Origin of the sequence: Peribacillus simplex (assembly GCF_030123325.1) — a bacterium.
Lineage (GTDB): Bacteria > Bacillota > Bacilli > Bacillales > DSM-1321 > Peribacillus > Peribacillus simplex_D.
In genome coordinates, this window is the sequence record NZ_CP126106.1 from 2,793,519 (window position 1) to 3,254,891 (window position 461,373).

The following is a 461,373-nucleotide window of genomic DNA, read 5'->3' on the forward strand; positions in this document are numbered from 1 at the left end:
TCCCCATTTGCTGGACACCCATGAAATAACCCCTAGCAATCGATGAAAAGGAAACTATGGGGATCAATGAGATGAGCAGCCATTTAATATAGGGATGGTATCTGTCCATTATGGATGAGAAGGAAAGTATGAAAGGCATGACTATACACATAACCAATACCACGACTGCAGCCATTTTAAGTGCATGAATGATAAGATTATAATGCATTGCCTGTTTATTTTCCGCAACGAATTTCGAAATGGAAATATGTAATTCAAGGCTGGCGATCACATATATCAAAAAGAAAATTGGCAATATGGACATATAAAGCCCCATGCCCTCTTCGTGTAATTCCCTGGCCAGGAGCATGTTCACTAAAAATTCGATACATTCACCAAAAAACGCTGCGACAATCAAAATGAGCGTTCCTTTATAAAAAGACTTCATGTTGGCCCACTCCTAACAAGGTGTTTGTATAAAGATATGAGACATGCCATGGAATATTCATGAGGAACTGCAGTTCCCGGCGATACCAAATGCGGTTATGCCTATGGCAATCCTTATTAATCGCTGTTGAAAGATAAAAAATTAAATCAGGGTAAGGGTGGGAAATAGAATGGTTACATTCATTTCTAATGGGAAAATCATTAGCCATGCCATCTTCATCAAAAGGATTCATACGGTGATATTCGTTGGTCGATCGAGTCAGATGAATCATGAACATAAGAATGGGACTTGAATTTCGCTTTGAAATTCATGCTTTATTTTGCTATCCTTTAGCAGAGGGGATGATCAATATGAAATTCACATCTATTAGTCAATCAAATATAGATGAATTGTGCATTGCGTTTGAAAGTTGTCTTACGAAACATGACATTACATTTAAATATGTAGATATGACGGAAGATAACGGGATCATAACGTTTATTTTTTGTAATGACCCGGAAAATGCGAGATCGGTCGACATGGAAAGTGAACGCTTCATTGGATTGGATACCGATTACATAGCCAAGGAAATTTTAGAGCCAATCCTGCCAAGATTAAAAGAATTTGTACAATATAAAATCATCGATTAAGATGATTTTTTTGTTTTCATACTTGTTTTTATTGCCGAGATGGGCTGGAAATTTAACTTCCTATTATATGCGTATTATTATGGACAGGGTATGGTTAGGGAACTAAAAAAGCTGGAAAGCGGTTTACCATTGGGTAGCCATATTAAATAAAAGAAATACCCTGGGTGTGTAAACATCCAGGGTATTTCTTCTTTGAACAGCTATCTTGATGGATTGTAAAGATCGCTGTTCACCATTTACTATACTACGAAGCTTTCTAGATTAAATGACCATTTTTTTACCGGCATTTAATTCAACTTCCTGCTTGGGCGTTTCTATGGTCTTGTTTTTCTTCACTCTTAAGTGATAAACCGCATAACATCCAAGGAAGAATGCTCCCCCGCAATAAAGGGCCATTCGCTGCTCAGGAACAAACGCTAAACTGATCATGACGATGCAGTTTGTTAGTAAGGCAAGAATGGGGATGAATGGGTATAGCGGAACTTTGAATTTCAAATTTTCTATCTTTCCACCTTGGCGGGTATAGGATTTTCTAAAGGCAAGAAGACTAGCAGATATGGCAATCCAGCCAATTTGTGCACCTAATCCTGCAAGGGAGAGAAGAAAGACGAATATTGTGTCTGCAGCTACTACACTTGAAAGTAAAGACAAACCGGCAATTGCAAGGGTGATAAGCAAGGCATTAAGCGGAATCCCTCTCTTATTCACCAAACCGAGCTTCGGACTTGCCATACCTTCTCTTGAGAGCGAGTAGAGCATACGTGTCGCAGCATAAAGACCGGAGTTCGCCACTGACAATAGTGCTGTGAGAATGATGAAGTTCATGATGTCAGCTGCATACGGAACTCCGATACTATCTAGTACAACAACGAATGGACTTTCTGAGATGCTGGCTTTTTCCCTTGGGATCATCGCTGAAAGTACAGTGACCGAAAGAACAAAGAAGAAAAGGGTTCTCCAAACCGTTTGTTTGATGGATTTTGGTATGACCTTTTCCGGGTTTTCACTTTCTCCAGCGGCAATTCCGATTAATTCTGTGCCCTGGAAGGAAAAGTTCACTGTAATCATTGTGATTAGCAGGGCCGATATCCCATTGGGGAAAAGACCCTCAGCGAAAAAGTTGGAGAAAAATGGAGCTTCTTGTCCACCTTTCATATCAATCATTCCAAACATAGCAGCACCGCCAACGATGATGAAAAGAATGATGGCCAATACTTTTATGCTGGAAAAAACAAACTCCGATTCTCCAAATGCCTTTGCTGATAAGGCGTTTAGTGAAAAGATGAGAAAAGCGAAGATTGCACACCACATCCAAACGGGTGATTCAGGAAACCATCTTTGCATAAGCTGTCCTGCCGCCAAAAACTCTAAAGCAACTGTTACGGCCCAACCTAACCAGTAAAGCCATCCGATGGCAAAACCGGTTCCAGGACCGATGAACTTAGTCGCATATGTCTGAAACGAACCGGAAACAGGCATGGCAACGGATAGTTCACCTAGACAAAGCATCGTTAAATACATGATGAAGCCGCCGACTATGTAAGAGAGGATAGCACCGAAGGCTCCTGCTTCATGAATGGTATAGCCTGAACCAATGAAAAAGCCCGTACCAATACATCCCCCTATTGAAATCATAAATAAATGTCTTGCTTTCATGCTCCGTTTTAATTCATTTGGTTGATTTTCTGCTGTTTTCATTGAAAAACTCCTTTACCTGATGGGTGCAAACGGTTTCATTTATGTTGGGACGTTATTAGGGAATTTGTGTTCTTACAAGTCTAATAGCTTTTGATTTTGATTCTTAGATGATGTCGAATTCCCTCCGAAAAGAGATTACTTCTGCATTAAAAAAGCATGATTCAATGAACATAGGTACCTATGCAGAATTTATTTCGAAAGCGCCGCTTAATAAAGAAAGAGAAGCCAAGCGTCAGGAAACTAGGGATGTAAATTGATTCATGTCGATTATCCGCCAATGGGAAGAAGCTCATAAAAGAAGTATGGGCTTTTCCCTATGGAGCATCACTTTAACGAACTCTCTATATTTCTATCAAAATCATAGAGTCCGATTATTTAACATGAGCCAATAAATCAGGAGTGATATGATCTTCCGCTCCATATAATAATTTTTCCCCAAGCAATGAGCCCATTAATGCGACAGCTACTTCAGCCGTTTTATTATGCTCGTCCAATATTGGGTTTATCTCAACAAACTCTGCCGATGTAATGATATTAGCTTCAGCCAGCATTTCCATGGCAAGATGGCTTTCACGGTAGCTAATTCCTCCCATTACAGGCGTACCGACCCCAGGTGCATCATCTGGATCAAGACCATCAAGGTCAAGTGATAAATGTACAAGATCCGTACGTTCTTTAAGATAGGCGATCGATTCTTCCATCACTTTTGTCATACCCATTCTATCAATCTCATGCATCGTATAGACTTTAATTCCTTTTTCCCTGATTAACTCTTTCTCACCTTGGTCTAAAGAACGGGCACCAATGATGACAATGTTCTCTGGTTTGACCTTTGGAGAATATCCGCCGATGTTAGTCAGTGCAGGGTGGCCAAGACCCAAACTTACGGCTAGGGACATACCGTGTATGTTTCCTGATGGGGAAGTTTCGGCAGTGTTTAAATCTCCATGTGCATCATACCATATTACACCTAAGTTTTCAGTATGCTTCGCTAAACCTGCTAATGTCCCGATTGCTATACTGTGATCTCCTCCTAATACTAAAGGAAACCGATTGGATTGGATGATTTCATCCACTTTTTGACTCAATTTTTCATTACCTTCTGCTACGTCCTGCAGATTCTTTAAATTTGTGTCGATATCACTTTGTGCTCTTTCCTGTATTTCTACTTTAATATCACCTTCATCACGGACAGTATAGCCAATATTTTCTAGTCTTTCACTCAATCCTGCATATCTTATGGCACTCGGCCCCATATCCACTCCTCTTCTAGTTTGACCAAGATCCATTGGAACACCAATAATTGAAATTTCCTTCTTCATGTGTAATTCCTCCTTCGATTTTTCTACCCTAGTATAAGGGTAAAAGGATAGATGACTCAACTCGACATTTTTTTGAATATTTATACGATTGAGAAAAGGGTAAAAGTCTTGGGTTAAATTTCCTACTATTGATTATTTATGAAAAGGATTTATTACCATTAGGGGTATAAGGAAAGTTGGCTGAACCCCTTTAAAACTGCGTTTTTTCAGATTTTTATCCCAAGAATGGAAGTGATAGCGCTACCAAACGGAATCTATGGCCGGGGAAGATTCAGAAGATATTGAATATATTTTACTAGTTACATTTATTCATGAAAAAGAGCGGTTTTACCTGAAATGCATGGAAGGATTTTTCATTTTTATATGGAATATATAAAAAAAGACTAAAAATATTTAGTAGCTTAAAAGAATTTCACGAATTTTTTTCATCTAACTCAATGAGTACTTTGTATTTAGACGCAGTTTGAACTGGGAGGTATTCATATCAAAGGGTTTGTTTCCCGTAAAAAAAGGTAAAGAGCGGCAGGCTGGATTGCTGCTCTTTACCTACCGTTAAACTATATGATGGTTTTAAAACTTTTTCCTCCATTCTTCATCTTCAAGTGGCACACCATTGGTATTAATATATTCTACAATCATAGTTCCATGTTTAAGGACGCCATCTTTAATTAGGGCATTGATAATTTCGGTAAAGCGGTCTTCATCTGCGTCCTGTTTACTACGTGAAAGGGTAATCCGAATGGTTGGGGACACATCGTAATCTTTATAGCTGGCTGGTTTATTCGGATCAATCTTCAATTCTTTCCCGATTGCCTCATCAAAGACCAAGAGTAATTGATTACGATCGCCTATTTCTTCCTGAATCTCCTTCCACTCATCACTCTCTGCAATATCTCCCATTTCCTTGGAAATCAATACGTCACCAAGTTCTTTTTCAACATAAGGCCTGATTTCTTTTTCTGCATCATCTTGCCATTTATCAGATATGAATGTATCCTCCATTTCCCCTGTTTCATCATTAAAGAAAACTAGAAATTGAGTATCATATTTTTCATGTTTCACTTTAGCTGCGTATTCAAAATAGCCCCGGTTTCCCATATTATCGTATAGGACATCATATATTTCGGTCCCGCCATCAAAAGTTTTCCCTAAATATCGTTCTGCTTGATCCCGGACCTTCTTTTCTTCAGCGGGATCTGCTTTCATACTCTGTGTGAATGAAAACACAAGTATCACCACTCCGGCGACGATGATTGAAAAAATACCAAGTAAAGTAAGTAAAATCTTTTTTGTTTTGCTCAAGGAACACCCTCCTGTAATCTAAGCTACTTATCAATAATTACCATATTATTCTAACATTATTATCGCTCATTTTACTATGGAATTTAAGCCGATCTTTTCACGGTGCGAAATCTAAATTGCCCGCCCTCCAAAATATCGGGATACTTTGTTACAATAAATAAATGGTTAGTACCCTAAAGGGAGAGATTGACTTGGAAATCTATCAAAGAAAAATGAATCATAATCGGGATGAATACAGGAAGTTGCGGTGGCAACAGCATCGTATCCAGGTTACAGGGCTATTCGATGCCGTTTTTTCGAAAAAAGAGTTCGCAGAAAAAGTGGCTATCGTTGGTGCAGGCAATTGCGATGATTTGGATTTGGAGTATCTGGCGACTAAATGCAACTCCATATACTTATTTGATATTGATATGGAAAGTATGGAAAAGGGTACGGCTAATTTGCCTGAACGGACCCGGAAGAAAATTCAACTTGTAGAAATCGATGTAACAGGCCTCGATAAAGTGGATTTTGATCACCATCTATCTTCCATGCTGGATCGTGGTGAAACGGCAAAAGGAATCATTCAATATTTAAAGGAAACCGAGAATCGGTTAGGCCAGCTTTCTGAAAGTGTTTTTGCTAATTATTATAATGATTTTGATATCGTGGCAACCTCCGCCATCTATACCCAACTATTTTATAATTGGGCCAAGGAACTGCTTTCTGATTATGAACACCAATATCAGAAAAAAGACGCAGAAGAGATTAAGAATGGAATTTTGGATTTAAGGGATGAAATCGTACGTAAAATGAATCACTCTATTTCTAAATGCACCAAGCAAAATGGATTCTGCATTACATGGACTGATATCTTGAAAATCGAACCTGAGTATATGGATACAATCAATGAAGGGTTGAATGCCATCTTTGCATTGGCCTCGAACGTGGGTTATGGGGCAGCATTGATTGGAGTGAAAACATTTATTGAAAAAGTGGATAAAAGCGAATTAAGCCTTCGCTACTGGACTTGGGATTTTAATGCCAACAAACAGTATTTGACCATTGGCATTATCGGAAGATTGAATGGATTGTAAAAATATGAAAGACGGGATGGGGAAGCATAGCAGCAGCTATACCTATCCCTTTTTTTATTGGTTATAGACGCCTTAGGAATATTATAAATACTATTGCGTGATAAAAGGGAACTGGATCAACAAATCATTGAAAATAAGACTTAATTATATAAAAGGTATAAAAAAACGATGAAATTTTTGACTATTTGTCTAATGATTTCTAAATCTGGTGTGGATATAATGAATCTGTTGAAAACAGAATATTCCGATAAGTGAAGACTGGAGAAAGCAAAGGAAGAGGACGTAGTAATGAGGGTGAAACAATAAGGAAGGGGTGTGTTGTTTGATGAAAGCTGATATCGTGTTCATAAACGGCGAGGTCATAACCGTAAATCAAAAAAATGAAGTCGCAGAAGCCCTGGCAATTAAAGATAATCGTATCTCGGCAGTCGGTACGAATCATGAAATCAAGGTATTTATCGGAGAAGGAACAAATGTGATTGATTTGCAGGGGAAGTCATTACTTCCCGGGTTTATCGATTCTCATATTCATCTTATATTGTACGGTGTCAATCAATTGGCAGTAAGTTGTAAAGCTGAACATATCAAATCTGTAGAAGATTTATTGATCGATCTGAAGAAGAAAGCTTCGACGATCCCTAAAGGTGAGTGGATCCGCGCTTGGGGCTTCAATGAAACCGCCGTGAAAGAAAAACGTTATCCTACAATAGCGGAGTTGGATGCTATTTCAAAAGACCATCCCATCATGGTAACCCGTACATGCAGCCATATAAGTGTGGTGAATAGCAGGGCGTTAGCGATTGCCCGAATTGATGAGAGCTCAGGGAATCCGACTGGAGGGATCATTGAAAAGGATAGCGCGGGTAGGTTTACAGGCAAACTCATTGAAACTGCAAATATGATGATGGCCGATAGAGCAAGTTATTCAGAAAGTGAACTGTTGAAAGCAGTGAAATTAGCGTCGGAGCATTTCATCGCAGCAGGCATAACAAGCATTCATGAAGCTGGTGCCCATGGTCCTGAAAGTTTCCGTTTAATGCAGCAGGCCATAAAAAATAAGGATATTCGTGTCCGTATTTATGCGATGGTCGGTTCATTGAATAATTCTCATGAATTTGTAAATAAAATGGTGGATTCAGGAGTCATAACCGGAACAGGGGACGAAAGATTCAAAATCGGACCAGCTAAATTGTTTACGGATGGCAGCAGTACCGGTCCGACAATCGCTACCCGTGAGCCTTATTCGAGTGATCCTGGCAATTTTGGCATTCTTTATTATAAGGAAGAGGAGATCTTTCAAGTATTAGGGCTGGCACATAAAAAAGGCTATCAGATCACAGTCCATGCCCAAGGCGACAAAGCGATAGAGATGTATTTGAATTGCGTGGAAAAGGCTTTGAATGAATCGCCCAGAAAAGATCATAGACACAGAATCGAGCATGCTGGAATATCTTCTCCAGATTTACAAATGAGGATGAAAGAACTTGGAGTCATCCCAATCCCCAACCCCCCATTTCCTTATGAATTCGGCGATATATATATTGAACACTACGGCAATAGGGTCAACCACATGTACGCCGCCCGTGATTATATTGATAATGGCATCTTGGCCGCAGGAGGTTCCGATGCTCCCGTAACTGATCACGACCCTTTATTAGGTATACACGTTGCTGTTAATAGAACAAGCAGGTCTGGTACGAAAATAGGTCCGGTTCAATCTATTAGCGTATTGGAAGCCATAAAACTATACACATGGAATGGCGCGTTCGCGAGTTTCGATGAAGATGTCAAAGGCAGCCTGGAGGCAGGCAAGCTGGCCGATCTAGTAGTATTGAATGATAGTATATTGAAAGTGGATTCCCAAAATATCAAGGATTTGAAAGTTGAGTCAACGATTTTGAATGGGGAGATCCTTTATCATAGGGGAACATTAGTAGAAATATAAATCTAGCGTAACCATCTTAAAACAACAAATACCTTCACTTTCATTTTTGGCTTAAGCGAACGCATGTAGAATTTAGCAGGTTATCTAAAAGGGGGATATTCGCTATGAAAAAGCAAAAATTATTAATTAATGGTGAGAGGCTGAGTCGTACGCTCGAGAAATTTGCTGATTTTGGAAGGACAGAAAACAATGGAGTCACACGGCTTTCCCTTTCCGAAGAAGACCGATTGGTCCGTGATTACTTTTGCGCTTGCTGTAAAGAATTGGGTATGACCATTAAGGTTGATGATATGGGGAATATTTACGCTACATTAGCGGGACTTGAAAACAACCCCCCAATTGTGATGGGATCACATATGGATACCGTAAAAAAGGGAGGGCGGTTTGATGGTATCTTGGGAGTAGCTGCAGGCTTGGAAGTCGTGCGGACTCTGGTGGAAAATAATATCCAACCTAAAATTCCGGTAATGATCGTCAATTTTACGAACGAAGAAGGAGCCAGATTCGAACCTTCCATGATGTCTTCGGGAGTTCTTTCAGGTAAATTCGAAAAATCCATCATGCTGCAAAAGACGGATAGTGTCGGAACGACTTTCGAAAGTGCTTTGAATGCCATTGGATATGCAGGGGATATAGAGAATCGTTTAAAAGAAGCGACTGCATTTCTAGAATTGCATATTGAACAAGGTCCGATTCTTGAACGTGAATCACTAACGATCGGTGTCGTTGAATGTGTCCTTGGCATGGTGTGCTATGAGATAGAAGTTACTGGAGAATCCGATCATGCCGGTACCACCCCGATGAATATGAGAAAAGATGCTTTCTTCACTGCGAATACCTTGATTATGGAGGCTCGTCAGAAGCTAGGCATGCTTGAAGACGATTTGGTTTTTACGATGGGAAGGGTAAATGTGTTTCCCAATATCCATACGGTTATTCCTAATAAAGTGATATTTTCGCTAGAAGCGAGACATAAGGATTCAAATGTCATCGAAAAGGTGGAGGAAATCATTGAAAGCCTTACAACTACAGGTTCAGAAGGCGGATGCGACATCCAAGTGAAAAAATTATGGGACAGGGATACCGTTTGGTTCGACAAGTCCATTTGCAATTTGCTAGAGCAATCGAGCAATACATTAGGTCTACCCTATAAGAGAATGGTAAGCGGTGCAGGACATGATGCGCAGTTTATAGCCAGTTATATACCGACTGCCATGGTTTTCGTACCAAGCATCAACGGTAAAAGTCATTGTGAAGAGGAACTTACTACTTGGGAAGATTGTGAAAAAGGAGTCAATGTTATATTGGAAACGGTCCTTGCCATCCAGTCTCCTTAAGACGTATATACAATTGGTTGTAAGCAGTTAATGACAGTTAGCCACGGATGCTATTAAACCCATCAGTTCAGTTTGAACCCAGGCTTGACTGATGGTGATCCTTTTTCGGAAACCTAATTAGGGGAGGGTATAATTTGAATGCTATTAAGCTATTGCTTTTTATTCCATTTATAGGGTTCTTAGGTTTATTGTCCTATGCAAATAAAATAGAACCGTACATATTGGGGATGCCTTTTTTGTTATTTTGGGTCGCATTTTGGATGGTCATGGCATCGATCATCTTAATGATTGTGTATAAGTTCGATCCTGATAATAAAGGAAGTGATTCTGAATGAATATATCATTACTCATCATTTCCATCTTCTTGGTTCTGGCACTTTATTTAGGGATAAAAGCAAGAAATGGGAAGGATATGGACATGGAGCAATTTGCCGTAGGGGGCAGGGGCTTCGGAACATTCTTCATTTTTCTCTTGATAGCAGGTGAAATTTATACAACTTTTACATTCCTGGGCGGAAGTGGATGGGCTTACTCAAAAGGTGCCGCTGCTTATTATGTTCCAGCCTATATTTTCTTAGCCTATGTCCTATCATATTGGCTCGTCCCTAAAATATGGAGATATTCAAAACGCCATTCCATCATCTCTCAGCCAGAGTATTTTGCATCTAAATATAAAAGCAGGTCAATGGGGATGATCGTGGCAGTATTGGGAAGCTTAGCCCTAGTGCCGTACATAGTCATACAGCTCAAAGGATTAGGTATCATTGTTTCCGAAGCATCCTATGGAGCAATTTCTCCAGTTGCTGCAAGTGTGATCGGTGCTGTTGTCGTAACTACCTATGTAATGATTTCAGGCATTCATGGATCAGCATGGACAGCCATACTGAAAGATTTCATGATCTTGGTAGTCGTTATCTTTTTAGGCATTTACATTCCAGTTCATTACTTCGGAGGCATACAGCCTATGTTCGAGACCGTGCAAGCTGCTAAACCGGAAATGTTGGTTTTGGCAGATCAGGGATTGAGTCAGTCATGGTTTGTGTCCACCGTTTTGCTGAATGCACTAGGTTTTTATTTGCTGCCACAAACATTCATGGTCGTTTTATCGTCCAATGGGGAAAGGACCCTTCGCAAAAATGCGATTGCGTTACCCTTGTACACATTGTTACTGCTATTCGTTTTTTTCATCGGATTTACAGCCATCATGGAAATCCCGGGTTTGCAAGGAGCTGATGGGGATCTCTCACTTTTAAGGCTGGCGATCCAAACATTCGATCCATGGGTGATAGGGGTTATCGGAGCTGCAGGTTTATTGACGGCCCTAGTACCGGCTTCAGTCATGCTAATGGCTGCATCGGTAGGTCTGACAAATAGCTTTTACAAAGTTCTGGTCCCTGCTGCGACTGAATCACATCAATTGATTGTCTCCAGGATCATCATCATCGGTATCTCAATCATTGCTTTAATTGTAACGGTAACAGGCGGCGAGGCTTTGGCCATCTTGAATATCATGTCATACAGTTTGATTACACAACTGGCACCTTCCTTGTTTTGCAGTTTACCAAAAACCAATATAATCAATAAGTATGGTGCAATGGCAGGGATATTGGCAGGTGTCCTGATTGTTCTATATGCGACAATTGCAGATGTGAAGGTTGCTACATTCCTGCCGGATACCCCACATGTAATTAATGATATCAGTACAGGCCTCATAGCTTTGTTGTTTAATATACTAGTAACATTCATTGTAAGTGCACTGACTAAACATATCTCTATGCAACAGACCGAAAGGAATGATCTGGACAAGATATCCTAATTTTCTTTTAACCAGGCAAATGGAATAAGAAGCATGATTTGGGAGGGGTTTTGTGAAAATTAAAATAACGGCTTGTCAATTTCGAGTGGAAAAAGTGTCAAACTTCAATGAATTTCAGGAACAAGTAGAAGACTTGATCACCCAAGTTCCCGAAAACTCGGATTATATCGTTTTTCCTGAACTGTTAACCATCGGGTTATCAGCGGCCTTTGGACAACAAGATGCTTCGTCCGTTATCAGGATTGATGAATATACCAATCAATACAAAGATCTTTTCAGTTCACTTTCCAGAAAAAGAAAGCAGGTCATCATTGCGGGCACGCATCTGGAACGCCGCGAAAATGAATACTTCAATATCGCATACATTTTTGATAAAGACGGATCGGTCGTTGAGCATAAAAAAACTCATATCTTTCCTGCTGAAGCGAATTGGCATACCTCTGAAGGTGATGATTTGGAAGTTTACTCCGTAGGTCCTGTTAAGATAGGAATAGCGGTATGTTATGAAGCCGAGATACCTGAAATTTCAAGGATATTATCAGTGAATGGGGCCGACATCATTTTTTGCCCATCATACACATTTACAGAGGCTGGTTTTTGGCGAGTTCGCCATTGCGCACATGCGCGTGCAATCGAGAATCAGGTATATTTTGTTCATTGCCCAACTGTTGGTGAACCTGGGTCACCCCTTCCGAACGGATACGGCCGTGCCAGTATACTTAGTCCCTGTGACAGCGCTTGGCCAGCAAATGGAATAGTAGCAGAGGCGATAATGAATGAACATACAATCATTACCGGTACGGTCGATATGGACGAATTATATGAGAATCGAACCAATGGTGCGGCGACCACTTTCAAAGATCGTAATCGCCGAAAAGATATGTATGCGAAATATGATCCTTATGAAGGCTGAAATAATCTGTTGGAAAAGGCACTATTAATACAATAGTGTCTTTTACTCAATAAAAACTAATTCGAAAGGGTGATTATTTTGAAAAGGTTAACCGTTGTAGTACTATCTTTATTTGCTTTTGGCATTTTTACATTCAGTCCGAATGAAGCTAGTTCAAGAGAGAAGGAGAGAATTGCCTATGTAGATGTAGCCGTGGCAACTCTTTGGACGGAGCCGGGATTATTAAGGGAAATCGATGCTCCTTCTGCATCGAATCCCGTTGATTTGAATGCCTGGATCGGCTCGATGAATTATGAAGACAAGCTGTGGCTTGTGGGTAACTTGGAAACACAAGCATTATATGGTTCAAAAGTGACGATTTTAGAAGAACGGGGTGAATGGGTGAAAGTAGCCGTGGCCAACCAACCGACGCCCAGAAATGATATAGGTTATCCAGGATGGATGCCAAAAGCACAATTAAAAGATGGAAATTCTTTTGAGAAGCAATTTAAACGAGGATTTGCCCTTGTAAATGCCCCGAAGGCTTGGCTTTATTCGGATTCTAAGATTCGGTCCAAATTCATGGAGGTCAGCTTCGATACCCGCCTACCGCTATTGCAGGTTAAAAAGGATAAAGTGAAGGTGATGACACCGAGTAATGGAGCAAAGTGGATAGAAACGCAGGATGTTTCCGTCTATCAAAATGAAAAGCAAATACCAGCTCCAACCGGTAAGGACATCGTTGAATCAGGAAAAGGGTTTTTAGGACTTCCTTACCTCTGGGCCGGAATGTCCGGTTTTGGATTTGACTGTTCTGGATTTACCTATACAATGTACCATGCTAATGGAATAACGATCCCAAGGGACTCTTCCATTCAGGCACAACATGGAGAAAAGGTGGAGCAAGAAAACCTTCAACCAGGTGATTTACTATTTTTTGCCTATGATAAAGGGAAGGGAAGGGTGCATCATGTCGGAATGTATATAGGTGATGGCAAAATGATCCATTCTCCTAACAGCTCTACACATGTAAGGATAGATGAAATAAAAACATCGGGATACGGAGAGGAATATGCGGGAGCAAGAAGATATATCGATTGATGCTTAAAAGGCTTAAGAGCCCAATGCCCTTAAGCCTTTTTCTTGTTTGAACATGCCTTTTCCATCATTCTGTCGGATGACAGGATGATGCCCCGATGACTTAAGATTAGCATACATCGGAAGAAACGTTTATTCCTGATTAGAGGCTTAGAAAAATAGTTATATAAGTTTTATAACGAAAAATGAATTAGAATTCCCTACTTCCATAAACGGAAGGTTTACGTATACCAATAAGGAAAAATATGGTATAGTTAATTACAGATTTTTCTTTATATTATAAATGTGAGGGGCTGCCAATGATGATCACTTTTCCCAAACCTGATGTTGAGCAATTTTTACGAACCTTTTCCATTGCTGATTTTGCTGTAAGTCCAGATGAAAAACATCTGGTTTTCAGTACCAATTTGAGCGGCAAGTATAATTTATGGGGAATGGATTTGCCAAACTCTTTTCCTTATCCGCTTACATCCATTGATCAGAGCTGCCAAGAGCTGATATATGATAAGAAGAGCCGGTTTATAATTGCTGGTTTCGATCAAGACGGTAATGAAAATACCCAGTTTTACGGGGTTCCTTTGAATGGCGGGACAATGAAGGAAATCGTCCATCATGAAAATACACGTAATTTCATGCCAAAATTATCGAATGACAGTAAAAAGCTCTATTACACGACATCCAGAGGAAATCCTACCTTTCTAAATTCCTATTGTTTAGATTTAGAATCAGGACAGGAAAAGCTAGTACTGAAGGGGAAAGACGCAGCTACCTATTTATTTGGCTTCAGCCCAGATGAAGAAACCTTACTTTACTATAAACACTTTGCTAATACATATACCCTTCTCTATGCAAAAAAAGGGAACGAAGATATCCTGCTCACTCCGCCATCCGAGAAACAACACACAGTGAATGATGGTGTTTTTGTTTCGGATTCGATGATATATTTATTGACTGATTATGATTCGGACTTTACTTATTTGGCTTCATACAACCTTGAAACAAATAAATTCAGTAAAGTTAAAGAATTGGAGAATGAGAGTTTTACTGCCATTAAATATAGTAAAGAGAATCAACTATTATATATAACCAGTCAAAAGGGTGTAGAGGATCAATTATATGAATTCAATCTGCAAAATGAAGATTGGAGAAATATCCCCGTGCCGTGCAGCGTCATTAATAAACTTGAGGTTGCTGCATCTGGCACGCTATACTTATTTGGCATGAGCGCAACAAGGCCTCATAATATCTATAAAAAAACAGGTGATGAGTGGGTATCATTAACCAAATATACAGTTCCTGGCGTCGATTCCGATGATTTGGTTGAACCGGACATCATTACATACCCTTCCTTTGATGGCCTGGAGATCGAATCGTTATTTTTTAGGGCAAAAAGGGAAAATGACAATGGTGAAGTCATTTTTTGGCCACATGGAGGTCCTCAAGCGGCAGAACGGAAGTCCTTTAGGGCATCATTTCAATTTTTCCTGAATCACGGTTACAGTATTTTTGCGCCAAACTTCCGCGGTTCTACTGGTTATGGTTTGGAATTCACGAAAATGGTGGAAGGAGATTGGGGAAATGGACCAAGACTTGATAATGTAGCCGGCCTTGATTGGCTCATTAACCAAGGGCATGCACAAAAAGGTAACATTCTATTGATGGGCGGAAGCTTCGGAGGGTATATGGCACTTCTGCTACACGGACGACATGCGGATTATTTTAAAGCGGTTGTCGATATTTTCGGACCATCCAACCTCTTCTCATTTATCAATTCCGTTCCAGAAGAATGGAAGCCAGTCATGGATCAGTGGGTAGGAAATCCGGAAAATGATAAAGAAAAACTAATCGAGTATTCGCCAATCACCTATCTAGAATCCATGATAAAGCCAATGCTTGTCATTCAAGGAGCAAACGATCCCCGTGTCGTCCAATCAGAATCAGATCAAATCGTTCGGGCGTTGAAGGATAAAGGAAGAGATGTCGATTATATGCTTCTGGAAGATGAAGGACATGGATTTTCCAAAAAAGAAAATGAAATTGCCGTCTATCAAAAAATACTCACATTCTTAAAGCGATTCACAGCAGTAACAGAAAAGGTATAATCCGCATCAAAATATTTCATTTATTTACCCTTTAATCGGAAACCCTGCCACTCACGTTCAAAGTGATGAAGCAGGGTTTTTATTTGAAAACCGGATGTCATTTTAACTTTCCAATAGGGCATGTATATAAAATCCTGACATTTAAAATTCAGAATTCCGTGAATAAACTCTGGTAATCTAGTCATAAAGTGCAATATAATAAACGGAAAAAGTTTTTTGATAAACGGAGTTGATCGCATTGCCACGGGAATTATTGTTATACATACTCGTAGTTATAATGGCAGGTGTTTTAAGCTTGTTCCTATGTTTATTTGCACAGTTAAGGATCAAGGAGGCACCTGGAGCAAAACCCTATATTCTCGTGACATTATTGTCTTCCATTTCGCTTTTTCCTATGCTTTCGAACTTTCCAGTACATCTTTGGAACAAATCATATTTTGGTTAAGGGTCCAGTACTTGGCCTTACCATTCATACCAGTATTCCTTTTGTTGATGTGCCTTGAATATGTCGGGCAGAGAATTAAGAAGGTCTGGCAATATGCACTCTTCATCATTCCGTTCATCACCATTTTCATGCATTATACAAATGACCTTCATCACTTGTATTACAAATCAATGGAATTGAGAAGCGATAGTCCTTTTCCAATTATTAAACTGGTGGGGGGCCCTTGGTTTTACATCCACTCCCTTTTCCTTTTTTTATGTGTCATGTTAAGTATAATCATATTGCTAAAGCAGGTGAAAAAATCCTCATTCAGATTCAGGATGCAAATATCAATGATGGTGGCAGGTCTTATTATTCCTGTAATGGCAAATTACTATTATATAAATGGATTAAGCTCATATGGTATCGATCTTGGTCCTGTATCCATGAGTATCACGTTTATCTTTCATGGTGCGGCACTTTTGACTTTTCAAATGTTCAATGTAGCCCCCATCGCTCGGGAAACAGTCTTTGAAAGTATGAAAGAGGGCGTCATCGTTTTAAATCAACAGGGTTTGATTGTTGACTATAATCATGGAATGCGCAAAGTCATCCCCATGTTGAATGAACATTCCATAGGTAAATCGATTACAAGTCTGCTAAATGGGAATCATCGTCTTAGGGAAATAATCGACCTTAAGCAAGACAGTGATTTTAATTGCAGCCTAAATGGTAATATGGTACATTACCATATTGGTTTTTCACCTGTGCTCAACAAAAGTAACCTTCCTATCGGACAGATCATCACTTTCGCCAACGTAACTGAAAGAGTTCTAATGCTGGAAAAGTTGAAACAACTGGCCAGCTTGGACGGATTAACCCAAATATTGAATAGAACATTTTTCATTAATAAATCGGAAATGTTATTCGATGCTCTAAACATGGAAGGCGGCAATATTTCTGTCATCATGTTCGATATCGATCATTTTAAAGATGTAAATGATACATTTGGACATGAAGCAGGGGATGTGGTCATAACGCTTGTTGCAAATACTGCAAAGGAGCACATTCGGGAGGGAGATCTATTGGGACGTTATGGTGGTGAAGAAGTTATCATATGTTTGCCGGATACCGCTTTAGCCACTGCATATGAGTTGGCCGATGCGTGCTGAAGTTAAAAAGACCGGGCAAGACGGAATCCTAGGTCGTCTATGCAAAATGCCGGATGGCTGCGCCGACGACATGAAGCTCCACAACCCCTGGCATCCTCAGCCCAGCTACCTCCTCGAAAAATACGGTAGGTGCCGTACACTTGTTCATCATATAAATCCCAGCACCATTCCCAAGCATTCCCTAACATATCATGCAGCCCCCATGGATTCGGTTCCTTTGTTCCTATTTCATGGATTTTGCCTCCTGAATTTTCGTTATACCAGGCAATGTTATTCAGCTCTCCATATCTATAACCAGCAGTCCCAGCTTTACATGCATATTGCCACTCTGCTTCTGTAGGAAGTCGAAAACCGTTTGATTCCCAATCACAAACAATGTTTTCACCATTAATAGAATAAGACTCTCCCAGTCCAGCTTTCTGTGAAAGTAGATTACAAAAAGAAATGGCATCATACCAAGAAATATTTACAACAGGTTTTAGATCTCGATCAAAAGAATTAGGTGATTTATTTGTAATAGTATAGTAGAAATCCGTAGTAACAGGATAACGGGCAAGAAGAAATGGTCTTATTTCAGCTTTCCATTTGCTATTAATTCTATCGTCCCTTAATTCTATTTCTCCCCCAGGAATTTTCACCATTTGACAGTCAATGTAACTCTGTATTTCCTTTGACAATCTACTCCCTCCAAATAATCGTAATATTACAAATTTTACCATAATCAGAACTGTTAAATCAAAACAAATATAGATTCAAATAAGTACAAAAACCACCGTTTTTGAAGAAGGTATGCTTGTAATGCAATTAAGATAGGAACACATTTATTTTTTTCTTGGTGCATGAACTATCATGCGGGAAGGGAGCAGGCTTAAGCTTCATGACCCCCATTTAATTAATATTAATAAGTGTGCAGGTTTTGGAATACAAATTATAAGTGAGTCTCGATACTTTTAATTATGGGGGAGAGCGAATGAACGAGTTTTTGGAGAAAACAGCAAGATACGAGCATCGGTTTTGGCTGCAAATCTTAGGAGACCATGGCAGGTTCATCCATGAGTCTTTAGCTCCGGTTGAAGTGGAAAATATTGAAATTGCATCAGAATTCATTCAAATTTTTGATACTCTCCTTGGTAAAGCCAATTCGGAAGAGATTTCGCAACTTACTGCCATGGCAGAAAAAGAGGCATTAAGATTTCGTGAGTTTAAGCTAAGCCTACTTAAAGAACATCTGGTGGGTAAAATAAAAATACATCTTTCACCTTCATTCATTAATCATATGGTGAACGAATTAGAAGAATATTTAAGATTATTGAAATACTTCAATTCAAATCAAATGCCGCCTGTTTTCCATGAACTTCATCATCATTTGCTTTGGCTTTTAGATGCAGCTGGGCATGCAAGTGCAATATCATCCAATATGGATGAAGTTGAAAAAAGATTAAAGGAGAAAAGTGACCATTATAAAAAACATTTTAATGATTTTTATTTAAAAGCTGTTGAAATGGCTGGATATTTACGTACCAATCTGTCAACATTCCCAGCATTGGAAAAAATGAATCAGGACGTTACATTGGAAATTAAATTCTTTCAGCACTTTCTGCTTGAATTGGAGGAGCTTGACCTTAGTGCGCAGGCTCTTGGAACGTTTTCACCATTAATGGCCGATCATATGTGGCGTGAAGAATGTTATTATTTAACGAAACTCGCTGAATCGACAGACACGGAAAAGCCTAACTGCGATCCAGCGAAACCAAGGCTAGTGGAATAAAAAAGTGGACCATAGAGCCCTTTCTATAAAAGGGGCTCAAATCTGCTGAATGTAACTTCAAACTCAGAATAACTCTTCGAAGAAGCGTTCAGTCATCTTGTCTTTCTGAGCTTTGCCTGGTTTAATACGTTTTTCTTGGTTGGTTAACATTACGAGGTGTAATTTTTTAAGGAAGTTAATTCCTATCCTTATGTTATACTAAAAGAACTAAAATCAATTATAGAAGTATAGGAGTGCTAAAAGATGTTTGGAAATCCTTCCAATTTGACAGATGGCATTTATTTTGGAGAATCGTTACCACAACAAATCGCTAAACACATTTTAAAAAAAATCATTGAAGGGGAAATAGAAGCTGGAGAGAAAATCGTCGAAGAAGACATTTCCAAGGAATTGAATACGAGCCGTGCACCAGTACGCGAAGCCCTTTATCTATTGCAGGTTGACGGTATTGTTGAGAGGATGCCGAGGCGGGGAACGATCGTCAAGCCATTTTCACAAAAGGAAATCATTGAATATAATGATGTTACGATCGGGCTGATCCAGATGGGCATTGAATTTTCCCAAGGAAGGTGGCACGAAGAGAATAAGCAATCTTTACGAAAGCATTTGGAAAGTGCAACGGATGAGTGTGTGAAAAGTAATGTAATCGAGTATCAAAAAAAAGCTGAACAGATATTTCGATATATTTTTTCAATCGCTAATAACAAAGCATTATCAAGATTTTTTGAGGAAGCCAGTCATATCCTCATGGTTTTTGCCCAAAGTCAATGGAATACAGAAACGATGGAAAATTTCCATTTCAGATTAAAAATGTCTATTGAGGCCATTATCGAAGACGATTTCGTTAAGGCAAAAAATGAAATTAATGAAGCTCTGAATCGTGGAGTGATGTAGAGTCTTTGACTCTAAAGCCAAATTGTCGACAATCGACAAAAACAATGTTATGATGTAATCGTATTCAAACAAGAATATCATCACCAAGATCAAAGGGAGAAAGGGAGAATATTATGCAAGCATTTGATTTTACAGAAAAAGTAGCAATTGTTACCGGCGGCGGCGGGGGTATCGGCCGGGCAGCTTCTATTACACTTTCAGATAATGGAGCCAAAGTGGTTGTTGTAGACCTTTCTGAAGAGGCTGGCATGTTAACGGTAAATGAAATCAAAGAAAAAGGCGGCGAAGCGAAGTTCGTTAAAGCCGATGTTACAAATGAGGACGATATAAAAAATTATGTAAAAAAAACGATAGATTCTTATGGGAAAATCGATATTTTCCTGAATAATGCAGGGTGGGAAGGCAAAATCATGCCTCTTGTCGATTATCCTACTGAAGTTTTCGATCAATTAATGTCAATAAATGTACGCGGCGTTTTCTTGGGTTTGAAACATGTATTGCCCTATATGATTGAACAAAAAAGCGGGGCGGTCGTAAATACAGCATCTGGAGCCGGTTTACTCGCAACGCCAAACATGGTGGCATATGGTGCAAGTAAACATGCGGTTCTTGGAATGACGAAAACTGCTGGTGTCGAAGTTGCTCCCCATGGTGTACGGGTGAATGCCGTCTGCCCAGGTGTCGTCAACACGGCTATGATGCGGTCGATTGAAAGCGGATTTGGTCAAGGTGATTCCGCGGCAGCTGAAACGGCTAGAAAACAATTGGAAGCAACGACTCCGGATGGTCGGTATGCTGAGCCTCAGGAAATTGCAAATCTAATGATGTACTTAGTATCAGATCTTTCCAGCCACATTACAGGTCAAGAACTTGTAATCGACGGCGGGGCCATTTTAATCTGATAAGCAATAAACTTTATTATAGGGGGACGAATATATGAGTTTAAAAGGAAAAGTCATAGTAATTACAGGAGCAGCCAGCGGAATTGGAAAGGAAACGGCACTTAAATTAGCTGAACAGGGAGCTATTGTCGTAGCGGCTGATTACAATGATGTTGCTGCTAAAGAAACGGCTGAAGCCATTCAACAAAAGGGAGGCACGGCTTCTTTTGTGAAAGTGGATGTAGCTAAAGCGGAAGAAGTGGAAGCGATGGTAGAAGCTGCAGTTGCCAATCATGGCACCATCGACGGCATTTTCAACAACGCTGGAATTGGACTAGTAAAACCATTTTTAGAGATGGATCCAGAGTCTTACCACAGAGTCGTTGATGTTGACCAACACGGCGTTTATTATGGCATGTATTATGCAGCAAGGAAGATGGTGGAGCTTGGGGTAACAGGCGCAACAATCGTCAATACAGCCTCAATATATGGGACGATGGTTTCTATCGGCAGCTTTAATTACCATGCTGCAAAAGCTGCAGTCATTGCCATGACTAAATCTGGAGCAATTGAACTTGCGCAATTTGGGATTCGTGTTGTCGGTGTTGCACCAGGTTTTATCGAAACGCCGATCATTGGTGATGATCAAGAGTTCCTGGACAGTTTGGCACAACTTCATATGAGGAAAAAATTGATTCAGCCAGAAAAAGTTGCTGAAGTTGTAATGTTCTTGTTCTCCGAAAAAGCGGATGCCATTAATGGACAAGTCATTCCTGTTGATGATGGATTCTTAAGCTTTAAGGGGTAATCATTATTATTAATTAAATTTTCCAGATATCTTAAAAAGGGAGTTTTGACATATGAACAAACGATTCGATGGCAAAGTAGTAATCATTACAGGTGCAGGATCAGGTTTAGGACAAGCAGCCGCATTGGAAATGGCTAAAGAAGGAGCTAAACTTTCATTAGTTGATTTAAACGATGCATCTTTGGAAGCAACAAAAAAATTAATCTTTGAAATTGCACCAAATTCAGACGTGCTTCTGATCACTGCAGATGTATCGGATGAAGAAGCAGTAAAGAACTATGTGGACCAAACAGTCAGCAAATATGGAAGAGTCGATGGTTTTTATAATAATGCGGGTATCGAAGGTAAACAGGCACCTACAGCTGAATACGATAGCAACGTTTTCAACAAAGTAACGGACATCAATATTAATGGTGTATTTTATGGCATGAAATACATCCTGCCAATCATGAAAGAACAAGGATCAGGGGCAGTGGTGAACGTTGCTTCTGTAGGCGGAATCCGTGCGGTTCTTAACCAAGCTGCGTACGTTGCAAGTAAACATGCTGTAGCAGGATTAACAAAAACAGCTGCCATAGAATATGGTCAATACGGAATCAGCATAAATGCCATTGCACCAGGAGTAATCTTAACAGCGATGGTAGAAGGTTCATTCAGACAAATAGGCGGGGAGAATTGGGAAGAAGCAATGGCGGATTTCGTCAGTATGAATCCTAAAAAACGCTTTGGTAAACCTGAAGAAGTCGGCCGTTTAGTCGCTTTCTTATTATCAGGGGAATCAGAGTTCATCAACGGGGTAGTCATTCCGATTGATGGCGGACAATCTTCACAATACTAATTAACAAAGGGAGTGGCAGCATTAGGTCACTCCCTTTTAATGGTATTATTTATAGTTAATGACCAAATGTAAAAATCCGTTTATAGTCTAAATGCGAACCTTTAGAATAGATTAAAGAAGTTCAAAATTGATGAACTCATTAAAAAAACGCCATACAAGGCGCTTAACAAAATTTCAAGAAACCAATCGTCATTTTTCTTTATCATGAAGTTTATCTTCATATTCAGTTTCCAACATACCATACAGACCATTCATTTCTTGTTCATCAGGATCTGCCCCAAACTCATTTCTATTTTTTATCTTTTTATCATCAAGGATTTCTCCTTTATCATTTTTCCTATCCATACATATCACCTCCACACAATAGTGTGTCTCATTATCTGAAAAAACATACGCTGAGTGACCAGGTCTTTTTAAGCTTTCTTGCGTTTATGTTAAGAGTTAAAAATAAAATACTAATTCAATGCTAGTAATCTATTTTCTAGAACATTTAATTGGTATTCTAAATAGTTATTACTCTTACTATTTGTTAAAATATAAATATATAACTTAGAGATAACGGAGAGAGATTGTGAAGAAGAAACGTAAGAAATCAAAGAATGTTTTTGTCATTTTTATCCTCATCTTTGCATTTTTGCTAATAAAAGAGATCATGCGAACCCCCAATTACGAAAATGTTTCCACATCAGTAAATACGCTTGATTCTTTTGCGAATGTGAAAAAGTATAGTTCACTTCTCAGGGACGAGTTGGCTAAATACGGTCTTGAGGAGCATACTTCGACATTGATTGCTTTGATGCAGCAGGAAAGCCGAGGACGGGGAGGTGACCCAATGCAGGCATCTGAGTCAGCGGGTCTTGATCCAAATACGATCACAGATCCAACGGAAAGCATTAAGTATGGAGTGAAACACTTTAAGAGAATCAATGAATATGGCAAGGAAAAGGACGTGGATTTTGCCACGATCATCCAAGCATATAACATGGGAATTGGTTATATTGATTTCGTTGCGAATAAAGGTGGCAAGCATACTGAGGAGCTTGCGAAGAAGTTTTCCATGCTTCAGGTCGAAAAAAACCCTAGCCTTTATGATTGCGGCGGAGACAAAGGAAATTTTCGATACCCATATTGCTACGGTGATTACTCATACAGTGCGAAGGTATCTAAGAACATTGAGGAGCTTGCCGACAGTATATCAGCTCAAGCAGATGGTGAGTGAGGGAGAACAAAAAGCCTACTGAATGAAGTAGGCTTTTTGCTCATTGTAAAGGTTTCAATGTTGTGGAGATAAAAGAATCAAAACCAATCTCATTTGTTGTTCAACCATGGAAGGATGTCTTTATGTTTATAGAGTTTCTCGGATTCTGAAATGGTTCGTGAAAGAAGAATATCAATGGAATCAAGTAAAGAGTTTAGGGCTAGTTTAACAGAACCACTCTTATATTGCTCTAATGGCACAGGTAACTCTTCCTCGTCTAAAATAAAATGTTCCCCATCCGGAAGCACCAAGATATCAATGATCAAATCCTCAAAGGATACCAACTTATCCTCCATATATGTATTCCTTACAATATTAAAATAGGATCCTAAATAATGCCCTTCGTTATCTCTCCAGATGTATAAATTATAAGGACGGTCTTTCCAATAATGAGCAATCGTATAACTGCCTATAGGAATGGTTAGTTTTATAGGACCCGCTTTCATCGTGAACGAATCCATGATTTCATGAAAAAGCACGACATGTTGATTTTGTGCTTTTAACAGCAAACAGCTATATTCCACAACTAAGGAGTCATAGCGGATTTTTCTTTCTATTATTTCATCGCCACGCTGTAATTCTGGTGTAGATTTATTGTCCATCGTTTCTATATCTCCCTTAAAAACTATCTAGATCATTCATTTCATTATACTTAATAAGGTTTTCTTTTCTAAAAAGGAGATCGCCAGGAAAGTGAGGAGTAACAACTTTTAGGAATAATTTAAACACCTGCAGTACCGAGAAACTAGGCTTTATTTACTTCAAAACGTATACTTCTGGAATAAACACAACTTACAGGATAGTTGTTTCATGGAACTTATCCTATATACGCCTGCTTTAAAGTTTTTATGTCAATTTTCTTCATTTGGAGCAACGCTTTCATAACCCTTTCTGATTTTTCAGGATTGGAGTCGTTTACCATCTCGGTTAGTTCCGCAGGAACAATTTGCCATGAAACGCCAAATCGATCTTTCAGCCAACCGCACACTTGCGCTTTTTCGTCTCCGCCTTCGGAAAGTTTTTCCCAATAAAAATCCACATCTTCTTGATCCTCGCAATTGATGATAAATGATATGGCCTCTGTGAATTTGAATTGAGGACCGCCATTCAATGCTACGAATGCTTGTCCTTCCAATTCAAATTCCAGTGTCATCACTGATCCCTCTGGCTTCCCGTGGATTTGATTTCCTTCATTTCCATAACGAGTGATTCTACCGATTTTAGAATTTTCGAAGATGGAAGTGTAGAACATTGCCGCCTCTTCAGCATTAGTATCGAACCACAAGTTGGTAGTGATTTTTTGAATTTTGTTTTTCAAAATTTTTTCTCCTTTCATGTTTAGCGGTGAGGTATTAGGGAGCTGGGAATTTATCCGATAAGATTAAATATCTTGAAGGTACCCTATTACTATACACCATTTATTAGGGACCAAGAAAATGATGTAAGGGTTAGGGTGAAGTTATAAACCGTTCTGAGAAATCAAGTTTTACTAGCCAATCATTATAGCTAGTCCCTTAATTTTAATGACCCTTATATAGCATCCCCATCTCTAAGGGGTAACGAATATTTATTTCCTTATGCTAGTTACATTATCTTTGTTCCTGGTGAAGGAAAAACAAAAAAGGATATAGAAACTTTTCACCAGTGAAAAGACCTATATCCAATTTGAAGAATAATCAATAAAGGGTCATGTTCATTTCTCAGCTCTCGAAGTTAAATTGCCATTTGATTCCGAATTTATCGGTTAACTGACCGTAAATTTTACTCCAGAATGTTTCTTGGAGCTCAAGACCAACCGTGCCGCCCACACTTAGTTTGTTAAAAATCGATTTGATTTCTTCCACGTCATTACCAACATATGCCAGGCTGATATTGTTGCCTTCAACAAAGGGCATACCAGGAAAAGTATCGGAAAACATGACATTGCTTCCATTAATCTTCAGCCTTGTATGCATGACTAAATCTTTCGCTTCTTCTGGAAGGGGAAATTCCGGATTAGCAGGTGTTTCCCCAAAGGTCATGATATTTGGTTGTTCGGTTCCAAAAACATCTGCGTAGAACTCTACTGCTTCTCGACAATTCCCATTAAAATTAAGATATGCATCAATTGACATTCATCTCACTCCATTTTTTTTATTTTTTATTCGTTGCTACAAGCATTATGACATCTTGTTTCATCATTACCTGACGAAAAACTCCGGTGGTTCAATTCCGAGTGTTCTAAGATAGATATAGCCTTGTCCCCTATGATGGATCTCATTTTCCAAGGCGTATTGAAGCCTATCAAAGTGGCTTTGTGAGGGACCGAAAAAGGGATCCTTTTCCACAACTGCGAGCGTTCCCTCGGTCATTTCCTCCCACAGTTTCCTAGTATCATCCCTTACTGCTTCGCAAGCTGAAACTAGTTCCTCTTTGGTGGAAATTCCAGCAAACGAATCTGGATACTCCCAAACACTAAGTGCAATGCCACGCATATATCCAGTCTCAATGTTCAGGATTTCTTTAACCATCTCTGCGAAAGGGCGAAGCTTCCCGGCCGGGGTATAGTGAAATAATTCCTCTTCAGGAAAGGCTTCAACCACCCGCATCGTTAATCTCCTGTTGCCTTCCAATATATTTAACAAACCCTCTTTCGATAGAACCACCATTTCACTCTCCTTTGAGAAATACTCTGTATAGATGTTCTGGGGAAAATCAAAAATCCCTGCAACTCCTGCAAATTTCTGTATGTAAAGTTTGTACAGCTTTTTTTAACTACCGGCGGCAGCTTCCTAAAAATATCATTTTCCTTATACACTTGATGAAATGAATAGGAGCATTAAAACAGCGACGTTTTTTTACTATTAGAGATATAAAGTTATAGTAGCGTTAACTGTGGTAGCGTAATATCTGGAAGGGAATTCTCATTTGGTAAATATTGATTAAATCTTGTATTTATTATACGATTCAATTAGTTATATATTTCCAACCAACAATATCCTTATACGTAATGGATATCATTAATAACGGAGCCACCAGAAAGGGAGAGAAGCAAATGATTAATAAAATCGGTCAAATCATGTTATATGTAAATAACCAAGATGAATCATTGAAATTTTGGACGGAAAAATTCGGTTTTAGTGTAATTTCTGAAGAAGATAATGGCCAAGGGCTAAGATGGATTGAAATAGCCCCAACTAAGGAAGCACAAACGAGTATCATCCTGCATAATAAGGAATTCATTGCTAAAATGCAGCCGGAATTAAATCTTAATACACCTTCGTTAATGTTTTACTCGGATAATCTTGATGAATTATATAAAGATTTTTCGGAAAAGAATATCAAAGTTGGGGAACTTGTGAATATGCCATCTGGAAGAGTCTTCAATTTTGCTGATAATGAAGATAATTACTTTGCGGTCATGGAAAAGAAGTAAATCATTTAGCTAAAGATAAAAGAACATCAAAACGACTAGAAAAACTATTTTTTAGTCATTTTGATGTTTTTTGATACTACTATTTAGTCCGCAGGCCTTGGCCCAGCAGGAACTCCAGAGTTCTCAACCGTCTTGATCGGCCGAACGGTTATGTCTCCATTCACGTAAATTTGACAAGATAGACGCAAATGATCTTCCATTCCTTTTTCCTCAAAGACCTTTTTTTCTTTATGTGTGACCTCCAAAAAATCACCTGCCAATATTTCCACTCTGCAAGTTGTACATTTAGCCTTCCCGCCGCAGCGGTGGAGAATATTAATACCGTTATCTTCCAATGCTAATACTAGCTTTTTTCCATTTTCCACTTCAAACGTTCCTTGGTCAAATACTGTTACGTAAGGCATCAGATACCACCTCTTATTCTAAGATATTTTTCAATAGGTCATTAACATATCTATTCTTTTACCTTGTCCATATGACATAAAAAAATGTGAAGTCATTACTGATTGATAGTTAAGATGAATAATTAATTAGCTTGAAGACAAACTTTAAGTACATTCATAATTATAAATTTAACAAGGCATAAATAGAGCTAGGTAAAATAAGAATGGTCTTTTAGAGGCCAATTAAGATTTATTGAAAAAGAGAGTGAAATAATAAAAAGGGAGGTGCATGCCTGTGACTAATGGCAATTGTGATTTTTCACCAATGAAACAAATGTTAAAAGAGGAAATTAGCCAAGTCATATCGGCATTACAGGATAACTTAGAAGCAATGGGTAATGAAAATTATTGTCTCCTTGGAAATTTCGAGAAAATAAAGGATAAATTTGTATACATCGATATGAAAGCAGCAACCTTTTATTTGAACTGTTATTTGTCACCGTTTACGGACAAATATCCCGAATTATCAATTTGCGTACAAAATTTGTCGAACTTGAGACATGGCGGGTTGATTGTGATTCAACGGGGAGATCCTCTTGATTCTTTGATCCAACCAGGTATTTCAATAGGAGCGGAGTTAACCCATTCTTTATTGGAATCAATTTTTTTCCCTGGAAATCCACTACATGATGGTGCTGTATTGGTTAGTCAAAATCAAATTGTTTCTGCAGCAAATGTCCTTCCGCTTTCCGAAAGATCAACAGGGGGAAAAAAACTTGGAACTCGCCATCGCTCTGCTTTAGGTTTATCTGAACGAAGTGACGCCCTTGTATTGGTCGTATCAGAGGAAACAGGAAGAGTTTCATTTGCATTTAATGGGAATCTGTACCCAATTAATGCTCATGGGCCTATATAGAATTTTTAAGATCATTAAGTCCATGGTGATGATAATGTTCTAGGTAATTAACACCTGGAATATTCAATTGTGTAAGAAACGGAAACGTTGGCTTCGATTTTTAACACTTTTGTAATTCAAAAGCTTATTTTTCTCCGAATTACAGGTACAGAAAAGGTCATGAATTATTTAACCCGGTGATTTTTACCGGGTTTTTGGTTGCTTTTTATATAAAAAAAGGCATATGATAATTAAGGAGTCTCAATCAGAAAAGTTATAAAACGAAAGAGGATTTTAAATGATAACCATTAAAAGTGAACGAGAAATAAATTTGATGCATGAAGCGGGCAAACTTCTTGCTGCGACGCATAGAGAAATCGCCAAAATGATAAAACCGGGCATCACGACTTGGGAAATCGAAGAGTTTGTCGATAAGTACTTGGCAGAGCATGGTGCTACACCTGAACAAAAGGGCTATAACGGCTACAAATATGCAACGTGTGCATCAGTGAATGATGTAATCTGCCACGGCTTTCCGCAAAAGAAAGCCTTAAAAGAGGGTGACATCGTTACGATTGATATGGTGGTGAACCTTAACGGAGGTTTGGCGGATTCAGCTTGGACATATGCAGTCGGTGAAGTTTCCGATGAAGCTCAGCGTTTAATGGATGTAACCAAGAATGCTTTATATAGAGGCATCGAAGTTGCACGGGCAGGAAATCGTCTTGGGGACATCGGGCATGCAATCCAGTCATATGCAGAAGGTGAGAAGTTTTCTGTTGTCCGCGATTTTACAGGACACGGAATCGGTAAAACCATGCATGAGGACCCAACCGTCCTACATTATGGTAAGCCAGGTAAAGGTGCCCGTCTAAAAGAGGGTATGGTCATCACGATCGAGCCAATGTTGAATGCGGGAACATGGCACATGAAAATGGACCAAGACGGTTGGACGGCGAGAACGGCAGATGGAAAACTTTCCGCCCAATATGAACATACCCTCGTCATTACAAAAGAAGATCCAATCATTTTAACGGAACAGTAAACAAAAAGAAGAAACGGCCTTAACATGGGCCGTTTCTTCTTTTTGTTATATTAAAATATTTCATAATAAACCTCGACAGAATACTCTGAATTCCCTCATCCCACAACAGATCGAATTCGAAAAATTAGTACTAGGCAGTTAGGCATTAAAAACTTTACTATTATGTGGGAGCACAGGATAATAAGGGGAAGGAAGAAATAATTAATAATATGTTATATAAACACGATATAAAGGGGGTTTTGACAGTGAAGAAAGGGGAGAAACTGTCTGCAACGGTTGAAACGGTTGGGTTGAGCCAGCGGGAATTTTTAACGATTTTTTTACTACACTCTTTGAGAATAAAAGCGAATTATCCAAGGGCGATTCATCAGGACCTAAAAAATACGTTCACTGGAAAAGTGCATAGCTATGACTATCTATGTAAAATATCCAATACGCTAGTCGAATCCAACCATTTATCATTATATACGAATAAGGGAAGAAATTATTATCAAATTACTGAAAAAGGCAAAGAGCTTTACATATGGTACCAAGAAAATTTCCTGGAACGGTTTTCCGAAGTGAAAAAGGTCATTGATCGCTTCATGTTCGATTTAAGGGGTTCTGGTGAAAACCCACCGGTTCTTAATGAGCTTCCTGAAGAATACAGGTCGTATTTCTCGAAAATAATATCGGTGAAAGACCTTGTCCGTTATGTAACTTTAAAAGCCGCTTTCACTAAGAAGCCCATTTACATGGGGGAAATTGGAGATCTGCTTAAAAATCAGTTCGGTTGGATCGCTTCAAACGGCTATTTATACGATTTATCTCATGAAATGGAAGAGAACGGCCTTCTTGTCGGCAGGTGGGAAAGTGAAAAACGAACTAAACGATATTTACGAATCACCGATGAAGGACAGCATCATTACAAACAGATTGCGGATTCTGCCGCCTTTCAAGTCCAGGAAATCCAAAAATACATGGCCAGTGTCGTTATGTTCTTAAAAGAAAAGAGCTAAATGAAAATAAGAAATGGGCCCCTTAAGAATGAAGTTACATGCTTAAATTGAATCGTTCAAGGGTAAATGTTACTTAAAACACTTCTTAACAAGGGGGAATGACTGATGGTGGAAAAACACGATGAAATGGGAAGCATATTCAGTTTCATTAAAGGCCAGGTAGATAAGCTGCCCATTTCACAATCGAAAAAGAACAAAATGCTGGACCAGCTCTTAAAGCTTAAAACGATGACAGTTGATGCAAGGGAACCGAGGATTGCTCTTGTCGGAAGGCGAGGGTCCGGAAAATCATCACTGATCAATGCGATGTTTGGTCAGGAACGGCAATATGTCAGTTCCGTTAAATCTGGAACGGGTAAGGGAAAATGGCTTTGGTACCCGAGTGATGCCGAGCCCAAAATCCGTTTGCTGGACTCCCGGGGGCTGGGAGAGAGCGAAGCACCCACGGAAGAGTTTGAAGCAGAAACACCAATGGATGAATTGATAAAAGCGGTAACCGAGGAACAGCCAGATGTGTTTCTTTTCTTGATTAAAGCAAAAGAAACTGATTCACGGATTGAAGAAGATTTAAAAGAATTGAATAAGCTGCGCAAAATCGTTAAAGAGAATCACCATTATGATGTACCCGTCATCTGTGTGGTCACACAAGTGGATGAATTGGATCCCCCACATTATAAACAAGCACCTTTTGATGCCAATCCTAAGAAAAAACAAAATATTGATGAAGCCATCGCTTTGATGTCAAAACGATTTAAAGAGAATGATATACCACTATTGAACATCATTCCTACTTGTTCGTATATTGATTTTGATGAAAGCGGAAATATTGAATACGATATGCGATGGAACATAGATTTGCTTTCTGATTACTTGATCGAGGCCTTACCCAGTGAAGCGAAGCTGAAGACCGCCAAAGCGATGCAGAGCCAATTCGTTAAGAAGAAATTCGCGCGGACGATAGTGGGAACGTTTACGGCAATAGCCGGTATAATCGGTGCGGAGCCAATACCTTTCGCCGATTTTCCCATTTTGACCGGCATTCAAGGTTTGATGATTGTGGTGATTGGATTTATCGCGGATAAAGAAATCAATACAAAAACGGCAAGTGAATTCATTGCGGCATTAGGGATCAATGTTGGAATCGGTCTCCTTGTCAGGGAAGGTGTCAGGGCTGCAGTCCGTTTCATCCCAGGAGCTGGTCTAGCCGTTTCCGGTGCGGTAGCGGGCGCGGTCACATATGGAATCGGGCAAGCGGCGATAGCTTACTTTCTCGAAAACAAAGATATTGATCAGGCGAAGGAAGCTTACAAGAACGCGAACAAAGAATATAAAAATGAAGACATTGACTCTTAATGCGCAGATTCAAACCATAAACTACACTAAGGTGATATGATAAAGTGGAGTTCGCAGTTCTGTTTCTGCTGCTGGATGGTTCTGGATTTTGTTTACTACAGGAGGGATGATCTTCATGTCGTTTTTTCAATCACAGAAGCAAAAAGAATATATTCAAAAATTAGAGGAAGCGATTCAGTCCTTTACCGGCCGATCTGAAGCGCTTGATGATTCAAAGGGATTTCCTTTTGAAAACATTCAGGAATTAAAGGAATTCGGATACCCCCAATTAACTTTAGCAAAAGAGGATGGAGGATATGGCGGTTCCTTATATGATTTTCTCCTATGCCAAGAAAAAATAGCTCAATATTGCGGCCCAACAGCCTTAGGAATAGGCTGGCATGTCGGAACGGTCCTATCCTTAACGGAGAAGAGACCATGGGAAAAAGGAGTCATGAATGAATTGTTCGATGAAGTGTCGAAAGGCGCACTCATCAACACGGCAGCATCTGAGGCTGGCACGGGAAGCCCGACGCGCGGAGGCCGACCGGAAACGATCGCTATCAAAAAAGGTCAACAATGGAATTTGAATGGCAGAAAGACCTTCACTACACTATCTCCCGTCCTTGATATTTTTCTAGTAACGGCATGGGTTCCCGAGGATGAGCGGCTAGGCACATTTTTAATTCACCGTGATGTAATGGGGGTAAGTATAGAAGAAACTTGGGATATGATTTCCATGCAGGGGACAGGAAGTCATGATCTGGTGTTAAATGACGTCAGCCTGCCTGAAAAGTATTATGTCATGAAAAGCACTTCTGGAGAAAAAAGAAAACCTGAAGCGTGGCTATTACATATACCGGCTTGCTACTTGGGAATCGCAGTGGCTGCCAGAAATTACGCAGTCGAATTTGCGAAAACCTATTCTCCCAATAGCTTACCAGGACCAATCAGGGACCTTCCGAATGTTCAACGGACAATTGGGGAGATGGAACTGGAATTGGGCGAAGCACACCATTTCCTCTACTCTGTCGCAGAAAAATGGGTCCGGCACCCTGAAAATCATGATGAATTATCGAAGCAATTGGGTGCTGTTAAGTTATCGGTCGTCAACAAATCGATTTCCATCGTCGATAAAGCGATGAGGGTCGTCGGAGCCAAAAGCTTACAACGAAATAATCCCCTGCAACGTTACTATAGGGATGTACGCGCAGGGCTTCATAATCCTCCGATGGATGATGCGACAATCACCATGCTCGCAAAGTCAGCTCTTTATTAAATTCGTACTCGGATATTTTTGATGGCACTGGAATGACTTCGTCGTTTCAGTGTTTTTTCCTGTTCTTTTTCTAGCCAATCATCCTTGGTACCACCATGCTTTAGCTCTTAGAAGAAATCAAAAGCAAATTTTAATACAAAATCAGATTAGTCAGGGAATCATCCATGAGTTATAAAAAATACTATGTTCAATAACTTTTTTTAGTATATATAAAATGGGCTTTACATACCATAGAGGGGTATAGTATTATTCGTTAAAGGAGTTGAGAAAAATTGACATGAATTTAGATAGTCTTGATAATATTGTTGTAATCGATTCATGTTGCTCATCAGAATATAAATGGAAAAGTCACCATTCAGTTAATGTGAAAAATAATTTAGTAACAAGGTTAAATCGAGTGGAAGGACAAATTCGGGAAATAAAAGGGTTAATTGAAAAGATACGTACATGACGAATTACACAAATAGCTGCGACCCAATTATCTTTAAATAGTGTTTCTCGAATTTAATTGGAGGGTCATTTAAAAAGATGTGTTCTTGAAAGAATTCAAGAGGGAGTTAGAGAGGTTTTGGATGAGGTAATTGGTTACATTTCAAAAATTAATGAAAAAATAGAAGGGGATTGAGCCATCATGGAAAAAACATTTTAAATGTAAAGGGTATGTCCTATGGGAATTGAATTAAAGCGATTGAATGTAGTGTAGGGAAATTAACTGGAGTATACTCCGTGAAAGTAAAATTGGATTCAAGAACGTGCTGATTAAGGAACAATTTTTTTTGAAATTAATATACTATACCAGGGTATGGTTTTTTATTAAATAAAATCAAATAAATTAAGGAGGACAAAAGAATGAAGAAAGTAATATTAACAGTGAAAGGAATGTCATGTGGGCATTGTATTAATTCAATTGAAGGGAACGTAAGAAAAATGTATGGAGTTCATTTTGTAAAGGTTCACTTAGATGAAGAAAAAGTAGATGTATCATTTGATTCGAAAGCAGTTTCTTTAAAGGAGATTACTGACATGATAGAGGACCAAGGTTATGGAGTGGAGCTAAAGAAATTACCTAAAGATCAAAGTTGTCACTAAGGAATTGAAAAACGTGCTGTCTCATCCCGGCACGTTTTCTTCCCTAAAAAATATACCCCACTGTAGTATGTGGTGATAGGAGTGTAAGGTTATGAGCGATAAAAAAGAAATAACACTTCAAATAGCTGGCATGACGTGTGCAGCCTGTGCAATGAGAATAGAAAAAGGTCTCAAAAAAATAGATGGAGTAGAAGATGCAAGCGTAAATTTTGCGTTAGAAAAATCAAAATTAACGTTTGATCCATCCAAATCAAGTGTTAACCAACTTAAAGATAAAGTTGAATCCTTAGGGTATAAAGTGGTTAGTGAAAAAGCGGAATTTGATATATCTGGTATGACATGCGCTGCATGTGCTAACAGGATTGAAAAACGTTTAAACAAGGTAGATGGAGTACAAAACGCAACTGTAAACTTCGCCTTAGAATCAGCCCTTGTAGAATATAATCCTGACGAAGTTTCGGTCCCTGATATGAAGGATGCCATTAAGAAATTGGGTTATCATTTAGAACAAAAGCAAGAAACTACAGGCGAAAAGGTTGATCATAGACAGAAGGAAATTGAGAAACAAACAGGAAAATTCATATTCTCTTCTATTTTGTCCATCCCTTTACTTTGGGCGATGGTCAGTCATTTTGAATTTACATCTTTTATTTGGCTACCAGAGATGTTCATGAATCCATGGGTCCAACTCGCGCTTGCGACTCCTGTTCAATTTTTTGTTGGAGGCCAGTTTTACGTAGGCGCCTTTAAAGCATTAAGGAATAAAAGTGCAAACATGGATGTTTTAGTTGCACTTGGAACCTCTGCAGCCTATTTCTATAGTGTTTACTTAAGCATTATGTCAATAGGGTCCGAAGCACACATGGTTGAATTATATTTTGAAACAAGTGCTGTGTTAATTACACTTATAATACTAGGTAAGTTATTTGAAGCAAAAGCAAAAGGGCGTTCATCGGAGGCCATAAAAAAACTTATGGGTCTGCAAGCCAAAACAGCCACAGTTTTAAGAGACGGTCAAGAAATGAATTTATCTATCGAAGAGGTAATAGCTGGAGATATCGTTTATGTTAAACCAGGTGAAAAGGTACCTGTAGACGGAGAAATATTTGAAGGGAGATCTGCCCTAGATGAGTCAATGATTACAGGTGAAAGTATTCCTGTTGATAAAACAGTAGGAGATTTAGTAATTGGCTCAACAATTAACAAAAACGGGTTTCTGAAGGTTAAGGCAACAAAGGTAGGAAAGGATACCGCCTTAGCTCAAATTATCAAAGTAGTCGAAGAAGCACAAGGATCCAAAGCTCCTATTCAACGCTTAGCCGATGTCATCTCAGGAATATTTGTCCCTATTGTAGTGGGGATAGCAATTATTACGTTTCTTGTGTGGTACTTTGCTGTAAGTCCGGGAGAGTTTGCAGTAGCTCTTGAAAAGTTAATTGCCGTATTAGTTATCGCATGTCCATGTGCTCTAGGTCTAGCTACTCCGACTTCCATTATGGCTGGATCAGGTCGCGCAGCTGAATATGGGATTTTGTTTAAAGGCGGGGAGCATCTTGAAACGACTCATCGAGTGAATACAGTGATTCTTGATAAAACGGGAACTGTAACAAATGGAAAACCAACACTTACTGATGTTATTCTCTCAAATGGGATTGAAGAAAAGGAATTTTTTAAGCTAGTCGGAGCTGCAGAAAGAAATTCTGAACATCCGTTAGCTGAGGCAATTGTTGAGGGCATAAAAGAAAAAGGGATTGAACTAGGCAACTCTGAACATTTTGAAGCGATTCCTGGCTTTGGAATTGAATCTACAATTGAAAACAAATCCTTATTAATTGGAACACGCCGTTTAATGGCTAAAAACAGGATTAATATTCAAGACATATTACCGCAAATGGAAAACTTAGAGAAACAAGGCAAGACTGCAATGCTAGTAGCCATTGATAATCAATTCGCTGGAGTGATTGCTGTCGCAGATACAATTAAAGAAACCTCTCAGAAAGCAATTGAAAGGTTAAAAGAGATGGATCTGGAAGTCGTCATGATTACAGGTGATAACAAGCAGACAGCTCAAGCAATTGCAAATGAGGTCGGAATTGACCATGTTATAGCAGAAGTCCTGCCTGAAGGTAAGGCAGAGGAAGTTAAAAAGCTTCAAAAAGCTGGAAAGATAGTGGCAATGGTCGGTGATGGAATTAACGATGCTCCAGCGTTAGCTACTGCTGATATTGGCATGGCCATCGGTACGGGTACGGATGTAGCAATGGAAGCTGCTGATATCACCTTAATCAGAGGAGACCTAAATAGTATTGCCGATGCCATCTTTATGAGTAAAATGACGATTCGAAATATCAAGCAAAATTTATTTTGGGCCTTTGCTTATAATGCTATAGGAGTTCCAATTGCAGCACTAGGATTTCTGGCACCGTGGCTTGCAGGAGTAGCCATGGCATTTAGTTCAGTTTCAGTTGTTTTAAACGCACTCAGATTACAAAGGATTAAGTTAAAAGGATAATCTATCTATTTAAAAGAGAGGGTTTTTTCATGAAACAAAAAAACATGTTGACCTGGGCGATTTCAGCCATTGTGTATCTTGGATTAGTAATTGGCGGTTATTCCATATATGCAAGCTTGAACAGTAATAACGATCACTCGGATACCCATGCGGCAAAAACAAAGGGTGATGAGGAAAAAGAATCTATTATTGAGCAATCACATAACGATAATCATACGAGCAAAAAAAGTGATGGTAAGGATGGGCATTCAGATCATGTAGCTCATTCAGAAAGTGAAGTGGTCACTAACGTAAAATATGAAAAAGGTATAATTACCATTGATGTGAAGGATAAAAATCAAAATTCACCTAATTTAGAGATATCACATGAAAAGATTATGCATTTAATTATTGTAAGTGCCGACTTAGAAGACTTTTATCATTTACATCCTGAGGAAAAAGGAAATGGCGTTTATACTCTTAAATTCGACCTACCTGAAAACTCTTATAAAGCATTTGTTGACATTAAACCCAAAAACCTTGCCTATCAGGTTAGTCCGGTAGGGCTGCAGGTAGGGAAAAGTCATAGTGAACATAAGGAAAACCCACTTAAGGTTGATACAAACTTAACAAAAACAATCAATCAAAAAACAGTTGAATTAACAACTACAGAGCTAGGAATAAACAAAGCTGTGACGTTAAGTTTTGATACGAAAGGGATTACTCCAAAGCCCTATCTGGGTGCTCTAGGCCATGTTGTTATTTTGGATGATAAGGGTGAAAATTTTGTTCATGTGCACCCTGCATCAGAAGAAAAGACACTATTTGAAACAAAATTTGATAAACCTGGGATCTACAAAGTGTGGGGAGAATTTAAATTTGATGGTAAAGTCAATAGCTATCCATTTGTTATAGAGGTCAAATAAAAAAGAAAAAGGGGAATTTTTATGAACTTAGATGGGGTTAGCAGGCATCTATTAATTTGCAACGGGAAAACATGCACGAAAAATGGAGCAGAAGAAGTAACAGAGACCATTAGGGGAGAATTGAAAAACTTAGAGCTGCAAAAGGAGATTCACACAACAAAAACATTATGTAACGGCCAATGCAAGCATGGTCCAATCGCTGTTCTATATCCACAAGGAACCTGGTATAAAGAAATGAATAAAACAAAAAGTGAAGAACTTATTCGACGATTGAAAGAAAATGACAATGTTCATATAGGTTCTGAACTTTATTACCATGATGGGAAAACATTCAGGAACCATGAGAGTAATGAACTGTAACATCTTACTTCTATATCTAAAATCGGTTTCTTAACAGGGCGTTTTTCTAGAAGGAAAAAAATTGCGATATACAATGGACTGATCATTTTTAACGATCAGTCCATATTTCCATCAATAGGGTTTACGTCTCCCCATTAATACTAATTAAAAATTGTTGTCTTAGAAAAAATGGAAGTTTTGGAAAGGGCATTAGTGTCTAGGTCAGAAGTATTGGAGTTTCATTGTTTAACAGGTGAGTATGATTAACTTTTAAAAGTGGAGAATAAAGATCGGAAGGAATTAGAAATATTTTTTAGAAAGTTAAATAAACTAGGAATTACAAGAACTCTAACTAGTCTAGCTCTTAGAGAATTCAACAGTTTTACCAATATAGGAAGAAAATACCTGTTTGTAAAAGTACACTTTACGAACGGGTATTTTTTATAACATCACCTCAAATTCTTTTCTGATGTCGGGAGAGGAACCTTTTAAGTTCCCGCATCGAAATTTCACTAGCTTATCATTCTCTATCTTGTTATTATTGAAATACCTGTCTAAATCTTCGAAAAATATCGAAAGTTCGGTGTAAAAATGAATCTTATGACAAAAGATTTACTGATTAACTTTTTAATAATCCTTTTTCCAATCTTTTTATTGCAAATGAGCTATCTAGTGAAGTACGTATACCGTTTAGATGCATTAAAAGGATCCTTCCTATCGATTTTCCCTATTCTTTCACTTGTTCTATGCATGTTATTTCCCGTTGTTATAGAAGAGGATTTTGTTTGGGACCTCAGATGGATCCCTTTTCTTTTAGGCGGTTTATATGGGGGCTATCGGTTAGGAATCATATTGATAGTCATCACTCTTCTTATTCGCTATTTATCAGGGGGGGAAAATGGATTTTATATCTCATGTATAACTTTTCCACTCATTGGTGTTTCCGTGTTTTTTATATCTAAATACTATCTAAAAATGTCTGTCAGTAAAAAAATCTGTATGGGTATATCATTAATATTCATTGTCCATATTCTCACACAGTTTATTTCAACAGTAGTATTTGAACTTCCTATCGGTATAAGTCTATGGAAACAATACTTCTCGATCCATGTCATAGGAATCATTGTTGTAATCTTATTATGGGAAGTCATCCTCACTAATTTTCAGGTTCTCGAAAAATTAGTGAAAGCGGAAAAATTACAGGTCGTCAGTCATCTGGCTGCAAGCATATCTCATGAAGTCAGAAATCCCCTTACAGTTACCAGGGGATATATTCAAATGTTAAGTGAAGATGTGTCTTCCCATACAAAGGTCAAATATGCAAATATTGCACTGAATGAATTAGATCGGGCCACGGAGGTCATTAATGATTATTTGACTTTTGCCGCCATAAGCCCTGAAAACACAGAGCGATTAAGGATATCCGAGGAAATTCAGCATGTCGTGGACAGCATAAAACCCTTTGCTTATAATAATGGAATAAAATTGAAGTTATCCCTACTCGAAGATAGGGCTTATTATGTCATGGGTGAAAGGAAGAAATTCCAGCAATGCTTATTCAATATCATAAAGAATGGAATAGAATCGATGGTCCATGATGGCGAAATATACATTCATTTATTTCATGCAGCCTCCACCATCCAAATTAAGATCCAAGATCAGGGAATTGGAATGACACAGGAACAAATATACCGTTTAGGTGAGCCTTACTTCACGACAAAAAATAAAGGGACGGGATTAGGTATGATGGTTTCATATAGCGTTATCAAAAGCATGGATGGAACGGTACATGTATCTAGTGTACAAGGGAAAGGGACATGTTTCTCTATTAACCTGCCCATACATAGAAACGAGCTTATTTAAGATTAGTGTAAATTGACGGTTTTAAACTCATAGATTACAATTTAAGTAAACTACCAATATTATGAAATGATTCAATAACGCATTTGATACCTAAGGGAGATGATGAAATGAAATCGCTTACAGATGGGCAAATCATTTGGGAACCGACAAAGGAACAAATCGAGCAAACGGTATTGACTCAATATGTGAAATGGTTAAAAGAAAAGAAAGGTTTAACATTTCATGATTATCATGAATTATGGAAATGGTCGGTAGATGAACAGGAGGAATTTTGGGCTTCAATTTGGGATTATTGTGAAGTAAAAGCAGCCAGGAAATATGACAGGGTTTTAGCGGAGCAATCAATGCCTGGTGCGAAATGGTTCGAGGGGGCAAGGCTTAATTATGCTGAAAATGCATTATTGAATGATCAAGAAGGGAAAACGGCGATTTTTTTTCGCTCCGAACATATCAGGCAGCAAGAGGTCAGCTGGAAAGAGCTGAAAGAAAAAGTAGCTTCTGTCGCCCATTCATTAAGGAAACTTGGTGTGAAATCCGGTGACCGTGTTGTTGCCTATATGCCGAATATTCCCGAAGCGGTCATAGCTTTCTTGGCAACAGCAAGCATAGGTGCCATCTGGTCCAGTTGCTCACCTGACTTTGGGGCAAGAAGCGTCATAGATCGGTTCAAACAGATTGAACCGGTTGTATTACTGGCAGTTGATGGGTATCAGTACAACGGAAATGTATATGATAAAACATCAGTCGTCTCTCAGCTTAAACAGGAATTGGCTACCGTCAAGCATACCGTGTTGGTTCCTTACATAGAAAAAAAGAATTTGGAAGTGAATCTCTCAGATATGATTGCTTGGGATGATCTTTTAAAAGAAAAGGCAGAATTATCTTTTGAAAGTGTTCCGTTCGATCATCCGCTGTGGATCCTTTATTCATCAGGTACAACCGGGATGCCAAAACCAATTGTACAAGGGCATGGCGGCATATTATTGGAGCATTTTAAATCTACAAGAATCCATCAAGGCATGACTTCCGAGGATACTATATTCTGGTTTACGACGACAGGATGGATGATGTGGAACCTCCTTATGGGCGGTTTGCTTAACGAAGGGACCATCGTCCTTTATGACGGCAGTCCTTCTTTTCCGAATATGGATGCCCTTTGGGAATTGGCGGAAGATACAGGCATGACTTTCTTTGGAACAAGTGCACCTTTCCTTACTAATTCCATGAAGTTGGGAAACAAACCCATGGAAAAATATGATTTATCCAAATTGAAAGCTCTTTTTTCCACTGGAGCTCCATTGTCTGGCGACGGTTATAAATGGGTGTATGAGAATGTCAAGAAGGATATCTGGCTCAGTTCATCCAGTGGCGGAACCGATGTTTGTGCCGGATTTGTTGGTGGTGTTCCCACACTACCCGTGAGAATCGGAGAGATACAAGGTAGGGCATTAGGTGTTTGTGCGGAAGCCTTTGATGAGCATGGTCAAACATTGATAAATGAAGTCGGTGAACTGGTCATTACCAAACCGATGCCGTCCATGCCGTTATACTTCTGGAATGATCAAGACGGTTCACGATACTACGAGAGTTATTTCGATACATATCCTGGCATATGGAAACATGGTGATTGGATAAAAATCGACGACAAAGGCAGCTGTATCATTTATGGACGTTCCGACTCGACCATAAACCGTTCTGGTGTACGGATGGGAACTAGCGATATCTACCGGGTCGTCGAAGCGATCGACGAGGTGATGGAAAGCCTTGTCATAGATAGGGAAGTGCTTGGCCGCGGATCATCACTGCTGCTGTTCGTTGTTCTTAAGCCCGGTAAAAGCCTGGATACAGCATTGACGGCAAAAATCAAGGAACAAATCAGAGGGCATGTGTCCCCTCGCTTTATACCTGACCAAATCCATGTCGTTGAACAAATTCCCAAAACGTTGAACGGAAAGAAAATGGAAGTCCCGATACGTAAAGTGTTATTAGGTTTCGAGTTTGATGAAGTAGTCAATGCAGACTCCATGGGAAATCCAGAATCGCTACAGTTCTTTAAAGAATTAGCTCTCGAGTTGAATGAGAAAAAAATATTCTAGCAATCAGACGGAGCAAAAAGCTCCGTCTATTTTTATAATGCTTTAGAACGATCTTGGTGATAAACGCGGGACTTCCTAAGGAATACGCAAATGAACCCCCGTTATAATTGGCCATCTATGACACGAAAGGCGATATGTTTGTGTAGATAACTCGTATAATGCACCTTTTCCCGATCAATCATTTGGACTTGCCTCCATCTGAATAAGAATGTGTACTGCTGGAAATTTTCTTGACAATTTTAAAACAGATGAATAGAATAAAACCAATAGTCAGTAAGTACTGACAGTCTACTTAGAGGGAGTGAGAGCATGAGTAGCAGTAATAAGCTAAGTACTGATGAAGGCAGTCAATCTATTAACAGAGAAAAGGTACAACGGTGTCTCCACTCAGGTAATTGCTGTTGCCACAGGCTTGGGTGAAAAAGCACTGTTCCGTCCCGTCGCTTTGGAAGCAAGAAAAATCTTCTAGAAACGGCATTTGACCGATATCACTATGCCGAAGAGATGACAAATTTTTTTTTATGAAGGGCAAATCGTGGAATTTACATTCAGACTTACAGATGATCAGTCGAACATATCATGAAATCATGAATCGTAACCCGAAAATGATTATGATAAGTATCAAGGAGGCAGGCAATTTACCTGGGCTTCGAGAAAGAGCACATAAGCACTCTCGACAGTTACTGGGAATCTTGACCAAATATTTTAACACGATGCATGAAGGAGGAAAGCTCATTCACACAGATCCAGAGCTGAAGGCGTTTTCATTCATGAAGATGAATTTCGGGGCCTTTATGAACAACCTGGATGACCATAGAACTAACCAACCGTGTCCCTGGAGGCATTTATTGTGGAGAGTGTGTGCAAACATTTACTAGGGCATTTTTTCATGATTGATAATGACAGTTAGTACAGACACCCTCTAAAATTCCGAATTTAATGATTTGAGAAAAAATAATATAAATGACAGGAGATTATGAATATGGAATCAAGTAATACAATAGTATGGATAAATGTATTTACAGCTAAACCAGGCAAACTAGATGAATTGGTTGCTATCCAAGCTGAAGAACTACTCAATTTCAAGAAGGGATCTCAAGGTGTTCCTGATTGGATTAGTAGCCGTTGGCATCGTTCTGTTGATAAAAATAAGGCAATTATGGTAACTACCTTTGAGAGTATTGATCATCATAAAAATTGGTTAGAAAAAAGTGAATTTAGAGAACACCTTAACAAAATAAATCATCTTATTGAAGATTCAGAAGGTGGATACTACACCTTAGTGGAAGACATCGGAAATTTGTAAATCCATAAAATTATAAATCTATTTAGTTTAATCAAATTATTTGCCAGTCATTAACGAGGAGGAGAAATCATTGGAAAAATTAAATATCGGAATTATCTTAGGAAGCACACGTAAAGGACGCGTTAGTCCACAAGTAGGAAATTGGGTAAAAGAAATAGCTGATAAACGAGTAGATGCAAATTATGAAATCGTCGATATCGCAGATTTTAAATTGCCCTTTGTCGGAGAAGGTACTGGTAAAGAACCAGGATTATTAGCTTGGTCAGAAAAACTTTCTAGCTTAGATGGATTTGTGTTTATCGTACAAGAATACAATCACAGTATTACAGGGGCATTAAAAAACGCACTTGATTCCGCACGTGATGAATGGAACAACAAAGCTGCGGGTATCGTGAGCTATGGTTCAACTGGCGGAGCTCGTGCAGCCGAACATTTGCGTGGCATCTTAGGGGAATTACTAGTTGCGGACGTTCGGGTAAATCCAACATTATCACTATTTACAGACTTTGAAAACTTTAAGACATTTAAACCAGCTGATTTGCACCTTGGTAATATCCATGCAATGTTAGATCAAACGATTGCATGGAGTGGTGCATTAAAAAAATTACGATAGGTTGGAGAGATTACTACCTATCGTTCCCCCCTAATTATTTAACAAAATTCATGATAGTAATACTGACACTTAAATAAATGGTGCATAAAGTGCTTTTCCTTAAACAGGCTGCCTCCACATTCAAACCAGCTTTTCTCTTTGAATTGGGATAGTATATCTAAAAAAACGAGACAAAACGAGACAACAATCTCATTTTGTCTCGTTTTGTTTCGATTAAAAATAGATAAAATCCTAATTTTACCGACCTCCCAACTTGGCACGGCATTTGCAATATCAATATAAAGATTGACTCATTATTAATGATTGGGGGCTAAAAAATGGAAACGGTTCAATCGAATGAAATCAAGTTATCACAGGACAGGGCTTATTGGATGTACAAAAAAATGCTGGAGATCAGGAAATTCGAAGACCAAGTTCATGAATCTTTTGCTAAAGGGATTTTACCAGGTTTTGTCCATTTATATGCTGGGGAAGAAGCGGTAGCTGTTGGAGTATGTGCCCACCTTTCCGAAAAGGACAGCATTACAAGCACTCACAGGGGGCATGGCCACTGTATTGCAAAAGAATGTGACCTTAATGGGATGATGGCTGAAATCTACGGGAAAGTGACAGGGCTTTGCAAGGGAAAAGGAGGTTCCATGCATATTGCCGATTTGGATAAGGGGATGTTAGGTGCAAACGGGATAGTTGGTGGAGGCTTTCCGCTCGCATGCGGTGCAGCATTAACTGCGAAATATAAGAAGACCGATCATGTTAGTGTTTGTTTTTTTGGTGATGGTGCCAATAATCATGGGACATTCCATGAAGGTATAAATCTGGCGGCAATTTGGAAGCTACCCGTAATATTCATCGCAGAAAATAATGGGTATGGGGAGGCAACGCCATTCAATTATGCTTCTAGCTGTAAAACGATAGCCGATCGGGCGATTAGCTACAATATCCCGGGTGTCCGAGTGGATGGGAAAGATGTTTTGGCTGTGTATAAGGCTGCCGAAGAAGCCGTTCAGAGGGCTCGCAGGGGAGACGGTCCATCATTGATCGAATGCGTTACTTATCGTAATTATGGACACTTCGAGGGAGATGCACAGAAATATAAAAAAGAACAAGATAAAAAGGAACATATACAAGAGAAAGATGCGATTGCCCTGTTTAGGAATTACTTACTCAAACAGAATCTACTGGCTGAAAAAGAACTGATTTCTCTTGAGATTGCCGTTGAGGAATCTATCAAACAAGCAGTCAAGTTCAGTGAAGATAGTCCATATCCAGAGGCTTCCGATTTATTAAAAGATGTTTATGTATCCTATTAAATAATAAAAGGAGGAATTGAGATGAGTAGAAAAATCAGTATGTCACAGGCAATAAATGAAGCAATGGCCATGGCAATGAGAAAAGATGAAAATGTCATCCTTATGGGAGAGGATGTAGCCGGAGGCGCAGAGGTTGATCATTTGCAGGATGACGAAGCATGGGGTGGTGTTTTAGGTGTCACAAAAGGATTGGTTCAAGAGTTTGGCCGCGATAGAATCCTTGATACGCCCATTGCGGAAGCCGGTTATATGGGGGCGGCCATGGCAGCCGCTTCGACAGGCTTACGACCGATTGCCGAGCTAATGTTCAATGATTTCATTGGCAGCTGTTTGGATGAAGTATTGAATCAAGGTGCCAAGTTCCGCTATATGTTTGGAGGAAAAGCACAGGTTCCCGTGACAATCCGTACGATGCATGGTGCAGGGTTCAGAGCTGCGGCACAGCATTCCCAAAGCCTTTATGCCTTGTTCACTAGCATTCCTGGATTGAAGGTCGTTGTTCCCTCATCCCCCTATGACGCAAAAGGGCTCTTACTTTCAGCCATAGAAGATAATGATCCGGTCATCTTTTTTGAAGATAAAACGCTTTACAACATGGTTGGGGAGGTTCCGGAGGGCTACTATACAATCCCAATCGGCAAAGCTGAAATTAAAAGGAAAGGCTCGGATTTGACGGTCGTTGCCATCGGTAAACAAGTTCACACCGCGATGGAGGCTGCTGAAAAACTTACTGCTAAAGGCATTGAAGTCGAGATTGTCGACCCGCGGAGCTTGTCACCACTGGATGAAGAATCAATTCTCAACTCAGTGGCAAAAACAAATCGTTTGATCGTGATCGATGAAGCGAACCCAAGATGCAGCGTCGCAACGGATATTGCCGCACTGGTCGCGGATAAGGGATTTGACACGCTCGATGCGCCAATCAAGAGGATCACGGCACCACATACTCCTGTACCTTTTTCTCCACCGCTTGAAGATATCTACCTTCCAACATCAGAAAAAGTGATACAAGTCGTTTCAGAATTATTGGGGGAGCCTTCCATTCTTGGGGTGTAATTAAATCTATATGATGCATGCTCCAGCTTTTTCGCATAGATCTGCAAAAGTTGGAGCAACAAAACCAATGATGGACACAGAAACCAATCTGAAGGGAGAAAAAAGATATGGCGGTCGAGGTAGTAATGCCGAAATTGGGCATGGCAATGAAAGAAGGCACTGTTTCGTTGTGGAGCAAGGCTGTTGGGGATCCAGTCGAAAAAGGTGAAGCAATTGCCAGTATCAATTCAGAGAAAATAGAAATGGATATTGAATCTCCAGCGGAAGGTACGATTCTGAATATAGCAGTTCAAGAAGGACAAGGAGTACCTCCAGGAACCGTTATCTGTCATATCGGAAATCCGAATGAAAAAATAATGATCGATGATCAAGTTGCGGAACCAACCCAGTCGAAAATTGTTGAACAAGAAAAGCCAAAAACAAAAGAGTCATCCATTTTGCCAAAGGGAGATCGCTTGATGATCACCCCGGTTGCACGAAAAATGGCACTGGCAGCGAATCTTGATATTGAGAAGATTCAAGGCACCGGGCCAGGAGGAAGAATCACTAAAGAAGATATACAGAAAGTAATTGAAAAAAGGGATTTCATGTCAGTAAATACAGAAGAAAGAATAGTTCCCCCCCAACCTACTTTAGAGAATCCGCAGCATATTCCTGTAACCGGAATGAGGAACATCATTGCAAAACGTATGAAAGAGAGCTTGCAAAGCAGTGCCCAATTAACTCTAACGATGAAAGTTGATGTCACTGATTTAGTCATTTTGCAAAAACAGGCTACTGAAACGCTACAAAAACAGGAATCAACTAAATTGACTATAACAGACTTTGTTGCCAAGGCTGTCGTGCTTTCACTTAAAGAGCATCCTAAAATGAATAGTGCTTATATTGAAGATAACATCATTTTGTATGAGCAAATCCATCTTGGATTAGCAGTGGCCTTGGAAAAGGGGCTCGTTGTTCCCGTTATAAGAAATGCCGAAAATTGTACCCTAAGACAGTTATCGAAAAAGGGTAAGGAATTGGCCCGATGTGCACGTGACGGTCAATTGCCCATTGAAGACATGCAAGGGTCCACTTTTACAATCAGTAACCTTGGAGCATATGGCGTTGAGCATTTTACACCGATTCTCAATACACCGGAAACGGGGATACTTGGAATTGGCTCTGCATACGATACCCCGCGTTACATTGGCGAAGAATTGAAGAAGAGAACGATCTTGCCACTCAGTTTAACGTTTGATCACCGTGTACTTGACGGGGCACCCGCGGCTGCCTTTTTACAAACACTAAAACGGTATTTAGAAGAGCCGATCACCGTGATTTTATAGAAAAGGAGGGAAAGCTCTTGAATCGTATAGCTATTATAGGCGGCGGTCCTGCAGGGTATGTAGCGGCAATCACTGCTGCCCAGCAGGATAAGGAAGTCATATTGGTAGTCGATGGGCCATTGGGGGGCACCTGTTTAAACGAAGGCTGCATGCCAACGAAGTCATTATTGAAAAGTGCAGATACGTATGACTTGGTGAAAAATGCCGGGCACATGGGAATTCGCCTGCCCTCCACTTCGATTGAAGTCGATTGGGATACCGTACAGGAACGAAAGAAAGAAGTCATATCCAAACTAGTGAACGGCATTCGATATTTAATGAATAAGAATAAAATAAAAGTCATTCAGGGAAGAGCGTCTATCCTGTCGGGCCATCGACTGCGGATCGAGAACGGAAATAAAAATGAAGAGATTGAAGCTAGTAAGATCATCATTTCAACTGGGTCCGAACCGATTCCTTTACCTTTTGCCCCGTTTGATGGTGAATGGATCATCCACAGTGGCCATGCCATGTCACTTCCTGCCATTCCTGATTCGCTGCTCATTGTTGGAGGCGGCGTCATCGGATGTGAATTTGCCAGTATTTATAGCAGGATGGGCACCAAGGTAACCGTTATCGAAATGGGGGCAAAGCTGCTTCCGGGGGAAGACGATGATATTACGAGCATCTTGCATGGAGAATTGAAAAACCAAGGCGTAACGGTCCATACCTCCACATCTGTCAAAAACATCAATGCAAACAGCAAGACGGTATTTTTGGAGAAAAGCAATGGCGAACTGGAAGAACTTCATGCAGATTACGTACTCGTATCAATAGGGAGAAAACCAAGAGTGAACGAAATGGGCTTAGAGGGAAATGATATTGACTTTTCCCGACTTGGCATCTCAGTGGATGATCGAATGCAAACAAGCAATCCATCGATTTATGCCTGTGGAGATGTGATAGGGGGCATACAACTTGCCCATGTTGCTTTTCATGAAGGGCGAGTTGCGGCTCTGAATGCCTGTGGTCAATTTGCACAAGTGAATTACCGGGCAATCCCTCGCTGCATTTATACCTCCCCGGAGATTGCCAGTGTAGGCTTGACTGAAAAAGAAGCGCGTAAAAAATATGGGGACATTAAAGTTGGTGAATTCGCTTTTTCGGCAAATGGGAAAGCTATCCTTTCCAATGAACCGGTAGGTTTTACCATTGTTGGTCAACATGCGACAGAATTGATTGGTCAAGGTACGGTCATGCTGCATGCAGAAATAACGGCAGATATGATGGGAGATTTTGTAGCGGCACATCCAACCTTGTCGGAATCCATACATGAAGCTTTTTTGAACGTTGTTGGTCAAGCTGTGCATTCATAAAAAAACTGAAGGGGGTTATTTGTATGGCTAGCGGTCAACGGACGGCGGTAGTCACTGGTGCAGGACGTGGTATCGGACGTGCCATTGCATTAAGATTAGCTCAGGATGGATTGAATGTAGTCATTAATGACGTCAATCTGGATACGGCTGAATCGGTCGTGAATGAGATCAGAGAAATTGGGCGTGAAAGCTTTGCCGTTAAAGCGGATGTAAGCACTAGACGGGAAGTATTCGATATGGTGAATCAAGTTGTAGAACGTTTTGGACAACTGGACGTTATGGTTTCAAATGCAGGAATTGCTCAGATAAAGCCTCTATTGGAGGTAACTCAAGAGGATCTGGAACAGATTTTCAATATAAATGTAAATGGTGTCCTCTTTTGCCTGCAAGCCGCTGCTGAACAAATGAAAAAGCAGGAAGGCGGGAAAATTATTAGTGCTGCCAGCATCGCCAGTTACAAAGGCTTTAGTTTACTAGGTACATACTCGGCCACAAAATTTGCCGTAAGAGGCATTACACAAGCGGCAGCACAGGAATTGGCCCAGTTTGGCATTACGGTGAATGCCTATTGTCCAGGAATTGTCGGTACGCAAATGTGGGATTTGATCGATGAAAAAATGGGTCAATATATGAATCTTGCTAAAGGTGAAACATTTAAAAAGTTTACCGATTCCATAACCTTAGGACGCCCCGAAACGCCAGAAGATGTTGCGAAATTCGTATCTTACCTTGCTTCAACGGATTCGGATTATATGACAGGGCAATCCATCATGATTGATGGCGGGGTTATATTTTCATAAAACTAACGCATTATATTGTTAGATGGAGAAGCATCGTGTGAATGATCACATGATGCTTTTTGTGTAAACTAAATCTATATATTGTAAGCGAATACATAATCTACTATAATTAAATGGACCTCGATTAATATCCTATTTTATACTCCCTGGTATTTTTCCTCTAGATTGGCCCTGGTCAAATGAAGGTTTAAACCAAATGATTAGAGGAGGATTTTATGCTATCCACTAGTTGTTATCTACGCACATGGGAACGCTTTGTCAGTGAAGGGGTTCTCGACTCAAATCGTCTGAACAAGCGAATAATGGAATCCTGGCATCGCTGCAAAAAAGAACAAGTCAACCCATACCTTAATAAAGGCAAACACATTTTGACGAATGAATTATTGAACATTCAAAGAGAAAAAAACTCCTTCCTATTAGAAGTGGCATCACCCCAATTGACTAGGATGAATCAATCGATAAAAGAATCTGGAATGATGGCTTTATTGGTCGATCCGGATGGATATGTCCTGTCACTTTCGGGAAGCGAGAAGATCCTCGAGGAGGCAGGCAAAATAAATTTTGTGGAGGGCGTATGCTGGACGGAGGGTGAGGTCGGAACGAACGCAATAGGAACAGCCTTGAAAACGGGTGAAGCCGTAATGATCCAAGGTACCGAGCACTATTCAATTGCCTCACATAAATGGAGTTGCTCTGCCATGCCCATTTTAAATGAAGAAGGTAAGATAATGGGAGTTTTGGATATATCATGTCCAGTAGATTATTTCCATCCTTCCATGCTGGGTATGGTAGCCAATTTGGCGTATACGATCGAACAGGAAATGGGAGTGCGTTCCTATAAAAAGGAGCTGGCACTGACCCAGCACTCGATAGAACTTGCAGAGACCTATCCAGATTTGCCTTTTATCGTCTGTAATCATAAAGGAATGATAATCTCCGCCAGTAAACAGATTCGCAAAAAAATTCCTCAATCCATTGGTATGACATTGGCTGATCTATTAAATCATGGATATCGAATCGTAAAGGAAAATCCGCTTCTATCCAAAGAGGATAATAGGATTTCAGGTAAGTGTTTATTCTTATCAGAGAATCATGGTCATGAAACCAATCGGCTTTTCCCTGCTTCAATGCCAGCAGAAAGGTTTGCCTTCAAAGGGGAAAGCGGGGTTAGCGAAGCCTTTCATAACACATTACACAATGTGAAGCTTGTTGCACCGACTGAAGCCAATGTGTATATATCTGGTGAAACAGGGGTCGGGAAAGAGCTTATTGCCATGGCCATTCATGAAAATGGCTTCCGTAAAAAAGGACCGTTCGTCACGATAAATTGCGGGGCCATACCTAAAGATTTAATGGAGAGTGAATTATTCGGGTATGTTGATGGTGCTTTTACAGGGGCTAAACGGCAAGGGCACAAAGGGAAGTTCGAACAGGCAAATGGAGGGACCATTTTTCTCGATGAAATCGGTGAAATCCCTTCAGCGATGCAAGTGGCCTTACTTCGTGTACTCCAGGAAAGAAAAATCGTTCCAATCGGTGGCACAAAAAGCATTTCATTGGATATTCGCATTATCACTGCAACACACCGTAATCTTGAAGAGCTTGTCAATGAAGGGTCCTTTCGGAAGGATTTATACTATCGGTTGAACGTTTACCCCATTCATGTACCGCCCTTGAGGGAAAGGATTGAAGACATTCCTTATCTAGTCAACTACTTGTGTTCACAGAATAATTGGAATATTCCATTAACGGAAGAATTATTGAATCGTTTAAAGGATTACAATTGGCCTGGCAATATTAGAGAACTGCAGAATGTACTTCAACGATTGACCATCTTACTTGCCGAAGGACCTATGGATTATGTTGAAGTGTTGAATTCCATGCATTCACAGCCCGTTACCCGGCATGGTAATTTCCCTTCACGGGAGGAACCAAGTAAAAAAGACCTCAACGGAAATGTACTGACGATCCGTGAAAAAATTCAACGGGATTTAATGATTGAGGCTTTACAAAAATCAAGAGGGAATGTGACGGCTGCAGCAAAGTTAATGGATATACCAAGAAGTACATTTTATAAGCGGCTCCATAAGTATGGTATATAGACATGGTGTGTACATTATGTAAGAAGAGTAGATTGATAGAGATCCATGGAAAATGAAAGGGGTAGGTAAATGAAAACAAGAATTACTGAATTATTGGGAATTGAATATCCGATTATTTGCGGCGGGATGTTTCAAGTTGGCCGGGCCCCGCTCGCAGCCGCCGTTTCAGAAGCGGGGGGACTAGGTATCATAACTTCGAAAACACAGGTGACACCAGAAGGTCTCCGTGATGAAATACACAAAGTGAAAACTTTGACCAATAAGCCCTTTGCTGTCAACCTGAACCTGTTTCCAAGTCAAACCGCAACCCCGAATGAAGAGTTCATCGAAATTTTAATTGATGAAGATGTAAAAATTGTTGAAACGAGTGGCCGAAGCCCAGAAAGTTTAATGCCCAAACTTAAAGAGCACGGCTTTACCGTGATACATAAGGTAGCGAACGTCAAAAACGCAATATCGGCAGAGAAATTAGGAGTCGATGCCATTATCATTGTAGGGAATGAAACAGGCGGGCATCCAGGCATGGGGGATGTGGGAACGCTTGTCATGCTCCCTAGAGCCGTTGACTCCGTTACTATTCCAATAATAGCAGGCGGAGGATTTTCGGATGGCAGAGGCCTGATTAGCGCCTTGTCACTCGGTGCTGAAGGGATCATCATGGGGACTCGCTTTATGGCAACGCAAGAAGCACCGATCCATGATAACGTGAAGCAATGGATGGTATCGGCCAATGAAATGGATACGGTTGTCATCCAGCGGAATATAGGCAGTCCGTCACGTGTAGCATTAAATGCTGTCAGTAAAGAAGTGGACAAACTTGAAAATGAAGGTGCCACCATAGAGGAATTAATTCCACTAATTACGGGACAACGAAGCAAGAAAGTATACTTTGAAGGAAATTTAGACGGAGGAATCTGGTCATGCGGTCAATCCGTAGGACTGATAAAAGAAATATTGACCGTCAATGAACTAATAACACAAATGGTCCAAGAAGCAAAAACCTCGTTCGAATTCATCCAAAGCCGTATCGAATCCATTCGAACATAAATAATGTATCAGGAACATGAGATCAAGTGCTCGTGTTCCTTTTTTGTCTATTGGACATAAGGTTGAAGGGAAAATAGGGTTCAATCGAAACTCTACGCGAAAAGCCAATTCACGAAAAAAAAAAGATACATAAATAACTCATCAATTACTTCCTAACCACTTTCAGCAAATTCTTGATAAGACTTTTGTAAAAGAACCAAAGAAATAGGTAATCAACATTTCGTGATTAGAGTTTACATAACATTATTATACCGTTTTATAAAAATATGTTTTCAACTGTCATTAACTTATAATCTGTCTTGATTTCTGAAACTTCTTTTTAATTCATTTATATGTAAAAATCGACTTTTACGATTTACATATAAATGAATGATACTCGATTTGAAGGTTTACCTTATAACCCTTGGCAGCTTCCTATTGATTCACTGCATGGCTGTTGCAATTATGAAAGCTGTTCCTTAAAATCCACAACCTTTACTTAAAAATAAGTTTAAAACAGCGCGGATTGATCACCATTTAGGTGCTATAAGAGAGATTATGTTGCTAAATAGAGGAACCTATTATCACTTTCAGGAAGAAAAAGCGGAAATTTTACGTTAAAAAACCTTGGAGTTGTTATCGGTAAAAGTATATCAATATAATTTTCTGGAAGTGTTAACCCGTGATTTTTCTCATATCGCCATATATTTTATATATTAGAATAACAAAAATGATAAATAAGGTCAGTTAAGCATAATGTATTGATAACTATAGAAATTTAAGAGAAACATGAATAATGGGTCTCAGCAGAGCGCGTTTTTGGATTGAAGGGGGGAATCGTTTATTTACTTCATGTCTATATCTACATATACAACAACAGAAGATTTATCCGAGTTCATTGTATCGAGAAATGCTGAATTGGTTCAGATAGGAGTAGTTATGAAGTCAATGACTCCAGATGACAACGGCATGCCAAATGGACATTTAATTAGTAGTAAATAATAAGTGACCTAAAATGATTAAGTGATTAATCGTTAACCAATAATAACGAAAAATATTAGCAATTAAATTAACAGATAATTTACGATTTATAATAAAAATGAGAAATTTAAATGACCTTTGAGAATTAAATATTATGGAATTAACTCATTGTAAAATTAGCTTCAATCCAAGCAAAATTTACTGGCAATCCAAATAAAATTGAAGATCAATCATTTTTTTCTAAATAAAGTATTAGTTAACAATGCGTAATTAGGTAAAACGAAAATAATAAATAATTGTAGCGGATAAATTTAAAAAATTCGCATTTCGTCTCACTAAGTTAAGTATTCTTAAGATATGAGATAAAATTAACATTAAAAATATAACTTCCTATAATATATATTATGTAAACTAGAATTGAAATAATGATAGTGCCGATCTGTTATCTTTCAATATGATTAATGTCATAAATCTGTTGTCTATCTCATCTCTAGCGTATTTCATCATTTAATACAGTTTTGTAACTGGTGTGTTTATCGTCGATACATTGCTTTTTCCGTTTCCACTTTTGAAATATTTATAACAACGTACATAATTATTGTTCTTACTTTTCCCGCAATCAACACAACGATACCCTTTTTTATACATACTGATAACATTAAAGTTTTTTATTAAAAGCTTCTTTACTTATTTCATATAGATTATAGTGATAGATTCTAAATTCTCTGTTAAGACATTCTTTCTAAAATTCTTTATCTAATTGATAAATATCCTTGTAAGTATATATTCGCTTATTATTTGCTTTCATTTCGCTATTCCCGAAATAAATCACAAGATCTTTACAAGATATGCTATTCATGAATCTAAACTTTTCAAATATACTCCAGGTAATTCATATTCAGAAATCCATCTGTTGTTCCAAACGCAATGGGACTCGACAATACTTCTTTTTACGAAAATCATATTACTCAGAGGCAGAAATTCACTTCGAAGACTTGAAAGTTTAGCTACATGGATACATTGGCAGAACCGGAGCTTTTTAATTCAGTTTTAGAACCAAACTGATTCCATAAATAAGACGCTCCCCCCCTTTTACAAATGAGCTGCGTCTTAGTAAGTATTGCCTTTTTTCCATAACTGCAGAAGTTAATTTTCATAGTAGTTCAACAAGCACATTCTCCTCAGTTGTATTTTTTATGTTCGGTATATACATAACGTTGGTAAATCGCTATTCTAGCTTCTTCTTTAAAACGCCTTGCTCAAACGTTATTCAGCTATCGTCATAATAGTACGTACTCAATTTAAACTTTAAATAGAGCCTGATTTAAAAATCAAACTTAAAAATCCAAACCTTTTTTTTATATCGGCATATATAGTGTAGAAAGGAGTGATTAACTTGTCCGATAACGATAAAAAAGTATGATCAGGAAAAGTGTCGGTATTATAAAAAGAAGGACAATTGTTGCAAAGAATGCCTCGAAGAATGCAAAGAATCACACTTCGGAAAACGAGGACCTCCAGGACCAGGGGGTGCTTTGGCTTATGGATCTTTGTACAATCCGTCTGTGAATTTTGTCATATAGATTTTGATTTCCCAGGATTTAGTTTAAATACAATCCCGAATCCCACTGTCTCTCTTAGTGGTGACTATGAAATAAGTAAGTGCCGACCTTGTTGTTATTACTAATGAACTTGAAAATGCCTTATTCACGATTAACTGAAGTGTCATAGGGCCCATTCCAGGTTCCTCTTTCGAAATCGTAACAGGATTGACATGTCAAACTGGAGAAGCTTCATGGTTTAACACTATAGGTAAGACCGTCCAAGTGGAGTTAAATGCAGGAGAAAACGTGTTTGTGTTTATTCAAAATGTGAGTGGAAGTGTTTCTTATAGATCTCCGTCACTTACTGTAAAACGTATAGGACCCCTTGTATCCTCTGCTAAAGAGGAAATAGAAACTATTAAGCAGAAAGAGAAGCGAAAAAACAGAAAAAAAAAGCTTCATTGCTCGACTTTTCGGAAAGTGAACAATGAGGAAAAAGGGTGAGTAAAATAGAAAAGCCAATTCAAGGTCGTAGATTTGTTGACACGACCTATAAGTGTAATAACGATGATATCCTTAATAAAAAGGAGCATTTCCCTAATAAAAAGGAGCATTCCCCTAATAAAAAGGAGCATAAAAAATGTAAGGAGTGTGAACAAGGTCCTCGAGGACCTCAAGGACCTTCAGGACCTCAAGGATTTCAAGGACTTCCAGGACCTCCAGGACCTCCAGGACCTCCAGGACCAGGGGGTGCTTTGGCTTATGGATCATTGTACGATCCGTCTGGAAATTTTGTCGCAGTGACTGCGGTAACCCCCCCTACCCTGGGGCAGAAGGTTGTTTTCACAACTCCTGGTCCGTTATTAGGAACAGCTCCTTTTCCTCCTGGTCTTGGACCTTTTACTGATATTGAGGTTCTGACTGCTGGGGTATATGAGATAAGCATGGATTTAACAGCTAGACTAATTAATGCTTCTAACTTAACGTTTAATACCGAAGTTCAGTTCAGGTTATTCATCAATGACACAACCCCAGTTCCTGAGAGTACTTTTGAATCCTTTAATCGAATTACAGGTGGTCCAGTCGGGCAGCCATCGACAGTTGAAACTAGAAACACGATAGGAAGAACAATCCAACTTCGATTATCCGCAAACGATAGGCTAAGTATTAGAGTTATTACTGCATCTGCCAATGTAACATATAGGTATCCCTCTTTAGTAGTCACAAAAATCGCCAACTAGCTGCCAAAGTCAGTAAATAGGAGCAAGAAGAGCCCCAACCTAAATGTTGTGGGCTTTTTCCGTTTTATAATTTTTAGATGTTTAATGACCATGGTGGTGTTGGTTACACAGGTAAATTAAGCGAAGTCTCATTCCTTCTTCAACTAAAATGCTCCGTTTGTTCAATAAGCAACTTCTTCATATGATGTATAAATATTGCCTTGAACTGTTACCTCTGCGATCTATGAAAGTAAATAATATCGTCTCATGTTTCTTCCGGCAACACTCGTAGTCATTGTCCCCTATCCTCTACTCATTTAATTTGTAAAATACAAGACAACGGTGTTGTGTCAAAAAATTAAAAAGACACAAATCTGCTGTCTTCGGACGAAAATTGTATATTTGATAAGCGAATGAAAGAATCTCCAACAGATTGCTGGAGATTCTTAGATTATTTTTAAAACTTATCCGGAAATTGCTTTATAACTGCCGCAGAGATAGTATCTGCCATTAGGATTATATGTGTGACGCCTTCGTCAATTGAAACGATTCTTTCGTTCCAATTTTTTGCTAAGCTTGCAGATAAATCATTTGTCACTAATTTCAGATGCATATACAGCAAGTTTTTTAGATCTTCATTTTTCAAATAAGGGTTGGCACCGCTAAGGAAGGCTGCTATATCATCAGCATTTCTATACCATTCTTTGTTTAGCTGATTCACCAAGACTTCATTTCCGCTTTTAGCCGCATCTACTATCTTACCCGCAATAACAATATGTTCCTTAAGTAAATCCGTAAGTTTGTTCCCAGCTTTCTCCCCGTATACTGGCTTTATTGCATTACCAATATCCTCCTGATTTTTCAGCAGCCTAGCCAGTACCTGTTTTTGATCCTCCGCTCCAGCTGTTGTTGCACTTGTAATATAATTACTTGTCCACAAAACATGATCAATCCAAAGTCTCCTGAATTCATTTGCGAACTTTACCTCAGATGGGCTAATATTCTGTACCTGCGGTTTAGCGTATGCACTGTTTGTTCCAGCCACCAAGTTTAGAGGAAATAAAAAAATAAATCCCATCAATAATAATTTTTTCATGAAACCATCTCCTTCCAAAGATTATAAACACCTTTTTATTATTGATATATGGGATTTTAATATTCATAATAATGGTTCTACTTACCCTGTTGAAATATCGTCCAATGCAAGTTGTTTTGTATAAGGTTAAATCGTCTATCATAGTAATAATACACGGACACTAAAACTTCGCGATTTGTGGTTAAAAAATATGATGAACTAATGTTTAATTTACATGTAACTTCAAGAAAGGGACGCCAAGAAATAGTGGATTTAACATGGAAGCAAGCAAAATCAAACGATTTTTAGTTAGAGGAAAAGGAAATTAGATCCTCTCCCCCCTTCATCTCCATATCTTAATGTCTTTTTGAATGATTCTGTCACTTGGAACCTCCTATAAAAAGATCGCTAAGTATATCAATTAATTCATGATTATGTTCTAGAACTTCATTAATTTTTTCTTTTTTGATATTTGTATTCTGCTATTGCTACTACATGCTTGCTGTAGGAGTGCATTAACAGAATGACTCTCTTTTTCCTAGATGAATTCTAGAATTCAAGCAGCATGGTTATTTGTCCCTTCACTTCCATTTCTGGAAAATATTGCAGCACCAAAAAAAATCCCTGCTGTGAGCATAGGATCTTTTTTCATTTCAATATTATTTAAAGCTTGTTCTCTACCGGATGGACTGTCCCTTCCTCTATACTGTCGCCAGCATGTTTTTTTGACCAGTAAGTCGCAAGAATTGGTCCTGATATGTTGTGCCATGCAGCAGCCAGGACACTTGGAAGTGCTGCCAGAGGACCGAAATGTGCAGTAGCAAGCGCAACGCCTATTAACTAACGGAACATGGAGGTATATCTCTAATTAATTTTTTATCGGAGACCAATTAAATTTGACATAAAAAAAGCGCCTTTTCTCAGAGGGCGCTAAGTTGGTTATTTATCGTTTAAAAATTGATTCCCTTTATATATAAAACAGTAAATATTGGTTTTACCCTTTTGATATAGTGCAGGAATCAACGTTACATTCTTTTAGAGCATTATCAATCAATGAAAGCTGATCATTAATCATTGATAAGTAGAAAATATGATAGTCATTTATTTGTTCCTTTAACTCTAACAGCAGCGTTTTGTCCCTTTGTACAAGGAAAATCTCTTCTGGATGTAACATATCACTTCTCCTTTTAGTTAAGATATTACCTTTTACCCTAATTATTACAATTATTAACTTTTTTAGCGGAAGTTTTGTACCATATTTCACAAGGGATATTTAGAGGGAGTTACTAAACTGTCCGAAGACAATACGCTAGTAAAAAAACCATGCAACATAGTTTCATAAGGGGGTGGCTCAGTAACAGTTCCTCCTTTTAGTAAAGACCCGTTATTTGAAGAAACACAACGATAAGTATAAAGAATATTAATATAAAAAAGGCTGTCGTATATTAGCCTTTAACGTCGAATATGTCCCCTTCTTACTTTGTTGTGTTAGACTTAATATATAAAACCATATTTTCTTGGGGTTTTTTGACTTTTATTAATCACACTTGTATAAGGGAAGGAGTATAAGAAATGGAGAAAATCAGCGTTTTTCTGGATGACTATCGGAAAGCTCCCGATGGCTATGTGTTAGTCGAGACTATTGACGAATGTATAGAGCTATTGCGAAACTTTGATATTGAACACCTCTCTTTGGACCATGATTTATTAAATAAAACTAGGAATGGTTTTATGCTTGTTCAAAAGATGGTCAAAGAAAAACTTTTTGCTAATCGCATCACAATTCACTCTGCCAATTCAGTTGGCGGTAAAGCAATGTACGACTGTTTAAAGCAAGCACAACGGAATTTAACAATGCCCCCTGCCATTATTGTTTCCTTACGCCCCCTGCCCCTCAAATTCTTCCCGTCAAAGGTTCTGCAACATTATATGGATATAAGATAAACTCTTCTCAATTACATTTCATAGAAGAATTATACGATGCTTTTGTGATTGTATCGCGGAAACGATTCTTTTTGCTTTAAATCCCTGAAGATGTTGATCAGGTTTGAAGGATAAAACGCATGCGTAATACTCCAAAATACAAAAAAGCAATTCACATATAGTGTGATTGCTTTTTTAAATTATGTTCGAGCTTCATGGCAGTTTATAATCTACAAGATAGATTCCATTATTTTGCCGCTTAACAACTGACATTACTTGTTTTTTGATAAAATCGTAATGGTGCTTATAATGCAGAGTGTACCGAGCCACTCGGCAAAACCGAATGTTACATTCAGCCAGAAAACGGATATTAAGGTTGCAGATAATGGTTCAACAGAAGCTAATAAACTTACCTCTGAAGCCGAAATGAATTTTGTGCTTTCCAAATAAAAATAAAAAGCAATGATCGTACCGAAAATGATGATGAATAAAACCGCTGAAAATGAAGGGAACGTCCAATTGCCTTCAAATGCCCATGGAGGATGAACCATGCTAAAGCATATTCCCCCAATCAACATGCCCCATCCCACAACAATCATTGAACCCCATCTTGAAAGGAGTTCATACGGCTGCAATGTATAGAATGCCAATGCAAAGGCTGATGTTACTCCCCAAAATACTGCCCACCCGGAAATGGAAAGCGAATGTATGCTTCCACCTGTCACAAGCAAAAAAGTGCCTAAAATCGCTATGATCACAGATGCACTCACAGTAATGCTTGGAAAACGTCTGGAATGAATGGCTAAATAACAAGTGATCAGGGCCGGTGCCAGGTATTGAAGCACTGTAGCAGTGGCTGCGTTGCCATGTTCAATTGCTGCAAAATATGTGTATTGAACAGCGAGCATACCCAAAATTGCAAAAAGGATAATTTGAAGCGCATCTTTTTTAGTTTTCCAAATCTCAAAAACTTTCATTCTTTCGTTCTTATATGCGACCCCCAATAAGATGATTCCAGAAAGCAACAAGCGTACAACAGTGAGCCACTCAGGACTGAAACCTTGATGCTGAAATAGATATTGAGCTGCCGTTCCTGATACTCCCCATAACGCAGCGCCAGTCAGTACTAGTGCAATCCCTTTATTTCTTGAAGGTGATATGGCAACTAAAGTATCATTACTCATTTTTTTCTTCCCCATTTTTTACACGTTCCGTATGGGCTTGAATTCTAAAGTAACTTTCTTTCCAATTCTTTTCTATCACCTTAAGCACCATAGGGAGATTTCCATTCCTTAAAGCCTGTATGATTCTATCATGCTCATCAACGGAAAGAAGAACATCACTTACCTGATTGAAATAAAACAGTTCCATTCTTATAAGTTTTTGTTTGAGTCCTGATAGAATCCGCTTCAATTCATCATTTGTAGAAAGATTGATGTAAATGGAGTGAAAGTCATCATCTTTCTGAACGGCCACTATTTGATTTCCCTCGTCTATTGCTTTTTTCACTTCATGATTGATGGCTTCCATCTCAATTAAGTGTTTTTCTTCAATGAATTCAAAAGCCTGTTCCATAGCCAACTTTTCCAGTGTCCAAACAATGGAATATATGTTTAATGCCCCTTCGAATTGAATGGGGGAAACAATAGTTGAACGGCTCGGCTTAGTCTCTACAAATCCCTCTTCCTCAAGCCTTAAAAGTGCTTCCCTAATAGGGGTTCTGCTTACTCCCAATTGTTCGGCCAATTCTTTGTCCCGTAATTGTTGGCCGGGCGTTAGGATTCCCTGTACAATCCAATCCCGCAAAATCATGTATGCTTCTTCACGTACAGAAGTACGTTTAATTTTTTGTGATGAACTTGAATGCAGCAAAGATTATACCTCCTGGAAATGTAAATATATAATATGCAATATATCACACATTGCATGCCGTTGAAATAGAAATAAGAAAATTTTACCTCTGTATTTTTATAATTGATTTCATAAATGATCCACCACATGGCGTTAGTCTCTTGGTCTCGTCAAGGGAGAAAGTAAAAGCCAAGAATAAAAGAATTCAAACATTTACATAATTAGAAAGAATGATTTCTAACGAAAGAGGGAACTTTCCTTTTCAAACCAAAAAGACAACACTCCCAACCAGAGTGCTGTCTTTTTGGTTGAGATTTTCCCATCATTAATAATTTATTCTTTTGCCCTTGGTAAGCGGAAAACTTCTAACCTTTATTTATTTTCTAGAGTATGAACAGTATAAGAAACTTAACTCATTCTTTACGCAATAATATGTTAAATAAAACTTAAATCTTTCCCTCCATTGTCCAAAACGATTCCTTTTGCAATCTTCAAGACCCCTTCGGCATCATTGAGATTGACTAATTCAACTGGGGAGTGCGAATATCTGCGCGGCGTTGAAAGAACTCCTACTGGTATTCCTTTATTCGCAGAAGTCAAACTGGCTGCATCAGTTGTATAGGAATCCCCGACTAACGTTATCGTCTGTAATGGTACATTTGCGTTAGCTGCCTGTTCCTCGATGATTTCCCTCACTTTAGGGTGGATGTGGTTGAAAACCATTGTACCTCTAACCCCATCCGCAATAGGACAAGCTGGTCCTTTTCCTAGGTAAACGGGAAGTGATATTTCCGTATCGATATCAGGTGTATCGCCAGCTGGAATTGTATCTAGTACGATTGCATAATCAGGCTCAATTGCATTTCCTACCATAATGGCTCCAAGCAGTCCCACCTCTTCTTGAACAGTTACAACACCATATAATGTTCCCGCAAATTCAACGCCTTGTAATTCTTTAAATAACTCTATTAATATTGCACAATGAATTCGATTATCAACGGATTTTGTACATACAAGATCTTTATTTACCATTTCCATAAAATCACTTTGGAATACAATGGGATCTCCCACTTTAATTCCCATGTTTTCAACCTCTATTCTCGAGGAAGCCCCTACATCTATGTAACATTCACGTGTTGTTTTAACGCGTTTACTTTCCTCGGGAGTTTGCATGTGTCCAGCTTTTATCCCGATTATTCCAGGTAATTTTTTTATTGTAACCCAGACTTTTCTCCCTAACAATAATTGATCGGAAACCCCTCCCACCTTATCAAACATGATAAAACCATTGGGTAAAATATTTTTCACACAAAATCCAACTTCATCAGAATGGCTCGATATCATCAGTTTAGGCCCGGGGATATTTCCTTTTTTTATCGCAATCACATTGCCATTGCGATCTACATCCACCTCGTCAGCATATGGTAACAATTTGTCCCTCATATATTTTACAACTTCTTGTTCTGATCCAGAAACTCCTACCAAGCCAGTTAATTCTCTTAATGACTTTTTTATACTTTCTTTCACTTTTTCTTCTCTGAGTGACTGTCCAATCTTTTGGTCTATCATATTTGTAGTTTTCATTTGATTTCCTCCTTTTGGTTTCCTTGATAACTTAATTTATATTAGTAGTTTTCGCTAAAAAAATTGAAAGAAACATTTTTCCAATGATTAACATGGACTGTTCATCTACATCAAATCTTGGATGATGATGAGGATATATAGCATCTTTTTCCGGATTCTTACCTCCAACCCAGAAAAAAGTTCCTGGTACCTTTTGCAAATAATACGCGAAATCCTCCATGCCCATATGGGGTTTCATCTTTTTTACATGTTCATCCCCGATAAGCAACTTAGCTTGTTCTTCCACTTTTCTTGTTTCATTCGGATGGTTCCAAACCGCAGGATAGCCTCTATCGTAACTATACTTCACTGCAGCTCCAGCGCCTTCACAGGTGGATTTTGCTATTTGCCCAATAGACACTTCAATCAAATCACGGACATCTTCGTCGAAAGTTCGTACCGTCCCTTTAATTTTTGCGGTGTTTGGAATTATATTATAAGCATCACCGCTGTTAAATGAACCGACTGTAACAACAGCAGGCTTGAGCGGATCGACACGTCTGCTTACAATATGTTGAAGATTCATGACAAGTTGACTACCGACCAAAAGTGGGTCTATAGTTAATTCTGGTGTAGCCCCATGACCTCCAACACCTAAGATGTCGATTTCGAACCGGTCTCCCGAAGCCATTAAGTATCCTTCATTAACTCCTATTGTTCCAAACGGAAGATGGGAAGCAACATGTGCTCCATAAATGGAATCCACTCCGTTGAGACAGCCATCCTCGATCATAGGCTTGGCTCCTCCTGGAATTACTTCTTCGGCAAATTGATGAATAAACACAACATCTCCTTCAAGCTCATCTTTCACTTCACACAACACTTTTGCCACTCCAAGTAAAGCTGCCGTATGAATATCATGCCCACAAGCATGCATGACTCCTGGAACTCTTGACTTATAAGCTACTTCTTTTTCATCTTGTATGGGCAAAGCATCAAAATCGGCACGGAAAGCGACTGTCTTCCCAGGTTTCCCTCCTTTCAACTTTCCCAGAACCCCTCTGCCTCCAACGCCAGTTTTCACTTCCAATCCCAGGTTAGTTAAAAAATCGGCAATTTTCTTAGGTGTATCCTCTTCTTGAAAAGATAGTTCTGGATACATATGAAGATCTCTGCGGAATTCTACTAGTTCAGGGTATAAATCTTGGAACCTATTAAGTAGGTTTTCTATCATAAGTAAAGTCCTTCCCATATAATATTTTTATGCAATGGGCATTAAATCAGGTGAGAATTTTTCGCTTCTGAAGATACTGGAAGTTGTTTAGTGAAAGCACTTACAATAAGCATGATGATTACGTTTACGGCTAAAGCGATAATACCCGCATTCAAATCCTTCAATACTTGTGGTAACCCAGGCAGCAAAGTGCCAATGGTGGCATTCGTGATCGTCATGTATGCCACAGTTATGACTCCAGCTATCATTCCAGCTGCAGCACCTTGTTTCGTTACTGCGTTATTTTTCGCTAAGCTAAACAGTATTGCTGGAAACAATTGCGTTATAAAGCTATATGCCATTAGGAGAAGGGTTACGATGGAGTTGCCACCGTTAAGCGTAAAGTAGACGCAAATTAGTGAAATAACTGGGACTAACATTTTAGATAGCATTGAAATTTGTTTTTCAGAAGCTGATGGGATAATGACTTTATATACGTTCTTGGATAGTGTTACGGATGCTGTCATTAACAGCATCGAGCCTGGAACTAAAGCAGTCAGTAAGCCGGCTGCACCAATCACCCCAACAAACCAAGGATCAAAAGTTTGTATGGAAATACGCAATAATGCGAGGTCAGTTTCCGCACCCTGTAAACCAGGGACTTGCTTAATCGCTGCAAACCCGACAAAAAAGATAAACAATAACATAAGTGTATAAAGCGGAGTTATTACGGCATTTTTTCGAATGGCTTTTGGTCCAGTTGCCGAATACGTTGCAACAAATAAGTGGGGCCACATTAATCCGCCAATGCTCGTCATCACCACGGTGGAAATAAACCATGGAATTCCGAGGCCAGAATCAGGCAGCTTGAGAAAGTCTGGATTGGACGCTTGAATCTCTCTGAACATGGGCTCTATCCCGCCATAATAATGAGAGGGAATATATATTCCGATAAAAACGACGACCCCAAATATTAAAATATCTTTAATAATAGCCGTCTTTGCCGATCCATGTATACCAGAAATCATCACGTAAACCGTAACGGAAATTACACCGATCCAAGTCGCGACAGTAGGGGATATGAAACCATAAGACGCTTCAGAAACAATGATGCCCAGACCTTTTAGTTGAAGTACAATGTAAGGAATCATCGAAATGACACCAATAAGGGCAGTGATCACACCTAAAAAAGGACTTTTATACTTACTAGCAAAGAAATCAGATTGAGATACCAGCCTATGAGCTTTTGCATATTTCCAAACAGTTGGATACAGCCAATAAAAAATACAATAGATGAGACTAAGATATGCGATTATATAAAAGGCCGGTCCACCCTTTCCGTAAGCCCAGGAGCTTGCACCAAGAAATGTAAATGTTGTATACGATTCTCCCGCCATTAAAAGGAAAACAAGAATCGTTCCAAACCCTCTCCCACCAACAGCCCATTGCTCAAGGTTCATATCTTTCCCTTTTCTAGCATTTATGCCGATATAAATAATGAACAGCAGAAAACCGAAAAGCACAAAGAGTGATGCATTCATTCTGTATCACCACCTTCTTGGTTGGCGGGGTCAATTTTAAAAACGATGCCCATAATTAATGTCGTTAAAATGACCCATAAAACGATCCAAAACATGAAAAACGGCAATCCGAGTACAAACGGTTCTACACGATTAACTAATGGAAGAGAAAAAAGCATCCCGAGAAAAGGAATCATACTTAAAAAATGGCCCAACTTCATTGTGCAACACTCCTTCAAATTTAATCGTTTTCAACGAACAACCATATTACATTGTTCGAATTGCGTACTCTCCGTCATGTTATAAACTAGTAAAACGAAAAAAACCTATTCCTGTTTTAATCAAAAACAAATCGATCGGTTTAACTGTGTCTTTCCATTCTTAGTTTCAAAATGACATTCAATTACATAACACCTTACACATCCTGCAAATAACTCATTTGCTGCTTTCTGAATCACCTCCTCTCCTTCCTGTTCAATCCAATAAATACTGAAAGGGCAAAATGAGATTCTAAAGTATCATGAAATTTTTTAAGACATTTTTTATATGACCCCGCTTGAATAAAGTGTTTATTCTGAAAATTACAGTGTGACTTCTTTTAAAAAGGGACCATCCATTGTCCGGAATAATACGGCCTTTCCTTTAGAATTTGCATATTCACTTAATGAAAAAGCACCTACTTTCGTTTCCAGTTGGACATCAATCCGAAATGGATTTTTCTTCAGTCCATTTTCAATTTTCTGAGCGAAATTAATGGTGAATTCTTCTGAAATTCGAATGACAATATCAATATCACTTTTCTCTGTGACTACTTCTTGGCCAGTGGCGAGTTCAAATCCAATACTTCCGGTTGGCCCCCAAGTTAGCGAAGCTTGATCCAAAAAATCACTGACTCGATCTAAACACTGAAAAATCTTTTTTGAATGATTCTGCCAACCTTTATCCTGTACCAGCCGTTCGGGAGTAATCCTGCTTAGAATCGAATCAATTGGTAAAAAGGCAGCGAATCTTTTATTTCTTTCAGGCCCTCGAACACCTACCGCCACCTGTCCTTTTGCTGCACGGGATCGGCGGATTACCACAAATGGGGAAAATGCTAGTGATTCTGCTACCCAATTCGGAATAGGGGTATGGCTGATCAATTCTTCCGCTCCTTTAATCCTCAACAAGTCATGTGGGTTTAGTTCCATTGTTCATTCAGCTTCTCCCTCACTAAAATGGATGCCGCACGTCCCCCTGATACAGCAAAAGGAGATGTTAATCGAACTTTTATATCCACTGAACCAGCCATTTTAATGTCGAAAATCGCTTCCTTTATTTCTTTATGGATAATATTGCGGTCCTTTTGTCCCGGCATGTCCGCTTTCACTCCATCTACCAACGAATGCAAAGCTCCAAGCCGTTCGAATGATCCGATATCGTACGCCATCGCTGGCACTTTTTTCGCCGCGATTTCTAATTCTTCTATACTTCTCTGTGTAATGCGTGCTGCAGATTGTTTTGACATAACATGTACATTCACACCCGGATCACGAAGTGCAATTAACCGGTGGGCTTGTATGCCATGTGATAAAAAGGCACCTGAAATGGCATTGCCAGGTATGAACGATATAACGGGATGCCCTTCCAAACGTGCGGTGACATATGCATCGACGGCAGCTGCACATGCCTGATGAACGCCTAGCAGTTCTTCGTGATAACCATAGGCCTGACTAGGAACATCGACGATGGCCACGATTGCTCGTTTTTCCCCATTTCGATCTTCTTCAATTGCTTCCCTAACATGCTTTGCAATTGACCATCCCTCCTGTAAACCTACTTCCCCATATCTTGCCCTTGGAAAGCGACTCTTTGCATCCGTTACTACAGCAATATAACGTACCTTCGTATTGCCTATGTAAGCATCTGCAACTCGAACGGAGGGGACATCGCCTATTTCAGGAAATCCATTACTCAATAAATCAAACCAGGTCTGTCCCCGTCCATTAGAATTTTCGCCCTTTGAAACAGCTTGAATTTCCCTAACATCATCAAATCGAAACTGATTCCACAGCTCCCGTACATCTTCTGGCGATATCCGCTGTGACGGCTCCACTGCATTTATAAACGCCCCATACCTCTTAATCTGTCCTGATCTTGGTTCAAAGGAAACGTGACCGTTTATTATTGAAAAGGCGGCTGCTTTTACAGCCTCCGAATCATCTTCAATTAATATATCCGCAAAACCGGCCGACCTCCGCTGTTCTCCGCCAATCGTACCCCAAATCAGAGGGCGGTCTTTTGAGTCGAACTCGCGAATACCGGCTTCCTGCTCAATCACTTCTGGCCCGTTTAATCCCAGCCGGCCTTCTCTCGTCATAATGATGGCACTGCAAAGGCCTGCTGTAATCGACATACCGCCAAATGCACCGATTTTCCCTGGGATAATGGCAATGACAGGAACATGGAAGCGAAGCGCCACAATGGCTGAGCCAATTTCGGCAATGGACAGTAAACCGTAATTGGCTTCCTGCAGCCTCACTCCCCCGGTATCAAACAGTATGATCGGAATCGTCTTTATTCCGGCTTCACAATCCTTTAAGGCCATTTCGAGTGAACCGGCGATTTTTGCACCAGATACTTCGCCGATACCTCCGCCTTGAAAATTCCCCTCTATGGAAATCACGACTGCCCGTTCCCCATTAATCGTACCCTTAGCCACAATGACCCCATCATCACTTTGCGGAACGATTCCTTGAGGCTCCAAGTGAGGCGATTCCAGCCCATCAAATGGACCGAGAAGCTCTTTATATGTTCCGTTATCCAGTAGTTTCATCGCTCTTTCCCGTCCACTGCATTCTACAAAACTACTTTTTGTTTGAATCAAGCAAACTCACCTCCAGCGCTTGTGCGAGTCGGATCGTCACAACACCAGGTGTTGCGCCAAAATCATTAATTTTAACTTTTGCAGCGACATCATGTTGTGTGAAAAATCGTTGAATTATCGCTTTCCATGTATCTTTAAAACCCGTGATTCCCGTCCGAATGGTAACCTCAGTCCGTAATTCTTCACACGGCTCTATCAACACTTCCAAATCACCCGATCCAACAACGCCAACATGTGCACGATTGACAATTTTTCTTGTAGCAAGAAATGTGTATTTGAAACTTTCCAAATGAAGGCCCCCTTAATGTATAGACTCAACTTCTTTTTGAACTTCATCACCGGTTATATGTCCTTGGATTTTATCTAAAAAAAGCGTAGCGGCGAGCATGTCCGCACTGCCTCCTGGAGATATATTAAGTCTCGTAAACTCATCATTAAGTGTTTTTAGCTTTTCTAGACTTCCACTTGATAACACCGAGGCTGCTTGCTTTTTAGCAAATATAAGTGCTTCAGGACCCCCTCGATGTAAAATGCATGTATCATCCAAAGAGGCAATTAAGGCTAACAGTGAATTTAGTTGAGCCTCATTTTCCGCCAATCCGTACGCTCTTGATCGTTTAAGCATTGGCATGGAAACCTGCACAATATGAGGAAAACCTTGCTCTGCCTCTGCTCTTGCTCCATTTACACCGTATTTTGCAGAAACAAGCATGCCATTTGTAGCGATATTAGGACAATGTCGATCTGGATAACGGGCCGTTTCACCAGCCAGTGAAACAATTTCTTTTATTGCAAAACAGCCTTTCCCCATCGCTGCACCTGAAACGAGCAGACCAATCGCCCAAATGGCGCCTTTATGCGTGTTCACGCCACCGGTAGTTTCGAACATTCTATTTTCTCCATTACGGCCGATCGCCGCAATTTCTTCTCTTAAAGAAAGTGAGGGACTGTTGCCATAGCTAATAAATGCGATTTGTTCAAATGTTTCCTTTAATGATAGTGCGGATTTTCGCATGAGTTCGATCGTCAAATCTTGGTGGGCACCGTTATTGACCCGATCGACAAGGCCCGGTTTCGGTGTCAGTTCGACTTCTTCTATTAAAGAGTGAACTGCTGAATCAGCTGCGTAGCGGCTGAATGCCTCTTTTGCATTTCTCATTTTTGCACCTCCCGGTTACCAGCTTATAAACTTTTCCGGCGGTTCGTATAGCCCATCCGACCACTGAACGATTTCCTCTATACTTTTAGCTGCCAGCAAAGACCGTTTTGCATCTGATCGGCGGATGTTCAAATCTTCTGGAAGTGCGATCAAACCTTCAAGCCGCAGGCTATCTGTTTTCTTCGGATCATGTGTTAGTCCAACAGGCGTAACCCCTGCAACCGCTGCAATCGCTTCCCTGCGTTTTTCCATGCTGTCCGCTTTGTATAAGTAAGCGATGCCTTCTTCGGTCACGACGTGCGTAACATCATCCCCATAAATCATGACGGGTGCTATAGCTAGGCCTGTATCTTTTTTAACGCTTATAGCATCCAATGATTCTACGAAAATAGGTTTATTTCCAGCTTGGAAGGTCTCTACAACTTGGACAACCAACTTCTTTCCACGAGCTAGCGGATCATCGGCCGTCATCATATTTAACCACGCTGGAGTTGAATGTCGCCGTCCCCCAGGGTCATGACCCATATTTGGGGCACCGCCGTACCCGGCCAGTCTTCCTCGGGTTACAGTTGAAGAATTTCCATCCTTGTCCATTTGCAGGGTCGACCCGATAAATAAATCGACCGCATATTGCCCTGCCATCTGTGATAATGTTCGGTTCGAGCGCAAAGTGCCATCTCGTCCGGTAAAAAAAACATCACGGCGTGACGCGACATACTTTTCCATTCCGACTTCCCCGCCAAAACAATGAACGCTGTCAATCCATCCACTTTCAATCGCAGGAATGAGTGTCGGGTGCGGATTCAATGCCCAGTGTTTGCATATCTTCCCTCTTAATCCAAGTGATTCTCCATAAGTGGGAAGCAGTAGTTCAATCGCTGCCGTGTTATACCCAATACCATGATTCAACGATATGACTTCGTGTTTTTCATAAATACCACGGATCACCATCATCGCCTGTAAAATCTGTATATCGGTAATATGCCGGGGATCACGTGTAAATAAAGGTTCAAGCTCATATGGTTCATCTGCCACAACGATATAATCGACCCAAGAAGCGGGAATATCGACACGTGGCAGTTCATCAATCAGTTCATTTACCTGAACGATGACAATCCCATCGCGAAATGCAGCTGCTTCAATAATCGTTGGTGTCTCTTCTGTATTGGGACCTGTGTAAAGATTCCCATGTCGGTCTGCCTTATCCGCGGCAACAAGTGCAATCGAAGGAATCAGGTCTATGAAAAGGCGTCCATAAAGTTCGATATATGTGTGTATTTCTCCCATGGTTAGTTTGCCATCTTCCAGCATTTGAGCCATGCGAAGGCTTTGCGGACCAGCATATGCAAAATCTATTTTCTTTGCAATGCCGCATTCAAATAGATCCAAGTGCTCCGGTCTTGAAATACTGGACATTATCATGTGCAAATCAAACAATTTTTTGGGATTCGTCTGTGCGAGCGCTTTTGAAAGAAAGGAGGCCTGCTTTTGATTATTTCCTTCAAGTACTACACGATCATAAGGCCTAATAACCTTTTCCATCACGTCCACGATTCGATCTGTAGGGATTATCATTCCGTTTACGAGACCCTTCACACTGTCCATACGCTTTATCTTTTCTTCAAGGCGTTTCGTCCATGTTCGCTTTTGATTTACTACCTGTCCCGTTAATTCCATCATGGCAGTCCTCCTTTATTTTTTTGATTTTTCTCTCTTTGCTATAAACAGGCAATCATCATAGCCATTTTCTGATATTGACAAGGCCCTGGCTTCCGGAAATCCTTTTGCTGCTAAACGCGACAATACATTTCCCGGCGGCATTTCAATGAATAATCTCGTTCCGTTTTCGTATAAAACGGTAGAAGCATCATGCCACTGGACAGGGGATGAGATACTTTCAGCTAAATCCAGCCGGATATCATCCTGTTTAAACAAGAGCCGTCCCCCACGATTGCTTACATATGGAATCAAAGGACGATGAAATCGAATATCGCCAAGCGCTTCACCTAGCTCTTGTGAAACGGATGAGAGAAGTGGACAGTGGGAGGGCGTGCTGACATTCAGCAAGGAAACGCTGCGAGCCCCGTTAACCTTGGCTTCATTTAATATTATTTTTATACCGGACAAAGCTCCTGAAAGCGTTATTTGATCTGGAGCATTTTTGTTCGAAACAAACACTGGAAATTTTTCATCAAAATATTGGCTTACAAGTGAATGGAGTGTATCTGCTGCCATACCTATAACAACCCCCATGCCATATCCTCGAGGATATGCCCATTCCATGAGCTCGGCCCGAAGCCTAACGATTTTTAAAGCATCTTTAAATTCAATGACGCCGGCAGCAACTGCAGCACTAAATCCGCCTACTGAATGTCCGGCGACAAAATCCGGCATGATTCCCTCTGCTTCAAGTACTTTAAATCCTGCGATACCAGCAGTCAAAAGGGAAATCTGGACTGACTTGGTCGAGCAAAGTGCTTCTTTTGAGTGATGGTTATATACGTTTTCATTCAGTGTTTCACTTACTGCTTTCAGGACTTCTTTGACTGCGTTGCAGTCCGGCAATTCATTTAAAAGGCCTGGCTTCTGGGAACCTTGTCCGGGAAACAAAAAAGCAACCTTCAACATTGTTCACCTCCATTCATAGCATGTACGCTAATTAAGCATTTTTTGAATGCTGGAGATTACATCAAGATTATGCTTTTGCAAGACTTCAGTTAATTCATTCATGTTTTGGTCAACTAGCAACTGGAGGATGATTTCATGCTCAGAAATGGATTTTTCAATGTTGTTCCCGTTTGAAAAAGAGAGGCTTTGAATTCTCAACAAAGGCCAGCCTAGTTGGGAGTACATGTTTTTGATGGTTTCACTTTTGCTCATCTTAATAAGACATGTATGAAAAGAATGATTCAATTGGGTATAGGAATGAATATTTTCTATTTCCTTCATTTCTTTAAGTTGCTGTTTCATTTCTATAAGAAGTATTGGGTCTATTCCATGCTTTTTAATTCGTTCCATGGCCATATTCTCCAACATATTCCGAATTTCAAGCAAATCGTATATTTCATTTTCCGTATATTCTTTTACAATGGCGCCCTTACGTGGAATTCTTTCTACTAGTCCTTCTTTAGCAAGCAAATAAATTGCCTCGCGGACGGGAGCTCTGCTCGTTCCGTATTCTTCTGCATAGATAAGTTCCACCAATTTTTCTCCTGGCTTAAGTACACCAGTTATGATTTGTTCTGTGATATGTTCCGCTATTGATTTAGATAATGCGTTATCCATGAAATTAAGTGATCCCATGAAGCTCCCTCACTTTCAGAATACTGTCGACTGTCGGCTTAATTATACAAACAAATTAAAGATAATTCAATATTTTCTGAAAATTTAAAATGAGGTTTGCGCTTTTTTATATGCTAGGATAATATTTCCTGAAATACAGTCGACTGCATTTTTGTAATCGTTTGATTATCTATTGGATGGGTGAAATTATGAAGTCTTTGTTGCAGCGTTAACAATCTTATGGTTGGCTGTCGACTTTATGCTTTTAGAAGGTGAATGTCGGTGAAGGGGCTTTTTAATTAAACATGGGTGTTTTTGTATTTCACTCTTGTTAATGAATGGCGGCAAGCGGAAAGACCCTAATGCACTAGATGGAGGTCCGCTTTTTTTGGCAGGTGTCTTCATTATTTTGCTGGATTTTCGTTCCGCTCTATGTAAGGGGAAAAGCATAAAATATCGGAGAATTCGAGGGGAGTCTTTTCATTAGGGTAGATATGTCGAAATAGTTTAGTAAAACTTCTTCCCTTGCAGTATAAATTTCGATTGTGAATGTTTTTTAAAAAAATGTCTTGAAAATGTCTTGGTGCTGGCCGCATTCATTACAGGAATATTCGATTTCTAATGCATCTTCAGTTACTGTATGCACGGTCTCTTTTTTACAAGTTTCACAAAATCTCTTTTCGGATATTTCTTTCATGTATCATTCACACTCCGTTTTCCATCATTGTTTTGTATCCTTGTAAATATTATTTTGCGAATATCCTTCAGAAAAAATACCTTTTTCCTGAAGGACCTTTTAAAAGAAGATAATGAATTCAGAGAAATGGTACTTGAATGTTTAATTTTACCTCGGATTCCAATACATCAAAGCTGCATGAAACGGATATTCGTATTCGAAAACTCCTTCTTTTTCCACCACATATTTATTAAGGATCGTTTTTACTTCATCATAGGAAAAATGTTCATCGAGAATTTTTGTTGTATTATCGCGCATCATTTCTTCATGGGTGGAATAGATTTTTTTACTTTTCAATTTAACGATCTTACAGTCCGCCAGTATTCCAAGTTGATACAAAACATTCAAGATGTGTATGTAATCCCGCTTTCTTAAATTGATCGTATATCCTCGTTGCTTCAATTCCATATAATGAGGTTTTTCTGGTCCGGTTGTCATACCTACTATCACTAACCGGGCTGCAGACTCATTCATTTTTAATAAGGTTTGACCGATTTCTGTCATACGGTAATAACAATTAAACCCAAATACTACATCATATCTGTCTCTTTTAGTATCACTTTCCCACTTATCATGAATCAATTCCATGTTTTTGAAACCTTTTTCATTCGCCTGGGATTCCAAAAAACTGATAATGCTTTTGGAACTATCTATACAAGTTAGCTTCCTGACTTCTTTTGCAATATCGAATGTATAATTGCCCCATCCAGGGCCGATTTCCAATACATGATCATCCCGTTTTAATAATGCCATTAACTCCTGCTGCACAGGTTTTGCATAAGGATCCGCTTTATGTTGTTTTTTCCCTGCCACCTTGGATGCCCAAAAAGCTTCTTCTGCATCATCATCTTTTAGCCTGTTAGGTATCTTCCCTGTATGATCTTCCATTGCCTGTTTCCAAAGTTCAATATAATCAGTCATCTTTTCTCCCCTGAATTCGTATGTATTTATCGGTTTTCCACCGTAGTTTGGTGTGGCTTATTATCGTTTGATTCCAAATTGAATATTTAGCCAATCAGCCAAATACTTCCTCTTTTAAACATATTATCTTACGCCAGCAAAAGCTATTGTTTTATACATAAGAATAAGGAGCAATAACTTTGCTCCTTAAATAGTGGATGAACTGTTATCTTTTCGGTATAGCAGACCATGTTTTTTCCAGCCACTTATCAAAGTCTGCTCCTTTTTCACCCTCATAGGTATCATATATATCCATTCTCATTTTCTGGAGTTTCTCTTTGAATTCAGTATATGTGTGATTTTCTGGCAAACTCTTCTTGATCCTGACTAAAATTTTGGTCAATCCTTTAACCAATTCGCCCTTTTTCCTTGCTGGCAATTGGACATCTTCGCCTAATCTTTTCAATTGACGGTAGGCGGCCTCTTGAACTTTATAAACAGAATCACTATTCATGATATGTGTGAGAATGTCGATCACTTGTTTATTTTTTGACTGTCCTAATTCTTCGATAGCATCTAAACGTTCTCTCCAATTAGATTTTCGATTGGCAGATTTTTTTAATTCCTCATAGTTGGCAGGTAACTCAATACCTTTTGTTTCTTTGTTATTCAAATGAATCATTTCTCCTTCTGTCTTTATGTAATCCGGATATCAAAATGTTAATCCTTATACTACAATAATCCCTTTACCAAGAATGGTTTATTCCATTCTTTATTATACTTGTTTCCATATTTCAATATAGTTATATTTCTTAATCATCTGCTTTATTTTCAATCAGTCGGTTGCCGGGGGCACGGCTTTGCTTCTACAAACTTACCTGGATTCATGCCCCTATGTTGACTATGAAGTAAGCTTTTCTTATTATGTTGTTAAAAACAGACCCTAATGGCACAAATCTAGTCCACGTAATGTTTTTTATAATCTGGATGGATAGAAAATTTTTTGCGTAAATTGGCGAGGTTTACACCAAAGCTTTCTTCTAAAAGTTCTCTATGTTTCCCCATGATTTCCATGAGATATAAATCATGAATCATGACTTCTGTAATGGGCATTACCAAACCTACATGCATGGTCCAAGCTGCACGGCTATCTTTACCAAGTGAGACAATACCTGCTACTACTTCTGAATCATCTCCACTAATAACAAGCCATCGCCCACCATACTCTTCTGTAATTTCATGACCCATATAATGGAGGTAAACATTAGCAAAATCACAGACGATTTCCCCATAGGCAATAATTGTTACATTGACGCCTTTATTTGCAGCCTGTCTTAGTTCAGACTCTAATTCTTCGAATTCGTCTTCCCAAATCTCTAAGAGTATTCTTTTTTTTGCAGATAATATACAAGCTTTTACCTTATCGAGTATTTCATTGCGTCCCATGATATTCCAGATGTTTTCGCGATCATTTGCAGAACGTTCAAACTCCGCTAATGATTTTTCTGCCAGTTCAAAATTTTCTTCTGCTTTCATGCGGCGGTTTTTTATTAGCTCCCTTGCAGGAACGGGAGTATACTGTGGTGTGTTTCCAGGACTAACCAGAATATCTCCTCGCATTGCGAGACTGTCCAGAATTTCATAAATTCTTGAACGTGGTACACCGGAGTTTTTTGCAACTGCATAGCCTGTTAATGGTGATTCTTCCAATAAGGCAAGATATGCTTTCGCTTCATATTCGGTAAAATTCAGATTTTTTAATGTTTCTAAAATGTTTTCTTTCATAAACCCTCCACACAACCATAGTCGCTACCTTTGTAACTAATATTTTAGCAAAATCTGTTGACGATTTCCATTTTCATCTAATATACTTACATAAGTAGTTACTTTAGTAGCCACTATTGAAGGGGAGGGGAAATAGTATGGATAGCTTACTTACATACATATCAATAGTTGCAATGATGGTTATTATACCTGGAGCTGATACAATGCTCTTAGTGAAAAACACGCTAAGCTTTGGTCCTAAAGCTGGACGCTATACCGTTCTCGGAATGGCTACGGGACTTTCTTTTTGGACGCTTATTGCTATTCTTGGACTATCTGTTGTCATTGCAAAGTCCGTGATTCTGTTCAGTACAATCAAATATTTGGGAGCCGCCTACTTAATTTATCTAGGGATAAAAAGTTTTTTTGCTAAAAGCGTTTTTTCCTTAAAAGAAATTCAAGCACAAGCAAATACACCTACAAAGTATTCAAGCCGGCATAATAAAGATTCCTTTATGCAAGCATTACTTAATAATATTCTTAATCCAAAGACCGTTTTAGTTTATATAACAATCATGCCTCAATTTATCAATTTGAACGGAAATGTAAACAAGCAATTGATTATATTAGCCTTCATCTTGACCTTGCTCGCTGTATTGTGGTTTCTTTTTCTTGTTTTTCTCATTGATTACGCAAAAAAATGGATGAACAACTCCAGATTCCAGAAAGCATTCCAAAAATCAACCGGCTTAATTTTAATAGGTTTTGGCATAAAAACAGGAATATAAGTTCCTTTACTAACTCATCAATTTGATTCGTCCGTTCAAAAAATTGAACGGATTTTTTCATATGTTTTTACTTGCAATTAACATACTGTGTCCTAACCTGCACAGTATGTTGCAAATACTCAATCTTTCATCCGTACATAGGGCACTGTATTATTACATTAAGTTCCCCAACATAGTCATAAATTAATTGAAAAATAAAGGCTGTTTTCGCATACTTTGTTGCTATTTACCAAGTAAAGCGGTGTGGTTGATTTCCCCTCCAGATGCTCGCTTTCCGCGGGGCGGGCGGTGAGCCTCCTCGGCGTAAACGCCTGTGGGGTCTCACCTGTCCAGCTGCTCCCGCAGGAGTCTCGCACTTGCGCTCCAATCAACCTTAAATCGTTTCGTTTTAAAAACAACAATCTTTACGAAAAGAGCCAAAATAAAAAACCCGTCAGTATCTTCACATAAATGCGAAAATGCTGACGAGTAATGCTTTAAGGAGTTTCAATATCCTTTTTATCAATCCAAGCCGCAAGCCTTGGCAAGTATTTCAACAAGGTGCATACTTTTCATTTCGTTTGCCGCTCCCTCCCTTTGGATGCCAATGCTCATTTGCATTTGGCATCCAGGGTTAACCGTAACTATGGTTGTTGCTTTCGTTTCTTTAAGGTTCTTCATTTTTCCATCAAGAATTTTCATCGATTCATCAAAGTGGAGAAGATTGTAAATGCCTCCAGATGCGCAACAACGGTCAAACCCTTCCATTTCAACATATGAAATACCTGGTATGGATTGCAATAATAAACGAGGTTCCATTTGGACCTTTTGAACATTGCGTAAATGACATGAATCTTGATAGGAAACGATGCCTTGCCATTCTTCAGTAAAGGGGAGTGGCCCCAATTGATGAAGAATTTGACTGATATCTTTTGATTTTTCCGAGAAAGCCCTTGCCGCCCCAGCCCATTCGTGATCATCTGCCAATAAATGTCCATATTCAAGAAGCGAAGCGCCGCAGCCTCCTGCGTTATTTACAATTACATCAGCATCTGATTGCATGAAGGCTTGGATATTCCTCTTTGCCAATGCTTTCGCTTGTTCTGTTTCACCTTGATGGGAATGCAGTGCACCGCAGCAATTCTGATTTTCAGGGAGAATGACCTCACAACCTGCTAAGGTGAGTAGCTCAATGGTAAGACGATTTATTCGTGACATCATGGAATCCATGATACACCCAGTAAAAAACGCCACTTTTAATTTCGTTTCCCCTTTTGCCGGCATTATCGTACCTGTCCGGATTCGTTTCGAGGACGACTCGATGGCTGGAAGTGCTTGTTCTAAATGTGCAAGGGCTGGGGAAACCTTTTGCAATACATTCGATGAACGGATAAGCTTGGAAAATCCTGTTTTTTGATAGAATTGCACGGCTCTTCCAATCCTGTTCATCCGTTTTGGATATGGAAAAAGATGAACCAATGCCAGTTTTTTGATCTTGTTCATTTTATTTTTTTGGTTGGATGACGGGGAGTTTTCAATGGCTTCTTTTGCCGCTTCCAGTATATGTCCGTATGGCACACCGACAGGACATGCGGTTTCACAAGCACGGCAGCCTAAACATAGGTCGATCGGTTCAGCTAAATCTTTTTGGAAATCTATTTTCCCTTCGGCTGCCATTTTCACTAGATTGATTCGGCCGCGTGGAGAGGCGGATTCCACGCCCATTGATTCATATGTAGGGCATGCTGGTAAACAGTAACCGCATTTTACGCATTGGTTTGTCCAATCATAGGCATCTGAATATAAATGATGGGCCGTTGCATTTGTCTCGTTCGGTTTGAGGGGTAGATTCATGTCACCAACACGACCCTTGTCTGGCCTTTATCAGGAAAAATCTTTCCTGGATTCAGGATATTATTGGGGTCCCATGCTTCTTTAATTTTTTTCATCATATTCACCCCTGTTATTCCTAATTCCATTTCCATATATGGTGACTTTAAAGTACCGATACCATGTTCCCCGGAAAGTGTTCCGCCTAGTTCGATTGCGGCTTCAAAAATTTCACTGACTGCAAGCTCCACTTTTTTCATTTCCGTAATATTTCGTTTATCGGTAATGATGTTCGGATGTAAATTGCCATCCCCTGCATGACCGAATACAACCAAGTTCAACTCGTATTTCTCCCGGATATTGTTTAATCTATCCATCATTGCCGGTATTTGACTGCGTGGAACGGTCGCATCTTCAGAAATTTTTGTAGGACCCATTTGTGTAATGGCCGGGGAAACAGATTTACGCGCACTCCAAATAGTTTGGCGTTCTTCCTCGGTCTCCGCTATCTTGACGTAGGAAGCCCCCTCCGCCTTGCATATATCGGCGCATTTATTGATTTCTTCCTCAATCGCCAATGGGTGACCATCTATTTCTATGATCAGAATGGCTTCTGCCTGTAGAGGCAATCCTGAAGGCCGATAGCTTTCGACAGCACGGATACACGCGTTATCCATCAGTTCCAGGGCAGATGGTAGAATCCCTGATGATAAAATACTGGTAATGGCATGGCCAGAATCTATCAAATGATTGAAGTGGGCGACAAAAGTTTGTTTAGATTGAGGTTTTGGTATTAAGCGGATGATTGCCTCAGTAACGATGCCCAGGGTACCTTCCGATCCTACGATCAATCGGGTCAAATCATACCCTGTTACATTTTTTACGGTCTTTCCGCCAGTACGAATGATTTCTCCCGTCGGGGTGACCACCTCCAGGCCTATCACATATTCTTTTGTCGTTCCGTATTTCAATCCCTTTGGGCCGCTGGAGTTTTCTAATAGATTCCCGCCTATAGTGGCAACATTGGAACTGCTTGGATCCGGCGGATAAAACAAGCCGGCTTCTTCAGCCTTTTTATGGATATTTGCCGTAATCACACCTGGAGAGACAATGGCAAGCATATTTTCCCGATCAATGATCAATTTATCCCGTAAAAGGGTCATATCAATAACCATCCCTCCTTTAACAGGTAATGGGCCTCCACTTAGCGAAGTTCCAGATCCCCTTGGGTAAACAGGTATTTTGTGAGTATTGGCCAATTTAATCACTTCACTGATTTCCTCTGCATTTTTTGGCTGTATAACGATTTCAGGTAAATATTCCCCAAAAGAAGCGTCATAGCTATAACAATACCTTTCTGCCAAATCAAGGAACATTCTGTCATCTGGAATTATCTGCCTAAGGTCGTCCAGGGCTTCTTTCTCCATGCTTCTCACTTCCTTTCTTCATACTAGATGGAAAAGAGCGGCAAGTTGACTCCGGAAATCATCCGCCGCTTTTCTGCATTAGTGAATATAGCCTATGATTCTGATGTTTCATGCATCCAACTTACTTGCTCTGCTTTTAATGACATCACTTCAATCCTACAACCTCTATACCCTGTAAAGTTATTTCGTTCAGATGAGGCGATGCTCGATGAAGCGCTTCGCTATGCTAGCATCGGCCTGGTTTCAACCGTAAAAGAAACGCCGATCGCCCTTCAAAATTACTTATTAAATAAGAATCCTGACTGTATGATCGAATCATTGGTGGATCCCGGGATCATCCATTTATTATCAAAAGGAAAAAGAAAGGAACATGACGATCGGGTTAAAAAGATGGTGGAACAATTGGATGGAAAGACAGAAGTGATTTTGCTTTCACAATATAGTATGGAACATATTGCAAAGCAGGTTAACCCCTCTGTCCCTGTCCTAACGGCTCCACTATTGGCTGCTAAAAGGTGTTTGGCTCATTTGAATGAAACGTTTGGATGAGTTTTCTTCGTAAAATCAGAACTTGCCTGCATGATCGTGTTTAACCGTTAGTATGATGGGAACCACCAAAAACTTTCCCGACACCTTGGATTTTTTCAAGTATGACGATAAGAAGGACTGATATGAAAATAACCACGCTTGACACGGATGCGACGATTGGATTGTAGGCATCCTGCATTTGCGAGAATATTTCGATCGGCAGCGTTCGCATTTCCGGTGATACCATAAAGAGAGAGACCGTTACATTATCAAATGATGTCAAAAATGCGAATAATCCCCCTGAGATGGCCGCGGATCCAATTAGCGGCAGTGTCACTTTCATGAATACTGTTAGTGGATTCGCTCCAAGAATGGCCGCGGCGCGTTCGAGATTATAATCAAATCCACTTAAACCGGTTAATACGAGCCGCATAACATATGGTATGCAAATGACGATATGGGCAATTAAAAATCCTGTAGACGTACCGGCAAGCATCATTGGTGTAAAGTACATTAAAAGTGCAATCCCCAAGACTAATTGCGGAACACTTAGTGGAGAAGTTAAAAGGGCCGTAATATACGATTTTCCAGGTATATCATACTTTGCGATGCCAAGGGCACCCAAAGTTCCGAATATGACGGAGAAAAGGGCAGCTAATGCTGCGAACTTCGCACTGTTCAAAAAGGCTTCCAAAAATTCAGGACGCTCCAAGATCTTGGAATACCATTGCAGTGAAAAGCCTTCAGCCGGAAAACTTGGATAATTGGCACTTGTAAAAGAAGCGGGTATAACGACAATGAGCGGTATCAAGATATAGATAATTGCCAACACGGCTACGGCAATCCGAAGGCCGCCAAACGTTTTCATCATCTGAATACCTCCTTGAATTTCCCTTTTTCAAACACCCTGGTAAAGACGGCCACTGATATGACAGTGGTTGCTAATAGAATATAAGAAAGAGCAGATCCGAATGTCCAATGCAGCAAGTTATTTATTTGATCATAAATGACAACAGGCATCACCGGCACATTGGCTCCCCCCATTAGTGCAGGCGTAACATAAGCGCTCATTGATAAACTGAATACGAGAATGCAGCCAGAGACGATACCAGGGATACTTAACGGCAATGTAATCGAAAAGAACCTTCTGAATGGGCTTGCCCCAAGTATTGCTCCTGCCTTATCCAGAGAAGGATCAATATTATATAAACTGGCAACGATGGATAAGATCATGAAAGGAAGATATGCATTGGATAGCCCAATCACAACCCCGATTTCCGAAAACAATAGTTTCAATGGTGCATCTATTATGCCAAGGGCCATCAAGGTTTGATTAATCGTTCCATTAGGCAATAGCAAAAGGTACCAGCCAAAATTACGGACAACTATACTTACCAAGAGCGGGGACACGATCAAGAGAGTGATATACCCTCTGATCCGTGCTGAACTTTTGGCCATCGTCAAAGCTACCGGATATCCAAGAAATAAAGCAACCAAGACAGAATATAAACTGATTTTCACTGTCAGCCATAAAGAAGATAAGTAATAGCTATCGGTAAATAATTGTGTATAGTTTTTTAGGCTATAAACTGCATCCGCTCCTCCAAGATTATCTGTTGATATGAAGCTTAAATATAAAATGTATAACATCGGTATGACAAAGAAACCAAATATGAAAAGCAGAATCGGCGTTAAAAGGAGTAATCCCGGAACCCAGACTTTCCTCTTCTTGATTTTAGGTTCCTTTTGCGGTTCAATAGGATTCGTCTCCTGTTCTATTTCTTGACTAGCATAACTTCTGATGGGCTCCATCCAATCAACACCTCACTTCCATTTTGCCATGATGCATCGAAGGCGGAAGTCAATACTTGAATACTTTTACCATGTAATAGAACATTGATTTCCCAAGAGGTACCAAGATAGTTAATTTGGCTGATCTTAGCATGTTGGAAATCCAATGGAGAGGTGGATTTTTCATCAAGTGAAACAATTTGCAGTTTTTCCGGTCTAATATAAAGCTTCACCTCATCACCGGTTTTCAAATCACTATCATTTCCCATGATGTTGTTTGCATCGACATGAGTGATATCAGGCCCTATCATGACTGAAACTTTCCGCTTATCCACAGCGGACACAGTCCCTTCAAAACAATTCGATTTTCCGATGAATTGAAACACGAATTCAGTCTTGGGATGATTGTAAATCTCAGTCGGAGTACTGATTTGTTCAATTTTCCCTGCATTCATGACCACGACTCGATCAGACATGGAAAGAGCTTCTTCTTGATCATGGGTCACAAAAATGGTCGTTACGCCAATTTCCTTTTGTAAGCGCTTTATCTCGGCCCTGAGTTCATGGCGCAACTTTGCATCTAGGTTTGAAAGCGGTTCGTCAAGCAAAAGGAGCTCCGGTTCAACTACAAGTGCTCTGGAAATCGCAACACGCTGACGCTGACCTCCTGATAATTCCCTTGGATAACGATTCTCCAATCCTGACATTTTCACTAATTCAAGCGCTTTACTTATCTTCTTTTTTTGCTCAGCTTTACTAACTTTGCGCAGTTTCAAGCCAAAACTGAGATTTTCATAGACTGTCATATGAGGAAAAAGCGAATAAGTTTGAAAAACCATTCCTAAATCTCGCTTATAAGGCGGAACCTTCGTAACATTATTGCCCTTAATATGGACCTCACCCCGATCAGCATCGAGGAACCCTGCAATTAGGTTCAAGGTTGTGGACTTTCCACACCCTGAAGGCCCAAGAAGAGTAAGTAACTCTCCTTGTTTCACCTCCAGATCAATGCCATTCAGGACAACATTCGTTCCAAATTGTTTAAACGCGCCTTTTATCTCTACATCATTTTTGTTTGACCCAAATCCCTGAACTGCCTCCAGGTGTTGCCTATTCATTTCCACATCTTTTTTTAATAATTCCATGTGATCAACACACTCCTTTTTATTTGAGTTTTTTCCCTAATTCAGGAGTAACCTCTTTCGCCCATCTGTCTGACACCTCTGCGCGGATTTCGGCAAACTTGGCGAAATCAGGTTTGAATGTTTTATCACTTGCTTTAAGGCCGATTGACTCTTCATATTTCTCTGGAATTTTCATTCCTTCTACAGTTGGATAAAATCCTTTTTCGGAAATTAAAGCTTGCGCTTCTTCACTGATTACATAGTTGATGAATTCAAGGGCTTCTTTGCTATTTGGCGTATTTTTCACGAGACCAGCACTAAAAGCTTGAAGCGGTACACCTTCTTTAGGTACGGCCATCTTAATGGGAATACCTGAAACGGCTAGTTCACCTATGGAGTAACTTCCCATGACCGTCACGTCAGCAGCTCCTTGTTGGACAGCTGGCATCATTTGCGTTGAGTTTTTATAAAAGGTATTGGAATAAGCTGCAAGATCTTTCGCTTTTTCAAGACCTGGTTCCATATCTTCCGTACTGCCGCCGTTTGAAATCGCCAGACCATTAAGGGTATTGAAACCCCAGTCATTCGTAATATCCGAAAATGCCGTTTTACCTTCGTAATCAGGTGATACAAGATCATTCCAAGATTCAATTGGTTTTAACCCATTCTTTTTAAAGGTTTCCGTATTATAGGCTGGTGCAATGACTAAACCGAATGCTGGCGCGGCAGCCTTTTCAACCGGAATGAAACGTGGATCCACCGATTTCATATTGGGAACATTGGACTCATCAATTGGTACGATCAGTTCCTTTTCTTTAGCGCGAATTACATCAACCGGTACAAAAAGGGCAACATCTATTTGCGGAGCGTTCTTCTGTAATTCCACTTTGGATAGAATTTCACCTGATAAACCGGAAATATAATTAACAGTGATTCCCGTTTCTTCTTTGAACTTTGGTGCGATCACATCCCTGATGGCACTTTCAATGACACCTCCATTACCGGCAATCGTTATTTTTTTCTCTCCTTTTTCACCCGCACTCGTTTGGACGGATTCCCCCGGTTTTTGCGGAGTGGGATTACCACATCCCGCAAGAGCGATCAATACAATTATTGATAAAAGACTCAGCAGTTTTTTCAAAGTCATTACCTCCCGTTTTTCATTGATCTCCAATAATTCCTTGTTCGTTAAAATAATTCATGGCCCCTGGATGAAAATCAAGTGGAACTTGTTTAGTTGCTTCATTTATTGAAATATCCGAAGCAGCTGGATGTGTATGCTGTAGTTCAGGCAGATGTTCATATAATGTTTTCACAAGGCTGTATGCATGAGGATCAGACATTTCCTTGTAGGTCACCAGGACATTTTTAATTGAAATCGTTTGGACATTTTTTTTCATTCCCCCGTATGTATCTCTGGGAATTTCATCATGAGTATAAACTCCATATTGTTTTTGAAGACCTTCAATGATGTCTCCCGGAATTGGAATAAAAGATAGTTCGGTCTGCTTGGATATGAAAGCGATTTCATTATTCGGAATTCCCGAAGAAAAGAAAGCTGCATCAATGGTACCATTTCGTAATGCTTCTGCAGATTGAGAAAAAGAAAGATAGGATAAATTCAATTGATCAGTCGGTATATCAGATTCTAACAGTATCCGCTCTGCAATAAGCCTTGTACCGCTTCCTGCCGTTCCCACACTAATGCGTTTACCAACTAAATCTTCCAAGGAATCAATATCATTTTGTTTAGTAGTAACAATTTGTACATAATTGGAATATAGGGCCGTTAAAGCTCTTAACTTGGATTTATCCGTTTCAGGCAAATCCAGTACATCCACTGTGGTAAAACCAATTTCTGCACGATGGCGGCTAACCAATTCAGTATTTTCGATGGAAGCATGTGTTACCTGGGTACCTGACACAGTCCCATTATATTTTTCATACATATTTGATAATCTTTGTCCTAATGAAAAATAAACACCTGTCATATCTCCAGTTCCAATGATTAGCATCCTATTATTTAAATCCTGTCCTTCAGAAGTTAGTTGACTCTGAATCAAGGTAGTAGCAGGTTTAGATATTTCCTGCTGCTCATTCATAAAAGAACATCCTGTCATGAAACAAAATAACAAAGCGACTTTTATAAAGAGTGCTCCATTCTTCATCGTGGCCCTCCTTTCTTAATGTATTTAGATGCAAATACCATGCCAAGTCGATTTTCTGCTTTAAAACGCAAATCCTGCCGATTTATTGAATGATATAACAGTATAAATCGGCAATTTTTGCCGGTTATCCAGAAAAAAATGCCGATTAACACGATGAGCCTTTTATTCTCCTTTTGAAATGAGCTTGATTTTATCACGAAGGCTTCTTTCAGAAATTTTTAAGATTTGAGCTGTTTTTTGCCGATGGTTTTTACAGTATTGAAGTGTGGCCGTTATGACTTTTTCTTCTATCTCTTTCATGGATATGCCAATAGGGATTTTGAAACTATTAAAATCCTCGTCATTGCCATCCGGCTGGAGAATGAACTTCTGTTCTTGAACATATTGCGGCAAGTCGGTATCCTCCATTTTTTTCGAGTTTGATAGGGCGACAGCATATTCTATGATGTTACCAAGCTCACGGACATTCCCAGGGTAATGATAATCCAGTAATATCCGGCGTGCGGCTGCCGAGAACACCTTATCTTCACGATTCATATCCTTAGCGTGCTTTTTTATAAAATAATCCATAAGGATCGGTAAATCTTCTTTTCTATCTCTTAAAGGCGGCATCGAGATGGGAATGACATTTAGCCTGAAATACAAATCCTCCCTAAAATCCCCTTCCATCACCATTTGTTCCAGGTTTTTGTTGGCTGCACTTATAATACGGACATCCAAGGAGATTTTTGCATTGGACCCTAGAGGCGTCACTTCCCGTTCCTGCAACACTCGTAATAATTTGGCCTGAAGAGGAAGTGGCATTTCACTAATCTCATCAAGAAAAAGGATGCCTCCATTAGCAGCAACGAATTTCCCTTCCTTCCTCTGTGTTGCACCGGAAAATGCCCCCTTCTCATAACCGAACAACTCAGATTCCAGTAGCATCTCAGGAATTGCAGCACAATTGACAATCTGCATTGGATTGTTTTTCCTTCTTCCTAGCGTATGGATGTTTCGGGCTACAAGCTCCTTGCCAGTACCACTTTCACCCGTGATAAGAACACTGGAATCAATATCTTTCACTCTTTCGATCATTGAGAAAATACGCTGCATCGCCTTGCTGTTGCCAAGGAAATTACCAAACCCCTTTTGAATCTCCAATTCTTCATGCAATGTCTCCAATTGATTGGACATCTGTTTGAATTCGGCTGCCCTCATCAAGAGCAAAGAAAGTTCTTCAATATTAATCGGCTTTTCAATATAGTAGTAGGCCCCCTTTTTTATGGCCTCGATGGAAGTTTCAATGGATGAATAGGCAGTCATCATGATGACTGTTACGTTAGGTGCTATTTGTTTGATTTTCTGCAGGACATCAAGTCCACTTTTATTTCCTATTCTCAAATCAAGTAATACAATATCAAAAGGCTGATTGTCGATCTTCCGGAGCCCCTCATCCGGATCAGTGGTTGTCACGACCTGATAAGAATCTTCCAACGCAAAGCTAAGAGCAGTGCAAATAGCAGGTTCATCATCAATTACCAATACACGCATTTTCATATTACTCCTCCTCTTTCCAGGCTTCTATTCGATATATAATGGTAGTGAAATGGTGAATTTCGTACCTGAATTAGGATAACTTTTCACATGGATATCTCCGTTATTTTCTTTAATTAACCTATACGATAACGTTAGTCCCAAACCGACGCCCTTTTCTTTATTTGTGAAAAAGGGCTCGAAAATATGGTTCAGTTCCTCCTGTTTCATCCCTTTTCCCGTATCGGATATGGTAATCCGCCCTGTCTTTTCGTTCTCTTTATCAATGGTGATTTTAATGGTCTTTTCATTTGTTTCTTCAACGGCATGAATCGAATTCAACACCAAGTTAAGAAGTACTTGCTGAATTTGTTGTAAATCTATATAAAAAATAAGGTCCTCCTCAATCGTCTGCTCGAAATTTATTTGTTTTTTTTCCATTGTCACCTTATGAAAAGCAAGTAATGATATAAGTTCATGAGCGTGGCAATTTGTAATATTTGGCGGACGCGGACGTGCATATTCAATTAAATCGGTAACGATCGCATTCAAACGGTTAACTTCAGTAGGCAAGTGTTCCATTAGAACTTGTCGGAATTGAGGATTATCATATTTACTCGGAAGTAAATCAATGAATGCTTTAATCGCTGTCAAAGGATTCCTTATTTCATGTGCGACACCCGCAACCAGTTGACCAAGAGCGTGCAGCTTTTCTTGTGTGACCAATTTTTTCTCCAATGTTTTCTTTTCCGTCTCATCATTCAGGGAAAGTAGGTATCCAGTTTGTATATTTTCAGAATTGAACATCTTATGCATCGAATATGAAATCACCTTCTGTTCATTTTCGTCATCAAATACCAAGATACGAAAAGAGCCCGTACGATTATTCCCATTTCGTTCTTGATTAAAAGCCCCGAAATTCCTTATTAATTGCGAATGATTCATAAAATTCAGAATCATTTCCTTGGAAATGTTAAGAATGTCTGATGCCTTTGCATTGCAGCTGGTAATCATGAAATCGAGATCGAATGTAATGATTCCATTATTGGTATTGTTTAAGATTTGATCTTTGAACGCTTCAGCATTAGCAATGTTTTGCCTTTGTTCCTCTAAATCCTTATTTAATAAATGTAATTTCAACGTCTGGTTATGAACGGATTTTTTTAGCTTTTGATTCCATATGTAAATGATTAGAAGAACAAGGGCCACGGCAGTTAGGATTATGATCAACCAGAATATGAATTGCTCCAGCCTGGCAATTTTTTGATTGGATTGTGGCATGACCCATTTATCAATTATCCCATTGATATTTCGGTTGGCTTTAAGTTCTGTGAGTGTATTATCCATCATGAAAAGAAGCGATTGATTCCCTTTTTTCACTGCAATCGTATAATCCGCTGGCTCAATGACTTCATCGAGAATGATGTAATTCTTTTCTTGGCGGAACTTTTTCAAATAGAAATCTGCAGTCCATTTGTTTCCGATGAATACATCTGCACGGTTGTTCAATAATGTTAAAATACCCGAGTATTGATTCGAAACGGTCGTTAAATTTGTATTCCTCATATTTAGAAATGTACTGATTACTTGAGTGTTTTGGTCAAGGACAACATGTGAATCACGTAGATCCGTTAACGTATGAATATCCTGTTTCCTTTTATTTGGAATGATTATGGATTGGGACATTGTAAAATAGGATTGAGTGAAATCAAGTTGGTTATCTTTTTCGGTATTATAGGTACTTCCAACAATAGCATCAATTGTTCCATTACTTAAGGCTTTTTCAGCTTCTTCCATCCTCATCGGAATATATTTGAAATCCACGCCATTATATTTTGCTATTTCCTCCATTAAATCAATATTAATGCCCGTCAGTTCACCAGCTTCATTTTCAAATGAAAATGGAGGAAGAGCACTTTCCCCAGCAATTATAAATGTTTTTTGTTCAGCAAAAACAGCGGGAGACCAAAACGTTTGAACAAAGACTATCAAGCAAAATATACTTATTAAAAACAGCTGCTTTTTAATTAAGAGCCCTCCTTCTGTTTCAAAATCCTTGCAGTCAGTGTTTTTCGGCTAAAAACACCATGATAATATACTTCTCCAGTCAGGACTTGAACCCTTTAAAATGTAAAGAATTCTTATTAAAATCTGACACAATCTAACAATAACCTACAAAAAGAGTGTGTGTTTCTGAAAGCATAACCTGTCCTAACCTAGTTAAGGTGTAAGGAACAAAATTAAAGTAGAAGAAGTGCCAATTGATTTCAGAAATCCAATAAGGATTACAGTAAAAAACATGAAGAATAATCTAGTCTTGTTTTTTAGACAAATTCGAAAAAATTGAGTTTGCCTGCAGTTTTTTTCTTAAAAAAGATCCAGTTGGTTTCAGAAATCCGCTCCCTTTCCACCGACTGTCTGCCGAGCCTCTTCGACGCAAGCATCTGTTGGGTCTCGGCTAGCCAGTTATTCGGCAGGAGTGTCGCAAATTACTTCAATCCAATAAGGATTACAGTAAAAAACATGAAGAATAATCTTTTTACCTGCAGTTTTTCTAAAAAAATTCCATTTGATTGGAATGGGTACTCGAGAACCCTGCGGGAAAAGCGTGCCCAAGGGGGACCAAAAGGTGCATAGATCGCCCACGGAAAGCAAGTGCCTGGAGAGGAAATCATTTTACAAATCCTCAATCTGTTTAATTATTTTTCTTTTCAAGGCTTTTTAACATTTGCCATAACTCTTCATTTTCCTGAATCGAAATTCAAAAAAGCCCAATTTCTCAGTATTGAAATTGAGAAATTGGGCTTTTTGCTGCTCCATAAAAGCACCCTATTATGAAATAACACATTATATTTAGGTTTTTGTTGAAAATCATTACTTAAACCTTATTCAAGATAAGCACTCGTTAGTTCAAGAAAAGCGTACACTTTGTTGTGCAGTATTTTCTTTTGTTAGCTGCAACGAGTATGCCTGTTACACGGTTGTTTGCTTACACCCTGGGGATCATTTTTTCGTTTTTATTCATTTTTGGTTGAGTAGTTACTTGCAATCCATAAAAGAGGTCGATGAACATAAAGTGAGGTAATATCTTAAATTTGATTAATTTATTTTCTCAACGATATATTAATCTTTTAATCCCTTTCCATTGAGAATTTTCTGCATGCATTTTTCAACTCTTGACTCTCGAGTTTTGGATTGTTTGGGTTGAGAAAAATGAAGAATGTATGCTCTTTGCCGTCCCGGGGTCAATGCTTCAAAAGCAGTTTTCAAGGCAGGGATTTCATCGAATTTGTTATGAAGTTCTTCAGGAATTATGAATTCATCGTTCTTTTTAAAATTGACTTCCAAACCGGCTTTTTCAACTTCAATCGCTTCATGAATATAGGCTTTCAGAATGGATTCCGTTGCAACAATCTCTTGAACATTGGTGAACCGAATCTGGCGCGCTCCCTGTACATTCTCCGTTTGTTGGATTAGAATCCCGTGGGCATCCTGTAACAAGGCACCTTTGTGAAACAGAAGCGCACAATATTCTTTAAAGCCATGTATTAAAACTATGTTTTTTTTCTCAAACGTGTAACAAGGATGCATCCATTTAAATTCTTCGGTAAGTTCACAGTCAAGGACGATATTTCTCAACGTCTCATACTCTTCCTGCCACTTTTTAGCTTTACTTAAAAATTCATCAACCTTAGGATTCATTCTACTATTTGTCATCACGGAACACTCCTCTTTCCGAGCAGTTTGCTTTTTCTTATACATTAGCTACATACTAAAAAACAGGGTCAGAGGTTTGGTCTTACAATTCCTCTAACACTTTATTAAGATCTTCGCCCATTTTCGCCCAACCATATTTCGCACCATTGAACGCTTGATCTTCTTTTTCGAATCCTGTTTGTTCGAGATTTAAGTAGGTTGTTCCATCCTCGTGCTTTAATGTCCATGTGACTGTAGTGTTTATCCCGCCACCTACCCAAGTGTAAGATAACTTATATGGCTCCTCCACTTCAAGCACTTCGGAATCAATAATTAAATTCCACTGTTCATTCCGAAACTGAAATTTATGTCCGACGACAGGTTTAATATTATTAGCCATTACCCATCTCGCAAGAGTATTTGCATCCGTTAAGGCAAGCCATACCTTCTCGATCGGGCTCTTAAAATTAAAATCTTGTGATACTGTTAAATTCATTTATTGTTCCTCCTCCAATATTTCGTTTAAAAGTAACATTCTTTCACTCCAGAATCTCCTGTAAAACGATACCCAATCCTCAATTTCTCTCAACGGGGCAGCATTTAGCCGATAACGCGTTTCCCTGCCGACCTTTCTGCTGATTACGAGACCAGCCTCTTTAAGGATTGCCAAATGCTTTGAAACCGCAGTACGGCCCATTTCAAAATGTACGGTCAACTCATTGAGTGGCAATTCTTCCACGTCCGCCAACAAACGTAGCAATTTACGTCTTGTTGGGTCAGCGATGGCTACATAAATATCACGATCTTGACTTTTCTCGTTCAAAATCACCCCCCCTTTAATTGGACACCATTTGGTGTCTTTTATTATATGACACCAAATGGTGTCCTGTCAATTTTATTATTGACACATGGTATTTGTTTTATTCTCTGATCATCAAGTATTATGGTTCCTTCAAATTTGTTCACTAGATTAAACCTCAAACTTTTTAAATCCTTTTACTACTGAACTGCCCCGTTAGGTTATACATTTCTTCATAAAAGTAGCATTCGATATTGGAAGTACATTACTCAAGCAGAAATTGTGGTACTTGAAAATGAGACACTTTTTGATAGTAGGAAATCCAGAGGTATGGATGTTATTGAAAAATTATTGGAGGACCAATTTTTAACTCTGCTTTCATATGTGGGTAAGCAAGAACGTAAAAAAATAAGCAAACGACAGGCTGAAGGAATTGAAGTGGCAAAGAATAACGGCGTGAGATTTGGAAGACGTAAGTATGAATTATGACTTCATTCAAGTATATGTAAATGGAAGTACAAACCCTCCAAAAAAAAGTTCCAGCTTGTTTTCAGAAATCAGCTTCATTTCGCGGACTGTCTCAAGCCTCTTCGTCGTAAACACCTGTAGGGGTCTCGGCTAGCCAATTATTCGAGTGCCGCGGGCGGGCTGCCCGCGGCATATCCTTATGTTAATCTATTTTTGAAATTTCTAGGTTTTTTAACATTTGCCGTAACGCTCCAAGGTGATAAGCCGAGTGGGCAATGGTCGCATTTACATTTGTCAGCCATTTTCCTAAATCGATTGTATCGATTTCTTCGAAAAGAGATTCATATTCATTATGTAATCCCTCCCTGATTTCCCCCCATTTCACCTCATCAACAGTAGCAATGGTCCAGCTTGCGTCCCAATCTTTTTCAAAATCTGCACCACTGATCATTGTTCGGATCACCCATAAATAATACCGAATGTGGTCTGAGTGAGCAGCAATGGTTGATCCATTTATGGAACGTGAAGCATCTTCTGCTGTTAAACCATCAAGTGTCCCAAAAATCCCTGTATTCGGTCTTGATTCAGTATAATAGCTCCCATCATTTCCCGGTCCTTCAAACGTTTCTTTCAAAAGCGTTTTTATCGAACCTTCCAACGTCTCGCTCATCTCAATTCCCCCCATGTGTTTTATCGACTTCATTACTTAATAATACACTAAGACAAATTAATAATCGTTTATTATTTGTTAAATTAATCCAAAAATATCTCAGATAATGAATTACTCGCTCAACTGGCATAAGATAATGGTTTCTATTACTTTCGCGTACAGTTAACAACTTTATATGGTATTGACGATGATCTTAACGTGATGAAATAAATAAAAATACCTTAAAAAGGCCATTCCTTAAATAAAAAGGAACGGCCTTAATTATTTATCTGTCTGAAAATGCGAAGTCTAAAGTTTTAGTAGCTTTTCAAACGATCTTCCAGGGACACAATTCTAAACTTTAACTCTTGATTCGAGTCTAAGCCCCCTATTACAATTTGATTATCTTCCGTAATGGTGACATATCTGAAGGTTTCTTCTCCGTGGATCTTGATTTTTGTCTCCAATGTCGTTTCCATTTTTGCAAAAACTTGATCTGTGTATGTAAGCGGAAGAAGATCATCTAAACCTTCTTCGGGGCTGCCGAGCCACTTAAACATGAAATCTTTCAATGAATATTGTTCAATCATCGATAAATGATCTTTAAAAATTAATTTGTCAACTGTTATCTCTTTCAACTTAACCACTCCTCAATAGTATCTAAAGTTTATACGGATAAACTCCTAACATCAAGGGCATTCCAATGACAAACGATTACAGTTTGATTACTTGCTGACTAAATAAACCCTTTTCTTCCCGAAAATGGAGTTCTTTTACCTAGAAAACATATTGTGGGATGATTTTTGCTTAGAATACGGCTTGAATTACATATAGAGGTATTATTTTCTGGGGTTTATAAATGATTATCCATGAAAAAAGGAATCATTTCAGTCGAAAACAGCCTTCCTTTGCTTAGAAAATGAAGGCTGTTTTTCTTATATGGATGTAATACAGCTTTCTGTTAAATGATAGTCCCTTAACTAAAATATTATAAGTCTTGTTTTCCTTTAACCCCATTTATCGAATAGCTGATTTTAATGTTGGCATTTAATGAGTGATATACTGAACAATACGTATTTTTGGATAATTGAATTGCACGGACCACTTTATCTTCAGGCAGATCACCCTCCAATAAATAGTGGATATGAAAATCGGTAAACCGCTTAGGGTGATTTTCTGATCGTGCCCCTTCTATTTCTATTTGAAAGGCCTTTGTTTCAAATCGCATTTTTTTTAAAATCATTACAATATCAATGCCTGTGCACCCGGCAAGAGAATGCAAAAGTAACTCAGTGGGTCTTGCTCCGCTATTTTTTCCTCCTACATCTTCGGCAGCATCCATCTTTATTTCATGTCCCGACGGAGTTGTGCCAGAAAAGGCCATTTCCCCTGTCCATGTAATCATTGTCTTCATTTATTTCAATTCCTCCCTATCTTGTTGTTTAGTTCAAAAATAGTCCACTTGTTTATTTAATGTAAGTACAGATCATTTAAGTCTTAAAATAATATTCCACCAAATATTGCGGTCATTACGCAAATTAACAGAAACTTGGTTTCAGGATTTGTAATATGATCCTAACTTGTGATGACTTTCCATTCCTTATATTCTTCCCACAAGTCCTACTTAGTTAGTCATGCTGTAAAATTTGAACTTTGATTATCTCTTCAGGCTTTAAAACCCTCGAAAAAACATTCCAGATGTTTTCAGAGATCCGTTCCCATTCCACCGACTGTCTGCCAAGCCTCATCAAAGCAAACGTCTGTGGGGTCTCGGCCAGGCAGTTATTAGGCAGGAGTGTCGCAAATTTCTTAAATCGATTCAGGAATTCATGCACTTAAAGTAATAAAAAAACAGAAGGATATTAAGTTTACTTTTAGAATCATGGTTGTGAGGGCATTCCGAACCTCCTATTATCTACAAAAGGGTTCCTATCTAAATTTTAATGAAAAATTGATTGGTACAAGTGTTGAGACTCATGCGGGAAAGGCGCGTCCAAGGAGGACCCCACCAGGCCGAAACGCCGAGGGCGGAAAGCAAGTATTTGAACGATAATTTCCTCATCCCCTATATCTCCATTTACCATGAAGTTTTATAGTTTCCTTCTCCATTTAAAGGAGTTTTATAACTATTATTTTCCCCATCTTGCCAAGTAATATTGCCATTTTCATCTTTCAGGACGAACTTGAATTCATAGAATCGATCTGCGGCTAAACGGAATGTTCCACTCCAGTTGCCTTCTGTGCTTTGAGAGAGTTTATATTCGTAATCTTCAGGATTCCATCTGCCGATTTCGCCTCTATCCCCAATTAAGTAAACTCCATGTGTGGGAGGTGCATTTTCAACTGTGAATGTAACTGGAATCGACAAGCCTTCCAATTTATCAGCCATCATCCTGAACTCCTTTGTTGGATTTCCTTCATCATCGAATAAATAGGACATCCTTAGCAAGGTGAATCCATCAAAATCATGGTTAAAAACCATTTCTGCTATATTGTCAAAGCCCCCTTCATTGTTGATCAGCGGGAGTGCGTTTTCCCCGTTTAATGAAATTCCTTTTTCATTAGCCAATGAGGCAATATGGGTAACCAACGTTTTAGGTGCGCTATAGGATGGTGCAGTATGTGCGTCTTGATCTCCCATTTCCAAACAGGTGAACGTGAGAGCCATATTCGATTTCTTAAACTGATTCAATAATTGGGAGTAGTTATAGTACCCTGCACTGTACTCTGCTGAATGCGGCAGTACTGGATCATTCATTTTCCAATGGACTCCTGAGATTTTAGCTCCAATTGGCACGCCAAACACTTCATCAAAATGTTTATGGGCGAATTTAGAGATTTTTGCAAGATGCTTTTCGAGTGCTCCTTGATACCACTGCATAAAGTCGTATCCAAATTGTGTATCGATTGCTCCGCCCCTTGTGAAGAATTCATCCCCGTTTGCTGGCGGCTGTATCTCATTCCAGTTTTTATACGCTTTGCCCCAAGCAGCATTTAATTTTTTTATCGTTGAATATTTTTCTCTCATGGTAAGCCTGAAATCCCGTTTTGCTCCTTCTGTATAAGCTTGAAGCTGTCCCCTTTCGGGATAAGCCCAGCCATCAGCATTCTGGTATGAGGGATATCTAAGTTCCCCGGCAGGTCCTGCACTTAAATATATTTTAGCTATTAGATCCTTTTGATCAGCAAAGTTATCTGCAAATGATTTGTACAATTCGTTGTATTGATCAGCCGTACCTTCCCACCAAGGAGCAAGTACTTCCTTATTCCAGAAACCACTTTCACTCTTGAATGCCATGTTCTCTAGATTGTCTTTATTCCAGAGCCAACTCGGGATGGAATAGTTACAATCATCCCCCACATTACCGCCGCATTGATGTGTAGACAAAATGGGCACCCATTTTAATCCGGAAGCTTTCACTGTTTCCGCATATTTTTTATAATAGGACCAATCAAATTGATTATCTTTTTTACTCTCGACTAATCCCCACCAAATATCTGTCGTTACTGCATATACTCCATTTTCCTTCAACTGGGTCAGCTCTGCTTCAAATGCCTCCCAATCTGTTATTTCGCCCAATGGGGCCATCACATAAAGCTTGTAATCTGGTTTTACTTCTGCTATACCAGGTGAAGTACTCGATAAAGGAACAAAATACAGCATAAAAGTAAAAACGCCAACAGATAATTTGTTCATAAGAACGCCAACCTTTCCCCAATAACTTTATTCATTTGTTTATCATTGAAGTCGCTTTCATTCTTTTCGTTCTATAAAGGCACACCTTTACTGGAAATTATATTTGCTTTGGAAAAATTTATCAATTATTTCGTCATGGTAATTTAGTTCATATCTCCTAAAAGAAAAAATGGATAGTCCCATAAGAGACTATCCAGAGCAGCCGTTTATCTACATTTTATAAAACAATATAAACATTGCCATCTTCTATTTCGACATTGAATGTCTTTACGCAACCGTTATCAGGTTTTTGGACTTCGCCATTCTTGACACTGATTTTCCAGTCATGCATCGGGCAAAAGACGTGATCACCACTCACAATGCCTTCCACCAGAACTCCACCTTTATGTGGGCAACGATTTTCAATAGCTCGGAATTCACCATTCGCTAAATGAAAAAGAGCAATTTCATGAGAGCCTATGGTTACTGTTTTCCCTAGGTTTTTTGGCATCTCATTTACTTTTGAAACCTTTATCTTTTGAAGAGTTTTCCCCATGTTGGCTACCCCCATATTCATTTATTTGATATAGCTGGAATTTTCACTTTTTGAAATAAACCGGTTTGAATCGCATTGCTCTCAATGATTTCTTTCCAAGGTTCTTGCAATACCGATAAGGCCTCATCCAAACGTTGATTAAGCTCATTCCGTTTTTGCTTATCGCCAATAATCGTCTTAATGGTATCGAACCCTACACGCTCAACCCAGACAGACGTTCTTTCTAAGTAATTGGCAGTCTCCCGATAATGTTGAATGTATGCACCTGTAATTTCAATTACCTCATCACTTGTTTTCACTTTGCATAATAATTCAGCAGCTCTTAAATGGGTTCCACCGTTGCCGCCAATATAAATTTCCCATGCACCGTCAACACCGACAACACCAAGATCTTTGATGCCGGATTCAGCACAATTACGAGGACATGCCGACACGGCCATCTTAACCTTATGCGGCGTGCCTACACGTTCAAACTTCTTCTCCAGGGCAATGCCCAGCCCAATTGAATCTTGGGTGCCAAAGCGGCAGAAGTTTTCCCCTACGCATGTTTTCACAGTTCGAAGGGTTTTTCCATAAGCATATCCGGAAGGCATATCCAGGTCGGCCCATACACCTGGAAGGTCTTCTTTTTCAACGCCGAACATATCTATTCTTTGCCCGCCTGTAACTTTAAGTAACTTAACATTATACTTATCGGCAACATTTGCTATTTTCCGTAATTGTTCAGGATTGGTGACGCCCCCATACATTCTTGGCACAACGGAAAATGTACCATCCTTTTGAATATTTGCATGTAGTCTTTCATTGACATAGCGGGATTCTTTTTCGTCCTCATATTCAACAGGATGGATCATGCCCAAGTAATAGTTCAGTGCCGGTTTACACTTCGAGCATCCATCACTTGTATTCCAGCCGAGAACATTCATGACTTCTCGAGTATGGGTCAGATTTTTTTCACGTATTTCAGCAACAACCTCATCTCTTGATAAAGTGGTGCACGTGCATATGGATTCCTTCTGATTTGACTTACTGAAATCAGCACCCAATGTCAGCTCGAGAATATCACCGACTAACGGCTTACACCCCCCGCATGATCTCGAAGCACTTGTGCAGCCTTTTACTTCCTCAATACTTGTTAACCCTTTAGATTCGATAGCCGTCACAATATCGCCCTTCGTTACACCATTACAACCACAGACGATTTCTTCATGTGACATCGAAGTGACAAGACTGACACTGGGTTCTCCACTGGTTCCAACTTTTAGATATTCGGAAACGTCGGCATTTTTATTGATCATGCTCAACAGGTTATTGCTTTCCTTTGTATCCCCGAATAATACCGCACCAGAAATTTTCCCATTTCGGATCATTACTTTTTTGTAAGTACCATTCCATTCATTAAATTCCTTGATTGATTTGGCTTTTTCATCCTCGAAAATTTCCCCAGCCGAAAATACATCAACACCAGATACTTTTAACTTAGTAGACAGCACTGAACCCTCGTATGCTTTGCTTTCCTGCCCGCAAATCCTTTTGGCTAGTACTTTGCCCTGTTCATAAAGGGGAGCGACCAAACCATACACCATCTCTCGGTGCTCCGCACATTCACCAACCGAATAAATATTCGGGATTCCCGTCTCCATATAATCGTCCACGATAATTCCGCGATTTACAGGGATGCCGCAATTTTTGGCCAATTGAACATTTGGCTTAATCCCAACTGCCATGACCACTAAATCGGCGCTGATTTCCTCGCCATCACTAAAGCGTAATCCTTTAACATCAATTTCACCTAAAACCTCCTGAGTCTGTTTCCCAAGATAAAAATTCATTCCCTGGCTTTCAAGTTCCCTTTGCAGCATTTTTCCTGCTGTTGGATCTAATTGCCTATCCATCAAATATTCCGAAAGGTGAATAACATCTACCTGCATACCTAAATTTAAAAGACCCCTTGCCGCTTCAAGACCAAGTAATCCTCCACCAATGACGGCAGCTTTTTTATTATTCTTTGAATATTCAATCATCTTTTCGCAATCTTCAATATTTCGAAAGGCTGTCACTCCTTTTTTATCAGCACCCTTTATCGGTAGAATGAAAGGGATTGACCCGGTAGCTAAAATTAATTGATCATATTCTACTTCACGATTTGTGTCTGAGTATATGATTTGCTTTACGGTGTCGATGTTCGTGACCGTTTCACCGGAAAAAAGTGTAATATTATTCTCTTTGTACCAGTTCCAATCATTTATTGTAATATCATCTATCGTCGTAGCCCCTTGCAATACATTCGATAGTTGGATTCGATCATAATTCGGATGTGGCTCACTTCCGAAGACAGTCACCTCAAACCTATCTGGTTGAATTTTTAAAATTTCTTCTATACATCTTACTCCAGCCATACCATTTCCGATTAGCGCCAATTTCTGCTTAGCCATGTTTTGTCCTCCAATAAGATTTTTTTGAAAGGATTATGTGTTTGATTATAGGTGAGGTCACAATTTATAACAACAAGTGTGTTATATAATCTTACATGATTTTTGAAAATTAATAATTAATGTTAGTTTTTATTACAAATATTCAGAAAATTAGGATATAATATCCTTATTGATCTTGCATAAATCAAAAATGAGGTGATTTTCATCGTCCAGCAAAAAGAATCATATATAGACAGAAAAGTAATTTCCATAGGAGTGGTCAGAGAATTAACCGGACTATCCGATAGACAAATTCGGTATTATGAAGAAAGAAAACTCGTCTTCCCCGAAAGGTCTAAGGGTGGTAACCGTAAATACTCATTTTCCGACGTCAAGGCATTGGTGGAAATCGCCGATAAAATAGAGGATGGAGTGCAAACCAATGAAATCAGACAGGAAAAATTAAAAGAGAACAGAAAAATTGAACAGGAAAAAATGCGAAAGAAAATGCTGCAAGGCCAATTAAATGCACATTTTGGCCTACGTAATTGATTTTCGCCAAGCAAACGGAATTATAACCGATTCAACAAGTACTATAATTTCCATATTTCAGATTTCGATAAAACAAGTCACAATTTCACCTTGCACCTTTAAAAATAGTTATTAACATTATTAAACTGGACATGATGACTAACATGTCCAGTTTTCCATTTTCACTACAGTAAAAGTTTTCTAACTATCATTCCTTTTCTAAGCGAACTCCTTTTCTTTTGTCTTCTCTGAAAACCATGATAATTTTACGGATAAATTCACCACTTCTCCTATTACAATCATGGCAGGATTGGCAACCTGCTCTCTTGTTACAATCGCCACTATTGAATCGATGGTTCCTGTAAAAGTTCGTTGAAAACCTGTCGTTCCTTGTTCGATGACAGCAACAGCAGTTTCAGCTTTCTTCCCGCAGGAACGTAGTTGTTTGCAGATATATGGAAGGTTTTTAATACCCATATAAATAGCAATGGTATCAACACCATGTACCAAATGATGCCAGTTGATGTTTTCAGGCTTGCCGGTCACGCCGTGTCCTGTGACAATTGCAAAGGAACTCCCCCATTCCCTATGAGTCACGGGAATTCCAGCATAAGCTGGCGCAGCGATTCCGGATGTGATTCCAGGAATTATTTCAAATTGAATTCCGTGCTTTACTAGCACCTCTGCTTCTTCACCCCCTCGTCCAAAGATGAAAGGATCTCCCCCTTTTAGACGAACAATCGTTTTTCCTTCTATTGATTTACTAATTAACAATTGATGAATGTCCTCTTGATGTATACAATGGTTACCAGGCGCTTTACCGCAATAAATGTATTCAGCTTCAGGTTTACCGTATAAAAGCAATTCACGATTTACCAATCGATCATACAAGATGACATCCGCTTCCGCGAGGCATTTGGTTGCCTTGACAGTAATTAAGTCTGGATCACCTGGTCCAGCACCAACAATATAGACCTTGCCTTTTTTCATTCTCTTTCCCCTTTTGTTTTTAGTCATGTAAATTCCATTTGATATGGGATTCTGTGTGGTTAGGCTTCCCCTTATTGAACCTAAAAAAGTTATGATGAAAGGGAAGAAAACTTCCCTTTAATTGGACGTTAACTCTACTAAAGGATGTACGTTTACAGCACTGACTTTAAAGCCAGGCATTTTGCATGCGGGATCTAAATCCTGTGAAACGAGGCGATTGACATTTTGTGAGTCTGCCCAATGGAAAGGAACGAATATAGTATCGTTGCGTATGGTTGCTGACCATTTGCTTCTTACAACAATACTTCCACGCCTTGATTCAATTTTCACCAAAGTATTGTCTGGAATATGAAATTTCTTGGCTGTTTCCGGATGGATTTCCATATATGATTCAAAATTTCTTGCGGATAATGATGAGCTTTTTCTCGTTTGTACTCCTGTTAAATAATGTGACATGATTCTTCCTGTTGTTAAATAAAGTGGGAAATCCGTACATGGCTGTTCTTTTGGAACAAAAGGCACATTATTAACCACAACCATGGCCGCCTTTCCATCCGGGTGGGCAAAAGACGTTTCGAATAACCTTTTTGTCCCTTTATGGTCAATGGATGGACATGGCCACAAAATGCCTCCTTCTTTTCTTAATCGATCATACGTTATACCATAATAGTCAGCGGTTCCCCCGCGGCTTGCCACTCTCAATTCTTCGAAAATCTCATTTGCAGATTGAAAGGGAAAAAACTCCCCTTTTCCCAGAGCTTTTGCTATATCACAAATGATTTGCCAATCATGCTTCACTTCCCCAGGTAACGAAAAACTTGCTTCCCGCAACGTTACCCGTCCTTCTAAATTCGTCATCGTTCCTTCATCCTCTAAATAAGACGAAGTAGGTAAAATCAAATCAGCCAATCTAGCAGTTTCAGAAACGAACATATCCACTGCGACAAGAAACTTTAATTTTCCTAAAGCCTTTTTGACAAAGTTAGCATTGGGATTAGAAACAATGGGATTGGAACACATTAAAAACATGCCGGTAATTTCACCTTCATTTATCTTCTCTATCATTTCGTATGCAGAGACACCTTTTCGTGGTAAATCGGCCTCATCGATTCCCCATATTCTTGCAATATGTAATCTGTGTTCCTCATTTTCAATCATGCGATAGCCTGGGAGCTGGTCTGCCTTTTGGCCATGCTCTCTTGCTCCCTGCCCATTCCCCTGTCCGGTAATAGCTCCATAGCCCGAATTCACTTTTCCGATTTTCCCTGTAATAATAAGAATATTGAGAAAATTACGAACGGCGGCAGAACCATCAGTTTGCTGCTCAACGCCCCTTGCTGTAAAAATCATTCCTGATTCTTCTTTCCCGAACATTACAGCCGCTTTTTGAATTTGGTCGCTAGGAACACCTGTCATTTCTGCAATTTCCTCCAACTGTAATGATGTAACATACTCTTTAACTTCGTTATAGCCATTTGCACGTTCCCGGATAAATGCTTCATCAATAAAATCCTCTTCAATGATCACTTTCAATAAACCGTTTGCCAACGCGGCATCCATCCCTGGTTTTACTTTTAGATGTAAGTCGGCCATTTTCGTTGTAGTTGTTTCTCGTGGATCTATAGCAATAATATATGCACCATTTTGTTTCGCTTTCTCAAAGTACGGCATGATAGTCGGCTGACATTCCGCAATATTCGTGCCTGCCAAGATAATGCACTTTGTGAACGGAACCTCTGATAAGCTGTTGGTCAGGCCTCTGTCCATACCAAACGTTTGGCTTGCTGCCGAAGCAGCTGCGGACATGCACAAACGGCCATTATAATCTATATACTTTGTTTTCAATGCTACTCTTGCAAATTTCCCAAGCAAATATGCTTCTTCATTTGTAATGGATGCACTTCCATAAACAGATAATGCATTTACACCATCTTCTGCTTGAATCTTAGTGAAATTCTCCTCAATGTGGTTTAATGCTTCCTCCCATGATATTCGAACAAATTCACCATTTTTTTTAAATAATGGGTATTTAATTCGATCTTTGTGCAAAGCATGTTGGTGTGCATTCATTCCTTTAATGCATAAGCGTCCCTCTGAGGTTGGATTATCTTTTCCAATCGTCATATACTTTTTTCTCGTAACTATTGTTTGTTCCAACAGCTGCATCTTACATTGCATGCTGCAAAATGGACATTGTGTATCATAACGTTTCTCTGATTGGGCCTCTTGTTGCTTCGTGCGGAAATACTTTAATAATAATTCGGTCAAGGCTCCTCACCCTTTACTCATGGATTTCTATAGATAACATTACCCGATAGTTTAAGACGTGCATCAAAAGGTACTTTCCATTTCGTTCATTCTCTGACCTCCGCCATTTCCAATCGTTGAGATAGTTGCTGACTAAGATCATTATCAAACAAAACTTCTCTAACATGAATTAAACCCACTCGTTCAATCCATTCCCAAGTCCGTTCTAAGTAATTGGCTGTTTCCCGATAATATTGAATAAAGCTGATGATGATTTCAATTGCTTCTTCATTTGTCCCAGCTACACATAACAGTTCTCCGGCACGTACATTACGCCCGCTGCTTCCGCCCACATATATTTCCCAGCCCCTGTCAATGCCCATAACACCTATATCTTTCGTTGTTGATCCTGCACCGTTATGCATACAAGCAGATATGCCCATCTTTAGACGGTAAGGTGTTGATACATGCTCCACTCTTTTTTCCAAGTCAACAGCAAGTAAAAGGGATTGCTTTTTATCACAAGAACAAACATGTTCACCGATACATGTTTTGACGTTTTGAACGGTGTTACCATATTTCGAACTTAACGGCATGTCTAAATCAGCCCACACACCTGGGAGATCTTCTTTTTTCACACCCATTAAATGTATCCTTTGTTCACTTGTTACCGCCACCCGGGATATATCATATTTATCTGCAACATTTGCAATTTTCCGCAAGTCTTTCGCATTCGTCATCCCGCCGTACATTTGCGGGATAACGGAGTATCGTTCATCACTTTGAACTGTTGCATTCTTTTGTTCGTTTATGAAAAGAGTTTGCTGTCTGATCTCGTACTCCGGATGAATCATCCCTAAATAATAGCTCAGGGCTGGCCGGCATGTTGAACAACCTCCTGTATTTCCCCATCCAAGAACATCCATCGCTTCTTGGACGGATGTTAAATCTTGGAGCTGCATTTTATACACGACTTCATCTTCCGTTAATGATGTACATGAACACAATGCAGTTTGTTCATTAGCCTGATCGGAAAGATTACCTTGAATATATGCCAAAAGCTCGGTCACTGCAGGCTTACATCCACCGCAAGAGCCTGAAGCCTTTGTGCATTGTTTAACTTGTTCCACGGTTGTTAATCCCTTATTTCGAACCGCTCCAATGATTGCCCCCTTTGAAACAGCATTACAATTACAAATGATTTCATGATTTGCCATAGAAGCGATTAATCCCTCAGCCGTACTTGGTGATTGGAACAGTACATGCTTTTCCTCTGACGATACAACTTGCCGCTTTAAAATCATATCAAGTAATCGTGAACTGACCTTTGTATCTCCATACAGAACAGCACCTATGATTTTTCTTCCTTGAAAAACCACCTTTTTATAAACACCATCTAATTCATCAAAAGTTGTGATTGATTTCGTTGTTTCATCACCAAGGAAATCTCCAACAGAAAATAACTCAACTCCTGATATTTTCAACTGGGTCGAAAGGATCGAACCTTGGTATCCGTTGCATTTCATCTCACAAATATGCTTTGCCAGCACTTCACCCTGTTCATATAGGGGTTTCACCAGTCCATAAACAATTCCGTGATGCTCAACACATTCACCTACCGCATAAATATTTGGGATGCTGGTTTCTAAATAGTCGTTTACAATAATGGCACGATTTGTATCAATTCCGCTTTCTTTGGCCAACTGAATATTCGGTCTGACTCCGGCAGCCATAACGACTAAATCTGCTTCCAGCTCCGTTCCATCTTTAAACCGGACACGCTCTACACGATCGTTACCGATTATCTCCTGAGTTTCCTTTTTTAAAAGAAAGTTCATACCCTGGTTTTCCAACTCTTTTTGCAGCAAAAGTGATGCCGTTGAATCAAGCTGCCTTTCCATTAAATGGTCAGCAATATGAACGACATTCACTTCCATGCCAAGGTTTAACAGCCCTCTCGCTGCTTCTAAACCTAATAAACCGCCTCCGATGACGACTGCTTTTTTATACTTGCGCGAAGTATCAATCATCTTTTGGCAATCTTCAATCGTCCGAAATGCAATGACTCCTTCTTTATCGACACCGGTAACAGGAAGAATAAATGGGATGGAACCTGTGGCAATTATCAGTTTATCGTAGTGAACTTCCCGTTCTTTGTCTGTTATTATCTTCCGAGTCTCTTTATCGATTTTCACAACCGTTTCCCCTGTGAACAATTGGATATTATTCTTTATATACCAGTCCCTGTCATTAATCGCAATATCCTCAAACGAAGTGTTGCCTTGAAGCACAGTCGACAATAAGATTCTGTTATAGTTAACGTGTGGTTCACTACCGAAAATAGTAATCTCAAATGCAGTCGGATCCATACTAATTATTGACTCAACACAGCGTAAACCCGCCATTCCGTTCCCTATTAAAACCAGTTTTTGTTTATACATTTTCTCCCCCCAAACAAGTACTGTAACAAGCAAATATTACCAGTAAACAAAGATCTAGATCTTAACTGAATTTTTTCCGAGTACCCACGTTTTTTTCCACGAAAGCTGAGCAAGGCCCAGGATAAGCAACGCCACGATCCCTACTGCGGAAAATACTAAAAATCCCGTAGCATATGTCCCAGTAATCTGTTTCAACGTACCTAGTATGTTTGGAACCAAGAATCCGCCAACACCTCCGGCAGCTCCTACAATTCCTGTGATAAAACCAATTTCTTTAGAAAATCGCTGTGGAACTAATTGAAAGACAGCTCCATTGCCCATACCGAGAAATAGCATCCCGATGAACAGCAGGATCGTAACCACAGTTAGAGAATAAAGAAAACTAATCCCAAACATACATATTGTGAGTCCGACGAATAAAAACATAAGCAGTTTAACTCCACCTATTTTATCGGCAATAAATCCTCCGACAGGACGAAAGAAACTTCCGGCGATGACACATAATGTAACAAATTCCCCTGCCCTAATCCGTGTTAACCCATACTCATCAACAAAAAAGATGTTTAAAAAGCTAGTAAATCCGACAAAGCCCCCAAATGTCACACTGTAAAGAATACAGAAATACCAAGTGTCCGTTATTTTAAATACGTTGAAATATTCCTTGAGCGGTTTTGCAGGCGGTTGAGATGGTGCGTCTTTTGCGATTAAAATATAAATGACGAACACGATGGTTAAAGGAATCAAAGCTAATCCCATAACATTATGCCAGCCCAGTGATTCTGCAATACGCGGTCCAAACAATGTAGCAAAAAGAGTTCCGCTGTTACCTGCTCCAGCAATGCCCATCGCAAGACCCTGCAAATGCGGGGGATACCAGCGACTAGCCATAGGAAGTGCTGCAGCAAAACTTGCACCAGCCACTCCGAGTAAAATCCCAATTAAATAGAGCTCGGCTAAACTTCCTCCGAATAACCATCCCCAAAAAAGCGGAATCATCGTAACAAGCATCCCGCCGATTGCTGTTTTCCGCGGACCGATGCGATCTGTCAAATAACCAAGTACGATTCGAAAAAACGAGCCTCCCAAAATCGGAATAGCTACAATCAAGCCTTTTTCGGCTGGGGAAAGTCCGAAATCCTTTGTAATATAGACACCGAGTGCACCTAATAGTACCCAAATCATAAAACTGATATCAAAATAAAGGAATGAAGCTAATAATGACGGGGCATGACCGCTTTTTTTCAATTCAGATATTTTCATTTTTCATCTCTCCAATGCTTTATTAATTGAATATTCGTTTATTTTACTCTTATAAAAGGAAGATTTCTTGGTTTATGTAAGAAAACATCACACACTTTTTTTAAAGGTTATTAAATTTGAATACTTTAAAGGAGTTATTGGTTAAAATTTAATAATTTCATTTCCTTTTTCTTATATTAATTGAATGATATTGTGGTTTACTTAGGTGATGTAAAGTTTACAGTTATGGAAGGGGATATGCCAAAGCAAATAAGCTTTTTCATAATATCCTCCATACAAAAAAAGAGAAACCTGATGATTTAGCTTCTCTTCGCTACAAACTCCACATTTTTAAATTTATGGCTTATATAACATGTATGCTAGGAATCAATAGGGCACCGAAAATAATTCTTTTATTAATGATGACTGCATCTTCTTTAGGGGGCGGGTTCTTCCCACGGCACAAAACAAGGACCCCCTTCATATGATGTGTTAAGAGCGGCAAGAGATATTTAATAATCTGATTATATCCGGGGAAAGGTTGGGTGCAATAATATGAAGCAATATCCATTTCAGAACATCCCATTTCAAAACCTTCAGAAAAAAGACATGTCATTTGAAGAGGTATTTGTTCATATTGTTGAGTTCATGGAATTAAATCCTTCCGGTAACTATCAATTGATGGTCGGGACAGATTCGCAAGTACATAAAAAACATACCGTTTTCATTACAGGCATCGTGATACGGCAGGTCGGAAATGGTGTATGGGGTTGTATAAGAAAAGTGATGATCCCTAGAAGGATGCTGCATTTACATGAGCGCATTTCCCAAGAGCTGTCGTTAACAGAAGAAATCGTATCCATGTTTACGGAAGAAAGAAAAAATCAGTTAATCGATATTGTCCTGCCTGCTGTATATCAAGGGGCAACGTTCACAATGGAAGGGCACATTGATATCGGGATTGGAAAACGGAACAAAACCAGTGAGTTTGTCAAAGAAATGGTAGCCAGGATGGAATCCATGGGCGTGGAACCAAAAATCAAACCCAATGCTTTCGTCGCTTCAAGTTATGCCAACCGGTATACAAAAAAAGAGTGAATGTCTCCAAAACATGTAATTATCAAATGGTTCCAACACTGGATCCTTTTAAGCTGACAGAACAATATGGTTAGGAAACTTCCAGACTGCAATAAGGTACATACAATTTGAAAAACAGCAAAAAACCGGCCTCAGAAAGAGACCGGCTTGAACATTTAAAGATATTAGCCGCCATTGCCGTATCCAGTAAGAAAGTTTTAAACCACCACTCCTCAAAGTGGGTGTTTGCAGAAAAAATCCTGTTGTCCAAGTCAGTGACGAGGCATAACATTCCTGTTTCAATATAAAACTCCCTATTACAGCTTAAAGGTTAAAACTTTATTATCATTACGAACAGTGCAGCTTGTATTGATATAATACCTGAATTCCTCATAAGTTACAATGTTAATAATCACCATATGAATAGCCTATGGCTGTAGAAGGAAAAGACGCCTAAAAGGCGTTCGTTAGACTAAAGCTATGGCTGTTTTCGCATACTTTGTTGCTATTTACCAAGTAAAGCGGTGTGGTTGATTTCCCCTCCAGATGCTCGCTTTCCGCGGGGCGGGCGGTGAGCCTCCTCGGCGTAAACGCCTGTGGGGTCTCACCTGTCCCGCTGCTCCCGCAGGAGTCTCGCACTTGCGCTCCAATCAACCTTAAATCGTTTTGTTTTAAAAACAATCTTTACGAAAAGAGCCAAAGCTATTGATCAAAATAACCGATAAAATCCGCTTGGTCTTTATTTTGCAGATATAGTACCGTTTCTTTGTCAGAAATGGTAGGCAGTCCGAAATTTTTCTCATACCTCTCAATTCCTTTTCCTGTAATGATAATCCAATCTCCTTCCTTTCCTGCTTGGAACGCCTCCTGTATAGCAAGTGTCCGATCTGGAATAACCTTCCCATTTCCAGCAAAGTAATCGCTTTGGAGTTCATTTAGGGACGATTCCATCTCTTCTAATCCCTCCGAATTCAGATCATCCATCGTCAAAATCGAAACATCACTATGTTCCGATGATACTTTAACCATTTCAGCCCTTTTGGTTGTATCTCGTCCACCTCGGAAACCAAAGATATGATAAATTTTTTTGGCCCCGCATTCTTGGGCAGTTTGAAGCATATGTTGAATGGCATCTGCAGTGTGTGCATAATCAATGACTATTGTCGGTCCAAATTCTTTCTTATACATTTCAAATCTTCCTGGCACACCGGAAAATCGTTTCAGTGAAGTGAGGATTTCCTCTTTTGAAATTGGAAACATCTTCGCTACGGAATACGCAGCTATTGCGTTATATAAATTATGAAGTCCAGGTAAAGGTAACTCAATTTTCACAAAATCATGATTCTCATTCAATAAAATAAAGGGGTTTATTGCAGCATTATAATTGGTGATGGTTAAATCGCAGCGATTGGATTTTCCAAATACAAAGGCACTGACACTCTTCTCACGTAAGTATTCTTGTAGTCTTTCTCCCCAGAAATCATCCCCATTGATAATTGCAAGACCATTTGGTTTCAATTTTTCAAAAAGCAGTAATTTTGCAAGGAAATAATCCTCCATCGTACCGTGGAAGTCGAGATGGTCATGATACAAATTCGTGAAGACACAGAAATCAAATTCAATTCCTTCCAATCTGTATTGGGCTAATCCATGAGAAGACACTTCCATTATGACAACCATGTCCTGACTGGCTGCCAGCAAGGAATTCAGTTTCATGGTACCTGGAGTCGTATTATGGGAATCGACTTTGATTCCGTTGATAATATGCTGTATCGTACCAATGACGGAACAGGTAACCCCATTCTCTTCTAATATTTGCTGAAGCATATAGCTCGTTGTGGTTTTTCCATTTGTGCCCGTAATTCCTATCATTATTTTTTGATTGCTGGGATCTCCATAAAACCTTTTGGCGATTAGCCCTAATGCTTTTCGACTGTTCTCCACTCGTAAATAGGGAACATCCAATCCCTTAATATCTCGATTGCCAATCACAGCCGATGCCCCTAAACGAATTGCATCTTTAATGTAATTATGGCCATCGGACGTATAACCGGTTACGGCAACAAAAAGGAATCCTTTTTTAATTTCTTTAGAATTATCGGTTACACCTGTGATGGATATATGTTCAACGTCCTTCGGCAAATTCCCGTTTATTGCTTCTTTCAATATGTCTTTAAGGATCATTAACTTTTCTCCTTTTTCATGTAAGCCATTCACCTGACTTATGAAAATAAAATTCATAGGTAACAATAAGCCCATTTTTAGTATTTACCAGTACTCTAAAAATAATTGTTAATCCAGATTTTGTTAGTTGTAATAAAGGCCAGAAGGAAAAAAGAAAGAAAAGCAGCCAAAATTGGCTGCTTTTCTTATGGATATGCTGTATTTAGGTGTTGGCAAACTGCAAGATAATTACGATTGAATTTCCAGGGATTTGGTTTCGGCCTTTTGATTGTACAATGGCAAAATGAAAAACATCCCCAGAATAAAAAAGAAAGCGGCTGTTTCAAATATGGCGACGAGTGAAAATTGCTCTTTCAGTACACCTGCTGCACTCATGGTCAACACCATCGATCCAGTGAATAGCGGGCTTAAGATTCCATTGACCCTTCCGATGAACTCGCCTTCGGTCCTCTGTAAAATCAAAGTATTGATCCCGATTTGAATACAAGGCAGCATTAGCCCATTAAAGAACTCGGCTGTAAGTGTAATCCAAAGATTTGTTGAAAGCCCCATTACCGCTAATCCAATGGCATTCACAAGCATTCCGAAAGCTAATAATCTTTGAGGTGCCACTTTTTTAGCAAAAATCATCACACCGGCACCACCTAAAATCATGCCAAACCCATTCACCATAAATAACCATTGCAGATTTTCCTTAGGCAGTTCCAGTTGTTCCGTAACAAGGAATATAGAGAGCGGCTGAATGAAACCCAGTCCGAGCCCGGCTGCCAGAAAACATAAACCAAGTAAGCTTAGTTCCTTTTTTCGCAACACATACCTCACTCCGCTTTTCATTTCCTGCCATATCGTTGTTTTTGCGGTCTCTTCATTCAGTTTACGATCTTTTGGAAGAAAGGCGAGTGCACCAGCTGAAAGTAAAAACGCCAGGCCAGTAATCGCAATCGAAATGTTTATCCCGAATGATTGGAAGGCGAATGTACCGAGAATCGGACCTAAAACCATAAATACTGCAAAGACGGTCTGATAAACAGACATCCCTGTCTGAATTTGGCTTTCTGGCAAATGCATCTTAAAAAGCTTCATGCCTGATGGCTGAGAAAACTGAGAAAGTATCGCCGAAATCAAAGTTGCGAAGAATACCATTTTCCAACTGCCGAAGATAAGCGAGATAAGCACAGCAAATACGGATAGTGCACTTAATATATCACACCAAACCATCGTTTTTTTCGGACTCCAGCGGTCAGCAAACGTCCCTCCAATAAATGAAAAAATAAAAATGGGTGCGAATTCCGCTACTGATATCATGGAAATGGCAAAGGCATCTCCATTTGTCTTTTCCATGACGAATAACAAAACGGCAAAATTCCGTACCCATATCCCTATTTGTAAAAACAAGCCTGATAAGATAATGGCCCGGAATACTCGATTTGTAAAAATGTTAGGTTCCTTATTAATTAACGTTTCAGATGTGTTATTCGCCAATATAAAAACCTCCTGTGAAATATCTGGACAGGAGGCAGTACAATACAAATTCAACAAGGAAAAATATCCCTAATCTAAGGAACACAATGATCTTTGTTTGTATTTTAATGTACAGACTAATCCTATCCAGAAAAAAAGTTCGTTTTAAGCACGCATTTTTTCTTAAAAAATAGGATTAAATGATCATTGTTTAAAGGTCACCCTTCCATTTTATGTTATTTTCATAATAATTTATTTAATCTGATAAATCAAGGGCAAATTAATAAAACTTTTTTTGATGGGTTTGTTCTATTTTCTTGTATAAAAAAAGGACTTCCTTTAAAAGAAAGTCCTTTAATATCCTTAGGCTTCAAAGGACTTTCACTAATAAAGCTTCTGCCCTTTGTTACCTTATCCATCATTTTTTCATGACCTTTTCCTGGATTATCTCAAGCGAATGTGTTTCTTCTTTTCAGTTCTCCAATAAACGTTCTTGATTAGGATTGCCCTGAACAAGCAAATGGGAAGATGGCATTAGAATTTGATTCTCATGTAAAGCAGTCATCATTTCAAACCTCACGCTTCTCGATGTTTCAAAGTAATCATCAGGTTTCACAAGTCCCACTATGCATAGTTCATATCCAACATATTTAAGATTCGGATTTAAATCCGTAATGCCAATGTACCTAAAATCCTCTTCAGGTGTATCATCTTCTAGTCTTAGAAGGCTTTCACCATACTTCTCATTACAGATAATACATATATTCTCCAACAGCCGCTTTACCCTTTCGGGATTTTCTTGATAACTTACTGTGATGCGTTCAATGATTCGCATTCTTCCTTTATTAAAATTTTGAATCGTCCTGATTTCACTGTGTGGGATGGTCAGCAATTTTCCTGACCATTCCCTGATCTGCATGAACCGGATACCGATTTCCTCAATCGTCCCGGAACTTGTCCCATTAAAGGTCACAAAATTCCCTACCCGGAATTCGTTATCTGAAAGCCTTACGAATCCCAATAAGATATCCTTAAGCATTTGCTGAGCCGCAAATCCGATCACGACCCCTACAATCCCAGCTCCAGCCATGATTCCTTTTATGTCTATAAACTGTCCAATCAGATAAATGAGGAAAAGTCCTGCAAGGCCGTACCTAAGAGCAGAACGAGTAACCCCCTGTATCGTTCTTTCGACTTCTTCCACAAAAAAATCAGATCTCTTAAAGAACCATTCAACCATTTTATTCAAAATATAATAAACGGCCAATAACAGTAAAGCTAATATAAAAAGCCTCAATACTAAAAATTCTTCCAAATAATCCATAGCCTGTTCTGTAAATTTCAAGACATTCATGTTTCCACCTCCATTCCACTTTATTCAGAATCGATTAAAATCCAGTCATCATCCTTGCCTATTATCCCTTTATCAAGGATAAGTCTCGTTTTAAGGCGATAGGAAACCCCCCGCTTATAAGGCTCCTTTAATATAGGCAGACAAAAGTTAAAAGGAATTTCATTGCTTTCCCCTGAATTAATCTCTCTTGAAGACAAAATGGTGCTCGTTTTAAGGATTTCTTCCATTCCCGTAGAATGAGTATCCATGATCAAATCACATTCAATCCTTCTTATTCTTTGCGCAAGGGTACCACCCTTAATCAAGAAATATCCATTTATGCATTCACCAGATTTATACGTATTTTTCGGAAGGATTAAATCTATTTGTGCAGAACCTATCCCTAAAAGTAACAAAGATTTTCTAAGTATCAAAGAATACACTCCATTTATATTTATTTGTTTTTCTATTAAACCCACATGTTTATACATTTCCTTATGAACTGCATGATCCGGACTACAAAAAAACCTTTACCATTTTGGTAAAGGTTTTCTAAAAATAAATAGACCTTTACCAATAGGTAAGGTCTGGCTAACAACAATATGCTGCCAACAACACCGAGAGCAAAGAGCTCCGTAATGACGACATTGTTGTAAAAGCTACTCCCCTTTGGAGAATGTATTAAAGTATATAATTTATAATACGGTAGGATTGGAAAGTTTGTCAAACCTTTATATTTTATTATTTTCAAGTCCCTCCCGGAAAATTCGGGTTTTTTGTACATATCTTGATATTAATGAAAATATAATGAATTAACTTGTCCCTTTATTGCAAAAGTATTAACTTCTGGGTTTTAAATAGACCAGTTGGTGGAATAAGTATGTAACAGCCAAGTCCTTACAAATGGATGAACGCTCCTTTCAAAAAGAATAAAGTGAACAAACTATGTATATATAAAATTTTATTTAAAAATTATCAAAATTTCTCTTTTACTTACGCCAATCATGTTGTAATATAAATGTAACAATTGTAATATTAATTAAACTTTCGTTACATAAGTATCCTATTAGGGATTGGGGAGATAAAATATGAAAAAATTTTCAGGTATGCTATTATCCATTATCATTTTATTTTTCACATTAAGCGGTCAGGTTACCGCAAAAACGACATCACAGAATTTGTCTGATGCAAATGCATTAAAGATAGCCGATAATGCCAGCAAACATTTTTGGAATGCTTTACATGGGTATAAAACCCGTTCATGTTCACAAAAAACTTTCAATTATAAAGGGACAGCGTATTCATACCTTTGCCAAGAGTTTAATACAAAAGATAAGTTGACTACCTACTTAGCAGAGACATTTACTAATAATGCTGTTGAAAAAGGGCTGAACAAATATAGTTACATTACCCATAAAGGGAAATTAGCACGTCCTATCGGAGACGGCGACAGCATGTTAGAGTGGAGAAAAGCAAAAATTAAACTGGTCTATCAAAAAACTAACGTTAGATCCTACAATTTAACTGTACCTACTGTCGACGGTGACTCAGTAAAAAGAACAGTTACCTTTTATAAGTCCGGATCCACTTGGAAAGTTAATCAGTTCGATGCAGTTCAATAAAAAAATGGTTTAAATGTAACGCCTCATATGCTGTATAGTTAGTTAAAAACTATATTTCATATGAGGTGTTTTTCTGTTTTCCGTTGAAATTCGAGAAATAATCTTACAGACTTGTAACACCTCATTTTTCACTTCAGGGAACTTTTAATCAAAAAAACACAGCTAGATGCTGTGCCTTAACGGATTTTTGCCTTACGGAAGCCTTGATAGGAATCGTAGGCGGCAAAAAAGATGGAGATGAGTATGAGCCCCCAGTAAATCGAGGTTTTCCATTCATCGATTGAAAATAGTGTTTTTTGGTAAGTAATGAATTCAGGGTTCAATAAATCAGGATTACTGATGATGATGATGAAAGTCAGAGTGGATAACAGCTGGTATATGGCATGAATTAAGGCTAGTTTCAGGGTCCATCGTCTTAAAAATAATTTATAAATCGCCAAGAGCACCCCGATGATGACGACGCATGATACCAGCAGCCAATAGGAGTTCAATACTTCTTGATTGAAAGAAGGTGTCACGAAAATGAGACTGCCATTTCTTTTTTCATAGACTCCTAAGAGGTTTACTGCATTGAAATAAAGGGCCGCGAAGACAGAAAGACCTAACAAACTCGCAAAAATTTCGATCATAGGAACCGCTTTTTTCTTTGAAATGTTCGGAATATCTTTTAGGTTTTCCGGTGTCCATGGTTTCAAGTCTTTTGTTAAAGGCGACTGGTCTTTTGAAGGATCCACGCGTTCTAAAATGGCAAATGAAATCGTTAACCAGAAAAACACTTGGATACCTGTACTGATCATACCCGAAATCCCTTTCCCGATTATTATTAAAATTGCGTCAACAACCGTATTACCCATATCCCGAAAAGGATTATCCCCTACTAATCCGATCAGCGAAATGACTGCAGCGATTGGTAAAATCATTTTCAACAGACAGATGTAAACATCAAAATAACGCGGTCCAATCAGATGCATAGGCCGATCGCGATAACGACTTGCAAGTGTAACCGGATCTCCTAATTTTAAAAGGACGGCTTTCACGTCTTGCTCCGTATGATCCACCGGAAGCATATCTTCGATTGTAGATTGAAGTTCAAGCGCAATATCCTCCCGGCTTTTTTCTGGCAGCGTGCGGGTCACTTCCTGAATATAAAGTTCAATCAGCTCCATCTTCTCCCTCTCCTTTTAATAATATATAAAGCTCTTGAGAAGTTTTTTCCCATTCTTCCTTTAACTGAGTGAATATTTCTCCCCCATAATCGCTTAAAGCATAGTACTTGCGCGGTCTACTTTCAGAAGTATTCCAGCTGCTGGTGACCAATTCTTGTTTTTCCAGGCGGCGAAGCAAAGGATATAAAGTACTTTGATCAATGGTAATTCCCGACTTCTCTAAACGCTGGACAAGCGAGTACCCATACTGAGGGGTTTTGAGCTGACTTAGAACAGCTAACGTCAAAGTGCCTCTGCGCAGCTCAGTGGTTAATGAATTCAGTAAATTGCTCATCCAATCACCTCTTCTCTATACTATGTGACGTACACCATACCTTATACTATGCATCATACACTATTTTAGTTCTTACAACACCATAAAAATGAAAATATATTTTATTTAAAGCAAAAAAAAAGAAGCGTTTCACGCCTCTCCGTTTTGCTTTATTAATATCACACAAGAATGACCCATAATATCATCGTCCAAATAATTGGACCGCTCCTTGTATTAAGGTTGCCATTTTTTTAGTTTTCTAGGCATCCGTCACTTTCAAATTCTGGAAATCTCACTGAACCTCATTACATAATTGACCGATGTTCTCGACTTCAACTATGACCTCATCCCCCGACTTGATCGGGCAGCTGCCAGATGGTGAACCCGTGGCCAAAATGTCACCGGGCTCCAGTGTCATTACTTGTGAAAGCCAGCTGATTAGAAACGGAATGCTCAGAGACATTTCATTGGTATTTCCGTCTTGGACAACGCGGCCGTTTAAAGTGGTCACAATCCGCAAATTAGTCGGATCTACCCCGGTAACGATGCACGGTCCCAAAGGTCCGAATGTATCAAATCCTTTGCCCCGCGTAAACTGTGGGTCTTTTTTTGTAAGATCTCTTGCAGTGACGTCATTGAATATCGTGCAACCGAACACATAATCAAGCGCATCTTCTTCTTTGATGTTTTTTCCGCGCTTTCCAATCACCAAGGCTACTTCCCCTTCAAGTTCCACTTGGTTGGATAGCTCGTTTGGAGGAAGGATAATTTTCTCCTTGTCTGCAATAAGCGAAGATAATGGCTTCAAGAAGAGAAATGGTTCTACAAGGTTCGCCTCTCCCCCTGTTTCCTTTGCATGACCTGCATATGTCCAGCCGAAATTAACAACTTTCGAAGGTTTTACAGGTTCCAGAATTTTCACGTCACTATATTTCAGCTCTACCCCGTCATACTTTATTTCCTTGTTGACAAGTTCAGCAAAACTGCTGGACAGTTGTAATATCATCTCATCCTCAACAATACCGTAATGTATCTTGCCCTGTTGATTCTGATAGCGAACTATTTTTTGTGTTTTTTGTAACACATGCATGATGAATAAACTCCTTTGATAAGTAAGGTATACTGAATTTAGAAAATTTAATAGCCGGGTCTCCACCGAAGATTCCAACTCTATAACAGATAGCTCAACAATGTGCAAAGAAAGTGCAGCCCTGGTGGTAGATTATTTTATTCGATGAAGTACTAAAAGGACTTTATTCGATTTCATAGAACAGTTCAATAATGAGCAATGAAATGTAGTTGAAGCACTGACACTTACTTTAAAACAATAAGTCAGACGAAATGTATGCGGTGGATCGGTCATATGTCTAAAAATTTTTTTATATGTTTATATGGTCTTTTTTTTAATATAAGTGTCAGCATCTTGAGAGTGCTCCCAACATTCAAGATTTTCAAGCCCTTTAATGCTGTCTTTATAAAAAACAGGATCTTGACCAGCTTTTTTCTGTTTCATATAATCACTTAATGCTGCAAAAGCTACTTTTGATAATAAGAAAACAGCAATTAAGTTTACGATAACCATCAAGCCCATAAATAAATCTGCTAAATCCCATACAAGCTCGACCTTTGCAATCGAACCGAATACAATCATTGCGAACGCGCCTATTCGATAAAGAATCAACCATACTTTACTTGAGTGTAAAAATCGAATATTTGTTTCCCCATAATAATAGTTACCAATTAGCGAACCGAATGCAAATAGGAAAACAAAGATCGCAAGACAACCTGATGCCCAGGAACCGATGTGTTCACTTAATGAAGTTTGTGTAAGTGCAATGCCAGTTAGCCCTGGTTGTTTATAAGCATCCGAAAGTAAAATAATAAATGCTGTGCTTGTACAGATAATCAGTGTATCCGTCAATACGCCAAATGCCTGAATCAGTCCTTGTTTCACCGGATGACTTGTTTTTGCAGTTGCGGCAACGTTTGGCGCACTCCCCATACCAGCTTCATTCGAGAATAAACCACGTTTAACCCCATTCATGAACGCAGCGCCGATTGAACCGCCTGCAAGTTGTTCAAAGCCGAACGCGTTATTAATAATAAGAGAAAGAATTTCCGGCATTTTGGTAATGTTCATTGCTACGACAAATAATGCCATTCCAAGGTATAACACACCAAGAACCATAACCTTGTATTCAGAAATTTTTGCAATACGTTTTACACCGCCAAAGATAATCGCAGCGAAAGCAAGTGTCATGAGAATCCCTACAGTTAAACGATCTGCACCAAATGAGTTCTCAAAAGCAATTGTAACGGTATTTGATTGTACAGAATTGAATACAAGACCGAAAGAAAGCGTAATTAAAATGGAGAATAATACTCCCATCCAACGTTTGTTCAATCCTTTTTCCATATAATAGGATGGACCACCTCGGAAACCAGTTTTATCTTTTACTTTATATACTTGTGCTAACGTACTTTCAATAAAGCTGGTTGCCGAGCTAATAATTGCAATAATCCACATCCAGAAAATCGCTCCAGGACCGCCTAATGCAATCGCAATCGCAATTCCTGTGATATTGCCTGTTCCAACTCGAGCGGCCATACCGATACAGAACGCTTGAAAGGGAGAAACGCTGTCTTTAGAACCCTTTCTTCCTTCCATTAATACACGGACCATTTCCTTTAACATTCTAACCTGTACAAATTTCAATTTAAATGTGAAATAAATCCCACAAGAAACAAGCATAATAATTAATAATTTTGACCAAAGGAAATCATTCGTTACGCCAATTACATCATGTAATAATTGTTGCATTTAAACACCTCTTATTAAAATTTACTAGCTTAGAAGATACATATGGTTTTTTCTCTGTAAAAAAAGATCAACTTCATCAACTGATGAAGTTTGTCCAAAATCAGGAGTTTATAGCCCCCAAATATTTGTGTTAATAGACTAATTAGCGGTATTTCAAAAATATAAGGAAATATCTGCTGCAATCGTTGTTTCCATCATTTCTTTTACCTTTTTAGGATCTGTTGTTTTTCCTAGCACCCACATCAATTTCGGCACGATTGCTTCTGTGTTCATATTTTTAGAACGTACTACACGATCATGGTCAATTTTCCGACCAACTTCATATATACCCATGTCTTCTCCTTCTTCGAGACATTGAGTCGTAATGACAACCGATACACCGTGCTCTGTCAATTCAATTAATTTCGCTAAAATGTTGCGCACTTGAAAAGGTACACCACCACTTCCATAGCTCTCTACGACCACTCCTTTATACAAACCTTTTAGGCAGTCAAAAAATTCTGGTTTTATTCCTGGATGTAATTTCACAACCGCCACATCTGTACAAAGTGATGTATCTAATTGAATGTGTTTCCTTTTTTTGATTTGAATGGATTTATTATATTCAATATGGTCATCATGTATCGATGCAACATACGGATAATTAATACTTTCAAAGGCATCATAGCTTTTCGTTCTAAGTTTAATCGCTCTTGTCCCTTGAATGACTTTGCCGTCAAATACAATATATACCCCACCTATTTCTTCACAAGCAAAACGAATGGCATCTGAAATGTTTCGTTTTGCATCTGTTTTACTAAACGAAATAGGAATTTGCGAACCTGTAATTACAATCGGTTTTGATGCATCTTGTAACATATAAGAAATTGCAGCTGATGTGTAAGCCATTGTATCGGTGCCATGCGTAATAATGAAGCCATCGTAATGATCGTAATGTTCGTAAATAGCATTCGCCAAGTCTATCCAAAACTCTGGTTGCATGTTGGTGCTATCAATGTTCATTAACTCCTTCGTATCAATACGGCAACGTACATTTAATTCAGGTATGTAACTTAATAAATCATCGGCGTGCAGTTCAGGTGCAAGTCCGTTTTCTCCTTCAAGTGAGGCTACTGTTCCACCAGTCGTAATCAACATTAATTTTTTCAATGATAATGTCTCCCCTACTACAATATGTTTTCAAAAAAGTATTCAATTCGCATGCTTTTATTCAATTCGCGTACATTCCATGTAATTATATTAACATAAACATAATAATTCAAGATAAAAATTTTCAATTTTTGTACACTACTTTTTTTTGAAGCCACAGAATGATTTTTACTTACTGAATAATCAGAGCTGAGTTCTATTTCTATACGTGAACCATTTCGTGAAATGACGTACAATAATATTCTTCTGCACGCAAAAAAAGCGATCCATCATCTAAGAATCGCATTTGTTCTATTTAACTATTTCTTATTCAACTAAACTGCCTTAAAGACAGTTCTGATTTCATGATATCAAAAAAATTTCCCATAACAGCGTTATCGTAACAGAGACATGCTCTGTGTAAAGCCATGCTCCCAAAGGATTATGGTTTTAAAACGACTTTTATACAATCATCCTCACGATTATTAAAAATTTGATACCCATGACTTGCGTCTTCAAGGGACATTTTGTGTGTGATAATTTCCCTTGGGTCAAATTCGTTATTTGTTATTTTTTTAAACAATTCTGGCATTAAATGAATGACTGGAGCTTGTCCCATTTTAAGATTAATATTTCTTATCCAAAATGCACCTAATGGAAAAAGATTATAGTTACCCCCGTAAACACCAGTCATTTGCACAGTACCATACTTCCGGACAGCTTTAGTAGAAATTTGAATGGGTCCAAGGGTTCCGCCCTGCAGTTTGAATTTTTGTTCCAGAAACTCTAGGGGTGATTTCTTTCCGTCCATACCTACACAATCGATGACGACATCTGCCCCACCATGAGTAATCTCTTTTAAATGTTCACCCATATCGGGGTATTTTGTGAACTCAAATACCTCAACTTTGTTCATCTTTTTCGCATGATCGATCCGGTAATCCAAGTAATCAATTGCTATCACACGTTTTGCACCTTTCATCCAGGCAAATTTTTGTACCATCAACCCAACAGGTCCACATCCAAGAACTATAACAGTATCGCCTGATTTTACACCTGCATTTATTACACTCCAATAAGCTGTTGGCAGAACATCCGATAAAAAGAGCAGTGACTCATCTTCCAATTCGCATGATTCCTCGATAACAAAGGGAGTGAAATTTCCAAAAGGGACTTTTAAATATTCAGCCTGACCACCTGGATGGTTACCGAACTTTTCCGTATAACCAAAGTATCCTCCAGAATCATAATGAGGGTTTGAGTTATCGCACTGGCTTTCCATTTCATGTTGGCAATAAAAGCAATGTCCGCATGAAACATTAAAGGGAACGACAACACGGTCTCCCTTTTTTACTTTTGTGACTTCAGGTCCAACTTCTTCTACAATACCCATTGGTTCGTGACCGATAATATATCCTGGGGGTAATGGCATGTTACCTTGATATAAATGCAAATCAGATCCGCAAATAGCGGTAGAAGTAATCTTAACTATGATATCGTCTTTTTTTTCTAATTTTGCATCCTCTACTTGGTTAACCTGTACATGATTTGGTCCTTGATAAGTTACAGCCTTCATAAATGCCGGTCCCTCCTAATTCTAATATTCACTGTTAACACTCTTAACTATGTTCAGCAAGGAAAGTAAATAATATACTTAGTCACTCTTAGCATAATTTTTATGTAAGTTAATAAAGTTGCACGGTTTATAATAAAGGCGTACTGTCTTGATTGCGAATTATTGGTGATGGCGATCGAATTAGTTTTTGAAATTGTATATAGCGTGAAATAATTCGGGGAATTAAATTTCTGGTAACAACCATTCCATATAAGAAAAGGAGCTGCTGATAAGCTTCTTATAATGAAGAAACGCACCCGTTAGCTCAACAAGGATATTTTTCTATTTTTGCACTTTTACCAAGGAAAGTTGTATTTCTAATTATTCTCGGAATATCCAGGAAAATTATTGTATTGGCAGCATCAAGGCTTGGATAGCGGCAGTAATTACTCCAATTTTCGAAACAGCAATAATCGCTAATTGCATATAAACGTTGCCAAGGAGTTGCTTCAGAGATAGCGATCATACCTTTCTTTCCAAATAATACAACTACCATTCACATTAAAAAGGTAAATTAGTATATTAAATTTTCTTGGTGGTTTAGGATATAAATCCAGAACAATTATAGGGGTAGAAGCAGGATGAGATTAGTCATTTGGACAAATCCTTTCTTCCTCTAAATGACCTGAACGTTTTATCTTTGTCTGGAGATAATTCTCATTAAACTCCGAAATATCCCCCCATAAAGGCTTTCTACCTGCAACCTCCAAACCGGCGTTTTTCAAAGCTTCCAACTTTTTGGGGTTATTGGTCATAAGTGTAACCGGCTTGGATCTTAGTGCTTTCAATACCAATATCGCGTCATTATAGTTTCTGGAATCATCAACAAAACCCAGTTTTTTATTAGCATCAACTGTATCATAGCCATTTTCCTGAAGGATATAAGCCAGTGCTTTACTAAAGAGGCCAATTCCTCTTCCTTCATGATTGGCTAGATAAAACAACGCGCCCACACCATGTTCCACTATCATTTTCATGGATTTTTTCAATTGATAACCGCAGTCGCATCGCTTACTGCCAAATATGTCACCTGTATGACAAATGGAATGCATTCTGATAATGGCATCATCACCATTTGAAAAGTCACCATATACTAACACACTTGATTGCTGCAATTCAGCTAAATTAACAGAAGATAATTTTTCAATAATTCTCTCATAGTTTTCTGTTACTTCGTCACAATTTAGCCAACAATACCATTTGAACACTACCGTCTCCCCATATAAGTTAACTGGTAGTCGAATGGGACCAACTAAATAAATTGCCTTTTTATCTATTTTAATTAAACGAATTTTATCTTCTATAACTGAAAGAACTTTCGAATCAAACTTTGTTTGGGTCATGAGTTTCACTCCTTTTTTGAGTTAGTTTAAGCATCGATGCAAAATTTATCCCATTAGAATTTTTCTCAGCTTCTATGAACTATTTTACTTTTCATTCTTCCTTAACTCTCCATTTATTCTTATGGATACTTCAAGAAAATGATATGGACAGAATAATTGATTATCCCAAATGACTTTAAACGCTGAGATGAATCGAGTTAATTTACTATACTCATTCACCTTCACCTCTTTTCAATTCTTTGAACGAATCTGCCCCGATAGTGGCATAAAGAAAAAGCTGCCTTAAAGACAGCTCCAAATTACAGAATTTTATAAAATGCCCACCGTTAACTAAATAGGAATTCTCATAAACCTTGAAGACTAATCTCTTAGGCTAATCATTTATTTCGAACCCCTTCAAAAAGTATTCAACCGTTTCAGGTTCTTCTTCTATTTAGTTCCCTTTCTTTAATCTTTAAGCTCTTTTAGAAAACAATTCATTACCCCTATTTTTAATCGCTCCCAAAAAAGTCCGCATTACTTGTTCGGCTGACCCTTCCAACAATTCAGCTCCTCTTTCCATAGCTTCCTTTAACGGCATAGGGGCGCTCACTAAACTATGAACACTAGTTACTCCATGTTGATATAAAACTTCAATACCGGTTCCGATCGATCCAGCTAAAACAAATACTGGAATACCGTGCTTTTTGGCTTCTTGTGCAACTCCCATTGGTGTTTTGCCCGAAGCTGTCTGGTAATCGATTTGGCCCTCACCGGTAAAGACACAATCAGCATCGGACAATCTTTCACCCATTTTCGTATGCTCCAATACAATATCGATCCCCCTTTTTGTTTCTGCTGGGAAAAAGGCTTGAAATGCACCTCCCATTCCACCTGCAGCACCCGCACCCGCTTTATCATGCAAGTGTATGCCTGTCTTGATTTCCACTAAATCCGCCCATGATGATAATGCTTTATCAAGCAATTCAACCATGGCAGGAGTGGCACCTTTTTGAGGTCCGAAAACACTTGATGCCCCATTTGGACCGACTAACGGATTCTGGACATCCGAGGCAATCATAAACTCGGAATCTGCAATTCTGGAATCAAGATCTTCGGTATTAATTTCTGATATCCGTGATAATTCGGCACCCCCGAATCCCAGCGGTTTACCATCTTCATCAAACACCCGCATCCCCAAGGCCTGGAGCATCCCAACACCCGCATCATTGGTAGCGCTTCCGCCCACCGCTAAAATGAACTTTCGACAGCCATCATTCAATGCCTTTTGAATAAGCTCCCCTGTTCCGTATGTAGTAGTGACCAATGGGTTCAACTTATCTGGATCGACTAGGCACAGTCCGGATGCACTGGCCATTTCAATCACGCATGTTTCCTGATCACCCAAGATTCCATATGCTGCCTGAACGTCTTCAAGTAAAGGTCCTTTAACAGTCACTTCAACTTTTCGGCCATTCGTAGCTGCCACAAGGCTATCCATCGTACCTTCCCCGCCATCCGCTACAGGAACCAATTCTGTCCTCGCATCCGGCAGTGCCTTCCTGATCCCTCGCTCGATTGCTTTGGAAGCTTCTAATGCTGACAGACTTCCTTTATAGGAATCTGGTGCAATAACAATTTTCATGCTCAGGCCCCCTTTGAATATATTTTTAATAACCTTTGGAAATATTTTAATCACCGTTCATTCTTTACGAAAATTAGTATGGAGTGTTGTTTGTTTTTTGGGGGCTATTATATAGAAAAAATGATCTTAAGTCAGTATTCTGTTATTTTCCCACCTCCTTAAGTAAAAGAGTGCAAAAGGCTTAAACTATAGACCATCCCCTATTTCATTATAAGTCATCGCTTGTTTGCATGGGGGTGATGGAAATCAAATTAAATACGTTAAATAAAAGTGAGCTGATTCAAATGACGGAAAATAAATTTGGTATTCAACACACCCTTGTTGGGTTCCTGATCGGGTTTCATTCTCACTACTGCACTTGCTGAAAATGATATCGGCCAAAGACTGGATACAGTCATCAAACAATTAGGCTGTTTTCGTAAAGATTGTTGTTTTTAAAACGAAACGATTTAAGGTTGATTGGAGCGCAAGTGCGAGACTCCTGCGGGAGCAGCGGGACAGGTGAGACCCCACAGGCGTTTACGCCGAGAAGGCTCACCGCCCGCTCCGCGGAAAGCGAGCACCTGGAGGGGAAATCAACCACACCGCATTACTTGTTAAATCGCAACAAAGTATGTGAAAACAGCCAACAATTAAAAGCAAAAAGCTTTGTTATTCGAATCGGTTTGGGCTCAATTGTGGAAAAGGTATCATACAAATGCCACTTTTTCCGGGAAGCTGAATCAGCACTTTTACTAGGTGAAGCCAATCAAGCTTTAATATACTGATGTGGAAACAAAGGCACTCTTGTAAAGGATAGATGAGCGGGCGAAACGGAAAATTCAGGAAAGAATACTAGGCTGCTTATCTGAAAAGTTGATCGAGACACTGTAACAATTTTTCCTTAGTAACTTAAATATCGGCGTATGTGCCCTTATATACCGATTAAAAAGTTAATCACCCGATATAATCTACATTAGATGCGTGATGACATAACTTTGCAGCTAGCCATTTGGTAAGAAATCGAAAAGGAGAAATTGAAGATATTTTAAGAACAAAACGGTCTATTTAAATTAACTCATTCTATCCCTATTAAATCCTTGCATTGGAAATCTGTATAATTGATCGAAATACCGCGTAGATTAACAATACATGATTTTTTTGTATATCAGGAGGGATTGAATGAGTGGCATCGCAAATATTTTAATTATCCTTGGATTTACAGTTATTTTCATCGTTATCATCATCTTGGTTTTCCTATTACTTTATATGATTTTCTTTGACCGCACGCAGAAGCACCATGCAATTTTAAGAAATTACCCCGTGCTCGGGAGAATACGTTACTTTCTGGAAAAAATTGGGCCTGAAATGAGGCAATATTGGTTTAACAGTGATAACGAAGGAAAACCCTTTTCCCGGGATGACTATGAACATATGGTGAAAAGTTCAAAATATTTACGGGATGTAATAGGTTTTGGTTCAAAACGGGATTTTGATGAAGAAGGCTTCTTTGTTAAGAATAGCATGTTCCCGAAATTGGCTGAAGAAGAAAAGTACGATCGGGAAACAAAAGTGACGACTAAAAGATACATTCTAGTGAAAGACCCGCTTTTCTCACAACGAGAAGAAAAATGGGGTGATGAAGTGTCCTCTGCATTCTTATTGGATGATGAAGATGCCGTGATCATCGGCCCAAACACTAAGCATCCCTTTCGAGTAAAAGGTCTTATCGGCATGTCCGCCATGAGTTATGGTTCTTTGGGGAAGAACGCAATCACTGCCCTTTCTGAGGGATTGGCTGCAGCAAAAGGCACATGGATGAATACAGGGGAAGGAGGACTTTCTCCTTATCATTTAACCGGCGGTGTCGATATAATCATGCAAATCGGGCCGGCCATGTTTGGAGTTCGTGATAGCAAGGGCGAAATGGATTGGGATGAATTAAAAAGAAAAAGTGAAATACCAGAAATCAAAGCATTTGAAGTCAAATTGGCTCAAGGTGCCAAAACTCGCGGAGGGCATATCGATGCTGAAAAAGTGAATCCGGAAATTGCTGAAATCCGTAAGGTCGTTCCGTACAAAGCGATCGATAGTCCAAATCGGTTTCATCAATTCAATGACGTAAAATCCATGTGCGAGTTTATTGAAAGAATCAGGGAACAAACAGGCATCCCGGTAGGCATCAAAATGGTGATCGGCGGCAATGACAGTGTCGAAGAGCTTGCTAGCTATATGAAAGAAACCGGGAAAGGTCCGGATTTCATTTCATTGGATGGCGGTGAAGGCGGCACGGGTGCTTCTTATCAGGAATTGATCGATAGCGTAGGATTGCCGCTAAAATCCGCGTTGCCGATCTTAGTATCGACACTGGAAAAATACGGCGTCCGAGATCGGGTTAAAATCATCGCCTCCGGTAAATTGTTCACGCCTGATAGAATCGCCATTGCCCTAGCCATGGGAGCCGACCTTGTTAACATAGCGCGTGGTTTCATGATTGCGATAGGATGTATCCAGACGATGAAATGTCAATCCAACGCTTGTCCTGTCGGGGTAGCAACCACTGATCCGGAACTGCAAAAGGCACTTGTCATCGATGAAAAGAAATACCGTGTGGTCAATTTTCTTGTTACCCTTAGAAAAGGATTATACCGAATCTCAGCCGCTGCTGGTTTGGATTCACCTATCCATTTTCAACCTAAGCACATTAGCTATAAGGATGATAAAGGAATTGTCACATCCCTAGAAGATATCATGAAAGAAGTAAAGGGACATATAGGTGCCAGACAATGAAAAACCACCGCCCTCGTTTATGGGCGGTGGTTTTCACTTTATCAATAAGTGAAGTCACTTTAGGCTGCTCCAAAATGTATCAGGCATGTAAACGAACATCCCCTGTCTGCTCTTTTCCCTTACCCATCAGCTTTCCATAGCGATAATAAACATAAACTGCAGCTATAAATCCAGTTACAGACAGGAATGCATCAAATATGAAGATGATTGATATATTCCCGCTTTTCGACATCCAACCCGTTACAAGCGGCATGACTATAGAAGCCAATCCAGCAGCTGTTGCTACAATCCCTGTCACTGTTCCTTTTTTACTCCAGAAAAATTCCGTCATTATCGTAATGGCTAATAGAAAGATACCCGCAGTGGAAAGTCCGATGAAAAATGCGGTGATGGAAACGATGATCGGTACCTTAACCAAAAGGATCGTAAGGATTGAAATAAAAGTTATGATCGGATAAACCATGATAACCGTTATTGGCCGGACGATCTTTTTTAATAATATGGATAAAACCAATACAGAAATAAGCGCCCCTAAACTATAATAACTCAGTAATTTGATGGAACTGGCCATCGTCATGCCCACAGCTTGCTGCCCATAAGTCGGAAGCCATATCTGTGAAACGGTGAATAATCCTGTTGATGTGAAACCGATTATCACGAGGGCAAGTCCCTCTTTACGTAATACCGGTTCTGAAATGAATTTCATTCTCCCGGTACGATCGTCCATATGTTTTTCCTTATACATATTCGTACCAGGAAAAGAAACGGTGAATAAAAAAATCAAATTCAATAGATAAATGACAGCAGGAATAAAAAAGGCATATCCATAAAACATCTCATGATTCGAGAAAAATAATATCATGAACGGAAGAAGAAATGCTCCAGCAGACATGAATGCTTTCACCAGTACACTTGCAGAACCGGCAGCTCGTGGGAAAAGCTCTGTTAAACCTGGATATGATCCTGCATCCATTGACGAATTAGCGACACCTGCAAGGATAGCAAAAACAAAAGCCATATGATAATTTGGCGATAATGGAATACCGATCAAGAAAATACCCATTCCCAATGATGAAGCAATAATTAATGGTTTGCGCCCGATTTTATCTGATAAATATCCCGTAAATGCATATGTAAGTAATTTCCCCACCCCTATAGCTGCGATGATATAACTTACCCCGGCATTATCTGTATCCCATTGCTCCGTTAAATACGGCATATTCGATGCGAGCATGATATTGACCATACCTAACAGGAAATAATTAATATATACTCCTGATGCTGTTTTCATATACGTGTTCTTCATCTCAAAACTCCCAACCTGTCTTCAGTAAACGTTCTCCGCCGATTCATTAACTAGTATATTTAAGACAGTGTGACTTGCGTTTTGAATATAAAAAAAGCTCATATGACATGAGCTAGAAACAACGTTCAATATATCAAATGGATTGATAATACCATTTGCCATCACGTTTAAACTTTCTGCATTGGTCGTTCAAAAGAAGGTATTCAAGGTGAGCCAATGTTTCACCAACAGCAAACCTGGTTTCGTGAATGGGCAGATTTCCAAATAAGATATGGCAAGCCCTTTTTACAGAAATCGGCTCTTTCATGTTTTCATGAATCACATGCAGCCTGTCCTGATGGTGGTCCAATAATTCAACAATTCTTTTATTGGCATTTTGAAACGGTTTCCCATGTGAAGGGATGACATATTCAACGTCCAGCTTTTGTATTTTTTTCAAAGAAGTAAAAAACTCTTCCAATGGGTTGCAGAAACCTTTAAACCAATACGAAATATTTGGAGATACCCTGGGCAATATATGATCTGTAGAGAAAAGGACACTTTTTTCCTTATTGTATAATGATATCAGGCCATCAGAGTGCCCCGGCGTGAAAATTACTTCATACTCATAATTGCCAAAATGCAGATTCATTCCTTCTTCAAGATGATGATTTACGGTAGGATAGGGTTTTACTTGGGGCATGAATCCACTTTCGTCACTGGATAAGGCGACGGCTACCTCGTCTTCCATACCACATGCCTTATAATTTTCTTTAAGCAGGTTCAGCGAATCCGTTTCCCAATACGTAGTTCCCGCATGTTCATCCACTTGCGTCATCCAAACATCCGCCCCGGTTAATTGTTGTAATGCCCCGGCATATCCGAAATGGTCTGGGTGATAATGGGTGATGATAATATCGGTAATATCGTGTTTTTCGATAATTGGGTTCCATAGATCCTTTGTCGTTTTGTTATTTAATCCCGTATCAATGATTGTCCACCCTTTTTTACCTTCTGCTAGGAAACAATGGACATGATCCAACCTAAAAGGCATTGGAATGGTAACTTGAGTAACTTTCAATTCATTCAGCAACTATAACTGCCCCTTCCGATGTAATTTTAATTACTTGAACAAAAAACAAAACATTTAAGTTTATTAAATAAAGGTTATCATTAATCAATTCGACGAATTCTTTCAAGTTCCTTTAATCGATATCAAGAGCCATTCGGTTAAAATAGAGAACCCATGGCCTAGGGCATTGTTAACTCAAGAAATAAATAACTGCCATTAAGTTTTTTTGTGGGTGTAAAAATATGACTTGTTCATTTCCACTACAGGCACTCGCTTTCCGAGTGAGTCTCCCCCTTCCATTCCAATCAACTTTGTTTTAACAATAGGCTGTTTTCGCATACTTTGTTGCTATTTACCAAGTAAAGCGGTGTGGTTGATTTCCCCTCCAGATGCTCGCTTTCCGCGGGGCTCACCTGTCCCGCTGCTCCCGCAGGAGTCTCGCACTTCCGCTCCAATCAACCTTAAATCGTTTCGTTTTAAAAACAACAATCTTTACGAAAAGAGCCTAACGATAAGAAAGAACGCCTTTTAATACAGTCTTTTTAAAAATATAGAAGGAGTAAAATTTGAGGTGATAAGGGTGCTTTCTTCAGCGAGATCAACTTGAAAGGATTACTATAGATCAACTGGTGCCATCGAACCATTTGGTTGTAAACTGGAGACGGCCTTTGTTTTATCTTACATGTATGACTTGGTGGAAGCTATGTATTCAGAGGTAGGACACCCAGGTATGATCCATTTATATTCTCTATTACTGCTTCAAATCCCCAAAAAACCAAAAGGGTTTCGGAATGAGAGCATTCCGAAACCCTTTTGTCCACAAACTGACGTCATTAAAATTAATGGCTGCACCCCGTTTTACATATCTTCCTCGATTGTTTGAACAAGGATAAAAAGAAATTGATAGATTAAATTAAAAGCTTCTTGTAATGACATGTCTTCTCTAAACCCTTTTAAGTTATCCAAGGCAAAATTCACGTCCCATAGCCCGTCGCCCTGATTAAACATTAAACTGAACGAGCCAATTCCTCCTTGAAGTTCCTTAATTAAATACGTTTTTAAAACTTCACCCATTTTTTTCTGGAATTTCAATCCGAACATCGCGTTATATGTACCGAAAACATCATCGACTTCTAACGAAAGTGCCTCAACGCCGATTAATTCGAACCAATGTGATTCAAAGTAAAGGAATTCATCTTTGTTTTTTTTCAAATACTCGATAGGTTGTGCTAAAAATGCAGAGTTCTCTTCAGAGATTAATTCTTCGCTCTCTTTATTACTGCGCTCCATATAAGCAGCTGTAAAACGGGATGCATTTTCTTTTTCCACTATAATAATATCGTCGGCAATTAATTTATGCTTTTCTACATAATCCTTTTCTTCTTTAAACAACTCAACCTTTTTTTCGATTACGGATTTTGATATGTATGATTCCATTTGTTTTTTTAACATGATATGTCCTCCTAGTATCTTTTCAAGCGCTCGCAATTTCAATCATAGCATATTCCCTATAGATAAAATAATTTTGTGAAAGAAATTACAATGTCGATTGTAGCAATCAATTCGTGTCTTCGATATAGTAGTGGTAAGTGTTTATACATATGAGAGAAATGAGAGGTTGAATATGCAGAAAATCATTGTAGTTGGTGCAGGAATTTTGGGAGCTTCAACTGCCTATCAGTTGGCTAAAAATGGGACTGAAGTGATCATTATTGACCGTCAAGATGTCGGTCAGGCAACATCTGCAGCTGCAGGAATCGTATGCCCGTGGATATCACAAAGGCGCAACCAAGCTTGGTATCTCCTTGCCAAAAATGGGGCGGCTTTTTATCCGGGTTTAATTGAAGAACTTGAACGGGACGGCGAAACAGAGACTGGTTATGCCCAAGTAGGGGCCATAAGTCTACATACAGATGAAGCTAAATTGAATGCCATGAAGAACCGGGCGGCAAAACGGAAAGAAGATGCACCGGAGATTGGGGCGATCACATTACTTTCCGCAGAAGAGACTCGTGCCTTATTCCCGCCTCTTTCCAGTGAATATGCAGCCGTTCACGTGAGTGGTGCCGCGCGGGTCGATGGACGCGCACTTCGTGATTCCTTATTGCGGGCATCACAAAAAAACGGTGCAAAACTTTTGTATGGTGAGGCTATACTTTCACATAACGGTGCACAAGTGACAGGTGTAACATTTGGAAATGAATTCATACCTGCCGATAAAGTGATTGTTTGTGCTGGAGCTTGGGCACCGGAATTACTGAAGCCACTGGGCGTGAATTTTCAAGTCACCTTCCAAAAGGCTCAAATCATTCACCTGGAAACGCCAAATGAAAATACGAATAACTGGCCTGTAGTCATGCCTCCGAGTGATCAATATCTTTTGGCTTTCGATAATAACAAAATCGTTGCTGGGGCGACTCATGAAAATACGGTAGTTTTCGATAACCGAATGACCGCAGGAGGGCTGCAGGAAGTTTTCAACAAAGCCTTGCAAACCGCTCCCGGTTTAACAGATAGTACGTTTGTTGAAGCAAGGGTCGGATTTCGTCCCTTCACGCCGGGATTCCTTCCGGTCATGGGTCCTTTACCTGACTGGGAAGGCATAATCGTAGCAAATGGTCTTGGAGCTTCCGGTTTAACAATGGGCCCATATTTAGGCTCCCTATTGGCAAACCTCGCACTTGATAGAAAAATCGAAATCGATATAGAAAATTATGATGTAAGAGGTGCACTTTTCACATAACTTCCAAATCCTTCGTTTGATTTGAAACTTCACCACCCGTTTTTTCAATGGTCCATATCATAAAAAATCAAGGACCTTTAATGTGTCCTTGATTTTTTATTCTTTAATTTTTCGAACAGGACATTTTTGTTGAAATATGACAAATTTAAATATCTATGTACCATGAACAATATTTACATAATCATCAAATAACGCTGTTATCAGTTTTTCTCTAAAGGAAATTGTTAAGCCACAAATAACCATCATCAACAATACATACCTTTTTTGTCCCATACTTGACTGTTGATGGTTAAGTTCCTTAAATCGTATTCAATAAAGTAATGAATCCATTTACTATTCTGTTCTTTTAAATGAAAGGCTGTTTTCGTAAAGATTGTTGTTTTTAAAACGAAACGATTTAAGGTTGATTGGAGCGCAAGTGCGAGACTCCTGCGGGAGCAGCGGGACAGGTGAGACCCCACAGGCGTTTTCGCCGAGGAGGCTCACCGCCCGCCCCGCGGAAAGCGAGCATCTGGAGGGGAAATCAACCACACCACTTTACTTGGTAAATCGCAACAAAGTATGCGAAAACAGCCAAATGAAAAAATTTATTGATTAATATCAGGTCCACTAACTTCTTCATAGATAACTTTTAACTCTTCAATGGTAAGTGATTTTAAAAATTCCTCTAGTTCATCCATGTTAATGCCTCCTATAATAAAGAACATTTGTTCTTATTATAATCTCCAAAATATCACTAGTAAATAGTTAATTTTACTTTTAACACTATTAGATGAATTAAAGACCTATTCAAATGTTTACCATCGTTTCAGTGAGCATACAGCCCTCCTCTTTAACCAACGGTCATTTCCTTTGAAAAATAGTGCTGTAACATTATTTTCATTTGCTCTTTATTTGCAGCAAATTGCTTATGACGATGTCCATTTCCTCCAGATGGATGAGGAAATCCTAGAAGTATGTTGTTAGCATCCAAATAATCTTGACTCGCTAAATAGTTTAAGACCTTGGAAACATTAACGCCTAAAGGAATAATAAGCGGGCGTTCAATGGTACCTATTTCGGTAGCAAAGCCTTCCATAATATTTTTTTTAAGCAACTCGGTCTTTAGCATATTCGGAGTCGTTCCACTGTAGTTTTTCCCTTTATAAAAGACAGGATAGGTTAAAACAGAGGTAGTGTGAACGAGGTGACTAGCTTTGTTAAAAAGATCCAGTGTGGACGATATATTAAAGTATGTGTTTAATCCAAGCTCATCTAACATTTGAACCAAATTTTTTCTCATCGTTCCTTCAAAACTGGAATTCTTTTTTACTTCGTGCAGGATCTCTTCATCGCTATGTAAGTGCCCTCTTGCATTAATTACGGTAGAATACGATTTTTTCATTTGATGTAAACCAGGAGTGATTCCGACAATCACCACTTTGGCCCGTTCATTTACATATTCAAAAGGAGCGTAATAGATTTCGAGCTTTTTCTTTTCTTCTCTTTCAAGCAAAAATTGTTCGCTCTGTATCATTTCATCTGTATAGGAAACAGGTAATGCATTAATTAAGTCCTTAAATTTCGTAAAACTAGAAAAATTAGCGATCCCCATAAAATACTATCCCCTCTTTCTATCTTCCATTTATTTTGGTCATATCAGTATATCAGAAATTCAGATTCCCAACCGAATATAGGCTACAGTATAATCTTTTTGAATCCGTATGTTCATTAACGGAAATTGAGAAAATACTAGTTGTCTTTATAGTGCTGTATTAACTCTCCATAATAATAAAAACGTAATGAAGTATGCTTTATAGTACCCTATACAAAAAGGGAAAAAAACGCATATTTAACATGTGTAATTGTAAAAAATTTGCATATCGGATATTCTTGAATTATCTTACAAGTCAAAATAATCAAAGGGGAAAAAATGAGTTATCTAGGAAAGTACATGAAAATGCCGCCGACATTTGAAAAGCTTCAGAAATTGGAAAAGGATATTGAAAAAGAAGGATACTCATTAGCTGATTTAAGCCTTTACTTACAAGTAAACTTCCCGCATTATGAAATCACTCCCTGCGATGTCATCCCGTTTGCAAATATAGGTTGCGACGGCATTCATTATGGCTTCCTATCTGATTTTGGAATGGTATCTGACTTGGAGAATGCGTTTATTGTTTGTATCAGTCCAATGGATGATTTTGATGAACATATAAAGATTGTAGCAAGGAATATTAGGGAGTTTGTTAGCTTGGTTTGTTCGATGAAAGATGCCACTACAATTTCTAACATAAATTTAATTAAAGAAGAGGAACAGCATATTAGTTTGCTCAAAGAACTGAAAAAAGAAGAAATTGAGGAATATGAAGAACAAGCAAACTATATAGTAGAAAAAATAATATCGACATTTGGATGCGAAATAATAGAGGATGTCTATCAATATGTGGAAAAAGATGTAATGACAGCAAGAGAGCAACAAACAATGTTACCAACTCTGGATGGTATTGGTATAGTATCTTTTGACATTATTAATAGAAACCATAACATATACAAGCTTGAAAAAGATAAGGAGATTGACTTGGACGACGTGAAATCCTTTTTCAATTCAGCAACTACAGAAAGTAAACTGGCTTTCATAAGAGATGCACAATTTACTTACTTAATTTCAGACGAGATAGAGTTAAAAGAATTGGTCATTAATGAATTGATCAAATTAGGTTTAAATGATGAAGCAGGAAGATTAAAAAGAATATAAAATAGAATAATTTTTGCACACTGGTAGGCTAGATCAAGATATCAAGTGCGGACCCAATGTTTAAGGTCCTCCTTTTTCATACCATTAACAACTTTAAACTGAACCCTTTCAAAAAAAAGATAAATTGCTTTCCAGCCCTTGGGGTGAAAAGAATTTATCTTAAAATGGTATTTGGGGATGAAAAAAAATTTGGGTTTACAAAATGAAACTATTGATTGAATCTTCCGCGCTGGCGAAGTAATTCACGGTTCAGGTTCGGATCTTTTTCAAAAGCAGCTCGTCCGTGAAGCCAGAATATATTATTTACGACAACTAAATCTCCAACAGGCAGTTCCAGTTCAAGGACACTTTCATCGCTTTCTAATGAATCGGATAAATCGCGTAAGTATTTGGCTTGTTCGATTGATTCAGGATAAACGAATTGATCGATATAACATATACCAGGTTTGTTATTATGATTGAAGAATGTCAATCTTTCAATCTCCTGATCAATGTTCTTGCTTTTTGGAGCCTTATACGTGAATTTGTGGCTGGATAATGGATGATTCACATACATATCAAGCTCTTTCCAATCATCTAAGTGCAATAAACGTGATTCGCCACCGCGTGCATTTTGTTCGATCATCTTCATCATTAGTAACCAATCCGTCGGTTCGTCTACAAAGGTGCCGTCCGTATGAAGGGTAAATAAACGATAAGCCTGACGCAAATACGAATCACTGCTATCCGTGTCTTGAACGCTAAAACGGGCATAATATTTTCCTGACATTGCATCATGGTTTGGAGTTCCCAGCAAGTATGAAATGGCCGTTGCAAAAATGACGTATTCATCCGTATTTTCCGTAACACCCTCCAAGCCTAGGGTGAAGCCGCCGGATTCCCGATCATGAACGATGTTCCGAAGCAATTCACCAAAATCTTCACCCACTTGATCCAATAGATAAGAAGCAATGATAAGTCGTGCATATGGTGTATATTCCAGATGCTGAACAGACTGATTATCCTTCGATACGGTTTCTAAAAAAGCGGCAATTGCCTCTTTAGAAATTTCTATATGATATAAACGGCTGGATTGAGGGTGAACTTTCACCTCATATTTTTCTGTTTTCCTTTCGAACTTAGCTCTCTTTTTTTCTGCAATGCTCATGAATAATTCCTCCTGTTATTTGTAATATAGGTGACAAAGTTAACGGGAAATATAAAAAGCCAGTCGCACATGATCCCCAAATAAAATAGGAATCTAACTGTACAACTGGCTTATATTCACTTCACTGCTCTATGCGAATAGAGTCACAGCGAATATGCAGTTTATGTAAGATTTATTTTTCCTGTTTCCAATCATTATGATCTTTACACGATTCTGAAAAGGTATTTTCCAAAAGGTGTTAATGTCATAATATTGGCTTAATTCCATTAAAACGTTTTTTCGTAAAATTGTCAACACTTTTAACATATTATTCTGATAAATCACTTTCCTAACTTGATAGTTTCGATTTATCTCCTGCTTTAATTTGCTGAAAATGGAGATCCAGGTCCTTCAAGGCAGCAATCAATGCATTAGCCGCCTTTCCCCGATAATAAGATTGAATGGATTCTATCGCGTCATCAACACCATCATTTAAACTGATCCCTTTTAATAAACGCCCAATAAATTCCCTGCCATGCTCTGTTGCCAGTGTACAGGAAGCTTCCAGGACAACCCCATATTTAGCATCGACTTCTGCCGTGATGGTCAGTGTTTCAAAGACACTTTTCGCTGCCATCCCTTGAGGTAAACGCGCATGACCTGCAATAAAAATTGTTTTACCATTGAACATGAGGCTTCTTCCTCTCTCTTTAACGAATTTTATTTTGTCAATACTGCTTCCAATAAGTGTGATTGTTCCGGAATGCGGTTAACAACCTCTTTACCAATTTCAATTGAGGCCGTTGCAGCAGGTGACGGTGCATTACATACATGGATGGTCCGTTTCCCCATTATAATATGAAAATCATCCACCATATTACCATCATCCTGTAATGCCTGGGCACGTACTCCAGCAGGTGCAGGGATTAAATCATCTTCTTGAATTTCCGGAATTAACTCCTGCAGGTTTTTTGTAAATTGCTTTTTACTAAAAGAACGGACATATTCATCCATTCCTTCCTTCATGAATTTACTAGCCAGCTTCCAAAAACCTTTATAGCTTAAAACTTCAGTTAAATCTTTCGCATTGAAGTCCGTTTTCTTATAACCTTCCCGTTTGAAACTTAGTACAGCGTTTGGACCGGCATCCACTTCACCGCTAATCATCCGCGTAAAATGGACTCCCAAAAATGGAAACTTCGGGTTCGGTACCGGATAAATTAAATGATTGACAAGGAAGCGCTTTTCGGGCTTCAGTTTAAAATACTCACCGCGAAACGGAACAATTTTCATATCAGTTTTATACCCAGCAGCTGCTGCGATACGGTCACTGTGCAACCCTGCGCAATTAATGACCATTTTTGCCTTAATGGTACCGTTGTTCGTATCGATGATGACATCATCAAAATTCTCGTCAATCTTCTCGACCTTTGTTTTCAGCTTAATTTCACCGCCGTTGCCCCGGATGATATCCGCCATCTTTTCACTTACCTGACGATAATTGACGATGCCGGCTTGCGGGACGCGAATCGCACCAAGCCCATTAACATGTGGTTCGATTTCCTTTAACTCATCCACGCCGATTCTTTGTATAGCCAGTTCATTTTGCAAACCGCGAGAATATAAATCATCTAATAGGGGCAACTCTTCAGGCTTTGTTGCAACAATGACCTTTCCGCAAATATCATGTTCAATTCCATGCATCTGGCAGAATTCCGTCATTGATTTGCTTCCTTGACGGGCAAACCGTGCCTTGAAACTGCCCGGTTTATAATAAATGCCTGAATGAATGACGCCGCTGTTATGTCCCGTTTGATGATCTGCAACAACAGCCTCTTTTTCAATGACTACCACTTTAGCATTGGGAAAACGCTGGTAAAGTGCCATTCCCGTCGATAATCCTACAATTCCTCCACCAACAATTGCGAAATCATACACAATTAACACTCCTTTTATTGATGATTTTTAGTATTCAGCAACTCCATATACGTAATTAGATTGTTCTTAGTCCGCAAGATGTGAAATTCTACTGCTGCCCTTAGTTCTGCAGGATCTCCTCTTAGTGCCGCTTCATATATCATCCGGTGTTCCCGTTGCGTTTCTGGGTAATAATCAATCAGCAAATTCGGCGCAATGGGTGAGATCCCCAACGTTTCTACCATTTTTTGAACCCTTGGCCATGGGCACCCTTTTCGGAGGGTTTCATGAAAAGCCGCATTCAAAAGGATATAATGCTCATTGGTTTCGTCAGATAACTGAATTCCTTCCATTTCAATCAATATTCCCTTTAGTTTTTCTTTGTCCTCCTTTGTTAAGTAAGGAAGTGATTTTTCTACTGCAAGTCCTTCAAGCAGAGACCTGGTATGATAAATTTCTTCAATATCATCCCGGGTGATCGGTGTGACGATTGCTCCTTTATGGGGAACCATTTCCACCAACCCTTCCAGTTGAAGCTGTGTAAGGGCCTCACGAATGGGCATCCTGCTAACTTCCAGGCGATCGGCCCACTCCTCTTGGATGAGTCGCTCCCCCTTTTTCAACGTCCCATTCAAAATCGCTTGCCTAAGACTTTTCGTTACATTTTTAACGATTGTAGATTTATCTCTTTTAGAATTAGCATTATCCAATTCAGCGTCCACCTTTCGATATTGGATACAATTTAAACTATATCAACTTAATAAAGCGATTACAATACTGAAAATTAAATAAATTGTATCCAATTTAAAGAACACCGGATACAATACATAAGGTAAACACCTCTACTCATATAAAAATAATTTATTGCATTCGTTTATAAATAACTAAGGTTACACTTTAGCTATAGCCGCCGAAACCCCTGTCTCGAATGAATATTTTATCATACCAAATCAAGAATACGCTGGTTTGAATGTTTACAAGATGAACATTCCATAGGTGAAGCTTGGAAAAAGATATGGCAGCTGGAAGAAGAACAGAAATTGAACAGAAAATATAGTGTGGATTTTGAAATGTACTATCCTGATGGAAAAGTGGAAATACATATTGCGGAAACATAACTAATAATAAGAACCTATTATGTTAAGTGATCCATAAAGGTAGGCTTTATTTTGCTGGCCATAAGGGCAAGAACCGGTCACCCACCGGGGACTCATTCCTTTTTACTTTGCCTGTGTTCATTAGAGATGTGAACAATCCCTCCTTTTGCAATATGACTTATCCCCTTCAGTTCATTTTGTAGTAGTTTCTTTGAGATGAACTTATTTTTATTCATTATTTTTTGGTGTCAGGATACATTAATATTTTATCTGAAAGCTACAACCGTGATAAAATCAAACAAATATAGTTATGAAAATTCATCTATAAAATATGAAATTTGGCAAAAAAGTCATTAGAATAAAGGGGAAAATTGCATGGCGGTATTAATCGATTGGAAAAATAGTGCTCACGGGCATAAATTCATAGCATCTTTTAGCGGAGGAAAGGATAGTGTCTTAGCTCTATATAAAGCAATGAAGGATGGAGAAGCTGTAGGACTGATTGTCATGCTGGAGGAGGAAGGAAAACGTTCCAGATCCCATGGAATGCCTCCGGAACTCATAAAAGCCCAAGCTGAATCAATAGGTTTGCCTGTATATACAGCTGCTGCCAGTTGGTCTGATTATGAAAAAGTATTTATGCGCCTTTTAGAAACTGCTAAAAATCAAGGAGCAGAAGTGTTGGTAACTGGAGACTTGGATATGCCCGCTCATGGCTGTTGGCATGATAAGGTTACGAAGAATGCCGGGTTGAAGCTTGGAATGCCTTTATGGGAAATGAACCATCGTGACGCTGTCGAAGAGTTCATGAATCTAGGATTCGTTACGATCATTGTAACCGTTAATTTATCTTTGGGAATGCGAGAAGATGATTTAGGGCGAACGTTAACCCATGAATACGTGAAGGAACTTGAAGCTCGCGGCATTGACCCCTGCGGAGAAGGTGGAGAGTTTCATACAACAGTAATAGATGGGCCTATTTTTAAACAGCCGATACCAGTTCGTAAATGTGAGATTATTAAGGATGGGGAGTATGCTTTTTTACCTTTGGAGTTAGATCATATAACGAATAAGAGTACCTTATAACCGAACTAATAATCCAAATTCCTTGCAGGCATTCTCTACTTCACCCCGATTATTACATGTTCTCTAACAATTGGGGTGAAGTTCATAAGGTGGAATCCTTTTTTGGACAGGAGGATAAACCGCCAATTTTAGTTACCATAATATTATTATAGTAACAACATTGATTGGCCCCCTTTCATTCTTGATAACTTTTGTAACATTATTTTTTCAAAAAAGTAGAATAACAGATTTTCAGAAGTCTAAATGTTTCTAATATATTGTTCGAAAAGAAATTGGAATTTTTAACAGAATCGCTACTGGATGATATCAACAAAAAAGACTATATTCTAGTCTTTTTTTTTGTTGATATCATTCGATTGTGTTAAGGCCCTGTCCAATTACCAGTAATACCAGTTACCTCTAGCATACAGATATTTCTTAATAATGTTTGGGTTGGAATAATTGCCCATTACAAAACTGTAATATCAATCATTAAATAATGAGTAATACAGGAGTTGTCTTCGTTCTTTCTGTTAATAATAGAAATCCATTAATGTTTCGTCCATTAAATCCTGTGTGAGCCCTATGTAAATCATCGTATCTTTGGGATTGGAATGATTAAGGATTTGTTGCAATAAAGCGATATCCTTGAATTTTTGGTAATGCAAATAGCCGAAAGTTTTTCGAAGGGTATGTGTACCGACATCCGGAATGTCTGCCATTTCAGCCGCCTTGTTCAAGACCCGATAGGCCTGTACCCTAGTGATTGGACCATTGCCTTTTCGACTCGGAAATAAATACTGTTCATTTTTCAGGTTCGATTTTCGGACATACTTCCTAACTTCCTTACGAAGTTGAGGATTGACAAGGAACCGTTTAATTTTCTCTGTTTTTTGCTCCACAATAACTATATGCGTACCCTCAAGAATGTCTTTCACTCGCAATTGTAACAGATCCCCTATACGTAACCCGATGTTTATCCCGATTGAAAACATCATATAATCCCTGTAGCTGCAATATTTTAATAATGATTTCTTCATCTTTTCTATGTGATCCAACCGGCGTATCGGCTGGACATTCTTTATTTTTTGAGAGGCTGCATGCATGAATGGCTCATTCCCCTTTCCCCTTCTTTCATTGTACGTGAACAGGTGAAAAGAAGGCAAGTTTTATAAATTTCGAACCCTTATAAACCTTGATTTAATGCGTTTTCGAATGTATCAATAGAGGTCCTTTGTTACATTCGAAATATTCTAATAAAAATAACCCGAAAACACTTAAAATCTACCAACCTCCATTTAAAACGCTATATAGTCCCATATGGTGTTTTTAATCAAAACTCGATTCATGACTCTAAGGGATTAAAACAACAGCTTTAAAAGCTAAATATGAAGCTCGTTTTTTCGGCTTTTTAATATATTATTAAAATAATGTATACAAGTTCAATCATCCAATCAATGTAGAAGAATCCACTATCCATTTATTTGGCATTTACTATATTTACTATAACATCATTATGTAAACAAATATATTAATCGTTTTTCATACTGAAATTTATTAAAAAATCTAATTAAACTCTCTTTATCAAATTTTTATTACGCCGCGAATCAATGAATATAAAAACTGGCATCATCGATGATCTCAATTTCTTTGTAAGCTTTCAGCTGATCCATCAATTTGAAAAGTGCTCCATCCTTTTGCTTCGCTTCAATCATGCAATCTAATTGCGATAAGCTTCCTTTAATATGTTGTAAAAATTCCATGAACATTCCTGTATCCACAAAGTCAGCATGTGCTCTAAATTCTTTATCGGACCTTGGACTTGAAATATGCATTTTAGGAGGTAGCTTCGAATTACTCCAGGTATTTAATATTCGATCCCAATGATTTTTCCAATCTTCACTTGGTAACTGATGTGCGAGGTAATGATGATAATCAAAAACCATTGGAATCCCTAATTTCTCACATAAATAAAGGGTTTCAGACAAGGTATAGGTAGTATCATCATTCTCAAGAATGACCATTCTTTGAATCGATTCAGGAATCAAACCCCAATTATGGATGAACTGCTCCAATGCCTGTACATTCTCTCCATAACCGCCACCAACATGCAGAACACAGCGATGCTCTGGATCCAATCCCATTTTTTTCAATAACGTATGATGCATCCTTAATGTTTTTAATGATGTCTTCAGAATATCGATATTTGTACTATTCAAGATGACGAAATGATCTGGGTGAAAATCTATCCTTATTTTTGGGTGGTTCGTTATGAATGTTTTTAATTTAGCCAGTTCTTCTGAAATAGGATCAATGTAATCCCATTCTGGAATTTCAGGATGATTGGCTAAAGGGATAAGTTTTGAAGAAAGCCTGAAGAACTGAATATTATTAGCTTCGTTATGAATCAGTAAACGCCAGCAATTATGAAGATTGGATATTGCAATGCGTTCAAGCTTCCTTATCGCTGCATCCCTGTCCTTAATTTTCGAAAACTGAGCAAAAGTCATCGTTTGGGATGGTGAACAGTTTGGAACATGATTACTCATGGCTACATAACCAAGGCGGATTAATGTCAATGGGATAGCTCCTTTACGGTTTTAAGGTTATTGGAAGTATTCCCCTTTGCAATCAATATTATATATGTAAGTAACCATCCCTTCAAAAAATTAAAAAATGGCCTTTTTCCGAATGAATATCGGGCAAAAGCCATTTTTCCAAATATCATTTTCTCGCTAGAATTTCATTCTTTTTCCCTTACACTTCAGGGGTTGGGGTCGGTTTGGCATATCCACTTTTATATTTTTCATCGACTTTATTCCGAATCTCTTTGATGCTCATACCATCATTTAAGTCCAATATGGATTGTGCAGCTATTTCTAAACAAACTCCACATCTCGTCCCGTGGTCATCCCAAACCACTTCACCATTTTTTTTATTCTCATGGATAAAGCAATCATAATTATTTTTATGGTTAGCTGATTCCCCGCAACCGCAGTAACAAGGTATTTTTTCTAGTAAATCCTTGTTTTGAGCAACAGCTAAATAGATTGTCTTCATATCCTCAGGTTTATCTGCTAAGAAATCCGGTGCTATTTCCTTGCTGCTGGTCTCCTCCTGAAGATCTCCGGATACCGTATGCTCTGAATGTCCTTCATGACTGCTTTCTTTTTGTACAACACTTTCCTCTTCACTTGAACAACCTGAAAGTATTAAAGAAGTACAGATTCCCAAAGAGATGATCATTAATTTTAGCTTCATTTATACACTCCTCGATCAATTTGATACTCCCATTTTATGGCACGCAAGGAATTTCCACAAGCATTAGGTTCCATAATTAGTAGGGTTAGAAATGCCAAGTATCCATCCCACGAATAACCAAATCCTTTCTGGTACAGATTTCGTGCATATATTTAAAGTATTATCCACACTTTAAGAAAAAAAGAATGAGGTGATATTGTCGTGAGAGCGCTACAATCATTGTTAATTTTGTTAGGTACTTATTTACTTATTATCCTCATTGATTACCTACAGGGCTTAAATATATGGCATTCCTTCTATAGCATCAATCGAATGATCGAATCTCCACACCAAAAATCGGTACAGGCAGCTGTAATCCACCTTGACGGTTTGGCTGATGCTAACATTATTAATGAAAACATCGTGGACCCATTATTATCTTCTCCGCGAGCCACTGTGAAATATTGTTTATAGATAAATCTGAACTGTGCCCGAGCTCGTTCATTAATCTCTCTACATTTTCATTCACATCGCCCGATAAGATGCTATTGGAAGTAGGTTTTACTTTAGCACTTTTAGAAGAACGTCCTATTCTCACATTTCCGCCCCTTTTGATTAACTGTGTGTATATGTTCGTTTCACTAATAATTAACTTTATTATTTGTATCCAATATAAATATATGTAATAAAAGGCTGGTGAGAAAAAATTTGATAGTAATTTTACCGCAGTCCGCAATCGGAAAAAGCCGATGATTCCCTACAAGGGAATCATCGGCTTTAATATTTTTGTGAAATTGGTCACCCCTATTCAAGAGAAAGTCATACCGTTCATCCTAGCGTTTGCAATCAAAATTACGAAAACGAACGAGCTAGGGACTTTACTTCTTACTTTTCGATAAAGTTAGCGGAATGGTTATTAGCGAAACTCCTGCAACGATCCAAAACCAGCTGGCATTTCGTTTTTTTCCTCTTCCGCCTTCACTGGGTATACTTGATCCGTATGATTTTCTGGTGGTCGGCCGTTCTATGTCTGCTGTTTCATTCGCTTTATGCAATTGCTGATTCTCTGGTAGTTGGGTTGTTCTTTCTAAATCGCTTGTATCTTCTCCCATTCCTTTCAGGAAAGTCATCAGAAAAGTCATGGCTTGTTTTACTTCTTGGTCATTCAAGGAACGCAGCAACGTTAGATAGCTTGGCTTATCAGGCATTTTATCAGCTTCGGCCACACGGGCAATCCCAGAATTGACTTTGAGGATAAGCGGTTCAAGCTGCTGAACATTAAGTGTTCCTAAAGTGCCGAGTATGAGAAGGAGATTTTTTAGTGTATTTGCCGTTTCTGGGGTGTCTGCTGTCTTGACCAAAATGTTCAGCACTTTGTCCCCTTCCTTCAATAAACTGTTAACCATTGATAATATCCCACGATCCTGCATGCCTTTCATAACTTCAAACGTTTCTTTAATCACTTCTTTATTTTCCAAAAGGGTACGCTCTATATCCTCGAGTTCAATTCTTTTTCTTTCTTCATCGCTTAAGGTGATTCGATTGATCACTTTTGTCGCTTTAGCCACGGTTCCTCTCCTCCTTTTTGATTTTCAAGAGGTCACCAGGGAATATATAATCTTCACGGGCCCATTTTTTTTGAACTTGAACACCTATCTGTGGTTGTGGATTACCATTACGATGGTTGATGCTCGGCAATGGATTATCTCCTTTGACCCTGAGCACTTCCATTTTTGCCTGAACTTCCTTATAGGCAGGGGTATCAGTATCTTTATCTGAATGACTGCTTGTCAATTGGTTGATTGCCCCGTCACCTGAATCGTTCATTGGCAGATAAACCTCTTTACCTTTTACACGATCTGTAACCAGGCATTGCACTTTTGCATTTCCATATGGTGAAGTAAGCCGAACAAGCGTGCCATCCTCAAGCCCTCTATCTTTTGCCAATTCCCGGGATACCTCAAGGAAAACTTTTGGCGTTTTGGAAATGATCCCTTTTGATTTATAAGTCATGTTTCCTTCGTGGAAATGCTCCAACAGTCGGCCATTATTCACATGGATATCAAACTCATCCCCAAAGTCAATCGGTTTGGTCCATTCGACTGGAAATAACCTTGCTTTTCCATCAGGGAAAGGAAAAGCTTCCGTGAATAAAAGCGGCGTATCTTTACCATCTGGTGCCACTGGCCATTGAAGACTTTTATAACCTTCCAAGCGTTCATAACTTACTCCAGCATATAATGGCGATAGTTTAGCTGCTTCGTCCATGATTTCACTTGGGTGCTCATAATTCCAACCTGCTCCTAACGAATTAGCTACATTCATAATGATTTGCCAATCAGGTTTAGAGTCACCCAATGGTTCAAAGACTTGATAAAGACGTTGAATACGGCGTTCGGTATTCGTGAAAGTACCTTCTTTCTCAAAACTTGGGCTTGCAGGGAGGACGACATCCGCGAATTCTGCCGTTCTGGATAAGAAGATATCTTGTACCACAAAGAATTCCAGTTTTTCAAATGCTTCATGAACATGATTAATATTGGAATCGACCAGCCCCATATCTTCACCTTTTAAGTACATTGCTTTGATTGTACCTGCATGAATCCCTTCGACCATTTCATGATTATTAAGGCCAGGGTTTTCGGGTATTTTGGCACCCCAGATGTTTTCATATTTTGTGCGTACGTTTTTGTCCGTTACTTTTTCGTAGCCTGGCAAGCGATCCGGCATACTGCCAAAGTCGCTGGCTCCTTGGACATTGTTATGTCCGCGTAAAGGATAAGTACCTGTTCCAGGTTTACCGTAGTTGCCTGTTATGAGCAATAAATTGGAAATTGCAGTACTCGTATCGCTTCCTCCGCCATGCTGGGTAATGCCCATGGCCCAAAGCGTTACGACGCTCCCCGCTTCATGAATGGCCTCTGCAAGCGTAATTAAATCTTCTTTAGCTATCCCTGTTACTTTTTCCGCATATTCCATTGTGTAAGGTTCTAAAGTCTTGATGTATTCCTCCATCCCATTTACACGATTTTTGATGAAGCCTTTATCTGTCCAACCTTTGTCGACGATATATTTAGTCAAGGCCGACAGCCATATGATATCCGTTCCCGGAGCAGGTTGGATGAAGAGGTCGGAACGTTCAGCCATTTCATGCTTTCTGATGTCCGCAACAATCAGCTTCTGTTTTCCTAGTTTATGGGAACGTTTGATCCTGGTAGCCAAAACGGGGTGGGATTCGGAGGTATTCGAGCCTATGATCAATACAAGTTCGGACTTTTCGATATCCTTTATGCCCCCTGTATCCCCGCCATATCCAACCGTTCTGAATAGTCCCAAAGTCGCCGGTGTCTGACAATACCGGGAACAGTTATCCACATTATTGGTGCCAATGATTCCCCTTGCCAGCTTTTGCATTAAATAGGACTCTTCATTGGTGCATTTGGAAGACGTTATGAAAGCCATCGAATCCGGTCCGTGATACTCTTTGATTTCGGTGAATTTACGGGAAATCAATTCAAGGGCTTCATCCCATTCAGCTTCCCTGAACGCATCTCCTTCTCTAATTAAAGGTTTTGTGAGTCTTTCTTCACTATTCACGAAATCCCATCCGAATTTCCCTTTTACACAGGTCGAAATTCCATTTGCAGGTGCCTCCACTTGCGGTTCGATTTTTAGGATTTTACGATCTTTGGTCCAAACGTCAAAGCTGCATCCTACCCCACAGTATGTACAAACCGTTTTCGTCTTCTTGATCCTTGCATCCCTCATGGCTGATTCCATATCTGAAATCGCTAAAATCGAACCATATCCCGTTTCAACATTTTTCGTGATTTCTATCATGGGTCGAAGAGTTTGTTTAGCGATGCCTGTTAAAAATCCAGCTTCCCCTTCCATTCCTTTTTCCATCATTGCATTACACGGACAAACTGTGGAACAGTGTCCACATGACACACATGATGATTCGTTGATTGGAACATTATTATCCCAAATGACACGTGGGCGTTTAGCTTCCCAATCAATGGTCAATGTTTCAGTGACCTGTACATCTTGACAAGCTTCAACACAACGGCCGCAAAGGATGCATTGATCCGGATCATATCGATAAAATGGATTCGACCGATCCACTTCATATGGTTTTTGATCAAAAGGAACACTTTGATGGTTTACCTTCATTTCCTTAACAGTATTGTGTATTTCACAAGTGCCGTTATTATAATCGCATACCGTACAATAAAGCTCATGGTTATACAATATTTTGTCCATCGCCATGACCTGTGCTTGTTTTACGTCTGGTGCAACTGTATCGATTACATCCCCATCCTTGACCTTGGTGGAACAAGACCTTACAAGTTCTCCATTAACGCTCACTAAACATGTATCACATGTTTCGATGGGACCTAGGCTAGGATGGTAACAAACATTCGGAACTTCAATCGAGCTATCCGTCAGCATTTGTAAAATTGTTTGATTACCTTCCAGGCTGGCCTCGGCACCATTGATTTTTATCTGTACTTTCTCTGGCAAAATAATCGCTCCCCTCTAAAAAACGATAAAATTCATCATTAAGTATTTTCTACCCCCGCACATTTTTTCTCAAACTTGCGAAAGAAAATAATGGAAGACTTCATTTGAGCAATAATTTCATATCAGAAAATGAAATAAAGTCAAAGAGAGACGTAGTTTTCACTCACTTCGACTTTATTATCATTGGTTAGAGTTTGTTTTCAGTACAAACGAACTTAAAGGGGCAACGGTAATCTGACTCCCTTTAACCCTTTCTATTTCTTTCAGGCCCGCCCGCTGACCATCCACTAAGACGGACCAATCACCTTCGTGGGGAAGAGAAATGGTTATCCCGTCCCAATTTGCATTATGAATCACGGCAATTTTGTAATCCTTATGTTTTAAAGTAAATGCAACCACATTTGGCGGAGCATCAATGAATTGTAAATGCTCCTCAATTTCTTCGGGTGTGCTTAACCTAAAAACAGAATGATTTTTCCTGAGCGAAATTAGTCCTTTCATATACTCCACTTCCCGATCAAACTCCGCTCTCCTTTTCCAATCCAGCCGGTTAATCCAATCGGAAGATTGATAGCTATTTTCATCCCCATCCTTCGTGCGCATGAACTCTTGTCCAGCATGTATCATTGGAATTCCCTGTGACAGTAAGACGACGGCCGAAGCTAATTTATGCATCTGTTTCCGTACTTGTTCCGTCGCATCTGGATTAGTGATGAGAAGCTTATCCCATAAAGTATAATTATCATGTGCTTCAACATAATTGATCACTTGATCTGGTCTTTGATATGTTGCTATATCTTCATCATATTTCAAACCACCAGCGATGCCCTTTTTTATAATATCTTCCATTCCCGGTTTGCCATTCACGAATCCTTTATCATGTTCATTCATTACAAACCCTTTTAAACCATCACGAATCGCATCGTTAAAGTGAGCGATTCCAGGCATTTTAAAAGCATTCTTTTGATTTGCTTTCAGCTCTTGGGCCAGGGGGGTATCCATATCCCAGCCTTCTCCCAAAACAATGAGGGTCGGATCAATTTCTGCCAGTACCTTTTTCACCTCATTCATCGTTTCCACATCATGAATTCCCATTAAATCGAAACGAAAACCGTCAAGGTTAAATTCCTTCGCCCAATAGGTTACGGATTCAACGATGAATTTTCGCATCATTTTACGCTCAGACGCGGTATCATTTCCTACACCAGTTCCATTAGATAAGGTGCCGTCAGCGTTATAGCGAAAAAAGTAAGTGGGAACGAGTTTATGGAAGTTTGAGTCCTCCACTGTATAAACATGATTATATACAACATCCATGATTACTCGTAAACCGTGATCGTGTAAACCTTGAATCATTTCCTTTAACTCCCTGATCCTGACTTTTGGTTGATACGGATCAGTCGAATAAGAGCCCTCGGGAGCGTTATAATTCTGTGGATCATATCCCCAGTTATATTGTGGTTCATTCAATTTCATTTCATTGACTGTTGCAAAATCGAATATCGGGATAAACTGAACATGGGTAACACCTAGATCTTTAATATGATCCAGACCCGTTTTCACTCCTTCTGGACCTTTGGTGCCGGCTTCAATTACTCCTAAGAATTTACCTTTAAGATGGATTCCGCTTTCAGGATGAATCGACAAATCCCGTGTATGCAATTCATAAATGACTATGTCCTCAGCTTTTTCGAGTGGTGGTTTATTCCGAGTCCACCTTTCAGGATCCGTATCATTTAAATCTATCACGACTCCTTTATTACCATTAACGGTAACTGCACGAACATAGGGATCGACGGCTTCACTCCAGGTTTCTCCCACTCTCACTTTATATGTATAAATCAAACCATCCTGATCTCCGTTCAGCTCAATGGTCCAGGTCCCCTTCTCCGAACGAACCATCGGAATCTCCATTCCATCTGTATCATCCCAATGTTTATAAGTGACTAGCTTAGCTTCAGATGCAAGTGGTGCCCATAATCGGAATGCCGTTTTATCTTTTAGATAGGAATTTCCTAAATCTTTTCCTTCATAGAAATATAGTTCATCCAATTCCGCCGGGTTTACTGGATTAATATTTGCAATCGGCAGAGATTCCAACTGATTTTCCGCTTCATTATCCATTGGTTTTCGATTGTTTTTATTTTCCTCTTCAAAATAAGAAAGTGAATCTTTAATAGGTCATTCCTCCATTGAAATTCCCATTTTAGAACAGGAATTATTAATATTTATGATCATAAGCGAATCTTCCCTCATGTTATGATTCCACAGGCGTTTCCCATCAAAACATTCGATCGGCAAATTATGTCGAAAATTCAGAAATCTATATTTAATAATCGAAAGCTATAGGTCAATTAGCTTAACCTTTCCTATCATTTTATAAAAATAAAAAAAATGCCTCCATAACAGTTTTACGGTCTTGGAGGCATTTCTAGTACTCTTTATGGTGTTTTAATAATTTTCACAGAGGTATCCTCAACAATTGCAGTGAAGTTCTTTACTTCAGGCTGCTCAAAGATAAAGTCAGTGATGCCATCTTCGAGCTGTTCTTGAATAACACGGCGGAGCGGTCTCGCACCGAAAGCTGGGTGATATCCAAGTTCAATTAGCCTTTGTTTCGCTTCATTAGTTACATCTAAAGATAAACCATTGGCAGCAAGTGTTTCGTCTAGCTCGTGAATCATGATATCAACGATTTGCAGAAGGTCTTCCTTCTTCAATGCCGAGAATTCAATGATGCTATCGAATCGGTTCAAGAACTCCGGTTTGAAGAAACTGCCTAAAGATTGTAGGATTGAAGCCTCTTCCACAGCTGAACTTGTACCGAATCCCATTACTTTTTGTTTTTCACCGACTCCAGCATTACTCGTCATGATGATTACGGTATCCTTAAAAGTAACAGTCCGCCCTTGACTATCGGTTAAGCGTCCATCTTCCATGATTTGCAGGAACATATGCAATACATCCGGATGTGCCTTTTCGATTTCATCCAATAAGATGATACTGTAAGGCTTGCGGCGAACTTTTTCCGTCAATTGTCCAGCTTCCTCATGCCCTACATACCCAGGAGGAGAACCGATTAATTTAGAAACACTGTGTTTCTCCATGAATTCACTCATGTCAAGACGAATCATCGCTTCCTTGTCACCGAACAATTCCTCAGCAAGAGTTTTCGCCAATTCGGTTTTACCTACTCCTGTCGGACCAACGAAAAGGAAAGAACCGGTAGGACGATTTTTGGATTTTAACCCGGCACGACTTCTTCGAACGGCCTTGGAAACCTTTATGACAGCCTCTTCCTGCCCGATTACTTTTTTCATCAGTTCCTCTTGGAGATGAACCATTCTTTCTTGCTCATCTTCCTGGAGCTTACCTACAGGTATACCCGTCTTTTGTTCGATGATATTTTGAATGTCTTCAACGGTAACGGTTGGCTTAATTGCATCTTCCCCATCCTGCAAGGAATTTTCCAGTTTTTCTTCTTCATCACGAAGAAGGGCAGCTTTTTCATACGCTTCTTCTTTTAAGGCCATTTCCTTTTCTTTATAAATTTGTGACAGACGCTCTTTGATGTTTTCCACCTGGACGTCTTCGATGGTCAAATTCAATTTGGAACCAGCTTCATCCATTAAGTCTATTGCCTTATCAGGCAGGAATCGGTCTTGAATGTAGCGGTTCGAGAGTTCAACAGCCGCTTTTAGGGCTTCCTCACTATATGTTACACCATGATAAGATTCATAACTATCTTTTAAACCATGTAAGATGACCAATGCCTCAGCCGTTGTCGGCTCATTAACGTGTACAGGCTGGAAACGTCTTTCAAGGGCACCGTCTTTTTCAATTTTCCTATATTCGGATAAAGTTGTTGCTCCGACAAGCTGAAGCTCGCCGCGTGCAAGTGCAGGCTTCAAGATATTTCCTGCATCCATTGATCCTTCGGCTGAACCCGCTCCCACAAGTTGATGAATTTCATCGATGAATAAAATGACATTTTTTCTTTCCTGCAATTCGCTGATCAATTGCTTCATTCGTTCTTCGAATTGCCCTCTAATTCCAGTATTCGAAACTAGTGACGCTACATCAAGCATATATACAAGCTTATTACGTAATTTAACAGGCACTGAACCTTCAACAATCGCTAAAGCAAGACCTTCAGCAATGGCTGTTTTACCGACACCAGGTTCACCGATTAAAACGGGATTATTTTTATTGCGTCTATTTAGAACTTCAATGACGCGTTTGATTTCTTCATTTCTTCCGATAACCGGATCGATAAGTCCTGCTTTAGCAGCATCGGTCAAATTGCGGCCATACTCCTCAAGCAATCCTCCGTCCTCGCCATGTTCAGCTGAATCCGATTTTGGCACATCATTATAATTAAATGGATTGAATGAATTTGGAAATCCATTATATTGGAATTTCCCTGTATCCATTCCTCCCATTGCTGCTCCAAGTTTGTTTCGCTCTTCTTTATAACAAGTGGAGCACAGTTTCACATCATGCTCCTGACCATTCATATTTAGGTGAACTTGAATATTCGCTTGGTTTACATGGCATTTTTCACAAAGCATGTAGTACTCCTCCTTTTTAAAAATGAATTCACAATAAATCTTTGACCTTCTTTGACTTTCTGACTTTATTATACATTGACCTTCTTTGACTTTCAATAATTTTGTCTGGGAATTTTTTTGCAATAAAAAAAGAGATTCCATCGATTTGGTTTGCTAAGCATATTAAACTATCCTTTTTCAGTCAAATAAAAAGATTCTATGTATGCCAAATTGGTACATTCAGATATTATTGATTACCCACTTCAGGATAACCATAACCTAATCTATTAACAAAACATCAACTCTGCCTTTTTCAGGCCTAATCATAGTCTTGTCCATATTCCTCATCCACTCTTATTTTTAAAAATAAGGCTATGTTAAATCCTGATGTTGATTTTTACGATAAGAAAACCGCCTCGTTGAAGAGGCGGCTTATTGAGCTATCGTACCCGTTAGTTGAGTCCCTTTAATTTGGTTTTGCATTGATTTCCGTTAAAGTTCATGCATCACGAAGTCCCACCGAGTTAAGGCAGCTTGCTGCCGTCCGCGAGGTGGTTAGTCGGTGCGGATGTGTCCCCGCAATTACTTCCTCGTTCCTTGTTTCCGGGACCAAGGGTCGCCCAAACCCGGAGCGTGAATGCGATGTTTATATGATGCACCCGACTTCTTCGAGATACTTTCACACTGCTTTTCTGTTTCTGTTTTTACTCTAGTAATGTATATTTCAGTTAAGTCTTCTTTTAAACGTCACTTATTTATTACCGAGTTGTTCCGCCAAACCGATTAGAAGTCCTTCATTTCCACGAATGTAGCAGAGCCGATACGAGTCCTCGTACTGAACCACTTCGCCAACGAGCTGAGCACCATACTTAGTGAGTCTGGATACCATTTCGTCAATGTCTTCAACGGTGAACATGACGCGTAGATAACCGAGGGCATTTACAGGAGCAGTTCGGTGATCTGATATAGTAGGTGGGGTGAGAAATCGCGAAAGTTCAAGTCGGCTGTGGCCATCTGGGGTAACCATCATAGCAATCTCTACACACTGTGAACCCAGCCCGGTTACGCGACCAGCCCATTCACCTTCGACAGTAGCTCGCCCTTCGAGCTTCAAGCCAATCTCCTCGAAGAAAGAGATTGCGTCATCAAGGGATTCTACAACGATGCCAACATTGTCCATTCTTAGTAATTTGTTTTTTGCCATAGTTTTATCTCCTTATGTGTACAAATTTATTACCTGATCATCTTCATATTTATTCTATCAAGAATTACTAATTCCTTCCTAACGATTACATCTTGTCACAGTTCATGATAACAAATAATACCTGCTTTAATTACATATAAAATCAAAAAGGTTTCGGAATGAAACCATTCCGAAACCTTTTTGTCTGCAAACTGAAAGAGACTACATTAAGTCTCTTGGTTTTTTATATTAAGGTTGATTTTCTTCTATTATATACGTTTCGCACCAATATACTTTGGCTTCCAATAACTATTATTGGTTTTAGCGTATGAAACTCCTTTAGATGATGATGAGTGTATGAACTCATTATTTCCTATGTATATGGCCACATGTGTAGGTTTTTTCGCTTTATTTGGTGCAAAAAACATTAAGTCACCTTTTTGCAGGCTTTTAACTTTCTTTCCTTTTTTATATATGTCAGCAGCGGTTCTTGGTAAATTCTTACCAGCCTTTTGATATGAATACTTCACTAAACCGGAGCAATCAAAACCTGAAGAAGACATGCCACCCATTTTATATTTTGTACCTAATTCACTCTTAGCCACCTTAATCGCTTTTGTATGATATGAAGCAGCTTCCGCTTGGTCCCCAGCAAAGGATGCGGTAACAAGCATGATAGCCAATGACAATCCGACGACAATTTTCTTAAACAAATTATTTTACCCCCTGATGTGATTTGCTAAACTTAATATACTAGAAAAGGCATATCACTCGCATCACAGGATCTTTACAAATATGTTACTTTTAGTAGATTTAGGAAGAATGACCATATAAAACATAAAAAAAAGTCGAATCAGGTGTCCCTTCTATTTAAAGTTTTTTACCTCATAGAAAAAACAGCGGTAAGAAAACCACTGTCAAAATTCTTTTGAGAAAAATGGAAGAAATAACTTTACCCCACGTTTATTAAAAGGTAAACATTTCAAATCTGCAATTAAATGACTTATGTATCCTAATAAACAAGTAGTGAAAATTCCGTCAATCCCCATAAAGGCTTCGAATTGATGGGCAATGATGCCAAAGAAAGCGATACCTGCAATCGAATGTGTATAACTTCTATGTGGTGTAAAGGATGCTAGGATAATATAAACGCCTAACAGCCACAGCCAGCTTTCCTGCAAAGATAAACCGCCTCCTAAAACCGCTAATCCAGTCAAGGTCAGCATATGCCTTTGTCTGATGAAAGATGAAATGATGATGATTCCGATTCCTGCCCCTACACCGATCCATTTTTCCGTTTCAAATCTTACCAAAAGACTATAAATGACCATTAGTATTCCAATCGTTTGTGCTATCGTTCGAATAAACTTATGTGAAAAAGTAATCCTATTACTTAACTTCCCATCAATATCCATATCGGGCATAAGGCCTGAAACTCCCCCAATGCCAACCAAGAATAATGTGGTGGTTGGATCTGTTTGAAGTGTGTTTGCCGTCAAGAATCCAACTGCTGCCCCTAATGCCATGTGTGCTGTACCGTTCACTGTCTCTCTCCTGTCCCACTATGAAGTAATCTCTGTTCCCAAGAAACGAATGTTTGTTCGAACCCCTGTATTCTAACTATACAATATTTTTGGGGGAATTTCTTTATTTTTTATAAAAAAGCCATAGTAATCAATAATTTGTGCTTATAAATCCCTCATTCTAAATTAAAATCAATTCTTCTAGAAAGTCTTTAATTGCTTTTTTTAGGTAATTTTCATCACATAAAACCGCAAAATATTTTTCTGTAAATTGTAGTTTTTCATGAAATTTTATCCAAAATATGAATATACTAATCTATAAGGGGAGTGATTCAGATAGCTTTTTTAAACGCCTTCAATAATTTTAAAAACGGGAAAAAGTCCAAGAAAATAAAAAACATGGATTTTCGGGAACAACACGTAAAGAAATCGTCTGAGCTCATTGGTAATAATGTAATTGTCCAAAATATAATAAACAATCACCTTTCCAAAAAAAATAACCACTTGTAGGGTGGTTTTTTTAATTATTATGGGAAATCGTTTCATTCTTTTCCAGCTTCTCACTTGCATCGTAAATATAGTGATACTGTAAATAGTAATCGTATATGACGTTTTGCAGGATCTTAAGCAGTGATTTATCGAATGTATCGAATTCAGTTTGGTAACTATTTAAGACAGTGACAAATCCCCCTTCCATGTTTTCGAAATAATGGATAAGAAAGTTCTTGTAATATTCACTATCACTATTGCTTTTATTCGTAATGCATGGATCGCCGGTTTGAATGGATTTATCAAGCATCGCTTTGATGGATTTAGGCAGCTTAGCTTTTTTGAACTGGTTCAGGGTATAGATATCATAGGTAAATGTAAGTCCTAATTGATCGGAATAAAAATCTACGGCACAGTCCAATGTATAGATCAAGGGGGTTTTAAAGTCCTTGCTATTGGCAATTTCCTCTGATATCTCCAATTGATATTCCTCGGATGTTAAATACGCAGCAAATTTCATTTTTGAACTGCTCATGCTGAATACTTCATAAACGGCTGCATCTTGTTTTTCAATTTCAATTTCGATATTAAAAAATTTAAAGTGTTTTAAACGGTAAAAAGCAATCGGTGCTAATAGGAAAAGCAATATCCAAACAAGGTAAAGAAATAAAGTGTTAAAGATGATTTGATAAAATTCAGACGTAACGATCGGTTCGATGATTAACGATATCAATGTATGTTCAAAGCCCTGAGAAATAGGGGGATTTGTGGCAGGATCAATGGCCCCCTCAGGCTTTTTCAAAGTTTGGATACCTAAATGAGCCATTGCAACGAGTGTATAAACAAAAATTAAAATTGTCCCAATCACATAAAATTTTGGCATGAATCCTATAATCCTGTCGAAAACAGAAATTCGCTTATCTTTCTGCTCCTCTATAGCCAATGTGGTTGCTCCTTTTAAGATTATTAATATCAGGAAAAGTCTACAGGGATTAGAACTTCCTGGAGACTGCCTATTTAATTTATATGTTTGCAATTATGTGAAAATACGTAAAATTCTCATGATGATTGACATATTCCAAAATACTTTCGACGTTTTCATTAAAATTAATAATATTTCGTCGTTAAAAATGCCCAACCTCTTCATTGAAAATGAAAGGATGAGCAAAAGTTTTGGTGATATATTTAGGACGGCCCCTTTATGGCAAATTCTTCGACCTTCCTTAAAAACAACTCCATGGCTTTCGAGGCTTCGAGGTCCAACTTTTTCACGATCGAAAATGGTCTTATAATGGGTTCATTTTTCAAATGAAAGGTTTTCAATTCATTGGACTTCAGTTCTTTTTGTACAGTCAATCGTGATAACAGGGCAATGCCAAGCCCAGCCATCACCGCTTCTTTCACTCCTTGGATACTTGTGAAAATAAAGGTTTTCTTTATATTTAACTCCAGGCTGCTCAGCAGTTTATCGGAATATGTACGGGTTCCCGATCCTTGCTCCCTAAGCACCCATGTTTGGTTTTGGAGCAATGTGCCCTCGATGAGATCCATCTGTGAAAGTGGATGAACCGGGGGGACGACGACAATCATCTCATCATTCATGAATGGTCTGACATCAATATCTTTATAATCCGTTTCACCTTCAATCAAGCCTATATCAAGCTTATTCGAACGTATTCCTTGTATGACTTCATTAGAATTCGAGATGATGATTTGTATGTCCACCATCGGATATTGAGCCGCAAATTCCGCTAAAACTTTTGGAAGGAAGTATTCCCCTATCGTGAAGCTTGCACCTATTTTCATCGTTCCGCTAACCACATTATTAAATTCATTTATTTCTCTTATTGCTGTCTCATAATGATCAAGCATTTGCTTCGCATGTCTATACAAAATTTTTCCCGGCTCTGTTATTTGTACTTGTTTGGGAGAACGATAAATTAATTTCGTTCCTAACTCATTTTCCAGATTTCTTATGTGAAGACTGACTCCTGGCTGCGACAAGTTCAGAATGTCCCCTGCTCTTGAAAAGTTTTTCTGTTCGATTACGGTGACGAATACTTTTAACGGATCCATGGTTACCTCCCTTATTTACCTATGTGTTTCATTTTATCATAAGTAAAAGTAATCTTTGAAATAGCAAAAATATATTTCACTTATTTTTAATTTAGCTTTAAAGTTAAGGCATCAACAAAGATGGAGTGATCACACTGGAACAAACAAACGTCGAAACTAAAAAACTTGGATTTACAAAAGGAATGGCATTGACTTTGCTAATTGCCATTGCTGCAAAATACTTAGCAGAGCTTCCATTCCTTCATATAATGGGACAGTTAGTCATTGCGATACTGATTGGTGTTGTTTGGAAAGCGATCATTGGCATCCCAGCTTACACCGTTGCAGGGACAAATTATTCAAGTAAAGTCCTTTTGAGGATGGGCATTATCTTATTGGGAATGCGCCTGAACCTAAAGGATATATTTAATGCCGGTCCGAAAACATTTGCAGTGGGTGCCATTTGTCTTGTATTTGCTATATTGGTAGTTTATGGATTGACCCGTCTTTTTAAAGTTGAGAAAAAGCTAGGCATATTGACAGCTTGCGGAACGGGAATTTGTGGAGCTGCTGCCATCCTGGCAATTTCCTCCCAAATAAAAGCAAAAGAAAAAGATACAGCAATAGCCGTAGCGACGGTTGCTGTTTTAGGTACAACCTTCACTTTCGGTTATACAATCCTATATCCATTATTGGAGTTATCCGATCATGGATATGGTATATTCTCGGGAGCGACACTCCATGAAATCGCTCACGTGATCGCTGCAGCGGCGCCAGGGGGAAATGAGGCAGTCGACTTGGCAGTCGTGGTCAAATTGACCAGGGTGGCCCTGCTCATTCCCGTTGCCATTTTAATCGGTTTCATCATGAATTGGAAAGATCGATCAAGAGATAACGGAAAGAAATTTACCTGGAAGTCCATTCAAATACCTTGGTTTATTTTTGGATTTTTGTTAATGAGTGCCCTCTATTCTACAGGTGCAGTTCCTGAACCCATAGCCGATAAAATTGTTATGCTTTCCTATATCCTCATGGCTATGTCCATGGCAGGACTAGGATTGAATATTGACCTCGTAACCTTTAGAAAATATGGCGGTAAACCTTTTATAGCTGGACTGATCGGCTCTATATTATTGACTTGTCTCGGGTATGTATTAGTTCAGGTTTTCCATTTAAATTAACTTTTCAATTAAAACAAGCATCCCTTAATCGGCATGCTTGTTTTTTTCTATCGGATGTGGAACATTGGCACCGTAAAAAATTTCATCCATCTCCGTTCGAAGCCTTTCTATAATTTCTTGCCTTTCCTCTTTATTCAGCTTTTCCTCTGTATAGCCGAATAGGTAATTATTAATATCGAATCTTTTCAGCTTACATTTTGTATGGAATATATTTTCCTGGTATACATTCACATCTATCATGTCATATAAACCCTTCACTTCATCAGGAATATAGTTTTGAATGGAATTAATATCGTGATCAATGAACAATTTCCGCCCATCTTTATCTCTCGTAAAGCCTCTTACTCGGTAATCGATCGTGATAATGTCGGTATCGAAGGAATGAATGAGATAATTAAGGGCTTTAAGAGGTGATATTTCCCCACAAGTAGAGACATCGATATCGGCCCTGAATGTGCTAATGCCTTCATTTGGATGGAATTCAGGGTATGTATGTACGGTAATATGGCTTTTATCGAGTTGCATGACCACATTATCAGGTAAAGGTCCTGGTGATTCTTCATAAGTTCCCGTAGGTACTTCTACGACAGGACCTTCCGAAACAAGAATGGTTACACTTGCGCCTTGAGGGACATAATCCTGTTTGGCCGTATTTAAAACATGTGCTCCAATTAAATCAGACACATTGTGCAAAATCTTCGAAAGCCGCTCTGCATTATATTGTTCATCGATATAATCCAGGTAGGCCTCTCTCTCTTCCCTCGTTTTTGTGTAACAAATATCATACATATTAAAGCTTAAAGATTTCGTAAGATTATTAAAGCCATGAAGTTCAATACGCTGCTCCGGTGTAAGTTTCATGATTGATTCCCCTTATATTTTTTTACGACTACCCTTATAGTTACCCTTTTTCTGAAATAAAAAACTAAGTCTGCCAGCCTGGGCTTCCGACTTCTCATCGGTAATTGTCATTTCTGGCCATGGAAAAGCCATTGCATTAACATGCAATGGCCTTTTTGGTTTAGGCAGTATGAATTTTTTTCTTTTTTATCGGTGAAAGAATTCGTTCCAGCCAGCCGAGTATAAGATCTGAGAGAATGGCCATCAATGCCGTCGGAATTGCTCCTGCAAGTATGATTGCCGTCCCATTTGAAGCATTCGTTCCCCTGACAATGATATCCCCCAGTCCGCCTGCGCCTACGAATGTACCGACCGCGGTTACACCAATGGCAACGACAAGCGCCGTACGTAAGCCAGCCATGATGACAGACAGAGATAATGGCAGTTCGACCATTCTTAGTAACTGGAGCTTCGTCATCCCCATTGCCTTGCCAGATTCTAAATAAGCATGATCTATACTTGTAATTCCGACATAAGTGTTCCTCAAGATTGGCAGTAAGGAATATAAAAACAATGATAAGATAACCGTATTTGTTCCTAACCCCATTACTAGCATCAGGAGAGCGAGCATAGCCAATGCTGGTGTGGTTTGTATGACATTCGTTATCGAAAAAACCCAATTGCTCAATTTCTTATGTTTCGCGATGAAAATGCCTATCGGAATGGCTATAATTGCTGCAAATAAAACTCCATAGGCAGACATTAAAAAGTGACGATAAAATTCAGTTAGTACATACATCCAATTTTGGGAATAATAAGTTCCCAGCTGTTGCAAGGTTTCCATTAGTGTGCACCTCCCATTTATTCAAAGTAATTATGAGCTTTAAGGAATTCAGTTGCTACGACCGATGGCTCCTTCAAGTTCCCATCAACTTCATAGTTCAGTTCCTGCATGGTTTCAGTAGTGATTTCACCAATTAACTTGTTAAGCTCATCTTCAATTTCAGGATAACGTTCCAATAATTCTTCGGTAACGACCGGTGAACAGTCATATGGAGGGAAATATTGTTTATCATCTTCCAAAAGCTTCAAATCATTAACCTTAATCCGTCCATCTGAGGAGTATGCAAGGACAATATCCATCTGACCATTTTTGACTGCATCGTAAACCAAGCCAATCTGCATCGGATAAGTTTCCCCAAATTCCAATCCATATGTATCGACGAACCCTTTATAACCATCCCCTTTTCTTTTCAGCCAAGCACTGTCTACACCTAACCTTAAATTATCTGCATCCTTTTCCAGATCCGATATTTTCTGATACCCCTTTTCCTCTGCCAATTCATTTGAGATCGTAAAAGCATAAGTGTTATCGAATCCGTATGAATCAAAAAATTTGAACCCATATTGTTCTTTGAATTCCCTTTGAACAATTTCCATCGCCTTTACTGGATCCTTTTCAATTTCCTGTCCCAGGACACTCGTTAAATCAGTCCCTGTATATCGAGTTGCGGCTATGTCTATGTCACCGGTCTCCATCGCCTTTTGCTGAACGAAATTGGAACCTAGATTTTTAATGATTTTCGTATCAACTTCCGTATTCCTTTCAAGGAGTTGAGCGATCATGTTCGCCAAGATTTCGGATTCGGTCATGCTTTGGGCACCGATCTTTACAGTAGTTTCAGAAGATGACCCTAAACCGGGCAAGGAGCAGCCGGTTATCACTAATGAACAAACTAAAAGGGTCATGAAAATTGTACGTCTCATTTTTTTATACATGGTAATCCTCCTCAAGCAACTTCCTTCATACCTTTCAATCCTTTTGGTACGACTTTTCGTTCAATGATCGAGAATACATAATCCACCAGGATAGCCATGATGATTACCGGAACTGCACCTGCGATGATATATTCTGTTTGGTATAAATTCAAACCGATAAAAATGTAATCTCCAAGTCCCCCGCCTCCAATAAAGGAGGCTAAGGTGGCCCATCCAATTAAATAGACGGAAGCCGTACGGATGCCAGCCATAATGACGGAAAGAGCAAGCGGGAATTCAACGAGACGAATTCTCTCCCAGCTTGTCATCCCGATGCCGCGTCCAGATTCCAGAAGATTTCCATTTACACCTTTAATGCCTGTGTATGTATTTCTGAGTATGGGTAAAACGGAATAGAAAAATAACGCAATGATTGCGGGTGTTTTCCCAACTCCGAGGAAAGGAATGAAAAAGGCTAGTACCGCTAAGCTTGGCAATGTCTGCATAATGTTTGCCATTCCGATTATTATCGAAGCGCTCCTTTTCATTCGCGTCAACATGATCCCTAGTGGTACGGCAACTATTATTCCAAGGAAAACAGCTATCAAGGATATATATAAGTGCTCCCATGCCTTATAAATCAATTCTTGCCAGTTCGTTTGTAAAAAATCGAGCAAAATTTCCATCTCATTCACCTCCTAAATCATTTCTGCCATTTCTTCCATTTGATTTTCTTCTTCTCCCCAGATGCTGTCATATACGATGTCCACCAATGTAGCCCTAGTGACGATTCCGACCAAATGTTTATTGTGGTCAACTACCGGCACGTATTTGAACCCTCTTTTTAAAATCTTCTGAACGGAATCGCGGATTAAAGTATCCTGTTTCACTGAATAGACTTCAGTATTGATGACTTCACTGATAAATTTAGCCTTTTTTCGATATTCACTGATCGTTTCAACGTCCACGAACCCTTTCAACACATTTTGCTCATCGACCACAAGTAGAGAATCTACCCTTTTCTCGCGCATGATCGTAATAGCATCTGTAAGGGATTTTTCCTCTGTAATGGATATTGGATTTCGACTCATGATTTGTTCAACCAGCTCAACATTCGGTCTTGTTTGAAGCAGGCGATCTTTGCCGATGAATTCTTCCACAAACTCATTGGCTGGGTTTCTGAGGATTTCATCCGGTGTTCCCACTTGGACGATTTCACCAGCTTTTAAGATGACGATCCTGTCGGCTAGCTTAATGGCTTCATCCATATCATGGGTAACAAAAACGATTGTTTTATCAAGTGTGCGCTGTAAATTTTTAAATTCCTCCTGAAGGGCATCGCGGGTGATCGGATCTAGTGCGCCAAAAGGTTCATCCATTAAAATGAGTGGAGGATTGGAAGCTAGTGCTCTGAGAACGCCTATCCTTTGTTGCTGCCCGCCGCTCAATTCGTAAGGATACCTTTCCAGGTATTCAGGTCCCATATCTACAAGCTGAAGCAATTCCAATGCGCGTTCCTTTTTCTTCTGTTCATTCCATTTAAGAAGTTTTGGAACGAGGGTGATATTTTCAAGAATCGTCATGTGAGGGAAAAGTCCGATCTGCTGGATAACGTACCCGATCTGTCTTCTTAACTCTACTGGATCTTTATCCATGATGTTGTCACCATTAATAAGTATCTTGCCTTCCGACGGCTCGATAAGACGGTTAATCATTTTCATAGTCGTTGTCTTACCGCATCCACTCGGACCAATAAAGCAAATGAATTCCCCTTTTTTAATATCCAATGATATATTTTTTACAGCTTTCTTTCCTCCCTTATAGATTTTCGATACATTTTCGATTTTTAACATAACAAGCACCTCCATCATTCGCATACAATTACAAATTTTACAAATATATTAATTTTTTCATTTGCACAGTCTTTAGTACCCATAAAGCAAACTGTATAAACCTTTTATTTTTAAAAAACTAGTTCATTGGAATTATATAGAATAAATGGGATAAAAAAACTACCTCATTTTAAAGTGAGGTAGTTGAATGATTTAAAAAACTAAAGTTGAATTAAAACCCAATATTTTTAGCAATCAGGGTTTTTACGGTTTCATCTGTCCCTGTAAAGAATTTTGTCAAAGGAATGTCCCGGTGACGCCGGGCAATTTTATCGTCACCCATATTTCCGTAGCCATCATGTAATTGCATGCACTTATCGGATATTCGCTTAGACATCTCCGTTATCCAATATTTAGCCATCGATACTTCAGCTATGATTTTCTCCCCAGTCATATGTTTAAGAATCAACCCATCAACAAACGTTCTTCCCAGATGAATATCTGTCGCTATTTCAGCAATGGTAAACTGTGCATTTTTCAATTTACTTATTTTCTTATCAAATGCTTTTCGTCCTTTTATAAAATTCTTCGTTAATTGAAGCATATCGTTCGCTGCCATTAAAGACCCGATCGCACACATTAGTCTTTCCTGCTGCAGTTTTTGCATGATATAAGAAAGACCCTTCCCTTCCTCCCCAATGAGGTTGCCAACAGGAACTGAAGCATCATCGAAAAATAGTTCGGCTGTGTCTGGGCATCCTTGTCCTGTTTTACCAAGCTTTCTTCCCCGTGAAAATCCTGGCGTATCTTTATCAATTATCAGCAAACTGATTCCGTTTTGGGAAGGAACAGCATTAGGATCCGTTTTGCATGCCACTATCATGAAGTCGGCTTTAAAGCCATTTGTGACAAATGTTTTGGCTCCATTGAGTATATAATACCCATCTTTCTTGATCGCTGTGGTTTGAATATCCCCTAATTCCGAACCCATTCCCGGCTCTGTCAATGCAAAGGCTGAAATCAATTCACCTGTAATGAACTTTGGTAAATATCTTTGTTTCTGATCTCTTGTTCCGAATGAGGCAATATAAGGGGCTATAACATCAGAATGAATGGATATTCCTCCTAACGCTGATCCAACCAATTCCAATTCCTCTGCCAGCACAACTGAATAGCCAAAATCTGCTCCTATTCCACCGAATTCCACATCAAGCCATGGACATAAAAATCCATTATCTCCAATCTTTTTCCAAAATGAGTGAGGTATCCCCCCCTCCTTGTCCCATTGATCATAAAAGGGGACAGCCTCCTTGGCGAGAAATTCACGAATTGATTGTTTAAATAATAAGTGTTCTTCCTTTAGGAAGGAACGAGAATCATCCTTATTGATTGCCATCGTGCTAACCATAGGTTAAACCTCCATTCTCTAACGATTTGGACTTATAATCCACTAACATGATCAAGTTAAATACCTCGATGTAAACGGTTACAACTGCAAATATCATTCTTTTAAAATGACCCACAATATTCTTGTTCAACAAAAGTATTGAATTCCCTTTTAATTATCTATTTTTTACCATTTAAAATCTTGGTTGTTTATTACTTAACTGCTTTTAATATGGGTTTATCATATATTCTGTCGAGGTTATTTTTGGAATATATTTTGTATTAATTTAACAAAAATTCCTTTTTAATTGCATATTAAAATGGGGCTTTAACAGAGGCTGTTAAAAGAATAAACCAACTGAAAGGATGTCAATATCTTTGTTTGTTCTTCTTTGCTTATCAACCAGTTCCCCTGTCCCTTGCGATAGTGTTATACGATATCTAAGTCCCAACCAACCTCCAACATTCTTTTACAAGCAGGGGGCGGACAGTTTCTTCACGAAATCATGTCGCACGCACCCGTACGACCTGTCCTGGCTACTGCAATATTAGAATTTATTTTTAAAAAAGGCTCTTTTCGTAAAGATTGTTGTTTTTAAAACAAAACGATTTAAGGTTGATTGAAGCGCAAGTGCGAGACTCCTGCGGGAGCAGCGGGACAGGTGAGACCCCACAGGCGTTTACGCCGAGGAGGCTCACCGCCCGCCCCGCGGAAAGCGAGCATCTGGAGGGGAAATCAACCACACCGCTTTACTTGGTAAATAGCAGCAAAGTATGCGAAAACAGCCTAAAAAAAGAATCCCATATAATTTCCATTCGTTTATATTGAAGCTTGGAATCTATGTAAAAACAGGAGCGAAAGTATATAACCTATTTTACATAAAGCAAAAAATACTCTGGAGAATATCTCATCCCAGAGTATTTTTTTACGAAATACTACTTTTTCATTTAACCGCTTCTTTTCCTTATCCGGTTCAAAAGCAGTAAACTTCGGAAGCAGCAAATAGTTTTTCTTCCCCTGTATGCGGGTTTCTAGTTCGAGCAGCTCGGACGTACACCTCAAATATACCAAATCTAATCAAATTAGAACTCATAAAAGTAATGGACTCGAGATCTTCTTCACTATCATTGGCTTCAGAAAGCTTACCAAGCACGTTTGCACCATGAACTTTGTTATGCCCTTGCACAATTTCTGTGGGCCAACCGCTATATACCTTCACCTTCTATAATGTTTATTCTCTATTCCTTCACAAATTTTAATCTTGGATTTTTCCATTAATGACAACACACTTCCCGTTTGAAGGTTTCTTTATCATCCTTCCATCCTTGATGTATACAGTGTAAGTATTATTGACTTTAGCATCTAATCTTGCTAAATCTCCCATTCTTGCTATGATATTTTTGACAGCTTCCCTCTTCAGATTATCCATGACTTTCTTTTTCCATTGTTCCCGATTGTTTTTTTGCTTATTTTCATCAACCATCAGGATCCCATCCTTTTTGTTTGATTTATGTCTTCTCCGATATTAGTGTATTATATTTTTATCATCTTGTTACCTTTATGCTTTTCCTAATTGGGTTCTTTTTTTATTTTATAACGTAACAGGTAAGTGAAAAGGATATTAATAAAATGGCTCACGCTAGTGATAGCAAGAAAAGAACGCACATAAAAACAGGATGCAACTGAATGTTGCACCCTGCCTGAAAAAGGGGTTTGCTTCATTTCGAATCAGCATAAATTCTCTGCGATAAACACCTCATCTACATTAGAGTAAATACCGGTATCTGACTAGAGTTTACCATCCAAAGCAACCATCCCCTATATCTTAAAAGTTTTATCAACTTTCAAAGTATAATCGACAATTATTGAATGAGTTTTCTGCTTTTACGTGCAAGCGAACCATCTCCTTGCTCGAAACGATTTTTTAATGAAGCTTCCAGTAGTTAAGTTAAACGTCTTTAACTGACACCTCATTTACTATATGATATGAACCATACGTAAATCACTAGCCCCTTCTTCTTTATTTATTATGACCATCTGCTGGCAAAATATAATTGGTTGTTTATGGATATCAACAATTGTTTAAATCAAGTTATTCATTGTTGTTTAAGTACAAATCAATCGCAATCTCAACACAGATAAAATCTACACTAAGTTCGGCGTTCTCCGTGGAAAGGGCGGAAATGCAAAAATAAAAAGGCCGGCAGTCGTTAGCTTTCACCGACTTTCTGCACCACCTTGCATTCTTACTGCATAATTAATAAAGAAACGACAAAGCATTATGAAGACTTCATTTGAATTATTGCGCATTCAACTCTGAACGATATTCGTCTATAATCACTTGTATCTCTGAATCGGCTTGGACATTTGTGACGTCGTAGAGGAATCCATCGGATTCGGCCAACATCATTTTCCCGTCAACAACTTCAAAGGTCAAATCCAGGCGGCCCAAATAATGTTCTTGTTCTCCGCCGGCTTGAGTAATTGGCACCATCACCTCTCCATTGAATTCGTATTCGGGCGTTTCGATGACCTTATGTGTATCTGCGCCGATTACCGCTGAAACTCCTGGAACCTGAGCCAAGTTGTGGTCTTCAGTGTTTCCGGCATGCGAAAGGACAATATTAATGTCGGACTTTTCGCTCACTTCAGGAAGCAACGCATTCAACGCTTCTACCGGTTCGATGAAATCGAGGTCAGCAACATCATTCCAACCGCGAATTTCCGGCTTCATCGAAGTAAGGCCGATCATGCCGACTTTAACACCATTGAAGGTAAAACTCTTCCAAGGTTTTACATTCTGAATGTACTTTCCTGTTTCCCTGTCAATGACATTACCAGTAAGGATGGGGAAATTCACGTTGCGGTGGTAATTCTTTAACTGTTCATAACGGCTTTCCTGTGTGCCCTCTCCGGCAGGGTAAACGCGGAAGTCGTTGTTTCCGAGAACCATTGCATCATAGTCCAAAGCTTTCAAAAGAGACGTCTCCAACTCTCCTTGCCCCGCTTGAAACTCGCCTCGCAGGAAGACATCCCCGCCATCGACGAGAAGCAGATTCTCCTCTTCATTGCGCACATTTTCAATGATGGTGGCATACTTCGCAATAGAATTTTGATGAATGGTTCCATCAACCAGCGTGACGATGTCATCCAAATGGCCATGAAAGTCATTCGTCTGGAGAATGGTGAGTTCAAACTTCTCTCCCTCCTTGAGCTTTTCCTCCGCATCTGCTGTTACGGGCATTCCGACAAAAGCAGCAGCCATCGTCAGCGAAAAGCAGCCCGTCAATAACTTCATTCCCATTTTATTCATCCTATTTCCTCCAAGCAATTACTCTATTAAATTGTAAACACAAGTTATTTAGTTTCCAGTCTTTTCGGTTTTATCAAGAGCGACAAGTTTAGTTTTTTCTTCTTTGTCATTGCTGATCAAGTCATTTGTTGCTTTTTTAAATTCATTTAAAGTTTTCCCGAAAGCACTCCCGATTTCCGGTAATTTAGAAGGACCAAAAATGATTAACGCAATGACTAGAATGAGAATTAGGCCAGGAATGCCGATGCTAGATAACAATCTTCTCACCTCCTAAACCATTTACTTATAAAATTGGCATACCATGACGCTCTAAAGCAGCTGCTTCCAATAAAGGCATACCTTGTTCATCTGCAAATGCAGTAAGTTTATCCGAAACAACAGGAGCAAGACTTGCTGGAGGCAGAGCTTGGTTCATAGCTCGTCTGCGGGTAGAATTTCTGCGTGCAAATGGTCCCCAAATCGCAAAGGTGATACCGGGTGTTTGCATATTTACAAAGAAAGTATTTCCATCCGGAGAAAATGTAGGGCCTGCAAATTCAGAACCGTTCATCATATTTTCAGCAAAAGTATAAATATTTCCTTCAGGAGTCAATCCGACAATACGATCATTACCGCCTCCATCTTCGGCGATCCATAGATCTCCCCAAGGAGTGATTGTAATGTTATCTGGAGCTTCTAAATCATTTTCATCCGTAGACTCATAGAATAGTTCTAAGGTGTTTGTCGCTGGCGTGTAGCGATAAACACGGCCAAGGCGTGCTGAACCTGCACTTGTATCATCGAACCATAAAGTACCTTCAGAAAAATAAGCCCCTTCTAAGCGGCTAAACTGAATACAGCCTTTTTCCTTAGCGTCTTGCTGTGCGATTTCAGGATTTAATTTTTTCCAGACGATCCCGAATTTTTGTCTAGTACTAAATTGACTTGCAGCTGCAGCCGGTAATTCATCAATCGCTGCTGCCTCAAGTGTACCGCCCTTTTGCAGAGAACCTAGTTTTTGACTACGGTCATGTGGTGTAAAACGGTACAAGAAGCTTGGACTTGCGTCTTCCGTTAAATACCAAATCCCTGTTGAAGGGTCAACATGCCCAGCTTCATGGGAGAAATAACCCATATCACGGATTGGTGTTCTTGACATTTCGTTTTCAGGATCAAGCGGATTTACTTCAAATACAAAGCCATGTCCCATATCACGAGTTTCCTCCATTGTTAACCAGGTACCCCAAGTCGTAGCTCCACCCGCACAGTTACGGATCGTACCTGAACTTGATACATACTGATCAATGACTTTATTATTTTGTTCCACGATCAATGTGGTTGTGCCGCCCGCAGCACCAGCGCTCCAAGGTTTTTTTCCATTTACAGGGTAATCAGAATTTGTCCCATTTTCATGGTTTCTTACAAGAATGGTTGTACCCTTTTCCCCTTTATAGGCAGCCATTCCATCGTGAGCAGAAGGAACAAGGTCACCATTAGGCATGATATCACCAGTTCTTGAAAGCATTTTGTAATGAAATCCCCTTGGCAGATCCAGAACTCCATTTGGATCCTTTACTAGCGGGCCATATCCACCAAATCCGCTTGTTGGATTGCTAGATTCCACTGCAAATCCTTTTGTAGCTCCCGCAAGAGACAATACCCCAGTTGAACCAAGTGTTAATGCTAAAGTGCTCATTCCACCAACTTTTAAGAAATTACGTCTGTTTAAACCGCTATTGCTAGATATCATTAACATTACCTCCAACATTTTTTTGAGGGATGCTATATTCCTTATAGCAAACTCTACCCTCAAAATTAACAGACCTTTTTAAATGCTCTGTTAATCCCATGTGATTTTATTCCTTCTTATGAAAAATAAGCTAAAAGTCACGGTTTATACAATGATATGGAGGTTATTGCCATATTTGTAACATATATAAGGTGGAAATTGATGGCAGGAGCCCAAAGTGGAGAAAAAACTAAGGATTTTGTCATAAAAAGATCGATGCCGATTATTAAAGCTTATTAATAGTTTGTAAATAATACACTATGCCAAACCATGTTAACCCTCTTTTTTTACCAATCTAGTAAGTTTTCGGAAAATGGAATCGGTTAATGACATGCTTAATAATAGAACTTTTTTATTTACAAGTAATTGCTTCTTTTCATTTCAATTTTTAAATCCATATTTTGTATGAATATAGTGCTACAGTAGCACGCTACCTCCAGCTCAACATGGAGTTTTTTTCAATGTAAGTTAAGTAAAGTATCGTCATTTCGGATTAATGTCGGGATTGAAAAGTGAACTGTGAAACGATGTTTTAAAACGAAGCGCCAGGCTATAGAAACTAAAAGCAAGGATTATGACTGGAGAATACAGCAAGCCTTCGATTCAATTATGGATTATATTCATAGTTGGCTGTACGAGATCCATAGGTTTGAAAAGATTACACAAGTAAATCAAAGGAGCCTACTGTAGAGTTTCCGATTCATAAGAGCACATATAGTTGATGTATTAAAAAACACCCCTGTCTTAATACGGTTGAATATTCCCACCTGAGCAATAATTTAATACGAATATAGCCTAAAAAAAGAGTTGACACGAAACTTGTACCCAACTTAAAGTATAGCCTATACAACAAAAAGTTTCCTTTACGAAACTTTTTTAGAAGGGGGTCAAGAAATGTCGGATGATAAAAAGGTTTCCCGCAGAGATATTTTAAAGATGGGGACTGCTGGTGCGTTTGGAGTAGCAGGGTCTTATTACATCAATAAAATGGCACAATTCCCAATTGTTGCTCAGGCATCCAATGATTCGTCTCACAAGAATGGCAAACATACCAGTCATGCAAATATGAGTGATCTAACCAAAACCACAGGTTATAAAATGGCAGAACGGCTTCTTACGGAGTTTGATTATGGAAAAGTTACTAAGCTGGCTAACGGACAAATCCTCCGGGAATATGAAGTCGTGGCAATTGATAAAGAAATCGAAATTGCCAAGGGAATAAAATTTCCAGGCTGGACGTATAACGGATCAATTCCAGGACCATCTTTTCGCTGTACCGAGGGGGACCTTTTGCGGTTTCACTTTATTAATAAGGGCAGCCATCCCCACTCTATTCATTTTCACGGAATCCATCCTCCAGAGATGGATGGTTTAACTTCCATTTATCCTGGACAAAATTTCACGTATGAATTTGAAGCAAAGCCATACGGATTACAAATTTACCATTGCCATGTACTACCCCTAGCCCGCCATATCCATAAAGGCTTATACGGTAATTTTATTATTGATCCAAAGAAGCCAAGAGAGCCGGCATTAGAGTTAAACATGGTTATGAATGGCTTTGATTTGGATTTAGACGGCGAAAACGAGTTTTATACGGTGAATGGCTATGCCTTCGCATTTATGAATCACCCAATTAAAATCAAAAAAGATCAACTCGTAAGGATCTATCTAAGTAATTTAACAGAATTCGACTTATTAAATTCGTTTCACTTGCATGCGAATTACTTTACGTATTATCCAACCGGGAGAAACGATAACCCCTCTCAGTTCACTGATACCATCATGCAATGCCAGGGAGAACGTGGAATCATTGAAGTTCGGTTTTCATACAAGGGAATATATATGTTTCATGCCCATGTAAGTGAATTTGCTGAGTTAGGCTGGATGGGATTCTTTGAGGTCGAGTAAAAAGGAGGGATAATATGAAGGGCAAATGGTTAATTACTGTTTTAATACCGTTAGTATTACTTATAGGGGTGCTAGGATGGGTGCTGAAGAATGGAGCAGGTGTAGAAAAAGATCCTGCAGCACCGATTGAAGTCTTGAACATTGAACGCATCAAGGTAACTAAAATCGGTTTCGAATTATTTGTCAGTAATACCGGACCCGAACCCTTAACGATTTCTCAAGTGATGGTTAATGATTCAGTGTGGAATTTCAATGTCGCTCCCCAAGCAAAACTTGAACGATTTGATGAGGGGAAGGTGACCATCTCTTACCCATGGGTGGAAGGTGATCCACATACCATAAAGTTAATCACAGAGAATGGGATTATCTCGGAAGGTGAAGTTGCAGCTGCCACACTCACTCCAGAAGTCACCTGGAGCAACTTTCTTAATTACGGCTTAATCGGCTTTTACGTTGGTATTGTCCCGATTACATTGGGGCTGTTGTGGTATCCCTTTATGAAACGCTTCTCACGAAAGTCCATAAATGGGATTCTTGCCCTTACCGTTGGGCTCCTTTTATTCTTATTTGTTGGGACTCTGGCTGATGGATTTGAAATTGGTGCAGAAGCACCTTCTGTCTTTCAGGGAAATATGGTTGTCATTATTGCGGCTTCCTTAACGTTCTTATTATTGATCGGATTTGATCAGTATCAACAAAGAAAACAAGAAAAGAAAGGATATTCTCCTTTTGGTCTGGCTTTGTTGATGGCTGCCGGAATAGGGCTTCATAACTTTGGAGAAGGTTTGGCAATTGGTTCTTCCTTTGCACTAGGTGAAGCTGCTTTAGGAACCTTTTTAATTATCGGGTTTACCCTGCACAACATTACGGAAGGGATTGGAATCGCTGCCCCTTTATTAAAGACCACACCTCGATATAGAGACTTTTTATTACTGGGAGTTATCGCAGGTGCACCCGCCATTGCAGGTACTTGGGTTGGCGGATTCATCTTCTCGCCAATTTGGGGAGCTTTGTTCCTTGGTATTGGTGCAGGGGCAATTCTTCAAGTAATTTATGTAATAACGAAAATCCTCATTGAAGATCATAGAAAACATAATGAAGCATCTGTTTCATGGTTAAACCTTTCGGGATTCGCTATTGGACTATTAATCATGTACTTTACTGCATTTTTTGTGAAATTTTAAGACATTCTTTAATCTTGTTGGGACGCATAAACAATTCGAACTTGGTAGAGCTGTGGGTTCAATATTGAAGAGGAGAAAGGTAAAGAAAAGTAATAAATTAGAGTTAAAAAGAGCATAAAATATAAGTAGAGCAATCTTAAATTTATGTAGCGAACCGAACTATCGAACAGATATTAACGGTATTGAAATAAATCTAGATTTTAAAAAACTTGATAAGAAAATGGATTCAAACGATTTTATTTATTGAGGTTATTCTAAAAATGAGCTAAAGGAATTTCAAAATTTCATTACTTGGGGGAATCATTATGGTTCAAGGTATAGGTATACCAGGTTTAATTTTAATACTTGTCATTGCCTTGATAATTTTTGGGCCTAAAAAGCTGCCGGAAATCGGTAGAGCCTTTGGACGTACTTTAACTGAATTCAAGAGTGCTACCAAGGGATTAGTAAATGATGAAAAAAAGGATGAAGGGGAAAATCCTGAGTTAATGGCTGTTGAAAAGAAGCAGGATAAATCAACAGTTTCATAAGGAATGGATAGGCGAGGCAACTCGTCTTTTTATTTTTCATTTTAAAAGGATACATCCACCCATGAAAATAATGAAATAAATCTTATTGAACATTTGGAGGAACTTGGACCACGTTACTTGATGCATAGTATGGATTTGTGGGGTTTGATGCTAGCATTCTTATTTGATTGATAAAGATATAGATAAAGTTTTATGAGTGTATCTTGAATGGTTTGAAACATCTCTGTATACATAAACACGCTCCCTAATTTATATATATGAAGATTATACCAAACATTCATTCTCATGTCCATTTGTTCGTAAAATGAGTATTTTACGCAAAGATGAGTTATTTACCACGCCCTCTTCTTTATAAAAAAAGAAAAATGTTTTTCACTTATTACAGGAATGCTCCTCCCTATGTGATATAAGAATAGGCAATACCACTAATCAAGTATTGCCCCCTTTTGTACAATAGAAGAAATTTATTTTTATATAGATGAAATTTCCACCTGAATTTTAGACATCTTTATTTATCTAATTAAAACAACTCATCGAGAAGCTATGTTTTAAAATATTCCTCAATATCTCGGTAAGTCAACTTTAGGCAAACACCCTGAAGATTTTAACCTTAACCCCATTTAAATGCCGGGTTAGGGTTATTTATATATTCTATCGAGGTTAATTAAAAAATTGTACACATATGGTAATTAATATATTATGTAGAAAAAGGAAATAGACGGAGGCGTGAATATTGAGATTGTCAGTTGTCGCTTTACTATCAAATTTAAAATTACCAGATGTTTTCGAAAATAAAACATTTAATGGAATAAAACTCGAAAAACAAGGTTTACAAATAAAAAAATTTAATGACCAGAAAATGATTCAGGATATAGGTGAAATCCAATATTATAATGAGTTTACAAAAAGTCCTTGTTTTTATTTTAATACAGAAATTGCACCTTATCGATTTCAGGATTTAGAGAAGATGCTTGAGCTTAGAGATTTTGTACATGATGCTCTTTTCTCACTATGGTTAACCAAAGACAATTCAGTAAATTCACATGTTATGATGAGTAGATCGGATGATAATAAAATTTCTACTAATCGAACACCGATGATGTTTTCAAACTCCATAGGTGAGTACGGTAAAACGTTTTTTTCAGAAGATGAATTACAAGAAGCCGAAACCTGGGCTCAACTTATCTTAGAAATGTACACAAATACCGTACTCGAACCCACAACAATAAAAAAAGAAATAGCAGTTGGCGAGATTGTATTCAATAATACAAATAAGGATATTCAGTATCACAAGACAAATAGATTACAAAGAACTATACAATTTGTGACTATGGCAAGAAAAGAGTCGTTTTTACCAGCGAAAATCACTTTTTATATTTCTGCATTAGAATCTTTGCTTTCGGATACAAATGCGGAATTGAGATTTCAGGTAGCTGACCGGAGTGCAAGAATTTTAGGTGTAAATTTAGAAGAAAAATTAAAAATATCAAAAATTATAACAAAGGCTTATGACTATAGATCTAAATATATCCATGGTACAGCAGGGAAAAATGCAAGCGAAGATCTCATGATAGAAGTTGATGATATTCTACGTCGATTAATCAAATTATTTTTAACTGACCTTAATCATGTTGTCAAAATGAAGGATGAAGAATTTAGGAATTGGCTCAAAGAATTACTTTATAAATAAAGCAAATCGAGTAGGAGGAGGCGCCTAGCCTCCGACCTCTCACACCACCGTACGTACCGTTCGGTATACGGCGGTTCAGTTTAAGTCTGACGTAGTTTTGTATATCGTTCATATAGATTTACTAACCCTTGGTGGAGCCAATAAACATTATTAAGGATTTTGTCTAGAATAGGACTATGCGCTATGCGCCAATAACCCTTTCTGCTATTTCCCCATTCATATGCTTTTCCAAGTGGGACGCCTAATCCTTTGAGTTTCCTCACCCTCGTTCTTGGTAATTTCCATTGTTTCCATAGGCACATCCTGAGTCTTCTTCGAATCCATGAATCTAAATTCTTCAATACGTTCGGAGTATCAATGAGGGCGAAATACCCCATCCAACCTCTAAGGTATTGCTTTAACTTATTTATTCGGAGTTTCATGGGTATCGGTGATTTCCTCGAGGTCATTTCCCTGATTCGTTTCTTTACTCTCTTCACCGTTTGTTTAGCCAGTAGAACCTTCGGGTTCTTTGACTTCGTGAAACTAAAACCGAGAAACGTTCTGTTCCAAGGGCGATCATACTTCGACTTCTCGTAGTTGACCTTTAGCTTCAGATTATTTTCAATGAAGTTTGAGATATTTCCCATTGCACGTTTAGCGGCTTTTCGTGTCTTCACAAAGATAGTACTGTCATCCGCATACCTTACGAATCGAAGATTACGTTTCTCTAGTTCTTTATCTAAATCGTCTAACATGATATTAGATAATATAGGACTTAACGGACCTCCTTGCGGAGTTCCCTCCTCACTTTTATGAAAAAGTCCGCCTATCATAATGCCTGCTTGAAGGAATTTACGAATCAGTTTGAGAACTCGTTTATCTTCAATTTTCCGCTCTAACATTCCCATGAGCTTGTCATGATTCACTTTATCGAAGAACTTCTCCAAGTCCATATCCACTACCCATGTATAACCTTCGGTTATATAGGACTTTGCCTTTCGAACCGCCTGGTGCCCTTGTTTGTTAGGGCGAAACCCATAGCTATTCTCCGAAAAGGTTGAGTCATATATCTTGGTCAATATTTGGGCAATGGCTTGTTGAATGAAACGGTCTAGAACGGTTGGAATACCCAATAGCCGAACTCCGCCGTTTGGTTTCGGGATTTCGATACGACGGACGGGCTGCGGTTGATAGGTACCCTGTAAAAGGGCAGTTTTCATGTTGTACCATTCGGTTGCGAGGTGCGGTCTCAGGTTTTGAACCGGCATTCCATCTACACCATGGCTTCCCTTATTTCTTTCTACACGCTTCAATGCCTGTATTAAGTTTTCCCTCTCTAGTATCTGTTCCATTAACATCGTTGATATCCTTTCTACGTGGATAAATGGTCTATTTGTGCCTTTATCTGCTCCGCCCTTTTGAAGTTCCCCGTGTATTCACCACTTCTTCCCTCAAATAAGTTCCGTTAGGAATTGTTTGCTTCTTCGCAGATAACGAACGCCCAGTATTCATCCTCCTTAATCTGTTCGGTCCTTCCTTATCTTCTCGAGTAGACAAGTACTATGACCTCTGCTGACTTCTGATGATTCAGCTGTCCATCACTGGACAGGTTACCAAGTGTACTTGGCTGTCATCAGACCTCCCCGGGTAAGAGTGCAATCTTTCCCTCCATCTATCTGCTTCATTTACTCTGTACCACCTTCGGCAGTAAGGACTTTGTTTTGTTTCGCAAACTCATCCAATGATACCTAGCCTAATATGAAGTTCGTGTTCCTCAGACCGGAGGTTTGCCGCTTGCTTCCTTCAGATTCCACGTCGCCGTGGACACCCTTGCATTAAGCTAACCACTACTACTGCCTTCATGGTTCGGGACTTTCACCCTATAGATTGCACCCATGCCGGGCGCACGAAAAAAAGCCTTCTCGCTGAAGGCTTTTTCTTATGACGTTTGATTTCACATAAAGCACCAACAAATATTCTATCAAGGTTATCACTCTATTCTAAGTTCCTTTTGCATTTTAGTTCTCACTGATAATCGAATTTCAGGAAGCATATCTCTCATCTCTTTTCCTTCTCTCATCTCTTCTGGAGATGTAAATTCATATTTCGGATGTAAAAAGATCAAATAATTAAGAAGGTTATCTATCAAGTCCTTACACGCATAACTAACACCATCCGAAAAATAAAGCAGATTATAATAATAGTAATTATTTGCTTTACGCCAATTTTCTTCTGCTCCTCGGTAATTTATCATTCTTTCAATTTTCTGAATTTCTATGATTGCAGATTGCTTTCCCTCAAAGGCTCTCCATAATTTTATAATCCTATCTCGATCAAAACCTGTCATCTTTAATTCATCAAAATATAAATTTAAATCTTCTTCGTCGTAATTTTCAAACGTTAAAGCTTCATTTACACCTTCTAAACGCAAAATTTCACCATATGCAGTTTCTAAGTGGAGATACATTTCAGGATACTTTTCGTGCTTTTTTGAAGTAAATAACTCAAAGTCCTTAAAGTTTTTTTGTTGCTGTAATTTTAGTTTTTCTAGCTCTCTGGTTATTTCCCCTTGATAGTCTGCCATATTTTTTTTAAAAACTTGTTGTGCCATTAATCGAGATAGATATACTAAACCCACGCCCAGTATAGAAACTCCACCAATAATCTTTAAAAAACCATTAATTAATTCCATGATAAACCTCCATAATATCAATTTTACTCTTAGTTACTTCCTCCTTTTGTTGTAATCCTCATAAGCTTGCTTCTGACGATTATTAAAATCTCTCACCTGTTCATAATGCCTTTCACAAAAATATCCTTCCAGCTCCCCATTGGTCCAACTATAAATCGGTTTTAAATATTCAACCTGTGGGAATCTTCTTTGACAATACAAGCAATATTTTTCTAAACTCATATACCCCCCTTAATGGCTTGAAAGCTTCACAAAATGGCTATTCTCCAGGAAAGGGCCGGGTAGTATTTTTTAGAGAAAACCACTCCAAAAAATCTCCACCCTTTACCCTTGCCTTACGAATTTTGTCGGGTCTGTGTCTATCGCCAAGCCGAACATACCCAAAACGAGGAATCAGATATCTGGCTTGCTCTGCCAATTGTACCCGACAAACCGCCTGTGCTTCCGCTCCTGACGTTTCTTTTTAATCTTTATATACAGATTACACCAATAAGACCACCTTCGCCTTCACACCCCAAAACAAGGGGGAAAACCAAAAAGTATAATTGATAGTTGTATAACAAGAGTAGTTGAGAAGTAATAATGGAATAATTAAAAATCGATCTTTGTTGGGATATGTCCCCAATAAGAAGCCTTACAAAAAAAATGTAGTAGTATCTTAAAGTCAGAATGCTATAATTCTATAACTACAAGGGGTCCTACCATGGTAGGACCCCTTTAAACACTTTCGGGCATGAAACAATAATGCTTGTATTCAAAACTTCTAATACTTAAGACTTTAAAATCTTAAGCATTTATTGCAGCATTTATTATTGCAACGTCATTTTTAGTATTTACATCACTTTCGCTTTCTAAATTCACGTTAAATTTATTATTAATAAATTTCATAATTCTGCCCTTCATCGATTCTAAAATAATGCCTATCTGTTCCTTGATCTCTGTTTCATTTTTAATTTCTATCTCAACTTCATGCCATTTAACTCGATTTGCAAGCACATATTCATCGAAATATTCCTCTTTGTAACTGTTATACGAGAAGAAAAGTAATATCTTAGATCTTGACACAATAGGAACTACCTTGACGTCGAATGGAGTTAGATTAGGCAGTTTTGTTGTTGCTTTTAATTCTGCTAAATAAAAAGGAAGGTTTATAGTTGTCCTATAATTAACAGGGACCATTTTTTCAACAGAACGGTACTTTGGTTTTTCTCCCCTTAATGTTGCACTTAATGAAGCAAAATTGCTTACTACCTCTTTCATCTCTTTTTTTCCGTATTCAACATCTATATAATACCCATTGGAAAGTTTTTCTAAAGTAGTTGCTATCTTTTCAACTTCTGGAATATCAACATCTTTCTCATAAAAATTTCGTTCTAAAGTATATATGTCATCTAGTTCGTTAGAGAAAGTGTATTCTTTAATATAAGTTTTAATTTTAATAACCTGTTCTTCTATTTCCTCTAAGCTTACGCAGTATTTTTTTGCGTCTTCCTCTAACATCTGCTTGATGCTCATAGTATCTTTAGTTGTTGGTAGTTCTTCAGGTACTATAATTTCACTAATTATGGTATCTAATTCTTTTTTAATATCTTTTGTCACAAAGCAAAACTCATCAGTGTAAGAAGCTTGTACTATAAAAAATGGCTTTTGTTCTCTGCCATTGAATTCAGTGTTTTTTGCAAATGAATCAGATATAGAATCCATAATCTCTTTATATCGAAGTGGTGTATCGTCATCAGATTCTAAGATTGCGCTAAAAATTCCATCAGTGAAAGAACTTAATTCATCACCTGCATATGATTTTTGATCACTTTGTGAAGAAAACATAAAGTAACAATTCTTAAACACTTTCTGTTCATATCTTAAGATTTTATCAAAATGATTATCATCTACATCTTTTACATAGGGCACACCTGACTGACAAGCGTCCACTATTTTTACTACCAGGTTAGCATCAAGATTTCTAAGTAAATTATCTAGCTCTGTATTTTCTAAAGATGTTCGCTTCTTATTTGCATTTTGAAAATCGGACATAACATAATAAAATTCATCATTGTCATATGTTCCATGACCTGAAAAATAGTAAAATATCTCATCAACTGGTTCTTCGGATTGTTCTATTTCACTTAAAAAATTAATAATTTTATCTTTTACGTTTTTACTAGTGGTGTCCTTATCAAGTAATAGAATTTTTTTATATTTACCTGTACTAGTTAAGAAATGTTTCATTATCCTGACATCATTCGCACATGCAGGTAAATTAGGTTGATGAGTATATTCACTTACACCAATTAAAATAGCTATATTCATAATATCCCCCTGAGTTTCAAATTATTTACTCTATACATACATAATAATGATTTTTATAAATTTAATCTATGTATTATTAACTTTCACGTTATTAGGCTATAAGGCATTTGCAAATGGAAAATTTGTGGACAAGCGCCAGAATTAGTTATGAAGTACAGGGTTTTAATAATTTTAAAAAAGGGAGTTTATATGAAGTTTTCTTACGAACACAAAGGAGATATTTTATATCAAGTTGAAAATTAATAATTTCGTTATCAAGGAGTGGCAAAAGCTGAATTAATGTATTTATAGGATGATGAAGCTTATGCATTCCATTTTAATATCAATGACGATCTAGTTCCTGAAGAATTTCGTTTTAGCGCTATTAATAATCGAGATCTTTGTGAGAAAATAGGTGTTGATTTCCCTGAGTTTGCAGGAACATTTACATCCAAACAAAAGGCTTTGCAAGCTGTTATACCATGGTAAGTAAAATTAGTATCCAATACAGCAAAGTGAAACCATTATGGTAACAAAACAGGTTGGGTATATAAAAGGTACCTAACCTATCATTTTCCTCTTTTCTTGGTATATTGCTAGGCGTGGCCTTGTCAACGGTAAATGTCTGACTGACCGTAGGGAAGGAATTTAAGGAGTTGATAAGATATCTATCCCAAAGAAGCTTTCATGCTCTTCAAAACCCCGTTTTGAAGTTGCCTAGTGGCGAGCGAAAAGGGGCGTGGGAAATCTCCCCACATATTAAAAGTTTTGGCTAGGCTTTTTCAAAAGCCGGAGGGTGTTTAATGACTTTCTTCTGGACCTCCAATTACTTCTACATGATCCACCTTCCAGCCTTCACCTTTAAGAGCCATTTCCTATTAGCTAATATTTCTTTGTAAATATAATATATTCTACCGAGGTTGGTACTTTAATAAATAGTAAGTAATATGTTTATCAAACTAGTTACTTAAAGTAAAACATTTACTATAATCAACACTTGCTACGTTGATTGTCATCCTTTCCTTGATATTAACTTTTGCAGTGCCATTAACCTTATTCTTAAACGAAACTATTAGGTACGTTCACATCATTCAGACCTTATTTAATACACTAATCAACCTACCATAATATAGACTTCCACGAATCATATTAGTTCAAAGTCATTACTTCCATTGTCATCCGATCATCCCAACGAAATGAATCATCTACGGTAAACCCCGTTAAAAGGATATATCAGAATCCCTCTAGCTCTTTTGGTTAATGCATCAAGTTTTTTTATAAAACTTCGCATCGATGATAATTTTCTTGAGTCCATTTTTATACCCAGTGAATAATTCCATGTACATTTATGCGTAAAACTGAAATTTTACGCATAAATAAAATGCTTGGTATACTTCCGCTAACAGGTGAGATTTTGCTTTATTCATATTTAAGCCTCCTTATCAAAAATTTATAACCTGAATCTAAATTAGATCAGGTTATATGTATAGTTTAAACAGTTATATGATTTTTTGATATAGAACTATTCTGAGTGACAAAACAAAAAGACCTTCCCGGGTGTTTTTCTTCTATTAAACTGATCGTTAGTAAAAAGCTATTGAACTTATGATAGTGATAGGTAAGCTTTTGACGTTATCGCCAGCTTTTCCCACACTTCACACCGTACGGACGAGTTAAATGAGAAGTTAGCTTGAACAATTCTCACGCTAACTTCTTAGCCTTTGTAAGTGATTCATTCAGTCTAACTATCTTTTATAACTCAGCAAGTCCTTCGAACAGTTCCACTCCCGTTTCAATAAGATCATCTTGGAAGTCATACTCGTAGCTGTGAGGTTCGGATAATCTTCTCCGTTTCCAATATAACAGTATGAACCTTTTGTGAGTTTCGTGTAATGACCGAAATCTTCTAAAGCACGGAACGCCTCCGTCAACTCAGCCATCGGAATGCCTTTTTCATTACAGACCTGACGAATCTTATCAGAGCTTTCTTTATGATTCAAAGTTTCCGGGAATTCATCCTGGTATTCAAAACTTACCTTCAGTCCATACTTCTCTGCTTCAGCCTTCGCAGCATCTTCAAGATTCTTCTGAAGCCTATCCATCTCTTCCTCGTAAAGTTTACTCAGCAGAACGCTAGTTGCATTATCAAAAGAGGGGAAAGCACCGAGAGCATTGGGCAAAATAAATAAACGCGGGATTCCAATGAATGCGGTTCTTCTCACTTTGTTCCTTGGCCAGGTTTCTCTGATTACGAACTCAGATCCGCCATGTGCCACCAGCCATTTTCTAAAAGAACCAAAGCCCCCTGTCAACGATTTCAAGATTTGTATTTGCTTTAAGGAATTCGATTAAATGCTGTTTGGTCCAGACTTCATGGTTTGATAATTCTGGATGGGCATGAAGCTCATGGCGCAGTTGTACCGCCAATTCAAGATTTTTCTTTTCCAATATCACTGCCTCCTATAATTCCCTTACTAATCAAATAGATTACTAGATAAATTAATAATCTATTTTAATGTGATATAACCACCAAAATTCATTATTTTATTTCTGTTTCATTTAGGTACGATTCTAAGAATGGCCTATAATTTGGTTCTTGCAGTTTTCCTTTTAACAATCCATTTATTTGAATATTTTTCCTCCTACCATACTATTACAAAAATAAACAAAATAAGATTTAATATATGGTATATTAGGCGGAAATTTTGTAAATCGGTGTCGTTGTCGAAAAGTTTTTTGGATATTATGTTAACTATTATTACTTCTGTTCTACAGTTGGTTTTAAGGTTTCTGTTTTTTAAGATACATTGTATCCCATCTGCTATCGCCAACCGACACTGCTCCAAATGTTTGCTCAAGTCAATACGACTGGAATCATGAATGGAGCCATCCTCCTCGACGATATCAACTGAGCCAATGTTCAAAATAATCACCAGTAATTTTCAACACACTGGATAAACCTTTTAATGTTTAAAAAGAGAAGTTCTGGGTGCAACCAAAACTTCTCCTACACATCAGCCTGCTAAAATGCAACTTAGATAAGTAAGCCTTCCCTAGTAGTTGCATAATCAGTCCGGTTATACACGTCAAAATATTGACGATAACGACTAGGCAAAGACTATTTTAAATAGTCCTCAAGTATACTTGCTTTAGCATGTAGATGCTGTGTATATTGCTGAAAAGACGGGATTATTTTTTCAATTTGTTTGATTAAACTATCTAATTCATCTCCAAATTTTTCGTATTGTGCATCTCTCCATTTTGATTCCACACATGAATGCGCAGACTGCAACTGCGTAAGAATCTCTTCGAGGGCCTTACTTCCATATGTTATCTTTTTAATATATTGTCTTATTGCCTCTGGTGAGCTCACAACATTTTTTGCCGAATTTCTACTGATTTTTTCATCCGAACCAGTATCGAATCTGTTCAAATTCTCTGCTACATCTTCATTTGGTGAACCAGTATTGAACCTTTCCAAATTCTCTGCTATATCTTCATTTGGTGAACCAGTATTAAATCTTTCCAAATTCTTTACTACATCTTCATTTGTTAAACCAGTATTGAATCTTTCCAAGTTCTCGACTATTGTCTCACCATCCGTTGAATCAGTATTAAATCTTTCTAAATTCGCTATTACTTCTTCTTCTAGTAAATCTGTTATGGAGGCTTTTGCATTTTTCCCCTTTGCTTCACCAGTGAATACATCGGATTCATTGGTGCCTTTCCTCTTTTCGCCGCCTACAGCATTGGCAGTGTCTGCGTCTACCTGTTTCTTATTGCCTCCTGCTTTTATTGCTCGTTTTTTAGCATTTTGGTCAGCTAGTTTTTCCCATGCAGATATATTTGCTAAATGTTTGGCTTGTTCTTCGGCTTTCTTTGCATCTGCTGCAAATATTTTTGCCTGTTCAGCTGTTTTTTTTGCTTCTTCTATACCGGATATTTTGGCTTGTTCTTCAGCTATTTTTGCTTCTCTCTCTGCTATTTCTGATTGATGTTTTGCTAGATTTGCATATTCTGCGGCTTTTATTGGATCTTTGGCAGCAACCCTCTTTGTTTCTAATAGAGCTAATTCTGCTTCAAGTTTAGCAAAGTGAGCTTCAGCTGATGCAAATTTTGCCTGTTCAGCAGATTCAGCTATTTTAACAGCCGTATCAAGCTCATGTTTTGTTAGTTGCTCATCCCCGGTTTCACTTAAAGCAAATTGTAATTTATCATGTTCACTAATCAGAGTAGCTTGTGTCTTTGGATCCATGTCATCCCAATGCTTGCCACCAGATTCTATATAAGCCTCTGCGCCATTTTCAAGTATATCTTCATTAATCAGGCCGGCTTCCCATTTCGTATGATTAATAAACAAATCCATTAGGTCAAGTAAAGATGCCTCCTTTTTGTAGGTCTTTACCGACACTTGCCCAATAGATACACCCAATTGTAATGCTTTAAAACCCCATCCATCTGGAAGATCAATCCCAGCGATAACTTTTATACCTGCATCAATAAATGCACCTGCTCCAGTTACCATTGGATGATTGACATTGATATCTTCAAATTTCACTTTAGAAATTTTTTTTATCGAACGATCAAGTGAGACCTTTAGCCCCTTAAAAGACAGCATTATTTTACTCCTCTTACGGGTTCATTTTTCGTTTTGGGATTATTTGTATATCCATTAATCCTTTTTCTATCAGTACTGGAATGGATTGAGCAACAAGTAACTCTGCTTCTTTTTGACGAATATTAAGACTCTCCTTTAAGGCTTGAACCGTGACTCCTAATGATGCAAAGCCATGGCTAAATATCCATACGAAATACATTGAGACTGGTAATAACTGGCCTTTCCCTATAGGTAAATCCTTTGCCTCATAATTTTCATTATTTATCATCCCGATTGAGGTGCCTAGAGGTACAGCAGAAACACTATAGCTTTCATCAAAAACCCAAGCATCAGGCCAGATCATTAGAAGTTTTTTTCCTATTAACCTCTTAACTATGTCTCTAATTTGACTTTCATCCATATCTAACTGTTCTTTCATTTTTAGAATTGTATTCTGATTTTTCTTGCATAATAGCCAGATCAAAAACTCTGCCTTTTCAACAAATACATTTTGATTTCCAATTATTATCTCTATTTGATCACCAGATCCTCCAAATTCTTCTCCAGCTGCAACGATTATTGAATCTGTTTTAAGATTATGAACATCAAACCACTTACCCTTAAATGTTCTTTCTTGTTCATGTTCCGTAGCATATATATCCTTGTTATCTCCACAGTATTCAATGTTCCATAAGCCTATTTTGCAAAATCTATTCATATTTTTAATAAAAATAGATAACGCTTCTGTTGCAGTACATCCTCTTATTTTCATAAAATGATGCATTGTATCCCAAATAGTACAAATGCCAGAAGAGGAGCGCCACATATCATATTCTTCATGTGACAATCGAAGGTTATTTCCTTTTGGATTCACACTACTTATTATCCACTTCTTTTCCTTTTTGGAATATCCAAATGATATACCTCTTTTGGCAATGGTGAATTTAAAAAAAATTGGATCGTCTATTTCAGAAATATTTTGATGAATAAGAATATGTTCTTTTTTAAAACTTTCCTCATATGCTTCAAGTTCTTTAGCATTTGTAACGAGCCTATTTTTCACGCAATTATTAACCCATTCTTCTTTCGTTTTCGCATTTATTGTTTGCAAATAAATATCATATTCTTTTTTATTAAAACAAACTAAATTGACTAAACTTCCGACGAGGTACACCTGATTGTCATCAGAAGATTCAGATATTGATTTCCCCATTACTCTTCCACAACCTAAAAAGAGAGTATGGTTCAAACCTTTTTTAGTTATTGAGTTTTTTAAAGTATTCACAGTACTCATCCTTATTTAAAAAACATTTATGAACAATCGCAAATTTATCTATGAGGGTGGGATTGCTTGAATATATTCCCTTAATGCCTCTTGCTTTTGATGAATCGCATTCTTAATCTTATCTTCCTTGCCAATTAATTCGTGTTGTTGGTAGCTTTTACCCCCAGATTCTACAGACATAATAAATTGATGACATGATTTTTTAAAAGCTTCCTGTCTCTCTTGGATTGCACTAAGGTGTTGTTTTGCTCTTATTAACTAATCCTCCTCGCTCCGACATTCACCTTCTCCCTTAATAGACATACAAGCATTAAAGACAGCTTGAGCTTCTTTAACTCGCTGGTTGCACTTTTCTATTTTTCGTCCTAACTGTTTTTCTGTTTCGGATATACTCCCTTCAATTTCGCTTATGGTTTTTTTACTTTATTACATTCTAAATGTAAATCTGTACTAAGTGATTCAAGTGCTCTTTTAAATTGATCTAACGTTTCAACTGAGTTGTGTACATGCCCCATCGAAATCACCTCTTAGATAAGTTCGCTTAAGATTTAATCCGATGTGTAATTTTTTCTACAAACCCATTTCTCCAGCTGACATTTGGATATTCAAACGGTTGTAATTTATGAAAATCACCTCTTAAATCTCTATAGATTAAACTGTCCCTTTTTAATAGTGAAGCATATTCTTCACCCATGTATGATCGTGATTCATCTTCACGTAATCTACAAGCAAACCTGTGACCGAATGACTTGATAGGATCCCAATCTGTTAAATCAATAAAATTACTGTTTTGATCACACCACATAATAATATAGATTCCTTGACTAGGACCATTCTTAAGTAATTCAACAAACTTTTGATTTGTTGAGACATTTGCCATATACTTTTCGTCTGAAAGAGTTTTTGGTGCATCATACATATTCGCTATATCGAATTTTACATTCCCTTCTAAAAAATTTATTTTAGGACTATCTTCGTGACTATCATTGTGGCTATCTTCGTAACTATTAACGGACTTATCGTATGCAGCATTGCTCCGCTGAACACCATGGATAAAGAAGAAACAAGGGGTTTTATCAAAACTTTTCCCATGCTTTCTATTGCTCATTTCTTCGTGCAGCGTATTTAAATGTCGTAGGAATTCTTTGTCACTCTTAACACCCTCGACATACTCAGGTAATTCCTCAACAAGATAATCCAATCCATCTTTTTCATCTTTGTCCGGGGAAGGGTAATCCGCAAATATAATTTTTCTGGCTGTTACACCTGGCTCTGTTTGATAATGAAATAACACGGAACACAGAGTACCGTATAGTACTTTTCGTGCAAGTTCTTCATCTTGACCTAAAATCATAATATTGTCTTCGTTACGGTAATTTAGATTTAACGTTAAATAAGGAGGTGACACACGGTTCGACTTCCCCATCCATAATGTAATTCCACGAGTTCTTTTTTTATAGTCCTCAAGTGGCGCATTCATTGGTATATTTGCCTTTGCAATAGTCTCCTGCATCTGACTTACAAAAACACGAGCATTATATACATAACCTTGTGATGTACTATACTCATGAATGGTTTGTAATGTTTTCTCTTGATTTTCCTTATCAAGATAAGCAATTTTAAACTTTATATTTGGTGCATTTCCCGAATCACTGTTATATATCGCTACGCCCATCTCTTGCCCTAACGTCGCAATTCCGTTATTGTCATCCCCTAATAGAATCTTCGCGTCTTTTTCATCTGCCTTTAACCCAATCCTTACAGCCATTTGTGATCTGGTTATAGGCTCAAAGGTAGAATTTACCGCACTTGAAATACTTTGAGATGCTAATATGATGTGAATGCCAAATGATCGACCTCTCCTGACAAGGTCATCAATCAAAAAACCGCAATTTCCAGCAATTTTTCTGTTAATATGACTATCAAATAAGACTTGAAATTCGTCTATTATGAGAAGAATTCTTGGCATCTTTTCGCCTGTTTTTTTTCTGTAGTTCATGATATTCTGGACGCCATGCTCTTTAAAAATACCGCCTCTTCGAGTCAACTCATCTTGAAGTTCCATTAGAATACTTTCCCCAAACTCTTGTTCACTTTCAAGCGCCAGTAGTTTCATATGTGGTATCTTGTAGTTGGCGTATTCCATAAATTCAACGCCCTCTTTAAAATCTAATAAATAGAACTGTAATTCATCTGGACTATAATTAATACAAGCGCTCGTTATAAGAGTATGTAAGAGCGTTGTTTTCCCTGACCCTGTCTTACCAGCAACAATGGCATGTTGCGAAGTGTCTACACCAAATAACAACTCATGCGTATCTCCAGCACCGGTTCTTCCAAGCGGGACGGTTAATGAATCGGAGCTTCTTCTTGAAAACCATTTGTCCGGAACGATAACCGAAAATGGGGTACCCCTTTTATTAACTGCAACAATATGTTTTTCAAGGTCGTTAACAAATTTCACTAAATGAGGAAGCTTTGGAGGAGACACAAAGTCAAAATGAACCTCGTCCGATGATGAAATATACAGATCCTCTCCTTGATTACGTATATGTATAGCTTGTGAAGCGAGCCACTCTATATCTTGATTAAACTCATTTTTTTGATGTCTGCCAGCATTCTTTTCATTGTAGGTAATAATGGTATGGACACCACATTTCGGTCCATTTTCAACAATGTACATTAATTTTTCTTTCATATCGGCGGTGAAATTTTTAGGATAATCCAATATTGTAAGAAGTTTATAGCTTTCTGCATTCTCTTTAGCGAATTTGTTATATTCATAAATATCTGTGAAACCTACACCTGCAGAAAGTTTAAATTGAATGACAGAGTCTATATGTGCATAGATGTCATCCAAGGCATGGTTAATATCCGGAGGACTTGTGTAGACTTGTTTTCCAACAACTTTTTCATCCTTATGAGCTATCCTCATAAAAGCAGAAAAGATGGTACCTGCATTTTTTGGATCAATAAAGATGCAATGTAACTTAGTTGGAGGTATTTGCGCTAACATTCGAGTAATAATCGCCTGTATTCCCTTGTTAACTTTGGCCTCTGTTTCAGTATTGGTTTTAATGAGCAAGGAACAGTTATCGCCGAATTGTAATGCATAGGGGAGCATCAACCAATTCTCATGCATCCAATCTGAGTATTTATTCTTTATCACTTCTTGTACTTGTTCTGTTATATTAAGGTTGGTAAGTTGGTTTGAGATGAATCCTATTTGAATAACAGGTTCATCCTCTTCATTAGGTGGGGTATAGAGTGATAAGTTTGGTTCTTGTGAATTTATGGTTAAGGCGGTTTTATGCAACGACTTTGATGAGGCATTTCGATCTAATTCATTCTTTAGTATATTACCTGCTTCTTCTACCTTCGATAAATATTGAGAGTTTAATTGTTGTAATTCCTGTTGTTTTCGTTCTTCCAGTTGTCGTAATTCCATTCTCGCCTTCTTTACCCATTTAGACACATAATCGTAATATTCTTCATAAAGTTCATTCATTGTCTTTTCATATAAATCACTTGAGTGGCTTACTAAGTAACTAAGTTCTGCATATTTGTCTGCACGATTAATACTTCTAAATATACCTCTCTTCTTTACTAGATCTGTCTCTATTTCTGCAACCTTATGGAAAATCATCTCAAGTTCCTTAGCTGGGTTATCTATGTTTAAAAAAGGATATTTAGAGTCCTTCTTTCTATTTAATTCGCTTTTCCTTCCAGCATATTTTGCATCAATGGAGCAAAAACATTCCTCTAGCCCCTTAATCTTTTCAATTAAGAACAATATATACGCAAGATCCTTTTCCGTTCTATCTTTCAATTCGTTGATTTTTTTCTTTGTTTCCTTGTTTACTATTTTCATTTTTTTATCAAATGATATTGTAAGTTCGCCTTTCCTCTCGGTATAATCCCTTGTAGCTTGCTCTGTTTGATTCATATAATCTTCTATATTCTTTTGAATTGTGGTTAAATAACTAATCATTTGCTCCGCAAATATGTTCATGAAATACTCCTTTCGTTCTTCGGAATAAATTCATATCCTATCTTAAGATTTCAATGCTTTGTGGAATGGTTACAATTTTGCAAGTTCTGCCCAAATAATCGTTTTACGTTCCCTCTTCTTCCCAAGCCATTTTACGTTCATGCTTCTCTATGAGCTTAATGATATGATCAACATACTCTTGGTCACTAAAATCATTCGATATGGTAAAGTGTTTATCGATCAGATTTATTATTTCACGAGTGTAAGTTTCGATATATTCTTCATTAAATTCAAATTCTGTACCTTCAACGCGCTGTTCTACTACCAACTCAGCTATATTTTCAGCACGTATCTTCATTACCTCTGGAGACCGACTTTGTTCCCAAGCTTGCCTGCGAGAATTCTTATCTAAATGTTTAATGATAGCCTCAACATACTGTTCATTTGTAAAATCATAAGTAATATCCATATTCGTTTCCATTAACTCAATGATCTCGTTCGTGTATTCATCTGTATAATCCGTATCAAATTCAAATTCTGTACCTTCAACTCGTCGTTCTACCACCATTTTTGCGATTCCTGGTATCCGTTGTTTATTTTCCTGTTCTTCTTCTTCTCTCTTTTCTTCATCCCGTTTGGCTCTCCACTTAGCTTCCCTCTTATCATCCCACTCGATAAAGAAGATGAAGCCTAAAAACAAAACCAATGCTATGAAACCGAGTAGTAATAACCAGTGTCCCAAACCTTTTGGTTGAAACAACCATAAAATAATCGTTACTAGTATATAAAAAATAACTGCGATAATATGTGGACGAACAATACATGATTGTAAATAATTATTAACACTTCTATTATCGGGTTCTCCAATACTAGAGATAAATGTCATTAACCACCCATAAAACCCAAAAACTATTCCAGCTACTAAACTGAATGTGAAATTTTTATCTGTAAAAACAATTTCTGACCAAACGGTAATCCCTAGAACGGTGTAAATTAAGAAAGAAACGATACTAACTTTCTTTCTAAAAGAAGCAGCGTATCCTTTTGTTGAGTAAAGTGTTATTTTTTCACGAAAATCTTCATATTCTCTTTCAATGGATGACATCTTTTTAGTTGAGTAAGAATTAAATCCAATATCATCATCAATACTTGAAGCATCGTTTTCAGGATCGTAATCTATATCCTCAAGAAAATCAGATACATGGTTAATTTCACCATTCTCACCCTTAAATCGATTCAAATCAATATCAATATCTATCCCGAAAAATAATCCTTCTTTTAATAGTTCATTATTTGCATTAATTAATTTCATACATTCCTCCCCTTGCTTCAGATGTGTTCCATAATTATTAACCAAAATAAATTAATTTCGTTCTTTTTCTGACTATTTTTGTTCACTTTTGTGAACTAAATCATTTTCTCATTTAGATTTCCAGGATGATAGAAAAACATAAATAAAAAAGAGGACAATTATGATGAAAATTTCCACAATGATTAGCAGTATTCTTTCTATCCAACCTAAGTCATTCCAAGCAGATGGAAAAAATAAAATAATTCCTGCAGTAATAAGCGAAAAAAGGAGTCGCCGAATAAACATCAAAACCCCAAAATTTTCTTCGTGTATTGCTCTAACTGTTACATACCATCCATAGAGAACAAAACTCCCACTTACTACCAAACGAGTTTGATGACTGTAATCATGAAATAAGATTTTACCTAGTAGGAAATATCCCAAAACACTGTATATGAGAAGGGAAAGAATCATGACTGCCCCTTCAGGAGTCTCAGCTTTTTTCGCTCTTATGGTTTTACAGCAATCATTATATTTATCCTCTAGAGAAAAAACATGATCAGGCAAGTAATAACGGCAGCCTTTCCTGTGATCAACTTTCTTAAAATATGAGCCATCATTGTTAGGATCGTTCATGTTCCTTTCTATATCTTCTAAATAGCCGGATAAGGACCAAGGATTAATCTCCCCGCCTTCTGTCAGAAATTTATTTATATCGATAGTAAAATCCATTTTGAGAATGGATGAACCTTCTTTTAATATTTCATTTTGAACCTTTGCTTGTTTCACAGACTCCTCCCCTTGACTTTAAAGTGTTTCAAGTATTTCCATTACGCCTATTTAATAAGTCGTCCTTTTCTTCCTTTTCGCTTATTTTTTTGAATTACTACTTATTTTAAGAATTTCTCTAAGTCTTTTATGACTCTTGTTATATTTCTAAGTGATGAATATAGATGAAAACTAGGGATTACAATGGGTTGTATTGCTTCGGATTCGAATCTTTTTCGTTGCTAGTCCCTTCAATCCCCTTCTAATGGATTCAAACTACATCCAAATTTTTTTGACAGAGGTATCAAGTTCTTCACAACCATATTAAACGCGCTGAATAGACATAAATAAAAAATCCTTCAGAAAATTATCAATTTTAAAGGATTTAAGCTAGAGCTATCACCATTGAATAAATAAAGATATTATATAATTAGATGTCAGTCATATTTTCCGACAATAATCCACTTGATTATATCCAGTGGATTATCTTAGGGTTTTACTTATTGTAGTCGTCAAGTATATTTGCTTTTGCACGAAGGTGTTGGGTATATTGTTGAAAAGACGGAATGGTTTTTTTAATTTGTTTGATTAAATTTTCTAACTCATCCCCAAATTTGTTATATTGACCATCTTTCCATTCTGATCCTACACTTCTGTGAGCTGCCTGTAACTGACGAATTACCTCTTCGAGGGCCTGGCTTCCATTTGTAATTTGTTTAGCATACTGCCTTACTGCTTCTGGTGAGTTGACAACGTTTCCTGCCATGCTTTTTCCTCCTAGCATTTTTAAAAGTATTTTTCAAAATGAAGTTTTATTTCCACCTTTAATACATGTCCCTAGTCATAATGACCTACCCTATTTAGATGAATTAATATAAAATAAAGAAAGCTGTTTATTTAAAAAATCACCAACTTTCTTAGATGTTTAGATTAAGGAATGTAATTCTCAAAGAATACGAAAATAAATAATAATAATCAACCTTCCGGTTAGTTATATATTATTTTATTCAAATTTTTCTGTATACTCAACTAACCTTCTTCCTATTTTTCCAAAATTTTCTACTTGATCACCCTTGAACCTCAGTGCAAAAGATCTTTAATAAAAGGATAGTTGTGAAATATCCTTTCTGTGCCTAATTTTTTGACCGCTCATCAAAAGTAATCCTCAAAGTTCAATAAATGGCCTTCATGGCTTGGCTTGAGTTTCCCTTTTCTTTAATCCTTTGCAAAAAGTCCATGAACAAAATCACCAGTAAATCCTCGACCGTCAACTCTTCCTCCATCAAGTATGGGGAAATGTCATGCAGGAATACCTCACCCCGGTAAATCTCCGACTCCTTGATTCGAAGGGTGATCTCTGCTCGTTTTTCTTCTGAGGTCACCTCGATTTCTTCTTCCCTTTGTTCGAAAGAGAAAAGGTTGGTTGACACCTGATTCAATACCCTTTTTTCAATAATCGGCCGTTCCAGGAATTTTTTCTTGGAAGAAATCAAAAAGGGACAGAGCTGTTCATATTTGGCCCCTTTTTTCACTTGTTCCAGAAAGTCAAAATACAGGAGGGCAATCAGATGATACAGTGTTAGGTTTTGCGGAGCCTCTTCAAACAAATCCTTCATGTCTTTCGACTAATACCTCTCCCCTTAAAAATTCATAGTATGGTACCTCAATTTGCAGATATCGATATTTAGGCAAGAAGTAATCAAAAAAACCCTTTTTTTCTTTGTTCGATAAAAGGTTAAATTGACTATAGGATTTCTTCAATGGAACCCCCTCTTTCTAACCAGGCAACGGTATGATGGATCATGCAAAAGGCAACCCTCCGATCGGACAGGTCCTTTAAGATGGCGACTTCATGCAATCCTCCCCTATCGCCGTATTCCGTTTCCAGCAAGTAGGTATGCATATATTCCTTCGTGTCCGTATAGTCCATTGCATAATTCACATCCTTCCATCTAGTCAAACCGAACCTTAGCAATAACGTATTGCAGGCCGTTTGGGTCAAGGATTTTCCCGTTTTTTGCTTATACATCGGATTTAACGTTTTGCACAGCGTCCGGAGCTTGACCTTCATGACATAATCGACAGGGAACTTAATGTCATGCTGCTTGTCCTTCCTGAGTTTTCTCACCGACGTTATTTGGTGCGAAGGACCTCCGGAAGATGTTTTTTGAATAGCTTTTGGTTTTGGATCCTTTTTCTTCATTTCCTCGAAAAAAGGGTTCAATGATGACATCCCTTCCCTCCTCTCCCCTCTCATTCTGTAAAAATGGAAACATACCTCAGGATCACTTTGCCAGTTTTCCACTTTACTAACAATATAGTGGGGAAGGGGTCACTTTAGAACCGGGGAATGTATAAGCCTTCCTTTACCATGGCGATACTATTTAGCAAGAATATTAATTTGCGAGGGATAGATATGATGAGAAAGAACAAAAAGGATACGGAGATAAAGAAGCAGTTTGCGAAACTAATGGAACAGGCGGGTAAAAAGGCTGGAGGTAAAATTGTAAAGGTAAAGGTAAAGGTAAAGATAAAGTAAGAAGAAAGCGAAGGAACAACATCTGACTTTTATTACGAGAATAGAATATTTGCTCAACAATTTGTTCCTTCTACCCGAAGGCGCTACTGTAAGTTTTAGAGGTTGCATCAAGCAACCGTCAAGCAGGCTCGATACCTGCTCTAAATCGAAAAAAAACGGATGTTTTTTCTCCATGCGTGAACGCCACCAGCTGATGATCCAAACGGTGTGCCTCCATTTATTGGTTTCCTTCATTGCTTTTCCCAAGGGACTCAGTCCCTTGAGAACAAAAGGGAGAACGATCCCCCTCTTGCTCGTCTTTTTTCTTATTATAAATATCCCTTTTCTTTTAAGCTAACATACTTACCCGTATGGGAAACAATCAAATGGTCTAAAACTTCAATCCCAATAATTTTCCCTGCTTCCGCCAATCTCTTTGTAACTTCAATGTCTTCCATACTCGGGGTTGGGTCACCCGATGGGTGCTGATGGCTGACAATAAGGGAAGCCGCATTGTTTAAAATGGCGCATTTCAGCACATCTCTAGGATGGACGACACTCGCATTTAGGCTTCCCACATGCGCCCGATGAAGACCTACAACATGATTTTTCGTGTTGAGCATCATGACAAGAAACACTTCCCTGTCCTCGTTTGCGATTTGCGCTGCGGCTAATTCTCGAGCATCTTCTGGATTGCGAATTTGAAAGGCCGCAAACGGTTCGACCATTTCCTTGATTTCCAGCTTGATTTTGACCACTTCAAAAATTGGGGTTAATTCCATTTTCAAATCTCCTTTTCATTTTTTTATTTGTTGCCCTTTTGGTTTTTCTCTGGTGGTTTTTCTTTCCTATTTTCATTTGCCTTGCGAAGCGAATTAGTTCCCCAAAGGGGGATTATTTTTCCCCTTTGACAGGTAGAACGAAAAACACGCATAGGCAATCGGTCAAGGGATTAAGCACAAAAACTTTTTGATGTTGCGATAGCGCCCCTAATCAAAAAGTTTTTTGCCCCTTGATCGATGGACTGGCTGTCTTAGCTTCCTGCCGGAAAGGTTCGGGTGTCCTACCGGCTGGGAGGTTAGCCGGCCTGCGCTGTTTTACGATTCGGAAGGCAAAGGGAAAAGTAATAAAAAAAAGCAGCCGGGAGGCTGCTATCCTTATGACCTTTTATTCTTTTAAACTCTTAACTTTCGGCCTTCGGCCCGTTCGGTATGGCGGCGATAGCCGTAAATGGATCAGGAACCGACGGAATATCGGCGAAGCATGAGCCGTACAGTCTAGTTATCGAATCATTTAATGCCGAAGCCACACGTACAGATTGTCAGAAAGGGGTTCTTCTTTCTGTATTCTGTACAGTCTGTAGTGCTTACCCGTATGAGGTAGGTTCAATAAAAAGCGTCCATTTCCTTGTAAAAACGCCCCATTTATAAAAATTTGAAATGGTCAACTAACAAAATAACCTCATCGTTCAAGTCGGGAATTTATGAAAAAACATTTATTCCATCATTTTTCTCATATTCTGTATCTCTAGATTAATCTTCCGTATTTGCTTGTCAATTTCATCAATTTGAAGCTCAGTGGCTCCTTGTTTTCTTTTTTCCAACAGCTCTTCTCGTAATCTTTTTAAAAAAACCACTCTACCTAACAAGCCCATCTCAAACCCACCTTTGTTTATCATTTTCTTTAACCACAGAGGACTAATTTTTAAATGGAAACTTTCTGGATCATTGGCTCAAATAAATGTTTATTTCCCCATTTATTTTTCTTTTTTAAAACTAAACACTTCAATAAAATTACTCTTTTCTGGGATTTAGACAGACTTAAGTAAAGGTATTTTTATAAATATAATTGGTAATGGAAAAAAAATCAAATGACATGTTAGGTTAAATAACATATTTTTATTGTTCATCTTAATCAACTAATATATTTTCTGTTTTAAACCAATACGATGTGTAATTGCTGACTTAGGTTTCCTCATATATAAAAATTTCATTTTCCGTGCAAACAAAGGACCAGCACCGTTCTTTTCTCCCTGTATCTTTAGGTTTCGGGGTTAGGGGGACTTAGCCTAACGAAATTACCTGTCTAACTTTATGGGGTCAGTTCATACGTAAGGAATCGACTATTCGGACGATAAAAAAAGAAGCTCTTCGAAGCTTCTTTTTTTATTGTTCCTTAGAGACTTACAAGTTGCCTTTTATTCTCATTTAGAAATAATGTTCTTATTTATTAGGTTCTTGGATTTGAAGCAATTCAATAAAAACATTTAACATGTCCTGTTTTGAATTCGATTATCAACAAAATATTGCAAATTATATCCATTAAAAAGAGCCATGCCTGCTGTCGCTAAGGTTATTGAAATCCTGCGAATAAGCGAGTATTCGTGAGCATTATCTATTAAACTGAGGGAGTTCATTAAGAACGGATGTTTAATAATTCCGAATTTTGACCATGCTTGTACAAAGTACATAAAAAGCAGTATCGATCATGGCTAAACAAAAAGTGAACTTGACTAAAAAAGAAGGCAAAGAATTATTTAAAAAAATCCAAGTTCATTCAGAGAAAAAAGGAATTCCCACTTTTCCCAAAAAGAAAAAAGCCTGAAGCGGTTTTTCTGCTCCAGGCTCTTTTTTTAGCTTTTGGTCTTCATGTAAATTTGAAACAAAGTTTGATCAAAACACGCTATAAATATATTTAGTTTAGCATTGAACTAAAGATTTAATACCAACGAGTATATAAATATTCCCACCAATAACCACCACCATATACACCTTGAAAGAGAACCTTAACAGTAGCACGTGCAGTATACCCTGCATCATTAACCTGCATAAAGTTTAGTGAAAATAGATATTTAAAATGACCTAAGATATTTGACTGCCGTCTCAGCATATATCTCGGCAGATTCTACTAAGTTCTCCACTGAAACCCGCTCATCGTACCCATGGATAGTGTGATCCAGCCCAGGACCGTAAAGGACGGTATCAATGCCATGGCGCCGGAAGTGACTGGCATCACTTGAACCAAACAAAAGTACGCTGAAGACGGGTTCCTCCATTCCAAGGACACTCTGGATTCCCAGTTCTATGGCCCTCACAATTGGACGATTCTCTAAGGTCCAGTTCGGGTTAGTAAGGGGTACCATTGGCTCTACAACCGCACCTGGCGCTACAGCACTAACAAGATTCCTAGCGACATCAAGTACAAACTCGGGCTTCATACCGAATGGAACCCGGGTATCCACTTTAATGATACACTTGTCTGCGACGACGTTCACATTTGTTCCGCCCTGAATTACACCTGGATTGTAAGAGGGACGATAAAGTAACTGTGACAGTAAGGGATTTCCTAGATGCTGAGATAGGAGCCACTCAGTATTGTACAAAAGTTGACAAGGCTCTGCCGGAGGCGTTGCCTTGAGCTCCCATAGCTTGGTTAGTGCTTCGACCGCGGCTGCCCCTCTTCGTACGGCGGAGATTCCATAAAGCGGTTGTAGGCTGCCATGATCTGCCTGACCTGGTATGATCACCTGCATCCATGCCTTGCCCTTTTCACCGGCATTCGGATGGTAGGGGTCCGTTGGTTCACCAATCAGACAAGCATCACCCTTAATCAATCCTTGATCCAGGAGCGAGGCCACCTCCATGCCGCCAGTCTCTTCATCCGGAGAGGCAATAACTCCCAGGCTACCTTTCAAATTAAGAGTGGGGGCAAACTCCTGAAGTAGTCCAGCCACAAAAATCAGTGATGCCAAGCCCCCTTTCATATCGGAGGCTCCCCTACCCAAAAGCATACCTGCTCTGACTTCTCCTGAGAAAGGATCGAAGGTCCAATGTGAACAATCGCCTGCAGGTACGACATCTGTATGTCCACAAAATAGGAGCCGTGGACCAGGTACCCTGGTTAAGGGAGCATCACAGACCACGGTAACCAGCGCATTTTCGCTACGGCGGTGCTCCGTAATCAAGAACCCTTTTGCTGCTAGGTATCGGCTAATATGGCGTCCCATTTCTGCTGACCGCTTCTTAAACTCGGGCGATGGATTTTCAGATGGAATTCGAATAAATGAAGCAGCAAGTTCGACTAATTCCTGTTGCCTTGACCTTATCAGCTGCCGGATTATTCTGGTACTCATAATACATCCCCTCCATGTCCAGCATTAGCCGCAGTATTTCTATACTATTCTATGTGCTGTTCCTAGATCATATTTCTGGGGTTAAAAGTGGGGGACGCTAACCCTATATATTGTAGAAAACGCCTTTCAATCGGCTAAACAACTACTTCTTGATAAGAATCGTCCTTCAGCGGTTTTTGCAACAGATGATTTAAAAGTAATAAGTATTTATATAGCAGTTGCTGAGATATTTGTTCAAGACTCAGTAGTAAGCGTTTAGCATTTTTCAAATAGCCAAAGCCGGATTCATTGCTGAATCCGGCTTTGGCTATTTCTACTATTATTTTTCGAAAATTGCATTTGATAGAAGACGGAACAAGTAATCCGGGTGGTCGCGGAATCCGGCTTCTAAACCAATAAGAGTTACATCTTTATTCTGTTCTTTTACGATTATGGCTTGGCCCTTGGCGGTTATGTTATTTTTCCAGTGGCCAGCTACGAAGAAATTATCTGAATCTGCAAGGGTCGCGACGACTTCATCATTATTCGTACCCGTGAACCATGTTGGACGATAGACAAAGCCGATATCATCCTCTCCATATCCTGCTGTTAAACCCGTTCCCTCATAATCAACTTTTACGATACCATTACTGTTGGAATCTCCTACATTAATGATGTCGTCTGTAAGACCAAGTGTCTTAGTTGCTCTAGAAGCACCAGCACCTACAGCTATATACTTGCCACCTTCATTTAAGAAGCTTGTCACATTGTCTTTAAACGTATTAAGTTGACCGGGGTTCTGTAATCCAAATTCTTTATTAGCTTCGGACAGGTTGGTAGAAATGAGACTTTCCGTTCCACTATAGACAAAAACATCAAAACCATTAAGGGTATTTTTAGCTACTTCCACTGGCGTAACTTCTGTCACATCAAAACCTAGTCTTTTCAAAGCCAACTTTGTTCCTGCGTGTGATTTCTGTTTACCTATACCTCCATCGTTTAATATAGCCACTTTTAAAGACGTAATAGCCACTGCATCTACTGGTGCCTCAGCAGTTCCAATCTGTAACCCAGATTCTTTCACCGCTGCTGATACCTGATTAGCTACTGCTTTTGCAAAGAAGTTGCCTTGTGCATCACGTACTATAGGTATTCCTTGCTTAAGCAATGCATTTACTAAATTTACCGATTGGACAGAGCTGTTCGGAATCAGAAACGGTCCTTTTCCTGAAACCGTTCCTTGACCTGTAATCTGGTTTACTTTCTTTGCATTGACTTTAATAGGATTTTGTGTGGCTACTGCCTCGAATCCCCAAAGCTCCGGTAAACTCCATGCGGAAATGTCGTACATTGCTGGGGTATCGTTCGTGATGTCTTCCCCATCCCAGAGCATCGTGTTTGCTAATCCTGCCTTCGCCTGATCCATCTCAACGAGATACGTTCCTTTTGGATATGACACTCCATCCGCTTCAAATGCATTCACGGCTTGAACAACTTCAATATCATTATTGATCAAATGATTTACAGCCTTATTCGTAACAGTCGGATCCTTAGGGTCTAGTGGAAGTATGTAGGTTTTTGGAAATAACCCTTCCTGATGAAAAGGATGGTCAAAGTTAATTCCTCTTTTAAAAACTTCAATTTGATCCGTAATCATGGATTGCTTGTTAGCTGTTGCAAATTTCAGTGCCCCCATAATCGAATTATACATCCATCGTACGCCATCCCAATCATTTGTTGGAGCTTCTAATGTATGACCGTAAGCACCATGATACATCGCATACATTGGTGTGAAAATTGGTGGGTAATCATCCCAGCCAGCGGAGTCATCGCGCAGCGGAATATATGTACCTTTCATGTTTTGATACAAGGATCCTGAATAGTTCTCACGATCCTTCATTATTTCCGCTTCCATCGCTTCTGCCTGTTTATAGGCCCATTTTCCGTATAAGTCATACTCGTAATTAGGATTATGCGGTGGCGTACAAGGCTCAATTAACCCCTGCAGATTTGGCTGATAATTCTTCACATACCCATGAGTATCAAGGAACACCATCGGGTTCCATTCTTTAATGAGCTCAACCATCTCTTTTGTTTCTGGCTGCGATTGGGTGATAAAGTCACGATTTATGTCAATTCCTTCGCCATTAAAGCGGGTGGCATCAATACGTCCATCGGGGTTTTGTACGACATTGAAAATAAGAATATTATTCTCTAAAACGTCTTTGGTTGTTGCATCATTTTGGGTAGCAAAACGTTCAATTAATTGAAGGATTGCATCGCTTCCGACAAATTCAGTCCCATGAATAGAACCATTAATCATAATTGGAACTTTAAAGTCAGGATTATTGGCAACCCATTCTTGAGCTTTGCCTGGATTCTTAAACATTTGCTTTCTAAGTGCCTTCACTTTTCCGAACTTCCCTTGCGTTGTTGGGTCAGCAATCGTGACAACGTAGAGTGGGTTTCCATCAGCTGATGTTCCACGGACTTCAACTTTCACACGGTTTGAAAGTTTTTCAATCTCTTTTAATTTGGAACCAATTTGTGAGAATTTCACAAAGTCATAGTTTTCGCTATTAAACTTGCTTCCGTCCTGTTCCTCATATGTATTCACATTTGTCCATTGAGGTTTCTCAGCATGTCCAGAACTCAACGGAATTACAGTTAGTAAACTCACAGCCATCAGGCCGGATAATGCTTTTTTCTTCTTCATCCTAAAACCTCCAGTATGTATATATAGTGATTTTTTTGTATATATCCCACCAAGTCGTTCAATGTTTATTTTATTGGGATTCGCTCCTATTGCTGAACTAGTTTCGGAAGGTCAACTTTATGTAGCGTTACTTGTTGGGGGAGCTTATCAAATCTTATAAAGAATATTTTTAACGATGTGGTTTGTTCAACTTTATAAAATTAAAACGCTTTCAACAGGATTTGTTCAGCCCTTTAGCAAGTCATTTCGTGTTGTATTCAATTAAAATATGTTTTAATTAATTAACGCAATACCCTAAACCCGCATTCCCAGTGGGGACTGTAGCTGATTAAATACTCTAGACTAATAAATTTCTCCTTTTCTGCACCCTACTAATACTTTAAATTTCCATACATGTTTAAGAGTATCGCCTCCTTATTAAGAAATAGTAACCCACAAACTTAGCTAACTGTTTTATAATATTATACACTTATTTTTATATGAATTAAGAATTTTCAGTTAATAATAATTGAAATTTTATCCTATTTCCATTACCTCAGAAGCATAAAAGTATTTACAAATAATTTCTATGCGCTAAATTGGTAAAAATCTCGTTTAACTGTTTTGTAGTTTGTCCTCAACGGTCAAGTTACATGGAAAATCCCTCGAATCCTATGAAATTCATGTGCTTTTTGATTTCCTCTAATCTGTATTATGTAAACTAAATTTATATGATGTGTACTTGTTTTATTACTGTTTTATGGGTGTGCGCAAGTTGGATGGATTTCTTGCACCGAATACGGTTATCCATAGTATACTCTTTAAAAGAAAATCATAAGAGAATCGTTCCTTTCTGGTTTGGGTCGTTGTGGAGACTCCTCTTACACCAGTTGGACCGATTCTTTTATTTTTTTACACTAAAATAAAAAAGCTCGAACTAAAAGGTACAATTATGTGCCTTTTGTGTCACTTTGACCGATAATTTGCGTATATTTTAAGTGTTATTCTGCACATCCAACTTTTAAAAAGCCAGCTAACTTCACATGAAGATTAGCTGCCCTTGTCAGTTTTTGAGCTAATACTGTAGCTTTGAAATTTGATCATAGATACCTCGTAAACCCATAAAAAAAGAATCCATTTTGAAAAAAGATTGATCAAAATGGATTCTTCTCCTGCAGATTTAAGTTTGATTTTTATAAAAAAGTTTGATCATTTTCTACCTATGTTGTTCAACAATCACACCCGTTGGTTGAATAGCCTGACTGGCGTTTTTATTTACTCTAACTCTCCTACAATAATAGTTTCTAGAATATTCAAGTACCGATTCATTCCTCTCCTTATGTAATTTCAGTTGGTCGAATGATGATTGTAACGTTTCTCTATTTGCTTAATAAAATTATCTTTTACTTTAAATTGTGTAGTTGATGGTAACAGCTTGTACAAATTTTGCGAGTTATGAAGGATTTTAATGGATAAATGATATTTTAATTCCTGTGCAAAGAGTTGTAGTTGTTCGTATAATGAAGCATCCATAATTTGATGATGCTCTAGCTAGAGCATTCATCGGTCCCCCTTTATTTAATCCTTGTCGAATTCGACGACGTAGTGCTTTGTCGGATATGTTTCTTTTACTTTTGTTTCCAGGCGGAACGAGTAGCAGCCTCTTTCCATATTGCCCGGTTTTCATCGGTCGCTGGAGGCTCTGATTCTCCGAAGATGGCGCGTACCCAATGTCCGTCAGTTGGATTTGGCATGAGGATAAACTTGCTTCCATAGAGATCCTTATCCTGTTCCATCAGTTTGGCACGCTCGTCAACGTCCGTCACGTAATAAACTCGGCGGAAGTCGTTCAAGTTATCACCTAGATAGGAGATAACATTATAATTTTGAACGATCTCGTTTTGGCGGGTCTCCTTGTTTGATGTGTCTCTGAGAATTGTCAGGTGATTATCATCGACATACGGAAATTTAAGTTTCTTAAGTTGTGTCTTTGCATATTTGTAGGTTTTAGGTCCCTGATCACGGCTCGAGACATAGAAAACCTCCACCCCTTTTTCCTTACAGTAATTAAAGAACTCCAGTGACCCCGGAGTGGGGACCATGTTATACGTTGGAATCCACTTGTCCCAGATCCCATCTTCGAAGAAGTCCTTATTATTGTTAATAAGGTATCCCCAATAGTTGACTGGGCTAAGTATCGTATCATCCAAATCCGTGATAACCGCTAATTGTTTATCGTCTGGCTTGTGGTTGGCAAGGGCAAGGTCAACTTGCATTCGGGCCATATTAAAGGATTGGTGATATAGCGCCTTGTACTCTGCGGCGGTCTGCTTCCACGCAACAGCCGTAGTCAGCATGTTGTTGAGTCCGTCTCCTGTAGAACCTTCGACGTTCGGTGCTTTTTCTTGCTGTGTCGGTGCGGCCTGTACTTGCATTGAACTCTGCTTGGAAGAGCCGAACACATAACCAACTGTTGTACTAAGAATAACGGTACTGGCCAGTAAGACCGAAAAGTGTCTTTTCATTCTCTTTATCCCCCTTGTTTCTTTTCTTCTTATAGCAGAAATTGCAATAAGAAGAAAATTTTAAAATAAAGTTCATAAAATTAAGAAAATTATTCAATTAACTTTTCTGTGAGCCCGCAGTCACACAATCTAGGTGGTTAAAATCCACCCTATAACTTTTTTATAAGTTTTTTAGTAATCAAATCATCATTTTTTTATTCGATTGTAAATGCACTTCTTGTTTAGTTGAATGAAGTTGCTGATTCTTCTTTACTACGAAGTGATAATAGACATAACATCCTATGAAGAAACCTCCACCGAAATATAGTGCCAGTCGTTGTTCAGGATCAAATGCCAGACTGAACATGACGATGCAATTCGTTAGTAAGGCGATGAGTGGAAGGATCGGATAGAGTGGTGTTTTAAATTTTAAATCCTCTACTTTTCCGCCTTCTCGGATGTACTTTCTTCTAAATGCTAGCTGTGATGCAGTTATGGCAATCCAGCCGATTTGTGCTCCTAATCCTGCAAGGGAGAGCAGCCAAACGAATACTGTTTCTGCAGCAAAGAAACCAGAAAGTAAAGATAAACACGTAATCGCAAGTGTGATAACTAGAGCGTTAAATGGAACTCCTCTATGATTTACTTTACCAAGCTTTGGACTTGCCATGCCTTCCCTAGATAGTGAGTAAAGCATGCGTGTCGCAGCATATAGGCCAGAGTTGGCAACTGATAAAAGAGCTGTAAGAATGATAAAGTTCATAATATCAGCAGAATATGGAACCCCGATACTATCTAGAACAACAACGAATGGACTTTCAACAACTCCTGCTTCCTCCATTGGAATCATGCCCGCAAGGAGAAATACTGACAAAACGAAGAAGAAAAAAGTTCTCCATACGGTTTGCTTAATAGACTTAGGAATCGTTTCTTCTGGGTTTTCACTTTCTCCAGCTGCGATACCAATTAATTCTGTTCCCTGGAATGAAAAATTTACAGCAATCATTGTAATTAGTAGTGCTGTTAACCCATTAGGAAGAAGACCCTCAGCGTAAAAATTAGATAAAAATGGTGCATCTTTTCCACTTTCTATATCAATAAAACCAAACATTGCAGCACCACCAACTGCGATAAACATTAAAATAGCTAATATTTTAATGGTCGAAAATAAAAACTCTGTCTCACCAAATGCTTTTGCAGATAATGCATTAAGCAGAAAGATCAATGTACCAAAGATTGCACACCACATCCAAACTGGTGATTCTGGAAACCACCTTTGCATTAGTTGACCAGCTGAGAGAAATTCAAGAGCAACTGTTACTGCCCATCCCAACCAGTAAAGCCATCCAATAGCAAAGCCTGTACCAGGACCGATAAATTTCGTCGTGTACGTCTGGAAAGAACCGGAAACAGGCATAGCAACGGATAATTCACCAAGACAAAGCATCGTTAAATACATGATAACCCCCCCAACGATGTAAGAGAGGATTGCTCCAGTTGGCCCTGCTTGTTGGATTGTATAACCGGAACCAAGGAAAAAGCCAGTCCCAATACATCCACCCAAAGAAATCATAAATAGATGTCTTGCCTTCATACTCCTTTTTAATTCATTTGCTTGATTTGCTTCTGATGTCATTTAATTCTCTCCCTTAATGTATTAAATGCAAATTCATCATTCTATAATTAAAAAATTTTATTTAAATAGTGAATTTCCTCCTTTTCTAATTTTCCTTATTTTCAGTTATTTTTTAAGGCAATGTGCTTTTAGTTTAAGCTTTACTGTTTGGCCACTTAAGCTCGATCACTTTGTTAATTGCCTTAACAACATGTTAAAATGTCATTCTGACATATTTCTGACAGAAACGATTATGAAAACAAATAAATGAACATAGAAAAAAGCAACTTGAATCGGAAACAGTCCTTTTCAAATCGCTTTTGGTCCTTTAAAGTATTTTTATTAATTTCTTATAGTGCTTTTCAACTTTTAAAGAGGGTGTGCAGCCCATTTCTTTCATAAGATATTGGCTATGCTGCTGATATTGTCTGATGAGGGCTGGCTTGTCTTTACGTTTTTCGTAGATGTCCATAGCCAGGATACAAGCCTTTTCCTCATAGGGGAAAAAGCGCAATAGCTTATTCAGGTATTCCAATTCTTGTTCAATGGATTGGTTCTTATCAAAATAATCGATCAGCCGATATGCCAGTCGAATATACATTTGGTTGATGCTTTCACTGTGGGCAGAACTCCAGATATAAGCTTTATTTTCAAAAAGCTCTCCACGGTAGTATGTTTCAGCTTTCATAAGCAACGACACTTCTTTTTCACTGTCAGGCTGTTGGTTGCTCCTTAACAAATCCGTGGATAATCTTACAAATTCCTGATAATCCAAGAGACATTCCTCTAGCTCCACCCAGTAGCCGTTACTATTGCTTTTAATCTGTAGTGGCACCTGCTCATTCGCAATTGTTTTCTTTAAGCGGTAAATGGAGGTATGGAGATTGGTTGTCGCCCTATTAGGGTCTAGGTTGGGCCAAAGCAAATCACAGAGCTTCCATTTGTCTACGGGTTTACCAAGGTGAATTACAAGATAAGCCAAGAGCTCCTCTACCTTTGCTGTCATCCAGTGTACCTTTTGATATGAATGTTTCCCGTAGACTTCAAAATCCCCAATACAAAGAATTCTTCCCTTATGCATGATTTCTTGAGCCTCATTTGCTGATTCAAGCCCCTGCTGGCTCGTGCGGTTCATGATTTTACGAACCACTCGATTCATTTCATGCGCATCAACAGGCTTCAAAATATAATCCAAGGCATTAACTTTAAAAGCTTCTATCGCATACTGGCTGTATGCTGTGACAAAAATTATATGCGTTTGCCCATGAATCGCCAAAATCTTTTCTGCCAATTCCAATCCATTCATGTCTGGCATTTCAATGTCTACAAAAGCAACATCGGGTTTAATCTCACGAATTTTTTCAAGTGCCGTTTCAGGATGGGTAAATTGCTTGACCACTTCTAATTGGCCATTTTGATCAATGACTCGTTTTAGTAGAATATGGTTTGGTTGCTCGTCATCTATGGTTATCGCAATCAGCTTGGGCAAGGTAAATTTCCTCCTCAGTTATTTAATCAGGTGTTTTCCTTGAGCGGTAAATATAAGGTGATAATCGTACCATGCTCTTCTCTGCTTTCTATGGTCAGTTTCTTGTCTACAAAATATCCCATCCTTTGATTGATGTTGGCAAGGCCTACTCCAAAAACGGTTTCCTTTCGAGACAAAATTTCTTTGATTTTTTGTTCCGACATCCCTACGCCATCGTCTGTAACAGTGACTTTCATCAATTCGCCTTTTGGCTGGACGGAAAGCTTTACCGTGCCCCCCTGCGTCTTTTTCACAACCCCATGCCGGATTGCATTCTCTACTAAAGGCTGTATTATCAATGGCATGATCTTTTGCTTTAAACAAGTTTCATCTATTTCGAAAATGGTTTGAAGTCGTTCTCCATATCTGGCTTGCTCAATATCAACATAGGATTTCACCAGCTCAATTTCACGTTGCAGCGTCACCAGCTCTTCACGGTTTTCGGTATTAAATACGATTCTTAGGTATTTGCTGAGACTGTTCAATAATTCTCCCGCTTTTTCCGAATCGGTATAGCAAAAGGCCATGATCGCGCTTAGCGCATTATATAAAAAGTGAGGTTTTATTTGCGATTGCAAATAGGCCATTTCGTTTATCGCTACTTCCTTTTCGAGCTTTTTCGAAAACTTTTTGGTTCGAATAAACCCAAATACAAATAGCGATAAAACGATCAATACAATCAGCAAGATGAAAGTGATTAGATTCCGATGTCTCTTTTGCGTGATATACCTGTTCCTAAGATCACTCTCACCAACTTTATACTTATCTACCATTTCATTGGTATCAAAATAATTCATAGCCCGATTCATTATGCTTATTAAGGTATCCATCTCACGGGTCTGTTTAAAAAAATAGCAATAATATTTAGGTGACTCTATAATGCGATAAACAGAAGTCAAATCAAAAAGCTCATTTTCATAAAAATCTTCCAAAAAGACATTTTCATTTTGAATGATATAGTCTATGTCCCCATTTTTTAGTCCGCGATACATTTTACTATCACTATCAAAATATGTGATTTGTTCTTTAGGGATGATTGTCTCAATGAAATCTGTTATGGATGTTCCCTTCACTATGCCTACTTTTTTATGAAGAAGTTCTTGCACGTATTTTATCTTTTTTGAGCTGTCTGCTTTAGCAATCACAGAATAATATGTGGCAACATAAGGTTGTGAAAAGAGACCGAATTTTTGTCTGGTTGGTGTAATGCTAATTGGAAACAGGAGGTCAATTTCCTTCTTTTTCACTTTATTAACCTTATCGGACCAACTGAGGTTTTCATCGCGTATGAAGCTATAGTTTAACCCAATGATGTCTGCAATGTTTTCAAAAAGATCGACGCTAGCTCCTGAATATTTACCTTTGGCTTCATCATAAAAGGATAGGGGAGCAAAGTTGTCATCCACCATAACACGCACTTCTCCAATTGAACGTATAAAATCCTTTTCCTTTTCCGTCATAAAGAAGTGATTATACAAATATGCTTTCCGCGTTTCTTTCTCATATTCTGTAACGATTGGGCCTATTGCACCGGAAATCGCTTTGTTCAGTATCGATAATAATAGAGGATTGGAGCTGCTAGTAAATACACGGTAGGTTTCATCGTTCCGAGAATCAGGAACCGGAAGCGCTAAGAGACCGCGATTAATAAAACTTCTGTAATTCTCAACATTTGAGTAAATAAAATCAATCTTATTACTCTTCAATGCATCATAAGCAACAGAAATATCTTTGTATGGATAATATTTTATGTCACTAAAATGATTCAGTGGTTGACTGTTTTCGTCTGTCATGTTTAGAATACCGATTTTTTTCCCTGCAAGTGTGTATCCAGTTGTATCATACGTTATTTTTTTATCATTCGAATAAAATATGAAATTCATATTGATGCTAATGGGTTCACTAAGTAGGATATCAGGATAATCTACTGTACGGCTTTGGATTATTGGTGACAAATCCAAAGAGCCATTCGATATTTTGTTGAAGACATCCTCTGAACTGCTCACTGCAACATAAGATAGCTTTACCCCTAACACATTTTCCAGGCCGGAGTAGAAGAGTTTATTTACCCCATATTTATTTCCATTATTTCGAAATTCATAAAATCCCCCCATGAAATCAAGATTAATAGGAACTTTCAACCCTTTTTTCCTGACTTCATCAAGGTACTCTATTTCTTCATCTGTGAATGGAATCGATTCGCTGGAAAAAGAGTCTGCAATGCTACTATATTTTTCATAGATTTCATCATATCTATTTTTGGAGGAGGATGCTTCTGCAACCGCGAAACCCGAAGTAAGAAGCCAAACCATAATCAAAAGTATGATCACTTTTTTTTCATTCATTCATACAGCCCCTTATGTTGCGTTACTCCATTTCACGTAATTTTCACCCACACCGCTGCACCGATTCGAAAACTTGCGTTTTAGCCAAATCCTTGATTTTTAAAATAGTCAGTATCATGTGTAAACCGTACTTGTTTTTATAACCACTCTTATATACTGTCATTATCTTTTCCTATTAGTTCTCGAAAACTAAAAAGATTTCGTATATTTTGGTGATGCAGCGTATAGGTTTTTTCTTTTCCACCGCAACTATATTCATCAAATCAATCAGGGGAAACATCAAGCTGTTTTGCTAAATATTCTATCACCACTTTTGGGATATCTTGCTTTTTGCTGGAAGTACTTTAGTAATACAGCAAACCCTAAACGATTTGCTCTGTTTTATTCAAAAATATTTAGTTTATATAATACAGGTTATTCAAGTAAACGATAAGAGAAATCTTACATTGACACTAAAAAAAGCAGAGTCTATAAATCTACCTCTGCTCTTAAAATTCTATGACACTGTAATAGATTTTGTGACACTCACACGACCTTTTGAGTCTGTTGCATTTATAAAGATTTTAGTACCTACTTTTTGCTTTGGAATATTTACTTTATAGGTTCCGTAGGCATCAGCTTTGGCTGAATAGATTTTTGTTCCAATTTTTACTGTTACTTTTGCATACTTCTCCGTTTTCCCTGTTACTGTAGTTGTGTAGTATTTAACTGGATTAACAGTCGGCATGTTAGGCGCAACTTTTGTTACGGATATTTTTCTCGCTACACTAACTTTTCCGGCTACATCTTTTGCTGTTACTGTAATGCTGGTACTGGCATTTTGAATGGGAATGGCTACCTTATAGGTTCCGTAGGCATCAGCTTTAGCTGTATAGGCTTTCGTTCCAATTGTAACCGTCACTGTCGCGCTCTTTTCCGTTTTGCCGTTTACGGTGGTCGCTTTATTGTTGACCGTATTGACAATAGGAATATTTGGTGCAACCCTCGTTACCGTAACTTTTCTGGCTGCACTAACTTTTCCAGCTGCATCTTTTGCTGTTACTGAGATGCTGGTACTGGCATTTTGAACAGGAATGGCTACCTTATAGGTTCCGTAGGCATCAGCTTTAGCTGTATAGACTTTCGTTCCAATTGTAACCGTCACTGTCGCGCCCTTTTCCGTTTTGCCGGTTACGGTGGTCGCTTTATTGTTGACCGTATTGACTATCGGACTATTTGGTGCAACCCTCGTTACCGTAACTTTTCTGGCTGCACTAACCTTTCCAGCCGCATCTTTTGCTGTTACTGAGATGCTGGTACTGGCATTTTGAATGGGAATTGCTACCTTATAGGTTCCGTAGGCATCAGCTTTAGCTGTATAGACTTTCGTTCCAATTGTAACCGTCACTGTCGCGCCCTTTTCCGTTTTGCCGGTTACGGTGGTCGCTTTATTGTTGACCGTATTGACTATCGGACTATTTGGTGCAACCCTCGTTACCGTAACTTCTCTGGCTGCACTAACCTTTCCATCCGCATCTTTTGCTGTTACCGTGAGGCTGGTATTGGCATTTTGAATGGGAATGGCTACCTTATAAGTTCCGTAGGCATCAGCTTTAGCTATATAGATTTTCTTTTCAATTGTAACCGACACAGTGGCGTTCTTTTCCGTTATACCGGTCACGGTGGTGGCTTTATTGTTGACGGTATTGACAATCGGCATATCCGTTATATTTGCTTTGCGAATATTGGAAGACGCAATATATCCATTTACTCCATTACCTATCACCTGATACATAGTATATTGGTTCCAATAGCCGGATTTTTCATACGGCCCATCAACAATTTCAAGAGGCGTAAAATGTGGCAACTCAGCTTTAATATCTCCTTCTGTGCCATTTCGAAGATTTGAGTAGTCCTCTTCTTGATTATACGTAAAAACTATGTCACCTTTCTGGTAGCTTTGCGTGGACGGTGTGTTTAAATTCGGCCAATTATATTGACGGTTGTCCATTGGAAAAACCATTAAATTCGGGTTATTAGCATTGCTGTACTCTACCGTAAAAAGCGGAAGCTGCTTCATATCCGCTTTGCTATAATCTAGAATATTGGTCCAAACTCGATCTTGATACGTATCGTTGCTGAGATTAGGATCATTTAGCTTAGATAAACCATTGTAAGCTATGATTGCAAAATACCAATGTTCTAAAATATGGCGGTTTCCGTCATTAATACTCGGAATATGCCCGTAATTCCATTTAGCATTTAAAACCTTGGCCCCAATTTCAATATTGTAAGCTGTATCATACTTTATTTTTTCCACATCTACTTTTTCCTGTAACATGTTGTCCAATTCCTTTACAGAGTCCGTAATTTGCATGATGCCCATACCGCCGTCTCCGGTTATTTTGGGGTTACCGTTTATATCAAACTGTTTCATTTCGGATTCGGTCGTCGCAATGCCTTTTAAAATCTCTGGCGGAATATCATATTCATTTGCTTTCTTAGTGAGAAGCTCTTTCTTTTGCGAATAAGTCAATTCTTGTTTAGCGGGTGCTACAACAGATGACGTTTCTTCTGCCTTTACAATACTAGAAGGTGTTGCTGCGATACTTGTAAAAAGATTTGTTGCCAACAATGTAATAATTATTTTTTTCAACGTTAATTTCCCCTCTCGATTTATCTGTTGAACTCATCAACATTCCTCATTAGCAGGTCTCGTTAAAGGTTGAATATCTTTTTCTCACAATACGAATTTATCAACCTTAAATAAATTCTTCTTAAGAATGTCATATATTTTTGTTAATCTTGGCTCAATTTTATATTCATAGTTTCATAGATATTCAGAAGAACCTTAGCTTGATCTAAACTGGTACATATCAAAGGTCAATCATAAATGGTTAATTTTTGTTAAATACCAAAAAGCAGTATTCAGAAATTAAAACTTTTGGACAGTAATAAACCAAAGTAATATTCTTGTTACTATAATCGGTAAATTGAACCTTTTTTAAGTGCCCTTTTGCACGAACGTGAAAAAAACGGAATGAGTGTAAATGACATAGTGAGATCTACAAGGATGCCACGTTCCTCGTTATATGCAAAAATTAAAGATAATGAAAGCCTACTTCCCTGTATAACAAGGATTGTAGGCTAGTCTTTTTATGTAAATCGTATATACAAGAATATGTGCCAGCTTTGGAACAGATTTCGAACTACCGAACGATTTCTTCTTTTAATAACCTACTTCTTCATCAGTAAAAGTTTCTGTCCAATTCCCTTCCGGATCAAGTCTTTTTCTTCCATTTTCGTCTCGTTCAACATATCTATATCCATTCATACCGGCATGTAAGCCATAAAGGATTCTATGAGGTAAGTAAATATCTCCACCATTTTCATACTCAAATCCCGTCCTCATTTCTCCAACAACATTTCCTAAATCTCGATCAAGAGTACTACTTTTGGTTGGGATTAAAGCTTCAATTTCATCAGCTCTTTTTTTCACTTCTGATTTAATTTCTTCAGTTAGCCAAACATCCTCTTTACCTTCGTCAAAAATTGGGTCGTTTTCGTCAGCATTTCTAGATTTGTAGAAGTAATCGCTATTGAGAATCTTGTCAAAATACTCGTAATTATCTTTAACCACTTTTTTGAGCTCTGGAGTGATAGCTGCTTCACGAGCATCTATTCTATCTTGGTTAGAACCTTTGATAAATTCTTCAAGTTCGTCGGTTTTCTTACCACCAGCTTGGTATGAGTATCCAGTCAGTTCTCCTTTACCTTCGCTTATTGCAATATCAAGATCATTTAACAAGCCTTTCATGTACTTGATAGCTTGTTTCATTCTCTTAGTCGGTGGATTCCAATACTTTTGTTCATCATATTCCGAGGGATGACTTTTTGGTAAGGTAACCCCATCTAAAACTTTGGCTTGTTCTCCTTTAATAATGTACGATAGAGACTCCATATTTTTGAAGTCTTTTTCTATGGACTCCCCTTCGACTTCGATAGGTAAATCTAGTAGAGAGTTATCTAGAGATATAGATTCTTCATAGTAGTAGTATTCGATGGTAGATAAGACATCTTCAGTTCGCTGATTAAACGCGATTTCAACATTTGCATTGAAAGATTCGTCATACATCGAAATAAACTCTTTTGCTGATTGAGGTCCTTCAATTATATCATTCGCCACCGTTAAATCTTTCCATTCTTTTGAAACTACAGTTTCCGTTTCTTCTTTTGCCACAGTCGTTGCTTTTGTACCTTCTGTTTTTTCTGTTTTTTCTGTTTGACTGCAAGCTCCAAGCAATCCGATTGAGATAACACTTGCTGCTAAAATACATTTTCTCATCATAATAAATCCCCTATTTTCTCTCGTTTAGTAAAGATAGCCTGCTTCATTTTAATCTAATTGAACCAGATAAGCACTATAATTATTCAGAGTACTTAAATAAATAACCGCCAGTTTTATATTTCCTGCCTGCCGTATCTTTTTTGTTAGGCTTAGTTAACCAATTAATGTTTTTTTTGAACAAATAAAAGAGACCACTTATTGTGGTCTCTATAGTGCATCCTATGGAAGCAAAGAAAATAAATAAAGAGATAGCAATATTCTATAGAATAATCTAGATTAATCTATAATTTTCATTAAATTCTCAGTATAGATATGATTCTCACCCCAAAAAGGTCAAAATCAGTATCATAATGGGGAATTAATCAACAAAATATAGCTCTCTACTCAAAATTCTAATCTAGAGTAGATTTCCTTAAAGGTTATCAGGAGAACGTTGGAGTTGATCTGGAGAATGTGTCTCCCAGACAAGGTGCCTTTCACCACCCAATATTTATTATTAAATTTTTCAACGTGAGCATCATTTTGCTAATGCCTACATCTTCTTAAAGAGTTATTTCCTACTAACCAATATTTCTTTGTAAATATTATATATTCTACCGAGGTGCATACTTTAATACATAGTAAGTAATATGTTTATCAAACTAGTTACTTAAAGTAAAACATTTAATATCATCAATACTTACTACGTTCATTATCATCCTTTCAGTGCCATTAACCTAATTCTTAAGATTGAGGTTAATGTATTAATTCAGTTAATTAACACACGAAGCCTTTATAAATGAATAAATAGAAAGAGCATGTTTTGAAAATGATTAATCCAAAAATTGCATCCCCTGACTCAAGATTTCCTAACAATTTACTTAATGAAGAAAAACCGAAAAGGAATTGCATTTGTCTCCGGATTTTTCCTTTATTACCTAGCTGGTTCTGAAACAGGGTATTTACCTGCACCTGTTTCAGAAAATGTAGACCGTGGTGGCCAGTTCGAATTCGATGTTTACCTTATACAGCCCTCTTTTGTTGAAGCGGCGAAACGAACCATGCCCTTGAAATGACCCAACAGGCTTTCTGCCGCTAATTTTCGTCGGGCGGCATGCCCCCCTCTGCTTGTCCAATTCCTTTTTCAAAAATACCCCTTTTCTTTTAAGCTAACATATTTACCCGTATGGGAAACAATCAAATGGTCCAAAACTTCAATCCCAATAATTTTCCCTGCTTCCGCCAATCTCTTTGTGACTTCAATGTCTTCCATGCTCGGAGTTGGATCACCCGATGGGTGGAAAAGGACATGTTTCTCCTTGGTAAGTTCGGTTATACCTAACTTATCCATTTTTTGATTGTATTTAAAATAAGTTTGATCAAATTGATATTTAAAAATCTTGGTAAACGAAAAGAAAGAGCGTGTTTTGAGATTGATCAAAACACGCTCTTAATATATTCAGTTGAATGATTCTTTTATAAAATTGTTTGATCATTTTCCATACTTCTTAATGAACTAACGCACCCGTTAGTTCATTAAGGAAGGAATAGCAGTTTAATGGTATCGAAACCAAACAAACCATCCTTTTTCCTTACTTTTAGCTAAAAATATTTGACCTTGGGCTAAGTTAGCTCCAGGTGCTTTGGGGAAATCTAAACGTACAAGCCATGATTTTTCAGCAATTTCTTTGCCACAAAAGGTCTTTGCCATTCCAAAATAGTCTTCATCATCTTTATTGCCAACTGTTTTGAGAAAAGGTTTGGCAGTTACTACATCCCACTTAGTATACATGTCAGGAAAATCATCTAATCCAGTTCCATAAGTTTTTGGTATTAAAGTATTTAACGCTTCTATTACCTCTTTTTTATCCTTAATCGATGTTTTCTCTAATTCACTTAACACAGGACATTCTTTAGGTTGTGCGTATCCATGAATTGAACCAAAAAACAACATCGGAATGGTAATAATCAATATATATAGCATTTTCATAAAACTCACCTCAGAAGTTATCTTTCCTAATTTTAAGAAAAATAGTCCAGTTTTTGAGGTGTAATAGCTCAATTTTATTCAACTAATCTGCCCCTTTAGTTCATTAAGCAAAAAGGCCACCAAATGGCAGCCCCGGTTCTCAACTAACGCACCCGATAGTTCAACAACATACTCTTTCGTAAAAGAAAAATGAATCGGGCGGCTTTTTGGGGTTCGATTTCCCAAAAGGGTGCCCTAAAGCTTCTGTCCCACTAGCTTTATTCTGCCTTAACTACGCTTTCGAAATTACTTTTGTGGGATCCGTCACAAAAAGGTTTATTATCGGAAAGTCCACATCTGCATAGGGAAAAGGCTTCTTTTGTTTCAATTTTATTCCCTTCTCCATCGACTAGCTCTACATTCCCTGATACACGTAATGAACCATTATCATTAACTTTAATAGTAGCTATAATAAATCACCTCTTTTTTAAAACATTTTTGCCATGGGGGAATAACTTTAAACGATAAATAAGTTCTACTTCCTCAATATTATTTAATTGACATCCTGCAATTACCAAAAGAAGAAGTGTTATACCAATAAAAACACACCACATTTTATCGCCCCCCCCCTTATTTTTAGAGGATATTACTTTAAAAAGTTCCAAAAACCTTATTCTACTAACCTGATCCTTTAGCTGCATAAGAAACTCCTATGGCGGCGCTCCTCGCCGCCACCATCTACTACGAAAATCTAAACTCAAAAATAGAGTCTAACCCATTAACCCCTTGACGATAATGGATGATAACAATACAACCAGGCTGAGCTTTTTTTGGTGGATCTTAAGGAAGATACCCTGTATAAGAAACTGGTTGTGACAGTATGGAAGAACCAGTTAGTGTACTGCTAGTACGTATACAAAAATTTTTGCAACAAATCTCCTGTCATATGTATTGTTAATCATTTTTTGAGGTGATTCCCCTATGGAAGCAATGATTGAACGGTGTGCTGGCCTAGATGTACACCAAGAAACAGTAGTAGCCTGTGTATTATTTGGTCCATTAGATAAAAAGCCAAAAATCTCTATTGAAACGTTTTCGACTACAACAACAGGACTCTTGGCTTTAAGTGATTGGTTAACTACCCTTCAGGTATCCGATGTGGTGATGGAAAGTACCGGAGTCTACTGGAAACCAATATGGAATATACTCGAAGGATCTTTTCACCTTGTTCTGGCCAATGCCAGGCATGTCAAAAATGTTCCAGGGCGTAAAACTGATGTGAAAGATGCCGAATGGCTTGCCAAGCTTCTAAGATGCGGACTTATTGAAAGCAATTTTGTTCCACCGGAGGACATTCGTGATTTACGAGATCTTACTCGTTATCGAAAAAAATTGATTCATCATCGCACCTCAGAGCAGAATCGCATTCACAAAATTCTTCAAGATGCTAATATCAAGCTAACTTCCGTTCTATCAGACATTTTTGGTGTATCGGGACGCCGAATCCTTGAAGCGATTCTAAACGGTGAAAAAATAGAGACCGATGGTCTTCGAAAAATGGTGGATTGGCGAACAAAAGCAAGTATTACTGACATTGCCCATGCAATTAATGGTCGTATTCGCCGTCATCATCGTGATATGTTGCGTTACCATTGGGAGCATATGAGTTATTTAGAAAAAGCCATAGAAGAATTGGAAAAACAAATTGATCAACTCCTGTCCCCATATCATAAAGAAGTAGAATTATTGGATGGTATACCTGGTGTGAACAAAGCTGCCGCAGCTACTTTTATTGCAGAGATAGGGGTTGATATGTCCGTATTTAAGTCGGCTAAACATCTTGCCTCTTGGGCTGGTGTAAGTCCCGGAAATTACGAAAGTGCTGGTAAAAAAAACGAGTAAAACCACACAAGGTAACAAAGCTTTGAAAACGATGGCCGTAGAGTGTGTATTAGCGACTTCAAGGCAAAATAATCGAATTGCTTCACATCGAAAAAGAATTACCAAACGACAGGGAAAAATGAAGGGACGAATCGCTTCTGCCCATTTACTAGTAACGATTGCTTACAACATCTTAAAAACAGGAGAACCTTATCATGAACTAGGCTCAAATTACCTTGAAGAAAAACAAAATAACAAAGAATTAAAAATGATCGAATACCTAAAAAAGAAAGGCTATACAATCGCTCCATCTGAACAACAAACTGCATAACCAGTTAAAATAACGAAATAGTACATTTACCCCCATCAAAAAAAAATGAGAATATGGAGGGTTTATTTTAGCATGGCTTTTTTACTATGGTGTTTTCATACAAAAAAATTGCCGTTAGATTATTCATCCATCCTTACTTTTCTAGACACTCCCTGCATTCTATTGTTAAGTACAAAAAAATGTACTAAGGCAATTTTTATTGCCTTCTTCAAAAAAATGAGAATTGGTTGCATTCTAGTATATGTAACAAAATACTCAATAGGTTTTTATTATTTAATGAGATGGATTGATAAAGAATATTTATTATTTATTCATATAAAAATATCATTGTTAACTTTAAGCAGATAATTCTTTGATATACACATTCTTAGGAGGAACAATAATGAGATTTGGAATTATAGGTGCAGGAACTATCGGGTCAATTATTTCTAAAAAATTAGTTAAGACTGGACATGATGTCAAAATTGCAGATGCACGAGGAATTGAACGTTTAGAAGGAAAAGAGCTTGCTGGAACACCTGTGAGTTTAGAAGATGTAATAACAAATATTGATGTTCTTATAATATCTCTCCCTTCTCATGTAATGCCAAGCATTCGTAACATTGTAGATAAAATTGGAGAGGAAGTAATCGTTGTAGACACTTCAAATTATTATCCTTTTAGAGACAATAAGATTGAAGAAATTGAGAACGGGATGGTTGAAAGTGTATGGGTTTCAAATCAATTAGGTAGACCTGTCATTAAAGCTTTCACCAACCAATTAGCTTATACGTTAGAAAATAAAGGAACCCACGAAGGTGCTAGTGGTCGCATTGCCATGGCGATTGCCGGTAATGACCAATCACATAAACAAGTAATCATGGACGTAGTAAACGAACTAGGCTTTGATGCAGTGGATAGTGGCTCTTTAAGTGATTCGTGGAGACAACAACCAGGAACTCCTGCATACTGCACAGAACTAACAAAAGAAGAACTAACAAAAGCATTGAAAAAAGCAAATAAAGAAAAAGCCCCATTCCTACGGGATAAGGTTATAGAGAAGTTATCAGCTGAATTATCTCATGAAGATATTGTAAATCTAAACAGAGAAACATATAATTCATAATTTAGGAAACCCATATTGATGATTGCTCTGGTATTAAATTTTAGATTGAATAGAAGACATAGAAAATTTGGAACCAAAAATAGTGATCAAAATACTTTGATCACTATTTTGGCATATTTTAAATCTTTTACTGTTAACACTGTTCATCTACATTAGTTTTAGGTAAACAGCTTATTAAAAATACTCAACCTTAGATGATAAAGAATTTATCCTTTTTCCCATTATCCTGCCAGGTTATTTCCAAATGAAACTAAAATAAAAGAGGGCATTAATCATTTTTAGATCAATGCCCCGATGTTTTAGTGTAGTCTTCAAAAGTACATTATTTTTGTGGGAAACATTTTAATAACAGCTATTTTTTTGCAAATCCTTGTTTGTTTAAATACTTGAGCATGAATGGCTGTTTGCTTCTTTCAAGATGATCCTCAATATGATCTTTCCAACCCTTTACTTTCTTAACGGTGAATGGCGCTCTAACAGTACGATTTCGGTAATATTCACGCATCTGTTGGTCATAATCTGCTAATTTTTGTTCATCTAGAGATTGGTACTGATTATTAAACATTACCATCGATTGAGGTAAACGTGGTTTTAGTCCAGGTTTCTCTTCAGCAGGATGGCCTATGCATAGCCCTACTAAAGGAACCACATACTCTGGTAAGCTTAATAACTCAGTTAATTCATTAATATTACTTCTTACTCCACCGATATATACACCACCGAGTCCCATTGATTCAGCTGCAGTTAAAGCATTTTGTGCCATTAGCCCAGCATCGAAAGAACCTATTAAAAGGTATTCAATATAATCAAGGTCCACCTTTGGAGCTATCTGATGATTTCGGTTAAAATCAGCACAGAAAATCCAAAACTCTGCTGCTTCTTCAATATATGGCTGATTTACAGATAGTTGCATCACCTTTTTTCGAAGAACTGGATCAGTAATTCTAATGATAGAAACTACCTGTAATAGACTAAAAGATGAAGTTTGATTAGCTGCCTTAAAAATGGCATCCCTTTGTTCCACAGTCAATGGTTGATTTGTATAAGAGCGAATGGATGTATGATTATTAAGCAAATTAATGGTATTATTCATTTATATCCTCTTCTCTTTTGATTATTTTAATTGTCAGAATGCACACGCCAAATCCACTTAATTACTATCTACAACAGAGTTTACCCAGATGGGTAAACCCGTCATAAAACCAAGTAAACTTACCTAGATGGAATTTCCTTGAGATTAAAGCTGATATTTACCCAATTGAACGAACAATTTCTTCAACCACTTCTTGGCATGTTAGAATTTCTTTAATACCTCCAGCTGATTCAGATACACTTACAGTCCCATTAACAAGGTCTCCGTCTAGCATCCCTACTTTGAACCCTTCTCCATAATATTTATATGCTTCTTGAGGTTTACCTTGGTTGATTAATTCTAGTGCCTTTTTACCTGCTTCTGTCGGTATCGTTCTCAAATGTCCCATACCTGATTTAAATTCAATAAATTCCTCGCTCTTTACATTAATAATAGCGTTTTTTGTTTCTATACTTGCCGGATTTTCTTCAGTCGCAATAAATCTAGTACCCATATATACACCTTCTGCTCCCATAGAAAATGCAGCTTTCGCTCCCCGCCCATCTATAATCCCTCCAGCAGCAATTACAGGGATTTTTACAAGTGATGTTATTTGTGGTACAAGGGAAAGAGCACTAATTTTATAATCACTCATATGACCACCAGCTTCATAACCCGTAACAATAAGTGCATCTACACCTGTTTTTTCAGCTTCTACAAGCTTTTCTACGGTAGGACTTAAATCTCTGTAAATTACATTGATGTTATGTTCTTTAAGTCGTTTCAATTCACGATCAACGACCCCATGTCCAATTGCTATAACATTCTTTACATTCTCTTTAACCAATACTTCAAAAACAGCACTAGTAAATGGATCTTCTGAAGCCCCTCCCATTGGAAAAATGTAATTTACTGCAAATGGTTTGTTAGTTAATTCTCTCACTTTGCGAATTTCTTTTGTTAATCGGTCTGCCATATCTTCTGCGCTTGTCGCTTTATCTTTTTGACCTGCATTTGGCCCCAATACACCCATTCCACCTGCATTTGATACTGCAGCAACAAACTCTGCTGATGTGACCCATGTCATTGCAGCTGAAATAACGGGATATTTTATACCTAATAGATTTGTAATTCGGTTACTTTTCATGTTTTTAACTTCTCCTTCTGTTGACTGGTTTAATTCTTGTTATTCTTTATACATATTCTCGGGGTAAGGTAGCTCTAAATTTCCTCGAAGTGTGTTAGCCTCATATTCCTTTTTGAATATGCCTTTTTCTTGTAATATTGGGACAACTAACTTAATAAAGTCCTCAAATCCCGCTGGATAATCTTGTCTAATAAGTAAGATATCCATTACCCCTTCTCTATACCAATGTTCTATTTTCTCTGCCACATTCTCCGCTGATCCCATCAATTGAGGCCTTGGCATTCTATGACCAATGGGCATTAATGACTCAATTTCTCTCAATTTTTCTAGTGCGTCTTTTTCTGTTTTACCCACAATTGGGCTATGAGAAGGCATTATCAGTAGGTCGTTTGGTGATCGTCCTTGATTTTCCACTCTTCTTTTTAGTTCAGCAGTAAATCCCTTTAGATAATCAAAATTATCTCCAGGCGCCATGATGACTTCAGCATGCTTAGCAGCTATATCCATAAAAGCCGAGGAAGTGCCAGCTTGAAAGACAACTGGTCTTCCTTGTCTTGAACGACTAATATTTAAAGGTCCATCTACTGAAAAGTAATTGCCTGTATAATTTAATGAATGCATCTTACTTGGGTCATAAAATGCTCCACTTTTTTTATCACGTATAAATGCATCATCTTCATACGAATCCCAAAGACCTTCAACAATTTCTAGAAATTCTTCTTTCAGTGGATAAAGGTCTGATTTTCTTAAATGAGTACGGCTATAATTTGCTAAACCTCCTGGATTAGAAGTGATAGCATTCCATCCGGCTCGACCATTACTAATCTTATCCAGCGAAGCTATCTGTCTGGCAACTGTAAATGGATCAGCGTATGAAGTAGCTATTGTAGCAGTTAATCCTATAGAATGAGTTACCATACTCAATGCAGACAAAATAGATATTCCTTCAAACATGCTAAGATAATGTGGTATCATGCCCGGTCCAATATGACTGACGTCAGCTAAAAAAATTGCATCAAACTTCGCACTTTCAAGTTGGATGGCTTTTTCAACATAGAAATCAATATTTTCGCTGGCGTTTACTGGTATATCAGGATGTCGCCATCCAAAATAGTTCCAACCAACTCCGTCGATGATACCTCCAAGTTTAAGTTTTCTTTCAATCACTATTGAATTCTCCTTCTTACATACCGATTTAATTATTTTTTTGTATTAACCCTAGTTCCTTTGCCAATAATTCATGTCCTCTTTTTCGACTTTCTTGATCAGGATAAAAATCAGCAATAATAATTTCATTAACTAAACATGCCTTCGCAGTCTTAGTAAGTTGGTCAGCGACGTTTGCTGCACTGCCAATAATAAAGCGTTCTTTATTTCTTTCCTTAGCTCTTTCTTCTTCTAGAGAATATTTGTGATTTTTGGCTTCTTCTAGTGTAGGAAATGTTAGGTTTTTTGAACCTGTACTCATCCGTGCCCAAAGTAACTCTACCGGTCCTGCAATATACTTAGCCTCTTCTTCAGTTTCGGCTGTGATAACAATAGTCGCCAACATACTTTTCGGTTCTCTTAAATAAGACGAAGGTTTAAAGTTAGAATTGTAAGTTCTTAACATTGGAACAGCTAATTGTGGTGCGAGATGTGCAGCAAATACAAATCCTAAGCCTTTTTCGAGTGCAAACTGTAATCCACCCTCGCTAGAACCCAACATATACATATCAGGTACCATCGATTTGTCTCCAGGAGGATTTATGTTACTAAAAGGATGAGTAATTTTGAAGTTACGGTCAAAAAAGGAAAGCAAGTGGTCTAATTGCTCGGGAAAATCATTTACTCCTAATAATTCTTTGGACCTCAGCAAAGCCCACATAGTCCAGCCATCAGTTCCAGACGCCCTACCTATACCAAGATCAACCCGACCTGGATATAATCCTTCTAAAAGAGTGAAGTTCTCCACCACTTTCAAAGGACTGTGATTAGGTAACATAACCCCACCAGAACCTACACGAATGTTTTTGGTATGAGCAGCTGCATGCATACTTAACATATCAGGTGAGGTACTCATCAAAGTAGTTGTATTGTGATGCTCAGTGAACCAATACCTGTTGTATCCTAAACGGTCTGCTAATTGAACCATTTCTGTTGTATTTTGAAGACTTTTTCTAGCATTACTTTCTTTATAAATATGAACGAAGTCTAAAATCGACAATTTTAGTCCTGAATTTCCTATATCCACTAATCAAAACCTCCTATCTATGGTATAGTTAGTTAGCCTACTAACTATTAAACCAAAAAATAATGTTAATCTTATCGTCTTTCAGATAAGAATAATTAACTAGTAATTATTTGCTTTGGTTTATATAGACAATCATAAAGTCATTATGATTAGTTGAAAAGAGGGCAATCTAAATGGATATAGTACATATTTTTGTACTTATAGACAGGAGTGAAATAAATTGAAGGTTTGTAAAGATGGATTTCAAAGAAAGTTTATAGACGAAAAAGAAGATATGTACGCAATAGCATTTACTCAAAATGTTTTATCTGGACGTTGGAAGTATTTTATTCTTTGGTACTTAAAGGGAACTAAACGTCGTTATTCCGACATCAAAAATTTTCTATGGGACCTATCACAAGGTTCCCTCACTAAGCAACTAAGAGAATTAGAGAACGATGGTGTCATTAAACGTGAAGTGTTTCCTGTAGTTCCTCCTAAAGTAGAGTATTCACTCACAGAAAAAGGAATGAAGTTAATCCCTGTTCTAGATATGATGGAGGCTTTTGGTAAAGAGTATGGTGAAAAGGCAAAAAGTACAAACGATTAGTTTGGCTTTGACCTATAAATTGACTTAAAATACACTCCAAGTTATAGTTAGGTCACTAATTATTTTAGACGGGGAGTTTTTATATGTTAAATGATGAAATAAGAGAGCTATTAGACAAAATTTCGTCACAGACACGAAGAAATTACAATCATTTACTACATGATCTTAACTTGCATGTTGGACAAGATAACCTTTTATGTAAACTTTGGAGAGAAGATGGCTTAACTCAAGTTGAACTTTGTAACAAATTAAATTGCGAGGCTCCCACAGTTACTAATATGGTTAAAGCTCTTGAGAAGAAAGGTCTAATTATTCGACGAAAAGATTACAACGACAAAAGAATTACTAGGATATTCCTTACCGACGTTGGAAAAGACCTTGAAGCCCCTGTTAATGAAAAGTGGAGAAAACAACAAGATAGGTTATTAACAGATATTACTTTGGATGAGAGGATGCTTTTAAGAAGGTTGCTAAAACAAATGGAGGCAAATCTTTTCTAGTAAAAGTTGCTACTTCTGATACCCTCCTACTTACTCACTAATCCTCCTCAGTGAAAAAAAGCAATGCCTGCCAAGGTATTGCTTTTTTAAACCTTTCCAGCATAAACATAGACATATTAGCTAATGTTTAAATCAAAGAAAAATATTAATATTATTCTTTGTTCTTCTTCAACTATCCTGCCCCGATCGTATTATAAGGTCAGCCAGTTATTTCTGGTTGAACATTTTTTATATCGATATATGATAACGGTAGCCGGGGTAGAACGTACCTGCCCGTGGGGCTTAAGATCCCGTCAACTAAACAGTTCGCCCCCTACTTGCTTAAACATGATTTGGCTGGTTGGGACCAAGATCTCGTATAACAAGCGAAGCTATGATACTGCAAGAAGGATTAGGGGTTACCGGCAATATTATGTTTTTGGAGGAGATAAAAATGAATCCAGTAGTTGGTCTGGATGTAGCTAAAGGTGAAAGTCAGGTTCAAGCATTCTTGGATAAGAAGAAGCCTTATAAAAGAAGTTTTAAAGTAGCACATACCGTTGAAGGGCTAGAGAGCTTACACCGATACCTTAGAGAGATAGAAAACTTAACAGGAATTCGACCTCCGGTCGTTTTAGAGTCTACTGGGCATTATCATACTCCAGTTGTTCAGTATTTCGAGGATAGAGGTTATTTACTAATTATCATTAACCCACTTGTCTCCTATCGAGCAAAGAGCTCATCTCTACGAAAAGTAAAGACAGATGTGATTGATGCTTACCATCTCTGCGAGCTGTATTATAAAGAAGATCTGGAACCAAATAAAAAACGAGGAATTCAACTCTTAAACCTTCGTAACCTTACAAGACAACACGAAAATGTAACGGGTATATATGTACAAACGAAACTCCAATTTCAAGCAGTACTTGATCAGGTTTTCCCTGAGTATCATGGGGTTTTTGGGGATTTATATTCAGTTGTCTCTTTACTAACCTTATTAGAATATCCTACATCTGGAGATGTTTTGGTAGTCGATGAAGAAGCTTTAGGTAATAAAATCGATGAATTTTGTACAAGTCGTTCAAGAAAGTGGGCAAATACAAAGGCAAAGAAACTTATAGCTGCAGCAGCTAAAAATCCCTTTCAGACAACACTGTATCAAAGTCATATAATGAGCTTAGAAATGTATATCAAAATGCTTATAGAATACCAAAAGCACCTATCAAAGTTGGAAGAAGAGATAGGTGCTTTGGCTAAAGAAATTGAAGAATATAAGATAATCCAATCAATCCCTGGTATCGGTGAAAAAATCGCGGCAACGATTATTTCTGAAATTGATCGGTTTAATCACCCTAAAAAACTCGTAGCATTTGCAGGAATTGATCCTAGTATCTTTGAATCTGGTAGATTCAAGGGATCCGTAAACAAAATAACCAAAAGAGGTTCGAGTTAGATTACGGCATGCCTTATATATGGCTGTTCGATGTGCCATTCGTGATTGTCGCAAAAAGAAAACGACTGATGAAGTTATCCCTCGTAACAAGAGATTACGTGAGTTCTATGATAAGAAACGGAAAGAAGGAAAGCCCTATAAAGTAGCTGTTATAGCATGTGCTAATAAGCTTCTACAATGGATATATGCACTATTACAAAACAACTCGACTTTCCAAGACCTGGCCTAGTTTAAAAGTATAACTAAATATCACAAAACTTTCCAAAGGCAGTTCGTTGGAAGGTAATTTAGCATGCATATTTTTAGTATAGCATGAAATATTTTTAGTTTTTATTGATAAATGTTGACAAACTATTAGCTGGTTTAGTTCCATAAGAAAAGGAGCTGCTGATCACATAGGACTTCTCAGTATCGTAACCTATTGGTAGAACAATTTAAAAAAAGAAAAGCCAGACTCTAATAAAAGAACTGGCAACTTTCTCTATTACATTCTTTTTGCTCCTAAGTATCTTTTCTTCCAATAACTATTATCCATAGAGGTAATGCTTACACCATTTGATGATGAGCTGTGTATGAATTGATTACCCCCGATATAAATACCAGCATGTGAGGCACCAGTTTTATAGGTTTCGTAAAAGACCAAATCTCCAGCTTGTAGTTTGGAAACCTTTGTCCCCTTTTTATAAATTTCAGATACCGTTCTTGGTAAAGTGACATCTGCACCTTTTTCGAAAACGTATTTTAGGAATCCGCTACAATCAAAACCTTTTGGTGTAGTCCCCCCCCATACATACCGTACCCTCAAATGCTTTTTTGCTTCTTTCACTATCGCAGAAGATTTATTGCTTGCTTTATTCACATTAGCTCCGTTGGATGTCTGCTTTTTTACACCCAATGCTTTATATGTATTCGGACCTACAATACCATCAGCTTTTAAGCCTTTATTCTTTTGGAACTTTACAACTGCACTTTTAGTAACCGTCCCAAAATATGTAGTTGTATTTTTACTCTTGAAATATTCTTTTTTCTTTAATACCTCTTGTAATTGTTTTACTTCGGTATGGGTCATTCCACTTTTTAACGTACGATCGCCCAATGCAGCATTACTAACCAACGGATTTGATAGTAACAATCCTGACACTACAAAAGATGCTATAATTTTTTTCATTTTCTCCCCCGATAAAATCCTTTTTATTTGATTTTATCAGCTTTAAGTGACAAACATATTTACCTAATTTTACATTATGATTACAAATTCATGCATAAAGTGTGCAAAAAATACAAAATATCTAAAATAACCCTAATATTCTTTTTTTCTTATTTTGAATTTGATTATTGATTATTCTTTTAAAAGGCCGCCAAATGGCAGCCTTATTATGTCGCAAACGCACCCGTTAGTCATAATGAACGAAAACGGCTCCCATCGCTTAACGTAGATTGCACTTGGTCATAATGTTACTACCAAAAATAAAAAAACAAGTGTAGAGCTACACACGAAAAGGAGCCGATATTATGAAGGATGTTCAAAAATTTGTTGGTTTAGACGTATCTAAAGATTCAATTGCTGTTGCGATTGCTGATTCTGGTCGTGGTGAACCTAGATTTCATGGAACTATTCAAAATAAACCAGAGGATATTCGCAAATTGATGAAAAAGTTAGGGAAGCCCGAAAGCCTATTAGTATGTTATGAAGCAGGATCTTCTGGGTATGGAATTTATCGATTTCTTCTATCTATGGACATTGATTGTATGGTTGTTGCACCCTCCCTTATTCCAAAGCGATCGGGCGATCGTGTGAAAACAGATAAAAGAGATTCTATTAGATTAGCTCAGCTACTTCGCGCTGGTGAGCTTACTTCTGTATGGGTTCCAGATGAAGATCATGAAGCATTGAGAGACTTAATTCGTGCTCGTCATGATGCTCGTGAGGATTTACAAAGTTCTCGCCAGAGACTTGTTCACTTCTTACTTCGTCATGGAATACGTCCTCCGCAAGGAGTTCGAAATTGGTCCGTAAAACATCGTGAATGGTTAAAACGATTAACATTTGAAAGAGCTTCTCAACGTATTGTTTTTCAAGAATATCTTCATGCAATCAATGAAGTTGAAGATCGTATGAAACGTATCGAAGCTCAGATCCATGAAGAAGCTATTCAATGTGAACATGCTCCGGTAATTCAAGCTCTTCAAACATTAAGAGGAGTCGCAGAAGTCACAGCTGTTACTTTGGTAGCTGAAATTGGACAGTTTTCTCGCTTTTCAAACCCAAGACAACTGATGTCCTATGCTGGACTTGTTCCAAAGGAATACTCGAGTGGGTCTAGTCGTTGGCAAGGTTCCATTACGAAAACCGGAAACTCCCAAATTCGTCGTTCCATAGTAGAAGTTTGTTGGTCTTATCGCCATCGACCATCTCTTAAAGGTGAATTGCTTAAACGTCAAGAAGGTCAAGATCCAGAGGCAAAACGTATTGCTTGGAAGGCTCAACACCGTCTTCATATGAAATATCATCGCATCTCTGCTAAAGGAAAAGGTGGAAAAGTAGCTGTTGTTGCAGTAGCCAGAGAATTACTTGGTTTTATTTGGGCTATCGGTTGTGCCATTGAGGATAAGCAAGTAAGTGTATCGAATGTTGCTTAAGTAGATCGAAAGTAAGATTATGTAATAAATGATTTTATCGAATCATAATTTTGTGATTTAGAATTGAAGATTTGGCTCGAAGGCAAACCCCCGGGAAGGAGAACCCTCATGTGCAACTATGCACTAGGTCTAGGGACTGAACGTGCGCCGTTAGTCCGAGGCAGCTCCGTGACGGATGGAGTGAAATGTGGTAACCAACCCACGCATATCAGTTTGTATACCACCGTCAACGTTTTTGCCTTCGTGCCAAGTTTTTAAGGTTATCCTTGTTCAACTTTTAGAATTGTATCCATTTCGATTTAGCTTATCAAGGGAAAGTGCGCCCTTGACAAGCTAAATCCGAAAGGATATTTGGTTTATAAGTTGAACAAGGAATAACTCTATTCATAGCTGAATGAAACACCATTTAAAAACATTTGGGTGTGGTGGGTTGACAGTTTCGTTCATATCAGTTGCTTAAGACCTATAAACTATGTAATAAAAAAGGATAATCCTTACGGTCTGTACCCGTATCCAAACCCGAATAAAAAAGTAATAAATAAAAAAATGGCAGTTGATGGAATGAAAATAATAACAACCCATCCTTTAGCTGTTTTGCTTTGTACACTTCTATACCATTTGTAATAAATAAGAAGGAGAATTACTGCCAAAGGCTAGAAATAATATCCAACCATTGTATCAACCCACATCCGGTACAGGAAGGATATTCACAAGATTGTCTCTCAATTTTGTTTTTAGTTTTTATAAAGATATAAGAAATTACAGAATAATAAGCTACTATATCCACCAAAATAAAACCTATTGGAAATTACTATTAAAAAGATAATTGCCAGCATCACGAACAAACCTGTGTATCCCAAAACAAGATTCAATGTTTAAAGGTGCCCACTACGAAGACACTATGCTTGTTGATAAAGGTTAAATTTTTAAACTAATTTTAGGTAACGACAAAGAGAGGCTACCCCAAGGAAGTGACCCCACTTTTTGTAGGGCTCTGACCCTATGGGATAGCCTCTCATTCTTAAGCAGTTTTACTTGGTTTCAGATTCATTTTTGCCCATGCCTTCAGCTAATTGATCAAATGATTTAACCTTACCATGGGGATTCTGCGATTGTTTACGATCTTTCCATTGGCGTTCTTCTTGTCGCTTAGATTGAGTCATCTAAATAAGCTCCTTTACATAAAGTTCAGTAAACCGTTAGAAGCAGACCTCCACCCTTTGTACTCTGGGGAAGTCATCACTTATCATGGGTTCGAGTCTGGCAAGCATTAATTAATGCATGCCTTTCCACTCACCTTGATTTTTAGATGCTTTTTCTTTTTTTGCTTTATTTTTATGTGCTTGATTAGCGTTTGCACTGCCAAATTCTTGAGAGAATTCTGAATCCGTTTTGCTTGAATTGAATCCTTGTTTGTTCTTTTGGTCTGCATCATTTTTCTTTGTTCGTTTTGCCATGGATACCCCTCCTTCTTATCTTTAGTATGAGATCAGAAAGAAGAAATATACCCCGAATTAATACCGATAGTAACATGAACCTTTCATGTAATTCGGGTAAAAAACAAAGTGAATAATAAGTTCCGGTTCGGTTATTTTATAAGTTACATACCTACAATGTTGCCGTTTTTAAAAGGGGTTTGAAATTTACTTAACACCAGAATTTCTTGACTTTGATTTTTCCATTATTGACAACACACTTTCCGTTTATATGTTGCTTGCCATCCTTCCCTCCTTGATGTTTAAAGTGTAAGTATGATTGACTTTAGCATCTAACCTTGCTAGGTCTCCCGTTTTTGCCATGATATTTTTGACAGCTTCCCTCTTTAGATTATCCTTAACTTTTCCCATTGTTCCCTTTTGATTTTTGCTTATTTTCATTGTTTTTCCTTATTTATCCGTTTTGGATTATTTTTGGTTCAATAACAAAAAAGGTTACGGTAAAAATAATGAATGATTCAGGCACAAGCTTTTTAGCAAGAAATAATAAACGATAACTAAGCAAGGGTTTTCCACATAAATATTTTTTATGATATGATAGTTAAATTGTTTATCTACCATGTGACACATTTACATTCATCCAAGAAAAGAGGTATTTATGCACGACACAGAATTATCCAAGCGACATTGGTTACTCATCTTAACACTTACTTTATTAACATTTGTTCTCGGGACAAGCGAATTTGTTATCATTGGGATCTTAACCGATATTTCCTCGAGTCTCCATATTACAAATGCAAAAGCAGGTACACTCGTTTCTGCGTTTGCGATTACGTTTGCCATTGCGACACCACTCGTGATGTCGGCAACAAGCCATTTTCCAAAACGTAAATGGATGTTGTTTTTGATCGGATCGTTCATCATCCTGAATGCTTTGTGCGTAATTTCGACGAGCTACATCATGCTCCTTGCTCTTCGGATGATGACTGCGATCGTAACAGGCGTTTTAATTTCGCTTGCCATGATTGTTGCAAGCGAAACCATGCCAATCGCAAAACGTGGACTTGCTATATCATTCGTTTTCGGTGGTTTTACTCTTGCAAATGTAATTGGAGTACCAATAGGCACTGTCATCGCTGATTGGTATGACTGGAATGCAACCTTCCTGTTAACGACTTTTCTCGGTGGAATTGCGTTTTTGGCATCTTTTTTCATTTTACCTACTATGCACAGTACATTTCGCAGTTCAATGCGTGAGCAATTTTCTTTGTTAACACAGCCACGAATCTTGATGGCTTTTTTCATTCCATCTCTTGGATTTGGAGCAACATATGCCGTATATACGTATCTTGTTCCGATCCTGAAAGGAATGGATGCACCAGGTAGTTCAATCAGTTTGATCTTGTTTGGCTACGGATTCATTTCCATTTTCAGCAACATTCTTGCTGGTAAAATTGCCAGCCACAATGCTATCGGGCGCCTCCGGTTTGTTTTTCTCGTTCAAGCAATTGTTCTGGTCAGTTTATATTGGACCACAGATAATTTAATCTTTGGATTGGTTAATATTAGTTTAATGTCATTAATGGCCATCCTTTTAACAACATCTACCCAGCTTTATTTGATAGATCTTGCCGGCATTTATCAACCAAAAGCTACAGGACTAGCTGCTTCACTGATGCCAGTAGCAAGCAATGTCGGTATCGCCTTTGGTTCCGCATTAGGCGGAGTTGTTTACCATCAGGGAAATTTGATGAATGTTACATTGGTAGGTGGGTTGGTTGCTATCTTTGCAAGTCTTCTAACTTTCCTAAGTCATCGCTTAGACCAAAAACAAAAGAAAGTAGCATAAGAGAGAAGCTATGAGCGACTTGATATGCATCCTCTTGTACCTGCAATCGCATAAAAAACGAGAAGTGTTATTGTAGCTTTGAAACAATGTGGTATCAAATTAATACAAGAAGCCTTGATAACGGAACAAAAATGGAAAGCGCATGTTTTGTAAAAAGATTGGTCAAAACATGTGCTTTACCATATTCAATTGAATGATACTGTTATAAAAAAGTTTAATCATTTTCCATACTTCTTACAGGACCAACCAGCTATTAGTATGTCAAAATCTTTCTCTGAAATTTCACTTCCCGTTTGGTCTACTTTTTTGGGCCATGCCCAATAACCCTCCAAAACTTTTTGGCAGGGTTTTTTCAGAACGTTTTTTCTCTTTAATAGTACGTAAATCCAATGAGGCAACGATTGAACGTTGGCAGGTTTTCCATCGTTTTTTTCTGATCATATTATTCTATTAGAATTAATTACCTAATCGCAACCCGCTTAATATTAGATCATCCTCTTATACGCAAGATGTTAAAAACTAAGTAATTATTCACTGTCAACTTTGTCCACAACCGCAATAATCCAGGGTTTTCTGAACACGATTCTTGACTATTGAATCTTTCTTGGTTTATATTCATACCTTCATAACATCTTTTTTGATAAGAGCAGCTTTTGCAAACTGTTAAGGAATCCGTTTTCAAATACTTTTTGGGTTCTTGTAAAAGTTTCTTGATTATGTTGAGGTATTCCAATCCATCCGAAACATCGTTCATGGTCGGAATATACGTTTCCGTTTTACCTTCCATAAGCGAGTATATCTCTATTCTTTCCGGTAGCTGACCAAATGCCTTTTCACAAAATACCGAAATCATATTATTAAATAATAGGTTCATTTCTTCATGTGTATCAACTAAATACTTCTTTATGATGAATGAGTTGCTTGACCATTCTGCAACTTCGAAAGTTAAGTTAAGTTCGGTTCCCAACTCCTCCATATTAATGTTAAACTTTTCATATAAAAATAAAGGTGGATATTCAATTTTTGTAGTGGTTAAAAATTGGAGTAAATGATCTGTTATATTAGCAAGAGCCATATAATAATGATTCTTTGACTCAAACTGACGTACATCAATGGCACTCCAATGATCATCTATGAACTCCATAACTTTCTTTGTCGTCTGATTTATTGGAGGAAGTTTATAATAACGACCTACAACTTGTTTAACCACAAATTGAACCATTTTCCTCCAATCCAATTGAGGTATGATTTTTCCTTCTATATGAAGAAAGTAAAATTGATAAGGACATCTTATAAAATCTTGTAGATGGTAATCAGTTAAAGTAGCAATGGAAATCCGATGTTCCTTACCCATCATTCCCATCACCTCTCTTACCCCATAAAATTTCTCTAATTCTTTACCGAAGGGACAAAACTTTTCTTTATAAAATCCCTCCCAAAATTTTGGCAGTTTTTGATATCCTCATCATCTGGAGTTAATTCTACTTTTAACCCTTTTAGGACAATAACAGCACCCTGTTCCCTTAATTTTTCGGTCAAAATATCTACGGCTGCACCATATTGTGTGTAAGAAGAATCGCAGGAACCAAACACGGCAGCTTTTTTTCCTGTAAGATCAATATGATTCAATTCCTCATAAAAGTCTAAATAATCATCCGGTAATTCTCCGTCTCCCCACGTATATGCACCTAATAAGATACCATCGTAATCTCCAAGTATAGATGCTTCAGGACCTTCCATTATATCTATCTTTTCAATATTCACATCACTGATTTCCGTGATTCCTTCTGCAATGGCATTGGCCATTTCTTCTGTATTTCCACTCATACTGGCAAAAATTACAATGATTTTAGACATGATAAATTTCCTTTCAACATTGATAATTATTATCCATTATTTATAAAAATTTTTAACTAGTGCGTTATCACCTTTAATTAAAATTTGGTACATCGAATCCCTGAACCTAATGATCTCCACCTACAACAAGCAATGGAAATGGAATATTCACCTACATCGTGCATGAGCTCACACCACAGTAGGGCATTACATTTAAATGCCAACTTCTAACACCTGATACAATTCTTTCTTGATTTAGCAACACGAATCACATTGAAAAACTATTATAGATAGATACTCACCTTCCTTTTTGTTGAAGTGTCCTTTTGAAACGAGCCGCTTCTTGATCGATTCTCTGCTTTTATTTTATATGTTCATGAAAATGCCGTGTTCTTTAAAAAGCATGTACATCTCCAGAGTCCATTTTATTCTTTATTTTTTGTACGTAGCTCAGTTCATCGGCAAATGAAAGAAATGACTCCCTATCATGTGCATCGAGTGCTTCGTTTACTTTAAAGCTCAAATGGTTAATTTTTAGGTTCAAATCCAAAATGGAGCAAATGCTACCATTGGTATACAGTTCCTCAATATCTTCTACATGCATAAAAAACTGAAACTCATTGTTGACAACTATTAAAGAGTGCCATCCTAGGCAATCAACGTACTTCCGTTCGTTTGTAATTGTCCAAACATCACCTTGAAGAAACTCAATTATATGTTGGTGCTTTTGCCCAGGACAGCAGCAGCTTACTTGATGCTGAAATAATTCCAATATTACAAAATTTTTATTCATAGGTGTTCCTCACTCACATTCAGTTTTTAAATTCTTCTTCAATCTTAGCTCTTTGTCTGTCAGAGTTACCGTCAATTCTAATAAGGTTGACTAATTTTTTAATTTTTCTTCCTGGTCCAAAACTGCATATTCAATATTGTCGCATTTTAAATATCGAAATTCTTTCTTCAGAACTAAATGAAAATGATTATCAATTTCATTTAGTATTTTATATGATAATGATTATCACTGTCAATCCGTTTTCGACAACTTTTCATATTTTTGTTTTGATGCCTCGGAAAAATAGATGCCCAATTACTGCTGCCAAGCACATTTTAAGTATTATATAAGTTTTTAACATTCGCCCGATTTGTTAGGAAAGAACTCAATCATGCTTTCTGCTAGTCTACTTTCTCCAGCTATATATACCCCCTCGGAAGTAGGATATTCCTTTAGCAACAATAAAGAAAACTTCCAATTTTCCTCGTCTACTTACTAACCATATACCTCCATGCAGTGTCATAGCTTGCTTGTTATACGAATCTAAGTCCCAACCAGCCCCCAAACATATTTCGGACGGACAGTTTACTTCACGGGATTAACTCCCACGCACCCGTAAGTTCCATAGCTACTTACATTGTTTGATATTACTTCTTAATATAGTGGGTCCCAATTTTTCAGTTTTTGAATTAGAAAGAAAGACGCGCACCTGCACTTCTACATTTTCCATTTCCGCTGTAATTTCATCAAATCTTCCAGCCCAAGTTGGACTATCTTTTTCTGGACAAGGATAAAGCCTGAAACGCCAACTAATTTCGTCTGTTATAAAAGCAAAACCTTCCAAGCTAACGTCATTCCCATAAGTAGATGGTTCTGGAAGGTGTATACCAAGAATACCTACATTAGTTCGTGCAAAACTTGGTGGGCGTAACTTCACTTTATAAACCAAGGCTATTCCCTTGAATTTGTAAACTTTTTATCAATTGGTTCCAATACCATACTACAAGGCATAGTTGTTGCATTTGTTTGTATAGGGGAAATGAAAAAAGTAAAGATAATAAATATGCCCAAAACAATATTTTTTTACCAACACCTCTTACAAAAATTTTGGTTATATTACCCTCAATATGATCTAAATATAGATAGTCCTTATTCAAGTAACCTGCCTCTCTAGTTGCATAAGAAAAGGAGCTGCTGAACAGCTCCTGGTAATAAAGTAAAGCACCTTTTTTTGTCAGATTAACATAAATATCCATTTGGAACTCACCTAAAAGAATTAAAGGTGAGGTGATATGAATTCAACCAAGCATAACATAATCCCCTACTTTAATTTGATTCTTTTCAAACCATCCAAGATTCACTTCAATTGCATAATGATATGATATTTCTGGATCATAAATAGGGCATATATCTTTTATACAAGGCTCCATATCAAGTATTTTTAGAATTACCCCAGCTGAGTCAAGAAAAGCAATAGATAAAGGAATTAATGTGTTTTTCATCCAAAAACCACCATATATTTCTTCTGAAAACACAAATAACATCCCTTCATTTTCAGGTAATTTCCTAACAAACATTAAGCCCTTATCTCTTTTTCTTTGAGTATCTGCAACTTGAACGGTTAATCTAGTTTCCTTGTTTCCATTAAGTATTTTTATCATTTTTCTTTTTATTATATTTTTCATGTTCACTCACCTTCGAATATTATTATAAACAGGAAAGAATTTTAGTTCTTTAAAAAAAGTTCATAAGATTGAAAGTTTCTTTTTTCGAAAAAACGACTATTCCCTAATAATAAAAAGGAAGAAAATTGGAGATAAAACGAATGAAAAAATAATTAACTAAGCACCTTTTTACTTCTTATACTTATTCTATGATTTTATATTTAATACGCTGTTTTCAATAATCACAGCAACAATATAAAAGCAGAGGCGTGGTTTTGGAAACCTTTCTTGAACTTAATTAAAGCTTGCGAAATGGAGTTTTTAGTTGTTAACGCACAGCATATGAAAGCTGTCCCTGATCGAAATCGACGAGAATTGCATGAGCTTGTGCCATCGCGGAAGTTTGAAGAACGAGCTAAACAACATAATTAAATTAAAAAGGTGCTTGACCAAATATTAGGCTCTGTAGAGGGTCAAAAGAGCAATCAGCATCGCCACTAGGTAAGAAACTTTAGTAATTTCGGCAAGGCTCCAAGAAGGAAATAGTTCGGGGTATGCACGCTATATAAAATATATCTTTATGACATTACTAAGCAATAGTTAAATATGGGGAGGTTCTTTTGTCTGAATGTCGATTTTATGTATTATGTTAGATGTTCTAGTTTTATGTTTTAAGACTTCATCTTTTAAGGTTCCTTTCCTATTTGACTTTTCTCATTAGGGACGGCCAAACCATGATCGCCAAAAGGACCCTTTTAAAAACCCTCCCCATTTAGCACCTTTCATAAGGCCCATCCTAGGGCCTGTACAACTGTACTACGTAACGTCATACGGTATCAGCAAGGCTACTATATAGGGGGGGTTGGAGAATTGGATTGGAATAATATATTATATGCTCAATATTCCAATTAGTGTAAAAAATAATAAATATCAGCATCAGCCCCTTAGAACCTACCACGCACACCATCATACCCATGGTGGAAAAAGGACACTATTCAACTCCGTAAGGCCTAAGGACGAAAGGCCGTGTGCTAGATTTAGAAAACAGTACTATTAATGATAGACAAAAAAGTGTCCGCATTTCTTTACATAATGAATGCGGACCCTAGTTTTTTTAGAAGATCCTCTGAATGAGAGTCCTTCTTTAAAGCATTTTATTGATACTTCTCATAAAGTCTTTCATAACGGTGGATAATTTCCCTTTCGCTTCCTTCATCGAGCTTCCTTGAACACCGAAATAAAATTTAATTTTAGGTTCTGTTCCGGAAGGTCGTAAACATACCCAGGTGCCATCTTCAAGAAAGTATTTTAATACGTTCGATTTTGGGAGCTTGATGGCCTCTTCCCTATTTGACGCAAACATATATTTTTTCCTGCTGAGATAATCCTCTTGAACCACTACTTGATGACCAGAGATTTGATCGGGTGGATTTTCACGGAATTCATTGAGAATCGCATCAATTTGTCTGGCACCTTCAATTCCTTTTAAAGTCAGCGATTGCAAATCTTCCAAGTAATATCCATATTTATCGAAAACTTTCATTAAACCTTCGTACATCGTTTTGCCTTGCTTTTTGTAATAGGCACAGACTTCCACTGCCAGAATGGTAGCCTGTATGGCATCCTTATCTCGAGCAAAATCTTTGATTAGATATCCATAGCTTTCTTCATAGCCAAACAGGAAAGAATGTTCTCCACTTCTGTGGTATTCATTGATTTTTTCAGCAATGAACTTAAATCCAGTTAAAACATCTACGGTCTTTAAACCATTTTGCTCAGAAATCGCCCTTCCTATTTCTGAGGTCACGATGGTCTTTAATACGACTCCATTTTCAGCAAGAGTCCCTTTCTTTTGTTTTTGTGAAATTAAATAATCCAAAAAGAGAGCGCCTGTTTGGTTGCCTGTTAATACGACATAATCTCCAGCATTATTTTTCACGCTAATTCCGAGCCTATCCGAATCCGGATCGGTGGCAATCAACAAATCAGCGTCGACGCGGTTACCAAGCGCAATGGCCAATTCAAAAGCAGCATGTTCCTCTGGATTAGGGACTTTAACGGTAGGAAAGTTAGCATTGGGCTTTTCCTGTTCTTTAACAAAATGGACATTTCGATATCCTAGATCATGCAAAGCACGTTTTACCGATTTATTGGCTGTACCATGAAGCGGTGTAAATACGAGCTTTACATCGACTTCATCTGCTAACTTTGGATTTTCCGGAATAGTGAGCAATTGCTCATTATAAGCAGTATCCAGCTCCTCCCCGATGATTTGAATGAGTCCTCTGTCCTTTAGGATTTCTTCTTCTTCAACTACAAGGGAAAGCTCACTTTCAATCGCGTTCACGTAATTAATGACTTGATCCGCCGCTTCAGGAGGTAGCTGTGCCCCGTCTGATCCGTAAACTTTATACCCATTATATTCAGGCGGATTATGGCTTGCTGTAATGACGATACCGGCAAATGCACCCAGCTTACGGACGGAAAAAGAGAGCTGTGGGGTAGGCCGTAATTCATCAAATAAAAAAGCTTTAATTCCCTTTGTTGCCAAAGTCTTGGCTGCTTCCAATGCAAATTCGGGAGACTTATGTCTGGAATCATAAGCAATTACGACTCCTCTGGATTTTGCCTCGTTTCCAAACGATTGAATATACTCAGCAAGTCCTACAGTCGCTTTTCGCACGGTATAAATGTTCATCCTATTCGTACCTGGACCAATTTCCCCTCGCATACCACCCGTCCCGAATTCCAAATTTTTATAAAAGGCATCTTCAAGTGCTATTTCATCATCCTTCATTTCTTCAAGCATTAAACGCATTTCATGAATTAAATTGGGGTAACTCGTCCAAGTATTATACATATATTTCCAACTCAACAGAATACAGCTCCTTCCAGTTTTGCTTTGTTTGGCATTTCTTTACTCTTTGATCTTTGAACGCATTTTAGGCGATCAATTGAGTATGAAATCTAAAGCCATCGTTCCTAAGGCATCCATTACGATATCATTTTTAGCTTCCTTTAGTACTTCTTTTGTAACGTGTTGTAGAATCGCCAATTGTCCTCCCTCCAAAGTTTTTGATTACGATTTATTCATCTCCCAACCAATACTTTGGAAAGAGCATCATTTTTTCTTCATTTCTTTTTTAAGAAGAGTGAAAATACGGCTGGTTTTGAAAAAATTTAGTTGCGAAACCTTGAATAATTACAAATTACTTTTATGATATCGGGGTCCATATCTTTAGGCAGCTGATTGATTGGAAAGAATTGGACGGCACTTCCTTCTATACCATCAGGTTTTATGGTTCCTTCGATAATTTCATTAAAAAGCGTTAACAGAATAGAATTGATCAATAAAATAGTTTAAGCCTTTTAAAACTTAATAGTAATCCACCAATCGTTAAACCTGTTAATGATTCTCCTTACTTCATAAGTCCCTTCTGATTAAATATTAATACTTTTGCCCGTATTTAAATGACTTGCATTTTCCCACAAGCTTCGTAAATTCTTCAATATCCCCCTTGACACTCCCTTTATATAATAACTACCGGGTACCCAGCTTGTTTTTTCCGTAACTGTTTTTAAGTTTTCCTTACTTGATTTATTTTTTCTTTTCCCTTTTTTTCGTTTTCTTTTCCTTTTCCTTTTTCTTTTCTTTTTCTGTCTTCGTTTCCTTTTCCTTTTTCTTTTCTTTTTCTGTTTTCGTTTCCTTTTTCTTTTCTTTTTCTGTTTTCGTTTCCTTTTTCGTTTTCTTTTCGTTTTCCTTTTCCGCTTTCTTTTCGTTTTCCTTTTCGTTTTCGTTTTCCTTTTCCTTTTTCTTTTTCGTTTTCTTTTCGTTTTCCTTTTCGTTTTCCTTTTCGTTTTCCGCTTTCTTTTCCGCTTTCTTTTCCGTTTTCTTTTCCGTTTTCTTTTCCGTTTCCGTTTTCTTTTCTGTTTCAGTTTCCTTTTCTGTTTCAGTTTCCTTTTCTGTTTCAGTTTCCTTTTCCTTTTCCTTTTCCTTTTCCGTTTTCTTTTCTGTTTCAGTTTCCTTTTCCGTTTCCGCTTTCTTTTCCGTTTCCGTTGTATTAACAAGAGAATATAATCTTTGTTGCTCCATAATTTGTTTATTGATATCAAATTTTTCTTCAATGACTTTCCGTGCTCTTTCCGTAAAGTCGTTCCAAACCTCTGGATGTTCTAAAAAGAACTGTATGCCTTTCGCTAACTCAATATCATTTTTTTCTGGAGCTAGGTATCCTGTTTTCAGGTGTTCAATTAATTCAGGGATTCCCGCATGTTGGGTGGAAACGACAGGTAAACCGCTAGCCATTGCTTCTTTTAAGGCATTAGGAATGCCTTCGATATCACCGCTTTTAGCAGTCTGACTTGCAAGGCAAAAGATATGAGCTTTTTTCAATTCATTTGAAACTTGTTTTGAATTCATAGCTCCTCTAAGAATCACAGCATCTTTAAGGTTAAATTCTGTAATGACCGATTTAATTGTATTCTCATCTTTACCTGTTCCAATAATATGCAGTCTAGCATTGGGATATTGAGTATAAATCCTTTTAAATGCTTTTATAAGAGTAACAAATCCTTTTTTGTCTACAAGTCTACCTACAGATAAAACTCTTATTTCGCCTTCTTTAGGTAGCGTGGGGGTAGAATAGGTGAAAAGATCTAATTCGATACCACCATATAACACATGAATTTTATCGTCCGGAATTCCTAACCTTCTTAATCCTTGTGCAAGATATTGGCAAACAGGAAAAAATTGTGCACCATGTTTAATTAATGATGCATATCGCTGAGCGTTTTTTTCAAAAATTTCTGGTCTGTCAGAACCATCGCGCCCTCTAATGCTAACTATCAATGGGATATTATATTTTTCACATACAGGCAAAATATCTTGTCCGTGTTTTCCATGATGAGCATGAATGGCTATGACCTCTTGTTCTTTGAAGAAATTTTCTAGATCTTTAATCTTGTTTAAATTATAGTAGTTTTCAAAGGGGAATTCTGTATGGGTGGTATTGTCGAATGGGCCGATTACAATTGAGCGATAGCTACTTATTTTTACGATTTGATTATATATAAAACGTTGGTGTGTTTTAATATTTTCACTAACAAAATAAGCAATGGTTTTCATCCTGCCTCAGTTCCTTTTACAAGAAATTCATATTTACTCTTCTCGCGTTCTGCTAAAACTAATAGTTCTTGATAATTGCCTAATTTTTTTATTTTTCCTTGTTCTCCACTTTGCTTCAATTGCTTGTGATATTCATGAGGGAACATGGAATCTGCTTTATAAATGTCTTTGTATGGTAGGTCTTCAGGACAAACTATAAAATAGTTTTCATATAGGGGATTTAATTTGTATAGAGGATTTTTTGTAGAATTACGTGTAAGGGACGTCATGAGAATATCTAAAAAATTATAATCCTTAACAACTTCCAATGGTGTTTTCATATTTTTAGGATTCAAATTACTTTCTCCTTTTATTAACTTACAAATTTTTAATTAATCTTTTTGCTTGCATGTACCCTTCTCTTTTTATTTGATCAAGAATTTTTACTCATTATATTTTTATTTATATTGTACTGTTCTGCCATGCACTCCAAATCTATTAATATTGAATCTGTCTCCATTTATCGTTTTCACATAGACATTTTCTAATTTTCAGCATTTCATTAATGGCATTCGTTAATTGCCTTTCATACCAACTCCAGGATTTTTTTAAAAAAACAAGAAAAAATATATGGTGTCAATGACAGCTATATTTGAAGGTGGATCTTTTGATGGTTTTCAACCTTCTTGAAACTTCACCTTGGCCGAATTATTTTTCCTTAAGGCCTGACGCCATTACCTCATCTTTTTTTATCCTTATCAAGTTGAGGTGTTTGAAATTTTTTAATCTTTCTGACTGAAGCAGAGATTCCATCATTATTTTTTATTCACTAAAATCCCACTTAGTAAAAACTCACTGCTTCTTTTTTTCTTATTTATTGTACTTTTTGTACCAATTTACAAAATGAGTTAAACCTTCTTCTATTGTTGTTGAAGGATAGAACCCCACATCAGCATGCAAATCGGCAATATCTGCATATGTCTCCTTAACATCTCCAGGTTGCATCGGTAAGAATTCTATTTTTGCCTTTTTTCCAATTAGTTTCTCTAATGTGGTAATGAAATCCATTAATTTTATGGGCTTATTGTTACCGATATTATAAATTTTGTATGGGGCATAGCTTGAACTTGGATCAGGGTTAGCTCGATCCCATCCAGAATCATAAACCGGTGGTTTATCAAGTAATCGGATTATTCCTTCAACAATATCATCAATATAAGTAAAGTCTCTTCTCATATCTCCATTATTAAAAACCTTTATTGTTTTCTCTTCAATAATATTTTTAGTAAAAGAATAATAAGCCATATCTGGTCTCCCCCATGGACCATAAACCGTAAAGAAACGGAGTCCTGTGGTTGGAATATTATATAAATGACTATAGGTATGAGCCATTAATTCATTAGCCTTTTTAGTGGCAGCATATAAACTTACTGGATGATCCACTGGGTCTTTGGTTGAGAAGGGGATATTTGTATTTGCTCCATATACAGAACTGGAGGATGCATAAATTAAGTGCTTTACATTATTTTGTCGGCAGACCTCTAAGATATTTACAAACCCAACCAGGTTGGAATTAACATAAGAATCCGGATTTTCTATGCTATAACGTACTCCAGCCTGGGCTGCTAAGTTGATGACTATATCAATGGATCTGTCTTTAAATAATTGATTTAATTTTTCTTTATTAGTTAAATCCAATTTATGGAATTCGAAATCTGGGTTTTCTTTTAATATCTTGAGTCGATTGTTTTTTAAAAAAACATCATAATAATCATTAATATTGTCTACTCCTATAACATTGATATCTAGGGTTAACAAACGTTTTGTTAAATGGAAACCAATGAATCCTGCAGCACCTGTTACTAATATATTCATAACATTAATTCCAATCCTTTCTATTACATTAGGATTTTGACACCTTTCATGAACACTGTGTAAGCATTATTTATATATTTATACTTTCGACCCTTTACAGCAACTGAACAAAGTTCATTATGACGGATATAAAGAGGAAGCAAACTCAATATCTTCATTGGGGAGAGACTTACGTTTTATTCATAATTCACGAATGACATGATATCCTTTTTCGCTTTAAGCCTTATGAGTATTCCACGCTTATACCCGCTGTGAACAAGCATTTACCAATGAAGATTAAGCTAAAACGATTGGTTACCATTGAAAGCAAAATCACCATTGGTTTTGATATGCTCCTTTTTTGTGATAACTTAACCTCAACAAAACAGGCGCAATACCTTTTATGACTAGACAACCGTATTATCATTTTCAGTTAATGGGATTGGTGTTTTTGTCCATTCAGCGTACGTACCAGGATCTAACGCCTTCACTTGTTCCAAAAAAGAATCTAAAAAATTCCTTTCTCGCAGGTCTTTAAATAACTCGAGAGGCCTTTTTTGTTCACGTGAAAATGAGTACACATGGTCGACTAATTTAAACCCATTCCTGGTTATGATAATATGCCGTAATGGGGCATCAATTTGTTTGAAACCTGATTTTTCCATTGTTTTTAATATATAGAGTAATCGTCTTGTTATGTCTTCAGAAAGTACAGATTGTTTTTTCAGAAACGTATTTAAATCTGGTCCTAATAGATATTCCATTAAAATATAATTGGGTCCTGTTTCAAAGACTTTCGGGATAAAAGGCAAGTCTTGACTTGATAAAAGAACCATTTTTTCCTGATTTGCATGTTCAGTTTTCCCGTAAAGTTTAACGCATGCGTCTTCAGACACTCTATAAACAGCACCTTGATGACCTTTTCCAATGAGTGTTTGTGTTATAGCGCTATCCACTTTTACTCCATTACCTGACCCTCCTGAGAGGACGGGAATGTTTCTAAAGTCCAAACTATTTTGATTGAAATAATCCTCCCACTCATTGAAGGTGTCCGGTTCAAGCTTTTTCACTTGGGCTAAGAACGATTCCTTTAAAAGGATAATATTTAAATCCCTTAATAATTTTAATGGTACAGGGTGCATCCTTTTAAAGGAATTTACATGGTCAATCACCTTAAGTTCCTCATTACCAACGACAAAAATATGACGTAGTGGGGCATCTATCATGGTGAATTTTGCTTGTTTTAATTCTTTTAATATATAGAGAAGTTTCTTTACTATGGAATCAGGGATATACGTACAATTTCTCAGATATTCTTTTAAAGTTGGCGCATTAAAATATTCCATGACTATATAGTTTGGTCCTGTTTCATACACCAATGGCATAAAGGGTAGATGTTTTCCGGCTATAAGAGCTTCTTCCTCCATTTCCGCTTGTACGGGATCTGAATAGATTTTTACACATTTATCTTCCGAAAGTTTAAATACTGCACCTTGAGCCCCCATTCCAATCAGCGAATAGGCAGTCGGATTGTGAATATCCAAAGAGTTTTCACCTTTGGTTACAATAATGTTTTTAAAATCCTTCATGATCTCCTCCTAACTGCTCATCTATGGCCTTATGTTGAAAATGTTGAATTTTATTAAGGGCTTTTTTGACTTTTTCTGCTTTTTGAGCCTTTTTGTCATTTTTACGAGATGCTATTTTTTCATCATTCCCTTTAGCCTTCTGTTGAATTTTAGCCTTTTTGTCATTTTTATTAGCTGCTACAAGTTCATCTTTGACTTTATCTTTAGTCTGCTGTTGCAGCTGTTGTAGCTGTTGGAGCTGCTGGAGCTGTGGAAGTTCTTGAAGCTGTTGAAGTTGTTGTAGCTGCTGGAGCTGTTGCAGCTGTTGTAGCTGTTGCAGCTGTTGTAACTGTTGCAGCTGTTGTAATTGTTGTAACTGTTGCAGCTGTTGCAGCTGTTGTAATTGTTGTAGCTGCTGGAGCTGTGGAAGCTGCTGCAGCTGTGGAAGCTGTTGTAGCTGCTGGAGCTGTTGCAGCTGCTGGAGCTGTGGAAGCTCTTGAAACTCTGGAAGCTCTTGAAACTGCTGGAGCTGTTGCATATAAATAAGGGCTTTTCTGGCTAATTCGACTTTTTTTCTAGGCGCAATTGTTTCGCCATCATTTCCTTGCTGTTGAGGCTGTGGAGTCTCCTTAAGGGTTTTTTTATCAATTTGGCGATGTGTTACTGAATATTGTTTACCTACTTCATAAGGGGCTACAAGTTCATCATAAAATTCAGCTTGTTGTTGAAGCTGATGGATGAGGTTAAAGTTTTGTTCGACTTTTTGACGAGCCGCTATTGTATATGTTTCCCATATCTCTCTGTTAGTTAGCATGTATTCAAGAGCATCTGCCAGTTCATCTACATTGTTTTCTTGTACTAAAACCCCCTCTTTGTTATTGGTTATTAATTCAGGGATGCCGGCATGATTGGTCGAAATCACTGGTACTCCAATCGCCATAGCTTCTTTTAATGTATTAGGTATGCCTTCTACATCTCCATCGGCAGATTCTAAGCTCGCGGCGCAAAATATATCCGCATTGGTCAATTGTTCTCGTACTTGATCTTTAGGGAGATGATTCAATAAACGAAAAGAGTCTCCTAAATTAAGTTGATTTGACAATGATATGAGATATTCTTCAAGCTCCCCCCTTCCGATAATCGTCAGGGTTGCATTTGGAAATTTACCTTTGATTTTTTGAAATGCTTGCATTAAGATATGATGTCCTTTTTTTTCCACCAACCTACCGATGGATAAAATGTTTTGAGAGTCCCCTTTATGTGGAGTCCGGTAATTGAATTCGTTAAGGTCAACGCCCCCATAGAGCACTCTAATTTTTTCTGAAGGACACCCCCAAGCAATTAACCTATCTGCTAAATACTGACAAACTGGAAAAAAACGCTCACCTTGATCAAATAGCCTTTTCATGTTATCCAGATAGCCAATGGGCTGATTAGCTAGGGTTGCATCCCTGCCTCTTATACTTGTAACCAACGGAAGGTTTGTTTCCTCTTTAAAAGGAAGCAATAACATCCCTAATTGACCATGGTGAGCATGTAAGAGGGAGATATTATTTTTTTTCACATACTCTTTTGGTGAGAAAATTTCATTGAGATAATGAACTTTCTCATTCAAAAGGGAAAGATCTATCATATACTTTGGTTGTCGTACCATATGGATATAATCATAATCAGGAACTTCCCGAATCTGTGAGATATATTGGGTCGGGTCGACTCTTAAATTCAAATGCATAACTGTGTGCAAATAAATGATCTCCTTTCATGCATAGTAAGCAAATTTCCTGGACCTTTTCAAGTATATTATGCAGGACTCTTTAGGTACGCATGGACTAATAACATACAGTAAAGCCAAATGGCAGAGAGTATGCGTTTGCCTAATACAAAGGGTGGACTTGAAGTAAATGCCATGACACAAAATTATTTGCAATCAATGGATCGATGAAGATCTTTTTTCCATTTAAAGAAATATAAAGAAGCACCCAAGAACTATCAAAGGTGCTGCATTGCCAGTTTGAACCTAATTTATGTCTTTAATGAATCATGTTCGGGTTAATGAAGTGTTAGAAAATGTTTTCGCTTTATGTCATGCCAATAACAATTGCCGGTCTTCCTATTGGATAATATTCAATTTTCTTGCACGCTTTGATTCGATCTTCTTCAAGACAATTTCTGCCATCAAAAACAATCGGTTGTCTCATTGTATTCATCAATGTCTCTAGGTCTAAATGTTTAAACTCATTCCATTCGGTAACAATAAATACAGCATCCGCATCCACTGCCGCTTCGCGAACTGAGCTGGCAAATCTGATTGTATCCCCTAATATCTTCTTCGCATTATCTATTGCCACCGGATCGTAAGCTACCACTTCTGCACCAAGTTTGGTTAATGAACGCGCAATTTTGATGGATGGAGCTTCCCTCATATCGTCTGTCTCTGGCTTGAAAGCAAGACCAAGCATTGCAACCTTTTTCCCTTTTAAATCCCCCATGCGATTTATAGCTTTCGTTACAAGGAGTTCCTGCTGAAAATCATTAATCGCTACTGTTTCTTTTAACAGGGGAAAATTTACTCCATGTAACTTGGCAGTATGAAGCAACGCTTTAACATCCTTCGGAAAACAAGATCCACCATAACCAATACCGGGCTGTAAAAAAGCTTCTCCAATCCTTTTATCTTTTCCCATTCCCTTTGCTACATCTTTAACATCTGCACCTACTACTCCGCATAAATTGGCAACTTCATTGATAAAGCTAATCTTAGTCGCCAAAAAGGCATTAGAAGCATACTTAATCATTTCAGCACTTCTAATACTTGTTAGTATAAATGGTACATTTAACGGACGATACATTTCCTGTACTTTCTTAGCCGCCTCATCATTTTCAGAACCGATGATGATTCTATCTGCCTTCATCGTATCCATAACGGCTGATCCTTGTCTTAAAAATTCAGGATTTGAAACCATATTAAAGGTGACCCTTTCGTTACAAAGTTCTTCCATGATTTTTTTAATAAAATCATTCGTACCAACTGGCACAGTACTCTTTATAACGACTACTGAACTCTGCACTAGGTTCGCGGCAATATCCTTCGCGGCTTGCACAATATACGATAAATCTGCTCCCCCATCCTCCATTTGCGGTGTACCTACGGCAATGATGATAATCTCGGCACCATTTAGTGCCTCTCGATGAGATGTTGTAAACAGCAGTCTGCCCGCTGCGGCATTTTGAGCAAGCAAATTCTCCAGACCCGGTTCATATATTGGAGAAATCCCTTGACGTAAACTTTTTATTTTCTGTTCATCTGTATCGATGCAAATAACGCTATGCCCTATTTCGGACAAACAAACACCAGTGGACAGTCCGACATAACCTGTACCCAAAACGGCTATTTTCATATTATTCATGCTCTCTCTTTATAATCTGAAGGTTTTCTTTCTTATTTACATCCCTTAAATAGGAAAGTACCTCGTCTCTTATATCATCCCTGCGCAAAGCAAAGTCTATTGTTGCCTTAATGAATCCAACTTTATCACCAATATCATATCGGTTTCCCTCAAAGTTATATGCTAATACTGCCTGCTGCTTATTTAGCTCATTTATGGCATCAGTAAGTTGTAATTCATTACCATGTCCAACCGGAAGCTTTGATAGTGTTTCAAAAATCTCGGGTCTAAAAACATAACGTCCCATTATCGCGTATCTGGAAGGAGCCTCTTCCCTTTTCGGTTTTTCCACCAAAGAATCGATATGAAAAAGGTTAGGCTCAATCATTGTCCCTTTTGGCTTAATAATTCCATATTTACTGACATCATTTTCCGGTACATTCTGAACTGCTACGACGGAACTGTTACAATACTCAAAAACACTGATGATTTGTCTCAGACAGGGTGTTTTAGACATAACGATGTCATCCCCTAACAAAACAGCAAAAGGTTCATTTCCAATGAAGCTTTTAGCACAGAGAATTGCGTGTCCTAGCCCCATCGGTTCCTTTTGGCGGACATAATAGATATTTGCCAAACTTGATATTTTCTGAACTTCCTCTAAAATATCCAGCTGATTTTTTCTTAAAAGTGCATCTTCCAACTCATAGGATTTATCAAAATGATCCTCTATTGATCTTTTGCCTCTACCGATTATGATAATAATTTCCTCTATACCAGAAGCTACTGCTTCTTCAACAATATATTGAATCGTTGGTTTATCAACAATCGGCAGCATTTCCTTAGCCTGAGCTTTTGTTGCAGGCAAAAATCGGGTCCCAAGGCCTGCGGCCGGAATAATGGCCTTTCGGATTTTCATAAGCTGCCTCCCTTTGTCATTCATTAATCCTTTATATGCATTAGGACAACTTCCGGTCTAGTTAGTAGCCCAATTAGTCCTTTTTTATTTAACGGGGGCCAGTAGGCTATACATGCAAGAATCACAAACTGGATGTGGCCGGGCGTCGCAACCTGCAGGTTTGTGCCAAATTAAAAACTCCATTACACTTTTTATGCAATGGAGTTACCATGTTTTTGGTGTAATGGTCGATAATACGGTGTGGATAAACCACTGTGTGAGCTTTTTTGCGGCTTTGTAGCCAGTCGGTATCCTTTATTCTTTCTTTGAAAAACTCCAGCCGTCAGAAATGAGGGCAACAATTTCTTTGATTAATATAATGGGGATTGCAAGCCCCGTTATTAGCGACTAATTTATAATGGTTTTTTATACCTTTATATCAAAATATTTGATGGAATGCATTCATGATTTTGAGGGGGGAATTTTCACTGATAAATTCTTAATCTAATAGAAGACAATAAAAAGGGGAGGTTTATTCCCACCTCCATTTTTTATTGAATTGTTATCAGGCGTGATAACTAAGAGTACGAAATATGATGAAATGGATATAGTTTAGGCATTTTATTGGCTATCCCCTAAAGCAACAACTTTTATCATCCTTGGTAAGGGTTAAGGCAACAATACTGATTCTCCGTACATGAAGAGAAAAACTTGGCATTCCAATGAATCAATCCGCAACATTTGCAACCCTCGGCAGGTCCAAATGGGCGCCATCGACGCAAAGGTTTCGAATTCTGCAGGAAAACACCCTACATCAACTACTTCGATATATTAAAGTTGGTTACTATACCCTTTTGAAGAGGCTCAAATAATTGGGGATGTACATTTGTCGGACAGGAGTGGGCAATACTGTGAATCCTGACATTGCTCCGACTAACCACACAATCGATCCTGCATCATACCCGACCTTTTGTCACTCTACGCTACATAGATATTACCGAAGAATAAACAAGCAATATACTAAAAACATTTTAGCGTTTTCATTTTAAAAAATAAAAATGCCGTATTCAGGAGAAACGCCTCCGTTTCCGAACATGTACATTACGAACGGGAGTAACAAGGCTACTGCGCATATCGCAAATTTTAAAGTCTAAGAGAATTTCATCCTAAAAAGTGAACTCCTTCACGTTAAAGAATCGACTTTATTCTTTTAGCTTTTCCTGCTTGTACAACATAATTGTTTTTGAGATGAATTCATCATGAATTTTTTTACATATGCCATACTTACACAGGTTAGAGCCTTTGCGGTAGGCAATTCCCCATATTGTCCTACTACGGATGGGTTTCCTATATCGCATTGAAATCGATATTTTTCTGCCAGTCTTCATATGATTCAGGATCGATTTTCTTTGCTTGTTCCAGGAATGTATCCAATAACCCCAATTTCTTTAGATCACGAAACATCTTCGGATTATATGGATCATTCATTGTGAGGCCATCTGAATGATCGATTGCTTTCAGCACATTTCCTTTTGTTACAACAAAATGTCCGATTGAGGTCTTGATTCTACTAAATCCAACTCTCTTTAGTTCCTTTCGAATCATTATGATTTGTTCTGTAAACGATTCGGGAATATCCTGCTTTCCTTTCAATTGATCTTTTAGATTGGGACCTTTTAAATACTCCATAATTACATAGTTTGGTCCGACTTCATATAACTTCGGAACAATATGAGTTTCCTTTGCTGCTTCAAGTGCTTTCCCCTCTTTAGTTGCTGCGTTGGGATTCACATAAATTTTCACGCAACGATCTTCATCAAGCTGAAAAACTGCACCTTGACTTCCTTCCCCAATTAGTTTTAATGTGGTTGGATTATGAATAATAAGTCCCTTTTTACCGTTCTTCTCTATTCTCTCAACCTTTATTGTTTTAAAATCATTCATCCAATCTTCACCTCTTTCCATCTTTTTTATAACCATAATTATGATATGTAATCATCGATTAGTTGCTTTAGGTTAATAACACTTTTTCACATAATAAGGCCCCTTTTACTGGGTTCTTAAGGACGAGAAGGAACCTATTAGCAAATGGTGCCTAATTCGATTCGCATTATGAATGATTTTCGAGCAACTCTGCAGTGTCTTATCCTCATAAACGTATAATTAAAAAGAATTTCACAAAAAAACACTAAAATATATGTGCTTGTCCGTTTCAAATCTTTCCATATTGAATTTAATAAAAAAGAGGAATAACCAGAAAGAAAATGATCAGAAAGGAGAGTTGAGATGGGATACATTGAAGATTTACGTGCTCTCGTTGGGACCAGAGTTTTGATACTTACTGGTGTTACCGTTTTGGTTATCGATCAGAACAGCCGTTTTCTGATGGTACAATCCGATAAAATATGGAAATTGCCGGGTGGCTTTATCGAATTAGGAGAATCTGCGGAAGAGGCATGCAGACGTGAAATTTTGGAGGAAACCGGAATTAACATCGGTAACCTTCAATTGATTGGCGTCTTTTCAGGGAAGGACTATTTTACGAAGCTGCCTAATGGTGATCAATACTTTCCAGTCAATATTGCTTACGTGACCGAGGATATACTCAGCGGAGATTTAAAACCTGATGATATAGAAATACAAAAGGTTCAATTTTTTAAATGGTCCTCCTTTCCAAAAGAATTAACTGAACGAGATCGACAAATATTTCAAAGTTTTATCGAAAACTTGATTTCAGAGGGAAGGAAGGGATAGAAGAAGTGAAGACAATCGCTTTTTACATTAGGGAACCTATTAAAATAAATCAAGGATTTATGTACAATCAGATCATTAACTTGGATCAATATCGGCCTATTGTAATAGGCCCTTACCCAAGTAGCGACAATGTTCAATATCAGTTTGAACATTATTTTAATTTGAACGAAATTCAAGACCTTGGAACCTTCCTTAAGGAGCAAAATGTCGTGGCGATTCACGCTCATCAAGGGAAACACTCCATTGATATTTTACCAACAGCTATAGAGTTTGATATTCCTTTGATTGTACATTTTCGGGGACGTGATTCATCCACTCAAACATATAAGAGATTTCGCGAAAATGTCCTCCGATATCAAAATTTAGTAAAACATGGAGCTGGCTGTTTTGCCGTTTGCCATTTTCTTGCAGATGAGCTAAAAAAATTAGGATTTAAAGACGATAAAATACATGTATTATATGGCGGTCTAGATTTAGATTTATACCCATATGTCCAGCGTTCCCTACCTAAAGAAGGTGAAATCCGAATTTTGTCTGTAGCCAGGCTTGTCGAGAAAAAAGGATTTTTTACGCTTTTGAAGGCTTTTCAACGGATTCATCAGGAATACTCAAGAACGACACTGCACATCATTGGGACAGGCAAAGATGAAGAGAAGCTACGAGTTTTCATTGATGAAAACCAATTAAACGAACACGTTTTTCTTAGGGGGCCAATGGATTCTAACCAAATTTCTAAGGAATTAAGAGATTCCCATCTCTTTTGCCTTGCCAGTGAAACTGGCGAAGATGGCGATGTAGAAGGAATCCCAAATGCATTAAAAGAAGCCATGGCAAGCGGTTTACCAGTCATCTCCACCTTTCATGGAGGGATCCCGGAATTGATTGAGCATAAAAAAACAGGATACCTTGTTCCTGAGAAAGATGATATAAAATTGGCTCAAGGTATAAAATATTTCCTGAGTCATCCAAGAGTATGGAAGAGATATACCAGAAGTGCAAGACAGGTTATTGATGAAAATTTTGATTTAAAAAAACAAATCATCGAACAACAAAGGCTATACAGCTTAATGGAAAAAAATAACGGAGCTAATTGACATAGTCAAAGTAAATGATAATTTGGTCAGTAAATTAGCAATGTTACTTCCCTCCTTTTGTCCCCCTCGAACTTGTATATATTCCAGATGAATTCATTAAAAGCATTCCTAAATCACATTCCAAAAAATACAGATTCAGTTCAGAATGCCAATACCCGAGATTGGACCATATGCATTTTCATTGTAGTACATGACGGCGGCTATTTTGTCCATTTGATTCATGGAACATGTTTGGGTGGATATCATTGGCCTGAAAAAACGCTTACCCAGAATCTAAAATATGATATCCCTTACCAAGAAACTAACCGAGGGGGTTCCGCTATGCGAAATGTAGAAGATTTTACATCATTTGTAGAAAAAATTGTATTCCTTCCAAGCGAATTAACCAAGTTACGCAAACCATCCCTGTTGAGGGCGGGTTCCCGAAGGAGTAAAGTGAAGCGCTGTACAAATTTCTTTTAGAACAAAAGTTCATTTACCGAATCTAATAGCCAATTTCATCGAACAATGCAAAATCAATATGGTTAATAAAAAAGACAAGGTAAAAAAGAAATTGAGCTAGACAAATATTTTTAAAGGAGACAAAGTGATATGACTAAATATCCAGTTCGATATGTACAAACATTAAGGGGCGGAACCGCACATGTCATTCTTTTCAGCGATGGTAAAGAATATGTCGTGAAGTGGTTCGATACTACGAAAGAAAGAGAAAAAGAAGTGGTCAATGAATATCTGGTCGGCAAATTGGCAGAGCTCCTTTCACTTCCCGTTATCCCGTTTGACCTTGTATATATATCGGAAGAATTCATCAAGAAAACACCTGAATTACAATCCACTAAACACAACTATAATTCTGGATACCAATATGGCTGTGTTTATATTGAAAACAGTACAGTTTTCGAAAATGTTAGAGAGAATCCTCCCACTAAGACGGATGTTAAAAACCGAGATATGCTAGCCGGTATAACGGTATTCGACCAATGGGTAAATAACTCTGATCGAGGTACGATGAATGTCATTTTGGAAAATCTCAGTGATGGTGGCTATTATGTCCATATGATTGATCATGGCAGAGTTTTTCCGGGACGTTACAAATGGTCTGCTCAAACGCTAAGTGAAACACCGGTATATAACTACCATTGGCCTTTTTATAAATGGGCCTTCTCTCTTCTCGATGATCACACAGAGCTTACATCATATATAGAAAAAATAGTGAAATTGCCGAACAATTCGATCCATCAAGTGATTGAATCAATCCCTAAAGAGTGGAATGTGAGTACGAAGGATAGAGATGCGCTCTACCAGTTTCTTTTAGAACAGAAAATTAAATTGCCAGATATCGTTGATCGCATCATCCAACATCATAGCAAACCAAAATAACGCTGGTTTTATCCACAGAAAAAAGTAACTCCTTATTAGCTTTAAAGGAGTTACTTTTTTTATCTATAAATCTTTCGATTCATACTTTTTTTTTCCTTTTTTTTAAGTTTCTTGAACAGCTCATTTCGAAAGGAAATATCCTCCTTTTTCGTAAACCCCTTCTTTAATTGAAAAAGAATGATAAAACTTGTACAAAAATGTGTGTAAGTATGCGTCATTTCATCTTTTTTACAAAAGGAAATAAATTCACATATGGCTTTTGGTGAAAATACATACATGAATATCTATACAAAGATACTTGTGCATATTGTGAGTTTGCTATATTTTATGTAAAAGATTAAAGTTTGCTATAGTAAAGCGCCAGGTCACCAGTAATTTTTACTGGTCCACCTCATAATCGGAGCACTGTTAGCAAGAAATAAGAAACAGTTATATAACGAGGTTCATGGTATAATTAACATAGTAAAACGCTTACAGTAGCAGTTTACACTGATTGTTCGGAAAATTCATTCTATTGGGAGTCGATGAAAGTTGACAGTGGAAAATAAAATAAGTAAAGAACAAACTATTTTTAATCATATTGGAAATAAAATCAAAACGGAAGACCGAGAAATTAATGTAATTGCTAGATTAGATGAACCACTAATTGTAATATTAGGGAATGTTTTAAGTGACGAAGAATGTGACGGACTTATCGAATTGTCAAAAGACAGAATGAATCGTTCCAAAATTGGAGTTAAGCACGAAGTAAATGAGATAAGAACAAGCAGTAGTATGTTTTTTCAAGAAAATGAAAATGACATCATTACCAAAATTGAAAAAAGGATTTCAACAATCATGAATATACCCATTGAGCATGGAGATGGTATTCAAATTCTTAAATATACTCCTGGGCAAGAGTATAAAGCTCATTTTGATTTTTTTACATCCTCAAGTATAGCAGCAAAAAATAATAGAATTAGCACAATCATCATGTACTTAAATGATGTGGAGCATGGGGGGGAAACTTTTTTTCCTAAATTGAATTTTTCAGTGTCTCCGCGAAAGGGAATGGCTGTGTATTTCGAATATTTCTATAACGACAAAAATCTAAACGAACTAACTTTACACGGTGGAGCGCCCGTTATCACTGGGGAAAAATGGGTCGCAACGCAATGGATGAGGAGACAAAAATAGTCTGCAGCTTGATATTGTGTAAACGTTAGACTCTAAAGGCCTCAATTTTAGGTGCCTTAGTTCAATAGGCACCTATTTGTTATCAGGATTCTGTTTATTAAAAAAGTCCAAACGAAATTTGATAAAAAAAGGATGATCTATAGTCTAAATTAACACTGGTCGGTCTCTTTGAACTCCAATATTTAAAGCACCTAATCATTTACCCTTAGTACTTTTTCTAAAATTATCGTAATCGGTCTTAATGTAATGAAATACCTTTGCGTTGCCATTATGGTCTGGATGAGTTATTTTTAATAACCCTTTATATTCTGCCAATACTTCTTTATTGCTCGCCGTTTTAGAAAGCCCTAATTTTTCACTATAATCATTTGATTGAGTGGTGGACTCAATATTGTAATTGTCTCTGATATTTTCTTTTAATTTTATCAATTCATTACGTAATTCAATATTTTCTTTTAATAAATCCTTTGTTTCATTTTGTAATTCACTTTTCTCATTCTTTAGAATGGCAACTTCCTTTTTGAACATATCCCTCTGTTGAATCAATATTCTTTTTGCAGTCTCATGAAGTTCTTCAATACCTTCTATATGCTTATCTTGAGCTTGTATTTTTAATTTTAATCGGTGTATGATTTCGTCCTTATTTCGATCTATGATATCATTTATAGCCAGCTTTGAAGCTGGGTCATCGTTTATGTATCCATCGTTCCTCTTTCCGTTTCCAGAATATTTAATCTTACCTTCGCGAAGCCAGCGACTAACAGTTTGTACACTATTACTTTCTGTTACTCCTGCATCTTTTAACATTTCAAATGCTTGATCTGTACCATCCATTATGTATCCAGTTTTTCTATTCTTGTTTCCTCCCTCATATTTAATCCTACCTTCACGAAGCCAGCGTCTAACAGTTTGTATACTGTTACTTTCTGATACTCCTGCATCCTTTAACAGGTCGAAAGCTTGATCTGTGTTCACATTGTTCCCCCTTATTCCGCAATGTAATGTTACCCGAATGATCTTAGCCTTTTAAAAGGAATATATTTTACAACGAATGCGACTAATTTGTATGTCAATGTTTTAAATAATAGCATAGCCATTTACTAAACAAAGAACAAATAGATGAAGAATATATGACGAATATCACAGAAAGATAACGATAAGGTATCAAAATTAAAAGTGTGAAACCAGAAATACATTATCGGTAACTACTAAAATCATGATATCAATCGTGGAGTTCGGTTATTAAGAGCAATATATTCATTCAGATTGAATCCAGGATCATGGGAACTGAGAATGAGCGCTACAATATACATAAACAGATGTTATCACTTGCCATGCTACCGTGCGGGATGATCTTTGGCTGCATATGAACAGAGATAAGAATCATACCAATAATCTTATAAAGAGTACCGCAAGCAAATCGTGGATTTACAGCGTTAAGGAAATTCCGATATTAAAAATCCCAATCTCTCATGGATATAAGTGAGAAATTGGGATTTATTTATTCATCAATTACGATTTAAGTTGCAACTAAAAGACTCTAAAACAGCCGCTTTTCCATGTTGATATTATTTAACCTAAGAAAATTATTGTTGACCCTCTGTATAAACTTGGAAGGTTACACCGAATTTATCCGTTACAATCCCATAAGCAGGGCTGAAAAAAGCTTCCTGCAGCGGCATTTTCACTTCTCCACCTTGCGACAAAGTTTCAAAGATTCGTTTTGATTTTTCAATATCATTAATTGAAATACAGATCGTTACTTGATCTCCAGATTGACTGGTTTGACCTGGAAACGTATCGGAAAACATGAGGTCCGTTTCCCCAACCTTTAACATTGCATGTGCCACAAGATCCTTTGCTTCTTCTGGCAGAGGAAATTCTGGGTTTTCGGGCATTTCCCCAAAAGTTTGATTAAAAACGACTTTTGCATCCAATGCTTTTTCGTAAAATTGGATCGCTTCCTTTGCATTTCCGTTCATCATTAAATATGGAGATAATCGCATTGTCATAATTAAATAGCTCCTTTAGCTTTGATTTTTTTTACAAACCTTGAGAAATTTCCAAGCTTCCTATTGAACCGGTCAGTGGCAATAACCACTATACCATTATTACCCATGATCGTATTTTATAACAAGGAACGTGTGTTCGTCAATCGAATTTTACGAAAACTATCAATTTTTTTGTGTTAACGGTTGAATTAAATTTCCAAGGTGTTTGGTCCAGACTTGCAGTATGGTCATTTCGCAAAGTATTTTCGGATAATGCAGTCATGGAAAACTACTTTTGATGACCAAAATCTGAATCGATTTATTATCGGTTTTTCACCGTGAAGGATTTCAACCAAGAACAAGGTGAAAAGAAAAAGGCATGACTCCAGTAGATTGCCGGTTTCATGCCTCAAGGCTGTTTAAAAGTGTTTAATTTTTTGGGATATCGTTTATTATAATTAACTTGCTATCATTTCTGAATCTTGTCTTTTTTTAAGGGTTGGCAATTTAGAGTCTATAGATAGGAAACGGCTTCCATTCATTACTAGGTGAAGTGCAATCATCATAAGAACGAGATCCAGTTCGTACCCAGTACCTTCTCCATTCCCCATAAAACCTGCTGGAAATTTCACATAAACAATTGCACCAGCCATGATGAAAACAAGGAGGGCAGAAATTTTTCTTGTTCCAAGACCTATAATTAAGGCAATTCCTCCAACCAATTCAATAATACCAACTACATAGGCCATAAATCCTGGAATGCCTATACTTTGAAACCATCCTGCAGTGTTATCCAATCCCCCTTTGAATTTTGACAAACCATGCATGAAAAATGAAATTCCCAACATAACTCTTAATAAAAAGGTACCGATCTCTTGTTTATTCATGACACATCTCCTTTTTTTATTTTACACTACAAAGTGTAGTGTAATGTGGTAAAAAAATCAAGTGAAAGTCATCCGACAATCACTATAGTCATTCCCAGAAGTAAAACCAAAACATAAATAGAAACGAAAATCGTGGCAGTTTCAGCCCTCAAAGGAATTGATTTATGGGGCTCAATTAATTGCTGAAGTCTATAGTTAACTGATTCATTGGAGAAGTGGACAAGGACTGGAGGGGATTTATCAGTGCAACCATGTTTAATTAACTTCAATAAAGCGGCACTTATGCCTAATTCAGTCCCCATTTTATTAATCGCATTTTCGTCGGCTGATAATTCACTAATTATTTTGTAATTTTTATGACACCATTTTGTCAGTGGTACAAACCATAACCCATCTGAGATCAGCTGTAAAATAAAGATGACCAGCGGATCATATTTTTTTTGGTGAAAGGCTTCATGCTCCACTACCGCTTCTAGTTCATCAAAGTCCAATAATCGAATTAAACCAGTACTGAACACAATGAAAGGCCGCCTGAAACCAAGCGTAAACGCAAGAGGCCGTTCAGCGTTCACAACTAAGATATCATTTTTTACCCGATTGAATGTTTCATTTATGGACCTTGTCATATCAACGTTTTTTGAAAGAAAAAGCTTTTGTTTAAATCTCCTGGATAAGTAATATTGCTCTGCAATTTTGAATAATGTGCTCATTATACTATAGGATAATATTATACTGAGCAGGGTGACGACCACAAAGTAGTAAACTGAATCTTCTTTGAATAAACTAAAACAAAATTTAAAAAAGTTGGCCTTAATATTCACACCAAAAAAAATATGTACTAAAAACGCCCCCATTTGGCACCATACTACACAGGCAATTAATAGACTCAGGCTCATCACAAAATAAGACTTTCTCTTCCACATTATAATTTATCCTTTTTTAACGATTGGATTTTTTGTTCCAATTTTTCAATTAAACCTTGGTCAGCGTCTTTCATGGCATCCAGCATATGGCTTATGACCGCCCCACCAAATTCATCCAGCAAATTCTCAGTCAGTTTCTTTGACTGCTCTTCCAAAAACTCCGCTTTGGACTGCACCGGGCGAAATAATGAAAGTCTCCCTTCAGACCTCTTTTCAAGAATTCCTTTTTCTACTAAACGATTCATGACGGTCATTACTGTGTTGAAATTGATAGGTTTGTCCAGCTCCAATGATTGCTGAACCGATTTAATGCTCTGTTCATCTTTATCCCATAAATATTCCATGATATTAGCTTCCAATGGACCAAAGAAACGATTCAGTCCAACTTCATCATATTTAAAATTTTTAATATTCATCTTTTACCACCTCCCACTACAAATTGTAGTGGAAATTCTTATTACAATCAAGTTTCATCCGGAAGATTAGTTTCACGGATTTCTATAGATTGACTTTTCAGGTCCCTACAGTTAGTCCTTTGGTTCTCCACCTCCACTCCATTCCTTTTTTCAGCAGCAAATGATCATCCGTTTATTTTTCCTTAAAGCAGGGATTAAAATTTGCTAATATATTAAGGCTGTTTTCGCATACTTTGTTGCTATTTACCAAGTAAAGCGGTTGGTTGATTTCCCCTCCAGATACTCGCTTTCCGCGGGGCGGGCGGTGAGCCTCCTCGGCGTAAACGCCTGTGGGGTCTCACCTGTCCCGCTGCTCCCGCAGGAGTCTCGCACTTGCGCTCCAATCAACCTTAAATAGTTTTGTTTTTAAAAACAACAATCTTTACGAAAAGAGCCTAAATTAAAAACCGAGCCTATTGGAGGCTCGGTTCACTGATAAATAGTTTAGCTTTGTGCAAGTTTCTCTATTTCATCCGAATTATAAAAATGATATCCTTTTGCCGTCTTTTGGGCCGCAGCGTACATTGCAGCAGCTACTTTGTTTGCTTCTATTGCACGATAAGGGCGTAAAGGGCCAACGAAGACATATTTAGCAAAAGTACTTATCAGCCCAGAAATCTTTTCACCTGCCCTGAATTCCTTGCGTTCTCCAAGAAGTAAGGACGGGCGGAAGATATGTACAGTATTCAATTCCAAGTGTTGTAGTGTTATTTCTACATCGCCCTTAACACGACTGTAGAAAAACCTTGATTTGGAATTGGCTCCCATGGCTGTTATGACGAGTAATTTTTCAACATTCGCTGTCTTTGCCATTTTAGTTGCTTCGATAACATAGTCATAATCCACTTTGCGAAAAGCTTCCTTCGATTTAGCCTTTTTGATCGTAGTACCCAAACAAATGAAAACATCGCTGACTTTGAACAAACCGGCATACTTGGATAATTTATCGAATTCCACCACGTGGCCTATGCACTTGGGATCAGTGAATTTCACTTCGCTTCTTGTAAGAAAATGGATTTCACTATAGATTTTGCTGTTGCTTAGCTTTTTAATCAACTGGGTGCCGACCAAACCTGTAGCCCCTAAAATCAATGCCGTCTTATTAGTCATGATTCCCTTCTTTCTATAATTAGCAACTAAATATCAATCATATCCATTTTAATTATAACCAAGCTTAATAGGACTAAGATAAATGATTTACTTGATTGAAATCATCAATTATCCAAGAGTCGACTTCAAATCTAATCGTACTCAAACATGCATTGAACAATCGCATTTCGTTGGATACGATTGACTCGTTTGACATCAAGCGTAAAATAAAATGAATGACGGCTCCATGTGCAACTAGTATAACTTTCTTATCGGGATACTCCTTCTGAATTTCCTGAAGTCCATTCATCAGCCTGTTTCGTAAAGATTCTTGATTTTCTTGACCAGGATATTCTTTATTCACGAATGCTGACTCCCTTTCAGCTGCTGTCATTCCTTCAGCGACGCCAAAATTCTTTTCAATGAATTCCATTTTTTCAATAACCGGGACTTCAATATAATGCGAAATGATATCTGCCGTTTCCCTTGCCCTTTTTAGAGGGCTTGAAATAATTACGTCCCAATCATTTTTTGACAAAAATTCACCACATTGCCGTGCCTGAATCTTTCCGAGTTCATTTAAAGGAATATCAGTCTGCCCCTGCAGTTTCCCTAGTGCATTCCAATCTGTTTGACCATGCCGCACTAAACAAATAGTAGTAATTGTCCTCAAACCCCTCTAAGTAAATTATTATTTTTTCACTTCTTCGATGATGGAATGCCCTTCGGTCTGTTCGAGATCTGACCATTTCCATTTTTCATGCAAACGTATCCTTCCATCTGGCAACATTTCAGGGGTGGAAAGACAGCTTCCTCCTCTAATTTCCCCTTTTTCATTGATATGATTATACCTGAATTCCAGAGTTCCATCGAGATTGACAAGCCCTATTAATGTCCCTTTAACAATCTCTCCGCCCTGATAGCTTGCTGAAAGAATTGAGCCTTCTTGTGAATAGTGGAAGGAAGTATTTCCTGACACTTCTCCATTTTCAGAATTGACTTTAGCTTTGAATATCCGACCATCATAATTAAACATCATCATTCCCCCATATGAATTAATAAGGATAATGATACCAAATTAATTAAAAAAAGAATATTGAAAAATCTTATTGGATTTTAATTCTATGTTGATGGAAATGACACAAAAAATACATAATATTCCCCATTGAATTCCACTATTATAGTGTGGTTAGATTATGGAAGATGTTACTTATGGAATGAACAATCCCCAAGTTGAAACGTCTAATTAAACTGGAAGATGTTGGTGAGGTGCTCAAGTGAAAGAAATACTTCTGATTCTACTATTACAACTTATTTATGTTCCGATTTACACGTTGCGAACCATTTTCTTAGTAAAAAATATTACCATACTTGCCTCGATACTTGGTATAGCAGAAATGTTAATATACGTTTTTGGTTTATCCCTAGTATTTGGCGGTGACCAAAGCATACTCGCCATGGTTGTATATGCAGTCGGTTTTGGAATCGGAATAATTTTTGGTACGAAAATTGAGCAAAAACTTGCCATCGGTTTTATTAATGTAACCGTTAATACTCAAACCAAAAATGAACATTTAGTAGATACACTGAGAAACAACGGATTTGGTGTAACTCTTTATACGGGCGAGGGCAGGGATAGCAACCGTTATCGTATGGAAATTTTGACAAAACGCAATCGTGAACAAGAATTGATAGCAACCGTTGAAAAGTTTGAACCTAAGGCTTTCATCATTTCATATGAACCACGTTATTTTAAAGGTGGGTTTTTATTGGACCGGTTGAAAAATAAAGCAAGCTGAATGAAATGCAAAAGCCCATCACTTCAAGATGGGCTTTTGCATTATTTCGTTTTTGATTTTCTGATTTTCACTGCCCTCGTTACCGGTTGTTTTTTAATCCACTTTAAGTATTTTTTTAATGCTTCATCATCTTTCAGCAATAGCACGGTATACAGGCGGATGGCCAGCTCTCGGTTTGAATACAGGGCGTGAATCTGTTTATGACATGTTTTACAGAGATAGGCAATTGGTAAGTGGCTGCCGCCTAATTCTCTAGGTGTTAAATGATGGATTGTCAGTTCTATCCCGTTCCTGTCACAAAGCTCACAAGTACCTTCCATCTCATTACCCGTCCATTATGGCTTTACGGATTTTCCTTCTTCTACAATATGAAACATCAAATGGGCAAGATGGTGGATAGGTCCATACTCTTCATTGTCATCATCTTCTTCATCCTCCACTTCCGCTTCATCCATTCCTTGTAAATAAAGTGCCATGAACTCATAAAAATCATTTTTCGTAAAGGAGTAACAATCACTTGGATCCTGATTATCTTCTTCATACTGTAAAACTAGATGAGATAAATCTCCTTCATCATCTTCAGCATCAAAAAAAACGAAATACCCAATATTTGTATCCAGTTCAAATAATCTGCGAAAGCCGCGTGATGTTGATTTTTCAAACTCAGCCGACGTCAATTTTTGCACTTGCATGCTGTCTACATTATCTTCCTGATGAAAGCCCACGATAAATGTGTTCATAATCTAACCTCCTGTTGAATATGGATAACCATTAGTATCCCCACTTAACAGAATTTATTCGATTTAGAGGTTTGTTTCCAAGACAACCGGACAATGATCGCTTCCCATGACATCGCAGTGAATGTTAGCCTCTATTAAAGAATCCGCCATACGTTTTGAAACAATGAAATAATCGATTCTCCACCCGATATTCCGCTCTCTCACTTTAGCCATATATGACCACCAACTATAGGCATCTTCGCGGTCCGGATAAAAATGGCGAAAAGTATCGATAAACCCTGCATCAAGTAGTTCAGTCATCTTTCCACGCTCTTCATTAGTGAAACCGGAATTCCCAATATTGGTTTTTGGGTTTTTTAAATCGATTTCAGAATGTGCGACATTAAGGTCCCCACAGTAGACAACCGGCTTCACCAAGTCTAGTTCCTTAAGATAATTTATCATCTCATCTTCCCATTCGAGACGGTAATTCAGCCTGGATAAATCCCTTTTTGCATTGGGGGTATATACATTCACCATATAAAATTTCTCGAATTCCAGTGTTATGATCCTGCCTTCCGGCTCCTCGTCCAGCTCCCCTACACCATATTTCACGGAAAGCGGTTTTTCCTTCGTGAAAATGGCTGTACCGGAATATCCTTTTTTCAATGCATAATTCCAATATTGATGGTAACCTTCCAACTCAAGTGAAATCTGCCCTTCTTGTAGCTTAGTTTCTTGAAGGCAAAAAATATCTGCATCCACATCTTTAAAGTAATCTAAAAATCCTTTTTTTACACAAGCCCTTATTCCATTCACATTCCAGGAAACCAATTTCATATTTTCTTTAATTCTCCTTATGGCCAATTAATTTCTTTACATTTCAACTATACTATTTATCTGCTTTTTTTCCCATTAGAGTACATTCGAAAATAATCTGGCAAATGATTCTTTTGAACGTTCCATCAAACCACGCTTGTTATACCCGATAGAATCTAGTTTGTCACTATCCATCATATCCTCTTTGTAATGAATGATGAGATCTTCAATGGAACGGCTGTCCATAAGAAAGACATTGACTTCAAAATTCAGATGAAAACTTCTCATATCCATATTTGCCGTTCCTATGGAAGCCATATCACCATCAACGATAATCAGTTTCTGATGTAGAAAACCCTTTTTATACAAGTATACCTCTACACCGAATTGTAGCAGCTCCCCGAAATAAGAGCGACTGCCATATTGGGTTAAAAACCCATCATTTACTGCCGGAACCATAAGCCTAACTTGTATCCCCTTAATTGCGGCATGTTTAATGGCTGCTCTAATCGCTTGATTGGGTACGAAGTATGGACTTGCAATCCAGATTGATTCAGTCGCGTTTGTGATAAGTGAATAGTAAAAATCACTCATGATTCCCTGCTGTGTATCAGGTCCGCTTGCTACCACCTGAACAGCTCCATCTCCTTGTTCCACTTTATTCTTGAATTCTGGACGTTCTTGCAATACATCTTCCCCACTGACATATTCCCAATCCAAAAGGAAAACAGTATGAAGCATAAATACCGCTTCACCTTTAAGTACCATATGTGTATCTCTCCAAAAACCAATGTTTTTATTTCGGCCTAAATATTCCTCTCCTACGTTTAAACCTCCAACAAAGCCAACTTCCCCATCTATGATGATGATTTTCCGGTGATTCCTAAAATTAAACTTTTGATTGAAAAATCCGTGTTTCAAAGGGGAAAATGGATATGCTTTTATCCCGGCATGTTTCATCCGTTTAACTTCATTATTTGAAAGGCTTAAACTTCCGGCCGCATCAAAAATGAATAAAACTTCCACACCATTTTTTGCTTTTTCAATAAGGATATCTATAATTTCAGTGCCAAGCCTGTCGGAACGAAAAATATAATATTCAATATGAATGAATTTCTCAGCTTTTTTTAACTGTTTTATGATTTCTGAGAACGTTTCGTTACCATTTTTCAATACTTCCGTATGCGATGATGTACTAATGATGGTCTCAGAAGCATTTTTGGCAAAAGCTGCGAATGATTGCTGATGATTATTCAAGAACGATAAATCTGGAGATGAGACCTGTGTGACAAGACTCTTCCATTCTTCACGATCTTTTTTCCTTTTACTTCGAAATAAATACCCCTTTAAATAGAGCTGACCTGAGAATAGATAAAATACATATCCAAATACCGGGAAAAACAAAAGCACATACATCCATAAAAGGGTCTCATGGGCAAATCTATTTTCAAGCATAAGTGAAAATATGGTAATAAACATGACCAAAATATATAATCCAATAAAAAATAGCTTCACGTCGAAGCCAACTTGAGTGAACAGGATTATATAGACTGAAGCAATTAAAATAAATAAAAATACAAATTCCATTCTTCTTCTTTTCATCTTTTCATTCTCCTACACAGCAATATTATATATATATCTATACATATACCCATATTTGATGGTAAAAGAAACAAAACACTTACGAAAATAATATTCGCAAGTGCTTTGTGTATTACCTATCCAATTATCACTTCATTACAGGAATCAAACTTTCATACAGCTTAATATACTTTAAGGAAGATGATGTCCAACTGAAGTCTAACTTCATTGCACTTTCTGCCATTTTCCGCCATCTTTTCGGCTGGAATTTGTACAGACCAACAGATTGCTCAATTGTATGAAGCATATCGTGTGCATTATAATTCATAAAACTGAAGCCATTGCCTTCACCAGTAAATTGATTATACGGTATCACCGTATCCCGAAGTCCGCCAGTTTCCCTCACCAAAGGCAGAGTCCCATAACGCAACGCCAAAAGCTGGCCGATACCACATGGTTCGAATTGTGATGGCATCAGGAATAAATCAGAACCTGCATATATCCGCCTTGCTAAACCCTCATCAAAATATGTATTGACTGAAACCTGATTTGGATATTGGTCAGCTAAATGGCGAAATGCCGATTCATATTGCTCATCACCCGTACCTAAAAGAATGAATTGAACTCCCTGGTTCATCATTTCATGAAAAACATGGAGAATAAGATCAATTCCTTTTTGATCAACAAGCCTGGTTACCATGGATAGAACCGGGACCCGATCATTTACAGGAAGATCCAGCGATTCCTGTAAATGACGTTTATTCTCCATCTTACCCTCATAGGAATCGAATGGAACAGCAAGATGTTCATCTGCAGCCGGATTATATTCCTCATAATCAATTCCGTTGATAATCCCTTTAAGGTCACCATTTCTCTTGCGTAAAAACCCATCCAAATTTTCCCCGAAATAAGGACTTTGAATTTCTTCCGCATAACTTGGGCTTACAGTTGTGACAATGTTAGAAAAAGCTAGGCCGGCTTTCAAATAACTTACATTTCCATGAAATTCAAGACCATCGATATTAAAATATAACTCACTCAAATCGAGTAATTCAGCTAAAACAGCTTTAGGATAAACTCCTTGATAGCGTAAATTATGTATAGTAAATATCGTTTTAATATCCTTATAGAATGGATGGTTACTATAATGAGCTTTCAGCAAAACGCTGACAAGGCCCGTTTGCCAATCATGACAGTGTATGACATCCGGCTTTTCTTCTAGATAGGGTAAAGCCTCTAAAATTGCACGGGAAAAGAAGGCGAACCTTTCGCCATCGTCAAAGAATCCATAACTACCGTGTCTTTTGAAATAATATTCATTATCCAGAAAATAATATGTAATTCCATTAGCAACAAGTTTTTCGATGCCACAGAATTGCTGGCGCCAACCAACAGGAACTTCAATACTCGTCATATGTTCCAATTCCTGTTTGAATTGGTTAGGAAGATCCCCATATTTAGGAAGGATGACACTTACATGGACTCCTTGTTTTTTCAGCGCTTTCGGGAGCGCGCCTATAACGTCTCCGAGCCCTCCCGTTTTTATAAAAGGGGCGCATTCTGAAGCAGCAAATACAACATTCATTGCCGCACCTCCTCTATTAAATTACTTCCGCTTTTTTTATTACAGTAGGCTGTTTTAAACCAATAACTGATTTTTCACTAGTAATTCTCACTTCTTTATCAGTTATGACATTTTCAACGATGGCCCCTTCTTCAATCACGCCTTTTTGCATGATGATGCTATTTTTTATAATCGCACCTTTTTTCACCTTTACCCCACGGAATAGTATACTGTTTTCGACAGTCCCTTCAATATCACAACCATTGGCTATCAATGAATTGGTAACCTTCGAAGAACTTGAATATTTGGTTGGTGCCTCATGTTTGATTTTTGTATAAACATCCCAAGTATCCCCGAAGAAAGAACGGATTACCGAAGGGTTCAGGAAATTCATATTACTGGAATGAAAGCTTTCAATGGAATGGATGAATGGCATATCTCCAGTAAAATTATACCCTTTGACTGTAAAACGATGGAGATTTGCCTTTACAGCGTCTTTCAAAAAGTCATATTCCCCACTGGCAACACAGCTTTTGATCAAGTTCACCAATAGCGTTTTACTTATGATGAAGGTTTCTAGACAAACATGGTCACCAGGTCTAGGGATTGTATAAAAGCTAATGTCAGTAATGTCTTCATCCGAATCTACCGAGCAAGTGTGATAGATTGGTTTTTCAATCATTTCCCCCACATAATCCTTATATACGACCGTGATATCCGCTTTTTGCTTTTTGTGATAATCAAGCACTTCATTAAAATCCAATTTGCATACATGGCTTCCAGGGGAAATGATGACAGTATCTGCCTCTGCACGTTCGAAAAATTTAAGATGATCATAAAATTGTTTCATATCTCCCGTTACCGTTTCATCCGGATGGATAGGGGGCAAGATGTATAAGCCTCCTGAACGCCGAGCCAAGTTCCATTCTTTACCTGAGCCAAGATGATCCATAACAGAAAGATACTTTTCTTTTGGAAAAACGGCTACTTTTGATACGTCTGCATTAATGAGATTCGACATCGTAAAGTCAATCAAACGGTAGCGTCCACCAAATGGCACAGATGCTACATTTCGGTGAGCAGTCAGATCTTTTAAATGTTGTCTTTCATTGATTAAGTTAATAATACCCAACACATTTTCCATAGCATCTTCCCCTTTTTCTAGTTAAGAGTGAGTGATCTTTTTTTTGTTTGGATTGATAATGGTCTGATTTTCACCAATTAAGGTAATATCGGATGTAATCGATGAATTGCCAACTATGGCACCATCTTCTATAACACAATTGCTTGCTATGATGCTTCTTTCTATATGGACGTTTTCTCCAATCGTGACATTCGGCATGATGACTGAATCTTTTATGGTTGACCCATAGCCCACCTGTACATTATAGGATAAAACCGAATGTTCAATTTTCCCATGTATCATGCAGCCTTCATTGATAAGCGACTGACTGACCTCGGCATCCGGCGATATATATTGCGGCGGATGATTTGCATTGCGGGCAAAAATTTTCCATTGCTGATCATCCAACTGGAAATTTGGCGTATCCTCCAATAAGTCCATATGTGCCTGCCAAAGGCTTTCGACCGTTCCGACATCTTTCCAATAATCATTAAAACGATAGGCATATAGCTTTTTTCGGTCTTCAAGCATCTTTGGAATGATGTTGCTGCCGAAATCATTGGAAGAATTTTCATCCTTTTCATCATTTATTAAATACCGTCTTAGGGTTTTCCACTTGAAAAGATAGACTCCCATTGAAGCAAGATTACTCTTTGGATACTTTGGTTTTTCATCAAATTGAGTGATTTTATCATCATCATTGGTATTCATGATCCCGAAACGACTTGCTTCCTGCCACGGCACTTGAATGACGGCTATGGTTGCCTCTGCATTTTTTTCGATGTGATAATCCAGCATCTTACTGTAATCCATCTTATAAATATGGTCACCAGAGAGAATCAGTACATGTTCCGGATCATAGTTATCAATGTATTGGATATTTTGATAAACAGCGTTTGCCGTCCCTTTATACCATTCACCGCCTTCTTTCCCTTGGTAAGGGGGAAGTACGGAAACTCCGCCTACATCTAGATCTAGGTCCCATGCTTTGCCATTACCAACATAATCATTTAGAATCAATGGCTGGTATTGGGTCAGTACCCCAACCGTATCAATACCAGAATGAGTGCAGTTACTTAATGGAAAATCGATGATTCTATATTTACCGCCAAAGGGTACAGCTGGTTTTGCCAAACCGATTGTCAATTCACCTAACCTTGAACCCTGGCCTCCTGCCAATAACATTGCTATCCATTTTTTCGCTCCCATTATTCGTTCACTCTCCCCCGTCTTTTTTTTGTTTGCTTCATAAAAATAGAAATGCCTAATGGAGGTACTGTTATTTCAATGCTGAATGGTTGATTATGATATGGTTCCTTTTTGACATTAATGGGTTTTTCATTGATCTGACCCGATCCTCCGAAAGCAGCTGAATCACTGCTGAAGACCTCTATATATTTACCTTGGGATGGTACGCCTATTTGATATTGAGCATGTGCCTGCGCAGAAAAATTACAGACAACAATGCAATAATCGCCTTTGCGTTTACCTTTTCTCATAAAGGTAATGATACTCTGTTTACTATTGTTCGGATCTATCCACTCAAATCCCTCCTGGACATGATCCAGTCTCCAAAGGGAGGATGATTGCCTATAAAAATCCTGAAGGGTACGGAAGTAATAGGCAAGCTTTTCATGGGATTCATATTCCAAAAGAAGCCAATCCAATTGATCCTCATCTTTCCATTCTATGAACTGGCCAAATTCACCGCCCATAAATAGAAGCTTCTTTCCTGGATGTGTCATGAAATACCCAAATAGTAACCGTAAATTAGCGAATTTCTGCCAATAATCACCTGGCATCTTATTCAATAAAGACTTCTTTCCATGAACTACTTCATCATGTGAAAAGGGCAAGACGAAATTTTCTGAAAAAGCATAGAAAAATGAAAATGTTAAGAGACTATGATGATTTGGCCTTTCCCCCGTTTCAAGTTTCATATAACGAAGGATATCGTTAGTCCATCCCATATTCCATTTGTAATTAAAGCCCAGGCCGCCTATATCGGTAGGAGATGTTACAAGTGGCCGGTCTGTTGCTTCTTCAGCCATCATTAATGCATTGGGATATTTCTTGAAAACCACTTCGTTAAGTTTTTGCAAAAATTGTATGGCTTCCAGGTTTTCCTCACCGCCAAACTGGTTTTTCAGCTTGACCGGCAATGGATTATCATGATTTAGGTAAACCATTGATGATACCGCATCGACTCGGATTCCATCAATATGGTATACATCCATCCAAAACATTACATTTGATATAAGGAAACTGATTACTTCCGGTTTGGTAAAATCAAAGTTGTATGTCCCCCATAACGGGCGATCTGCCCTAGTATAATCAATTGGTTCATAGAGAGGCGTACCATCGAAACGGGAAAGTCCATGCGCGTCTTTACAAAAATGGGCGGGAACCCAGTCAAGAATTACACCTATGCCCTTTTGGTGGCAAAGGTTAATTAAATATTTAAAATCTTCCGGCGAGCCGTAACGACTGGTTACAGAATAATAGCCCGTGACCTGGTATCCCCACGATTTATCAAATGGGTGTTCCATTATGGCCATGATTTCAATATGTGTAAAACTATTATCAATCACATAATCAACCAATCTATCAGCCAATTCACGGTACGAATAAAATTCGCCATCTTCTTTCTGTTTCCATGTACCGGGGTGCACTTCATAAATGGACATGGGTTTATGATAAATATTTTCCTTTTTCCTATCGGCTATCCACTTCGAATCTTGCCATTCAAAATTATCCAGACTTTTAATGACCGAGGCTGTATTGGGTCTGACTTCCGAATAAAAGGCATATGGATCGGCTTTTAGGATTCGTTTATTTCCAGGTGTATGTATTTCGTATTTATAGAGTTCCCCTTCATGTAGTCCTGGTACGAATAACACCCAGATACCTGATCGCTCGATCCGTTTCATCGCATGATCTTTTCCGTTCCAATTATTAAAATTACCGACTACTGAAACTTGCTTGGCATGGGGGGCCCAAACGGCGAAGCGTACTCCTTCTTTACCTAATGATGTTACAATGTGTGCCCCAAGCATTTTATAGCTTTCATAAAGGGTGCCTTCATGAAACAAATACAAATCGAAATCGCTTGGATAAATCTCTTGTAGCTGGTCTATAATTGTACTCAATAAAACCCCTCCATCAGTATTAACTCGATAGTATTTTACCTATCCTTCCCCAGTTATTATATATATTCGATGAAAATGATATTAATCCTTCAAATGGAGGTGAAGTTATTGTTATAAATAGCCGTTTTTTTGTAAATTAAAACATTTTTTTGAGGAAAATAGACATTTATTGTAAAAATATTATTATACCAATAAAAACTCTCCCCATTTTTTGGAAAGAGCTTTAAGGTATCGTGTATAAATGCTTCATGTTATTTGTTCAGTTCGAATCACGGAAGTCTTCGTCAAAAATAAATAGGATAATGAGACTGACCATGCCAAAGGAGTATTCTTGTTTGGAATATTACTGCCTCCTATATATAATTCGGGTACTTCCCAATTTTCCGGTATGATCATTTTCGTTTTTTCCAGATATTCCTTAACTTTGTTCATCATTCCAAGTTCAAGGTAGCATAATCCTAACCACGGAAGCCCGAAACACCATTCCGCTTCTTGACCGTCATTATAATAAAGGTCCTTTTCATATCTTATACAACCATTTGTTCTTTCTAGGCGCTCTGTGACATTCTTCAATATTTTAAGTGCTATTTCGCGGTCTACCAGCCGATAAGGATAAATTAAGGACAAAAGGGCTAAATCCGTCTCTTTTGAATAACTTTCCCTTGGAAGCAAGAAACGAAGAGTTTCTTCCCCCTTTTTAATCAGTTCTTCCTTGACATTGACCAGCATTTTGACTGAATTCAAACCAGCAACACATGCACCTATGCTTGAAGCGTGGATTTCTATATTTTCTTCCCACATCCCGTTATCTTCCGACTGCCAATATTGCAGGCATTCCAAGTAATTGACCAACTTTTGAACAATTTGTAAATCACGTTGATTTCTCATCACCTTTTTACCATGCCTATATCCTTCACCGACACCCCATAAAAAGGCACCTATCGCATCATTTTGGGCATGGCCCCACTCATCGGGCAGTTCTTTAAGCTCAGTGGAATACCTTGCATGGATATGTTCATATAGAAACTGGGGTTTCTGTTCCGTATGAATATCTATCTTCCACTCATAGGATTGAAATAAGTCGAATAAAGCATGATATGCTTTCTCGTAACGATTGGATGGATCATTTATAAAAGGCAATACTGTATAAACGACATCCCTTATCCATACATAATTATAATCATCGGAAACGCTTGCAGTATATGCGCCATTAGGAAGCCGCATGCGATCAAGAACCTCTAGTGCACCATTTACATTCATTAATTGAGCACCTCCATAGTAATTTGCTTATTCCCATTGTTGACAGACTCCCATTTTCTAAACGTTTGTTGTTTCATTTTCAATTAGAAGCGCTTTCAATTCAGCTAACCAAAACAATTTTTCAGAAGTACATTCACCTTAGTTTATGTACTCACTGCCCTTTTTGATAATCAAGCTTCCAATGTTCTTTAAAAAGCGTCATTTGCCTAACCGAAATGAACGATCTCAAAAAGCTGCCGGTTGGGAAATATGTTCTTTGGGAAATAAAAACCCAGTAATGGCAATCCATTACTGGTTATATCGGCCTAGCATTTAAATGTTTAGTACTTATTAAAAGAAAAATCGTAATATCATCAAGGAAAGCACGCCAATCAAAACCGTACCCAATAGACTTTTCGTAAAAATGGCAACCAGGAAAGCTGGTAAAGCTGCGGTCAAATTCAACGCATTATCTTTAATTGAAAAGACCTGTTCCGATAATAGAAGTTCTTGAGCCAACAACGCCGCCATTACAGCCACTGGCACATGCTTTAGCCAATCGATGCCCCACTTTGGAATCTCCATTTTACTAAGCAATACTAAAGGAACGACTCTAGGTATGAAAGTTACAATCGAAATTCCTACAATGACAGCAAGGATATATCCGCTTATTTCCACCTGCCAATCACCATCCCTATCGTTGAAGCTACAACAGTTGCCACTATGACCCCAGTACTGCCAGGAAAGTAGAAACTTGCTGCAACAACGATTAATATGCTGCTAAAAGCGACTGCAAGATCTATAAAAAAGTCCTTTTTACTTAATATTTGCAAAACTAAAAGGCCGATAAACATCGCTGGCAGGGCGAAGTCCATTCCATATTTTTCGGGATCTGGAATCCATTGGCCAAAGAAACCGCCAGCCATATTTGCAATGAACCAATTTAAATAGGCTGCAAGATTCAGACCAAGCATCCATTTATAATCAAGTTGTTTCCTCTTCTGTGCCATCGTGACGGCCACTCCAAACGTTTCATCAGTTAATAAGGATCCGGTTATCAGGTTTTGTTTCAAACTTTGCTGCCTGAAATATGGAGCCAATGCAGCACTAAGTAATAGATGGCGACTGTTAACAAAAAAAATCGTAAAAATTATGGCCGATACTGGATGACTTGCAGCTATCATCCCCGCAGCTATGAATTGACCAGACCCTGCATAGAGTAAAAGCGACATTAGTGCCACTTCAATCATACTTAATCCTGACGTTTTTTCGACGACCCCTGCAGCAAAACCGATACTTAGGTATCCCAATAATGTAGGAATGCAATCTTTTACTCCTTGCCAAAAGCCTTCCCCATCATTGACCTCGGAAAATCCATCACTTTTCCATTCAGCACTATCCTGACTCATATAATTCCACCCTTGTTTTAATCAATTGCTTTTCAGCTTGCCAAGCAGAATTGGCAACTCACTATATATTTTGATGATCTCTTCCATCGGCATTCTAACTAAACCGCTTGAGGAAGGGGCAACGAATTCAATGGTCTCACTCAATGAAGGTTCTTCTTGCAGCCCCCAAGAGATTTTTCGTAATTGACGATATTCCTGATAGACACCCTTGCCTACAAAACAGACGAGTTTAGGTTTATACTTTGCAATTTTCCTTTTTAATTGCTTCCTTCCTTTTATGTACTCTTCTTTAGTGATTTCGTCCGCACCTTTTGTAGGCCTTGAAACGATATTGGTAAAACCATAACCTAGTTCCAGTAAAGACGAGTCTTCGGTTGGTTCATATTTCCTTGGCGTCAACCCGGACTCGAAGAGGATTTTCCAAAAGCGATTGTTTGGATTCGCATAATGATGGCCAGTCTGGCCTGAACGAATGCTTGGATTGAAACCTACGAACAAAATATCCAAATCTTCCTTTAAATGATCAGAGATGCCTTCCATATTAAAACTCCTTTTAAAATTTGCTATTTAATCATTGTACAAAACTGAAAAATATTTAACTACCTTTTCCGCCATTTTCATAACTTATATCCAAAAACTAAAAACGTTTTGAAAAGAATGAACGATGTTAGCTAAATAGGTGAAAACATGACAAATTGAATATTAAGGCTCTTTTCGTAAAGAATGTCGTTTTTAAAACAAAACGATTTAAGGTTGATTGGAGCGCAAGTGCGAGACTCCTGCGGGAGCAGCGGGACAGGTGAGACCCCACAGGCGTTTACGCCGAGGAGGATCACCGCCCGCCCCGCGGAACGCGAGCATCTGGAGGGGAAATCAACCACACCGCTTTACTTGGTAAATAGCAACAAAGTATGCGAAAACAGCCAAAATTAAAAACCCACCGCTCCTAAAAAATCCCGTTCATGGCTCTTCACGGGAAACACTTCCAAAAATAAAGTTATATAAGGTTTTTAACAGTTTACAAATGCCGCGGTTCCAGTTAGTGAACCGGTAAAAAACATATACAGCCAATTTTCCCAAAGAATATTTCAGTAAATGCAATGGAATTGATAACCGTTCTCTCCCATTCCCCTTCAGTGAAATTATGAAGAAAAATGAATATCCTCTGAATGCCAAAATCTATACTGCATCAGGACAACCAACCCTGCATAAAGCAAACGCCTGAATGCTTTTAATCAAAGCTTGAAATTCGATAGAAAAAAATATAACAAACATTATATTAAATGAAAGTACAATTTAATCATTTGAACTAAAAGCAGGACATAAATTAATGGTTCTGCTGCTATTCTAAAATCAGGAAATCTTTCACGATGGCTGACTTTATTAAAGGGGATACTATTGATTCTTTTGTTAGGAGAATAGATTGGGGGCTTAAGTCTCTCGATAATTAAGACAGGTAGAAAAATGGGGCCAGAACATAAATGAATCTATTACATGGGATCAAGAACCTTTATTAAAACAGCAACAGCTTTAAACGGGGAATCCAATTTGGCAAATGACTTTACTCGTAGGCATTTATGTACCTACGAGTTATTATGTTACGTTTCAGAATATGCTTTTGTGTATTCGCTTCTTTCAAACTCGGGGAATCAGGAAACATTCTGCCGTTGTTCGATATGATCATGTTTTCTTGCATTGGACATCTTATTGATGGTAAGAAGTATTCCAGAAAGCCATATAATCACGATGCCTGTATAGATATATATATGGGCTTCAATCGGAATCCATGTAGCTAATAATGTTCTTACATTGATTAAGATAATGAAACCACCCACTAAAACACCCATTAATTGAGCAGGTAGCATCCTGACGAGCCAGGCTGCAATCGGTGCGGCAACCACTCCACCCATTATCAACGCTACGACCCAAAGCCAATTGACAGCTTCCCATCCAAGCGAAATGATAAAACCAAGACTTCCGAAGAAAGCAATTGCAAATTCACTCGTATCCACAGTCCCTACGGCTTTTCTCGCCGTCATGCCTTTTTTTGACAATAAAACGGGCGTTGCAATCGGCCCCCATCCGCCTCCGCCCGTTGCATCACAAAAGCCTGCAAAAAGGCCTAGCGGAATGGATTGTTTTGCGGTCAATGGCTTTACGATTTCATTTTCCTTCGATGGTTTAAAAATAAATAAAAAGCGGAATAAAACGTATACACCAAGGCCAAATAAAAATATGGCAATATACGGTTTTGCTAATTCGGCAGGCAGGTTGCTCAGGAAACATGCACCTACAAATGCACCAACAGAACCTGGAATGATCAAACGATAGACCATATTTCTATCCACGTTCCCAAACTTTATATGCGAAGCTCCTGATACTGCTGTGGTCACTACTTCCGATAAATGAACGGATGCGGATGCTACTGCAGGGGCAATCCCGAATGTCAACAATAAGGAAGTGGAACTCACTCCATACCCCATTCCAAGCGAACCATCGATTAATTGGGCTAAAAACCCGATAAAGGCTAAAACGATTAACTTTTTCATGACATTCCCCTTTTTTTACTAAAATAGAACCTAACTAACATCGACCCTACGGTACCAGTTTGCCTGTATAAATCATTTAGATTTCCGTTTAGACACAAAGAGGCACCTAACCAAAATGAAATGACATGTTGGTTAGGTGCCTTCAGTTTTTCTGATCAGCCCAATGATATATTTTCTTCAGCCTCTACTGGTAAAAGCCTAGCTAAAAACCGATATCTTTCTTTTAGGGAATATTTATAAACATCCTCTATTGAATCTTTTAATAACTTGGATTTTTCCTCTTTTGTAAATGAACCATTCTTAATTATCATCCTTGCTTCAAAAAGAAATTCAAGATATTCTTCATATGATTCATCATATACTTTACCTAAGTCATTCCGAATTTTTTTTGCGAGCGTTGGACTTGCTCCATTGGTAGAAACGCTTATGGAAAGCATACCTCTCTTCAATGTCGCCGGTATATGAAAATTACCCAGCTCATGATCACTGATTACGTTCACCAACTGACTTTGGGATGCATTCTCGTAAACTCGTTCATTAACTTCAGTAGAGTTTGTTGCAACAATGATTAAAAACGCATCTTTATAGTCTGTTTCTTCCACTTCTTTAAGTAAGACTCGAATCTTACCTTCTTTCTCCAACATTTGAAAACCTTTGCATATCTCGGGGCTTACGACTGTCACTTCAGCACCAGCTTCCAATAATGGACCCGCTTTAAAGAAACCTATTTTACCACCGCCGATGATGACACACTTTCTTTTCTCAATGTTAAGCGTAATTGGATACATAAGCTCCCTCCCCACTCACTTCATGAATTCGTTCCGATATGGCTTTTTCAATCTTTAGATGATAACCTAGGTATCGGCAAAGTATAAATTTCTGCTTCCCCTTTTTTTGGATCATTTTTATACTATTTTCGATGGACTGCATTAAGAGACCGGTAAACAATAGGTAAGGAATGATAAATACTTGGTTCGATCGAGATTCCTGTGCAAATTCCAATGCTTCTCCAAAGCTTGGTGTAGCAGCTGTCAAATAACACTCTTGCACACAGATTTTTGGAAACCTATGTCTTAGCAAATCGGCCAATCGAGACAAATCCCTTTTCACGTCGGGATCACTGCTTCCCCTTCCAACCAATAAAACCAAGGAATCCTCCGTAACCTTTACATTTGTTTCCTCTAACCGTTCCACTAAAATGTCAACCATTTTATCACTGACACCAATCGGCCTTCCGTATTTCAAGTCCACCGCAGGGTATCGCTCTTTCATTTTGTTCAATATGACTGGAATATCATGTTTTGCATGTACAGCTGTTAGCAATAGAACTGGAATGGCAATGATTCTCGTCGCACCCTTTTGTACGCATCGTTCGTAGGCTTCTTCAATCGTTGGAGTTTCCAATTCCAAGAAGCAATACTCTTGAATGGAATTGGGCTGTGCTTGCATACAAACTTTAATAAAATCAATGGCTTGGGCTGAAGCTTCTTTAACACGGCTGCCATGGCAAATATATAAAATGGCTTCCATTAAAAGGCCTCATTCGCCAACAAATTTTCGGTTTGTTTTCCTTCAAACCATTTGATTTTTTCTCGTAAATTAACGACATCACCCACGACTATCATGCAAGGATTCGAAATTTGTTCATTATTGGCGGTTTCCACTACATTAGCCAACGTACTGACAGCTGTTTTTTGCGTTTTTAATGTCCCCCAATGAATAAGGGCTACCGGAGTCTCAGGACTTTTTCCATGCTCCAATAGTTTTCCTTGAATATATGGCAGGTTTTTAACGCCCATATAGATGGCTAATGTATCGATTCCTTTTGCAAGGGATTCCCACTTGATATTATCCTCTTCATCCTTTTTCCGATGACCGGTAACAATTGCAAATGATGAAGCGTGGTCCCTATGTGTAACTGGAATTCCCGCATAAGCTGTAGCGGCGATTCCAGCTGTAATTCCTGGAACGATTTCAAAGCTCACACCACTTTTGGCAAGGGCTTCCGCTTCCTCCCCGCCTCTCCCAAAGACGAATGGATCGCCGCCTTTCAAACGGGTTACTATTTTTCCCTTTTTTGCATATTTGACCAGGAACCGATTGATGGTATCCTGCTGCAATAAATGATAATCCGGCAGTTTACCGCAATTAATCAGCTCTACACCGTCTTTTGCATGATTCAAAAGTTCTTTATTGACAAGTCGATCATATAAAATGACATCAGCTTCTTGAATGCATTTTAATCCTTTTAATGTAATTAAATCTGGATCTCCGGGACCGGCTCCTACTAGATATACTTTCCCCATTTATGCAACCTGCCTTCCCTTAGAGAATCGTTTCGAATTCCGATAAAACGAAACCTGCTCCATTTTTAATTTTCTTTTTTTCATATAATGAGATGTCATCCACTTCAGGCATTTTCAAAAAATGTTTTTCCAGCTCGATATCAACAAGTTCAAACGCCTTTTCATCTGAATCGGCAACAATGATGACATGGATTGGTTTTTCCTTGATAGTGACTTCGAAACGGTATAGATTCATGGATTGCTTACCTTCCCCTATTAAACGGCAACTTCCGTTAATATATCATCAAGCTTACTTTGTAACTTGGATATCCCTACCCTTTCCACAAAATCAAGAAAGGTTTCTGATAGAAGTTTTGTTTCTTTGAAAAATAGGATCAGTTCTTTCAGAACATGATAGAGCTGTTCAGCTTCCACTTTTCCTTTAAGTTTTTCATTGAACTTACCACCTTCATTCAGCGTTCCACCGACGTATATCTCAAAAGCTTCAACCATCTTTTTGTCCTGGTTTTTCATTTTTATGCCTTGAAGCCCTATTTCAGCGATGGCTCTTTGACCGCAATTGTTCGGACAACCGACCATATGCATCCTTACAGGTACATCGAGATCTATTTCCTTGTCCAGTGATTCAGAAATGGTCCTCATTCGGTTTTTTGTTTCAACAAGCGCCAGGTTGCAATACTCGATACCCGTACAAGAAACGGAATAACCAATGAATTTCTTTGGTTGATATGGAAATCTTTCAAAGATGGATTCCTGCTTTAATTCCTCAAGTTTTGCATCCGGCACATTGGGAATGATTAGATTTTGGGAATTACAGTTGCGGATTTCACCATTTCCATATTTTTTCGCAAGTTCGGCAAACTCGATCACTTCGTCTGGATTTAGTCGACCAACTGGTATATTGACTCCAACATAGTTCAGACCATCTTGCTTTTGTTTATGGATGCCATAGAAATAACCTGCATTCCATCCCTTCACCGCGCTTTCTCCCTTTTCAGGAAGCGGACCGGTGTATTCCAGCAATTTTTCCTTGAATTGTTCAGGACCCCAGTCAGCAACAAGGAATTTCAAACGCGAGCGATGACGCTTTTCACGGTACCCAAAGTCACGGAATATCGTCGTGATGGCGGCCGCTACTTCCACTGTTTTTTCAGGTAAAATGAATAAATCAAGTTCTTCTGCCAGCATCGGAACGGAGGAAAGCCCCCCGCCCACTTTCACGTGAAAACCAACTTCCGTTACCCCATCGATTTCTTTAGTGGCTGGATTGAATGAAACACAGTTGATTTCAGCATTTGAAGCATTATGGATATTAGCACTGATGGACATTTTATATTTCCTCGGAAGGTTCGAATAGTCTTCGTTAAGGCGGAAATACTCAAATACATCATAAAGGACCTCGCGTGTATCAAAAAGTTCATCGGGATCGATGCCTGCCAATGCATTCCCGATGATATTACGTGTGATATCACCACAAGCACCAGCCGTAGTCATTCCAACCTTTTCCAATCGATTTAAGATATCCGGGACTTGTTCGATAGTCAGCCAGTGGAATTGAATGGCTTGACGGGTTGTAATATCATATACATCCCTTCCGTAATCTTTAGCGATGTTAGCTAGAGTTATCTGTTGATCATACGTCAGGATACCTCCGGGAATAACGACACGCATCATCCAGTAACCAGCTTCTTTTGGCCGTTGCAGGTATAGACCTGCCCACTTGAACATATCCCAATTCTCTTTAGGGATGGAATCAAAACCATTTGCAGCGTAATTTGGAATATCATCGAATATCTTCAATCCGTCTTTTTCCAATTTCCAGATTTCCGTTTTATTTTTAGCGATTAGTGGATTTTCCGACCAAAATTTCTCGTAAACCATTACATTTCCTCCTTGATTAGATCGCTTTCTTTGCTGACAAATAGCCGATTACCTGTTCAACGCACTCTTCAATGCTGTATTGGTCGGATTCTAAAATGATTTCCGGTTGTTCTGGTTCTTCGTATGGAGAGTCGATTCCGGTAAAATCTTTAATGATTCCTTTACGCGCCTTGTCATATAGACCTTTTGGATCACGCACTTCACACTCTTCGATCGGACACTTTATGTATACTTCAATAAACTCCCCTTCTTCGAGTAAATCACGTACAATCTGCCGATCTGCCCTGAATGGAGATATAAAGGCAGTCAATACGAACTGCCCACTATCCACGAATAACTTGGAAACCTCACCGATCCGCCTAATATTCTCGGTTCGGTCCTCTTCAGAAAAACCTAAATCTTTATTTAAGCCGTGGCGAATATTATCACCATCCAAAACATAACTTCGAATATTCCGATTATATAATTCTTTTGCGACCGCGTTCGCAATCGTTGATTTTCCGGAACCCGAGAGTCCTGTAAACCATAGAACTGTGCTTTCATGCCCGTTTTGCTTCCGGCGGAGCTCCTTGGTCAATGACGTTTCATGCCAAGTGACATTCGTACTTTTACTCATATAATAATCCCCCTCTTCATGTGATCCTTCAATTTATGTCCAATCAGTTATAAACTTCATTCTTTTTTAGCCCTTCGATCAACACCTCGATGACCTCTTTACGGCTAAAGGTAGCTGGAGGAACTTCTCCATTGCGCAACATTTCCCTTACTTTCGTTCCAGACAGGATGACATGATCTTCCTTGCCGTGCGGACAAGTTTTAGCGGAAGCCATATTACCGCATGCTTTACAGTAAAAACTATGTTCAAAGAATAATAATGTGATCCCTAACTCATCGGCGTTAAAATTCCCAAAGATTTTTTGGGCATCATATGTGCCATAATAATCGCCGACACCCGCATGATCACGTCCGACGATAAAATGGGTGCAACCATAATTTTTACGGACCATTGCATGGAAAATGGCTTCCCTAGGTCCTGCATAACGCATGGCAGCAGGGAAAACTGCAAGGGAGACGCGATTCTTGGGATAATATTTCTCAAGCAGCACTTTATAACTTTCCATTCTTACATCTGCAGGAATGTCATCGGATTTAGTGGCACCAACAAGAGGATTTAAGAATAAGCCGTCGACAATCTCCAATGCTGTCTTTTGAATGTATTCATGTGCACGATGAACAGGGTTCCTCGTTTGGAAACCGACAACCGTTTCCCATCCTTTTTCAGCAAAAGCTTTTCTTGTCTCGACAGGGTCCAGATAATTAGCTTGAAATTGCGGACGCTCTATTCTCTTAATCAACTTTATTTCCCCGCCGACATATACATCACCGCGGTTATATACATTTTTCACTCCGGGATGCTTCTCATCATCCGTTTGATATACTAATGTCGCTTCCAATTGCTTATCAGGAGTGTAAATATCGGAAACGGAGATCACTCCGTATGTTTCACCTTCATGAGTCAATTTTACTTCTTCACCTATAGTAAGGGTTTCTGCAGTTTCTTCGGTCAAAGGCAGTGTAATCGGGATGCTCCATACATGCCCGCTGCTAAGCCTCATATCCTTGACCACTGCCTCATAGTCACTTTTCGTAAAGAATCCTTTTATCGGGCTGTAGGCACCAGTGCCTATCAATTCAAGATCACTTAAAGCAATTTCATCGATTTCGATTGACTTTGTTATTTTACTAAAATCATATTTTGGTTCCCAAAGATCGATTAATGTTCCTCCGTGCGGTAAACTGATTGTCATGCTAATTTCCCCCTATGGTTTCTATTTATTTAAGATAAATGCAATCCGCATTCCGTTTTTTGGGCTCCTTGCCAACGGCCTGAGCGTAAATCATCTGCATTGAATGCAGGCGCTGTACACGTTTTACATCCAATGCTCGGATATCCATTATCATGCAGGATATTATATGGAAGTCCGTTTTTGTGGGCGTAGCGCCAAACATCTTTCCATGTCCAATGTATGAGTGGACATATTTTAACTGACTTGAACTTATTATCCTTATTGATATACTCGGTTAAAGCCCTTGTTTCTGATTGCTCCCTCCGCAGTCCCGAAAGCCAGGCTGTTGCCGTTGAAAGCACATCGGTAAGCGGAATGATTTTACGGATGTTACAGCACTTATTGGAATCACTAAGCCATAATTCATCCCCATATTCCTCCGCTTGTTCCTCAAGCGTCAAAGCAGGTTTCTTCATTTCGATCAAAAGCTTTGGATAGCGCTTTTTCACTTGCTCGATCAATTGGTAAGTCTCCTCAAAATGAACATCTGTATCAAGGAAAACAATTTTTGCCGAAGGGTTGACCTTCGCCAATAAATCCGTAAGCACGATGCCTTCAATACCAAAACTGCAAGCATAAATCAGTTTGTTTCCATAATGTTCATTCGCCCATTGCAGAACTTCCAAAGCACCTTTTGTGTCACTGTCTTCAGGAAATACAGGGAATTCCCCTGAATTGAAATTTTCATAGTTTATTAATCCAGCCAACTTTGTAGCCCCCTCTAAAAACTTGCTGTACCAGGTTGTAACTGTTGATCAATACCCGTTTTAATCTCCCCAGCTCATTTGATTCTAGGAAAAAGAGACGAGCCTAACCAATACTCTCTTTATATCAGTTAAACCCGCCTCTAGTTTTTCTAGTCAGCAGATACCTTATTTAATTCTTAATTTTTCATTTCTTTCCATTTGAATGATTTTACCATCCTGGACAATAAGTGTAATGGATCCATATTTCATTGAATTAAGCATTTCTTGAAGTCGTTCAAATATTTCTTCAAGCTGATTCTCTTTATCCAAACCAGTTCCTCCTTTAAGAAAATCCGCGAATATTTTATTTTCAACGCTGATTAAATGAATTTCTTAGTTTTATAAATTCCATACAACCTAACATTGTTATGGTTTGCCTGCAATTTTTCCAAAAACAAAAATCTTTCCATGATGGAAAGATCCCAAGGTAAATATCATTACCTTATCTTCCAAAATGATCAACATTTTGTTGGAGGTAGCACCTTGCATCCATCATGCAGGTTGCTGGACTTCAAAGGGCCAATTCCCTCCGTCGCTCTGGATAAGTTTTATTATTTTAAATATTAACATATATTTAATCCTTGTCAATGGAGTTTTCTTATAAAATAACTTGGTTTAATATTATGGATGAACTGTTATTTTTATACACACTATTCAATTTATGATTTTATGTTCATTTAAATACGAAAATAGACTCGTCTTTTTAGATAAAGTCTCCAAAAAAATGAGTCTATTTTCATTGATAACCCTATTATTGACGCCTGTTACTACTTAAAAAAATAATTTCTCGAATTCCGTTTTCCTACTTGAAGTCATTAATTTCTTAACTGTATCGCTTCTATAAATTCTTGAACTTGACTCTGGACGCGATCAATTAAATGCGAATCATTGATCGGGTTTTCTGAATTCTGTTTATCTATTTCCTTATCAACAAAATAAATGCCCTGCAGCGGCTCGCCTTTTAATATTGAAATTAATGGTTTAAGCGCATAATCAATCGCCAACAGATGCCTGTTACTTCCACCAATCATGATTGGCAGCACTGGCTTACCCTTAAAAGCACCTTCTGGCAGCAAATCAATCAAAGCTTTCAATACACCTGTATAAGAAGCCTTATAAACCGGTGAACCAATAATGACTCCTCTAGCTGCTTGAATTCTCTCTGAAAGCTTTAAGATATCTTCACTGTTATATTTCCCTTGGAATAAATCATCTGCTGAGAAATCCGTAATTGAGAAATAAGCTGTGGTAAATCCTTCTTTTTCGACTAATGATTGAATATGTTTTAGTGAAATGTCCGTTCTTGATGGAATAGCCGGACTTCCTGATAAAATTACGATATCGCTCATTTAATACCCCTCCATTGTTACATGATTTCCAGATAAAATCTTCGTAAAGCATTTCGTGCAGCATGCATTTATCGTAATAGTCTGAAAAATATAAGTCAAATCTTACACTCTGGTTTAATGAAATCACAAGTTGACGACATCGACCCTGAATGAAAATAAAACGGTCATATTTGCGGCTTGATGCACATGCCCTTCAATATGACCGTTTCATTATGTATGATTTTGTTTACCATGAATACCATATACCAAAAGTTGAGCAATGCTCTTAATTCGTTCAGAATTGAAATATGGCTCCTTTTTTTGTTGATGGATCTCATAATGTGTAGATAATGCCAATGTAAAAGAAATGATCCCTACATTAAATAGGATAATGTCAGAGATATATTGTATCTCTCCGCTATCTATTCTCTTTTGTATTTCAATATGCTTGGCATTTGGCTTGAAAATCTGATCTATATATTGCTTTGAAATATCTTGATCGAATTGTGTTTCCCTAAATAATATCGAAAACTGTTCTTTATTTTCAAGAATTTTTTTTATCATGGTGCAAACATGATTCTCCACTAGTTCATCAGTAGATAGATGGCTAGCACCATCTTCGGATTCCTCTTTTTCATTAGGCGTGATAGTAGCCAAAAGCAAATCTTTTTTACTGTCAAAGTATTTGTAAATAGTAGCTTCGGAAACATTGCATGCAGAGGCAATTTCATTCGTTCTTGTCATGTCAAAACCTTTAGTGGCAAAAAGAGTCCGGGCTACACTTATGATTCGTTCTTTGGTTTGCTGCCCTTTTTTCAAAAATATCAACCTTCTTTTATAAAGATAAGACCGGCTTAACCAATCTATTTTCCATGATATCTCGATGGTATCAATCGGTCAACATATTACCTTTGATCTATTAGAATTCAATATTCCCATATATCATAAATAGAAAACATCGTCTGATTGGGACGATGTTTTCTTTTCAGAAAATCACTTAAAAGATGCATAGCCATCATCGACCATGACTACACTTCCATTAATAGCATCCGCTTCCTCTAACGATAATAGATAGACGGCATTCGCAACGGCTTCTGGCTTAAGTAATTTACCGCGCATTTGACTTGCATTCAATTTATCGATGATTCCCATATCTTTATATCCTTGTATGATAGGAGTGTCAACCCCGCCTGGCGCAATGCCCACTACGCGTATGCCATAAGCACCCAATTCCAAAGCTGCTGTCTGTGTCATCATTCTTACAGCGCCTTTAGTTGCCTGATAGGCAAAAGTCCCATGGGAAGCTAAGTAGCCAAACACGGAAGCGGTATTTATAATGACTCCCTTGTTACCTAGCTCCTTCATTTTCCGTCCTGCTGCCATGATTCCAAAGGCAACCCCGTGCTGGTTCACTCCAATCGTTTTGAAGTAACCCTCCATATCTTGATCTAGGATCATACCGCCTGCACCAATGCCGGCATTATTAAACATGATATCTATCCTTCCGTATGTTTGCACTGCTTTATTGATTAACGATTCAACATCTTCCTGCTTAGAAACATCCGTTTTAACAAAGATGGCCTCTCCGCCATCCGCTTTTATCTGTTCAACAGTTTCCTGTCCCATTTCTTCATTAAAATCCGCAACGACGACCTTGTCTCCTTTTGCTGCGAATTTATAGCATGTTGCTCGGCCAATTCCGCTTGCTCCTCCTGTAATAACTGCAACTCTTGCTGTCATTTCCATTCTCCTCTCAACACTAAAAAGTATGTGAGTAATCACTTACTTTTTCATTATAAAAGTAAAGAATATTGAATTCAAGCAATATGTATTTTTATAGTGTTATGAGCATTCAAAAGTGAAGCTGTCCTATTAATAGGACAGCTTCATTTGTTTAGCAGGTTTTTAATTCGGCCTTACTTATGGATGTCTTCACCATTTCAATGAAAAGTTGCAGAAAACGATCATCACCTGTTAATTCTGGATGAAACGCACTGACAAGGACATGGTCTTGTCTTGCAGCCACTACATTCTCTTCATAAACAGCCAATACTTCTACACCTTCTCCAATTCCATCAGCAAATGGCGCCCGGATGAATACTGCCTTATAAGGGTCTTCCATTCCTTTGATTGAAAGTTCAGCCTCGAAACTATCCCGTTGACGTCCAAATCCGTTTCTTTTCACGGAAATGTCCATCAGTCCAAGATAGGCCTTCTCATCGCCAGTCAATTCATTGGCCGTCAATACCATTCCTGCACATGTACCGAAAATAGGTTTTTTATCTTCGAAGAAAGTTTTGATCGGTTCCATAAATCCATAACGATCCATTAGCTTCCTCATCGTAGTGCTTTCTCCGCCTGGAATGATCAAACCATCGATTTCCAGCAACTGTTCCGGTTTTTTTACTATGATTGCTTGTTCGCCGGCAGCTTTGATTTGGTTCAAGTGTTCTTCAACTGCTCCCTGTAATCCCAAAACACCGATAGTTATCATATTACCATCCACGTTCCTGCATCCGTTCTGCCGGAGCTAGTTTGGAAATATCAATTCCTTTCATTGCACTGCCCAACTCTTTTGATAACCGGCCAATCAATTCATAATCGGTGAAATATGTAGTAGCTTGAACGATTGCCGATGCGAATTTTTCTGGATTTTCAGATTTAAAAATACCAGAACCAACGAAAACGCCATCTGCTCCCAATTCCATCATCAGTGCTGCGTCTGCTGGAGTGGCAATTCCGCCAGCTGCAAAGTTAACTACAGGCAATTTACCCGTGCGTTTGATTTCTCTTAAAATTTCATAAGGGGCCCCAATATTTTTTGCCTCTGTCATTAATTCATCATCACTCATGATGCTCACTTTACGAATTTGTGACTGTACCTTTCTCATATGACGCACAGCTTCCACAATATTACCAGTACCCGGTTCTCCTTTTGTACGAAGCATGGATGCTCCTTCACCAATACGGCGTGCAGCTTCGCCTAAATCACGGCATCCACAAACGAATGGTACGGTGAAATCACTTTTTAGAATATGGTATTCTTCATCAGCAGGAGTCAGTACTTCACTTTCATCGATATAATCCACACCCATGGATTCAAGGACCCTTGATTCAACAATATGGCCAATCCTTGCTTTAGCCATGACTGGGATGGACACTGCATTCATTACTTCCTCGACAATTCGCGGATCTGCCATTCTAGCTACCCCGCCAGCCGCACGGATGTCGGAAGGAACCCTTTCCAATGCCATGACAGCGACAGCACCGGATGCTTCTGCGATTTTTGCTTGTTCAGCGTTAATGACGTCCATAATTACGCCACCCTTTTGCATTTGTGCCATTCCTCTTTTTACTGCGTCAGTTCCTAATAATTTTTCCATTTCTCTTCCCCCTAATATTTGCATTTTTTAGATTTGTTAGATTTAGTATAAAAAATAGTTGACCGCATTGAAAGTGTCAGTTTTAATAAATTTAATGGGTTCAGCGTTAAATTTTTATAAAAGGTGGAAACAAAATGAATATGCTTTCTTGTGATTTAAATCGGTTAAGTGAAATACCTTTGTACGAACAATTATATTCACATATTAAAAAAGAAATCATTGATGGCCGTCTTCTTTACGGCACAAAGTTGCCTTCCAAACGGAAATTGGCAGAGTTCCTTCAAATAAGTCAAAATACTGTAGAGACTGCATATGAACAATTGACTGCCGAAGGATACGTTGAAGTCATACCAAGAAAAGGGTACTATATTCAAACATTCGAGGATTTAGAGTATACACAAACTAACCAAGTATCCTTGGAAAAAAACAATCATAAAGAAGGAGAATTGCTGTATCATTTTCATCCCAGCCAAATTGACACGGAACACTTTCCATTTGAAAAATGGAGGAAATACACGAAAAGCAAAATCGATGAATCACATCAAGATCTTCTTTTATTGGGGGATTCGCAAGGGGAATATGAATTAAGATGTGAAATTGCCCATTATTTGTATCATGCACGTGGTGTACAATGTGTTCCCGAACAGATCATCATTGGTGCAGGAATGGAAATTTTATTGCAGCAGCTTGTCCTTCTATTCGATAAAAATGCCATCTATGGTGTTGAAGATCCTGGGTATCATTTGATTCACCGTATTTTACGCAGTTACCCTAATGAAGTCCATCCATTGGAAATTGATGAAGAAGGCGTAAAGGTGAACCAAATTGAAGATTCAAAGATCGACGTCGTGTATGTCACTCCCTCACATCACTTCCCCAATGGGACGATCCTATCCGTTAACAGGCGGACGCGATTGTTGAACTGGTCCCAAGGGGCAACAAACCGCTATATTATCGAAGACGATTATGATAGTGAATTTCGTTATAGTGGAAAAACAATTCCATCCTTACAAAGTATGGATGCTGGTGATAAGGTAATTTATTTAGGGTCGTTTTCCAAATCATTGATGCCATCGATCCGGATCAGTTATATGGTTCTTCCCGCTCCATTGTTACAACTGCATCAACAGGAATTATCTTTTTACCATTCCACCGTTTCTCGGATTGATCAGCATGTGTTGACACAGTTCATGAAGGAAGGGGATTTCGAAAAGCATTTGAATCGAATGAGGAAAGTTTACCGTCGCAAGTTGGATAAAGTGATCGATCTGTTTAAACCACATAAACAAATAAAGATCATTGGTGAACGGTCAGGATTGCATATCGTCCTCATCGTTAAGAACGGCATGGATGAAGAGACACTTATTCAAAAGGCAAACGAAAATCATATTAAAATTTATGGACTATCGACATATTCTATTGAAAAAATTGATGAAAACCCTCCAAAAATCATATTAGGCTTTGCTGGGATCCCGGAATCCGAATTGGAAAAGGCCATTCACCTTTTATTGACCTCATGGGGTTTATAAACAAAAAAGAAGTTCACTGTCGTGAACTTCTTTTTTGTTTGTCGAACTAAATGAGGTTCTGAATTGTCTCATCCCTATTCCCTTTATGGTTTTAATACAAGACTTTTATTTGTGATGAAAGAGAAATTTGCGACCCTCCTGCCGAATGTCATTTAAATATTCATTCCTAAATTGCCGGTTGAATCGTCAGCAATCAAATATTTTTTTAAAATAGCTCATTGTATTCATCACTCGCAAGCATTCCATAAACCGCAATAAAGATTTCACTTTTTACGAATAATCAGCTTAGAAAGTTAAATTGACTTTTAATTTCCCTCGCACGCTATTAATGAACCAAATTTCCTCAGCGTTATTCAGGTCATCCTTTGAAATGGGTTTTTCTTTGATTTCCTTCTTCCTGATCAAGTCTTGACGGTATGTTCCAGCAAGGAGACCTGAGTCCACAGGAGGGGTATAGAGGTCACCATTTATCTTCACCACTACATTTCCGTTCGTGAATTCGGTGATGAATCCTTCTTCATTCCAAAGCAGTACATCCTGGAAGTCGGGATTATTAATCTGGAAGCCTTCATATACATCACGATTGGTGGTCTTATGAAATAGAAATGGATTTGCACTTGATATGGGAGCTTCAGCCAAGATGGCCTTAAATTCTGAATCAAGGGGCTTGATTGCTTGTCCGGAGACTTCAATTTCACCATTTTCATTAAGTAGTACCCTTACCTTTTGCAACGTCCCATGGTTTAATTCCGCATACTTTTGGAGCAGATCTCTTAAATACGATTCAGAGAATCGGTAATCGAAGTAATCAGCGGATTGTTTCATCCGATCGATATGATCATTCAACAAATAATATTCGCCATCCTTGAGTTTCATCGATTCCAAAAGTTTGTAAGCAGGCCTTTCCACCGTCAATAATTTGGCTTTTAAAAAGGCTTCGTCATATTCTTCCGTTAACTCGGAATCCCAAGTGATTCCCCCTCCTACCCCATACTCAGCTTTCCCTGTTGCCTTATCGATCACGACTGTACGAATCGGCACATTAAAAACGGCTTCGGATTCAGGGGTGATAAACCCGATTGCACCGCAATAAACTTCACGTGGTGAATTCTCGATATCAGCGATGATTTCCATCGTTTTTATTTTAGGTGCACCTGTTATCGATCCACATGGAAAAAGGGCCTTGAATATATCAATGATTGTTGTTTCGGGATTCGTATCGGCTGTAATCGTGGATGTCATTTGCCAAACGGTCGGATATTTTTCAATTGCCTTAAGCTGTGGAACCTTGACACTTCCAGGTTCTGCAATCATTCCCAAATCATTTCTGAGCAAATCCACAATCATGTAATTTTCAGCTTGATTCTTTTCCGAGGCTGCTAACCAGTCTGCATTGAGCTGATCCATTTTCAGTGTCGTTCCCCGTTTTACCGTTCCTTTCATGGGGCGAGTAATCAGCTGACCATCTTCCCAACGGAAAAACAACTCGGGTGAAGCCGATAGGATTCGATGTGTCCCCACATTCAAATAAGCACTATAGTTCGAGCGTTGGGCTCTCTTCAAGCGATCAAAGAAAGCGAAGTCATCTCCTTCGAACTGGGATTGCAAACGCATCGTATAATTGACTTGATACGTATTGCCTTTCTCGATTTCGGATTTTATTCTTTGAAACCCGGAATGATAGGTATTTGAATCCGTTTCTGATTGCCAGTCAGCTAAATTAAATGCCCCGGTCATTTTTTCAGGTAATTCTTCTGGTTTATCAAAAATCCCGAACCATAATAATGGCATTTTGGCACCATCTTTTACTTTAAAAGATTTTTCAAAAGCAGGTGCAGCTTCATAGGAAACATATCCCGCCGCGTAATGCCCCTGTTGAATCGCTTCCTGTACTTTTTGGAATTTGGGAAGGACATCCCCGATTGAATGGGCGGTTAACACTTTTTTCGGGTTCGTAAAATAAAGGGGCCGGCTGTCACCTTGCTTATCTGTGAAGTGAAATATTAAGGATATAGGATCTTCTCGTTTCATTCTTCTCTCCTGACTTTGTTTATGAAGACAATCGGTATGTATTTTATAAAAAAGCTTGCAGACACGTAATCTGCAAGCTCATTCCTTGACACTTATTTCATTCCAGTAACTTCTGCAATGATTTCATAAGAACGAAGGCGTGCATCCTGATCATAAATGGCAGAGTTTATAATCATTTCATCCGCCTGTGTTTCATTTAAAAATGCCTGCAACTGCTCTTTAACCTCTTTTGGATTTCCTATAATGGAAGCGTTCAGCTGTTTCATGACAATGGCCTTTTCATATTCTGTCCAAAGGCCTTCCATCGTATCAACTGGAGGAGCAAGTTGACCAGGCGTGTTCCGTATCAAATTCAAGAACTGCTGTTGATAAGATGTAGCAATCCTTTGCGCTTCTTCCGTAGTATCAGCTGCAAATACATTGATACCAACCATGACATAAGGTTTATCGAGAACGTCTGATGGTTGGAAATTATTGCGGTAACGAGCTAATGCTGGTTGAGTATTTTCAGGGGAAAAATGGCTTGCAAATGAAAATGGCAATCCCAGCTGTGCTGATAATGCTGCACTGAAGCCGCTTGAACCAAGCAGCCAAATCGGGATATCCTGTCCTTCGCCAGGGATGGCGCGAACACGATTATGTTTAGAATCCGCATCTAAGTAGCTACGGAGCTGTGCCAATTGTTCAGGAAAATCCTGGCCGTTATTACGCACATCACCCCGGAGTGCCATGGCTGTAAATTGGTCGCTTCCCGGAGCACGCCCCAGTCCTAAATCTATTCTACCAGGATACATTGCTTCCAATGTTCCAAATTGTTCTGCGATAACGAGCGGTGCATGATTCGGTAGCATTATGCCTCCAGAACCCACACGAATTCTTTCCGTCCTACCTGCAACATAGCCTATAAGCACGGACGTTGCAGAGCTTGCAATCCCAGGCATGCTATGGTGTTCTGCAACCCAGAAACGATTGTAATTCCATTGCTCCGCTTGTTTAGCTAATTCTACTGTATTTTTAAAAGCTCCCGAAACTGTACCACCCTCAACGATAGAAGCCAGATCCAGAACGGAAAAAGAAATGTCGCTAAGTTTTTTTGCATGTTGATCAGCATTCATATCTTCATCTTCTTTCTTTCAATTATGATTAATTGGACGCAAAGCCATCATATAGAAAATGCACACAAAATGCACATAAAATGCTCGAAGGGATTAGCTGTTAAGAATTTCCCTGGCAATCAAACGAAACGAATTAAGCCGATCCTCCAACTTATGAGTGATGGTCATCAGCATCATTTCATCTGCTTGATATTTCTCCTGAATCTCAAAAAGCCGATACTTCACTTGTGAAGGCGTACCAAAAATCAGTTTTTTATTCATGGTTTCCATCAGTGCTTTTTCTTTTTCAGTCCAAACATGATTCATTACCTCTTCTATACTTGGAACCTGCTTTCTTTCCCCTTGCCCACTTTGAATTTTCCATAGAATGTTGCTAAGAGCGATTTCTTTCGCACGTTCCTCCGTTTCAGCACATATGGCCGAAACCGTAACGATCGTTTTAGGTGCTTTAAGTAGCCCTTTTATTTGAAAGTCCTCACGGTACTGGTGAAAACTCTGTACGCCATCACTTTCACTCATGAATTCACCAAACGCGTATGCAGTGCCATTCTCTGCGGCAAGTTTTGCACTTTTCCCGCTTGTTCCCAATATCCATGGTTCAGGCGGTACCATTGGGATAGGAGCAGCAGAGACATTTGAAAAAGGATGTTCTTTCGGAAATTCATCTCTTAGAAAATACAAAAGTTCTTGAACAAGTTCTGGCATTTTGTAAACATTCTGAAGAAAATTATCTGATAATGCCATCGTTGCTTCGGCAGATCCACCGGGAGCACGCCCCAGTCCCATATCAATCCGTCCTGGAAAAAGTGTGGCTAGCATATTATAAGTCTCTGCTATCCTATATGGCTTATAATGCGGAAGCAGCACTGCCCCTGATCCAATCCGGATATTTTTTGTTTGTCCACCAATGTAGCTTATTAAAACCTCTGGAACGGAACAGGCCAATCCCGGCAGATCATGATGTTCAGTTAACCAGATTCTGCTATAACCAAGTCTATCCCCTTCTTGTGCTAGTTGTAGTGATGCCTGCAATGCTTCTTGTGCTGACTGTCCCGATGCAATTGGGGATTGATCCAAAATGCTCAGTTTCATTTTGTTACCGCCTTTCTTGGCTTTCGTAACTTAATGGTAAATCATAACTAGTCGAAAGTCGCATGAAACGCTTGCTTTGTTATGTTAGTTTGCAGCCTTTAACGGAAATTATAAGGAGTTATAACCAAATTGGAGAGTAGAAGTGAATAATATATTCTAACGAGGTGTTTGGTTTAATATATAAATTACGGAGGTGACTTAAGGAGTCATCTCATTACTTATTCTATCGAGGTTTTTTTTGGAATAAATGCAAATGAAGAAAAGCCCTTTTTAAGGGCCTTCCCGAAGCTATTCACTTTTTTTGAATTGTGATAGTAATTCATCTGCCATTATTTGCGAATCCAAACGAGCCGCTATAAATGGGGGCTGAACCCGATTATTGGACTCTACGGGCAAACCTAGCCAGACAACTCTTTTATCAAAGATGATAAAGGAAAAGGAAACAGGTGAATAAATAAAATGATCAGAGCTGATATCAGGGTTTCTTTTTGCTGAAATGATTGTCAATTTCACTGCAGGGTTTCGTTTCATTAAATAATGCTGCCATTCTTCAGACAAACTGTTCAAATCCGGAACAGCGATAACCATCTCTTGTTTTGTCGATTCAATATCCTTCTGAAAGTCCCCCAATTTACGTGCATGCATCCATTGCAATCTCGGGTGCTGGTGTTTAACCCATTTTCCAATGTCTTTCTTTGATACAATCTGATCATTTTGAGTTTGATGATCGACAAGCTGACGAAGTGTTTTGCTGCGGTAAACGTGTTTGTTAACAAATGAAGTGTCGCATACATGTACGAACTTACCCTTAGTCCTTGTTATGGCCACGTTAATGAGCCTTTCACTTTCTCTCCCTGTCAATAACATTCCAGCCCTGTTTTGCGGGTAACTATCAACAGTGTCAAAGATCATCATCTCACGTTCACTTCCCTGGAAACGATGTACAGTTGCAGCGATAATATCCGCCGTTTGCCGTTCTTTTTCATATAAGTCATCCAATAGTTTTTCCATCAAGTCTGCCTGAGCACGATAAGGGGCAACATATCCAATGGATCTTGATCCGCCCACATAAGCTTCATGAATCAGTTGAAAAGATAAAAGCAATTGCCATAAATTCATTCTCGAGTGGGATGTCCGTTCAGTGATGCAATATTCCCCTGCTAAGCTAGTATCGAGAAGTGCTGCTGCCTTATTGGCAAAGGGTTCGGACAGCATTATGCCCTCCCTGCTAGTCGCAACACTCTTATGATCGCCAACAAAATTGTTATAGACGACACGATTAGTGAATGCTGAAATATCCGGATGCATGCGGCGCTGTTCCTTTAATAGGAATAAATGAGGATGAAGTTCTCCTTCTTCAACAGACTGGGCGACACCGGACCTATGAAATATGTCTTCCTTCAGCCAAAGTTTCACGAGGGAATCACGAGCCGAAGCTATAGGTGGCAATTGTTTGAAATCACCACAAACGATCATATGCTTGGCTAACGCTGCAGCAAAAGCTACCTGAGGTACGTAAGCCATACTCGCTTCGTCCAAAATAACCAGATCATACTCTTTTTGATAAACCGTTTCGTCATTTGCGGCTTTAGCCAAGGTAGTCCCGATGACTTTTGCTTCTTTTACGATTTGAATCTCTTTTTGGCGGATTTTCTCCAAGACTTTGGCCAGCTTTTTTTCTATCTCAATTAATTGATCTGTATCCCTTTTACTGAAGGACCCAGCCAAGTCATACTTTAATAGACGTTTTTCTTCGCCAAGCTCTTCTTTTTCTTTAACTAATGTCGGTTCATGCTTACCTAATAATTGCCCTGTCACAATATCATCATGGATGGCTAGTGAGTCACCGATTTGAGATCCATAGCGAAGCACATCGCCTTCTTTGAAACGATCTTTCTTTTTAATGAATGACGAAATTTCTGCCATCAAAACATCGACAGCCTGGTTGCTATGGGACAAAACCAGAACTTTTTTATCTTGAAAATAATGATTGGCTACTGTACGAGCCAAAGTATAGGTTTTTCCTGTACCAGGGGGTCCCCAAACAAAAGTGACAGGATTGAACTTCGAGCGCGCATATAATTCTTTCACACTGCTTTGTTTTTCATTTAAAGGATGTTTTTGGGGCATGGACGGATCCATCAGGCGTTTGATCCGAAGTCTTTTCCTTTTGCTTCTCTTGATTTCATCCAAGCGGACAATCAATTGTTCCAGCAACTCCCAGGGATCATGGTATAAAAAGGCTTCACCGATCATATCGCCTAACGAACGATCAAATACAATGATTATACTTTTCCCCTCTGATGATAGGATTCTTCCATCCTGTTTAATCCCTCCCCATTCCAGTCGAACCAGGGAACCGACAGGGATTTTTACCGATGAACCTGTTTCAAAATAATAATTGAAAGAACCATCACTTGTAAGCAGATGGCCGTTTGAAACCAGGTATTTTGTGCTGCCATACTTTTTCAAATGCAGGATCTCAAGTTGAAGCGCCTGCTGCCATTCTTTTATATAATTTACTGTCGAATTCATTTTTCACTTTCCTCACAAAATATGCCATTTAAGTACAAAGAAACTGGCCCATTGGCTAGGCTCCGATGTTTAAAATAACGCTGTCACCATGACTTTTTTCGCGAATTACCTGTTTCTTCAGCATATAAAATAAGGCCCAATCTATTGATTGGGCCTTTCCTACGCCAATGTTTTAACTATAGCATTTTTTATAACATCATACCATGGGCTCTTTTGGAAGAAATGGTTTAGATTAGCCTTCTGTCAAATCAGTGAATTGGTCGACCAGATCGCTGAAAATCTTCATTGCATTTTCGATTGGATCAGGTTTAGTTAAATCTACGCCTGTTTTCTTAAGCAGCTCCAATGGGAAATCAGAACTCCCGCTTTTCAAGAAAGTCAAATAACTTTCAAGTGTTTTTTTGTCCCCAGAAAGGATCTTATCAGCGATTGTAATGGCTGAAACGTAACCAGTAGCATATTTATAGACATAAAACGGACGATAAAAGTGTGGGATGCGTGACCAGCCAAACTTCACTTCTTCATCGAAAATTATTTCATCTCCATTATAAGCACGAAATATCGATTCATAGGCTGTATTAAAAACCTCGGCATTAAGAGGCTCATCATTTTCAGCTTTTTCATGTACGACCTTTTCGAACTCCGCAAACATCACCTGTGTGAAGAATGTTCCTTTAAAACTATCTATGAAATGGTTAAGTAAGTGTTTTTTCTTCTGTACATCTTTTGTAGTCTTAATTAAATGGCGAATCAAAAGGATTTCATTCACAGTGGAAGCAACTTCAGCGACAAAAATGGAATACCCAGCACTTATTTGCGGTTGGTATTTTGAGCTATAGTATGAATGCACGCCATGTCCAGATTCATGTGCAAGTGTAAATACACTGTCTAAGTCATCACGGTGGTTTAATAAGATGAATGGGTGAACACCATAAAGTCCTAAATTGTAAGCACCTGAACGTTTTCCAGGTGTTTCCCTGACGTCGATATATCTTTTTTCCTTAAAGGTTTTCAGGATTGTGATATACTCTTCGCCAAGAGGTTTCAGCGCCTCCACCATCAAAGAAAAGCCATCATCGTAAGAAATCTCCTCTTTAGCGCCTTCAACTAAAGGTACACTTAAATCATAGGCACGCAATTCTTCTACCCCAAGCAGTTTTTTTCTTAAATGAATGTATTTATGCATAGGTCCGATATTTTGCTTAGTAGACATAATCAAATTATCATAAACCTCTTTTGGAACTTGATCTCCAAATAATGATTTTTCCAAGGCAGATGGATAATTTCTTAGTTTTGACAGATTTACATTATTCTTGATTGCCGTGGAAAGTGTGGAAGCGATTGTATTCTTCAATTGTACATATGGCTGATAATAGGCGAAATAGGCCTCTTTTCTTTTATCGCGATCATCGTCTTCAATCAATTTGGAATACATTCCTCGCGTCAGCTCTACCCTCTCGCCGTCTTCATTCGTAACTTCCCCAAATTTAATATCAGCATTGTTGATCATCCCGAACGTTTTTTGTGGTGCTGAAAAGGCTTCACCTATTTGGGAAAGCACCTCTTCTTGTTCTTTCGATAACACATGGGCTTTATAGCGGAAGGAATCAAGTAGATCCTCCTCAAAATATTTCAAACCCTCGATTTCTTTTATGTACCCTTTTAATGTGTTTTCTTCCAGGCTCAAAAGAAACGGCATGAAAAATGCAGAAGCATTACTTATTTTCTGGCCTAACTTACCAGCCCGATCCAGCAATGCTTGTGATGAGGTTACCCGTGTATCCAAATCCGCTTGCAGCATGGCAAAAACATATAGCTTGTTATAAATGTACCCAAGTTCCTCACTTAATCGTAAATAATCGAACAAATCTTGAGCCGACTGAATATGTCCATCGTAAGTTTTTAATTTTTCTGTCATCTTCAGGACTTCTTGATAATCTTTTTCCCAATTAGACTGATCATCGTAAATATCCTTTAAGTTCCATGTTTCTTCTATTTTTATTTCGTCACGCGATTTAAACGTTTGCATATTGTCTGCACTTCCTTTCATGCTTTTGGGCTTACCCTTTATTATAATCGACTTTCAGAAAAATCTGCATAGAAAAACCAGTATGCTAAAAATACATACTGGTTTCCCCTTTTATTATTAGAATTTTGCTGCAGTTTCAGCAACTTTCGCCAATCCTTCTGCAACGATATCCTGGGAGCGATCTGGGTATTGATTATGTCCCTCGATTACAACTGTTTCTGGGTTTGTTATGCCCCATAAGTTTAAATTCATCTTAATGTATTTCTCTGCCATTTCGCCAGCATCCATTCCAGGCAATGCATAATCGGATCCGCGCGCATTAAGTAATGCCACTTTTTTACCTCCAGCTAAGCCGACTGGGCCTTCAGCTGTATATTTGAACGTTGTTCCCGCTTGAGCAAGATAAGAAATATAAGTCACCAATGGTGCCGGAACCGTTGCGTTCCATAACGGGAAGGCAAAAACTACTTTATCGGCAGCAAGGAATTGATTCAAGTATTGTTGCACGATATCGGCAATCTCCACTTCTTCCTCAGTCAATTCCATGCCTTGGTTGCGTTTATATAGGGCAGTGATTGCTGTATTTCCGTAGTAAGGTAAGTTCAGTTTAAATAAATCCAATTCAGTTATTTCATCGTTAGTATTTGCTTCCTTATATGTGTTCAAAAACGTTTCATACATTTTGACACTAATAGCTTGATCCGCTGGGCGGTCATTTGATTTAACAAATAATACTTTAGACATTGTTCTTCCCCCAATTGTTAATTATTTTATGTCATTAAAAAATAGCATTTAATCCATATATCTCGAATTAACTGCAATTGCTACTTTCACATTATAAAACTGAAAATCCATTAAGGCAAGAAATATGTTTCTTATTTTCAAATGTCCATTTCAAGAATTTTTCACGCCTTGATTTTTTATCCCCGATGCCTTCTAAGTAAGATGCGAAAAAACCGAGTGCAATTTGCTCTCGGTTAAGTTAACTCTTTATGGTGGAATGGGCACTTTCCTTTTATCGGTTCTATATCATCCCCTATGAAAAATTGTTTCCATTCATTATGATTTACATCTCCAAAGTGACTGATATCAGGATGTTTAGGAAGGTTATCCCATTTCTCCACTCGTTCCCGAACTTTTTCACGCGACATGATTCCGCCTTTTTCCGTTCCTTCCAAGCCTTCAAAGATCATCCGGGGTTGAAATCCAAGTACAAGGCTATTTCCTAAATCCCGGGTTTTCCGCTGTTTATAAGCAGGTGCATTACCAAATACAAAAATTGGCTCCCCTGCAAAATGATAATCCCATAAATAATGCTCGGGATCTTTCGGCTTCTCAATTGGCCAAGGTTTTTTATCCGCTTTATGTAGGTATTGCAGGATATCCCAAAACCTTTTACGGTAAAATTCTAAATCACCCTCTATCGATTCAGGCTCCATAAAGACAAAAAGGCCATGCCTGATATATGGTGGTTCCTGAAATAAATCAAGAAAGCTTTCCACTGCTTTTGGGAGATTGGTCCAATCTTCCTGTGTGATATAAGCATAGCGAAGTTCCCCTTTATTTTCAGCTTTCATACCAAAATAACAAGGAAAGGTTTTATCGGTCACTGTATTATGGAATGTTTGATATTCCTTAATTAGCCATTGCGGCACTCGATCGGGATTTGTCATATCTTCTTTTGTTAACAAACTTGAATTAGCAGTCAGCATCATTTTTCTCCTTACATCATTTTATTATATGTTACCCGCTATAAATAAACTAAAACTTCTTCGGACTGCAAATAAACTCAATCGCTCCTATATCATTACTTCATTATTTAAGAGATTATGACTGCCACCCGATTAATCGGGATTCCAATTAAAAACTTTCGATCTGCTTATTAATCATTTACTTTACATTAGGATAACCTAAGAAAAAAATAGGAGTGATCATATTGGCTAGGAGAAGGAAAATTCTAGTATCTGAAGCTCGAAAAGGACTCGATGATTTAAAAGCCAAAGTTGCTGGTACAAAGGATCCCGAAGAAGCAAAGTTTGAAGTAGCAAAAGAAATGGGCGTACCGCTGAAAAAAGATTATAACGGTGAACTGACATCCAAGCAGAATGGAAAAATAGGCGGAAAGTTAGGCGGAGGCATGGTCAAGGAACTTATTAAGATGGCACAGGAGAACTTAGGAAAAAAACATTAACAAACAGTCGATCCCGGTTGGGGTTGCCCCATCAAAAGATCATATATCGAAACGAAAATTTGGGGACTTAACATGTTGAATGGAAATTATTACAACGCTAAAAAAGCCAACCTTATGGGCTGGCTTTTTTAGTATTAATTAATTCTCACGGGTGAAACTCTTGAAACTACTGACATTATTAATTCCTCCGACATCGGGTAATTAGTGGCAGCTGGATCCGTCATTACTGCTTTAAGAATTCTTACCATATCTGACTGGTTAATTCCATAGTCGCCGAAGTCGGAGGGCAGCCCAAGATCAGATAGGAAAGCACGGAGCGTTTCTACCACTTTCGCTAAGACCCCTTCTGAATCTTCATCATGTATTTTCACGCTAAAGGCTTCGGCTATCAAATGGGCCTTTGGAAGATATAAATCCGGAATTGATTCCATGACGACCGGTAATAATACGGCATTGGCCAATCCATGCGGAATACGGAATAACGCCCCATATGCGTGGGCAAAGTTATGAACCGGAATCGCATTCAGTGCACTGCAAAATGCAGTGATTCCCATCATGCTGCCATGCAGCATTTCCTTCCTTGCCTCAATACCCGTTCCGTCCTTTACCGCCCTCGGTAAGTTTCTTTCAATAACTCGAATGGCCTGATAAGCATATGCATCCGTTATTGATGTCGCTGCAGGTGAAACGATCGCTTCAATTGCATGGGTCAATGCATCTGCACCAGTAAACGCCGTAATGTCAGACGGCAGTCCGACTGTTAATTCGGGATCTAGAATGGCAACATCCGAACTTAAAAAAGCATTGTATATATTCATTTTGACTTTCTTATGTTCATTATATATGACTGCGATCGGGGATACTTCAGAACCGGTCCCTGCTGTTGTGGCTACGGAAATATGCGGGATATTCATCGATTGGGCTTTTGGAAAACCCTCATACAGATAACCGCTTGGTATCGAATCATTTATATCCGTAATTCCTTTATATAATCCGAATTTCAATGCCTTTGCTGTATCAATGACACTCCCTCCACCAATGGCAAGTATGGCATCGGCATTCACTTCGCGTGCATATTCCAATGCTTTGTTTACACATTCACTAGCTGCGTCCTGTGTAACATCCAGAAACTGTCCAACTATTTCAGCTCTGGCACCTAATTTCTGTTGCTCAAAAGTTTCGGCAACATTTTTAACGACACCTGCATTTACCAAGCCTGCATCACTCACGACTAGAATCCTTTTAGCCCCGAGACCGTTGAATAGGTCCGGAATGAGTGAACGAGTGTTAGTGCCACTGTAAACTGAAGACCTTAACCAAAAATTCGAATGAACGTTCACCTTCATATAATTTCACCTCAAATATATTAGTCTTTATTCTCAATTAAGAATTGTTCATGCCCTGCTTCCAAGTTTCTGATGGCCAGTCATTAGAAAATGTACATTGGTCACTAAGCTTGTATCTTTTATCCGCTTTACAAAACCCCATATTCCTTTTCGTTACTGTGATAGATCTCTTCAATCCCCTTTCCTTTTGCCCTGGCTAAAATCTCCATCCGCACTGTTAATTGTTTCATGGTAAAATTCAATATAGCTTGTTGGTCATTACCAAATGGATTACCCAACTGATCATATCCCTCCGTATTTAATGTGATGGCCAGTGGCGAAAGTTCCACCATTCTCTTTTCAACCTGTTTAAAGATATGTGGATGTTCACTGATGATTCTCTGCAGCAGGAAGGTCCCATAAGCAATATGGCGTGATTCATCCTTCTTCAAAAGACCCACACCTTTTAATAAACCAGGCATCATTTTATTAGCTTCAAGAGTCTGATAAAAGCCGAAATATCCTGTTTCTGCAAGTACACCCTCGGTAAACATATTATAAACAGTGGCTGCTTCTGCCAATGCTTCAGGGGATTGATCGGATAAAAGTTTCTCCATGGCTTCAGGCAATATTTCATAAAAAATCGATTTATAAGTGTCTGAGTGATAAACCGTCAAATCACCCGTTTCACCTATTTGATCTAATGTATAACGAAAGAACTCCATATGCTTCGCTTCCTCGAACAGAAATGTCGTTAAATACATTTCTTCTTCAATCCTGCCTTCCTTGGCAATCGTCATTATTAGGGGAAGCAAATCCAAAGTCACCGCTTCTTCTCCGCCCTGAAAAAGGGAAATGATCCTTAATAACACTTGCCTTTCAATATCAGTAAAAGACTTCCAATCTTCTTTATCCTGACTGAAATCAATGTCACGAGGATTCCATATACCGAATTTCTTTGCCTTTTGATAAAGTTTAAATGGTAGGGTATCTTCTCTAAAACTCCGGCTGGTGGTCGTTAAATTCATTCTTTTCATGATAAAGCCTCCTTGAAATTATGAACTTTTGAATCCCTAAGGATTTTTTAAAATTGTAAGAGTTTTCATTATATTGTAAGATATTAGTAGCATTTATCCTAGTACTGAAAATGTAGGGAGGAATAAAGTCGAATGCTAGAGGAAACTCTGTTGAATCATGTAAAAAAGATTTCCCAACAAAAAGATATGGCAAATAAATCACAAATGATCGTAAAGGGCTGTGTGGATTTTTTTTCATTTCAACGAGCATCTTTATTCAGTTACTCATGTTTAACAGGAATGGGTGAAGGAATATGTGCATGTACAAGTGAAGATACCTTTTCATTACATAATGTTAGAGAAAATATTCATGATATATACCCCATCCACCAAGCAGTCATCCATAACAAACCCATATACTTAACCATTCAGCATGCTAAATCCTCCATCCCTGCAAAATACGTTAAAAGATTTTCCATCTCATCATTGGCAATCATTCCGATAATTATGAATGACTTGGCCATCGGTTTAGTTTTGGTTGACCCCATTCACGCCAACGGGCCAGTTACCAAGAATGATTTAATGAAGCTTTCCCATTATTTAAAACTGGCTGTCGGTTCAACATTGGATTCCGCCCCTCCCACTTACCTTCTAAGCAAACGTGAAGTGGAGGTTCTTCAATATTTAGCCAATGGAATGGGATTAAAGCAAATGGCACCAAAAATGAGCGTTAGTGAATTTACCGTCAGAGATCATATTTCATCTGCAATCAGGAAATTGGGAGTGAATCATCGAACAGAAGCCGTCGCGGTTGCCATAAGACACAAAATGATTATGTGAAAACAAAAAAAACCTTCAAAGAAGGTTTTTTTTGTTTAAGTATCATTGAGTCACTTTTTCTTCAACTTTCGTAGTCCAGTTCAACTCGTCTGCGACTTTACCTGTTTGGACACCTGTCAGTGTATCATAAAGCTTTTTAGAAAGTTCGCCAGTTTCCCCGTTTTGAACAATCATTTCTTCACCATTCCACAAAAATTCACCAATTGGTGATATGACCGCGGCTGTACCTGTTCCAAAGGCCTCTTCCAATTGACCTAATTTATAGGCTTCATGGACTTCCTCCATCGAAATGCGTCTTTCCGACACGGGTAGACCCCAATGTTTCAGCAATTCGATAATGGAATCACGAGTAATACCCGGAAGGATACTTCCATTTAAAGCAGGAGTGATAATTTCACCATTAATTTTGAAGAAAACATTCATGCTTCCAACTTCTTCGATATACTTTTTCTCTACTCCGTCTAACCAAAGAACTTGGGCATAACCCATCTTTTCGGATACTTCCTGGGCTTTTAGGCTCGATGCATAATTACCGCCCGTTTTGGCTTCACCTGTACCTCCATTAACTGCACGTGTGAAAGCTGACTCCACTGCAATTTTAACTGGATGGATGCCTTCTTTATAATACGAGCCCACTGGTGACATGATGATGATGAACTGATATTTATCCGATGGAGAAACTCCCAGATATGGCTCAGTAGCTATAATGAATGGCCTGATATATAAAGATGTCCCTTCTGCCTGGGGAATCCAATCCTTATCAACGCTTATTAAAGTCTTTAAGGCCTTCAACGCAAAATCAACGTCGATATCCGGTATGCATAATCGGCTATTTGAACTATTTAAGCGTTGGAAATTCTTTTCCGGACGGAATAGGATAATTTCATCTTCTGGTGTTGCATATGCCTTCAATCCTTCAAAAACGGATTGACCATAGTGGAAAATCATAGCTGACGGCTCTAATGAGAGCGGTTGATAAGGAACAATTCTTGGATCATGCCACCCTTGCCCTTGTGTGTAATCCATAATAAACATATGATCGGTAAACTGCTTACCGAACTCAAGCTGGTCCGCCTGTGGTTTTTCTTTCTTTGTTGTACTAAGCGTGATTTGCATGTCATGTTCCTTCATTACCAAAACCCCTTGTTGATTAAATTTACAAGATTTCACTTCCATAAAATCTATCTTTAATTAGTTTACTCCTATCAGGAATCATAGTTCAAGCCTTTAAGACGAAATTTTCGGAATTTTTTTAAAATAAATGGAATTTTTTTGATTTCCAGACTATGATTTCTGATAAAAAGAATAAACTTTCCCCGAAACCCTTCAAAAAATCATTCCGATTGTTCTCTGGGGAACTTGAACTCGTAAATATTAGTTTATTTTAACAAAATAATTACTATAAAGCCAATGAGAATATTTCTAGTTCATGGCACCTAAAGGAAATTCACTCATTTCCCTTTTATAACCAATAAATTGATAAAAATGATGTGCAGGGATTCGTGATTACAGGTGCTCTTCAAACACTAAGAGCTGATACCTAACTTATAAAGATAAAAAAACCAAAAAATTATATCATTTCCTGACCCATAAAGTTGGCTTTTTTATGCCATTCCTAATTTTCACCCAATGGAATATAGAGGAAATTTTTTCATGAAATTCAATTAAGTAGTTTACTACTAAATAATAATCTTATATACTTATCCCACAAGATAGATAAAACGCATGCAAAACAATATATTATAGATAAAACGCATGCAACTTTCTTATTTTTGACGAAATGGGGTAACAACATGACAAAAAACAGGTGGTTAATCGCTTTATCCGCTATCGCCATTCACCTTTCCATTGGTGGTGCATACGCCTATAGCGTATACAAAAAACCATTAGTTGAGACTATGGGGTGGTCAGAAACTGAAGTAACCTTAGCATTCACAATAATGATGGCGCTTGCAGGAACTTCTGCAGCCTTCTTTGGTAAATTCGTGGAAAAAAATGGTCCAAGAAAGTCAGCTATGGTCGCAGCTGTATTATTCGGTTTAGGACAAGCCGGTTCCGGTTTGGCAGTAATGGTCGATTCACTTCCGCTTTACCTGATGACCTATGGGGTTTTAAGTGGACTTGGCATGGGGATCGGGTACATTTCACCAGTATCCACTTTGGTCAAATGGTTCCCAGATCGCAGGGGATTGGCAACAGGAATGGCAGTATTAGGATTCGGTGCCGGAGCTCTCATTACAGCCCCAGTAGCTGCAAGCCTTATGGAATCCGTTGGCATTTATACTACATATTATATTTTAGGCGCTGGCTATTTCATACTGATGTTCTTCGGTGCATCCTATATTGCACCTCCAAAGGCCAACTGGCTACCTGAAGGAATGAAAAAAGATATTGAGTCCGGTAAGAAAGAACTGAAGAAAGACCTAAGGCAATTAACTGCAAAAGAAGCGGTTAAAACTAAACACTTCTGGATGTTATGGTCCATGAAATTGATAAATACAAGTGCAGGGATCATGATGATCTCGGTAGCTTCACCGATGGCTCAAGACGTTGTCGGTCTGTCTGTAGCAGGTGCAGCAACATTAGTCGGCATAATGGGAATCTTTAATGGCGGAGGAAGACTTGGCTGGGCAGCAGCATCCGATTATATTGGACGTCCAAATGTTTTTGTCATTTTCTTCATCATTCAAATCGGAGCATTCCTTTTACTTCCAACGACTACAAATACACTATTGTTCCAAGGTCTCATCTTGCTGGTCGTAAGTTGTTATGGAGGAGGATTTTCAAATCTCCCTGCCTTTGCCGGGGATTTATTTGGAACCAAGGAAATTGGGGCCATCCACGGTTATCTTTTAACTACGTGGTCTCTAGGCGGGGTTTGCGGACCAATGTTGGTTACTGCAATCAGGGAAAGTACGAACAGTTACATCCCGGTATTCTACGTTTTCGCAGCATTAATTGCGATAGCATTCGCCATCTCCATCTGGTTGCGTCTCGACATTAAAAAAATGCAAAGACAACAGAAACAAGGAGTAACGAACACGTTAAGTAAAATATCCTAATTTAAAACCTTGCAAAAAGGCATTATCAAGTAACTTCCCTAAACGGAATTTACCTTTGATGATGCCTTTTTTAAATTTTTTATTGTCATAACGGTGTATCTTTTGGACCTGTAGCACATCCGAATATTTTTTGGATTATGCCATCCCCACCGGATTCTTTTCTCGTGCAGTTGTGAGCATTTCTCGCAGTTAGTCTTGGGAAATGCAGTTAGCGGTGCTATCCTTGTAGGCGGACTTTATTTTGGACTTAGCACGTAAAGACAGGAAAGCGTCATTGTGAATTAAGATGAACTTCATTTTACAGTGAAAGTCTTGTTTTCGTTTCCATATAACAACTTCGTTTGGTTGCTGCTATACCTATAGGAAATCGAAAAAGTATAAGAAATACGAATTCCAGCTTTATAAACAAAAATTGAAAAAGCACAATCGAATTAAAGTTAAATGATAAACGTTCATCAATATAACATGTTTTGCACCAAACATTTGAACAAGTTATATAGTTTAACATTAAGCTAATTCAGGGAATCAAGTAAGAGATGGAATTAGGGGGGATTGTCTTGTGGATCAATAAATCGTTTTTCAAATATGCATGCGCGACCATTTTGATCATTTTAATTATTTTTTTACTAGGTAAGATTGATTACGTTCTGCTGCCGTTACAAAAAATCATTGCTGCCATGTTTTTCCCTATTATTGTGGCTGGGCTTTTATACTATATATTACGGCCGGTCGTTAACCTGTTAACTAAATTTATCCCTAAATCAGCAAGCATCTTCACCGTTTTTTTGATTATATTTAGCATGATTGGGATGGTAAGTTACTTTGGAAGTCCTGTAATCGTGGACCAATTTCAAAAATTATCTGAAAACCTCCCCAGCAAAGTCAAGGAATTCTCTAAAGAATCTGAAGTGATGATTGAAAAAAATGATTTTGGCATGGTTAATATGGAAGATATAAAAGAAAAAGCGGTCACGCATTTGAAAGATTACTCGGAAAAACTAATAGTGAATGTCAATACTATTTTTTCCACGATCACCAGTATATTAACTGTATTGGTCATAACTCCATTCATTTTATTCTATTTCTTGAAGGATGGAGATAAATTAAGACCATTTCTATTAAAATATATACCGAACGATGTAGAATCTGAGGGGAATACGATTTTAAAAGACGTTGATAAAGCCCTTTCAACTTATATTATCGGTCAATTCATCATATCAATCGTCATTGGTACTTTGATGTATTTCGGCTACCTGATTATCGGTCTCGATTATGCACTCGTATTAGCTCTATTCGCCATGATTTTTACCGTTGTACCATTCCTTGGTCCATTAATAAGCATTATCCCTGCCCTATTCATTGCCTTACAGCAAGACATTGGGTTGGCAGTGAAAGTACTCATTGTCCTTACCGTTGTTCAACAGGTCGAAGGGCACTTGGTTACACCGAATATTATGGGAAAACGACTTAACATTCACCCACTTACCATTATCTTATTGCTGCTTGCTGCAGGATCAATATACGGTTTTATTGGCATTTTAATCGCTATCCCCGCTTATTCCGTAGTAAAAACGATTATAGGTAATTTCAGGAAATTTTATAGATTACGGAAAAGGGTTGCATAAACAAGAAGCGTTGTCTACATATTTTAAATTTTTCTTTAGATCTCAGAAATCCGCTTCCTTTTCGCCGACAGTCCGGCTAGCCACTTACTCGACAGAAATGTCACAAATCCCTTCTATTTAAGGAGGTTTATCGATATAAAACTGTAAAAAACATGAAGGATTGTCTAATTCAGTTGATTGAACGGAAGGCGCGAGACTCCTGCGGGTGCTAAGAGCGCCGAGGAGACTCCCGGACCGCCCGCCGGAAAGCCCACAAAAAAAGTTCCAGTTGATTTCATAAAACCGTAACAAGAAGGATAACCTATTTTCGTTATAAAATGATGTTCGGGGTGAGACCATTTCCTCCCTTTTGTAGACAAACTAAAAACGTTGATAATTCTATCAACGTTTGTTTAATAATTTTTTAACAATGCGTTTAAAAAAAGCTTTAAAGCTTTTCTTTTTGATAACTTGCTGTGCATGATATTGCTTCTCGATATAAATTTCTTCTTTGTTTATGGCATTAATTTCTGCTAATACCAGACCCAAACCGGAGTTATGATCTTTGTTTAGCACAATTTTGTAAGGAATATTATGACTCATTGCCAATTTTATATATTTCCCTAAATATTGATAGTCCATCTGACCATTTAAAAACAAATTTGAATGGGGATGCTGCTTCATCAATTGCTCTATCTCCGGATATACATTCGTTTCAAAGACTTGGCTTTTTTTTAGGACGATGACGACGCGCTCCCGTAATGTGCCCAGAAATTCCCTACGTTCACCAGGCTTGATTTCTTTTGGACCATGGATGCCTTGTTCTAGATAGTCCTCCACCTTTAGGCGTGACAATTCTTTCCCACCTCCGCTTTCACTTCAATAATGTATGTAATATGGCCAAAAATAGTGCCCATGATTTCTAGGTATGCCAAAAAGCAGAAAGTTGCTCTGGATTTAATATTACACATTTTTAGTCTACCCCCACTTTAAAAAATTGTCACTCTAGCTTCACTTCATGCATAGGATAGTATATGTGTAAATGTAGGTTGCTTAAATGAGGGACGGGGAAAACATGAAAAAATTAATAGTATTTATATTAATATTCGCTTTTAGTTTTGTTGGGTTCAGTAAAACTTCAGATGCGGCAGCTCGACAACTGATTATCATCAATAAAGCCAATAATCAGCTTGCCTATTACGAAAATGATAAATTGGTGAGGGTATTCAGCGTGGCGACAGGAAAAAAAGCCTCTTACACTCCTGAAGGAAAGTTCAAGGTAGTGACAAAGATTGTGAATCGTCCCTATTATAAAGGCAACATTAGAGGCGGAGACCCAAAAAACCCACTAGGTAAAAGATGGCTGGGAATCAATGCAAGGAATACACCAGGAAATACGTACGCAATACATGGCAATAATGATCCTACCACTATTGGGAAATATATAAGTGCCGGTTGTATTCGTATGTATAACAATGATGTTCAATGGCTGTACGATCGGGTGAAAATGAACACTGCAGTGTTGATCGCCAGTTCGAATAAATCATTTGCCACCATTGCTGCCGCTAATGGATATAAAGTGAGCGGATCTGTGAGCCTACCTGTAAATACCAGCGCTTCCCTGAAGAAAGGAAGCAGTGGCCCCCAAGTAATTGAACTGCAAAAAAGGTTAACTAAACTTGGATACAGTACAAAAGGAGTAGATGGGGCATTTGGAAAAAACACCGAATCTGCTGTTAAGAAATTTCAAAAATCCAAAAAACTCACTTCTGACGGGGTCGTTGGACCAAAAACGAAAAAAGCGCTTGGACTTAAATAATTTACATTACCGATATCCACTGTTTAGAGGATATCTTTTTTTATGTTTTAATTGTACAACCTATACATTATTACCCATATCGACTTTAATTTTCCACCATCAGTTATTGACTTTATGTTATAATTTATACATCAACAGCTAATCATAATCGCACTGTCATTACATACAAGGAGGTAATACAAATGTACGATGAAATTCTTTTAACATCCATTAAAGCAATTTTTGTAATTGGCACCATCGCAATGTTTGTGATTTTAGGATTCGTAAAAGGACGCCGTTTTTAACTTTATTTTTATACCGGTAATCAGGTTATTTTTCACTCAGAAAAAAAGCATATCCTCCCTGGGTATGCTTTTCCTCACCAATTCCAATAATCCGTTTTATCTAAAAGTTGATCGATGTCAATTGTATCAAGATGGAATGGAACTGACTCTTCTGCAATCGCTTCAGTGGCTAACAATAATTGGTCGATATCAATAATGGCCAAAACAGTCCTCTCCCTTTTTTTAAATGGTCTTTACCCTCATTTTCAATACTTTAAACACTTCGTTCAAAAGAAATTTTATTAGAGGGTATCCTTTAAATTTTACATTTGACATTCATTTAAGATGCAGTGAGTCTTTTTCAGATCCTTCCGGAGAAAGAGTATGTATCAATTTAACCAGCTTATAAAAGGTCCCGCTGCAGATTGTTACCTCGGGCAGATTATGAAATATTGATTTTTTATTAATATGATAATTGTCTTTCTCGGGTGAATACACAATAATTTTCTTATTTAAAGATAAGGCATATCCAAGCTCATATAGATTACCTTTTCCTGCTGTTAGGAAGATCAGCAGGAAATCGGCTGCCTCTATCCCCTTTTTTTCAAATTCTCCAATTCCGTCCGCTATTTGGTTTTTCTCATCATTCGTAATCAAATTAAAGTCATTCACACAAGTAAACCCTTTTGAAGTCAATTTCTTGATCAATGATCTTACTTGCTTCAAATTTTTTTCGTCAGATGCTATATAATATTTCACAGATACACCTCCAAAATATATAATTATTGATACTTTTTACCTATATTACCTATACTATACATATTCGTTATAAAGAACACAATATCCTTTCCTCAAAAATAAAAAATAATTAAAGGGATACAAGCAAAACAAAAAAACCATCATTCCTTTTACAGGTAATGATGGTTTTTCAAATATGCAGTGGTATCATTCCGGGTTACAAAATGTTCATTGAATATAAAAAAAAACAAAATAAAAACCTTGTCCCCTAATCGGCAAGGTTTTTTTATTTTTCATATGTGATATTTTCTATTTCAATCCTGAAGGGTGCAGCCTCACAAATATTAATTCCCCTATCCAGATTCACCTTTTCCATTTCACTTGCATCCGGGATTGTTTTTTTATCGTGAATAAAATGTTCGACCATGGCTTCCAACAGCTCTTGAGCACAAGCTAAGGCATCTACCCGATTCCTACCGCTAACAGAAGAAATAATTCCTTCTCGCCTAAAATCCGGGAAGCAAACTTGAACGGAAAAAGAATCGATAATCAACGGGTGCTTTTCATAATAGAATACGGCTGGATACTCAAAGATTTGAATGGTCAAATTATCATCCCTTTATATAATATTTAGGCTTTTATATTAATAATAACATGAATTTCCATTTTTTATAAGTTTAATTTACTTTTATTCGTTTATCAAGTTAAAAATTACATTCAATAGGTTGTTATGTCCGTACTTACTGCGAAATAAAAAAACACCAGGAAGATCAGGATCACGAGAACATTCAAGATTATTCCAATAATGCTGCACACTTTTCCAGCTGTCACTAATCCATTTCCAGATTCACCTGTAAGCTTAATTTCTTTTTTACTCTTCGAGGCAAATATTAAACCTAAAATACCTAATATGATGCCTATGAATGGAATTAACAGGGATAATACCCCCATGATCAATGCAACAATCGCTTTGCTATTGCTTTGTTTGATTTCCGACATATAATCCACCTTCTTTCTTCCATTATATATACGGTCAGTAAAAGGAAAAGATTCGTTTTTTGTTCTTATACTCCTCTAATATTCCGATGATTTCAGAAATCCACTCCCTTCTCGCCGCAAGCAATTAGCGGTGTTTCAGCAAGCCGGTTATTCGGCAGTTGGGTCGCAAATTCTTCAAACTAGTAAGGTTTTCATCACTAATAAAAAAAGTAAAATACATGAGGATATCCAAGTTTTCTTTCCGAACCTCCTTTTGTAGACAAGTAGAAAACGACTCATTTCTGAGTCGTTTTCTTAGGTTCGTTTCAATTCAAGTCTTTGGGCTACCAAAGAAAGACAATAGTTAACTATGAAATACATGAAAGCCACCAGGATCAAAATAGGTATTAAGTACTTTTGACTTTGTCCATATATGATTTGACCATGATGAGTCAGTTCCGGTAAAGAGATGACAACAGCTAAAGAGGTATCCTTTAATAATGAAATGAATTGGCTGACAATAGGAGGAACCATGCGGCGCAGCGCTTGGGGCAGAATAATATGTATCAAAGCCTGTGTATAGCTCAAGCCTGATGAACGTGCAGCTTCCATCTGGCCTTTATCAATCGATTTAAGCCCACTTCGAATGACTTCAGAAAGCATGGCAGACTCGAAAATTGTCAAGGCAACAATCGCTGCTGGAATGATTTCCAGTTTAATCCGCACCTCAGGCAAAGCAAAATACGTAAAAAATATTATTAATAACAGCGGTAAATTACGTACCGTTTCTACAATCAGAGCTAATATTTGTGATAACACCGGCACCTTTGCGTAACGGATTATACCTACAAGCCCGCCAATAATGAAACTTAGAATAATGGATATAAAAGCTACCTGGAGCGTTACCCAAAATCCTTCCAATAAAAACATAAGATTATCTGGTGAATAGGCACCTGCAAAATCCATATCATATACCTCCCTCAATTACTCTTAGCCAGACGTTTTTCCAAATAACCAACGCCAAAACTTAAAGGAATGGTAAGTATTAAGTAAAACGCTGCAACGAAAATGTACACATCAAACACGACAAATGTCCTTGAAGAAATCAAATCCCCGTGGTACATAAGATCGAGTCCTGCAACGACGGCTAAAATGGAAGAATTCTTAACTAGATTGATAAATTGGTTCCCTAAAGGAGGTATGACTATTTTAACGGCCTGCGGCAATATGACGAGCCTCATCGCCTGCCCATATGTCAGACCTGATGAACGGGCAGCTTCCATTTGACCCTTTGGCACGGAAAGTATGCCCGCTCGAATTGCCTCAGCTATGAAAGATGAAGTGTAAATGGTCAAGGCCAATGTCCCTGCGTATAGACCGCTTAGTTTTAGACCGAGAAAGAAGAAAAAGGTAATGATCAATAACGGTATATTCCGAATGAACTCGACATAGGCGGTACCCAGCCAGTTTAGTGGCTTTATCGGCGCAATCCGCATGATAGCAATAAGCACACCAAGAATCAAACTCGCCACCAACGCGATCAAACTCGACATGATCGTATTTCTAAAGCCTAATAAATACATATCCAGGTTCTCTGTTAAAATGGAGAAATCAAGCACGGCGTACACTCCTTTAACTAGTAAGGATGAGCAAAACGCTCATCCTCACAGACAAATGTTCAAATGTTATTTAAGGTCAGCTTCCTTTATACATTTGCTTAAAATGTTTAATGTTTAATCCATTTATCATGGATCTCATCGTACTTGCCTGAATCTTTAAGTGACTTAAGGGCTTTATTCAACTCGTCAACAAAGTCAGCATTTCCTTTTTTCACGGCAATTCCATAAGGCTCTTCCGTAAATGTACCGCCAACAAGTTCATAACTTGGATCTTCATCCGCCATTCCATAAAGGATGGAATCATCCGTGGTCAAGGCATCCCCTTGTCCGGATTTAAGTGCAGCGAACGCTTCGGAATAGTTTTCAAATTCAAGCACTTGTGCTTCAGGAGCCTTTTCACGAATATTTATGGAAGAGGTAGAGCCCTTGACGGCCAATACCTTTTTCCCTTTTAAGCTATCAATACCCTTAATATCGCTGCCCTTTTTGACTAACAAAGATTGTCCGGCATCGAAGTAAACATCAGTGAAGTCAACTTCTTTTTTACGATCTTCCGTGATCGTCATGGTCGCTACAATCGCATCGATATCACCATTATTCAATAATGCCATCCTTGTCTTAGAAGTCACTTCTTTGAATTCAACTTTATTCTCATCACCAAGGATTTCTGCTGCAAGAGCTTTGGCGATATCAATATCAAAGCCTTCTACTTCTCCAGTTTTAGGATTTTTCAGTCCGAATAGCCTTGTATCATTTTTCACCCCAAAAACGATCTTATCCTTTTCCTTCACTTGTGCGAGAACATCTTTTTCTTTGTCTTTTCCCCCACCCTCTTCAGCTTTGTCTGAATCATTCCCCCCGCCGCATCCGGCTAATAAGATGACAGCCAGTAATGATAGCAAAGATAATTTTAACCATTTCTTTTTCTTCAACATGCAATTCACCCCTGTTTTTTTATTTAATGATTTAATATACGGCTAAGGAATAAACGAGCCCTCTCTTCACGAGGATTGGCGTAAAACTCAGCCGGTGATGCCTCTTCCAAAACCCTGCCTTCGTCCATGAATACGATTCGATCCGCTACTTCACGGGCAAATCCCATTTCGTGCGTAACCACCACCATCGTCATTCCTTCATGGGCAAGGGCTTTCATTACATCCAGTACCTCGCCGATCATTTCTGGATCCAAGGCTGAGGTAGGTTCATCGAATAGCATGATTTCGGGCCCCATTGCCAAACCTCGGGCAATCGCTACCCGTTGTTGCTGTCCACCTGAAAGCTGGGAAGGAAATGAATTCGCTTTATCACCAATCCCCACTTTGTCCAAATACTTTAGTGCAATCTTCTTCGCTTCCTCTTCGGATTGTCCTAAAACCTTCCTGGGGGCAAGCATGATATTCTCGAGCACGGTTTTATGAGGATACAAGTGAAAATGCTGGAAAACCATACCGATGTTCCGACGGAGTTTGTTTATGTCCGTTTTTTTATCCGCTACATTTGAACCATTTATGGAAAGGGAACCTTCCGAAATGGTCTCTAGACGATTAATGCATCGAAGCAGTGTACTTTTCCCTGATCCGGACGGTCCGATGACCACTACCACTTCCCCCTTCTTGATTGTAAGATTAATCTCTTTCAATACATGGAAATCTCCATAAAACTTATTCACTCGGTCAAAAACTATCATAATTAGCCCCCCGCCCATAATCATTCTTCAAAAACTGAAAATTTATAATAATCAGAATTATAAAAGCGTAATATAGCATACTCCTAACTCGAATCAAATTTTATGTATTATCCTTTCTCCCACTAATATTTCCCAATATTTCGAGAGTGATAGTGAAACGACATTTTTATTGTTATTTTAAACTAGTAATTGAAATAATATATTCAATATTCACACTTTTTATTATATAAAATCTTTCTTAAAATTACCATATAAACTTTAATTTGTTAAAAATGATATCATATTCCATGATATTATTGCTATATTTCATAAAACTGAATAAGTAAAAACTGTTTCCCCCCAATCCATTCCCTCTTTTTGTGAAAAATCATTTATTTCCCGTAAGCACAACGAGCTTTTGTAAATCGACGAAAAAAAAGACAGCAATTGCTGTCTTTTTCATCATTCCTTTAACGCATCTTCAAATGGCGCTGAATATAAACCTCTTGGCGCCAGCATATCCGTATCCGATTCACGGATTTCCCCACCGTGAGTATATGGACCTGCTGGAAAATAATCAAACATTTCACTTTCCTTATGTATGATCAAGAAATAATCGAATATATCATCCATAAGCTCCTGATGTTCATCTATTTTCATGATTTCGCCACATTCATCAATTTCAAAGTTTTCATTAATCGCATCTTGAAGTTCCTCATTATTTGAATACGCGATATAAAAATCGACATCCCCGCACTCCATGCATAGCAAGAGCTTTTCTTCTAGTGCTTCTTCATAGGTTTTCAGAACGATTTCCTTTAAAATGGCATCAATCTTCCCAGTATTAATCAGTTTAATTTTAGTCTGGAACACAAAACCCCTCCAATCAAATACAGCATTTAAAAAAGTAAACGCCAGTTAAACAAGCTCACCCTTTAATATAAATGAAATTGTTGAAGATCATTTCCAAATCAACACATAAATCCAAGTCACTAAGTTCGTTTACTAACCGCCATGGGAATCCAGCCCAAGACTTGGTCATCAAGGGCAATACATGCAATCTGTCCGGATCCCGTTTTTGGAATTAGATAGAAACCCTCCGTTTCGTGCATATAATAAGTTTGCCCACATAATTAGAATCATAATCTTCTATAATACAAAGAAAAAGATGATCGGAAGCGTAATCAAGCTTAATGATGTACTTATGAAAGTAGCACTTGATACGAATTCAGGTTCTGTATTGAATTGGAGTGCATACATCGTAGTGTTGGCCGCCGTTGGCATGGCAGCTACGATGATCATGATATGCCTGACCATTTCACCCACTGGTAAGGCAAGTGATAACAGGAATGCAATGGCTGGTGAAACGGCAAGTTTAAGAAGCAGCGAAACTGATAGCTTTCGATAGGCAATCTTTTTCAGGGAAATGTTGGCCAGCTGCATTCCCAGTGTAATCATGATTGTTGGGATCGCTGCATTTGCAACAAGGTTAATAGCTTCCAAAACCGAATTGCTTAAAGGTATGTTCACGAACTGAAATACTGTACCCGCCATGGCTCCATAAACAATTGGCATCCGACATACTGCTTTAATCGCTGTTTGGACTCCGTTACCTTCCGGGCTGCCCTTTGCTGCGAAATAAATGCCTATCGTGCACATCACTAACTGCTGTCCCACCATAAGGATGATTGCATAATCGAGTCCTGCGGCTCCGAATAACAGGAAAATGACGGGTGTTCCGTAATTCCCGTTATTCATGAAAGCCGATGCCAATATCATGCCGCTTGTTTCAGTGACTGTATAATTGCGGAAAAAAGATATGATGTAGACTACCAGAATGAGAGATAGACAGAGTACTATCGTGAATAAGAATAGATAAAAATAATTAATCGTAAATTCTGCGGAATAAAAAGTTCGGAATACAAGAAAAGGTGACATTAAATATAATGCCATCGTGGAAATCGATTTTGTATCAAGCTTAAACTTTTTCTGACCGATGAAACCTAAAACAAATATACCGAATATCGGTAAAAGAACTCCCAAAAACCCCATGCATATCACCTTCATAATTCTAATGATTTTCTTCTAACAATATCAGTTTTATAATTATTTGTAAAAATTCTTTTAAACCACTTTTGATTGCACATCATATAATCTAACGCAATATCTGTTTTCTTTATTTTCAGAAAATAATATCCCGTTTCCCAATGCATATGGTATATTGTTTATTATATTTACGTCAATAAACGTAACATCAATACTATTTTTGGTTATTAATATATGAAGGGGTGTTTTTTAGTGGATGTAAAATTCATGGAGATGGCTGTTCGGCTTGCATATGAGAATGTTGTGGCAAAGAATGGGGGACCTTTTGGCGCTATAATCGTTAAAGATGGCAAAGTCGTAGGCAGAGGATGTAATAATGTGACAACGGCCAACGATCCAACAGCTCACGCCGAAGTGCAGGCGATTCGTGATGCATGCAGGAATCTCGACAGCTTCCAGCTTACAGATTGCGAAATTTACACTAGCTGCGAACCTTGCCCCATGTGCATCGGTGCTATTTATTGGGCACGTCCAAAAGCCATTTATTACGCATGTACTAAAGAAGATGCTGCACTTATTGGATTTGATGATCACTTTATATACCAGGAACTTGCCCTGCCAATGGAAAAACGCACGATAAAAATGGAACAACTGTCTTTTAATGACCACGAATTACCATTCCGAACTTGGGAAACCATTACTGAAAAAGTGAAATATTAACCGGTTATATTTTTGCCAAAGGGGTTACGCATATGAAAAAAAACTTGCTTAAAAGGAGAATAGATGTTGCAGCTGGAAGAACACCTGCGGATTGCGTCATTAAGAACGGGCAAATCATAGATGTTTTCAATGGTGATATCTATACAGGCGACATTGCTATCGTCGATGGTTTTTTTGCTGGAATCGGGTGTTATGAGGGTATTTCAGAAATCGATGCAGCAGGAAAATTCGTATGCCCTGCATTCATTGATGGCCATGTCCATATTGAATCTTCGATGGTAAGGCCTTCGGAACTCGCTAAAATCCTCCTTTTACATGGTGTGACCAGCATCATTGCAGACCCACATGAAATTGCCAATGTTTCTGGCAAAATGGGCATGAAATATATGATTGATCAATCCGATCAACTTCCTTTTGACTTTTACTTCATGATGCCTTCTTGTGTACCTGCTACGGAGTTTGAACATTCTGGTGCTGTCTTGAAAAGTGAAGATTTAATTCCGTTTTATCAAAACCCCAGAGTGCTCGGTTTAGCCGAAGTCATGAATTTCCCGGCCGTTTCACATACGGAGGAAGACATGCTGCAAAAAATATACGATGCTAATAGACTAGGCAAAAGCATCGATGGCCATGCGGCAGGATTATCCGAACAACAGCTCGATGTTTATATGTGCGCAGGCATTAAAACGGATCATGAATGCACTACAGCGGAAGAAGCAAAAGAAAGACTGCGTAAAGGAATGTATCTTATGATCAGGGAAGGCACTGTTGCCAAAGACTTAAAAAACCTGATTCCAGTAATAAATGAGAAGAACTCCCGCCGTTGTCTTTTCGTCACCGATGACCGCCACCTTGACGATATTGTATCTGAGGGTAGTATCGATCACAACGTTCGACTTTCCATAAAAACAGGTGTCCCGCCAATTACCGCCATTCAAATGGCGACCATTAATGCAGCAGAATGTTTTGGTTTAAAGGAAACTGGTGCCATAGCACCTGGATACAAGGCGGACTTCCTTATATTGGATGAACTTGATTCAGTCATCATCCACTCGGTCTTTAAAGAGGGAAAGCTTATCGTTCAAAATAATCGTTTACTTAACTTTCCACCTGAAAAGGAACAGGTCATTGACGACGGGTTGAAGCACTCCGTTCAATTTCATGAAATTACGGAAGGTGATCTGGCGATACCTTTTAAAAATAAGTTCGCTAATATTATTGAGATAACTCCAAACAGCTTGATTACAAAGCATTCGATTGAACCGGTTACACTTAATCAGGATGGGCTATTCCGGTTCTCCGAACATGTTGATCATATAAAACTTGCTGTAATTGAACGGCATCACATGACCAAACAAGTAGGATTAGGAATCGTCAAAGGGCTCGGCTTGAATTCAGGCGCAATTGCCACGACAGTAGCCCATGATTCACATAATTTGATCATTGCCGGGACTAATGATCTAGATATGCTTATGGCAGCAAACGAAATCAAAAAAATGCAGGGTGGATTGGCCGTAATCCAAAATGGGGAAATACTCGCTTCCCTTCCCCTTCCGATAGCTGGATTGATGAGCGAGTGGAATTATATGGATGTTGTCCGTTCATTGAAAAAAATCGATGGAGCCCTATTGAAACTGGGTGCAAACAGGCATTTCAACCCTTTCCTTACACTTGCATTCTTGGCGTTACCTGTCATCCCTGAAATTAAACTGACGGATCAGGGTTTATTTTCAGTTTCTGAGTTTAGGCATATTCCTATCGAAGCATCAAAGCCAGTCGATAAACTTTGACCCCCTAGTGGGGTTTTTTTTCTACTCAGCCCAGTAATTTCTATATGAATCAGGTTCCAACTCGACTTAAATCGGGAAAAGGATATAATGGGTATCATCTATGATAAAATAAAATTAAGCACAAATCTTTCTTGGAGGAGATAAATATGGCAAAACATGATCATCAAACCCTAATTGGATACATAGGCACTTACACGAAAGGAAACAGCAAAGGTATTTACCGATTCACTTTAGATACAGCAGAAGGAAAACTCAGTACACCGGTTCTTGCAGCAGAATTAACCGATCCGACTTATGTCGCCATCAGCCAGGACAAAAAGAATCTCTACGCCATTTTGAAAGAAGCGGGCAGCGGTGGAGTTTCAGCCTATGCGATCAATGAAGAATCAGGTGAGCTTACCTTATTGGGCAAACAACTGACACCAAATGGCTCTTCCTGCCATATAAGTGTCGACAGCAAGAAACAGGTCTTGGTCACTTCCAGTTATGGAGAAGGCGTGATTGAATCTTATCCGCTTCATGACGATGCGACCCCTTTGCCCGTATCATCCACTGTTCAGCATGAGGGTCAAGGACCGAACGAAGAACGTCAGGAAAAAGCCCACACTCACTTCGCCGGGTTCACACCGGATGAAAGGTTCATTGCTGTAGTAGACCTCGGAATGGATAAAGTAATAACCTATAAAATAGATAATGGGGTTTTGGAAGAAGTACACAGCTTATCTGTTGCCCCCGGCAGCGGACCACGGCACTTGACCTTCCACCCAAACGGAAAATTTGCGTATGTTATGGCAGAACTTGTACCAGAAGTCATTGTTTTGAGCTTCGATAGTCAAACAGGAAGCTTTTCTGAATTACAAACGGTTCGATCCGTCCCGGAAGATTTCAAGGAAAATAACCAAGGAAGCGCCATTCATATTTCTGATGACGGGCATTTCATATATGCTGCAAACCGCGGACATGATAGTATTGCCGTTTATCAAATCAATCAAGAAACAGGTAAACTGGCATTCGTGGAACTGGTTTCTACTGAAGGACATTGGCCACGTGATTTTTCATTGGATCCTAGCGGAAAATTCCTGATCGCTTCTAATGAACAATCAGGGAACCTGACCCTATATGCCCGAAATGGACATGACGGAAAGTTAACATTACTGCAAAAAGATGTTCAAGTACCCTTCCCTGTTTGCGTAAAATTCTTATAATCGATAATAAAAAAGGATTGAAGCTTGTATCACAGCTTCAATCCTTTTTTATTATCCTTCTTTAATTCCATTTCTCCGCCATGTCGGGAAAATCTATATATGGGTTACGATTACCCTGCATTTCATGTATAGCCTGGTTTCTATGTTTTTCATAAGTGCTGACCGGAAAAAGCCGATGCCATTCCAAAAGCAGCTCCAGGTCAATATTGCCGCTATCGATGATTCCCTCATATCTGAGTAAAAAGTATAAAGTAGCCCTCGCCACGATGCCTTTTCCGTATTCAGGTTCGAATTTACCCTCTTCTGATTTCCCGCAACCCTCTTTTATACCGGCAGCCGATTTTTCAGGGATATAATCCTTAAAATCATGGTATGGATAGTTACTCCGGCTACTGTTACATGTTGGTTCACAGGCGAACAGATGATGTAAATCCCCCCTCATCGGTTCTTTTTTATCGAACCATGATTGAGGTACGACATGTTCACAATTAACGAGAATGTTCTCCGTATTTGTTGATTCCATACCTCTTGACACCACTTCCAGTATACGGATATCTTCCTCAATTACTCGTACAGGGTCCATCCCTTTACCTGAATACAGGCTTTTCAACTGGCCATTTTCCTGTAAATCCACCCAAGGGTAAACATGACGATGTGGTGAGTAGTTCAGCTGGTTTTTATGGGTTGCCACAAGTAGGTCCTTCAATCCTTCACGGTCCAATGAACCATCTTTATAGTATGCCAGCTTAAGTTCCTGATCCTTGGTTTCATCATAGTATTCACGGTTTTCATTGAAGTTCACAAGTGCAGCCATTGCCATTTCCCGTTCTTTTTCAAGTACTTCGAAACTATATTTCATCCACTCATCCCCCCGCTTCTATTAAAACCTATCTTTTACCATAATTTAAGTTTAATAGAAATCATTCGAGAAAAAAAGGTGCTTTAGAAGGGTCTAACGAAAAATTTCAATAAAATGGGTAAGGATTTTCGCCGTCATTCCCCAGATTACCCGTTCATTATATATGTAAAAATATTCTTCCATCTGTTTTGGCTGCCATTTATAATTCTCCCCGCCAACTACTAAATCATGAGGGAAGTTGTCATGCGGTTCCACCTTATATTTGACATGATAAATCTCTGGCGGTTTTTCCATGAAAAAGGATAGTGGGACCGTAAAAACGGTTTCTACCTCAGCTGGATTAGGTATTATCCGTTGATGGTTACGAACAAATCCTGCATATGGATAGACAATCATCCCAAATGGTGATACCAAATAATCGATCGGAAAGACATTTTCGATATCTTCTTTTCTCAAATTAAGTTCCTCATATGTTTCCCTTAGGGCAGCCGCCTGTTCATCATTGTCCAGCTTGTCTATTTTCCCGCCCGGAAAACATATATCCCCCGGCTGCCTTCTCAGTTTGTGTGAACGCTCTTCGAAAAGAACATGAATTCCATCTTCTTTCTCTATAAGCGGTACCAATACAGCATACTTAGAAAAATTTCCACTCCCTAAAATTTCAGGGATATGTAATGTCAGTTTTTTTGTTATATCTTCATTATTCATGTCCCTCACCTCTTCTGCCTGATAGTATTGATTTTCTGCCACTCCTTATCATTCCATTTTCGAGCATCCGCTATAACTAAGCAAGGAAAACGATTCCAAAATGTCCCCTAAGTTCGCAATATAATTCTTTTCCGCTTATTCTTCCTAAATCATTGCCAAAAGCACCGTTCAAATTTCTGAACGGTGCTAAAATTAAACGCAGCAGTCTCGTTTAAAAAGCAAAGTATCGATGCGATCTTTCTTAAATAAAGGCTATTTTCGCATACTTTGCTGCTATTTACCAAGTAAAGCGGTGTGGTTGATTTCCCCTCCAGATGCTCGCTTTCCGCGGGGCGGACGGTGAGCCTCCTCGGCGTAAACGCCTGTGGGATCTCACCTGTCCCGCTGCTCCCGCAGGAGTCTCGCACTTGCGCTTCAATCAACCTTAAATCGTTTTGTTTTAAAAATAACAATCTTTACGAAAAGAGCCTAAATAAAAAACCGGTATCATCAAGTACATACAGAAACTTGAACAAATGCTGAATTTTCAGTTTTTTGCCATCACCTTATTTTCATAGCTCAGCTAGCGTTCGCTTTACAGTCGTTATGATGAATGAAAAATCCTCTTCAGTTATACTAAGTGGGGGAGCAAGGGTCAGGACATTATTGTAACCTGCTACTGTATCACCATTTTTACCTATGATCAGACCCTTTTCTTTACATGATGCAATTACTTTATTGATTTTGGAAAGTTCAATCGGCTGCTTTGTCAGTTTATCTTCCACTAGCTCAATGCCTACCAACAAACCTTTCCCACGTACATCCCCAACATTGGGATGAGATTTGATTTCTTCAAACTCTTGCAGAAAGCGTAGACCCAACTCCTTAGACCGTTCTATAAGTTTTTCATTTTCATATATTTCCATATTCTTCAAAGCAAGGGCACAGGCAGCCGGATTGCCGCCAAATGTATTGACATGTCGAAAGCGGTCATAAACGTCCGAGCCAATATACGCTTCATAAATTTCACGTTTGACTGCCGTAGCGGATAATGGCAGGTAAGCGCTCGTGATTCCTTTAGCCATTGTTACAATGTCTGGTTTTACATCATAGTTCATAAATCCGAACTTCTTACCAGTACGTCCAAACCCGCAAATGACCTCATCCGAAATGAGAAGGACACCATTTTTCTCACAAATTTCCTTGACACGTTTCATATATCCATCAGGCGGCATCAATATTCCGCCCCCAGTGATGATTGGTTCCATGATGACCGCAGCCACCGTTTCGCTCAACTCCCATGTAATGGTCCGTTCAATTTCCGCTGCACTTTTTTCACCGCTTTCATCCTCTTGATTTCGGTAGGAATCTGGCGGTGATACATGAAGAAATCCTGGGGCGAGTGGTTCATATTTATATTTTCGCTGTGCCTGCCCGGTGGCTGACAGGGCGCCCATTGAATTACCATGATAGCCACGATAACGGGAAATGAATTTATAACGTCCATGTTCACCTTTTTGCTGATGATACTGCCGAGCAATTTTAAAAGCAGTTTCATTCGCTTCTGAACCGCTGTTAGAGAAGAAAATCACATAATCCCCACCAAGCCATTCATTTAATTTCTCTGCTAGCTTAATGGCCGGGATGTGGCTATTCGTTAAAGGGGCATAAGGAAGTTCCTTCAGCTGCTCATAAGCCGCTTCAGCCAGTTCCGTGCGGCCATACCCAACGTTTACACACCATAAACCTGACATCCCATCCAGGAAACGATTCCCATCAACATCCGTTATCCATGCTCCTTGCCCGTTTTTGATCACCATTGCTCCAGGGCTGGATTCAGCCCCTTTCATATGATGCCATACATATTTAGCATCCATCGCTTTAAGATCCTGACCTTGTTTTTCAACTTGCATAAGCTACACCCCTCCTAAAATAATTTATAAATGAAGGCCGACCACAATTTGTGTCGACCCCTACTTTCCTATCAGTATCTTGCCGTTAACATTTTCTTTCTAGTGTAAAATTCAACGCCGTCTTTCCCATTGGCATGAAGGTCTCCATAAAATGAACTTTTATAGCCGGAAAATGGAAAGAATGCCATTGGCGCGGGTACCCCAAGGTTAATACCAAGCATCCCTGCATCAATTTCTTCGCGAAATTCCCGGATGGCTTTTGCACTATCCGTATAGAGGCAGGCACCATTGGCAAATTCGGATTGATTGGTCAATTCGATTGCTTCTTCAAGGGTATTAACCCGTACTATGGATAAGACAGGGGCAAAAATTTCATCCTTCCATATTTTCATATTTGTTTTCACATGATCAAATAAAGTCGGTCCAACGTAATAGCCATTTTCCTGATCGCCTTCATTCCTGCCATCACGAAGGAGGACAGCTCCTTCTTTTTCCCCGATTTCAATATATTGTTCAGTTCTCTTTTTATGAGTATCACGGATCACTGGTCCCAGGAAAACGTCCTTATCCATTCCATTTCCAATCTTGATTTTATCCGCTGCAGCCTTTAATCTCTCAACGAGCGAATCTCCAACTTCTCCCACCGCTACAACCACTGACGCAGCCATGCAGCGCTCTCCTGCAGATCCGAAAGCGGCATTCGTTATGTTCGTTACCGCATTATCCAAGTCTGCATCAGGCATGACGATTGAATGATTTTTCGCACCTGATAAAGCCTGGACACGTTTTTTATTTGCAGCTGCCGTTTTGTATACATACTCTGCGACAGGCTGGGATCCCACAAATGATACCGCTTTAATGTCTTCATGTTCCAAAATCCCATTCACGACATCGTGGGCACCATGGACGATATTGACAACACCATCCGGAACACCGGCTTCTGTCAATAACTCCACAAGACGGTTGGCTAAGAGCGGTGTCCGTTCTGAAGGTTTTAAGATAAACGTATTTCCACAAGCAATTGCCAGCGGGAACATCCAACATGGTACCATCATCGGGAAATTAAACGGCGTAATCCCGGCAACGACACCCATTGGATAACGATACATGCCAGATTCAATGCCTGGTGAAATATCCGGTAGCTGACTGCCCATCATCAAGGTAGGCGCACCTGCTGCGAACTCCACGCATTCAATCCCACGCTGAACCTCACCATATGCTTCTGTATAACTTTTTCCGTTTTCGATAGTGACCAGCTTTGCAAGCTCATCCCAATGTTCTATCAATAATTGCTGGTAACGGAATAAGAAGCGGGCTCTTTTTGGAACGGCCACCTTTTTCCACTCTTTATAAGCCTCTTTAGCAACCTGCACCGCCTGGTTTACATCTTCCTTTGTTGAAAGGGGTACGTTTGCCAATGCTTCCCCTGTTGCCGGATTAGGCACTTGTTCATGTTTCGAAGTTGTGGAATCCACCCATTTGCCACCGATATAATTTTTCAACGTTTCTACATCATTGATAACTGCCATTAAATAAACCCTCCATTTCAACACGATTTAATAGTTTCATTATATTTTTCGAATCGACTTTTTACATTAGACGTTTTGTATAGTTTTTGATTCAATATTTGCACATATTGTTTGTTTTTGCTTTTCCCATATTCATATAATCTTCAACAGAAATTCAGGCTTTCAAAACCGATGATTATTTTCTGATTACCTTAACTTTAATAAGCAAACTTCACAGCCATCATTTTATAATGGAATATAGCTTTATGTCTTGATGCTTTCCCTTAACAAACATTCCTTTTCTTATGATTCCCTCAAAAGACATACCAGCTTTTTGCATGACTCGCTCTGAACCCAAATTTTCAACGAAACACCGTGCCTGTATTCGAACTAGGTTCATATTTTCGAAGCCAAAGGCGATTATCTTTTGGGTTGCCTCCGTCATTAAGCCACTCCCCCAATATTCGGGTGCAAGCACATACCCGATTTCTGCACTATGATGATCAACCTGCCATGAAACAAAATCAATAGTACCAATCAACTTACCACTTTCCTTGTGTTCTATGCCCCATGGAGCAATTTTCTTATCCTCATAATTTTGTAGGATAAATCGGATAAAATCTTTTGTATCACTTAGGGAACGATGAGCATCCCATGTCACGAAACGGGAAACTTCACTTTTGGATGCATAAGCGTACATGTCTTCGGCATCATTCATGGTGACTTTCCTCATAACCAAGCGTTTTGATTCCATAGTAGGCAGCTGTCCATATATATCTTTCACGTTCATGAATACACCCCATTCCATTGATTAATAGTATTATAGCAAGATTGTTAAGCAATCGCTTTCCCGATGGAAATATTATCGAAACTTACGCAAAATTCAGAAAAGATGATCCAGGGGGAGATAATTCATGATAAGCAAAAATTTGAATGAGTTCTTTTCCGGAAATATGGAAGGATCATATAACCGATGCAGCAGTGATCGCAGGCTATAAAGCGGAAATGATTGTCGTGACATTACCATTGACCCCAGAAACACGGAATATGTTCGGGAAAAAAGAATTCAAGTTAATGAAGCTCACCGCTTTTTTCATTAATAGGAATGGGTAATCCTATCATTCAAAACGAATTGGTTCACGCGCAAATGGCCAAAGTTATTGCGGGTGCTGGACTTGATGTGAGCCACTTCCTGAGGTTAGTCCATTATGGAGGCTCAACAATGTAATCATCACGCTGCACACACCCGGAAATACGGAATTTTACGACCAAAGGCTTATTCAGGATATTTGATGCCTAATTTAATGAACTATCTAAATGGGGAACATTCAACAACTTTGCTTGATTACAAAAAAAGGTATCCAAAATTGTTCAATGTCTGTGTACTTAAATAATCTTCCTTTGTTAGCTTGCAGATTCCGACATAATCTGTTATATTTAAAAAGAATTATTTTTGTTCGGGAAGATTGATAAGTGAAAAACTTTTCGTCTAATGATTGAGCAAGGGTAGTAACACAATGTGTGGATTCACACTAGGAGGCAACAACAATGGAACAAGGTAAAGTAAAATGGTTTAACGCAGAAAAAGGATTTGGCTTCATCGAACGCGAAAACGGAGACGATGTATTCGTACATTTCTCAGCTATCCAAAGCGAAGGATTCAAATCATTAGACGAAGGTCAAGAAGTTACTTTTGAAGTTGAGCAAGGTCAACGTGGACCCCAAGCTACTAACGTTCAAAAAGCGTAATTTTAAATACAATATATAGCAGATCCTACTTGTAGGGTCTGTTTTTTTTGATTGAAAAAGCAATCATAAAAAAACCCTATTCACATGGAATAGGGAACATGAAACAAGTTTAGTAAATGGTAAACTCAGTATAACACACTAGGAATGGAAACCCTAATTTATCCGAAAAGTAAAAATTATCAAGCACTTTCGATGCCCTGGATTCCCTGATATTACCTCATTCATTTCTTTTCCACTTCATAAGTTCGATCTGTTCCCCATGGATAAAACGGTGGCATATCCGTGCTGCTTTTCATTTTGAATTCGGCTTTCCTTTTTTCGAGGAAAGCTTCAATCCCTTCTAGTGCATCCGCTTGTTTTCCGGTCCAATGAATCATTTTCGATTCTATTTTATGTGATTCAACAGGATGGTTTGCACCGAGCATCGTCCACATTAACTGCCGTGATAGCGTCACAGAGACGGAAGATGTATTTTCCGCAATGTCTGTTGCAATTTCCATTGCAGCCGACATCAATTCGTCTGGCTCGACGATCTTGTTTACCAACCTTCCCTCATATGCTTCACTGGCCGAAATCATCCTGCCGGTAAAAATCCATTCGGAAGCTTTACCCATTCCGACAAGCCTAGGTAAGAACCAGCCGCTGCATGCCTCCATCGTTATCCCCCGCCTCGCAAATACAAAACCCATTTTTGCATTTGATGAGGCGATTCTAATGTCCATGGGTAAAGTCATAGTTATCCCTATCCCGACTGCCGCTCCATTAATGGCCGCTATCATAGGTTTCTTCATCTCAAAAATCCGTAATGACAACATTCCCCCTGCATCGCGATATTCAACCAATGGAGTGTGATCCATAAAGGTTTCTGCACCTTTTTCCAAATCCATTCCAGCACAAAAAGCATCCCCAGCGCCAGTTAAAATAACGGCTCGTACGTCATCATTTTCATCCGCTTCATTAAAAGCGTGAATCATCTCCTCACACATCTTTTCATTGAAAGCATTCATTTTCTCAGGACGATTAAGAGTAACAATCATGACACGGTCGACGATTTCACTAGTTATCGTGGAATACAATAACAGTCCCTCCTTCTCTCACAAATTGAAAAAATTCTACATTAGTTAATTTTTACATATAATTACATATTATATGTTTTATTTTCAGATTCCTAGTAATTTATTTTAACATACTGATAAATAATTTAATTCTGCTGGATAACTGCTCCGATTCCAAGAATATTTAACGTGAATGTGTAAAAAAGACCAGTTGCAAATGCAACTGGTTTTTTGTTTACCAATATAAATGACAAGCAACGAAATGCCCTGGTTTTTGTTCTTTCCATTCAGGTACAGCACTGGAGCATATCTCCATCGCTTTAGGGCAGCGAGTTCGGAATACACAGCCGCTCGGCGGATTGATGGGACTTGGTACATCGCCTTTAAGTACGATTCTTTCCCGTTTAATAGTCGGGTCTGGTATCGGCACTGCTGAAAGCAAGGCCTGTGTGTAAGGGTGAAGCGGATCTTTCGTTAATGAATCACTATCCGAAAGTTCCATCATTCTTCCAAGGTACATGACTAAAATGCGATCTGAAATATACTTGACCATTGATAAATCATGCGCGATGAATAAATAAGTCAATCCCATTTCTTTTTGAAGCTCTTTTAATAAGTTTACCACTTGAGCCTGTATCGAAACGTCCAAGGCAGAAATTGGTTCATCACAAACGATGAATTTAGGATTTAAAGCCAAAGCCCTTGCGATTCCAATACGCTGGCGTTGTCCACCACTGAATTCATGGGGAAAACGAGTGATATGTTCCGGACTTAAACCAACCAGCTTTAACAAGTCTTCCACCCGTTTTCTTCGCTCTTTACCTTTTGATATCCCATGAATGGCAAGTGGCTCCCCAATCAATTCCTCTACCTTCATCCTTGGGTTCAAGGATGCATAGGGATCTTGGAAAATCATTTGTATTTCACGGCGGATATGTGACATTTCCCCAGGTTTGTAATCGAAAATATTTTTCCCCTGAAAAAGAACTTCTCCATCTGTCGGTTCATAAAGCCGAGTGATTGTACGACCTGCAGTCGACTTACCGCAACCACTTTCCCCTACAAGACCGACAGTTTCCCCTGGATAGATTTTGAGATCCAAACCATCCACCGCTTTCAGCGATTGAGAACCGATAGGAAAATGCTTCTTCAGATTCTTTATTTCAACAAGAGGAGAATTTTCGTTGTCTGTCTTTTCTTTTACGGCCTTATTTTTCAGTGAAACCATTGGTTCTCCTCCTTTATACATTGGTCGGTGCTTGTACCTGTGCTGCCTTGGCCATCGGGTGGTGCAGCCAGCATGCGGCTGTCTGACCTTCTTCCACTACTTCAAGCTCCGGATCATGGTCTTTGCACACTTTCATTGCTGATTCACATCTTGGGTAAAATGGGCATCCTTTTGGCGGATCCAATAAATCCGGTGGCGATCCGATAATCGGAACCAACGGAGCCGTTTTTTCCATATCCAGCCTTGGCACCGTTTTAAGCAGACCTTTTGTATATGGATGCTGCGGGTTTGAAAATATAGCCTCTACCGTACCCGTCTCAACGACCTTGCCTGCATACATGACGACTACCCGTTCACAAGTTTCCGCAACCACACCTAAATCATGAGTGATTAAAATGATGGAAGTATCCATTCTTCGTTGGATATCTTTCATCAGTTCCAAAATTTGCGCTTGTATCGTTACATCCAATGCAGTTGTAGGTTCATCGGCAATCAGTAATTTCGGTTCGCAAGCAAGGGCCATCGCTATCATTGCCCTTTGGCGCATACCACCTGAAAACTCATGCGGATATTGCTGCATCCTTTTTTCCGGCTGTGGAATACCTACCAGTTTCAGTGTTTCCAACGCCCGTTCGTATGCATCATTTCGGGACATGTTTTTATTATGCTTTAAAATGCCTTCCATGATCTGGCTGCCGATTTTTGTCGTTGGATTGAGCGAAGTCATCGGATCCTGGAAAATCATGCTGATTTCATTTCCGCGAATCCTCTGCATTTCCTTTTCACTCATTTTAAGAAGGTCTTTACCGCCAAAGTTTATCGACCCTTTTCCATACTCTGCTGGGGGTGTTTCCAATAATCTCATGATAGATTTCGCTGTAACACTTTTGCCGCATCCGGACTCCCCAACAATCGCAACGGCTTCCCCTTTTTTTACGTCAAAATTCACACCGCGAACCGCTTGCACTTTTCCTGCATAAGTATGGAAGGTGATTTGTAAATCGTTGACTTCTAATAGGTTCTCCATCATCGTCCCTCCTATTCTAGTAATATCACATCATTATGTTAGGACTCATTTATTTCCTTAGTTTTGGATCTAAGGCATCCTGCAATCCGTCACCAGCCACATTGAACGCGAACATGGTTAAGGAAATCAATATTGCCGGGATTAAAAGTTGATAGAAATTCCCTACCAGAATGCTTCCCAGTGCATCACTTGTCAATGTTCCCCAGCTTGCCTGAGGTGCCGGAACTCCCAGACCCAAAAAGCTAAGTGTCGCTTCAGCAAAAATAGCAGTAGGTACAGTCAACGTTAAATTGACAAGGATCGGTCCCATTGTATTTGGAATCATGTGTTTTCTTAAAGTCCAGCTCGTATTGGCTCCAGAGATGGTTGCAGCATGGATATATTCATTCTCTTTCAGTTGTAACACCTGTCCCCGTACCAGTCGCGCCATTGGAATCCACCCCGTAATCGACATTGCAATGATGATTGGCAGAATACCAGGTTTTAATACGACCATCATTAAGATAACCATCAATAGGTAGGGAATCGCATAGATCACCTCAGCGAAACGCATCATGATATTATCCGTGCGTCCACCGCGAATGGCTGAAATCCCGCCATAAAGGACACCAATTAAAAAGTCGATCAGCGCGGCCATCAATCCAATGAACAAGGATATCCTCGCACCATACCAAGCTCGCGTAAATAGATCCCTTCCTGATGAATCCGTTCCAAACCAATGCTCGCTATTTGGGCTAAGATTCTTTTTCTCGAAATCTTGTCCATAATAAGTATATCCGTTAATATACGGACCAAAAATCGCCATCAAGACCAAGAGGATTATAAGAATAAATCCAGTCATGGCCAGCTTATTTTCTTTAAATCGACGCCAGACGTCAGACCAATATGAAACTGTAGGTCTTGCTATTTTTTCAGCTTCCTTAAAGTTGCCTTCGGCGGGTTGGAACATATCTTCGGTTAAATGCACTTTATCTGCCATTATTTCTTCTCCCCCGTCACTTTAATTCTAGGATCAATCAACGTATAGGCTATATCAACGATGAATATCAATAGGATAAGCACCGCACTATACACAATTGTGGAACCAAGAATCACCGGGTAGTCCCTGTTGGATATTCCCTTTACGAACATATCTCCCATGCCAGGAATACCAAAAATACGTTCAATGATGAAGCTTCCTGTCACGATATTAGCCGTAAGGATGCCCAGAACCGTGATAATCGGCAATAACGCATTCCGAATCGCATGTTTGATTATGACACCGCTCCGTTTCAATCCTTTGGCTTTTGCTGTCAAAATGTAATCCTGCCCCATTACTTCAAGCATGCTTGTCCGCATCAGTCTCGCGATGAAAGCAAGCGGCATCATGGAAAGGGCAATGGATGGTAAAATGGTATGCTGCCATGTCGCCCATGTAGCAACAGGGAATATATTCCATTTAATCGCAAAATAATTGATTAAAATAGTCGCCAGGATAAAGTTAGGAACGGAAATCCCTACGATGGCAATGATCATTGATAAATAGTCGGGCCATTTATTTCTTTTCAGTGATGCCACGACACCCAAAATGAGCCCAAAGAAGATGGCAATCACCAAAGCTTGTGCCCCTAAGTGCAAGGACACCGGAAACCCCTTCAAAATGTAATCATTCACGGAAATGGATGAGGATTTCAATGAAGGACCAAAATCAAATTGAACGACTTCCAATAAATAATTCCCATATTGGGTCAACAACGGCTTGTCCAATCCATAGTGGACTTGAAGGTTTTCATAAACAGCAGGAGGCATGGCTCCTTCTTTTGCAAATGGATTTCCCGGAATCGTATGCATTATGATGAACGTTAATGTAATAACAGCCCATAAAGTAATAATCGCCCATTTAAAACGGTTTAATGTATATCTCAACATGGTAATCACCCCAATCATCGATTTTCTAAGAAGTTGAAAACGGAAATGAATGCATGAAATATTCAAATTCGCAATTGAAAAATGGGGTACGTCCTTAATCGGACATACCTCCCATTTCACTATTATCACTCTCTTACTTTTTATCCGCATAAATGAAGTTCGGATAAGCGTTAATCGGAGCATAAACTCCAGTAACATTCGATTTAACCATATATGGTTTTGTATAGAAGTAAACCGGAAGGATCGGCATTTCGTCAATCATGACTTTCTCTGCTTTATGCAAAGCATCCATGCGTTCTTTTGGATCCATTGTAGATTTTGCTTCTTTTAATAAATTATCATATTCTTTGTTGGACCAACCTGCATCATTATAAGCCCCGTCCGTTTCCCAAAGCATGAAGGTCATCGGGTCAACATAGTCACCAACCCATCCTGCACGGGAAATTTCAAAGTCGCCAGCTTTTTCACGATCAAGCTTAACTTGGAATTCTGCATTTTCAAGTGTCACTTCAACACCTAGGTTATCACGCCACATCCCTTGAACGGCTTCAGCAATTTTCTTGTGTGAATCTAAAGTGTTATACAAAATTGAAAACTCTGGTAATTCTTTCATGCCTTCTTCAGCAAGTCCTTCTTTTAACAATTTCTTAGCTTCGGTAACATCTTCCTTAAATAGGTTACCTGTATTTTCCTGGAAATCTCCAGATGCATCAGGAATTCCTGGAGGGACTACGCCGAAAGCAGGCTTTTGTCCGCCTTGAGCAACATTTTCGGTTATTTTTTGACGCTCGATAGCCATTGAAAGCGCTTTCCTGACTTTTGCATTATTGAAAGGTTTTACTTCCGTATTGAAGTTGTAATAGTAAACAGCAAGTTCTTTGCCCATTTTGAATTCTTTATCATCAGAATTGACCATTTGACCTTGAATATCCACTGGAAGTGGATAAGCGAGGTCCAATTCGCCACTCTGATACATTTGCCATGCTGTATTTTCATCTTCAATTAGAGCAAAGTTAACTGCATCCAATTTGATTTTATCTTTATCGTAGTAATTTTCATTTTTTTCGATTTTCAGGCTTTCTTTATGTTTCCATTCCGTTAATTTGAACGGCCCGTTTGAAACGTGAGTTTTTGCATCCAAAGCCCATTTTGGATTTTCTTCCTGTACCTTTTTATTGATTGGGTAGAAAGTATAGAAAGAAGTCAAGTCAAGGAAATATGGTGTAGGCTGCTCCAAAGTGACCACTAACGTATGTTCGTCTGTGGCCTTAACGCCTACGTCCTCTTCTTTCCCTTTCTTACTGTTGTAAGCTTCCCCGCCTTTAAGATAATAAAGTTGGTAAGCATAATCAGCAGCTGTTTCCGGTTTCAAAGCATATTTCCAAGCATATTCGAAGTCATTGGCTGTAAGCGGATCTCCATTTGACCATTTCAAACCATCTTTCAATTTGAATGTCCAAGTTAATCCATCTTCACTGATTTCCCATGATTCAGCAGAACCAGGTACGATTTTGCCTTCTTCCGTTTTCTTTGTCAGTCCCTCAAACGTATGTTCAAGGATCCATGATTCATGTGTACCTTGCGCATTGGCAGGGTGAAGCGAACCAGGTTCACTTGAGTTGTTTACGTTTAATACTTTTGATCCGGATGAGTCACCGGAGCCGCCTTCTTTTTCATTCGAAGTTTCCTTCGAACCGCCGTTGCATGCCGCAAGCAATAGCATGATGGCCATAAGAAGAGCAAGCACTGAAAATTTAGACTTTTTCAAAAAATATTCCCCCTCATCTTTAATCTTTCTTAGAATATTCCCATTTAAGAGATTATCCTTCTAGCACCTATTAATCTTCCGTATAGTACATATAATGTCAGCGAGGAAAGTTAGAAGCATCATTGCAGAATCCACCAAAAACAACTAGCGAACCGTTTGCATAAATCCGTATTTCTCCCTAAAAAAGCATTAATGCAGTTTACTAGTGAAAAATCACCGTCTTTTCAACCTCGCTAAGGGTACTATACCTCGAATTAAAGATGTTGAATTTTAAGTATATTACGAATAAATCAAAAAATCAATAAACCGATGAGTACTTTTTCACAAGATAGTAATTATTTGCTAATCAATTCGATCTAGATACTAGGTAAAAAGAAATGATAACCTATTTGATGTAAATGACTTCCGACTTCCAGTGGTTTTTTCAAACACCTTTATGACAGTATTCATATAAGTTCGCTCGTCTATTTATTTCTAAATATTCTAATAATTCCAACCGGTTTGGTTACTAAGACCACTTTCCTAGCAAACCATTCCCAATTCAATCATATATTTTAGTAGAATAATATTTTTTCTCAATAAAATATTGAGTTCTTTTCAAAAAAATCCCAAATAACGGATAATAACTATGTAGAAATAAAGATAGGACATCAGTTTCTCACCTATTTGCACGCGGCAAAGCAAATGAATAATGCCCCTTCCTCATTTATGATTAAATAAATATAATGACACGAAAAGTAAACAAATGCCTGCGACTTTTTTCGCATCCAATGGGATTCGTACGCCTCCAAATAAACCAAAATGGTCAATGACTGCCCCGATCAGTATCTGGCCTGCGATAACCCCGACCAATGCAGGTGCCACTCCAATCTGAGGGACGACCAATACTATCACAATGACATAAATGGCCCCTAACAGTCCGCCTATCAATTGCCATTTTGGTACAGACGCGATGGCAGAAATGTTTCCATTTCCAGCGAACAAAACAATAAATAATAAAGCGAGTGTACCGATTCCAAACGAAATGAAAGAAGCTTCAATAACCCCCACTTTTTTCCCTAATCCACCATTGATTTGTCCTTGTATGGCAATGGTGATGCCGCCCAGGACCGCAAGCAACGGAAATAATATCTTCACAATGATTTTGCTCCTTTTAATGTCCTTCCGGACTGATTAATGAATCCGCACTCTATTTTAACATGAAAAATATGTATATTGTCCTTTAGAGATTTAAAATCATCAGTAAAGGAAGGGCTATTCTACAAATAAAAAACTGGCACTATTGGCCAGCTGCAATGTTCTAATACTAAACTATAATCTATTTGATCCCTGAATACTTTGTTGTCTTAACTGGCAATACTCTGTACTTAACAAGGAAAATACAAGGGCGTCATGCGATTGATCCCGAAGAAAAAGATAACTTCGAAGGCTGCCTTCCTCTTTAAATCCAAATTTCTTCAAGAGGTTTCTGGATGCAATATTATCCTTGAAAGTTAATGCAGCGATTCGGTTTAGTCCCAATTCTTCAAAGCAATAGCGCAATACTTCGTTGACAGCTTCTGACGTAAAGTGATTCCTCCAATATTCAGGATGGATTTCATATCCTATTTCGGCCCGTTTGTTCGCAAGGCTCAATTGATTCAGGCCAACAGTACCGACGAACTTGCCTGAATCCTTTAAAGTGACTCCCCACCGCATCCCACGTTTGTTTATATAAGCACTTTTAAACGAGTCGATTAAGCGGCGGGCATCTTCAACTCGGGTTAAACTTTCTATTCCATCATATTTGGTCACTTCATCTTTAGAGAGAATTTCAAACAGGCTCTCAGCATGATGGTGACCTATTTCGATTAAACGCAGCCTTTCTGTTTCCAATTCCTTAAACCACATCGAAGTATCCCCCCGGTATATTCAGTTGTCTACTTTATTCTATTCTTGAAGAAGAGATACCTGTCTTAGTGGACAATACTTTTTGAAAAATTCCTTTCCTTAACATACAATGCCGAGTCCTCATTCCCTCCCTTTGCAATCAAATCCCTGATGATTTTGGAAAGGATGACACTGTAAACCGTCCCATTACCGCCATAGCCTAATAAGAAATAACAATTAGGATGGTTAGGATATATTCCTATTGTCGGTAAACCATCATGGGTCTCACCAAAAAAAGCTCCCCAATAATAATCAGCCCCGACCCGATTCTCTAATTCTGGAAACAAATAGATAAGCTGCTTCAATAATTTATCTCTTTTGTTCAAAATCATTGAATCCCTCTTCTCCAGCTAATCGATGGATTCATCAAGACCACCAATGATAATTCGGTTGTCAGGAGTTTTTCTTGCATATAAATAAGGCCTGCCGTTTCCCAGATCATCATATTATCATGCCATTTAGCTTGATCGGCTATTTGATTTGTTGCGATGGCATATGAACTGAGGATCACTGCATTTTTATCCTTCACTTCTTCTTGGGCTTCATACCCAGTTGCGAAGATGACCGCCTGTGCATGTATCGTATGTCCGGTTTCAGTTAATAACTGGGTTAGATTCTCTTTTAATATCTTCCCATTGATTTTCGTTTTTGATTAGACACGTACGCCTTTCGAAAAAGCCTTATCAATCAATAAATGTGCATGTTTATAAGGATTTATTTCAGCATCATTACCTGGAACCAGCGCTCCTTCTTTTGAAAACGAAAATTTTCGGTCAAGCTCTTTTTCAGTAGATTTAAGATTACTATATTCTTTCTTAAGCTTGGAAACATCCTCGGGATTGGATGCATAGTATAAGCTTTTTCTAATTTTAAAATCCGGGTTTTCGATTAAACTTGGAACAACCTCTTTCTCAAGTGTCCGAATGGCGTCCAAACAAAGCTGAACATGTCGTGTCCCAGCTTCTTCTCCAAAACTATGGATGAGGAAAGTTAATGTTTTATCATTTGAATACTGTAAAAGTCCAGTATTTCGAACCGTACTTCCTTCACTTATATCCCGTTTATCGATCAGGACGACATTCAGACCCGTCCCTGCCAAAAAATAGGAACAGTGTGCCCCCGATGAACCACTCCCTACTATACAAACATCACATGAAAGCTCCTCTTCCAACATTGGATATTTTCTAGCTTCAAATGTATCTTTCCAAAACATTTTCCCTGCCTTTAAATCCATACAAGCTCCACCCTTAGGAAAATTTATTAGTTCCATCATTTTTAGTTCCATATAACTATATCGTTTTGATGTTCTTATAATTTACCCTGACAAACATGGCCTGCAAACGTAAAATGATTCTTTTTCTATATGAAATAATTCTTCCAATTTATCAAAAAGCCCTATGATTTTGGTTACCCTTAACACTTCCGGGTTATATGTACCCTTAACATTCATCTTCCCATTCGATACCTTTTTCCCATTTCAATAAAGAATGTTAATGAGCTAATTTTACACAAAACTATTTTTATAGCATACTATACTTCCAATCCAGATATTCTACTAGGAGGAATCAAAATGAAGAAAATCATCCTTTTATCAGCACTGTCGCTATCCCTATTATCTCCAAAAGCTGCTCTGGGAGCCAATACTTACGAGGTGGCAAAAGGAGATACCTTAACGAAAATTGCCACTGAATATGATGTAAGCATTGACGAATTACTTAAAACGAACTCTTCTATAAACGATGCAAATCAAATTCGAATCGGACAAATCATAAATCTTCCCACGTCCAACACCACAGTTAATCGCGAAGAAAGTCAATCAGTTGAACAGCAGGTCCTTAGTTTAGTGAACGAAGAACGGTCAAAATCGGGCCTCCCTTCTCTTAAAATGGATACAGCCATTTCTAACGTAGCAATTTTGAAATCCGAAGATATGCGAGATAGTAATTATTTCAATCATACAAGCCCCCGTTATGGATCGCCTTTCGAAATGATGAAATCCTTTGGAATCAGTTATAAGTACGCAGGGGAAAATATCGCAGCAGGTCAACCTAGTGCGGATGCTGTCATGAAATCATGGATGAACAGCCCTGGACATAAGGCCAATATCCTGAACAAGAACTATACACATATTGGAATTGGGCATGTGACAGGTGGGAAATACTCCCACTATTGGACCCAGCAATTCACTGGAAATTAAAAACGTTAGAGGCGGCAGGTTGCCGCCTCCTTTTTTTATCCTTATATTCCAAATCTAAAGCTTGCTATTATCCGGGATTAGAGACTCCAAGCAAAATATGCGGGATCTTTCACTTTATTTAGAAAGGCTGTTTTCGCATACTTTGTTGCTATTTACCAAGTAAAGCGGTGTGGTTGATTTCCCCTCCAGATGCTCGCTTTCCGCGGGGCGGGCGGTGAGCCTCCTCGGTGTAAACGCCTGTGGGGTCTCACCTGTCCCGCTGCTCCCGCAGGAGTCTCGCACTTGCGCTCCAATCACCCTTAAATCGTTTCGTTTTTAAAAACAACAATCTTTACGAAAGAGCCTTTAGAAAAGAAGTCTTGCAGTTTCCACTTCAAAAAAATGTCATTCCAGAACACACGTAAAGTAGTTATATCATACTATCTTTCAATTATCGTTCTTATAAAAATAAAATTATGTTAAAATAGAATTCTAGACATAGGTACAAAGAATCATTTGTAATGAAAATAGAGGTTGGCTCTGTTATCAATGAATTACGAATTAAACAAAATCTTACAAGAGAAGAACTGGCTAAGGATATATGTGAAACTAATGCCCTGTCAGATTATGAAAGAAGCATCTCTTCTCCAACCGTTGATGAATTGTCACTTTTTGCGGATAAACTTAAAGTTGACCTGCATTATTTCTTCACGACTAAAAATGAACCGATTTATAATTACATAGAAACCATTAAACTTCTGATTAACAAATACAAACGCACACGGAATTATGAAGCAATTTATGAAATCGTCCAAAAAGAAATGGCAACTGCACCGGAAAAATCGATATCGTTTTATCAGTTCTTGAAATGGCATGAAGGTTTCTCTTCATTTTATTGGTACAATGACAAACAAAGGGCTATAGCGCTCCAATCAACGTTAAATTGTTTCGTTTTAAAAACAAATCTTTACGAAAAGAGCCTTTTTTTATCATTGCTGGTTCCCACTTGCTCTTAACAAGCATTTTTCAGGAATGACTAATCTTTTTCAAGTTAAAAATGCTACTTTAAAACAATCATTACCCTTTCAATAGCTATCCTATGTCAGCTATAATAGAAGAATGTAACCCAACTGGAGGAAAAAAAATTGTCTAATAGATTAGGTTTAGTGCTTGACGTAGAAACAACTGGTTTACGTCCCACTTCAGATGAAATTATCGAGCTTGCTCTTATACTCTTTACATATAGCAGTGAAACAGGGGAAATTATTAATCTTGTTGATCAGGAATCATTTTTAAGGGAGCCTCTCTCCTATGGAGCAAGGAGGAATTATGATCAAGCGTACAGAATTCATGGAATTCCATACAGCTCCGTAGAAGGAAAAAGTTTTCACGATGAAAAAATTAAATCCTTCATTGCCCGTACCGATTCGATTTTCGCCCATAATGCTTCATTCGATAGAAGTTTTCTTTACCAAATGTATCCGGAAATCAATGATCAAAAGTGGTTCTGTACGATGCGGAATGTGCCTTGGAAGCAATACGGATTTGAGAATAGTAAACTCTTAACATTACTGCAGGCACATAATATCACAAATTTCCAAACGCACAGGGCTATGGACGATATATCTTACCTAATGGAACTCATGAGAAAACCAGGACCTTCTGGCCATCCTTATTTAAAGGAAGTCATTGCAAAAAATCCAATGAAGAAATATGCACCTGCTTCTCAAAAGACAAGGGTATAGCTGATTGCATAATTACTTCATTGTACAGGCTGCACCAAAGTTTTTTCACAAACAAACCGTTGTATTGCAAATTGCTCATTCCATGAGAACAGGAATACATATCTTTATGATGGGTGTTATTTTAGGGGCACTTTTAATTTCCCTGCATTTCACTTATTACCTGATATCCATCAAAAAACAGCGACCCATGACGGGTCGCTGTTTTTTTGATCATTATACAGTTGCTTCTTCCTGTTTTTCATTTAAAGCGCCGTTCATTTTCTTATACCGATAAATAAAGTAAAGAAGTGATAATATTAATGCCACAACGAGGAATATGGCCAATATGCCAAGATTATGCCACATGAAGCTATAATCCCCTGTTGAAATGACTGCACGGAAAGCATTAATGGAATATGTCATCGGTAGGAACGGTGTGAATCCTTGCAGGAAGCCAGGAACTAATTCATTCGGGAATGTTCCGCCACTGCTGGTCAGTTGAAGAATCAAAATCAATAATGCTATGAACCGGCCAGGATTGTCAAAGGCCGAACCCAGGAACTGAATGATTGCCATGAATGTACAGCTAGCAAGAATGCTTACTGCAAAAAATAGCGGCAGGCTCTTAACATTGATTCCAAGACCTAAAATTAAAATCGAGTCCACCAAAATGGCTTGACAGATTCCTACGAGTGCCATGACGCTGAATTTACTGATAAACCAGCTAAATCCACTCGCAGGTTTAACTGCAGGATCTTTTAACGGGAAGATGATCGTCAGAACGATAGCTCCGATAAATAAACTTAATGAAATTAAATATGGTGCAAAACTAGTGCCATAATTCGGGACATTATTAATTGGTAATTTATCCACTTTAACTGGGCTTGCAAACATGTCATATACTTCTTCATTGGACTTTATCTTGCCTGCTTCGTTTGCACCATCACTTAATTCGTCATGTAATTCTGCAGATCCATCTGAAAGTTTGGCGATTCCATCTTGTAACTTAATGGCTCCATTCGCCAGTTCTCCCATTCCGCTATTAAGGCTGGATGAACCTTCCTTCAGCTTATCCGTTCCTGTAACCAGACCTTTCGAACCTTCGGAAAGCTGTGAGGTTCCACTTGATAATTGCTTGGAGCCATCTTCAAGCTGATCAAGCCCGCTTACCAAGTTATTGCTGCCTTCGGTTAACTGTCCAAGCCCACTTTGTGCAGAATCTATACTATCGCCAAATGTTGTCAAGCCAGATACCAATTGACCTTGACCATTTTTCAGTTCATTCGCCCCATTGGCGAGTTTTTCCTGAGCTTGCTTCAATTGAGTGAAACCTCCGCTTATTGCAGTCGTGCCGTCACCTAATTGATTAGCTCCAGCACTAAGACTATTTGAGCCTTTAGCAATTTCAGTTGCACTTGCCGATAGTTTCCCTACTCCTGCAGATACTCCTTTACTACCTTCACTGATGCGGGTCAGAGAATTGATCACTCCCTCCAAACGCGCTTTCTCTTCAGGATCATCCGTAGCTTCAGATTGTTGTTTCAATCCGGAGATTACTTCATCCAAACCTGCCGAAACTTCAGATGCCCCTGCTTTTGCTTCGTTCGATGCTGCACTCCATTCAGACAATGAACCTGAAAGTTGGGAAGCTCCAGCAGCTACACCATTTGCTCCCTCTGTCAAAGCAGGCAGCTTTTCATCGATTTGATTGAAGCCCTCTAATGACTGTTGCAGTCCAGAGGCCAATTCACCAGTACCCGCTTCAGATTTCTTGGCTCCTTGCAAAAGCTCGGATTGCCCATCTTTCATTTGTCCAACACCAGAACTAAACTGTTGTAACCCTTGATTGAGTTCTTTTGATCCTGCAGCTGCCGAACCGACCCCATTAGAAAAGGTCAATGATTTTTCAGCTAATTTTTCCAGGTTTTCATGGATTTTGACAGAACCTGAATGAAGGGAATCAATTCCTTCATCCACTTTTTTGGAGCCTTCTTTAGCTGAGTTAATCCCTTCACCAAGTTCACTTGATCCGTTCTTCACTGTATCTGTTCCATCTTTCAATTCTCCAGCTCCGTCACTGGCACTTTTGAGTCCGTCAGCCATTTCGTTCAAATTATCGAACATTGACTCCGCGTAGGTTTTCGTAACGGCTGACGAAACCTCCCCTTTAATTCTCTCCGAAGCTGCGTCACCTATTTTAGTGGATATATAGTTGAACCCTTCATTGGACGTATAAATTAAATCTAGTTTTTCCGGATTGTCCTCCTGTAAGGTCGTTGCATTTTTGGAGAAGTTTTTCGGGATTTCTATCTTCATGTAATATTCTTGTTTTTCCAGGCCTTCATTTGCTTCTTTTTGACTGACGAAATGCCAATCGAAGTCCTTCTTTTCCTTTAACTCCTTGACTAAATCTTTTCCTATTGTAAGTTCCGATTCATTGAACTCCGCACCCTCATCCATATTGACAATGGCAACAGGCAATTGGTCCACCTTACCATATGGATCCCAAAATGCCCAAAGGAAAGTGCCGCTGTATAATAAGGGAATCAGTATGATCCCTATTATGGAAATGAGTATCATAGGATGTTTTATTATGGCTAAAAATTCACCCTTTAAAGATTTTAACACGCCTACCAAGCCCTCCTATACGACGAATATGCCGTTTATTTAATCTATTTCGGTGAAAAACGGATTGAAGAATACATATTTATCCCATTTGCTTCTGCAATATATATTTTTAAAATTCATTATCTTAATCTTTAATATATATTACTTTTTCACGCAAACAGTAACTAATGACTATATTGTTCATTTGGTCATTATCACGAAAAATAATATAACATTTATCCATTCTTTTATCAATATTTTTTCATTGTCTTACATCCTATATTTACTATTTATCTCTTTATACCCTGTTTAGATTGCCTTTTTACTGATTAAGACCTTATCATCGAGTGATAAAATTTTCTCTTTATTTCATGGCAAAAAAGGGTATCCATTATGGATACCCTTTTTAATTAGATATATTAGCATAATTAAATGAAGCGCTTACATATCATTTTGATATAATTCCCTTTAATTTTTCCGCCTGCCCGGTCAGTTTCTTTAAGGATTGCTGATATTCTTTTTCTAATTGTTTTATGATTCCGGCAGCGGTATCTATTTTTTTAATCGCCCCTACGCCATGACCCGCTGACCAAATATCACGCCACGCTTTAGATTCAGATGATTTGGACATACTGTCAAAATCGACTTTTTCTTTTTTGGCTAATTGTTCTGGGTCCAAACCTTCCTTTCTGATGCTCGGTTTCAGCATATTACAATTAACGCCTGAAAATGCATCAGTCAAGATGATGTCATCATGATCAGAATCGACAAGCATTTCACGATATTCATCATTTGCCCTGCTCTCTTTTGCCACGATAAAACGTGTACCCATATATGCAAGATCCGCTCCTGCAGCCTGAGCTGCCAAGATACTGTGACCAGTACTGATGGATCCGGCAAGCAAAATGATTCCGTCCCAGAATGTCCTTACGCTGTCCACGAAAGCAAAGCTATTTATCTCACCAGCATGACCACCTGCTCCCGCAGCAACCAAGATCAATCCGTCCACACCTGACTCCGCAGCTTTTTTAGCAAAATCAACGGAGCTGACATCCGAAAAGACCAACCCGCCATAGCTATGTACGACATCCACCACATGTTTTGGTGAACCTAATGATGTAATGACGATGGGAGGCTGATGCTTTTTGACCAATTCCAACTCTTCTTCAAGACGGCTATATGTACGGTGGACAACCATATTCATTGCCCATGGGGCAATCTTTGAACCAGGTTCTTTACCCTTTGCTGCAATCAATGTGTCGTTTATATCACTCATCCATTGATCCAGTACCTCAATCGGCCGCGCGTTCGGTGCTGGAAAAGAGCCGATCACCCCATTCAAGCAGCATTCTTTCACTAACTCAGGACCGGATATTAAAAACATAGGTGCTGAGATAACTGGTAAAGATAATTGATTCCACCACTGTTCAGGCAAACTTCTTGTCATCTATGAAACCTCCCATTTTAATATATTACCAAAATATAACACTACAAGATTATCATACTTCTAAAATACACAATTTTCAAGAAATTAATTCAACAGCTGAATGAACTTGTCATTCAGCGCCATTTCAATAAAAAACTGTATATGGAATACATCCCATATACAGTTTCGATTCAATTTGAAAGCACCCATTTGCGTATGGCCTTAGCCACACCATCTTCTTCGTTTGTTGCTGTAACCCAATCTGCTTTTTCTTTCACAATTTCCTGGGCGTTTCCCATCGCCACACCCACTTTTGCATCAGAAATCATTGCAAGGTCGTTAAGGCTGTCACCTACTGCCATAACATTATCCATCGTAATATCAAGCAATGAACATACAAGCTTTATCGCTTTCGCTTTATTGACGCCCATGGCATTCACTTCAATATTCGTTGGGCTCGAATTGCTTATTTCGAAGTTTCCTTTCGATACCAATTCATCCATGATGATTTGGCGGACGTCATCATCAGTTGTATCAAAACCGAATTTAAGCCATTGCGAATCATGGATTTTTTCAGGCATTTCAGCCCTGTAAACATTATCGCAACTAATTGCCCAAAAATGTGTACCATGTTTTTGGCTTAATTCCCACATCCATTGTATGGACTCACTATCGACGATATTCCTTTCCACCAGTTTTCCTTGATTATCATATATTTCGCTTCCGTTTACGGTAATGAGGTATGATTGGAGTTCCATTGACTTTGCAAAATCACTGCATGTCGCATAGGATCTTCCTGTGCTCAATACAACAAAAATCCCTTGATTTTCTGCTTCTTTTATCGCTCTCCGATTTTCTGGGGATATCTCTCCAGCCTTATTGAGTAGCGTGCCATCCATATCAAGTGCAACCAGCTTAATATCTTGTTCCTTCATTCTTATTCACCCTTCCATAATCCTTCTTTATGTAACTAAGTCCATGATAGCTTATAATGCATATACAAGGAAAGTGCGTGAATAATTGAACAGGCATTCCCCTTCGTTTCATGATTTTTATAATCAACCTAATATCCTTATCCGGCCACTTTGTATTCTGCCAGTCTAAACATCTTCTACTCCCCTTCTTTTTTCATTTCATTCAATTCTTTCTTTATCTGATCTTCCCATTTTGGGATACCGTCATTTTCATCAAATTCTATAATGACATCCGTTACTCCTCTTTCCTTGAATATCTCATTAAACAGCCGATCTTTAATGTCATCCGCCTGGGCGATCGAAATATGGGGATCAAGTTCCACTTCAAGTTCAACATGAAAGTCTTCCCCTTCTTTTATTACGGCCAGTTTTTGTATATCTCTTACGTCTGGATCATCCATGACCATAGCTCCAATTTTTTGTCGCATTTCAATATCGGCTTCCCCAAGAGCACCTGCAGCATTATCAAGAAAAACCCTGCCAACCACATAGAACATACCGAGCCCGATCATGACGGAAGCAACGCCTTCCGCTTGGATGAAGGGCGTGAAGTTTGCTAATAAAATGGCAATTATCGCAAGTATCCCACCACCGGTTGCTACCATATCTTCCATGAATACTAATTTCGTCGCTGGTTTAGCTCTTTTTAAACCAGCAAAGCTCTTAAATATGACGGCTGCTCCTTTAGCTTCGATTCCAGTCTCATGCACCACTTCTTTCATCGCTTTAAATAATACATATGATTCCAACACGACCGCTAACGAAAGGACGGACAAATTAATAAGGATACCCGTTGATTCTGCAGGGTGCAAAATGTGATGGAACCCTTCTTTAACCGTTTCATATGACATGATCCCGACAACCAATACTGCCCCTAGTAATACGAGGTTAACCAAACGTCCAAAACCATCAGGGAATCGATCAGTTGGTGACTTTTTGCTTAGTGCGGAACCAATGAAGACGAAAAACTGATTCGCAGCATCGCCCAAAGTATGTAAAGTTTCAGCAAACATGGCGACATTCCCTGTCATGAAATAAGCAATCCCCTTTAGTACAGCGATGATACTATTCACACAGGCAGCAATGAACGCCGATTTATTACCTTGTTTTAATAGCCGAAATAACTCTTTCATATAAAAATCCCCCTAATCTTTTTATAAATCCATTATCATAATGTATTATCCCCAACACTGGAATATATGAAACCACATAAGCGAAACCCCTAACTATACGATTGGTGAATGGTCATAAGTTGTAACTCCACAAACGAATATATTCCAGGAATGCACTCATCTATTCTAATAAGTACACATGAACGCATTCATTCCTTTTGAAAACTGATTAATACAACTAAAAAGGGAGTAAGCGGCGGCTTACTCCCTTTCATTTCAAGAACTCCTGCGTTAAAGCTTACATCTCCTTTTTCACTAACTTAGATGGATTATTAACTTTATAACGTATTTCTTTATTGTATTTTTTGTCGACCACTTTTCCATCAAATTCGATTGCGTCCCCTTCTTCGAGCTCAGCTTTTTTTAATGTCTTGCTATATCCACACCAAGCATCACCGATAGTCAATTCAGGCTCCGTTGTCACTTTGACATTCTCCAAGAGTATAACTTCATCTTCTTCACCAGTGAAATGGTTCATTTTCGCCGTGAACTCCTTGACCGTTGCGGTGAAATGCACTTTTTCCCCAGGTAAGTCCAATTTAGGTTTTGCAGTCGTCTTTTTAGTTTTGGTTTTTGCCTTTTTAGGTTCTGCACTTTGCAGATTGGAGTTTTCCGTAATTGGAGCTTCCATCACCTGCTCAGTTTCACTTGAATCTGCGGATGTTTCGGAAACCGGTCCACTCAACAATTCTTTTCCGAAACTGGTGCTTTGCATTTCCTTTAAATAGGAAGGGTGAATGCAACTAAGCTTACCATTTTCAAATTCAACAACTACGGTGTCAAGGCCATTTCCGTATTGTTCATAACCTGCCAATTTGACTTTAGCTTGAATACTGCCGCTTTTATATAATAGTTCTTTTTTTACCGAACGGGCAGTGAATAATTTCCATTCCAATCCTTTAGCGATATAGTCCGTATCATCTAAAAAAGGGATATACTCTCCTTTTGGTGCAATATAATGAATCAAATCTTCAGCTGGAGTTTCAGCCACAGTCACCACTCCTAATCTTTTCTATAGATTATATTCTAGCAAAGGATTTCAAAGTTGCAAATGAATGAGTATCATTAGGGGGTTGATAGCAGTCACAATTCCGAACACGCTTAAATCCCCCGTGGAACCAGAAAAAAAGCTGCCCACTTAGAGCAGCCTTTTTATTTGAATAGTCAATCATTTCTTTCGATAATCGGACAAAAAGGACTACATCCCTTACCCTTCTTTAACGTGAATTTTTTTTAGTTTTCCTTCTTGTTCAGGAGTAATAACGTTTTTCTTATGATAAAACAGAAAGTATGACCCAATAACTAGAATGGTGAGAAGTGTTGTAAGAAAGAATTGCAATCTCATGGAATCAATAAATGCCTGAGCAACGAAAATAATAAATAATACGGCAATAGTCGCGTAGGTTAAATAAGGGAATAGCCACATTTTCACTTTGAGTGTCCCTGGGTTTTCTTTTTCCGTCTTTTTCCGCAAATACAGATGAGAAAAGGCGATAAAGATATACATGATCATGGTGACTCCTCCCGAGCTGTTTGCGAGAAAAGCAAACAATTTATCAGGGGAAACAAATTTAAATGTCGTACACACATAAGCAAAGAAAACACTTGCCATTAACGCCCAGATCGGGATTCCCCTCTTATTCACACGGGAAAGGATTTTCGGTGCATCACCTTTTATTGATAACGAATATAACATACGTGAGCTTGTATATAGCCCTGAGTTCAAAACAGAAAGCAATGAAGTGAAGATTACGATATTCATGACTTGACCCGCTGCCGGGAGGCCTGCCATATCAAATACGCTGGCATAGGGGGTTTTTAGTAAATCTTCAGCCCCCTGGGGGATTACGATAACCAAGACAGTAACTGAACCAACAAAGAAAAGAAGGAGACGCCATACAACACTGTTTATGGCTCTAATAATATTTTTTTCAGGGTTTTCAGACTCCCCTGCAGCAATGGCAGCTACTTCACTTCCTGATAAAGAGAAGGTAATGAATATCACACTAAGGAGGACCGGCAGAAAACCATTTGGAAAAAACCTTCCACCCCCTGTTATGTTTGAAAGGCCTGGTGAATCGAATCCTGGAACAAATCCAAAAATCATGGCGGCACCCAGGAAGAGGAATATTACAATGGCAGCCACTTTCATGAAAGCTAACCAGTATTCAAATTCCCCATAAGCTTTGACGGAATAGATATTCGTAATCGTCATTAAAATAGGGAAAGATAGACTGGCAGCCCACATAGGTATACCAGGAAACCAATCATGAATCATAGTACCCAATAACGTAGTTTCGATGGCAATGATGATAACCCAGTTGAACCAGTATAACCAGCCGATCGTGTATCCGGCCCAGGGACCAAATGCTTGATGTGCATATGTTGAAAAGGATCCGCTGTCAGGATTCACCACAGCCATTTCACCCAGCATACGCATGATAAGCACGATCATCAACCCTGCTATTATATACGATAAAATAGCACCAGGTCCTGCTGAATCAATTATTGTTCCGCTTCCGATAAATAGTCCTGCCCCAATTACCCCGCCAATAGAAATCATTGTAACATGCCTGGTCTTGAGACCATGCTTCAATTCATTTGTTTGATGTGCCACTATTGTCACCATCCTTTAAAACTGTCAATTTGCCGTTTTACAAGCAGTAAACCGCTGCTCATGGGTACCCTAGTAGAAATCTTTCATTCAAAAACAATGTTCACAGTCCTATCCCCGTTTTATCATTAATTTTAATGAGACCAAATTCATCACAATCGGTATATGTATATTGCACTGCAAAAACTCTATTAACCGTAACCGCTTTTCTATTTATTCTGCCTCTTTCCTACCTCAGCCCCTCAACGAACAAGTACCAATGATCTTTGTAGATCTTGCACTTTTTGCATTTTGTTGGATGAAGTCCTATTATGTAGTTACCCAGCTCTATTATTTTTTTCCTCGCTCTTCACCCTCTATCATTAAAATTTTATACATATATAAATAAAAGCAATATCCATGCCAAAAAAAAGGATAGTTATTTTATTAGGGTTTAATGCTTTTATGAGTTTAAAATGATTCATTATTGAATCATTAATCCGATTTGTGATTCATATATTAATTATTGACCGTTTTTGATCCACAATCGAATTAAAAATGACAATTTAATTGTTTTCTTTTAAAATTTCGACACACATATATACTTAAAAATAACAGGTAAAAAAAAAGATGCTAAAATCCAAATTATGATTTCTTGGCATCTTCCAAATAGATTTATATTCACTGAGAATGATTTTGTAAAATACCGGCAGACCCAGGATTCCCTTCCACTATTAATCAAAGATCTAGGTAAAGCTTCGAAAAATATCGATAAGTATGTAATGTCACAAAATGATATGTATTAAACCCTTATAAATTCGTTCTGAACTGTGGGGAAATGGATACTGAATGTGGTTAAATTTTCATTGGAGACACAATTCATATATCCAGCATTATTTTCAATGATCTTTTTACATACGTATAATCCAATTCCCGTTCCTAGCTCTTTCGTTGTGACAAAGGGCTCAAAAATGGATTCGATCAATTCACTGGCAATGGCCGGTCCATTATTTGAAATTCTAATTATTCTTTCATTCGCCTCAATTAAAGAGTTTACCCTCAAAATTCTTGGATGTTCCTTGTCCTTTAAGGCATCAATGGAATTAATAAACAGATTCAAGAACACTTGTTTTAACCCATCCTTGCTCGCTGTCATGACAAAGTTTGGATAAACATCTATTTCCACATTAACACTGGCATCCACAATATTGGCATAAGTCAGTTCTTGAATTTCTTCAATTAACTTCAACACAGAAATTTCCTCTCTTTGTTCCTCATTAAAATCTGATTTAGAGGTATGAAGGAATTGGGTTATCCTGAAATTCAACTGGTTTAACTCATAATCAATGATATCTAAATATTTCAAGCCCGGGTTCTCCCTTTTCAATAATTTATTGAACCCCATGATAGCTGTAAGAGGATTTCGGAACTCATGTACAAAGCTTGATGATATCTGACCCAGTACCGCTAATTTATCTTTGTGGTTTTCACTAATATAAGACTTTTTCTCCTCAAGCACTTCATTTGTAAGATTCGTATATCTCGTTACTGCATGGTAGCTGAACGTATCAAAGTGCAAGTTGATGTCATTAATGAATATCTGCATATAATTAATTGGGATATCGGCCCCAAAAAGATTTCTGATTATGATATTTCTCCCCAAATTGATATTATATAGAAAATCCCCAATGTTGATATTTGCTTCAAGTCGCTCTTTTGCAACCTGGTATGCCAATTTTATCAGCACATCTTCAGACAATACCTCCTTGAACGTTTGGATGACCAGTGAGTACATCCCATAACCATTTTCTTTAATCTTATCTTTGTAGGGGTCTATTTCATTGATCTTAATAGTCTTGTTCCATTCATTTAAAAACACAGATTCATTTTCTTCCAAATATTGAATCAATACATTTTTATACTTCTTATGTTCAGATGACAACACCATACTATTGACCACACATCCCCTTACGGAATTTTAAATACTATATCAATAACATCATTCTATATGAGATTTTGATTTCCTGCACTTCATTATTTATTGTTTTTAGAGTGAAATGTAGCTTATAAGAAGACAAGGTATGCTGGTCCGCATATGTTTACTTGCGCTACCAAAGAACCGACCAAATCAGGTCGGGAATCTAAGGTTTCCATAAAACGGAAAATCATCATTCGTGTTTTTATATATACTAAAAAACTTTTACTTTTGAAATTTGATTCCATATTTTTTCATTTTTCTATAAAGCGTATTTCGGCCGATATCGAGTTGTTTCGCGGCGTTACTGATATTTCCATTTGTTCGTTCCAACGCATTTCTGATCAGTTGGGTTTCTTGTTCTTGAAAGTTTCTTGGTTCATGATCGGCGTTTGCCCCTTCCTCATGTATAATGGAAGAAAAAGGACAAAGTGCCACAAGCAAGTCCCTTGTAATTGGGCCATTATCAGCAAGGAATGCAGCCTGTCCCATTACGTTTTGCAATTCACGGAAGTTTCCTGGCCATGAATATTCCGAAATGAATGTTTTAGCTTCGTCAGTTAGCTCGGTATGTTCATTCTTATAAGGTAATTCCGCTAAAATGTATTCTGCTAACAGCAATAAATCTTTGCGACTCCTCAGATTTGGTAGTTTTAAAGATAATCCACAAAGGCGGAAAAATAGGTCTGCACGGAATTCTCCAGCTTCAATTTCTTTTTGTAAGTCTTTGTTGGTGGCGGCAATGACCCTTACATCGATTGGAATGGAAGCATGTCCGCCTACACGCGTCACACATCGTTCCTGAAGCACACGAAGCAAAGTCGCTTGAGCTTGAAGCGGCATGTCCCCGATTTCATCCAAAAAAAGGGTTCCGCCATCCGCAGCTTCGAACTTCCCCTTATGCCCGCTACTTTTTGCGCCAGTAAAGGCACCCTTTTCATACCCAAACAACTCACTTTCCAATAAATTTTCGGGAATTGCGCTGCAATTGATGGCGATGAATGGCTTATCACTTCTTAAGCTACCCCCATGAATGGATTGAGCGAACAGTTCTTTTCCCGTTCCGCTTTCTCCTGTGATTAGCAGGCTGATATCAAGCGCTGCAGCTCTTTTGGCAATGGATATGGTTTGATTCATTTGCGAATCGTTACTTAGTATATCTGAAAATTGATAACGATTAGTTGTTACACCATCAATCAATTTTTGTTTTTTTAAACGAACGATCACGGATGACTGATGTTCCATATTTTCGCTAAGGGTTTGCACCAAAAATTCCTGGTCTTTAATTGAAACCCTCTGTTCCAAAACAAGTGGGTCTGTTCCTGATATTATATTCGATACCGGTTTTTTCATTGTGCCGATAACATGTGACGCCGCTAAATTGAGATCTGTAACTTTCCCCTCTTTATCAAGGGTAATTAACGGATCAGGGTATGAATCATATATAAAATAAAGGTTTTTCTCCCTTTTTTGTGTATGGGACAATAAGAGTGCTTGTTTGATGCTATCAGCCACCCTTTGAACTAAGCTAATGGAAAAAGGATGATAATTCTGTTGATGGCTGCTTAAGTTCAAAACACCAAGCAGATGCCCATCAGGGTGATAAATGGGCGATGCGGCACAAGTGAGGAAATGGTTATCCTGATGAAAGTGTTGACTGCCATGAATCAATACAGGATTTTTCTCTACTATGGCTGTTCCTATTGCATTTGTTCCTTTTGATTCCTCTAGCCAATTGGCCCCTTTCCTTAGGGAAACATTATCTGCATGGCGAATGAAAGCTGGATCCCCAACTGTTTCGATGATATATCCTTCAGGAGCAGCAAGTAATAAAATGGACTCCAAACCATTAATCGAGCGATAAACTTCCTCTAAAATGGGGGAAGAATGATACAGGAGTTCAGCATATCGATCGTGGTATTCGGCCAACTCAAATGCACCAAGCATATCTTCCTTATCCATCATGCTTGGCTGAAGTCCCTTTGAAATGCACCGCTGCCATGATTCTTGAATAAATGCCGGTATGGTTCCTTTATCCGCGTTTATATTAACAGACATTGAATCATCCTCCCGTATGTATAATCGAGTAATTCGGCTACTGTTTATTATTCAATTTTCATAAATGAAACACTATGTAATTCAAAGTTTCAGAGCATTCAGGGTTCGTTCATTCAGTTTAATTATAACAGAAAATTCAGATATTCACCAAAATGAAAACGCCCTTATGCGAACTGCTAAACTTTTTTGTTCCATATCGGAACACCTGCCTGTTCCAATATGGAACAGTATGGCACATTCACAAATCGCTCTACCATCTTTTAACTGTTTTCATCGGTTTTTTGTTATGGCATAACTCTTGCATAGTAACATGTCGAGAAATTGATTCCTTTTGTATAAGGGGGGAAAGAATCAAGTAATCCAGTTTTTAAAAATATTCTGCCTTGCTGCAAGTCAGCCAAAGAGAATTGTATCAAAAACATGAGCTCATGCCTGATCCTTTACTTAGAGGAACGCCTTTGTCCGAACAGATATCGAATTAAAATTCCAAATGAAAAGGGGTATTATACATGGAACAAACTATTAAACTTAATCCACGAGTGCAAGAATTCTTGAAGGGCACTAAAAAGCTTTTGATTAATGGGGAATTGGTGGAGGCTGCTTCTGGAAAAACCTTTGAAACTCTCGATCCTTCTAACGGCAAGGTTTTAGCTGTTGTGAGTGAAGCGGGTCCGGAAGATGTAGATAAAGCAGTCAAAGCAGCCCGTAAGGCATTCGACGATGGACCCTGGAAAAAAATGAGTGCATCGGAACGCAGCCGCCTCATTTATAAATTAGCGGACCTCATGGAGGAACATAAAGAAGCCTTTGCACAATTGGATACCTTGGATAATGGCAAGCCAATTGGCGAAACAACCAATGCCGATGTCCCCCTTGCAATCGATCACTTCCGTTATTATGCTGGGTGGTCAACTAAGATAGTAGGACAAACAATACCTGTTGCTGGGAATTACTTCAATTATACCCGTCATGAAGCAGTTGGTGTGGTAGGACAAATCATCCCTTGGAATTTCCCTCTTCTTATGGCTGCATGGAAATTAGGCGCAGCCCTTGCAACCGGATGTACGATCGTTTTAAAACCAGCGGAGCAAACGCCGCTTTCAGCATTATATTTAGGTCAATTGGCGCTTGAAGCAGGTTTTCCCCCTGGCGTTCTCAATGTCATCCCTGGGTTTGGGGAAACAGCAGGGTCACCACTTGTAGACCATCCAGATGTCGACAAAATTGCCTTTACCGGTTCAACCTCAGTAGGGAAAATGATCATGCGCCAAGCTTCGGGAACTGTGAAAAAAATCTCGTTGGAGTTAGGCGGGAAATCACCTAATATCATTCTTCCGGATGCAGATATGAGTAAAGCCATTCCTGGTGCTTTAATGGGCATCATGTTTAATCAAGGGCAAGTTTGCTGTGCCGGTTCCCGCCTGTATATTCAAAAGAAATCCTATGACAACGTGGTAGCTGACTTAGTGTCTCATGCAAAAAACATTAAACAAGGGGCTGGTCTTGATCCATCCACCCAGATAGGACCATTGGTTTCCAGTGAACAATTGGAACGCGTGGGCAGTTATATTGAAAAAGGAAGGTCTGAAGGAGCTGAAGTGGTTACCGGGGGCAAATACGGGCAAGGAGAGGGTTATTTTGTAACACCTACAATATTTGCAGGCGTTGAAGATGAAATGACAATCGCTAAAGAAGAAATCTTCGGTCCTGTTGTAGCTGCAATGCCTTTTGATGATTTGGATGATGTGATAAACCGTGCAAATAACTCGGAATATGGATTGGCTGCAGGTTTATGGACACAAGATGTAAAAAAAGCCCATTATGTGGCTAATGAATTAAAAGCAGGTACAGTTTGGGTAAACTGCTATAACGCCTTTGATGCAGCTTCTCCATTTGGCGGTTATAAACAAAGTGGAATTGGTCGGGAAATGGGCAGTTATGCATTGGAAAATTATACGGAAGTCAAAAGTGTATGGATTAACTTAAACTAAATAAAAGAGTGTACGCCCATATGATCGTTTGGCTCAGATATCGTAATTGAAATGCATGATATTGTTTCCTTGAATATTTACAAAAAGGCTGTACCAAAGTGTGGACTTTGGTACACCTTTTTCTTTTTTTAACTTACAGGGCATAGACAAAAAGAAAGACCTTTCATATTCGAAAGGTCTCTATGTGTCCATTATCCATTACGTTCAATTTGCATTTTTTCTCTGTTTGCTTTTTCTTTTTCGATATTTTTCTGTCTTGAAGTCCCGGCAACCAGGATTCCAATCACCACTATTGCTTCAAATCCATATTTAATGAAGGGATTTGCAAAGTAGTCGTGCATGAAAGGTTCAGCTACGATCATTTTAGAAGCAGTCCAGCCTAGTATTCCCGCACCAATTATTATGATGAATGGGAAGCGTTCTATCAGTTTCAGGATTAATGTGCTTCCATACATCACTACTGGGATGGATACAAGCAAACCGATAACCACTAAAGCGAAGTTACCATGAGATGCACCTGCCACAGCTAGGACGTTATCCAATCCCATCAAAGCATCTGCAATAATGATCGTTTTTATGGCAGCCCACATCGAGTCTGCTGGCTTCACATCATGTTCTTCTTCATCAATAAGGAGCTTATAAGCAATCCATACAAGAAGTAATCCCCCTATTAAATGCAGTCCAGGCACCTCTAAGAGCCAAACGACCAGCAGCGTTGCAATGATCCTTATCACAATTGCGCCGACCGCTCCCCATATAATCACCTTTTTTTGCTGTTCTTTTGGAAGCTTTCTTGCAGCCAATCCAATAAGGATCGCATTATCACCGGCTAGAACCAAATCTATCATAATGATCGCTAAAAGTCCTGAAATGAATTCACCTGTTAAAAAATCCAACACAATTTCCTCCTTTTTCACAAAAATAAAGAGACCTCCGCCATATGATGGCAAAGGTCTCGCTAAGCACTAAATGAATTAGGGCCAATAAAGCCGGTGGATTTCCCACGTAATGACGACTTTATTTCAGGTTATCCCTGACGCTACTCCCCTTTACGGGAATAAAGAATATGTAATTCTTTTAATATCTTTCCATTAGGAAACTACCAAGAAAAAATATCACTCATTCAGTATACCAAAAATACAAATAAAATAAAGAAAAAAATGAGAAATAGAACAATATTCATGAACTTAGCCTTGCCCAAATCCTTACAACGGATGATTTTTGTCAATCATCCTTTCTAGATATTGGCATAAGTCGTTTCCTAGGTTCGGGATATCGCTCAAATCCTTCCCCCATAGATATTGATTACTTAAGGTGGCCTCTATCAATTGTCTAAGCGGGATTTCTCCCTGATCATAACGAAGCCATTGTTCCTTGAAAAATTCAATTGTCTTTATATCATCTTTAACGACATAGACTTTTCCTGCAAAGCTTTTACCCATATAACTCCCCTTCACTTCGTGAACCTTATAAAATCGGATCAGGGCCGAAAAACCTCGTATGATACATTCAGGCAGCCTGCCTTGCGCCTTATGATACTCCTCTAAGGTCGGCAGGAGACGAACCTTGAACTTCGAAATGCTATTCAGCGAAATATCGGCCAGGAGATGATGTACAAAAGGATTCTTAAATCGCTCAAGAACACTTTCCCCATATAGCATCATCTCTTTTTGATCAAAAGGTAATGAAGGAATTATTTCCTTTTCGATGGCATTGTTCAGAAATTGGTTGAATTCCGGATGTTCGATTGCCTGTTTTACTTCTTCCATTCCAGATAAAATCCCTAAAGGAGCCATCAAGGTGTGTGAACCATTAAGAATCCGTACCTTCCTCATTTGATAAGGTGTTAAATCCTTTACCCAACGCACATTTAAGCCGGACTGTTGTAAAGGAAGACGTTGATCAATACAAGGGTCACCTTCAATAGCCCATAAATGATAGGGTTCTGCCGTATTTAGCAGAGTATCCTTATATCCCCATGCCGTAAATAGTTTTTCCGACTCATTGGCTGGGAATCCTGTAACGATACGGTCTACAAGCGAGTTTAGGAATAGGTTGTCCCGGTCCACCCACTCCATGAATGGCTTTGGTAAATCCCAATCCCTGCTATGCTTAAGAACACATTGTTTCAATGAATCACCATTTCTCTCTAAAAGCTCACATGGCAGCATGATCAGTCCTTTTTTCGCTTCTCCGTTGAAATGGAGATAACGATGATACAAAAAAGCAGTTAGTTTTCCTGGAAAAGATTCAATTGGCTTTCCTTCTTCCAAAGGAATCGGCTGGTATTTGAGCCCTGCTTCAGTCGTGTTGGAAACTACAAATTCCAATTCAGGATTTTCTGATAATGCTAAAAAATCCACCCATTCTTCATATGGATCAATTACCTTCGAAAAAACGGAAATGATTTCCGTTTTTTCCACTTCCTCCCCTTGGTGCAAACCACGTAACATTAATGTATACAGTCCATCTTGCCGTTTCATCTCCTCTATTTTCCTTTTTCCGGCGGGACGAGGCTGGGTAACTGCAATACTTCCCATGAAATGACCTTGTTTATTACATTCATGAATCATCCAATCAAAGAAGCCTCGAAGAAAATTCCCCTCCCCAATCTGCAATACTTTTATGGGAAAATCCATCATATGTGAATATTGGACAGCTTTTATATCTTTACTCAGACTCTTTAGTTGACTTTTATTTATGTTCATGATCAAAGAACCCCTTTCTTATTGAAATATCCAATTCGGAGTGCAATTTAAGAGGTTGCCCTTACGACAGCATACCTAATGCTTATATTTCGACAATAGCCTTGATCACTTTAGCTTCAGGAGTTAACCACCCTTCAAACTGATTGATCATTTCATCCAAATGTGTGCGGTGTGTAATATACTGGCCCATATCCAGCTTGTCATTCTTCAGCGTATTCACGACATAATCAAAGTCTTCCCTTGTTGCATTACGGCTTCCCATTAATGTAAGCTCTTTACTGTGGAATTCAGGATCATTAAAGGTAATATCCGCTTTAACTAAACCAACATAAATCAACCTTCCGCCGTGAGCAGGATATTTAAATGAATCCATCATTGACTTAGCATTACCTGTCGCATCAAATACCACGCTTGGCATATCTCCATTCGTCAATTGGACTAATTTCTCCATTGGATTCTCCAAAACGTTCAAAGTATAATCGACATTTACCCATTTGCCAGCAAACGCAAGGCGTTCATCATTTACATCCATTGCGATCACCTTCGCACCCTGTTCTTTAGCGAATGCCATGACTCCCAAGCCAATTGGACCAGCACCAATTACCAGTGCAAATTCCCCTTTATGAATAGCAGCGCGCCTAACTGCGTGAGCTCCTATACTTAAAGGCTCAATCATTGCGGATTGGTCAAGTGTAAGACCTTCTGTTCTCACCAAATGATTGTAAGGCACCGTCATCCACTCACTCATGCCGCCTTCAGCATGTACACCCAAAACTTTTATATCCGTACAGCAGTTCGTTTTTCCACTCCTGCAAGCCAGGCATTTTCCACATTCCATATAGGGGATGATCGATACTTGATCCCCGACATTCAGCCCAGATTCATTCTCCGGTATGGATTCAATATAACCGGATAATTCATGTCCAAGTATACGAGGATAGCTAAAAAAGGGTTGATTGCCACCATAGGCATGAATATCCGTACCGCATATTCCTATACGGCGCACACGAATCAAAGCTTCTCCTGAGTTTGGAACCGGTTTTTCCGACTCGATCATCTTAAATTCAAAAGGTTGTTCACAAACAATACTTTTCACTGAATAACACTCCTTTTTAATAACTTATAGATATGTACACCTGTTAGAGAATGACGCCTTCTTTAAAAATGCTTATCTCCCTAAAACCGAATTTTTCATTATTCGTTTGCTTTTTACCAGATGAAAGTTCAAGAATGTATTGGAATAAATCTTCCTTTAATTCCTCGATCTTTCGACCTTCAATCAACTGCCCTGCATTATAATCAATCCAGTGTTTTTTACGATTGGCTAAATCTGAATTCGTTGCTATTTTCACAGTTGGCACCGGTCCGCCAAATGGTGTACCCCTTCCCGTAGTGAATAAAACGATATGTGCACCCGCTGCTGCCAAAGCCGTCACCGAAACCAGGTCATTTCCAGGAGAATTGATTAAATTCAAACCATGCTTCACTACCCGTTCACCATATGGGCTAACATCCACTACAGTCGCATGGCCGCCTTTTTGCGTGCACCCAAGTGATTTTTCCTCCAGCGTACTTATGCCGCCTTCCTTGTTTCCAGGTGAAGGGTTTTCATAAATTTCCTGATCATGGCGAATGAAATACTGTTTGAAATCATTAATAAGGCCAACGATTTTATTAAAGGTTTCTTCATCTCTTGCCCTGTTCATCAATATCGTTTCCGCTCCAAACATCTCAGGAACCTCTGTCAATATCGAGGTACCGCCATTGTCTACAATAAGGTCGGAAACAGCACCAACCAATGGATTAGCGGTAATGCCTGAAAAACCATCGGAACCCCCGCACTTCAAGCCTATTTTCAGCTTTGAAACCGGTACGGGCTTGCGTACGAACCCTTCCGCATACTCCACTAATTCTCCCATTAAACGTAAGCCGCTCTCCAATTCATCTTGAACCTCCTGGGCTTTTAAAAATTTAATGCGATTTGGAGGAAATTCACCAATGACTTCTTTAAATGCTTCGATTTGATTGTTCTCACATCCTAATCCTACAACTAAAACCCCTGCTGCATTTGGATGTTGAGCCAAGGCAGCCAAAAGATTCTGTGTATGGGTCAAATCATCTCCCAATTGAGAACAACCGTATGGGTGCGAAAAGTGAAGGACCCCATCTATTTGTCGATCTTTAAACTGCTCATTTCCCATTTTAGCGAGAACTTCACATGTTTTATTGATGCAACCAACCGTGTTGATGATCCAGATTTCATTACGGATACCCACTTCCCCATTTTCACGGATATATCCTTGGAAGGTATGAATTTGACTTGGCTCTTTTGTATTTTGACTGCTAGGTTGATAGGAATAATCCAATATACCATGCAAACCGGATGCTAGATTATGTGTGTGGACCCATTCGCCGATGGAGATATCTTCTTTAGCTTTTCCGATCGAGTAGCCGAATTTGATTACATCCTCCCCTCGGTTTACCGGTTTCACTAACATTTTATGCCCTTTAGGAATGTCATCACTTGCCTTGATATGGATCATTCCCCTGTCTTCCGTTTGAATCTGGAGGCTCTGTCCTTTATGAATTCCCTCCAAGGAAATAACAACATCATCATTTGAATGCAATTGAACAAATTTATTCATTTTGTCCCCTCCTTATCATGAGTGAAGACGTTCAAAACCAAACGTCAATCCATTCAGAAAGCCCTTTCATTTTTCGCGTGAATTTTTTAATTTTTAAATCTATTTTAATTTTAACATCAATTTTTGAAATATAAATTGCATATTTTGCTATAAATATACTAATTCTTGTTGTATTATACTTTCAGGAGATGAACGAAATGAAAAAAATTCATAATGCATTAAATCATGATTTACTCTTCCCATTTTCTTTTGTCTATCAAGATACGAAAAGTCCCCAGAATGAATTGTCCGATCATATGCATGACTATTATGAAATTGTTTATGTTTATAACGGTAAGGGGACCTTTTTTATCGGTGATGTGTTTTATGATATGCAGCAAGGGGATGTATTTTTGATCCCTAATAATACTATTCATAGGGCTTTACCCAATAAGGACGACCCTGTTACCTCCACCATTATCTTTTTCAGTCCCACATTGATATATAAAGATATGGTTGATGATTCTTTTTCATATTTACATTTGTTTGACCTGACAAAAAAGAGTAAGAATTATAAAATATCATTGCCGCAAAAGAAACAAGAAAAGATGGAGGAACAGCTACAACTCATCCTGCAAGAAACATCTAGCCAATCAATTGGATCGAGGCATGCTTGTTTGCTGACCGTTCATCAAATCATACTTGATTTATACCGTACCCGGATAAATGGCAAAGAAGATTTACCAGAGGGCAATGGCTATAGTTCAGAATGGATCAAAGATATTTTAATCTATATCAATGAACATATCGATGAAGCATTGACTTTGACGACTCTTGCACAAAAAGCTTTGGTCAGTCCCCCTCATTTCAGCAGAGTTTTTAAGGAAACGACTGGAATTGGCTTAATAGTATATTTAAATACGAAAAGAATCATCAAGGCAAAGGAACTTTTACTGGAAACGAATCACACCGTTGCCCATATTGCTGAGATGTGCGGTTTTGAAAGCATGCCCCAATTTTTTCGCACCTTTAAAAAATACAATGAAAAGACGCCAGCAACATTTCGAAAAGAAAATCGGATGCGCTAAGCATGCCTAGTAAACATGAAAAATGGAAGTGTCTTCCCTTGATATTTCCTTTGGGAGACACTTCCATTCCAACAATCAATCTATTACGCAGGCTTTACTATCGGTCTTACAAAACGGATGACTGCAAGCGATGCAACGATGGCCAATCCACCTGCAAGCAAGAATGCAACTGTGTATGTGCCTGAGGTATCGACAATATATCCTGTTAACGTCGGTCCGATGATTCCTGCTGTATTTGCCAAGAAATGCATAAACCCTCCAACAGATCCAACATTACCAGGGTCAACAACATCGTTGACGATTGCCCAGTAAATGGCACCAGTCAAATATAGGAAGAAGACGGAAAGTGCGACAAGCGTTACCGCACTGACCGTTGTGGATACAAGTCCGGCAAAACCGATACATACCGCCGATAAGAACAAACATGTTACAAGCACAAGCTTACGTGAGAATAAAACACCTTTTTGAGCGAATTTTTTAAAGAAGAAATCCGACACGAATCCACCCAAAGCAAGTCCGATGAATCCAAAAATCCAAGGAATCACAGTAATGATGCTCATATTCTCTACACTTAGGCCGCGTGCATCGACCAAATAGCTTGGGAACCAAGTTAAGAAAAAGAAGAGAATATAGTTGTAAGAAAAAAAGGCTAGAGCTGTAAATAAAACCGTTTTTTGTTTTAAATAAAAGGTGAATTTCAACTTCCCTTCCGATGTTGCCGCTACATAAGATTTCCCCGTATGTTTCTGTTCTTTTGACTCTGCAGGTTTTTCTTTAACGAACTTCCACCAGCAAATCGCCCATATAAGACCAATCACCATTATGGCAATGAAAGAAACTCTCCATCCATATGAAATGGCAATAAATCCAACAATCGGACCTGCTATGGCACCACCAAGCGGCGTCCCGCTATTCGTCAAACCAACGACAGATGCCCGTTGATTCGCTGGGAACCAGTTATTCACCATCTTATTGATGGTTGCCGAAAGAGGGCCTTCGCCCATTCCAAACAAGATGCGGATGACGATCATACTGGCAAAACCGACTGCCAGTACTAGTGCACCACTGAATAAAGACCAAACGATCATCGCCACAAAAAGCGTAAGCTTTGCACCCCATTTATCGGACGCCATTCCACCAAGGAAATTAAATATGGCATAACCAACTGAAAAGCTACTAAAAATAATCCCCATCTGTGTTGCTGTTAAGGATAAATCATCTTGGATGAACGGAGCTGCAATGGACAGTGCAGATCGGTCCAGATAATTTATCACCCCTGCCAAGAACAAGAAAACGATAACCATTCCTCTACCATTTGAAAACATAAAGTACCCCCCTATACGTTTCTATAAATGCAGCAGCATCTTTGGAAACGTTTCCATTTAATAACCAAGAGTAAAGCCTATATGACCTTTAACTAAACCGGTTTAGAATTCCCGTAAAAAAAGCGCTTTCTTTTTCACAGGAATTCTTACAACAGGTTCTAGCAAGAATTCCTTGCAAGCAAAGTCGGTTTCAAGCGATGAACGCTTGTATCCTCTTTTCCTGTTTTATTAATTTGACTAAGCAGTAACTCTGCTGCCAAGTTGGCCATTTCAATGGCTGGCTGATTAACCGTTGTGATGGTCGGTGTATAGAAACTGGCATAGGGTACATCATCGATCCCTATTACCGCTATGTCATCAGGTATATTGATTTCGTGCTGTTTCATATAACGCAACACTTCATTAAGTACGATATCATTTCCTGCCAATATGGCTCGAGGCGGCTTTTCCAATTCGAAAAATTCTGAAAGTGCAGCCGGAATTTCATCTGCGTTCACTGTTTTAATATATTCTGAATTGAATGGTATCCCATGTGACGCGAGGGAATCCTTGTACCCTTGAATCCGTTCGATACGGGGACTGATATCGCGTATTATTGAAGTGGTTATGATTGCAATGGTTTCATAACCCTTTTCAATAAACCTGTCGATCGCTAATTTGGAAGCAAGGTGATTATCGAGCATGACAGTTGCAATATCCAATTCTTCGATCGTCCTATCCATGAATACAATCGGGAAATGATCACTCTTCATACGTTGATATAAATCAAGATTGTCTCCTGTGGGGAAAATGATAATCCCATCCACTTGTTTAGCTCTTAGCATTTCAATATAATTCTTTTCCTTTTCAGGATTGTCATCTGCATTGCATACGATAATATGGAACCCTTGTTCGTAAAAGTAGTTTTCTATAGCTCTAATAACTTGCGTTGAAAACGTATGAAGGATATTGGCAACCACTACCCCAACGGTAAAAGTGGATTTTTGCTTTAAACTGCGTGCTATTATATTAGGCTGATAGTTTAACTCTTCTATTGTTTCTTCAATCTTTTTCCTGGTTTTTTCACTCATATATTCGTAACGTTTGTTAAGGTATTGGGAAACTGTGCTTTTAGATACTTTAGCGTGATTGGCGACATCAGTAATTGTAATGGTTTTCAATTCATTCATTCCTGTCGTATGGTTTCAAATCTCTAATACCAAAATGGCTTAGATATATAAGGAATATTCTATTATAATAAGGAAAGCTTTACAATCACCTTCTGATGCAGTAAAAAGTCAATTTCCCATACCGTGGAACTAATTTAATCACGGTCACTTGTTTACCTTTTTATTGGACCTGAATTCAGACACCTGAGTATGCCATGAAACCACCATCGACTGGTACAGTAATTCCTGTTACGAAGCCCGAATAGGATTCATCAACGAGCCAAAGCAATGTACCAAGTAAATCTTCAGGCTGCCCAAAGCGCTTCATTGGTGTTGAAGTAATGATTTTATTAGATCTTGCCGTCAGGCTGCCATCTTCATTAAGCAGAAGATCCCGATTTTGCTTCGTCAAAAAGAATCCTGGAGCAATGGCATTCACCCGTAAACCTTCCTCGGCAAAATGAACAGCCATCCACATGGTAAAATTATTTATTGAAGCTTTGGCAGCACTATATGCTGGTACTTTAGTCATTGGAGCGTAGGCGCTCATGGAAGATACATTTACTATGACTGGTGCTTCCACTTGCAATAACTCTTTCCCAAAAACCTGACTGGCCAAAAATGTACCGGTGAAATTACTGGCAAAAACCTGGGAGAAACCATCTTCATCCAAATCAAAAAAGGATTTTCCTTCTGCTTCTTCCCCATATTTCTCTGGAGCTGTAATGGCATCAGGGTGATTGCCTCCTGCACCATTTATTAATAGATCCACTCTTCCGAACGATTCTATTATTTTCCCTTTTGCATTTTCCAATGAGGTTCTATCCAAAACGTCTGCCGCGATGGATATCGCAGTACCCCCAGTTTGTTCAATGAGTTCGACCACTTCTTGCCCTTTTTCCGCCGTTCTGTTCAATATGGCTATCTTGACACCATGACGGGCCAATTCCACCGCCATTTTGGAACATAAAACACCGCTGCCTCCAGTGATCACTGCCACCCTGTTCGATAAGTTTTCATGAATGGGAATCATGATTTTTCACCTAATTTAGTAGCTTCATATGCATCCCATAATCCGAGCAAATACATGATTCCCAATGCTCGGTCATATAAACCGTAACCTGGGCGGCAAACTTCACCCCATATATGGCGGCCATGATCCGGTCTGACATAACCAGTATAATTTTGCTTATTCAATTCTTCCACAACGCCCTGTATATTGATCGATCCATCCTGTGTATGATGGGATGTTTCCACAAAGTCACCGTTTTCATAGATCTTCACATTGCGTATATGGGAGAATGGCGAACGGTTTGCATACTTTTTAGCCACCTGGACCATATCATTTTCAGGGTTTGCCCCCATCGATCCTGTACACAAGGTAAACGCATTCGATGGTGAATCCGAAATCGAAATCAGTTTTTCATAGCTCGACTCTCCGGTGATGATTCTTGGCAGGCCAAAAATGGACCATGGCGGATCATCCGGATGTATTGCCATTTTTATACCGCAAGCCTCTGCAACAGGTAATATTTCTTTTAGGAATATTTCAAGATTCGCCCATAGCTGCTCTTCGTCCACAGTTTTGTAAGCTTCGAATAATTCAGAAATTCGATCCATCTTTTCTGGTTCCCAACCTGGTAAAGTTAAATCTGAAGCTTCCGTTACAGTACGAATTAAATCTTGCGGATCTAACGTATCCACTTTCGCCTTTTCATAAAACAGGGCAGTTGAGCCATCTTCCAAAGGATGGAACATTTCCGTCCGAGTCCAATCAAAGATCGGCATGAAGTTATAACAAATGACTTTCACTCCAGCTTCTGAAAGATTCCGGATCGTCTCTTTGTATTTCTCTATATATATCATGCGGTCTTCGTTACCCAATTTAATCGATTCATGGACGTTTACACTTTCTACGACATCCGTGTGAAAGCCAAATGATTGGATATACTTAATTTCTTCTTGAATTTCTTCCTTTTCCCAAACCTCACCAACAGGTTTTTGGTGAAGTGCCCAGACAATCCCTTTCACTCCAGGAATCTGTTTAATGTGCTCCAACGTAACGGTATCATTGTCTTTCCCGTACCATCTAAATGTAATGTTCATCATGCACCTCCATTATTCCGCAATTTTTTGCATGTATTTTCGGCTTAATTCCACTGCGGCTTCATAGCCGCCATTTTGATAGGCTTTGTTCAAGTCACTGCCGATCCCGATTGCTACCGCGCCTGCATTCAGCCAGTCCTTCATGTTATCCAAATTAATTCCGCCAGTTGGCATGATTCTTACATTGGGCAATGGACCATTAACCGACTTGATGAAAGAAGGCTCAAAATGGTTTGCCGGAAATAACTTCAAAACATCACAACCTGCTTCCAATGATATAGCCATTTCTCTAATTGTCATGCATCCAGGCATATAGGGGATGCCGTATCGATTACAAAGTTCGGCTACGCCATTGACAAAATAGGGACTGACGATAAATTTGGCGCCAGCTAAAATCGCATGCCGAGCCGTTTCAGAATCAAGTACAGAGCCTGCTCCCAATAGTGCATCCGTATTTTGCAGTTCTTTGAAAGCTTCTTCAATTCCCGGTGTTGTATAAGTCAATTCGATTGCCTGAATACCGCCTTCCACAGCTGCTTTAGAAAGTTGCGCCGCCTCCTTTGCATCATGTCCCCGGATAACAGCTACAACTTTCGTTTCCGTTATTCGATGTATGATTGAATGTTTATCCATAACTCCTACCCCCTTAATTAAAAACGATGATCGCTTTTCGAACTTGTTCGGGATGATTTTCAACAAAATTAAATGCTTCCTGGATATCATCGAGCGAAAATGTATGGGTAACTAAACCTTCATGTCTGAGTTTTCCTTCATTTAAAAGTTTGACCACTTTTGGGAACTGATCGGTTTGCAATCTAGACCCTTTCACCGATACTTCCTTTTTTGTGATTGGTAACTGGGAAACCGATGAAGGACGTTCATCAAAACCGAGTACGACAATCCGCCCCGCCGTTGACACGACATCGAAAGACAATTCAAATGTCATCGGCAAGCATACTGCATCAATGACGACGTTGGCCCCTTCGCCATTCGTCCATTCTTCCACTCGTTTTTGAACATCTTCTTTTCCCGCATGGACGGTGATATCGGCGCCGCTTTCTTTAGCGAATTCCAAACGCTCATCACTTAAATCCGTGATCATCACTGATGCTCCTTGAAGCTTTGCCATCTTTAATATGCAAATCCCAATAGGCCCAGCTCCCTGGATAAGCACTGTTTCCCCTTCCTCCACTTCGCCCCTCCATACGGCCTGTGCGCCGATAGTGTATGGCTCAGCCAATACTATTTCTTCCCAAGCTAAAGCAGAATCCACAACATGTAATTGTTTCTCCGGAAGGACGAACCATTCCCTCATTCCACCATCTTCATGCACGCCAAAAACGGACAGTTTTCCACAAACATTTTGGCGGCCTTTGCGGCAGGCATAACACTCCCCGCAATAACTGATGGGCTCAATAACAACGTGGTCCCCCACTTTTATGCCCGAGACACCTTTACCTATCTCCACAACCTCTCCCGCTACTTCATGCCCAACGACTCGCGGCAGTGTAGCAAGAGGATTCGTACCATGGTAAATATGCATATCCGATCCGCAAATCCCGACTCTTTTTACTTTTACAAGGACATCCGTCGAGTTCGAAATCCGTGGTTTTTCCACTTCTTGAATGATAAGTTCATGAGCTTGCCGTACTTGAACCGCTTTCATTTCTCCCACCTACTTTGTAAGAAATTCATAAACACTTGATGCTATCGTAATGCCTTGTTTCAGGTTTTTTTCTTCATTGATTTGTTCAATCTCACCCGGTACATATACGCGATCAAACCCTGGAGCAGGTTCAACCTGTTGCAGCTCTTCGATCATTTGATCCATTTGCTCTAAAAATATATCAGTATCCGTAAAGAACGAAGGATTAATTACACAAAAATAATGTCCCAGCTTCCTTTTCTTATCAAGGTCGTCATACATTTTCCCAATGTGCGGACCAAATGCCGCACCGGCCAATAATCCAGAAAACACATCCACAATTACGGATAGACCATAGCCTTTCGGGCCACCGAAAGTGGAAAGGGAAACGACTTTATTCGGGTCTGTGACATTAGCTCCATTTTCATCCACTCCCCATCCTTCAGGGATTTCCTTTCCTTCTTCGCGTGCCTGGAGGATTTTCCCCAGCGCAACATTGGATGTTGCCATATCAAGAATAAAGGGTTTCTTCGTTTTGGCAGGAACACCGTAAGCGATTGGGTTGGTACCAAGAAATGATGTTTTTCCTCCGAACGGGACCACAATTTTATCGGTATGTGACATCGCGATGCCAATTAACTTTGCATCAGCGGCTTTTTGAACGAAATAGCTTAGTGCTCCGCAATGGCTGCTATTAAAAACTGTCACCATGCCAACACCGTTATCTCTAGCCATTTCGATTGCATGGTCCATGGCCACGTCGCTAATCACATGCCCAAAACCATCATCTCCATCAACCACACCGGTAACTGGCCCAGTCTTTTGGAAGGAAATCTGGGCATCGGGATTTATGCCTCCTGCCTGTAAACGGTTCACATAATGCTCTGTTCGCAAAACACCATGGGAATTGACGTTTCTGAGATCGGCATGAACCAATACTTCCGCGATTTTCCCGGCATTTTCTTCATTTAAACCCACTTTGGTCAGCTGTTGTATGACCAAGCGTTTTGCTTCCTCCGCTTGTATCGTTACTGTTGCCATTTTTTCCCCTCATTTCTTTCAGTAATCTATCTTTCTATAACAGCCTCATTCTGTATGAAAGGCATTACATCTTCCAAATATGGTAATCCTTCATTGTCCCCTGCAACAGTGGTGACAAGAGCTCCTACACCATTTGCGAATGTCAATCTTTCATCAATAGATAGGCCATGTAGATATCCGTAAATATACCCGGCATCATAACCATCTCCCGCACCAACAGTATCAACAGGCATAACCGGGAATGCTTCTTTTTCATGCCATTCACTTTTGGTATATAGTTTTGAACCATGTTTCCCGTCCTTAATGACAAGCTGATCAATATCATTCACATTTGCGAATTCCGCCAAAGATTCTTTTGTGTCAGTTCCGGTGATCAATCTAATTTCATCCAAACCTGTAAGTAAAATGTCAACATATGGAAAAACATCATAATAAACTGATCTTGCTTCATCGATGGACCATAGCTTTAAGCGGATATTCGGATCAAAAGAAACAGGTATATTTTTTTGTTTTGCAATATCCATTACCCTCTTGGCAATATCCACATTTTTGGGATCTATGGCCAAAAATACTCCAGTAAGGTGGACTATATCAATCTCTTCAAACATATTCTCTGTTATATCTCCCGGGTTTAAAGTTAAAATGGGAGATTGATAGCGGTAATAAAATGTCTTTCCGGAACCATCTTCCCGGATTTCTTTAAAGTTAAGAGATGTTGGATATCCATTTACATAGGCAACATCACTCATGTCCACGCCTTCCCCGCGAGCGAAATTATATATTACTTTACCGAACTCATCCTTGCCCAAGCGGCTTATCCATTTTGCCCGCATGCCAAGCCTTGCACAGCCAATCGCAAAATTCAGTTCAGCGCCTCCTACTTTTCGCTCAAAACGGTTAACGAATCTTAAAGGTCCTGTCTCTTCCGGATTTAGCGTAATCATGGCGTCGCCAAGCGTTAAAACACCATATTTTGATGACAATACAGTACCTCCTTCTTTCGAACAATCACAAATAAAAAACAAAAAACATTTGATCATATCACTTTCATTTCACATCTTTGCTAAATCGATTTAGTAAAATACTAAACCGGTTTGGTAAATCATAAGGAAATTGTAAATGAAAACCCTATCAAAAACAATAGAAAAGTTTGATAATTTTTAATTTTATTTTTATTCGCTGTTTTTTCAATTTATTTTTCAGCCAAACTAATGATAAAAAACCTTATTGCGGTAAAGCGAAAAGGAATTATTCCTTCCCTCTTTTTTTTATGATTAAGAGTTTCTGATTTTTCATCCTCGGGCTTTCCATCAAATTTACTCTTTGCTATTAATTTGGAGAAAGTTGTATAATATATCAATTGTTAAATAAGTTTGAAAGGTTGTTTGGAATGAGTTTTTTGAAGATATACATCTTACTTACCGGAATAATGATTACATGGGGGTTAAATGTCTCGGTTATTAAAATTTTAGTTGCGAATACACAGCCCGTAACAATAACCTCTTTGAGAATTTTTACTGCTTCTCTTATAGTCATTCTTATCCTTTTCTTCTTTGGACTAATACGCCTTCCTAAAAAAAGTGAACTTTTTTACGTTTTTGGAGGAGCACTTTTGAGTGTCGTTTTTCATCATTATTTTTTAGCTGAGGGATTGACAAAGACTTCTGCATCGAATGCTGGACTGATTTTGGGCATGGGGCCAATCTTGACTGTCATCTTGACCATGATATTCTTTCGTAAAAAACCCAATTTAATCAGGATTTTGGGCTTTATATGCGGTGCCCTGGGTGTGAGTTTTACCGTTATGGCAGGAAGTGGAGGACTCCATTCTATTAATCTGGGGGATGTGGATATTTTACTTTCCATACTTTCACAGGCATTGAGTTTCATTCTTATCAATAAAGCCTCAAAAACAATGGATCCACGATTACTAACCGGATATATGATGCTGATCGGGTCTTTTATCCTTTTTGCCATCAGCTTATGGAAGGAACCAGAGGGCTTATCTTCACTGGCAACTGCACCGCCCTCCATCTGGGGAGCTTTCATTTTCTCCGCCATTTTTGCCACTGCCCTCGGGCACATGAGCTATAATTATGCCATTGGTAAGGTAGGTGCAGCCGAATCATCCATCTTTCTTAACTTAAACACCTTATTCTCTTTGTTAGGGGCAGCCTTTTTCCTTAATGAAGCCATTGTACCTGCACATTTCATTGGACTTATCTTCATTGTTTCGGGGGTATTGCTTGGCTCCGGTGCAGTTGAAATATGGATTCTTCAAAGGAAAAATAAACGTATTTCTGCCTAGCGGCAACGGCAACCCCTGGATTCAGGTAAGGTTCTTCGTACCAGAATAATAGACCCTATGACACTACCATCCCAATCGCTTAGGAGTGTCATAGGGTCTTATTATATATTGCCAACCTTCTCCTCCATCTACAGGATGATTATAAACCCTATAATAATACTTGCAGAATACTAATTGGAGATTCATATCCGTTACAATATACCCCTAAATGTACATGGACATGTGTCCATTAAAGTGTGCCCATTATGACAAGCCTTTTTTGTCAGCTGTGGCCCTGTTCTTTCTGAGAAACCTCGTTGAAGACTTATTGTTTGATGAATCAATAAATATAAAAAGACGTCTATGGGTCACAGACAGCCTAAGATTCCAGTCATGCTTATAAATTAAATCAATTAGCCCAGATTGCAAACAAACCTTCTGTTATACCCAAATTGTATATATAATAAAGTCCGAATGCAAAACTTAAAGCTCCCGCCATTTTGATGAAGATTCGGTTTAAAACGATGTCCTTACCATTCAAAGCAAACGGTATGCCTAGTAAAGTTGTAAAGCACAGCATTCCAATAATCGTCCCTGCGCCAAAAATAATGATATAGATGGATCCTTCGCCTATACCGGATACGGTCGACATAGTTAGAATGACCATTGCGGCACTGCCCGCGAGACCATGGACGAACCCAATTAAAGCAGACACCAAAAAAGGACGAAATTTATCTTTGTCGTTCGTGATATTAGGGCGAGCTTTAAATAAACTTTTCGCCCCTAGCATAACTAGCATAATACCAACGCCGAATTCCAGCGTCATGCTTAACGACTCTGGAATTTCCCCTTTCATCCAAATGAATAGCATACCTATAAAAAACAGCGTACATGTATGGCCTATTCCCCAATACACTCCCGTTAGAGTGGACCGCGATAATTTTTTCGTTTTTCCTGCCGTGGTTGCTACCGCAATAACATGATCAGGCTCTAACGAATGCTTTATTCCCAATATGAATCCTAATGTAAGAATCGACACCAAGCTCATTTCTCTACCACCTCCCCGAGACACTTCCATACTTCTTCATACACCCTTTTAAGAGGTATATTGTTCTGTACGGCAATTTTACGGCAATCCTCATATTCAGGTGCCTGCTGTATGGGTTGGCCCTCATGGAACCCTCTCTTTATCGTCACTTTCCCCCATTGTGTGTCTATATGTAAAAAAGATCGTTCGAGCCTGTGCACGGTAAGAGGATAGTAGCGTATACCGAGAGTTGTCGTTTCAGCAAATAATATCTTCTTGATTTTCGTAATCACCTGCTGTGAACAGAGAAGCTGCAATAACACCCCCGGTCGATTTTTTTTCATGAAGATTGGCGTATAAAATACATCATTTGCTCCTGATTCAAACAACAAATCCATTACATGACCAAGCCATTCACCGGAAATATCATCTAGATTCACTTCCATTTTTACCATTTGTCCATCAAGATGCTCATGATCAGGTGGGCGCTTCATTGGATCTCCCCTATAATAATGCGAAGGACATTCGGATGATTTTCAAATGTTTTTGTCCCCGCACCATAGCCAATCGATTCGACAGTCATGGCTGGAAGCGAGCCAAATTTTTCAGCTAAAACCGCAGCGATGGCAGCACCGGTCGGCGTTGCTAATTCAGAACGAATAACGTTTGAGGCAATCGGTACCCCCTTCAATATTTCAAGTGTGGCAGGTGCAGGAACCGGGTATATTCCGTGATCTATATGTATATGTCCAGATCCCGTTGGAATGGCTGATGACTGAACTGATTCAATATCTAGCTGATCGATTAAAATTGCAGCCCCGATTATATCTATTATTGAATCTACAGCTCCTACCTCATGAAAGTGAACTTTATCAAGCGGAAGCCCGTGTATGTGCCCTTCCGCTTCACCAATCTTCTTAAATATGGCGAGTGACATGTTTGTTACCGATTCATTAAGGTTAGCCTCATTGATAGCTTCTACAATTTGTTTGTAGGTGCGGCTACCATGATGATTGTGATGTACATGGCTATGGTTGGGTTCGGTTTCATGACTGTGGCTATGTTCATGTCCATGACTGTGGCTGTGTTCATGTCCATGACTGTGGCCATGTTCATGTGGCTGCTCTGATTTACTGGTAAGAATGACATCAAATTTAGTACTCGTAATGCCATTTTTAATAACTTTCCCCCATGACAGAGTATATTCTTCATCCATGTTAAGCTTTTTTAACTCTTCTTCCATTTGTAAAGGGTCTGCACCTGCATCAATCAACGCACCAATAACCATATCTCCGCTTATGCCGGAAAAGCAGTCAAAATATAATGTCCTCATTATCATTGATCTCCTTTTTATGTACAAGTTTGTATATAATCGCTGCATTGTAGGCTGCACCAAATCCATTATCGATGTTCACCACACTTACACCCGATGCGCATGAATTAAGCATTGATAAAAGTGCCGATAAACCGTTAAAATTGGCACCGTAACCGATACTTGTCGGAACAGCAATAATTGGATTCGTGACAAGGCCCCCTAACACACTTGGGAGTGCCCCTTCCATCCCCGCCACACAAACTGATACGGTAGCCCCTCGTATCTCGTCTATATTATCAAGGAGGCGGTGCAGCCCAGCAACACCAACATCGTATATACGCCTGACTGGAATACCTAGTGTTTCGGCCGTCACGGCAGCTTCTTCAGCAACGGACAAATCTGATGTCCCGGCGCACACAATTGCAATATATGAACCAAAGGATTTTGGCTTTTCTTTAACCCAAGCAAGTGTCCGGGCCATATCGTTATACTCAAATTCACTACATTCTTTTTGTACATATACTGCTTTTTCCCGAGAAATTCGGGTCACCAGCACAGAATCATTCCTTGTCCGAAGTGATTGTACAATCGTTAAAATTTGCTCAGCCGTTTTCCCTTCTCCAAACACAATTTCAGGAAAACCTTGTCTCCTTTTTCGATGATGATCAATTTTTACAAACCCTAAATTCTCATATGATGCAAGTTTTTCCTTTGCTTCAGCTGCTGTCAATGAACCATTTTGAACCTGCTCTAAAATATCATCAATCATAAAATTTCTTCCTTTTTAAGTGCTATATTCATACTTCCGCTTGTATAGCCCGTGAGATCCAATGATACATACTTATAACCAAATTGCTTCAGTCGTTTCGTGATCGCCACATGGTATTGGAGCACTCGAGGCATATCGACGGGTTCAACTTCAATTCGGGCAGTATCCTCATGCGTCCTGACTCTTACCTGATGAATATCCAATGATTTTAAGTAAGCTTCTGATTTATCCACTTTCGTCAACTTTTCCTTCGTAATGATATCGCCGTATGCTATGCGTGAAGATAGGCATGCGAATGATGGTTTATCCCAGGTTGGCAAACCGGCTTGCTTGGACAATACTCTTATTTCTTCTTTGAATAAACCGGCCTCCAGAAGAGGTCCCCTGATTCCTTTTTCTTTAGCTGCTTTCATGCCTGGGCGAAATTCGTTAGCATCATCAGCGATGACTCCATAAATTATATTATTAAATTCATATTCTTCAAGAATAGGAAGCAGGTGGTCAAATAAACTACTTTTACAAAAGTAACAGCGGTTCTGATTATTTTCTGTATATCCAGGAATGGCCAACTCCGAAGTTTGAATGACTCGATGTTTGGCACCAATCCATTTTGATAGCATATTGGCATCCTTCAACTCACTCGACGGATAGGTTTCCGAATCTGCTGTAATGGCTAACACATTATCATAACCTAAAGTATCAATAGCAACCTTTAGCAAAAAAGTGCTGTCCACCCCTCCTGAAAAAGCGACAACAACCGACTCCATTTTTTGGAGAATACCCTGCAGATTTCTGTACTTTTCTAGTAACATAGCACTTTTCCCCTTTCTGGATTGTCTGAATTTATCCATAGTTCACTAGCTAACACCCTTGATGGCTACAAAGGATTGAACGAGATACATCAAATTGATAGAAAAGGAGGAAATAACACTCAGTCATACTTTCATTCCCAGTTTAACCGTAATTCATATAAGCGAAGGATTGCTTTAGCTTCTTTGTACGATAGCTGAAAATTTTTTTGCCGTTTCTGCCAGCCTGGTGTAATCTCCATCTGAAATCAATTTCGAAGGATTGATCAATGAACCACCAACTCCCGCTGCGATGGCCCCTGCCTTAAAAAAAGATGCGAGGTTGTCAAGGCTGACACCGCCAGTTGGCATAAGGGGAATGTGAGGAAGCGGTCCTTTAAGATTTTTAAAATAGCTAACACCAAGTGCATCTGCTGGAAAAACTTTGATAATGTCTGCTCCATGCTCATAAGCAGTCAATATTTCGGTTGGTGTGAGTGCACCAGGGATACTAATAACGCCATAGCGCTTCGCCATTTTAATCGTTTTGACATTGACGGTTGGAGAAAAGATAAATTCCGCCCCTGCCATGATGACCGCACGGGCCGTTTCAGGATCCAATACCGTACCGGCACCCGCTATGATATCATCACCGAACTCCTCTTTCACCCTTTCAATTAAATGACACACTTTGGGAGTTTCCACTGTTATTTCAAGTGTTCGGATGCCGCCCTCTTTCAGGGCTCTGGCGATAGGTATAATTTGATCTGGGCGTGCACCGCGAATGACCGCAACCAGCTTCCTATGTTTAAGCTCTTCAAGTTTAGTCATTTTTTCCACCTTTCTACCTCCTCACATCATCAGCGCCGCCACTCATGAACAAATCGAGGTCGGCACGGACCGGCAAACCCTCAACATCGCCATTTACCATCGTTGCCATTGCTCCCATGGCATTTCCACGCCTTGCAGCTTCATATAGCGGCAGTCCATCAAGCAGGCCGGAAAGTACACCGGATGCAAAGGCATCACCAGCACCGATGGGATCTACGACCCGTTCCACATAGAATCCGGGAACGTATGTTTTTGGTACAGACGGGGCTGAAATTAAAGAGCCCTCTTTGCCCAATTTAAGTAAAACTGTTTCAACACCGAGTTCATGAAAATGATCGGCAAACATCTCCGGAGTATGGGAACCGAATAAAAATTCAGCTTCGGCCACTCCAGGCATGACGATATCACTTTTCGAGGCGTACTTTGTTATGATGTGACGCGCTTCATTTTCATCCGGCCATATTTTCAAGCGAATATTCGGATCGAAGACGATTTTTGTTCCGGTTTCTTTAGCAATGCGGATCGCTTTATCCAAGAGCGACTGACACGAATTCCCTAGTGCAGGGGTAATCCCGGTAATATGGAGATAAGCTGCGTCTTGGATGGCTAGATCAGTAAGTAATTCCGCCGTCATTTTGCTAGCTGCCGAATCTTTCCGGTAATAATAGACTCTAGTATCATTCAGCCGTCTGAATTCTTTAAAAAAGACTCCTGTAGGCGCATCAGGGTCTCTTGTTACATAAGAGACATCAACACCTTCCCCGCGAATGAAAGATTGCATGGCATCGCCAAATTCATCCTCGCCGAGACGGCTGATCCAGCGTGACCTATGACCGAGTCGGGTTAGCCCGATCGCGACATTGGATTCCGCACCGCCAAACTTCATTGAAAAAGATCGGGCGTGGCGAAGTGGACCTTCTTCATTCGGGGTAAACACTGTCATTGTTTCTCCGATGGTTACAACATCCATGTCATCACCTTCTTTCTCTTGTCATGCTATTACGTGATTAGAAAGCGTGCCGATCTTCTCAATGCTTACGTTCATCCGGTCACCGTTTTTCAACCAGATTTTCGGATTCCGTCCCATTCCAACGCCAGGTGGCGTACCAGTTGCAATCAAATCACCTGGCATTAGTGTCATGGACTGTGATAAAAATGATATGATTTTCGGAACCGTAAAAATTAGGTTGCTTGTATTTGAATCCTGCATAATTTCACCGTTTAATTCAAGCGAAATCGCTAGATTGTGGGGGTCACCCACTTCATCTTGCGTCACGATAAACGGACCAAATGGCGCAAATGTGTCCGCCGTTTTGCCTCTCGACCACTGGCCATCCTGAAATTGCAGGTCTCGGGCGCTAATATCATTCATAATTGTATAGCCAAAGATGTAGTCATTCGCCTCTTCTTCTGATACATGTTTCGCTTCTCTTCCAATGACAAACGCAAGCTCTGCTTCAAAGTCGACCGCGGTTGAATTAATGGGAATTTCAATCGCATCATGATGGCCGGCAATGGCATTCGCATATTTTGAAAAAATGACCGGTGATTCAGGGGGCTCCATCCCCGTTTCCCTTGCAATGATCAAAATAGTTAAGTCCTACGCAAATGATTTTATCCGGCTTTGCGATTGGCGGCAGGATTTTTACTTCTGACAGATCGAATATTGCATCGTCATTAACCCGTTGCTCAATTAACTGTTCAGCACGTGTTCTCAACTTGCTGCTTCGTTCTATGAATTTTTTCATGCAAGCTGGAAATTCTTCTGGACCAAGAGCCGTTAAACTAATAATTTGATCATTTTTAACAAGACCGATGTGTTGTTCGGTTTGTACGGAAAAAGTCGCTAATTTCATATTTTTTCCCCTTTCCTAAGTCAATGCGTATGGTGTTATTTCTCCGTTTAAGACCTGAACGATATTTCTCGCTGCCTTTTGACGAAGTTCAACCATTGCTTCCTCTGAATACCAGGCACTGTGCGGCGTAATGATGACATTGTCCATTGTGAGCAGCGGGCTATCGGTGCTGACCGGCTCATTCTCTGTCACATCAAGTGCTGCACCTGCAATTACCCCTTTTTCAAGTGCATCAGAAAGTGCTTTTTCATCGATTATCGGTCCACGTGCCGTGTTAATGATAACCGCATTTCTCTTCATTTGTTTAAGGCGCTCCTCATTGATCAGATGGTATGTATCATCAATCAAGGGCACATGGATCGACAAATAATCAGCTTCTGCTATAATTTCGTCGAGCTCCATTTTTTGAACCCCAACCGCAGCCATGTCTGCCGCCGATACGAAAGGATCGTATGCAGCAGTTTTAAAGCCGAGCGGTCTCACCTTTTCAATGAAACGGCGCGGAATCCGTCCAAAGCCTAGAACCCCAACAGTTTGCTCGTTAAATCGATGAATCGGGACACACACCTTAAAGTCCCAGTTGCCTTTTTTCACTTCATTGTTTAACAATGTCACTTTCCGCGCCGAAGAAAGTAAAAGTGCCAATGCATGATTGGATACTTCTTCCATGCCATAATCCGGTACATTGGCGACAGTAATCCCCTTTTCCTTAGCCGCATTGAGATCAATTGTATTGACGCCAACACCGTAACGGGAAATGATTTTGGTGTTTTCAAGCGAATCAATAACTCGGCGTGAGATGGGAGCATATTGATTTAAAATTGCATCCACTTCTTTTGCCTGCCCCATTACTTCTTCTTCAGTTTTGCATTGAGCTTTGATGAATTCGATTTCCAGACCGCTTTCTTGAAAAATCTCTTCTTCATATTTCAAATGTTCAAATTCGTAATCCTTTATTAATATTTTAAAGGACATTTGGGCTCAACTCCCTTTTAGTAATAAATACGTTAATATCATTATTTAACTGCTGCCTTTTCAATTTTCGCAATTCCAAGTCCTTTTGCACCGAGTTTCGATGTTTTTGCTTCTGGATAGTATCGTTCGATCATTTGAATACCAATTGCGGCACGGCGTACACGTTCCTTTGTGAGTGAGATGTTCGTACTTTCCCATTGTTTCCCTGATGGATATACATCAGGATGATTACGAAGACCGAATTTGATGTAGACAGGCGCCAATACACGGATTATTTCCGGTATTTCATAATAGCGAAGAAAGCCGCCGAAGGTATCCGGAACTTCAACGTATAAATCAATTGGAATGTCTATTGATTGGCGGATCGCTGCAAGTTTAGACAGCGTTAATGCAGGTGGCACGTTGTAGGTATCCGCACCGATGTCTTCCATTAATTTGACGGATACTGGATTGGCTGAACCCATTTGAACCGATACTTTAACAACAAAGTCTTCCGGAAGCTGTCCGTATTTTTTCATTTCTTTCGTTAAAAGAAGGAGACCTTCATCCGCAACTAACGCACCGCGAAGGCCTAGTGCAGCCCCTCTTTTCAGGTCTTCCATGGCATAAACAAGCTGATCGGAGCCCTCATGGCGAATTCCCTGAGATTTGCCTCCTGTCGTAAGCGGTCCGGCACTGACATCCCATGAACCCCTGGGACCGACAAACAAACTCAGCTCCATGCCTCGCTCTGCTGTCATTTTACACATTTCTTTAATTTCATCATCGGTTTGAAGCATGATGCCGCTGCCTTGAGATATTCGGTGAATAGTCAAACCGAGCCGGTCAATTTCTTTCAATGTTTCTTTCAGTGCTATCGGACCTTCTACGCTTGGGAGTTCAATGCGGTATTGAGCACCGTCTGGAAATGTTTTCGTTGATGTAGGAAGTTCTTTAAGATCAGTTGATGGGTATCCTAATTGTTCGAGCAAGTCTCGTGATTCTTTCATTTCTGGACGCCTTCTTTCAAATTTATATTTTTTAAAAGAGCAGCTACTTTGTCACTCAAATCAGCAGGGTATACATCGCAGGGTGCACGGTGTCCAGCGGAAACGTCAAACCAGCGCTGATGAACCGCTTCTTTCATGGCAGTAAAAAATGTCGGACCGTAATTGTATACATCCATCAGTTTTGAAATCACTTGATGATTTTTCTGTGCTTCAGCAAGGTCACCTTTATGATACGATTGATATAAATCAACGGAAATTTCCGGTGCAAAGACAGCGCTTCCATTAATGCTTCCCGCTGCACCAATCATTTGAGCCGGAAGCAAGTGCTCGTCAAAAGCCGAGAAGACTCGGAAATCACTGCGAACTTCCTTCACTTCCGCCAGCACTTGACGAAGGTGCCCGAAATCACTGACCGTCTCTTTAATACCAGCAATGTTTGAATGATCTTCAGCTAATTTTTTAATCAATTCGATTGATAAATTTTGACCTGTCAGAAGCGGGATATTATAAATGAAAACTTGCAGATTAGTATGATTCGCTACACTGGAAAAATGTCGGTATAATTGCTCGTCAGACAGCTTCCAGTAATACGGGTTGACTACGAGAACGCCGTTCGCTCCATGCTCTTCTGCATAAGAAGTCAGTTCTTGCACCTCTTTCAATGCGGTATGCCCGACCCCAACCATGACAGGCACTCGTCCGTTAATATGCTTTATCATTTCGCGTACATATAATTTTCTTTCTTCTGTTGTAAGCGATGAGAACTCACCTGAACTTCCCATCAATAAAATACCGTCTATATTCCGTGAGATTAATAGGTCGATATAGCTTCTGTTCAGCGCCATATCTAAATTCCCCGATTCATCAAATAAAGTGACTACCGGTGGAATGATGCCATGAAAGTCCATTGTTTTTCCTCCTTTTATTACCATTCAGCGATGCTCCCGTCTTCATTACGCCAAATTGGATTTTTCCAATCATGTCCGGTTTCTGCTGCCTGCTTCACTTTTTCCTCATCAATTTCCACCCCAAGACCCGGTTTATCCGGAATGTTCACATAACCATTTTCATAGTCGAATAATTCTGGATTTTTCATATAATCGAGAATGTCCATGCCTTCGTTGTAATGAATACCAAGGCTTTGCTCTTGAATAATGAAGTTCGGTGTCGTTGCGTCCAAATGAATTGATGAAGCGAGAGTCATCGGACCGAGCGGGCAGTGGGGAGCGATCGCTACATCATACGATTCTGCCATCGCGGCAATTTTTTTCCCTTCTAAAATACCACCTGTGTGGGATAGATCCGGCTGGATAATATCGACATAGCCATCTTGAAGAAGCTGCTTAAAGCCCCAGCGTGTATACATCCTTTCACCCGTCGCAATCGGACACGTAGTATGCCAGGCAATCTCACGAAGTGCTTCATTATTTTCCGGCAGCACCGGCTCTTCAATGAACATTGGATGGTACGGTTCAAGTTCTTTCACAATCGCCTTTGCCATCGTTTTATGAATCCTTCCATGAAAATCCACACCAATGCCAAAGTCTTTGCCAACCGCTTCCCTAATTGAAGCAACACGTTCGATGACCGCCTCCACTTTCGAAAAGCTATCGATGTAATTCATTTCTTCTGATGCGTTCATTTTGACAGCAAGGAAGCCCTCTCTCTGTTTTTCGATTGCAGCTGCAACGACATCCACTGGCCGATCTCCTCCGACCCATGAGTACACTTTTATTTTTTCGCGTGCTTTGCCGCCGAGCATTTGGAATACAGGAATATTGAAGTATTTTCCTTTTATATCCCATAGTGCCTGCTCAATGCCAGAAATGGCACTCATTAAAATTGGCCCCCCACGGTAAAATCCACCTCGATAAAGTGTTTGCCAGATGTCTTCAATGTCGTTCGGATTTCTCCCGATCAAATAATCGGTCAATTCGTTAACAGCTGCTTTAACCGTTTCCGCACGCCCTTCCACGACAGGCTCTCCCCAGCCGGAAATGCCTTCATCTGTATCGATTTTTAAAAACAGCCAGCGGGGTGGAACTTTGTATAAAGAAATTTTTTTGATTTTCATCAAGCACCTCGCATTGTTTTTTTGGAAGAAAGAGAGGTTTTCAAACATGGAAACCTCTCTTTCTCTTATTAATAACCTTTAATGAAAACCGTTTTTATGGCTGTATAAAATTCTTTCGCCGCTTCACCTTGCTCTCGCGAACCCGTGCTCGATGCTTTCATGCCTCCGAATGGGGCTTGCAACTCAACGCCCGCGCTTTCTGCGTTAATACGGACAAGCCCTGCCTCAATTTCATCTATGAAATCCAGAATCGAGCTAATATTTGATGTGAAGATTGATGCACTCAATCCGTATTTCGTATTATTTGCCATGTCAATCGCCTCGGCAAGATCGGTTGCTTTCATAAGCGCGATAACCGGTCCAAAAATTTCTGCCTGTGCTATCACCATATCCGTCGTCACGCCTTCAAAAATCGCAGGTGTAATGAAAAAGCCCCCATCATAGTCTCCGCCAGTTAATATCTCCCCGCCATGTATGAGTTTTGCTCCCTCCTGCTTGCCTTTTTCAATGTACTCTTTCACCGTATTGAACTGGCTTTCGCTTGCACATGGGCCCATCCAAATTCCCTCTTGAAGGCCGTTGCCAACCGTTATTTTCGCTGCTGCTTCTACCAGTTTTTGTTTAAATACATCGTAGACCGAGGATTCAACAACAACACGGCTTGAAGCTGTGCATTTTTGGCCGGAGGAACGAAATCCACCGTTGATGACCGCCTCGACTGCTTGATCGATGTTTGCATCTTTCGTCACGATGACTGGATTCTTGCCTCCCATTTCAAGCTGATATTTTATCCCGCGGGCGGAAGCTGATTTTGCGACGCTCTGACCGACACTTTCAGAACCGGTAAACGTGATTGCATTTAAAAGCGGATGATCGATGAGCCCTTGGCCAATGATCGATCCTTTACCGGTAATGAAATTCAAAACACCCTCAGGGAAGCCTGCTTTGGTAAAGCATTCCATGACTTTGGCTGCTGTAACGGCACCTTCCGTAGCGGGTTTCCATACGATTGTATTGCCATATACAAGAGCTGGAGCCATTTTCCAGATGGGAATTGCAACCGGGAAGTTCCATGGCGTGATTATCCCGACTACACCAAGTGGGGAGCGTTTTGTAAACATTAGGGCATCTTTATCGGATGATGGTATAACATCGCCGTCTTTCCGCATCCCTTCCCCAGCATAGTAACGGAGGATTGCAACGCCTCGTGCAGTTTCGCCTTTTGCTTCAGGTAACGTTTTACCCATTTCGCGAGTCATGGTTTCGGCAATTTCATCTAGATTTTCTTCCAATATATTGGCCGTTTTGAAAAGGATTTGTCCACGTGCAGACTGCCCGAGCCTGCGCCATTCCCTCTTTGCCTTATCCGCAGAAGCCACAGCTTCGTTCAAGTCATCTTCTGTTGAGCTTTGTACGTAGCCAACCGGTTCTTTGTCCGCAGGATTAATGCTTTCGATTGTATTTCCAGAAGATGCATTCACCCACTCATTATTAATGAAATTCTTATATGTTTTCGTTGCAAATGTAGTTGATATCATAATCTTTAGCTCCTTTTTCGTTTTAGAATGTTGGTCCAATTCTCCAAATACCAAAGTCATGCTGCTTTAAGATCTCCGCTTTTGTTAGTTTTCCGTTTGAAACATGCTGAATTTCTTCCATGATGCGCCTTCCCACTTCATCAACGGTTTCTAAACCATCAACAATTGTACCGGCATTTAAATCCATATTTTCATTCATCCTGTCAAACATCGGTGTATTAGTTGAGATTTTTATGACAGGTGTTATAGGAGAACCAGTAGGCGTGCCTCTTCCACTTGTAAAGAGAACGATTTGGGCGCCGCCTGCGACCATTCCCGTCAATTGCTCAATATCATGGCCAGGCGTATCCATCCAAACGAGCCCTTTTTTTGTGGGCACCTGGGCATAATCAATGACTTCTTCCAGTCTGGTTGTGCCTGATTTTGTCGCTGCCCCCAATGATTTTTCTTCGAGTGAGCTGAGACCTCCCTCAATGTTTCCCGGACTTGGATTTCCGGTGCGGATATCTACGCCCATTTGAATCGAGCGGTCTTCCATCATTTTAATAACCGCATAAGCTTTTTGGGCTACCTGGTCGTTTGCCGCCCGGTTAGCGATCAAATGCTCTGCACCGATGAGTTCAGTCGTTTCCGCTAATATTGCGGTTCCCCCCTGCTGAACAATTAAATCACTTGTACGTCCGACAGCCGGATTTGCCGATAAGCCGGAGCATGCATCCGACCCACCGCATTCCGTGCCGACAATCAGCTCGCTGAAATCACATAATTCCCGTTGCACCATCGAGGCATCCTGGACCATTTTGACAGCAATTTTAGCTACTTCGGCAATGGTTTGAAGAGTGCCTCCATGTTCCTGAATCGATACAGTTTCCACTGGTTTACCGCATTTAGCAATTTCATCTCCAATACGGTGCGCCTGATGTGTTTCACAGCCAAGGCCGAGTACGATGACACCATATACATTTGGATTCATCCCCATTCCCGCATAGGTTCTGGCCGTTTGATCAAAATCAGAGCCCACTTGCGCACAGCCATGCTGATGAATGAATGTGACGGTTCCGCTCACCAATTCTGTGACGCGCTGTGCAGTTTGGGTTGCGCATGTTATCGTTGGCAAAATCAGTACATGATTCCGGACTCCGACGCGGCCATCCTGACGGCGGTAGCCCCAAAACTGCATTTTTTCATTCAGCAATTTTGTCACCCCTTCCTCTTTTACCTTCTAAATTGTGTACATGAACATGTGCACCAGCGGGAATAAAAGCTGAGGCTGCACCTATGACTTCCCCATATTTAATTATGTCTGCTCCTTGTTCGATGGCTTTGACTGCGAACTTATGTCCAAAACGAATCGGTTCAAGAATGGGTACGACAAGTTCTTCAAGCTCTGCCTTCACAACCACTGATGTGTTTGCAGGGATTTCGGATAAAGCGACAGCTACACTATCTTTAGTACTTAAGTAAAGTGTTTTATACTCGCCCATTTTGTCACCCCTTAAATTGTTTGAACTGCTTTACTTTGGATAACCGGGTTGTTTAATACTCCAATCCCTGGTATTTCGATTTCGATTCGGTCATCGCCTTTCAATGTAAATTCATTTGGCGGAACCACGCATGTACCTGTAAGTAGCACTGATCCGTCAAAAACAGTGTTATCTAAGACTAAATAGTCGACAAGCTCCTCCAATTTTCGTTTCAATTGGTTTACTTTCGCTTCACCTTCAAATACTTTTTCTTCATTTCGATAAATACGGCACATGATTTTAAGCTCATATGGATCCGGAACTGCCTCTTTTAACAAGATGGCCGGTCCAATGGAGCAAGAGTTTTTCCATACTTTTGCCTGTGGAAGATAAAGCGGATTTTCACCTTCAATATCACGGCAGCTCATGTCATTACCGGCGATATATCCGAGTACCGTTCCCTCTTTATCGATGACAAGACCAAGCTCAGGCTCCGGAATTTGCCATTTTGAATCTGAACGCAAGTATACCGGATCATTCGGGCCAACGGTTCTTGCTGCAGTCGATTTAAAGAAAATCTCAGGACGCACTGCATCATAAACTTTGTCATAGAAAGTTTGGCGGTCCAGCTTTCCTTGTGTCGCTTCGTAGTTACGTGCTTCCTTGCTTTTCTTATATGTAACGCCAGATGCCCATACTTCCGGTGCGTCGATAGGCGTTGTTAATTGAAGACCTTCCAATGGCCGTTTTTCCCCTTCGGCGATAATTTGTTTTATAATGTCAAACGCCGTTCTGTTTTCATGGCGTGCCGTTGTAATCAACGACATAAAATCCGTAAATGGAAGGTCCACCACATAGTTTTCGTTTGTCACGGCAGCAAGTTGTTTCTTATTTTCTTTTACATAGCGAATAATTCTCATTTTCTAGTTCCTCCTAAATGGCAGGCCTCATTTATATTTTTTGATATTCATAACCGAGCTCCTGCGAAATTTTACTGCTGCATTCCTTTAATAGACGTACATAATACTCATGTGTTTCTTCATTTACTTTCGAAGCAGGCATCGATACACTCATTGCAGCGATTACCTTTCCTGAATAATCTTTTATCGGTACGGCAAGACAGTAAATGCCCGGTTCGTTTTCTTCATTATCCATTGAATAGCCATTAGTGCGTGCTTTTTCGATTTCCGCTAAAAACTGCTCCTTGGATCTAATCGATTTTTCGGTCGGCCCCGTATAATCATAACCATCCAAGAGCAAATCAAGTTCACTATCCGTTTTGGTTGCAACAAGGGATTTGCCAACAGCACTCGTATGAATCGGAACACGTCGTCCAATACGGGAATAGAGGACCGTTACCCCAGTGCCCTCCACTTTATCGACATAAACACCTTCCTGCCCGTCTAATATGACAAGGTGCAGCGTTAAATTCGTTGTTGCTGAAAGCCATTCAAGGTGTTTTCTTGCTACGTTGCGCAAATCGAGATGGGTCACAACAACGCTTCCCCTCTCCAATAGCTTTAATCCTAACGAGTATTTTCCATTTTCTTCGCCTTGAGAAATATAGTGATGCTCCTGTAAGGTTTTTAATAGTGAATGAACCGTACTTTTATGTAAATTCATTCGCTTGCTTATCTCTGTGATAGTTAGTTCGCGCTCACGCTCATCAAATAAATCCAATATTTTTAAGGCACGCTCCACCGATTGGATGATAGGCATCGTTCCTCACTCCTTTTATAATTCTGTCTACCTTTATCTTATCGGATTTATGACGAGCATTCCTCACTTTATTTCAACTTTTTTTCCTTGGAGTAAGATATCCTGTTCATAATCAAGGACCGCATCCTCAATGACAGCGATTGGAACAACACCATTTGCTGCATCTGTATGTCCAAACATCCTGTTGCTGGCGGCAACCATTTTTTGTCTAACTTTCATCCGCTGCTTGCGTTCAGCTGCCAATGATTGTCTTTCTTCTATAAAATGATCAGCAAAATCATGAACAACCTTTCCTGAATATAGTTGAGTAGCATCTACAAAATCAATCCGTCGGTCACGAAGCTGAAGGTGGATTACATCCCCTGATTTAAGTAAACCAATGCCGCCGCCTTCATACGATTCCGGTGTCATATGTCCTATAGCAGCACCATATGTGACTCCTGAATAGCGGCCGTCGCTAATGATCGTAGCGATTTTCTTCATAACACGATTTGCATTGATGTGTTGCATTGGTGTAAACATTTCCGGCATTCCGAATGCTACTGGCCCCTGCCCTGAGATAATGACCGCAATTTTCAATGTGCCTTCTTCAACCATCCTGTCAAATAATTCCCCATAGGAAGCATTTTTTAGAAGAGACCATTCCTGCTCATTGTTGTATTTAAGAGATTCGAGCAATAAATTATGTTCAAAAAGCTTTTGCTCTTTTATTTTTGAAAGCAGATTTGAATCGAGCAGGCTTTTATTTGCATCATCTTCATTTTCGTAATAAAGGACAAATGCCAGCTTATCATCGAATTGGTCAAGCTGCGGTGTCGGCATTCCGCTGATTTTTACAACGGCGCTTTCAAAGAAGTTTCCTTTTAATACATCAACACCGCTGAATCCACGGCGTGGAGTGGATAAAATGACCTGATTTTTCTTTACGTTAACCGCTTTTAGGCTACTTGTAATCGCAAGACGTTCTTTCCAGGTTTTTGCTGCGACAGTCGGCGCATCCTGATCCATTGGTACACCATTCTCGATAAGTTCATAAAAAAGTGTTTCCATTCCCCTGCTTGTCCCACTGCAACACTGCATCGCAAGTGAATAAATGTCCCTTCCTTCTGTCAAACTGTAATCAAATAAGTCAGGAATTGGGTGTGAATGATGAATGCGGTCAAGGTCCCATAAGCTGAATTTGAATCCTGCATAAAGCATGCCGGCGACAATATGCATCATTAAGTTAGTAGAACCACCCGAAGCGCTGTGAATGCGGATTGCATTTTTTATGTTCGCAGCGACAATGTTGGCCACGCCGTAACGCTCTTCGTTTATCATTCCGGCAAAGCTATCAAGAACCGAGTTAATCTGGCGTTGTGTTGGCGGATCGGTTAACAGCTCCACGGCTGGATGAACGAGACCCATGCCTGCCACTAAATGACGTGAACTATTCCCCGTACCATTGAAGGCACATACACCTCCCTGCCCGTCACATGTTGCGACAGCAAGTCTCATTTCAAAATATTTATGCTGTTCCTTCGTCAATATTCCTCGTTCATAGGCCCGTTCAAACACGCCCTGGAATGCAGTATTCGATGAACATTGCAATATATATGCCATTGTATCTCGTAAATCAACGGCTACATCAGCAGCTCCTTTACTTTCCGCTTTTTTCGCGAGAGTTTCCAATTCCTCGATCACGTCAGCTGGAATCGAGCCGCCTTCTAATACGTGAGCAGGTGCGAATGTTGCGAAAAAGGGTGCTTCACCACGGTTTCGGCGAACACGATCCACATGTGCGAGTGCACTTACAACACCAAGAGGCTGCTTATCACACCCTTGAATGACGAATGCACCGTGATAACTGTGAGCTTCTAGCTGGTTGACAACCATTTGTGCAACCGCGTTTCGGCTCTGGAGAGAGTAGCTCATCCCTTGATTGTTTTGCGCAGTTCCATCACACATTACTGGTGTCGAGAAATGAAACGGCACGCCGCCGTTTTGCCAGATGCGGATTGCTGCCCGTGCCGACGTTTGGTAATCCATTATATGGGCCGGATGATCGGACGAACCACCGATAATTGCGATACGCGGGGCGTTCCTCTCTAGCCGCATATAAATTTCCTCAAGCGTCCAATCAGGCTTCCCCCCTTCATATGTGGAGCCAAGCGTCAGCTTCGAACGATCCAACAGACCCGCAACCGTAATGGGTTCATTTGCTTTTCCCTGTACATTATCGCGGTAAGGGTTAATTTCGTTATCGATTAGTGGATATAGCTGTGTCATTTCAGCACTCCTTTGATTTCAAATGAATTCTTCCATTCTCTAAAAATATTAAAGAAGGTTTTTAGTCTAGTGCCAATTCTTCTGGTTCTGACAGGATCTCTATATTTTTGTTTTTTGAAGCTTCTTCCATCATGCTTTCAGAAATCCAAATTTCACCGATTTCAAGCGTGTTTTGTATTCTTACTACTCTCACTTTATTTAAATCGAAGGCATTGCACGTTTTGATAGCGGCTTTAACAGCCAATTCCTGCGTATCTAAACACATCGGGAGCTTTACTACATCTGTCACTGTGCTCGTGAGTGCATTGGCGTAGCCTTTTTCCCACTCAATTTCATTCATGACGGCCTTCGTCGTCATATCAGCCATCCCGATGCCATTTGCATTACCGTGAGTTTTTTCAGTAAGCCCAAGTACAACGGTCCGTTTAACGTCCGGCCCCCCGGTGGCATATGGAGTGGCGAAGTTACCCGTAATATTCGGATCCATTCCATCCCCCGAAATGTCCTTTCCAAGTTCATTTACAATAAGTACGTCCATCGAATCGAAATGTATTTTTGGCATCAATGATTTTGCTTCAAGCAATAGTCCCGGCTCCGCTTCCTCCAGTTCCTCTGCAGGGACTGCGACGATTTTCGCTGGTTTATCATAGGCATTTTCAATAGTCGCAAGACCAAATATGATAGGAGCTTTTGTTAAGGAAATCTTCGCCATCTCAGGGACATGTTCCGCCATATACTTAAAGCTGTATGCATGTGCAGCTTCGGCTCCCTTTTGCTTTCCTAAACCGATTGTAATCATTTTCATTAGTCCGCTTTCAACCGGTCCACGAAATGCCGTATGTGGTTTTATCCGATTAATGACTATGATTTTATCCGATTTATATGCAAGCTTATCAATATAGACAGGGAGCCCATTTGGCAATTCATCCAGTTTAATAACTTCCATCGATGAAAGTATTGGCGCTCCAACCGATTCTTCTGAAATACCCAGCTGAAGCAACACATCGATTTGCCCTTCCGCTGTAGCACCCCCATGGCTTCCCATTGCAGGGACGATAAAGGGATTGCCGCCAGCCTCCATAACGGCCGCCACCGTTTCTCTCACTAATATAGGAAGGTCCGCTACCCCTCTGCTTCCTACTGCAATTGCCACCCTGTCATCTTCATTTATTCTTGATAAGACACCTGCTTCTTTTATCGCCTTCTTCACCTCACCAGCTACATCAGCGATTTGAGGTGTACGAAATTTCTGCCTCACTTTGACCATTTTCGGTAATTGGATTTCACGCAAAAGTTCAGAGATAATATCCATTTTCCATCCTCCAAACAATCTGGATTATTTACTGCGCACTTTTTCAACTTCTTTCATCATTTCCTCAACAAGATCCGGTCCGAATTTTTGAGCATATTCTTCCGTCACTGGCTGGATGACTTTCTTCATTTTTTCCACTTCCTCCGGTTCTACTTCATTGATTTTCATTCCTTCTTCTTTTAGATACTTAAGTGCTTTTTCATTTTCTTTTTGGTTAACTTCCCGTTGATACTTTCCAGCCTCTTGTGCGGCCTCACTCATGATTTCTTGCTCTTGTTCTGATAAATCATCCCAGAACTTTTTACTGACAAGGAATACAAATGGTGTATAAACATGATTTGTAAGACTTAAATATTCTTGCACTTCATTATATTTTTGCGTTTGAATTGTTGCGAGTGGGTTCTCCTGCCCATCAACAGTACCAGTTTCCAACGCAGTAAATACTTCAGAGAAGGCCATCGGCGATGGATTCGCCCCTAACTTTGAAAATGCATCTAAATGCACTTCATTTTGCATGGTACGAAGTTTCAGACCTTTGAAATCATCAGCCGTTTTAACGGGATGTTTACTATTGGTTATGTTTCGGAAGCCGTTTTCCCAGTATCCCAAACCTACTAAATCATGTTCAGGTAATTTATCCAAAAGTTTTTTGCCTACTGCACCATCAAGTACTGTATAAGCTTCCTCTTCATTATTAAAGACAAATGGGAAGTCATAAATTCCAAATTCCTTAATCATCCCCACAAGTGGTGAGGTTGAAGGAACAGTTACTTCCTGTAAACCGCCTTGAAGTGCTTCCGTCATTTTCTGATCATCTCCGAGGGTGGCATCAAAAAAGTTTTGGACTTTCATTTTCCCCCCGCTTTTTTCTTCAACCAGTTCTTTAAATTTCTCCATTCCTTTTCCTTGTGGATGCATTTTACTATTTCCGATTCCTGCTTTGATTGTTCTTTTCTGTATACCGTCAGCTGAAGCGCTTTCATTTTGTCCGCTTCCGCAAGCACTTAATAGTAGTAATGAAGGCAGTAAAACTCCAACCGCCAAACGTTTGAACAAATTATTCATTTTCATTTTCCTCCTGATAAATAAGATGAATATCAGCATACAGACCAATTACTTGATAAATCCCTTTAGGAAGTAAACCATTCTAGAGGAACAAGCACTAAGGAAGGAAACAAAATCAACAAGATCAATACAATCACTTCAACGAGCAAGAATGGCCAAATCCCCTTCATGATATCTTCCATACTGATCTTACTTATGCCGCACATGACATTTAAAACGGTTCCGACAGGTGGTGTAAGTAAGCCGATGGCGTTATTCAGGATAAACAGGACACCAAAGTAAACTGGATCAATACCTGCAGCGACCACCAATGGCATCAAGACAGGTGTTAGAATAAGGATAGTCGGCGTCATATCCATAGCAGTTCCAACTACGATAACCAATAGGTTTATCATGATTAATAGAAGGAATGGATGATCCATAAATGGCTCCAGCAATCCAATTACCTGACCAGGTAAATCGGCTACAGTTATCAGCCAGGATGACACGAGTGCTGCAGCAACCAGAAACATGACAACACTCGTCATTTTTCCAGCATGAACAAAGACCTCATACAAATCTTTCACTTTCATTTCGCGATAGATTACTAGACCGACAAATATTGCATAGACTGCAGCCACCACTGCCGCTTCAGTCGGTGTAAATAAACCGAATTTCAATCCACCAATGATAATGACGGGCAGGAATAGAGCCCAAATGCCTTGACGAAGAGAAGTAAATATTTCTTTTGCTGAAGCTCGGGGGTTAACGGCGACTTTATCTTTTCGTGCAACAATGGCCCAGGTAACCGTAAGTCCAACCGCTAGTAAAATACCTGGAACGATTCCTGCCATGAACAGCTTTGTAATGGACACACCACTCGCGACACCGAAAATGATAAAGCCAATACTTGGCGGAATGATCGGGGCAATGATGCCACCTGATGCAATCAACCCACTTGACCGGTTCACATCATAACCGGACTTCACCATCATTGGAATTAATATAGCCCCAAGCGCTGCCGTATCGGCAACAGCAGATCCCGATAAACTCGCAAACAACACACTCGCAATGATCGCAACATAGCCAAGGCCTCCCTTGATATGGCCAACCAATTTCATTGCCATCTCAACGATACGGCGTGATAAACCGCCCCGATTCATCGCCTCTCCTGCCAGCATAAAGAACGGTATGGCCATTAGAGGAAAGTTATCCGCGCCACTGATTAGGTTTTGTGCGATAATTTGACTATCAAAAATACCAAGAAAGTACATAAGCACTACGCTACTGACAAGTAAGGCAAATGCAATAGGTATTCCAAGTCCCATGGCTCCCAGTAAAGATCCGACAAATACACCTATCATCCCTGCTTCTCCTCCTTAATTATCCTAATATCTGACTCAAATTCATCAGCATGGAGGGAAATTAGCTCTTCTGACTCACTTATCATCACTAATTCTTCGTCTTTAATTTTATTGAAGAAAATCCGATACAAGTTGAATATGATCATGCTGCCCATTGAAACACTTACAAGAATACCTGTCCCATATACAAATGCCAGTGGCATTCCAGTGGCCGGAGCAGCACTATCAATGTTTATCATGGTCATTTTCCAGCTTCCATCCAGGATTAAGAGAAGAACGAATAACATCAGCAAATCACTAATAACCAGTACCACTTTTTTCATCTTATTCGGGAGCCTTTTAATGACCATGTCGACACCTAAGTGTTCTTTGTTTTTGAAAGCTCCGATTGCGCCGAGGAACGTCAACCAAATAAAGAGATACCTTGACATTTCCTCTGACCAAGTAATCCCTGAATTAAAGAAATAACGAAGAACTACATTACCAAACACGAGTACGACCATTATTGCTAAGGCAGCTGCCATAATAATGTTTAACGAATTTTCCAAGATTCTGGATATTTTATTCACCTATACATCTCCCCCTTCCTATCTGGAGCGCCTGCTTCATTCTGCTTTTATTTTTCCGACGAGCTCCTCGGCCCAGTCATTTTCCTCAAAGACTTCATCATAAACAGGTTGAGATGCCTTTAACATCTGTTTTGAAAAGTCTTCGTCAGGCGTAGTGAATTTGATTCCATTATCCTTAAGATATGCTTTGTCATCTTCATAACTTTTTTCCATCAATTCAAATTCATATGCTGCCGACTCTTTTGCGGCTTTTTGAATGATTTTTTGTTGCTCCTTTGTTAGCCCTTTATAGAATTTGCTATTGATAATGTAAATATTGGGGCTGAACATATGCTTGGATTCCAGTACATCACTTTGAACTTCATTCCACCCCGAGGATCTCAGCGTGGCAATGGGATTATCTTGAGCATCAACTACCTTTTGTTCAAGTGCGGTAAAAACTTCTGAAATAGGTAATGGGCTAACGTTCGCCCCCAATGATTCACCTAGTTTTATGTAATTCGGGATGTTCGGCATTCTGAGTCGAAGTCCATCAAAGTCTTTCATACTCTTAATTGGACGATTACTCGAAAACATCCTAAATCCGTTTGCACTCCATGCAAGTGGTGTCACTCCATGTTTTGGATCAAGCTCTTTTGTCAATTCCTTTCCTATAGGTCCATTCAATACCTTCTTTACATGACCGTAATCCCTAAAAAGGAAGGGCCATTCAGGAACACCCATTTTAGGAATGTCCGACTGCATAATTAGTCCTGGAACACCCATTTCGATCGTTCCATTTCTGACTCCGTCGTAAAATTCTTTTTCTGCACCTAATGTACTGTTCGCATAAATCCGCACCTCTAGTTCACCATTACTCTCCTTTTCAACGATTTTTTTGAATTTTTCTTTCAAGGCAATGTTTTGAGGATGATTTTCAGCAAAATAATGCGCCACTTTAATCGTTTTCTTTTCAACTCCAGATCCACTGGTTTTTTCTCCCTCTCCTCCACCACATCCTGATAAAAGGAATCCCATTGCTAATGCCAAGCTTGTGGAGAATACAAAAAGCTTTCTTTTTTTCAATAAAAACCCTCCCAAAAGTTTTTTTGTAAGCGTTATCATTTATCGCTGATCTTATAACTTCTCCTCACCCTTGTAAAAGCCAAAATTAAATTGTTTTATAATATAAAACTCCGTTTTTGTTTTATCCGGAGTAAGGAAAACACTTCACCTCAATTACGTTTTTCAAGTTGATTCATGACTTTTTAAACGATTACATTCAATAAAATGAAGGGTTAAATTGTTCTATAATATAAAACTTGGTTTTTAAATTTGAAATCTTACGTTGATTATAAGCTTCCATTTTTACTAATGTCAAACCATTTTTTGAATTTTATAACAACTTAACAAATCCTCTATTTCACTAAATAATATTTAGAGATTCAACATGTAATAATTTCATCCTTTCCTGTAAAGATTTATAGAATCAGAATGTAAAAGATGAAATTTATTTTTTCTATACTAGGATAGAAAATCATACAAAGCCAGGTTCTCTTAAAATACATTCCTCTACTCTTTTTAATTGTATTTCCTGCTGAAAAAGCCTGTCTTTAAGAATTTATTTTTCTTATTTGGTTTAATTTTTTCCTTGTTATTAAGTTTATTACCCCTTCCATTCCTTCAAAAGATATATTCCATTTTTAAAGGTTTATATCTTTTTTTCTCTTTTGGAAAGTTACAATCCATATTTAATATTGAGATCATTTCATTATGAATCTCTCATACAACAGGTTAAAGACGAAAGGTATAAAAACTCCACCCGAAGGTTTTAAAAAGGTCTCATTAAAAATAGTTACTTTTTACCGATATATAAAACATGGTTAATATATAACACGGGGAAGGATTAAACAAAGATGAATAAACTCAGTTCGAAAATAACTTTTGTTCTTTTAACAGGCATGGTCATTACATTAATTGGAAGTTTACTATTGATGTATAAAAGTATGAATGATACGGTTGAGAAAACTATCGCTATGAGCAGCTTAGACATAGCAAGCAACATCTCTCAAGGAATAAATCCAACATCTTATGCTGATTTTTTAAGTAATCAATCCGAAACCTCGACATATTGGGAGATACGCGAACAATTAGACGATTATAGACAAAAAACTGGAGCATTGTATGTATATACAGTGGGGATTAACGAAAGTAGCGAAAAAGTCCATATTCTTATAGATGGAATGGGTAAGGGAGATAAAAAAGCATCTCCCATTTTAACACCCACAACCGCAACTTCATATCAGGATGTAGAAAGCGTCATGAAGGGAAAGGTTTCTACCACTTCCATCGTTCATGATCCAGATTATGGTGACTATTTATCCGTTTTCGTTCCCATCAAGAAAGGGGACGAGGTCATAGGAATACTTGGGGTGGATATTGATGCCAGCAAAGTCGACGCTACGGCCAGCGAGGTTCTGGGTGGCATCCTTCCCCTGACCATTTCTTTACCTCCTCGATGGTAAAGCTCGCTAATGACCTGGAAACATCCGTTGAACAGTTTAACGCGTAAACATCTTGAACCACTACTCTATTACTATATTAAGAAAGGGATTTTGCTATTTATGCAAAATCCCTTTCTTTTTATTTAGTTGATTTTAGTTTCAAATCACCCTCATAAGGTATATGTTCAACCGTTATCGTTATATCTTTTCCCTCTTTATCTTTACCGATTCGTTTATAAGTGAATTTATGTTCATTAAGCTCTGTAAGTTCAAGAACTGCACCATACTTATTTTCCCCTTGTGAAGCAAGGGCTCTTATCTTATTTCCATGAACAACATCGTAATAGCCGTAATCACCACGGCTTTCACCGGTTTTAGCATCAAAAAATTCATACTTATTTGTTTTATCATCATATTTTGCCAGTCCTAAATAATTCGAGTTATAGCTTGAAACATCATTTCCCTTTTCGTCCAACGCCACTGTTCCTTGCCATATGGTGCTGGATAAAATTTTGTCTCCATCAACGTCTGTATCTACTTCCCCAGTGTAAGTTTCCAAAGTCTTATCTGGATCAGTAAAAGAAAGTTCTGTTTCAGTATAAGGAATATGATCAACAAACACTTCTACATCATTACCATTAGCATCTTTTCCCATTCTTTTATAGGTAAACATATCCTCATTCAGTTCTGTTATTTCAACAACGGCTTGGTAACCCATTGATTCTGAAATTAACACTCGCATCTTTCCATTTGTGATAAAGAAAGTACCTTTATCACCACGACTTTTTTTAGTATTTTTATCAAAAAATTCATATCTCGATGAATCATCATCATACTTCGCTAGACCAATAAAGTTTGCATTCTCCTTAGTTAAGTCATTATTATGCTTATCATAAACTTTTGTTCCTTGCCAATTCGTGCCACTAAGAATTTTAGTCATTTCCTGTCCTGCGGTTAACTTACTTTCTTGTTTACTCTCTTTAGCAGTTTGTTCATGCTTCTGAGCACTTTGAATGTCTTGTGCGTTTGTGTTGCATCCTGTTAAGGCCAATGTTAACCCAAGTAGTATAGATGATGAAATTTTTGCTTTTTTGTTCATTTTTTCGTCTCCTCAATATATTATGGTTGTAATTAATTAGTAGTGAAATGACATTTCAAATTGCAAGTATCGGCGATCCGGTCATTTTGCTCCTGCGGATAGTAAAATTTGTTCAATCTCTTTAAACCCTTTCTCGCGGGCATGTTGTAAAGGTGTGATACTACCATTATCAGGGATGTTGACATCTGCCCCATGATCTATGAGCAATTTCACTGTTTCCTGCTGTTTTCCATCACCATTATTCAAAATGATGGCTTCTAGTAAAGCTGTCCAGCCAAGATCATTTACATGATTCACATCAATATCGGTTTTAGTAAGGAGTTCTTTGATAACCTCCACATATCCATGTTCCGAAGCAGGGATTAAAGCCGTTCCTCCATAACGGTTGGTAATAGACGGGTCGGCACCTGCTTCAATTGCTAATTTAAGTATATCTACATAACCTTCAGCACCGGCATACAAGAAGGGGCTATTTTTCATGTCATCCTGAATGTTGACGTCTGCACCCGCTTCAATAAGGATTTTTGCAGTCTCTACATCATTGTTATAAGTCGCAATCATAGTTGCGGTTCGTCCTTCCGGGTCCTGTGTATTAAGATCAGCACCTTGCTCTATCAAACTTCTTATTCTATCCGTTTCATTTCGTTCTACAGCTTGAATCAGTTGTTCATTCATTCCCTTTCCTGTCTCCTTTTCTTGTTTATTTGGCTCTGCTTCGTTATCTGGGACACAGCCTTGAAGGATGAAAAGGCATCCGATGACAATCGTTAGCCGTCTCAACATGAAACACACCATCCTTTCCCCATTTGTACATCATCTGCCCGCACCAAAAGGGCTTGTTCTAAAAAGCTTTTTCAGGTTGCATGAGGATTTTATCTCCCTTTTATTTTTAGTAGCTTACTTATTCCGTCTTCATTATATTAGTGCCTAATCTTAAACTCCCTCTAAACAATTTCTTAAAAAATGATTAACTTATTCATAAAATTTCTTAATGTTTATAAAAAAATCCCGCCACTTTCGTGACGGGTCTTAAACCATACTATTTAAACATTGAAGCGATACCCTGCTCCCCAAACGGTTTCCAAAAATTTAGGATGTGCGGGATCCCTTTCAATTTTTTCACGTAGTTTCCTGATATGGACGGTGACAGTCGAAACATCTGCAGCCGATTCCAATCCCCAAATATTTTCATAAAGCTGTTCTTTGCTTAATACTTGATTCGGATGCATGACAAAAAACACTAAAGTATCGAATTCCTTTGTTGTAAACGGGACCATCTCTCCGTTTATGTGAACTCGACGTGCAGACTTATCTATTGAAATGCCATGAACAAAGATTGAATTGGATTTGGGGTGACTTCCTGATAAACGTTCATAACGCGCTAAATGCGCTTTCACTCTTGCAACTAGTTCACTCGGACTAAAGGGCTTTGTAATATAATCATCTGCCCCTAAACCAAGCCCACGAATTTTATCAATATCTTCCTTTTTGGCGGATACAAACAATATCGGAATATTATGGACAGCACGTATTTGTTTGCATATCTCAAATCCATTCAATCCTGGAAGCATGATGTCCAAAATGATTAAATGATAATTTCCTTGAAGGGCCTGTCGGAGACCTGCATCACCAGTATGTTGAATATCGACACTAAAATCATTTATTTCCAAATAATCCCTTTGCAATTCAGCAATACTGACTTCGTCTTCAATAAGTAATATCTTTTTCACTTTTCCTCACCTTTCTTTATGGAAAAGAAGACACTTGTACCTTTTCCTATCTCGCTAGTAGCCCAAATATCTCCTCCATGTTCGCCGATAATTTTTTTTGCGATCGCAAGTCCTAAACCACTTCCACCTGTCAGAGAATTTCTAGATTGCTCAGCACGATAAAAGCGGTTAAAAATATAAGGCAAAGCAGAAGACTCTATTCCATAGCCATTATCAGTTACTTGTACTACCACATCATACAATCCTTCATGCAGAGAAATGGAAATGTGTTTTTCCTCTTTATTCATATACTTTACACAATTACTGATTAGGTTGGCCAATACACGTTTTAGTTTCTCTCTATCCGCTGTCACGTATATCGGTTTATGCAGCTGTTGAAGTTCAATCTGGATTCCTTGTTGAAGTAAATCCAGTTGAAGTTCATCTACGTAGTCTTTTAAATATTTATCTAGTCTGACCGATTCAAAAGTGAAAGGTTCTTTTTTTAAATCCAGCTTGGAAAATAAAAACAATTCATCTATCAATGAATCCATATCCCTTGCTTTTAGGTATACAGTCGATAAGTACTTGTCCATTTTCTGCGGGGTGTTTGCTACTCCGTCTTTTATCCCCTCAACATATCCCATAATCGAAGTGATCGGTGTCTTCAAATCATGAGAAATATTGGAAAGAAGTTCTTTGCGATTTTCCTCATACTGAAGCTGAAGGTTTACGGACTCTTTTAACTTTTTTCTCATTTCCTCAAACTCCCTATTCAATTGTCCGATTTCATCATTCGATGTCGCTTTGATTTCAAAGTTTAAATCTCCTGATTTTATACGCTCTGCGCCTTCTTTAAGTACTGAGATAGGTTTGATGATGCTTCTTGAAACTAAATAATTCAAAAGTCCAATAATCATTACAAGCAGTAATAACAATAGCGCGAATAAAATGGGAAATGACTCGCGAGTCAGCTCGGCATAGGAACTTGCCTTTCTCAATACAAAAATACTTCCTTCACTTTTATCCGAAAAATAAAAATCAAACTTCACATATGTGAAAAAGGAGTCTTTCATTCTGATTGTGTCCCGCGTATTGATGTTCGTTTCTTCGAACATGGGAAGTGATTGAACCAAGCCTAGCTTATCAAGTGTGGGGGACGTATACTCTATGTTATTACCTTTTCTAACGACAATCTTAATATCTCTATGTTCAATCTTCTTCAGCTGTTCTTCGTTCAGAAGCTGCTCTGGATTATTTTTTGCCAAAAGCTTTAAATCGAGAAACACACTTTCTTCTACTGCAGTCAAAGGTTTTTGGAGATAAGATTTTTTGTATAAATGCTCTATCGATTTTATATCACCTGTTATTGCAAAAATAAGTAAAAATCCAGCTGCTAAAAATAAAGTGATGGAAATAAGAATTACGCCAACGTAGGACAACAGAAATCTCATTTTAATTGACAAATTTTTTCACCCCATATCGATCTCTCGTTTACTCTTTTATAGAAAAGTTCACTGTTTATCTGCTGTTCTTGCATGAAAAATGTTTCCCACGATAATTTTTCTTAGAACTAAAAAAAACATATCACACAAATATTAAAATTTTCTAAAATACATAGAAAAAAATCCTATTCAATTGTCGGTCTACAGTTTTTTTATTTAGGCTCTTTTCGTAAAGATTGTTGTTTTAAAAACGAAACGATTTAAGGTTGATTGGAGCGGAAGTGCGAGACTCCTGCGGGAGCAGCGGGACAGGTGAGACCCCACAGGCGTTCACGCCGAGGAGGCTCACCGCCCGCCCCGTGGAAAGCGAGCATCTGGAGGGGAAATCAACCACACCGCATTATTTGGTAAATAGCAACAAAGTATACGAAAACAGCCTTTATTTAAAAAACGTTCCTGTTGTTTTCAGAAATCCGCTCCCTTTCCGCGACTGTCCGCCAAGCCTCCTCGCCGCAAGCTTCTCGGTGGTCTCGGCTAGCTAGTTTTTTGTTATAATATTGGTTTTTCACCCTACCTTTTATAATAATGGAATGGTTTATAAATTATCCAAGAGTTAAATAAAGCTCCCTTCAATGTTATTAAATTAATAACTATATCTTCATTTTGATGTATTATCTTAACAAAGATACGAAATAAATGAGTGATAAACAAAGAAAAAGCAAACTTACCTCATAAGGAAAGTCCGCTTTTAACTAATACAAATTTTTAAAAAGTTCACCTGTTCTTCTCATTCATTTGGTGAAACGATCATTTGGTCATCCAATCTAATATCGTCAATCGACCAAAACCAATTATTTTTAGCATTATGCATTCTCCATTGTACTTTCATCGAAGAAGCACCTTCAGGAACCTTAACCGATTTGACTTCATACTTATTCAAAACATGTTCATTTTTATTATCGGAAGCAGCTTTATTGTCATAAACGAGAACTTGTTGTTTTTCCCCATTATCAAAGACAGCAGTCACTTCAGCTGTTTGCGTTCCTTCTTGTTTATAATGGGATGCAAATCCTAAGTATAGATCTTTTGCACCATCAACTTTTACAGAAGGGGAAGTTAATGTACTATCAAAAAAGCCTTTTGATGATGGTGAACCGTTATCATCCCATTCATCAGGATCCGCTACAGCTATAACACCTTGCCCAAGCTCAAATTTGTTACGATCTTGGTCTTCTGCTTTTGTCCAAAAGTCCTTTGTTGTGAAACTCCAACCTTGCCACTCCTCTGTACCAGTTGGCATATTTGAGCCATTTGTAATCGACCAGCCGTTAGGAGCTGTATGGCTCCAACCGAGAATGGAACTTGGAATGTTTTCATTCACTGCTGGCTTTAATGCAGACTCTAATTGGTCAAAACTTTCTCCAAGCATCATGTTTACGAATACATTTATATTCTTGGAGCCAATTTTTTGGCCGCCTTCGTAAGCTGTAATCGTGAATTGTGATGAACCGGAACTTTCCTTACTAGGTGTAGCTTTTATTGCCAATGTTTTTTCTTCAGTTCCTGAAAGCTCATACTCAAGTTCAGTGTGCTCCACACTCCAACCTTCAGGAGCAGCAACTTTAATTTTCCCTTTCACACTGCCATTTCCATAATTTTTCATCTTCACTTGGAGTGTAGTCGATTCACCTGAGGTTACTAAAGAAGGGGAAGCTTGTGCTGAGACCATTTCCAGGGCTTTTGTCTGACCTTCAGCCAGTAACCCCTTTTTACTGCTATTGTTAAATGAATCTAGTGCTTGTACCTTAATTTCATAATCCGTACCTGGTTTAAGACCAGATACAGGGAACTCTAAATTCTTTGGAACAGGATCAATATAGAATTCAGAAAATGCGATGAAGTCTGCGTCTAACTCCCCTGTTTCCTTATTTTTGGCTGTAATGTGATAAGAATGTACGAGCATGTTATCTTTTGCCTGTGGAAATGTAACATTTAAACTTTTTAGTGTCGATTTTTCTTTTACAATCGAAGCCTTGTCTTTAACTGCAAAAACCGGTGGTAACTGATCTCGATCGTCTGTATATTTAAAGTTATTTTTTTTAGAAGGATTTTTGATTACCCATGGTTTTCCTGCCCAATCGTCTTTATGAAAGTCACGTTTTTTAATGACAACTTCATTATTATAAACTTCTACAATCATACCTTGACTAATATCCCGATATCCTTCTGGATGAAACCCTTGAAGTTTGCCCGGCTCTAATTCCAAATAACTTACAGAAGACGTGCCAACTGACGTAAAGTCTTTTTGATGAATCGTTCTAGGGTCTTCAAGTGGATAATGAGAATGGCCTGAAAATGTAATAACTTGTGGATGTTTCTTTAATGTATCATATAAAAGTTCTTTATTTTCCTGAGTTCCCCATAAGTCACTTCCATACACAGTGTCTTTAATGTGTTGATGAAGAAAAACAAAGATTGGTTGGTCCGGATTCTCTTTTTCTGCTGCAGCTAACTTTTCGCCAAGCCAGTTAATTTGATTAACAGAATACAAACCATGCGTATTCCCATTTTCCGGACTTAACGTAATAAAATCATATCCATTTACTTTTTTATGATAGTAAAGAGAATCCATTCCTGTTTTCTCGAGAAAACGATCTTGTGCTTTTTCTACTGAAAGTCCATTCCAATAATCATGGTTTCCCATTGTAAACATGGATTGGACATCGCCTTGTTTCTTTTCATTATAAATGGAGAAGAACTTATCATACTCAGTAGCGTATCCATAGTCCGTTAAATCCCCAACGACAACAAAAGCATCCTGTTTAAGCGCAGCTTTGTTTAATTGATCCATGGCTGTTCTAAACTTGTTCATATCAGCAGATGATCCATCATCGATATGTACATCACTGATTACAGGAAAAACGAGCTCCGGTTTGCGTTTATTATCAGAATTTGAAGATTCCGAGAATGCTTGTACACTTGATAAAGAAGTTATTAATCCTACCGTTACAACTGTCAACATTGCAGCAAATTTATTTTTCGCTTTCAAAATCAATTCCTCCTATTTATCGTTTAGCCGCTTTAATTATGTAAGTATTTTGAAAAAAGACAAATATCCTCCTCATTTTTAAATTTTTATGTGTTTTACCAATTAAAATAGTAACTTTACATTATTAATAAAATATAGGTTCAGTGTAATTTAATTATTAATAAATCAATAAAGGCCTATGGCCAATATTCGTTCCATACACTTTTGGCTCATTTTTGGTAATGATTTGCCTTTGCTTGATGGGAATGGGGAACTATCCCTTAACTATGTAGTCATCCGAATTATGGTTATTACATTTGGTAAATGATTCCACAGTACATAGAAATACCAATTTTCATAGGGTGAATTCTGGAAGAAGGATAGGAGAGAGGTTATTATAAAAGGCGTTTTTAAAACGAAACGATTTAAGGGTGATTGGAGCGGAAGTGCGAGACTCCTGTGGGAGCAGCGGGACAGATGAGACCCCACAGGCGTTCACGCCAAGAGGCTCACCGTCCGCCCCGCGGAAAGCGAGCATTGGAGGGGAAATCAACCACACCGCATTACTTGGTGAATAGTAACAAAGTATGCGAAAACAGCCTTATAAAAAAAATTGTCCTTGCAATAAGAAGGATTCCTTGCTATATTACAGTCAATTAAATATTTTCTTACTTCATGCTTTTTGAAGTGAGGATAGAGGAGCAAAGACCATTAGTACACATTTTGAGGAGAATGAGATCCTATGACTATTGTGGAAAGGGGAATTTGCCGAAGCGGAAAGAATCTCATGTTCTTGAAGCTGGTTCTGCTATTGAATAAATGCAGGACTGTCATATAGGAAACTATATGGAGGGCTATCTTATGCGCGGAAACATTTTTTGATAAATATTGTTTCTACTGCAGCAGCGAATCCTCGTTGTTGCTTTTTTGCGTTTACTCCTGAATGGCCCTAACCACCTCTGAATTTTTATAAAAATTATACAAAAGGGTGTGAAGTTATGAATTTTGGCCAAGTTTTAACCGCAATGGTTACCCCGTTTAATCATAATGATGAGGTTGATTTCAATGCTACGAGAACTTTAGTAAATTATTTAATTGCTAATGGTTCTGATGGATTAGTAATAGCTGGTACAACTGGAGAGTCTCCTACATTAACTGCAGAAGAAAAAGTGGATTTATTCAAAATTGTTGTAGAAGTTGTTGATGGAAGAGTTCCAGTCATAGCTGGAACTGGATCAAATAACACGAAGGCTTCCATCAGCTTAACAAAACAGGCAGAGGCGGCAGGAGTCGACGGAATCATGCTCGTTACCCCATACTATAACAAGCCGTCTCAAGAAGGATTATTTCAGCACTTTAGTGCCATTGCCCATTCAACATCTTTACCGGTAATGCTTTATAATATCCCAGGACGAAGTGTTGTGAACATGTCAGTAGAGACGATTGTTAGCCTCTCAAAAATCAACAATATCGTGGCAGTAAAAGAAGCAAGTGGTGACTTAGATGCCATGGCACAAATCATAAGCAAAACAGCTAGCGATTTTACATTGTACAGCGGCGATGATGGGTTAACATTACCGGTTTTAGCCATCGGTGGAACAGGTGTTGTTTCGGTTGCCTCACACATAATTGGTAATGAAATGCAAGAAATGATCAATAGCTTTAAAAATGGTGATGTCCATGGTGCTGCCACTGCACATCGTAACCTTCTTCCAATTATGAAGGCATTATTTACTGCACCAAGCCCAGCACCGGTAAAATCAGCATTAAATATGCGGGGGGTAAATGTTGGAGGTGTCCGCTTACCAATGGTCCCTTTAAACCATGAAGAAAAAAGTGCACTACAAATAGCTCTACAATCTAGTAAAGTATATAACTTAATTTAAGTAAAATTAGAGAAAGATATTTTCATGAATGAACTATAATCGCATTTATAGTTCAACTTAGAAATGGATTTATATCTACTTATATAACTTGATGATGAATAAATGGCCTTTGTTCTCTTTGAGCAAAGGCTATTTTTTTGATAAGTTTTTTTATCCATCCCCCCTTTTATTTCATGGCCTGAAGTTGCTGTCCTTCATTTTGATCCTTGCTGTAGACTTGTATGTTTCCAAACTTACGGACTTCATTTTTTTATTCCATCTTCTATTTTTCTCTCTCTTGTTCTATCAAAAACCGTTCGTAAAAGTGTATGCAAAATCACTATCGTTTGAAAAGTATTTTAAAACTTTAATTACAGTTAAAAATAGGTGACTTTTACGAACGGGACTTTTCTTCCCATATAGGCAAAACTGTTGAATATTTAATTTCTCTAAGAGCTAGGCTAGTTTGAATTCTTGTTATGCCTAGTTTATTTAACTTTCTAATAAATATTTCCAATTCCTTCCGATCTTTGTTAGCCACTTTTAAAAGATAATCATACTCACCTGTTAAACAATGGCACTCTAATACTTCTGACATAGATGCTAATGCCTTCTCCAAAACTTCCAGTTTTTCAGCTTGATGTATATCCGTACTCATAAAAATAAAACATAATAAATCAAAACCTAGCTTCTCCTGGTTTAAAATTGCTACTTGTCCATTAATAAATCCTTCATTTTCCAAACGTTTTATCCTTGAATGTATAGCTGGCGGGGATAACTTGACGCGCTTTGCAAGCTCAGTATTGCTTAACTGTGCATCCTTTTGTAGTAAATCTAAAATTTGAATATCAACTTGATCCAGAACCTTGCTTACGATAGATTCCACTTATAATCACTCCTTTTACAATTGTTCCAAAAACGGTATCATCCCAATAACGAAACTTAATTTAATTCTGTATATTAGCAATATTTTTTAATATTATTTTAAGTTTCCTCTATTATACAAAATAATATATAAAGTAATGAACTAAAATGTTAAAATTAGTAGTAATTAATTATGAAAATTGAAATGTCATTGTGCACAATGGCTTCGATCTTTTTTCACTTAAACTGTGAAAGATGAAAAGGAGCAAAAAGATATGCAATATTATTATTTTTCGTTATTACTTTTAACAAGTTTATTATGGGGTGGAAACTTTGTCTTAGGAAAATCGCTTGTCGGTCATGCTTCTCCGATGACGTTGACGAGTTTAAGGTGGATCATTGCCATTAGTTGTCTTTTGCCAATTGTATGGTGGAAAGAAAGAAAGATATTTCCCCATCGAAGTGCAATCCTTCCTTTATTTTTGATGGGAATTACTGGTGTGGCTCTATTTAATCTATTACAATTTGCAGCATTAGAGAAAACATCCGCCACTAATGTCGGATTAATATCCACATTAAACATGATTTCAATTGCTGTTTTTTCATTTTTCTTTTTAAAAGAAAGAATTAATATTCTACAAATGTTTTCTATGTTTTTTTCGCTTATTGGCGTAATACTTGTACTATCAAAAGGAAATATTAATCTATTCCTTTCCTTACGGTTTAATACAGGAGATTTATATATGATGGCTGCTGTATGCGTTTGGGGAATATATTCCGTTTGTAGCAAATGGGCAATGATAACAACAACACCCATGATGTCTACATTATATTCTGGTATATTTGGACTTATAGTTCTTCTTCCGTTTAATTTTTCTAATTTTACAGTGTCTAATATAAATGCTTCTTTCATACAATCTATTTTATATACAGGCGTTATCTCAACTGTAGCATGTATGGTGCTTTGGAACATTGGTGTACAAAAATTAGGTGCAACAACATCAGGTATTTTCTTGAATTTTAATCCTATTTTCACTGCAGTTTTAGCCTATCTATTATTAGGTGAAAAAATTATTTGGGTACAAGGAATTGGTAGTGGTATTGTGATTATAGGCTGTTATTTGTTCTCACATTTTAAAGCCAAGGTGATTTTCAAAAAGAATTCTGGACAAACGCAGATTCAAGCATGATTTTTATTCAAAGTCTATAAACGTAATATCTCTCGTGATTAATTTTCTAAATATACTTAAAAGCCTGATCCAAGGTGGATACAGGCTCGTCTGTTCAAAAACTTCCGGATAAGGAATTAATAAAAAAGTGCTATTTAACATCTTACATATTTGCGTTTAAAACCAAGCCTTCCTTTATCGACTTCTTTTTGAATACTTTCGTAAGCATTTAGAAAACTGCTTTTTTTCTTGTCCCGTTTGACTTCTACTATTCCTATTGCCTTTGCAGTCTCGACTGCCTTTTCATGGAGTGGCAAATATGAAATCCCCACGGTGTATAGAAAATTATTCATAGCGGATTTCGTTCGTTCCGGCGAATCGTGAATCGTATTTTTCACATTATCAAGCATATTGGAAATCTTACTTTCTGAAAATTCAACGTCTAGCCGATTCCCTAAAAGCCAGCAGTAGCAGCTCCAGCCCGCTGACATTCTCAGCTCTTCACCGCTTGCGATCCATTTATCAGAAACTTCTTGCGCAATATCTGACTCTGCTAAAGTTACGGCCACTACATAATCGGATAGCATATAAAAATACGCAGCATCCATCCAACGATCATAATCCGACTCAGTCATGGCTTTTGGGTCTGCAATAATGCCTGCAAAGTACATTGCATCGTAGTTCCCCGTGGAATAAAGCTCTTCAGCTAAACGGTGACTTATTTTTATTTTCTTTGCAATTGGTTTCATAGCGCCTGTAGCTACCCCAAAAAGCGGCTCATGCGCACCATTGGATATGTACATTTTTTTAGTTCGTTCCTTGCCAAGGGCTTCAAGTTCCTGCATAACCATCTCTAAATTCATCGCTTAGCACTTCCTTCTTTTCGGAGTTTCCCCACTAATAATTTGCCCATCAAATATATCACCATTATCCTATAACAAACTACCATTTGTCAGCAAAAACTACCGCCTTAGCTCATGAGTATTACGCAGGAATCGACTTAATATATGCCGACTTTTTTTACTTGAATTAACTTAAATTCGTACTTTCACCTACGCTAAAAACACAACTGAGGAACATATTAGAAAAGCTTTCATGTAAAATAAACATCCTTCCTTTCGCTTGCTCTTAAGTTTATAGACAAAAAGCATTCGGAACGAATTAATTCCGAATGCCTTTTTTTGAATTTGATCGAATACCATGCTTTTTTGCATCAGCGGAAATACGATGCGAGCTTAATGGGTAATTATTAGGTAACTACTTTGTTTGAACCAAGATAATTTCGTCAATAATCGGAATCTCTCTTTTTAATAAGGATAGGAGAGTGTCTTCGATTGTATTGTCGATTTCACAAATGGTTATTGCAGCACCATTGATTTTGGAACGTTCATTGGCCATTCGGGCTATATTGAACCCGTTTTGATAAAGAATATCCGATAATTCGGCAATAACCCCTTTTTGGTCGGAATGGCGAATCACAAGTGTTGGCCGTTCTCCTGAAAATTTAAATGGATATTCATCAAATTCCTGAACCTCCACTTTACCACCGCCTAAAGAGCTGGCCAAAACCTTTACAGTACGTGTGACCCCTGACAATTCCACGAGGACGGTATTCGGATGATAGCTTCCAAGCACCCTTTTCGTGAATTCATATTGTAGGCCATTTTCTTCAGCAATATTTTTGGCATTTGGAATGCCATCATCCATGGTAGATAACCCTAGAACACCGGCTAATAGAGCCAGATCTGTTCCATGGCCTTGATAGGTTTCGGCGAAAGAGCCCATCAGCGAGAACGTTACATACAATGGATTTTCGTTTAATAGCTGGCGGGCAATATTACCGATTCGGACAGCTCCGGCTGTATGAGAACTCGAAGGACCAACCATTACGGGACCGATGATTTCATACGCACTTTGGTATTTAGCCGGCCCACTGCCACTCGTTTTTCCGCTTAGAATCTGCTTCTTTAATTTTTGCCCGGTCGGAGTTCCGGCGAGACCGCCTATCCCGGTTTCTCTCAACGATTCGGGCATTTGCTGTCCGACTTCATGCATCACATGAATCACTTCATCCGGTGGGATGACGCTAGATATCCCAGCTAAAGCCATATCTGCAGCAGCTTGGGCGGTAATTGCATGTAAACCGTTGCGGATGATGCACGGGATTTCCACCAGTCCAGCAACCGGGTCACATACCAACCCCAGTGAATTTTTCAAAGCAATTCCGACGGCATTTCCAACCTGCTTTGGTGTTCCACCGGCAAGCTCTACTAGGGTGCCTGCTGCCATTGCGGTTGCAGAACCGATTTCAGCTTGGCACCCGCCGGCAGCCCCTGATATCGAAGCTTTATTTGCAACAACCAAGCCAAGTGCAGAGGCAGTGAATATTGACTGTACAATCTGCTTTCGGGTAAATTTCCCACTGTCAAGGGCGTGAACAAGGACAGCTGGCAAGATTCCCGCTGACCCAGCTGTTGGCGTCGCCACAATCCGCCCCATTGCAGCATTTACTTCCGATACCGCGAGCGCATTTGCTGCAGCATTCAATGTTCTCGGATTGACAAAGGAATTCCCGTTTCGGGCATACTGATAAAGACGGTTTCCATCCCCTCCCGTCAAACCAGTACGCGACATGACTGGACTCTTTGTACCTCTGCGGACTGCCTCCTCCATTACAGTAAATTGTTCCGACATTTTGTCGATAATCGTTTCCCTGGAACAACCTTTCTGTTGCACCTCTGTTTTGATCATCAATTCCGAAATGGGTGTTTTCTCCTGCTCTGCTAGTTCAATTAACTCTTTCAAATTGGTAAAAGACATGTTATCACTCCTTAAAGAAGAAGGTTCCCACGCCGTAAGCATAAGAACCGTCCCTTTTTCCCTTTGTTTACTTCTGCTCAAAATATTCTGCAACTACAGCTGCCATTGCTTTTGCTGCGATGATCAAGCTATCCTCATTAATGACAAACTTAGGATGATGGTGAGGATAAACTGGACCATCCTCCGGCTTTGCTCCAACATAAAACATACTGCCAGGAATCTTTTGCAAATAGTAAGCAAAATCTTCTGACCCAGACATTGGAGGTGTTTCCACTAACGCTTTGACTTCAGGAATTTCGGCCTTTTCAATCCCATTTACAACCAGTTCTGTCATGGCATCATCATTCACTAAAACAGGGTAATCATGTGAATATATTAAATCATAGGTAATATCAAACTCTTGAGCAAGCCCTGCTAAAATTCGCTTGAATTCAATTTCCACTTTAGCACGAACTTCACTGGACATGGTTCTGACATCTCCCTCAAGTTCCACGCTGTCCTTTATAACATTAAATGATCCCTTTCCATCAAACGAGCCAATCGTTACTGTCGCCATATCAAAAGGATTGATTCGGCGACTTACAATTGTCTGGGCTGCTACAACAAAATGGCTTGCTGCGACAATACTGTCATTGCTTGTATGCGGCATCGAACCATGTCCGCCTTTTCCTTGGATTTTCACTTTGAAATACGAGCGTCCAGCCTGCATTTCACCAGCACGATAAGAGACTTCCCCGGTCTCCGATAGGGACATGAGGTGAATGCCGAAAATACTATCCACACCTTCTAAACATCCATCTTCAATCATTTCAATTGCTCCACCTGGAGGCGTTTCTTCCGCAGGCTGATGCAAGATAACAACATTTCCCCTTAATTGGTCTTTTATCTCGATTAATGCTTCGGCTAAAATCATTAAATAGGCAGTGTGTCCATCATGGCCGCATGCATGCATAACACCGGGATTACTCGATTTAAATGGGACATCTGCCTCTTCCGTAATTGGCAGTCCATCAAAATCAGCACGCAGGGCAACCGTTTTACCTGCGAGTCCGCCTTCGATTGTCACAACCACTCCGTATCCGCCAACATTTGTCCGTATCATTACATTTTTATCTTTATAAAAATCAGCAATGTATTGAGCCGTTTTTTCTTCTTTAAAAGATAATTCAGGATGTTGATGGAGATATCTGCGAATTTCTATCATTTTTTCTTTTTTCTCTTCAAGTTTTTGCATGAGTTGATCTAACATCATATTCCCTCCGATTATTTTTCTGTTTTAACGGTAAGTATCACTAGACCGCAAATTACAACGGCGATTGCCAAGGTGATGAATACGATAGAAAACGATCCACCAGCCATGGAAATTAAAGCACCGAATGCCATTGGAGCAATAAAGCCCCCAAGCGTTCCACCCGTATTGACGATCCCAATGGATGACCCAATTACTTTCTCAGGTAAAATCTTGTGCGGCCAAGAGAAAATTCCCACAAAGATCGTAGTTAATAAAAATGTAAGCACATATAAGAAAGCAATGGAAAGGGCCAATGAATTTGAAAATACTAAACCAAGAAACAACAAGGATGAAACTACTGAACAGCACATTAGCAGTAACTTTTCCTTACCAGCAAAATATTTTGTCAATAATACACCTGCAAATATGGAGGCTAGTGTTCCCCCAATAGCGTTCACTGCCAGGATTATCCCAACCGTACTAATGGATAGTGTAAATTTTGTCTTTAAGAAGGTTGGCAGCCATGACATATTTCCATAAAAAGCTACATTCGCAAGCAGCATGGCAACGAATAAAATGATTACATTTCGATTGGAAATCACTGATTTAAAACTAACTTGGTTCTTTTCCGTTTTCGTTTTGGCAGTTGGGAGGCTATTAGGTACCAAAAAGGCAACCAAAAGTAACGAGATCGCGAACATTGTCCCCAGTGCATAGTAGGCATAATGCCAATTCAAGTCAATCAGCCGTGCCCCAATCACAAATGCCAAAATTCCGCCAATTCCACTCGTTGACAAAATGAGCGATTGAACAAAGGTTCGTCTTTTTTTCGGGAAATTTTCGGCGATTCCTTTTGAGCAGCTTGGAGGATAGCCTGCATGGCCAATACCAGCCAAAAAACGAATCAAAATAAACATCAATAAGCTTCCAGCAAGGCCAAATGCGAATGAAAATATTGTAATAAGCGAAAGCGAAAGCATCAGTACCTTTTTATATCCAATCTTATCTGCGAGCCATCCCCCAGGTATCTGCATTAAAGAATAACCCAGGAAAAATAAACTCATGATCAAACCGGTTTGACTTGTTGTTAGATGGAATTGTTCTGCAATTGGGATAATTGCAGTCGAAATCATGTTTTTGTCCATGTAAATCATGGAATAACCAGCCATTAAAGCTGTAGTCAACAAAACTCCACGGGTATTTCTTTCCTTTGATACCGAAAGTGGTGCTTCGCTTTGCTTCTTAATCGTTCCTTGAGAAACAGACATAAAAGGCTACCTCCGAAATAATATTTATGTAATCGCTTTCTTGTCTTCATTATAAATATTTTAAGTATTGAAAACATTCCAATCATTGTCGAAAACATCCCCTTCATTTGCCCTTTTTCATTACTTGGCTTAACCGGACAACAAAAAAAGACCATTAAGTTTTAACCTAATGGCCTAATTTCAAAGAGATGAATGGCATTTAACGTCAAAGTGGATTGTAAAAAGAGCTCCGAGTCAATGTTTTCCTCATAGATTTGCAAATCTGGATAAGCTCGCTGCTTGAGATACGTAATGATCTCTTGGTCATAGATATACTGCTGATTGAGATTGAGCCAATTAAAGTAAAATGCACCGTTATTTCTATCGAGAATGTGTTTACGAATTTGATAAGTGCCTAAAGGCAGCCCTGAAATCATGATTTTCTTTTCCTTGGTTAAGGAGCGCAAAAAGAAACCTTCGACAGAATAGGTGGGATTAACATAGGAATTGTTATAAATGGCCAATTGATACCCTTGTTTCCCCTTCGTCAGTACAAAGTCCTCACCTTCGGCTAAAATCTCAAGTCCTATTCTCGCGATTAATTGCATGTTAAAAAACGCCGGACGTTTTATTTGATAATAATAAAGCAGGGCAATTCCATTCATTGCAATATTTTCATTATTCACATTACTTTTTTCCAATGAATGGGTGTCAATCCAAAATCCCAAACCGGAAATCTCTTTTATAACATCAAGCATGTCTTTAAAAATGAGAGCTGATCGAAAAAAAGTTCCACTTAAATTTACTGTATTACCGTAGAGTGTATTCCAGTTCGTCAGGTAAATTGGTGTGCCAGCCAAGCCAGCTGACAAAAGCTTTGCTTTTAATTCGATACATGATTTCTTTATATAATCTTTTACTCCCCTAAAAGAACTGTTATCCATATCGGTAAAGTCAACTTGTTCATTTGGATTGCAGCTAAAGCAAACCAGGTCAATTTGATCCATTTGCTTTAAAAATTCAGTAACGGGGACTGATAATCCTTTTTCTAAGGAAAAAGGCACTTGAACTCCGACTTTTGCGGTGGAAGCCCTCTTTTTCACAGTTTGAAAGTATTGTTGATAAAAAGTCCGGGCTGTTTGATCCCACTCCGAGAAAACCAATTCAAATTGCCATTTCCCGACAAAGGCATCGCCAAAATAACCGAAAGCGTGCTGTAAAAATTCATCTAACATCTTTATATAATCCGGGGGGCTTTCTACTTCCTTTTCAAACTCCACACTAATGAATGGAACTAAACCAAGCCTTTGAAACTCGTTAAATAAAGCATCAATCTTATAATACGGCCCACCTATTTGCAAAAGCGGGTCGATTGTCGTAAATGTTTTGGAAAATAGGTTCGTGAAATAAGCATATTCAAAATGGAGCTGCTCCTGAATAAGCTTTAATTCTGCTTGGACCTCTTCATTCAAGGCATATTCAAGCTGTCCAATCACCAGTAATCGCTGGGCTTTTTCCCTCACAAGAACAGGCTCTTGCGGCAGGTTGATATGTACCGCCGAAACTCCCGATTCTTTCACCTTCACACTTTGGTCCTTTTGCGAAATATACTTGCTCAATTCAATTAAAAAATGCGGCGAATTCACCAAGGTATATTGTTCACTAATATTATTTACTTCCTGGAAAGGTTCTTTTTTGTGAAGACCTCGATATTCGGCAGGTGTTTGATTGTACATTTCCTTAAAAGCCTTGTTAAAAGCTTTTACATTTGGAAAACCATTATTTAGCGAGACTTTCATAATGTTATCATCGGTATATAACAGCTCATGAACAGCCGATTTCAAACGGATTTGTTTTACATATTGCGAAAAACTCACACCAACAGCCTGTTTGAAATAACGGGACAAATAGTATAGGGATAAATATTGCCGTTTGGCAATCTCCTCAAATGACATCTGTTTGCGATAATTTTTTTCAATAAAAGTAAGGATATCCCTAATTCTTTCATCCTTGATGTCATTAAATCGATTCTGCCCGAGATGTGTTGTTTTGAAATTCCGGATAAGGAGTGTAACTAACTTGTAAATCTGGCTGTTGATTTCGAGTTCACTTCCATCCTGCTCTTGGTAATGTGCGATCAAAATTTCTGCCAAGAGTTGACGGATTTGATCAAAAAGAAGATATAACCCGCTATCCCCTTTGGATGAATGGCAGTCGAAATCACACACATGAATATCCGGATAATGCTGCTCGATGGAGTGAAGGGGAATTTGCAGCAATAGAACTACATTGTCTTCATGCCCCTTTACGGTATGGACATCATTAGCATTAATAAGCAGAAGATCATTTTCCGCCAAGTGAAAGGAATCTTGATTGACCATAACCTCAATTTCTCCCCGGATAACGAAAAGAATTTCAATTCCTAAATGGATATGCTTTGAGTGATGGCGAATATTTTGCAAACTGATTTGGTAAGAATCTTCCATTACTGGTTCAGACATGAACATTCACCTTTTTTACTGGGATTTTACCACTGCCCATCAAGCTTTAGCAAATCATGATCAAACGCTATTTTTCATGTAATATGATGGTAAGTAAGGTTTTTAATTCTATTGGTAAGAAAAAGCCACAGCTCCCCGCTTATTCAATAAGCGGGGAGCTAAAAAACAGTCACATATAAAAGTATATGTAATAGGTTTTTCATAACCAGTGTTTTGGATACTGTCTTGTTTGAAATAAATTATTATAAATCATCGATATAAAAACTAATAATAAGGTACCTATTACAATCGGAATCAGGAATCCCCAACCAGCTTGAGAATTGATTGAAACAAGGGCACTAGCTGCTGCGGGGGGGTGAACGGTTTTTGTAAAAGTCATGATAATTAATACAATAGCCAATACTAGACCGATAATGAATAGGCTTTTACCAAAGATGCTCCAAATGAAAAGGGCTGATGTTGTAGAGATTATATGTCCTCCAATAACATTACGGGGTTGTGACAAGAGACTTTTATGCGCACCAAAAACAATAACACAGCTCGCCCCAAGAGGAGCTAATGCCATAGGATATCCTAAATAGACAGCTATAAAACTAATAATGATAATGGCAATGAGTCCACCTATAGCTGAAACAAAGGAATCCATATAATCAATTCTGTCTTTTTCTCTAGCTTCGCCCTTCATTTTCTTTAAATATGCTGTTAAACCAGCGTTTTGTTGATTACTCCAACTTTTTTCAAGACTTTTTTCTAATTCCATCATTTATGTATTCCTCACGTTTTCTAAGTAAGCCGACAAGTCGACAGGGTTTTTATATATTGTTATCTTACAGGAAAACAATGAATTTTTAAATATATATCTGAATTTTCATTATTGTGTTTTCCAGAAAACTGTTAACAATCTCCCCTTAGTCTGTGAAGTTATCATTATAGTTTGTTATTTTATTGCGGGTTTGCCGTTATTAAAGAGTATAGATTAGTATCAAATGAAACATCATTCAGGTACATATAATTTCTCAAGATCCCTTCCTTTTTGAAACCTAAATTTGTCTACAACTTATTGGATGATTTATTTTCAATAGGCTCTTTGTATTGGAGCAATTGTTTTTATTGAAGGGCTATTTTCGCATACTTTGTTGTTATTTACCAAGTAAAGCGGCGTGGTTGATTTCCCCTCCAGATGCTCGCTTTCCGCGGGGCGGGCGGTGAGCCTCCTCGGCGTAAACGCCTGTGGGGTCTCACCTGGCCCGCTGCTCCCGCAGGAGTCTCGCACTTGCGCTCCAATCAACCTTAAATCGTTTCGTTTTAAAAACAACAATCTTTACGAAAGTTAGGCTTAGTTCTTTAAAACCATAGGAAATCACTTTACCGACAGCTTCTGTTTATCTTGTTTAATTTAATAGGATTTGCTGTTATGTTCCATAATTATTACGACACTTCCCTTCTTGTATCCATTCTCTCCATATGTATGGGCCTGAACTATTTCTTACAACGAATACTATCTGTCAATGACCACTTTTAACTTCCCCACTTCAACAAGTTCATTGAGGAAGTTTAGAGCTTCGGGGGTTTCAGGTGAATTTTGACTCAATATCAGCTTCTTGCTGGTTGTCAATTTAATAAGAACTTCAGCCACTTCAGGACGCGTGAACTCAAGTGGCGGGACAATTAATCCATCTTCATCTTTATGTATGGGGACATGTTTCATGAAGCCTTGTTCAAACATTTTTGCAGTAAAAGCTGTTTTCTAAGAACAGGGGTTTTATGCCTATTTTCAGGGGCTCAAACTGGCTAAAGATTTCTTCGGCAACATTTGCCATAATAATCTCCTCACCCGCATAATCTCGGCCGACAAGAATTTTTAATGAAGTTTTCCTCCACTTTATATTCCCCTTCAATTCCTATTATTAGAAGAAAAAATCCATTCGTATCGAATGGATTTTAATCAATCGTTTGCTTCCCTGATGCTTAACAATAAATTCAATGCCACCTTCGCTTGCTATCATCCATATACAACACCGTCCAAGCTGTCTAAACTTTAACCTAAGAATATTAGCCTCTCTGTCTATAAAGCACTTTTATAATGATCCGCATATAATTAGTCTGAATAACTATTCGATAATCAAATTACATAAAGTTCATTATGCTTTTCTTTGTCTGCCCTATACGATTAGGGAAAATGCACGTTCATACTTTAGATTCAATAAAAGCAGCAGCTCCCGCAACAGCTAAGACCAATAAGATTGGAAAAGCAGCAGGAAAATGATAATAAGTAAGTACAGTAATGAGGGAACACCAAAACCCTACACACCAATAACAACTTAAAAGAGAACCAATGAAATAACGAAGTCCTGATCCTTTTATTTCAATGATTTCCTCCAGTTGTCCAGAGGCATTTTCTTGGATGGTGGCAGTCAAGAAAGGTTTTCTGATGAATGAAGTGATATCGTCAAATACAATTAAATGAGTTAACCGGAAGGTAGCCAATATTAAAATAAAAAAATCCAGCCATTCAATTGCCAACATCTATTCACCTCCTAATCTTTCTTTTAATAGTTTATGATTTGAATTTTGATTATATAAATATACATTTATACATTCATAATATTTTATTAGCCCATTTTCTAAGAAAAATGTACCCATAAAAAGATATCCCCATAGTATGTTAATGTGTTCAAAACCTGATACTGAAGGGAAAGATGTTTGATGAAAAAAAGGAACGTCAAATCTATTCAGGGCCGACAAGTGGTACCGAACCCCATCGGACCTGAATGTATTCGTGTTACAAAAGTATATGACTGGGTTGTTCTAACAAACCGTGATCGCAATAAAGTACAAATACCTGAGGAATGCTTTGCAGCAATTGAAGATGCACGTCATGATGGTAACACCATAACAGCTACTTGTTCGGAAGTAGTTGGTACACGAAGCTGTGATTTTATCGGGGCCATTCCAGCTAACATTACTAATGTTCCAGGGGCCCAAATTGTTTCTCTTGCCTTCCATGTCCATATCCGCGTTCAATTCTTTTGCAACGGAGACCCAATACCAGGGTGTAATTTCGTAGTACCAGTTAGTTTCATGGATGAAGTAATCCTATGTTTCCCAGAGGGAACAGAAATCAACTGTAATATTTTCGATGTACAATGCACAGTTGTTTTAAATCAAATGCTTGGTGATATGGTTGTACTTGATGTGACCATGTGTAAAGATGTTCAAGTCGAGGCTGAGGTTAAGCTAGAGGTCGAGGCTAAGTTTTGTGGACCACGTCCTGTCATTCCAATTGAAGAGGAAGGGTTCGTGTGCCCAACACCACGATTCCCGCAACAATGCCCATCCTTCTTCCCGACAACGAACTGCCTATGCCAAGGTGCAGCTGACTTTGATGGCGAAGCATCTATTATTGTAAATGAAGGTGTTCCTGGTCAAATTACGACAACAACTGGACGATTGGATCTTACAGCTCTAGTTTGTGACCAATGTAACCTTACTGGTAGCAGGATTCAAGTTACCTTCATCGATACACTAGGACCAACTCCTATTGGAACACCAGATGATGATCTTGACCAAAGCTTCACGTTTACAGCCAATGACTTCGAGCAACCAGACTGTACTGGAACCACAGGTCTTACAGCAACTGGTACCGGTGTTATAACACCTGCCGGGGGAGCACCAGAAAATGCTACCTTTACACTAGTCTTAACTGATGGTGATCCTGGTGCAGATATAGCTATGCTTACTATAAATGGACCTACAGTAGATGTTATTATTAGTCTGACATCAGCAATTAACCTTGGATTAGTGGTTGAGGTAGGGCCTTGCGATCGTTTTCCTGTATAATACTAAAAACCCGAGGGATATTAATCTCTCGGTTTTTTTGTAAAGAAACTTGGAAAGTCTATTTCCATTATTTACTTCAACACTTAGTAAATGTATCCCGCATTTTAGGCGACCCATTTGTTAATTATCAGGTTACATAAAGATTCATGTTTTCATATTTATAGAGCATACCTATTAAAAGGAGAGAAAAAAATGGCATCTGATAAGCTAAGACGTAAAGTAAGAAGAAAATTAGGAATGCCTAACCCGCAGCCCACTCAACAACATCAAATCACTCCCTCTGCCCTTCAGGTTCGGCCAGTACGAGCAAAAGGTTGCTGTGGAAAAAACAAATGATCTAAGTTTAACATCCGGTACTTTTTACATCACCAATCATGTTAGGCTAGAAATGATTTCCCATTGCAAACGAGAACTTCCTTATGAGGCCTGTGGACTGCTTTCAGGGCGAAATGGGGTCGCAGGAACAATTTGGCCTATGGAAAATGTCAATAGGAGCTCCTTTTCCTACTCGATGGATTTAGATCAAATTCGTCACGTATTTGAACTTATCGATAGGAGGAATGAAGAATTGATTGGCATCTACCATTCCCACCCAACAGATGGTGCTTATCCGTCAGAGGGGGATATTGCTTTAAATAACTACCCAGAGGTAGCTCACCTAATTATTTCGTTTGCAAACTCGACCCCTGAATTAAAATGTTTCAAACTAACAGGAAAAAAAGCCTTTCCGATTCAATTAAAATTCATAAACTGAAATTAGTGTAACTAAGATACTCGCACCTCTTCCTCAAGGTTGAATCTGCGAGTATTCTTTTATATTATTTCCCCTCCAATGATTATATTTTTAATTTTTGTTTTCTTCTTTAAACTGATCGTTCCACTTTTTTACTAGGTCGGAATGTTTGTATTCTTTTCCATCAAGAATCATATCAAGGGCATGCCCGAAATCAATGGCAACCTTCTGGGTGAATTTTGCAATTCTTGGAGCTAAAATGGTTGCCGGAATCCCGGCAGAAATTAACGCTATTTCCCATTTCTGATTAGACTGTAGCTCATTTTGTACTTTATTTAATTCTTCATAACCATTTAAATTTATACTGCCAGTAATTTGTACTCCTTGTTTTTTAAAAACGATTTCTGCTTCTTTTGAACGGCGTCCAACAAGAAATACCCTCTTATTACTCAGCCATGGCCATAATGTCCCCTCATCCAAGAGGCTCTGCATGATCCAAGCACAACAAGCTTTCGAAGGCATGAACTTCAGTTGTTTAAGTACAGTTCGGGTTTGTTTTGCCCAAGGATCCAGTCGCCAAGGAGCTATCAAACCAGCAATGTCTGTATCCCGCAATGATCTGACCAATTCCCTCCTAATTATTTCTGGTGAATTGGATGCGCCCGCATAAGATTCATATCGTTTAAACTCCTGGATCAATAATCCATTGGCAGGCCAGCTTAAATAGCTTATTTCACCTATTCCAAAACGGGCAAGAGAAAAGCCTTTTTTCTGTTTTATCGCTTGGTCCAATAATTTTATCACTTTCATATTATCTAATAACTGGTTCTCAAAGTGATAAGTCCCTTCAAACACCCCACTCCCACCCCCAATATGCTCTCCCATTTACCCTTGTTTCTTCGTTAATAATAAGGAAATTTGATTACTTGAACTGATTTCCAGATTTTGTTCTTTAAAAAACACAAAAGCTTCTACACGAATATTGCTGTTTTCTACAGGTTGAAGGACGCTTATTTGTAAGTTAGTTAAAGATTCTGTTTGCCTAGGGTTAATATTTTTAGTTTGAATTGGACATATCCAGGTTTCTCCATTCTCCATTTCTTCAAACCATTCATCATTCATATATTTCCACCCTTTTGTTTCTTCATTTTTCATTACCCCCAACGTTTCGGCAACATTTGGCGGCAATATTTGCCCAGATATTTTTATACTTTCTGAAGGGGTGGAACGCAGACAGATAACTGGATTCCGCAAAACTTCCGTACCGATATTTTTAATATGAAGATTTCCAATAAGCTTGATTTTGTTACGTTCTTCAAGTTCTTCAATAAAGACATGATAATCTAAAAATACTTCTGCTTCTTTTCTTTTAGTAATGGCTGGTTTCTTTAATAAAAACTTTTTCTTTTCTGGTAACCTTTTTTCTTTTTGTATGGCAGGCTCTAAATTTAGCCCAGTATTTCCAGAATGAACAAACATGTTTGAGAAAATCTCCATTGGAACTAATGACAAAACAGATAAAGGCGAACTTTCTTGAAATTTAGCTAATATTCCTATTGTTATGGACATCGCATATTTTTCACCAATTTTTTTCCAAAAATCTTCATCAGCAATAACTGGATACATAAGCTGTATGTTAATAAAAGGGTTATTTGCGCCTCTAACTATCTCATTAGATTTAAATTTTGTTCCAGTTCTTCTACATTCATAATGAAAAATATCCAATAACTTTTTATTAGTTGATTTTGAATTATGAATCAATTCAAGAATGGGCTCTTTTATTACTGGAATTTCAAAGAGTGAAAAATATACATGAAAATCAGCCTTTTCTGTTTCCATCTTTTCATCTACAAGAATCACCTTTGCCCCACTTGCAGAAAGGAACGTTTGAATATACTCAAGCACCTTCCTTTCTTGAAGGTGTTTTCTAAAGGTGTTATGTGTAACATCATAATCGGAAGAAAGTAGAATTCTTTTACCATGCAAAGCAGAACATAATTGTACTTTCTGATTTTCAGTATCTGGCTGCACCTCAAAACCCAGTTCCCTAAAAAGATAAGTAAATGCCGGGAGAGACTCATAAGGTATGGTTCCTGCCTCCTTATCGCCAACTTCTACTCTAAAATCCATTAATGGATCCCCCTTTATGTTAATCCAGGTACAGATTTGATTTTCAAAAGGATAAAATAATACCGTGCGGCTTGTTTCATCATAACCCTTCTATCACTCAATATTAATGATATGTAAGAGTAATGAAGAAATGATAAAGAATAAACTTAGCGGTCTTCAATTTTTTGTGAAATTGTAAGGGAATTAAAGATAATAAATATAATCACCAATTTGAAATACGGTACATATAACTATTATGGAATCATTTATAAAGGGAATCGGTGTTTGATTAAAACCCGTCAAATGAAGATTAAAAAATTGAAATTCAAGATTTTCGGTCAAGAAGAAATTTTATGAGGAGGAATTTACTTTTGTCTACCATGCCCATGCATGATTTGGATATCGCTGCGTTCCTTATCACGAAGAAACACCAACAATCTCACGAACGAGTACTCCATCTTAAGTTACCACACCCATAAAAATCTTGATAAACATCTCCGCATAGGAACTTCTTGGTCATTTACAGTAGCTGAATCTCATCATCCTGTCTAATTGATTCCTTATTGGTAATGGAGGGAGATTGCAGCCTGTTCACACGTGATCAAAAATAAGGAGTGGTTATTTTTGTATACAGATGATGAAAGAGCCAATGAAATACAAAAAAGTAAATTGAATAAAATAACTCCAGTACAACTTCAGCAAATGATCATTCACCTTAGATCTGAACTTTCCCTATACAAATCAAAAGTTAATGAATACGAAGTGGATTATAGTAAAAAGAAAATAAGAAAATTAATCAAACACAATGAAGAAATGATAAATGAACAAAGAACATATCAAGAACTGATCAATCGGAAGGAACATGAAAGGAAGAGTGCAGAATCCAAGGTTCAGAAAATGGAGGAAGAAATAAAAAAATATAAGACCGAACTACAGTACTTTAAAGAATCCAAAAAAAACGACGAAAAGAAAAAAAATGACATAAAAACTCTCGGAGATAAGAATAAATTACTACAAAATGAAATTGCTTCTCTTCAAAAGAAAGTTCAAGATTATGAGTCTGCCCAAAAACAAAATGTAAAAGATGAGGATTTCAAAAAGTTCGGCGATGAAGGTTTTAAAAAAATGGCGGATGGGCTTTCAGAGGTTAAATCACTTCTTGCTCCAGTAAATAAAAAAATAACTAATTTGGATGTACAAAGCATTAATTTAGAGATTGAGAAATTAGTTGAAACAGTTTTGTTTTATTTTCAAGAGCAAAATATATTCAAAAAAGAAATTCAAGATTTAAAAGAAACCATTAATTCTCTCAACGAAAAAGAAAAGAATTATAAGAATGAAATGAATCATCTTACTAAAACCATAGATCTTTTATACGATCAAGAAAAGCAATATAAAGTGGAGATTAATAATTTAGAAAAAGCACTTTCAGATAAGGAAAAGTTTCATGAACAAGATATTAAAAAATTTAAACATGAAATTGAAAATTACATTTCAAGGATCGGCCACCTATCGGAACAGGAAAGCCAAGATAAGGCGGACATTGAAAATTTAAAACAGATGATTATGGATCTAAAGGAAAAAGAAAACTTCCAGCAACAAGAAATCGATCAGTTACATCAAACGATTTCCGTTGTATCTGAACATGAGAGTAAATATAAAGTGGAGATTGAAAATTTAGAGAAAGCCATGATCAAACTTACTGAAAAGGAAGAGCATCATAAACAAGTTATCGAAAACTTTAAACTTGAAATTGAAAATTATACTCAAAAGATCGACCACCTATCCGAACAGGATAGTCAATATTTGGCGGACATTGCAAATTTAGAACAGATGATTACCGATCTAAGGGAAAAAGAAAACTACCAGCAACAAGAAATCGATCAGTTAAATCAAACGATTTCCGTTGTATCCGATGAACAAGAAATTAAATATAAAGTAGAAATTGAAAATTTAGAAAAGGCTGTGATCGAACTTTCCGAAAAGGAAGAGCAGCAGAAACAGGTTATTGAAAACTTTAAACTTGAAATTGAAAATTATGTTATGACAATCGACCGCCTATCCGAACAGGAAAGTCAATATAAGGCGGACAATGAAAATTTAAAACAGATGATTATGGATCTAAAGGAAAAAGAAAACTTCCATCAACAAGAAATCGATCAGTTAAATCAAACGATTAGCCTTGTATCTGAACAAGAAAATAAATATATACTGGAAATTGAAAATTTAGAAAAAGCCATGATTGAACTTTCCGAAAAGGATAATCATCATAAACAAAAAATTGAAAATTATACTCAAATAATCGGCCACCTATCCGAACAGGAAAGTCAATATAAGGTGGGCATTAGTAACTTAGAAAAAGCCATTAACCAACTTACCGAAAAAGAAGATCACTACAAGCTAGAAATTGATCAGTTAAATCAAACCATTACCGTTGTATCTGAAGAAAAAGAAAATAAATATATGTTGGAGATTGAAAGCTTAAAAAAAGCCATGATCGAACTTTCCGAAAAGGAAGAGCAGCAGAAACAAGTTATCGAAAACCTTAAACATGAAATTGAAAATTATGTTCAAACGATCGACCACCTTTCGGAACAGAAAAGTCAATATAAGGCGGACATTGCAAATTTAGAACAGACGATTAACAATTTAAAGGAAAATGAAATTCAACATCAACAAGAAATCGATCAGTTAAATCAAACGATTAGCCTTGTATCTGAACAAGAAAATAAATATAAAGTGGAGATTGAAAGTTTAGAAAAAACCATAATCGAGCTTTCCGAAAAGGAAGATCAGCATAAACAAGTCATCGAAAACTTTAGAAATGAAATTGAAAATTACACTCAAATGATCGACCACCTATCCGAACAGGAAAGTCAATATAAGGCGGACATTGCAAATTTAGAACAGATGATTATAAACCTAAAGGAAAAAGAGAACTACCATCAGCAAGAAATCGATCAGTTAAATCAATCGATTAGCGTTGTATCTGAACAAGAAAATAAATATAAACTGGAGATTGAAAGTTTAGAAAAAGGTATGATTGAACTTTCCGAAAAGGAGAACCATCATAAACAAGTTATCAAAAACTTTAAACAGGAAATTGAAAATTATACTCAAACGATTGATCACCTATCAAAACAGGAAAGTCAATATAAAGTGAACATCGAGAATTTGGAACAGATGATTACAGATCTAAAGGATAAAGAAAACTACCATCAACAAGAAATCAATCAGTTAAATCAATCGATCAGCGTTGTATCCCAACAAGAAAATAAGTATAAAGTGGAAATTGAAAGTTTAGAAAAAGCCATGATCGATCTTTCCGAAAAGGAAGATCAGCATAAACAAGTTATCGAAAACTATGAACATGAAATTAAAAATTATACTCAAATGATCGGCCACCTATCCGAGCAGGAAAGTCAATATAAGGTGGACATTGCAAATTTAGAACAGATGATTATAGATTTAAAGGAAAAAGAGAGCTATCATCAGCAAGAAATCGAACAGTTAAATCAAACGATCAGCGCTGTATCTGAACAAGAAAATAAATATAAAGTGGAGATTGTAAGTTTAGAAAAAGCCATGATCGATCTTTCTGAAAAGGAAAATCATCATATACAAATTATCGAAAACTTTAAACAGGAAATTGAACATTATACTCAAACGATCGACCACCTATCGAAACAGGAAAGTCAATATAAAGTGAACATCGAGAATTTGGAACAGATGATTACCGATCTAAAGGATAAAGAGAACTACCATCAACAAGAAATCGATCAGTTACATCAAACGATCAGCGCTGTATCTGAACAAGAAAATAAATATAAAGCGGAGATTGGAAATCTAGAAAAAGCCATGATCGATCTTTCCGAAAAGGAAGATCAGCAGAAACAAGTTATCGAAAACTTTAAACAGGAAATTGAAAATTTTAATCAAATGATCGGCACCCTATCGGAACGCGAAAGTCAATATAAGGTGGACATTGCAAATTTAGAACAAATGATTATAGATTTAAAGGAAAAAGAGAACCACCATCAGCAAGAAATCGATCAGTTAAATCAAACGATTAGCGTTGTATCTGAACAAGAAAATAAATATAAAGTGGAGATTGAAAGTTTAGAAAAAGCCATGATCGAACTTTCCGAAAAAGAAAATCATCATATACAAGTTATCGAAAACTTTAAACAGGAAATTGAAAATTATGTTCAAACAATCGACCACCTATCGGAAAAGGAAAGTCAATATAAGGTGGACATTGGTAACTTAGAAAAAGCTAATAACCGACTTACCGAAAAAGAAGACCACTATAAGCAAGAAATAGATCATTTACATCAATCCATCGGTCTTGTTTCGGAGCAAGAAAATAAATATAAAGCCAAGATTGAAAACCTGGAGCAAATGATTATTAATTTTAAGGAATATGAAAATCAACATCAACAAGAAATCGAGCAGTTACATCACACGATTGCTCTTGTTTCGGAGCAAGAAATTAAATATAAAGCCGAGATTGAAAACCTGGAGCAAATGATTATTAATTTTAAGGAAAATGAAAATCAACATCAACAAGAAATCGATCAGTTACATCACACGATTGCTCTTGTTTCAGAGCAAGAAAATCACTATAAAGTGGAGATTGATAATTTAGAAAAAACGATTATCAATTTAAAGGAAAATGAAAATCAACGTCATCAAGAAATCGATCAGTTACATCACACGATTGCTCTTGTTTCGGAACAAGAAATTAAATATAAAGTGGAAATTGAAAGTTTAGATCAGACGATTAACAATCTAAAGGAAAATGAAAATCAACATCAACAGGAAATCGATCAGTTACATCACACGATTGCTCTTGTTTCAGAGCAAGAAAATCACTATAAAGCGGAGATTGATAAATTAGAACAGACGATTAACAATCTAAAGGAAAATGAAAATCAACATCAACAGGAAGTTGACCATTTAAAGAAAACGATCGCTCTCGTTTCGGAGCAAGAAAATCACTATAAAATGAAGATTGATAATTTAGAACAAACGATTAACAGCCTAAAAGAAAATGAAAATCAACATCAACAGGAAATTAAGAACTTAACCGAATCCATAACAAATTTTACAGAAAAAGAAAAACGTTATAAAGATGAACTGGCAAAATATATTCAAGAACCAGAAAAAAATCATTTTCAACCAAAAGGAAAAATGGAAAAACCTTACAATAATAATGGAATACAACAGCAAATTGGAAACACCCGCGTAAATATGGGAAAGTTTAATTCGCCAAATACCCTAAAAAAAGAAGAAATCCAACAACCAAATGCGTTTCGATTCTCGAATGAAACAATCCAACAAAAAACTACAACCAGAAATTTCAATAAACCAACATCACATTGTCAAACACTCTATCCCCCAAATAAACCGAATTACACAGAAATTGATAGACCACAACAAAATTATAGTTCCGGGATAATGTCATCGAATCAGAAAAAAGATTACCCAGATACTAAATTTAAAAACACTCATACAGATTCATTGGATATGTTTTATAAAAATCATCCTTTATATAATTTACATTCGGGAGCGCAAAAAACACCAATAGATCCCTTTAAGAATTATAGAAAGCATAAATAATAACCTTTATTACTTTAACTCAACAACAAACAAAAACTTAACTACTTTTTTCAACCGAAGATCAAGGATTGTGATAATCCCCCTCTTAAGATCATTTTCACAGTCCTTGATATTTTTTAATAATGAAAAATTCGTTACAAAAGGAGAGAAAAATGAAGTGAAAACTCATCCTTTAATTTCAATAATTTTCCCAGCCAAAAATGAAGGGGAAAATGTGAAAAACACTCTTGATTCATTATTTTCAGTTGATACACATTATACCTTCGAAGTGATTATTATAAACGATGGATCATCAGATGATTGCTGCGATTTTCTTAATACTTATATTCACGCAAACCAGGTTAAACTTTTTGAAACAGAAGGAATTGGAGCTGCTAACGCACGAAATTTAGGTGCAACAAAAGCTTCTGGAGAATTCCTGATTTTTTGCGATGCTCATTTACAGTTTGAAGATTTGTGGATCGATCATATTGTAGAACCCCTGCTAACAGGAAAATCAGATGCAGTAACCCCAGCAATCGCTTCGTTTGGCAATTCCGATTTCATTGGCTATGGTATGACCTTAAAGTCAAACCTTAGAATTAAATGGAACTCTAAACAAAACGGCCTCTTTGAAACTGCCATATTACCTGGAGGATGTTTTATTATCTCAAAAAAAGTGTTTGAAGATGTGGGTGGATTTGAAACGGGATTTAAAACTTGGGGACATGAAGATGTAGAGCTTTCAATTAAGCTATGGCTGTTTGGATTTCGCTGCCACGCTCTGCCTGATGTAAAAATAATCCATTTATTCAGAAAAACTCACCCCTATGAAGTTAGCTATGATGAAGTTTATTACAATTTGTTAAGGATGGCGTACTCTCATTTTAATACTCATCGCATACAAAAGTGCAAAAAACTTATGATCCATGTAAAAGCAAACCCTATTGAATCCCAAGTGCTCCTTGATGGAGTTAAAAAGCAGCGGCGGGCCTACTTACAAAAGCGAAAATATGATGATGATTGGTACTTTGCCAAATTTAATATAGATTTCTAGATTTTAAGAAGCACCCTATCTCCCTTAGAGAGTCATGTTGTTTTTATAATTCCTTTCTAAATAAATTAAAATGATGAAAGGTGAGAATGTAAATGAAAGAGCAATTTACAAATATTTACAAGAAAAACATGTGGGGAAACTCTGAGTCTGTTTCCGGTCCGGGTTCATCGCTTACTCAAACCAAAACACTCGTTCAGGAATTACCAGGCTTAATACAACAATTACAGATAAAAAAGATGATAGATGCACCATGTGGAGATTTTAATTGGATGAAGGAAGTTTACAAAAATACTGAATTATATATTGGAATTGATATCGTCGATGAGATAATAAAAAGAAATAAAAAAAAATACCCATTAAACAATGTGCAGTTTTCTCTTATGGACATTACAAAAGATCGTATACCTACTGGGGATTTAATCCTCTGTCGAGATTGTCTTGTACATTTTAGCTTTTCTGATATTCATTTAGCTTTAAACAATTTTAAAGCAAGCCAGTCGAGGTATTTATTAACCACTACATTTACAAACCATACAAGTAATCATGAAATACGGACAGGAAGCTGGCGCCCTCTTAATTTAGAGATCGAGCCATTCAACTTTCCCAAACCCATCTTGGTTATTAATGAGAATTGTACGGAAGGAAAAATGAAATATTCGGATAAATCACTAGCTTTATGGGATTTGAATATCATCAATTTTTAAAATATTCTTTTACTTCAGCTTTTGCATGATACTATCCCCTTAGTTAGACAGTGTAAAAAGTCCAGTACAGACATGGATGTTATACTACTACTTGGATGGATCTTTCTATGCCTAAAAAAGAGATACAGGTTGTACAAAGTTATTTGAATAAAGAGGATAGCCAATTAGCCACAGCGAAGAAATTTGGTCTTATAAGTACAGGATTTGGTGCGGAAATATTAAAATACAAACGGCTTTTCAGATTGAAGGGGAATACAGCACGGTAACAAGGGCTAAATAACCCCTTGTAAAGACTTCCTCGGATGAAATTCGATAAGATAGTAGTTGTGTGCCCTTTGGTTATCCTACCCTTTTTGGTTCATGCCCCTAATAAGTACTTCTGCCACCTCAGGGCGAGTAAATTCAGGTGGTGGAGTAAGACCATCATGAAGCATTTCCCTGACTTTCGTTCCGCTTAAAATGAACCTATCGTCAGCAGAATGAGGACAGGTCTTCAACGAAGCCATATTCATACACTTTTTACAGTAAAAGCTATGTTCAAAAAACAGTGGTTTAATACCTATTTTCATAGGGTCAAACTGGCTAAAAATTTCTTGTGCATCGTACGTTCCATAATAATTTCCTACCCCAGCATGATCACGGCCGACAATAAAGTGTGTACAACCATAATTCTTTCGTACGAGCGCATGAAAGACCGCTTCCCTGGGACCCGCATAACGCATAGCCGCAGTATAAATTGCAAGTCGGACTCGGTCCAATGGATAGTAATTTTCCAATAAAATTTGATAGCTTTCCATACGTACATCTGCAGGTATATCATCCTTTTTCGTTTCACCCACAAGAGGATTTAACAAAAGCCCATCAACCGTTTCTAATGCTGTTTTTTGCAAGTATTCATGGGCTCGATGCACTGGATTTCTAGTTTGAAATCCGACCACAGTATTCCAACCTAATTCGCTGAACATTTTTCTAGTTTCGTATGGACTCATATAAAATTCTTCAAACGGTTTATGTGAAGGCCTATTTACTAGAAAAATAGGTCCAGCAATATACATGTCCCCTTGCTCAAATAGCTTTTTGACCCCAGGGTGGTTAGAGTCTTTTGTTTTATAAACGAGTATAGCTTCTTTCTGTTTATCGTATTCAAACATTTCTTCTACCTGAATGACCCCCGACAGTTCCCCATCAACACTATATAGAGCCACTTCATCCCCCACATTTATACTCTTCGCATCTTCCTTTTTTACAGGTAGTGTAACCGGAAGCGTCCATGGTAATCCGTTTGCCAGATGCATATATTTTAAGACGCTCTGGTAATCTTTTTCCCCCATAAATCCAATAAGTGGACTAAATCCACCATTTGAAATCATTTCCATATCCGAAATAATCCATTTTGAGATATTCAGGGACGATAGGGATTTGCACTTTTCCCAATATTCTTTACGAGCAATTCCTGTTAATTCTCGATTAATCAACTTGCCGCCATGTGGTTCAATGATAGTTCTTTGAACATCCATATATAACACCTCTATCATTTGTACGTTCCATTGAGACTTTTTCATACCTAAATATTTACATCCCCTAAATGCCCATTATCTTTTAAGAAGTTCATGATCTGCTGCACACATTCTTCAATAGAATATTGACTGGTTTCAATAATGATTTCAGGATTTACCGGTTCTTCATATGGGTCTGATATCCCTGTGAAATGAGTGATTTCTCCTATTCTAGCTTTCTTATATAACCCTTTAGGATCTCGTTTCTCACAGGCTTCTAAAGGACATTTGACATAAATCTCAAGAAATTCACCTTGTTGTACCTTTTTTCTGACATCTTCTCGGTCATTAATATAAGGCGAAATAAACGTGGCTAATACCACAATCCCGCTATCGACAAAAATTTTGGCAACTTCCCCTATTCGGCGTATATTTTCCTTGCGATCTTCAGAACTAAAACCAAGGTCTTCATTTAATCCATTCCGTAAATTATCTCCATCTAAAATATATGTCGAGATTCCCTTCTCATGAAGTCTTCCTTCGACCATATTCGCTATGGTTGACTTACCTGAACCTGATAAACCTGTAAACCAAAGAATAAAGCTTTTATGTCCATGTAAAGCTTGCCTAAGTTCTTTTGTAATGGAAAATGAATGATGATGGATATATTCACCTTGACCCATATAATCTCCCCTTTACTTTTTCGTTATGGAACAGGATTTTTGTTACTTCGGATGACATAGACTAAAGAAACTGTCCAGCCAATTAATATGAGCATAAAAATAACGGAAGACCAATGATCAAGAAACGCCCAAGTGTTAATCAACGTTCGTGCATTCGTCAGAATAATGAATCCCCCTACAAGGACTCCCAATAAATAACATGGCAATTTAGTAACGATCCAGGCAGCGATGGGTGCGGCAATGATTCCCCCTGCCATTAGTGCAATTACCCAAAACCAGTTCACTTCCTGCCAACCTAAAGCAATAAGAAACCCCAACGTTGCAGAAACAGCAACAGCAAACTCACTCGTATCCACCGTACCAACTACTTTTCTAGCAGGAACACCTTTTTGAGATAAAAGGACTGGAGTTGTAATCGGGCCCCACCCTCCCCCACCGGTGGCATCTGCAAATCCAGCTATTAACCCCAAAACGATTGATTTTTTTCTTGATATATTAATTGATTTTCTTTCATTTCTTGTTTTAGACATAATTAAAAAACGAAAAAGTACATATACGCCAAGAATTAACAAAAAGATCGAAATATAAGGTCTTACTACATTTCCTGGTAAATTACTCAAAAAACACGCTCCTGCAAATGCACCAATTGAACCAGGAATGATTAATTTTAAAAGCGCTTGACGATCGACGTTCCCGAATTTCATATGAGATATACCAGAAGCAGCAGTAGTCACTACCTCGGACAGATGTACGGATGCAGAAGCCACTGCTGGGGCAATTCCAAATGTCAACAACATGGATGTTGAAGTAACCCCATATGCCATACCTAAGGATCCATCAATTAACTGAGCCAAAAACCCGATAAATGCGAATATGATGAGCTTTCTCATGTTCCCCTCCACCAAAAGCAGATTCAATTTTGTTTTATTAAATAGAAAACTATTTTTTCATATATAAAAAAGCTGACAAAGAACATTAAGAGGACTTCGGTTAAAATAGAAAAAGGTGAAATTGATTGATCATATTCTTTTCATAATGAATTCATATCCATGATCCATAATCACCAGTCCATTCCTAAAACCTGCTTTCTTAAAAGGTAAACAAACAGTTCAATATGGTAATACGAAGCTTTTCACTCTATTCTCAACGAAGATGCATAAACAATTTAATTGATATAAAATTTTTTATTTATATCAGTTGAATTAAATACTTACATTCTGCCTCAAAGTCTATTATTCTCATCCACTTGAGTTGTGTTTATCTTTTTGATGATTATGTTAAATCTTGTTTTTCTGCTAAGTAGAGAAAAATAAATTGTTTAGGACGGATTCTTTCATCCATTTTCATAAACCTTCAAAAAGATAAGTAGGACTATAAAGAGGTAGAAAACAGGATCCAACCGAACTTTATTCTCTTCAAGTAAGGGGGGAATCATTTAAGGATGGTGAATTCTAGCTTAATCTAATATCACATTATTTCTGTTAGATAGTCACTTAGAATTATAAAAGAGTAATTGTTTTTGGGGACCAGGTTTTAAGACGACTAATTGCTACACTTACATTAGAAGAATTGTTACCAATAAAATGGTCACATTTCATAGCTAGATAGGTATCCTTAATTATATCTATACCTTTCTGTCTAGTGTTATCGTAATGTACACCACCATTATGCACCGAAACATGATCATACGGGGTACGCTTAATGTCTGTATAAATTAATTTTTCACCATACAAAAATTTATATTTTTCAAAGATTTTTTCAGAATCTGTAAGCAGAAAAATGGAAGAGTGTGGATTTTCTAGTAAATAGCTATCTATTTTTTGTTGATAAGAGTTATTAATGTCGTGTAAATTTGGACATTCATAAATTTTATCACTACCTCGAATATGCACCCCTAAAATAGGGTATTTGTTTTTCATATTTTTTAAATAAAAATCTTCAATTTCATTAAAAAGATAAGGTTGCAGCCTAAGGTATTTTTGATATAGATATCTATATATATCCTCAATGGTCAAGCTATATAAGGGGTGGCTTTTATTAATCCATTTTATGAGATATTCCACATAAATGTGAACGTTACTAACTATTACATTTTCACAACTTCTAAAAACATTTGCTATAGATTCTTCATTAAAGTCTGATAAATCTTTTAAATCTCCTCGATGTAAATTTCGACGATTCCATTTAGATGGAAAGAAAGTATAATTCTCATTTTTAAGATCGTTAACTGAATAGTTTGATATAGGTAAAAAATACATTGTAAATGCATCTTTAATTAGTGGCTTTTCAGAAGCATATACTGAATCCACTCCCCAATAGATGATCGGAATTCGATTAGTAAGTTCAGCAATTAATAGTTGGCCGGCAACATGTGAAATATCTGACCAAAATCCACTTCCCCAAGCTTTAATTAGTAAAAAACATTGATTATTGTTCATTCTATTAACATTCCTTTTAATAAGATTTATCCCTTAGAATTGACTGAATTTGAGTCAATATTTTGAACACAAACTAGTCAAATCTTAAGTTGTATTTTTAATTCGATCTTCAAAGGCTTGTATAATTTGATAGTCCAAGCTGCTGTGAATTCTTTTTCGGTTATACCGTTATACCCCCCCCTCAATAATTGGAACATCGCTAATTTAGCTGATTGATTGTCTAGATATTGTACACAGTTGACTACTTCCTTTTTTAATAGGGCATGAAAGGATTCAATACAGCCATTATGGTGCGGTCAACCTTTCTAACTAAAAGATTGCTTAATATGATGGTTTTGAATATGTTGAGTAAACTCACTGCTTGTATATTGTGAGCCAAAATCGGTAAGAACTATGCCCTCCAAGAGCTTTTGTGATAAGTGTCCGTTATTGAAAGCTTTTATGATCAGTTCTATCGTCATTGAACGGAAAATGAATACCCTACTACTACTAGTCAAATACCGAAGCTAAATAACAACATCCGTCTTTTAATGTGTTGATATACTTAATATCCGCTACCCATTTCTCATTAATGGTTTGAGTAGTGAAGCTCTTTTTAGCATATTATCTAATTGAATAAAACCTTTCCTAAGATGGATTAGGCCAGTATTTTTTCATAGTAATAGAACGAATTCTCGCCTGCTCATTTAACGTTGAACAAGCTTTAAACTTAAGGGAAAAACTTTTGGTTAATAAACTTTCATGAATCTTTGGAGCCCCATACCTTCCCTTGCTTTCCAGGTAAATGAGGTCAATTTCCTTCGTAAGTTCTTTGTTTTCCCGTTCGCAATTTGATACAACTATTAAAGGGACAGATAATGTCTGCTTCTTGGGATTTCAAGTATTTCATACATCTTGTACGGGATATTGTTTCTTATGTTCCCTCATTAATTGCGGTAAGATAAGTCTCTGTTACTTTTTCGCGAATATGGCCATAGCTTTTTAAAGATTTCAACTTCTTGCTTAACCGAAGGTTTTCCTTCAGTATGGCTAATTCCTTTGGAGTCATGGTCCCTTCTCCCTTAACCCATTTATAAATGGTAACTTCTGATACGCCATATTCTCCGCTTAATTCATTGACCGAATTACCCGAGTGAGAAAGATCTACAATAGTCTTCTTGATTCATTATTAGTTTTTCCATCTGCATTCTTATGTTCCAAGATGGACACATCCCCTCAAAAATACTTGTAGGGACTAAAGTAGTATGTGTCCATGAAACTATACTAACTCCAGACCTTTAGAGTCTTAGCATTAAGATATACTAACTTAGTTGCTTGATAGCGAATTGATTTGCTTCTTATGCTAAATTTAAATATCATCCTCAAATGTTTAGCGAAAATTACTATAATTTAGTGAAGGGATAATTCAAAATGTAGTAAGTGACCGTCTGAAGATCGTTCTAATTATTGTCGACAGTTGTTTGACTGCGATGTAGTTTGCCCCTAACCAAATTCCGGCAATGATCTAACATGCATTAGATAAAGGGATTGAATTTTCTTACTTATAAAAATTGTATGCATTTTAGCCTTTTGTTTAAGCTGATGTGAGTCAGGGTCTCATGATGTTATTGGTATGGAGTGTATACCCATAAAGGTATAAGAATGACTGAAGAATGAACTAATAAAGTGACTTTATCGATTAGTATTCTAAGCATGGATTGCATGATTTCTAAACAAGAGATAATCCTTGTGATAGCGAGGTGGCGTTAAAGATAACAAGTTGTTGATTCACAAACAATCAGAGTTTCCATGGTAATCGTATGAAATTAATTTTTGGTAATAGTACCCTTGTTTTCCCCTACCTTTTTTTCGTGGCAATATCACAACACTAATCAACGTATAAACAGTGATTTTTTTGTCTTTGTGAGATGAAATTACCGAACTCGATTTGTCTCTAGGATTGAAGCAATGGATGGATACATACATTTATTATTATTGAATAAGTGTAATAGTTCCTTTCTTCCAATCTTTAAGCCGTAGGATTGCTAACGAGACGTTTGAATAATTAGCTCCAATAAAATGGTCACACTTAGTAGCAAGATAGGTGTCTTTAATAATATCAATGCCTTTCTGTCTTTTGCTATGCAAAGACAATCCATTATGCACAGATATTTGATCATTAGAAGTACGGATGGCGTTTGTATGAATTATTTTATTTCCATATAACTCTTTATATTGTTCTAAAATATTCTCTGAGTCAGTTAATAAGAAAATAGATGCTCTAGGATAATTTTTTAAGTAATTATCAATTTCTATTCTATATAAATCATTCAGCTGATTTAAATTCGGAAATTCATCAATTTTGTCGGTACCACGAATGTGCACCCCTAAAATAGAATGTTTATTTTTCATATTTTTTTGATAAAAATCTTCTATTTCTGCCGATAAATAAGGTTGTAGTTTAAAATACTTTTTATAAATATACCGGTGTATATCATGAAATTCCAACCCAAATGCAGGATGGTTTTTTTTAATCCATTGAATAAAGTAAAGAACTGAAATATGAACGTTACTTACAAGTACATTTTCAGAACTATTAAAAATATTAGGTATATTTTGCATTCCAGTAAAGTCTAATTTACCTGGTAAACGTAGGTTTCCTCTATTCCATTTTGATGAATAAAAGGTATAGTTTTCTTTTTCAAGATCATATACGGTATAATCTGAAACAGGTAAAAAGTACATTGTAAACGCATCTTTAACTAATGGTCTTTCAGAGGCATACAAAGAATCGGCTCCCCAAAAAGTAACTGGTGTACGATTAGTAAGTTCAGCAACTAATAGTTGCCCTGATACATGTTCCATAGCTGACCAGAAACCACATTTCCACGATTTAATGAGTAAAAAACAGTTATTTTGATTCACAAAGAAACCTCACCTTAGTAATATATTTGAACACACTCATTTTCGATAATTCAGATAATTATAAAAATAATTTATTTGGATCATTAACTGAGTAATTTATTTGATATCTAAGATGCTGAAAACGCACTATCGTTACGGATATATATATCATCATAGGCTTAAGTTTCAGCTAACCTGTATCCTTCATCATTAGAAAGTATTGCACGCTTTTTTTTTCGGAAATTATTTTCCACTATGATACAATCTATTTTAACCTGATCAAAGTTGATTGACTGAAGAACTGCTAGCTCAGATCCTTCAGTATTTACATTATGCTCATCTACTTGACATACCATGTTTTTAGATAGAAATCAGAGGGGTGCTTTATGAAATACTTTCCATGATTAAAAATATACGTAGAAAAAGACCTAAAATAGGACTTAATCAAATTAAACATAACAAATAGGAATTATCATGAGTAAAAAGCATTTTTGAAGAAAAATTTGGAGAGGGATTTGTTATGGTATAATTGATTGACAAAAAGTTATAGGTTTCTTTATATAGAGGAAGCAATAACAATTTAAAATAGATACTATAATTTTTACCATTACAAGAAAGCTTAGCTGCATCTAACCCTCAGTACATTCTGTTTCTACATTTTTTTCATTACTTCAGTTAGTTTTGTTTTAATATCTTGATTAAAATATTCATATAAATCATTCATATCAGGTTCCTTTTTAAAATTTGATCTTTCACTTTGACTCTTTTCTTCCGCATTAAAGTCAATTCCAACCTTATCAATAGTACCAACAATGGATTGTTTTACATTTAATAACTGCAATTGTTTTTCATCTACTTCAACAAGTAAGGAGTCTTCACATATTTTCTTCCCCTCAAACATTTCATCTGTAATCGGTTTGATATTCTGTCCAAAAAGATGAAGATATTCCACAAACTTTTCTATTTGGCATATGTCAGAGTAATCCAAGAAAAAATCCACCTCTTCATAACTAGCTATCGCTGCTAAATTCATAACATACCAATAGAATGCATTTTTATCCGTTTTATTCTTTATAACTTTTAGATATTGATTCAGATCATCTTCAGAAATAATATTTTTTTCTTGGACTTCTATAATTAACCTATCCCAATCATATGGGTAGGGTAACCCTTCCCCTAATAAATCCCATTGAAACTTTGATAATGAGTTCAAAACTTCATAAAGATTTCTAATGATTACAATCGTAAAATCCGGTTTCATAATTTTATTTATTGCCTTGATTCGACCATTAGCCCTTATAAATTTGGTTACTGAACTGATATTTGCCGGAAGTAGACTTAAAAGAAAATTGGAATGCTCTTCATTAAGAATCCCCACTGTATTAATTAAGTCGGAGTTAATATGATGGTGTATACCATTTTGATTTATTCCCGTGAGTTTTCGGTTCATCCAATAATATGGTTCATAATTTACTTTAACAACCCCTTCCTTGTTCCCAATTAAATAGGCTAAATATAGTTGAACTGCTTTTGTACCTGAGCACCCTACACCAAAAATATTTATCTTCATGTAATTATTCACCTTTGTTTTCATTTAGCTAAAAATCTTGTTCATATTAATACTTTTTTCTTATAAGGATTATCTATTATGTTTTGAAGAAATCCAAGCAATGCTTGGACATCAGGGGAGTGCTAAAGAAATTCTCATCGCCAATCGTTTTTACTCGACTAGCAAAGACATTGGCTATTCTTTAGACAAATAACACTCTTCTGGATGGATTATTGTGTAGAACTTTGATTCTTAACCAGATTTTTGAATCTGTCTGTCTTTTTTACTTTTAGTAAGTGGAAATATTGGGATAAAAGTATTCTCATTCTTAAATTATTAATCTAAATTGATCATTTTTCCGGATCTTTACATAGCCTAATTATATAACTCCAGATATTTAATTTGTTTCCCTCTTTGAATATTTTCAAAAGGTAGTATATTCTGCCATCCTAATCTTTTTTCATAAGTAAAATTAACTGAACAAACATTTCCGTAATCCCACTACTAAAAATGTTTCTGAAGATTTTCTTTCGCTTTTTTTATATCAGCATTATTCAGAGTTGTTGCACGGAAGTAAATCTTGTTTGTTGGTTAACTATGTGATTGGAGTATAGTTTTGAATTAAGAAATTCATACATTTTCAAGCCTTTGAATGGATGATATGGTTGTGCTTGAGCTCAATAATAATAATAATAATAATAGGATAGAATACGATCAACAGGAATTCTTAGTAACCTTATATAAATATAAATACATTCTTTCAAACTTTACTGATGAAATCCGTAAGACCGATGTGCGGAAACACAATGAGTTTTCTGACCTTTTATTACGTTGCTTATTCTTTGTTCCACTTGAAGCCCATGTTTTATCTGATTATGGTGTTATACAATTTATTGAGAATAGAGATTACAGTACTTTCCCCTTTCTTAGGAACATACATAAAGATAATCGTTTTATTTTCACGTTTTTATTATTCAGCAAAAGCCTCCTTTTATATTCATATGTTTGTCGTTCTGAAACCTATTCAGAGATTCGTATTTTATAAAGAAAAGTGTTTGTAAAATACAACGATCCGAACGATTAAAATGAGACTTTTGCTAAAAAGCTATTGTGACTTCTATAAGAGATTAATCTTGTATTATGAATTGATTTACCTTAACTTTCTTTTTTATAGGAATCATATTATAATCCTACCCTCATAACTTTCTTAGCTATCTGTCTTTTTCCCTCATGTCAATGGGTTCCTGTTCATAAACTTTTTTATGAACAACATAGTTTCAAAGGAGTTTGTTTAAATATTTCTAGTAGCTACTGTTAAGGATCTGAAAATAAGCCTGAATAAAAGCTAATACATAAAGAATTTATATTAATGTATTATCATTAATAATTTAACGTCCAATATTAACTCCTTTCATTTAATATAGCATATTCAAGTTAAATTATATGGTTACTTTAAATTGTTGATTTAAGTCAATATTTTCAATGAAATAAATATAGTTCCCCTATAGTGATTTTTTTATTTTGTTCGTCTCTTCACCATTATTTGCGATTCAGAAAAAATTCTGACAATCAGGAAATACTACCAACAGAAAATGATACCAAAAACTTTCTTAGTTATAAGTTAAAGTTTCGGGTTCGTAAATAATATGTTGTAAAACTATTCATCTTCTCCAGTTTTTCTCCACTTAAACAACTAGATACCAATCGTGAAGACAAAAGCGCCTTCTACTAGCGCTTGTCGCCGATTAGTGGTCGCCCTTCACCTTCCTTATTTACCAATTTAAATTATCTTCATAACCTGCTTTTATTAAATGCTCCCCATATTTTTGTTTGAAAAGTTCTTTTATTTCAGGTGTAAAATAGTTTTTCCAATCACCTTTAATACCTTTTCGGTTATGCTGTAAAATATCCTCAATACCAGGCTCCCTTCCAGTAACATTTTTAAATTTGTTTTCTATGATAATTTCATGTAGTTTTTTGCCGGAAATAGGAAGTTGAAAGTCAGATATTATTATTTTTTTTAATATTTGCGTATCATTTGTTAACAAATCTTCGTATTTTATGATTGTATCATCACTATTAACCCATGAAATTTGTATTTCAATAATTCGTTCTAGTTTGTTAGAATTAATCATAAATTTAAGTCCTTCATTTTCACTTAAAGATTTGAGATGTTCTCTTGTAACTTTCATACTAGGGTATAGTATCGGGTGACTTATTTTCAAACTAAAATATAATGATATCAAAGTATCCCTTAGATCACGAATAATGATAAACTTTTTATAATTAGATGGTAATTTTACACTATAGAATTGTTGTTTATTAACAAATAATGCAGGATAAATTTTCCCTTTTTGAATCGGTTTATTTAAAAAATGATTAGAATATATTTCTGTTTGAACTATTTTATCTGGAAAGCATTGAGTTAATATTTTCTTTATCCATTGTGATCCACATTTAGCATGTGTTATATGAAAAATTGTAGGTATTGACGAATTTTCAACATTTTTTTCCATAACGTACCCCTCTACCATTTTATGTAAAAATTTCTTCCTGATGAGTTGGTACTCGATCTATATTTGTATTACTCGATGAAATTTCATGTATTTATTTTTTTACTTTAAGAATTTTTTGTAAAGTTAAGTCAATAACTTCTTTTGTATTTTGGTAAACTTTCGAACCGTTTTTTTACATTTGCAGATTTATAAATCTATATTTTTCCAACTGAATACCTTCTTCATTAAAAATAATGATTAATCAAACATTTCAGTTATACCAACTATTTTTTGCCTTTTCTAAATTTGGAGGATTACAAATTGTTACGTAATGGTTTCGTATTAAATACCAAAAATTGAACACTTTTTTCTTTTAAAGTAACAAATTCCTCAATACTCATATTTTTTATCATTGTATTTTTCGGATGGTTAGGCCTTTTGATATAATAATAATTTGAGAGCACCCGATCAATCGGGTTACGAAGCATTGTTACTTAACAAAATGGCTTTTGTATTTGTTCATGAATACCAAACCGAAAATGTCCATTTATACAATTTAAATTAGGGGTATTTTTGGCACTATTTATAAATTCACTGTAATCTCCACCATATTAATCCAGTTTTTCTATTGATGTATACTGATTATCTAAAATAGATTTTAAGGTAGATCCTGCTGTTTTCGGTATATGGAGAAAAAGTGAATTTTATCATTTGTGTGTGCATTTTTCCCACCTACTTTTTTTGGTTATAATATAGATCCTAATAATATTGTTATGATATGAACTTTTTATTTTTTGCTCCTAAAGCAAAATAATAGTATGGAATAGTTTTTTTATTTTCAGGTCAAATCATTTTCACCTTTCAGCACTTACTTTTTGTAAATCACTGTCAATCATCATTTGTATTAACTTTTCAAAAGAAACGTCAGGTTCCCACCCAAGTTTCTCTTTAGTTTTTTGAGGGTTCCCTAATAGAAAATCAACCTCAGCTGGACGCATAAGTTTAGGATCTTGAACGACATATTCTTTCCAATCTAAGCCAATATAATTAAACGCAATTTCTAATAACTCCTATACAGAGTGTGTATCACCTGTGGCTATCACATAGTCTTGACGTTCATCCTGTTGAAGCATCAACCACATCGCTTTAACATAATCACCTGCATATCCCCAATCTCGCTTTGCATCAAGATTTCCAAAACGAAGTTCTTTTTGTATCCCTAGTTTGATACTCGCAACAGCATCTGTTACTTTTCTTGTAACAAATTCTAACTCTCTTCTAGGTGACTCATGGTTAAATAAAATCCATGAACATGTATACATATCGCAGCTTTCGCGGTAGTTGACTGTAATCCAGTGCCCATATACTTTTGCTACGGCATATGGACTGCGAGGATAAAAAGGAGTCGTTTTCTTTTGAGGTATTTCAACAACCTTACCAAACATCTCACTACTGGAAGCTTTATAAAAACGAATTTCTGGTTTTGTAGTTTGATAGCTTCCGACATATTTGTCACAATTAGTCCAGTAGCTTTGCCCGTATAAATCGATTGTTCCCATGAGTCTGCAACAAACGATTAAGCCGCTAGATTATAAACTTTATCTGGATTAGAAATTTTTATTGCCTTCATTAATGAAGATAAATCTAAAAAATCACCAGATATTAGCTCAATTTGATCTAATAAGTGCTTAATATTCCTAAAATCAGGAGTAGCAGTCCTTCTTTTTAGTCTATATACTTTGTAGCCCTTGCTTAATAAAAATTCGGCTAAATAAGATCCACCCTGCCTGTTATGCCAGTAATCAACGCTGTTTTCATAATACCATCTCCACTTATTTCTTTAGACATTTCATATGGTATGCACATATTAAAATAATGTCAGGCCTACTTTCTCCTACAAAAGGTTCACTTTTGTGATGCCTTCTACACGACACTTTCCTTTACTTTATAAATATTTGAAAAATATGATGAAGGAAATTAATTAAGAAATGAAAATCTTTATTATTTTCAATTTAATTACTTTTTTTACATATACAAGTATAAATGAAACTTTATATAGACATATTTTAAGTGTTTAATGATTGATAGAAAATGGACTTTTGCCTTTCAATTGTATGCAAGGATCGTTATAAAGTTTCTTGTAAAAATTTCCAAATCTTGTTTTTCTTAGAAAGTTTTTCCTTTAACAAATATTGATGGATAATCCAAACTTACCCCTAGTTAGTGTAATTACACCCTCTTTTAACCAAGGAAGATATATTCGAGAAACGATTGAAAGTGTGTTAATACAGGATTATGCAAATTTGGAACATATTATTATAGGTGGAGGCTCAACTGATGAAACTTTACAAATTTTAAAAGAGTATGGATAACGGAATTCACGTTTTCGCTTTGTGTCTGAACCTGATAATGGGCAATCGCATGCCATCAATAAAGGATCTGAATTAATATGAAAGTTTATGCCTTCTATAGATAAATCCTTAACCCTTCGATTCATCCAGAAAATATGGTTCATAATTATTTCTTACCATACCTTCCTTTTTCGCAATTAAATAGGCGATGTACAATTGAATTGCTTTTGTTCCTGAACAACCTACTCCAAAAATATTTATTTTCATTAATTTTCTCCTTGTAATAATATCATTTTATTAACCTCTTTATCTCGCCTTCCAAACAAACCGTCTTTTGAGAATCTTACTTATTACACAATTAGTTTATGTAGATTTCAAACATTTGTTTGTCATTATACCCAACTTCAAAAATGAAAAATTTTTTATTTTTGTTCAATTCTTATTCTTTACCACTGTGCTTATAACTAAATTAAAACAGAATCATTTTCTATAAATTTATAAAAAGGCTAAATTAATGACACGGCTAATTAGTTTAACTCATATAATTAATTTGAATGAAATCTTCCCATCTAAAAACCTACGGAGTGAAAATATGAAAAGTGCATTGATTACAGGGATTACCGGACAGGATGGCTCTTATTTAGCAGAGTTTTTACTAAATAAGGGATATAAAGTTTACGGATTGAAGAGAAGGACCTCAACAGAAAATAACGAAAATATTAGGCATATCCAAAATCAAATTGAACTCATTTCTGGAGATCTAAATGATATACCATCTTTAATTGAAGCCATAAGGATTTCAAAACCTGATGAAGTTTATAATTTGGGTGCGCAATCGTTTGTAGAATGCTCCTGGTCCCAACCAATATATACAACAGAGATCACGGCTCTTGGTGTAACAAACATTCTAGAGGCAATTCGGTTAGTCAAACCAGATATTCGATTTTATCAGGCATCAAGTAGTGAAATGTTTGGTAAGGTTTTGGAAACTCCTCAAAAAGAAACTACTCCATTTTATCCAAGAAGCCCCTATGGTGTTGCAAAAGTTTATGGACATTGGATCTCAATAAACTACCGCGAAAGCTATAATATGTATACATGCTCTGGAATTTTATTTAATCATGAATCACCTCGCCGAGGTCTTGAATTTGTTACAAGAAAGGTAACGAATAGCGTAGCAAAAATTAAATTAGGACTAGAAAAAGAGCTTCGCTTAGGAAATTTACAGGCAAAACGAGATTGGGGCTTTGCAGGAGATTATGTTGAAGCAATGTGGTTAATGCTTCAGCAGGATCAACCTGATGATTATGTAATTGCTACCGGTGAAACACACACTGTAAAAGAGTTGGTTGAAATAGCATTTGAATATGTTGGCCTTGATTGGGAAAAATACGTGGTTACAGATCCTAAATTTATGCGACCTGCTGAGGTAGATATACTTTTAGGTAATCCCCAAAAAGCAAGGAAAAACTTAGGCTGGGAACCCAAAGTTTCATTTAAAGAATTAATAAAAATGATGGTAGACAGCGATTTAGCGAAATATAAATGATATTCCATAAAACTTTTCGTCCCATACAATACAGTAAACCTCAAGCTCTAATATATAACAAAAATGATCTTCTTAAATTTATATTCTTGAAAGGAGACACATATGGCTTCTAGTGAATTGCCCTTAGTAACTGTTATAACTCCATCATTTAATCAAGGAAAGTTTATCCGTGAGACAATCGAAAGTGTTTTAACACAGGATTATCCCCACATAGAGCATATTGTTATAGACGGTGGTTCAAGTGATGAAACAGTATGCATTTTGAAGGAGTATGAAAGTCGAGATTCGCGTTTTCACTTTGTTTCAGAACCCGATAATGGCCAATCTCACGCACTTAATAAAGGATTAAAATTGGCTAAAGGTTCAATAATTGGCTGGCTTAATTCAGACGATACTTATTTAACTAAATCTGTAAAAAAAGCAGTTGATTCGTTAGAGAATCACCCAGAGTGGGCGATGGTATACGGAAGTTGCTATATTACAAATGAAGAAAATAAAATTTTGAAAACAGTTCCAGTTCAGCCATTTAATATTGAAAACTTATTTCACGGCTGTATTATTTGCCAACCGGCAGCCTTTATAAAAAAGAAGGTGCTTGATAAATTAGGAGGAATTGATGAAAGTTTTGACTTCTGTATGGATTATGATTTATGGTTAAGAATTTCGAAAAATAACCATACAATTGGATACGTAGAGGACTTTCTTGCTAATTCAAGATTTCATCCTTCAAGCAAAACGGCTACCAACTTTGTTGATATAGGTTTTCCAGAAATCCTAAGAACAAGCGTCAAAAACCACGGAACTGCCTCAAATAACTGGATAAACCATTTTTTATTAAACCATTATAATAAGGGACTTTATTGGTATTTAAAATTATTTAAATCAAATTCAATCTTTGGAATCACACCAAAAATATCGCAATCAAACCTATATGAAGATTCTTGGGCTCCACCCTTTCTTCGTCTTTTTATTGAAAATAATGAAGAAAAACCTTTGCATGCTCTGATTATTAAAGGAACTCAAGAAAACTACCAATGGTCTGCATTCCGGTTTTATTTAAATGGAAAATGTTTCAAGACAATGAAAGTAGATAAAGGACCATTTACCATAGAAATAGAAATTCCTTCACAACAAACAAACCCCATTATCGAAATTATATGTAAACAAACTCATATTTCTAATGATAATAGGAAAATTTCCTATAAAATCACAGAAATGATCCCCTTATCAGAAGAGGAATATCAGTTTATCAAAGAATTTCGAAAAGGTTCAAAGAATGTAGTAAATTGGATAAATCACAATCGAAAACCAATTCCAAATTTTTCATGAGAAATTTAAACAGGTTAAATTTAGGAATTACTAAAAAATGAAAATTAGCACTCTCTCTATTTTTGAACCTCCTTAAAATACACAAGCTGCATACTAAAGCATTGTTTGTGTATAAGTACCTGGTATTCCATCATTATTATCAAAGTGTTTTTTCTTTTCCTGAAGTAATATTCCCAGTTTCTACTTCAGTAATTGGTTCGAATTCAATTTTTTATCGTATGGAGGCTGCTCAAATCTTTTATTATCAAGATAGCATCACTTGATCAAAATAGCTAATGGGATTAGGCAATTTTGGTGCATCCTTCATATTGGAAATCTTTTTGAATCGATGGCAAGATTTTATTATTGTCCTACTCTTACGAAGACCCATTCGTAAATGATATCTTTTTAATGAAAATTATCGCTGTATTATTAAAGGCCAATTATTAACTCACCATGTTTCCCCTTCAGGGATAAACAAGTAGTCAATTGAACAAAAATTCCCTATCTATTAACTATACAAGGACGGTTAAAGATGAATCTAAAAGAAAAAAGAATTGTTGTTACCGGAGGTTCCGGTTTTCTTGGCCAACATGTCGTAAACAACCTTAAAAAAAAAGGATGTAAAGATATCTTTATTCCAAGAAGCAAAGATTTTGATTTAAGGAATGAAATTGATATCAAGAATATGTTAGAAAATTATTATCCAGATATTATCATTCATTTGGCAGCAGTAGTCGGAGGTATTGGCGCAAATAAAAAAAATCCAGGGAAATTTTTCTACGATAATTTGATAATGGGGACACAGTTAATTGAACAATCACGATTGTATAAAGTTGAAAAATTTGTTGCTATTGGAACGATTTGTTCCTACCCAAAATTTGCTCCAGTCCCTTTTAAGGAAAGCGACATTTGGGATGGGTATCCTGAAGAAACAAATGCACCGTATGGTTTAGCTAAAAAAATGATGCTCGTCCAATCTGAAGCTTATCGTGAACAATATGGATTTAACAGTATTTTTTTACTACCTGTTAATTTATACGGGCCGTCAGATAATTTTGATTTGGAAACTTCCCATGTTATCCCAGCTATTATTAGAAAGTGTATGGATGCAATAAAGAATGGTGATAAGTCAATAACATTATGGGGGACCGGTAATGTTACAAGAGAATTTATTTTTGTATCCGATGCAGCAGAAGGAATTGTCCTTTCAACAGAAAAATATGATGAATCAAACCCAGTTAACATTGGGTCAGGGATTGAAATAACCATTAAGGAATTAGCTAACACTATAAAGCAATTAACTGGCTTTAATGGAGAAATCATTTGGGATCATAGTAAACCTGATGGCCAGCCGAGAAGAAAATTAGATACTCAACTAGCTGAGAGTAAGTTCGGATTTGTGGCCCAGACTGATTTAAATACTGGTCTAAAGGAAACAATAAAATGGTATATTGAAAACATGTAATTAAAACAACCTCATTTAAATTCTCAAATAAAACATCGTTCCACCTTTTTCTAATAAATCTATTTTATGGAAGGTTACTAATTTTCCTTTTTTACCATAAAATAATGAACGAATTCCTTAACGATGTCGGTCTGCAGCCAGTGGCATTGATACAAGCCAGTAACAATGGATACTAACATTGCGACTGGCTTTTTGATTACCTAATTTTATTTTGGAAGATCATTTATCTAGATCATTTACAATTAATGCATTGTTGGATTAAAAAGGACTTTCCGCCTGCAAATTGTAATATCCATTCTTTGAATCTATAAAAAGTCGAAAGTTGAGTTTTTAAGCCTTCGATTCCTTTACAATAATTCGACTTCCTTATGATATGGGGTCAGGAGTTGATTGATTTGATTTTTCTAATCCATCTATGGTTTCTACTAAATAACCCATATGCCCCCAATGGTAACGCAACGATCACCCATCCACCATTTTCCGAAGACCATCGGTCTCTATTTTTTCACCTTTTAGAATCTCATCAAGGATACTGCACCCAGATACACCATAAATGTCTGATAGAACGGATATTAGAAAATCTTGAAGAATTTTATGTATGCGATTCTGTCTTCTGAGGTGCGATGATGAATCAATTTTTTCGATAACGTAAGATCTTGTTATTCACGAATATCCCCCGGTGGAGCAAAATTGCTTTCAATAAGTCCGCATCTTAGAAACTTGGCAAGCCATTCAGTATCTTTCACATCAGTTTTACGCCTTTGAACATTTTTGACTGGCCTGGCATTGACAAGAACAAGGTGAAAAGAACCTTCGAGTATATTCCATAATGGTTTCCAGTAGATGCCGGTACTTTCCATCACAACATCGGATACCTGAAGGGTAGTGAGCCAATCACTTAAAGCCAAAAGTCCTGTTGTAGAAGTTTAAAAAGTTTCTATATAAAGGGTTCTTCCTTAAGATTCAACCAAAAAGGTTCAACCTGGTTGTATAGTTATCATCCATTATTGTCAAGGGTTTAATGGGTTAGATTCTATTTGAGGTAACGAGCAGGTTTTCGTAGTAGATGGTGGCGGCTAGGACGCCGCCATAGTTTCTTATAACAAAAAGCAGCTTATAAATTTCTTTTGGGGATGGATTGTAGCTAATAAACTTAAAATGCTCTTTTGAGTATAAACCAATCACCCCACCATTCTCTTTTCGTTTGGCTATTCTTTATTAAATAGTTCTTTTTTAGATAAAAATAACCCAAACATTAGACTTCTTACTTAAAATTTGTCAATCCGGGTTATAATGATTTATTTTAAAAAAAATACATTTAATTGGTTTCTTTCGATTTCTCGGATTACTCTCTCCCATCGGAAATATTTTTAAGGATGTCTTTAATTTTCTGTTCCTGGGATTTATGACAGACTAACACCCCGTCTTTTGTGGAGGCAATAATTAAATCCTCCACTCCAATTACTAGTGCCTTCCTGTCCTCTGATTTTATAATGCAGTTTTTGGTAGATAATAGATGTACATCTCCAAGTACTAAATTATCGTCAGTAGGGTTTTTATTCAAACGTTCCCAAGCACTCCAATTTCCTACATCATCCCAAGCAAAATCCAAAGGGATCATATATATGTTCTCTGCTTTTTCCAAAATGGCGCAATCTACTGAGATTTTAGGGAGAAGTGAGTAATGATGACGACTTAAAATCCCTTTATTTCTGGTTAATGCATTCCATATTTCAGGTTGGAACTTTTGCATATAATGAGCAATAGTCGTGGATTTCCATATAAATATTCCACTGTTCCAATAAACATTTTCAGTTTTCAACAGTTTTTCTGCCTTTTCCAAACAAGGTTTTTCAATAAAAGCTTTTACCCGGAGTGCTTGATTGAAATGTATTCCGTCAGTTTCAGCTTGTATATACCCATATCCCGTTTCGGGACGAGTTGGCTTAATACCTAATGTTACAATTGCAAACTCTCTCTCTGCTAATTTTTCTGCAAGAGTTAATATTTCTGGGAGGGAATTATCATCAGGTATATAATGATCTGCAGGAACTGTAGCAAAAGCTTCATCATCAAAATCATTCATAAAATTAAATGCTGTAAGAGCAATACAAGGTCCCGTATCTCTTTGAATAGGCTCTATTATTAATTGATCGTTATTTATAGAATTTAACTGCTGTTTAATTAAAGGAACGTATTCATCAGTTGTTGCAATGAATATTTTTTCTGGTGGTAACCATTTTCTAAATCGATAATATGTTTGTTGTAGCATCGTTAGTTCAGACATTAAAGTCAAAAACTGTTTTGGTCTATTTTTAACACTCCAAGGCCAAAACCGTGTACCCTGACCACCTGCTAAAATAACAATTTTCAAGATCCATCACCTCGATTTTCTTATTAGTAAGACTCAAATATGGATTTTATATAATATGCATTATCGAAAAATATTGTATAGTCAAATGACCTTTACATAGCTTGGTTATTTAAATCAATTTCAAAATTGCTTTCCATTATGAAATACCCTTTTAGAACAATTTGCATCTTTTTTGACTATACACCTGGATTTCTACCTATATTCCCCAAGCAAATTGCAACCAACTTAGATACTTAAAAATTAGATGTACCTACACGTATTTCTTTTTAATATCGAACCTGACAATCGTAACAATTCTTTTGATAAGCATTGCATCATTTAACAGTACCTTGTTGTTTATAAAAAGTTTTACGCACTTTTCACACTCGTGAAGGGACTGTAAACCGTCTTAAATCTGTTATAACCAAACACCTTAAACGCCTTTTGACAGAGGCCCGCTTTAAACAATTTATAATTTTCCTCTTAGCACCGAGGATTTTGTCAAATCTCCGAAAACAGAATTGGAAGTTTGAACTGCACCCCAATTGTTAGACAACATCTAACAATTGGAGGTGCAGTTTTTTTGACTAAATATACGATAGACGAAAAATTACATGCAGTTTTAGAGTACTTAGAAGGAAAAAAATCCTATAAATCCATTGCACAAGAAAGAAATGTAGGTTTATCCCCTCTGAAAAGATGGGTCGCTCGCTATCTAAAACATGGGATGGAAGGACTTGCTTCATCCTATACAAATTACACTCTGCCCTTTAAACTAGAGGTACTTAAATATATGAACGAATATGGGGCATCGATCAACGAGACCGCTGTACACTATAACCTTCCTTCCGATTCTACACTTTTGAATTGGGCAAATCAGTTTAAGGAAGGCGGTATAGACGCCCTTAAACCAAAGAAAAAGGGGCGTCTATCCATGAAAAAAGAAACCAAGAAAACATCGCCAGCTAATGGCTCTCAAGAAGCACTTCTTGCCGAATTAGAATACTTACGTGCAGAGAATGCCTATCTAAAAAAGTTGAATGCCTTAGTTCAAGAAAAGGAAGCCTTACAAAGAAAGAAAAAGCGAAAGTAGTCCATGAACTAAGGAAACAATTTGATTTAAATCTGCTTCTATCCATTTCTAAAATGGCACGGAGTACGTACTATTATTGGGTAAACGCCTTCGGGCGTGAGGATAAATACACAGAAATTAAATCACTTATCAAAGAGATTTTCCATACGCATAAAGGGCGTTATGGGTATCGGCGTATCACCCTAGAATTACGTAACCGAGGTGCTCGCATCAATCATAAAACAGTTCTCCGATTGATGAATGAACTAGGATTGAAGTCATTGGTTCGCATGAAGAAATATCGTTCGTACAAAGGGAACATCGGCAAGATTGCGCCCAACATTCTAGCACGTGATTTCAAGGCGGCAAAGTCCAATGAAAAATGGGTGACAGACGTCACCGAATTCCATCTAGCTGGGGAGAAACTATACTTATCGGCCATTCTTGATTTGTTTAATGGTGAAATCATCGCCTATAATATCGAATCTCGGCCTGTTTATCCGCTCGTTTCCAAAATGCTGGATAAAGCCTTTGATCGCTTGGAATCGAAAGATTCACCCATTCTCCATTCAGATCAGGGCTGGCATTATCAGATGAAACAATACTCGCATGATTTGAAAAGACATAACATTACACAAAGCATGTCCCGCAAAGGAAATTGTCTCGATAATGCGGTCATTGAAAACTTCTTTGGCTTATTAAAATCCGAATTACTCTATCTTCAAGAATTTGAAAGCATGGAGCATTTCAAACAAGAACTAGAAGAATATATCCATTACTACAATCATCAGCGAATCAAGGTAAAATTAAAAGGCATGAGCCCGGTAGATTACCGGGTTCATGCCCTCAAGGCTGCCTAATTAAATAAAGTGTCTAACTTTTTGGGTTCACTTCAGTTCTGGTTCTCTTATTTTATCATCCGGTGACAATAAGCTTTTGAAACAATAGTAGTAATGCTGCTTTTTATAAGACAAATCCAATTTCTCTAGTACTCCCACTTTTGTATCTATTATTCATTTTCCTTGAGCTTGAATTAAGTCATAATTAAGGTTTTTGCAATATTTTACTTCTCCAATTTCACTACTTTTTATGGGCATGAAACGATCAGCTCTAAATTACCTTTAATTTCAAAATCCCCTAAATCGAACGGCAGAATAAAGTGGTCTCCTTTTTTGATTAAAGATGTTCCTTCTGCTGTCTTAATTTGACCGTTTCCTTCGATTACACTTACTAATTGAAACCTTTCGTTTTGTGAATAAGAAAAAGAACCATTTATTTCCCATTTATAAACAGAGAAATACTCTGAATCTATAAATTTTGTAATCACTGCCTCATCTTTTTTTATCACCATACAGACTGTTTCTTTTAATTCATGAGGAATTATTGTCACTTCAATCGCTTTATCCAAATGTAGTTCTCTCAAGTTACCATTACTGTCGACACGGTCATAATCATAGACACGGTAAGTGGAGTCAGAGCTTTGTTGTATTTCCAAAACAAGGATTCCTTTACCAAGAGAATGTATCGTACCAGCTGGTACATAGAAAAAGTCACCCGGTTTAATTTTTACTCTTTTAAGCAAACGGTCCCATTGCTTATTTTCAATCATGTTTATTAATTCTTCCTTTGTATTTGCATTATGCCCAAGTACAATCTCTGAATCTTCTTCGCAGTGGATTATATACCAGCATTCTGTTTTACCCTGCGTACCATTTTCCTTGTTATTAGCATTTTCATCGTTAGGATGCACTTGTATAGATAAATCATTATTCGCATCTAAAATTTTTGTTAAAAGTGGAAAATCCCCCTTTTTCATTCCACCAAAAATCCCAGGGTATTTCCCCCAAAGTTCTCCTAGGGAAAGGCCTTTAAATTCACCTGCACTTACAACACTTTGCCCATTTGGATGGGCAGAAATGGCCCAGCATTCACCAGTATTTTGTGAAGGAATGTTGTAATGAAATTTGTCTTGTAACGCAGTGCCTCCCCAAATTTTTTCTTTGAAAACCGGTTGTAAAAATATTGGGTGCTTCAACCTTCTTCAAACCCTCTCCATATTTTTTAATAATATTACAAACAACCAAAACATCTACTAAATATGATTATTTTATGGAGAACTTGAAGAATCGGTAACGTTGCATCTGCGGAATTGTAGCACAAAAAAGTTAGCCAATATACGAAGCTATAAGAATTCATATCCGTCTTCACTTAATTACACCCAAATAGAAAAAAGACCTGGATCAACTCCAAGTCCTTTCTGCTAAACGTTTGCTACAATATTATATTTTCCCTAACCTAGATTACCCTGATTAGATTTGTTAAGATGCTACATCCACTGACATTCAGTTCGGTATGGCCCGCTTAATATGCGTTTCAATCAAGTTGACAAGCTTGCTAGACCAACTGACAGGTAAGTGCTGACTGTTCCAATTCACCTATATGAAGAGCATCAATAAGTTGAGCAACTTATGTGTAAAAAGATAAAGATAGTAATAAAAATATCTCCACCATATTAATAAAAGCTATATGTCCTTAAGGACATATAGCTTTTTATCATTTTTGAAATTGTAATTGATGCAGATTGGCAAAAATGCCCCCCTGCTTGAGTAAGTCATCGTGACCGCCCTCTTCAGCAATTCCTTCTTCCGTAACAACGACGATCTTGTCAGCGTTTCGAATGGTTGCCAAACGGTGTGCGATGATTAACGTAGTTCTGTTTTCAGCTAGTTCAGTAAGAGCCTGCTGAATGATTCTTTCCGTCTCGGTATCGAGTGCAGAGGTTGCCTCATCGAGAATTAATATTGGCGGATTTTTTAAAAACATCCTTGCTATTGCAATCCGTTGTTTTTGTCCCCCCGATAATTTCAAGCCGCGTTCACCTATTTGAGTCTCATAGCCTTCTGGAAGTCCTTCAATGAAAGTCTCCAAATGGGCTTTCCTTGCAGCTTCTTGAATTTGTTCATCCGATGCGCCAAGCATTCCGTACGCAATGTTCTCTTTTACGGTTCCCGTGAATAGAAACACGTCTTGCTGGACAATGCCAATTTGTGAGCGCAATGACTTTTTCGTCATCTCACGAATATCAATTCCATCAATGGAAATCGAGCCGGCATTAACATCATAAAATCTTGGGATCAATGAACATATGGTCGTTTTCCCAGCTCCTGAAGGCCCGACAAAGGCTATGGTTTCACCCGCTTTAACTGTTAGATCAATACCTTTTAAAACCGGTTTTTTGTCTTCATAGTTAAAAGAAACGTCTTTAAAGGAAATATCACCCAAAAGGGCGGTTACCTCAATTGCATCCTTTTTATCCACGACATCAGGCGCGATATCCAGAAGTTCCGTAAAACGTTTAAAGCCGGCCATCCCTTTAGGATAAAGTTCCATCAACGCACTGATTTTGTCGATCGGCTTAAATAATACGTTAACGTATAAGACGAATGCAACCAGTTCACCATAAGAGAGCTGCCCATGAAAAGTTAGCCAAGCTCCTATCACCAACACGGCAAGGGTCATAAACCTCGTCATCATGTAAATGCCTGATAAGCTAAGGGACATTACCTTATATCCAAGAAGTTTCGCTTTACGGAATTTGCGATTATTAGCAGAAAACCTTTTCATTTCATATGTTTCATTAGTAAAGGATTGGACAACCCTCACCCCTGAGACGCTATCTTCCACACGGGCATTTACGTCGGCAACTTCTGTATACATTTTTTTCCACGCTTTATTCATCTTTAAATTACTAATGACAATTAAAAAAACGAGGAACGGTAAAATACAAACCGATATGAGTGCCAATTTCACATTGATTGTCAACATAATCCAAAATGCACCTATAAAAGTCATGAAGGCAATGAATAAATCTTCAGGACCATGGTGAGCAAGTTCACCAATATCGAACAGATCATTGGTTATGCGGCTCATGATATGGCCGGTTTTCGTGTTATCAAAAAAACGAAAAGATTGTTTTTGCACATGCTCAAATAATTCCTCACGCATATCAGTCTCAATATTGATACCCAATTTGTGACCCCAATACCCTACGATGAACTGTAAGAAGGTACTAATGATATAAAGGAGGAACAAACCGGCACTTACCGAAACAATTGCAGACCAATCGTCGCCAGGCAGCAGTGTATCTATAAACCACTGAACAGCTAGCGGAAATGCAAGTTCAAGTACAGCCACGACCACTGCACTGAAAAAATCAATAATAAATAACCGCTTATGCGGCAGGTAATATGAAGCAAAACGTCGAATCATCAAATTTTTCTCCTTTTTTACATATATTAAGGAGTATAATTCCATATTCAATATTCAGCAAGCATTTCAGAACCCTCGAGTACATATTATGGTAAAATCATCTATATAAAACAGCCCAACCCGGCTCATGCAATCTATTAAATGAAGGAGTGAATCCAGTGTAAAAAATAACCATTCTAAATATTCATGAACTTTATTTTCGTAAAAGGATGGTATTCATGAAAAACACATCGTTTCAATGCCTTTGGATTGGTCAGGCGTTTGCAAATCTAGGGGATATATTTTATGTAGTCGGGTTGATTTCACTATTATATACCTTGACGGGATCTGCCTTTTATTTGAGTTTGCTTCCGTTCACTACAACGATTTTTCGGTTTATAAGCAGTTTCCTTGCCCCCCTCGTCATTGACAGGTTTCCTTTAAAAAGAATCCTTGTACAATCTCAAGGGTGGAAAACCATCTTACTCGTTTTACTAGGAATCTATATAACAAGTTTCAATCATGGTTTTTCTGTTGCCGTCATTTTCTTCATTGCCTTGATTTCATTATTGGATGGAGTCGCTGCCCCGGTCAGCGCAGCTTTGGTTCCTCAATTGGTTCCAAAAGATGAATGGATGAAAGCGAATGGTTTCTTGAATGTGATCACCCAGACCATCTTTGTAGCAGGATGGCCACTAGGTTCCGTCTTATTGATAAGCACCAACAGCAGCATCATCATTTGGCTTACGGCCATGTTTTTTGCCGTTTCAACGATCTATACAGTGAGAATCGAAATCTCTGAACAACCGACGGACCCTGTTGCTCCGACAAACTGGGGTTCCATTAAATCCGGATGGGTTGCGATTCGCCAAACCCCAACTATCCGTATACTCATTTCCATTGATTTTATAACTACTTTAGCTTCAAGCGTGTGGGTGGCTGCCGTTATCTATTTATATGTAGAACAGAACCTGCAACTTGGTGAGGAGTGGTGGGGATACATTAACACAAGCTACTTTGTCGGCATGATTGTCAGTGGATTGATCGTCATCCGTTTTGCCAGGTTACTAGAAAAATATATTGGCTTCTTCATCACTTTAGGGCTATTTCTCAGTTCACTGCTGATCCTGCTTTTTGGAACTACCAGTATTCCAGCTTTGGCTTTGCTGCTGGCATGCCTGTACGGTCTGCCAGAACAAATCCGGGAAGTGATCTACACCAAGCTATTCCAAGACCATGCAGCGGAAAAGACTCTTGCAAAAATTCATGCCGTTTGGGGAGCGGTCATCAATCTTACATTTGCCGGCTCTGTCTTACTATTAGGCTATATATCGGAAACATACAGTGTCAAAACAACGTTCCAATTTTCTTCCAGCCTGATATTCCTTGCCTTCCTTTATGCAATGTTTAAAAGGAAGGACCTACAAGGGAAAAAATGTGATCAATCACTGTCAAGTCAGTCATCTAATATTCCTAGATGATGCATTCCATTCGATTCACCAATAAAAAGGAGCCTTGGTTTTCCATGGCTCCTTTTTTATGTTTCAAAGGCCCTTCGAAGAATATTATCTCTCTTTAAAATCTTGCTTGGTGTGATTGGCTTGCCCCTGATTAAAGCTGCTGCACGACCAAACAAGGAAAAAAAATATATAGCGCTTCTTTTCACCATCTGGCACCCATTCATCCTATTTTATAATCCAGATATTCTTATCTATAAACGCCCAATTCTGCGGGAATTCCAAACCAATCTGCCAATAAGTTGCACCTACCAGTTCAAATGCATCAATCATTTCATATTTTGCGCTTATCGATCGAATATCTTCAAACCAAACGACATGGTTCGAATTCTCACTTCGATAAGAATAGGTAGGTGAAGCCGCTGAAGTGTCAAAGGTTATTTCAGTGCCGGTTGCAATGGCAAGATTTTGGGCATTTTGAGCTGATAATGCTTTCGTCTCGTTGCTTGGTACTATCCAATCGTATCCATACATCGGAAATGCCGACTGCAGTTTATAATCAGGTATGGTCGACAAAGCATAACGAAGAACCTCTCCCATCCACCAAAGTGGGGAAATGGGTTCAGGCGGGCCAGTTGGATACCCATAGTCAATGGTCATCACGGCAACAAGGTCGGCTGCCTCTCCGATCCCCCGATAATCATGTCCACCTACAATTCGATTATCAGGATTATCCGCTGTTTTTGCATGTACGTTCACATGCAGGATCAGTTCGTTTAACCCCTCCTTCAATGCTTTTAAAAAAAGCACATAATCTGAACGCCTGGCAGGTGGGATGAATTCGATGTCCATACTGACACCGCCATAGCCTTTCTCCCTAACGAAATTCAGCATACTATTGATTAAATTCGCTCTGTATACTGAACTGGCAAGGACATCACCAGCCAAATCAGCATCAAAATCACCATCTTGAAAGTTCCGGATCATCAGTAGCGGCTTCACACCTGTCTGCTCGCATTTCGCAATAAGAGGGAGATCATCACCATCAACGTATGCATTTCCTTCCCTTGTAAACGAATAAGCTACAATGGCTAAATATGATAATTTATCACCATTCTGCTCAAGTGTTTCAAACACTACTCCACCTGAAGTCGGGAAGGCAAAACCCAGCGTAATCAATTGATTTTTGTAAGGGGACGGAATCAACATTTCCGTACCGACTTTTAGCGAGTTTGCAACGATTCCTGGATTGGCCTCCAAGATTGCCGCTGCACTTGTACCAAAACGACTGCCGATTCTAGTAAGGGTATCCTGACTTTTAATTAGATACCTTCGATTCACCGCTTTTTCATTAGGAATATACAATGCCAGGCCAGGAACCAAATTTGTTGATTCCAATCCGTTGACTTCAATTATCTTCGATGGGTCAACTTTATTTTTCGTGGCAATTCCCCAAAGACTGTCGCCTTTTTTCACAATAACGATCGTCATTCAAAACCCTCCAAACTCCCTCCAAAAAAGTTTATGTCATTCAGGTAATTGGATAGAACGCATTATCACATTTCCTAATGATGATAACTTCTTTTTTAAATGTTATTTTAACTGGAATGAAGGATCACTAAAAAAAAGAGGCTGTCCTAAGGGACAACCGCAAGCTATAAGCCATCAGTCGATTTTTCGTTTCACATACTCCCATACTTCAAAGTAAATTCTTAATATCGTAGAACTTCCCATTCTCCAAATCTTCCGCTTCAAGAAGCTGCAAAAGTTTACCTGCCACAAATTCGGGGCTTCTTAACATGCCCTTTTCTTTATATTCATGAAATTTGTCTCGATCGGAAAAGTCCCGTTCGTCTGCTGAGCGGATTGTCCCTTGCATCTCCGTATCCATTACACCTGGTGAAAAAGAAATGAGAGACGTAGGGAAAGATGTTTTATCCTGCTCCAACCCTGCAACCCGTGTGAACATTTCTAGCCCAGCCTTAGTGCTGCAATAGGCTGCCCAGCCATGGTAAGGGTTTTTTGCTGCTCCTGAAGATATGTTGACCAATACCTTCTTTCTGTTCCAGTCCTTTGTCTGTTTAACGAATTCATCAGCCAATACGATGGGTGCCATGAAATTCACCCGCATGCTTGTTTCCAAATTTACTATTCCAAGGTTTCCTACCGGCTTTATCGGTTCAATGACACCTGCATTATTAATGAAATAAATGTCACTTGCTTCATCGACAGCAGCAAGAATCTCATTGACTAAGGTAGGTAACTTTTCAGTTTCATTCAAGTCCATCGAAATAAATGTAAGTTTCGTCCCGGATCTATCAGCAATCCGCTGCATTTCAGGATGGGCTGTACGGGAAACTAAAAAGCAATGATCACTCGTCCGCAAACATCCTTTGGCGATGGCAGCACCTAAACCTTTTGAAGCTCCTGTGATTATAAACGTTTTCACGGCATTTCCCCCTTTTATGGATATAAACTATTGTACCAAAATGGAGTTCGGAATGGTCTTACCACGAACCATGACTTGGTTATACTTTATGGTTTTTTACTGCTACTGGATTGAAGAAATTAACGACACCCTGCCGAAAAACTGGCTAGCCAAGACCCCGCAAGATGCTTGCTTTGATGAGGCTTAGCTGACAGTCCGTCGAATGGGAGCGGATTTCTGAAATCAGGCTAGAACTTTTTTTGAGGGTTTGTAAAATTTGAACGCTGATTGGAACGTTTTTCAAATACAAAAAACTGCAGGCAAACTCGTCTTCTGCGAATTTGTCTACAGTCTGAGCGCCCTATATAATAATGGTCCGCAACTTTAAAAATTATAATATGGGTGATACCAGCCTTGCAATGGACTCTTTAAAACGAATCCATTTTGAACGCTTTTCAAACTCTTCAATTGTAAGCTGCCTGCAGACTTCGACATCCTTATAAAAGATCCTTGTCAGTGTCTCGGCCATTCCTTCATCATAAATGAAGGCATTGACTTCAAAGTTCAATTTAAAACTTCGGACATCAATGTTAGCTGTCCCCACCGAGGAGACCTCTTCGTCGACCACGATCATCTTCGCATGAATAAAGCCGTTATCATAGATGTATATCTTAGCTCCCGCTCTTAATAACTGCCCTGCATTGAAAGTTGTTGCCCAATAAACGAAAAGGTGATCAGGTTTATTCGGAATCATGATTTTTACATCTAACCCTGATAAGCTGGCAATCCTGAGTGCATCCAATAAACTTGCATCCGGTATGAAGTAAGGTGTTTGAATGAGAATCGATTTCTTTGCTGAAGATATTAATTTAATATAGCCATTTTTAATTTGTTCCCATTCAGAATCTGGCCCACTTGTCACTATTTGCAAATCTATATTGCCTTGAGGCTTTAAAACAGGGAAATAATGAGGTTGATAAGTTATATCATGGTGCTTTGATGCCTGATTCCAATCCAGGATAAAACGGGTTTGAATGGCTTTGACAGCCGAACCCTTTATTCGAAGGTGTGTATCACGCCAAAAACCGAATTTTGGATTAAGCCCTAAATATTCATCCCCAACATTAAAGCCTCCAACATACCCTACTTTTCCATCAATGATGACGAGCTTTCGATGGTTACGGAAATTCAGCCGTAAATTTATAAATTTTAATTTGGATGGAAAGAATGCCTCCACTCTTCCTCCAGCCTGCCTAAATTCCCTGAAGAAACTTTTAGTCATCCCTCTCGAACCCAGCTCGTCATAAAGCAGCCGAACTTTGACGCCTTCATTCGCTTTTTTAGTCAAAGCCTCAATGAATCGTTTACCCAGGCCGTCCTTTTGAATGATGTAGTATTGTATGTGTATATGGTTTTCGGCCGCTTCAATATCTTTAAAAAGCTGTTCAAACTTATTTTTTCCTTCCGTAAAAATATCGACTTGATTATCTTCAGTTAGCACGGCATCATTGTTCCGGAGATGCATATAAATCAAATCACGGTAATTACTTGAAGAAGCATTTCGAAATGGAAAATGATCCGTTGAAAGCTCTTCCATTTGTTTATCAAGGATTTCTTCAATCCCGATTTTCTTCTTGTCCTCCCATTGGAATAAGTGGGCGTGCCTTAAACTCGTTCCAAAAAGGAGATATAAGATAAAACCGACTACAGGCAGAAAATATAACACCAATAACCAAGCCCAGGTCGTGCTCGCTTCCCTTCTTTCAAAAAATATGACAATCGTGGCAAATAAAATATTTAGAATGATGACGAGGCCGAGCAAAACCGATGTAACATGCGTAAATTCCATAGTATACCCTCACTCAATTTTTATCCCTTTAAGGATACCATGCAAATTCTTTATATCAAAGGATTTGCTTATCAGAAATGAAAACAGAGAATTCACAAAAATGGACCTCTTCTTGTAGAGGCCCATTTTAAAAAAATCCATCCACCCTTGACACTGGGATCTCTCAGATTGGTCAGATTGTTTTTAATCCTTGTCTTAAAAATTCCAATTC

General features: G+C 38.3%; 391 protein-coding genes, 1 other RNA gene, 10 pseudogenes and 2 riboswitches (1 of these 404 cut by a window edge). Of the genes and pseudogenes, 107 read left to right on the plus strand and 295 right to left on the minus strand.

Going from position 1 to position 461,373, the window contains the following annotated elements:
• Positions 1 to 427, minus strand: the 5' end (the start) of a protein-coding gene (locus QNH43_RS13255; RefSeq protein WP_283918192.1) for a polysaccharide biosynthesis protein. 905 nt of this gene lie to the left of the window's left edge; only the first 427 of its 1,332 coding nucleotides appear in the window; the start codon lies at positions 425 to 427; the stop codon falls past the left edge of the window.
• A 169-nt stretch (positions 428 to 596) separates the two neighbouring features.
• Between QNH43_RS13255 and QNH43_RS13260 the strand changes: the two genes are divergently transcribed.
• Together QNH43_RS13260 and QNH43_RS13265 are read left to right on the plus strand one after the other, a co-directional pair.
• Positions 597 to 719: a hypothetical protein gene (locus tag QNH43_RS13260; protein WP_283918193.1), complete on the plus strand. Its 123-nt coding sequence runs from the start codon at positions 597 to 599 to the stop codon at positions 717 to 719.
• A 58-nt stretch (positions 720 to 777) separates the two neighbouring features.
• Positions 778 to 1,056 (plus strand): hypothetical protein, encoded by a 279-nt coding sequence (locus QNH43_RS13265; protein ID WP_283918194.1) that lies wholly within the window; start codon positions 778 to 780, stop codon positions 1,054 to 1,056.
• 261 nt (positions 1,057 to 1,317) lie between these two features.
• On the opposite strand, the gene QNH43_RS13270 is transcribed toward QNH43_RS13265, so the two are convergent.
• The 3 genes from QNH43_RS13270 to QNH43_RS13280 form a co-directional block, all read right to left on the minus strand.
• Positions 1,318 to 2,754 carry an amino acid permease gene (locus tag QNH43_RS13270; protein ID WP_283918195.1) on the minus strand — a complete coding sequence of 479 codons (1,437 nt, stop codon included), beginning with the start codon at positions 2,752 to 2,754 and terminating at the stop codon, positions 1,318 to 1,320.
• A 371-nt stretch (positions 2,755 to 3,125) separates the two neighbouring features.
• On the minus strand, positions 3,126 to 4,076 hold the full coding sequence (gene rocF, locus QNH43_RS13275) for an arginase (protein WP_076369130.1): 951 nt from the start codon (positions 4,074 to 4,076) through the stop codon (positions 3,126 to 3,128).
• 570 nt (positions 4,077 to 4,646) lie between these two features.
• A complete protein-coding gene (locus QNH43_RS13280; protein ID WP_283918196.1) occupies positions 4,647 to 5,378 on the minus strand; it encodes a hypothetical protein in 732 nt (243 codons plus the stop codon).
• A gap of 191 nt (positions 5,379 to 5,569) precedes the next feature.
• Here QNH43_RS13280 and QNH43_RS13285 point away from each other — a divergent pair, with 191 nt between their 5' ends.
• The 9 genes from QNH43_RS13285 to QNH43_RS13325 all read left to right on the plus strand — a co-directional run bounded on the left by QNH43_RS13285 (position 5,570) and on the right by QNH43_RS13325 (position 17,240).
• Positions 5,570 to 6,454 carry a hypothetical protein gene (locus QNH43_RS13285; protein WP_283918197.1) on the plus strand — a complete coding sequence of 295 codons (885 nt, stop codon included), beginning with the start codon at positions 5,570 to 5,572 and terminating at the stop codon, positions 6,452 to 6,454.
• Between the two features lie 325 nt (positions 6,455 to 6,779).
• Positions 6,780 to 8,399: an amidohydrolase gene (locus QNH43_RS13290; protein WP_283918357.1), complete on the plus strand. Its 1,620-nt coding sequence runs from the start codon at positions 6,780 to 6,782 to the stop codon at positions 8,397 to 8,399.
• Between the two features lie 104 nt (positions 8,400 to 8,503).
• On the plus strand, positions 8,504 to 9,736 hold the full coding sequence (locus tag QNH43_RS13295; protein WP_283918198.1) for a Zn-dependent hydrolase: 1,233 nt from the start codon (positions 8,504 to 8,506) through the stop codon (positions 9,734 to 9,736).
• A 134-nt stretch (positions 9,737 to 9,870) separates the two neighbouring features.
• Positions 9,871 to 10,071: a DUF3311 domain-containing protein gene (locus QNH43_RS13300; protein WP_076369134.1), complete on the plus strand. Its 201-nt coding sequence runs from the start codon at positions 9,871 to 9,873 to the stop codon at positions 10,069 to 10,071.
• Complete coding sequence (locus QNH43_RS13305) at positions 10,068 to 11,552, plus strand: sodium:solute symporter family protein (RefSeq protein WP_283918199.1); 1,485 nt, start codon at positions 10,068 to 10,070, stop codon at positions 11,550 to 11,552. The genes QNH43_RS13300 and QNH43_RS13305 overlap by 4 nt, the downstream gene beginning before the upstream one ends.
• A gap of 52 nt (positions 11,553 to 11,604) precedes the next feature.
• Positions 11,605 to 12,465 (plus strand): carbon-nitrogen hydrolase family protein, encoded by an 861-nt coding sequence (locus QNH43_RS13310; RefSeq protein ID WP_283918200.1) that lies wholly within the window; start codon positions 11,605 to 11,607, stop codon positions 12,463 to 12,465.
• Between the two features lie 69 nt (positions 12,466 to 12,534).
• The gene (locus tag QNH43_RS13315; RefSeq protein ID WP_434060173.1) at positions 12,535 to 13,545 is read left to right on the plus strand and encodes a C40 family peptidase; all 1,011 of its coding nucleotides are present in this window, start codon (positions 12,535 to 12,537) and stop codon (positions 13,543 to 13,545) included.
• A 299-nt stretch (positions 13,546 to 13,844) separates the two neighbouring features.
• Entirely contained in the window at positions 13,845 to 15,644 is a 1,800-nt protein-coding gene (locus tag QNH43_RS13320; protein WP_283918359.1) for a S9 family peptidase, read from the plus strand.
• Between the two features lie 303 nt (positions 15,645 to 15,947).
• A complete protein-coding gene (locus tag QNH43_RS13325; RefSeq protein WP_283918201.1) occupies positions 15,948 to 17,240 on the plus strand; it encodes a histidine kinase N-terminal 7TM domain-containing diguanylate cyclase in 1,293 nt (430 codons plus the stop codon).
• A gap of 2 nt (positions 17,241 to 17,242) precedes the next feature.
• On the opposite strand, the gene QNH43_RS13330 is transcribed toward QNH43_RS13325, so the two are convergent.
• Complete coding sequence (locus QNH43_RS13330) at positions 17,243 to 17,881, minus strand: formylglycine-generating enzyme family protein (protein WP_283918360.1); 639 nt, start codon at positions 17,879 to 17,881, stop codon at positions 17,243 to 17,245.
• Between the two features lie 329 nt (positions 17,882 to 18,210).
• Between QNH43_RS13330 and QNH43_RS13335 the strand changes: the two genes are divergently transcribed.
• From QNH43_RS13335 to QNH43_RS13355, 5 genes are all read left to right on the plus strand, one after another.
• Positions 18,211 to 19,008 carry a DUF2935 domain-containing protein gene (locus QNH43_RS13335; RefSeq protein WP_076369183.1) on the plus strand — a complete coding sequence of 266 codons (798 nt, stop codon included), beginning with the start codon at positions 18,211 to 18,213 and terminating at the stop codon, positions 19,006 to 19,008.
• A gap of 243 nt (positions 19,009 to 19,251) precedes the next feature.
• Positions 19,252 to 19,902: a GntR family transcriptional regulator gene (locus QNH43_RS13340; RefSeq protein ID WP_283918202.1), complete on the plus strand. Its 651-nt coding sequence runs from the start codon at positions 19,252 to 19,254 to the stop codon at positions 19,900 to 19,902.
• Between the two features lie 113 nt (positions 19,903 to 20,015).
• Positions 20,016 to 20,804: an SDR family NAD(P)-dependent oxidoreductase gene (locus tag QNH43_RS13345; protein WP_283918203.1), complete on the plus strand. Its 789-nt coding sequence runs from the start codon at positions 20,016 to 20,018 to the stop codon at positions 20,802 to 20,804.
• Positions 20,805 to 20,838: 34 nt separating this feature from the next.
• Positions 20,839 to 21,591: an SDR family NAD(P)-dependent oxidoreductase gene (locus QNH43_RS13350; protein ID WP_283918204.1), complete on the plus strand. Its 753-nt coding sequence runs from the start codon at positions 20,839 to 20,841 to the stop codon at positions 21,589 to 21,591.
• A 52-nt stretch (positions 21,592 to 21,643) separates the two neighbouring features.
• Entirely contained in the window at positions 21,644 to 22,429 is a 786-nt protein-coding gene (locus tag QNH43_RS13355) for a glucose 1-dehydrogenase (RefSeq protein WP_283918205.1), read from the plus strand.
• Between the two features lie 189 nt (positions 22,430 to 22,618).
• Here the strand turns inward: QNH43_RS13355 and QNH43_RS13360 are convergent, their stop codons facing one another.
• The gene (locus tag QNH43_RS13360) at positions 22,619 to 22,774 is read right to left on the minus strand and encodes a DUF4021 domain-containing protein (protein WP_283918206.1); all 156 of its coding nucleotides are present in this window, start codon (positions 22,772 to 22,774) and stop codon (positions 22,619 to 22,621) included.
• Positions 22,775 to 23,000: 226 nt separating this feature from the next.
• Between QNH43_RS13360 and QNH43_RS13365 the strand changes: the two genes are divergently transcribed.
• Positions 23,001 to 23,648, plus strand: a complete 648-nt coding sequence (locus tag QNH43_RS13365) for a lysozyme family protein (RefSeq protein ID WP_434060174.1) — start codon at positions 23,001 to 23,003, stop codon at positions 23,646 to 23,648.
• Positions 23,649 to 23,737: 89 nt separating this feature from the next.
• Here the strand turns inward: QNH43_RS13365 and QNH43_RS13370 are convergent, their stop codons facing one another.
• From QNH43_RS13370 to QNH43_RS13385, 4 genes are all read right to left on the minus strand, one after another.
• Positions 23,738 to 24,289, minus strand: coding sequence for a ribonuclease FAU-1 family protein (locus QNH43_RS13370; RefSeq protein WP_283918207.1), 552 nt, complete (start codon positions 24,287 to 24,289; stop codon positions 23,738 to 23,740).
• 215 nt (positions 24,290 to 24,504) lie between these two features.
• A complete protein-coding gene (locus QNH43_RS13375) occupies positions 24,505 to 25,005 on the minus strand; it encodes a VOC family protein (protein WP_283918208.1) in 501 nt (166 codons plus the stop codon).
• Positions 25,006 to 25,387: 382 nt separating this feature from the next.
• Entirely contained in the window at positions 25,388 to 25,801 is a 414-nt protein-coding gene (locus QNH43_RS13380) for a VOC family protein (protein ID WP_283918209.1), read from the minus strand.
• A 66-nt stretch (positions 25,802 to 25,867) separates the two neighbouring features.
• Complete coding sequence (locus QNH43_RS13385) at positions 25,868 to 26,335, minus strand: DinB family protein (RefSeq protein WP_283918210.1); 468 nt, start codon at positions 26,333 to 26,335, stop codon at positions 25,868 to 25,870.
• 386 nt (positions 26,336 to 26,721) lie between these two features.
• Between QNH43_RS13385 and QNH43_RS13390 the strand changes: the two genes are divergently transcribed.
• A complete protein-coding gene (locus QNH43_RS13390; RefSeq protein WP_283918211.1) occupies positions 26,722 to 27,102 on the plus strand; it encodes a VOC family protein in 381 nt (126 codons plus the stop codon).
• Positions 27,103 to 27,185: 83 nt separating this feature from the next.
• On the opposite strand, the gene QNH43_RS13395 is transcribed toward QNH43_RS13390, so the two are convergent.
• Positions 27,186 to 27,506 (minus strand): 2Fe-2S iron-sulfur cluster-binding protein, encoded by a 321-nt coding sequence (locus QNH43_RS13395; protein ID WP_283918212.1) that lies wholly within the window; start codon positions 27,504 to 27,506, stop codon positions 27,186 to 27,188.
• A 268-nt stretch (positions 27,507 to 27,774) separates the two neighbouring features.
• Between QNH43_RS13395 and cdaS the strand changes: the two genes are divergently transcribed.
• The 24 genes and pseudogenes from cdaS to QNH43_RS13510 all read left to right on the plus strand — a co-directional run bounded on the left by cdaS (position 27,775) and on the right by QNH43_RS13510 (position 56,500).
• Positions 27,775 to 28,401, plus strand: a complete 627-nt coding sequence (cdaS, locus tag QNH43_RS13400; RefSeq protein ID WP_434060175.1) for a sporulation-specific diadenylate cyclase CdaS — start codon at positions 27,775 to 27,777, stop codon at positions 28,399 to 28,401.
• 277 nt (positions 28,402 to 28,678) lie between these two features.
• Complete coding sequence (map, locus tag QNH43_RS13405; protein WP_192204779.1) at positions 28,679 to 29,425, plus strand: type I methionyl aminopeptidase; 747 nt, start codon at positions 28,679 to 28,681, stop codon at positions 29,423 to 29,425.
• 245 nt (positions 29,426 to 29,670) lie between these two features.
• Positions 29,671 to 30,423 (plus strand): PadR family transcriptional regulator, encoded by a 753-nt coding sequence (locus tag QNH43_RS13410; RefSeq protein WP_076369211.1) that lies wholly within the window; start codon positions 29,671 to 29,673, stop codon positions 30,421 to 30,423.
• A gap of 105 nt (positions 30,424 to 30,528) precedes the next feature.
• The gene (locus QNH43_RS13415; protein ID WP_283918214.1) at positions 30,529 to 31,776 is read left to right on the plus strand and encodes a GTPase family protein; all 1,248 of its coding nucleotides are present in this window, start codon (positions 30,529 to 30,531) and stop codon (positions 31,774 to 31,776) included.
• A 115-nt stretch (positions 31,777 to 31,891) separates the two neighbouring features.
• A complete protein-coding gene (locus QNH43_RS13420; protein ID WP_434060176.1) occupies positions 31,892 to 33,034 on the plus strand; it encodes an acyl-CoA dehydrogenase family protein in 1,143 nt (380 codons plus the stop codon).
• A 277-nt stretch (positions 33,035 to 33,311) separates the two neighbouring features.
• A pseudogene (locus QNH43_RS13425) lies at positions 33,312 to 33,648 on the plus strand (metal-sensing transcriptional repressor).
• Positions 33,649 to 33,883: 235 nt separating this feature from the next.
• Positions 33,884 to 34,123 (plus strand): copper chaperone CopZ, encoded by a 240-nt coding sequence (copZ, locus tag QNH43_RS13430; RefSeq protein WP_283918215.1) that lies wholly within the window; start codon positions 33,884 to 33,886, stop codon positions 34,121 to 34,123.
• 91 nt (positions 34,124 to 34,214) lie between these two features.
• Positions 34,215 to 36,635, plus strand: a complete 2,421-nt coding sequence (locus tag QNH43_RS13435) for a heavy metal translocating P-type ATPase (protein WP_283918216.1) — start codon at positions 34,215 to 34,217, stop codon at positions 36,633 to 36,635.
• Between the two features lie 29 nt (positions 36,636 to 36,664).
• Positions 36,665 to 37,540 carry a DUF8832 domain-containing protein gene (locus QNH43_RS13440; RefSeq protein WP_283918217.1) on the plus strand — a complete coding sequence of 292 codons (876 nt, stop codon included), beginning with the start codon at positions 36,665 to 36,667 and terminating at the stop codon, positions 37,538 to 37,540.
• A gap of 21 nt (positions 37,541 to 37,561) precedes the next feature.
• Positions 37,562 to 37,900: a (2Fe-2S) ferredoxin domain-containing protein gene (locus QNH43_RS13445; protein WP_283918218.1), complete on the plus strand. Its 339-nt coding sequence runs from the start codon at positions 37,562 to 37,564 to the stop codon at positions 37,898 to 37,900.
• Positions 37,901 to 38,062: 162 nt separating this feature from the next.
• Positions 38,063 to 38,326: pseudogene (locus QNH43_RS13450) on the plus strand (Lrp/AsnC ligand binding domain-containing protein); the annotation flags it as partial.
• A gap of 153 nt (positions 38,327 to 38,479) precedes the next feature.
• Entirely contained in the window at positions 38,480 to 39,742 is a 1,263-nt protein-coding gene (locus QNH43_RS13455; RefSeq protein ID WP_283918219.1) for a sensor histidine kinase, read from the plus strand.
• A 107-nt stretch (positions 39,743 to 39,849) separates the two neighbouring features.
• A complete protein-coding gene (locus QNH43_RS13460; protein WP_283918220.1) occupies positions 39,850 to 41,838 on the plus strand; it encodes an acetoacetate--CoA ligase in 1,989 nt (662 codons plus the stop codon).
• Positions 41,839 to 42,449: 611 nt separating this feature from the next.
• The gene (locus QNH43_RS27795) at positions 42,450 to 42,716 is read left to right on the plus strand and encodes a hypothetical protein (protein WP_434060199.1); all 267 of its coding nucleotides are present in this window, start codon (positions 42,450 to 42,452) and stop codon (positions 42,714 to 42,716) included.
• Positions 42,717 to 42,820: 104 nt separating this feature from the next.
• Positions 42,821 to 43,144 (plus strand): putative quinol monooxygenase, encoded by a 324-nt coding sequence (locus QNH43_RS13465; protein WP_283918221.1) that lies wholly within the window; start codon positions 42,821 to 42,823, stop codon positions 43,142 to 43,144.
• A gap of 70 nt (positions 43,145 to 43,214) precedes the next feature.
• Complete coding sequence (locus QNH43_RS13470) at positions 43,215 to 43,757, plus strand: NADPH-dependent FMN reductase (protein WP_283918222.1); 543 nt, start codon at positions 43,215 to 43,217, stop codon at positions 43,755 to 43,757.
• A gap of 317 nt (positions 43,758 to 44,074) precedes the next feature.
• Positions 44,075 to 45,067, plus strand: coding sequence for a thiamine pyrophosphate-dependent dehydrogenase E1 component subunit alpha (locus tag QNH43_RS13475; RefSeq protein ID WP_076369225.1), 993 nt, complete (start codon positions 44,075 to 44,077; stop codon positions 45,065 to 45,067).
• Between the two features lie 21 nt (positions 45,068 to 45,088).
• Complete coding sequence (locus QNH43_RS13480) at positions 45,089 to 46,123, plus strand: alpha-ketoacid dehydrogenase subunit beta (RefSeq protein ID WP_076369227.1); 1,035 nt, start codon at positions 45,089 to 45,091, stop codon at positions 46,121 to 46,123.
• A 107-nt stretch (positions 46,124 to 46,230) separates the two neighbouring features.
• The gene (locus QNH43_RS13485; RefSeq protein ID WP_283918223.1) at positions 46,231 to 47,451 is read left to right on the plus strand and encodes a dihydrolipoamide acetyltransferase family protein; all 1,221 of its coding nucleotides are present in this window, start codon (positions 46,231 to 46,233) and stop codon (positions 47,449 to 47,451) included.
• A gap of 17 nt (positions 47,452 to 47,468) precedes the next feature.
• Entirely contained in the window at positions 47,469 to 48,806 is a 1,338-nt protein-coding gene (lpdA, locus tag QNH43_RS13490) for a dihydrolipoyl dehydrogenase (protein WP_283918224.1), read from the plus strand.
• 23 nt (positions 48,807 to 48,829) lie between these two features.
• Positions 48,830 to 49,606, plus strand: coding sequence for an acetoin reductase (locus tag QNH43_RS13495; RefSeq protein WP_283918225.1), 777 nt, complete (start codon positions 48,830 to 48,832; stop codon positions 49,604 to 49,606).
• A gap of 215 nt (positions 49,607 to 49,821) precedes the next feature.
• Positions 49,822 to 51,708 carry a sigma-54-dependent Fis family transcriptional regulator gene (locus tag QNH43_RS13500; RefSeq protein ID WP_283918226.1) on the plus strand — a complete coding sequence of 629 codons (1,887 nt, stop codon included), beginning with the start codon at positions 49,822 to 49,824 and terminating at the stop codon, positions 51,706 to 51,708.
• Positions 51,709 to 51,777: 69 nt separating this feature from the next.
• Entirely contained in the window at positions 51,778 to 52,755 is a 978-nt protein-coding gene (locus tag QNH43_RS13505; protein ID WP_283918227.1) for an NAD(P)H-dependent flavin oxidoreductase, read from the plus strand.
• A 3,004-nt stretch (positions 52,756 to 55,759) separates the two neighbouring features.
• Entirely contained in the window at positions 55,760 to 56,500 is a 741-nt protein-coding gene (locus QNH43_RS13510) for an exosporium leader peptide (protein ID WP_283918228.1), read from the plus strand.
• 436 nt (positions 56,501 to 56,936) lie between these two features.
• On the opposite strand, the gene QNH43_RS13515 is transcribed toward QNH43_RS13510, so the two are convergent.
• The 3 genes and pseudogenes from QNH43_RS13515 to QNH43_RS13525 all read right to left on the minus strand — a co-directional run bounded on the left by QNH43_RS13515 (position 56,937) and on the right by QNH43_RS13525 (position 58,728).
• Positions 56,937 to 57,575: a glycosyltransferase gene (locus QNH43_RS13515; protein ID WP_283918229.1), complete on the minus strand. Its 639-nt coding sequence runs from the start codon at positions 57,573 to 57,575 to the stop codon at positions 56,937 to 56,939.
• 642 nt (positions 57,576 to 58,217) lie between these two features.
• Positions 58,218 to 58,391, minus strand: a pseudogene (locus QNH43_RS13520) (bile acid:sodium symporter family protein); the annotation flags it as partial.
• 157 nt (positions 58,392 to 58,548) lie between these two features.
• Complete coding sequence (locus QNH43_RS13525; RefSeq protein WP_283918230.1) at positions 58,549 to 58,728, minus strand: hypothetical protein; 180 nt, start codon at positions 58,726 to 58,728, stop codon at positions 58,549 to 58,551.
• 398 nt (positions 58,729 to 59,126) lie between these two features.
• Here QNH43_RS13525 and QNH43_RS13530 point away from each other — a divergent pair, with 398 nt between their 5' ends.
• Positions 59,127 to 59,498, plus strand: coding sequence for a cyclic-phosphate processing receiver domain-containing protein (locus QNH43_RS13530; RefSeq protein WP_076369253.1), 372 nt, complete (start codon positions 59,127 to 59,129; stop codon positions 59,496 to 59,498).
• Positions 59,499 to 59,749: 251 nt separating this feature from the next.
• Here the strand turns inward: QNH43_RS13530 and QNH43_RS13535 are convergent, their stop codons facing one another.
• From QNH43_RS13535 to QNH43_RS13610, 16 genes are all read right to left on the minus strand, one after another.
• A complete protein-coding gene (locus tag QNH43_RS13535) occupies positions 59,750 to 60,661 on the minus strand; it encodes a DMT family transporter (RefSeq protein WP_283918231.1) in 912 nt (303 codons plus the stop codon).
• Positions 60,654 to 61,349, minus strand: a complete 696-nt coding sequence (locus QNH43_RS13540) for a GntR family transcriptional regulator (RefSeq protein WP_283918232.1) — start codon at positions 61,347 to 61,349, stop codon at positions 60,654 to 60,656. Before QNH43_RS13540 ends, QNH43_RS13535 begins: the two co-directional genes overlap by 8 nt.
• Positions 61,350 to 61,763: 414 nt before the next feature.
• Positions 61,764 to 62,912 (minus strand): M42 family metallopeptidase, encoded by a 1,149-nt coding sequence (locus tag QNH43_RS13545; RefSeq protein WP_283918233.1) that lies wholly within the window; start codon positions 62,910 to 62,912, stop codon positions 61,764 to 61,766.
• Positions 62,913 to 62,943: 31 nt separating this feature from the next.
• Entirely contained in the window at positions 62,944 to 64,125 is a 1,182-nt protein-coding gene (locus QNH43_RS13550; protein ID WP_283918234.1) for an amidohydrolase, read from the minus strand.
• 41 nt (positions 64,126 to 64,166) lie between these two features.
• The gene (locus tag QNH43_RS13555; protein ID WP_283918235.1) at positions 64,167 to 65,645 is read right to left on the minus strand and encodes a sodium:solute symporter family protein; all 1,479 of its coding nucleotides are present in this window, start codon (positions 65,643 to 65,645) and stop codon (positions 64,167 to 64,169) included.
• The gene (locus QNH43_RS13560; protein WP_283918236.1) at positions 65,642 to 65,845 is read right to left on the minus strand and encodes a DUF3311 domain-containing protein; all 204 of its coding nucleotides are present in this window, start codon (positions 65,843 to 65,845) and stop codon (positions 65,642 to 65,644) included. Before QNH43_RS13560 ends, QNH43_RS13555 begins: the two co-directional genes overlap by 4 nt.
• Positions 65,846 to 66,205: 360 nt before the next feature.
• Positions 66,206 to 66,814 carry a malonate decarboxylase holo-ACP synthase gene (locus QNH43_RS13565; protein WP_283918237.1) on the minus strand — a complete coding sequence of 203 codons (609 nt, stop codon included), beginning with the start codon at positions 66,812 to 66,814 and terminating at the stop codon, positions 66,206 to 66,208.
• On the minus strand, positions 66,805 to 68,490 hold the full coding sequence (locus tag QNH43_RS13570) for a biotin-independent malonate decarboxylase subunit beta (protein WP_434060177.1): 1,686 nt from the start codon (positions 68,488 to 68,490) through the stop codon (positions 66,805 to 66,807). The genes QNH43_RS13565 and QNH43_RS13570 overlap by 10 nt, the downstream gene beginning before the upstream one ends.
• A complete protein-coding gene (locus QNH43_RS13575; protein WP_283918238.1) occupies positions 68,471 to 68,779 on the minus strand; it encodes a malonate decarboxylase subunit delta in 309 nt (102 codons plus the stop codon). Before QNH43_RS13575 ends, QNH43_RS13570 begins: the two co-directional genes overlap by 20 nt.
• 12 nt (positions 68,780 to 68,791) lie before the next feature.
• A complete protein-coding gene (locus QNH43_RS13580) occupies positions 68,792 to 69,649 on the minus strand; it encodes a triphosphoribosyl-dephospho-CoA synthase (RefSeq protein WP_283918239.1) in 858 nt (285 codons plus the stop codon).
• A 15-nt stretch (positions 69,650 to 69,664) separates the two neighbouring features.
• Entirely contained in the window at positions 69,665 to 71,326 is a 1,662-nt protein-coding gene (gene mdcA / locus QNH43_RS13585; RefSeq protein ID WP_283918364.1) for a malonate decarboxylase subunit alpha, read from the minus strand.
• Positions 71,327 to 71,341: 15 nt separating this feature from the next.
• A complete protein-coding gene (locus QNH43_RS13590) occupies positions 71,342 to 72,277 on the minus strand; it encodes an ACP S-malonyltransferase (protein ID WP_283918240.1) in 936 nt (311 codons plus the stop codon).
• A 27-nt stretch (positions 72,278 to 72,304) separates the two neighbouring features.
• Positions 72,305 to 72,952, minus strand: coding sequence for a GntR family transcriptional regulator (locus QNH43_RS13595; protein ID WP_283918241.1), 648 nt, complete (start codon positions 72,950 to 72,952; stop codon positions 72,305 to 72,307).
• Between the two features lie 823 nt (positions 72,953 to 73,775).
• Entirely contained in the window at positions 73,776 to 74,588 is an 813-nt protein-coding gene (locus QNH43_RS13600) for a class I SAM-dependent methyltransferase (protein WP_283918242.1), read from the minus strand.
• A gap of 205 nt (positions 74,589 to 74,793) precedes the next feature.
• A complete protein-coding gene (locus QNH43_RS13605; protein ID WP_283918243.1) occupies positions 74,794 to 75,249 on the minus strand; it encodes a HEAT repeat domain-containing protein in 456 nt (151 codons plus the stop codon).
• 275 nt (positions 75,250 to 75,524) lie between these two features.
• A complete protein-coding gene (locus QNH43_RS13610; protein ID WP_076369277.1) occupies positions 75,525 to 76,352 on the minus strand; it encodes a TrmB family transcriptional regulator in 828 nt (275 codons plus the stop codon).
• A gap of 137 nt (positions 76,353 to 76,489) precedes the next feature.
• Here QNH43_RS13610 and QNH43_RS13615 point away from each other — a divergent pair, with 137 nt between their 5' ends.
• Positions 76,490 to 77,119, plus strand: a complete 630-nt coding sequence (locus QNH43_RS13615; RefSeq protein ID WP_283918244.1) for a homoserine/threonine efflux transporter — start codon at positions 76,490 to 76,492, stop codon at positions 77,117 to 77,119.
• Between the two features lie 501 nt (positions 77,120 to 77,620).
• Here QNH43_RS13615 and QNH43_RS13620 read toward each other — a convergent pair.
• Both QNH43_RS13620 and QNH43_RS13625 read right to left on the minus strand, forming a co-directional pair.
• The gene (locus tag QNH43_RS13620; RefSeq protein ID WP_283918245.1) at positions 77,621 to 78,952 is read right to left on the minus strand and encodes a (Fe-S)-binding protein; all 1,332 of its coding nucleotides are present in this window, start codon (positions 78,950 to 78,952) and stop codon (positions 77,621 to 77,623) included.
• A complete protein-coding gene (locus tag QNH43_RS13625) occupies positions 78,949 to 80,355 on the minus strand; it encodes an FAD-binding oxidoreductase (RefSeq protein ID WP_283918246.1) in 1,407 nt (468 codons plus the stop codon). Before QNH43_RS13625 ends, QNH43_RS13620 begins: the two co-directional genes overlap by 4 nt.
• A gap of 45 nt (positions 80,356 to 80,400) precedes the next feature.
• Between QNH43_RS13625 and QNH43_RS13630 the strand changes: the two genes are divergently transcribed.
• Positions 80,401 to 80,904: a hypothetical protein gene (locus tag QNH43_RS13630; RefSeq protein WP_283918247.1), complete on the plus strand. Its 504-nt coding sequence runs from the start codon at positions 80,401 to 80,403 to the stop codon at positions 80,902 to 80,904.
• A 40-nt stretch (positions 80,905 to 80,944) separates the two neighbouring features.
• Here the strand turns inward: QNH43_RS13630 and QNH43_RS13635 are convergent, their stop codons facing one another.
• The 10 genes from QNH43_RS13635 to QNH43_RS13680 all read right to left on the minus strand — a co-directional run bounded on the left by QNH43_RS13635 (position 80,945) and on the right by QNH43_RS13680 (position 92,000).
• A complete protein-coding gene (locus QNH43_RS13635) occupies positions 80,945 to 81,751 on the minus strand; it encodes an ABC transporter permease (RefSeq protein WP_142244692.1) in 807 nt (268 codons plus the stop codon).
• Positions 81,751 to 82,695 (minus strand): ABC transporter permease, encoded by a 945-nt coding sequence (locus QNH43_RS13640; protein WP_098372380.1) that lies wholly within the window; start codon positions 82,693 to 82,695, stop codon positions 81,751 to 81,753. Before QNH43_RS13640 ends, QNH43_RS13635 begins: the two co-directional genes overlap by 1 nt.
• Positions 82,659 to 83,792 carry an ABC transporter ATP-binding protein gene (locus QNH43_RS13645; protein WP_283918365.1) on the minus strand — a complete coding sequence of 378 codons (1,134 nt, stop codon included), beginning with the start codon at positions 83,790 to 83,792 and terminating at the stop codon, positions 82,659 to 82,661. Before QNH43_RS13645 ends, QNH43_RS13640 begins: the two co-directional genes overlap by 37 nt.
• A gap of 46 nt (positions 83,793 to 83,838) precedes the next feature.
• Positions 83,839 to 84,945, minus strand: a complete 1,107-nt coding sequence (locus tag QNH43_RS13650; RefSeq protein ID WP_283918248.1) for an ABC transporter substrate-binding protein — start codon at positions 84,943 to 84,945, stop codon at positions 83,839 to 83,841.
• 13 nt (positions 84,946 to 84,958) lie between these two features.
• Positions 84,959 to 85,966 carry a TAXI family TRAP transporter solute-binding subunit gene (locus tag QNH43_RS13655; RefSeq protein ID WP_283918249.1) on the minus strand — a complete coding sequence of 336 codons (1,008 nt, stop codon included), beginning with the start codon at positions 85,964 to 85,966 and terminating at the stop codon, positions 84,959 to 84,961.
• A gap of 162 nt (positions 85,967 to 86,128) precedes the next feature.
• Positions 86,129 to 87,505: a sigma-54-dependent transcriptional regulator gene (locus QNH43_RS13660; protein ID WP_283918250.1), complete on the minus strand. Its 1,377-nt coding sequence runs from the start codon at positions 87,503 to 87,505 to the stop codon at positions 86,129 to 86,131.
• A gap of 24 nt (positions 87,506 to 87,529) precedes the next feature.
• Positions 87,530 to 89,473, minus strand: a complete 1,944-nt coding sequence (locus QNH43_RS13665; protein WP_283918251.1) for a transporter substrate-binding domain-containing protein — start codon at positions 89,471 to 89,473, stop codon at positions 87,530 to 87,532.
• A gap of 1,131 nt (positions 89,474 to 90,604) precedes the next feature.
• Positions 90,605 to 91,198, minus strand: coding sequence for a YdeI/OmpD-associated family protein (locus QNH43_RS13670; protein WP_283918252.1), 594 nt, complete (start codon positions 91,196 to 91,198; stop codon positions 90,605 to 90,607).
• An 82-nt stretch (positions 91,199 to 91,280) separates the two neighbouring features.
• Positions 91,281 to 91,673 carry an SRPBCC family protein gene (locus QNH43_RS13675; protein ID WP_283918253.1) on the minus strand — a complete coding sequence of 131 codons (393 nt, stop codon included), beginning with the start codon at positions 91,671 to 91,673 and terminating at the stop codon, positions 91,281 to 91,283.
• On the minus strand, positions 91,674 to 92,000 hold the full coding sequence (locus tag QNH43_RS13680; RefSeq protein ID WP_283918254.1) for an ArsR/SmtB family transcription factor: 327 nt from the start codon (positions 91,998 to 92,000) through the stop codon (positions 91,674 to 91,676).
• Between the two features lie 222 nt (positions 92,001 to 92,222).
• On the opposite strand from QNH43_RS13680, the pseudogene QNH43_RS13685 reads away from it, so the two are divergent.
• Positions 92,223 to 92,462, plus strand: a pseudogene (locus tag QNH43_RS13685) (recombinase family protein); the annotation flags it as partial.
• Positions 92,463 to 92,646: 184 nt separating this feature from the next.
• On the opposite strand, the gene QNH43_RS13690 reads toward QNH43_RS13685, so the two are convergent.
• From QNH43_RS13690 to nirB (QNH43_RS13715), 6 genes are all read right to left on the minus strand, one after another.
• Positions 92,647 to 93,114, minus strand: a complete 468-nt coding sequence (locus QNH43_RS13690; RefSeq protein ID WP_283918255.1) for a hypothetical protein — start codon at positions 93,112 to 93,114, stop codon at positions 92,647 to 92,649.
• A gap of 296 nt (positions 93,115 to 93,410) precedes the next feature.
• Entirely contained in the window at positions 93,411 to 93,731 is a 321-nt protein-coding gene (locus tag QNH43_RS13695; protein ID WP_283918256.1) for a hypothetical protein, read from the minus strand.
• A 350-nt stretch (positions 93,732 to 94,081) separates the two neighbouring features.
• The gene (locus tag QNH43_RS13700) at positions 94,082 to 94,507 is read right to left on the minus strand and encodes an OsmC family protein (protein ID WP_283918257.1); all 426 of its coding nucleotides are present in this window, start codon (positions 94,505 to 94,507) and stop codon (positions 94,082 to 94,084) included.
• Positions 94,508 to 95,170: 663 nt separating this feature from the next.
• Positions 95,171 to 96,790 (minus strand): family 14 glycosylhydrolase, encoded by a 1,620-nt coding sequence (locus tag QNH43_RS13705; protein ID WP_283918258.1) that lies wholly within the window; start codon positions 96,788 to 96,790, stop codon positions 95,171 to 95,173.
• A 217-nt stretch (positions 96,791 to 97,007) separates the two neighbouring features.
• A complete protein-coding gene (nirD, locus tag QNH43_RS13710) occupies positions 97,008 to 97,325 on the minus strand; it encodes a nitrite reductase small subunit NirD (protein ID WP_283918259.1) in 318 nt (105 codons plus the stop codon).
• A gap of 17 nt (positions 97,326 to 97,342) precedes the next feature.
• Entirely contained in the window at positions 97,343 to 99,760 is a 2,418-nt protein-coding gene (nirB, locus tag QNH43_RS13715; protein ID WP_283918260.1) for a nitrite reductase large subunit NirB, read from the minus strand.
• A gap of 255 nt (positions 99,761 to 100,015) precedes the next feature.
• On the opposite strand from nirB (QNH43_RS13715), the gene QNH43_RS13720 reads away from it, so the two are divergent.
• Positions 100,016 to 100,291, plus strand: coding sequence for a MerR family transcriptional regulator (locus QNH43_RS13720; RefSeq protein ID WP_269467089.1), 276 nt, complete (start codon positions 100,016 to 100,018; stop codon positions 100,289 to 100,291).
• Between the two features lie 198 nt (positions 100,292 to 100,489).
• Here the strand turns inward: QNH43_RS13720 and cobA (QNH43_RS13725) are convergent, their stop codons facing one another.
• The 4 genes from cobA (QNH43_RS13725) to QNH43_RS13740 form a co-directional block, all read right to left on the minus strand.
• Positions 100,490 to 101,260 carry a uroporphyrinogen-III C-methyltransferase gene (cobA, locus tag QNH43_RS13725; RefSeq protein ID WP_283914540.1) on the minus strand — a complete coding sequence of 257 codons (771 nt, stop codon included), beginning with the start codon at positions 101,258 to 101,260 and terminating at the stop codon, positions 100,490 to 100,492.
• A gap of 117 nt (positions 101,261 to 101,377) precedes the next feature.
• The gene (gene nasC, locus QNH43_RS13730) at positions 101,378 to 103,528 is read right to left on the minus strand and encodes an assimilatory nitrate reductase catalytic subunit NasC (RefSeq protein WP_283914541.1); all 2,151 of its coding nucleotides are present in this window, start codon (positions 103,526 to 103,528) and stop codon (positions 101,378 to 101,380) included.
• 86 nt (positions 103,529 to 103,614) lie between these two features.
• A complete protein-coding gene (nirB, locus tag QNH43_RS13735) occupies positions 103,615 to 105,948 on the minus strand; it encodes a nitrite reductase large subunit NirB (RefSeq protein WP_283914542.1) in 2,334 nt (777 codons plus the stop codon).
• Between the two features lie 54 nt (positions 105,949 to 106,002).
• Complete coding sequence (locus QNH43_RS13740; RefSeq protein WP_283914543.1) at positions 106,003 to 107,208, minus strand: nitrate/nitrite transporter; 1,206 nt, start codon at positions 107,206 to 107,208, stop codon at positions 106,003 to 106,005.
• A gap of 534 nt (positions 107,209 to 107,742) precedes the next feature.
• Here QNH43_RS13740 and QNH43_RS13745 point away from each other — a divergent pair.
• A complete protein-coding gene (locus QNH43_RS13745) occupies positions 107,743 to 108,285 on the plus strand; it encodes a ribonuclease H-like YkuK family protein (RefSeq protein ID WP_076369321.1) in 543 nt (180 codons plus the stop codon).
• Between the two features lie 161 nt (positions 108,286 to 108,446).
• On the opposite strand, the gene ssrS is transcribed toward QNH43_RS13745, so the two are convergent.
• The 5 genes from ssrS to QNH43_RS13770 all read right to left on the minus strand — a co-directional run bounded on the left by ssrS (position 108,447) and on the right by QNH43_RS13770 (position 113,676).
• A non-coding RNA gene (gene ssrS / locus QNH43_RS13750) (6S RNA) lies at positions 108,447 to 108,633 on the minus strand.
• Positions 108,634 to 108,966: 333 nt separating this feature from the next.
• Positions 108,967 to 110,448: a UDP-N-acetylmuramoyl-L-alanyl-D-glutamate--2,6-diaminopimelate ligase gene (locus QNH43_RS13755; protein WP_283914544.1), complete on the minus strand. Its 1,482-nt coding sequence runs from the start codon at positions 110,446 to 110,448 to the stop codon at positions 108,967 to 108,969.
• 228 nt (positions 110,449 to 110,676) lie between these two features.
• Positions 110,677 to 111,903 (minus strand): MFS transporter, encoded by a 1,227-nt coding sequence (locus QNH43_RS13760; RefSeq protein ID WP_283918366.1) that lies wholly within the window; start codon positions 111,901 to 111,903, stop codon positions 110,677 to 110,679.
• A gap of 478 nt (positions 111,904 to 112,381) precedes the next feature.
• The gene (locus QNH43_RS13765) at positions 112,382 to 113,263 is read right to left on the minus strand and encodes a mechanosensitive ion channel family protein (RefSeq protein ID WP_283914545.1); all 882 of its coding nucleotides are present in this window, start codon (positions 113,261 to 113,263) and stop codon (positions 112,382 to 112,384) included.
• Positions 113,264 to 113,283: 20 nt separating this feature from the next.
• Positions 113,284 to 113,676 (minus strand): sporulation protein, encoded by a 393-nt coding sequence (locus QNH43_RS13770; RefSeq protein WP_076369329.1) that lies wholly within the window; start codon positions 113,674 to 113,676, stop codon positions 113,284 to 113,286.
• Positions 113,677 to 114,330: 654 nt separating this feature from the next.
• Between QNH43_RS13770 and QNH43_RS13775 the strand changes: the two genes are divergently transcribed.
• Entirely contained in the window at positions 114,331 to 114,864 is a 534-nt protein-coding gene (locus QNH43_RS13775) for a DL-endopeptidase inhibitor IseA (RefSeq protein WP_283914546.1), read from the plus strand.
• 176 nt (positions 114,865 to 115,040) lie between these two features.
• Here the strand turns inward: QNH43_RS13775 and QNH43_RS13780 are convergent, their stop codons facing one another.
• From QNH43_RS13780 to QNH43_RS13820, 9 genes are all read right to left on the minus strand, one after another.
• Complete coding sequence (locus QNH43_RS13780; protein ID WP_283914547.1) at positions 115,041 to 116,030, minus strand: hypothetical protein; 990 nt, start codon at positions 116,028 to 116,030, stop codon at positions 115,041 to 115,043.
• Positions 116,017 to 116,364, minus strand: coding sequence for a PadR family transcriptional regulator (locus QNH43_RS13785; protein WP_283914548.1), 348 nt, complete (start codon positions 116,362 to 116,364; stop codon positions 116,017 to 116,019). Before QNH43_RS13785 ends, QNH43_RS13780 begins: the two co-directional genes overlap by 14 nt.
• A gap of 271 nt (positions 116,365 to 116,635) precedes the next feature.
• Entirely contained in the window at positions 116,636 to 117,433 is a 798-nt protein-coding gene (locus QNH43_RS13790) for a fumarylacetoacetate hydrolase family protein (protein WP_283914549.1), read from the minus strand.
• Between the two features lie 297 nt (positions 117,434 to 117,730).
• The gene (locus tag QNH43_RS13795; protein WP_283914550.1) at positions 117,731 to 119,164 is read right to left on the minus strand and encodes an alanine/glycine:cation symporter family protein; all 1,434 of its coding nucleotides are present in this window, start codon (positions 119,162 to 119,164) and stop codon (positions 117,731 to 117,733) included.
• A 153-nt stretch (positions 119,165 to 119,317) separates the two neighbouring features.
• Positions 119,318 to 120,313, minus strand: coding sequence for an asparaginase (locus QNH43_RS13800; protein WP_283914551.1), 996 nt, complete (start codon positions 120,311 to 120,313; stop codon positions 119,318 to 119,320).
• Positions 120,314 to 120,734: 421 nt separating this feature from the next.
• Positions 120,735 to 121,868: a zinc-dependent alcohol dehydrogenase gene (locus QNH43_RS13805; RefSeq protein WP_283914552.1), complete on the minus strand. Its 1,134-nt coding sequence runs from the start codon at positions 121,866 to 121,868 to the stop codon at positions 120,735 to 120,737.
• Positions 121,869 to 122,172: 304 nt separating this feature from the next.
• The gene (locus QNH43_RS13810) at positions 122,173 to 122,373 is read right to left on the minus strand and encodes a hypothetical protein (protein WP_283914553.1); all 201 of its coding nucleotides are present in this window, start codon (positions 122,371 to 122,373) and stop codon (positions 122,173 to 122,175) included.
• A 121-nt stretch (positions 122,374 to 122,494) separates the two neighbouring features.
• The gene (locus QNH43_RS13815; protein ID WP_283914554.1) at positions 122,495 to 123,250 is read right to left on the minus strand and encodes a GTP cyclohydrolase II; all 756 of its coding nucleotides are present in this window, start codon (positions 123,248 to 123,250) and stop codon (positions 122,495 to 122,497) included.
• Between the two features lie 454 nt (positions 123,251 to 123,704).
• Positions 123,705 to 124,874 carry a glycerate kinase gene (locus tag QNH43_RS13820; RefSeq protein ID WP_283914555.1) on the minus strand — a complete coding sequence of 390 codons (1,170 nt, stop codon included), beginning with the start codon at positions 124,872 to 124,874 and terminating at the stop codon, positions 123,705 to 123,707.
• A gap of 1,161 nt (positions 124,875 to 126,035) precedes the next feature.
• Here QNH43_RS13820 and QNH43_RS13825 point away from each other — a divergent pair.
• Complete coding sequence (locus QNH43_RS13825; protein ID WP_283914556.1) at positions 126,036 to 127,643, plus strand: FMN-binding glutamate synthase family protein; 1,608 nt, start codon at positions 126,036 to 126,038, stop codon at positions 127,641 to 127,643.
• A 79-nt stretch (positions 127,644 to 127,722) separates the two neighbouring features.
• Here QNH43_RS13825 and QNH43_RS13830 read toward each other — a convergent pair whose 3' ends face one another.
• The 3 genes from QNH43_RS13830 to QNH43_RS13840 all read right to left on the minus strand — a co-directional run bounded on the left by QNH43_RS13830 (position 127,723) and on the right by QNH43_RS13840 (position 131,452).
• The gene (locus QNH43_RS13830) at positions 127,723 to 128,949 is read right to left on the minus strand and encodes an MFS transporter (protein ID WP_283914557.1); all 1,227 of its coding nucleotides are present in this window, start codon (positions 128,947 to 128,949) and stop codon (positions 127,723 to 127,725) included.
• 133 nt (positions 128,950 to 129,082) lie between these two features.
• Positions 129,083 to 130,021 carry an MBL fold metallo-hydrolase gene (locus tag QNH43_RS13835; RefSeq protein ID WP_283914558.1) on the minus strand — a complete coding sequence of 313 codons (939 nt, stop codon included), beginning with the start codon at positions 130,019 to 130,021 and terminating at the stop codon, positions 129,083 to 129,085.
• A gap of 837 nt (positions 130,022 to 130,858) precedes the next feature.
• Entirely contained in the window at positions 130,859 to 131,452 is a 594-nt protein-coding gene (locus QNH43_RS13840; protein ID WP_283914559.1) for a branched-chain amino acid aminotransferase, read from the minus strand.
• 172 nt (positions 131,453 to 131,624) lie between these two features.
• On the opposite strand from QNH43_RS13840, the gene QNH43_RS13845 reads away from it, so the two are divergent.
• The gene (locus tag QNH43_RS13845; protein WP_283914560.1) at positions 131,625 to 132,743 is read left to right on the plus strand and encodes an NAD(P)/FAD-dependent oxidoreductase; all 1,119 of its coding nucleotides are present in this window, start codon (positions 131,625 to 131,627) and stop codon (positions 132,741 to 132,743) included.
• An 832-nt stretch (positions 132,744 to 133,575) separates the two neighbouring features.
• Here the strand turns inward: QNH43_RS13845 and QNH43_RS13850 are convergent.
• Positions 133,576 to 134,337, minus strand: a complete 762-nt coding sequence (locus tag QNH43_RS13850) for a uracil-DNA glycosylase family protein (protein ID WP_283914561.1) — start codon at positions 134,335 to 134,337, stop codon at positions 133,576 to 133,578.
• 318 nt (positions 134,338 to 134,655) lie between these two features.
• Between QNH43_RS13850 and QNH43_RS13855 the strand changes: the two genes are divergently transcribed.
• Positions 134,656 to 135,480 (plus strand): hypothetical protein, encoded by an 825-nt coding sequence (locus tag QNH43_RS13855; RefSeq protein WP_283914562.1) that lies wholly within the window; start codon positions 134,656 to 134,658, stop codon positions 135,478 to 135,480.
• Positions 135,481 to 135,688: 208 nt separating this feature from the next.
• On the opposite strand, the gene glaH is transcribed toward QNH43_RS13855, so the two are convergent.
• From glaH to QNH43_RS13875, 4 genes are all read right to left on the minus strand, one after another.
• A complete protein-coding gene (gene glaH / locus QNH43_RS13860; RefSeq protein WP_283914563.1) occupies positions 135,689 to 136,627 on the minus strand; it encodes a glutarate dioxygenase GlaH in 939 nt (312 codons plus the stop codon).
• Between the two features lie 328 nt (positions 136,628 to 136,955).
• The gene (locus tag QNH43_RS13865; RefSeq protein ID WP_076369363.1) at positions 136,956 to 137,297 is read right to left on the minus strand and encodes a DUF3870 domain-containing protein; all 342 of its coding nucleotides are present in this window, start codon (positions 137,295 to 137,297) and stop codon (positions 136,956 to 136,958) included.
• Between the two features lie 29 nt (positions 137,298 to 137,326).
• Positions 137,327 to 138,544 (minus strand): L-2-hydroxyglutarate oxidase, encoded by a 1,218-nt coding sequence (lhgO, locus tag QNH43_RS13870; protein ID WP_283914564.1) that lies wholly within the window; start codon positions 138,542 to 138,544, stop codon positions 137,327 to 137,329.
• 14 nt (positions 138,545 to 138,558) lie between these two features.
• Positions 138,559 to 139,233 carry a GntR family transcriptional regulator gene (locus tag QNH43_RS13875; RefSeq protein WP_076369367.1) on the minus strand — a complete coding sequence of 225 codons (675 nt, stop codon included), beginning with the start codon at positions 139,231 to 139,233 and terminating at the stop codon, positions 138,559 to 138,561.
• A gap of 762 nt (positions 139,234 to 139,995) precedes the next feature.
• Here QNH43_RS13875 and QNH43_RS13880 point away from each other — a divergent pair.
• Complete coding sequence (locus QNH43_RS13880) at positions 139,996 to 140,706, plus strand: Dph6-related ATP pyrophosphatase (RefSeq protein ID WP_283914565.1); 711 nt, start codon at positions 139,996 to 139,998, stop codon at positions 140,704 to 140,706.
• Positions 140,707 to 141,218: 512 nt separating this feature from the next.
• Here the strand turns inward: QNH43_RS13880 and QNH43_RS13885 are convergent.
• From QNH43_RS13885 to QNH43_RS13940, 12 genes and pseudogenes are all read right to left on the minus strand, one after another.
• The gene (locus tag QNH43_RS13885; RefSeq protein WP_283914566.1) at positions 141,219 to 141,791 is read right to left on the minus strand and encodes a tyrosine-type recombinase/integrase; all 573 of its coding nucleotides are present in this window, start codon (positions 141,789 to 141,791) and stop codon (positions 141,219 to 141,221) included.
• Positions 141,792 to 142,292: 501 nt separating this feature from the next.
• On the minus strand, positions 142,293 to 143,264 hold the full coding sequence (uvsE, locus tag QNH43_RS13890) for a UV DNA damage repair endonuclease UvsE (RefSeq protein WP_283914567.1): 972 nt from the start codon (positions 143,262 to 143,264) through the stop codon (positions 142,293 to 142,295).
• 178 nt (positions 143,265 to 143,442) lie between these two features.
• On the minus strand, positions 143,443 to 143,946 hold the full coding sequence (locus QNH43_RS13895; protein ID WP_283914568.1) for a PCYCGC motif-containing (lipo)protein: 504 nt from the start codon (positions 143,944 to 143,946) through the stop codon (positions 143,443 to 143,445).
• Positions 143,947 to 144,971: 1,025 nt separating this feature from the next.
• Positions 144,972 to 145,493, minus strand: a pseudogene (locus tag QNH43_RS13900) (DUF1641 domain-containing protein); the annotation flags it as partial.
• Positions 145,486 to 148,449, minus strand: coding sequence for a formate dehydrogenase subunit alpha (fdhF, locus tag QNH43_RS13905; RefSeq protein ID WP_283914569.1), 2,964 nt, complete (start codon positions 148,447 to 148,449; stop codon positions 145,486 to 145,488). The pseudogene QNH43_RS13900 and the gene fdhF, both read right to left, overlap by 8 nt.
• A gap of 180 nt (positions 148,450 to 148,629) precedes the next feature.
• Positions 148,630 to 150,516, minus strand: a pseudogene (pulA, locus tag QNH43_RS13910) (type I pullulanase); the annotation flags it as partial.
• Between the two features lie 374 nt (positions 150,517 to 150,890).
• Positions 150,891 to 153,020, minus strand: coding sequence for an ATP-dependent Clp protease ATP-binding subunit (locus tag QNH43_RS13915; RefSeq protein ID WP_283914570.1), 2,130 nt, complete (start codon positions 153,018 to 153,020; stop codon positions 150,891 to 150,893).
• A 730-nt stretch (positions 153,021 to 153,750) separates the two neighbouring features.
• Entirely contained in the window at positions 153,751 to 154,203 is a 453-nt protein-coding gene (locus QNH43_RS13920; protein ID WP_047679368.1) for a VOC family protein, read from the minus strand.
• Positions 154,204 to 154,451: 248 nt separating this feature from the next.
• Positions 154,452 to 154,895: a C40 family peptidase gene (locus QNH43_RS13925; protein WP_260320894.1), complete on the minus strand. Its 444-nt coding sequence runs from the start codon at positions 154,893 to 154,895 to the stop codon at positions 154,452 to 154,454.
• A 204-nt stretch (positions 154,896 to 155,099) separates the two neighbouring features.
• On the minus strand, positions 155,100 to 155,726 hold the full coding sequence (locus QNH43_RS13930) for a metal-dependent hydrolase (RefSeq protein WP_283914571.1): 627 nt from the start codon (positions 155,724 to 155,726) through the stop codon (positions 155,100 to 155,102).
• A 499-nt stretch (positions 155,727 to 156,225) separates the two neighbouring features.
• Positions 156,226 to 157,137: a hypothetical protein gene (locus QNH43_RS13935; RefSeq protein ID WP_283914572.1), complete on the minus strand. Its 912-nt coding sequence runs from the start codon at positions 157,135 to 157,137 to the stop codon at positions 156,226 to 156,228.
• A gap of 242 nt (positions 157,138 to 157,379) precedes the next feature.
• On the minus strand, positions 157,380 to 158,270 hold the full coding sequence (locus QNH43_RS13940; RefSeq protein WP_283914573.1) for a selenium metabolism-associated LysR family transcriptional regulator: 891 nt from the start codon (positions 158,268 to 158,270) through the stop codon (positions 157,380 to 157,382).
• Between the two features lie 134 nt (positions 158,271 to 158,404).
• Here QNH43_RS13940 and QNH43_RS13945 point away from each other — a divergent pair, with 134 nt between their 5' ends.
• Positions 158,405 to 159,430 (plus strand): YeiH family protein, encoded by a 1,026-nt coding sequence (locus QNH43_RS13945; protein ID WP_283918367.1) that lies wholly within the window; start codon positions 158,405 to 158,407, stop codon positions 159,428 to 159,430.
• A 24-nt stretch (positions 159,431 to 159,454) separates the two neighbouring features.
• Here QNH43_RS13945 and speD read toward each other — a convergent pair whose 3' ends face one another.
• The 10 genes from speD to QNH43_RS13995 form a co-directional block, all read right to left on the minus strand.
• Complete coding sequence (gene speD, locus QNH43_RS13950; RefSeq protein WP_283914574.1) at positions 159,455 to 160,291, minus strand: adenosylmethionine decarboxylase; 837 nt, start codon at positions 160,289 to 160,291, stop codon at positions 159,455 to 159,457.
• A gap of 160 nt (positions 160,292 to 160,451) precedes the next feature.
• Complete coding sequence (locus QNH43_RS13955) at positions 160,452 to 161,114, minus strand: ABC transporter permease (RefSeq protein ID WP_283914575.1); 663 nt, start codon at positions 161,112 to 161,114, stop codon at positions 160,452 to 160,454.
• Between the two features lie 17 nt (positions 161,115 to 161,131).
• Complete coding sequence (locus QNH43_RS13960) at positions 161,132 to 162,049, minus strand: osmoprotectant ABC transporter substrate-binding protein (protein WP_283914576.1); 918 nt, start codon at positions 162,047 to 162,049, stop codon at positions 161,132 to 161,134.
• An 11-nt stretch (positions 162,050 to 162,060) separates the two neighbouring features.
• The gene (locus QNH43_RS13965; RefSeq protein ID WP_283914577.1) at positions 162,061 to 162,714 is read right to left on the minus strand and encodes an ABC transporter permease; all 654 of its coding nucleotides are present in this window, start codon (positions 162,712 to 162,714) and stop codon (positions 162,061 to 162,063) included.
• Positions 162,715 to 162,726: 12 nt separating this feature from the next.
• Complete coding sequence (locus QNH43_RS13970; protein WP_283914578.1) at positions 162,727 to 163,881, minus strand: betaine/proline/choline family ABC transporter ATP-binding protein; 1,155 nt, start codon at positions 163,879 to 163,881, stop codon at positions 162,727 to 162,729.
• A gap of 211 nt (positions 163,882 to 164,092) precedes the next feature.
• Positions 164,093 to 165,268 carry an acyl-CoA dehydrogenase family protein gene (locus tag QNH43_RS13975; RefSeq protein ID WP_283914579.1) on the minus strand — a complete coding sequence of 392 codons (1,176 nt, stop codon included), beginning with the start codon at positions 165,266 to 165,268 and terminating at the stop codon, positions 164,093 to 164,095.
• Positions 165,269 to 166,502: 1,234 nt separating this feature from the next.
• On the minus strand, positions 166,503 to 166,730 hold the full coding sequence (locus QNH43_RS13980; RefSeq protein ID WP_283914580.1) for a hypothetical protein: 228 nt from the start codon (positions 166,728 to 166,730) through the stop codon (positions 166,503 to 166,505).
• Positions 166,731 to 167,546: 816 nt separating this feature from the next.
• Positions 167,547 to 168,560 (minus strand): bifunctional metallophosphatase/5'-nucleotidase, encoded by a 1,014-nt coding sequence (locus tag QNH43_RS13985; RefSeq protein ID WP_283914581.1) that lies wholly within the window; start codon positions 168,558 to 168,560, stop codon positions 167,547 to 167,549.
• 48 nt (positions 168,561 to 168,608) lie between these two features.
• Entirely contained in the window at positions 168,609 to 168,818 is a 210-nt protein-coding gene (gene tatA / locus QNH43_RS13990) for a twin-arginine translocase TatA/TatE family subunit (protein WP_283914582.1), read from the minus strand.
• Positions 168,819 to 168,843: 25 nt separating this feature from the next.
• On the minus strand, positions 168,844 to 170,289 hold the full coding sequence (locus QNH43_RS13995; RefSeq protein WP_283914583.1) for an alkaline phosphatase PhoX: 1,446 nt from the start codon (positions 170,287 to 170,289) through the stop codon (positions 168,844 to 168,846).
• Between the two features lie 1,104 nt (positions 170,290 to 171,393).
• Here QNH43_RS13995 and QNH43_RS14000 point away from each other — a divergent pair.
• From QNH43_RS14000 to QNH43_RS14015, 4 genes are all read left to right on the plus strand, one after another.
• Positions 171,394 to 172,239 carry a multicopper oxidase domain-containing protein gene (locus QNH43_RS14000; protein ID WP_434060200.1) on the plus strand — a complete coding sequence of 282 codons (846 nt, stop codon included), beginning with the start codon at positions 171,394 to 171,396 and terminating at the stop codon, positions 172,237 to 172,239.
• A 14-nt stretch (positions 172,240 to 172,253) separates the two neighbouring features.
• The gene (locus QNH43_RS14005; protein WP_283914585.1) at positions 172,254 to 173,423 is read left to right on the plus strand and encodes a ZIP family metal transporter; all 1,170 of its coding nucleotides are present in this window, start codon (positions 172,254 to 172,256) and stop codon (positions 173,421 to 173,423) included.
• 305 nt (positions 173,424 to 173,728) lie between these two features.
• Complete coding sequence (gene tatA / locus QNH43_RS14010; protein ID WP_283914586.1) at positions 173,729 to 173,953, plus strand: twin-arginine translocase TatA/TatE family subunit; 225 nt, start codon at positions 173,729 to 173,731, stop codon at positions 173,951 to 173,953.
• A gap of 733 nt (positions 173,954 to 174,686) precedes the next feature.
• Positions 174,687 to 175,643, plus strand: a complete 957-nt coding sequence (locus QNH43_RS14015) for a HEPN domain-containing protein (RefSeq protein ID WP_283914587.1) — start codon at positions 174,687 to 174,689, stop codon at positions 175,641 to 175,643.
• A gap of 80 nt (positions 175,644 to 175,723) precedes the next feature.
• On the opposite strand, the gene ltrA is transcribed toward QNH43_RS14015, so the two are convergent.
• The 5 genes from ltrA to QNH43_RS27800 form a co-directional block, all read right to left on the minus strand.
• Positions 175,724 to 176,983, minus strand: a complete 1,260-nt coding sequence (gene ltrA / locus QNH43_RS14020) for a group II intron reverse transcriptase/maturase (RefSeq protein WP_283914588.1) — start codon at positions 176,981 to 176,983, stop codon at positions 175,724 to 175,726.
• Between the two features lie 632 nt (positions 176,984 to 177,615).
• Positions 177,616 to 178,317, minus strand: coding sequence for a hypothetical protein (locus tag QNH43_RS14025; RefSeq protein WP_283914589.1), 702 nt, complete (start codon positions 178,315 to 178,317; stop codon positions 177,616 to 177,618).
• Between the two features lie 33 nt (positions 178,318 to 178,350).
• Positions 178,351 to 178,539 carry a hypothetical protein gene (locus tag QNH43_RS14030; protein ID WP_283914590.1) on the minus strand — a complete coding sequence of 63 codons (189 nt, stop codon included), beginning with the start codon at positions 178,537 to 178,539 and terminating at the stop codon, positions 178,351 to 178,353.
• A gap of 564 nt (positions 178,540 to 179,103) precedes the next feature.
• Positions 179,104 to 180,627 (minus strand): caspase family protein, encoded by a 1,524-nt coding sequence (locus QNH43_RS14035; protein ID WP_283914591.1) that lies wholly within the window; start codon positions 180,625 to 180,627, stop codon positions 179,104 to 179,106.
• 1,724 nt (positions 180,628 to 182,351) lie between these two features.
• Positions 182,352 to 182,708 (minus strand): zinc-binding metallopeptidase family protein, encoded by a 357-nt coding sequence (locus QNH43_RS27800; RefSeq protein ID WP_434060115.1) that lies wholly within the window; start codon positions 182,706 to 182,708, stop codon positions 182,352 to 182,354.
• A gap of 70 nt (positions 182,709 to 182,778) precedes the next feature.
• On the opposite strand from QNH43_RS27800, the gene QNH43_RS27805 reads away from it, so the two are divergent.
• Positions 182,779 to 182,958, plus strand: a complete 180-nt coding sequence (locus tag QNH43_RS27805; RefSeq protein ID WP_434060116.1) for a hypothetical protein — start codon at positions 182,779 to 182,781, stop codon at positions 182,956 to 182,958.
• Here QNH43_RS27805 and QNH43_RS14045 read toward each other — a convergent pair.
• The 9 genes from QNH43_RS14045 to QNH43_RS14090 all read right to left on the minus strand — a co-directional run bounded on the left by QNH43_RS14045 (position 182,893) and on the right by QNH43_RS14090 (position 194,771).
• Entirely contained in the window at positions 182,893 to 183,054 is a 162-nt protein-coding gene (locus tag QNH43_RS14045) for a hypothetical protein (protein WP_283914593.1), read from the minus strand. The genes QNH43_RS27805 and QNH43_RS14045 overlap by 66 nt on opposite strands.
• Before the next feature lie 670 nt (positions 183,055 to 183,724).
• A complete protein-coding gene (locus tag QNH43_RS14055) occupies positions 183,725 to 185,224 on the minus strand; it encodes a cell envelope integrity TolA family protein (RefSeq protein ID WP_283914594.1) in 1,500 nt (499 codons plus the stop codon).
• Positions 185,225 to 185,237: 13 nt separating this feature from the next.
• The gene (locus tag QNH43_RS14060; protein WP_283914595.1) at positions 185,238 to 186,488 is read right to left on the minus strand and encodes a hypothetical protein; all 1,251 of its coding nucleotides are present in this window, start codon (positions 186,486 to 186,488) and stop codon (positions 185,238 to 185,240) included.
• A gap of 541 nt (positions 186,489 to 187,029) precedes the next feature.
• Entirely contained in the window at positions 187,030 to 190,500 is a 3,471-nt protein-coding gene (locus QNH43_RS14065) for an FtsK/SpoIIIE domain-containing protein (RefSeq protein WP_283914596.1), read from the minus strand.
• A gap of 103 nt (positions 190,501 to 190,603) precedes the next feature.
• Positions 190,604 to 191,791 (minus strand): hypothetical protein, encoded by a 1,188-nt coding sequence (locus tag QNH43_RS14070; protein ID WP_283914597.1) that lies wholly within the window; start codon positions 191,789 to 191,791, stop codon positions 190,604 to 190,606.
• A gap of 108 nt (positions 191,792 to 191,899) precedes the next feature.
• Entirely contained in the window at positions 191,900 to 192,559 is a 660-nt protein-coding gene (locus QNH43_RS14075; protein WP_283914598.1) for a hypothetical protein, read from the minus strand.
• Positions 192,560 to 193,034: 475 nt separating this feature from the next.
• Complete coding sequence (locus tag QNH43_RS14080) at positions 193,035 to 193,304, minus strand: WXG100 family type VII secretion target (RefSeq protein ID WP_283914599.1); 270 nt, start codon at positions 193,302 to 193,304, stop codon at positions 193,035 to 193,037.
• A gap of 406 nt (positions 193,305 to 193,710) precedes the next feature.
• Positions 193,711 to 194,154 carry a hypothetical protein gene (locus QNH43_RS14085; RefSeq protein WP_283914600.1) on the minus strand — a complete coding sequence of 148 codons (444 nt, stop codon included), beginning with the start codon at positions 194,152 to 194,154 and terminating at the stop codon, positions 193,711 to 193,713.
• Positions 194,155 to 194,282: 128 nt separating this feature from the next.
• A complete protein-coding gene (locus QNH43_RS14090) occupies positions 194,283 to 194,771 on the minus strand; it encodes a hypothetical protein (protein ID WP_283914601.1) in 489 nt (162 codons plus the stop codon).
• Between the two features lie 183 nt (positions 194,772 to 194,954).
• Here QNH43_RS14090 and QNH43_RS14095 point away from each other — a divergent pair, with 183 nt between their 5' ends.
• Complete coding sequence (locus QNH43_RS14095; RefSeq protein WP_283914602.1) at positions 194,955 to 195,077, plus strand: hypothetical protein; 123 nt, start codon at positions 194,955 to 194,957, stop codon at positions 195,075 to 195,077.
• Positions 195,078 to 195,385: 308 nt separating this feature from the next.
• Here the strand turns inward: QNH43_RS14095 and QNH43_RS14100 are convergent, their stop codons facing one another.
• The 10 genes from QNH43_RS14100 to QNH43_RS14145 all read right to left on the minus strand — a co-directional run bounded on the left by QNH43_RS14100 (position 195,386) and on the right by QNH43_RS14145 (position 214,181).
• The gene (locus QNH43_RS14100; RefSeq protein WP_283914603.1) at positions 195,386 to 195,838 is read right to left on the minus strand and encodes a JAB domain-containing protein; all 453 of its coding nucleotides are present in this window, start codon (positions 195,836 to 195,838) and stop codon (positions 195,386 to 195,388) included.
• Between the two features lie 713 nt (positions 195,839 to 196,551).
• Positions 196,552 to 196,710, minus strand: coding sequence for a hypothetical protein (locus QNH43_RS14105; protein ID WP_153246122.1), 159 nt, complete (start codon positions 196,708 to 196,710; stop codon positions 196,552 to 196,554).
• A 1,197-nt stretch (positions 196,711 to 197,907) separates the two neighbouring features.
• On the minus strand, positions 197,908 to 199,188 hold the full coding sequence (locus QNH43_RS14110; protein ID WP_283914604.1) for a M20 family metallopeptidase: 1,281 nt from the start codon (positions 199,186 to 199,188) through the stop codon (positions 197,908 to 197,910).
• 319 nt (positions 199,189 to 199,507) lie between these two features.
• The gene (locus QNH43_RS14115) at positions 199,508 to 201,883 is read right to left on the minus strand and encodes a M14 family zinc carboxypeptidase (protein WP_283914605.1); all 2,376 of its coding nucleotides are present in this window, start codon (positions 201,881 to 201,883) and stop codon (positions 199,508 to 199,510) included.
• A 1,607-nt stretch (positions 201,884 to 203,490) separates the two neighbouring features.
• Positions 203,491 to 204,387 (minus strand): 5'-nucleotidase, lipoprotein e(P4) family, encoded by an 897-nt coding sequence (locus QNH43_RS14120; RefSeq protein ID WP_283914606.1) that lies wholly within the window; start codon positions 204,385 to 204,387, stop codon positions 203,491 to 203,493.
• Between the two features lie 178 nt (positions 204,388 to 204,565).
• Positions 204,566 to 206,002: an amino acid permease gene (locus QNH43_RS14125; RefSeq protein WP_283914607.1), complete on the minus strand. Its 1,437-nt coding sequence runs from the start codon at positions 206,000 to 206,002 to the stop codon at positions 204,566 to 204,568.
• A 307-nt stretch (positions 206,003 to 206,309) separates the two neighbouring features.
• A complete protein-coding gene (locus tag QNH43_RS14130; RefSeq protein WP_283914608.1) occupies positions 206,310 to 207,470 on the minus strand; it encodes a response regulator in 1,161 nt (386 codons plus the stop codon).
• Positions 207,471 to 207,496: 26 nt separating this feature from the next.
• Positions 207,497 to 209,854, minus strand: a complete 2,358-nt coding sequence (locus tag QNH43_RS14135) for a histidine kinase (RefSeq protein WP_283914609.1) — start codon at positions 209,852 to 209,854, stop codon at positions 207,497 to 207,499.
• A 496-nt stretch (positions 209,855 to 210,350) separates the two neighbouring features.
• On the minus strand, positions 210,351 to 212,489 hold the full coding sequence (locus tag QNH43_RS14140; protein ID WP_283914610.1) for an Ig-like domain-containing protein: 2,139 nt from the start codon (positions 212,487 to 212,489) through the stop codon (positions 210,351 to 210,353).
• Between the two features lie 573 nt (positions 212,490 to 213,062).
• Positions 213,063 to 214,181 (minus strand): hypothetical protein, encoded by a 1,119-nt coding sequence (locus tag QNH43_RS14145; protein WP_283914611.1) that lies wholly within the window; start codon positions 214,179 to 214,181, stop codon positions 213,063 to 213,065.
• A gap of 863 nt (positions 214,182 to 215,044) precedes the next feature.
• Between QNH43_RS14145 and QNH43_RS14150 the strand changes: the two genes are divergently transcribed.
• The gene (locus QNH43_RS14150; protein WP_283914612.1) at positions 215,045 to 215,236 is read left to right on the plus strand and encodes a hypothetical protein; all 192 of its coding nucleotides are present in this window, start codon (positions 215,045 to 215,047) and stop codon (positions 215,234 to 215,236) included.
• A 68-nt stretch (positions 215,237 to 215,304) separates the two neighbouring features.
• Here the strand turns inward: QNH43_RS14150 and QNH43_RS14155 are convergent.
• From QNH43_RS14155 to QNH43_RS14170, 4 genes and pseudogenes are all read right to left on the minus strand, one after another.
• Positions 215,305 to 215,460, minus strand: a pseudogene (locus QNH43_RS14155) (JAB domain-containing protein); the annotation flags it as partial.
• Between the two features lie 255 nt (positions 215,461 to 215,715).
• On the minus strand, positions 215,716 to 216,150 hold the full coding sequence (locus QNH43_RS14160; protein WP_283914613.1) for a hypothetical protein: 435 nt from the start codon (positions 216,148 to 216,150) through the stop codon (positions 215,716 to 215,718).
• Positions 216,151 to 216,407: 257 nt separating this feature from the next.
• Complete coding sequence (locus QNH43_RS14165) at positions 216,408 to 216,602, minus strand: CDGSH iron-sulfur domain-containing protein (protein ID WP_283918368.1); 195 nt, start codon at positions 216,600 to 216,602, stop codon at positions 216,408 to 216,410.
• 3 nt (positions 216,603 to 216,605) lie between these two features.
• A complete protein-coding gene (locus tag QNH43_RS14170) occupies positions 216,606 to 216,830 on the minus strand; it encodes a hypothetical protein (protein ID WP_283914614.1) in 225 nt (74 codons plus the stop codon).
• A gap of 280 nt (positions 216,831 to 217,110) precedes the next feature.
• On the opposite strand from QNH43_RS14170, the gene QNH43_RS14175 reads away from it, so the two are divergent.
• The 3 genes from QNH43_RS14175 to QNH43_RS14185 all read left to right on the plus strand — a co-directional run bounded on the left by QNH43_RS14175 (position 217,111) and on the right by QNH43_RS14185 (position 219,446).
• Positions 217,111 to 218,031, plus strand: coding sequence for an IS110 family RNA-guided transposase (locus QNH43_RS14175; protein WP_283914615.1), 921 nt, complete (start codon positions 217,111 to 217,113; stop codon positions 218,029 to 218,031).
• Positions 218,009 to 218,341, plus strand: coding sequence for a hypothetical protein (locus QNH43_RS14180; protein WP_283914616.1), 333 nt, complete (start codon positions 218,009 to 218,011; stop codon positions 218,339 to 218,341). The genes QNH43_RS14175 and QNH43_RS14180 overlap by 23 nt, the downstream gene beginning before the upstream one ends.
• 382 nt (positions 218,342 to 218,723) lie before the next feature.
• Positions 218,724 to 219,446 (plus strand): NADPH-dependent F420 reductase, encoded by a 723-nt coding sequence (locus QNH43_RS14185; protein ID WP_283914617.1) that lies wholly within the window; start codon positions 218,724 to 218,726, stop codon positions 219,444 to 219,446.
• Between the two features lie 352 nt (positions 219,447 to 219,798).
• On the opposite strand, the gene nfsA is transcribed toward QNH43_RS14185, so the two are convergent.
• The 4 genes from nfsA to QNH43_RS14205 all read right to left on the minus strand — a co-directional run bounded on the left by nfsA (position 219,799) and on the right by QNH43_RS14205 (position 223,898).
• Positions 219,799 to 220,539, minus strand: coding sequence for an oxygen-insensitive NADPH nitroreductase (gene nfsA / locus QNH43_RS14190; RefSeq protein WP_283914618.1), 741 nt, complete (start codon positions 220,537 to 220,539; stop codon positions 219,799 to 219,801).
• 157 nt (positions 220,540 to 220,696) lie between these two features.
• A complete protein-coding gene (locus tag QNH43_RS14195; protein WP_283914619.1) occupies positions 220,697 to 221,665 on the minus strand; it encodes an NAD(P)H-dependent flavin oxidoreductase in 969 nt (322 codons plus the stop codon).
• Between the two features lie 39 nt (positions 221,666 to 221,704).
• Positions 221,705 to 222,832 carry an NtaA/DmoA family FMN-dependent monooxygenase gene (locus QNH43_RS14200; RefSeq protein ID WP_283914620.1) on the minus strand — a complete coding sequence of 376 codons (1,128 nt, stop codon included), beginning with the start codon at positions 222,830 to 222,832 and terminating at the stop codon, positions 221,705 to 221,707.
• A 28-nt stretch (positions 222,833 to 222,860) separates the two neighbouring features.
• A complete protein-coding gene (locus QNH43_RS14205; protein ID WP_283914621.1) occupies positions 222,861 to 223,898 on the minus strand; it encodes an LLM class flavin-dependent oxidoreductase in 1,038 nt (345 codons plus the stop codon).
• A gap of 220 nt (positions 223,899 to 224,118) precedes the next feature.
• Between QNH43_RS14205 and QNH43_RS14210 the strand changes: the two genes are divergently transcribed.
• The 3 genes and pseudogenes from QNH43_RS14210 to QNH43_RS14220 all read left to right on the plus strand — a co-directional run bounded on the left by QNH43_RS14210 (position 224,119) and on the right by QNH43_RS14220 (position 226,648).
• Positions 224,119 to 224,487 (plus strand): winged helix-turn-helix transcriptional regulator, encoded by a 369-nt coding sequence (locus QNH43_RS14210; RefSeq protein WP_434060117.1) that lies wholly within the window; start codon positions 224,119 to 224,121, stop codon positions 224,485 to 224,487.
• Between the two features lie 83 nt (positions 224,488 to 224,570).
• Entirely contained in the window at positions 224,571 to 224,987 is a 417-nt protein-coding gene (locus tag QNH43_RS14215; protein ID WP_283914622.1) for a MarR family winged helix-turn-helix transcriptional regulator, read from the plus strand.
• Positions 224,988 to 225,420: 433 nt separating this feature from the next.
• Positions 225,421 to 226,648: pseudogene (locus QNH43_RS14220) on the plus strand (IS110 family transposase).
• A 255-nt stretch (positions 226,649 to 226,903) separates the two neighbouring features.
• Here QNH43_RS14220 and QNH43_RS14225 read toward each other — a convergent pair.
• Positions 226,904 to 227,587 (minus strand): C40 family peptidase, encoded by a 684-nt coding sequence (locus QNH43_RS14225; protein ID WP_283914623.1) that lies wholly within the window; start codon positions 227,585 to 227,587, stop codon positions 226,904 to 226,906.
• A 344-nt stretch (positions 227,588 to 227,931) separates the two neighbouring features.
• Here QNH43_RS14225 and QNH43_RS14230 point away from each other — a divergent pair, with 344 nt between their 5' ends.
• A complete protein-coding gene (locus QNH43_RS14230; protein ID WP_089364306.1) occupies positions 227,932 to 229,059 on the plus strand; it encodes an IS110 family RNA-guided transposase in 1,128 nt (375 codons plus the stop codon).
• A gap of 1,031 nt (positions 229,060 to 230,090) precedes the next feature.
• On the opposite strand, the gene QNH43_RS14235 is transcribed toward QNH43_RS14230, so the two are convergent.
• The 3 genes from QNH43_RS14235 to QNH43_RS14245 all read right to left on the minus strand — a co-directional run bounded on the left by QNH43_RS14235 (position 230,091) and on the right by QNH43_RS14245 (position 230,936).
• Positions 230,091 to 230,222 (minus strand): DUF6254 family protein, encoded by a 132-nt coding sequence (locus QNH43_RS14235; RefSeq protein ID WP_221408324.1) that lies wholly within the window; start codon positions 230,220 to 230,222, stop codon positions 230,091 to 230,093.
• 111 nt (positions 230,223 to 230,333) lie between these two features.
• Positions 230,334 to 230,516: a hypothetical protein gene (locus QNH43_RS14240; protein ID WP_076369439.1), complete on the minus strand. Its 183-nt coding sequence runs from the start codon at positions 230,514 to 230,516 to the stop codon at positions 230,334 to 230,336.
• Between the two features lie 246 nt (positions 230,517 to 230,762).
• Positions 230,763 to 230,936 (minus strand): hypothetical protein, encoded by a 174-nt coding sequence (locus QNH43_RS14245; protein WP_283914624.1) that lies wholly within the window; start codon positions 230,934 to 230,936, stop codon positions 230,763 to 230,765.
• A 217-nt stretch (positions 230,937 to 231,153) separates the two neighbouring features.
• Between QNH43_RS14245 and QNH43_RS14250 the strand changes: the two genes are divergently transcribed.
• Positions 231,154 to 232,344 (plus strand): MFS transporter, encoded by a 1,191-nt coding sequence (locus QNH43_RS14250; protein WP_283914625.1) that lies wholly within the window; start codon positions 231,154 to 231,156, stop codon positions 232,342 to 232,344.
• Between the two features lie 490 nt (positions 232,345 to 232,834).
• Here the strand turns inward: QNH43_RS14250 and QNH43_RS14255 are convergent, their stop codons facing one another.
• The 14 genes and pseudogenes from QNH43_RS14255 to QNH43_RS14320 form a co-directional block, all read right to left on the minus strand.
• On the minus strand, positions 232,835 to 233,701 hold the full coding sequence (locus tag QNH43_RS14255; RefSeq protein ID WP_283914626.1) for a hypothetical protein: 867 nt from the start codon (positions 233,699 to 233,701) through the stop codon (positions 232,835 to 232,837).
• Positions 233,702 to 233,733: 32 nt separating this feature from the next.
• On the minus strand, positions 233,734 to 234,201 hold the full coding sequence (locus QNH43_RS14260; protein WP_283914627.1) for a flavodoxin: 468 nt from the start codon (positions 234,199 to 234,201) through the stop codon (positions 233,734 to 233,736).
• A 373-nt stretch (positions 234,202 to 234,574) separates the two neighbouring features.
• Positions 234,575 to 234,973, minus strand: a complete 399-nt coding sequence (locus tag QNH43_RS14265) for a hypothetical protein (protein ID WP_283914628.1) — start codon at positions 234,971 to 234,973, stop codon at positions 234,575 to 234,577.
• Between the two features lie 607 nt (positions 234,974 to 235,580).
• Positions 235,581 to 236,023 (minus strand): annotated as a pseudogene (locus tag QNH43_RS14270) (hypothetical protein).
• A 227-nt stretch (positions 236,024 to 236,250) separates the two neighbouring features.
• Entirely contained in the window at positions 236,251 to 236,637 is a 387-nt protein-coding gene (locus QNH43_RS14275; protein WP_283914629.1) for a DUF192 domain-containing protein, read from the minus strand.
• 1,123 nt (positions 236,638 to 237,760) lie between these two features.
• Positions 237,761 to 239,491 (minus strand): phospho-sugar mutase, encoded by a 1,731-nt coding sequence (locus QNH43_RS14280; RefSeq protein WP_434060118.1) that lies wholly within the window; start codon positions 239,489 to 239,491, stop codon positions 237,761 to 237,763.
• Positions 239,492 to 240,214: 723 nt separating this feature from the next.
• Positions 240,215 to 241,741 (minus strand): glycosyltransferase, encoded by a 1,527-nt coding sequence (locus QNH43_RS14285; protein ID WP_283914630.1) that lies wholly within the window; start codon positions 241,739 to 241,741, stop codon positions 240,215 to 240,217.
• Positions 241,738 to 242,076, minus strand: coding sequence for a hypothetical protein (locus QNH43_RS14290; protein WP_283914631.1), 339 nt, complete (start codon positions 242,074 to 242,076; stop codon positions 241,738 to 241,740). Before QNH43_RS14290 ends, QNH43_RS14285 begins: the two co-directional genes overlap by 4 nt.
• A 514-nt stretch (positions 242,077 to 242,590) precedes the next feature.
• Positions 242,591 to 243,595, minus strand: a complete 1,005-nt coding sequence (locus tag QNH43_RS14295; RefSeq protein ID WP_283914632.1) for an NAD-dependent epimerase — start codon at positions 243,593 to 243,595, stop codon at positions 242,591 to 242,593.
• Between the two features lie 386 nt (positions 243,596 to 243,981).
• Complete coding sequence (locus QNH43_RS14300) at positions 243,982 to 245,163, minus strand: hypothetical protein (protein WP_283914633.1); 1,182 nt, start codon at positions 245,161 to 245,163, stop codon at positions 243,982 to 243,984.
• Complete coding sequence (locus tag QNH43_RS14305) at positions 245,150 to 246,886, minus strand: glycosyltransferase (RefSeq protein WP_283914634.1); 1,737 nt, start codon at positions 246,884 to 246,886, stop codon at positions 245,150 to 245,152. The genes QNH43_RS14300 and QNH43_RS14305 overlap by 14 nt, the downstream gene beginning before the upstream one ends.
• Before the next feature lie 334 nt (positions 246,887 to 247,220).
• Positions 247,221 to 248,540: a UDP-glucose dehydrogenase family protein gene (locus tag QNH43_RS14310; RefSeq protein ID WP_283918370.1), complete on the minus strand. Its 1,320-nt coding sequence runs from the start codon at positions 248,538 to 248,540 to the stop codon at positions 247,221 to 247,223.
• A 1-nt stretch (position 248,541) separates the two neighbouring features.
• Positions 248,542 to 249,447: a UTP--glucose-1-phosphate uridylyltransferase GalU gene (gene galU / locus QNH43_RS14315; RefSeq protein ID WP_076369459.1), complete on the minus strand. Its 906-nt coding sequence runs from the start codon at positions 249,445 to 249,447 to the stop codon at positions 248,542 to 248,544.
• A 1,326-nt stretch (positions 249,448 to 250,773) separates the two neighbouring features.
• On the minus strand, positions 250,774 to 251,370 hold the full coding sequence (locus QNH43_RS14320) for a serine/threonine protein kinase (protein ID WP_283914635.1): 597 nt from the start codon (positions 251,368 to 251,370) through the stop codon (positions 250,774 to 250,776).
• Between the two features lie 342 nt (positions 251,371 to 251,712).
• On the opposite strand from QNH43_RS14320, the gene QNH43_RS14325 reads away from it, so the two are divergent.
• The 4 genes from QNH43_RS14325 to QNH43_RS14340 all read left to right on the plus strand — a co-directional run bounded on the left by QNH43_RS14325 (position 251,713) and on the right by QNH43_RS14340 (position 255,830).
• Entirely contained in the window at positions 251,713 to 252,180 is a 468-nt protein-coding gene (locus QNH43_RS14325) for an NUDIX hydrolase (RefSeq protein WP_076369465.1), read from the plus strand.
• A 5-nt stretch (positions 252,181 to 252,185) separates the two neighbouring features.
• A complete protein-coding gene (locus tag QNH43_RS14330) occupies positions 252,186 to 253,274 on the plus strand; it encodes a glycosyltransferase (RefSeq protein WP_283914636.1) in 1,089 nt (362 codons plus the stop codon).
• A 591-nt stretch (positions 253,275 to 253,865) separates the two neighbouring features.
• Entirely contained in the window at positions 253,866 to 254,654 is a 789-nt protein-coding gene (locus QNH43_RS14335; RefSeq protein ID WP_283914637.1) for a HipA family kinase, read from the plus strand.
• Positions 254,655 to 255,185: 531 nt separating this feature from the next.
• Positions 255,186 to 255,830: a 2OG-Fe(II) oxygenase gene (locus tag QNH43_RS14340; RefSeq protein WP_283914638.1), complete on the plus strand. Its 645-nt coding sequence runs from the start codon at positions 255,186 to 255,188 to the stop codon at positions 255,828 to 255,830.
• 195 nt (positions 255,831 to 256,025) lie between these two features.
• Here QNH43_RS14340 and QNH43_RS14345 read toward each other — a convergent pair whose 3' ends face one another.
• From QNH43_RS14345 to QNH43_RS14380, 8 genes are all read right to left on the minus strand, one after another.
• Complete coding sequence (locus QNH43_RS14345; protein ID WP_283914639.1) at positions 256,026 to 256,805, minus strand: hypothetical protein; 780 nt, start codon at positions 256,803 to 256,805, stop codon at positions 256,026 to 256,028.
• 611 nt (positions 256,806 to 257,416) lie between these two features.
• The gene (locus QNH43_RS14350) at positions 257,417 to 257,842 is read right to left on the minus strand and encodes a VOC family protein (RefSeq protein WP_283914640.1); all 426 of its coding nucleotides are present in this window, start codon (positions 257,840 to 257,842) and stop codon (positions 257,417 to 257,419) included.
• 437 nt (positions 257,843 to 258,279) lie between these two features.
• A complete protein-coding gene (locus QNH43_RS14355; RefSeq protein ID WP_283914641.1) occupies positions 258,280 to 258,708 on the minus strand; it encodes a DoxX family protein in 429 nt (142 codons plus the stop codon).
• 68 nt (positions 258,709 to 258,776) lie between these two features.
• On the minus strand, positions 258,777 to 259,631 hold the full coding sequence (locus QNH43_RS14360; protein WP_283914642.1) for a M56 family metallopeptidase: 855 nt from the start codon (positions 259,629 to 259,631) through the stop codon (positions 258,777 to 258,779).
• A complete protein-coding gene (locus QNH43_RS14365) occupies positions 259,631 to 260,047 on the minus strand; it encodes a BlaI/MecI/CopY family transcriptional regulator (protein WP_063233685.1) in 417 nt (138 codons plus the stop codon). The genes QNH43_RS14360 and QNH43_RS14365 overlap by 1 nt, the downstream gene beginning before the upstream one ends.
• Before the next feature lie 483 nt (positions 260,048 to 260,530).
• Positions 260,531 to 261,196, minus strand: a complete 666-nt coding sequence (locus QNH43_RS14370) for an NAD(P)H-binding protein (protein WP_283914643.1) — start codon at positions 261,194 to 261,196, stop codon at positions 260,531 to 260,533.
• Positions 261,197 to 261,269: 73 nt separating this feature from the next.
• The gene (locus QNH43_RS14375) at positions 261,270 to 261,839 is read right to left on the minus strand and encodes a histidine phosphatase family protein (protein ID WP_076369926.1); all 570 of its coding nucleotides are present in this window, start codon (positions 261,837 to 261,839) and stop codon (positions 261,270 to 261,272) included.
• A gap of 27 nt (positions 261,840 to 261,866) precedes the next feature.
• Complete coding sequence (locus tag QNH43_RS14380; RefSeq protein WP_141994412.1) at positions 261,867 to 262,211, minus strand: avidin-fold protein; 345 nt, start codon at positions 262,209 to 262,211, stop codon at positions 261,867 to 261,869.
• Positions 262,212 to 262,452: 241 nt separating this feature from the next.
• Between QNH43_RS14380 and QNH43_RS14385 the strand changes: the two genes are divergently transcribed.
• Positions 262,453 to 262,974 (plus strand): DUF2179 domain-containing protein, encoded by a 522-nt coding sequence (locus QNH43_RS14385; RefSeq protein WP_034306915.1) that lies wholly within the window; start codon positions 262,453 to 262,455, stop codon positions 262,972 to 262,974.
• A gap of 41 nt (positions 262,975 to 263,015) precedes the next feature.
• Here QNH43_RS14385 and QNH43_RS14390 read toward each other — a convergent pair whose 3' ends face one another.
• The 27 genes from QNH43_RS14390 to pdxS all read right to left on the minus strand — a co-directional run bounded on the left by QNH43_RS14390 (position 263,016) and on the right by pdxS (position 288,617).
• A complete protein-coding gene (locus QNH43_RS14390; RefSeq protein WP_283914644.1) occupies positions 263,016 to 263,294 on the minus strand; it encodes an HNH nuclease-like protein HlpB in 279 nt (92 codons plus the stop codon).
• A gap of 15 nt (positions 263,295 to 263,309) precedes the next feature.
• Positions 263,310 to 263,714 (minus strand): cytosolic protein, encoded by a 405-nt coding sequence (locus tag QNH43_RS14395; protein ID WP_076369485.1) that lies wholly within the window; start codon positions 263,712 to 263,714, stop codon positions 263,310 to 263,312.
• Positions 263,715 to 263,777: 63 nt separating this feature from the next.
• Positions 263,778 to 264,533, minus strand: a complete 756-nt coding sequence (locus tag QNH43_RS14400) for an exodeoxyribonuclease III (protein WP_283914645.1) — start codon at positions 264,531 to 264,533, stop codon at positions 263,778 to 263,780.
• A gap of 75 nt (positions 264,534 to 264,608) precedes the next feature.
• On the minus strand, positions 264,609 to 266,114 hold the full coding sequence (gene cls, locus QNH43_RS14405) for a cardiolipin synthase (RefSeq protein WP_283914646.1): 1,506 nt from the start codon (positions 266,112 to 266,114) through the stop codon (positions 264,609 to 264,611).
• 127 nt (positions 266,115 to 266,241) lie between these two features.
• Positions 266,242 to 267,678 carry a glycogen synthase GlgA gene (gene glgA, locus QNH43_RS14410; protein WP_283914647.1) on the minus strand — a complete coding sequence of 479 codons (1,437 nt, stop codon included), beginning with the start codon at positions 267,676 to 267,678 and terminating at the stop codon, positions 266,242 to 266,244.
• 16 nt (positions 267,679 to 267,694) lie between these two features.
• Positions 267,695 to 268,801: a glucose-1-phosphate adenylyltransferase subunit GlgD gene (gene glgD, locus QNH43_RS14415; RefSeq protein ID WP_076369493.1), complete on the minus strand. Its 1,107-nt coding sequence runs from the start codon at positions 268,799 to 268,801 to the stop codon at positions 267,695 to 267,697.
• Positions 268,802 to 268,822: 21 nt separating this feature from the next.
• Positions 268,823 to 269,989, minus strand: a complete 1,167-nt coding sequence (locus QNH43_RS14420) for a glucose-1-phosphate adenylyltransferase (RefSeq protein ID WP_283914648.1) — start codon at positions 269,987 to 269,989, stop codon at positions 268,823 to 268,825.
• Positions 269,989 to 271,929: a 1,4-alpha-glucan branching protein GlgB gene (gene glgB / locus QNH43_RS14425; RefSeq protein ID WP_283914649.1), complete on the minus strand. Its 1,941-nt coding sequence runs from the start codon at positions 271,927 to 271,929 to the stop codon at positions 269,989 to 269,991. Before glgB ends, QNH43_RS14420 begins: the two co-directional genes overlap by 1 nt.
• Before the next feature lie 246 nt (positions 271,930 to 272,175).
• Positions 272,176 to 273,189 (minus strand): glycoside hydrolase family 15 protein, encoded by a 1,014-nt coding sequence (locus tag QNH43_RS14430; protein ID WP_283914650.1) that lies wholly within the window; start codon positions 273,187 to 273,189, stop codon positions 272,176 to 272,178.
• A 330-nt stretch (positions 273,190 to 273,519) separates the two neighbouring features.
• A complete protein-coding gene (locus tag QNH43_RS14435; RefSeq protein ID WP_283914651.1) occupies positions 273,520 to 273,846 on the minus strand; it encodes an AzlD domain-containing protein in 327 nt (108 codons plus the stop codon).
• The gene (locus QNH43_RS14440; RefSeq protein ID WP_283914652.1) at positions 273,837 to 274,577 is read right to left on the minus strand and encodes an AzlC family ABC transporter permease; all 741 of its coding nucleotides are present in this window, start codon (positions 274,575 to 274,577) and stop codon (positions 273,837 to 273,839) included. The genes QNH43_RS14435 and QNH43_RS14440 overlap by 10 nt, the downstream gene beginning before the upstream one ends.
• 21 nt (positions 274,578 to 274,598) lie before the next feature.
• The gene (locus QNH43_RS14445) at positions 274,599 to 275,117 is read right to left on the minus strand and encodes a mismatch-specific DNA-glycosylase (RefSeq protein WP_283914653.1); all 519 of its coding nucleotides are present in this window, start codon (positions 275,115 to 275,117) and stop codon (positions 274,599 to 274,601) included.
• Between the two features lie 1,109 nt (positions 275,118 to 276,226).
• Positions 276,227 to 277,126 carry a sulfite exporter TauE/SafE family protein gene (locus QNH43_RS14450; protein ID WP_283914654.1) on the minus strand — a complete coding sequence of 300 codons (900 nt, stop codon included), beginning with the start codon at positions 277,124 to 277,126 and terminating at the stop codon, positions 276,227 to 276,229.
• A 155-nt stretch (positions 277,127 to 277,281) separates the two neighbouring features.
• On the minus strand, positions 277,282 to 277,914 hold the full coding sequence (locus QNH43_RS14455; RefSeq protein ID WP_283914655.1) for an NAD(P)-binding protein: 633 nt from the start codon (positions 277,912 to 277,914) through the stop codon (positions 277,282 to 277,284).
• Positions 277,895 to 278,656 carry a sirohydrochlorin chelatase gene (locus QNH43_RS14460; protein WP_283914656.1) on the minus strand — a complete coding sequence of 254 codons (762 nt, stop codon included), beginning with the start codon at positions 278,654 to 278,656 and terminating at the stop codon, positions 277,895 to 277,897. Before QNH43_RS14460 ends, QNH43_RS14455 begins: the two co-directional genes overlap by 20 nt.
• Complete coding sequence (gene cobA, locus QNH43_RS14465; protein WP_063233667.1) at positions 278,656 to 279,432, minus strand: uroporphyrinogen-III C-methyltransferase; 777 nt, start codon at positions 279,430 to 279,432, stop codon at positions 278,656 to 278,658. The genes QNH43_RS14460 and cobA (QNH43_RS14465) overlap by 1 nt, the downstream gene beginning before the upstream one ends.
• 19 nt (positions 279,433 to 279,451) lie before the next feature.
• Positions 279,452 to 279,667, minus strand: coding sequence for a DUF3906 family protein (locus QNH43_RS14470; RefSeq protein ID WP_076369513.1), 216 nt, complete (start codon positions 279,665 to 279,667; stop codon positions 279,452 to 279,454).
• A 20-nt stretch (positions 279,668 to 279,687) separates the two neighbouring features.
• Positions 279,688 to 281,313, minus strand: a complete 1,626-nt coding sequence (locus QNH43_RS14475; protein ID WP_283914657.1) for a nitrite/sulfite reductase — start codon at positions 281,311 to 281,313, stop codon at positions 279,688 to 279,690.
• Positions 281,314 to 281,329: 16 nt separating this feature from the next.
• The gene (gene cysC / locus QNH43_RS14480) at positions 281,330 to 281,929 is read right to left on the minus strand and encodes an adenylyl-sulfate kinase (RefSeq protein ID WP_283914658.1); all 600 of its coding nucleotides are present in this window, start codon (positions 281,927 to 281,929) and stop codon (positions 281,330 to 281,332) included.
• Between the two features lie 43 nt (positions 281,930 to 281,972).
• Positions 281,973 to 283,121: a sulfate adenylyltransferase gene (gene sat, locus QNH43_RS14485; RefSeq protein WP_283914659.1), complete on the minus strand. Its 1,149-nt coding sequence runs from the start codon at positions 283,119 to 283,121 to the stop codon at positions 281,973 to 281,975.
• Positions 283,122 to 283,150: 29 nt separating this feature from the next.
• A complete protein-coding gene (locus tag QNH43_RS14490; protein WP_283914660.1) occupies positions 283,151 to 283,867 on the minus strand; it encodes a phosphoadenylyl-sulfate reductase in 717 nt (238 codons plus the stop codon).
• Between the two features lie 165 nt (positions 283,868 to 284,032).
• Positions 284,033 to 284,176 carry a YezD family protein gene (locus QNH43_RS14495; RefSeq protein WP_072273036.1) on the minus strand — a complete coding sequence of 48 codons (144 nt, stop codon included), beginning with the start codon at positions 284,174 to 284,176 and terminating at the stop codon, positions 284,033 to 284,035.
• 169 nt (positions 284,177 to 284,345) lie between these two features.
• Positions 284,346 to 284,454: riboswitch (SAM riboswitch) on the minus strand.
• Positions 284,455 to 284,721: 267 nt separating this feature from the next.
• Complete coding sequence (gene ssuE, locus QNH43_RS14500) at positions 284,722 to 285,255, minus strand: NADPH-dependent FMN reductase (protein WP_283914661.1); 534 nt, start codon at positions 285,253 to 285,255, stop codon at positions 284,722 to 284,724.
• Between the two features lie 210 nt (positions 285,256 to 285,465).
• Positions 285,466 to 286,053: a TetR/AcrR family transcriptional regulator gene (locus QNH43_RS14505; RefSeq protein ID WP_283914662.1), complete on the minus strand. Its 588-nt coding sequence runs from the start codon at positions 286,051 to 286,053 to the stop codon at positions 285,466 to 285,468.
• 174 nt (positions 286,054 to 286,227) lie between these two features.
• Positions 286,228 to 286,974 (minus strand): SDR family NAD(P)-dependent oxidoreductase, encoded by a 747-nt coding sequence (locus QNH43_RS14510; RefSeq protein WP_283914663.1) that lies wholly within the window; start codon positions 286,972 to 286,974, stop codon positions 286,228 to 286,230.
• A gap of 154 nt (positions 286,975 to 287,128) precedes the next feature.
• Positions 287,129 to 287,728: a pyridoxal 5'-phosphate synthase glutaminase subunit PdxT gene (gene pdxT, locus QNH43_RS14515; protein ID WP_283914664.1), complete on the minus strand. Its 600-nt coding sequence runs from the start codon at positions 287,726 to 287,728 to the stop codon at positions 287,129 to 287,131.
• A 1-nt stretch (position 287,729) separates the two neighbouring features.
• Positions 287,730 to 288,617 (minus strand): pyridoxal 5'-phosphate synthase lyase subunit PdxS, encoded by an 888-nt coding sequence (gene pdxS, locus QNH43_RS14520; protein ID WP_283914665.1) that lies wholly within the window; start codon positions 288,615 to 288,617, stop codon positions 287,730 to 287,732.
• A gap of 134 nt (positions 288,618 to 288,751) precedes the next feature.
• On the opposite strand from pdxS, the gene QNH43_RS14525 reads away from it, so the two are divergent.
• The gene (locus QNH43_RS14525) at positions 288,752 to 290,146 is read left to right on the plus strand and encodes a MocR-like pyridoxine biosynthesis transcription factor PdxR (protein WP_283914666.1); all 1,395 of its coding nucleotides are present in this window, start codon (positions 288,752 to 288,754) and stop codon (positions 290,144 to 290,146) included.
• A 285-nt stretch (positions 290,147 to 290,431) separates the two neighbouring features.
• Here QNH43_RS14525 and pabB read toward each other — a convergent pair whose 3' ends face one another.
• The 7 genes from pabB to QNH43_RS14560 all read right to left on the minus strand — a co-directional run bounded on the left by pabB (position 290,432) and on the right by QNH43_RS14560 (position 300,660).
• Positions 290,432 to 292,177: an aminodeoxychorismate synthase component I gene (gene pabB / locus QNH43_RS14530; protein WP_283914667.1), complete on the minus strand. Its 1,746-nt coding sequence runs from the start codon at positions 292,175 to 292,177 to the stop codon at positions 290,432 to 290,434.
• A gap of 92 nt (positions 292,178 to 292,269) precedes the next feature.
• The gene (locus QNH43_RS14535) at positions 292,270 to 293,292 is read right to left on the minus strand and encodes an LLM class flavin-dependent oxidoreductase (protein ID WP_283914668.1); all 1,023 of its coding nucleotides are present in this window, start codon (positions 293,290 to 293,292) and stop codon (positions 292,270 to 292,272) included.
• Positions 293,293 to 293,385: 93 nt separating this feature from the next.
• Positions 293,386 to 294,384 (minus strand): LLM class flavin-dependent oxidoreductase, encoded by a 999-nt coding sequence (locus QNH43_RS14540; RefSeq protein WP_283914669.1) that lies wholly within the window; start codon positions 294,382 to 294,384, stop codon positions 293,386 to 293,388.
• Positions 294,385 to 294,672: 288 nt separating this feature from the next.
• Positions 294,673 to 296,919, minus strand: a complete 2,247-nt coding sequence (locus QNH43_RS14545; protein ID WP_283914670.1) for an AAA domain-containing protein — start codon at positions 296,917 to 296,919, stop codon at positions 294,673 to 294,675.
• Positions 296,920 to 297,151: 232 nt separating this feature from the next.
• Positions 297,152 to 298,948, minus strand: coding sequence for an oligoendopeptidase F (gene pepF / locus QNH43_RS14550; RefSeq protein WP_283914671.1), 1,797 nt, complete (start codon positions 298,946 to 298,948; stop codon positions 297,152 to 297,154).
• A 117-nt stretch (positions 298,949 to 299,065) separates the two neighbouring features.
• Positions 299,066 to 299,707, minus strand: coding sequence for an FMN-dependent NADH-azoreductase (locus QNH43_RS14555; RefSeq protein ID WP_283918371.1), 642 nt, complete (start codon positions 299,705 to 299,707; stop codon positions 299,066 to 299,068).
• A 218-nt stretch (positions 299,708 to 299,925) separates the two neighbouring features.
• Entirely contained in the window at positions 299,926 to 300,660 is a 735-nt protein-coding gene (locus QNH43_RS14560; protein ID WP_283914672.1) for a YqcI/YcgG family protein, read from the minus strand.
• A 224-nt stretch (positions 300,661 to 300,884) separates the two neighbouring features.
• Between QNH43_RS14560 and QNH43_RS14565 the strand changes: the two genes are divergently transcribed.
• Entirely contained in the window at positions 300,885 to 301,139 is a 255-nt protein-coding gene (locus tag QNH43_RS14565; protein ID WP_260288278.1) for an alpha/beta-type small acid-soluble spore protein, read from the plus strand.
• Between the two features lie 134 nt (positions 301,140 to 301,273).
• On the opposite strand, the gene QNH43_RS14570 is transcribed toward QNH43_RS14565, so the two are convergent.
• Positions 301,274 to 302,485, minus strand: coding sequence for an iron-containing alcohol dehydrogenase (locus QNH43_RS14570; RefSeq protein ID WP_283914673.1), 1,212 nt, complete (start codon positions 302,483 to 302,485; stop codon positions 301,274 to 301,276).
• Positions 302,486 to 302,613: 128 nt separating this feature from the next.
• Entirely contained in the window at positions 302,614 to 303,501 is an 888-nt protein-coding gene (locus QNH43_RS14575; protein ID WP_283914674.1) for a R2-like ligand-binding oxidase, read from the minus strand.
• A gap of 132 nt (positions 303,502 to 303,633) precedes the next feature.
• Between QNH43_RS14575 and QNH43_RS14580 the strand changes: the two genes are divergently transcribed.
• Positions 303,634 to 304,320 (plus strand): helix-turn-helix transcriptional regulator, encoded by a 687-nt coding sequence (locus QNH43_RS14580; RefSeq protein ID WP_283914675.1) that lies wholly within the window; start codon positions 303,634 to 303,636, stop codon positions 304,318 to 304,320.
• Between the two features lie 42 nt (positions 304,321 to 304,362).
• On the opposite strand, the gene QNH43_RS14585 is transcribed toward QNH43_RS14580, so the two are convergent.
• The gene (locus QNH43_RS14585) at positions 304,363 to 305,451 is read right to left on the minus strand and encodes a branched-chain amino acid aminotransferase (protein WP_283914676.1); all 1,089 of its coding nucleotides are present in this window, start codon (positions 305,449 to 305,451) and stop codon (positions 304,363 to 304,365) included.
• 662 nt (positions 305,452 to 306,113) lie between these two features.
• Here QNH43_RS14585 and QNH43_RS14590 point away from each other — a divergent pair.
• Both QNH43_RS14590 and QNH43_RS14595 read left to right on the plus strand, forming a co-directional pair.
• On the plus strand, positions 306,114 to 307,382 hold the full coding sequence (locus QNH43_RS14590; RefSeq protein WP_283914677.1) for an L-lactate MFS transporter: 1,269 nt from the start codon (positions 306,114 to 306,116) through the stop codon (positions 307,380 to 307,382).
• Positions 307,383 to 307,939: 557 nt separating this feature from the next.
• A complete protein-coding gene (locus tag QNH43_RS14595; RefSeq protein ID WP_283914678.1) occupies positions 307,940 to 309,007 on the plus strand; it encodes an AI-2E family transporter in 1,068 nt (355 codons plus the stop codon).
• Between the two features lie 381 nt (positions 309,008 to 309,388).
• Here QNH43_RS14595 and QNH43_RS14600 read toward each other — a convergent pair whose 3' ends face one another.
• On the minus strand, positions 309,389 to 309,841 hold the full coding sequence (locus QNH43_RS14600; RefSeq protein WP_283914679.1) for a YueI family protein: 453 nt from the start codon (positions 309,839 to 309,841) through the stop codon (positions 309,389 to 309,391).
• A gap of 220 nt (positions 309,842 to 310,061) precedes the next feature.
• On the opposite strand from QNH43_RS14600, the gene QNH43_RS14605 reads away from it, so the two are divergent.
• A complete protein-coding gene (locus QNH43_RS14605) occupies positions 310,062 to 310,805 on the plus strand; it encodes a L,D-transpeptidase family protein (protein ID WP_283914680.1) in 744 nt (247 codons plus the stop codon).
• 358 nt (positions 310,806 to 311,163) lie between these two features.
• Here QNH43_RS14605 and QNH43_RS14610 read toward each other — a convergent pair whose 3' ends face one another.
• The 10 genes from QNH43_RS14610 to QNH43_RS14655 form a co-directional block, all read right to left on the minus strand.
• A complete protein-coding gene (locus QNH43_RS14610) occupies positions 311,164 to 311,292 on the minus strand; it encodes a hypothetical protein (RefSeq protein ID WP_283914681.1) in 129 nt (42 codons plus the stop codon).
• Between the two features lie 112 nt (positions 311,293 to 311,404).
• Entirely contained in the window at positions 311,405 to 311,827 is a 423-nt protein-coding gene (locus QNH43_RS14615; protein WP_283914682.1) for a nucleoside 2-deoxyribosyltransferase, read from the minus strand.
• Between the two features lie 265 nt (positions 311,828 to 312,092).
• Positions 312,093 to 312,413, minus strand: coding sequence for a type II toxin-antitoxin system HicB family antitoxin (locus QNH43_RS14620; RefSeq protein WP_076369562.1), 321 nt, complete (start codon positions 312,411 to 312,413; stop codon positions 312,093 to 312,095).
• A gap of 110 nt (positions 312,414 to 312,523) precedes the next feature.
• The gene (locus tag QNH43_RS14625) at positions 312,524 to 312,805 is read right to left on the minus strand and encodes a DUF4190 domain-containing protein (protein ID WP_076369564.1); all 282 of its coding nucleotides are present in this window, start codon (positions 312,803 to 312,805) and stop codon (positions 312,524 to 312,526) included.
• A gap of 294 nt (positions 312,806 to 313,099) precedes the next feature.
• A complete protein-coding gene (locus QNH43_RS14630) occupies positions 313,100 to 313,750 on the minus strand; it encodes an amino acid ABC transporter permease (protein WP_283914683.1) in 651 nt (216 codons plus the stop codon).
• Positions 313,751 to 313,764: 14 nt separating this feature from the next.
• Entirely contained in the window at positions 313,765 to 314,403 is a 639-nt protein-coding gene (locus tag QNH43_RS14635) for an amino acid ABC transporter permease (protein ID WP_076369568.1), read from the minus strand.
• 107 nt (positions 314,404 to 314,510) lie between these two features.
• Complete coding sequence (locus tag QNH43_RS14640) at positions 314,511 to 315,338, minus strand: transporter substrate-binding domain-containing protein (protein WP_283914684.1); 828 nt, start codon at positions 315,336 to 315,338, stop codon at positions 314,511 to 314,513.
• Between the two features lie 23 nt (positions 315,339 to 315,361).
• A complete protein-coding gene (locus QNH43_RS14645) occupies positions 315,362 to 316,090 on the minus strand; it encodes an amino acid ABC transporter ATP-binding protein (RefSeq protein WP_076369572.1) in 729 nt (242 codons plus the stop codon).
• Positions 316,091 to 316,531: 441 nt separating this feature from the next.
• Positions 316,532 to 316,942: a hypothetical protein gene (locus QNH43_RS14650; protein ID WP_283914685.1), complete on the minus strand. Its 411-nt coding sequence runs from the start codon at positions 316,940 to 316,942 to the stop codon at positions 316,532 to 316,534.
• A gap of 276 nt (positions 316,943 to 317,218) precedes the next feature.
• Positions 317,219 to 318,121 (minus strand): AEC family transporter, encoded by a 903-nt coding sequence (locus QNH43_RS14655; protein WP_283914686.1) that lies wholly within the window; start codon positions 318,119 to 318,121, stop codon positions 317,219 to 317,221.
• A gap of 228 nt (positions 318,122 to 318,349) precedes the next feature.
• On the opposite strand from QNH43_RS14655, the gene QNH43_RS14660 reads away from it, so the two are divergent.
• The 3 genes from QNH43_RS14660 to QNH43_RS14670 all read left to right on the plus strand — a co-directional run bounded on the left by QNH43_RS14660 (position 318,350) and on the right by QNH43_RS14670 (position 321,830).
• Positions 318,350 to 318,835, plus strand: coding sequence for a nucleoside deaminase (locus QNH43_RS14660; RefSeq protein WP_434060119.1), 486 nt, complete (start codon positions 318,350 to 318,352; stop codon positions 318,833 to 318,835).
• Positions 318,836 to 318,867: 32 nt separating this feature from the next.
• Positions 318,868 to 320,625: an adenine deaminase gene (ade, locus tag QNH43_RS14665; protein ID WP_283914687.1), complete on the plus strand. Its 1,758-nt coding sequence runs from the start codon at positions 318,868 to 318,870 to the stop codon at positions 320,623 to 320,625.
• 146 nt (positions 320,626 to 320,771) lie between these two features.
• Positions 320,772 to 321,830: a lactonase family protein gene (locus tag QNH43_RS14670; RefSeq protein WP_283914688.1), complete on the plus strand. Its 1,059-nt coding sequence runs from the start codon at positions 320,772 to 320,774 to the stop codon at positions 321,828 to 321,830.
• A 61-nt stretch (positions 321,831 to 321,891) separates the two neighbouring features.
• On the opposite strand, the gene QNH43_RS14675 is transcribed toward QNH43_RS14670, so the two are convergent.
• The 5 genes from QNH43_RS14675 to QNH43_RS14695 form a co-directional block, all read right to left on the minus strand.
• The gene (locus QNH43_RS14675; RefSeq protein ID WP_283914689.1) at positions 321,892 to 322,689 is read right to left on the minus strand and encodes an endonuclease I family protein; all 798 of its coding nucleotides are present in this window, start codon (positions 322,687 to 322,689) and stop codon (positions 321,892 to 321,894) included.
• A gap of 93 nt (positions 322,690 to 322,782) precedes the next feature.
• Complete coding sequence (locus QNH43_RS14680) at positions 322,783 to 323,397, minus strand: NUDIX hydrolase (protein WP_283914690.1); 615 nt, start codon at positions 323,395 to 323,397, stop codon at positions 322,783 to 322,785.
• A 551-nt stretch (positions 323,398 to 323,948) separates the two neighbouring features.
• Positions 323,949 to 325,289, minus strand: a complete 1,341-nt coding sequence (locus QNH43_RS14685; protein WP_283914691.1) for an aspartate aminotransferase family protein — start codon at positions 325,287 to 325,289, stop codon at positions 323,949 to 323,951.
• 71 nt (positions 325,290 to 325,360) lie between these two features.
• On the minus strand, positions 325,361 to 326,818 hold the full coding sequence (locus tag QNH43_RS14690; RefSeq protein WP_283914692.1) for a CoA-acylating methylmalonate-semialdehyde dehydrogenase: 1,458 nt from the start codon (positions 326,816 to 326,818) through the stop codon (positions 325,361 to 325,363).
• Positions 326,819 to 327,038: 220 nt separating this feature from the next.
• Entirely contained in the window at positions 327,039 to 327,587 is a 549-nt protein-coding gene (locus QNH43_RS14695; protein ID WP_283914693.1) for a GNAT family N-acetyltransferase, read from the minus strand.
• A gap of 143 nt (positions 327,588 to 327,730) precedes the next feature.
• On the opposite strand from QNH43_RS14695, the gene QNH43_RS14700 reads away from it, so the two are divergent.
• Together QNH43_RS14700 and QNH43_RS14705 are read left to right on the plus strand one after the other, a co-directional pair.
• A complete protein-coding gene (locus tag QNH43_RS14700) occupies positions 327,731 to 327,910 on the plus strand; it encodes an NAD(P)-dependent oxidoreductase (protein ID WP_283914694.1) in 180 nt (59 codons plus the stop codon).
• 435 nt (positions 327,911 to 328,345) lie between these two features.
• Positions 328,346 to 328,546, plus strand: coding sequence for a cold-shock protein (locus QNH43_RS14705; protein WP_029714163.1), 201 nt, complete (start codon positions 328,346 to 328,348; stop codon positions 328,544 to 328,546).
• Between the two features lie 221 nt (positions 328,547 to 328,767).
• Here the strand turns inward: QNH43_RS14705 and QNH43_RS14710 are convergent, their stop codons facing one another.
• From QNH43_RS14710 to QNH43_RS14760, 11 genes are all read right to left on the minus strand, one after another.
• Positions 328,768 to 329,622, minus strand: a complete 855-nt coding sequence (locus tag QNH43_RS14710) for a crotonase/enoyl-CoA hydratase family protein (RefSeq protein ID WP_221408330.1) — start codon at positions 329,620 to 329,622, stop codon at positions 328,768 to 328,770.
• A gap of 214 nt (positions 329,623 to 329,836) precedes the next feature.
• Entirely contained in the window at positions 329,837 to 330,829 is a 993-nt protein-coding gene (locus QNH43_RS14715; protein ID WP_076369598.1) for an ABC transporter ATP-binding protein, read from the minus strand.
• A gap of 13 nt (positions 330,830 to 330,842) precedes the next feature.
• Positions 330,843 to 331,856, minus strand: coding sequence for an ABC transporter ATP-binding protein (locus tag QNH43_RS14720; protein ID WP_283914695.1), 1,014 nt, complete (start codon positions 331,854 to 331,856; stop codon positions 330,843 to 330,845).
• A 49-nt stretch (positions 331,857 to 331,905) separates the two neighbouring features.
• Positions 331,906 to 332,835 (minus strand): ABC transporter permease, encoded by a 930-nt coding sequence (locus QNH43_RS14725; protein ID WP_076369602.1) that lies wholly within the window; start codon positions 332,833 to 332,835, stop codon positions 331,906 to 331,908.
• On the minus strand, positions 332,835 to 333,764 hold the full coding sequence (locus QNH43_RS14730; RefSeq protein WP_034311122.1) for an ABC transporter permease: 930 nt from the start codon (positions 333,762 to 333,764) through the stop codon (positions 332,835 to 332,837). Before QNH43_RS14730 ends, QNH43_RS14725 begins: the two co-directional genes overlap by 1 nt.
• A gap of 133 nt (positions 333,765 to 333,897) precedes the next feature.
• Entirely contained in the window at positions 333,898 to 335,532 is a 1,635-nt protein-coding gene (locus QNH43_RS14735) for a peptide ABC transporter substrate-binding protein (protein WP_283914696.1), read from the minus strand.
• A gap of 702 nt (positions 335,533 to 336,234) precedes the next feature.
• Positions 336,235 to 336,669, minus strand: coding sequence for a DMT family transporter (locus tag QNH43_RS14740; protein WP_076369604.1), 435 nt, complete (start codon positions 336,667 to 336,669; stop codon positions 336,235 to 336,237).
• 174 nt (positions 336,670 to 336,843) lie between these two features.
• Complete coding sequence (locus tag QNH43_RS14745) at positions 336,844 to 337,422, minus strand: GNAT family N-acetyltransferase (RefSeq protein ID WP_283914697.1); 579 nt, start codon at positions 337,420 to 337,422, stop codon at positions 336,844 to 336,846.
• A gap of 65 nt (positions 337,423 to 337,487) precedes the next feature.
• Entirely contained in the window at positions 337,488 to 337,793 is a 306-nt protein-coding gene (locus tag QNH43_RS14750) for an FAD-dependent oxidoreductase (protein ID WP_283914698.1), read from the minus strand.
• Positions 337,790 to 337,990: a hypothetical protein gene (locus QNH43_RS14755; protein WP_283914699.1), complete on the minus strand. Its 201-nt coding sequence runs from the start codon at positions 337,988 to 337,990 to the stop codon at positions 337,790 to 337,792. The genes QNH43_RS14750 and QNH43_RS14755 overlap by 4 nt, the downstream gene beginning before the upstream one ends.
• A 123-nt stretch (positions 337,991 to 338,113) precedes the next feature.
• The gene (locus QNH43_RS14760; RefSeq protein ID WP_283914700.1) at positions 338,114 to 338,695 is read right to left on the minus strand and encodes an NAD(P)/FAD-dependent oxidoreductase; all 582 of its coding nucleotides are present in this window, start codon (positions 338,693 to 338,695) and stop codon (positions 338,114 to 338,116) included.
• Between the two features lie 336 nt (positions 338,696 to 339,031).
• Here QNH43_RS14760 and QNH43_RS14765 point away from each other — a divergent pair, with 336 nt between their 5' ends.
• The 3 genes from QNH43_RS14765 (at position 339,032) to QNH43_RS14775 (ending at position 341,382) form a co-directional block, all read left to right on the plus strand.
• The gene (locus QNH43_RS14765) at positions 339,032 to 339,658 is read left to right on the plus strand and encodes a CAP domain-containing protein (RefSeq protein WP_283914701.1); all 627 of its coding nucleotides are present in this window, start codon (positions 339,032 to 339,034) and stop codon (positions 339,656 to 339,658) included.
• 500 nt (positions 339,659 to 340,158) lie between these two features.
• On the plus strand, positions 340,159 to 340,653 hold the full coding sequence (locus QNH43_RS14770; protein WP_283914702.1) for a helix-turn-helix domain-containing protein: 495 nt from the start codon (positions 340,159 to 340,161) through the stop codon (positions 340,651 to 340,653).
• Between the two features lie 129 nt (positions 340,654 to 340,782).
• A complete protein-coding gene (locus QNH43_RS14775) occupies positions 340,783 to 341,382 on the plus strand; it encodes an exonuclease domain-containing protein (protein ID WP_283914703.1) in 600 nt (199 codons plus the stop codon).
• A gap of 213 nt (positions 341,383 to 341,595) precedes the next feature.
• Here the strand turns inward: QNH43_RS14775 and QNH43_RS14780 are convergent, their stop codons facing one another.
• The 8 genes from QNH43_RS14780 to QNH43_RS14815 all read right to left on the minus strand — a co-directional run bounded on the left by QNH43_RS14780 (position 341,596) and on the right by QNH43_RS14815 (position 354,166).
• On the minus strand, positions 341,596 to 343,989 hold the full coding sequence (locus tag QNH43_RS14780; protein WP_283914704.1) for a YhgE/Pip domain-containing protein: 2,394 nt from the start codon (positions 343,987 to 343,989) through the stop codon (positions 341,596 to 341,598).
• Between the two features lie 427 nt (positions 343,990 to 344,416).
• Positions 344,417 to 345,415 carry an NAD(P)H-dependent flavin oxidoreductase gene (locus tag QNH43_RS14785; protein ID WP_283896293.1) on the minus strand — a complete coding sequence of 333 codons (999 nt, stop codon included), beginning with the start codon at positions 345,413 to 345,415 and terminating at the stop codon, positions 344,417 to 344,419.
• 170 nt (positions 345,416 to 345,585) lie between these two features.
• The gene (locus tag QNH43_RS14790) at positions 345,586 to 346,329 is read right to left on the minus strand and encodes a Cof-type HAD-IIB family hydrolase (RefSeq protein ID WP_283914705.1); all 744 of its coding nucleotides are present in this window, start codon (positions 346,327 to 346,329) and stop codon (positions 345,586 to 345,588) included.
• Positions 346,330 to 346,505: 176 nt separating this feature from the next.
• Positions 346,506 to 347,501 carry a cation diffusion facilitator family transporter gene (locus QNH43_RS14795; protein WP_283914706.1) on the minus strand — a complete coding sequence of 332 codons (996 nt, stop codon included), beginning with the start codon at positions 347,499 to 347,501 and terminating at the stop codon, positions 346,506 to 346,508.
• A 277-nt stretch (positions 347,502 to 347,778) separates the two neighbouring features.
• A complete protein-coding gene (locus QNH43_RS14800) occupies positions 347,779 to 348,531 on the minus strand; it encodes a hypothetical protein (RefSeq protein ID WP_283914707.1) in 753 nt (250 codons plus the stop codon).
• 216 nt (positions 348,532 to 348,747) lie between these two features.
• Positions 348,748 to 350,166 carry an amino acid permease gene (locus QNH43_RS14805; RefSeq protein WP_283914708.1) on the minus strand — a complete coding sequence of 473 codons (1,419 nt, stop codon included), beginning with the start codon at positions 350,164 to 350,166 and terminating at the stop codon, positions 348,748 to 348,750.
• A 769-nt stretch (positions 350,167 to 350,935) separates the two neighbouring features.
• On the minus strand, positions 350,936 to 352,081 hold the full coding sequence (locus QNH43_RS14810) for a histidine kinase N-terminal domain-containing protein (RefSeq protein ID WP_283914709.1): 1,146 nt from the start codon (positions 352,079 to 352,081) through the stop codon (positions 350,936 to 350,938).
• A gap of 252 nt (positions 352,082 to 352,333) precedes the next feature.
• On the minus strand, positions 352,334 to 354,166 hold the full coding sequence (locus tag QNH43_RS14815) for a sigma-54-dependent Fis family transcriptional regulator (protein ID WP_283914710.1): 1,833 nt from the start codon (positions 354,164 to 354,166) through the stop codon (positions 352,334 to 352,336).
• Between the two features lie 509 nt (positions 354,167 to 354,675).
• Between QNH43_RS14815 and QNH43_RS14820 the strand changes: the two genes are divergently transcribed.
• The gene (locus QNH43_RS14820) at positions 354,676 to 356,157 is read left to right on the plus strand and encodes an aldehyde dehydrogenase family protein (RefSeq protein ID WP_283914711.1); all 1,482 of its coding nucleotides are present in this window, start codon (positions 354,676 to 354,678) and stop codon (positions 356,155 to 356,157) included.
• A gap of 191 nt (positions 356,158 to 356,348) precedes the next feature.
• On the opposite strand, the gene QNH43_RS14825 is transcribed toward QNH43_RS14820, so the two are convergent.
• From QNH43_RS14825 to QNH43_RS14840, 4 genes are all read right to left on the minus strand, one after another.
• Positions 356,349 to 357,053, minus strand: a complete 705-nt coding sequence (locus tag QNH43_RS14825; RefSeq protein WP_076369632.1) for a TerC family protein — start codon at positions 357,051 to 357,053, stop codon at positions 356,349 to 356,351.
• Between the two features lie 309 nt (positions 357,054 to 357,362).
• Entirely contained in the window at positions 357,363 to 358,865 is a 1,503-nt protein-coding gene (locus tag QNH43_RS14830) for a tagaturonate reductase (protein ID WP_283914712.1), read from the minus strand.
• 82 nt (positions 358,866 to 358,947) lie between these two features.
• Positions 358,948 to 359,961 (minus strand): zinc-binding alcohol dehydrogenase family protein, encoded by a 1,014-nt coding sequence (locus QNH43_RS14835; protein ID WP_283914713.1) that lies wholly within the window; start codon positions 359,959 to 359,961, stop codon positions 358,948 to 358,950.
• Between the two features lie 43 nt (positions 359,962 to 360,004).
• Entirely contained in the window at positions 360,005 to 361,510 is a 1,506-nt protein-coding gene (locus QNH43_RS14840; RefSeq protein WP_283914714.1) for a UxaA family hydrolase, read from the minus strand.
• A gap of 197 nt (positions 361,511 to 361,707) precedes the next feature.
• Between QNH43_RS14840 and QNH43_RS14845 the strand changes: the two genes are divergently transcribed.
• A complete protein-coding gene (locus QNH43_RS14845) occupies positions 361,708 to 362,577 on the plus strand; it encodes an AraC family transcriptional regulator (protein WP_283914715.1) in 870 nt (289 codons plus the stop codon).
• Positions 362,578 to 362,660: 83 nt separating this feature from the next.
• On the opposite strand, the gene QNH43_RS14850 is transcribed toward QNH43_RS14845, so the two are convergent.
• From QNH43_RS14850 to QNH43_RS14885, 8 genes are all read right to left on the minus strand, one after another.
• Positions 362,661 to 363,902 (minus strand): MFS transporter, encoded by a 1,242-nt coding sequence (locus QNH43_RS14850; protein ID WP_283914716.1) that lies wholly within the window; start codon positions 363,900 to 363,902, stop codon positions 362,661 to 362,663.
• 158 nt (positions 363,903 to 364,060) lie between these two features.
• The gene (locus QNH43_RS14855) at positions 364,061 to 365,062 is read right to left on the minus strand and encodes a LacI family DNA-binding transcriptional regulator (protein ID WP_283914717.1); all 1,002 of its coding nucleotides are present in this window, start codon (positions 365,060 to 365,062) and stop codon (positions 364,061 to 364,063) included.
• A gap of 184 nt (positions 365,063 to 365,246) precedes the next feature.
• Complete coding sequence (locus QNH43_RS14860) at positions 365,247 to 366,083, minus strand: SDR family oxidoreductase (RefSeq protein WP_283914718.1); 837 nt, start codon at positions 366,081 to 366,083, stop codon at positions 365,247 to 365,249.
• The gene (gene uxuA / locus QNH43_RS14865) at positions 366,080 to 367,156 is read right to left on the minus strand and encodes a mannonate dehydratase (protein WP_283914719.1); all 1,077 of its coding nucleotides are present in this window, start codon (positions 367,154 to 367,156) and stop codon (positions 366,080 to 366,082) included. Before uxuA ends, QNH43_RS14860 begins: the two co-directional genes overlap by 4 nt.
• Positions 367,157 to 367,168: 12 nt before the next feature.
• Positions 367,169 to 367,789, minus strand: coding sequence for a bifunctional 2-keto-4-hydroxyglutarate aldolase/2-keto-3-deoxy-6-phosphogluconate aldolase (locus QNH43_RS14870; RefSeq protein ID WP_283914720.1), 621 nt, complete (start codon positions 367,787 to 367,789; stop codon positions 367,169 to 367,171).
• 13 nt (positions 367,790 to 367,802) lie between these two features.
• On the minus strand, positions 367,803 to 368,822 hold the full coding sequence (locus tag QNH43_RS14875; RefSeq protein WP_283914721.1) for a zinc-binding alcohol dehydrogenase family protein: 1,020 nt from the start codon (positions 368,820 to 368,822) through the stop codon (positions 367,803 to 367,805).
• A gap of 9 nt (positions 368,823 to 368,831) precedes the next feature.
• Positions 368,832 to 369,842 (minus strand): ureidoglycolate dehydrogenase, encoded by a 1,011-nt coding sequence (gene allD, locus QNH43_RS14880; RefSeq protein ID WP_076369654.1) that lies wholly within the window; start codon positions 369,840 to 369,842, stop codon positions 368,832 to 368,834.
• Between the two features lie 26 nt (positions 369,843 to 369,868).
• Complete coding sequence (locus tag QNH43_RS14885) at positions 369,869 to 370,825, minus strand: sugar kinase (protein WP_283914722.1); 957 nt, start codon at positions 370,823 to 370,825, stop codon at positions 369,869 to 369,871.
• 407 nt (positions 370,826 to 371,232) lie between these two features.
• Between QNH43_RS14885 and QNH43_RS14890 the strand changes: the two genes are divergently transcribed.
• Complete coding sequence (locus QNH43_RS14890; RefSeq protein ID WP_283914723.1) at positions 371,233 to 372,150, plus strand: DMT family transporter; 918 nt, start codon at positions 371,233 to 371,235, stop codon at positions 372,148 to 372,150.
• A gap of 388 nt (positions 372,151 to 372,538) precedes the next feature.
• Here QNH43_RS14890 and QNH43_RS14895 read toward each other — a convergent pair whose 3' ends face one another.
• From QNH43_RS14895 to QNH43_RS15010, 24 genes are all read right to left on the minus strand, one after another.
• The gene (locus tag QNH43_RS14895) at positions 372,539 to 373,177 is read right to left on the minus strand and encodes an urease accessory protein UreH (protein ID WP_283914724.1); all 639 of its coding nucleotides are present in this window, start codon (positions 373,175 to 373,177) and stop codon (positions 372,539 to 372,541) included.
• The gene (larC, locus tag QNH43_RS14900; protein ID WP_283914725.1) at positions 373,174 to 373,650 is read right to left on the minus strand and encodes a nickel pincer cofactor biosynthesis protein LarC2; all 477 of its coding nucleotides are present in this window, start codon (positions 373,648 to 373,650) and stop codon (positions 373,174 to 373,176) included. The genes QNH43_RS14895 and larC overlap by 4 nt, the downstream gene beginning before the upstream one ends.
• Entirely contained in the window at positions 373,647 to 374,489 is an 843-nt protein-coding gene (locus QNH43_RS14905) for a nickel pincer cofactor biosynthesis protein LarC (RefSeq protein ID WP_283914726.1), read from the minus strand. The genes larC and QNH43_RS14905 overlap by 4 nt, the downstream gene beginning before the upstream one ends.
• On the minus strand, positions 374,470 to 375,240 hold the full coding sequence (gene larB / locus QNH43_RS14910) for a nickel pincer cofactor biosynthesis protein LarB (protein ID WP_283914727.1): 771 nt from the start codon (positions 375,238 to 375,240) through the stop codon (positions 374,470 to 374,472). Before larB ends, QNH43_RS14905 begins: the two co-directional genes overlap by 20 nt.
• Entirely contained in the window at positions 375,237 to 376,052 is an 816-nt protein-coding gene (gene larE, locus QNH43_RS14915; protein WP_283914728.1) for an ATP-dependent sacrificial sulfur transferase LarE, read from the minus strand. The genes larB and larE overlap by 4 nt, the downstream gene beginning before the upstream one ends.
• Before the next feature lie 174 nt (positions 376,053 to 376,226).
• Positions 376,227 to 376,859, minus strand: a complete 633-nt coding sequence (locus QNH43_RS14920; protein ID WP_283918373.1) for a bifunctional 4-hydroxy-2-oxoglutarate aldolase/2-dehydro-3-deoxy-phosphogluconate aldolase — start codon at positions 376,857 to 376,859, stop codon at positions 376,227 to 376,229.
• A 13-nt stretch (positions 376,860 to 376,872) separates the two neighbouring features.
• A complete protein-coding gene (locus QNH43_RS14925) occupies positions 376,873 to 377,829 on the minus strand; it encodes a sugar kinase (protein WP_283914729.1) in 957 nt (318 codons plus the stop codon).
• A 21-nt stretch (positions 377,830 to 377,850) separates the two neighbouring features.
• On the minus strand, positions 377,851 to 378,423 hold the full coding sequence (locus tag QNH43_RS14930; protein WP_283914730.1) for a fumarylacetoacetate hydrolase family protein: 573 nt from the start codon (positions 378,421 to 378,423) through the stop codon (positions 377,851 to 377,853).
• On the minus strand, positions 378,410 to 378,715 hold the full coding sequence (locus QNH43_RS14935; protein ID WP_283914731.1) for a hypothetical protein: 306 nt from the start codon (positions 378,713 to 378,715) through the stop codon (positions 378,410 to 378,412). Before QNH43_RS14935 ends, QNH43_RS14930 begins: the two co-directional genes overlap by 14 nt.
• A 15-nt stretch (positions 378,716 to 378,730) precedes the next feature.
• Entirely contained in the window at positions 378,731 to 379,690 is a 960-nt protein-coding gene (locus QNH43_RS14940; protein WP_283914732.1) for a C-terminal binding protein, read from the minus strand.
• Positions 379,691 to 379,731: 41 nt separating this feature from the next.
• Positions 379,732 to 380,679: a U32 family peptidase gene (locus QNH43_RS14945; RefSeq protein ID WP_283914733.1), complete on the minus strand. Its 948-nt coding sequence runs from the start codon at positions 380,677 to 380,679 to the stop codon at positions 379,732 to 379,734.
• Complete coding sequence (locus QNH43_RS14950) at positions 380,676 to 381,587, minus strand: dihydrodipicolinate synthase family protein (RefSeq protein ID WP_283914734.1); 912 nt, start codon at positions 381,585 to 381,587, stop codon at positions 380,676 to 380,678. The genes QNH43_RS14945 and QNH43_RS14950 overlap by 4 nt, the downstream gene beginning before the upstream one ends.
• A gap of 17 nt (positions 381,588 to 381,604) precedes the next feature.
• A complete protein-coding gene (gene dgoD, locus QNH43_RS14955; RefSeq protein ID WP_283914735.1) occupies positions 381,605 to 382,753 on the minus strand; it encodes a galactonate dehydratase in 1,149 nt (382 codons plus the stop codon).
• A 68-nt stretch (positions 382,754 to 382,821) separates the two neighbouring features.
• Complete coding sequence (gene gucD, locus QNH43_RS14960; RefSeq protein WP_283914736.1) at positions 382,822 to 384,291, minus strand: alpha-ketoglutaric semialdehyde dehydrogenase GucD; 1,470 nt, start codon at positions 384,289 to 384,291, stop codon at positions 382,822 to 382,824.
• A gap of 22 nt (positions 384,292 to 384,313) precedes the next feature.
• Positions 384,314 to 385,471 carry a UxaA family hydrolase gene (locus QNH43_RS14965; RefSeq protein ID WP_283918374.1) on the minus strand — a complete coding sequence of 386 codons (1,158 nt, stop codon included), beginning with the start codon at positions 385,469 to 385,471 and terminating at the stop codon, positions 384,314 to 384,316.
• Positions 385,472 to 385,475: 4 nt separating this feature from the next.
• The gene (locus tag QNH43_RS14970) at positions 385,476 to 385,775 is read right to left on the minus strand and encodes a UxaA family hydrolase (RefSeq protein ID WP_283914737.1); all 300 of its coding nucleotides are present in this window, start codon (positions 385,773 to 385,775) and stop codon (positions 385,476 to 385,478) included.
• 11 nt (positions 385,776 to 385,786) lie between these two features.
• Complete coding sequence (locus QNH43_RS14975; RefSeq protein ID WP_283914738.1) at positions 385,787 to 386,674, minus strand: fumarylacetoacetate hydrolase family protein; 888 nt, start codon at positions 386,672 to 386,674, stop codon at positions 385,787 to 385,789.
• Positions 386,675 to 386,705: 31 nt separating this feature from the next.
• On the minus strand, positions 386,706 to 387,473 hold the full coding sequence (locus QNH43_RS14980) for an IclR family transcriptional regulator (protein WP_076369682.1): 768 nt from the start codon (positions 387,471 to 387,473) through the stop codon (positions 386,706 to 386,708).
• Positions 387,474 to 387,536: 63 nt separating this feature from the next.
• Positions 387,537 to 389,741: a dihydroxy-acid dehydratase domain-containing protein gene (locus QNH43_RS14985; protein ID WP_283914739.1), complete on the minus strand. Its 2,205-nt coding sequence runs from the start codon at positions 389,739 to 389,741 to the stop codon at positions 387,537 to 387,539.
• 61 nt (positions 389,742 to 389,802) lie between these two features.
• Positions 389,803 to 391,053 (minus strand): nickel pincer cofactor-dependent isomerase, group 22, encoded by a 1,251-nt coding sequence (locus QNH43_RS14990; RefSeq protein WP_283914740.1) that lies wholly within the window; start codon positions 391,051 to 391,053, stop codon positions 389,803 to 389,805.
• Positions 391,054 to 391,077: 24 nt separating this feature from the next.
• The gene (locus QNH43_RS14995) at positions 391,078 to 392,124 is read right to left on the minus strand and encodes a TRAP transporter substrate-binding protein (protein WP_283914741.1); all 1,047 of its coding nucleotides are present in this window, start codon (positions 392,122 to 392,124) and stop codon (positions 391,078 to 391,080) included.
• 59 nt (positions 392,125 to 392,183) lie between these two features.
• Positions 392,184 to 393,461, minus strand: a complete 1,278-nt coding sequence (locus QNH43_RS15000; protein WP_283914742.1) for a TRAP transporter large permease — start codon at positions 393,459 to 393,461, stop codon at positions 392,184 to 392,186.
• Positions 393,458 to 394,030: a TRAP transporter small permease gene (locus QNH43_RS15005; protein WP_283914743.1), complete on the minus strand. Its 573-nt coding sequence runs from the start codon at positions 394,028 to 394,030 to the stop codon at positions 393,458 to 393,460. The genes QNH43_RS15000 and QNH43_RS15005 overlap by 4 nt, the downstream gene beginning before the upstream one ends.
• A gap of 36 nt (positions 394,031 to 394,066) precedes the next feature.
• The gene (locus tag QNH43_RS15010) at positions 394,067 to 395,095 is read right to left on the minus strand and encodes a TRAP transporter substrate-binding protein (protein ID WP_283914744.1); all 1,029 of its coding nucleotides are present in this window, start codon (positions 395,093 to 395,095) and stop codon (positions 394,067 to 394,069) included.
• Positions 395,096 to 395,925: 830 nt separating this feature from the next.
• Here QNH43_RS15010 and QNH43_RS15015 point away from each other — a divergent pair.
• The gene (locus tag QNH43_RS15015; protein WP_283914745.1) at positions 395,926 to 396,534 is read left to right on the plus strand and encodes a hypothetical protein; all 609 of its coding nucleotides are present in this window, start codon (positions 395,926 to 395,928) and stop codon (positions 396,532 to 396,534) included.
• 118 nt (positions 396,535 to 396,652) lie between these two features.
• Here QNH43_RS15015 and QNH43_RS15020 read toward each other — a convergent pair whose 3' ends face one another.
• The 5 genes from QNH43_RS15020 to QNH43_RS15040 form a co-directional block, all read right to left on the minus strand.
• Positions 396,653 to 397,612 (minus strand): DUF4822 domain-containing protein, encoded by a 960-nt coding sequence (locus QNH43_RS15020; protein ID WP_283914746.1) that lies wholly within the window; start codon positions 397,610 to 397,612, stop codon positions 396,653 to 396,655.
• Positions 397,613 to 397,693: 81 nt separating this feature from the next.
• The gene (locus QNH43_RS15025) at positions 397,694 to 398,395 is read right to left on the minus strand and encodes an ankyrin repeat domain-containing protein (protein ID WP_283914747.1); all 702 of its coding nucleotides are present in this window, start codon (positions 398,393 to 398,395) and stop codon (positions 397,694 to 397,696) included.
• A gap of 260 nt (positions 398,396 to 398,655) precedes the next feature.
• On the minus strand, positions 398,656 to 399,342 hold the full coding sequence (locus QNH43_RS15030; RefSeq protein ID WP_283914748.1) for a response regulator transcription factor: 687 nt from the start codon (positions 399,340 to 399,342) through the stop codon (positions 398,656 to 398,658).
• A complete protein-coding gene (locus QNH43_RS15035; protein ID WP_283914749.1) occupies positions 399,339 to 400,787 on the minus strand; it encodes a sensor histidine kinase in 1,449 nt (482 codons plus the stop codon). The genes QNH43_RS15030 and QNH43_RS15035 overlap by 4 nt, the downstream gene beginning before the upstream one ends.
• A gap of 766 nt (positions 400,788 to 401,553) precedes the next feature.
• On the minus strand, positions 401,554 to 403,815 hold the full coding sequence (locus QNH43_RS15040) for a metallophosphoesterase (RefSeq protein ID WP_283914750.1): 2,262 nt from the start codon (positions 403,813 to 403,815) through the stop codon (positions 401,554 to 401,556).
• 665 nt (positions 403,816 to 404,480) lie between these two features.
• Positions 404,481 to 404,659: riboswitch (Lysine riboswitch) on the plus strand.
• A gap of 133 nt (positions 404,660 to 404,792) precedes the next feature.
• On the opposite strand from QNH43_RS15040, the gene dapA reads away from it, so the two are divergent.
• Positions 404,793 to 405,680, plus strand: a complete 888-nt coding sequence (gene dapA / locus QNH43_RS15045) for a 4-hydroxy-tetrahydrodipicolinate synthase (RefSeq protein ID WP_283914751.1) — start codon at positions 404,793 to 404,795, stop codon at positions 405,678 to 405,680.
• A gap of 373 nt (positions 405,681 to 406,053) precedes the next feature.
• Here dapA and QNH43_RS15050 read toward each other — a convergent pair whose 3' ends face one another.
• Positions 406,054 to 406,545 (minus strand): Lrp/AsnC family transcriptional regulator, encoded by a 492-nt coding sequence (locus tag QNH43_RS15050; protein WP_283914752.1) that lies wholly within the window; start codon positions 406,543 to 406,545, stop codon positions 406,054 to 406,056.
• A gap of 253 nt (positions 406,546 to 406,798) precedes the next feature.
• Between QNH43_RS15050 and QNH43_RS15055 the strand changes: the two genes are divergently transcribed.
• The gene (locus QNH43_RS15055; protein WP_283914753.1) at positions 406,799 to 407,713 is read left to right on the plus strand and encodes a DMT family transporter; all 915 of its coding nucleotides are present in this window, start codon (positions 406,799 to 406,801) and stop codon (positions 407,711 to 407,713) included.
• A 134-nt stretch (positions 407,714 to 407,847) separates the two neighbouring features.
• Here the strand turns inward: QNH43_RS15055 and QNH43_RS15060 are convergent, their stop codons facing one another.
• From QNH43_RS15060 to QNH43_RS15100, 8 genes are all read right to left on the minus strand, one after another.
• Positions 407,848 to 408,555 carry a DNA alkylation repair protein gene (locus tag QNH43_RS15060; RefSeq protein WP_283914754.1) on the minus strand — a complete coding sequence of 236 codons (708 nt, stop codon included), beginning with the start codon at positions 408,553 to 408,555 and terminating at the stop codon, positions 407,848 to 407,850.
• Between the two features lie 394 nt (positions 408,556 to 408,949).
• Positions 408,950 to 410,512 (minus strand): L-serine ammonia-lyase, iron-sulfur-dependent, subunit alpha, encoded by a 1,563-nt coding sequence (gene sdaAA / locus QNH43_RS27645; protein ID WP_349654771.1) that lies wholly within the window; start codon positions 410,510 to 410,512, stop codon positions 408,950 to 408,952.
• A gap of 67 nt (positions 410,513 to 410,579) precedes the next feature.
• Positions 410,580 to 411,761 carry a M20 family metallopeptidase gene (locus tag QNH43_RS15075; protein ID WP_283914755.1) on the minus strand — a complete coding sequence of 394 codons (1,182 nt, stop codon included), beginning with the start codon at positions 411,759 to 411,761 and terminating at the stop codon, positions 410,580 to 410,582.
• A 14-nt stretch (positions 411,762 to 411,775) separates the two neighbouring features.
• The gene (locus QNH43_RS15080) at positions 411,776 to 413,011 is read right to left on the minus strand and encodes an MFS transporter (protein ID WP_283914756.1); all 1,236 of its coding nucleotides are present in this window, start codon (positions 413,009 to 413,011) and stop codon (positions 411,776 to 411,778) included.
• A gap of 161 nt (positions 413,012 to 413,172) precedes the next feature.
• Positions 413,173 to 415,491, minus strand: coding sequence for a helix-turn-helix domain-containing protein (locus QNH43_RS15085; RefSeq protein WP_283914757.1), 2,319 nt, complete (start codon positions 415,489 to 415,491; stop codon positions 413,173 to 413,175).
• A 199-nt stretch (positions 415,492 to 415,690) separates the two neighbouring features.
• Positions 415,691 to 416,254: an HPP family protein gene (locus QNH43_RS15090; protein ID WP_283914758.1), complete on the minus strand. Its 564-nt coding sequence runs from the start codon at positions 416,252 to 416,254 to the stop codon at positions 415,691 to 415,693.
• Positions 416,255 to 416,989: 735 nt separating this feature from the next.
• Positions 416,990 to 417,199 carry a hypothetical protein gene (locus QNH43_RS27810; RefSeq protein ID WP_434060120.1) on the minus strand — a complete coding sequence of 70 codons (210 nt, stop codon included), beginning with the start codon at positions 417,197 to 417,199 and terminating at the stop codon, positions 416,990 to 416,992.
• Positions 417,200 to 417,678: 479 nt separating this feature from the next.
• Entirely contained in the window at positions 417,679 to 418,017 is a 339-nt protein-coding gene (locus tag QNH43_RS15100; RefSeq protein WP_283914759.1) for a DUF1360 domain-containing protein, read from the minus strand.
• Between the two features lie 180 nt (positions 418,018 to 418,197).
• On the opposite strand from QNH43_RS15100, the gene QNH43_RS15105 reads away from it, so the two are divergent.
• The 3 genes from QNH43_RS15105 to QNH43_RS15115 all read left to right on the plus strand — a co-directional run bounded on the left by QNH43_RS15105 (position 418,198) and on the right by QNH43_RS15115 (position 420,085).
• Positions 418,198 to 419,331: a BMQ_0737 family morphogenetic spore coat protein gene (locus QNH43_RS15105; RefSeq protein WP_283914760.1), complete on the plus strand. Its 1,134-nt coding sequence runs from the start codon at positions 418,198 to 418,200 to the stop codon at positions 419,329 to 419,331.
• A 192-nt stretch (positions 419,332 to 419,523) separates the two neighbouring features.
• Positions 419,524 to 419,667, plus strand: a complete 144-nt coding sequence (locus QNH43_RS15110) for a hypothetical protein (protein WP_283914761.1) — start codon at positions 419,524 to 419,526, stop codon at positions 419,665 to 419,667.
• The gene (locus QNH43_RS15115) at positions 419,651 to 420,085 is read left to right on the plus strand and encodes a M67 family metallopeptidase (protein WP_283914762.1); all 435 of its coding nucleotides are present in this window, start codon (positions 419,651 to 419,653) and stop codon (positions 420,083 to 420,085) included. Before QNH43_RS15110 ends, QNH43_RS15115 begins: the two co-directional genes overlap by 17 nt.
• Before the next feature lie 90 nt (positions 420,086 to 420,175).
• On the opposite strand, the gene QNH43_RS15120 is transcribed toward QNH43_RS15115, so the two are convergent.
• Together QNH43_RS15120 and QNH43_RS15125 are read right to left on the minus strand one after the other, a co-directional pair.
• A complete protein-coding gene (locus tag QNH43_RS15120; protein ID WP_283914763.1) occupies positions 420,176 to 420,919 on the minus strand; it encodes a GT-D fold domain-containing protein in 744 nt (247 codons plus the stop codon).
• Positions 420,920 to 420,949: 30 nt separating this feature from the next.
• Entirely contained in the window at positions 420,950 to 422,194 is a 1,245-nt protein-coding gene (locus QNH43_RS15125; protein ID WP_283914764.1) for a hypothetical protein, read from the minus strand.
• 603 nt (positions 422,195 to 422,797) lie between these two features.
• Here QNH43_RS15125 and QNH43_RS15130 point away from each other — a divergent pair.
• The 4 genes from QNH43_RS15130 to QNH43_RS15145 all read left to right on the plus strand — a co-directional run bounded on the left by QNH43_RS15130 (position 422,798) and on the right by QNH43_RS15145 (position 429,801).
• Positions 422,798 to 427,795, plus strand: coding sequence for a hypothetical protein (locus QNH43_RS15130; protein ID WP_283914765.1), 4,998 nt, complete (start codon positions 422,798 to 422,800; stop codon positions 427,793 to 427,795).
• A gap of 157 nt (positions 427,796 to 427,952) precedes the next feature.
• A complete protein-coding gene (locus tag QNH43_RS15135; RefSeq protein ID WP_283914766.1) occupies positions 427,953 to 428,831 on the plus strand; it encodes a glycosyltransferase family 2 protein in 879 nt (292 codons plus the stop codon).
• 92 nt (positions 428,832 to 428,923) lie between these two features.
• Positions 428,924 to 429,535, plus strand: a complete 612-nt coding sequence (locus tag QNH43_RS15140) for a class I SAM-dependent methyltransferase (RefSeq protein WP_283914767.1) — start codon at positions 428,924 to 428,926, stop codon at positions 429,533 to 429,535.
• A 107-nt stretch (positions 429,536 to 429,642) separates the two neighbouring features.
• Complete coding sequence (locus tag QNH43_RS15145; RefSeq protein WP_283914768.1) at positions 429,643 to 429,801, plus strand: hypothetical protein; 159 nt, start codon at positions 429,643 to 429,645, stop codon at positions 429,799 to 429,801.
• Between the two features lie 78 nt (positions 429,802 to 429,879).
• Here the strand turns inward: QNH43_RS15145 and sat (QNH43_RS15150) are convergent, their stop codons facing one another.
• From sat (QNH43_RS15150) to QNH43_RS15190, 9 genes and pseudogenes are all read right to left on the minus strand, one after another.
• Positions 429,880 to 431,052, minus strand: a complete 1,173-nt coding sequence (sat, locus tag QNH43_RS15150; RefSeq protein ID WP_283914769.1) for a sulfate adenylyltransferase — start codon at positions 431,050 to 431,052, stop codon at positions 429,880 to 429,882.
• 47 nt (positions 431,053 to 431,099) lie between these two features.
• The gene (cysC, locus tag QNH43_RS15155) at positions 431,100 to 431,714 is read right to left on the minus strand and encodes an adenylyl-sulfate kinase (protein WP_283914770.1); all 615 of its coding nucleotides are present in this window, start codon (positions 431,712 to 431,714) and stop codon (positions 431,100 to 431,102) included.
• Positions 431,715 to 431,737: 23 nt separating this feature from the next.
• Complete coding sequence (locus QNH43_RS15160; protein WP_283914771.1) at positions 431,738 to 432,604, minus strand: sulfite exporter TauE/SafE family protein; 867 nt, start codon at positions 432,602 to 432,604, stop codon at positions 431,738 to 431,740.
• Positions 432,605 to 433,213: 609 nt separating this feature from the next.
• The gene (locus tag QNH43_RS15165; protein ID WP_283914772.1) at positions 433,214 to 434,152 is read right to left on the minus strand and encodes an O-fucosyltransferase family protein; all 939 of its coding nucleotides are present in this window, start codon (positions 434,150 to 434,152) and stop codon (positions 433,214 to 433,216) included.
• A 913-nt stretch (positions 434,153 to 435,065) separates the two neighbouring features.
• Positions 435,066 to 435,314 (minus strand): helix-turn-helix domain-containing protein, encoded by a 249-nt coding sequence (locus QNH43_RS27815; RefSeq protein ID WP_434060201.1) that lies wholly within the window; start codon positions 435,312 to 435,314, stop codon positions 435,066 to 435,068.
• An 809-nt stretch (positions 435,315 to 436,123) separates the two neighbouring features.
• Positions 436,124 to 437,056 carry an O-fucosyltransferase family protein gene (locus tag QNH43_RS15175; RefSeq protein ID WP_283914773.1) on the minus strand — a complete coding sequence of 311 codons (933 nt, stop codon included), beginning with the start codon at positions 437,054 to 437,056 and terminating at the stop codon, positions 436,124 to 436,126.
• Positions 437,057 to 437,687: 631 nt separating this feature from the next.
• Complete coding sequence (locus QNH43_RS15180; RefSeq protein WP_283914774.1) at positions 437,688 to 438,605, minus strand: hypothetical protein; 918 nt, start codon at positions 438,603 to 438,605, stop codon at positions 437,688 to 437,690.
• A gap of 1,751 nt (positions 438,606 to 440,356) precedes the next feature.
• On the minus strand, positions 440,357 to 441,100 hold the full coding sequence (locus QNH43_RS15185; RefSeq protein WP_283914775.1) for a sulfotransferase domain-containing protein: 744 nt from the start codon (positions 441,098 to 441,100) through the stop codon (positions 440,357 to 440,359).
• An 833-nt stretch (positions 441,101 to 441,933) separates the two neighbouring features.
• Positions 441,934 to 442,897 (minus strand): annotated as a pseudogene (locus QNH43_RS15190) (GDP-mannose 4,6-dehydratase).
• Positions 442,898 to 443,274: 377 nt separating this feature from the next.
• On the opposite strand from QNH43_RS15190, the gene QNH43_RS15195 reads away from it, so the two are divergent.
• Positions 443,275 to 443,451 carry a glycosyltransferase gene (locus QNH43_RS15195; RefSeq protein WP_283914776.1) on the plus strand — a complete coding sequence of 59 codons (177 nt, stop codon included), beginning with the start codon at positions 443,275 to 443,277 and terminating at the stop codon, positions 443,449 to 443,451.
• A gap of 108 nt (positions 443,452 to 443,559) precedes the next feature.
• Here the strand turns inward: QNH43_RS15195 and QNH43_RS15200 are convergent, their stop codons facing one another.
• Positions 443,560 to 443,697, minus strand: coding sequence for a hypothetical protein (locus tag QNH43_RS15200; protein WP_283914777.1), 138 nt, complete (start codon positions 443,695 to 443,697; stop codon positions 443,560 to 443,562).
• A 325-nt stretch (positions 443,698 to 444,022) separates the two neighbouring features.
• Here QNH43_RS15200 and gmd point away from each other — a divergent pair, with 325 nt between their 5' ends.
• The 3 genes from gmd (at position 444,023) to QNH43_RS15215 (ending at position 447,755) form a co-directional block, all read left to right on the plus strand.
• The gene (gene gmd / locus QNH43_RS15205; RefSeq protein ID WP_283914778.1) at positions 444,023 to 444,979 is read left to right on the plus strand and encodes a GDP-mannose 4,6-dehydratase; all 957 of its coding nucleotides are present in this window, start codon (positions 444,023 to 444,025) and stop codon (positions 444,977 to 444,979) included.
• 102 nt (positions 444,980 to 445,081) lie between these two features.
• The gene (locus QNH43_RS15210) at positions 445,082 to 446,308 is read left to right on the plus strand and encodes a glycosyltransferase family 2 protein (RefSeq protein ID WP_283914779.1); all 1,227 of its coding nucleotides are present in this window, start codon (positions 445,082 to 445,084) and stop codon (positions 446,306 to 446,308) included.
• A gap of 514 nt (positions 446,309 to 446,822) precedes the next feature.
• Positions 446,823 to 447,755: a GDP-L-fucose synthase family protein gene (locus tag QNH43_RS15215; protein ID WP_283914780.1), complete on the plus strand. Its 933-nt coding sequence runs from the start codon at positions 446,823 to 446,825 to the stop codon at positions 447,753 to 447,755.
• A gap of 659 nt (positions 447,756 to 448,414) precedes the next feature.
• Here the strand turns inward: QNH43_RS15215 and QNH43_RS15220 are convergent.
• Both QNH43_RS15220 and QNH43_RS15225 read right to left on the minus strand, forming a co-directional pair.
• On the minus strand, positions 448,415 to 448,663 hold the full coding sequence (locus tag QNH43_RS15220) for an IS110 family transposase (protein WP_283914781.1): 249 nt from the start codon (positions 448,661 to 448,663) through the stop codon (positions 448,415 to 448,417).
• A gap of 437 nt (positions 448,664 to 449,100) precedes the next feature.
• Complete coding sequence (locus QNH43_RS15225) at positions 449,101 to 450,129, minus strand: mannose-1-phosphate guanylyltransferase (protein ID WP_283914782.1); 1,029 nt, start codon at positions 450,127 to 450,129, stop codon at positions 449,101 to 449,103.
• Between the two features lie 562 nt (positions 450,130 to 450,691).
• Between QNH43_RS15225 and QNH43_RS15230 the strand changes: the two genes are divergently transcribed.
• Positions 450,692 to 452,040, plus strand: a protein-coding gene (locus QNH43_RS15230; protein ID WP_283914783.1) for an IS3 family transposase whose coding sequence is annotated in 2 segments (ribosomal slippage) — positions 450,692 to 451,136 and positions 451,136 to 452,040 — 1,350 coding nt in all. Because the reading frame shifts where the segments join, the coding sequence is not laid out codon by codon here.
• Between the two features lie 227 nt (positions 452,041 to 452,267).
• Here QNH43_RS15230 and manA read toward each other — a convergent pair.
• Both manA and QNH43_RS15240 read right to left on the minus strand, forming a co-directional pair.
• Positions 452,268 to 453,215 (minus strand): mannose-6-phosphate isomerase, class I, encoded by a 948-nt coding sequence (gene manA / locus QNH43_RS15235; RefSeq protein WP_283914784.1) that lies wholly within the window; start codon positions 453,213 to 453,215, stop codon positions 452,268 to 452,270.
• 518 nt (positions 453,216 to 453,733) lie between these two features.
• On the minus strand, positions 453,734 to 455,449 hold the full coding sequence (locus QNH43_RS15240; protein WP_283914785.1) for an ABC transporter ATP-binding protein: 1,716 nt from the start codon (positions 455,447 to 455,449) through the stop codon (positions 453,734 to 453,736).
• A gap of 218 nt (positions 455,450 to 455,667) precedes the next feature.
• Between QNH43_RS15240 and QNH43_RS15245 the strand changes: the two genes are divergently transcribed.
• The gene (locus QNH43_RS15245; RefSeq protein ID WP_283914786.1) at positions 455,668 to 456,909 is read left to right on the plus strand and encodes an MFS transporter; all 1,242 of its coding nucleotides are present in this window, start codon (positions 455,668 to 455,670) and stop codon (positions 456,907 to 456,909) included.
• A gap of 204 nt (positions 456,910 to 457,113) precedes the next feature.
• Here the strand turns inward: QNH43_RS15245 and QNH43_RS15250 are convergent, their stop codons facing one another.
• The 3 genes from QNH43_RS15250 to cls (QNH43_RS15260) form a co-directional block, all read right to left on the minus strand.
• Positions 457,114 to 458,376, minus strand: a complete 1,263-nt coding sequence (locus QNH43_RS15250; RefSeq protein ID WP_283914787.1) for a LysM peptidoglycan-binding domain-containing protein — start codon at positions 458,374 to 458,376, stop codon at positions 457,114 to 457,116.
• A gap of 208 nt (positions 458,377 to 458,584) precedes the next feature.
• Positions 458,585 to 459,334, minus strand: a complete 750-nt coding sequence (locus QNH43_RS15255) for a (S)-benzoin forming benzil reductase (protein WP_283914788.1) — start codon at positions 459,332 to 459,334, stop codon at positions 458,585 to 458,587.
• 370 nt (positions 459,335 to 459,704) lie between these two features.
• Positions 459,705 to 461,162 (minus strand): cardiolipin synthase, encoded by a 1,458-nt coding sequence (gene cls, locus QNH43_RS15260; protein ID WP_283914789.1) that lies wholly within the window; start codon positions 461,160 to 461,162, stop codon positions 459,705 to 459,707.
• Between the last annotated feature and the right edge of the window lie 211 nt (positions 461,163 to 461,373).

Coding starts and splice junctions, on each gene's coding strand:
- QNH43_RS13260 (WP_283918193.1), top strand. CDS start 597: ATGGTTACATTCATTTCTAATGGGAAAATCATTAGCCATGCCATCTTC.
- QNH43_RS13265 (WP_283918194.1), top strand. CDS start 778: ATGAAATTCACATCTATTAGTCAATCAAATATAGATGAATTGTGCATT.
- QNH43_RS13270 (WP_283918195.1), bottom strand. CDS start 2,754: ATGAAAACAGCAGAAAATCAACCAAATGAATTAAAACGGAGCATGAAA.
- rocF (WP_076369130.1), bottom strand. CDS start 4,076: ATGAAGAAGGAAATTTCAATTATTGGTGTTCCAATGGATCTTGGTCAA.
- QNH43_RS13290 (WP_283918357.1), top strand. CDS start 6,780: ATGAAAGCTGATATCGTGTTCATAAACGGCGAGGTCATAACCGTAAAT.
- QNH43_RS13295 (WP_283918198.1), top strand. CDS start 8,504: ATGAAAAAGCAAAAATTATTAATTAATGGTGAGAGGCTGAGTCGTACG.
- QNH43_RS13305 (WP_283918199.1), top strand. CDS start 10,068: ATGAATATATCATTACTCATCATTTCCATCTTCTTGGTTCTGGCACTT.
- QNH43_RS13320 (WP_283918359.1), top strand. CDS start 13,845: ATGATCACTTTTCCCAAACCTGATGTTGAGCAATTTTTACGAACCTTT.
- QNH43_RS13325 (WP_283918201.1), top strand. CDS start 15,948: ATGTTTATTTGCACAGTTAAGGATCAAGGAGGCACCTGGAGCAAAACC.
- QNH43_RS13330 (WP_283918360.1), bottom strand. CDS start 17,881: ATGGTGAAAATTCCTGGGGGAGAAATAGAATTAAGGGACGATAGAATT.
- QNH43_RS13335 (WP_076369183.1), top strand. CDS start 18,211: ATGAACGAGTTTTTGGAGAAAACAGCAAGATACGAGCATCGGTTTTGG.
- QNH43_RS13340 (WP_283918202.1), top strand. CDS start 19,252: ATGTTTGGAAATCCTTCCAATTTGACAGATGGCATTTATTTTGGAGAA.
- QNH43_RS13345 (WP_283918203.1), top strand. CDS start 20,016: ATGCAAGCATTTGATTTTACAGAAAAAGTAGCAATTGTTACCGGCGGC.
- QNH43_RS13350 (WP_283918204.1), top strand. CDS start 20,839: ATGAGTTTAAAAGGAAAAGTCATAGTAATTACAGGAGCAGCCAGCGGA.
- QNH43_RS13355 (WP_283918205.1), top strand. CDS start 21,644: ATGAACAAACGATTCGATGGCAAAGTAGTAATCATTACAGGTGCAGGA.
- QNH43_RS13360 (WP_283918206.1), bottom strand. CDS start 22,774: ATGGATAGGAAAAATGATAAAGGAGAAATCCTTGATGATAAAAAGATA.
- QNH43_RS13370 (WP_283918207.1), bottom strand. CDS start 24,289: ATGGACAATAAATCTACACCAGAATTACAGCGTGGCGATGAAATAATA.
- QNH43_RS13380 (WP_283918209.1), bottom strand. CDS start 25,801: ATGTCAATTGATGCATATCTTAATTTTAATGGGAATTGTCGAGAAGCA.
- QNH43_RS13385 (WP_283918210.1), bottom strand. CDS start 26,335: ATGGTGGTTCTATCGAAAGAGGGTTTGTTAAATATATTGGAAGGCAAC.
- QNH43_RS13390 (WP_283918211.1), top strand. CDS start 26,722: ATGATTAATAAAATCGGTCAAATCATGTTATATGTAAATAACCAAGAT.
- QNH43_RS13395 (WP_283918212.1), bottom strand. CDS start 27,506: ATGCCTTACGTAACAGTATTTGACCAAGGAACGTTTGAAGTGGAAAAT.
- cdaS (WP_434060175.1), top strand. CDS start 27,775: ATGCCTGTGACTAATGGCAATTGTGATTTTTCACCAATGAAACAAATG.
- map (WP_192204779.1), top strand. CDS start 28,679: ATGATAACCATTAAAAGTGAACGAGAAATAAATTTGATGCATGAAGCG.
- QNH43_RS13415 (WP_283918214.1), top strand. CDS start 30,529: ATGGTGGAAAAACACGATGAAATGGGAAGCATATTCAGTTTCATTAAA.
- QNH43_RS13420 (WP_434060176.1), top strand. CDS start 31,892: ATGTCGTTTTTTCAATCACAGAAGCAAAAAGAATATATTCAAAAATTA.
- copZ (WP_283918215.1), top strand. CDS start 33,884: ATGAAGAAAGTAATATTAACAGTGAAAGGAATGTCATGTGGGCATTGT.
- QNH43_RS13435 (WP_283918216.1), top strand. CDS start 34,215: ATGAGCGATAAAAAAGAAATAACACTTCAAATAGCTGGCATGACGTGT.
- QNH43_RS13440 (WP_283918217.1), top strand. CDS start 36,665: ATGAAACAAAAAAACATGTTGACCTGGGCGATTTCAGCCATTGTGTAT.
- QNH43_RS13445 (WP_283918218.1), top strand. CDS start 37,562: ATGAACTTAGATGGGGTTAGCAGGCATCTATTAATTTGCAACGGGAAA.
- QNH43_RS13455 (WP_283918219.1), top strand. CDS start 38,480: ATGACAAAAGATTTACTGATTAACTTTTTAATAATCCTTTTTCCAATC.
- QNH43_RS13460 (WP_283918220.1), top strand. CDS start 39,850: ATGAAATCGCTTACAGATGGGCAAATCATTTGGGAACCGACAAAGGAA.
- QNH43_RS27795 (WP_434060199.1), top strand. CDS start 42,450: ATGATAAGTATCAAGGAGGCAGGCAATTTACCTGGGCTTCGAGAAAGA.
- QNH43_RS13465 (WP_283918221.1), top strand. CDS start 42,821: ATGGAATCAAGTAATACAATAGTATGGATAAATGTATTTACAGCTAAA.
- QNH43_RS13475 (WP_076369225.1), top strand. CDS start 44,075: ATGGAAACGGTTCAATCGAATGAAATCAAGTTATCACAGGACAGGGCT.
- QNH43_RS13480 (WP_076369227.1), top strand. CDS start 45,089: ATGAGTAGAAAAATCAGTATGTCACAGGCAATAAATGAAGCAATGGCC.
- QNH43_RS13485 (WP_283918223.1), top strand. CDS start 46,231: ATGGCGGTCGAGGTAGTAATGCCGAAATTGGGCATGGCAATGAAAGAA.
- QNH43_RS13495 (WP_283918225.1), top strand. CDS start 48,830: ATGGCTAGCGGTCAACGGACGGCGGTAGTCACTGGTGCAGGACGTGGT.
- QNH43_RS13500 (WP_283918226.1), top strand. CDS start 49,822: ATGCTATCCACTAGTTGTTATCTACGCACATGGGAACGCTTTGTCAGT.
- QNH43_RS13505 (WP_283918227.1), top strand. CDS start 51,778: ATGAAAACAAGAATTACTGAATTATTGGGAATTGAATATCCGATTATT.
- QNH43_RS13515 (WP_283918229.1), bottom strand. CDS start 57,575: ATGAAAAAATTATTATTGATGGGATTTATTTTTTTATTTCCTCTAAAC.
- QNH43_RS13525 (WP_283918230.1), bottom strand. CDS start 58,728: ATGTTACATCCAGAAGAGATTTTCCTTGTACAAAGGGACAAAACGCTG.
- QNH43_RS13530 (WP_076369253.1), top strand. CDS start 59,127: ATGGAGAAAATCAGCGTTTTTCTGGATGACTATCGGAAAGCTCCCGAT.
- QNH43_RS13535 (WP_283918231.1), bottom strand. CDS start 60,661: ATGAGTAATGATACTTTAGTTGCCATATCACCTTCAAGAAATAAAGGG.
- QNH43_RS13545 (WP_283918233.1), bottom strand. CDS start 62,912: ATGAAAACTACAAATATGATAGACCAAAAGATTGGACAGTCACTCAGA.
- QNH43_RS13550 (WP_283918234.1), bottom strand. CDS start 64,125: ATGATAGAAAACCTACTTAATAGGTTCCAAGATTTATACCCTGAACTA.
- QNH43_RS13555 (WP_283918235.1), bottom strand. CDS start 65,645: ATGAATGCATCACTCTTTGTGCTTTTCGGTTTTCTGCTGTTCATTATT.
- QNH43_RS13560 (WP_283918236.1), bottom strand. CDS start 65,845: ATGAAGTTGGGCCATTTTTTAAGTATGATTCCTTTTCTCGGGATGCTT.
- QNH43_RS13565 (WP_283918237.1), bottom strand. CDS start 66,814: ATGGAACTAAACCCACATGACTTGTTGAGGATTAAAGGAGCGGAAGAA.
- QNH43_RS13580 (WP_283918239.1), bottom strand. CDS start 69,649: ATGAGAAATGCAAAAGAGGCATTCAGCCGCTACGCAGCTGATTCAGCA.
- mdcA (WP_283918364.1), bottom strand. CDS start 71,326: ATGGAATTAACGGGACAGGTAGTAAATCAAAAGCGAACATGGACGAAA.
- QNH43_RS13590 (WP_283918240.1), bottom strand. CDS start 72,277: ATGTTGAAGGTTGCTTTTTTGTTTCCCGGACAAGGTTCCCAGAAGCCA.
- QNH43_RS13595 (WP_283918241.1), bottom strand. CDS start 72,952: ATGGGATCACTTAATTTCATGGATAACGCATTATCTAAATCAATAGCG.
- QNH43_RS13600 (WP_283918242.1), bottom strand. CDS start 74,588: ATGACTGATTATATTGAACTTTGGAAACAGGCAATGGAAGATCATACA.
- QNH43_RS13605 (WP_283918243.1), bottom strand. CDS start 75,249: ATGATTCATTTGAATAACAAAGAAACAAAAGGTATTGAGTTACCTGCC.
- QNH43_RS13610 (WP_076369277.1), bottom strand. CDS start 76,352: ATGAAAGAAAACATTTTAGAAACATTAAAAAATCTGAATTTTACCGAA.
- QNH43_RS13615 (WP_283918244.1), top strand. CDS start 76,490: ATGGATAGCTTACTTACATACATATCAATAGTTGCAATGATGGTTATT.
- QNH43_RS13620 (WP_283918245.1), bottom strand. CDS start 78,952: ATGAATCTACCCCTCAAACCGAACGAGACAAATGCAACGGCCCATCAT.
- QNH43_RS13625 (WP_283918246.1), bottom strand. CDS start 80,355: ATGGAGAAAGAAGCCCTGGACGACCTTAGGCAGATAATTCCAGATGAC.
- QNH43_RS13635 (WP_142244692.1), bottom strand. CDS start 81,751: ATGAAAACGTTTGGCGGCCTTCGGATTGCCGTAGCCGTGTTGGCAATT.
- QNH43_RS13640 (WP_098372380.1), bottom strand. CDS start 82,695: ATGGAGCCCATCAGAAGTTATGCTAGTCAAGAAATAGAACAGGAGACG.
- QNH43_RS13645 (WP_283918365.1), bottom strand. CDS start 83,792: ATGAATAGGCAACACCTGGAGGCAGTTCAGGGATTTGGGTCAAACAAA.
- QNH43_RS13650 (WP_283918248.1), bottom strand. CDS start 84,945: ATGACTTTGAAAAAACTGCTGAGTCTTTTATCAATAATTGTATTGATC.
- QNH43_RS13655 (WP_283918249.1), bottom strand. CDS start 85,966: ATGAAGAATGGAGCACTCTTTATAAAAGTCGCTTTGTTATTTTGTTTC.
- QNH43_RS13660 (WP_283918250.1), bottom strand. CDS start 87,505: ATGAAAATGCGTGTATTGGTAATTGATGATGAACCTGCTATTTGCACT.
- QNH43_RS13670 (WP_283918252.1), bottom strand. CDS start 91,198: ATGACAAATAGTAGAATGAATCCTAAGGTTGATGAATTTTTAAGTAAA.
- QNH43_RS13675 (WP_283918253.1), bottom strand. CDS start 91,673: ATGAATTTAACAGTATCACAAGATTTTAATTTTAAGAGCCCGATCGAG.
- QNH43_RS13690 (WP_283918255.1), bottom strand. CDS start 93,114: ATGAGCGAGACGTTGGAAGGTTCGATAAAAACGCTTTTGAAAGAAACG.
- QNH43_RS13700 (WP_283918257.1), bottom strand. CDS start 94,507: ATGAAGACAATGATTACATGGACAGGGGAAATGGCCTTTTCTGGCACA.
- QNH43_RS13705 (WP_283918258.1), bottom strand. CDS start 96,790: ATGAACAAATTATCTGTTGGCGTTTTTACTTTTATGCTGTATTTTGTT.
- nirD (WP_283918259.1), bottom strand. CDS start 97,325: ATGGGGAAAACTCTTCAAAAGATAAAGGTTTCAAAAGTAAATGAGATG.
- nirB (WP_283918260.1), bottom strand. CDS start 99,760: ATGGCTAAGCAGAAATTGGCGCTAATCGGAAATGGTATGGCTGGAGTA.
- cobA (WP_283914540.1), bottom strand. CDS start 101,260: ATGAAAAAAGGCAAGGTCTATATTGTTGGTGCTGGACCAGGTGATCCA.
- nirB (WP_283914542.1), bottom strand. CDS start 105,948: ATGTATAAACAAAAACTGGTTTTAATAGGGAACGGAATGGCGGGTTTA.
- QNH43_RS13740 (WP_283914543.1), bottom strand. CDS start 107,208: ATGAAAATATCTGAATTGAAAAAAAGCGGTCATGCCCCGTCATTATTA.
- QNH43_RS13745 (WP_076369321.1), top strand. CDS start 107,743: ATGAAGCAATATCCATTTCAGAACATCCCATTTCAAAACCTTCAGAAA.
- QNH43_RS13755 (WP_283914544.1), bottom strand. CDS start 110,448: ATGATCCTTAAAGACATATTGAAAGAAGCAATAAACGGGAATTTGCCG.
- QNH43_RS13765 (WP_283914545.1), bottom strand. CDS start 113,263: ATGAATGTCTTGAAATTTACAGAACAGGCTATGGATTATTTGGAAGAA.
- QNH43_RS13775 (WP_283914546.1), top strand. CDS start 114,331: ATGAAAAAATTTTCAGGTATGCTATTATCCATTATCATTTTATTTTTC.
- QNH43_RS13780 (WP_283914547.1), bottom strand. CDS start 116,030: ATGGAGCTGATTGAACTTTATATTCAGGAAGTGACCCGCACGCTGCCA.
- QNH43_RS13785 (WP_283914548.1), bottom strand. CDS start 116,364: ATGAGCAATTTACTGAATTCATTAACCACTGAGCTGCGCAGAGGCACT.
- QNH43_RS13790 (WP_283914549.1), bottom strand. CDS start 117,433: ATGCATGTGTTACAAAAAACACAAAAAATAGTTCGCTATCAGAATCAA.
- QNH43_RS13795 (WP_283914550.1), bottom strand. CDS start 119,164: ATGCAACAATTATTACATGATGTAATTGGCGTAACGAATGATTTCCTT.
- QNH43_RS13805 (WP_283914552.1), bottom strand. CDS start 121,868: ATGAAGGCTGTAACTTATCAAGGACCAAATCATGTACAGGTTAACCAA.
- QNH43_RS13810 (WP_283914553.1), bottom strand. CDS start 122,373: ATGATCGCTATCTCTGAAGCAACTCCTTGGCAACGTTTATATGCAATT.
- QNH43_RS13815 (WP_283914554.1), bottom strand. CDS start 123,250: ATGACCCAAACAAAGTTTGATTCGAAAGTTCTTTCAGTTATAGAAGAT.
- QNH43_RS13820 (WP_283914555.1), bottom strand. CDS start 124,874: ATGAAAATTGTTATTGCACCAGATTCCTATAAAGGAAGTCTGTCAGCA.
- QNH43_RS13825 (WP_283914556.1), top strand. CDS start 126,036: ATGAGTGGCATCGCAAATATTTTAATTATCCTTGGATTTACAGTTATT.
- QNH43_RS13830 (WP_283914557.1), bottom strand. CDS start 128,949: ATGAAGAACACGTATATGAAAACAGCATCAGGAGTATATATTAATTAT.
- QNH43_RS13840 (WP_283914559.1), bottom strand. CDS start 131,452: ATGTTAAAAAAACAAATGGAATCATACATATCAAAATCCGTAATCGAA.
- QNH43_RS13845 (WP_283914560.1), top strand. CDS start 131,625: ATGCAGAAAATCATTGTAGTTGGTGCAGGAATTTTGGGAGCTTCAACT.
- QNH43_RS13850 (WP_283914561.1), bottom strand. CDS start 134,337: ATGGGGATCGCTAATTTTTCTAGTTTTACGAAATTTAAGGACTTAATT.
- QNH43_RS13855 (WP_283914562.1), top strand. CDS start 134,656: ATGAGTTATCTAGGAAAGTACATGAAAATGCCGCCGACATTTGAAAAG.
- glaH (WP_283914563.1), bottom strand. CDS start 136,627: ATGAGCATTGCAGAAAAAAAGAGAGCTAAGTTCGAAAGGAAAACAGAA.
- QNH43_RS13865 (WP_076369363.1), bottom strand. CDS start 137,297: ATGTTCAATGGTAAAACAATTTTTATTGCAGGTCATGCGCGTTTACCT.
- QNH43_RS13880 (WP_283914565.1), top strand. CDS start 139,996: ATGGCGGTATTAATCGATTGGAAAAATAGTGCTCACGGGCATAAATTC.
- QNH43_RS13885 (WP_283914566.1), bottom strand. CDS start 141,791: ATGCATGCAGCCTCTCAAAAAATAAAGAATGTCCAGCCGATACGCCGG.
- QNH43_RS13895 (WP_283914568.1), bottom strand. CDS start 143,946: ATGAAGCTAAAATTAATGATCATCTCTTTGGGAATCTGTACTTCTTTA.
- QNH43_RS13915 (WP_283914570.1), bottom strand. CDS start 153,020: ATGCTTTGTGAAAAATGCCATGTAAACCAAGCGAATATTCAAGTTCAC.
- QNH43_RS13920 (WP_047679368.1), bottom strand. CDS start 154,203: ATGGCAAAAAACAAATTACTAAGAATGGACAATGTTGGCATCGTTGTA.
- QNH43_RS13940 (WP_283914573.1), bottom strand. CDS start 158,270: ATGGATCCGTTAAAAGTATTCGTCACCGTAATCGAACAGAAAAACTTT.
- speD (WP_283914574.1), bottom strand. CDS start 160,291: ATGAAACTTACACCGGAGCAGCGTATTGAACTTCATGGCTTTAATAAT.
- QNH43_RS13955 (WP_283914575.1), bottom strand. CDS start 161,114: ATGGAAACCTTGCAACAGCTGGGAACTTATTATTCCCAAAATTGGATG.
- QNH43_RS13960 (WP_283914576.1), bottom strand. CDS start 162,049: ATGTATAAAAAAATGAGACGTACAATTTTCATGACCCTTTTAGTTTGT.
- QNH43_RS13965 (WP_283914577.1), bottom strand. CDS start 162,714: ATGGAAATTTTGCTCGATTTTTTACAAACGAACTGGCAAGAATTGATT.
- QNH43_RS13970 (WP_283914578.1), bottom strand. CDS start 163,881: ATGTTAAAAATCGAAAATGTATCGAAAATCTATAAGGGAGGAAAGAAA.
- QNH43_RS13975 (WP_283914579.1), bottom strand. CDS start 165,268: ATGGTTAGCACGATGGCAATCAATAAGGATGATTCTCGTTCCTTCCTA.
- QNH43_RS13980 (WP_283914580.1), bottom strand. CDS start 166,730: ATGGTTGATGAAAATAAGCAAAAAAACAATCGGGAACAATGGAAAAAG.
- QNH43_RS13985 (WP_283914581.1), bottom strand. CDS start 168,560: ATGAATAAAATGGGAATGAAGTTATTGACGGGCTGCTTTTCGCTGACG.
- QNH43_RS13995 (WP_283914583.1), bottom strand. CDS start 170,289: ATGATATCTAGCAATAGCGGTTTAAACAGACGTAATTTCTTAAAAGTT.
- QNH43_RS14000 (WP_434060200.1), top strand. CDS start 171,394: ATGAGTGATCTAACCAAAACCACAGGTTATAAAATGGCAGAACGGCTT.
- QNH43_RS14005 (WP_283914585.1), top strand. CDS start 172,254: ATGAAGGGCAAATGGTTAATTACTGTTTTAATACCGTTAGTATTACTT.
- tatA (WP_283914586.1), top strand. CDS start 173,729: ATGGTTCAAGGTATAGGTATACCAGGTTTAATTTTAATACTTGTCATT.
- ltrA (WP_283914588.1), bottom strand. CDS start 176,983: ATGTTAATGGAACAGATACTAGAGAGGGAAAACTTAATACAGGCATTG.
- QNH43_RS14025 (WP_283914589.1), bottom strand. CDS start 178,317: ATGGAATTAATTAATGGTTTTTTAAAGATTATTGGTGGAGTTTCTATA.
- QNH43_RS14030 (WP_283914590.1), bottom strand. CDS start 178,539: ATGAGTTTAGAAAAATATTGCTTGTATTGTCAAAGAAGATTCCCACAG.
- QNH43_RS14035 (WP_283914591.1), bottom strand. CDS start 180,627: ATGAATATAGCTATTTTAATTGGTGTAAGTGAATATACTCATCAACCT.
- QNH43_RS27800 (WP_434060115.1), bottom strand. CDS start 182,708: ATGGATAGGCTTCAGAAGAATCTTGAAGATGCTGCGAAGGCTGAAGCA.
- QNH43_RS14055 (WP_283914594.1), bottom strand. CDS start 185,224: ATGCTGTCTTTTAAGGGGCTAAAGGTCTCACTTGATCGTTCGATAAAA.
- QNH43_RS14065 (WP_283914596.1), bottom strand. CDS start 190,500: ATGAACATATTTGCGGAGCAAATGATTAGTTATTTAACCACAATTCAA.
- QNH43_RS14070 (WP_283914597.1), bottom strand. CDS start 191,791: ATGAAATTAATTAATGCAAATAATGAACTATTAAAAGAAGGATTATTT.
- QNH43_RS14080 (WP_283914599.1), bottom strand. CDS start 193,304: ATGGCAGGAAACGTTGTCAACTCACCAGAAGCAGTAAGGCAGTATGCT.
- QNH43_RS14085 (WP_283914600.1), bottom strand. CDS start 194,154: ATGAAGGATTTGTTTGAAGAGGCTCCGCAAAACCTAACACTGTATCAT.
- QNH43_RS14090 (WP_283914601.1), bottom strand. CDS start 194,771: ATGTCATCATTGAACCCTTTTTTCGAGGAAATGAAGAAAAAGGATCCA.
- QNH43_RS14095 (WP_283914602.1), top strand. CDS start 194,955: ATGATGAGAAAGAACAAAAAGGATACGGAGATAAAGAAGCAGTTTGCG.
- QNH43_RS14100 (WP_283914603.1), bottom strand. CDS start 195,838: ATGGAATTAACCCCAATTTTTGAAGTGGTCAAAATCAAGCTGGAAATC.
- QNH43_RS14105 (WP_153246122.1), bottom strand. CDS start 196,710: ATGGGCTTGTTAGGTAGAGTGGTTTTTTTAAAAAGATTACGAGAAGAG.
- QNH43_RS14110 (WP_283914604.1), bottom strand. CDS start 199,188: ATGAGTACCAGAATAATCCGGCAGCTGATAAGGTCAAGGCAACAGGAA.
- QNH43_RS14115 (WP_283914605.1), bottom strand. CDS start 201,883: ATGAAGAAGAAAAAAGCATTATCCGGCCTGATGGCTGTGAGTTTACTA.
- QNH43_RS14120 (WP_283914606.1), bottom strand. CDS start 204,387: ATGAAAAGACACTTTTCGGTCTTACTGGCCAGTACCGTTATTCTTAGT.
- QNH43_RS14125 (WP_283914607.1), bottom strand. CDS start 206,002: ATGACATCAGAAGCAAATCAAGCAAATGAATTAAAAAGGAGTATGAAG.
- QNH43_RS14135 (WP_283914609.1), bottom strand. CDS start 209,854: ATGAATGAAAAAAAAGTGATCATACTTTTGATTATGGTTTGGCTTCTT.
- QNH43_RS14145 (WP_283914611.1), bottom strand. CDS start 214,181: ATGATGAGAAAATGTATTTTAGCAGCAAGTGTTATCTCAATCGGATTG.
- QNH43_RS14150 (WP_283914612.1), top strand. CDS start 215,045: ATGAAGAAAAACCGAAAAGGAATTGCATTTGTCTCCGGATTTTTCCTT.
- QNH43_RS14160 (WP_283914613.1), bottom strand. CDS start 216,150: ATGAAAATGCTATATATATTGATTATTACCATTCCGATGTTGTTTTTT.
- QNH43_RS14170 (WP_283914614.1), bottom strand. CDS start 216,830: ATGCAGCTAAAGGATCAGGTTAGTAGAATAAGGTTTTTGGAACTTTTT.
- QNH43_RS14175 (WP_283914615.1), top strand. CDS start 217,111: ATGGAAGCAATGATTGAACGGTGTGCTGGCCTAGATGTACACCAAGAA.
- QNH43_RS14185 (WP_283914617.1), top strand. CDS start 218,724: ATGAGATTTGGAATTATAGGTGCAGGAACTATCGGGTCAATTATTTCT.
- nfsA (WP_283914618.1), bottom strand. CDS start 220,539: ATGAATAATACCATTAATTTGCTTAATAATCATACATCCATTCGCTCT.
- QNH43_RS14195 (WP_283914619.1), bottom strand. CDS start 221,665: ATGAAAAGTAACCGAATTACAAATCTATTAGGTATAAAATATCCCGTT.
- QNH43_RS14215 (WP_283914622.1), top strand. CDS start 224,571: ATGTTAAATGATGAAATAAGAGAGCTATTAGACAAAATTTCGTCACAG.
- QNH43_RS14225 (WP_283914623.1), bottom strand. CDS start 227,587: ATGAAAAAAATTATAGCATCTTTTGTAGTGTCAGGATTGTTACTATCA.
- QNH43_RS14230 (WP_089364306.1), top strand. CDS start 227,932: ATGAAGGATGTTCAAAAATTTGTTGGTTTAGACGTATCTAAAGATTCA.
- QNH43_RS14235 (WP_221408324.1), bottom strand. CDS start 230,222: ATGACTCAATCTAAGCGACAAGAAGAACGCCAATGGAAAGATCGTAAA.
- QNH43_RS14240 (WP_076369439.1), bottom strand. CDS start 230,516: ATGGCAAAACGAACAAAGAAAAATGATGCAGACCAAAAGAACAAACAA.
- QNH43_RS14245 (WP_283914624.1), bottom strand. CDS start 230,936: ATGAAAATAAGCAAAAATCAAAAGGGAACAATGGGAAAAGTTAAGGAT.
- QNH43_RS14250 (WP_283914625.1), top strand. CDS start 231,154: ATGCACGACACAGAATTATCCAAGCGACATTGGTTACTCATCTTAACA.
- QNH43_RS14255 (WP_283914626.1), bottom strand. CDS start 233,701: ATGATGGGTAAGGAACATCGGATTTCCATTGCTACTTTAACTGATTAC.
- QNH43_RS14260 (WP_283914627.1), bottom strand. CDS start 234,201: ATGTCTAAAATCATTGTAATTTTTGCCAGTATGAGTGGAAATACAGAA.
- QNH43_RS14265 (WP_283914628.1), bottom strand. CDS start 234,973: ATGAATAAAAATTTTGTAATATTGGAATTATTTCAGCATCAAGTAAGC.
- QNH43_RS14275 (WP_283914629.1), bottom strand. CDS start 236,637: ATGAAAAATATAATAAAAAGAAAAATGATAAAAATACTTAATGGAAAC.
- QNH43_RS14285 (WP_283914630.1), bottom strand. CDS start 241,741: ATGAAAACCATTGCTTATTTTGTTAGTGAAAATATTAAAACACACCAA.
- QNH43_RS14295 (WP_283914632.1), bottom strand. CDS start 243,595: ATGAATATATTAGTAACAGGTGCTGCAGGATTCATTGGTTTCCATTTA.
- QNH43_RS14300 (WP_283914633.1), bottom strand. CDS start 245,163: ATGAAGGATTTTAAAAACATTATTGTAACCAAAGGTGAAAACTCTTTG.
- QNH43_RS14310 (WP_283918370.1), bottom strand. CDS start 248,540: ATGAAAATAGCCGTTTTGGGTACAGGTTATGTCGGACTGTCCACTGGT.
- galU (WP_076369459.1), bottom strand. CDS start 249,447: ATGAAAATCCGAAAGGCCATTATTCCGGCCGCAGGCCTTGGGACCCGA.
- QNH43_RS14320 (WP_283914635.1), bottom strand. CDS start 251,370: ATGAATGATTTTAAAACAATAAAGGTTGAGAGAATAGAGAAGAACGGT.
- QNH43_RS14325 (WP_076369465.1), top strand. CDS start 251,713: ATGGGATACATTGAAGATTTACGTGCTCTCGTTGGGACCAGAGTTTTG.
- QNH43_RS14335 (WP_283914637.1), top strand. CDS start 253,866: ATGACTAAATATCCAGTTCGATATGTACAAACATTAAGGGGCGGAACC.
- QNH43_RS14350 (WP_283914640.1), bottom strand. CDS start 257,842: ATGACAATGCGATTATCTCCATATTTAATGATGAACGGAAATGCAAAG.
- QNH43_RS14355 (WP_283914641.1), bottom strand. CDS start 258,708: ATGAATAAACAAGAGATCGGTACCTTTTTATTAAGAGTTATGTTGGGA.
- QNH43_RS14360 (WP_283914642.1), bottom strand. CDS start 259,631: ATGTGGAAGAGAAAGTCTTATTTTGTGATGAGCCTGAGTCTATTAATT.
- QNH43_RS14365 (WP_063233685.1), bottom strand. CDS start 260,047: ATGAATATTAAAAATTTTAAATATGATGAAGTTGGACTGAATCGTTTC.
- QNH43_RS14370 (WP_283914643.1), bottom strand. CDS start 261,196: ATGACTAATAAGACGGCATTGATTTTAGGGGCTACAGGTTTGGTCGGC.
- QNH43_RS14380 (WP_141994412.1), bottom strand. CDS start 262,211: ATGTTTAATTATGATGGTCGGATATTCAAAGCTAAAGTCAATTCTGAA.
- QNH43_RS14390 (WP_283914644.1), bottom strand. CDS start 263,294: ATGGAAGGTACTTGTGAGCTTTGTGACAGGAACGGGATAGAACTGACA.
- QNH43_RS14395 (WP_076369485.1), bottom strand. CDS start 263,714: ATGAACACATTTATCGTGGGCTTTCATCAGGAAGATAATGTAGACAGC.
- QNH43_RS14400 (WP_283914645.1), bottom strand. CDS start 264,533: ATGAAATTGGTTTCCTGGAATGTGAATGGAATAAGGGCTTGTGTAAAA.
- cls (WP_283914646.1), bottom strand. CDS start 266,114: ATGAAAAGAAGAAGAATGGAATTTGTATTTTTATTTATTTTAATTGCT.
- glgA (WP_283914647.1), bottom strand. CDS start 267,678: ATGAATGTTGTATTTGCTGCTTCAGAATGCGCCCCTTTTATAAAAACG.
- glgD (WP_076369493.1), bottom strand. CDS start 268,801: ATGGAAAATGTGTTGGGTATTATTAACTTAATCAATGAAAGACAACAT.
- QNH43_RS14420 (WP_283914648.1), bottom strand. CDS start 269,989: ATGGGAGCGAAAAAATGGATAGCAATGTTATTGGCAGGAGGCCAGGGT.
- QNH43_RS14430 (WP_283914650.1), bottom strand. CDS start 273,189: ATGAATGTAAATGGTGCACTAGAGGTTCTTGATCGCATGCGGCTTCCT.
- QNH43_RS14440 (WP_283914652.1), bottom strand. CDS start 274,577: ATGAGTCAGGATAGTGCTGAATGGAAAAGTGATGGATTTTCCGAGGTC.
- QNH43_RS14445 (WP_283914653.1), bottom strand. CDS start 275,117: ATGGAAGGCATCTCTGATCATTTAAAGGAAGATTTGGATATTTTGTTC.
- QNH43_RS14450 (WP_283914654.1), bottom strand. CDS start 277,126: ATGAAAAAGTTAATCGTTTTAGCCTTTATCGGGTTTTTAGCCCAATTA.
- QNH43_RS14455 (WP_283914655.1), bottom strand. CDS start 277,914: ATGTATCCAATTACGCTTAACATTGAGAAAAGAAAGTGTGTCATCATC.
- QNH43_RS14460 (WP_283914656.1), bottom strand. CDS start 278,656: ATGGAAGCCATTTTATATATTTGCCATGGCAGCCGTGTTAAAGAAGCT.
- cobA (WP_063233667.1), bottom strand. CDS start 279,432: ATGGGGAAAGTATATCTAGTAGGAGCCGGTCCCGGAGATCCAGATTTA.
- QNH43_RS14470 (WP_076369513.1), bottom strand. CDS start 279,667: ATGAATCTATACCGTTTCGAAGTCACTATCAAGGAAAAACCAATCCAT.
- QNH43_RS14475 (WP_283914657.1), bottom strand. CDS start 281,313: ATGGTTTACGAGAAATTTTGGTCGGAAAATCCACTAATCGCTAAAAAT.
- cysC (WP_283914658.1), bottom strand. CDS start 281,929: ATGAGTAAAAGTACGAATGTCACTTGGCATGAAACGTCATTGACCAAG.
- sat (WP_283914659.1), bottom strand. CDS start 283,121: ATGACAATCAGTTTACCGCACGGAGGAACATTAATCGATCTTTGGGAA.
- ssuE (WP_283914661.1), bottom strand. CDS start 285,255: ATGAGCGATATCGTAATTTTATCAGGAAGTCCGGCTATTCCATCAAGA.
- QNH43_RS14510 (WP_283914663.1), bottom strand. CDS start 286,974: ATGACAGCAAGAGTTGCAGTTATTACAGGAGGAGCAAGCGGAATTGGC.
- pdxT (WP_283914664.1), bottom strand. CDS start 287,728: ATGATAACTATCGGTGTTTTGGGATTACAGGGAGCAGTTGAAGAACAC.
- pdxS (WP_283914665.1), bottom strand. CDS start 288,617: ATGGAAAAATTATTAGGAACTGACGCAGTAAAAAGAGGAATGGCACAA.
- QNH43_RS14525 (WP_283914666.1), top strand. CDS start 288,752: ATGAATATGCTTTCTTGTGATTTAAATCGGTTAAGTGAAATACCTTTG.
- pabB (WP_283914667.1), bottom strand. CDS start 292,177: ATGAAACGAGAAGATCCTATATCCTTAATATTTCACTTCACAGATAAG.
- QNH43_RS14535 (WP_283914668.1), bottom strand. CDS start 293,292: ATGAATGCTGATCAACATGCAAAAAAACTTAGCGACATTTCTTTTTCC.
- QNH43_RS14540 (WP_283914669.1), bottom strand. CDS start 294,384: ATGAAACTGAGCATTTTGGATCAATCCCCAATTGCATCGGGACAGTCA.
- QNH43_RS14545 (WP_283914670.1), bottom strand. CDS start 296,919: ATGAATTCGACAGTAAATTATATAAAAGAATGGCAGCAGGCGCTTCAA.
- pepF (WP_283914671.1), bottom strand. CDS start 298,948: ATGCAAACGTTTAAATCGCGTGACGAAATAAAAATAGAAGAAACATGG.
- QNH43_RS14560 (WP_283914672.1), bottom strand. CDS start 300,660: ATGCTGACTGCTAATTCAAGTTTGTTAACAAAAGAAGATATGACAAAT.
- QNH43_RS14570 (WP_283914673.1), bottom strand. CDS start 302,485: ATGAAGGTGAACGTTCATTCGAATTTTTGGTTAAGGTCTTCAGTTTAC.
- QNH43_RS14575 (WP_283914674.1), bottom strand. CDS start 303,501: ATGAAAAGAATGAATTTAACGACCACCAGCCGGAGTTTTAGAGAAGAT.
- QNH43_RS14580 (WP_283914675.1), top strand. CDS start 303,634: ATGCTAGAGGAAACTCTGTTGAATCATGTAAAAAAGATTTCCCAACAA.
- QNH43_RS14585 (WP_283914676.1), bottom strand. CDS start 305,451: ATGAAGGAACATGACATGCAAATCACGCTTAGTACAACAAAGAAAGAA.
- QNH43_RS14590 (WP_283914677.1), top strand. CDS start 306,114: ATGACAAAAAACAGGTGGTTAATCGCTTTATCCGCTATCGCCATTCAC.
- QNH43_RS14605 (WP_283914680.1), top strand. CDS start 310,062: ATGAAAAAATTAATAGTATTTATATTAATATTCGCTTTTAGTTTTGTT.
- QNH43_RS14625 (WP_076369564.1), bottom strand. CDS start 312,805: ATGTCGGAAATCAAACAAAGCAATAGCAAAGCGATTGTTGCATTGATC.
- QNH43_RS14630 (WP_283914683.1), bottom strand. CDS start 313,750: ATGGATTTTGCAGGTGCCTATTCACCAGATAATCTTATGTTTTTATTG.
- QNH43_RS14640 (WP_283914684.1), bottom strand. CDS start 315,338: ATGTTGAAGAAAAAGAAATGGTTAAAATTATCTTTGCTATCATTACTG.
- QNH43_RS14645 (WP_076369572.1), bottom strand. CDS start 316,090: ATGATAGTTTTTGACCGAGTGAATAAGTTTTATGGAGATTTCCATGTA.
- QNH43_RS14655 (WP_283914686.1), bottom strand. CDS start 318,121: ATGGGGTTTTTGGGAGTTCTTTTACCGATATTCGGTATATTTGTTTTA.
- QNH43_RS14660 (WP_434060119.1), top strand. CDS start 318,350: ATGAAGGGGTGTTTTTTAGTGGATGTAAAATTCATGGAGATGGCTGTT.
- ade (WP_283914687.1), top strand. CDS start 318,868: ATGAAAAAAAACTTGCTTAAAAGGAGAATAGATGTTGCAGCTGGAAGA.
- QNH43_RS14670 (WP_283914688.1), top strand. CDS start 320,772: ATGGCAAAACATGATCATCAAACCCTAATTGGATACATAGGCACTTAC.
- QNH43_RS14675 (WP_283914689.1), bottom strand. CDS start 322,689: ATGAAATATAGTTTCGAAGTACTTGAAAAAGAACGGGAAATGGCAATG.
- QNH43_RS14680 (WP_283914690.1), bottom strand. CDS start 323,397: ATGAATAATGAAGATATAACAAAAAAACTGACATTACATATCCCTGAA.
- QNH43_RS14685 (WP_283914691.1), bottom strand. CDS start 325,289: ATGCAAGTTGAAAAACAAGGTCAGGATCTTAAAGCGATGGATGCTAAA.
- QNH43_RS14690 (WP_283914692.1), bottom strand. CDS start 326,818: ATGGCAGTTATCAATGATGTAGAAACGTTGAAAAATTATATCGGTGGC.
- QNH43_RS14695 (WP_283914693.1), bottom strand. CDS start 327,587: ATGAACGTGAAAGATATATATGGACAGCTGCCTACTATGGAATCAAAA.
- QNH43_RS14700 (WP_283914694.1), top strand. CDS start 327,731: ATGAGTTCTTTTCCGGAAATATGGAAGGATCATATAACCGATGCAGCA.
- QNH43_RS14705 (WP_029714163.1), top strand. CDS start 328,346: ATGGAACAAGGTAAAGTAAAATGGTTTAACGCAGAAAAAGGATTTGGC.
- QNH43_RS14715 (WP_076369598.1), bottom strand. CDS start 330,829: ATGGTTTCACTGAAAAATAAGGCCGTAAAAGAAAAGACAGACAACGAA.
- QNH43_RS14720 (WP_283914695.1), bottom strand. CDS start 331,856: ATGGAGAACCTATTAGAAGTCAACGATTTACAAATCACCTTCCATACT.
- QNH43_RS14725 (WP_076369602.1), bottom strand. CDS start 332,835: ATGGCAGATAAAGTGCATTTAACCGAAGATATGTTCCAACCCGCCGAA.
- QNH43_RS14730 (WP_034311122.1), bottom strand. CDS start 333,764: ATGTTGAGATATACATTAAACCGTTTTAAATGGGCGATTATTACTTTA.
- QNH43_RS14745 (WP_283914697.1), bottom strand. CDS start 337,422: ATGTGGTTTAAGGAATTGGAAACAGAAAGGCTGCGTTTAATCGAAATA.
- QNH43_RS14750 (WP_283914698.1), bottom strand. CDS start 337,793: ATGATTTTGAACAAAAGAGATAAATTATTGAAGCAGCTTATCTATTTG.
- QNH43_RS14760 (WP_283914700.1), bottom strand. CDS start 338,695: ATGGATTTAAAGGCAGGGAAAATGTTTTGGAAAGATACATTTGAAGCT.
- QNH43_RS14765 (WP_283914701.1), top strand. CDS start 339,032: ATGAAGAAAATCATCCTTTTATCAGCACTGTCGCTATCCCTATTATCT.
- QNH43_RS14770 (WP_283914702.1), top strand. CDS start 340,159: ATGAAAATAGAGGTTGGCTCTGTTATCAATGAATTACGAATTAAACAA.
- QNH43_RS14785 (WP_283896293.1), bottom strand. CDS start 345,415: ATGACAAGAAGTTTGCCTGAACAGTGGTGGAATCAATTATCTTTACCA.
- QNH43_RS14790 (WP_283914705.1), bottom strand. CDS start 346,329: ATGAAGGAACAAGATATTAAGCTGGTTGCACTTGATATGGATGGCACG.
- QNH43_RS14795 (WP_283914706.1), bottom strand. CDS start 347,501: ATGAAAGAGTTATTTCGGCTATTAAAACAAGGTAATAAATCGGCGTTC.
- QNH43_RS14810 (WP_283914709.1), bottom strand. CDS start 352,081: ATGGTGTTGTCATCTGAACATAAGAAGTATAAAAATGTATTGATTCAA.
- QNH43_RS14815 (WP_283914710.1), bottom strand. CDS start 354,166: ATGTCTGTTAATATAAACGCGGATAAAGGAACCATACCGGCATTTATT.
- QNH43_RS14820 (WP_283914711.1), top strand. CDS start 354,676: ATGGAACAAACTATTAAACTTAATCCACGAGTGCAAGAATTCTTGAAG.
- QNH43_RS14830 (WP_283914712.1), bottom strand. CDS start 358,865: ATGAACATAAATAAAAGTCAACTAAAGAGTCTGAGTAAAGATATAAAA.
- QNH43_RS14840 (WP_283914714.1), bottom strand. CDS start 361,510: ATGAATAAATTTGTTCAATTGCATTCAAATGATGATGTTGTTATTTCC.
- QNH43_RS14845 (WP_283914715.1), top strand. CDS start 361,708: ATGAAAAAAATTCATAATGCATTAAATCATGATTTACTCTTCCCATTT.
- QNH43_RS14850 (WP_283914716.1), bottom strand. CDS start 363,902: ATGTTTTCAAATGGTAGAGGAATGGTTATCGTTTTCTTGTTCTTGGCA.
- QNH43_RS14860 (WP_283914718.1), bottom strand. CDS start 366,083: ATGATTCCCATTCATGAAAACTTATCGAACAGGGTGGCAGTGATCACT.
- uxuA (WP_283914719.1), bottom strand. CDS start 367,156: ATGAACATTACATTTAGATGGTACGGGAAAGACAATGATACCGTTACG.
- QNH43_RS14870 (WP_283914720.1), bottom strand. CDS start 367,789: ATGGATAAACATTCAATCATACATCGAATAACGGAAACGAAAGTTGTA.
- QNH43_RS14875 (WP_283914721.1), bottom strand. CDS start 368,822: ATGAAAGCGGTTCAAGTACGGCAAGCTCATGAACTTATCATTCAAGAA.
- allD (WP_076369654.1), bottom strand. CDS start 369,842: ATGGCAACAGTAACGATACAAGCGGAGGAAGCAAAACGCTTGGTCATA.
- QNH43_RS14890 (WP_283914723.1), top strand. CDS start 371,233: ATGAGTTTTTTGAAGATATACATCTTACTTACCGGAATAATGATTACA.
- QNH43_RS14895 (WP_283914724.1), bottom strand. CDS start 373,177: ATGAGCTTGGTGTCGATTCTTACATTAGGATTCATATTGGGAATAAAG.
- larC (WP_283914725.1), bottom strand. CDS start 373,650: ATGAAGCGCCCACCTGATCATGAGCATCTTGATGGACAAATGGTAAAA.
- QNH43_RS14905 (WP_283914726.1), bottom strand. CDS start 374,489: ATGAGGACATTATATTTTGACTGCTTTTCCGGCATAAGCGGAGATATG.
- larB (WP_283914727.1), bottom strand. CDS start 375,240: ATGATTGATGATATTTTAGAGCAGGTTCAAAATGGTTCATTGACAGCA.
- larE (WP_283914728.1), bottom strand. CDS start 376,052: ATGTTACTAGAAAAGTACAGAAATCTGCAGGGTATTCTCCAAAAAATG.
- QNH43_RS14920 (WP_283918373.1), bottom strand. CDS start 376,859: ATGACTAAACTTGAAGAGCTTAAACATAGGAAGCTGGTTGCGGTCATT.
- QNH43_RS14925 (WP_283914729.1), bottom strand. CDS start 377,829: ATGGATGTTGTAACCATCGGAGAAACAATGACAGTGTTTACCCCGAAT.
- QNH43_RS14930 (WP_283914730.1), bottom strand. CDS start 378,423: ATGGAGCCCCCTGAATCACCGGTCATTTTTTCAAAATATGCGAATGCC.
- QNH43_RS14935 (WP_283914731.1), bottom strand. CDS start 378,715: ATGAAATTAGCGACTTTTTCCGTACAAACCGAACAACACATCGGTCTT.
- QNH43_RS14940 (WP_283914732.1), bottom strand. CDS start 379,690: ATGTCCTTTAAAATATTAATAAAGGATTACGAATTTGAACATTTGAAA.
- QNH43_RS14945 (WP_283914733.1), bottom strand. CDS start 380,679: ATGAAAGAATCACGAGACTTGCTCGAACAATTAGGATACCCATCAACT.
- QNH43_RS14950 (WP_283914734.1), bottom strand. CDS start 381,587: ATGGACTTTCATGGCATCATTCCACCGGTAGTCACTTTATTTGATGAA.
- dgoD (WP_283914735.1), bottom strand. CDS start 382,753: ATGAAAATCAAAAAAATTTCTTTATACAAAGTTCCACCCCGCTGGCTG.
- gucD (WP_283914736.1), bottom strand. CDS start 384,291: ATGATATCAACTACATTTGCAACGAAAACATATAAGAATTTCATTAAT.
- QNH43_RS14965 (WP_283918374.1), bottom strand. CDS start 385,471: ATGCAGTTTTGGGGCTACCGCCGTCAGGATGGCCGCGTCGGAGTCCGG.
- QNH43_RS14970 (WP_283914737.1), bottom strand. CDS start 385,775: ATGGGCGAGTATAAAACACTTTACTTAAGTACTAAAGATAGTGTAGCT.
- QNH43_RS14975 (WP_283914738.1), bottom strand. CDS start 386,674: ATGAGAATTATTCGCTATGTAAAAGAAAATAAGAAACAACTTGCTGCC.
- QNH43_RS14980 (WP_076369682.1), bottom strand. CDS start 387,473: ATGCCTATCATCCAATCGGTGGAGCGTGCCTTAAAAATATTGGATTTA.
- QNH43_RS14985 (WP_283914739.1), bottom strand. CDS start 389,741: ATGACACAGCTATATCCACTAATCGATAACGAAATTAACCCTTACCGC.
- QNH43_RS14990 (WP_283914740.1), bottom strand. CDS start 391,053: ATGGATATTATCTCTGAACTTTTGCGTGAAATCCAATTACCGAAAATG.
- QNH43_RS14995 (WP_283914741.1), bottom strand. CDS start 392,124: ATGAAAATGAATAATTTGTTCAAACGTTTGGCGGTTGGAGTTTTACTG.
- QNH43_RS15000 (WP_283914742.1), bottom strand. CDS start 393,461: ATGATAGGTGTATTTGTCGGATCTTTACTGGGAGCCATGGGACTTGGA.
- QNH43_RS15015 (WP_283914745.1), top strand. CDS start 395,926: ATGAATAAACTCAGTTCGAAAATAACTTTTGTTCTTTTAACAGGCATG.
- QNH43_RS15020 (WP_283914746.1), bottom strand. CDS start 397,612: ATGAACAAAAAAGCAAAAATTTCATCATCTATACTACTTGGGTTAACA.
- QNH43_RS15025 (WP_283914747.1), bottom strand. CDS start 398,395: ATGTTGAGACGGCTAACGATTGTCATCGGATGCCTTTTCATCCTTCAA.
- dapA (WP_283914751.1), top strand. CDS start 404,793: ATGAATTTTGGCCAAGTTTTAACCGCAATGGTTACCCCGTTTAATCAT.
- QNH43_RS15055 (WP_283914753.1), top strand. CDS start 406,799: ATGCAATATTATTATTTTTCGTTATTACTTTTAACAAGTTTATTATGG.
- QNH43_RS15060 (WP_283914754.1), bottom strand. CDS start 408,555: ATGAATTTAGAGATGGTTATGCAGGAACTTGAAGCCCTTGGCAAGGAA.
- sdaAA (WP_349654771.1), bottom strand. CDS start 410,512: ATGTCTTTTACCAATTTGAAAGAGTTAATTGAACTAGCAGAGCAGGAG.
- QNH43_RS15075 (WP_283914755.1), bottom strand. CDS start 411,761: ATGTTAGATCAACTCATGCAAAAACTTGAAGAGAAAAAAGAAAAAATG.
- QNH43_RS15080 (WP_283914756.1), bottom strand. CDS start 413,011: ATGTCTGTTTCTCAAGGAACGATTAAGAAGCAAAGCGAAGCACCACTT.
- QNH43_RS15085 (WP_283914757.1), bottom strand. CDS start 415,491: ATGTCTGAACCAGTAATGGAAGATTCTTACCAAATCAGTTTGCAAAAT.
- QNH43_RS15090 (WP_283914758.1), bottom strand. CDS start 416,254: ATGATGGAATTAGAAAAAAGTCTTGAAAAAAGTTGGAGTAATCAACAA.
- QNH43_RS27810 (WP_434060120.1), bottom strand. CDS start 417,199: ATGAAACATGTCCCCATACATAAAGATGAAGATGGATTAATTGTCCCG.
- QNH43_RS15100 (WP_283914759.1), bottom strand. CDS start 418,017: ATGTTGGCAATTGAATGGCTGGATTTTTTTATTTTAATATTGGCTACC.
- QNH43_RS15105 (WP_283914760.1), top strand. CDS start 418,198: ATGAAAAAAAGGAACGTCAAATCTATTCAGGGCCGACAAGTGGTACCG.
- QNH43_RS15110 (WP_283914761.1), top strand. CDS start 419,524: ATGGCATCTGATAAGCTAAGACGTAAAGTAAGAAGAAAATTAGGAATG.
- QNH43_RS15125 (WP_283914764.1), bottom strand. CDS start 422,194: ATGGATTTTAGAGTAGAAGTTGGCGATAAGGAGGCAGGAACCATACCT.
- QNH43_RS15140 (WP_283914767.1), top strand. CDS start 428,924: ATGAAAGAGCAATTTACAAATATTTACAAGAAAAACATGTGGGGAAAC.
- QNH43_RS15145 (WP_283914768.1), top strand. CDS start 429,643: ATGCCTAAAAAAGAGATACAGGTTGTACAAAGTTATTTGAATAAAGAG.
- sat (WP_283914769.1), bottom strand. CDS start 431,052: ATGGATGTTCAAAGAACTATCATTGAACCACATGGCGGCAAGTTGATT.
- cysC (WP_283914770.1), bottom strand. CDS start 431,714: ATGGGTCAAGGTGAATATATCCATCATCATTCATTTTCCATTACAAAA.
- QNH43_RS15160 (WP_283914771.1), bottom strand. CDS start 432,604: ATGAGAAAGCTCATCATATTCGCATTTATCGGGTTTTTGGCTCAGTTA.
- QNH43_RS15165 (WP_283914772.1), bottom strand. CDS start 434,152: ATGAACAATAATCAATGTTTTTTACTAATTAAAGCTTGGGGAAGTGGA.
- QNH43_RS15180 (WP_283914774.1), bottom strand. CDS start 438,605: ATGAAGATAAATATTTTTGGTGTAGGGTGCTCAGGTACAAAAGCAGTT.
- QNH43_RS15185 (WP_283914775.1), bottom strand. CDS start 441,100: ATGGAAAAAAATGTTGAAAATTCGTCAATACCTACAATTTTTCATATA.
- QNH43_RS15195 (WP_283914776.1), top strand. CDS start 443,275: ATGGATAATCCAAACTTACCCCTAGTTAGTGTAATTACACCCTCTTTT.
- QNH43_RS15200 (WP_283914777.1), bottom strand. CDS start 443,697: ATGAAAATAAATATTTTTGGAGTAGGTTGTTCAGGAACAAAAGCAATT.
- gmd (WP_283914778.1), top strand. CDS start 444,023: ATGAAAAGTGCATTGATTACAGGGATTACCGGACAGGATGGCTCTTAT.
- QNH43_RS15210 (WP_283914779.1), top strand. CDS start 445,082: ATGGCTTCTAGTGAATTGCCCTTAGTAACTGTTATAACTCCATCATTT.
- QNH43_RS15215 (WP_283914780.1), top strand. CDS start 446,823: ATGAATCTAAAAGAAAAAAGAATTGTTGTTACCGGAGGTTCCGGTTTT.
- QNH43_RS15240 (WP_283914785.1), bottom strand. CDS start 455,449: ATGATTCGACGTTTTGCTTCATATTACCTGCCGCATAAGCGGTTATTT.
- QNH43_RS15245 (WP_283914786.1), top strand. CDS start 455,668: ATGAAAAACACATCGTTTCAATGCCTTTGGATTGGTCAGGCGTTTGCA.
- QNH43_RS15250 (WP_283914787.1), bottom strand. CDS start 458,376: ATGACGATCGTTATTGTGAAAAAAGGCGACAGTCTTTGGGGAATTGCC.
- cls (WP_283914789.1), bottom strand. CDS start 461,162: ATGGAATTTACGCATGTTACATCGGTTTTGCTCGGCCTCGTCATCATT.